This is a genomic window from Vibrio sp. HDW18, from assembly GCF_011306175.1.
GTDB classification, from domain to species: Bacteria; Pseudomonadota; Gammaproteobacteria; order Enterobacterales; family Vibrionaceae; genus Vibrio; species Vibrio chanodichtyis.
This window is the reverse complement of record NZ_CP049914.1, coordinates 115,197-576,569: the sequence shown is the minus strand read 5'-3', so window position 1 is coordinate 576,569 and position 461,373 is coordinate 115,197. Positions and strand designations below refer to the sequence as shown.

The following is a 461,373-nucleotide window of genomic DNA, read 5'->3' as shown; positions in this document are numbered from 1 at the left end:
GCTTTTAGCATTACATTTAGATATGATTGAAGATTTAGCCCAAGCACTGAAAAGTGAAATTAAACGAAAGGAACATAAAGTTTTTCAATGCAAGGATTTTGAAAAATTAGTTTTAACCCGTGATCGTGATGGAAAAATCGTAGTTTTAGATTATCATGAAATTGATTAACATAGTGAAAGCTTATAGAGTTGAAGTGGAAAAGTCTGATGTGTGTTTTCATTCAATATATTATCTCCACGCGGAGGTGATATAAACTGTCAATAATCGCTCTGTAATCAATTCTAAGCGTTTTTATTAATTTGTGGCTTGTTAGTTATGGCATATCGCCTTGGGCTTGTTTCTGAGCTTAAATAGGCGGCTAAATTGGCAAGCTTTTGCTTTGATACTGTATCTGTATATTTTTCTCGGTCAAATGGACGTTGTACTGTTCTAACTTGGTTCTCACGTGTGTATTTTGCGAGCACTTTGTTAAGCAATTTCAAATCAAGTTCGGCAGTGGTGAGAATTTGAATGTAACCGACTACACCATAATTGAACTGATTTTTTAATCTCAGCACCCAAATCATAGTGATACTTTTGAATGCAGCACTGACAGGTTTTTTAATCTTCTGCATCAAATCATTGAATTCAATGGCTTCATCAAAGTTGTTATAAAATATCGCTATCTGATGTGTTGGCTTAATATCTTTGATGTTATTTATGAGCTTACGTTTGGTTTTATTATGTGCTGATTCTGTCATAGTTTATACTCCAATAATCATATATCTCTATATCCTTATAACTTCACTTCAATATGTGAGGCTTATCGTGTGATTAATGGTGCATAAGTTGTTGATTTACAGCTATTATGCAACTGTGATTTTGGTCGAGCAAACGACTGAGAATCACGAAAATCGGATAGTAGTGCGGTGAGAATCACACTAAAACTTAGACACTGCACCTAACAAACAGCTCAAGTGGGACTGTCAACACGTGGCATCTTCGGTACGGTTAGCATCAGTGATTACGGTTGTTAATGTTGAGTGTGGCTGTGTGTTGTCAGCCCCTTAGCTGGGCGTTAGTTTCTATCAGGAAAATCCATCAAAAATTCAAACTCAAGGCTCTGAAAAATCAGCTTTTAGCATTTAAACTGCACGTTGGGCTTTTGAGTTTTGCTTGATGCTGATTTGGTAGAAAGCGTTGAAAGTTCAGCAGTTTCAAAGTTGCAGAAAACCATCAAACCTCGATGCTTCAATGTTGCTGGATGTTCAACACTGCCAACTTAGTTGCGCAAAAGGCAGCATCGTCGCTGAAATTGCACTTTCTTTGTCGGAAATTCGGTAAGTGGCCAACTCAACCTTGAGCGCTGTAAGTTTGGCAGCTCACTTCACAGCTTTTGGCTCTGGACGTGTGTTTGCTCGATGCATTTGCGTAAAATAGTTTTCAAAAAAATTTATTTAAAAAGTTATTGCTAAACAATAGGCTACGAAACTAACAAACGCCTCAAGAGGGACTGTCAACGCGTGGCGTTTCCAGTCCCATTGAGCCGCGGTGGTTACGGTTGTTGTGTTTGAGTTTAGTGAAATGCGTTGCCAGCCCCTTAGGCGGGCGTTATATTTTATTCGGAGCAGGAGAACCAAATGAAGGGAAACATAAGTCTTAAAGAGTTTATTGATGATGTTAAAAAGGAGCTAATTGAAGCCTCTAAAAGTGACTCCCCCTTCTTCATTATGGATGAGGTGGAATTAGAGGTAAGCTTCGGATTAAATGCTAAAGGTAAGGCTGGAGGCAAATTTGTTGTATTTGAATTAGGAGCAGAGGCTAATGCCTCACAAATGCATAGAGTGAAACTAAAGTTGACCCCTTATAAGACCCTCGAAGTAAGTGAGGCCGCTAAGCAATCAAATTTACGAGTTACCAACCCTCAAAAGCCTAAAGTAGAACTTCAGCAACGCACAAAGCGAAATGAGATAGAAAAAAACAACCCCAAAAGAGGTGTCGCAACCTGTAATGGTGGTGCAGTAAAATTACAAAAACCAATAAAACCAATAAAACCAATAAAACCAAGATCTCAGAGATAAATATAACAAACGGTTCAAGAGGGACAGCCAACGCGCGGCATTTTTACTATGCGTTGGTTTTTGTGATTACGGTGTTATTCGGAAAGTTAGTAGTGGCGTTGGCTGCCCCTTAACCGGGCGTTATGTGACAGGAGGTTATTTTGATTAATGAAGAAGACTTTAATGTAAGCAACACAATCTTCACGTTTAAAAAAGACGAGTATCCATTGTCGAAAATTAAAGGTGCAAGGGTTAAAACAAACACTTTTCAGGATCATGCTTTGCGTATTTTCTGCATTGGTTTAGTTGTTGCGAGTGTCGTATGGATGATATGTCCAGAGTCATTTGGATTACTTACAGCACCACTTGCACTAACAATAGGCATGTTTTCAGCGTTGTTTTCAGTTAGAAAGTACGAGTTACAAGTTGAGTTCCAGCATATTGATGAAACTGGTTTGCAATGGGTATCCGTAGCGAAGACGAATAACCAAATGGTTAAAATGTTGTTTGAAAAACAAGCAAGTAGCTACTTGGCCAAGTCACATAACAAGGCGTTTAAGTGGGATTTGGCACGCGTGGCATTTTCAGTTTGCGTTGAGTTCGGTGGTTACGGCACTGTGCGGTAGCTTTTGTATTGCGTGCCTGCACCCCTTAACGCGGCGTTATGTACTTTTTCTGAAAATATCCTAGTCAGCAGATGGAGCTGGTCGTAAACTTCGGATTTGAATTCTTGGGGTAATAGATATGGCATTCTCAGAAATTGAACAAAAGCGTTACGAAAAGGCAGTGGAAAAGTATCTCGAAAATTGCCGACCACCAGTAGAAATTCGAGATCAACTTGATATTGGCTATCGTCTAGATGGGCAGGCAATCGAAATTTTCGAAATTCGTCCCAGATGGGATGACCCATCAGAAAAACTTGAGCATCCAGTAGCGAGAGTCAAATACTACAAATCGCGGAACGAATGGAAAATTTACTGGATGAAATCAGATTTAAAATGGCATGCATACGAACCGATCCCTGAAGTGAAATTTCTAGAGGTTTTCTTTGAGATATTACAAGACGATGCTTATGGCTGTTTCTGGGGATAATCTCAACCACGTACATAACAAACGCCTCAAGAGGGACTGTCAACGCGTGGCGTTTCCAGTCCCATTGAGCCGCGGTGGTTTCGGTTGTTGTGTTTGAGTTTAGTGGTAATGCGTTGCCAGCCCCTTAGGCGGGCGTTATGCTTAATCCATAAAAATCAGCAGGTTGTGATTTTCGATTCCTTTGGCATTCCGTTCAGTTTTGTCGGCAATTCAATATTGTTCGTCGCTGTCTAACGAAGCGGCAATGTTTCTGGCGCTGTAACTTCTGAGTTATTGCCTCATTGGGTTGTTGAGTCTGCGCGAGGTGAGTTTTGCTCTTTCAAGTCGCTTTGAGCAGTTTGGTGCCTTTACTTATAGGCTGAAAGTCTGTCGGCAATTGAGCATTGTTTTTCGCTGCCTAATGAAACAGCAATGTATCTGTCGCTTTAAGTTTCAGCGTCATTGCCTCATTGAATTATTTTTCCTATGCGTGGTGAGTTGGTTTGTCGGAGAGGGTTTCAACATTGGCCTAGTTGCTAAATGAAAGCCTGCATGGGTCTGTTCATAGGTAAAAGTTGCGCCAGTTCTAATTCAAGGAAATTTAAAGTTTGGTCAATGATTTCAGTGGGTTATTCTTGACTGGATTCAAATGTAAAGTGTTGAAGCTTAAGCATAACAAACGCCTCAAGAGGGACTGTCAACGCGTAGCGTTTCCAGTCCCATTGAGCCGCGGTGGTTACGGCTGTTGTGTTTGAGTTGAGTGGTAATGCGTTGTCAGCCCCTTAGGCGGGCGTTAGTTTCATCCGAAATGGATTAGCTCAATTATAATTTGAAAAAATAAAAAAAAGCCCACTATTTAAGAGTCTAATGGGCTATTTAGGTTAATCTATCATTATTCGAAGCATGAACTCGTCAAATAGGGGAACAGTGAACGCAGTATCACCATGGTTTGGCGCATAAACCATACCTTTCTCGATCAAGCCATGTCTAATAGGGGCGACCTGATTAACTGTTTTATTAAGCTTTTCAGCAATATCACCTGAGCGGTGTGGACCCGCTCCAAGCCGAGCCATGGCTAACATGTATCCTTTTTCTTTTGGAGTCAGGCGATCAAATCGAACTCGGAAAAACGATTCATCAAGTGTGGCAATTGTTAGCTCTGTTGCAGCAATAACATCATCTTTAGTAATGGGACTCTTAGCTGCGATATTCCAAGAGTGACTGCACCATTCCTGAATAAAATATGCATAGCACTGTGTCTTACTTATGATCTCTTTAATGGCTTCATCTGTAAATTCAACGCCTTCACTTTTAGCTGGCTTTTGAATTGCATCAATTGCAGCTTGTTCAGGTAATGGTCCTACTTCTGGGTAGCTAAATAGACGTTCAGCATATGATTTCGAGTTGCCTGCAAGCCCGCGCAATTGCGGTAATCCTGCTCCAACTAACGTGATCGGAAGTTTAAGTTGTGAACAACGATGAAGAGCTGAAATTAGGGATGCAAACTGATCTGAATCTACATATTGAAGTTCATCTATAAACAAGACAATGGCGGTATCTGCCACTTGTGCCGCTTTACCGACCTCAATAAACAATGCGGTCAGATCGGCTTCAAGATCACCATTGTCAGCTAAGCCAGTTTCGGGTTCGTAGTCTATTCCAACTTCGATATCATTGAATGTAAATTTCATTCCTTTAGCAAATCCAGCAATAGCCCTCAAAGCTGTTATAGCTTGACTTTTTGCTTTCTCAAGATTGCTCAATTTCAACATTGCTAATCGTAATTTAGGTGCAATTAATGATGGTAATGAACGCTTTTCCGGTGCTTCAATGAAGATGATATGCGCCTGCTGTTTCTCGGCATCTTGAGACATTTGCTCAAGCAAAACCGTTTTGCCTACACCTCTTAGGCCGACTAGCATCAGACTTTTAGCGGAACGATTTTTCATAATACGCGCTATTGTTACTGATAAGTCTCTTCTTAGATCATCACGACCGGCTAGTTCATAAGGTGGTGTTCCAGCTCCTGGGCTGTATGGGTTTAATACTGGGTCCATTAGATTATGCCTTTATTGGAATATTATGTTTAAAATGTAACTTTTATAATAACTTTATGCAAGAATCTTTAGAGTGATTTTTGAACAATGTATCTTTGTAGAACAAACTAACAAACGCCTCAAGAGGGACTGTCAACGCGTGGCGTTTACAGTCCCATTGAGCCGCGGTGGTTATGGCGGTTGTGTTTGAGTTTAGTGGTAATGCGTTGCCAGCCCCTTAGGCGGGCGTTAGGTTGCTTCACAAAAGGAGTAAAAACATGCTTAAATGGTTATTTGCCAAACTAGAAAAAACTATAGGGGATAGTTGTGCACAGCGCGCAGTCAATGAAGGGCGCATCGCTTCCGAGGTGCGGAAGCACACAACAGAAGAGAAGAGACTTTTGGCATTACGTTTAAACAGCATTGAAGATTTAGCCCAGGCGCTGAAAAGTGAAGTTGAACGAAAGGAACATAAAGTTTTTCAATGCAAGGATTTTGAAAAATTAGTTTTAACCCGTGATCGTGATGGAAAAATCGTAGTTTTAGATTATCATGAAATTGACTAACATAGTGAAAGTTTATAGAGTTGAAGTGGAAAAGTCTGATGTGTGTTTTCATTCAATATATTATCTCCACGCGGAGGTGATATAAACTGTCAATAATCGCTCTGTAATCAATTCTAAGCGTTTTTATTAATTTGTGGCTTGTTAGTTATGGCATATCGCCTTGGGCTTGTTTCTGAGCTTAAATAGGCGGCTAAATTGGCAAGCTTTTGCTTTGATACTGTATCTGTATATTTTTCTCGGTCAAATGGACGTTGTACTGTTCTAACTTGGTTCTCACGTGTGTATTTTGCGAGCACTTTGTTAAGCAATTTCAAATCAAGTTCGGCAGTGGTGAGAATTTGAATGTAACCGACTACACCATAATTGAACTGATTTTTTAATCTCAGCACCCAAATCATAGTGATACTTTTGAATGCAGCACTGACAGGTTTTTTAATCTTCTGCATCAAATCATTGAACTCAAAGGCTTCATCAAAGTTGTTATAAAATATCGCTGTCTGATGTGTTGGCTTAATATCTTTGATGTTATTTATGAGCTTACGTTTGGTTTTATTATGTGCTGATTCTGTCATAGTTTATACTCCAATAATCATATATCTCTATATCCTTATAACTTCACTTCAATATGTGAGGCTTATCGTGTGATTAATGGTGCATAAGTTGTTGATTTACAGCTATTATGCAACTGTGATTTTGGTCGAGCAAACGACTGAGAATCACGAAAATCGGATAGTAGTGCGGTGAGAATCACACTAAAACTTAGACACTGCACCTAACAAACAGCTCAAGTGGGACTGTCAACACGTGGCATCTTCGGTACGGTTAGCATCAGTGATTACGGTTGTTAATGTTGAGTGTGGCTGTGTGTTGTCAGCCCCTTAGCTGGGCGTTATATTTTTTTAAGTTTAACAATCAAAAGGATTCATGATGAACGTGGATAAAGCGAAAAAACGCATATTGAAACGAGTACAAAGAGGTTTCAAAGGTTATCCGCAAATATCTTTAGAATATTTCGGAAAAACGACAGATTTCGCTACCGAAGTAGTCATCACTTTTGTTCCTGAAGAAAACGCTGAAGCACAAATTCAGAGATTTACGAGTAATAAAGATGTTCGTGAAGATGAAGCAATTCAATCGGTATTGTTGAAAATTATTGAGCGAGCCGATGCTGCTACGGTTTTAGAAAGTCGAGAAGTATCAGTTTGTTAATGGCTTTTCTTTAATTTTAAGTTTTTGGTCACATTAGTGCTGAGAACGAAAATATAACAAACGCCTCAAGAGGGACTGTCAACGCGCGGCATTTTTGGTGTGCGGTGATATTTGTGGTGAATTTGCTGTGCGTTTAGCTGGTTTGTGCGTTGCCATCCCCTTAGGCGGGCGTTATGTGTTTCATCAGAGGTAATATGAAAAAATCAGTTATATCTATAATTATTCTTGTTTTATCGGTAGTGATGGCATGGTATTACTACCCTACTTGGATGCAGTTATTATTTAGCAATGACGTATCAGAAATTACTAACAGAGCGCTATTTGGTGACTCTTATGGTTCTCTGAATACACTATTCTCTGGTTTAGCGTTCGCAGGGATTATTACATCAATATTTCTTCAGTCTCAAGAGCTCAGAGAAACTCGTGCCGAAATCAAAGGGCAAAAAGAAGAATTTGAACTACAAACTAAAGCAATGAATAAGCAAGTATTTGAGACAACATTTTTTCAATTGCTTCAACTACACAATGAAATTGTCCAATCGCTACAGATTGAAGAAGGTTATCTCAACAACAGAAAGTTGTGCCATGGTCGAGAAGTCTTTAGAGTCTTATACAAAGATAAATTTGTCGAACAAGGTGCTAGCTATGAGTATGCTCATCAATTCGGTAATGATGAAATTTTTAGTGATGATATAAATGGACATTATCTAAAATTTCATCGGGTATATGGTCATTTAGTTGGGCATTATTTTCGTAATGTCTATCAAATTTTAAAGTATGTTGATAGATCGACAGTAGAAGACAAAAAGTTCTATTCTAATTTACTTCGAGCTCAAATGTCTGATTATGAGTTGGGTTTGCTATTTTACAATTGCATCAGTGAATTAGGTAATACTAAGTTCAAGTTTTTAATTGAAAGATATAGTTTCTTTGAGCATTTACATCGACTATCATCTATTGAAGATTATGAAATTAAAATGTATGAAAAAAGTGCTTATGGTTCTACAAATATATCTTTTATTGAAGTGTGCGAGCAAAACACATAACAAACGCTTCAAGAGGGACAACCAACGCGCGGCATTTTTACTATGCGCTGGTTTTTGTGATTACGGTGTTATGCGGAAAGTTGGTCGTAGCGTTGGCTGCCCCTTAAGCGGGCGTTAGGCATTAATCGTTCGACTATCAAATTTAGCTGATACAATGCTCTTATTATTCAAAGTAGTAGAGTTTTTAAGTATGGACATAGGCAAGTTAACGCGAAAAGAACTGATAGAGTTAAATCATAGGATCGTAGCTCGTTTGGAGCATCTGGATGAACTTGAAGTTCAAGCCAAAAGGCAAGAGTTCATACTTGGTTCGCCGGCGCAGTTTGTCGATGATAAAGGCACTATTCAGCTATGTGTTGTCGTTAAGTTCAATAAGAAGTCAGTATCAGTGTCAACAGCAAATGGTGAGCGTTGGAACATTCCAGCAGAACGATTACAGCCGTTGGCAAATGCCTAACAAACGCCTCAAGAGGGACTGTCAACGCGTGGCGTTTCCAGTCCCAATGAGCCTCGGTGGTTTCGGTTGTTGTGATTGAGTTTTGTAGTAATGCGTTGCCAGCCCCTTAGGCGGGCGTTATGTTTATTGAGGGTAACAATGGATAAATTGTTAATTGAAAGCGTAATTACTAATGCCACTTTTCTAACAGTGCTGGGGCTAGTAGCTCGCTCTTTATTTAAACACTATTTAGATAAGGATATTTCTAATTTCAAAGAGAAAATCAAAAGTGACGCATCTAAACAAGTAGAGGCGTTTAAGTCTGAGCTAGAAAAAGATCGTCTTAGGCTCCAAATTTCCTATGGTGGTATCTTTGAAAAGCAAGCAAATGCGATACTCGATTTGTATCAGCATCTCCTTAAGTTAGAACGAGCTCGATATTATGCGGTACACGACTCAAAATCTGGTACAGATAGAAGAAAAGATTTTATGCCTCATTGGCAAGAAATTCGATCTAAGTACGCAGAACATAGGATCCTATTACCTGAGCATATAGATACAGAGCTAGACAGATTTTTCTCAACACTATTCAAAAATGTACTTAAGTACAATAGGCTAGATCAAAGACTTAGCTCTTGTGTAAGCGATGAAGAGTTTGAGAAAATATCTGAAGTTCAAGCAGAAGTTTTCCAATATCTGGAACAAGAAATACCAGCGATACAGGAATATTTGATATCCGAAATGCGTAAAACTATTGGTGTTCACCCTGAAAAATAAACATAACAAACGCCTCAAGAGGGACTGTCAACGCGCGGCGTTTCCAGTCCCAATGAGCCGCGGTGGTTTCGGTTGTTGTGATTGAGTTTAGTGGTATGTGTTGCCAGCCCCTTAGGCGGGCGTTAAGTGCTAGGAGTAAAAATTGAAATTTGAACAAGTAAAACAAAGAATCGACTTACTAGAGCACTTTGATTATTCGCTTGCTTTATTTGAAGCGAACTATCACGAGTTGATTTCGATTATTGACTTCATGTGTAATGAACGTGTCGGTGTTGAACTTTTCTCTATAACAAATAGATGGAAGTTACATGAATGCCAAGTTCACCTTGGTTTTAAGTTGCACAACTATGTTTGCGCAGCCAAGTCCTTAATTGATCACTCGCGAGTTCTATATAGCAGACTATATAAAAAGAATGAAATCAACTTTGATGGATATGAAGATCAGGTCAAAATTCGCTTTGTGGACAACTCACTTAGCAAATTCATAGAATTTTTGAGAAGTTATTCTCAACACGAAAAACTGCCAACAATCAGCTCCTCCTTTAGTTTTGATTCACAGTCCGATGAGGGATTTGTTTTTAAGGTTCTTCTAGTTGGCGATGAGCTAATGAAATCTAGTCAAATTAAATCTCAAGCAAAAGCCTACATTCGTGAAAATGAAGAGCTTGATATTAGAAAAGTACTTTCTGATTATCACAATCAAGTTCGAGAATTTTATGAATGGGTAAAAGCTAGGCAAAATGAAATCCATAAAGATGATCTTGCAGCAATCAATGAGTTCAATCTCAGAAACAGAGTTGAATCATTAACCAAGTTCATTGATAGCTTTGTTTACGAAGGCATGAGAGGTACCGTGCAAGAACGGTTCTACGAAGTTCTCGCTCCTGAAGAGTTTAAAGCGTTAGATAAGTACAAAAATGATAACAAAGAGTGGTTAGAAAATGCACTTCAAGTTATCAAAGAGCAGACGGGTATTAGTTTACCAACTAGTATCCAAGAAAATTTGTTAGCTCAGTGCGTACAATGAATTCGCACTTAACAAAGCATTAAAGAGGGACAGCCAACGCGTGGCATTTTTATCATGCGTTGGTTTTTGTGGTTACGTTGTTATGCGGAAACTTGGTAGTAGCGTTGGCTGCCCCTTAACGCGGCGTTATGTACTTTTCTGAAATCCTTCCTACAAATCAAACTTGTGCACAGTGTCATTATGCGTTAGTCTTTGTCTATGGATGCACAATGAGACAGTGCAAGTTGCAATGGCATTAGAATTTAAAGATAAGTGGTTAGAGCAGTTTTACGAGGATGATAAACGACATCGTTTAATTCCAAGTAGCATAGAGAATGCTCTATTTCGGAAGCTGGAAATCTTAGATGCAGCTCAAGCTGAATCAGACTTAAGAATTCCACCGGGTAATCGTTTTGAACATCTTGAAGGAAATCTTAAAGGTTGGTGTTCAATTCGAGTGAACAAACAGTATCGTTTGATTTTTCAGTGGGTTGATGGTGTTGCACTAAATACTTACTTAGACCCACATAAGTATTGAGGTAACGACTATGCGTAAGACAAAACGTCGTCCAGTTAGCGTTGGGGAAATGTTAAAAGTTGAATTTCTTGAACCAATGGGCATCACATCAAAAGCGCTCGCTGAAGCGATGGGCGTACACAGAAATACGGTGAGTAATTTGATTAATGGTGGTGTGTTAACAGCTCCGGTAGCAATCAAGTTAGCCGCGGCATTAGGTAACACCCCAGAATTTTGGCTTAACATTCAACATGCAGTTGATCTTTGGGATACGAGAAATCGTTATCAAGAAGAGGCAAAGCTTGTAAAGCCGTTGTTTGTTTCGCTGGAACAAAGCGCACGTACATAACAAACGCTTCAAGAGGGACAGCCAACGCGTGGCATTTTTACCATGCGTTGGCTTTTGTGATTACGATGTTATGCGGCAAGTTGGTAGTGGCGTTGGCTGCCCCTTAAGCGGGCGTTATGCTTAATCCAGTTAAATCATGCGGTGAACGTTTACTTTGGTAATTCGTGTCGGTTTGTCTGCAATTTAACATTGTTCATCGCTGCCTAATGAACCGGCAATGTTTTTGGCGCGTTGATTGTCGAGCATTTGCCTCATTTCGTTTTTGTGCTTGCGTGAGGCCAATGTCGCTGGCTCAAAATCGCTTTAAGTGTTCGGGCTTTTTTGGCTTATTGGCACCAAAGCACATCGGCAATTTGGCATTGTTTTGCGCGGCCTAATGAAAAAGCAATGTTGCTGGCGCTGTCAGATTTGTGTAATTGCCTCATTGGAATTTTGTGCCAATTCGCGATGAGTTTGGCTTGGAAAGTTGCAGGATTGTTCATCTCAAATCATGTAAGCGCCTATTTAAACCGTATCCGCCCCATGATCCCACGGGGCGTTCGAGTTTTAATGTGAGAAGTTCCAAGGAAGCAGTGAGTCGATATCAGGCTCTGACTTTGCCAACTCTTTCATACATTTCACCATGTAATCGTAGAGTATTAGCCCGTTAGCTTTTGCTGTCTCGATGATGCTGTATAGTAACGCACTGGCATCTGCACCATTGGGATTGTTGGCGAACAACCAGTTTTTTCTCCCAATAACCAATGACTTAATTGCGCGTTCCGCTCGGTTGTTGTCGATAGATAAATGCCCATCTTCAACATAGCGTATCAGCTTAGGCCACTGACCCAGGGTGTACTTGATGGCTTTTCCAAGAGGACTCGATTCGATGACTTTTTGCGTGGTTAACCAGTCATAGAGGTCATCTAGCATGGGTTTAGCATTGGATTGTCTCTCAGACCAACGTTCTTCGACCGAAGCGAGTTTTAATCGGGATTCAAGTGCATACAGCTTTTGGATTTTTGCTAACGCCACATCCGCTTTACCTGATTTTCCTTTGCCTTGAAGCTTCTTCGCATCCATGAACTTACGACGTGCGTGAGCGAAGCAGCCGACATTGGTAACTTTGGTTAATCCGTCATAAGCACCGTAGCCATCACTTTGCAGATAACCTGAGTAGTCGCCCAGGAAGCCCACGGGACAAGCTCTCGCACGACTGTTTTGATAGTCGAACAAGACGATGTTTTTCATGTCAGGGAGTGTAGCTTCGGGCGAGTCAGCCCCCGAGCAGTATAGCCACATGTAACATTGCTTGTCTTCCTTGAGCACATTGAGCGGTGTCTCATCAGCATGAACCGCCACTTGCTCAAGTAAGTGTGCTTTTAATGCTTGATAAAGCGGTTTGAACTTTTCACTCACCTGGATTACCCATCTTGCCATCGTGGTTCTCGATAACTCGATACCCGACTGGGTGAACAGGGTTTCCTGGCGGTACAGCGGTAGCGCATACTGATATTTACCGAGGATAATGTTGGCAAGCAGGCTTTCAGTGGCGAAGCTTTTGGGGATGATGCTCTTTGGAGCAGGCTGTTGGTGAATACGGCTCGTCTCTGCTTTTTGTTCGCACTGACGACAAGCGTATTTAGGGCGGACAACCTCCAACACTTTTAACACCGCTGGCGTGAACTCCAGCTTTTCACTGCGGTCTTCACCGACTTTATGGAGAGTGTGCTGACAGCAAGGACATTGCTTATCATGCTCATCAAGGTCAAGTACGAGGATTTCACGCGGTAAGTCTTTAGGCAGTGGTTGACGTTTACCACGGCGTTTTGTGGTCGTCGTTGTCGTGACAACTTCCTCTTCAGCTTTAGCGGCTTCGCATTCCGCTTCATTGAAGAGGTCACCCTGTGCTTCATTATAAGGTTTTAACGCTTCTGAGCGTTTGGCGAACTGGCGGTCAAGAGCGAGCTTAAATTGCTCAATTAAGGATTGGCGCTCTTGTTGCCACTCCTTTTTCTCCGACATCAACGCTTTCACCATAGCTTGAAGCTCGGCGATGTCTTGGCTTTCTGGGTTAATATCGGGCGTCTTTTTCATGGCATTTATTATACTAAAAACGCCACTCTAAGGCTTGGTGTAACTGACTTTTATCGAGATTAACTCATTGTAATATTGTCTATTTTTATCGGTTTATGGCCGATTATCGTGAAGCCCGATAACAGTCTGTCTAAGTCAAATTGAGTCAGGGTGTATACCTGTTTTTTCTCTTGAGTGGGCCATTTGAATTTGGCTTTTTCCAATCTTTTATACCACAGAGCGAAGCCCGTTTTATCCCAATACAAGACTTTGATTTTGTCGCGTTGTTTATTGATAAACAGGAACAGCGCACCGCTTCCTAATGGTAAGTCGGTTTCAGATTCAATAATCGCCGCCAGACCATTGATGGACTTTCTAAAATCCACAAACTCCCGATACAGGTAAACATTCGGAGCACTCAGCATTCGTTTCATGACAGTGCTCCGATTAACTCTGCCAGATACGAGGCAGGTGTTCCCTGGGGGATGCTGAGTTCAACGTCATTAATAAATAATGTCATGTTGGCAATCGGTGTTTGAGTCATCTGGTAGCGTGTCGTTTTTTCAACGACTTCCGCTTTGATAAAGCCACCTGCTTGAGATTGCCCAGAGCAATGCAATTGTTGACGCTTTGCGTAGAAGGTCGAAAGACTCAGATCATGGCGCTCGCAGAACACACGCTGAGAGAGTTGACTGGATTCGTATTGCTCGAACAGGGTTTGCCATTCTTGGTCGGTACGCCGCTTTGCCATTTCAGATCTCCTTGTAGTTTGAGGTTTGATCTTAGGGCGTACCGAGATTGATTAGAATGTGGGGTTTATGACGCGTTTACTTTAAACCCACCTACCAATAACTCAGCATTCTAGGCATAGTGATTTCGCAACCAAGGAGTCACTATGAACCAATCGAACAAAACTCAGTTTTGGGCAGAAATCATTGAGCAACAGAGCCAAACTGAGTTATCCATTGTCGCGTTTTGCAAGGCAAACCAACTGACGGTAAATACCTTTTACTACTGGCGCAAAAAGCTTTACGGGGGCGAACAGCAACAAGTGGTGCATCCTGTCCTGATAGAAGATAGCCCGAAAAGCATAGGGGAACGCCAGTCGGTTATGCTTTCACTACCAACAGGAATGACCGTTGAATTTCCCGCTAACATGCCAGCACACCAAATCCAAAACTGGTTACAGGCTCTGACGTGTTAACACCGAACTTGGGTATTTACCTGGTCTCGGGCATAACTGACATGCGCAAGTCTATTGATGGCTTGTCATTGATTGTGGCTGATGTGTTGGAAATGGATCCGTTCAGTGAAGCCTGGTTTATCTTCTGCAACCGCGGCCGAGACAAAATTAAGATCTTGTTCTGGGATACTAATGGTTTTTGGCTTTATTACCGCCGACTGGAGAAAGGTCGTTTTAAATGGCCTAAACCCAATGCATCTGGTCATATCGCTATCTCCAGACAGCAACTTCAATGGTTACTCTCTGGGCTTAATCTGGAACACCCAAAAGCTCACCAGCCCTTATATGGCATTGAAGTGTGAGCCAATACCATGATCGTGATAAAGGGCTTGAACGATCCTTTTACCCTGTCAGACTAACGGCATAATCCTGACCAAGAGCAGCCTGACTGATGAATCACCTTCCTGACGACGTAGAACAACTGAAAGCGATGCTGTTAGCGCTTCAGGAAGAAAACAAAGCGAAGGACAAGCAACTACAGGCCCAGCAAGAAGAAATGGCTGAGCTTAAAACACGGGTGGAACTTCTGCTTGAGCAACTCAACCTCAGTAAATCCAAACGGTTCTCTTCCCAGAGTGAAAAGGTGGTTAAAGGTACCTTCAATGAAGCCGAGCAGCAAAATGCACTGCACAAACCTGAGCCAGCTCATCATAAAAAAGGACGTAAACCGCTACCTGAAGAGCTGGAGCGAGAAGTTCAGGTTCACACTGCGAATGTTGTGGGCACGAATTACATAAATGTGGGGTAGAAACCTCTGAAGAGCTGAAGATCATCCCTCAGAAAATCAGTGTGATCCGCCATGAACGAACCAAATATGCCTGCCGTCAGTGTGAACATACCGAAACCAGCAGCAAGATCGTCACAGCCCCCAAACCCGCTAGCATGATCCCGAAAAGTATCGGTTGTCCAGAAACCTTCGCCGCCATCGTTACTGCCAAATACGTTGATGCGCTACCGCTGTACCGTCAGGTTGATATTCTTAAGCGAGGCGACATCGATATTAGCCGAGGTACGCTGGCCAACTGGTGTGTTCAGCTAGGGAACAAAGTTGACGTCATTATCGACCAGATGAAAGCCCGCTTGTTATCTGAAAGCTTAATCTGCGCAGACGAAACCACGGTACAGGTGTAAGCGCCTAGTTAACCAGTGAGACTGTATTCAGCCTAGCTGATTCCTACATTCCATGGCATAAGATCAGTTAAATCATCGCTTGGTGAACGCTTCGGTAACTCTCTGAACAGGTGCACGAAGTAGAAGTAGGGATTGATGTCGTTTGCACGGCAAGTCATGACCAGACTATAGAGGTTTGCACTGGCCTTTGCTTCGTCTACTGAAGTTGAGAACATCCAATTTTTGCGCCCCGTGGTAAACGGACGTACATCTCTCTCAGTCACGTTATTATCGATGCTGATATTACCGTCTTCAAGATACGTAAGAAGTTTTGGCCACTGGTTTATCGCATAGTTGATGGCGATCCCGAGCTTGCCTTTCGGTAGTTGTGTTTCCTTGACCCCGACCAACCATTTATGGAACTCATCGAGTATAGGCTTGGCTTTTTGTTGCCTTATCTGTCGCCGATTTTCTGGACTTAGTGCTCTAATCTCCCGTTCTATACCGTAAAGCTTACCGATATAGTTTAGCGCTTTTTCTACACGGCCAACTTTCTTGGTCGGTTGAGCTTTTTGTGCATCGGTAAACTTACGTCTTGCATGAGCCATGCAACCCGCTTGCGTGACATTTTTAAGAGTGTCATATGCAGGATACCCATCCGACAACAGATAACCAGAGTAATCACCAAGGAAGGTGTTGAGACAGTTTGCCCCGCGCCCTGGCTGATAATCATAGATAACCACTGGTAACTTATGGAACTCGCCACTGCGATAGACCCACATATAGGACTTGCTTTGCGCTGTTTTCCCTGGCTCTGACAGTACCTGTACCGTGGTTTCGTCTGCGCAGATTAAGCTTTCAGATAACAAGCGGGCTTTCATCTGGTCGATAATGACGTCAACTTTGTTCCCTAGCTGAACACACCAGTTGGCCAGCGTACCTCGGCTAATATCGATGTCGCCTCGCTTAAGAATATCAACCTGACGGTACAGCGGTAGCGCATCAACGTATTTGGCAGTAACGATGGCGGCGAAGGTTTCTGGACAACCGATACTTTTCGGGATCATGCTAGCGGGTTTGGGGGCTGTGACGATCTTGCTGCTGGTTTCGGTATGTTCACACTGACGGCAGGCATATTTGGTTCGTTCATGGCGGATCACACTGATTTTCTGAGGGATGATCTTCAGCTCTTCAGAGGTTTCTACCCCACATTTATGTAATTCGTGCCCACAACATTCGCAGTGTGAACCTGAACTTCTCGCTCCAGCTCTTCAGGTAGCGGTTTACGTCCTTTTTTATGATGAGCTGGCTCAGGTTTGTGCAGTGCATTTTGCTGCTCGGCTTCATTGAAGGTACCTTTAACCACCTTTTCACTCTGGGAAGAGAACCGTTTGGATTTACTGAGGTTGAGTTGCTCAAGCAGAAGTTCCACCCGTGTTTTAAGCTCAGCCATTTCTTCTTGCTGGGCCTGTAGTTGCTTGTCCTTCGCTTTGTTTTCTTCCTGAAGCGCTAACAGCATCGCTTTCAGTTGTTCTACGTCGTCAGGAAGGTGATTCATCAGTCAGGCTGCTCTTGGTCAGGATTATGCCGTTAGTCTGACAGGGTAAAAGGATCGTTCAAGCCCTTTATCACGATCATGGTATTGGCTCACACTTCAATGCCATATAAGGGCTGGTGAGCTTTTGGGTGTTCCAGATTAAGCCCAGAGAGTAACCATTGAAGTTGCTGTCTGGAGATAGCGATATGACCAGATGCATTGGGTTTAGGCCATTTAAAACGACCTTTCTCCAGTCGGCGGTAATAAAGCCAAAAACCATTAGTATCCCAGAACAAGATCTTAATTTTGTCTCGGCCGCGGTTGCAGAAGATAAACCAGGCTTCACTGAACGGATCCATTTCCAACACATCAGCCACAATCAATGACAAGCCATCAATAGACTTGCGCATGTCAGTTATGCCCGAGACCAGGTAAATACCCAAGTTCGGTGTTAACACGTCAGAGCCTGTAACCAGTTTTGGATTTGGTGTGCTGGCATGTTAGCGGGAAATTCAACGGTCATTCCTGTTGGTAGTGAAAGCATAACCGACTGGCGTTCCCCTATGCTTTTCGGGCTATCTTCTATCAGGACAGGATGCACCACTTGTTGCTGTTCGCCCCCGTAAAGCTTTTTGCGCCAGTAGTAAAAGGTATTTACCGTCAGTTGGTTTGCCTTGCAAAACGCGACAATGGATAACTCAGTTTGGCTCTGTTGCTCAATGATTTCTGCCCAAAACTGAGTTTTGTTCGATTGGTTCATAGTGACTCCTTGGTTGCGAAATCACTATGCCTAGAATGCTGAGTTATTGGTAGGTGGGTTTAAATAGGCGCTTACGTTTTGAACATCTTGAAGGAAATCTTAAAGGTTGGTGTTCAATTCGAGTGAACAAACAGTATCGTTTGATTTTTCAGTGGGTTGATGGTGTTGCACTAAATACTTACTTAGACCCACATAAGTATTGAGGTAACGACTATGCGTAAGACAAAACGTCGTCCAGTTAGCGTTGGGGAAATGTTAAAAGTTGAATTTCTTGAACCAATGGGCATCACATCAAAAGCGCTCGCTGAAGCTATGGGTGTACACAGAAATACGGTGAGTAATTTGATTAATGGCGGAGTGTTAACAGCTCCGGTAGCAATCAAGTTAGCCGCGGCATTAGGTAATACACCAGAATTTTGGCTTAACATTCAACATGCAGTTGATCTTTGGGATACGAGAAATCGTTATCAAGAAGAAGCAAAGTTTGTAAAGCCGTTGTTTGTTTCGCTGGAACAAAGCGCACGTACATAACAAACGCCTCAAGAGGGACTGTCAACGCGTAGCGTTTCCAGTCCCATTGAGCCGCGGTGGTTTCGGTTGTTGTGTTTGAGTTTAGTGGTAATGCGTTGCCAGCCCCTTAGGCGGGCGTTATGTGTTTTCTCGAAAAATTTCGAAGTAGTGTAGAATCCGACTTTTGAAATATTGAGAAGGCAGCATGTCTAAAGTCGTTCAACAGCAAATCGGCAATATCGCACTTGTCGTAGAAAACTACGATGATGCCATTGAGTTCTATACAAAAAAGCTTCAGTTTAGTTTGGTTGAAGATACCGATTTGGGTGGTGGTAAACGTTGGGTTCAAGTTTCGCCGCCAAACTCGAATGGAACGAACCTACTTCTTGCTCAAGCAAGTACCGAAGAGCAAGCTCAATTTGTAGGTAATCAGACTGGAGGTCGTGTTTTTCTGTTTCTACAACCGAATGACTTCTGGCGAGATTATGAGTTGATGAAGGCCAAGGGTGTTGTTTTCAACGAAGAACCACGAGTAGAAGAGTATGGGACAGTGGTTGTGTTCCAAGATCTTTATGGAAACAAATGGGATTTATTGCAACTGAACAGGGCTCACCAATAGCACGCACATAACAAACGCCTCAAGAGGGACTATCAACGCGTGGCGTTTCCAGTCCCATTGAGCCGCGGTGGTTTCGGTTGTTGTGATTGAGTTTAGTGGTATGCGTTGCCAGCCCCTTAGGCGGGCGTTATATTTTTTATCACGTTTTGGGGCTATAATCGGCCTAACCTTTATTGATAGTTGGTGTGATATGAATCGAAAAGTTGAAGCTTACGGCGTTTATGCTGTTGAAAGACCGAAAATTAAGGCTAGTAAAAAACTTGATTTGACTGGTGATGCTGGTCGTCAAATTGTGAAGTCTGAAACTAAACTTGCTTTGCGTACTCATCAGAAGACATTCACTAAATTGGCTGATATGTAATGGATATCATCTGTTTTCCTTTTGAGCGAGTGATCGAAATTAATGCTTTCATCCTAAAAACAGAACCAGGAATGAAAGGAGCAGTTGATATTCCCAAGCTTCAGGGGGCATTAGGTCGAATCGATAATGCCATCGTTTATGAAGGACTGGATGATGTTTTTGAAATCGCTGCTAAATACACTGCTTGTATAGCGGTTTCACATGCGCTACCTGATGCGAACAAACGGACAGGTTTGGCTGTGGCACTTGAATATTTATCACTTAACGATTTTGAGCTTACGCAGGAAAATGATTTACTTGCGGATGCAGTTCGAGATCTTGTTATCGGCATTATCAACGAAACAGATTTTGCCGACATTCTCTACGCACAATACGCAAAAGAACAAAATTCAGCTCTCTAAACATAACAAACGCTTCAAGAGGGACAGCCAACGCGTGGCATTTTTATCATGCGTTTGGTTTCGTGCTTATGGTGTTATGCGGAAAGTTGGTAGTAGCGTTGTCTGCCCCTTAAGCGGGCGTTAGTTTCTCTCAGGAAAAATCATCAAAAATTCACGCACAAGGTTCTGAAAATTCAGCCTTTATCGTTCAAGCTGCACAATTTGGCTTTTGGTTTTTCCTGATGCTGATTTGGTATGGTCGTTTTTATGTGAGTGAAAGCGATCCTGTATCGAATGAATTTTTCGTTAACGGTCAGATTGATGTATCCAAAATCAAAAAGTATCCTGCACTGTTGGTTACAGAAACAAATGGTGATGGACCTCAATTTGCAAGGGTTGCACATATAACAGAAGTAGTAATTAGCCGTCCGGAAATATCTATCGAATATATTATCGATAACAGTATTTCCCCAATATCAAACCATGATCTGATCCGTTAACTCAGGACACTTAACTAAGCACTGTTTTTCAATTCAAAATTCTCAGGGCTTAAATAGCCAAGTGAACTATGCCTTCTCGTTTTGTTGTAATCAACTTCTATGTACTCAAACACGGTTTGTTTCATGGTTTCCCTGTCCATGATTGGCTCGTACTGAATGGCTTCGACCTTCAGTGAATGGAAGAAGCTTTCTGCACAGGCATTGTCCCAGCAGCAGGCTTTTCGGCTCATACTTTGGATAAGTTCATGTTTTTCAATAATATCTCGATATGCATGTGAACAATATTGGCTGCCGCGGTCGCTATGAACGATCACGCCCTTTGGAGACCCACGACGAAATAACGCCATCGTCAACGCATCACAAGCCAGTTTAGCGGTCATGCGATTATTCATCGACCAGCCAATTACTGCGCGTGAATACAAATCGATAATCACCGCCAGATATAACCAGCCTTCGCTTGTCATCAGGTACGTGATATCACCGACCCATTTTTGGTTCGGACTGGTGGCATCGAAGTTCTGTTGTAGTAGGTTTGGCGCTACTGGAAGCTGGTGACCGCTGTCAGTGGTTGTTTTAAACTTACGTGCGGCTTTAGCCACTAAATTCTGCCTTGTCATGCTGTTTATGATGGTTTTTAGATCCGCGCATTCTCCCTCTTCTGCGAGATCGACTTGAATACGCCGAGCACCTGAACGCTCCTTGCTCTGGTCAAACATTGCTTTGATTTGCTCATCACGGCAGTGTTGCTTGAGTAAGCGAGCACTTGGTTTCTTGCTTGATTTTCGCCAGGCATAATACCCACTTCGCGTCACACCAAGCACCGTCGCCATTGGTTTTAGGCGAAACTGGTGCTGGTGTTTAAGCATGAATTCGAATCGTTCTATTTTTGATTCTTCGCGAAGTAGGTGGCCGCCTTTTTTAGGATGGCAAGATCCTCGGTTTGGTCGGCTAACTGGCGTTTTAACTTGGCAACTTCAGCAGCAAGTTCAGCTTCACGTTGGCTGGTTGTCGATTTCTTTTCACTGGCAGAGCGCCAGTTATAAAGCTGTGATTCGTAGATTTTGAGCTGCTTTGCAGCTTCAGAAACGCCAACACGCTCAGCGAGTTTCAGGGCTTCTGCTTTGAATTCAGCAGTGTGGGTCTTGCGGGTATTTTTGGTTGTCATATTCACCTCGTTAAGTCATTTTACTCACTTAGCGTGGTGTCCAAAAGTATTGGATCAGATCAAAGCCAAATATACCTTTGGCGAAGCAGCTTGCGAAAAGAGATGTGCCAGCGTTGGTTTATGACGCGGTTTGTAGTGGCCAATTTTACTTGACCACTACAGCTCATCCTCTGAGTTACATTGACTAATTGTAGATAGGTTTTAAAAACTCAATATCATCAATAAATACAGAACCATCGAGTGCAAGTTTGTCACCGACAATACATAAAAAGATATCAGGGAGTTTCATTGAAACATCGCCAAGATTAATTTCAACTATCTGTTTATAAAATGTTTTGCCGTTAAGCTGTACTTTCTCTAATTGGTTAATTGGAGAGCGATGTTTATCCGCATCCAATTTTACCCAACCGTCACCGAGTGCAGCGTAAGGACGAACACCACCCTGATCTCCTGCGGCGACAGGAACATACAAGGTGTAACGCATCTTCGTATGCTGCCCGAAGCTTTCCACGCCATAATTGCGTAGTTTTAGCTCTTCCCAGTCATGCTTCCCGGACCATTCGAGATTTAGCTGTAACATTGGGCTGCCCAAATCGGTCGCGATCTGTAGGGCGGGATTTTTCCAATTGGCTTGCCAAGTTCCTTCTTTTTGCCAACCTTGCAGTGTGCCGTCGTTAAAATCATAGCGGGTACCAACTTCGTAACCGATGATTGGGCGATCAACTTCGATTTTGGCACGATCAGTTTGTCGCTCTCCTTGAGTGAAACTAGCAATGGTGATCAATGTCTTATCGCCATAACCAATCTCGCCTGCCTTGAGTTCGACTTCGTAATATCCATCGCCATCATTATCGGTCATTTCAAGCAACTGATCGCTCTCAGGTAGTCGCAATTGAACTTGTTCTACTTTATTACCAGTGATTGGCATTGGGTAACTGCGAACCGTAAATGTGGTTTCAGATACTTTCATCCCCTCTACTGGATAGGTAAGGTATACATTATTTTTTTGCTCGTAGGGCAGGCCACGCATCTGCTTTGAATGGTTGGTCAGTAACGTTGCGGTGCTGCCACCGTCATTGAGGATCCGGAAACCATCATAATCGGGATAGAGTCGGTCAGGCTGATCAGAATCAAGGCTGGTTAGGATCCAAAACATACTGCCAGCGAGACCTTGTTCATAAGCGGTTTGGGTCCATTTATGATAGATGAAGTCTCGGTTTTGTGGTTCATTGCGCCCAATGCCATATTCCTCCAGTACGGCCGGTTTGTTGGCTTTTTTTGCGGCGTTGGCATGGTCAATAATCCACTGTGTGCCCCATTGTTCAGAATTGTGTTTTCCCCAATGTTCGGGGTAGAGGTGGAAGGTTCCATAGTTGATATTGGGTAAGGTGATAATCCGATCCCAATCGACACCTTCATTGCCATTGTAGGTCCAATCATCAGCACCTTTATGGTTGAAGAAACCTTCAGAGCCTAACGCAATTAACTGATGAGGGGCAAGATCTCTAACATAATCGCTCATCTCCTTTGTCCAGTTATAGAGGAGTTCACCACTGGGATCGGATTGTGCGCGCGGTTCATTAGCCAGTTCCCAAGTCATGATCGCTGGTTCATCTTTGTTAATCACGCCAGTGTAGCGGTTTTTATGTTCAAGCAGATGTTTTACATACTCTTTATAAGCCTGTTTAATCGAAGGTTGTGTATAAAAATCATCATGATGGATACCATTAAACCAATCCACATACTGTTGCATACCACCAAAGTCGCCCCAGTTATTGGTGAGAGCAATCACTACTCGGATGCCACGAGCTTTGGCCTGAGCCACGGTATAATCTAATTTTTCTAACGCACTGTGCACTCCTGCTGGAGGGGTAAATACGCCAGGTTCAGCCTGCATGGTGTGCTCATGGCTAATTCCTTCCATAAAGCCCCACACCCGAATCGAGTTTAGGCCCATGGCTTTGGCATCGTCTAAAACCGCATCAATCATGTCGTGGGAGCGATAATGCATATAGTAGTTATTGGTTCCGGCGAAGCGAAATGGCTGGCCATCGAGTAACAAAGCATTACCCTGTTGCACCACAAAATGTTGCATGTTATCCAGCGGGATTGTGGTATCCGCGGTATGGCTGACCCCATTACAAGCAGTGAGTAATGTGAGTAAGGGTAGTGAATAGTGGATGTTTTTCATCTCTCGTCCTTAAAAATGCACAATCATTAATGCTGTCGCCATTGTCGCTAAAACAGTCCAAGATATTAATGGTAACGTTTCGATTTTGTGTTGTGGCTCAATTTAATCCAGAAATTGTGAGCTTGTTCTATTCCTATTTCTTAGCCTTCATTTGTTTGTAAACGATTGTTATTAATTAATTTAATCTGTTTCCTTGCCAAGGATCTGAATTCTGTTGGTGATGATTATCACGTAACCAAACAATCGCATTGGTAAATGAAAATCGTAACGTTAATATTGCATCAGATAGATAAACAACACATCTTGGACTGAGATGGGAATGGAGAACGAGAATGAAATCACTGGTACCTACAATTACCAAAACATTACTTGCTGGTGCAGTCGCCTTCGGTGTACAAGGCGTGGCTAGTGCAGAAGTCACAAATGGTATTAATCCACAGTTAGTCAAAGGTTCGATTACCTTTTATACCAACCGAACCGATTTGGTTGAAGCGGGTGTCTATCGTCGCTATGAGCAAGAATTTAAGCAGCTTTACCCAAGTGTGACGGAAGTTAAAGTGGTTGGATTCGCTGATTACCAAGGCGGTTTACGACCACGGATGAATACCGGGGACTATGGCGATCTAGTGTTAATTTTGCCATCGGTTCCTTCCGAGCAATATGGCAACTTTTATGAGCCACTCAATGATCTATATGCGGAAAACGATGTTTATTTTTACGATGCTTGGCAAAATAATGGCAAGGCATACGGTATCTCAATGGGTAACTCGGTTGAGGGACTGGTTTATAATAAAGAGGTGCTAAAAAAAGCTGGGGTAGAAGTGCCGATCAAAACCTTGTCAGGTTTGTTTGCTGCGGCTGAAAAGATTAAAACCAATGGGCAAATCCCATTCTACATTAACTTTGGTGCGCAATGGCCGCTCCAACAGTGGGATAAATTTCCATTGGTGATCGAGGGTAGTAATGATGTGTACGAAAAAATGCTCACTCAAGATAAGCCATTTTCTGGAGATACAGCATATAACAAGTCATTGACGGTATTGAAGAGACTGATTGACCAAGGGTTAACCGAACGCGATTTGATGACTAACTCATGGGAAGACTCAAAAAATGCGATCGCGAAAGGCGATGCCGCGATGTATTACCTCGGCAACTGGGTTATTCCGCAAGTGATTGAACGTGGCGCCGCTTCAGACAATATTGGCTTTATGCCGATCCCATCAGATGAAACGGGTGTTCTTAAGGCACAGATGAATCATGACTGGGGTTATGCCGTCAGTAAGTTTTCAAACAATAAAGAAACCGCCAAAGCGTATTTGAAATTTTTGATTGAAAATTCTGATTTTGAAAAAATTGCGGGCTTTATTCCTACCCTGAAAAGTAAAAATCCTTCATTGGAACAGCTTAATGAGTTTATGAGCTATGAGCCAAAGGTGATCCAAACACCAGTTAACTCATCAACCTTTATTGAAGTGACCAACCGTTCAAAAATCGATTTTTATTCAGGTGGTTATATTCAAGATGTGATCACTGCGAAAAATTTCGATGAAGCGCTTGAGAGATTAGATTCACGTTGGGATCGAGCCAAACAACGCATCGTTAAATAAAATAATATTGGCAAGTTGCCAAGGCCGTTCGGGGGGAACGGCCTTTTTTTTGTCATCACTAAACCACGTTTTTTAGCTGTGATATTGTTTGGTGGAAAATAGAGTCAGTATCGCTGACTGAAGATGCTAAGCTCGTGTATTACAAACGGCGAAATTGGCGAACTAAAGCGGTTTGTGTTTTGAATCGCTCCAATTTTATCTTGGATTTCTTTGGTTGCTTCACCGAAGGCAGACAAAAAAAAGACCAACCACAAAAGGCGTGATTGGCCATTTATAAGTGCGAACAAAACTGTTCACTAACAACGTCAGTTGGCTAGGTGACCCTCGGTTTACAAGGGTCGGACTCATATATGCACTTTGTGTGCCAACTTTTAAATTGACCTAAAAATAGAGTTATAGGGCAAATTGCAGGCAGTTTAATTACAACTAAGCACATAATCGAGTGACAGAATGCGAAAGCTTTTGCATTATGCGAAAAGGTGGTTTTTAAAATGCAAATCAAACATGTTTGGGCATGAGCTGTCGCCGTTTAGCGGCATACATTCGTTGGTCTGCAAGCTTAAACATACCATCAGGATTGACGAAAGACGGGTCATATAATACGTAGTCAATGCTTGCCCGCAGTAAAATCCGTTTATCTTCATAAACAATCAGGGTTGAGAGATGTGGCTTAACAGAGTATTAGTAGCGGTTTGGGTGGAGGTTGTAGCTGCTGTTGAGTCAGATCTTGGCGAAGATCATTATGAGCATATTGATCAGTATGCTTAGCTAAAATAGCCATGAGAATGTTGACACTGCAGTTTTGTTATGAAGAGTTTAGCGGTTTCTTACCATTCAACTCATCATATTTGTACTGTTAGCCTGGTAAAAATTCACACAAATAAGCAGTTGCGACCTCTACTTGTAGATCAAAAGAGGAATTTCCCACCACTTCAAAGCGTTCACCGTTATTGAAGGTGATCCAATCTGCGTCATTGACACGTTTAACTATCAGCCTACCTTTTACCACCGTCATACGCTCTGGCGCACCCGTTCCAAAGGTGTAGTGGCCTGGAGCCATAACGCCAATCGTACTTTCACCATCTTGTTGCTTAAATCCCAATGACTTCACTTGGCCATCAAAATATACATTTTCCTTAATCATGCCATTTTCCTGTTGAGTGTTGAGCGTTAAGTGATACCACTGCATTAGTGGAACCCGATTTTTAACCTATGCTGATCAGTTGTTCAACCCCTGTCCATGCTCTGGTCATAATTAAATCGCTTTTATGGCATCACTCACTGATCAATTAAGCGAATTTAATTCCAAACTAACCGATATATTTGCGCTTTAGATCACGCTTTTACCGTATGGCTTTTGCGATGGGAGAGGTGAGGCAACATTATCAATGCAAAGGTCGTTATCGTTTATTCTGCATTAAAGGATAACAGTTTATTTTTCATTGTGTTTATTATTCAATCAAGTGAGTTTATGGCAAAAAAATGGGTCGTTAAAACGGTATTTTGGTCTTCTCTGGTCATCTTAGGCAGCATATTTGCTACTTTGCTGTATGTGAGCTACCAAGATTACGTTAATCCCAAACATGTGTTTGGAATTTGGATTGAGATTGGGGCTCCCAGCTATCAAACCGAGGTCTTGCGTTTTAATGAGCAAGGCGTGTTTCGTAATGATCGTTTGATCAGTACTCAGTTTAAATTTGATGGTGTGAAGATCACGATTGATACTGGTAGCGGCACCTTCATTTATGAGTTGACCGGAAACGTCAATTCTCCACAGCTCAAACGTCTTCAGCCCATCCATCCGCTGCAACGCTTTATTCGAGCAGGGTATGAGCATACTGTTAATGATCAAGGCACTCATGCCGCGCAGGTTAGGCGCGCGGCATTATACGACCATTTTAATGAATAATATGTCTTACTTAACCATCAATCACTGAGCCTAGAATTGACCTGCAATGACGGCTCTTGGTCAGTTTACTTATTGGTTATTTACGCAATGCATTCAGTTTAGCTTGAGCAAGACCAAACACCGTATCGACGGGATAGCTACCATCTTCGGTCGCCAAACCTGCTGGTTTTCCTGTAAAAATCTCAATTGCTTCTGTCACATGTTCAATTGCCCAAATATGGAATTCACCTTTTTCCACCGCTTTAACAATATCGGCACGCAACATTAAGTTATGCATATTAGAGCGAGGAATGATCACTCCTTGGCTATTATGGCGACGTTTAATCGCGCAGACATCAAAGAATCCTTCAATTTTTTCATTTAAACCACCAATCGGTTGTGATTCACCAAATTGGTTCATTGAGCCGGTAATTGCGATATCTTGCCGATTGGGTTGCTTGGAGAATGCTGAAACAATCGCACAAAATTCCGCCATGCTGGCACTATCTCCATCAACTCCGCCATAGGATTGTTCAAAGGTAATCGTGGTAGTTAACGGAATATGTGCGGTACGACCAAAGACAGAACTAAGATAAGCCGATAAAATCATTACCCCCTTGGAATGGATGCTGCCGCCAAGATCCACATTACGTTCAATATCAATAATTTCGCCTTCACCATAGGAAGTCGTCGCGGTGATCCGATTAGGCATGCCAAACACATGATCGCAAGTGGCTAACACGGATAATGCGTTGACTTGGCCAACTGCACTGCTTTCGGTTTGAATCAGCGTAGTTCCATTGACGAAGCTCTCCATCATGGTTTGTTGCAGACGATTGACCCGCAATTCTTGGTTACGTAACGCTTCTTCAACATGGCTTTGACGGATTAGATTGGCGTTGGCTTGCTTGGCGACATAGTTAGATTCGCGTAGCAAATTGGCAATATGTGCCGAATGTAACGACAATTTCGTTTGATCGCCGGTAGTGCGCGAGCTGTGTTCGATGATGCGAGCGATCGCTTTACGATCGCAATGCAGCATATTGGCATCGTGCACTATGCTAGATATAAAACGTGCATAGTGCAGCTCTGAATTGGCATTGCGTGGCATTTCATCAGCAAAATCGGCAGTTACCCGAAATAGTTCGCTAAATTCAGGATCATAATGAGTAAGTAATTCATAGGTCCGATAATCACCAAACAAAATAATTTTGACATCGAGCGGGATAGGCTCGGGATCAAGTGATACCGTTCCAGTTAGCGTGACTTCTTTTTCTAATGAGGTGAAGCTGAGCTGACGTGAGCGCAGAGCGCGCTTTAAACCATCCCAAACATAGGGCTGTTCAAGCACTTTTACCGCATCCATTAACAGCACACCACCATTGGCTTTATGCAAACTACCCGGGCGAATCAAGGAAAAATCGGTGAAGACGGTCCCTTTGTAGGTCGCGGTTTCCACATAACCAAACAGTGAATGATAGCTAGGGCTCTCTTCAACCACTATTGGGAATTCATCGGCATTACGGTTTACTAATAGATTTACTTTATAACGGCGAGGAAGTTTTTTATCCAAAGAGGCGTTGGCGATTTCACCTTGATCGTTGGTTTCATCTAAGAAAATATCGACATTTTCTACAATATCTTTCTGTAATTCGGTCAAATAGGCTTTGATTTCAGGGAGTTTTGAATAGTCCAATTTCAACTGCTTGATAAAATGGGTAATCACATCCAGCGTTACTTCATCATTCAATTTTTTGATTTTTTCGCTGTATGACTCTTCCCATTCCGTAAGTTGACGGACCATATTACGCAGGCTCACTTCGAGTTCATCGATGGTATGACAAAAATGCTCCTGCTCTCGTTTGGAGAGTGCATCAAATGTCGCTTCGGTGTGCATCTCCTCACCATTTAAAGCAACAAATTGATACTCTCCTTGTGCAGTCAAAGTTAAACTGACACCACGCTCTTTGGCACTACGGGTAATATTTGCCAGTTCACTTTCTTGTTTTTGGGTCAATTGGTTTTTGAGCTTTTCGGTACGACTAAAATAGATTTCGTTATCAAAGGCTAATGGAATCGCCGTTACCAATTTACTCATCAATTTTTCAATATCTTGGCGAAATTTAAGGCCGATCCCGCAGGGCAGTTTGAGTACATTGGGTACGCGGATATCATCAAAATTAGCCACATAACACCAATCATACAGCTGACTTGCATCATGTTGATGGCGGCTGAGATAGCGTAAAATCATGGTGCGCTTACCCAATCCATTGTGGCCAATCGCGTAGATGTTGTAGCCTTTTTCTTTAATCGACATGGCAAATTCGACGGCTTTTTGTGCGCGTTGTTGCCCAACGATTTGATCGATCGGAGCCAGTTCCTTAGTTGACTTACACGCTAAATTTTCTAGTTTTGCTACTTGGTAGAGTTGCTCAAAACGCAGATGCTGAATCGCCATCAATGCACTCCTGTTGTCGAGATGGGGTTGGAAATATCTCACTTAAGTGTAGAGATAAATCATTGTCTTTTTAGTGATTTATTACCAATTTAAATAAGTTTCAGCCCCAAAGTTAGCGTATACATCGTTATTGACAAGCGTATTGAACCTATCATTAAGCGCTGAGTAATCCGCTTTGATAAAGTCGTTGCCATTCTTGCACTGCAATTTTATCGGCCACGGTTTCGACCGCACTAGTGATCAGCGGTTGCCAAAACACTTCATCGGCTTCATGACACGCAATTTCTCCTTGCCACTCGGTGACAACGTAATAGTGCAGTAATTGCAGCTCAAGTTGGGTCGGATGATAGAGCGAGCAGAGATACCCAAAGCGTGTCGCCTTAATGCCTAATTCCTCTTGCACTTCACGCAGCAGGGCTTGTGCCTGGTTTTCTCCCGCTTCAATATGGCCACCCGGAATGGCAATAATATTGGGATCGCAAGTTTTGCTGGCGGAACGGCGCTCCAGCAATCCTTGATTTTGTTTGATCAGCAAGAACGAAACACATTCGGCGATCGGTAACTGAGTGGGTAACGGTTTTACAATCGACATATTTTCCTCAAATTAACGGTGAGTTAAGTCTGTTTTTTTAGGTAAGGTGAGTGGCAAAACGGGTCCAAGCCATCAGCAATAGCCCAGCAAACATCAGCCAAACTGATGTTGCGCCAAGCAAAGTCGCGCTTAGGCTGTAACGATAGCTAAAATAATAAACAGCGAGCAAATAGGCCGCGTATGGGATCAGTGAATAAAGACCGAACAGTGCGGTGAGCCGTAAATCTTGCATCGTCCGTTCTGTGCCCACGATGTAGTGGGCGATTAAGGCAAAAGTGGGAAATAGGGGGACTAATCCGGCAATAAAAAAATTTTTGCTTTTGGATAATAAAGCAATCATCAATACCGCTAATGCACCCAGCAGGCATTTGATAAACAGGCTCGCCATGACATTTCCTTTGAGCAGCGAGATAAGATGCTCTCACTATAAAACAGCGAAGGATCAAGGTGAACTGGCAATTGAGCCAACTGTAGTTTTGGTGGGCAAATTTTTTGCGTGTAAAAACAACCAACTTAAGTCACCATTCAACCATCCGTATAATTGGCAAAGTTTTAATTGGATCACCAGTTGCATAAGACGGTGAATTGAGGAATAGCATGAAATTAGGCAAACGGTTAACCCGGTTAGTTCAGCAAGTCAATCGACACTATGATCACATTTGGGATTGCTGCTGCGATCATGGCTTACTCGGCGCCGCATTACTTAAGCAACATCCGCACAGCTGTGTGCATTTTGTCGATATCGTGCCGCAGCTGATGGAAAAGGTAACGCGCGATTTAACCGATTTTTTTCCAGCAACTTCAGACTTAGCTCGTTGGCATACCTATTGTATTGATGTGCGCGATTTGCCATTAGCAGCGCATATTGGATCACATTTGGTGATTATTGCTGGAGTCGGTGGTGATTTGATGAGTGAATTTATCACTGAGCTGGTTAAACGCCATCCGACATTGAGCCTAGATCTGCTGCTGTGTCCAGTACATCACACTTATACATTACGTGAACAATTAATCAATCTTGGTGCTGAGTTGCACAGTGAGCATTTGTTGGAAGAAAATCAGCGGATTTATGAGCTGTTGCATGTGCAAATTAACCGCTCATCGACCTTCATTGGGTATCCGCTCTCTTTAACTGGCAAAGCGTTGTGGCAAACCGACAATCAAGCGCAGCAAAAAATAGCACAGCGCTATTTACAACAATTACAGCATCATTATCAACGCAAAGCTCAAGGCGGTGATAAGGCAGCCGAGCAGCGCAGGCAAGCGTATCAGCAGATCATTATCCCGCATACTCACGGCTTAAATGACTAAGCGCAGGTTCAGAAAAAGCACTGAGCTAGGCGGTTGACCCAGCTCAGTGTTCATTTGGTATCACATTGTCGCAGTATCAAACCGTAGCAAATGGCGCAGAACTTGCGGCGATATTGGCCCACTCAGCGCGTGCAGTGGCACCATGCAGCGAAATCCCGGTGGCATCTTGTGGGGTAAAGATGCGACTTGTCATCACATGTTCACCTTGGTTGATGAAAATTTCCAGTGAGGATTGATCGGCGAGAATGTATAGCTCGACATTTGTGCTGCTCAGTGACAGTTCGCGAATCGTATCACCCTGACGTATTTGGGTTGCTGAGCGGTCAAGGCGTAGTACTTGTTGCTCGGCATCTAACGTCAATCGGACCTGATAGTGTGCGTTTTGCATTAAGCGCAATTCACAGCCCCAGGGCAGAGTCACTTTAAGGGCAAAGCTTTTGCTTTGCATGTCAGTGACAATGTCACTTAAAAGTAGTGATTGCTGGGCATGCATTCGCTTTTGTAGCTCACGCAATGGCTGTTGATAAAGCCGGTCATTTCGCCACTCTAATTCACGCAGTGCCGTGAGTTGATGAATCCAACCTTGATCGCAAGTGGGATGCTGCAGTTCATCGGGCAAGCCCATCCACGCGCAGAGTACACGACGCCCATCGGCAGTTTGAGCGCTTTGTGGTGCATAAAAATCAAACCCTTCATCCAAAGGCCAACCTTGGTGGAAGGTGACTTCACCTTGCGGATTTTGGGTCACCCGGAAAATCCGATTTTGGTGCTGAATAGTGTGATGAGGATTGGCCGACTTGATCCCTTGTGGACCAAATACCAAAAAACGCTCACCTTGCAGCTCAAACCAATCCGGACACTCCCACATATAACCATAGTCGCCGAGTTCATCCCCATACAGCTTATCAAAGTGCCAATTGAGTAAATCATGGGAGCGGTAAATCGCCAAGCGTCCTTGATGCTGCAGCGTTTGAGCTCCCAGTAACATTTGCCAATCGCCTTGGCGGCCAATTACTTTGGGGTCGCGAATATGCTCAGTTACACCCGTAGGTAACGAGCGGATCAGCGGTCCGAGTTTTTCAAACTCTCCGCAATCATTCATGCGGGCTGCACACTGCATTGTTTGCCGTTGACGATCGACCCCTAAGCGGGTGTTGCCAGTATAGAATAACCATAAATCTTGTTGATCACTGACCGCATGACCAGAGAAAACACCATGGCTATCAAACCAATCGGCAGGGGTTAGGGCGACCGATTGCCACTGCCAATCGACTAAATCAGCACTGGTAAGATGGACCCAATATTTATCTTGATGTTGGCAAGCAAAAGGTGACCATTGATAAAAAAGGTGATATTGCCCTTGATGGTAAATAAAACCGTTGGGGTCATTAAGCAGCCCTTGCGGTGGAGAGATGTGCCATTGGGGGCGATAAGAGCTTGCCACAGCACGTTGATAAGGTAAGGTCTGCGCTTTTTGGCGCTGAGCAATAATTAAACCAACCTCGGCTAACTGCTGATCAGAGATGGAAGCATTGCGTGGGATAGAAATCTGCCATTCGCCAAGTACCGATTGCAGATCAATTTCGTCGATTGCTAATTCATCGGTTGTTAAGGGCGCGCCGTGTAGAGCTAAAGCCACGCGACCTTGCGGGGCTAAAATCCGTGTAACGTTGTCGACTCCACCAGCATATGCGAGCAGTTTTTCTAATAACATTGACTTACCTTACCATCAAAAATGTCGGGAACGTTCTCAATTTAGCGTCCCCAAACTGGTAAAGCAAGTTTTTCGTGATCACACAGGGCAAGTTTCTCGTTGAATATTTTGGAAGGTCAGCACTACTTTACTCATTTCTTGTCCACGACCCGCAATCCGTTCTAGCAGCATTTTAGCTGCATTTTCGCCAGCTTTATCAAATGCATAGTTAAAAGTTGCCAATGGTGGTGTACTCACATAAGCCAACTCATCATTGCCCACCCCAAGCAATTTAATTTGCTGGCCGACTTGAACGCCGAGCTCTTGCAGCGCTTTAATTGCGCCAATCGCCAGCCGGTCAGTCGCGCAGAATAGGCCATCAAGCTGTGGGTGATCTTGATAGGCTTGTTTGGCCATCTGATAACCGGAGTGCAGCGAAAAATCTCCGCGCCTATGAAAAAGCAGTTCTAATTGATGAAAGGCGAGGGCTTGCTCTAAGCCTTGTGAACGCAGTGCATCGACTGCGATATCATCACTTTGCACACCAATAAAACCAATATGCTGACATCCGGCAGTAACTAAGCGTTGTCCGGCCTCAAAACCCACTCGATGATCGTCGTGCACTATGCTCGGAATGTTATATAACGAGCCGTCTTGTCCCACCAACACCACCGGAACGGCTGATTGCTGAATCGCTTCGACTAGAGGCTTATCAAGGTGCGTTGCATAAAAGACAATGCCTTCGACTCTTTTCTGGTTAAATATCTGAATATATTCAATTTCTTTTGCATGCACTTGATGGGTGTTGGCCAATAGCACATGCTTGCCTGCTTGTTCGAAAATGGCCGTTAGTCCATCTACTCCTTGCGCAGTGGCATGAGAAGAAACACGAGGTACAATCACGCCAATCAAATTGGTGGTTTGTGATTTGAGATCTTTGGCAACTTGATTAACGACATAACCACATTGCTTAACTGCCTGTAAAACTTTGATTTTTGTCGATTGTTTAACGCCATACTCATCATTAATAACACGAGAAACGGTAGATTTAGAAACACCCGCTAAACGGGCAACATCATGCAAACTGGCCATAGAGCATCCTGAAGGCGCAAAATTGGGATTGATTGCAGAAATAGAGACTACAAACAAATGAATAATCACATTTTAACCCTGTTTCATGCTGCATCCTTAGTAAATTTGGCGATCTTATTCACATTTTGATGGTATTGATTTTGACCACAACTCAGAAACAGACAAGAATGAACTTGCAAACGTTCCCAATTGATATGGCAAACGGCCTATTTTCAATTGAACAAAAATAAATACCGGGGTGAGTTATGGACTATCCAGTCATAGCAAAACAACTTCTAGATAGCTTGGGTGGCAAAAGCAATATTCAAGCACTCGCGCATTGTGCGACTCGTCTACGTTTAGTGTTAAAAGATGAAACGCAACTCGATGAAAGCGCCATCGAATCACTGCCAGGCGTGAAAGGGCAATTCAAAGTTGCAGGACAGTATCAAATCATTTTTGGCTCAGGCATTGTGAACCAAGTCTATGCTGAAATGGCCAAATTAACGGGTTTAGCCGACATGTCGACCAATGATGTGGCTTCGGTTGGCGCAGAAAAACAGAACTGGGCGCAACGGGCGGTGAAAGGTTTATCGGATATTTTTGTGCCGATTATTCCTGCCATTGTGGCTGGTGGTCTATTGATGGGGTTATTCAATGTACTTACGGCCACCGGCTTATTCATTGAAGGGCAATCACTGATTGATGCTAATCCTGGATTGGCTGATTTAGCCAGCATGATCAACACCTTTGCCAATGCTCCGTTTGTCTATCTACCGGTATTACTTGCGTTCTCAGCTTCGCGTAAATTTGGCGGTAATCCGTTTTTAGGTGCCGCACTTGGCATGCTGATGGTACACCCAGATCTACTCAATGGTTGGGGATTTGGCAGTGCATCGGTATCGGGCACTGTACCGACTTGGAATATTCTTGGTTTTGCTATTGAGAAAGTGGGTTATCAAGGTTCGGTGCTACCGGTACTGGTATCGGCTTTCATTTTAGCCAAAATTGAAAATGGTCTCCGTAAAATTGTTCCTTCAGTGTTGGATAACCTACTGACACCAATGTTGGCAATTTTTATCACCGGTTTTCTCACCTTCACCTTGGTCGGCCCACTAACTCGTGATATTGGCTTCATGCTCGGAGATGCGCTGAATTGGCTCTATGATTCAGCAGGCTTTATCGGTGGTGGTTTATTTGGTTTCATCTATGCGCCTTTTGTGATCACTGGCATGCACCACAGCTTCATTGCCATCGAAACGCAATTATTGGCCGACATTATCACCACTGGTGGAACCTTTATCTTCCCGATTGCCGCTATGTCAAATGTTGCTCAGGGTGCCGCAGCGTTAGCGGTGGGCGTGATGACTAAAGATAGCAAACTCAAGGGAATTGCGATTCCATCTGGAATCACCGCATTATTGGGTATTACAGAGCCTGCAATGTTTGGTGTTAATTTGAAGCTGCGTTATCCGTTTATTGCAGCGATTTGTGGTTCGGCTTTGGCAAGTGCTTTCATTACGTTATTTAATGTCAAAGCTCAAGCTTTAGGCGCGGCAGGCTTGCCTGGGATCATTTCGATTACTCCACAGCAAATTGGCTACTATATTGTTGGGATGGTGATTGCTTTTGTCGCCGCATTTGGTTTGACTTTCTTACTTGGGCTACGTGAGCAGGCCAAGCAAGGGGTTCAGGTAATGGCGTAACTTCCCCCTATGAAGTACGCAAGCCCACTGATTAAGTGGGCTTTTTTTTTGCCTAAAATGCAAGGAGCGCATTAGTGCTCCTTGCATACTACCTTGCCCATTTACCATTTTTGATCAACAAGATCCTAGGTGATTGGCTTATTGGGCAAACACGTCTTTAAAATCACGTTTAAGGATTGGGTCACGGCGTGCTTTTTTGATCTGTTTAACCATGTCTTTAACACAGTTGTGCAGCACTTGATCCAGCAACTGAGCCCGATAGGCCTCTTTATCTTGTTCGCTCATCTCTTTAGGAAGATTCAAGGTTGGGAACTCTTCCATGACATTCAGCCCAGCAAAAGCTTGGCTAACGGAAATCAGTGCATGAAACTGTTCAAAATTATCCAGAATGTTTTGTGCACTGGCTGGCAGTGAGTTCCAGGCTTCACGGACCACTTCTTCAGAGACTTCATGAATCGAAGTTACCATGTGATACATTGCTTCTGGCACTTGATCAAACTCTAGAACTTGGCGCAGTTCTGGTGAGATGGATGCTAAGTCCACTGCTGGTGTTTCGGTTGGGGTTGTCTCAGACATGGAAAGTTCTCATTACAGTGAAAAATGCCATGCTAGGAAGTTATCAAAAAATGTCAATACAACCGCGTAAAATAGGCGTTGTCTGCACATTTAATGCGCTTGTTTGCCTCAATTTTTGCACAATAGACTGACAGCTTGAACGCGTATGCACGCTTGTGCTTGAGTAAGGTGCTTAGCCTAGCAGTAGCGGCTCTATCGATAAGATCGGATTTGAGCCAGAATAGGGCCAACAGCGATGCAATCATGAAGCCAAATCGATTTTAATTCAGCTTGATCAGTGGCGTTTCAGATAAAAAATTGTGTTAGCATCGGCCAAAAGCTTAGGTTTAAGGCGATTTAACTGTCTGCATGATTGGTTATTTATACCATCACATCTAAGTTTGATATGGAATAGGATGAGATAACATGCCGAGGGAGAGAGCGATGCGCAGTTACAAAGCGATGGGATTAGGTATCCTGCTGGTGTTATCTAGCCAGATAAGTTGGGCCAATGTGGTTGAAACCACTCGGCTGGTTGGGTTTGGGCAAGCCAAATATCCTGCCAATTTTGCGCATTTTGATTATGTAAATCCACAGGCGCCCAAATATGGCAAAGTCACCTTTGGCGAATTAGGCACATACGACAACTTTAACCGTTTTGCCTCACGTGGGGTGGCCGCCGCCAATAGCGAAGAATTGTATGATCCACTCATGTTCTCACCGGCGGATGAAATTGACTCATACTATCCGCTGATTGCCAGTAAAATTCGCTACTCTGATGATTTCACTTGGTTGGAAATTGATCTTAATCCACTGGCACGCTTTCATGATCAACAGCCCATCACGGCGCAAGATGTGGAATTTACCTTTGATAAATTTATGAGCGAAGGGGTAGCGCAATATCGGGTGTACTACAAAGATGTAAAGTCAGTGCGGGCGATTGCTGAACGAACAGTACGCATCGAAATGCAGCAACCTAACCGTGAACAACTGTTTAGCCTCGCACAATCAACCCGCGTGTTACCCAAACATTTCTGGCAAGATAAAAATCTGGCCGAACCACTCAATCAGCCACCAATTGGTAGTGGTGCCTATCAAATTGTGGCTTTCAAACCTGGGCAAAGCGTGACCTATCAGCTCAATCCAAATTATTGGGCGAAAGATTTACCGGTCAACGTGGGTCGGCATAATTTTGCACAAATTCAGTATGATTATTATCGTGATGATACGGTGATGCTGGAAGCTTTTAAAGCGGGGGAGTTTGACCTACGCCAAGAGAATCAAGCTAAATTTTGGGCAACCGCCTATACCGGCAGTCATTTTGATCAAGGTTTGATCAAGAAAGAGCAAATTGCTCATCAGGCCCCCGCAGCTACCCAAGGATTTATTTTCAACACTCAGCGCCTGGTGTTCCAAGATGTTCGAGTGCGTGAAGCGTTAAATTACGCCTTAGATTTTGAGTGGATGAATAAGAATCTGTTCTATGATCAATACCAACGCACTCGCAGCTATTTCCAAAATACTGAATATGCCGCGCAACAACTGCCGGATGCCGCTGAGTTAGCGATTTTATCGCCTTATAAAGAGAGTGTGCCAGCCCGGGTTTTTAGTGAGGTGTATCAACCACCGGTGACCGATGGTAGCGGGCGGATCCGCCAACAGATGCGTAAGGCATTTGCCTTATTGAAAGAGGCAGGGTGGGAATTGAATAATAAGGTGATGACCCATACCCAAACCGGTCAACCACTGCGTTTTGAGCTGCTGATTTACAGCCCAACCGCGGAGCGAATTGCCATTCCGCTGCAAAAAAATCTGCAATTAATGGGGATCGAGATGAAGATCCGCACGGTCGATACCACCCAGTACACGAAACGGTTACGTGATCGTGACTTTGATATGATTTCACATGGTTACAGCGCGAATCCCTATCCGAGTCCCAATTTATTAATTGTGTGGAATTCACATTATATGGATTCCACTTACAACACTGCCGCGGCAAATGATCCGGTGCTTGATGCTCTCACCGAGCAAATCGCAACGAGTCAGCAAGATACCATTAAACTGCGCGCGTTAGGACGAGCGCTCGATCGAGTATTGCAATGGAATTTCTACCTTATCCCACAATGGCATTTAAGCATGTATCGGGTGGCGATGTGGGATAAATTCGGCCGTCCAACGCAATTTCCTAAATATTCTTTAGGCTTAGACACTTGGTGGGTAGACCAACAAAAAGCGCAGCGTTTGCCGGAAAAACGGCGTTAGGAGGCGTGATGCTGAGTTATATTGCACGCCGTCTGCTGCTGGTGGTGCCGACCTTATGGGCGATCATCACCATTAACTTTTTTATCATTCAAATTGCCCCAGGCGGTCCGGTTGAGCAAGCGATCGCCCAGTTGGAAGGCAACACTTCTGGTTTAATGGAGCGTTTTAGTGGTGGAGGCCAAGAGGTCGCCGCCACTACGGACGCGGCAGTGAGTGGCTATAAAGGTTCAAGGGGACTGGATCCAGAGGTGGTGGCAGAAATCACTCGTCGGTTTGGGTTTGATAAACCATTGCACCTGCGTTATTGGCAGATGCTGAAAGATTACGCCAGTTTTAATTTTGGTGAGAGTCTGTTTCGTGGTGGCAACGTGATTGATTTGATCATTCAACGCTTGCCCGTTTCGATCTCGCTTGGGCTTTGGAGCACTCTACTGATTTACCTTATTTCAATCCCACTTGGCATCAGCAAAGCGATCCATCATGGTTCACGATTTGATATTTGGTCGAGTGCGCTGGTGATCATCGGCTATGCCATCCCTGGTTTTCTGTTTGCGCTGATGTTGATCATTGTATTTGCCAGCGGCAACTATTTTAGTTGGTTTCCACTGCGTGGGTTGGTCTCCGATAATTTTGCCGCGTTACCTTGGTACCAACAAATTTTTGATTATTTTTGGCATCTTACCTTACCTACATTAGCAATGGTGATCGGCGGTTTTGCCACCTTAAGTATGCTGACCAAAAACTCGTTTTTGGATGAAATCAATAAGCAATATGTGGTGACTGCACGGGCTAAAGGGTTGGATGAGCGAGCGATTCTCTATCGTCATGTGTTTCGTAATGCAATGTTGATCATTATTGCCGGTTTTCCAAGTGCGTTTATCAGTATTTTCTTTACTGGCTCAATGCTGATTGAAGTGATGTTCTCATTGGAAGGGATAGGTCTACTCGGCTTTGAGGCCACCATCCAACGCGATTATCCGCTGGTGTTTAGCTCTTTGTATATTATGACCCTGCTCGGATTACTGCTGAGTATTATTTCAGATCTGACTTACATGTGGGTCGATCCACGCATCGATTTTGAGGCTCGCGGATGAAAATGTGGCAAAAAATACAACCCGCGCCCAATCCATTAACCCAAGCGCGCTGGGCTCGATTTAACGCTAATCGGCGCGGTGTGTGGTCATTATGGATTTTCTTACTATTGCTGGTGATAAGTCTATTTGCCGAGTTGATCGCCAATGATAAGCCACTGCTGATCCACTACCAAGGACGCTGGTATACGCCGATTTTTCAAACTTATAGCGAAACCGAGTTCGGTGGAGAATTTGCTACCTCTGCCGATTATACCGACCCATTCGTCATTGAATTGATAGAAGAGCAAGGGACGATTATTTGGCCAGTGATCCGCTTTCACTATGACACCATCAACTTCAATCTGGCTGGCAGCGCACCATCAGCACCTGATGCAGTCAATTGGCTGGGTACCGATGATAAAGGTCGTGATGTATTAGCGCGGATCATCTATGGCTTTCGGATCTCGATCGTGTTTGGTTTTGTGTTAACGCTGATCTCCTCCTTGATTGGCGTGCTGATTGGCGCGGTGCAAGGTTATTACGGCGGCTGGTTAGATCTGCTCGGTCAGCGTTTTATTGAGGTTTGGTCAGGGATGCCGACTTTGTTTCTATTGATCATTTTATCAAGCTTTGTTGAAGCTAATTTTTGGTGGTTACTTGGCATCATGGTGCTGTTTAGTTGGATGAGTTTAGTGGGTGTCGTGCGTGCCGAGTTTTTGCGCTGCCGTAACTTTGATTATGTGCGGGCAGCACAGGCGCTGGGGGTCAGTGATTTACGGATAATGTTACGCCATATGTTACCTAATGCGATGGTGGCGTCATTGACTATGATGCCATTCATCCTCTCTGGCTCAGTCACTACTTTGACTTCGTTAGATTTTCTTGGTTTTGGTTTGCCTGCTGGCTCGCCATCGCTAGGGGAATTGCTCGCGCAAGGTAAAGCGAATTTGCAAGCGCCTTGGCTTGGTTTATCGGCGTTTATCGTACTATCACTGATGCTGAGCTTATTGGTTTTTATTGGTGAAGCGGTGCGTGATGCCTTTGACCCTCATTTACAACGGAGCGGCTCGTGAACGATTGGCTATTGAAGATTGATGATCTCTCGATCGGTTTTGGTGCGGCAGACGAAATACGCCCGGTGACTGAAGGGATCAGTTTACAGATCGCGCGTGGCGAAACGTTAGCCTTGGTGGGCGAGAGTGGGTCGGGCAAGTCAGTGACGGCAAATGCGATTTTACGCCTACTTGGCAAAGGTTCGGCTCATTACTTAAATGGCCGTATTCAGTTTGCCGGGATTGATACGCTACGCTGCTCAGAGCGAACACTGCGCGGATTACGAGGCGGGCGAATTGGCATGATTTTTCAAGAGCCAATGGTGTCACTCAATCCCTTACATAAAATTGGTCAACAGTTGGTGGAAACGTTAGCCATTCACCGTGGTTTACGCTCAGCGGCGGCACAGCAAATCGCATTAGAATGGCTCACCAAGGTAGGGATCCATCATCCACAAATTAAACTTAATGCTTATCCACATCAACTTTCAGGTGGTGAACGTCAGCGGGTGATGATCGCAATGGCGCTGATCAATGAACCAGAACTACTGATCGCCGATGAACCGACTACCGCGTTGGATGTGTCAGTGCAAGCCCAGATCTTGGCGCTATTGAAATCACTGCAACAAGAGCTTGGCATGGCGATGTTGTTTATTACCCATGATTTAAGCATAGTGCGCCAAATTGCAGATCGAGTGGCCGTAATGCAACAAGGTAAGCTAGTGGAAACCAATCACTGCCAAACACTTTTTGCTGCGCCACTGCATCCTTATACACAACAGTTGATCAACGCCGATCCTCGTGGGGCTCCGATTACGGCGGACATCAATGCTCCCTCTTTATTAACGGTCGAAAATTTGCGAGTTTGGTTTCCCATCAAAGGCGGATTATTTCAGCGCACACAAGGGTATAGCAAAGCCGTGACTGACGTTAATTTCACTTTAGTCAAAGGGCAATCACTGGGCTTAGTCGGCGAAAGTGGTTCAGGAAAATCCACCACTGGTATGGCCATTTTAAAACTGCTCGCATCCCAAGGAGAAATTCGTTTTGCTGGAGAAGATTTGCAAAGGCTAGGGCGTAAGGAAATGTTGCCGTATCGCAGCAAAATGCAAGTGGTGTTTCAAGATCCTTATTCTGCGCTGAATCCGCGCATGTCGGTCGCTCAAGTGATTGGGGAGGGGTTGCGTGTCCATCGCCAGATGAATGAAGAGCAGATTGATCAAGCCATTTGTGTGGTCATGCAAGAGATGGGGTTGGATGTCAGCACGCGGCATCGTTATCCGAATGAGTTTTCAGGTGGACAACGCCAGCGTATTGCGATTGCTCGTGCGCTGATCCTTAAGCCCGAGTTTATTTTGCTCGATGAGCCGACTTCCTCACTCGATCGTACAGTGCAAGCACAAGTCTTGGATTTACTTAAACATCTGCAGCAAAAATACCAGTTAACCTATCTGTTTATCAGTCACGATTTAGCGGTGATCCGCGCAATGTGCCACCACACTATGGTGCTAAAGGCGGGAGCCATCGTCGAACAAGGGGAAACCCAACGCTTATTTACTCAACCACAGCATCCGTATACACAACAGTTGGTGCGTCTTGCTTTGGCCTAAATCAAGCATAAAGGGTAGGCGAGTAAGTTGAGAATAGGCCATTAGTTTAAGTTATCTGAAGCGGAAAAATTCGTCATTTTCTAACCACGCTGTGATTGACTAAAATTGAACCTAATAAAATAGTGACCGATTCAACAGAGGCAAACATGGCTCAGCTAATGCAAATCGGGCCCCTTGCGGCTCCAACCTCTAAGGATAGCAAGACCTACGCGGTTAACTTCAAAGGATTGATGGCTCACCTAGTCAACATTCTGTTTTTGGCAAATGCTCCACGTTATTACCAAGCGGACGAATTGTCAGCCCATCTTCAAAAAGATCTCGGCTTATACCGGTAAGTCACTCAGCGAGTGATTGACCACAGATATCAATTGAAACGTCGGCCAATGATCGGTGTTTTTGTTGCTCTGCCTATGTCATTCTGGTGCAGGTGATTGGCTTGTGTGCCTGAACGTGAAAAATAACCCAAAGTCACTATCGAGGCACTTTGGGTTATACGCATGATTAAGTCGCTGTTAAATCAGTCTGTACTTAAGAGGGATCATTTCTTACGGCAATATTCGGCAATGATGTACATGGTTTGACCATTAACTTTGCCTTGGATGTGCTTTGGATCATCAGTCAGAGCGATACCACGCACAGCAGTGCCTTGTTTAATCACCATGCTTGAGCCTTTAACTGGCAAATCTTTGATAACAGTGACATCGTCACCTTTTTTCAGTTCGACACCATTCACATCACGCGGCTTATCGGCATCATCATCCATACCAATTTCAGCCCATTTCGCAGTTTCTTCATCCAGATACATCATTTCAAGTAGATCGCCAGCCCAGCTTTGCGTTTCGGCAAGACGTTTCAATTGACGCCAAGCTTGTACTTGAACCGGTTGAACTTGGCTCCACATGCTGTCATTTAGGCAGCGCCAATGGTTCGCGTCGACCGTCTCAGGGTTTTCGATTTGCCCTTTACAGGTATCACATAGCATAACCGCGTGATCAACTGTAACCAGTGTGTGCGGCGCAACCACAAAAGGAGAAAGAGGCGCTGATGCGGCACATAGCTCGCATTGTGATTGACAGCGTTCAAGTAAAGTTGCTTCAGTAGACATGGTACCCACCTTGTAAAAATATGTAAGCGCGTATTATCCATTTTAAACTCAAAATTTAAAGGGATATCGCGAGATTTACCTTGTGTTGTGACTCGTGGTGGCAAATAAATGCGTTAATAGTCAAACAGTAAGGTATGTTAAACTTCCAATTTTCATGAATCGTTCACTGACGGTGATTAAGACATAATTGTCTTAAATCAGCAACACACTTCGCATTATCAATCTTATGTTAAATATGTAGGGTTTTAAATTAAGTTCATGACCAAGCATAAATCAACCACTTACCTCCCTCTATGCCTACTTGCCAATTTATCGTGCTGGGTTTACGATAACTTCATATATCAATGGTTCTGAGTTTTTGTTAGGTTCATAGGCACTGAGTATTTAACAGTATTCATTTACCATAAAATAGCTAATCATCATATTTATCATTGAGCAATGTTAAGTATGATGATTAGCGAATAACCATCAGCGGACCACTGCTTGATATTGCTATGTCATGACTTACTATAACGTTGCACAGCAAAACCTTTGGCAGATAATTCTGGTTTAACCCAGACTTGACTAAAATCAAACCAGCCCAGTGCATTGCATTTAGCATTTTGCAAAGCACCACACTGATCTTTGCTGATCCCTAACCAGCAATGGAACATTGGGATCAACTGTAGTTTTTCAATCAATGACTTACCTAACTCTTTGGCCGGAAATACGCCCGATGAATTCGCACGCCAAGTATCAATTAGGCCCACCCACTGATTAAAATCCTCATTTTGGCTCATAAATTCAATATCCGAATAATTGAGTATCCATCCCGCTAAAGCCTCGTCACGATGATTGGATATTCCCATCGCTTTGATCCAAATATCAACCTGTTCGGTTTCTAGTACGGTATGCTCATACTTAATAATGTTGACACTGATGCCATCTTGATTAAGCAGTTGTTTAATCGCACTGGCTACGGTGGGAAACATCGGATGCTGTGCATGATAAGCAATGGTGATTTGTTTCGCTTCTGGTGGGCATATCTTATGAGGCGGTGTTGAGTGATGGTACCAACCGGGTTTTAAACCATAAGCGGGCAAAACCCCAAGCTCAATAATCTTCTCTTCCGGTAATAGGCGAAATAGGTTTAGCGCACTGAGTCGCTCGGATAAATAACGCGCCCAATCCTCATCTTTGGCGACACCATTACGACGATTGAGTAGTAAATAAGTACAGCCGGGATCCAACTCCACCTCTTCTTCTGAAGATCCTCGCGCGGTTTTGATCGGATTGGATAAGCTGGGAAATACCATGGATGAGTGAACTTCATCAATCACCCAGACTTCGACTCTATCGAGTAATGGACGAAAGCCGAAATAGCCATCAACGGCTTGTAATACTAAGCGTTTTTCATCATTTAATACCACTTTATAAGGACCAGTACCCACAGGCATTAAATCAAAATCTTGGTTGCGATCGGCATCGGCTGGCAGCATTTTGGCGCACACTTCGGCAAGCATTAACGGCAAATGTGCATCGGGTTTGTTTAAAAACACATCGACTGCCCAAGGATACGGCGCAGCGACTCGCTCGATGTGGGCAAATAGATTCACCAATCGAAGTTGCCAAAGATTTTGCACCACCAATTCAGTCGTCAGTAAATTACCATTATGAAAACGCACCCCGGGACGTAAATAAAATCGCCAATGCGTCTCAGAAATCGCTTGCCAAGCATGGGCTAAATCCGGCTGTAATTGTTCCGCTTCATCTAAGCGAGTTAAGCCGCTGAACACCTGTTGAGCGATATGCTGCTCTGAACGGCGCATCATTTTTTGCGGATTGAGCATGGAAAGTGGACGATAGTATGGCAATCTGACCACTTGCAGTCCCTCTTGATGCTGCACCCCAAGATAGCTTTCAATCACTTGGGTTAATTTCGCGGCATCTTGATTCAGTGCTGCAAACGCTTGGCTTATTTTGCCTTCGTTCAGATAGCGGCGAGCGAGATTTTCACACACATCCGCCCGAGTACGTTTAAAGATTAATTGCGAGAGCTTGCCACGTCCTGGGGCGGGATGCCATTCAAGCCAACCCTCCTCTTCCATTTTATTGAGCACAATTCGCGCGTTACGCCGGGTACAAAATAGAATGTCTGTTACATCTTCTAATTGAGTTTCAACATCTTGTCCTTGAAAATGTTCGAACAATGCATCGAATTGAACACGTAGCCGAGGGCTGCTCATAAAGAGGAAATCTCATCTCAAGACTAATTGTCGATAGTTTCCCTATTTTTCGACATTGGAGCAAGTTGAGTGAGCAAACTTTTAAAGCACGTCACAAGCGAGCATATCCGCAATCGACCGCAGTTGAGTTTCGTCATCGAGTTTGATTGACCACTTGCTTTCACTGCCGTTGGCGATCATGACATTTGCGCCCTTGCCCATCAAGGTGATGGCATCAGCGTGAGCTTGTAAAGTTACCGAGTGACGATCAAGTCGCACCACAACTTCATGTACAGAGAGAATGATTTTGCCGCCACTAAATTGAATAACCACTTAAGCCTCTGTCATTGCGGATTGTGGACGAGAGCGTTTTACCGCCACAGTCAGGCGGCTGGTACAGATCAATCGACCTTGCTGATCTTTGATCTCAATTTGCCACACTTGAGTGGAGATCCCGATATGCAGCGGCGTTGCCGTGCCAGTCACCATTCCCTCACGCATCGCGCGTATATGGTTGGCATTGATATCTAATCCGACACAATAAGACTCCTCTCCCACACTGAAATTGGCGGCGATCGATCCTAAGGTTTCGGCTAATACCACTGAAGCGCCACCGTGCAACATGCCTAATGGCTGATGGGTAAAATGACACACAGGCATGGTCGCGGAAAGACTCTGCTCGGTTAGCTCGCTATACACAATATTGAGATGCTCAATCAGGGTATGTTTTGAAGTGGCATTCAGTACTTCTAGGCTGATCGGTTTTTTCCAAATGGTCATGCTGCTTCCTATTTAAGCATCGGTTGCAGGTTGATGGGCTTTTTGGTGACGAATTTGCTGTGCGATTATTTTTATGGCTTCGGCGGTACTGATACCTTGCGCCATTAATTGTTGGATCTGTTCAACAGCGGCTTGCTGCTCAGCATGGGTTAACGTGGGTAGGTCATCAAACATAAAATAGGCTCCTCAGCAGGGAGCCATACTATAAAGAGATGCTTAGTAACTGGCAAGGAAGTTAACGTAAGCCCCCATCGCGTTTTCATTGGTATAACTGGCGCCAATATCCAATTGGAAAAGATTCAGTGGCGATAAACCGACCCCTGCGGTCAAGGTTCCTTCGCTATTATCATAGGCAAGGTTTTTATTGTAGCCAGCCCGCAGTTTTAGCTGGCGCATCAGGTCAATTTCACCGCCAATGCGGATCATTTGCGTATTATCTTGGAAATTTTTGTAGCGCTGATCTTCGTTGAGATCGTAATCAACACTGAGTGTAAAGTAGTCTGCCACAATCCCCGCACCAATTGTGTATTGTGGCTTCATGTCATAAGTGTATGCAATTGACTTACCAGAGGCTGAAGTAATGGTTTTGGTGTTAATTTCACGGGCAACTAAGTTATTTGCCGCAAGGCCAACGCGAAACGGGCCATAAAACCACAATGCACCCGCATCGATATTGAACATGGTTTCACCGGTGCCATTATCGCGCAGATCTTTGATGTCATAGTTGTTTAAACTGGCTTCATACACATAAGTGTAAACACGCTGCAACTTAGGGCTGATGCCAAACGCCATATGTTGGCCAAGGAAAGTTTGATATTTAGCCAGCGTGATCCCCAGTTCCGTGACACCAACTGATACCGCATGCACAGAACTTTTTTGAGCTTGTTGTAGCTGGCAGTTAAAGTCGCTATCCGCACATGACCCCCCTTCGATAATGGGAGCGGCAAACGATTCGGTATAAGCTTTACCAAACACATTGGCAGAAATAAATTGGTTCGGAATGGCAAACGCAACCACCCCACCCAGCTCAGCATTCAGCACACTGCCTTGCATTGAGGTTAGCGTTTGATTGAGCTCACCTTGGTAATTTTCTTTACCACGCTTGATGATGTCCGACACTTTGTCTAAATCATTCACCAGATCATTAGGGTCGTTATACGACAAGCCAATGCTAGGCAGGATCATACCTACGTCATCATTTCGGCGATAAATAGCCACTAGCGCAGGGTTATAAAATGGCCCCGTTAAAAAATTACCGGACACCACGCCAACCCCGCCCATGGCATCACCACGAGCTTCAATCGCATAATTAGCACCAATAACCACGGGAGAAAGAAAAACTAATGAACAACCCACCGCCAGATTAATTTTTTTCATGGAAATAACGCGCCTATTCGTCTTTTTATTCTATAGCGGCATATTGTCCAATATCTTCAGCTATTCCTCTACATTAACATCGTACGTTTTACTAATAACTTGAGATTGCTCAATCGCAATAGGACCTTGCCAACGTTGCTGGATCATGGATACCGTTACAATGTAACGGTCGGAGGGTAATGAAACATTCTCTAAATTGGTGGGGTAATCGGATTCATAGCTCTGATTCCAAATCTGCTTATAACTACCATCAATATGGTCAAAAACAGAAATGGATAATTTAGGCAGTGGGCAGTGTGGATTAAGTAGTTGATTCTTTTGAATTTGCCACTCATCTTTTGAGGTCCAACGCACCACTTGTTTGGCAATGATATCGCCTAAAATAACCCAAGCACTCCATGATGACTGATCAGCGGCCGTAATATCGATACGATATAATCCTGCGCCAAGCGGATTGCTCAAATTATAACGACGGGAATAGGTATAATTGGCTGGTGTGACACTGTCACTACGGTTAATCAAGGTACTATCGGTTGAAACCACTTTATCAACCCATTTCATCAAGCGGATATCAACGATTGGCACTTTGGTCTTCGTCTCAATCGCGACTTGATAGGCATCTCGGCCTGGACTTTGTACATCAACTCTTCTGATGGTAATTCCTTGAATCCATTCTGGAAAAGGCTTGTTATCCAGCCCTCGACCACAATCAACACTGAGCGATTGGATTAATAAGTTATTCAAATGTGTTGGTAAGTTTTTATTTTTCTCAAGCTGCCATACTTCAACCAATGAGCTGAACATATTTTCCAGATCATTATTTAATAAATGTTGATGGGCTTGAGTGAGTGGCGTGTTTTTTTCAAACCAGCGGGTAACATTCGCCACAACCGGCGTGCTCAAGAACACGCCGGTTAGCAGTAATAGAGAGTTCACTCGAAACATGGTTAAGCTTTCATTTTATAGCCAACACCACGCAGTGTTTCGATCTCTAACCCCGGTAGTTTTTGGCGCAACTGTAAAACGTGAGTATCGACCGTGCGCGTGGTTGGAAAATGGTTATAACCCCAAACATGATCTAACAATTCGTCACGAGTAAACACTCGTCCTAAATTACTAGCTAAAAATAGCAACAGATCAAATTCGGTACGCGTCAAGGTAATCAATTCACCGTTAAACAGGACCTCGCGAGTCGCCTTATCAATCATTAAGTTGGCGGTAACCACTTTGCTATCATCTTGCCCATTATCCGGTGAACGCAATTGGGCTCGAATACGTGCAAATAATTCGGCTTCTGCAAAAGGCTTAGTGAGATAGTCATTCGCTCCAGCATCAAGCCCGGTTACTTTATCTTTCACTGTCACTAAAGCCGTCAGTAGAATGACGGGAATGTCTTTGATTTTTTTCCAATCCCGTAAATGTTGAACTGAATCACCATCCGGTAATTGGCGATCAAGGATCACCAGATCGGCTTTGTTCCAATGCGGTTTCACATCGGCGATGGTTTCTGCGTGTAAACAGTCATAACCGGCTTGCTCTAAACTAACCAATAGACCATCTGCGAGGTTTTTATCATCTTCAACGAGAAGCAGTGTCTGTTTCACAAGGTATCTCCAAAATAAAGGTAGTCGGCGGACCTTCGAGTGACATTTTGCCCCCCATCCGTTCCACCATTGATTCGACAATCGTCAAACCGAGTCCTAAGCCGCTTTTACTGACAAACGGTTTGCGCAAATGACGCCAATCCCGGTGCGTTAGCGAGCCTTGATCAGTCACTTTAAAGGTGACTGAATGAGTTTGAGTGATAACTTCTAAAGTCACAGGTGCTACGCCATATTTGACCGCATTACGCAGTAAATTATCCATACATGCACCGAGCCAATACACATTGAGTTTAGCTGCAACATCTTGATTAATCTTTAAAGTAACGCTGCCGCTAAATTCTTCCTCAACTTTATACTGCAACCATTCCTCAACCGAAGGGACCCAATCTGAAGCTAAAGGTTGACTGTCGGACTGCAAATAGTCTTTGCTGGCTTCAGCCAGTTGGCGTAATCGTCGGGTGTCTTCACATAAGCGGCGAAACTCATCGTACAGAGACTCTGGTAACTGCTCAAATTCACGACGAAATCCTTCCACGGTCAGCGATAAACTCGCGATCGGGGTACGTAATTCATGAGTTAAAATCTGTAAAATCAGCATACGGCTGCGCATTTCTTGCCGTTTGTAATTCCAGCGATAAATTGACCAGCCAAGCACCAACAAAATATTGGCCAGCACCAAAATAATCATACTGGTACGCAGTAGCACTGAATGATCTTCAACATCCCAGCATAAATTGCCGCGCTGAATAAAACAGGTATTCTCTGCCGAGATCAGGCTATAGCTTAATCCGGCTTTATTGGTATTACTTAACCAAGTCTCCTCATTAAATAAGTAATAAATATCGCCTTTTCGCAACCATAATTGATCACCAACACCAAACATTGATGCGCCGCTAATCAAAGCATTGATCGAGTCTTCACTCATATTTTGTAAATGATACAGCAAGCTCCCTTCTACCGCTTTGGGGCGCTCTTGAATATGCATATAAGGCTGTAGTTTATCAAATTGAGCCGGGTATTTTTCAGCATAACGAACAGCATAGCTCCCCCCTCCAGGATGAATAAGGCCACTGCGTGCAAACCAACGAGGAGAAAGACTGGAGCCTTTACATAACGAACGAGTAAAGACTAAAGGCTCAGTGATCAGTGGACTGAGCGGCAACTTGCCGGTGCAATTTTGTGCTAATTTGTACAGTTGCTGAATATCTTTCAGTGGATACTCAGAGGTCTGCGGTAACATACTATCGGGCGTCAACAAGCGAGTGGGAAAATCCGTTTGAATCGAACGAATATCATAAGATGTGATGGCCGTATGGTAATCAAACAGCGACACAAAAAGATCGATGCGCTCAGGGAGCGAATCGGCATAAACGGTGCTGGGTAAAATGGCTAAGTGTAAACTTGCCAATGTAACAATAAACGCTTTTATCAAGGGATAATGCTGTTTGACTTGGTATGCAAAAACTATAACGCATTATCGGATAAAGCGATATTAGAGTGTTATATTGATGTCAATAATGATCAACACAAAGACAAAGAAGCCAGCATTATGCTGGCTTCTCGATTCGATGGTGTGAAACTTATAGTGCCTTGGCTATTGCGTCGACACTCTCTTTCGCATCACCAAACAACATCATGGTGTTCTCTTTAAAGAACAGTGGATTTTGCACCCCAGCATAGCCGGTATTCATCGAACGTTTGAACACGATGACATTTTTCGCATTCCACACTTCCAATACTGGCATACCGGCAATCGGGCTGTTTGGATCCTCGAGTGCTGCAGGGTTAACCGTATCATTGGCACCGATCACCAATACGGTATCAGTGGCTGGGAAATCATCGTTAATTTCATCCATTTCCAATACGATGTCGTACGGTACTTTAGCTTCCGCTAACAGTACGTTCATATGACCAGGTAAGCGCCCGGCAACCGGATGGATGCCAAAACGAACTGTGATACCTTGTGCACGCAGCTTTTCAGTGATTTCATAAACGGGATATTGTGCTTGCGCAACTGCCATGCCATATCCAGGAGTAATGATCACCGACTTGGAGTTTTTCAACATGTCTGCGACTTCTTCAGCACTGGTTTCACGATGTTCACCTTGCTCTTCATCACTGCTGATCACTACTTCTTGGCCAAAGCCGCCAGCAATCACGCTGATGAAAGAGCGGTTCATCGCTTTACACATGATGTAAGACAGGATCGCACCAGAAGAGCCGACTAGCGCACCCGTCACAATCAACAGATCGTTGGCCAGCATAAAACCAGCGGCTGCCGCTGCCCATCCTGAATAGGAGTTAAGCATGGAAACCACTACTGGCATATCCGCCCCACCAATTGAGGCCACTAAATGATAACCGAACGCAAAGGCGATTAAAGTCATCACCAGTAGTGCCATAATGCTGCCATCGACATTGACAAAGTGCACCAGCAGCAGAGCAGAGATCACTAATGCAGCCAAATTCAATTTGTGTTTGTGTGGCAGGTTCAATGGGGTGGATTTAATGATGCCACGCAGTTTGCCAAACGCGACAATCGAACCGGTAAATGTCACCGCACCAATGAAGATCCCTAAAAAGACCTCGACTAAATGGATCACATGTTCGGCGTGAGTCGCCGCTTGTGGTGCATCGATATAGCTGTTAAAGCCGACCAATACTGCCGCCATACCCACAAAGCTGTGCAGTATCGCTACCAACTCAGGCATTTCGGTCATTTCAACTTTTTTAGCGTAGTGGATACCAATCCCACCACCGATCACCATCGCCAGTAATACCCAAGCGATACCTTGCGCACTAGGGCTGAAAATCGTCGCCAGTAAGGCAATTGCCATACCAGCAATACCATAATAGTTACCCATGCGCGCGGATTCTTGCTTAGACAGCCCCGCCAAACTCATGATGAAAAATAAAGCAGCAACAATGTACGCTGCTTGTACTAATCCTGCAGACATTATGTACTCCTTTAGTTTCTACGGAACATTTCAAGCATACGTTTAGTGACAGTAAAACCACCAAAAATGTTAATGCTTGCAATTAAAATAGCGATAAAGGCTAACACGGTGACAATCCCACTGCCTTGCCCAATTTGTAGTAACGCACCAACCACAATAATACCGGAGATGGCGTTAGTGACTGACATCAAAGGTGTATGCAGTGCATGAGTAACGTTCCACACCACGTAGTAACCGACGACACACGCAAGGATAAATACGGTGAAATGACCAAGAAAAGCCGCTGGTGCAACCGAGGCAACCCAGCCAAATAGACCGACACCCAGCGCAAAACCAGCCAGTTTTTTGATTGGTGAGGTTGGCTCAGGCTCTTTTTTCTGAGCTTTGATCGGTTGTTGTTTAACTTTTTGCTGGGGCTGAGCAGAAACTTGAATTGGCGGTGCAGGCCAAGTCACTTCGCCTTGTTTAATCACTGTAACGCCACGTAACACCACATCTTCAAAATTAATCTCAATGTTGCCATCTTTTTCTTTGCACAGCAGTTTGAGTAGATTAACTAAGTTAGTGGCATACAGTTGTGAAGATTGAGTCGGCAAACGTCCGACCATGTCAGTGTAACCAATCACTTTGACGCCATTAGCGGTCGTGATCACCTGATCTTTCACGGTATATTCACAGTTACCACCGTTAGCAGCGGCCAAATCGACAATCACACTCCCCGCTTTCATACTGTCTACCATCGCTTTAGTGATCAGCGTTGGTGCTGGTTTGCCTGGGATCAACGCGGTAGTGATAATAATATCGACATCTTTCGCTTGGGCAGCATAAAGTTCAGCCGCTTTACGGTTAAATTCATCCGACATCTCTTTGGCATAGCCATCACCAGAGCCCGCCGCTTCTTGGAAATTGACTTCCAAAAATTCAGCGCCCATCGATTGTACTTGCTCTTTCACTTCAGGGCGCACGTCAAATGCACGAACAATCGCCCCTAGACTACCCGCCGCGCCAATCGCCGCTAAACCAGCCACACCTGCGCCAGCCACAAACACTTTCGCCGGTGGTACTTTACCGGCCGCCGTGATTTGACCAGTAAAGAAACGGCCAAACTCATGCGCCGCTTCAACTACCGCCCGGTAACCAGCAATATTGGCCATTGAAGACAACGCATCCAATGCTTGAGCACGAGAAATACGCGGTACGGCGTCCATCGCGAGCACGTTGATATTTTTGCTCGCCAGCTTTTCCATTAATGCTGGATTTTGTGCAGGCCAAATAAAACTGATCAGCGTAGTGTCTGGTTTTAGAATGGCAATTTCTTCATCTAAAGGCGCATTAACTTTAAGGATCAATGGGCATGCCCACACCTCTTGCGTTGAAGCGATTGTTGCTCCAGCGGCGGCATAAGCGGCATCATCAAAACTCGCCAAAACGCCAGCTTTTGATTCGATACAGACCTCAAATCCTAATTTTATTAGCTGCTCCACCGAGGATGGAGAGGCAGCCACTCGCGTTTCTCCGGCGAGTTGTTCTTTTGGTACACCAATTTGCATAGCGGTTCCTTGACTATTGGCACAATGATTAACTGTTTTTATCGGACGATGGCATGAACTGCAAGTTGTTTGTAATTCAATTACGAAGCTTGGTTACTTTTAATGCCAGGTTGCGGCTAATTGTGTGAACTCTGTTAGATAATTACAACGATTTTTACACACAGCAGAGGTCAAACCAGTGCTATGGATATTACATAAAAACAGTAAGTTACATCGGCCAGTGCTGAAAAGCGATTGAGCATGGTCTGAACAACCTAAGCTATTCATGACTTTTATCAACATGCAGGCTTATTAGGAAAAAATCTGACCGGACATTTGATCAATAAAAAGCTGTGCTTTCTTGAGCATTAGCTCTTCCGCATCCGCTTTGCTCGCCACCAGATCCGAACGAATAAAACGGTGGGTTTTTAATTCGCCCTGCAACTCTTGTGTGATACGACCCGCGACACGAAACTGACCATTTTCAGCCATCGGCTCTGGATAGATGAGAAACCCTTGGTACTCAATCGGCTCTATTTCGGGTAATTCAGCTTGTTTCATTTTTCCAAAAATGCGCGCAAATAATCCCATTGGGTTGGGTTCCTTATTTTATTGACGGGGCTTAATGTTATTCACAATTGGAGCTTCAAACCACTCTAATTCGGCATCATCATCAAATCGCGCATGAGTGAAAATCACCGGTAGGTCATGATCGCGCAGCTGACGACGATCATTAATTATCATGGATTGTGCCGCTTGAACAGCAATCTGAGCATACTCTTTAAGGATCACCAGTTTGGCTTCAGGTAATGTCGCGAGAAAATCGATATCATGACGAATATAAATTGGCCTAAGTTGACTTAAAGCCAAACAAGCCAAATCGGCTAATTGATCTGGCGAATAAACTTGCGAATATGTTGGCAATCCGAGCACTTGACCAACCAAGGTTTCCATATAGTTATGCACATCTTCACTCAATTGCATGATTATCTCCTACCCAAATACCTAAACGCTGCTCCGTTTACCACATCATTACTCATCGACATGGTACGGTAGGCTACCGGCGATCTATGCCGAAAAACACTGGCTACTGGAATGAATATAGCCGAGTTTAAGGGGCTTTTTCTTTAATCAAGTGCAAATTTCATAATGAAAAGAGCTGATTAGCGCTGTATTCATCACTTAACTTGCCTAAAAAGCTTGGAAAATCATGAAATCAAAGTATCCTTGGTGACAGATTTTAATCGTAGAATTATTACTAATTCATTGTAGAACCTCAGGAATTCATGTCTTCTAGCTTTGTCACATCACCTTGGTTTCGTTTTGGTTTTCCGTTGTCGCTATTGGCTGTGGTATGGCTTTGCATCCATAATGTGGAAGTCGTGATAACGTCCAATCTGGGCATGACGATGAATCTCCCCTACATACTCTTCTTCGTATCGCTAATAGTGGCGCATATTTTTAAGCAAAGTCGGATCGCGATGGTGGCCGTCACTATGCTGGTCGCCTACGCTTTGATTCAAATTCGTTTGCAAACGCCGTTAACTAATAGCGCAACTATGCTTGAATTGATCATGTTAAGCCTGCTTCTACCCGTGGCTTGTTTCTTACCTTATGCCTACAAAAATGCGGGATTATTCAGTCACTCCTTTGCTAGTTATTTATTGATTTTATTGCTTTTTATCTTTTGGGCTTGGCTAACTCAGTCACACCTTATCGAAAAAAATCATCTGAATTTGACCGAAAATATCTTCTTCGTGGTACCACAAATTTCCCGTTTACCGCTGATTATGGTCGGGTACTTGGTTGCTTTAGCCGGTATTGCCGCAATTTCAGTACTCACGCGCAATCAATTACTGGATGCGGTGGTATATAGTGCCATTCTGTTAGCCATGAATGCATTTGTACTATTTCATGTGGCTTACATTTCTACCACCATGTTTTCTCTGGCGGGTTTGCTATTACTGATTTACCTGATCTCGGCTGGACATGAAATGGCTTTCATCGATCCACTGACCCAGATCCCAGGCCGACAAGCATTAGATCAAGATCTTAAGCACATGGGAAGAAAATTTACCGTCGCTATGCTTGATGTCGATCACTTCAAAAAATTCAATGACACTTACGGTCATGATACGGGCGATGATGTATTGAAGCTGGTTGCGGCACGTTTACGTCTGATAGGTGGTAAAGCTCGGGTGTATCGCTACGGTGGCGAAGAATTTTCGATCATTTACAAGGGGAAATTGGCTAAAGAGGTGCAACCTTTTATTGAAGCGTTACGCCAAGATATTGAATCCTATGAGCTAGTGATCCGTAATCCAAGCAAACGACCGAAAAACAATGCTGATGGGGCTAAACAGCGTTCCCGCAAAACAAACAGTGACATTGTCACGATAACTGCCAGTATTGGAGTGTGTGACTCAGAAAAACATCGTGCCCCCAATGAAGCCCTCAAAGCCGCCGATGGCGCACTCTATAATGCCAAGCAAGCCGGTCGTAACTGCGTAAAATTAGCACGCTAATGATTAACCAATTGATCAATATACCCCAGTACATCATCCAATGCCTTAACGGTTTGATTTAAAAAACAAAAAGAGAGCGCACTCGCTATTTCTGGCTTTTATCGTCAAACGAATCCAGCTAAGACAAAATAGCTGTAAACAAGCAGTAACAAAAACACTATGGATTTAATAGATAAACAACTAAGGAACGAATAGATAAGTGATAGGAGCTTGGAGCGGGCAGCGGGAATCGAACCCGCATCATCAGCTTGGAAGGCTGAGGTAATAGCCATTATACGATGCCCGCGCATCGAAGAGACGCCGTTACTATGCCACACTCTTCGAAAAAGAAAACCCCTTTTTAATCATTCGCATACTGTTTGCTTATCTCTTGAGCAAAACCATCTGCATTTCACTCTTCGGGGTGAAGCTTAATGTCGTGAGCCGTGATTTTTCAATCACAAGCCTTTTCGTTAACCCCTAGGGCATCCACGAGATGTCCGTCCACCGCGATAAAGATCTCTCCCTAATCACAACATTAAGGAGAGAGACCGTAGGTTGGAGCTAGCCTTTTTGATCGCAAGCGATCTGTTTTTTACGCTCACGCAGTAAAGAAGCAGTCACCGCGACCGTCATGGTGACCAACAATACACATAAAGAAATTGGTGTAGGTATTGCCCACTCTGATCCGACTAACATCATCTTGATACCGATAAATACCATGATGAAAGCCAAGGCTGGTTTCAGGTAGAAGAACTTATCCATCATGCCCTGTAGTACAAAATAGAGTGAACGTAATCCGAGCAAAGCAAAGACGTTGGCCGCCAACACTAAGAACGGCTCTTGGGTGACCGCAAAAATTGCCGGAATCGAATCAAGTGCAAACATCACATCCATAAAAGCAATCACGCCAATTACGATAAACATCGGCGTAACCCACCACTTCCCTTGTTGCTTGGTAAACAGTGCATTACCTTGATAATGGTCAGTAACTTTAAACCAGCGGCGGATCAATCGCTCTGGAAGTGGATTGATGGTATCTTCACCTTTGTCACGTGCAAGCTGGATCCCGGTCCAAATCAAGAACAGTGCAAACACATATAAGACCCAATGATATTGGCTAAGTAACTGAGCTCCAACCGCAATCATAATCGCACGTAGCACCAAAGCACCAACTACCCCCCATAGTAAAGCTCGAGGGCGTAAATGGTCAGGTACCGCATATTGATGGAAAATAATCGCAAACACGAACAAGTTATCGACACTCAATGATTTTTCAAGCAGATAACCGGTAATAAAGGAGATAGTGGCTTTTTGCGCACTATAAGTGCTAGTTGGGGCATACCATTGCCAGCCATAATAAATGGTGGCAGCAAACACAAAAGCTAACAGAAACCAAAATAAGCTCCAGATAGCGGCTTTTTTGATAGTGATATTACCACCGCGCGTTTGCCAAATATCAACGACGATCAGCGCTAAGGTTAGTAGGCCAAAGCCAAGATAAGTGATTGGGGACATGCTAACTCCATGTTGGAAGATTTCGCTCAATCATTGAGTGTCGAAACCTTCCGCATACTAATAATCACCGCATTTAGTGCGGCATTGAATGCGTTGGTCTCGTCGAAGTATTGAACTCGGATTCAGCACTTATATTTGCCGGTTGAATTCATTCCAACGTGATGACGACAAATAAACCTTAGGCGACTACTCCCCAAAACTCAATCATTCTATGCCTCTGCTCAGAAACTGTCTAGAGCCATAAAAAAGAGCCTCATTTGAGGCTCTTTTGGCAAATGACTATGGAACATCTGTAGCCCAACACGCCAGCGATTTCAGTCTATCTATTCCAGTAGATGAGTAGATGTATACAGTGGCTAAACGCCAGCAAAAGGCAACAAATAAACCAATGCTGACCATACCCCCACCCAAACCATCATCATTAATGCGTCAAACCAATCTTTACTGAACATATTCCCTCCGTTTTGCCCATCAGAGGTGAGCGGCAACTCGCTGTAACGAAGCAAACAATATGCCAACTTGATCATTATTGCAGGGGGCATTCATAGATAGTATTGGAATCCAGTGATAAGAGTGTTGGGCAGTCGGTTAATAGTTCGATAAACGCATCAGCCATGGAAATTTGCGTCACCATTCCCTCGCCTTCCATCGCCAACAAAGCATCGTAGCCTTCTTTGCCTTTCATGGTATAAGCCGATGATGTTCCCCAGTACAGAAGGTTAAAATCAATCGGTTGCCACTCGTTTGCTTGCTGGATTTGTAGTTTTGTGATCCGCTCACCGAGTGGGTTACCCGCAATATATTGGAAACATAATCGGTCACAATAAGGGTAACTTCCAGAACCGGTACCGACCACACCGTTACTTAAAGCGTTATTGATTGCCCCTTCTAATACTTGAGCAATCACCCGTCCACTCACTTGGTAAATGCCAATTGGTACGGCAAAAGGCAACAGTTTTCCGGCTACATCGGCCACGGAAATAGCCCCCGGTAAAATCGAATTTCGTACCCCTCCGGCGTTATGGATCGCAAACTGAACATCTAAACCACGTTTATTTAAAGCGTGGGCAAATGCTTTGGCGACCAAGGGCGCAATTTGGCTCCCGCCTTGTGCATCTGGGATCCGAATATGGCGTAAACCATGATCCGCGTGGGCAATAATTTGTTGTTGGAGTTGGCGCACTTTAGCAACATATTTGTCCTGCAGCAGCGCTTGCAAGGTCGGATCTTTTTTACACACCACCACATTCGGGTGATTATCAACCTGATCACGTGCTTGACGATAGCCCTCATCTAACTGCACTTGGTTCATACTGGCATCGACAAACATGCGGCGACCAAGCAACAGCTCATTGCGCCCGGTGAATTGGGTTACTTGCCCATCCGCAGCAAAATCAATCTGGCAATGACCGAGCATCAGCGCATAGAATCCCGCTTGCACAATGTAAGTTTGATTGACCCGTCGCCCGTAGTGATCTTGGCTAGCAATGCCTAAGGCCGAAAAATCGCCCTGTAATACATGGCTGTGCCCTCCGACAATCACACTGATCCCGTCCACTTGTTCAGCCAACGAGATATCACCTTCATAACCTAAATGACTAAGCAGAATGATTTTATTGATCCCTTGCTGATGGATAGCCGCAACCGTTGCTTTGGCGGTAGCAAGCGCATTGACAAACGGTGTGTCTGGATCTGGGTTGGCAATGTCGGCCATTTTATCGATCGAAAGACCAAAAATAGCGATGCTTTCACCATTGACGCTCTTTTCGATCCAACGAGCATGGCCATGCTGCGCATCATAGCTGTATATCTTGGGGTTGCTTGCCAAGCGCGGTGCTTTGTTGGCCCGCTCTTGTGATAAATCCCAATTCCCCGCCAATAGAGGAAATTGAATTTGCTGAGCAAATTCGGCGACCGGCTGATTACCTAAATCTAATTCATGGTTGCCAACCACCATCGCATCCAGATTAAGGGCATTGAGCATGTCCGCATTGGCCTGACCTTTGAACAGCGAAAAATACAAGGTCCCTTGAAAACAATCACCAGCATGCAAAAATAAGAATCCACGCTGCATACGCTGCGCATCATCACGCAACTGGGCAACACGGGTGGCGATGCGTGCAAACCCGCCTGCACTGACAAAAGGTTTTAAAATTTCGGTTTGATGCTCAAGCGTCAGTTGTAATGAAGTTGGCTCAAAGTAGGAGTGGGTGTCATTAATATGTGCCAACGTGATCGAAGCTGGCTGATGGCTTATTCTGATAGGCATACGTGTTCTCTGTTATTCACTCTAATCCTAGCTTGTTGATCATGACAGAATCGTGACTTTTATGAAACCTTCTTGAAACTTTAGTGATGCTTGTTTATTAGCATCACATTTTTAATCTGGCATAGCGGGGTAAAGTTCATCTGCAAAATGTGACCTTTGACGAGAAATCATCCAGTTAACATCCTGCTTAGATTGAATTTTTCCTTTATTCTTAAATTATATACCCAAACAACTTGGAGTTGCAGGTAGGCGGCAAGTGAGTGAGTCCCCATGAGCATAGGCAAACTATGTGATTGGGGTGAACGAACGTCGCCAACACCGCTGCAGCTTCAAGTAGGAAGGGGATAGAGTCAAAAAATTATCCGCTGTTGTTGCTGAGGTAACAATCTTGCTGAGGTAGCAAAGGAGCCACCTATGCATTTAGAACGCATTGAAATTGCAGGTTTCCGCGGCATTCGCCGACTATCATTGACTTTTGATCAAGTGACGACGTTGATTGGAGAAAATACTTGGGGTAAATCATCCTTACTCGATGCCTTATCGGTGGCATTACCAACCGATGGTGCCTTATATCAATTCACCCTAGCCGATTTTCATGTTGATTATTCAGTTGCCGATCCGCAAACCCAACATCTACAGATCATTTTGATATTTAATGCGCTGGATAATCATGAGCCCCAAGCCGGACGCTATCGTAAACTCAAGCCACTTTGGCAAACCAATCAACAAGGTATTCCGCAAATTATCTATCGGATCTCCGCCTCTCGCGTCCAATATCAGATCACAACCCAATACGCATTTCTCGACTTAGCCGGCAATGTGCTCGCGCTGCATCACTCGGAACAACTTGCGCAAGAGCTGATGAGTTTACATCCGGTGATCCGCTTAAAAGATTCACGTCGCTTTGAACGCAGCATTCAATCCAGTAATGGCAACAATGCGCGAGTAGAAAAACGGCTTAGCAATACTTGGCGGAGGCTGATGGCAAGTCCTGGGCACGTTAATAAAGGGGAAATTCACAGCAGTCTGAATGCGATGAACTCCTTGATTGAGCACTATTTTTCTTTTAAAAGTCAAACGCGCAAAAATCCACGTCGTGAGCGAGATAGCCTGTTCTACACCCATTTATCAAGCGAGAAAAATTTAAGCCAAATCATCAATCAAACTCAAAATAAGCCGACCAAATTGTTATTGCTTGGTTTGCTCAATGCTTATCTGCAAGGTAAAGGCCCAAAAGAGCTGCGCCACTGCGCTCGACCAATCTTAATTATTGAAGACCCAGAGGGTCGCTTACACCCGACTCACCTTGCTCGGGCGTGGAATTTTTTTGATTTACTGCCGATGCAGAAAATTCTCACCACCAACAGCAGTGATTTGCTCGCGGCGGTGCCGTTGCATTCGATCCGTCGTTTGGTCAGAAAGTCTGATTGCACCATCGCCACCCGAGTTTCACAGCGCAGTTTAAGTCGCGATGAATTACGCCGGATTGGTTTTCATATTCGCTTCCACCGCTCAGGCGCTCTTTTTGCACGCTGTTGGTTATTGGTGGAGGGTGAAACTGAAGTCTGGCTATTCCATGAATTAGCCCGCCAGTGTGGCTACAACTTAGCCGCTGAAGGGGTACAAATTATTGAGTTTGCTCAATCAGGATTGAAATCTTTAATTAAGGTCGCGCGTGCCTTTGGAATTGATTGGCATGTGGTCAGTGATGGCGACCCAGCCGGTAAAAAATACTCCGCCACCGTTCGGGGGTTGCTCAAGCATGATCAAGAGCGGCACCGATTAACGGAATTACCCGATCGAGACATTGAGCATTTTCTCTATGCGCATGGCTTTGAAGCATTCTTTAGACAGCTCGCCAAAATCCCGCCAGATCATTTAATGCCGGCCAAAAAAGTAGTGTCTAAAGTTTTGAAAAAACATGCTAAACCGGATTTAGCCTTAGCCATCACCTCACACTGTGAAAATAATGGTGTTGAATGTATTCCGTTACTGCTGCGCTGGATACTTAAACGAGTGATTACCATGGCAAACGGTAATACTTAACCACGCATCAGGCAGTTAACCATTACACCATGAAAATAATCCCCCTTGCGCTCGCTTGGGGGATGGTTACCTAACAGGCTTGTGGATTGACCATCACTAAGTTTATTGATGACTAAACGGAGTTCATTATTAAACTGATCAATGATTAAATGTGTTGCAGCGCAATTATTTTTGCACCCCTTCCACGTGCAGCTCTAATTCAACATAGCTAGAAGCACCCATAACTTGAATACCAAAATCCTGTAGCTCAAGACGAGTCGTCCCAACAAAACCAGCACGTTGTCCACCCCATGGATCTTGTCCTGCACCAATAAATTGTGCGTCGATCTGGATCTGTTTTGTTTGACCATGCAAGGTTAAATTACCGTTGATCTCAAGTTGACCATTACCTTTATCAACCACTTGGCTGCTGTTAAAGGTAGCGGTTGAATATTTAGCCGCATCAATAAAATCCGCGCTGCGGATATGTTTATCACGCTCTGCATGGTTGGAGTCTAAACTGCGAGTATCCACATTAACCTTCACACTTGCTGCACTAATATTGGCTGGATCATAACTAAACTCACCATCAAAGGTATTAAATCGGCCTTGGATATAGCTATAGCCTAAGTGGCTGACTTTAAAGTTGATCGAAGCATGTGCACCTTTAGTATCAATCACATAGTCTGCGGCATTCGCAGCCAATGGGGTCGATAGGATGGCGGTAACGGTCATCGCTATAAGGCTATTTTTCATTTTGATACTCCTGTCAGCATTTTACGTAATGTGTTGTCGCGGTTAATAAAGTGATGTTTGAGTGCCGCCGCGGCGTGCAACACCGCCATGATGATTAAGCCCCAAGCAGTGTACAAATGGACGATACCAGCTCGATCCGCTTGATGTTCAAATAATGCCCCGGCACCTGGGACAGTAAACCAATCAAAAACGTTAATCCCGCGTCCATCTTCCGTGGCAATAAGATAACCAGATACAAACAACACTAAGAGTCCGATATACATCAAATGGTGAGCACTTTTTGCTGCGATTTTTTGCCACGGCGCGCCATCAATTTGCGGAGAAGCCGTCACACTCTTCCATAAGACTCGTAGCAATGTTAATCCAACCAGTAACACACCGACTGATTTATGCCATTCCGGCGCGATGTGATACCAGGCAGTATAGTAAGAGAGATCCATCATCCACGTCCCTAAGGCAAACAGAGCGATCACCAGCAAAGCAGAGATCCAATGCAGACTACGGGCGATAAGGTTATAGTGTGGAACAGTTAACTGATTCATTGCATGCTGGCTCTTATAAAATTGCAGTTATCAAAGAGGATTGTTGCCGCTTGGCATTGATCAAGAGTATTGACCAGATCTTGCCTAGTGCCTAGCCAAGCTAACCGAAGAACTTCATCAAATTTTTAGAACAAGTGATGACACTGATCCCAATCATCCTGCTATTCACAATCTTATGCGAAATTGACGACATTCCTTTTCCATTTTCAACGTAGAAAAGCGCCAGAGATCAAGAACTCACGGTTTACCACTAGTGACAAAATGTAACTGTGCTAATCTTGTTTGGTTTTTGTTAGGGAGAACAACATCTTGCTATTGGATATCGTGACGCAAAGTATCAATGAATTTCAGGTCGATTGCCTTCGACTTTGTGAGAAGCATTATCCGACCATCCATAATCAAGGGATGAGTGAACATCACTTAGGCTTGGCTTTTGCGAGACGATTGGCGCGCACATTAAGTGAATTTGGTCATGCTTGCGAATACGCGGCATTGGAATCGACCTACCAACGGGATCTTCCTCACCATTTCCGGGTGTCCAGCGACATCGGTACGGTATGGATCCTCACTCATCACCTAATGAGTGCCGGCAAAGCGTGCCGAACGAAGTTGATGCGCGACATTGGTCAATGGCAGCAAGAGTATGCCTACGCGACTCAACCCAATGATTTATTACTGTTACTCAATGATCACTGGATGGGACGCAGCCAAAAAAGCCGCGAATTACTGCACTGGTGGACGGGCCAATTGCCCGATGAAATGGAGGAATATCATGCCCAAGGTATTGCATTACAGGAAAGTGATGCCCAATTAACCCAAACCTTGGAACACTACTACCAGATCACGCCTTGCTACATAAAGTTTGGTCATCCACTTAAACGCTCTAAAAATCAACAGCGGGTACGTAAGTATGTGCAACTTTATGCGGTATTACAGTGGATTTAAGCATTCGCGATGGCATCACCGAATTTAGGCAAAAGTGAGATAGATCGAATTTTTTAAAACCGTTTGCATACAATACATTAGAGTCGTTATTGAGCAAAAAATGATAATAATCAATACCGAACCCAATACATAGCGTTAGTATTCGTGTTATCTCTATGTATTTAAAGATATTATAAAAACAACGCACTGTTTAATTACAACTTGGCTAGGTACTTTACCACTCACATCAACAACTCAGTCTCATACTATTGAATGATGCGCGGATTGACACATTCAATATTTGGTTAATAACATGCCAATGATAAAGGTATGAGTACAGGGAAGTGTTACGCTGTTTTTGGCTAAGGATACTGAATTGTTATGGTTCTAACTGATAAACGACTCGTTCTCGATAGCATCTATTACGATGAAGATGGCGAGTATTATGCGAGATACAACGGCTTAACACTACGCAGTGTTTTTCAACCTATTTTTGATAAACAGCATCAGGTGGTTGGTGCAGAAGCATTGGTGCGGATTTATACTCAGCAACGGACTCAAATACGGCCGGATCTGTTTTTCCATTCAGATGCCTTCGCGGTCGAAGATAAGCTGAATGTCGAACGACTGAGCCGAGCGATCCACATTCGTAATTTTAACCTCTCGGCTTATCGCGATACCCGCTTATTCCTCAATGTACTACCCATCGCGGGTGAACAATTTGCCGACAGCAATATCAGCACCACCCCATTTGCCATTCAGTTGGCTAAATTGAACATCCCACATCAACGGGTAGTGATGGAATTACTTGAAGTCGAATCGAGTGATGAACAACGATTACAAATTGCCACCGCACAACTGGCGGCGAGCGGGTTTAAAATTGCGATTGATGATTTTGGTTGCCGAGCCTCAACCCCTACTCGGGTAGCGATGTTGCGACCTGATATTATCAAGTTAGACCGCCAACTGCTGTTAGATTATATGGTCGGCAATTGCACTGGATTACTGACCGGCCTGCAATTAGCCCGCAGTTCTGGTGCCGATACCGTGGTTGAAGGCATTGAAACGGCAGAACAATTATCAGCAATGCGCAAACTGAATATTCACATGTATCAAGGCTACTATCTTGGTTTACCAGAAGGGATCGCTCAAGCAGCACAAGTGGCCAATACTAATTAGCATTGAGCAGGTTTTTGTCTTATCAAGCCAAGCGGATGTTGAATATCTGCTTGGCTTGTGTGCATAAGCGGCTATTTATTCCGCGCTAAACGTTGCTGCATCACGACATAATAAAGTACGGGTATCACCACTAAAGTGAGTAGCGTAGAAACGAAAATCCCAAAGATCAAACTGATCGCCAGACCATTAAAAATCGGATCATCAAGAATAAATAGTGCGCCAATCATCGCAGCGAATCCCGTGAGCATAATTGGTTTGGCTCTTACTGCCGCTGACTGAATGACCGCTTCAGATAACTCACAGCCTAACTCGAATTGTTGGTTAATAAAATCAACCAACAAAATCGAATTGCGCACGATGATCCCAGCTAAGGCAATCATTCCAATCATCGAAGTGGCAGTAAATTGTGCTCCAAGTAATGCATGACCCGGCATCACACCAATAATCGTTAATGGGATTGGTGCCATGATGATCAGCGGCACGATGTAAGATTTAAACTGAGCAACCACTAATAAATAAATCAATAACATACCAACAGCATAAGCAATTCCCATATCACGGAACGTTTCGTAGGTGACCGTCCATTCCCCATCCCATGCTACTGCTATCGCGCTTAAACCATCCGGTTGCTGGGTGTAATACTGATCTAGCCCCATTTGTTGATCAAGTGCATGCCCAATAACAAACATGCCATATAAAGGGCTATCCAGCTCGCCGGCCATATCACCGACCACCATCACCATCGGCACTAGGTTTTTATGCACTAGGTAATCATCCATACCGGTTTGGCTTACTTCAACAAGATCCGAGAGCCGATAAGCAACACCGGTTTGACTGCTGACTTTCATATTCAGCACCAGCTCTAAGCGCACCTTGGCAGTCTCTGCGGCTTGGATCTGGATCGGGATGGGGTACTTGCTATGTTCACTGTGTAGATAAGTAATGGGCTTACCACCGATAGCAGTCGCAAGCGTATCAACAATCGAGGCATACGGCACTTGCCAAAGCGCCGCTTTACTGCGATCAATCACCACCTGCCATTGTTGATGTAACTCTGGCAGATAGATATCCACATCAACAATATCTTGAGTTTGACGGAAAATCTCCCGCACTTGGCGTGCCGCTGCATGACGAATTTCCGTGGTTGGGCCATACACTTCAGCCAGAATTGGCGACCAAACCGGTGGTCCAGGAGGTACTTCCACCACTTTCACTTTGCCACCAAAACGTTGGGCAATCTGATTGAGCTGTGGTCGAAGTTGGCGAGCAATGGTATGACTATTGCGGTGGCGCTGTTTACGCCCCAACAAATTCACTTGAATATCACCTTGATGGGATTGACTGCGCATAAAATAATGGCGCACTAAGCCATTGAAGTTAATTGGCGCTGCGGTGCCAGCGTAGATTTGGTAATCACGTACTTCGGGAACTTGATTAAGCGCCGCCCCCATTTCAAACAGTACCCGCTGGGTTTTCTCTAGTGCGCTACCTTCTGGCATATCGAGCACAATCTGAAATTCCGATTTGTTATCAAACGGCAACATTTTTAGCACTACGACTTGCAATATTGGCAGCAGTATCGATCCGATAATCAAAGCCAAAATGGTCAACAGCAAAAAGCGTCGATTACGTCTCTGCTTTGGTGCGGTGACAAAAGGCGACATAATTTTGTGAAATAGGCTATCGGTAGCTCTACCTTGTTTCGGATGATTAACCGCTTTAAGGAGCTTTCCCGCCAACCAAGGTGAAAGTACAAACGCTACCGCCAGCGAAATAAGCATCCCGATTGAAGCGTTAATCGGAATTGGGCTCATGTACGGTCCCATCAACCCAGAGACAAACGCCATAGGTAGTAGAGCTGCGATCACGGTTAAGGTCGCAAGTATGGTTGGGCCACCCACTTCATCGACGGCCGACGGGATCAATTCGGCTAATTTGTGTTTGCCGAAAGCCATATGGCGATGAATGTTCTCGACCACCACAATCGCATCATCAACCAAGATACCGATTGAAAAAATCAGCGCAAATAACGACACGCGGTTAAGGGTAAAGCCCCATGCCCAAGAAGCAAACAGCGTGATCATTAAAGTGATTATGATTGCCATCCCCACCACGATTGATTCACGCCAGCCCATAGTGAACAGCACCAAAATAACGACTGCTGTGGTGGCAAAAGCCAGTTTGCCAATCAAAGTATTGCTTTTGTCAGCGGCAGTTTGCCCATAGTCGCGCGTTATCTCGACCTCAATCCCTTGTGGGATCAATTGATTTTCAAGGCTAACTAAACGTGCTTCCACCGCTTTAGCCACCTGCACCGCGTTTTCACCATTTTTTTTCGCCACGGCAATAGTGACGGCAGGATGAATACCATCACGATTCCCTGTCCATACGTGTTGAGTGGGCGTATTGATACCAAAGGACACGGACGCCACATCGGCCAGATATACCGGTTTGCCCTGATGTACTCCGATCACCAACTGTTTCACTTGATCGATATGCGTTAAAAACTGGCCGATTTTCAACGGAAATGCTTGGTTATCGTGAGTTAAACGCAGCATGCTTGAGCTTTGATTCGCCATCGGTAAATACAGATTAAGCTGATCGATGGTTATGCCAAAACTGTTCATTTTGGTAGGATCAAGCCGCACATCAACAATGGTGTTTTGTCCACCAATGGTATAAATATCACGCGTGCCAGTGATACGTTTCAGCTCAGTTTCCAAACCATGTGCCACTTGAGTTAACTGCTGCTGATTGAAGTGGCCTGTTTTATCCGCCAAGGTTATCGCGATAATCGGCACATCTTCGATCCCCCTCGGCTTAATAATCGGCTCTCCTACCCCAACTCCTCGTGGCATCCAATCTTTATTGGAATAGAGCTGGTTATAGATCCGCACCACAGCGTCATTGCGTGAGACTCCGACTTTAAAAATTGCCACAATCACTGCTCCATCGTGTTGCGAGAAAGAGTAAATTTTGTCAATACCCTCAATCGCAGAGATCACTTGTTCCGCAGGCGTTGTCACTAAACTCTCTACTTCACGAGGTGACGCGCCGGGAAAAGGGATATATACATCAGCAAAAGTGACATCGATTTGTGGCTCTTCCTCTTTAGGAGTGATAATTATCGCGAATAGGCCCATTAACAACCCCACTAAGGCAAGCAGTGGGGTCATCGCTGAGTGTTGAAAAGCGGCGGCAATACGACCCGCTATACCAAGTCGAGTTTGCATGTTATTCACCTTTTACGCTTAAGCCATCGATCACGATTTCATCACCCAGTTCTAACCCTGCTAACACTTCGACATAATCACCGTAGATTTGTCCGACACGAATAGGATTAAGCCAACGTTGCCCATCGGTGATACGATATACGGCGGTTAATTCTGCGCGCTGTACTACGGCATGGAGGGGAACAACCAGAATTTGATGTTGACCATGATCAAATTCAGTTTTGACCCACATTCCTGGAACTAAAGCTGGCGTTTTTTCAGGTAATTCAAGACGAGTTTTAAAGGTATGTGACTGTGGATCGGCATAACGGAACAGACTCAATGAAATGGGTTTGATTCGCTCGCCTTGTGCTGTACGCACGGTGAACTGTGCAACGCAAGCCACAACCGGCTGATAACGCTGTGGTATTTCAATTTCAACCCGCAGTGCATCTAATGAAAAACCACTCACCAGTGGTGTACCCGGTGCAACCGTTTCACCTAATTCGACCATTCGCTGAGTCACGATACCATCATAAGGCGCGGTAATATTGGTATAGCCTAACGACTCTTTTGCTTGTGCTACCGCAGCCTGTGCTGATCTCACGGCCGCCTCGCTACTCTCCGCTTGGGCAGCGGCAGAGTCCATCTGCTCTTGAGAAATTGCACCTTTAGGAAACAGTTGACGATAGCGATTAAGCTGAGCTTGTGCCTGACTATTTTGCGCTTTGGCACTCTCTAACTGGGCTTGAGCAGCTTGTAATGCAGCAGATTGCTGGATCGCAGTAATCTCTAACAGTACTTGATCTTTTTTGACCCAATCATTGACATCGACAAACACTCCGACCACACGTCCAGTGGTTTGTGCTGCCAAAGAGCCTTGATTGACAGGCTGCACTACACCATCGAACTCAATCCGGTGCGAAAACGACGCTTTTTTTACCACAAAGATCTGAGGCTCTGATTGAGCATCGGCATTAACTGAGCACGCCAATAGCAATCCAATACTCCAAATTAACCCTTTCATTGATTCCCCCATTATCCCTTATCAATTAAGTATCATCACCGCCATCGGAAAACGTAGAGTGAACTAGGGACACCTGATTACACCATCCTATGGCTTATACACTAGTCGAATAATCCTGCTTGTGATGGTTTTTATGAAAGGTTTTAAATTGAGATCAATAATTTGTAGAAATTTATTATCCCGATAGAGCGTTAAAAATCGTGAATATCGACTATTCTCTAGATCAGCACGAGGCCTAGCCTATGATGAGGTGGACAATATGACGATTGAAAACGGTGTCAGAGTATTAGCCGGCAGTATGATTCTGCTCTCGGTGATCTTGACTTGGTGGGTACATAGCCAATTTTTATGGTTGACCGTCTTGGTCGGCATCAACCTGATCCAAAGCGCATTTACTGGATTTTGTCCTGCAGTATTACTGTTGAAGAAATTAGGGCTCGATGCGCGATAGTGTTTTGCAGTGATCTTGCGATCGTGATGTGAGATTAAACGGTGATATGAGATTAAACTTAAGCGGCTGACCTCGGTCAACCGCTTAGAAAAGAGCGATCAAAAACGATCAATTACCCGTTAGTTTGCAACTGAGCCAGCTTTGCAGCTGAAATCGGCTTGGTGATGAACGCTAAAACAATACACACCGCCATCATACTCGCGGAGATAATATACGCCACATCATAACCACCGCCATGGGTCATTGAGTAACCCACCACAGCCGCACCAATCGCGCCGCCAATCCCCCACGAGGTATACAGCACGCCGTAATTGGTCCCGTAGTTTTTCAGACCATAAAACTCAGCCGTAATCGATGGGAAAACCGCCAACAGCGTACCATAGCCAACCGCCGCAATTGCAGTGCCAATGATCAGGGTGAATTCTGAATCGAATGTCGCAAACAGCACCATGTTGACGCCTTGCAGTAAGAAAGCCAGCAACAGAGTGCGCACTCCACCAATTTTATCCGACAGCATTCCCGCAGCGACACGGCCACCAGAGTTAAAAATCGCCAAGATCGAGGCCAGATAAACGGCATTTGGCAAGCTTGCCTGCACACTTGCAATATTGGTGATGTTACCAATAATCATTAAACCGACCGAAGCCGCAAGCGCATACATCACCCATAAGGTATAGAATTGTGGGGTTTTCAGCATCGCTTTCCAGTTTAGATTCACTGGGTTGCTTGCCACTTTGGCTTGCTGACCCGCCTTCAATTTCGGTTCAACTGGTTGATAACCTTCCGGTGGATTGTTAATCGTGCAAGCCAGTGGCACTGCGATCACCAATACGCCAGCACCCAAGATCATAAAGCTGGTTTGGATACCTAAATGAGTGATCAAAGTTGAAGTCAGAGGCGCAAGATAAATCGCCGCCAAACCAAAACCTGCGGCAATCAAGCCGTTGACCATGCCTTTTTTGCTCGGGTGGAACCATTTCATCGCCGAAGGCGATAAACATGCATAACCAAAACCGATGCCAGCACCGGTAATCACCCCAAAGGTGATATTCAGCATCAATACTGAAGAAGCAAAACCTGAGGCAATCATACCCAAACCAGTTAAGGTTGTTCCTAAAATCAGGATGTTACGTGGCCCCATTCGGTCTTGCAAAATCCCCGCAACTAACAGGCAGACAGAAAAAGCAATCGTCGCAATCGCATAAGGTGAAGAAGCATCCGTTGCGCTCCAACCAAAGTCAGTCACTAGGGCTTTGTTAAATACGCTCCAGGCATAAAGAATGCCAAGACAAAGGTTGATACAGAAACCCGCCAGCAGAATGCGCATAGCTTTATCAATCTTGCTCATTGTTTGTGATACTCAGTCAAAAATTAGAATAGACAACCCATCGGTTATCGGCATTTGTTCAAAATTACTTTGCAAAATTCAACGCTTTTGACAAAGTACGCGGATTATAGCCAATAGCTTGATGATTGGAATTACTTTTTGTTTACCGATAAAAAACTCTTATGCGTGACAAAAATCCCGCGGCTAATCACAACCCAATGTTAGCCAATTGTATCCAACCATTACTCGATTAAATGGGTAAAAACCCATCCACAGCACTGCGTGAAAATATGGTTAATTCTGCGTTTATTTTCTTCCAAAACTGAGAAAAAACTCTATCATGGCTCGTTTTTTTTCAACCGCGTAGAGATGATATGAATCAGCAACTATTAAAAATGGCACTAGTGGCGGGATTAGGTGTAACTTCCCTGACTGGCTGCATGGGACAAATGGCAACCACGGGATTGGTCAACAAGTTCAACTTGGAAGTTGTCGATAACCGTTATGCACGTGAAGGTCTATTCTTGCTGCTTTCTCCGGTATATGGCATCGCGAGTACTGCTGACCTGTTTATTTTCAACTCAATTGAATTTTGGACCGGCAAAAACCCAATTTCTGGCAAATCACCTGCCGTGGTTGATCTGCCAGCTAAAGCTATCTTTAAAGTGAATGATCAATTGGATCGCTCTTTGACCGAAGCACCTTTGCAAACGCAAGTATTGCCAATCGAAAAAGCCACCATGCAACAACTGGATCCACAAACCTTGCAGATGGAAGTGACTTACATCGACGGTTCACGCAAAGTGTTGCGTGGCGAAAAAAACCAAGATGACGTGGCATTTTATCTCGATGGTAAACTGCTGACCGTAGTTAACCATCAAGAGTTGGATGCCTACATCGCGGCTAACCATATCTGAACATTCGATCTCCAGTCATAATCAACACCATCCTGGCCGATCAGACAACGCATAACCTCGCACATGGCGAGGTTATTTCCTCTCCGCTCTCGCTCGCCAAAATCCACTGCCAAGGAAAAGTGATTTAGCGCTCATGCAAAGGGCGCTATGCCGCGCCACAATATGCTAGACTGCGAAAAATTTTTTGAGAGACCAGTCATGACAGACGCAGCATTCCCCCCACAAGATCAAGAAATCGAAATTGAAGCGATTGGTGTCGAAGTTTCTAATCAACCGATTGAACTGTATAAAGTGCTCAAAATCGCAAGCGCCGTCAGTGGAGGCGGTGAAGCCAAGCATGTGATCAGCGAAGGTTATGTATGGGTCAATGGTGAAGTCGAAACTCGCAAACGTTGTAAAGTGTTTGATGGTGATTTGATTGAATTTAACCAAGAATTTTATGTGGTGATCTGTGACGCTCCGGTTACTGAAGCGCCTATCAGCAAGGTTGCGGTCGAACCGAAGCAAGCCAAGCAAACTCAGCCATCGTTGCCAGCCAAGGCTAAGCCGAGCCGCAAACCAAAGCAGATAACATCCAACACGGCGCCCCCTAAAGCCAATACTAAGCCAAAAAAACCGCGAAAAAACCATGATGATAAGCCGTCATCATCTGAGCGTAGCGCAATTCGCTTTTTTTAATCATTCGACAGGTTATGCGACGCTATGCCTTTTATCCTGAATTGGTGACTTTCATCATGAGCCAGAGATCACTCTGGCTCAAGTGTGAGGTAATCATTACCTCACACAGCGGGCGGGATGGGCTTGATAAACCGGAAGTATCGCAATTGTCCGTGAGAGATCAGCAATCCGAGTGCTGTGGGATGGATGGGTCGATAACAATTCCGGAGGCTGCTGGCCACCTGAAGCTTTAGCCATGTTTTTCCACAATTCAATACTCTGATTAGGGTCAAATCCTGCTTTGGCCATTAGCGCAAGCCCTAACACATCCGCTTCTGATTCTTGGCTGCGGCCATAAGGCAAAATCACCCCATATTGCACCCCTACCCCTAACGCGGCCATCGTTACGTTACGGTATTGGCTATATTCCGATGCGCCTAATGCAATATCGGTCAGTTGCAATCCAGCGTTGGCGAGCTGCGATTGTGATAAACGCTCATTACTGTGATTGGATAATACATGCGCCACTTCATGGCCAATCACCGTTGCTAATTGATCTTGGTTGACCGCCACCTTAAGCAGCCCAGTATACACACCAATTTTGCCACCAGGCAGGGCAAAGGCATTGACTTGATCACTTTCAAACACTACAACTTCCCACTGTGCAAAACTGGGTTGTTTGGGTACCTGCGCCACAATCGCATTGGCCACACACTGAACATAAGCATTGATTTTCGCTTGTTGGCTAACAGGAGTTTGCTTTTTCATCTCAGCAAAAGATTGTACGCCAAGCTGACTCATATCCTGTTCAGAAAACAGCAATAATTGATTTCTTCCAGTTGGCGATGCAGCGCAAGCAATTAAGCCAACCGCTATCAATAAAGCCAGTATCAAGCGAGTCTGGTGCATGAAATGCTCCTTAAGTTCACAACAATAAATGTTAATCCTAGGAAAGCATAATGTTACAACGCACTAACTTAAAGCTAAAATCACACGGTTAGTGATAAAATTGTTCATCAAACGTGGGCAATGATCCGGATCTGTGCGTTCGCTCGGAGTCGCTCGCGATCAGGATCGGCTGGCGATAATACAAAGCACCGCGCTCACGAATCGTCGCCAGCGCGGTGCTATCCATTTAGTGCTGATCAAGCATTAGAACTTCATTTGTACCCCAGCCAGATAAGCCAGCTCGACATCATCACCATTGGTATGAGAGATTTCAGAGAATACGCTTAAACGTTTGAAATTAGGCACATAGTAAGTGGCATTGGCATACCACTCCTTGATTTCTGACTCGGACTCGGGTTTGTTGCTCACATAACCGAGTGCAATATCAATTGAATCGCTTACGCTAAATACGGTGGCTAAGTTATACACTTTAAAGGTGCTGTCTTCTGCATCGTCTTTGGTTTGTGAATAATCGGCAGCAAATAGCGCAAATCCAGCATCGTAAGCCATACTCAGCCCATAACTTTGGAATTTATCCCCTTCATCGACAAAATTTTGATAAGCAGCGGCTAGCTCAAAATCCCCAACCTCGACCGCTGCAAAGGCATCAAAGGATCGCGTGGTTTCGTTGTCTTTGTTTTTAACGGGTAAGTCGGTCGATAGGATCAGTTCAAACGGTTTAAAATCCATTTTCAACAAAATCACATTTTTGCCTTCATCTTCAGGAAAAGCGACATCGTCAGAATCCATTTCATAATCTTCGGCAATACCGAATTCATCCGATGCATAATCTTGCTTACCCAGCGTCAGCAACATATTGCGATATTCAAAACCAACTAAAGCATTTTTTAATTCCACACTATCTTCAGATTTATTCGCCGCATCTGAAAAATCAAACGTTAGCTCACCAAACATAGTTAAATCTTGATTCACGGCATAAGAAACAATATTACTAAGCTCTAACGAATCAAAATTGAACTGCGCATCTTGATATTTATTATTATCTTTTTGGAGTTGAACTTGAAAATCACCTTTCATATCAAAAGTGATCCCATTTTTTTCAACTAAAGTGGCTGCATTTGCGCTTGCCGTCATCATGGCTAATATGAGTGCAGATTTTACAAATTTCATTTTAATTTCCATATTGATGTATTTAAATTCAAGATAAGCAGCATCCCACCTAAATAAAGTGTCATTGAAAGCTATCCTGACTATTTTTAATTAAACCATTCCCTGTGCACATTTTTTACTGTGCACAAACTCATCGTATTATGATTTTTTATTAATGATTAACTCTTCACTATAACAACGTTTAAGCTCAGTTAAGCTGTAAAAATATTGCGTACCAGGATAAACCGCACAGCCAGCTTTAAACGCGATCTCTTTTTCGTTGTAAAACATTTTCACTAATGTTTCGCTACCATTAGCGCTATTTTTATACACGTCCCATTGAATATTGGCAGAATAAGGCGTAACCCAACCACCGCGCCATTCATTATTTTGCTGACTATACAGAATGTTAGGATTGGCCTGTTGCGTGCTACCCTCAACTTTTAATAAAGCCGCCAACGGCATGATCTGCTCAGCATGGGCAAAACGCAGCTTGGCAACATGTGGATAGGCTTGCTGGCCATTAGCTACCGCTTCAACTTGATTAAACATGTCTTTTAACAGTGGTTTAGCAATGTTATAGGTTACGCCATGACCATTCGCAAAGCTCGGCCCTTTCTCATAAAAATCTTCAGCATCCGATTGATAAGAGAACCAGGCAGACTCTTCAGGAGTAATAAACTGCTCTAAATTCCATGCTGCACCTTGCGCTTGCGCTTCACGCAACATACCAGGGCCAATGATGAATAAGTTGTATAGCATTGAAGCCGCATCCACTTCACTTTGCACATACTTCCAATCATCTTCCTTTTCACCAGGCTGGCGAGTATTGGTTTTAATGCAATTCTCTTGGCTGAGATCGCATTTTTTATCACGTGAAACTTCATTTTCTAAAAAATCGACAAACGGTTTGGTATAAATCCGCTCTAACATCTGGCGAGACAGTTGTTTGGTTTGCGGTAATTCCTCCAGTGCATCGAGCGTGTCATCCAATTGGTCGGAATCTTGGAATTTTTTGTATGCCGCGAAGTTAGCTGCGTATTGCTTATAGTCGGCACTCTTCGCTGGATCTTTCTTGTGGAAATACAGCTCATACGGATTAACCAACTGCTTATCGATTGACTCAGGCTCAGTTTGCGCCTGATAGCATTGCGCTGCGTTGTCATTCACATAAGCGACATCTTGCGCTAGGGTTTGCATGAAATAGTGTGCGGTTTGGTTAGCGCGCTCTTTACCAGAGGTTTGCACCTGAATGCAAACTGGCTGATTGGCATCCTGAGTCAGAATCGAATTCAGACGCTGTGCCATACGAGTCGCAATACCCGCTGGCTCCTCTTCACCGATCTTGGTTAACAGGCCATAACCCAATTTTTGGTTAGCAGCGATCACTTGATCAATCGCAGGCCCAAGCTTTTTACCCAGCTCGGTCAGTTGACCACGTTGCTTGGCTAACTCCCAAACTTGCTTGCTCAAAATATCGTATTTAGGGCTAGAAAGTGCACGGGCACCATGGCGTTCAACCAATTGTGAGTAAACCACTTGATAACCCGCTGGCGCCGCTTCATAAGTCGCCGCATCTTGTTGTGCGGCGTAAATCGCCTTACTGCTGTACTGATAAGATCCTGAAGCGTTTGCTGCAGTTACCACCGCGCTCATACCACAGCTCAACGCGGCAATGATCGATGATGCAATAAGAGTATGTCGTGTCATTACTATTCCTTAGTATCGAATAAATGGATGCCCTTCATTCAAGAAGAGACAGCACGAACCTTAACTTTGCTTTATGACATATCTATTTCAATGACGACTTTTTTGCACCCATGTGCAAAAGGTTCATATAACTGTCATTTTATTTAACTAGGCTAACGCCATCAAATAGACGAAATGGAAAGCATTGTGTTAGAAACCACCCATCCTACTTCGGTGCCAGTCAGTATTTTTAAGCGAATTAAACATCGCATGGCAATCATGCGCCATGAACCAGCGAATATATTAGCATTACTGCTGTTGCTATTTTTTGCCTACTTAATTGTTGCCCCGGTATTATCAATCGCGATTGATGCTTTCATTGTTCATCCTGGTGATGAAATGCGTACGCAGCAAATGGAAGGGGAAATAACCGATTATTATTTCTCACGGCTGATGACATCACCGATGTCAGCCTTATTATTATGGCAGCCATTGCAACATACTTTAACCATGGCCAGCGTCACGGTATTTTTTGCACTATTATTTGGCATCACACTAGCGTGGTTAATTAATCGCACCGATATGTTCGGTCGAAAATGGTTTGCTACAGCATTAATTGTTCCATTTATGCTGCCATCATGGACATTTGCCCTTGCCTGGACCACGATTTTTAAAAATCACACCGTCGGCGGCCAGCCCGGTTGGCTAGAAGCGATGGGCATCGCCACCCCAGACTGGTTGGCTTATGGCCTGTTCCCGATGATCGTGATCTTAGTGATCCACTATATACCGCTGGTGATCCTGATTGTCGGCAATGCGCTACGCCGCTTAGATTCACAATTAGAGGATTGCGCTCGCATCCTAGGTGCGGATCGCAAAACCATCTCGTTAAAGATTGTACTGCCGCTCGTGCGCCCAGCCTTGCTCTCTTCCGCGCTACTGATCTTTGCTGATTGCATTGGTGAATTTGCCGTGCCTTATATTCTTGGGCTACCGATCAATTTCAATACCTTATCGACCACCCTTTACCGCGCACTTGACTCTCGCCAAAGCGGCGTGGCCGCCATGGTCGCCTTAGTGATTATGCTGATTGGCATCGTCACCTTACTGATCGACATTCGAATGATGAAAGAAGCGCGCCGATTTGTCACCGTCGGCGGCAAAGGACAAATGGATCGTCTCAACCGACTCGGTTTAATGCGCCTACCGGCAAGCAGTCTCGCCACTCTGTTTGTGATGATTGGCGTCGCTATTCCCCTGCTAACTCTATTTATGTCAACCATTATGATTTTGCCGGGGCGCTTTACGCTCGAAAATTTCACCTTCGATTACTGGATTGGCGAAAACCTTGACACCTTAGCCATGCATCAAGGGATCTTGTTAACACAGGAATTTTGGGATGCAGCTTGGAACACGGTGATGATTGTGGGCAGCGCGTCACTGGTCTCTGGCGTACTGGGTTTATTGGTCGGTTATGCGGTACTGCGGTGTGGCTTGCCATGGATGGGGCAATGCCTAAAACAAGTCACCTTTATGCCTTATTTGGTGCCTGGGATTGCTTTTGCCGCCGCGTTTTTATCGCTGTTCGCGGTCAGCCGTGGCCCGATCCCAGCCCTGTATGGAATGCCGATCTTATTGATTATCGCGCTGATCGCCGAGCAGATGCCGTTTGCGAGTCGATCCGGTATCGCCGCCATGGCTCAGTTAGGTAAAGAGCCAGAAGAAGCGGCGCGCATTGCGGGGGCAAACTGGCTGAGCCGTTTAACCCACATTATTATCCCCATTCAAGCCGCACCATTAGCAACTGGCATCTTATTGCCCTTTATTTCCGGAATTAAAGGGGTGAGTCTATTTATTATTCTCGCCATTCCAGCCACCGACGTCCTCACCACCTATTCACTCAGATTGATTGACTACAACTACGACCAAGCCGCTAATGCCGTGGTGCTGATCATTGCTCTGGTGGCATGGGGAGGAACCATTTTAATCCAACGCATTTCAGGCACTGGCCTGGCTCAAGGATTGGAGAGTTAATATGCCGACCATTACTTTATCTAAACTGAACAAAATCTATCCGGGTGCCAACACGGCAGCGGTAAAAGCGCTCGATCTGACGGTTAATCATGGCGATTTTATGTGCTTACTCGGTCCATCCGGCTGCGGTAAAACCACCATTTTACGCATGATCGCCGGCATCGAACACACCACCGGCGGCCATATTGCGATTGATGATCGCATCATGGATTCGGTCGCAAGCGGCTGTTTTATCCCGCCAGAAAAACGGGGGCTTGGGCTTGTGTTTCAAAGCTACGCATTGTGGCCACATATGACGGTGGAACAAAATGTTGAATTTGGTCTGAAGCTGAAAAAATTACCCAAGCAAGAACGGCGAGCCCGCTGCTTAGATGTAATGGAAAAACTGCGCATTGATCAGTATGCCCATCGCTATCCCTCTCAGCTTTCTGGCGGACAACAACAGCGAGTAGCGTTAGCACGCATGCTGGCGGTTAATCCGGGAGTGCTGTTACTGGATGAGCCGTTATCTAACTTGGATGCTGCGCTGCGCTTAGAAATGCGCGCGGAACTGCGCCGCATCCACCAAACGTTTGGTACCACGATTGTCTTTGTTAGCCATGATCAATGGGAAGCGATGACATTAGCCACCACCATCGCCGTGATGAGTGAAGGTGAATTACAGCAAGTCGGCTTACCGGATGAGATCTACTCTTCACCCGCTAACCGTTTCGTGGCCGAGTTTATTGGCACACCGAAGCTAAACATGCTGGAGGTTAGCCAGTGTAGTACATCGCTTACCGAGCAAACCGTGCTCAATCACAGCGAAGTGAGACGTCAACTCCATCAGCGCTATCGTGATCTTAACCAAGCGCAGCACTGTGGCATTCGACCGGAAGCCGTTATCGTGCATCGCGAAAAAACGCTCGGCAGCATTGCAATGAGTGTTGAATCGATCATCCCAACCGGCGGCAGTTGGGTGGTAGAGCTGGTCGCCGGGCACGATCGTCTATGTCATTCAACCCAAGTGCGACCAAATTACCAAGCTGGGCAGCAGGTGTACGCCGAATTGCCCGATCACGCCTTGCATTTTTTTGACCCAAGCGGAGTAAGAGTGGAACTGTCACCCACGCTCTCGCAACCGATGAAACGCAACACCACGATTGGCTATGCCGCTTTAGCATAACTAAACCCAACTCTAGACCATACCCATAAAGGAAATGATATGGAAATGAAATACAATTTGCTTGCGCTCACTGTGGTAACGGCAAGCCTTTCTTTCAATGCCCATGCAACGGAAGCGTTGGATTTACCAGCGATGATTGCCGCTGCGCAGCAAGAAGAGACGATTACCGTCTATGCTCCGACTGGCAAAATTGTCCAGCAGGCGAAAGATTTTACCGCCAAATACGGTGTCAAAGCGCTCGGTATCAAAGCGAAATCACCACAAATCATTGAAATCATCAGCCGTGAAGCACAAGCTAACAATGTCAAAGCGGATGTTGCCTTGATTGAAGACGCGCCCGCCACCCAAGTACAACTGCTGGATAAAGGCTATGTACAAAGTTGGGTTCCGGCGGATATGCAGCAAGATATTGATCCAGAATATCGCGAGCCGCTCAGTGTGGTCCTTTCGCCCAATATCTGGGCTTATAATACCGCTGAATATACCACCTGCCCGATCAGCAATATTTGGCAATTAACCGAGCCACAATGGCGCAATAAAATTGCCATGCAAGATCCGCTCATCAAACCGCTCTATTCGGACACCTTTAACCAATTGGCCACCCACTACGATGCTCAAATGGCCCAAGCTTACCAAGACCGCTATGGTGAGCCGCTAACCACCGATCAAGCCTCGGCCACCGCAGAGTTTGTCAAACGTTTAGCCAACAATGGTCCATTGCTCACCAAATCCGATGGTGATGCAGCACAAGCGATCGGTGCGCCAGATGCCAAAAGCAGTTTTGTCGGCCTGATCAGTACCGCAAAATTTCGTGATAATCAAAATGGCATGAAGCTTGGCATCTGTAGTGGTATGCAACCTTTTATTGGCAGCTTATACCCAACGCCAGGGGTGATCACCACGCAAACCAACAGTCCAAATGCCTCTAAGCTGTTTATCCATTACCTGCTGACGGCGGAAGGGATCAAAGCCCAAGGTGTGGATGGCAAAATGTCCTCCAATCTCAAAGTCAGTCTGCCAAGCGAAGATGTCTCCGGCATCGAGCAATATCGCGACCAACTGATGCAGTACAAAACCGCAACCGCGAAATCAGACTGGGAAATGCGTCAGGATTGGATGGATCTTTGGAGCCTTAACTACCAACGCTAACTTTTTTTATTTGCTGCGTAGCCGATGCTACGCAGCTGGATAGGACAACTTTTTTGAACGAATTTGACTTACAAGCGCGAGAAATCACGCTCAAACATCTGTTACTCCAAGCCGGTGAACTGGCACTTAGCCATTTTAACTCCCGCGATCCCAACTGTTATTCTCTCAAAAGTGCGCAAGATTTTTTGACCGAGTCGGATCTGCTGGTTGAGCAATATATCCGTCAGCAATTGCAAACCCACTTTCCAGAAGATGGCATTTTAGGTGAAGAGTCCGGTGGCGATGATGGTCATGCACGGCTGTGGATCATCGATCCGATTGATGGCACCGCAAATTTTGCGCGCGGGATTGGCCATTTCTGTGTGGTGATAGCCTTCGTCGAACAGGGCATCACTCTGCTCGGTGGCATTTATAATCCGGTCACACAGGAGCTGTATTTAACCCGTAAAAACGGTTACGCCGAGAAAAATGGCCGACCAATCCACGTCGCCAACACGCCATTACAGGCCACTTCATTAGAGCTTGGCTGGTCGAATCGCGTGACGCAACAGCGCTACCTTGATACTTATACCGCGCTATTAGCCAGTGGTGCCAATATTCGGCGCAGTGGCTCTGGCGCATTAGCGCTAGCTTGGGTCGCCGAAGGGCGCACCGACGGTTATGCCGAACTGCATATGAACGCATGGGATTGCCTCGCCGGTTTACTGCTGGTTGAAGAGTCAGGCGGACGCATTGGTCAATTCCCAAACAGCCCTGCGGATATTATCCAAGGTGGCGCGATCCTCGCGGCCGCGCCATCCATCGCCACGACACTGTCACAAGCGACACACATCCCCCTTAAACCAGCTCACCACCGAGAGAACCAACATGGCCAATAATCTCCCTCACTACCCTCGCCCACCGATTAGCTTAATCGCCAGCAACATTCCCCATTGGGGCGTGGATATTTACATTGGTGGCTCAACCGGTGCCAGTGATGCGCAGCTGCTGCAACAGCACAACATTAGCACCGTGATCAACTGTGCGGTCAATTTAGATATTGATCTGGTCACCGAATTGGATGAGCAGCATAGCGCAGGTTTGCAAGCTTTTGGCGCAGCCCCGATCCGCTACTACAAAATCGGATTGATTGATGGCGCGGGTAATCCACAAGCGATGGTGCTTGCCGGATACCATCTGATGCGATCTAGTCTCAGTCAGCAGATCCCAGTGAAACCGTCCTACAAGGTGCGCCAAAAAGGCAATATTTTGGTCAATTGTCGTGGCGGTAGAAGCCGCTCTGTGACCATAGTAGCAGTATTTCTACATTTAGAGTGGCCAGAGAAATTTCCCACGCTAGACTCAGCCATTCAGCACATTCGCGATAAACGCCAATTACACCCAGATGAATGGTTTGAAACGCCAAAGCCGATGTTAATTGAACTAGCACAGCAAGCAATCGAAATGGAAAAACTATTGCGCGCGGCAGGCTTTGGACACGACATCGATAAATAAGGATTTATGAGTAAACCGAACAAAAAAATGGTGGCCAGTGCCGCCGAGGTCGCCCGCTTAGCGGGCGTATCACGTTCAGCGGTATCGAGAACCTTTACCGCAGGAGCCAGTGTTTCTGATGAAACCCGCCAGCGGGTGTTAGCCGCCGCTCATACCCTCAATTATCACGTCAATCACCTTGCGCGTGGGTTATCCAATGAGCGTAGCCGCCCAGTCTGTCTGCTTGGCTCAAACTTAAATGCTCCGTTTCAAGCCAAATTAATGGATGCGTTAACGCAAAAACTGCAATTGGCAGGCCGTGCAGTGATGGTGATCAACACCTCTGGTTCCGCCGAGGTGGTCGATGCCGCGCTGCGTCAAACGCTGAATTATCGCGCCTCCGCCACCATTGTCCTCTCTGGCACTCCGCAAACCTCGCTGGTTGAAACCTGTGTCAACAGTGGACAGCATGTCATTTTGGTCAATCGTGCTGGTCAGTTTGACGGTGTCGACCATATTGCGCTGGATTACACCAGCACTATGTACGATGCCTTATATCGCCTGAAACAAGCAGGCTGTCAGCGGCTCGCGGTGGTGTCATCAACCATCCAATCGCCCAGTATGGTAAAACGTGAGCAGTTGTTTTTAACTGCAGCGCAGCAGGAAAACATTGCCTGTAGCATTTATCGCTCAGGGCCAACCTGTTATCAAACTGGCATTGAAACCGCGCGCCAGATCCTCGCCTCAAGACATCGGCCAGATGGAGTGTTTTGCGTCACCGATTTGATCGCTTGCGGCTTTATGGATGCCGCAAGGCAGGAGTTTAAACTCTCGATCCCAGAGGATCTGTGTGTGATTGGTTTTGATAATATTGAGCAAGCGGGGTGGTTGAGCTATCAACTCACCACCTTTGGTCAGCCACTGGAAGAGATGACCGATGCGATTATTCAACGCTTGGAAGCGCCAGAAACCAAGCTCAATTTATTATTCTCTGCCCCATTGATCTGGCGACAATCGGTTAGGCTTTCGCCCCCCAATCACTATACCCTTCCTACTTGAAGCTGCAGCGCCAAGTTGTTTGGGTATAACTCAATTTATTTTAGCGAACGAACTACGGTTCGGTGTCTGGGCTCTATACTTAGTCGTAAACGGGTTAAATAACGGAGATTTAACCCCATTAACGGTTCAGTGAGCTTAACATGATGACCCTCTCGCGCCTTATTTTGATGTTATATGGATGTTTGATACTGAGCAGTCCCAGCTATGGGGCCGATCCCAGCAGTGGCAAATCTGCCGTCAAATCTGCCCCGCCGAAAACCGTGCCGAAACAGGAGCTCTCCGCCCATAGCGCACTGGTGGTTGATCTGAAAACTAACGAAGTGCTGTATGCCAGCAACCCCAATGCGGTCAAGCCTATCGCCTCAGTGACTAAGCTGATGACCGCCATGGTCACCTTAGATGCCAAGCTCCCAATGAAGGCCAAATTACCAGTCACGATTAAAGAAGCCAAGGAGATGAAAGGGGTCTATTCTCGGGTGCGAATTGGCAGCGAACTTGGCCGGCAAGAGCTGCTGCTGCTCACTTTGATGTCGTCGGAAAATCGCGCCGCCGCCAGCCTCGCCCATCACTACCCCGGCGGCTACAAAGCGTTTATTAAAGCAATGAATGCCAAGGCGCAAGCTTTGGGTATGCAGCATACCCACTTTGTTGAGCCTACTGGGCTGTCGGAAAAAAATGTCTCCACCGCGCATGATTTGGTATTACTGCTCAAAGCCAGTAAACAATACCCGCAACTTGGTATGTTGAGCACGACCGAAAAGAAAACCGTTACCTTTGCTAAGCCCAGATACACGCTCGATTTTCGCAATACCAATCGCTTGGTGTTTAATGATCGCTGGAATATTCATCTCACCAAAACCGGCTTTACCAATGCCGCAGGGCATTGTTTGGTGATGCGCACCGAAATGGATCAACGCCAAGTGGCGTTTGTGGTGCTCGATACCCAAGGAAAGCTCTCTCCCGTCGGCGATGCCAATCGCCTACGCAATTGGCTGGAAACCGGTAAAGTTACGCCACTCCCAGCACAGGCGAAACAATATAAAAAGCAGCGTAATCAAGTACTGGCGAATGTCGCTAGCGAATAAACACCGCAGATAAACGGGCGCATCGCACTCAGTGGCGATGCGCCACGTCAGCGCTTTAATTCGGCGATCGATTCAATGGTGATCGCATCATGACGCCAATATTCAATATCACAATCGATCAGCTCGCCTTGCTGGTTGTAATTGACTCGTTCAACCACCATCGCTGGCGTACCAGAGGTTGCACGCAAAGCTTGCGCCATCTCACCCAATAATGAGCTGGTGGAAATCCGATAGTGGATCGTTTGGTATTGAGTGGCGTAATGCTCGCGATACAGATCAGTCAGCGATTGTGACAGATCAAAATCCAGCAAATTAGGAAATAGCTCGGGGCGAATATAATTGGTCACATACACCACAGGGCGGTTATCCAAATAACGCACACGATCGACCCGATACACATCGGAAAACGGTTTGAGTTTTAAAAGACGAGTTGCCTGTTTATTGGCGATCACCGCTTTGGCGCCAATCAGCTCCGTTTTTGGCTGGCGATGTTGCGTTAGAGCCATATTGGTAAAATTCAGGGTTTGGGTCGGATCATAGTGCAGCGGCGCAGGCGAGATAAACCACCCGCGGCGATCTTCACGATAAATCTTCCCTTCGGCTTCAAGCAGAGACAACGCCTCACGCAGAGTAACTCGCGTGGTAGCAAATGATTCGGCTAACTTGCGCTCCGCGGGCAGTTTTTGACGCGGCATCAACATCCCCGCATCAATCTGCTCAACGATAGCATCTTTAATTTTTACGTATTGCACTTGCGATCCTATTGCCTCTTGCGACTAACCCTTGCGCCAAGCTTGCAGGCGAGCAAACAATCTCATCTCTAATCCGACATGCAGCAATTTTGCCACACCCGCGGTCAGCATAATCATCACCGCCATGGCCGCGGCGGATCCGGTTTGACCGGCATCATCCATATTGAGTACCGCAACCGAAGCCGGAACGGTATCGGTTGAGTAGAGGAATACTACCGCAGAAGTGGTGGTTAATGCATTAATAAACAGGTAGCTAGCAATATCTAATACCGCAGGTAAGCAAACAGGCAGCGTGACACGCCACAGTAAACGATATTGCGGCAGCTTAATCGAGGCAGCTGTGGCTTCCAGCTCCGGTGGCAGTTGTTTCAGCGCCGTGAGCGCCGTCATATGCCCGACCGTGTAGTAATGCACCACGGTATTGATCACCAGGAGCAGCATTCCACCGTACAAGCCATTGAGCGGATTTGCCGCATGATTGAAAAAGAAGATGTAACCTAAACCGAGCACTAAGCCAGGTACGGCCATCGAAACCATACTCAGCATCTGCATCGCCTGACGAAGCGGCGCGAATACTCGCCCTTTTTCAATACAGTACGCGCCGAGAAAAATGATCAGCGTCCCACACAGTGCGGTTAAAGTGGCTAAAGTGAGTGAGTTGAAATACGGGCTCCAGCCGTAGGCGCTGGTTTGGGCAAATTGGTAATGTTGGAGTGTCAGCGCGGTATTCCACGGCCAAAACGTCACCAGTGAGCCATATACCGCCGTGGCTAATAGCACACCAATCGCCACGCAAATCAGCACACAATAGAGCAGGCATAAGCCATCACGTAGCCGATGTGGCGCAGGTTGGTAAGCGACTGAACGGGTATCAAACAGGCTTTGCTGTTTTTTCTGCACCCAGCGATCGACCGCAAATGCAAACACCGCGGGCAACAAGAGTACAATACTGGTCACCGCGCCCATCGCGAAATTCTGCTGGCCCACCACTTGCTTGAAAATGTCTGTTGCCAGCACGTTATAGCTGCCACCAATCACTTTCGGTACGCCAAAATCGCACACCACTAAAGTAAAGACCACGATCAACGCACTGATCAAGCCATATTTGGCGGCGGGCAGCGTGACAATGAAAAATGTTTTGATTGGCGAGATTTTTAGCGCCCGCGCCGCTTCATATAAGCGAGCATCCGAGGTGCCAAGCGAGGTGGTCAGGATCATCAACGCATGTGGAAAGGTCCAAAAAATCAAGCCAAGCGCAATGCCTAAACCGCCATAAATCGACTCGCCGCCGAGCCAACTCTTGAGCATGCCTTGATTGCCAAATAGAAAAATCAGGCTTATCGCTGGCAGTAGTGAAGGCGCGAGGATCGGCGCGCTGCCTAACACTCTAAACAGAGCTTTAGCGGGCATACAAGAGCGAGTTAATGCGTAAGCATAGCCAAACGCGAGAAGACCAACTATTGCGGTAACACTCATACCGAGCACGAGAGTGTTGCGCAAGGATTGCCACAGTGCTGCGGAGGAAAAATAGTGGGCGAAGTAACTCAGTCCGACAAATTCACCCTGCCCATTTTGCACACTTTTCATCAACATGGCGGCCAGCGGCGCGGCAATAAACACCAGCATCAGCGCTAACAGGATCAACAAGCTAGCCGCTAAAATCAGGCTATCACGGCTCAAACTCGGTGATAGGCGCACCGCAAGTGGGCGATCAAAATTGTACATCATCATCTCCTTAGGCCGCATAAGCGCAAGCAGCCATAACGGCTGGCGTTGTTGAGATGACATGACGAGGGTACGCGCGCAGCTGCCCTTCACGCAGCGCTAAATAACGCACATCACCGGTTTTTAAATTCAGCGCTTGCATTTGGTTAATCGGTAAATCGACATAGACTGGCGGAGCCAATCGTTCCTCTTGCAATAAACATTCAATGCGATAAAACGCACCAAGAAACTCGATATGTCGGATCACCACAGGAATCGCATCGCTATAACGCGTCACCAGTTCAAGATTTTCAGGACGCACCGCCAAATCAAACAGCTCGCCTTGCGTAGGTGTTCCGTTCTCAATTTTCGGTAAGGTGATCAAAGATTCAGCAATCCGCACTTGATGCGCAGTTGCCATTGACGCAGGAATGAAATTCATGGTGCCGACAAATTCCGCCACAAAGCGGCTGGCCGGTTGTTGATAAATTTGTTGTGGCGTGCCAACTTGCTCAATCACCCCGTGGTTCATCACCACGATTCGATCCGCCATGGTTAACGCTTCTTCTTGATCATGAGTCACCATGATGGTGGTAATACCGAGCTTACGCTGCAGTTGGCAAATTTCTTCACGCAAATGGGTTCTGACTTTAGCATCGAGAGCGGAAAGCGGTTCATCAAGCAGTAATAACCCAGGCGATAGTGCCAAAGCACGCGCTAAAGCCACCCGTTGCTGTTGACCGCCAGAAAGCTGGCTTGGGTATTTTTGCGCCGATGTGGCAAGCCCTATCATCTCCAGCCACTGCTCCACTTTCTCGAGTGCATCACGCACTGACATGCCTTGATTACGTAAACCCATGGCGATATTTTCCTCGACCGTGAGATTAGGAAACAGGGCATAAGATTGAAAAACGATGCCAAAATCACGCTGCTCAGGCGGTAAAAAAGTGATCGCTTGCTGATTTTGGTGGATGGTACCAGAGGTGGGGAGATCTAACCCCGCAATCGCGCGCAGCAAAGTGGTTTTTCCGCAACCAGACGGGCCGAGAAAACAGACAAACTCGCCCTTTTCAATCGACAAACTGATGTCATTGAGCGCGGTAAATGAGCCAAATTGTTTAACTACATGACAAATATCAAGGTAACTTCGGCTGATCGCTTTAGGGCGATTGTCTTGAGGATGATTGTGCTGCTGTGAATTAGGCTTGTGCATGGTCATAAAAGTCACTCCTAGCTTGGTATAGTCCAAACTTAGCAAGGCTTTATTGCAATGCGGTGACAGTTTTATCGCTGATGTATGACCATCTGATGACAGAGCAATCAAAAAGGAGGCTTTCGCCTCCTATATTCAACACGTTAAGATTTGGGTTCCGACTTGGCATCAAACTTTTCAGACCACGTTTGCAGCACTCGAGCACGATCGACCCCCATTTGCGTGAAGTCCAGCTTGGCCATCACTTGTTCAACATTCGGATAATTCGGCACTTGCTGGCTAACGTGCTGATGGCCAACAATAGGATAACTTTCAATATACAGCTGATTGGCGGCTTTCGAGACCGACCAATCCACCACTCGTTTTGCCGCCTCGCTCTCTTTAACCAGACCGACCGCTTCCGATTCCCAGCCAATGCCGTTTGGTACAATCACATCCAAGGGTGCACCTTGGGTTTTCAGTTTCGCGCCGCGGGTGGCCATTGACAGACCAATCACCACTTCCCCATCCCGGCTTGCACACAAGGTTTTGAGCCAGAATGGGTGTAATGGGCCATGTTTTGATCAAGGCGTTGCATGTAATCCCACGCTTTCTCTTCGCCCATGTTTTGCAGCCAGGCGGAAACTTGCATGTAACCCGTACCGGAAGAGGCAGGGTTTGGCATCGCGATATGACCTTTGTAAATTGGATTGGTCAAATCTTCCCACGTTTGTGGTTTAGGCAAATTAAGCTGCTTGGCGACAATTTCGTTAAAGCACAACGCGTTGAAAAAAGCATCGTTACCGTACCAAGCTTGCGGAGCTTGTGGATCATTAAGGCTTGCCCGCAACTGGTCTGCACCTTTGGGAGTATAAGGTTTCAGTACCGCTTGATCTTTGAGCAGTGCCATCGACGATCCAGCCAGTCCCCACACGACATCCGCGCGTGGATTGGTTTTTTCCGCTAGCAATTTTGCGGTCATGATCCCGGTCGAATCGCGCACCCATTTAATCTCAATATCAGGGTTTTGTTGTTCAAATACGCTTTTGTATTTGGCCAGTAGATCGGTTTCAAACGCGGTATAAACCGTGACTTGTTGCGCCGCAAAAACTTGGGCGGTGACAAGAGTCGCGATCGCGGTCAGAGTTCCTTTCACGAAACGTTTGTTCATCATCATCTCCGATTGAGTCAGCTTGGTATGCACCAGAATTACTATCTACCCTAACCAGCCTATATGACGTTTCAATGAACAAAAATTGGCAGTTTTACTAAGCTTTTTGACCTTCACTGCCGACTAAGCCATCGATTCCCAGTTATGAAACTTTTATGAAATCGCACGGCACAGGGTTTACCGCCGATCATTCTCGTTGTTAGATAGAGCAAATTTATTGGTATAGTCCAAAATGGAATCTTGTATGAAAAACGCGTATCTTCTGCTCACACCTGGCCCTCTTTCTACCTCAGAAACGGTGCGAGAAGCCATGCTCAAAGACTGGTGTACTTGGGATGATGATTACAACTTAGAGATTGTTGAAGTGATCCGCCGCAAGCTGATCGCTCTTGCCACCTCTCAGCCCGGTTACACCTCTGTGCTAATGCAAGGCAGTGGCACCGCTTCGGTCGAAGCCACGATAGGCAGCGTGATGTTGCCGACAGATAAGCTGCTGGTGATCGATAACGGCGCTTATGGCGCACGTATTGCGCAAATCGCACAGTACCTGAATATCGCATGTCGTGTTATTGCTCCCGGAGAAACCGCGCAGCCAAATCTTGATGAGATAGCCGATGTGCTGAGCCATGATCCGGCCATCACTCACGTGGCGATGGTGCACTGCGAAACCACCACCGGCATGCTTAACCCAATTGCCGAGGTGGCTAAACTCGCCAAACAGCATGGCAAACGGGTGATCTTGGATGCGATGTCGAGCTTTGGTGGCATCCCAATCGATCTTGGCGAAATGGACATCGATTTTATGATCAGCTCGGCCAACAAGTGCATTCAAGGTGTGCCGGGCTTTGGCTTTGTGATAGCCAAACGCAGCGAACTTGAACAGTGCCAAGGCCGCGCTCGCTCGCTCACCCTCGATCTGTACGATCAATGGCAGTGCATGGAGCACAATCAGGGTAAATGGCGTTTTACCTCCCCCACTCACACCGTGCGCGCCTTCTATCAAGCCTTGTTAGAGTTAGAAACGGAAGGCGGCATTGCCGCTCGTTACCAGCGTTATCAGACGAATCAGCGCACGTTAGTCAGCGGTATGCGTCAGCTTGGTTTTACCCCGCTGCTGGCTGAAAAGCTACATTCACCAATCATTACCTCTTTCTACTCACCAACGCACTCTGCTTATCAGTTTGCTGAGTTTTATCAGCGCTTAAAACAGCAAGGCTTTGTGATTTATCCGGGTAAAGTCAGTAATGCCGATTGTTTTCGGATTGGCAATATTGGCGAAGTCTACCCGCATGATATTGAGCGCTTACTGGCCGCCATGCAGCAAGCGATGTACTGGGATCACGCGTAAGCAATTAGGGATCAGCGATGAAACTATGCACTAATCCAACCACCAAGAATCCGACCCATTGGCGCAGCGAGGGAGATATTAATACCACTGCGGCACGGCAAGCTTGGTTGGCGCAGATTGATGACCCAGCAACCCATGATTTGTTACAACGTGACGCTAAGGTGTTTCTCCATCAAGCCATGTCGACCCCTTGTTTGGATGCATTAGCGGGGGCTGAAGGGTGCTATTTGTATGATGTTGCGGGTCAAACCTATCTGGATTTTCATGGCAACAATGTGCATCAGCTTGGCCATGGTCATCCGCAAGTGATCGAAAAAATCACCGAACAGATGCAAACCTTACCCTTCGCCCCGCGCCGTTTTACCCATGCAACCGCCATCCGCTGCGCAGAAAAACTCACCGAAATTGCCGGTACAGAGCTCAATCGGGTGTTATTTGCTCCCGGTGGTACCTCAGTGATTGGCATGGCGCTTAAATTAGCCCGTCATGTCACCGGCAACTTTAAAGTGGTCAGTCTGTGGGACTCTTTTCACGGTGCGTCACTCGATGCTATCTCGGTCGGTGGCGAAGCGTGTTTTCGCCAAGGCATGGGACCATTAATGGCCGGCGTGGAGCGTATTCCACCCGCCATCACTTATCGTGGTGCATTTCCCCGAGAAGACGGCTGCGATGTGCACTACGCCGATTATTTGGAATACGTGATCGAAAAAGAAGGCGGCATTGGCGCCTTTATTGCCGAAGCCGTGCGCAATACCGATGTGCAAGTGCCAAGCCGTGCCTATTGGCAGCGAATTCGTGAAATCTGTGATAAGCACAACGTATTACTGATCATTGACGATATTCCTAACGGCATGGGACGCAGTGGTGAATGGTTTACCCACCAAGCCTTGGGTATTGAACCGGATATTTTGTGTATTGGTAAAGGCTTAGGTGCAGGGCTGATCCCTATCGCCGCACTACTCACCAAAGAAAAATACAACACCGCCGCGCAAGTGTCTTTGGGACACTACACCCATGAAAAAAGCCCACTTGGCTGCGCTGCCGCCTTAGCCACCATTGAAGTGATTGAGCAGCAAAACTTGCTCGCCAAAGTTCAGGCCGATAACGTTTATCTGCGCGAGCATCTCAGTCAAATGCAGCAACAATTTTCATTAATTGGTGATGTGCGTGGCATCGGTTTGCTGTGGGGCATTGAACTGGTGACCGATCGCGATACCAAACAGCGCGCTCACGATGCAGCCGAAGCGGTGCTCTACCACTGCTTAGCCCATGGGCTCAGTTTTAAAGTTTCGCAAGGCAACGTTCTGCAGCTCAGTCCACCTTTAATTATCACCCGTCAAGAGCTGGATAAAGCTCTGGATATTTTGCACTCCGCTTTGCTCGCCGTAAGCCAGCAAATGGGTTATTCACATTAAGGAAATACTATGCACTCTCCGATTCAAGCGGTTATTTTTGATTGGGCTGGCACCATTGTTGATTTTGGATCCTTTGCCCCCACCTCGATTTTTGTGGAAGCCTTCAAGCAAGGCTTTAATTTTGAGATCAGTCTTGCAGAAGCACGCGAGCCGATGGGACTCGGTAAATGGCAGCACATTGAAGCGGTTGGCAAACTACCGAGCGTTGCCGAACGTTGGCAACATCAATTCGGTCGTGCCATGGATGCCAGCGATATCGATGCGATTTATGCCGCCTTTATGCCGCTGCAAATCGCCAAAGTCGCCGATCACGCCGCGCCCATTCCCCATGCACTGGAAGTGGTTGAGCACATTCGCTCGCGTGGGATCAAAATCGGATCTTGTACTGGCTATCCGCGCCAAGTGATGGAGGTGTTGATCCCCGCCGCTGCCGATCACGGTTATCGTCCCGACTATGTGGTGGCCACCGATGATTTAGCACAAGGTGGTCGCCCCGCTCCTTTTATGGCCCTCAAAAATGTACTTGAACTTGGCGTAACCGATGTGCGCGCTTGCGTAAAAGTCGATGATGCGCTGCCCGGTATCGAGGAAGGCCATAATGCGGGGATGTGGACGGTGGGCTTACTGCTGTCTGGCAACGAAGCGGGATTAACCCTTGAAGAGTATCAACATGCGGATGCCAACATGCTAGAGGCCGCGCGCGCGCGCGCAAAAGCCAAGCTGCAACAGGCAAAACCGCATTATTTGATCGACACGATTGCCGATTTACCCGCCGTGCTAAGCGATATTGAACGCCGATTACTAAGCAAAGAGCCGCCATCATTGACCTAAGTGTCCTTACCAAGATAACCCAGCCCAAAGCACTTTGCTGAACAAAACCGCGCTGCCCCCATGAGCATCGACGCCATGGGATTGGGGGCAGCCGCATGGCAAGCTTTCAGCACAAAACCCTACCACAGTGATCACCGATGACACATGCCACACTGAAAAAGTCGATCTTGGCCGCATTGATTCAATATCCTGATGATTTTACGAAAATTTCATCAAAATTATCCTTTTTTTTGAATGAGAATCACCGTCAAATAATTGTATCGAACGCTGGCTAACAGCGATAATCGCGTTCGAGTTTTGCTGTGGTTTGTCGAAGACAGTCAAGCATAGCGATTCGTTTTAAATGCATAAAACAGCCGCCACATTGGTCCGTGCTGGTTTATGGTTTGTTTATCAATCATATCCATTTGGCAAATCATCTGAAAAGATGAGACGCAAAGCTTCCGGCCTGTCGAGTGCTTATTGCACTCTATGGTAGCGGGGTTGCAAATCAACCAATGGTTGTTTTGATGATCTTATGGGTTAATCATCAAGGTTATGTTTATGCTTAAACAATCTATACTCTCCCTGTCTATTTTAACCGCGCTCACCAGCACAGCTGCGCTCGCGGCGGCCCCTGGTAAACCAACCATTGGCTGGGGTGATTACACTTACGCCCTCGTTGAGATTGATCAATCACAAGTCGCGTATCAAAAACTCATCAAAGCGGTGCATGATGAGATCGAGATTGAAGTGACTTGGGATGTCTGGTCTGGCGATGCGGCGCAAACCGCGCGAGTGTTGCTTGACGATCAAGTGGTTTGGCAAGGCGCAGCCTCAGCCAACCGCGCGGTATTTAAAATGAGTAAAGGCGGTCGCTATAACATGGCGATTGAGCTTGAAAACCAAGATGGCACCAGCCGCTCAGACAGCAAATTGCTGACCATTGCCGATACCGATGGCAGCCACTTAGAAGCGATGCCAACCATTTGGACCGAAAATAACCAACCTTATCAAAATCAATCGGGCAAAATTGTCGGCACCTACTTTGTTGAGTGGGGTGTGTATGGCCGCAATTACCCAATGGATAAAGTACCGACCGCTAACCTAAACCGCATTCTTTACGGTTTTGTGCCAATCTGTGGCGGTGATGGCATTAACGATTCACTCAAAACCATCGATGGATCTTTCCAAGCCCTGCAAAATGCCTGTGCCGGGCGTGACGATTTTAAAGTCGCCATTCACGATCCATGGGCGGCAATTCAAAAACCGCAACTTGGCGTAGAAGGCTGGTCTGCCCCTTATAAAGGTAACTTTGGGCAAATGATGGCCGCAAAAAAAGCTAATCCCGATCTAAAAATTCTGCCATCGATTGGCGGCTGGACGCTGTCTGATCCGTTCTTCCTGATGCACGATGATGCGAAGCGGCACACTTTCGTAGCGTCGGTCCGTGAATATCTCGAAACATGGAAGTTTTTCGATGGGGTCGATATCGACTTCGAATTCCCAGGCGGCGGTGGTGCTAACCCAAATCTTGGCGATAAAGAGCGCGATGGTGAGCTGTATGTGACGATTCTTAAAGAGCTGCGCGCTATGCTCGATGAACTGGGCAGCAAAAATGGCCGCTACTATGAGCTCACTTCAGCCATCAACGTCGGTTACGATAAGATCGCCGTGGTCGATTACGCTAAAGCCGCTCAATACCTCGATAACATCTATATGATGTCTTACGACTTCTATGGTGCTTGGGACAATAGCGTATTAAACCACCAAACTGGGCTACACCAATCGAGTGTCAATACCGTCGAATCAGCGTCTAGATATTTTGCATCACGCGGTGCTGAGCTATTGCTTGAACAAGGCGTGCCAGCGGAAAAACTGGTGATCGGTGCTGCCGCTTACGGCCGTGGCTGGACAGGGGTACACAACTACACCAATGGTAATCCCTTTACCGGAACCGCGACAGGCCCCATCAAAGGCACTTGGGAAAATGGCGTCGTTGATTACCGTGACATCGTCAATAACCACGGCGCAAGCCAAGGCTTTGAATACGGTTATGATCAAGCGGCTGAAGCTCCGTACCTGTTTAAATCCTCAACCGGTGATTTGATCACCTACGATGATCCGCGCTCAATCAAAGCCAAAGCTCAATATGTTATGCAGCAAGGCATGGGTGGTATCTTCCACTGGGAGATGGATGCGGATAATGGTGATTTACTCAATGCTATGCATGAAGGTTTAGGCCATGGTGATGGCTCAACGGAACCAGAAAACCGTGCCCCAATTGCTCGTGCCGGCGCAGATAAAACCGTTACAGGCCCCATTGCGGTGACCTTGGATGGCTCACAATCTAGCGATCCGGAAGGCGAAGCCTTGACCTATCAATGGACGCAGACTGCAGGTAGCCCGATCACACTGGTTAATCAGGATAAAGCGCAAGCCAGTATTGATGTGCCAGCCACTGAGACACTGGTGAGCTACACCTTCACCCTTACCGTCAGCGATCCACAAGGTGCATCATCAACTGACAGTGTGGTGATCAGCAACCAAGCGGTAGCAAGTAATCAAGCGCCAACCGTGACGCTATCTCCCATCACTTATGTCAATGAGCAAGCGCAGTTTACTCTTACGGCGAATGCCCATGATGCTGATGGCGACACTCTCGCTTACGCATGGCGTATTCCAAACGAGTTTGTACTAATCGACGGTGGCCATTCAAGTTCAGTCACCCTAAACGCTCCAGAGGTCGATGCCGATACACAATTCACGATTGAAGTGAGCGTAAATGATGGTGAAGCCTCAGCCACGGCGGCCACTCAAGTGCAGGTGAAAAATATCGAGGATACCGGAACCGGTGGCGATCAATGCGCCGCGACCGATCCTAATGCGGGCAACTATCCTGCATGGAATGCATCGACTGTGTATACCAACGAAACAATTAGTCACAATGGTTTAGTTTACACCGCCAAATGGTGGGTACAAGGCTCTGAACCTTCAGCAAGCAATGAAGCATGGCAACTAGTGTCTAACGTTGAGTTACCATGGTCGGCAGGGATTGCTTATAACGGCACCGACCAAACCAACCATAACGGATCTCGTTGGCAAGCAAAATGGTGGACCAAAGGTGATGAACCAGGTTCTGCCGATGTTTGGGTCAATGTTGGCCAAGCATCGTGTAACTAATTGGCTATCAGGAGCGCAATCATGCGCTCCTTTTTTATAACCATTAGCTTAACTACTGATCATCAACCTCAACCAGATCAGATTAAGCCAACAAAATCTTTCTCAGCTCATCAAGCGAAGCGACTTCATAATGCGGCACAATCCCTTCCGGTTTAGGCTGCTGATGTACATTCAACCAGCAAGTCTCAATACCAAAATTCAAACCGCCTAAAATATCTGAATGCGGATTATCCCCTACCATCAAAACACGCTTTTTATCCGGATTGCCCATTTGATGCAAAGCATGAGCAAAAATTCCGGCATCAGGTTTGGCGACCCCAACTTGCTCAGAAATCACAATGTGCTCAAAAAAATGACTCATACCGGTTTTGCTTAAGCGCACCGCTTGTAGCTCAGTAAAGCCGTTGGTGATAATGCCCAAGCGGGCTTTCCCCTGCAGCGCTTGCATCAGTTCCATCGCACCGGGCAGTAAAGTGCAAATATCGGCCATCGCTTGTAAAAATGCGCGGTTAAGTTCCGCAGTAGTTGTCTCTAGCTTAGCGGCCCAACTGGCAAAACGGGTATCTTTAAGCTGGGCGGCGGAGATCTCGCCGTTTTGGTACTCGACCCACAACGGCTGATTGACCGATTGGTATTGTTGAAAATCTTGCTCAGTAAACTCCACACCTTTACGAGCAAACATCAGTTGCATCCCTTTAAGCGCATCAAAATCAAACAAGGTGTCGTCAGCGTCAAATAAAATCCAATCGTAGTGCATAAGGGTCTCCCAACTATTCACCGCCAGTGTAGTGGTTTTTGTGTTTAATGAACATGGGTAGGCAATGTTATCAGATAAGTAACCGCAGATTGGATCACCGCCGCACTCTAGCCTAATGATTGAGTTACAAAAAAATACCATCAACGAATGGCGAGAATCATTAAGCACTTCTAAGCTTGATCAGGTAACAGGCAGCACAAAACCACTCGGTTTTCCTGCTCGCGTTGCAGCATAACATTAATATTTAATTCAAGTTTGGAGGGAAACCTAATGAGCTTACTTAAAGAGTTCAAAGCGTTTGCATCGCGTGGCAATGTGATCGATATGGCGGTGGGTATCATCATCGGTGCTGCATTTGGCAAAATCGTCTCATCGTTTGTGGCCGATATTATTATGCCGCCAATTGGAATCTTGTTGGGTGGGGTGAATTTTGGTGACCTTAGCTTGGTATTGCTCGCAGCCCAAGGCGATGCGCCTGCAGTCGTCATCGGCTACGGTAAATTTATTCAAACCGTGGTCGATTTTACCATCATTGCCTTTGCGATTTTTATGGGTTTAAAAGCGGTCAATAGTTTGAAACGTAAGGAAGAAGAGGCACCGAAAGCCGAGCCAGCGCCGACCCCGGATCAGCAATTGCTGTCAGAAATCCGAGATCTGCTAAAAGCGCAGCAAGATAAATAAACTCGATTTTTCACCGGTAGGACCAGCAACAAATTCGATTATTTCTGCGGCTTGCTTAATTTATCCCACTCGCCGACTTGCAAAAATAGCGTGGACGTTGATCGTCAACGCTATTTTTATTGCTCATTAAATATCAGTCTGATCTTGCCGCGTACTAACCACGCGCCTTACCTAACATCTTAAAAATGCGCTAAAAACACGTGCTGCAATTGATCAAAATCAGCAATCCTTTACAATCCCTCTCACACGCAGATTTGGCTGCACAATCCCCTTTACAAGCCATATTTTATCGTTATGATCTGCGCGCAAACGTTTGCCTCACCACAATAACCACTTCCGATGAGGGTTTTATGCTGCCAGATATTGAAATTTGCCGCGCAACACAACTAGCACCAATCGATAGCATCGCCAACCAAGCCGGTTTATTGGCCGAAGAATACCAAAGCCACGGTCGATATAAAGCCAAAGTATCACTGCGCTGCCTACAACGATTAGCCAACCAACCGCAAGGCAAACTGATTTTGGTCACCGCAATTACCCCTACCCCACTGGGTGAAGGCAAAACCGTCACCACGATTGGCTTGGCCCAAGGGCTAGCGAAGCTTAATCATTCGGTGATGACCTGTATTCGCCAGCCGTCGATGGGCCCTATTTTTGGCGTCAAAGGCGGCGCGGCGGGCGGTGGTTATTCGCAGGTTGCCCCAATGGAAGAGCTCAATTTACATTTAACCGGCGATATTCATGCGGTAACGGCGGCGCACAACCTGGCCGCCGCCGCACTTGATGCACGAATTTACCACGAGCAGCGCCTCGGTTATCAAGATTTTGAGCAGCGCACTGGCATGCAAGCGCTGCGTATCGACCCACAACGGGTGGTGTGGAAACGAGTGATGGATCATAACGATCGAGCTCTACGCATGGTCACTGTCGGACGTAACGAAACCGGCAAAACCATTAACGGATTTGAGCGTGAAGATGGTTTTGATATTTCTGCCGCATCAGAATTAATGGCGATTCTGGCTCTTGCCTCCGATCTGCGCGATTTGCGCCGTCGGATCGGCAACGTGGTACTGGCTTATGATCTCGATAATCAACCTGTCACCACAGAAGATTTACAAGTGGCAGGCGCGATGGCCGTCAGCATGAAAGAAGCGATTGAACCGACTTTGATGCAAACTTTAGAAGGGATACCAACCCTGATCCACGCCGGCCCGTTTGCCAATATTGCCCATGGCAACTCATCGATTATTGCTGATGAAATCGCCACTCGCTTGGCGGATTATACCGTCACCGAAGGTGGTTTTGGCTCAGATATGGGCTTTGAAAAAGCTTGTAATATTAAGGCGAAAGCTTCAGGTAAACATCCAGATTGCGCAGTGATTGTCGCTACCCTGCGCGGGCTGAAAGCCAACTCTGGCCTGTACGATTTACGTCCCGGTCAAGCGCTGCCAGATTCACTATTCCGCCCAGATAGCGCGGCATTACAGGCCGGCTTTGCCAACCTTAAATGGCATATTGATAACGTCAGTCAATATGGAGTTCCAGCTGTGGTGGCCATCAACCGCTTCCCACAAGATTGCGCGCAAGAGTTGCAACAGTTAGAACAATGGATTGCCGCGCTACCCAATCATGTCTCAGTGGCGATTTCCGAAGGATTTGCTCTCGGCGGCGAAGGTACTCGATTGCTAGCCGAAAAAGTGGTTGAACAGTGCCAAACAGCAATGTCATTTACTCCGTTGTATGATGCCGCGATGCCATTGGATGAAAAACTCAAAGCTGTGGCCATTAAAGGCTATGGTGCGGCCAATATTGCTCTTAGCGAGAAGGCCGCGCAGCAATTGGTGCAACTGCAAGCACAAGGATTTGGTGAGCTTGCCGTCTGCTTAGCCAAAACTCCACTATCTATCTCAACTGATCCACAGATCAAAGGTGCACCTCGCGATTTTATTGTGCCGATCCGTGAACTGCGCTTATGCGCAGGGGCAGAATTTATCTACGCATTGTGTGGCAATGTCATGACCATGCCCGGATTGCCAGAAAAGCCCGCCTTTATGGCGCTGGATCTCGATCAGAATGGCAATATTGTCGGTTTAAGTTGAAATCCACCAGCACATCTATTATTCACAGCCAAGCTGTGTATATGCCATGCCCTTATAGGGCATGGCCGCTTGAAAGAGGAGATATCAAATAACGCCTATTACCCTGCACTATGCTGATCATATTTTTGCTCCCAAGCCGTCAAGCGTTGTGCTTGCGGGTTGACATCAAAATTGTATTGTTTGCACCTGATTGGTGCGCTTAATTTCCCCTCATAAAGCAACTGAGACAAATTCATTTGTCCCGCTAGCTCCTACATTCAGCAATGCCCCATATATCCAATTGTTTTTACTGGTTTATTTTTTTTACCTATTTACGTCATTGATATGGAACAGTTTTCGCAAATAAATGCTTTAGGTCGATCCCGTAATCCAAATTTGCAATGTTCAGACCTAAGTACAACTGAACCAAGAATAATACTGTAGAGAGGCATCATGAGTTCACGCTACCGATACCAGTTAGGCAGTCAGATTTATCAGTTTGCTAGCCTAAAAGAAGTGATGGCAAAAGCATCGCCACTGCGTTCTGGCGATCAACTTGCAGGTGTCGCGGCAACATCGGCGGAAGAGCGAGTGATCGCACAAATGCTACTTGCTGAACTGCCGCTGAAAACCTTCCTGAATGAAGCGTTGATCCCTTATGAACAAGATGAAATTACCCGCTTAATTATTGATGAACATAACACCAGTGCATTTCTGGAAATTGCCCACCTCACTGTCGGCGACTTTCGTAACTGGCTTTTACAAGAGACCACCACACATATCGAACTGACAAGGGTTTGCGCCGGTATCACGCCGGAAATGGCCGCTGCGGTCAGCAAAATCATGCGCAATCAGGATTTGATCCTCGTAGCGAAAAAGTGTCAAGTCACCACTGCATTTCGCAATACCATCGGCTTACCGGGACGCTTATCGACACGCCTGCAACCGAATCACCCAACCGATGATATGAGTGGGATTGCGGCATCGATTTTTGATGGTTTGATGTATGGCAACGGCGATGCGGTGATTGGGATCAACCCTGCGACCGACAGCGTAAGTCAGGCAATAAAACTTATGAAATTAATGGATGACGTGATTCAGTACTACGAAATCCCGACCCAATCGTGCGTACTAACTCATGTCACTAACACAATAGAGGCGATCGAAAAAGGCGCTCCGGTCGATCTGGTATTCCAATCGATTGGTGGTACTGAAGCCACTAACCAAGGGTTTGGGATCAACTTGAATGTGATTGCGGAAGCCTATGATGCAGCGCTGAGCCTTAAACGAGGCACAGTCGGTAACAATGTGATGTATTTTGAAACCGGCCAAGGCAGCGCGCTCTCGGCCAACGGTCATCACCATGTTGATCAACAAACTTGTGAAGTCCGCGCCTATGCGTTAGCTCGTAAATTCAAACCACTATTAGTCAATACCGTGGTCGGTTTTATTGGCCCTGAATACCTGTTTGATGGCAAACAAATTACTCGTGCTGGGCTTGAGGATCATTTCTGTGGCAAATTACTCGGACTGCCGATGGGCTGTGACATCTGCTATACCAATCACGCTTATGCTGACCAAAATGACATGGATAACCTGTTGACTCTACTCGGTGTCGCTGAGTGTTCTTTTATTATGGGCATTCCAGGTTCTGACGACATCATGCTCAACTACCAGACCACCTCATTTCATGATGCACTTTATGCACGACGAGTACTAGGTTCTCGACCCGCTCCGGAATTTGAAGCTTGGCTAGAAAAAATGCAGATCGTCAGTCAGGATGCCGACAAGCAACTTGCTGACCAATTATCACCTCACTTTAGCCAACCGTTACGATTGATCCAGGAGGCCGTATGAGTGTGATCCCTATTTCGGCGCTCATTCACCAAGATCCGTGGCACAAACTGCGCCAGTTTACTCAAGCGCGGATTGGGATCGGCCGCGTTGGTACCAGTATTCCAACCGAAGAATTGCTGCGCTTTCAGCTTTCTCATGCCCAGGCGATAGATGCGGTACATGTACCGTTGGATGAGCAACAGTTGCTTGCACAACTGGCAGAAAAAACAGCGCTGAGCCCTTATCTTCCTGCATTTTCATTGCATAGTCAGGCCAATGATCGACTCACTTATCTACAGCGACCTGATCTAGGCCGCCAGCTCTGCCAATCATCGATTGAGCAGTTAAAAACACACAGTGATGCCACACTGGCGCCTTATGACTTGGCGATCGTCATCGCAGATGGCCTCTCGTCTTATGCCATTAGTCATCATGCTGCACCCTTTATTGACGCATTAATCATGCAACTTAACCTAGATCAACAACATGAGTGGGATATCGCGCCATTGAGCATTGTGCATCAGGGCCGAGTTGCCGTCGGTGATGATGTAGGTGAAGCGATAAATGCTCGTGAAGTCTTGGTATTGATTGGTGAGCGTCCGGGCTTAAGTTCACCGGACAGTTTAGGGCTGTATTTGACTTGGCATCCGCTACGCGGCACCGAAGATTCATTACGTAACTGCATCTCCAATGTTCGTCCTCAAGGCCTGCCTTATCAAGCGGCGGCGATGAAATGTTTGTAAGCGCCTATTTAAACCCACCTACCAATAACTCAGCATTCTAGGCATAGTGATTTCGCAACCAAGGAGTCATACCAATCAAAGAAAAAATATGATCTAATTGAGGGCATTCAACGATAGAACTTATTCACTATGGACAGCCTCGATAATATCGACTTTAAAAAGCTCGCAAGCCAGCAGAAATCTATTCAGATGAAAATGAGACTGCTGGCCCTCGACCATTTCAAAGATGGGCACTCTCGCACCCAAATCGCCAAGTTTCTTAAGGTCAGCCGAACCAGTGTTAATCGGTGGGTTCACACTTTTCTTGAGGAAGGATTAGAAGGCCTCAAGGAAAAACCAAGAACGGGACGACCACCATTCTTAACATCCAAGCAAAGAGAGCAATTGAGCCAATACATCAAAGATAAAGCCAATGATACACTAGGCGGACGACTCACTGGGGCCGACATCCACGCTTATATCGTGAAAGAATTTGGCCAGCACTACCACCCTGATTCTATCTATTACCTGCTCGAGCACATGGGGTTCTCTTGGGTAACTTCTCGCTCCAAACATCCTCGTCAATCCCAGCAAATCCAAGACGATTTTAAAAAAATTTAAAATTGAAACGATCCTGAAGATCCCAGGACATATCGCTTTAGAACGGGTTGATGTCTGGTTTCAGGATGAAGCCAGATTTGGGCAACAAAACACCACCACACGGTTATGGGCAGAAAAAGGAACACGTCCCAGAGCCGTGAAGCAACAACAATTTGAATATGCGTATCTGTTTGGTTCTGTCTGTCCCGCTAGAGGCATTGGCGAGGCGATGGTCGTTCCTTGGGTTAACAAGGACCTTATGGTTGAGCATCTTAGGCAGATCTCCGCGGTGACCGAAAAAGGTCGTCACGCAGTGGTCATTATGGATGGTGCAAGCTGGCACACAGAAGATATTGCCAATGAATTTCAGAACCTCAGTGTCATCAAACTCCCGCCCTATTCCCCTGAGTTGAATCCAATAGAACAAGTATGGAGTTGGTTAAGACAACACTATCTAGCCAACCAGTCTTTTACGGATTACGAAGACATTGTCTCCAAAGTATGTCGGGCTTGGAATAGTTTTTTGGAATGCTCGGCCAGAGTCAGACAGATGTGTTCGAGAAGGTGGACAGAGCTGACCAGTTAATTTTCCAGATTGGTATCACTATGAACCAATCGAACAAAACTCAGTTTTGGGCAGAAATCATTGAGCAACAGAGCCAAACTGAGTTATCCATTGTCGCGTTTTGCAAGGCAAACCAACTGACGGTAAATACCTTTTACTACTGGCGCAAAAAGCTTTACGGGGGCGAACAGCAACAAGTGGTGCATCCTGTCCTGATAGAAGATAGCCCGAAAAGCATGGGGGAACGCCAGTCGGTTATGCTTTCACTACCAACAGGAATGACCGTTGAATTTCCCGCTAACATGCCAGCACACCAAATCCAAAACTGGTTACAGGCTCTGACGTGTTAACACCGAACTTGGGTATTTACCTGGTCTCGGGCATAACTGACATGCGCAAGTCTATTGATGGCTTGTCATTGATTGTGGCTGATGTGTTGGAAATGGATCCGTTCAGTGAAGCCTGGTTTATCTTCTGCAACCGCGGCCGAGACAAAATTAAGATCTTGTTCTGGGATACTAATGGTTTTTGGCTTTATTACCGCCGACTGGAGAAAGGTCGTTTTAAATGGCCTAAACCCAATGCATCTGGTCATATCGCTATCTCCAGACAGCAACTTCAATGGTTACTCTCTGGGCTTAATCTGGAACACCCAAAAGCTCACCAGCCCTTATATGGCATTGAAGTGTGAGCCAATACCATGATCGTGATAAAGGGCTTGAACGATCCTTTTACCCTGTCAGACTAACGGCATAATCCTGACCAAGAGCAGCCTGACTGATGAATCACCTTCCTGACGACGTAGAACAACTGAAAGCGATGCTGTTAGCGCTTCAGGAAGAAAACAAAGCGAAGGACAAGCAACTACAGGCCCAGCAAGAAGAAATGGCTGAGCTTAAAACACGGGTGGAACTTCTGCTTGAGCAACTCAACCTCAGTAAATCCAAACGGTTCTCTTCCCAGAGTGAAAAGGTGGTTAAAGGTACCTTCAATGAAGCCGAGCAGCAAAATGCACTGCACAAACCTGAGCCAGCTCATCATAAAAAAGGACGTAAACCGCTACCTGAAGAGCTGGAGCGAGAAGTTCAGGTTCACACTGCGAATGTTGTGGGCACGAATTACATAAATGTGGGGTAGAAACCTCTGAAGAGCTGAAGATCATCCCTCAGAAAATCAGTGTGATCCGCCATGAACGAACCAAATATGCCTGCCGTCAGTGTGAACATACCGAAACCAGCAGCAAGATCGTCACAGCCCCCAAACCCGCTAGCATGATCCCGAAAAGTATCGGTTGTCCAGAAACCTTCGCCGCCATCGTTACTGCCAAATACGTTGATGCGCTACCGCTGTACCGTCAGGTTGATATTCTTAAGCGAGGCGACATCGATATTAGCCGAGGTACGCTGGCCAACTGGTGTGTTCAGCTAGGGAACAAAGTTGACGTCATTATCGACCAGATGAAAGCCCGCTTGTTATCTGAAAGCTTAATCTGCGCAGACGAAACCACGGTACAGGTACTGTCAGAGCCAGGGAAAACAGCGCAAAGCAAGTCCTATATGTGGGTCTATCGCAGTGGCGAGTTCCATAAGTTACCAGTGGTTATCTATGATTATCAGCCAGGGCGCGGGGCAAACTGTCTCAACACCTTCCTTGGTGATTACTCTGGTTATCTGTTGTCGGATGGGTATCCTGCATATGACACTCTTAAAAATGTCACGCAAGCGGGTTGCATGGCTCATGCAAGACGTAAGTTTACCGATGCACAAAAAGCTCAACCGACCAAGAAAGTTGGCCGTGTAGAAAAAGCGCTAAACTATATCGGTAAGCTTTACGGTATAGAACGGGAGATTAGAGCACTAAGTCCAGAAAATCGGCGACAGATAAGGCAACAAAAAGCCAAGCCTATACTCGATGAGTTCCATAAATGGTTGGTCGGGGTCAAGGAAACACAACTACCGAAAGGCAAGCTCGGGATCGCCATCAACTATGCGATAAACCAGTGGCCAAAACTTCTTACGTATCTTGAAGACGGTAATATCAGCATCGATAATAACGTGACTGAGAGAGATGTACGTCCGTTTACCACGGGGCGCAAAAATTGGATGTTCTCAACTTCAGTAGACGGAGCAAAGGCCAGTGCAAACCTCTATAGTCTGGTCATGACTTGCCGTGCAAACGACATCAATCCCTACTTCTACTTCGTGCACCTGTTCAGAGAGTTACCGAAGCGTTCACCAAGCGATGATTTAACTGATCTTATGCCATGGAATGTAGGAATCAGCTAGGCTGAATACAGTCTCACTGGTTAACTAGGCGCTTACTTCAAAACGATTACCCGGTGGAATTCTTAAGTCTGATTCAGCTTGAGCTGCATCTAAGATTTCCAGCTTCCGAAATAGAGCATTCTCTATGCTACTTGGAATTAAACGATGTCGTTTATCATCCTCGTAAAACTGCTCTAACCACTTATCTTTAAATTCTAATGCCATTACAACTTGCACTGTCTCATTGTGCATCCATAGACAAAGACTAACGCATAATGACACTGTGCACAAGTTTGATTTTTAGGAAGGATTTCAGAAAAGTACATAACGCCCGCCTAAGGGGCTGGCAACGCATAACAACCAAACTCAAACGCAACAACTGCAACCACCGCGGCTCATTGGGACTGGAAACGCCGCGCGTTGACAGTCCCTCTTGAGGCGTTTGTTAGCCGATTTTCAGATCCAGTTTGAAATTACGGATGATTTTCTCATCCAAACAGCTTCGCAAAAACTTATTCATCGCTGTCATATCATTGGAGCTGTAAAAATCGAGCATCAGCGTATTAAACTCTTGTTGGCGCTTTGCTTGAACATTGATGATCGGAAAACCATTAGCTAAAAGGATCCCATTCATCATAAAACGGCCAGTACGCTTATTGACGTCCCAAAAAAATTGGGCTCGAGCCATTTGTAAAAATGCAGTGATCGCCTGATCGTAAATATCAGCCTCATTGCCTACTTGTTGCTCAACCTCAATCCACTTTGCATCCAACTCATCCGGAGCTGGAGGTTCATACTCAGAGCCCGTTATAGAAACATAACCCGAACGGAATTTTCCCCACTCCAATGCCTCTTCTTGCCCGGCGATGTTGTGAATTTTTAAGGCTATTTCTTTAGTAAATTTAAACTCCCCACGATCGACTAAAGCAAAGATAAATTCCCATGCTTTAGCTTGGTTCATGGCCATGTTTTGATCACTGATTCGATGACCACCGACAGTGATCCCATCAAGGATGGTTTGTACCTCAGGCAAAGTCATTGCAACACCTTCAAGGTTTACCGCATCATAAACAAGAGCAGGCACATCTCTTTTAGCAAGCTGCTTAGCCAAAGCTATATTTGGCTTCATATGCCAAGTGTTATCTGAAAATGCTGTCATAGCGATATTCTTCAATTCAAGTAAAACTAGGCCAAGTATACACTTGTGAGCAGACAAGGTGGTAGAAGTCGGCTAACGCCCGCCTAAGGGGCTGGCAACGCAACCGCTAAACCCAAACACAACAACCGAAACCACCGCGGCTCAATGGGACTGGAAACGCCACGCGTTGACAGTCCCTCTTGAGGCGTTTGTTATGTACGTGGTTGAGATTATCCCCAGAAACAGCCATAAGCATCGTCTTGTAATATCTCAAAGAAAACCTCTAGAAATTTCACTTCAGGGATCGGTTCGTATGCATGCCATTTTAAATCTGATTTCATCCAGTAAATTTTCCATTCGTTCCGCGATTTGTAGTATTTGACTCTCGCTACTGGATGCTCAAGTTTTTCTGATGGGTCATCCCATCTGGGACGAATTTCGAAAATTTCGATTGCCTGCCCATCTAGACGATAGCCAATATCAAGTTGATCTCGAATTTCTACTGGTGGTCGGCAATTTTCGAGATACTTTTCCACTGCCTTTTCGTAACGCTTTTGTTCAATTTCTGAGAATGCCATATCTATTACCCCAAGAATTCAAATCCGAAGTTTACGACCAGCTCCATCTGCTGACTAGGATATTTTCAGAAAAAGTACATAACGCCCGGTTAAGGGGCAGCCAACGCTACTACCAACTTACCGCATAACACTGTAATCACAAAAACCAACGCATAGCAAAAATGCAACGCGTTGGCTGTCCCTCTTGAACCGTTTGTTATGTGCACATATACTTTGTCTAACTATGTAATACATTGTATACACAAAGGTGCTATTTATGAGAACAGAAATGCTAAGCACGCGCATTGACCACGACACGAAAATTGCGTTCACAAACGTCTGTGATGAGATGGGTCTAAGTACATCACAGGCCATAAAGTTATTTGCAAAAGCGGTTATTAATCATGGTGGAATCCCTTTTGAGCTGCGAGTTCCACAGCCTAATGAGGTTACTGCATCTGCAATTCAAGAGCTTGTTGAAGGAAAAGGACATAAAGCTGAAACCGTCGAAGCTATGCTGAATGAGCTTACTGAAGACAAAGTTCAGCATGTATAAACTCGAATACTCAACACAATTTAAGAAAGATTTCAAAAAGATAACTAAGATGCCGATTTCAGACATCATTGAAGTCGGCAATGTTATTTCTAAGCTGCAACGCGGCGAAAAGCTTGAACCCAAGAATGTTGACCATCCGTTAACTGGAAATTGGGTTGGATTTCGAGACTGCCACATTAAACCCGACCTAGTGTTAATCTATCGAGTTTTTAACGATCAACTACAACTAGCGCGCATTGGTTCACATAGTGATTTATTCTAATGAGTCAATTGGGCACATAACGCCCGATTAAGCAGTGAGCAACGCCTAAACCAACTCAACGCATTACAACGTAAACACTCATGTTCAAGCATGACACTAATGCTATGCGTTGCGAATCTGTCTTGAATCGATTGTTAGGTCACGACCAAATTCGTACAAGGTCTCTCGTTAATTATTGATTATCAAATGGAATTGAAGAAAAAGACAAAAATCGAAGCCGAAGTATTTGTCATAGCTCTACCTTGAGGTCTTGCGGGCGTCACTCTTCAATCGTGCCCCCGATTAAGGTGCGCACGAAAGCGCCTCAAGGGTATCATAGAAATGACCAATATTCGTCCTTTTTGCCTTATTTCCTCTATATCTTATTTGCTCTTCAATACTCACTCGACACCATCTTACATTGCTCATGTGATCCCGTCGTGACCTAACGCCCGCCTAAGGGGCAGGCAACGCATGCCACTAAACTCAAACACAAGAACTGCAACCACCGCGGCTCATTGGGACTGGAAACGCCACGCGTTGACAGTCCCTCTTGAGGCGTTTGTTAGTTTGCGTGCCAAAGTGACACAAGGATTGCTTGTTGAATACTTTAACGCCATAATGCCCATGTGACAGTTTGACACAACAGGAGATAAAACCATGGCAACGACTTTGCCTCGCATCACCGCTAGAGTTGATGTCGATACTCAAGATTTACTCACTAAGGCTGCTGCTCTTGCTGGCATGTCTAGTATTAACTCATTTGTTTTGAATGCGGCAATCGAAAAAGCAAAACAAGTCATTGAACGTGAGCAAGCTCTAAAGCTTAGCCAAGCTGATGCCGTATTGCTGATGGAAGCTCTTGATAATCCAGCGGTAGCAAATGCAAAGCTCAAATTGGCATCCGAACGTTATGAGAGCAAAACTCAATGATGAATACGGTACTTCTCGATAAAGATAAGCACGATAGGAACCGTTTCAATTGTGGCATTGAAGCCCTAAACAATTACTTAAAAGTAATGGCGAGTCAGCAAGCCAAAAAAGACAACACCAGAACCTTCGTTTTGGAAGATGACAATAACAGTACTTATATCATTGGCTTTTACACTCTGACTATGACACCTATTGATTTGAAAGCCCTGCCCGACAAGTTACAAAAGAAGCACCAATCTTCAACCTCTGGAGGACTCATTGCTCGTTTAGCTGTCGACGATAGATACAAAGGAAAATGTTTTGGTGAGTGGCTACTCATTGACGCTCTCAGAAAGCTACTCGCAGCCAGTGACAGCGTAGCGTTCCCTGTTGTGATCGTTGATGCCAAAGATGGTGCAAAACATTTCTATGAGCGCTATGGGTTTCAAGCGTTTCAAGATGCTGAAAACAAACTCTTCATCACCATTGCTGATATCAGAGCAAGCTTAGGCTAGTTATCCACTACCTTTAGCAAACTAACGCCCGCCTAAGGGGCTGGCAACGCATACCACTAAACTCAATCACAACAACTGTAACCACCGTGTCAACGATCACCGAAAACTGATCCACTTTTAGCTTAAAAACGATCAATCAAAATTGATCCACCCTTTTACTCAGGTATTGCTCCTGAACGTCGTTTATCTTTCAATCGATAACTATCACCACTCAACTGCAAAACATAGGAGTGGTGAAGTAGTCGATCTAACATCGCAGCCGTCAATGTCGCATCATCGGCAAATGCGCTAGGCCACTGGCCAAACGATAAATTACTGGTCAAAATAATACTGCCATACTCATAGCGCTTAGCGATCACATTAAAAAATAGGTTCGCTTCTTCCCGTCCAAACGGCAGGTAACCGATTTCATCAATGATCAATAACCTTGGGGCCATCACAGAACGAGAGAGGTATTGCTTCAGCTTGTTTTGCCGCTTAGCGGTCGATAGTTGCAGCATCAAATCAGCGGCAGTGATAAAGCGCGTTTTCTTTTTAGCTTGTACGGTTTTGAGCCCCAACCCGATGGCTAAATGCGTTTTACCGACACCACTTGGCCCGAGCAACACTACGTTTTCATTACGCTCAATGAAGGTCAGCGCACTTAACTCTTGTATCTGCTGTTTCGGAACGCCGGTGGCGAACTTAAAATCAAACGTACTTAACTCTTTATGAGCGGGAAAACCGGCCATACGATTGAAAAGCTGTCGAGTGCGTTCGTCTCGTTGTTGTTGCTCGCTTGCCAATAAAGCGCGTAGAAATTCACCATAACTCTTTTCCTGAGCAATACATTGCTCCGCCAACGATGGCCAAGAGGCAGCAACAGAGCCGAGTTTCAGTGAGTCACAGAGGTGGCCGATTTGTTCATGCAGTAGCATGGCCACCTCCTAACAGCGCTTCGTAAACCTTCATAGGATGTTGTAGATTGATGGACTCTAACGGCGGAACAATACGGATATCTAGGGCTGACTTGTGTTGACTTGCACCCTGTACCAACCTTGGCAAAGGAAGTAACTGTTTCACTTCTTCTCGCAAGCGCTCAGCAGGGACAGCTAACGTGGTGCCATGAATGCGTTGATTCGCCACACGTTGTAACCATGGGCCGACTTTTGCGTTGGCTATTGGTACATCCAGTTCGAGATTTTGCGCGCGCAATTCGGCGCGAAGTGGCACAACGAAGCTGTTTTTTAGGTAATGGTTAAAACGCTCAACTTTCCATTTAGTCTTGGCTCGATAGGGTTTACAAGCAACCAGCTTGAAGCCGTAGTCTTTCGACATCTGTAGCATCTCGTCATGCAACTTATGCTCGCCTTGTGCATAAGCATCTAGCTCAATGATGAGTGCTTTAGCGTTGTCACACAACACCTGCTCCGGTACGCCACCGAAATACTCAAACGCTTCTTTTAAACCTTGTTGCCATGCATGCGCACGCTCGTTATCAAAAAATTTTACGAAAGTGGCGCGCGAATAACCTAAGGTTGCGACAAAGGCTTTGAGCGGCCGTTTACCGCGCCGAATGGTGGTAAAGTCGATTTGCATTTGCTGCCCTGGCAGGGTTTCAAAACGGACAACCGGCTCAGGAGTGGAACAAAGCTTAAACTGACAGACAAAGCGACGGAGCTGAGCAATACCGCCTTGATAACCACGTTGAACCACCTCATCAAATAAGACCGTAGCAGGTATCCAATCGGGTTTGGCCTGCTCAATTCGTTGAACGAGATAGGGCTTAAAGGGCTCTAGTTTTGTCACGGGTTGTACTCGTTGCGCGTAAGCGGGCATCTGATGCTGCTGCAAATGATGCTTTACGGTGTTACGAGAAATACCTAATTGACGGGCAATTTTCCGGATGCTTTGGCCCTGTGCAAAGCGAACATGAATGTCCACAAATATCTCCTTGGTTAACATAAATCACCCGTACAAAAAATAAACGGATGATACCAAGTGGATCAGTTTTCGATGATCGTTAGTGGATCAGTTTTGCATGATCGGTGACACGTTTACCACGGGGCGCAAAAATTGGATGTTCTCAACTTCAGTAGACGGAGCAAAGGCCAGTGCAAACCTCTATAGTCTGGTCATGACTTGCCGTGCAAACGACATCAATCCCTACTTCTACTTCGTGCACCTGTTCAGAGAGTTACCGAAGCGTTCACCAAGCGATGATTTAACTGATCTTATGCCATGGAATGTAGGAATCAGCTAGGCTGAATACAGTCTCACTGGTTAACTAGGCGCTTACAAATGTTTCTATCTGCTGGCGGAATCCCGCCACCTTAAACTCACGGGGGTAGCGCTAAAAGATCGGTCTGATGACATGATCCTTGAACACAAGCAAACTAAATTTTTTTCTTTAACTTCAACGTCATAACATAAGGATATTAGTATGACCACATCAAACGACTATCTGGCACAACGTCAGCTCAAACGCGGCGCAGCAGGTTGGATCTTGCTCGCCGGATTGGGAATTTCGTACGTCATATCCGGTGATTTTGCCGGTTGGAACTTTGGTATTGCTCAAGCTGGCTGGGGCGGTTTCGTTATCGCCGCGGTATTAATGGGTATTATGTATTTAGCGCTAGTGCTGTCATTAGCCGAAATGTCGGCAGCCATTCCAGCGGCTGGTGGGGGCTACAGCTTTGCTCGTCAGGCGATGGGGCCAATGGGGGGATTTCTCACTGGGTTGGCCGTGCTTATCGAATACTCGTTAGCTCCAGCCGCCATCGTCATTTTTATTGGTTCAGCGGTAAATGAACTCACGGGATTTGATGGCCCAATCGTGTATGCGCTGTTCTACCTTGCTTTTGTTGGTATACACATTTTTGGTGTCGGCGAAGCACTAAAAGTCATGATGGTGATAAGCGGTCTGGCGGTATTAGCCATTCTTGCCACCGGCATCGCACTTGTCCCTGAGTTCAATAGCGCTAATCTGTTTGATATTGAACCCATCAGCGGTGGTGATTTGATGATGCCAATGGGACTTTACGGCGTTTGGGCCGCATTACCTTTTGCGATGTGGCTATTCCTTGCTGTAGAAGGCGTACCGCTGGCCGCTGAAGAAGCCAAAGATCCAAAGAAAGATGTTCCTAAAGGTATCATCGCCGCTATGTTGTTCCTGTTGTTTACTGCGGTATTGGTTGTGGTACTACTCAGTGGTGCCGTCGGTGCTAAAGTCATTGGCAGTAGCGCGGTGCCTTTAGTGGATGCGTTGAATATTGCAGGTCATTCACAGTTGGCGACATTCGTCAATGTGCTGGGATTCCTATTTACTCTGATCCTGTTTGCGGTGGGTATGCTGTATTACTTCATGATTGGTCAGCATCGCTTAATTGCGAAAAGCGCTGAAGAAGAATTTGCTCTGTTATATCAGGCACAAGTAGAACTGGAAGCGGCATAAATTGATGCAATAAGCCGCAAACATGTGTTCAGCACAACCAAAAAAGCACCTGTTCATAGGTGCTTTTTTACGGTTATTTCTAAACAAAATAATCAGTTACAAAATAAGCGGTTAGAGTTAATAGGCCTAAAAACTAACGCAAGCCATGCAAAAATTCCGCACGCGTCGCCGGGTTGGATTTGAAAATCCCGCCCAACGCAGTGGTGGTGGTGACGCTGGTGGCGTCCATCACGCCGCGGGATTTTACGCAGTAATGGGTGGCATCCACCGTCACCGCAACATCATCCGACTCCAGTAAGGTTTGCAATGCGACCAAAATCTGCTGGGTCATCCGCTCTTGCACCTGCGGGCGCTGGGCAAAAAAGCGCACAATGCGGTTAATTTTCGATAGACCGATGATTTTACCGCGCGGAATGTACGCGACGGCTGCTGTGCCATCGATGGTGACTAAATGGTGTTCACAAGTACTGGTCAGCGTGATGTCTTTGACTTTGACCATCTCACTCACCTTCATCTTGTTTTCGATCACCGTGATTTTAGGAAAATTGGCGTAATCCAAGCCAGAGAAAATCTCATCAACGTACATTTTGGCAATTCGTTGTGGTGTCTCTTCCAAACTGTCATCGGTTAAGTCGAGTCCAAGTAAATTGAGGATCTCGCGCATATGATGTTCAATTTGTTGTTTTTTTTGTGCTGGGGTTGCCAAGTTGGCCTGCATTGGCGTTTCCAAACCACGCAGATCTAGCGCATTCTTGACCAACTTCGCAGATTCGCTCAAACCAGACATTGTTCTACCTCTTAAATACCCCTTTTGGATGGCTGACAAGAATACGCGGATTTAGTGACAATTACATCCCCAAAATTCGCGTGGATACTGCAGCGCATAAGCGATTGTGTGCTACAGTTTGCCGCAAAAGAACACCAACATAGGACATTCCCGAATGGGCTGCTGCGATGCTCCTGGCTTAATGCCGATAGAAGATGCGCTCGACAACATGCTGTCACGCATTACTCCTGTCTCCACCACGTTACTTTTACCACTGGCAGATGCGCTCGGTTATGTGCTGGCCGAGGCAATTTTATCGCCAATTAACGTGCCGCCGTTTGATAACTCAGCGATGGATGGCTATGCCGTACGCCGCGCAGAACTCGCCCAGCAACAACCGCTACCGATGGCCGGTAAATCTTTTGCTGGGCAACCTTTTGTGGGTGACTGGCCGGCAATGACTTGTGTGCGCATTATGACTGGCGCGCCGATCCCTGTCGGGTGTGATGCGGTGATCATGCAAGAGCAAGCGACCGTCACCATAGACGGAGTGGTGTTCTGCCAGCATGAGGTTAAACACAATAACAATATCCGCCCAACCGGTGATGACATTGGTCAAAACGATGTAGTGCTAGAACGTGGCGCACGCTTAACCGCGCGTGATATTCCGATGATTGCCACTCTTGGCATTAGCCATGTCACTGTGTATCGCAAACCGAAAGTCGCGTTTTTCTCCACCGGTGATGAGCTCAAGCCACTCGGTGAGCCGCTGCAAGCCGGACAAATTTACGACAGCAACCGCTACGGTATTAAGCCCTTGATTGAAAACTTCGGCTGCGAAGCGATTGATCTTGGCATCGTTCCGGATTGCCCAGCAACACTGAAAGCCACCTTCGAGCAAGCACAAAGCATAGCCGATGTGGTGGTCACCTCAGGCGGCGTCAGTGTCGGTGAAGCGGATTACACCAAAGATATTTTGGCGGAGCTCGGTGAAATCGGTTTTTGGAAACTGGCGATCAAACCGGGCAAACCTTTCGCATTTGGTGCATTGCAAGATGCTTGGTTCTGCGGTCTACCAGGTAACCCGGTTTCCGCGATGCTGACCATGTATGTGCTGGTGCAACCTATGCTGGCTAAATTAGCCGGACACACGGCTTGGCAAGCGCCAGAGTCGATCCCAGCGATCACGCGCAGCGCATTTAAAAAAGCCCCAGGACGAACGGATTTCCAACGCGGCATTTATCGGATTGAAAATGGTCAATTCGTGGTGGAAAGCACCGGTAATCAAAGCTCTGGCGCATTCCGTTCAATGAGTTTAGCCAACTGTTTTGTGGTGCTTGAGCGTGAACGCGGTCGCGTGGAAGTCGGCGAAACGGTGCACATCCAGCTGTTTAACCCAACCCTGTACTAGGAGTGATGGTGGATATTCTCAGCGATGACGAAATGCTGCGTTACAACCGGCAGATCATTCTCAAAACATTTGATTTTGAAGGGCAAGAGCGGCTTAAGCAGAGTTCAATACTGATCCTCGGTGCGGGCGGCTTGGGTTGTGCCGCGAGCCAATACCTCGCCACTGCAGGTGTCGGGCAGATGACGCTGATTGATGATGATGTCGTCGAGCTTTCCAATTTGCAGCGCCAAGTGCTGCACCACGATGCGGATATTGGCCGGGCCAAAGTCGCTTCGGCGGCCGATGCGCTGCGGCAACTCAACCCTCATCTGCACGTTGAAACAATCCAAGCGCGTTTGTCCGATCAAGATCTGGATACGCTGATTGCGCGCCACGATCTGGTACTCGACGCCTGCGATAATGTGGACACACGTAACCAGCTCAATCGCTTGTGTTTTCAGCACAAAACACCACTGGTCTCCGGCGCGGCGATTCGCATGGAAGGCCAAGTCAGCGTGTTTACTTATCAAGATACCGCGCAGCCTTGTTACCAATGCTTAAGTGCCCTATTCGGCTCGGCGGCGCTCAGTTGCGTCGAGGCCGGAGTGATGGCTCCGGTGGTCGGCATTATTGGTGCCGTGCAAGCCATGGAAGCGATCAAAGTGCTGACCGGTTTAGGCACACCGAAACAAGGTAAGATTTTGATTTTGGATGCGATGAGCATGTCGTGGCGAGAAATGAAGCTGATCCAATTAGCCGATTGCCCGATTTGTCACCCACAAAACCAAGCTTAGTCGTACTTAGGTGCGTTCAGGCTCCACGACTTAAGCACCCGACAAGGAGTAATCTATGACTTCACCACTGGTCAGCGTACCATGGCTGCAACAGCAGTTAACCAATCCCCAATTGGTGATCCTCGATAGCAGTATCGAGTTTCAAATCGCCAGCGAGTCTGAAAAAGATTGGGTCAACAAAATCCCAACGGCACGACGCTTTGATTACGACAAAGTTTTTTGCGACCTTGATTCCGCCTTACCGCACATGATGCCTTCTGAGCCGCGCTTTAATACGCTTGCTCAACAACTCGGTATCAATCAAGACTCGCTGATTGTGGTGTACGACAACAGCGGCACCTTTGCTTCTCCCCGCGCGTGGTGGATGTTCAAAGCCATGGGACACGATAACGTGTTTGTGCTCAACGGTGGTCTAACTGAGTGGAAGGCTCGGGGTTACAACGTCACTCAAACTTATCGCCAACCCACTACAAAAGGTAACTTTGCCGGCAAACTCAACCCACAAGCGTTTGTTGATGCGAGCTATGTGCTTAAACAGATCGATAATCCTCACAGCCAAACCATTGATGCGCGTGGATTGGCGCGTTTTTTCGGTGAAGTGCCAGAACCTCGCCCCGGCGTGCGCAGTGGGCATATTCCCGGCTCATCCTGCTTACCTTTTGCAGAGCTCATCGCAGGTCACAAGCTAAAAGAGGAAGCCGAGTTACGCCCGCTGCTGACTCATATGCTGCCCGACACCGCCCAAGAATATCTGTTTAGCTGCGGATCTGGTGTTACCGCATGTATTGTGCTGCTCGTGGCGTATATGTGCGGCTATCAAAACCTCTCGCTGTATGATGGCTCATGGACCGAATGGGGCCAAAGGCAGGATCTGCCGATTGAAATAAGCAGTGAGTAGTGAGCAGTCCAACCCCACATCGGCGAGAATCAATATCCAATAGCGAATAATCAACCGCGAGCGGACATTAAAACCCGCTCGCTTTTTCATTGCTTTAATGATGGGTGACTAAAGTTAATTCCTGTTATGAGCTTAATGCTCGTTGCATTTGCTCATCTAAGTTGAGCACGGTCAACGCATTACTGACACTGGTCGCAAGAACATCAATCGCACCAGTGCGTAATGCTCCGAGCAGCGCCAGCGGCTTACTGTTTTCCGCGGCAATGGCGATCACTTCCGCAATCGGGCGAAACTCATCAATCCCAAGGCCAATCACGCGATCATTCATCACCGTATTGGCGACACGGCCATGCACATCAAAAAAATCATGCCCTGCGAAATCGCCGACTACGCCTTGAGTTAAGCGCGATTGCACCACTTCTTGCGGCGTAAACCAGCCAAGATCAACCATGTAGCTGTTTTCACTCATATCGCCAATCCCCACCAAGGCGATATCGGCTTTGCGTGCCAGATCTAGGGTCTGTTTAACCGTACTATTTTGCATAAAGACTCGCTTTTGCTCGCGGTTTTCTGCATAAGCAGGAGCGTATAAAGTCTCCGAGCTGCCGCCATATTTCTTGGCTAACTGACGACAAATGTGGTCGGCGTTAAACATCCCACCACGTGGATGAATACCGCCGATACTGCACACGAATTTACAATCGCGCGGCGTGATCACCCCAATATGATGCGCCACTGCCGAGACATTGCGCCCCTGCCCAACCGTGACCACCATGCCGTTTTTCAGCGTGCTGGTGAGATAATTGGAAACTAAACTCGCGACTTGCTGACGCTGTGCTTCATCATTGGGATGATCCAGGGCAATTAACGCGCGGCGCACCCCAAAACGCTCAATCAGGCGCTGTTCAATTTTGGCGCTAAAGACTGGATGATACTTAACCGTAATCTCAACAATCCCCTCATCTCGAGCCTGTTTCAGTAAGCGGCCCACTTTGGCCCGAGAAAGCGTGTACTTTTTAGAGATCTCTTCTTGAGTGGCACCATCCTGATAATAAGAGATGGCAATTTCGGTCAGTAAATCACCATTTTCTAATGGCATATCGGCAAGTTGGGTCATTACGGCGTTTCCTTTTATTACCAGCGGGCACGCTGCGGGTTCAACCCACGGCGAGTTCAACCAACATAGTGCGCAAACAAGCACTACACTACTGATAATGATGTGCTTAAAACCAATTTACTGGCTATGGTAACCATTCACAGTACATCAATCAAATGCTCAGTCTCATTACATTTTCTCAGTGGCAATTTGGGGCATTAAGTTTGGTTATTTGCTCAGTGACGGATTTAAGCAAACGATTTAATCGTATAGCGAAGATTTAACACCATAAATTTTCGGTTTAAGCTGTCATAAACCCGCTTAGCAAATTGACTTTCACGCTAGATAGGATAAATATGATTCCATCATTTACTCAGCGCGCGAACAAATGTTCAAAGTAAAGCTTCGGGCGCTGAAATTTTGCATTACTGACTCACTCTTTCGCGGTGAAAGAGCATGAGCCCCTCAACTGCTGGCATCCTCAAACTGTTAAGCGGCAGATGAACCTAACCCAATAGGACGATCGAAATGAGCAATAAATTAGCGCAACTTCGTAAACTGACTACCGTCGTGGCGGATACTGGTGAAATTGATGCGATCAAAAAATACCAACCCCAAGATGCCACCACCAACCCATCTCTGATCCTAAAAGCGGCGCAAATTGCGCAATACGCACCGCTGATCGATCAAGCGATCGCCTACGCCAAAACGCAAAGCAGCGATAAAGCGCAGCAAGTACAAGACACCTGTGACATGCTGGCGGTCAACATTGGTAAAGAAATCCTAAAAACCATTCCGGGTCGTATTTCGACTGAAGTTGACGCGCGTCTTTCTTACGACACCGAGCGCAGCGTAGCGAAAGCACGTCAGCTAGTAAAAATGTACAACGATGCGGGGATCAGCAACGATCGTATCCTGATCAAACTGGCTTCTACTTGGCAAGGGATCCGCGCGGCGGAAATTCTTGAGCAAGAAGGCATCAACTGTAACCTGACTCTGCTGTTCTCTTTCGCACAAGCGCGTGCGTGTGCTGAAGCAGGTGTGTTCCTGATCTCGCCTTTCGTTGGTCGCATCATGGACTGGCACAAAGCCAAAGAAGGACGTGATTTCACCTCCAGCGAAGATCCGGGCGTACTGTCAGTCAGCAAGATCTACCACTATTACAAACAGCACGGCTACAAAACTGTGGTGATGGGTGCAAGCTTTCGTAACATCGGTGAAATCTTAGAGCTGGCGGGCTGTGACCGCCTGACCATCGCGCCATCACTACTGGCTGAACTTGAAGCCGCTGAAGGTGAAGTGGTTGCAAAACTGGTTGACTCACAAGGCACAACCGCTCGCCCTGCCGCCATGACCCACAGCGAATTCCTGTGGCAGCATAACCTAGATGCGATGGCGGTTGAAAAGTTGGCGGAAGGCATCCGTAACTTCGCAGTTGACCAAGGCAAACTAGAAGCAATGATCGCAGCTAAGCTGTGATGCTGATTTTGAAGCGAGCTGCGGCTCGCTTCTTTCTGCTTTTTATTTTTGTTGAACTAACCCTGTTCAACACAATTTCTTGAAATGAGTAACACTATGAATCGCAAACAACTTGCCAATGCTATCCGCGCCCTGAGCATGGACGGCGTTCAAAAAGCTAACTCTGGCCACCCGGGAGCCCCGATGGGCATGGCGGATATCGCCGAAGTGCTGTGGCGTTCACACTTAAACCATAACCCACAAAATCCTAACTGGGCTGACCGTGACCGCTTTATTCTGTCGAACGGCCACGGCTCGATGCTGATTTACTCACTGCTGCACCTGAGCGGTTATGAGCTGTCGATTGACGATTTGCAAAACTTCCGTCAACTGCACTCAAAAACTCCAGGTCACCCAGAATATGGTTACGCACCGGGCATTGAAACCACTACAGGTCCACTAGGCCAAGGCATTACCAATGCGGTGGGTATGGCGCTGGCTGAAAAAGCTCTGGCGGCGCAGTTCAACAAACCGGGTCACGACATCGTTGACCACTTCACTTATGTGTTTATGGGTGATGGCTGTTTGATGGAAGGTATCTCGCACGAAGCGTGTTCACTGGCGGGCACACTTGGCCTTGGCAAACTGATTGCGTTCTGGGATGACAACGGTATTTCTATCGATGGTCACGTAGAAGGGTGGTTCTCTGACGACACACCAAAACGCTTTGAAGCCTACGGCTGGCAGGTCATTCCCGCAGTGGATGGACATGATGCAGAGGCAATTAACGCAGCGATTGAAGCGGCTAAAGCCGACACGTCTCGCCCAACCCTGATCTGTACCAAAACCATCATTGGTTTTGGCTCACCTAACAAAGCCGGCTCACACGACTGTCACGGCGCGCCGCTGGGCAATGATGAAATCAAAGCGGCACGTGAATTCTTAGGTTGGGAACATGCTCCCTTTGAAATCCCAGCGGACATCTACGCCAAGTGGGATGCCAAAGCCGCAGGCGCCAGCAAAGAAGCGGCTTGGAATGAGAAATTTGCCGCTTACGCCAAAGCTTACCCAACTGAAGCGGCTGAATATCAGCGCCGTATCGCTGGTGAGCTGCCAGCCAATTGGGAGGCTGCGACCAGCGAGATTATCGCGAATCTGCAAGCTAATCCTGCCAACATCGCATCGCGTAAAGCATCACAAAATGCGTTGGAAGCGTTCGGCAAACTGCTGCCAGAATTTATGGGCGGCTCGGCTGACCTAGCGCCATCTAACCTCACCATGTGGTCTGGCTCAAAATCACTGACCAGCGAAGATTTCTCAGGCAACTACATCCACTACGGTGTGCGTGAGTTTGGTATGACCGCTATCATCAACGGTATCGCGCTGCACGGTGGTTTTGTGCCTTACGGCGCGACTTTCCTGATGTTTATGGAATACGCGCGTAACGCGATGCGTATGGCGGCACTGATGAAAGTGCAAAACATCCAAGTCTACACCCACGACTCGATTGGTCTGGGCGAAGATGGTCCAACTCACCAACCGGTTGAGCAAATCGCTTCGCTGCGTATGACACCAAACATGAGCACATGGCGTCCTTGTGATCAAGTCGAATCGGCAGTGGCGTGGAAACTGGCGATTGAGCGTAAAGAGGCGCCATCAGCGCTGATTTTCTCGCGTCAAAACCTCGCGCAGCAACCACGCAGCGCAGAGCAAGTGGCGAACATCGCCAAAGGCGGCTACATCCTGAAAGATTGTGCAGGTCAACCTGAACTCATTCTGATTGCAACAGGCTCTGAAGTGGAACTCGCGGTTGCCGCTTACGAGCAACTAAGCGCCGAAGGCAAAGCGGTTCGCGTGGTCTCTATGCCATCGACCGACGCATTTGATAAGCAAGATGCCGCTTACCGTGAAGCCGTTCTGCCATCTGCAGTCACCAAGCGTATCGCGATTGAAGCCGGTATTGCCGACTTCTGGTACAAGTACGTTGGCTTTGGTGGTCGCATCATCGGTATGACCAGCTTCGGCGAATCAGCACCCGCGGGTGAGCTGTTCAAACTGTTTGGTTTCACGACTGAAAACGTAGTGAAACAAGCCAAAGAACTGCTGGCGTAATTAAAAGCGATTTATTTCTTTGTTACGCAAAGAAAAATCGATGATAAAAAATCCCGCTGCGGCGGGATTTTCTTTAAAAGATGCTGATTACCTCGAAAAAGACGATACCATCTTAACCGCGATTATGGCAAGTGATCCGTTATGCGGCTTCACCTAATCTCAAGCTTTCATAGTAATCCTCAGCCAAAGCTGTCATTTTAAATTCGGCCTCTATTCCGGCTATCTTTTCTACAGCTTCTTGGATAGATGCTAGGTCAATATTAAAGAACTCTTTGCGAAGATTTACTGCGTTTACACGTTTAGAATTGAATTCTCGGTGTAGCGCAGTTTCAAGTGCTGGAGCATCATCAGTGTAAATCATTGCATGTACGTCAAATGGGAATTGTTGTTCATGGACGCCGTTCATCCTACGCAGTCAACCAAACTCAGTTATGGCTGGATACGAAAAGGCCAAGACAAAGTGATTGAGACTACAGGCAGTCGAACTCGTCTCAATATCATCGGTGCGTTACCGATCCAAAATATTGGCGCAACGGTTACAGAAACGTATGACACGATAAACAGCGAGAGCATCGTTCGCTTCTTCTGGAAGCTCAAAAAGGAGCATTACCCGTTGGAGCAAAAAGTACACCTAGTACTTGATGGTGCCGCCTATCATCAGTCAGAAATGGTAAGAAATGCGGCAAAAGTGCTCAATATCGAGCTTCATTACTTACCCCCATACAGCCCAAACTTAAATCCAATAGAGCGGTTATGGAAAGTAATGAATGAGTATGTGAGGAACAATATTTACTTCTCCTCGAAGGCTGAATTTACAACGGCTATTAATGAATTTTTCAATGTAACGCTGCCAAAAGTTGCAGGCTCACTGGTATCCAGAATTACGGATAATTTTCAGATTTTGAAACCTGCATCTTCGAGTTGAGCGGGTATATACATAAACAATTTAGGGGCAATTCTAAACCAGCAGCAAATCCCAATCATCTCCCCCTCAACTCCTCCAACTGTTTTTTCAGCATGGCGGGCAGTGAATAGAGCAACAATAAGCGCAGGGCGTGGTTGATCATTACAAATGCGGGTTCCATGCCGAGCAGTAAGGCGACGGCGGTCATGGCTTCGACACTGCCGGGAACCCAAGAAAGCAGCAGCACGACCCATGATTTATCGATCAAAATAGAAAAGACACCGGAGACACCCACCGCGACCAAAAGGCCAATCATGGTGACCATTACCCCTGCGCGGGAATACGCCATGGCTTCGCGCAGTGTGGTATCGGCAATGCGTGAGCCGATCAAAATGCCGAGTAAAGCGGTGGCGAATATCACCATCCATTTCGGCAGTTGCATATCAATGCCAGTGGCAAAGCCATTAAAGCTGGCGGTGACCAGTAGCGCCGCCAACATATAAGGGGCGGGAATGCCGAGTAAGGTAGAGGCTTTACCCAGTAGCAAACTGAGCAGCGCCAGAGCCAAGAAAATAAGCCCAGCGTAAAGCGTCAAGTTGTTCGCCGTAGCGGCACTATCCGGCACATGGTTGGAGATCAGTAGTGCGAGCAAAGTGAGGATCATCAGCCGGATCGAATGAGCATAAACCACTTTGGTGGACGGTTTTTGGTTTGATTCGCTGATGACTAAAATCGCCGCCATGGCCCCCGGTACAGCGCCGAGTAGCGATTCAAACGGCGTCCAACCTTCTTTTTTGGTGAGCCACAGATAGCTCATGCTGATTTGCAGGGTTAAACAACATAACAGGCCAATCAGCAGCGCCAGAGTTAAACTCGCACCCAGCTCAGTCAAACTGATGGTTGTACCGACGCTGATGCCGAGCACAATTTGTACCACCAGCAATAACCAGCGTGGCGTTTGCATGCTCAGCCAGCGCTTTTTATGCAGCACAATCACTATAGCGGCGGCAATAAACATTTCCGACAACGGGATCGCAAGCACGCTCCCCAGCCCTGAGGCAAGAGCAGCAATCAGCAGAATTTGGATAACGAGAGTAAAACAAGCTCTTTCGAACATCTTGCTTTCCTTTCAGGTAGATAGCCTAACATCACAGATCCGAATCTTACGCTTTGCAGTGGCAATCAACAACACTGTACTGGTTTATTGGCAGCCGTGTTGTCGCACAACCATGACCTGACAAACACGGCCGCACTAACCATTGTACAAATAACAACGCCACTCGCGGTTAAACGAGTGGCGTTGAGTTTTATTAGTAAGGCGATGGGGTAATAATTAGAACCAGGTTTCCATTTGCAGTGCAAAGATGGCTTCGCCGCCAGAACCCATCGTTGTTTTATCAGTGCCTGAGTCGATCGCGTAGTTATCTAACTTATCGCTCCAATCCACATAACTGACCGCAAAACGCAGCTCTGGACGATCAAAAAATCCTGCTGACGTCGCCAGTTTAAATGTTGGCGCAAAGGTCGCTTTATAAAAACTGCCTTTGGCTTGCGTTTGACTATTATCCAAGTCCATATATTGGTAGGAAGCCTCATAAACTAATTCAAAGTTTTCGGTCATCTCTTGGGCTAAACGCACATTCAGCGATGCCCAGAAAAACTCATCATTTTTCTTCAAGCGATCTTGGCTGTATTCAGCCATTAGTGCCGGGGCTACGCGCCATCCGTCCGCCAAATACGTCACCCCAGAGGCAAAAGCTCGGGTCGCAAACGCATCGTTGTACAATTCGCCATTAGAGCCAATCCCTTTCAGCTCGGCCCCTAAACCTTCACCGACTAATAAACCATATTGAGATGAGCCTTCATTGAGGCCAAAGAAACTCTGCGCATGGTAAGCCAGCAAAGCATGTACGCCACTATCAGCCGCTTTGCTCGCGCTATCGCTACGTTTCGCGTTATCGGCAGCATGCATGCCACTGAGCATCAATTGCCAAGGGCCAAAACGGTTATTCATGGTCACGATGTAGTTTTCAATTTCAGTGTTTGAGCTATCAATTTGCCCAAAATCGCGCCCATAAATCGAGAAATTGGCCTGCCACTTTTCGGCTAATTTAACATCATAAATCCCAGCCCCAGTTCCAGAAAGAAACACGATGTCGGAATCGAAGAAATGAATGTCAAAATTATCGCGATCGAAACGTTTACCCACCCACAGCGTACTCTCGGCAAAAGCGCCGCTGAATGAAGGTAAGCTGGCTAATTCCGCATAAATTTGACGTACATTGAGCTTGCTATCATCGACAGTCCATTCATTACTGGTTTCGGTACTGTCGGCCAACATAATCTTAAATAGCGCGCTAGAGCCATTTTGCATCTGACGCTTATGGATCAAATTGGCTTCTAAGTAATTATCATCCTCCAGCCCCAATCGACCAACCGGTGCGCCTAGCGCTCCGGCCGCGGTCATATAAGGCCCGGTTCCAACCGCACCATTGAGATCACTGTTGGTCAGCAAACCTGCTCGTGCATAACCATGAAATTCAAACGATGAATCGGCGGCTGATGCAGTTGGATGCTCAGCCGCCGCTTGCTCAAGTTGTTGGATCCGTGCTTCTAATGCCGCGAGGTCTGTATTGGCATGCGCAGCGTGTGAGACTAAAAATAGATTGGCCAACGTGATTGCGATTAAGTGTTTTTTCATTTTGTATCTCCATGACTTATTGAATTATCACCAGAACCTGCAAACGTTCCCAATGATATAGCCAATATGTGCGAAGAAACCTCGAAAGAGGCGCAATGCTAAAATCTTTTACCGCTAAACCAAACGTAATTCGGCGATTGTCTTCACTGTCAAAGACCGATTACTTTGGCTTAATCTCTCAGCTCACTCACTATACACAAGAAAACGGGAACGATCCCGAAAATGATGGAGAATTCATAACTTCATCACGTTATTTGTTGATGCTGTAAATTTGAACTCTCCACTCACTCCAACCACCACTGATGCTTTCTCGCGTTATGCTAAGAAAAGCTTTAGCGCGGCTTGAGTTGGCAAGGCCGTCATCGCGCCTTTTTGAGTAGTGGCCAATGCGCCGCACCCATTAGCCGCTGTCACCGCCTCGACAATCAGCGCCAGATGCCGCCAATCTTCGGCCACTGACAAGTGATAAAGCAGCCCGCCGACAAAAGCATCACCGGCTCCGGTCGTATCTAGCGGCTTAACCACTTTACCGGCCACCATCTTCTGCCCGTCCGAGGTGACCACTAATGCGCCTTGCGCACCAAGCGTCACCACCACTAATGGGATCTGGTACTGGGCAAGTGCCTTTAATCCCTCTTCAATCGAATCGGTTTCGGTTAAATATTGCAGCTCATCGGCTGAAAATTTGACCACATCCGCCAAACGCACTGCCTCCATCACTACCGCTCTTAGCTCGCTTGGCTGCGCCCACACTTCTTCACGTAAATTAGGATCAAAACTGATATAACCACCAGCTTGTTTCATCTGTTGAATAGCACTCAAGGTGCTGCTGCGACTGGGTTGATTGGCCAACGCGATCGAACAGACATGTAACCATTGGCCGAATTCAAAGCGCGGAATATCACTCGGCTGAAGAAACTGATCAGCACTAGGCTTAACCATAAAGGTAAAGCTGCGCTCGCCATGCTCATCCAGATCCACCAGCACGGTCGAAGTGCGTCGCTCAGGATCAAAAGCTAAGTACTGACAATCGACCTGCTGTTCGATCAAGGTCTGCTGCATAAAACGACCAAAGGGATCGTTCCCGACACGACCAAAAAAAGCGCACTCACCACCCAGCCGAGCAATCGCGACCGCAACATTAGCCGGAGCGCCACCGGGACATTTTAAATAATGCTGCGCTCCATCGGGGATCAGATCCACCACCGCATCACCAGTTAACCATACTTTAGACATCAAACTACTCCTGAAATTATTGTTGGATTGAAGTCTAACCAAAGCGTTTCAGCGGCAACACTAGCGACACTAAAAACGATCCAGAAATTGATGAAATTTGTGAGCTCAGATAAAGATTGGCAATTTGTCGCGCATTTCCACTTTACTTTATTGGGAACGATACCTATCGAATATTCACCCTTTCGATGACTCCTTTCCTGATCGACTCATCAAGCACCGACTCTTGATTCATTTCTGATCAAGATCAAATTTTATAGTAGAAATATTGCGCACTCGTGTGCTTTAATGTCTTCATACGAACATTAAAGAGCAAAAACGAAAATAAATAATGCGGAGATAACCATGAATAGTCGCTCAACACGTTTCACCTCCAATGAAGTGCTCGACCTGATTATTGTCGGTGGCGGCATCAATGGTGCTGGTATCGCCGCCGATGCTAGCGGACGCGGACTCAAAGTCGGGTTATATGAGGCCAAAGATTTTGCCAGCGCCACCTCTTCGGCGAGCTCGAAGCTGGTGCATGGCGGTCTACGCTATTTAGAACATTATGAATTTCGCTTAGTCAGTGAGGCGCTGGCCGAACGTGAAGTGCTGCTCAATAAAGCCCCGCACATTGTCACGCCAATGCGTTTTCGTCTGCCGCATCGGCCTTTCTTGCGCCCAGCTTGGATGATCCGTGCCGGGTTATTTCTTTATGATCACTTAAGCAAACGAACTTCACTGCCCGCCAGCCATAAAGTGGCGCTCAAAGCGGGAACCATCACCAAACCGGAAATGGCGGTGGGGTTTGAATATTCCGATTGTTGGGTCGATGATGCGCGCTTGGTACTGCTCAATGCACGGCAAGCCCACGAACAAGGCGGCGAAGTGCTCAATTACTGCACGGTAGAAAAAGCCCAACGCGTGGGTAAATTATGGCACGTAACGCTGTTTGATGAGCAAACCGAGCAACGCTTTGAGCGCCGTAGCCACGCATTAGTCAATGCAACCGGTCCTTGGGTTAAACAATTTTTACATCACCATGCCCAGATCAATTCGCCTTATGGCATTCGCTTAATTCAAGGCTCACATATTATCGTGCCGCGCATTCACGCCGAGCCGCAAGCCTATATTTTGCAAAATGAGGATAAGCGAATTGTGTTCGTGATCCCTTATCTTGATCACTATTCGATGATCGGCACCACTGATGTGGAATACCACGGTGATCCGCGACATGTCGCTATCACTGATGCTGAACGTGATTATTTGATTGCGATTGTCAATAAGCATTTTATCCATCAAATCACCCGTTCTGACATTATTGCTGAGTTTAGTGGAGTGCGGCCACTGTGTGATGATGAATCCAATTCGCCACAGGCGATCACCAGAGACTACACTTTGGCGCTGGATTGCCCAGACGATCAAGCGCCATTGCTGTCCATTTTTGGTGGCAAACTGACCACTTATCGCAAACTTGCTGAAGCAGCAATGACCCAACTTGCCCCTTTCCTGCCACAGATGGGCGCAGCATGGACCGCCAATGCACCACTGCCTGGCGGTGAAGGTTTTGATCATCTCACCTTAAAAAATCAGTTGCTCACTGAGTTTCCATTTATTGGCGAGCCTTTAATCGCACGCTGGCTACGCAGCTATGGCAGCCGTACCCGCCAACTGTTAATGGGCGTCACCGCGATCGATGATCTCGGCATGGCTTTTAGTGATGATCTGTATCAAAAAGAGATCGACTATTTGTGTGAGCAAGAGTTTGCTCGGCAGGCGAGCGATATTTTCTGGCGCAGAAGCAAACTTGGTTTGAATCATGATCATGCGCTAATGATCAAAGTGGAAAGCTATTTGCAACAAAGAGAGCTCAATCAGCAGATTGCCCAGCAGGCTGGTTTAAAACCAGTGGCGAGCGAAAACGTACAGCAGGTTAAAACATCGCAGTGTTAAAGTACCGTCAATTTAAACCACCATCATCCCCCAAGCAGGTGATGGTGGTTTGGGTGTACTCTGTTGCGCTATTTGGCGGTAAACTGCTTAGCCAACGCACTAAACTCACCGACTTTACCACTCATCGCTACCGCAAGCTCTTCCACTCTATCGGTAGCGATTACGTTTTGCGTCGCTGCGCTAGCAATCGCATGGACATGCTGATTGACATCGCTGGTTAACTCTCGCTGATGATCTGCGGCATTGGCCACTTGGCTAATCACGTATTGCATATCCTGCATGACGCTCTCGACATGGCACAGTTGCTGTAACGTGGTATTCGCATCCAAGGCACACTGCTCGGTTTGATCACGACTGGCGGTAATATCACCTCGCCAAGCAGCAATTGTGGCAAGCATAGTATCGATACTGGTTTGGATTTGTTGTGTCGCACGTTGGGTACGCCCTGATAATGCACGCACTTCATCAGCGACCACCGCAAAACCACGCCCTTGTTCACCGGCTCGTGCCGCTTCAATCGCGGCGTTCAACGCTAATAGATTGGTCTGCTCAGCAATGCCACCAATTTCACTCATTAGCAGCCCTACTTGCTGCGCTTGATCACTCAGTTTCACAGTCGTCACCGTTGCACTTTCTGCTTGTGCGACCAATTTCTGTAAATTTTGGTAGGTAATTTCAATACTGTGTTTGGTATCGGTGCAATGTGTTTGTACCTGATCGATCAATTGATGGGCTGATTGAGAATGACAAGCCACCTGATCGGCCGCCTGCTCTACTGCATCGGTGGCCTGAGTTACCGCTCGAATATTGCTATCTTGCTCAGCCAACGCTTGATGCACTTGTTGTGTGGTAGAATGCAACTGTTTAGCGAGATCGCCCAGCGGCCGAGCCGAATCCATCATTCGACCTAAAATGGTGCGGATACGAGCGGAAGCCATCTGCAGATGATAATCGGCAACCGAAAAAGGATGTGAGCCTGAATAGATCAAGCGGCTAATACTGTCGTATTCGGTCTTGAGTCGCTGTAAATGCTGCGGCGTATGCAGTATCTCTTGTCGGAAAAACAGTGCTAATACACCAGCGGGAATAATACTGGCCAATAATTGCCAACTATCAGAGGCTTGCAACCAATGAGCAACAATCGGTGACATTAAGCCACCAAGTAAAATGGCATAACGCAGCGAAGTATTGACAGGTAAGGCTATCCGTTTACCGGCTTGTTCTGCGCTGAGCAGAGCATGATAGGCTTTACTGGCAATATTAACCCACTGGCGCTGCGCTTTTACTCTAACCGATTGATAACCTGAGATTTGACCTTGTTGATAAATCGGTGTGACATACGCATCAACCCAGTAGTAACCGCCTGTTTTAGTACGGTTTTTTACAATACCTCGCCACGCATGTCCTTGTTTGAGGTGCTGCCACATATCAGCAAATGCCGCTTTCGGCATTGAATCATGTCGCACGATATTGTGATTTTGACCCAGTAATTCATCGACTTGAAAGCCAGCAATTCGGCAAAAGGTATCATTACAATAAGTGATGACACCTTTTAAATCGGTCGTGGAGACCAGTTGTTCGTGGTCTGCAATCAGAGTTTCTTGTTGAGATGAGATGGTATAGGCTGACATTTTATTTTTGTTGCTCTAACGCTACTTTATGTACGCGGATTTATACACAGTTGTTGCGAAAAACTCAAGTTGGTGAAGCAGATGCCAGTTCAGCTAAGGCGCAATTTATTATTCAGCTAAGATAAAACGCACTTCAACTCGGCGGTTACAGGCACGACCGGTCTGCGTGTTATTGCTACACGCAGGCACATGCTCGCCAAAGCCGCGAGTATAAATGGTATTTTGCGCCAGCTGACGCTGGATCAGCGCATTTTTCACCGCATTGGCTCTTCTTTGTGACAGGGTATCGTTAAATCGCTCTGCGCCGGTGCTATCAGCGTGGCCTTCTAACACCACTTCAATTCCATTTTGAGTGGATAAAAAACGCGCGACGCGATCTAACCATTGTAGAGATTGATTGGAAAGCTGAGCCGATCCAGTAGCAAACTTGACGGTTTGTTTTAACTTTATCGTGGGGTGAGCACCGGCAATAAATTCATGCTCAATACCGCTAGTGAGCAAATATTGCTGGATCAGCATATCGCGATTCGGTTGTGGTTGCGGTATGTTCTGCGGCGGCGCGATCACACTCTTCTTGGTGGCATAGCCCCACTCTGGATGACGCACATCCGCATCACTTTGCGGCGCAACATCCAACAAATTGTTACTGAGCATACGATCGGTTGCCAGTGAACCACATCCCGCCAAGCATAATGCCATGTAGCAAATCCAGAATTTCATATCCCATACTCAGTTGTTGATCTCTTATATAGTATCGGCGCATTTGGTAAAACTTTATTGCTGATCAATAACAATTTACCCAGCGCTAGCTTGCCATCACATAATCCATGGTTAGAATGTGGCTGGTTGTTTATTGCCGCATTCTCAAAGACTCAAATTCATCGTGTCGATGATGTAAAGTGGATCAACTCTCTCTTGGCGATTTGGGCCATGCCGCTTTAAGTCGCCAATCAATATCGCAGTTAAAGGACGCTAAACGCTTTATGTCTAAAATTATTATTCCCTTAGTGGTTTTTCTACTCGCTGGCTTTATGATTTATCGCACTTGGACTAACCATAAAGCGGCCGATGCTAATTTTGCGGCTGGACAGCATTTTCTGACCGAAAATGGCCAACGTGAAGATGTGATTACCACCGATAGTGGCTTGCAGTACCAGGTATTGCAAGCGGGCAACGGAACCGAGCATCCGGGGCCGAAAAGTCGGGTAAAAGTACATTATCACGGTGAATTAATCGATGGTACGGTGTTTGATAGTTCAGTGGTGCGCGGTGAGCCAATCAGTTTTGGCCTGAACCAAGTGATCAAAGGTTGGCAAGAGGGTGTACAACTGATGGTGGTCGGCGAAAAAACACGCTTTTATGTACCAAGTAACCTAGGCTATGGCAAAAGTGGCACTGGCCCTATCCCACCTTCTGCCGTATTAATTTTTGAGGTTGAACTGCTGGCGATTGAATAAATTCGCTTAGCTTACCATTCACCGAATCGGTTCTACTCTGGCTGAAATAGCCACATCGATTGAATAGAAAAAGCTGCCGCGGCAGCTTTTTGGGGCACTAAATAATGCTCATCGATTAAGCTGGCTGAGTCGCTTCGGCGGCAGGATAAAAAGCTAATCCTTGTTCGCTGACCAATACACAATCCATCCCTCCAGCATGCGCCGCTTGCATACCTAACTGAGTATCCTCAAACACCAGACACTGCTTAGGCTGTAATCCCATCTGCTCACAGGCACTCAAAAAGGTTTCGGGATGCGGTTTATGCTCAGTGACATCGCTCGCACTGACAATCACATCAAATTTATCCACGACTTGGGCACGTGTGAGTAAACCCAGCGCACTTGCTCGCTGACTGCCTGTGCCAATCGCCATCTTTTTCTGACCATGCCACTGACACAACAGCTGATAGGTAGCAGGGATAAGATCCGCTTGCAAACCCAGCTTAGCAAACTGCGCCATCTTATAAGCCGCCACCTGCTCAGGATCCAGCGTCATATTTAATTTGTGATTGATCTGCTCAACAATTTTTGTACTAGGCATGCCTCCTAAGCCATAAAGCCACGCGGCATCAAAGGGAAAGTCAAACTGCTCAGCAGTGGCTTGCCAAGCGGCTATATGCGCCGGCATGGTATCAAGAAGAGTTCCATCCATATCAAAGATAAAGCCATGGTACTGATTAAAATTGATACTAATCACGTTATCTCCCACACTTAATAAGGAATTTGTCATTAATAATTCATAGAAAAACAAATCGGATAAGCTTCTAAGCCATTGATCGTTTGCTTATTACCAGTACACTGCAACGTAGTTTAGATTCAGACATTGATTTACGCTTGCAACAGTCTGTTAAGTAAAATAATAACTAGGTAATACCATGAATATTAAAAATAAGCTGTATAGTTTGGCCATCATCGCCATTTTAGGATCGATTGCGATTTTTTTTACTACCTCACAATTCGCCACCACCAACGATGAGCTTAATCGAGCCGTCAACCAAGTCGATAAACTCGAAGTCCGATTACTCAATTTAAGACGTAACGAAAAAGATTTTTTGCTGCGCAGTGATGCAAAATATCTCGAAACTTTCCAGAAAAATAGTGACCTTTTTCTCGCCCTACAAAGTGATCTCGATGCGATCATGCTCAAGTATCAGCTTGGGGATTCTAACGCGCTACGCAATGATTTACTCGAATACAAACGCAGTTTTGAACAATTGGTCAGTGCTTATCAAACCTTAGGTTTAGATCAACAACGTGGTTTATGGCACAGCTACTATCAAGCGTTCAACCACACTCAACAGCAGCTATCAACCGATGCGCGCTTAGCCCTGCACGATTTTCATCAGCAACTGCTGGACGGTGCCATCACCAGTAACGCATTTAACCAATATCCTTCGTTAATCGATAGCGCACAGGCTATTATCACCCAGAAAAAAGTGATCGGCTTAACCTACAATCAAGGTTTACTTGGTCAAGCGCGAGCCAAATCTCATGCAGTAGAAGAGCGCTTTAAAAGTTTTTCGCAAACCTTGAATCAAGCGGTTAAGCAAAAACAACACGCCATGAAAACCGTTCAACTCACGGTCACAATTGGCGTTGTGTTGGCGATTGTGCTGGTGATTTACCAAATTAGCCGCTCGATTAACTTACAGATCACCCAGCTACTCGCAGTGATCCAGCGCATTGCCCAAACCAATGATATTTCTCTGCGTGCCAAACTCACTGGTCAAGATGAATTAACTGCGGTCGCCCGTTACTTCAATGGACTACTGGATAAATTTGAGCAATTGATCAGCGGCTCACAAACTAAATCTCACCAGTTGTATACCAGCACTTCCAGTATGCATAACGAACTTGAGCTGGTGATTACACAGTTTAATGTCCAATCTGAACATATTGCGTTAATGGCAACCTCGGTACAACAGATGGTCTCCACCATCAGTGAAATTTCGCAAAGCACCAATATTGCGGTCGATGGCGTCAACCAAGCCACTCACAATGCCGAACATGGGCGCAGCGTGGTGGTGAGTACTGTGAAAAACATCGATCTACTCTCATCCACGCTGCAGAAAAGCCAAATCTCGATTGGTTCACTGAACAGCTTAGTGGAAAAAATTGGAGGTGCGGTCAGCATTATTCAGGGCATTGCCGAGCAAACCAATTTGCTGGCGCTCAACGCTGCGATTGAAGCGGCGCGTGCCGGTGAACAAGGACGTGGATTTGCCGTGGTGGCTGATGAAGTACGTTCACTGGCCACTCGTACCCATCAATCCACCGAAGAGATCACCCGAGTGGTATCGGATATTCAGTCTCAGATGAGCCAAGTGGTCGAAGAGATTGTGCAGTGTAATCATCAAGGGCAAGAAACGCTCAGTGCATCACGTCAACTTGATGAAAGCTTGCAGCAAATTATTTTTGATATGAACACTATTCAAGATAACTCGCAGCGGATTGCAGCGGCAATTGAAGAGCAAGGTTGCGTGATGGATCACGTCAGTCAATCGATCACTGAACTGAATACTATTTCTGACAACAATATGCATTCCGCGCAGCACTGCCTAGTTGAGGTGGACATGGTTTCTCGGCAAGCCCATGAAATGGATGAAACAGTTGCCGAGTTTCATACTAATCGAAATCAATAAGTAGAGGCACCAGCGTATCGCTTAAGCCTGCGCGAAGGCTCTGCTTGAGCCTTCGTGAGTTAATCAAACAGCGGAATAATCGAGCCGTAATTCTTCTAGCTGAACATATCGCCTCTATTGCTATTACCCACAACGGAGCAAAGATGCGTTCAGTTAGAATAATGCTCCAAATACACAATCGTGGCGGCAGTGCGTGAAGGTACATCCAGCTTTTTCAGTAAACTTTTCATATGCACTTTGACGGTCGATTCTGAGATAAATAAGCGCTCGGCGATCTCTCGATTACGAAAACCTTTTGCCACTTCTGACATGATTTGCATTTCGCGTTCCGTCAATGTGGCAAAAGGATTACGTACCTCACCACGATTCAGCAGATAGCGTGTCACCGCCTCACTGTAAGCTTTATCCCCTTGCAACGCTTGTTTAAGCAGGGCGATCAATTGATCCGGCTCAGTATCTTTGAGCAAATAACCGTCCGCCCCCGCTTTAACCAGAGCTTCAATATCCGCCGCACTATCGGAAACCGTTAAGATCACCACATAGGCATCACACTCATCAGTGCGCAGTGCGGTGAGCGTATCTAAACCCGACATGCCCTTCATATTTAGATCAAGCAGGATCAAATCTGGCCGCAAATCGTGCGCCAGCGCAATGGCTTCGGCGCCATTACTTGCTTCGGCCACGACGTCGAATTCTGCTTCAAAATTGAGTAATTGATGAATACCACGGCGCATCAATGGGTGATCATCCACCAAAAGAACCTTATAGCTCATTATTCTGTATCTCCTCGTTCAATGGATATCACCTGATCTTGGTGTATCAAGTGGCTTGGGCATAAGTCAGCCTCACCTTGCACCCTTTACCCAGTGCAGAGTCAACCTGTAACGTGCCGCCTAAACGGGCTGCACGCTCTTGCATAATGCTCATGCCATAATGGTTAAGCTTGTGACCTTGTGGATCAAAACCGATCCCGTCATCTTCAATCGTGACCTGCACTACCCCATCTTGCTCTTGGCAATTAATCCTAATCGTGCTGGCCTTAGCATGTTTAATGGCGTTAATCGTGGCTTCACGGATCAACTGCACTAAATGCACTTGTTGATGGGCATCGAGATCCATCGATGACAAGGCATTATTCAGTTCAATATTGGCCTCGGTTTGTGCCGCAATCTGAGTCAACATACTCTGCAATGACTGCCCAAAACTGCCTTCACTTAAGGTAAGACGAAAAGTGGTCAGTAACTCACGCAATTGGGTATAAGCATCCGATAAACCTTGGTCGATATCGCTAATGATGGTTTCCGCTTTGCTCAAATTCGCTTCGGCAGGCAGTGACATCACCGAGCGTTTCAGCAAGGTGAGCTGAATTTTCAAATAAGATAGCGATTGCGCGAGTGAATCATGCAATTCGCGCGCGATAGTGGCGCGTTCTTCCATTAAAAGCAACTGTTCGGCTTGGCGCTGCGCTTGGTTGTAGTATATTGCGCGTGACAAAATCTGCGCGAAATTATCAATCAAAGCGCGATCCGGCCCCGGCGCACTGGCATCCCAATATAACAACCCCAGATGCTGTCCATCTAAAGTGAGTGGAGTTTGCAGCATCAATCCGCCACTTGGCTTACCTTCCTCTAAAATCAAAGACTTACCATCTTGGTCATCAATTTCTAAACGCAGAGCACTGATCCCATCCACGGCTACCCAGTGACGCAAAATATTTTGGAAATTACTCGCGGTGATCCGTGAAGCGGTCAACTCTTGCGATGAGTGGTACAACACTTGTAAGGTTTGATTAGCGGCTTGTAGTTTATGGGTTTTTTCATTCACCGCATGTTCTAGTCCACGATACAAATTACCGAGATCACCGGCCATGCTGTTAAAAGTACGCGTGAGGATGCCCATTTCGGTGCTGCTGGTTTCATCTAAGGCGACATCAAAGGTGCGATTTTTGATTTTTTCACTGGCGGCTACCAGCGCATTTAACGGTTTGACCACCTCTTCACGAATGTAATACACCACAAACAGCGAGACGGCGAAAATCCCACCGAGACCAAAACTGCCAACCGCAGCCAAGGCAATCAGCTTACGTTCGGAAAAGCGTTGCAGCTTAAGCACAAAGCTATCCACCAAACTGACAAAAGGGGCTACTTCATCAAAATATTGCGCTTTGTTTTCACTATTAAGCACTTTTTTGAGCTGATGCCAACGGTCGATCAGTTGGTGATAATCACGCTGAATATCGCTCGGTACCGTCCAATGCAGTAGCGCCAACATCGAAGGCGAATACAGTGAATGCTCAAACAAATAAATGTGTGCTTGGTAATCTTTCGATTGGGCTTGAATATCATACGCTAATCGATAACTTTGCATGCGCATCGAGCCGGAAACGTTGACCGCTTCGGCATCATTCAGTGACGAAGCCAACGTGACAATCGCCACCCCTGTGGTCAAGGCGGATAAGAATAGGATCAGCAGCATAGCTTTCGCCATGGTGCGCGTTAATGATTTGGGTACCGAACTCGACAACACCATTTCTCTCTCATCACTCACTAAGCAGCCACCTCTTTGCGCCAACATTGTCCGATTTGGGGCTACACTATCCGAAATGAGTAGGTAGATTTATTGATCCAAAACAACCGCCCCGCCTAATTACCTCCTAAGAGGTATTTATACAAATAGGTTAAAAACTACAATTTGTGTATGGAAATAGGGTTGGTTGTGAGCGCGCGGGGAGAAACAATGGTCGATTTAAGCAAACGACGCTGGTTTACCGCTGGACAGCAAACGCCCCCAAGCCAAGTCAGATTGCCTTGGATAGCCAACCCATCAGCATTTATTGATGACTGTACTCGCTGTGGTAAATGCCTCCAAGCGTGTGAAACCCAGATCATCAAAACCGGCGATGGTGGTTTTCCCAGCATCGATTTTTCGCTAGATGAATGCACTTTCTGTTATCAATGCGCCCAAAGCTGTCCGGAACCGATTTTTCTGCCGCAAAGTGCCGCACCTTGGCAAGCCAGCGCTCAAATTGCCAGCCAGTGTTTAGCGCATAACCAAGTGGAGTGCCGTTCTTGTCAGGATGCTTGTCCTGCCGAGGCGATCCAGTTTGCTTTACAACTTGGACGCACAGCGATGCCACAGGTCAATCAACCAAACTGTTCCGGTTGTGGTGCTTGTGTTGCCGTTTGTCCAAGCAGCGCAATCGCCGTCTACTATACTGCCGTTGACTATACTAAAAATATCGCTTAAATCGCGAGGCAAAATTGGAGAGCAAGATGTCACAACCTTTAGATTCACTGCATGAAATCCACATTTCAAGCTTAGTGATCCACACTTTGCCAGAGCATCTCGCCACCGTAAAACAACAAATTAGCCAACTGGCTGATGTCGAAATTTACGGCGAGGACCCGCAAGGAAAACTCGTCGTGGTGGTGGAAACCGAACGCCAAGGCTTCATCACCGAAACCATTGAACACATCAATCATCTTCCTAATGTGCTGAACGCTTTCTTGGTATTTCACCAAGTAGAAAGCGCAGAAGAAGATGAACTATAACCCTGCCACTTGAAATACGCGGTCAGCTACCCTAAGGGTGGGTGACAATCAAGTTGCAAGCAATAATTACACACTAGAAATGCCTTTTCTCAACTCGAGGTAATGTATGAAAATGACCAGACGTGCGTTTGTGAAAGCAAATGCAGCTGCCTCCGCCGCAGCGGTTGCAGGGATCACCCTCCCCGCTTCTGCCGCTAATTTGATCGCAAGTTCCGATCAAACTGCTATTCATTGGGACAAAGCGCCTTGTCGTTTTTGTGGTACTGGTTGCTCTGTACTCGTCGGAACCCAAAATGGTCGCGTGGTGGCCACCCAAGGTGATCCGGAAGCTCCGGTAAACAAAGGCCTGAACTGTATCAAAGGTTACTTCCTGTCTAAAATCATGTACGGCCAAGATCGTCTCAAGACGCCACTGCTGCGTATGAAAGAGGGTCAATATCATAAAGACGGCGATTTTACCCCTGTCTCTTGGGACACCGCTTTTGATGTGATGGCAGAAAAATGGAAAGCGTCACTCAAAGCCAAAGGCCCATCCAGCATTGGGATGTTCGGCTCTGGTCAATGGACGGTGATGGAAGGTTACTCAGCAGTAAAACTGATGAAAGCCGGTTTCCGCAGTAATAACATCGACCCGAATGCGCGCCACTGTATGGCTTCTGCGGTAGTGGGTTTTATGCGTACCTTTGGTATTGATGAACCGATGGGCTGCTATGACGACTTTGAACACGCCGACGCTTTCGTGCTGTGGGGTTCAAATATGGCAGAAATGCACCCAGTGCTTTGGACGCGGATCACTGATCGTCGCTTGAGCCACCCACATGTCAAAGTCAATGTGCTGTCGACTTACTACCATCGCTCGTTTGAATTGGCGGATCACGGCTACATTTTCCACCCGCAATCGGATCTTGCGATCGCCAACTTCATCGCCAACTACATCATTCAAAACAATGCGGTGAACTGGGATTTCGTCAACAAACACACCCATTTCAAACAAGCGACCACCGATATCGGTTACGGTTTGCGTGATGAGCACCCACTGCAAAAACAAGCGAAGAATCCCAACGCCGATAGCGTTAGCGATATTTCATTTGAGCAGTACAAAAAATCGGTTGCCGCGTACACGGTTGAAAAAGCTGCTGAAATTTCAGGTGTTGCGCCAGATAAACTGATCGCATTGGCGAAACAGTATGCCGATCCAAATACCAAAGTGATGTCACTGTGGACTATGGGTATGAACCAACATACTCGTGGAGTTTGGATGCAAAGCTTGGTCTACAACCTACACTTGCTGACTGGCAAAATTGCCACTCCGGGTAACAGTCCATTTTCACTGACGGGTCAGCCATCGGCTTGTGGTACCGCTCGTGAAGTGGGTACTTTCTCACACCGTTTACCTGCGGATATGGTGGTGGCTAACCCGAAACACCGTGCGATTGCCGAAAAAATTTGGCAACTGCCAGAAGGCACCATTCCCGATAAACCGGGCTTCCACGCGGTACAACAAGATCGCATGCTCAAAGATGGGGTGCTGAACTGTTACTGGGTACAATGTAACAACAACATGCAAGCCGGTCCGAACATCAACGAAGAGCGTTTACCGGGTTATCGTAACCCTGAAAACTTCATCGTCGTCTCAGATCCTTACCCAACCGTCACTGCGCAAGCGGCGGACCTGATCCTGCCAACCGCGATGTGGGTAGAAAAAGAAGGGGTTTACGGTAACGCAGAGCGTCGTACCCAAGCTTGGTACCAACAAGTGAAAACGGTCGGCGAAGCACGTTCAGATTCATGGCAAGTGATTGAGTTTTCAAAACGCTTCAAAGTCGAAGAAGTGTGGCCAGAAGAGTTGCTGGCGAAAGCCCCACAATGGCGTGGCAAAACTCTGTTTGATGTCTTGTTCAAAAATGGTCAAGTGGATAAATTCCCACTCAGCGAAGCGCGTGAATTGAACGATGATGCCCATCACTTTGGCTTCTACATTCAAAAAGGCTTATTTGAAGAGTATGCCTCGTTCGGCCGTGGCCATGCCCATGATTTAGCTCCTTACGATATTTACCACCAAGTTCGTGGTCTACGTTGGCCAGTGGTCGATGGTAAAGAGACCAAATGGCGCTTTAAAGAAGGTTTGGATCCTTACGCTAAAGCGGGTTCAGGCTGGGATTTCTACGGTAAGCCGGATGGTAAAGCGTGGATCATTTCATCCCCTTACGAAGCTCCACCAGAAGTGCCAAACGCAGAATATGACCTGTGGCTGTGTACCGGACGGGTTCTTGAACACTGGCATACTGGCACCATGACTCGTCGTGTGCCTGAGCTGTACAAAGCCGTACCAGATGCATTGTGTTATATGCACCACGAAGATGCGCAAGCTCGTGGTTTACGCCGCGGTGATGAAGTGCTGATGTCTAACTCACGTGGTGAAGTACGAGTTCGCGTTGAAACCCGTGGCCGTAACAAGCCGCCTAAAGGCTTAGTGTTCGTGCCTTTCTTTGATGCACGCATTTTGATCAACAAGTTGATCCTCGATGCGACCGATCCACTTTCGAAGCAAACTGACTTCAAAAAGTGCCCGGTGAAAATCACTAAAGTCGCGTAACCCTGATTGTACTGGGCTGCTCGTCAGCCCAGATAAAGAATTAAGCCGCAAGGCGGAGAATTTACGATGAAAAAACAACTCATTGCCTTACTTTCAGTGTTTACGGTACTGGCTGGTATCGCACATGCTGAGCTGAATAATCCAGGCGGAATTGGTGGTTTAGAATCACTGCGTGGCGCCAGCGAAATTGAAGATACGCGCGCCGCGGATCCCATGAAAAAATTCCCACGTGAACAAGCGTTGGAAAGTGATTTTGTCTATCAGCCACCGCTGATCCCACACAATATTCGTAATTACGAAGTCTCGTTAAACGCAAATAAGTGTCTGGCTTGCCACAGTTGGAAAAATGCCAAAGAGATGGGAGCGACCAAGATCAGCGTAACGCACTTTGTCAATCGTGAAGATGCGGTACTTTCGGATGTCTCTCCACGTCGCTACTTCTGTTTGCAGTGCCACGTGCCTCAAGCCGATGCTAAGCCACTGGTTGAGAACGATTTCGAACGCGTTGATGCTCTTCGTTAACCCCAAAGAGGCCATTTATGAAATTTCTAAAAGCGTTTTGGCTTCGTTTATCTCGTCCAAGTAAAGCCGCCGTTGGCGTAGTATTACTGATGGGATTTATTGGCGGCCTACTGTTTTGGGGCGCATTCAACACTGGGATGGAAGCCACCAACAGCGAAGAGTTTTGCTCAGGTTGTCACGCTCCGATCGTGGCTGAAATTCAAGAGACGATTCACTATTCAAACCGCTCAGGTGTTCGAGCCATCTGCTCTGACTGCCATGTACCCCATGAGTGGGGCGATAAAATTGTCCGTAAAGTGCAAGCCTCCAAAGAATTGGTCGCCCACTTTATCGGCACCATTGATACTCAAGAGAAGTTCCAAGCACGCCGTGCTCACTTAGCAGAACGTGAATGGGCACGCTTGAAAAAGAATGACTCGTTGGAATGTCGTAACTGTCACCAGTTCAACTACATGGATTTTTCAGAGCAAAGTACGCGTGCCGCGCAGCAGCACTCCACCGCACTCGCCTCTGGTGAAAAAACCTGTGTCGACTGCCATAAAGGTATCGCACATAACCTACCCGACATGCATGGTGTTGAAGGCTGGCAATAAGGAGATCCGCTATGAGTACTCTTGAATCGATTTTTTGGCACATCCTCGGTTACAGCGCCATGCCAGTGATCATTCTGGCCGGTTTCCTTGGGGTGGCCGTGGTTTCACTTGGCCTACTGGCCATGACCAAAGATAAATAAATCAATAGATACAGTTAAACCTCCAAAATCCGGTGCTCAGCGCCGGATTTTTTTATGGCAAGCACATACCCTTCCTACTTGAAGCTACAGCCGTGTTGGCAAGAGGATAAAAAAGGTCTGCCATTGGCAGACCTTGAAATATTGAACCCTTCTCAGTGCCACGCTGGCTATGGCGCACTGTCGATTTCTGATTTGAGATAATGCTTGGCCTTTAGCCCAAACCACTCCGGTAATACGGTACCAATCGAAATCGATGACCAGGTACCAGAGATCACCCCAATAAACATGGCAATCGCAAAGCCTTGCAATGGTGCGCCGCCCATTAACCATAATGCGGCAATGGTCATCAAGGTCGTGCCAGAGGTGACCATAGTGCGCGAGAAAGTCGCGATCACCGCCTGATCATTAATCGCTGCGGTCGGGGTCTGTTGTTTGGCTATCAATAGCTCACGGATCCGATCCGCAATGATGATGGAATCATTCAGTGAGTAACCGAGTACCGCCAATATTGCCGCAAACACGGTGAGATTAAACTCCATCTGCGTCAGCGCAAAAAAACCGATCACTAACACCACATCGTGCAGTAAGGCCAACAAAGCACCACTGGCTAAACGCCATTCAAAGCGAAAGCTTAAATAAGCGAGGATCGACAGCAGGCAGATCAATAACGCTAAGCCGCCTTGGTTGACCAAATCTTCCCCGACTTGCGATCCAACCATGCTATTGCTGACTATCTCAACCTGTGTCGAGCGTTGGTGAAGTAGCGCGTCGATCTCTAGCGGAGCCGCGGCTTGATCCGCTAATGGGTAACGGATCACCCAGCGTCCATCCTCACCCGATGGGGTAGCGGTAACCGAATCACCTAATATCGGCTGTAGCTGTGCGATAAGCTGGGTTTTAGTCACTGAGCTATCAATGATCGCCTCGGTAACCATACCACCGGTAAAATCCAGCCCCATATTGAGACCTTTGCTGGCCAATGCGGCCACCGATACGACCACCAACAACATCGAGACTAGGCCGGTGATGTAACGAATAGGACGAATGCGCGCTTTAAAATATTCAATCATGGCTTATACCCTTACATCACGACGCGTATCGCGTCCCCAAATCAGATTAATTAATGCTCGTGAAGCAAATACGCCACTAAACATACTGGTCAGCAAACCCAGACCAAGGGTCAATGCAAAGCCTTGGATCGGCCCATTACCGATCGAATACAGAATGACGGCCGTGATCATCGTAGTAATGTTGGCATCCAAAATCGTGCTAAACGCACTCTGGAAACCCGTATCAATCGCTTGAGCAAAATTACGCCCTTCCGCCAACTTGTCACGGATCCGCTCAAAAATCAGCACGTTGGTATCCACCGCCATGCCAACCGTAAGCACCAATCCCGCAATGCCGGGTAAGGTCAATACTGCCCCCGGCAGTAGTGCAATCAAGCCCAGCAAGCACACCATATTGATCAGCAGTGCCAAGTTCGCCACCCAACCAAGGCGGCGATACCACAGCGCCATAAACGTCAGCGTCATGGCCATGCCGAGTGCTAATGCGGCAAAACCGTTAGCGATGTTTTCTTCCCCTAATGACGCACCAATCGTGCGTTCTTCAACGATGGTCACTGGTGCGGTTAAAGAGCCCGCCCGCAGCAACAGCGCTAATTGCTGCGCTTCTTCCATTGAACCCGCTCCGGTGATCCGAAATTGGCTGCCGAGCTGAGATTGAATGGTGGCAACGCTGATCACGCGTTCACTACGCACCGTTTCACCCTGCGCATTGGTTTTATATTCACGGTACACCGTCGCCATCGGCTGACCGATGTGTTTACCAGAAAAATCACTCATGATTTTACCGCCGGCGTGATCGAGGGAAATATTCACTTCAGACATTCCCATGTTATCAACCCCTGCCCGAGCATTAACAATATGCTCGCCACTCAGCACAGGCCGCTTAGTTAAAATCACCGTGCGACCATTGGCATCTTCCAGCAGCAAATCCTCCATGCTGCGGGCTTCGCTCGCCGACTTAGCTTGATAAAAAGCCAAACTGGCGGTGGCACCAATCACGTTTTTTGCTTGTGATGGATCTTGTACCCCTGGCAACTCAATACGGATCGCGTGTTCACCTTGCCGTTGGACCAGCGCTTCGGTGATGCCAAGTTCTTCAATCCGATCACGCATAATTTTTAAGTTCTGCTGAAGGGTGGTGGTTTGAAATTCGGCTTTATTTTGAGCGGAAGGTTGAACCTGCAAATAACTCGAACCGTGGCGGATCTCCCAATCACGATAATTCTCTTGCAGATATTGGCGAACATGCTGCAGCGCCGCCGGTTGATCGGTTTTTACCTCGAAGCCATCATTGGCCATCGCTTGCACGGTGACTCCCCGTATCCGCGCAGCACGCAGTGAATCTTTCACCGCATCCATTATGCTATCTCGCTGCTCTTGAAATGCTTTATCAACATCCACATTGAGCAAAAACTGTACGCCACCGCGCAGATCTAATCCCAATTTTATCGGTGAAAAGCCTAAGTTATCGAGCCACTTCGGGGCGACCGACACATACGAGTAACTGATGCTATCCCCTTCTTGCACCAGTGGATCGAGCACATTGCGAGCTTGGGATTGCTGCGTTTCATTGGCAAATACTAGCGTGGTTTGATCGCCACGTTGGGTAATTTCATCGGCTTGGATGTTGTGCTTACTCAACAGTTGCGCCAGATCAGGCACATTACGCAGCACACTGCTGGTTTGTTGGCTTTGTAACTGAATGGATGGTTGCTCACCATACCAAGTTGGGATCGCGCTTAACGTCAAAATAACAATGGTCGTCACTAGTACGATGTATTTCCACGCAGCATAGTGATTGAGCAGTCGCTTAGCCGACTGCTTAGGTGTGGTTTTTTTCATGGTTCCCTCTCAGCCTAAACTGAGTTATTCAACAAGTTATGATTGTTACTATAGTGTTAATTAAACTTGGTGTGGGAAAATAAAAACTGGCTATTGAGCGCGACATACATCGCGTTACTCTCTTTCCAGCCGGCAATACGGTGAGTGGCGCTAAAAAAATCGTAACTGCGGTTAAGATGACGGCTAGAGTCATCGAGCGCCACTGAGTGTGGCGCGATGGCTAACATCGGCCATGGCGACGATTCGGGATCACTATCAAACGGTAGATCCGAGCTCCCCGCCGCTAAGCGCTGAGCTAACCCGTTCAGTGCATGATTTAAAATCGCGCGTGGCGTTGGTGTGACATCGGATTGTGAGCGAGGTATCGAGCTCGCTGGCGGTGCGCTATGTGCTACCCGCTCAGCCTTAGTGAAGCTAAATGTGGAGCTGAGCGGTAAGGTTGAGGGCTTACCGTGATCAAGCGACTCACTGGCTTTTTGCTCTAGCGCACAGGCAAGCAGCGGCGCAGGAAGCGCAAGCGCAAACACCACCAACCAACACGCAATAAGGGCTCGCCAGAACATTATGTCGCTCTAACCACTGAAAGATGTCAGCAGTGTAGGTGGATGTTTCACCAAGCTCAAGCGAAAAAATGTGATCTAACGATAGAAAATTTGGCCAGTTTGCGCATTCAGATAAATCTTATTACGTTGGTTCAAACCACCACAGTAGATAAAGTAAACCGGTTGGGTAGCGTAGGTGACTGAGCGCACCCATCCCCCGAGCTCAGCAAAATCTTGCGGGGCACAATGCCCATCATTGAGTAACCGATCGGTGCTGGTCACAAATTGCTCTTGGTATAACCCAAAGTCATCAGAAGCCGCAATATAGCCAGCTACGGTTTTGATCCGTTCTTGTGGCGTAATGATCGGCGCTTCAACGCTTAAGCCATCCAGAGGGATCCACTCAGCCACTTCAGGCCCACCTTCTTGATATACGTAGTAATCAGAAATGCGTCCCCAACCCGATTGTTTTTCTAGCAGATGAACCCGTTGACCTCGATAGAGCAGATTATTGAGGTCCACATAAGCACTCAGATCCGGCTGTTCGCGCACCCCTAAACTCACCGCGCTCACATAAAAATCCATCACTTCAGGTCTCGCCTCTAGAGCTGGAGTCAAGCTCAGCGTTGCCAATGGTGGCTCAGCGACAATTTCCCGCGAGGCGTTGGCATCGACCGCTTCGGCGTCCATGTGCGGCTTGAGATAAAACAGATAAATTCCTGCAGCGGCACAGCCTAAACCGAACAGCAGCAGCACCACTAACATCAGCCCTTTTTTCATCTTTCCTCACTTATCCAATGTTTTCTATGTTTCCAATGTTCGGTGTTGTTTTTAGATCGTTATTTTTGAACCTGAGCGAAGCACATCGCGCCCCGCTGAATCTAGGCTATAACGCGCAGCGTGCTCCCCACCCGTGCCGCCGACACCTCTAACCTTAAGCCAATTTGCTCTTTAAGTTCAGAAACATGAGAGATGATCCCGATGGTGCGTCCCCCTTGTTGCAAATCGATCAGGGTTTGGATCGCCAAATCGAGTGATTCCGGATCTAAACTGCCAAATCCTTCATCAATAAATAATGTATCTAAACGGATGCCACCACTGTAGGACTGCACCACATCCGACAAACCAAGCGCCAACGCGAGCGCCGCCATAAAGGATTCCCCACCAGACAAGGTCGCCACATCGCGCCATTTGCCGCTGTAACTGTCCTCAACCATCAGATCGAGTCCCGATCCGACATTGCCTTTAGCACGCTGCTCTTTGCGCTTCAGCAGATAGCGACCGCGGCTCATTTTCAGTAACCGCTGTGAGGCTTGCAGCAACACATCATCGAGCAGCACTCCCAAGACAAAGCGATGTAAGCTGACCTTAGCACCGGTTTTACCGTTAGCCACATCACTCAGAGTCCCCACCACTTGGTATTCCGCTTCTAACGCACGATTTTTTTGATACAACTCGGCCAATTGATTGGCCACCCGTTGTAAACCATCCCACCGTGATTGCTGCTCGGTCATTTGCTGTAGAGCCAGATCGGTGCGCTGCTGCTGCTCAGCCACGGCCGCCAACAGTGGCGCAAGTTGTGGCCAGCTTTTAGCGTGCAATTTACGCGCTAATGCCTGTTGCTCACCACCAAGCATCGCACCGCGCTGTTCATAGTGGGCAATCTGTGCCTCCAATTCAAGCATACGCTGCTCGGTCACCCGCGCGGCCAAATAGTGTGTTTCATCAACCAAAGCATAATGCTGCAAGCCTTGCTGCCATTGATTAAGCGCCTGCTGTGCTTGTTGCTGTATTTGGCGGTGCTGCTCTAACGCGGCTTGATAAGCCGCTTGGGCGCTCGCGGCTTGCTTTTGTGCTTGGAGTGATTGCGCTCGCGCTGTTTGTTCGGCGGTTTGCAATGCGTCAATTTGTGCAATCACGCGCTGAATTTCGCTGCGCAGTGTCTCGAGATCAGCCAAGCCCTCGGGGATATCCTGTTGCAAACTCGCCAACTCGGCCTGAGCCTGCATCAGTCGCTGCCAAGCTTGCTGCTCAGCCTGCTGTTGCTGCTCCGATGCTCGTTGATTCTGGATCAAATGCTGCTCGCACTCTGCAAGTTGGCGCTGTAACTGTTCAGGTTTCAACTGTTGCAACACGTCAATTTCGCCGCGTAAGCGCTGCTGTTGTTCCACTAATACGGCCAATGGTGCGACACCTTGTACATCCAGATCGGCACTTAAACTTGTCAATTCTTGCTCAAGTTGTTGCCATTTAAACCGTTGCTGTTGCTCGGCATTGCTCGCCGCTTGCAACTGCTCCACGCTATGCTGCTGAGCGGCTCTGGCCTGCTCAACCTGAGTTTTAGTGACCGCGTCACCAAGAAATTGCGCCGGTTGCGGATGATCAATACTGCCACAGACCGGACAAGGTTGATCGGTTTGTAGCGCTTGTGCCAACTCCGCCGCACGCTGCGTATGCCAACTGAGCTCCAACTGATCGGCAACGTGCTTAGCCTGCATAACGTGAGTTTGCGCTTGCTGCTGCAACTGCTGCAGTTGCGCCCACTGTCGCTCGGCGGCTTGCCGTTGTTGCTGTAACTGTTGCTCACGCTCGCGAGCCTTGAGATAGGAACCAAGCTGCTGTAGCTGCGCTTTTTGCGCCTCTAAATGAATGAATTGCTGCTGCTGTTGCTCTCGCTCCTGCCGCAAAGCTTGGATGGTTTGATTAAATTGCTCTGCCTGCTGCTGAAGATGGTGAGTGTGTTGCGTACAGCGGTGCCATTCACGCTCAGCTTGGCCGATGCGCTGCTCAACGCTCGCCTGTGCCAGCAGTTTTTGCTGTGCTTGTTGCCAGAGCAGACGCTGCTCATTGAGTTTCGGCACTGCGGCACATGCCTCACTGGCTTGTTGGTTGGTTTGTGCCGCTTGTGACTGATTCAGCTCACTTTGTTGCAACCACAGTTGCTGCTGCGTAGCTCCACGCTCGGCTTGCTGTAAAGCTTGCTGAGTCTGCTGCCACTGTTGATAGGCCGGGGTTAAATTGGCTGCTTTTTGCGCCTGCTGTTTGTGTTGGCGTAGCTGCTCAATGTGCTCCGCTTGCTGTTGATGCTCGGCAATCTCGATCGCGAGTTGCTGCTGGCGAGTAAAGAGCTGCTCAAGTTCTAAGCTGGTTTGATAGTGGGCTTTAGCGTGATCGAGCTGTTGCTGCTCAGTATGCAGCTTAGCCTGCGCTGCGCTAAGTAATGGCTTCACTTGCTCAAGATCTTGCTGTAATTGCAGTTCACTGGCTAAGCCGACGACATTGAGCGTCCCGGTGATCTGCTGATCAAACTGCTCTTTCTGTTTGCGGATCCCCGCCGCGCGCTCAAACAGAGCCTGTTCAATACGGCTGTAAAGCTGGGTTTGAAATAGCTGACCGAAGATCTGCTCGCGCTCTTTGGAATTCGCGGTCAGTAATTCACGAAATTTACCTTGCGGCAGTACCATCACCTGACGAAACTGTTTCACATCCAAACCGATCAGCTCCACTACCGCTTTGGCGACCGGATTGGGCTTATTGGCGATCAGTTCCGTGCTCTCGGATTGCAGAGCCACCAACAACGCCGAGTGCGCTTTTTTGGTCATGCCTAGCCCGCGCTTTTTCGGGATCTCTTGATCTGGCTGGCGAGTGATTTGATAACACTTACCACTGAGTTCAAACTCAAACATCACTTCAGTGAGACAATCTGGCGCGGCAAAATCACAACGCATTTGATCGCCAGTGCGTTCACTACCCGTAGTCTCCCCGTACAACGCATAACAAATCGCATCTAAGATCGAGCTTTTGCCGGCTCCCGTAGCACCGTTAATCAAAAACAGCGGAGCCTCACCCAGCTCGGTAAAATCAATCACTTCACGCCCAGCAAAAGGGCCGAACGCTTGCAGTGTGAGTGTTAATGGACGCATGTTACTCCCCTTGCGCTGTTAGGCGCTGGATCACCTCAATCACCACTTGCTGCTGCGCTTCAGTCAGCGACGCGGATTGCGCTTCTAAGAAAAAATCACTAAACATCTCTAGCTCACCACGAGCTAAACGGGCTTTACCAATCGCTTGATCAACACCAATCAACATGCCGGGTTTTTCTAAATGCAGCACATTGGGATAAACCTGACGCAATTTATCCATCGGATCCAAAATAGCGTGTTGATCCAAAAGGCGTACCAGCAAATAATCATCAGCCTGTGGATCGGTGGCTCCTTGCGCCAAAATTGTCGCCAACTCGCCTTCAATAATGCGCATTTGATGGGGCGCTTGCAGTGGCACTAAGCTGGCGCGCACAAAACCGTGCTGATCCAGTTCAACTAACGTGGCACCTTTGCTTTGATGCTGCTCACCAAAACTGTATTTCATCAGCGAGCCAGAATAGCGGATATGCTCTGCCCCCTTAGTTTGCGGCTGATGTAAATGCCCGAGGGCCACGTAATCAAAAGCTAAGAAGTGTCGATGATCGACGCGATCCGAGCCGCCAATCGACAGCGGGCGCTCCGATTCCGACTCCATCGCACCATCAACAAAACAGTGGCTAATCAATACATTGCGCTGCGTAGCATTCGCTTGCGCCAAAATTTTCTCACACAAAAATTGATGTGCGGCGTCATGAGTGGTGAGCTGATTTTGATAGTGGTGACGCACCAATTCTGGGTCATGGTACGGCATACCCCAAAAAGTGACGGCACCGGCTTGCGCGGAGTGTAAAGTGATCGGCTGCATCATTTGCTCAAAATCAGCAAAAATATGTAAACCCGAATTTTTCATCTGTTTGGCAGCAAAACCTAAGCGTTTCGCGCCATCGTGATTACCGGGGATCAGTAAGAGTGGCGTGTTCAGCTCACCACAAATCACACTCACCACCTCATCAAGCAAATCGATCGCTGCGGTAGGCGGTACCGAGCGATCATAAATGTCCCCGGCCACCACGACCGCATCAACTGGGTTAGCGCGTAAGTAGGCCAGCAATTGCCCAAGTACCGCCCGTTGATCATCCAAAAGGGAAACTTGGTGAAATTGGCGGCCAAGATGCCAATCCGAGGTGTGGAGAAACTTCATACATTACCCATGCAGCGAAACAAAACTGGCCAATATCATACCGTTATTTTGCTCAAGCACGCACTTTTAACTGACGTGGGATGAGTTCGATCCCAGTTTGATAACGTTTGGCCGAAGCATTGAGCGCCAACGCTAACGCGCTATCGGCAATCCATTCAAATTGCTGCGGTAATGAGTTGACCTTGATCGGTAAAAAATCGAGCAGTCGGTGATCACCAAATGTCGCAAGACGCACTTTGTGCATCAGCTCAGGCTGCTCCAATAGCACATCGAGGATCCCTTCAAGCAAGGTATAAGAGGTTGCCACCACCGCATCCGGTAACTGTTTAGCCGCGACCCACTGGGCGAAGACTTTACGCCCCTCTTCGCGATTAAAGTGCTCGCCGTAGGCGATCTGGGTCAACAAGTGGTGCTGGCTCGCTGCACTCAAAAAGCCTTGCTCACGCTCACGCGACACATTTAAATCCGGCAACGCGCCAATTAAACCAATACTGCTAACTTGATCGCTCAATAATGAGTGAGTCAATTCAAATGCGGCACCAAAATCTTCGCTGATCACACAGCAGAAATACTCATCATCCAGTGCCCGGTCAATCGCGATTACTGGCGTGCCGGCTTGTTGTAACTGCAAGTAAAACTCACTGGCGTTGGGGATACTGCTGGCGACAAAGAGTGCATCAATTCGCCGGCAGACTAACGCTTGCGCGGCGGCCATTTCAATCTCCGGCGAATCATCTGAGCAAGCGATCAAAATTTGGTAACCCGCCTGCCGCGAATTGTGCTCCAAGAGTTTGGCTAAACGCGCATAACTGATGTTTTCCAGATCGGGAATAATCAAACCGAACGAGCGGCTGTTACCGGCGCGCAGTGCCGATGCGGCGTGATCGGGACGAAAGTTATACTGCTCCACCACCGCCATCACTTTTTGCTGAGTCTTGGCACTGATCCGATATTTTTGGGCTTTACCATTAATCACATAGCTGGCCGTAGTTTTCGAAACACCGGCTAATTTAGCGATTTCATCAAGAGTCATCATCCTCACCTTATTTTTGTGGGTCTGATCATAGAATGCGATTTTCGCGCCTAACTGAGAGTTGAATTATAAGCTGAATCGATTCAGTATTAAAGCTGAAAGGATTCAGCAAAAGTGCGATTGACTCACACTCTCGACTAAGAGTCTGCAATAAGAGTCAGCAAAGGATAGTCAATCGGATCGCACGGCAAAATCATGATGATTTAAGGTTTTGCTGAATTTTTTTGATCTTAAAGCTGAACCGATTCAGCTTTAAGTCACACCAAGCTAGGATGACACATTGCAGATGGCTCAGACGCCGCAAGGCAAGCTACCATTCATCTAGCTCACATAGGCAAACAGGGGTTAACGATGTTGGAACTCACCACACAAGATATTCAATTGCAGCAACAGTTTGAAAATAAACAGGCGGCGATTTTAGGACTGGCACAAGCCCTAACCTCTAAAGGTTTGGTAGCCGAAGGTTATGCGCAAGGCATGCTGAATCGTGAAGCACAGCACTCCACCTATCTGGGTAATGGGATTGCCATCCCTCATGGCACCACCGATACCCGTGAGCTGGTCAAGCAAACGGGCGTAACGGCGATGCATTTTCCACAAGGTTTAGATTGGGGTGATGGTAATCGCGTCTATGTCGCGATTGGGATTGCCGCAAAATCTGATGAACATTTGGGTATTTTAAAACAGTTGACCAAAGTGTTATCCGCCGATGGCGTTGAACAAGCCCTGCAGCAAGCACAAACTGCAGCGCAACTGATTGCGATTATTAAAGGTGAAGCACAATTGCAGGCCGATTTTGATGCTTCGCTAATCCAGCACCAATTTCCAGCCAGCGATATGCTGCAAATGAGCGCGGTCGCCGGTGGTTTATTAAGAAATACCGGTTGTGCGGAGAATGAATTTGTCGCGCAATTAGTGACCAAAACTCCGACTCATCTGGGTCGCGGTTTATGGTTAATCGCCAGTGATCGCGCGGTTAATCGCACTGGGATGTCGATCGTCACCACCGCTAATGATTGCGAATATCAACAGCAACCAGTGAAAGCTCTGATCGCATTTTCGGTCTGTAATGATGCCCATCAACCGCTACTGGATAAAATAACTAAATTAGTCTTTCAACAAAAACAGGATTTGATTTGGCAAGCGAGTGTTGACCAGTTACTCAATCTGTTTGTTAACACGGCAGGTCAAGCAACGAACGAAGTCTCTGATCCTCAGGCCGCAGACTCTTCTGCGCACAGTGCGATTTTCCGCATCAAAAACAGTCATGGCTTGCATGCGCGTCCAGGCGCAATGTTGGTGGCCGAGGCCAAGAAATTTTCAGCCAATATTCGGGTAGCCAATCTTGATGGTGATGGGCATGTGGTCAATGCCAAAAGCTTGATGAAAGTGATTGCGCTTGGCGTGAAACACAATCATCAATTGCAATTTAGCGCCGAAGGTCCTGATGCTGAAGCGGCGTTGCAAGCGATTGGCGCTGCGATCAAAGCAGGCTTAGGTGAAGGTTAAGGAATCGATCATGACCAATAAAGTTGTCACCATTACATTAAATCCAGCGCTCGATCTGACCGGTAGTCTGAACCAACTCAATGTTGGATCCGTAAGTCTGGTTGAGCAAAGCGCTCTGCATGCCGCTGGTAAAGGGGTTAACGTAGCAAAAGTGCTCAGTGAGTTAGGTGCCGAGGTGACCGTGACCGGTTTTCTTGGCCGTGATAACCAAGAGCTATTTTGCCAATTATTTGAACAGCTTGGCGTAAAAGATCAATTTATCCGTATCGCTGGCGCCACGCGGATCAATGTCAAATTAGTCGAACAACAAGGCACAGTGAGCGACATCAATTTCCCTGGCATCACGGTCACTGAGGACGATATTGCAGCATTTGAAGCGACCCTACTACGCCTCGCGCAAGATCATGACTATTTCGTCCTCGCCGGCAGTTTACCACAAGGTATTTCGCCACAACGCTGCGCAGGTTGGATTGAACAGCTACATCGCATGAATAAAAAGGTACTGTTTGACAGTAGCCGCGATGCTTTGATGGCCGGTCTAGAGGCCAAACCGTGGCTGATCAAACCTAACGATGAAGAGTTGAGCCAATGGTGTGGCCGCGAATTAAGCACGCTGAGTGAATGCCAGCAAGCGGCCAACGAACTAGCTGCCAAACAGATTGAAAATATCGTCATTTCCATGGGTGCTAATGGCGTAATGTGGCTGCACCAAAATCAGTGGTTACATGCCAAACCACCTAAAATGCACGTGGTGAGCACGGTTGGTGCTGGTGATACGCTGGTGGCCGGCCTGTGCTGGGGACATATGCAGAATATGGAAAAACAATCATTGCTACGTTTTGCGACTGCCTTATCCGCCCTCGCGGTGACTCAGGTGGGCGTCGGAATTGGCGATCGACAACAACTCAATACTCTACAACAACAAATTATAGTATCCGCACTCCATCCCGTGATGAGTGCCTAAGGACAGAAGGTCGTGAATATGAAAATAGCCATCGTAACGGCATGCCCAAGTGGCGTTGCCAATAGCATCATCGCTGCAGGATTATTGCAACAAGCCTGTAAAACCGTCGGTTGGGAGGCTGCGATCGAGTGCCATTCAACCGTGATCGCCGGTCATACTCTGACTGCTGATGAAATCCAAGCCGCGGATCTGGTGATCTTGGCGACCAACTGCCCAGTAGATAGCCAACGTTTTGTCGGCAAAAAAGTCTACCAAAGTCCAATTTCAGCCTGTACCACTGATCCGGTTGCGTATCTGACTGAAGCTGCAGAAAAAGCGACTGAGCTCAGCGCCGCACAAGCCACTGCGGCAAGCTCGGTGACTGCAACGGCAACCACGGCCGCGAAGAAAATTGTCGCCATTACTGCTTGCCCAACTGGGGTAGCACACACCTTTATGGCTGCCGAAGCATTAGAAACCGAGGCGGCACGCCAAGGCCATCAGATCAAAGTGGAAACACGTGGTTCGGTTGGCGCTAAAAATCAGTTGACTGCGCAAGACATTGCCGATGCAGATTTGGTGATCATTGCGGCGGATATTGATGTGCCGTTAGAGCGCTTTAATGGCAAACCACTTTACAAAACCAGTACCGGTTTAGCCTTGAAGAAAACCGCGCAAGAGCTCAATAATGCGTTCACTCAAGCCAAACCGTTCACTGCAACTACGGCGAGCAGCAGTGAAAACAGCGAAGAGAAAAAAGGCGTGTACAAACATCTGATGACCGGTGTTTCGCATATGCTGCCTGTGGTCGTTGCGGGCGGGCTTATCATCGCGCTCTGTTTCGTGTTTGGAATTGAGGCTTTCCAACAAGAAGGCACCTTAGCGGCGGCATTAATGCAAATTGGTGGTGGTTCGGCGTTTGCGTTGATGATCCCAGTACTGGCTGGCTATATTGCGTTTTCGATTGCTGACCGTCCCGGATTAGCACCAGGTTTGATTGGCGGTATGCTAGCAAGCTCGACCGGTGCTGGCTTCCTAGGCGGTATTGTGGCGGGTTTCCTAGCCGGTTACAGCGCAAAACTGATTGCTGACAAACTTGAATTGCCACAATCAATGGCGGCACTTAAACCAATCCTGATCATTCCGTTTATCGCAAGCTTGTTCACCGGCTTAGTGATGATTTATGTGGTTGGCGGTCCAATGTCGAGCATTATGCAAGCCATGACCACCTTCTTGAACAATATGGGTTCAACTAACGCAGTACTGCTTGGTTTGGTGCTGGGCGCAATGATGTGTTTCGACTTAGGTGGCCCAATCAATAAAGCCGCTTACACTTTTGGTGTTGGTCTGTTGGCTTCACAAACTTATGCCCCAATGGCGGCGATCATGGCAGCCGGTATGGTTCCTGCACTGGGTATGGGGCTGGCAACTCTGCTGGCAAAAGACAAATTTGAAGCGGCAGAACGTGAAGCGGGTAAAGCCTCTTTTGTTCTGGGTCTGTGTTTTATCTCTGAGGGCGCGATTCCGTTTGCAGCCAAAGATCCGATGCGCGTGATCCCCGCTTGTATGGCTGGTGGTGCGGTGACTGGCGCGCTGTCAATGCTGTTTGGCGCGAAACTGATGGCTCCACACGGTGGTCTATTTGTACTGTTGATCCCTAATGCTATCAGCCCAGCATTACTGTATTTAGTAGCGATTGCCATCGGTACAGCCATCACTGGTTTTGCTTACGCTATGCTAAAAAAATCCGCATCAGCTCAAGCCGTTACCGCATAACTTTGCGTTGATATAATACAAAAGCCAGTGATTGATTCACTGGCTTTTTTAATGGTTGAATATCAGATGGTTAAGTCACGTTAGGTTAACGTTGACCTTGAATATAGTGGCGAGAAACATCCACTACCGCGACATCTTTGAAAAAACGACGCCCCAGCAGTAATGGATACGCCAAATGCGTACGGTCAGTTAAAGTGAACTCTATCTCTTGCTTAAGATCACCAATTTGGATCCATACCATCACCACGGGTCGGCGTTGCGGCTCATTCACGTTTGATTGACGAATTCTCACCCAGCGTTCAACCGGCAAAGTGATCCGCTCACTACGTACACCATCATGCTCAATTCGAAATTTCACCCAATCTTGGCCACTGCGCTCAAACGCTACAATCTCAACCGCGCTGATCGAAGAGGTGGTTGCACCGGTATCGATCCGCGCTTTAAAACTCTCTTTTAAACTGGGTAGATAGACCCACTCCTGATCACCGAGTACGATTTTGCCATCTGAAGTGTGCTTGGCACTGGAAAAATCATCCTGTTTATTCACTTCAATCTCCAATGAAGACGCAGGCTCAAGTCGCAGTAAGGGATCGACCAGTGGCTGATTGTCATTCGTGGCCTCCACAGGTAGGGGAATAACCTCAGCGGCTGGCTCCTCAATAACTTTGCTATCCGACAGCCAAGGAGGTGTAGCACACGCCATCAAGCCGCTACTTAACATTAAACACACCAATAATTTCAGTGGATGATTCATCGTTTCACCTAATCAAATACCCCCTGTTCGAGGGATGATTTTACACGCTTGAGTTATGATGCTTGGGTTATGACGCTTGTGTTACGACACTTGGATAATCGCCTTCGCCACATAAGGAATGTCTTTTTCAGTCAAGCCAGCAATATTAATCCGACCATCGGCCACGCCATAAATCGCAAACTCGGCACGTAAACGAGCCATCTGCTCACTACTCAAACCCAGCACCGTGAACATTCCTCGGTGGTTTTCAATAAAGTCGAATTGTCGCGTATTGTATTGATTTCTCAACTCATGACATAAATCTTTGCGTAGAGTTAACAACCGTTGCTGCATTTCACGCAGCTCTTGCTGCCAGATGTTGGTTAACTGCTGGTCATTTAATACGGTTTTGACTAATGCGGCGCCATGATCGGGCGGCATAGTGTAAGTAGAGCGTGCCAAGGTGAGCATTTTGCCACGGGCGTTGATCACTTCACGCTGATTTTTGCCAATCACCAGTGCGGCGCCAGTACGTTCACGATATAAGCCAAAATTTTTCGAGCAAGATGTGGTGATCAACATCTCTTCAACACGTTTGGCCATATAACGCAGACCTTGTGCATCTTGATCTAAGCCATCACCAAACCCTTGGTAAGCAATATCAACAAATGGAATAAAGCCATTTTTCTGGGCTAATTCTGTGATCGCCTGCCACGCGGTAAAATCGATATCCGCTCCGGTTGGGTTATGACAGCAACCATGCAATAAGACCACGTCTTGACTTCCCGCTTGTGCTAAATCGGCCAACATTGCCTCAGTATCGACCATTTTTGTGTCACGACTAAAATAACGGTAGTAACGAACCTTAAGCCCCGCCGCTTCCATCACGGGTTTATGATTGACGTAACTGGGATCGCTGATCCATACGGTCGTATCCGGCTGGGCAACACGCATTAAATCCCCCAACATACGCAGTGCACCACTGGCACCGGGGGTTTGAATCGCAATGGTGCGCTCTGAGTCCAGCGCTGAGTCCAAAACCAAGTGCATCATGCTGTGATTGAACTCTTCACATCCGGCAAGGCCAACATAGGATTTACTGGTTTGACTGGCGACAACCTTCTCTTGCGCCAAGCTCACTGCACGCATGATCGGGGTTTGACCGAGACTGTTTTTGTAGACGCCAATGCCCAAATCCACTTTTTGTGGGCGAGGATCACTACGAAAAGCGACGGAAAGAGAAAGAATAGGATCTAAAACTGGTGCTGGTAAATCGGTAAACATGAAAGTCACAACCCTTTGAAATTCAGGTAACAACCCACAAAGTAAACCAGATAACACAAAATCGAAAGGGATTTTTGCCCACAGTTACGGTCATGTTAACCACACACTGCGAACAAAAACGTTATCGCGTGAAACGGTGGATCACTTGATTGGCACTCCCCCGCCACTCTAACCCCGGATCAGCTTGCTGCTGTATAAACTTGCCATCAATCAGAACATCGATATAAGGCAATAATGCTTGTTGTGCCACATCCAATTCTGCCAACTGATAGCCAGTCCAGAGCCAGATATCTTTACCCGGACATTGCGTTTTCACGCGCTGGATCAACTGTAACACCGCGGCTAAATTGGCTGGATGCAGCGGGTCCCCACCAGAGAGTGATAAGCCGCGGCGCTTGATCCGTTGATCATTCAGATCGGCAATAATTCGATCTTCCAGCGCTTGAGTATAAAGATGGCCAGATGACAACGACCAAGTACTTTGATTGTAGCAGCCTTTACATTGATGGACGCAGCCGGAGACAAACAGCGTACAGCGTGTCCCCGGCCCATTGACCACATCAATCGGATGGTATTGATGGTAATTCATATGCTTACAGATGTTTAACTCGCCGTTTAACTTCTTCTTGCTTACCGAAGTTGAATGGCCGTGCATCTGGGCTGCCTAAGTAACCACATACGCGGCGTGTGACAGACACTTTGGTTGGCTCATGATTGCCACAACGGGGGCAGACAAAACCTTTGCTGGTACAATCAAACTCACCGGTAAAACCACACTCATAGCATTCATCAATCGGGGTGTTAGTACCGTAATAAGGGACTCGGTGATAGCTGTAATCCCATACATTTTCTAAGGCTTCGACATTACGCTGCATATTCGGAAACTCGCCATAGCAGATAAAGCCACCACTCGAAATTTCCGGATAAGGCATTTCGAAATCAATCTTATCGTATGGATTGACTTTCTTTTGCACATCTAAATGGAAACTATTGGTGTAGTAACCTTTGTCCGTCACTCCTTCCACAACCCCAAACTGTTTAGCATCAATACGGCAGAAGCGACTACACAAGTTTTCGCTCGGTGTACCGTACAAACTAAACGCGTAACCGGTCTCTTTTTTCCATTGATCGACCGCTTTGCGCAGATATTGGATGATATCCACCGCTGCTTGGCGTAACTTGGCATCATCATAAACATGCTGCTGCTGACCAAACAGGGCGATGATGGTTTCATGCACACCGATGTAACCCAGCGAGATAGACGCACGGCCATGCTTGAAAATATCCGCAATCGAATCGTTGGCTTTCAAACGTACCCCACACGCCCCTTCCATATATAGGATAGGCGCGACACGAGCTTTAACATTTTCTAAGCGATTGATCCGCGTATCCAAAGCACGGCGAGCTAACTTAAGCTTGTCATCCAGTAACGCATAAAATTTGCTGAGATCCCCTCGCGCTTTCAAAGCGATGCGCGGCAAGTTTAAGCTCACCACACCAAGGTTATTACGCCCCTCATGGATCAATTCACCATTTTCTTCATAGGTATTGAGGAAAGAACGACAGCCCATTGGGGTTTTGAACGATCCTGTCACCTCAACTACTTTGTGGTAATTGAGAATATCTGGGTACATGCGTTTAGAAGCACATTCGAGCGCCAACTGCTTAATATCGTAGTTAGGATCGTCCGCTTTATGGTTAAGCCCATCTTGAATTGCAAAAACCAGCTTTGGAAATACTGCCGTTTTGCGATTTTTGCCCAAACCGGCTATCCGGTTTTTTAAGATCGATTGCTGGATCAGACGCGATTCCCAACTGGTCCCCAAGCCAAACCCGAAAGTGACAAACGGAGTTTGCCCATTGGCGGTATGCAAGGTATTGACTTCATATTCCAAAGATTGAAAAGCGTCATAACACTCTTTTTCAGTGCGTGATTTGGCAAACGCATCGGGATTATGAATATCCCACTCACGGGCGATCTCTAAATGTTTGTAGTAGCTAGCCGTCACATAAGGCGCCAGCACTTCATCAATCCGGTTGATGGTCGTGCCGCCATAAATATGGCTCGCCACTTGGGCAATAATTTGCGCGGTCACGGCGGTAGCGGTAGAAATCGATTTCGGTGTGTCAATTTCGGCATTACCCATTTTAAAGCCGTGAGTCAGCATGCCTTTGAGATCGATCAGCATGCAGTTAAACATCGGGAAAAATGGTGCGTAATCGAGATCGTGATAGTGAATATCACCCGCTTCATGGGCTTGCACTACATCACGCGGCAAAATGCGCGTTTTGGCGTAATGCTTAGCCACAATGCCAGCCAGCAGATCACGTTGGGTTGGGATCACTTTGCCATCTTTGTTGGCATTTTCGTTGAGTAAGTCGGCGTTACTTTCTTGGATTAACCCTTCGATTTCTTGGGTTAGTTTACTCTGCTTCTCACGCGCGACATCGCGATCATGGCGATATTCAATGTATGAACGGGCTAATGCTTTGTATGGCCCTTGCATTAACTCGTTTTCAACTAGGGTTTGGATTTCGGCGATATGCACCTCTGCGTAATCGTGCAGTTTCAGCTCTACCGCTAACGCAACATTCAGTGCGTAAATAGCGATTTCCTGATCCGCATGCTCTGCAGCACTTTCCACTGCCGCTTGAATACGATCCCTGTTAAATGGCGCTTTCGAGCCATCACGTTTGATTACGATAGGTTTCACCTGCTCTCCTTACCCAGCATACTCACAGAGTTATCCACAAATACACTATATAGGGCGATATTATTCTGCCACTGGCACTATATGTTGTGGCGTATTTAACGAAATGCGTCAAGGGAGGGTATTGATTTAGATCAACAAAAACCAAGCAACGTACAAGATCAATCCGATCTTATTGGGCAAGATCCCAAACCAGAAAGAAACCTTGAAAATCATCATTTTTGTGATTTTTGTTACTGAATTTAGTGCAACCGGACTCAACATCTTGCTATCACAGTCTTAGCGCTGATTCGGTTTTGTTAACGACCATCGCAGGGCAAAATTTAACATCACCGATACGGTTTTACATCGCATCTCTATTGTTCCAGCAGTGCAGAGTAAATAAGGTCATACGGTCGAAATTTGACCGATTGAGGAGAGGTTAAGCACAAGAACGTCGGATACAAAAAAGCGAGCTTAACCGCCCGCTAATTTTACTTTGAATCCCTTGGCTTCCAGCAGTGTTTTGAGTAGATCTCGCACATCGCCTTGAATTTCAATGTCACCGTCTTTAACGGCACCACCGCAGCCACATTTTTTCTTAAATTCAGCCGCCAAGAGTTTTAATGCCGTATCATCAACATCTAACCCTTTGACTAAAGTTACGCCCTTGCCTTTACGGCCTTTAGTTTCGCGCGAAACTCGCACAATACCATCGCCTTTTGGGCGCTCCGTTTTCTCTGCTTCGGGCTTAATACGCCCAAGCTCGGTTGAATACACCAGTGTCATACTATCCAATCTATCTTTTCTGTGCCGCTTGTTGGGCAGCTTGTTGTTTAGCAACTAAATAAGCTTCGATATGTTTTTGAATGGCAATTTTGGAACCTTTGATTAAACGGCCATTAAAAAAACAATACCATTGATTGGCTTCGCCGGTATCATTTTTAATGGTAAAACCATGGAACTGCTCTTGCACACCACTGGCCAGTTCACGCCGCTGAGCAATCGATTCAAACTCTTTTGGGTTGATGATTGATGCGGTATCACAAAACCAATCAATACTTTTTTTTACGGCCGCTAAATTGCCGGTCAGTAGATGATTTTTTATGGTGACTTGCCATGTATCGGTTGAATTGTCAGCCGACTGGAGATTAAAACCTCGGTAGATTGCAACAGCCATATATACCCTGCCTCTCATTGAAATTGGCTAAAGAATAATTCTATCTTTCAGCTTATCAAGCTGATTGCCACGAATCTGTTAACTTACCGTTCATTATACTGAAAAGCATCATCTTTCAATCCCTGGTGGTGACCTAATTGAAAGATGATTGACGGGTTTGTTAAGCGATCCTAGTTAGCGGCCAAGCCCGCGCGATATTAGCGAGCTGCCAACGTCGAGGTGACGCATTGTGCGAGAAACTCACTAAAACGATGCCCATTATTTTCCAGCATTTTCGGGAACATTGAAATCGGCGTCATACCTGGGAAGGTATTCACTTCATTCAGATAAATTTGCCCCTCTGGAGTGAGGAAAAAATCAATCCGCGATAAATGACGCAACTGCATATGAGTAAACACTCGCTCGGCACAGTGCTGAATTAATGCACGCTGCTGATCGGTCAAATTGTCTGCTTCAATCACAGTGCGAGAGTGGCTACTGGCACTGTATTTTTCCTCATAGGAATAAAATGCATCCTCAGGAGCGATCACTTCTCCCGGTTTAGAAATATGCAGTTTGCCATCCATCTGGTAGGCGGCGACTTCCAGCTCGCGGGGTTTAACCGCTTTCTCGACCAACACTTGGTCAGAATAGCCAAATGCTGCCTCAATCGCACTGGCAATTTTATCTTGCTCAGTCACCTTATAACATCCAACTGAAGAGCCTTGCCGCGCCGCTTTAACAAAGACGCTGCCCCAATTGATAAACGCTTGCTGCGCCTTCGCGACCGCATCTGGTGTATTTTGGGTTAAAAACAGATAAGGCGTATTAGGAATGTCGAGTGCGTCATACCATAATTTGGAGGTGATTTTATTAAAACTATTGGCGCTGGCTTCGGGGCCACAGCCTAAATAAGGGATGCCAGCCAACTCAAACATCGATTGAATGTCGCCAGTTTCGCCAGGGAAACCATGAATACAAGGCACCACAAAATCAATCGAATAGCAGAGTTGTTCACCATTTAATGTCGCGCGGTTGGTATCGAGATAAACCAAATCGCCCTGTTCGGTAAACCAGCCGTCTTGTTTCATTTCAACCCGAATCACCTTGAACTCTGGGGTCAATTCCAGTTGCTGTTGGAGATAGTTGGCAGATACCAGTGAAACTTCGTGCTCAGATGAGCCACCACCACACAAAAGTAGAATTGTCGTCTTAGTCATTAATCGTTCCAGGACACTAAAGTAATCATTGCTGGCTATCATAGAGGATTCAACATCAACTTACAGTCAATGTTGATGTTTCTTCACTAGCGTTGATGCAACTGTGCAAAGATCCAACAATAAAGGGGCTTCAGCCTCTTTATGTCAGCCTCAATTTAGCTTGTTGAGCGTAGGAAATTCAGAGTTTTTAATTGAATCGATACTTTTTACGAAAGGTTTCATGGCGCGTAAATCACTTGGTAATTGAGCAATCGCCGCCAGCGCTTCCTGACGGGTGGCATAGTCACCGAATAGCACGGTGTACCATTTAGTGCCATTAACCATTTTGTAATTTTCCCAAATCGGTTGGCCATTGCTCGGCAGTTTGGCAGCAAACTGATCAACTTTATTCTGCGCACCAACGGCAACCACTTGGATGGTAAAACCGTAGCGTGGATTCATCGCCACTTGTTTAGCGGTTGGAGGCGTAATTGAGACTTCAGGTTTAGCCTGCGGGCTCATCTTAACCACTTTTTTCTCGTTGTCGGCAGGGGCCATTTTCACCACGTTTTGCTCAACGTTTTGTTCTGAAATGCCGTCAGCCACCCCAACTTCTGAAATAACCGGTTGTTCTACTGCGGCCACCGAGAACTCTTCGCGATGACTTTCGGTCTTGACGTCTGTGGTGTAATCACCGGATGCACAAGCGGCAAGAAGGGTGGAGAGACCAATAACTGCAATTTTTTTCATGGATTTCGATATGCCTTAGCTACAAAGTGCTTTAAATCATGCACATTGCTATCGCGAGAATCAAGCGTAGTGCGCCAATATCTACCGCGATCCTGTGATTTATGGCACAAACTCATCAATAGCCGCGCTCACTCCATTGATATCAGGACGCTGGAACGAATCGCTGACTATTGCCAGTGCCAATTTTTTTTCAGGTATTGGATACACCATGATTTGGCCTCGCCCATTTGGTTACGCCGCCACGCCAGCACCACCTCCATCGTCAGCGGCTGTGAACCACAAATCTCCTGCAATTGACCTTGTTCAATATAAGCTTTCGCCACCGCCTGTGGTAAGGTGCCGATCCCAAGCCCAGCAATCAATGCCTTGCATTTGGCATCTAAATTACTCACCGTTAAGCGTGGTTGGCGCTGTAAAATATTGACACTCATAGCAGGCTGTTCACGCGCAGTATCGGCGATCACAATTGCGCGGTATTTTTCTCTGGCTTGTTGGTTAAATTCCCCCACTCGCCGATGTACATAATGGGAAGGAGCCGCAACCCAAATCATCGTCATCGAACCTAACGTTTCCGCTTTAACATCTTGCGGCAGAGCTTCCAATCGTGGACAAATTAACAAATCTGCCCGTCCAGTGGCTAAGGCTTCCCAACATCCGGCCAAAATCTCCTCTTGGATACGTACTCGCGTTTTACTGATATTGCCGAGTGCATCGACCATCGCAAACAAGTTCGTTACGGGTACAATGCCATCTAACGCGATGGTAATCTCTAACTCCCAACCATTAGCCAACAGCGTAGCATCGTTAACCAATTTTTCGGTCGCTGCCAAAATAGCTCTGCCCTGTTCGAGGATCAACTTTCCCGCCGCAGTAAAACTGGCTCGATGACCCGAGCGATCAAAAATCATCAGATCCAAATCTTGCTCTAATTTTTGAATTTGATAGCTCAAAGAGCTCGGCGCACGATTCAGTTCATTAGCTGCCGCAGCAAAGCTACCTCGGCGTTGTATTGCATCCAAAATATGCAAGGCTTCAAGTGTGATCGGGCTTAGCAAGGTAGTCTCCCATCGGGTATTTACAGCAACACTCCGTGATACAGATCACGATTGGCAGTGTTAGAATAATTAAGATCACTTAAGTTAAGGTGTTTAATTTATTGGTTTTTTATTCAAATTGTCACGGTAACACTCATTTATGCAAACGCAAATGATAGCAATTCTCATTAATATTCATTAGAATCACCGCGTTTTAGTCAACATGGAAATGCAGGTAGTTCAAATGTATAAGAAATCTCTACTCGCTAGTGCAATAGTTTTAGCACTAATGCCTTCAGCATACGCTGACGATTATGCCTTATTCGACGAAGTGGTAGTATCAACAACTCGTCTAAACACCCAAATAACTGACACCGCTGCATCTGTCACAGTGATCAATGAAAATGATATCGAAAATCAAATGATCGAAGACATTGATAGCTTATTCAAATACACACCCGGTGTCACTTCAACAACGAACTCTCGCCAAAGCGTTCAAGGGATTAACATCCGGGGAATTGAAGGAAACCGGATCAAAGTTATGGTGGACGGAGTCTCTCAACCAAACCAATTTGATCCTGGTGGTACTCGATTTATTAGCTCCTCTCGAGTTGATATCGATACCGATATGGTAAAGGCCGTTGAAATCGTGAAAGGTGCGGCTTCATCATTGCAAGGTTCAGATGCGATAGGTGGCATTGTTGCCTTTGAAACTAAAGATCCTGCCGATATTCTCAAAGGTCGGGATTTCGGTGGGTATGCTAAATTAAATTATTCATCATCGGATAAAACATTCAGTGAGTCTATTGCATTAGCAAATAAATATGGAGAACTGGAATCCTTGGTGGCATACACTCGCCGTGATGGTGAGACAACTAAGAATTTTGGGGATCCAGATCAACTGGATAATAGTGCCAATAATCTACTGGTTAAACTTCAATACCAGTTAAATCCTGCACATCGTATCCAATTCTCCGGCAACTATATTCGTAACAAAACCGATTTGGAAAACTTAGCTTATTCTGGTTATGAAAATGCATCGGGTCATGATGAGACAAGCCAATATCAACTGGGCATCAAACACATATGGGATACCGAGTTATCATTTGCTGATCAATTAAGTTGGCAATTTGATGTTATGAATAAAGAAGAAACCGGTGTCACCAATCGCACAAGAACATCGACTGGGAACATTCAGAAAAAAGACTATTTATACTCGGATAAAGGTTTCCAATTTGATAGTCAATTAGATAAATCGTTTGTAGTAGCCAACACTGAACACTATCTCGTTTATGGTTTATCTTATAGTGACAAAGAGATAAAAAATACCAACCTTGAATTTAACTCCATCGGTTCAAATGATGTTATTTTCTATATTCCTAATGCATCCGAGATACGCTATGGTGTGTTTATCCAAGATGAAATTTCTTTCAATAATTTCATTTTCACTCCGGGTGTCCGCTTCGATGCTTTCGAAACCAAACCTGGTGACACCAGCGCTAACCCAAGCGGGAATGCAGCAAGTGAATATGGAAAACATTCTGATTCAGCCTTTACGGCCCGCTTAGGCTCTGTCTACAAACTAAACCAAGAAAATCGCCTGTTTGCTCAAATCAGCCAAGGGTTCCGAGCACCAGACTTTCAAGAACTTTATTATTCATTTGGTAATCCTGCACATGGTTATGTCAATAAACCAAACCCAAAATTGAAAGCAGAAGATAGCCTTTCTTATGAATTTGGTTGGCGCTACAACAGTCGTAATGTAAGTAATGAAATATCAATGTTCTACAGTGACTATGACAATTTCATTGATAGACAGCTCGTGTCTGGCAGCTTATCAAGTAGAGATGCCGTATTCCAATCAATCAATATCGACAAAGCAACAATTAAAGGGTTAGAGCTGTCTAACCAATTATCTTGGGATAGTTTTATGCCACTCGAAGGCTTTAGCTCACGTATTGCAGCAGCATACACTGAAGGTAAAGATGGAGATGGCAAACCACTCAACAGTGTTAATCCTTGGAATACTGTCGCAGGTATCAGCTATGATTCTGTTAATCAATGGGGAACCACGGTTAATGTGAGTTTTACGGCTAAGAAAAAAGCTAGTGATATGAATGGTGACTACCAGCCGATCTCTTCTGCTACTGTCGTAGACATTACTGCCTATTACAAGCCAGTGAATAATTTAACTCTACGCGCAGGTGTATTTAATGTGGCTAACCAAGAATACTATAATTGGAATGATGTCCGTAGTTTATCAAGTGAAGATAAGGATCAAACACAGCCTAAGCGTAACTTCGCTGTTACTGCCAAATATGAGTTTTAAGCTATTAAAAAATCCATGAACAATATTATATAATTTGTTCTAGATTGGTTCCCCCCCTCACACTCATGTCTGAGGGGGTGTATATTCGTCTAATAACCGAGCTTCCCGCTGGCTTTGTGCTCTGTGAACACCATAAACACGCTATATACCAAATTAATGCAATTTGAACTGTTGAATTCCTTGCTTTAAGCCACCGCTTTGTTGCGCGAGCTGATTGAGTGTCTCACTGGTTTGCTTGGCTTGCTCCAATAGCTGTGCCGAGTCGTCTTTCACTGCTAATATACGCTCATTAATATCACCCGATACTGCGGCCTGTTCTTCTGACGCCGTCGCAATCATCGTGGTCATTTCTAATATACTATCCAGTTCCTGGCGTAGTACCGTAAACGATTGGGCCGTTTCCATAACCAGCTCAACACTGGTCGCCCCCTCTTGTTGCAAACCAATCATTGTTTGACTTGCAGTATCTGCACCACTAATCAACTGAGAAATTTGGCTACGGATCTGTAATGTCGCATCATGGGTACGTTTAGCCAGATTACGCACTTCATCAGCCACTACGGCAAAACCTCGTCCCGATTCACCGGCTCTAGCAGCCTCTATCGCGGCATTGAGCGCCAATAGATTGGTTTGTTCTGCAATACTCTGAATCACATCTAAAATTGAGCTAATCTGCTCCGCTTCACGATTGAGGGCTAATACTGCCTGCCCGGCACCACCCAATTCCGTCAATAATCGTTCCAGTAATGCGCGACTCGTCTGCCAGTTTTGCTCTGAATCCAATGAGACTTGATGCGCATTTTGTACCCCTTGAGCCGTTCGCTGCGCAATTCCGGAAACTTCCTCAATGGTGGTGCTCATTTCATGAATAGCGACGGAAATACTATCGGTCGATTGCAGTTGATTTTGAGTTAACTGATTGGCTCTGGTCATCCTTTCAACACAACTATCCGCCATGTTATCGGTCTGATACACCTGCTCCTGAACTGAAATTAAGGTTTGATTAAAATTAGCAACGAGGCGATTAAATGATTGACTTAATAAAGAGAGTTCATTATTTCCTTGTTCATTTAAATTTAACGACATATTTTTGCTATCAGCAAATTCGTTCATAACCGCAACACAATTACTCAGTGGTTTAGTCATGCTTTTCATGACTAGCCAACAAAAAATAACAATAAACATCAATAAAGCAATGCTACTAAGACTAACTAGCAAAACTTCATTATTCGCCTGATTAAGTTTGTTATCCCGAGTATGCTGTAATTGTTGTAAAACAAATTGTTTGATAATTGCATAAGCATTTGCTACTCGATTTTTTGCATTGGGCCAATCGGTATTGGTCACCAAGGATTGCTTATCAATCACTGCGTATAAATTAAACACATCCCAATAAGTTTTAATTACCTGATCTAAGGTGTTTGCATTATTCATCTGTTGTGTAACCAGATCTTTTATATTATCAGCGGCATACTCCATAAATTGATGGCGATACGCATCCTCTATCGCTCGATAATGCATCAACTGGCCAAATTGATAACCACCAACAGGTTGCGAAATCGCTTGATCAATTTGTTCATTGAGTTGAGTGCTGGCATTACTGGCCTCTAGTAGAAAGTAATAAGCATTAGCTAAATTAGCCAATTGCTGATCCTGGCTTGCATATACTGCAATTTTAGAAATAGATTTAAGTAAACTCTCGGCTAACCTAGCAATATCCACTCCAGTCCAGATTGTATTACCATCAAATGCTGCCCGGTATTCATCTGAGCTGGCTAATTTTTGATCTGCAACTTGACGGATTAATTTTAATTGCAACAGCTTATTATTAACTTGCTCTAAGGTATCATCTTTAAAAATGATTTTCAGAATTTTTTGTTCACGCTCGATAAATTGCATTAATTCAAGAATAAATCGATCACTTTCTTTTCTTGCTGTCAACATATGTGTATAAAAAACATTTGCCTGACTAGTTTCATCAGCATATACATATTGTTTAGTTATGTTTTGCTCTTGCGTCAACGCAGGCAATATTGGTGCGATAGACTGTACATATTCAATCGCAATAGCTAAATCATCCATAGTATTTTTAGTATGAATTGCCATGCTAAGACGTTGACCAGAAAAAACCATAATCGCCAGGCAAGGAATAAATATTAATAATAAAATTCTATGTTTAATAGATATAAATGATAATAATTTCATATCGATGTAACCTTAGGTATTAATGTGCTAAACAACTTGACAATGATGTACCTAGTTGTGAGGGGAATAAGATGAATAAAAAGACCGGATAATTCCGGTCTAGCCACTGCTTTTATTTAAGAACGGCGGAGGCTCGGTAAAGCCATGTATCTGATTGAGCGTGAATAATATTCACCTCTTCAGGACGCTGATAAAACGTACTGCCCGCACCAGAATAATGTTGCTGGTTGGCTAACCGCACTTCACCGGATAATACCAACCAAATGCAAGCACCTTGTTCATCAGGCGTGGTGAGGGTTTGACCTTTAGCTAAATGATATTCACGTAACTGAAAATCGTTGACGGGTACTCGATATTCAATCCCACCATCATTGGTCGCAACTCCAAGAACAGCAGCAGGCGTGATCGGTTCAAAATCAGTGATCGCCAACAGTTCAGTAACATCAACATGCTTAGCGGTCAGTCCGCCGCGGATCACGTTATCCGAGTTGGCCATCAATTCAATATTTTGCCCTTCCAAATACGCATGGGGAACCCCTGCTGCTTGATAGACGACTGATCCTTTCGGGACATACATCAGGTTCATGATAAAGATCATGATCAAACCAGCATCATGCGCCAGCGACTGGCGCTCAGCGCGTAATGCCGCACGCATAAACCAAAACAGTGATTGAGATTTTGAGATCTCATTTTGTTGATAAGCTAACCGATAGTGCTCAATGATTGGTGAGACTAAGCGGTGTAATTCACTCGGTGATAGCGCAAAAATCGCCGCGACAAACTCTTTTAAACTCCGTTGTTGATATACATCGGCTAATGCTTCCGTCGATTTGTATTTTTTTAACTCCGCGACACTTTCCGTAACGTTACGGAACCCGTGCAATAAATAAAAGTCGGATAATGCCAACATCAGCTCCGGCTTGTGATTATTGTCTTTATAGTTACGACGACTACTCTCGATCATCAGCCGATTTTCACGCGCAAAACCCTGTTTAGCTTGTGCTTGGGTTGGATGAACTTGAATAGAAAGCGGCTCACGGACATCAAGCACTTTCAGTAAATAGGGCAGACGGGAGCCAAACTGTTCAACCACTTTCTTACCTAAACGATATTCTGGCGCCGCATCAATCCAAGTGGTGAGCAACGAACCATCAACCAAGGTCGAGGAGCCCGCTAAGTGATCACCCAACCACAGTTCAGCAAAAGGCTGGCGAGCATCCTGACTATCGAGCAGCATCGGCAAATAATAATAACCACCCCAGTCATAGTGTTTAATCGCTCCTTTAATCTCAATCATCTTACTCTCCTCAATATAAAAAATAACTATTAATCAAAAGTTTAAATAAAAAACACCGTAGCTAAGTGACAAATTTAGCCAGCTCTTGTTGCTGGGCTTGCGATAACGCCATCAAATGATGACTCCGTTGATTGACCTGCTGCAACGCATGAATGTTGCCCTCTAGACTGGCCACCACCATGGTTACTGAGTTGGCAATATGCGCACAAGATTGATGCTGTTCAGCCGCCGATCGACTAACGCTATCCGTCTCTTGCACTAGGCTGAAAACATGATCATCAATTTGGGTAATCGCGGTTTTGGTGGCAGCTAAATATTGGGTATTGCTGTGCATCTGCTCTGAACAAAACGACATACTTTGTACCGCTTGTGCACTGGCTTGCTGGAGGTTTTCAATTAAGGTTTGGATCTTATGCGTGGAATGGGTGGTCTGTTTGGCAAGGTTACTCACTTCATCCGACACTACCGCAAAGCCACGGCCATGTTCACCCGCACGGGCGGCTTCAATCGCCGCATTCAAAGCCAGCAAATTGGTTTGATGGGCAATATCTTCAATCACACTGATGATTTGGCTGATATCTGCGGTTCGTTTGGCTACATCAGCGATGATCTGCGAGCTTTGGGCGATAAACTGATCTAACTGCTGGTTGCCAGACACATTCTGACCCACTGTATTGAGTGTTGTGGCAACAATGCTGCTGATCTGTTGGGTATGACTGGTTGATTGAGCAATCGCTTGCTCAGTTTGATCACTGATGGTCGCTAACTGTTCGGTCGCGGTTGAAATACTGTGCATCGCCAATGTTTGCTGCTGACCAGATTGACACACCTCATCAATCGCACGTGAGTTTTGTTCACTCTGCAGGCTAAGATCATGGTTATTGGTTTTCACCTGATCGATCAGCACACGGTTGACTTGCATCACCTTAGCTAATTTTTCAGCAAGCAGCCTAAATTCACTGCTCCAACCGGTGGTCGTGACCTGCTGGGCATAATTACCGTCAACCAGTTGCTGCAGAATATTGAGTAGATAACCAATCGGGCGCTGAATGTGCAGTGCCAATACCGAGCCCGCCACAACAAGCACTAGTATTGAACCCGCTAAAGTCATCCATTGTACCGTCACTATCGCATCTAATACCGCGGTAACATCCGCTTGCACCGTATGATTATTGGCCAAGACATAGCGGGCAACCTGGCTAATTTGTTGCGCGATTTGCTGGGTAAGCTGTTGATAATGCGCTTGTCGCTCGCTCAGTTGTTGATATTCGTTCAGTAATGCGACTTTTTGCGCAGCAAGACTTTGCTCAGAAAATAGAAATTGATTCAGTTTGGCACTGGCCACTTGATAATCGAGTTCCTTGCTTAAGGCTGGAATTTCCTCATGTAGATAGAGCTCCTCCTCGGCTAATGTGCGCTGTAATAGTTGCAGTTGTTGCACAATCACTTGTGCCGGTTGGCGCTGATAAATAAATAACATGCGATTTGCCAGCGCAATCGCCGCATTACGTTTTTCTAAATAGGCCTCAATATCTTTTTGTAAAAACTCATCCGCGCCCACATTGCTGACCACTCGTTTTAAGGTGATATCGGCCGAGACGACTAAGTTGTCCAACTCTTGGCGATCGGCAGTGATGCGCTGCTCTTGCTGTAAAATGATCTGCTTATGCTGCTGCAATGGCTCAAGGGTTATCGCCAGTGCGGTCAGCAAAGGTTGCCATTGATCAGGCTCAACCATCGATAATTGGATGGCTTGTGCCACCTCTTGCTGCAACTGTTGTAACCGATCGTTGAGCGCCAACACCGCGTCGTTATAGTCACGTGGGTGCTGCAATGCGAGCAAGCTGGCTAATTGCAGGTCGAGCGCTTGGCTACGATGCTGTAATTGACTAGAAATGTCATTTAAGGTTTGCGAGTGCTGGATCACTACCGCTAGGCTGTCTTTCGCGGAAGTCGCACGATAAAGCGTCAGCGCATTGGTCAATGAAAAAATCATCAATACGCTGACAAAAGCCACAATAATTTGGGTAACAACTTTCATAAGTTTCCCTTTACGGCTGGGAAAGGGAGAGAGCAAGGTGCTCTCTCCAAAGTAAGGACAATAAATTGGGGTCAGACGGGTTAGAACCACACCTCCGCTTGCACACCAAAGTTCAGCGTGTCAGTGTCGCCATTGCGTGTGTACCCACTGTCGATACCACCGAAATACCCCTTGGCGCTACCCACCGCATCTTTATCCCACTTAGCATAAGTGACAAAAGCACGCAGTTGTGGACGCGCCCAGAAACCGGTTTCCAGCATTAAGGTCGGCGCGATGGTCACTTTATACAGACCACCATCAATACCATCGGCAATATCTTCTTTTAGATATTCATAACCGACCTCATACTGCATGGCGAAATTTTTGGTGATTTGGTTATGTGGACGTACCCCAATCGCGTAAATATCACGATCGAATGGAGTTGATTCGGTATTCCAAGCGTTATAGTCAGAATCTTTTTGATAGAAAGCGAAAGTGGAAACTTCCCATGATTCATTCAGGTTAGCGAGACCATCAAACACAATCCGTGTTGATTTAGTATCGTCTAAGTTTGCAAATCCCCAGCCATTTTTACCGAGCGAATCGCCCGCGGCCATGCCTTCACCGTATTGTGCGGTAATGCGTGAATAACCATTGGTTAAACCATAGAAACTGCCTAGGTTATAGACCGCAGTTAAGCCATAACCATCGGTCGCATTACCTTTCCATTCTTCAGACTCTTCCATGGTATGAGCCACAAATTGAAGATCTAAGCCTGTGCCCGCAATCGATTTAAACCACACATTGAGTGATAAGTCGTCAGAATAACCTTGCTTGGTGCCATCTACGGGTACTGTATTCTTACCGCTTGGCATAAAGGCATAAACACCGACATCCATTTTGGCAAAGCCAACATCGATTTTATCGATACCACCGCCGGTACCGTTATATTGGATATACTCCCAGTCGAATTGGTGGCTAGACGTATTCGACGAGCTGTAACGTTTACCGGCCCAAAATACCGTTTCAGGTGAGAAAGCAAAGCCGCCCATTTCCACAAAACCTTCGCGGAACTGGATGTCATGCTTATCGCCATCCACACAGTTCCAGTCGGCAGTACAGTTGGTTTCGTGCGTCAGGTTGGCACGAAACTTGGCCCATGCTCCTTCATCAGTAGTAAATTTCACCGTTGGTAACAGTTCAATTTTGGTGTTCTGCTCATTACCTAAACGGAATGAACCATATTTAGTCAACAAACCAATCGTTTGGCTACGTGTGCCATCCGAGTTCAGTAGCAAGCCAGATTTTAAGTAACCGTGTAGTTCAGCAGAAGTGTCTAACGCCATTGCAGGAGCAGAGGCTACCACTAAGCCAAGAATGATACCTTTCGTTAATTTATTTAGTTCCATAGTGCTTCTTCTTATCGTTACTGTACAAAAAGTTTAAATACCCACTTAGTAAAATCCCTTTAATTGCGGCACCTCACCAAGGACAGGCTCACTATAGCAAACCAACAAATGGTAACGTTACGATTTCGATCACTAATTTTAGAGCAAAATTAAAATTTGGCAATATTTGAGATCCCATTATCTTTTTGGGCTATAAACACCTATCAGTAACACTTTTTACCGTCGAATGCTGGGTTAATTTATTATTGCGATCACAATTTTAAGGCATAAAAAAGAGCGCCGTCAGGCACTCTTTTATTTATAATCTTAACACAATGAAGTGAGATTATTATTCTCTCTCGTCATTAGTGATTTTTTTCAATTAACGCTATACGCTGTGCAACACATTGCGCTGAGGTCAATGGATCTTCTGGAGTATTGATCACATAATCGACTAATTGCTCGACCGTGGTCGTTAATACATGACAACGAGTATCCGAAGAGGCGTAATAGATAAAAACCTCACCATTATCACGTGCAATTAAGCCATTAGAAAAGACCACATTCGATACATCCCCCACTCGCTCAGCACCTTCAGGAGCGAGAAAATAGCCGCCAGGACGATGAATAACTTGTTTCGGATCGCTCAGTGAGGTCATAAAACTGTACAACACATAGCGTAATCCAGCCGCCGTGTTACGCACGCCATGAGCAATATGCAACCAGCCTTTCTCGGTTTTGATCGGTGCCGGCCCTTGGCCATTTTTCGACTCTTTAATGGTGTGATAGGTTTTCGGATCGATCACATGCTCGATCTCCACCTGCGCATTATCCATGCTAGCGGTCAGCCCCATGCCAATGCCGCCGCCTTTGCCTGCTTCAATAAAGCTATCTTGCGGGCGGGTATACAGTGCGTATTGGCCATCAATAAATTCTGGGTGCAACACCACATTGCGCTGCTGGGCAGAACGGGTTTTTAAATCGGGCAAACGCTGCCAGGTTTTTAAATCGGTGGTACGCACAATACCGCATTGTGCCACGGCTGCCGATTCATCACCGGGAGCCGCATGCGGATCCTTACGCTCAGTACAAAATAAACCGTAAATATAGCCGTCTTCATGCTTAACTAAACGCATATCGTAAATATTGGTATCCGGCTCATCCGTTTCAGGGATCACACACGGTTTATCCCAAAAAGTGAAGCCATCAATTCCATTGTCAGATTCCGCCACCGCAAAAAATGATTTACGATCATAACCTTCAACTCGGGCAATTAAATAGAACTTACCATTTAATTCAATTGCCCCTGGGTTTAAAACTGCATTAATGCCTAAGCGCTCCATTAAAAATGGATTGCTCTCAGAATTAAGATCATAACGCCATGCCAGTGGAGCATGCTGTGCGGTTAATACGGGTTTTTGATAACGAAAAAATACGCCATTCCCCGGTGTAACCGGAGTGTTTTTATACTGAGTATGCGTGGCAAACTCTGCGGTTAATTGTGCCATTCTTTGTTTGAAAATTGACATACATCGCCTTAATCATCTTATTTGATATTGATCACCTAGCGAATTAAGAGTGAAGCAAACAAAAATAACAACGTTACGGAATTAATCAACTTCACTCTTAATCTGCACCTAAGTTAGAACACTTCTGATTTGGTTGTTAGCTCCGTCATCAGATCATCAATCGTGGTATAAGCCACTGCGGAATAGGTGTCGGCAGCACCATAGTAAACCGCTATTCGCCCTGTAGCTGAATCGGCTAACGCAGCACATGGGAATGCAACATTAGGCACAAAACCGGTCGTTTCATAAGATTTTTCAGGGGTGAGAATGTAATCGCGAGTGCGATATTTCACCTTCCATGGCTCATCAATATCTAACAACGCGGCACCAAAGCTATAAACAAAACCATTACAGGTGCCAGATACACCGTGATAGATCATCAACCAGCCTGCTGAGGTTTCAATCGGAATGGGACCTGCGCCAATTTTGGTACCTTGCCACCAGCCATTACCGCCTTTACCCATCACATGGCGATGTTTACCCCAATACTCCATATCATTAGAATGGCTGAGGAAAATATCACCAAATGGGGTATGACCTGAATCAGAAGGACGATTTAGCATCATAAATTGGCCGTTCACTTTACGCGGGAACAACACACCATTGCGGTTAAACGGTACACAGGCATTTTCTAAGCGAGTGAACGTTTTGAAATCTTTGGTCATACCGACACCTAAGGTTGCACCATGATCATCGGTACACCAAGTGACGTAATAGACATCTTCAATTTTAACTACTCGCGGATCATAGGCGTAAGCAGGTTGGAATGGGTTACCTTGCTTGTCTTGCCATTGGATCGGCGCATGGTCAAATTGCCAATTTAAAGCATCTTGTGAGCGACCAACATGCAAATGTGGGCGACCATTTTTGTAATCGCAGCGGAATACCCCAATAAAAGCACCTTCAAACGGAACCACCGCCGAGTTATAAACTCGCGCTGCCGCTGGAAATGGGTTCCAATCAATAATTGGGTTACTACTGTTACGCCACATCACCCCTTCTTCACCCTGTGGGCGATCTTGCCAAGGCATATTCGGAATTGCTTGACCAATAATTTTTACAGACATGTTTTACTCCAAGTTTTTGCTTAATCCCACATAACCGCGTGATGGTTAGCAGGCACCGATGGCAGATCGGCCTTAAGCTTCTAATAGTGCTAAAATTTGCGCGGTTTTTTCTTCAACTAAAGATGGGTTCGCTCGGGATTCTACGTTCAAACGCACGACCGGCTCGGTATTGGATGAGCGCAGATTAAAGCGCCACTGTGCAAACTCCATACTAATTCCATCGGTAATATCGGTGACTAGTGCCTGATCAATAAACGCATTCCATACCCGCTCAACGGCGGCGTTGGCATCATCCACTTGACGATTAATTTCACCCGATATCGGATAATGGCTTTTGGCTTTCATCACAAACTGCGACAAGCTCAAACCTTGCACCGAAACCAGCTCGGCAATCAGTAACCACGGCAGCATTCCTGAGTCACAATAAGCAAAATCGCGGAAATAATGGTGGGCAGACATTTCACCGCCATAGACGGCATCTTCTTGACGCATCCGCTCTTTAATAAAGGCATGGCCCGTCTTTGATTGGATAGGCACCCCACCCGCTTGCTTAACCAGATCAATCGTGTTCCACGTTAAACGCGGATCGTGGATGATCTTGGCGTTAGGATCTTTGGCCAAAAAGGCCTGTGCTAACATGCCAACAATGTAATAGCCTTCAATAAAATCGCCATTTTCATCAAACAAGAAACAGCGATCGACGTCACCATCCCACGCCACGCCAAAATCGGCTTGATGTTCAATCACCGCATCGATGGTCGACTGACGGTTATCCACTAACAAAGGATTAGGGATGCCATTTGGAAAATTGCCATCTGGGGCATGATTAATCTTAATAAATTCAAATGGTAAATGAGCTTCTAGATTATCAATCATATGCCCTGCCGCACCATTACCCGCATTCACCACAATACGCAGAGGGCGTAATGCACTGCGGTTCAGATAACTCAATAGGTGTTGGGTATATTCTTGTGATATATCGTAACGTTGCGATTTTTGTTCATACAAAACGAGATCCTGAGAGGGAATATAAGACTTGCTCGCTACCAAGGCTTTAATATCGTTCAATCCACTATCACCACTGATTGGCTTGGATAACTCGCGCACTAACTTCATGCCGTTATACTGTTTCGGATTGTGGCTTGCCGTGATCATAATGCCACCATCTAAAGCTAAGTGACTGGTGGCAAAGTAGACCTCTTCGGTACCGACTAAGCCTAAATCCACCACTTCAACCCCGCCATCAATTAAACCGTGCCGCACGGCAGCGGCCAACGCTTCACTACTTAGGCGAATGTCGTAACCCACCGCGACTTTTTTCGCGGGAAGATAGTCAGCATAGGCACGGCCAATGCGATAGCTAATCTCTTCATTCAACTCATCTGGCAAGCGGCCACGAATGTCATAAGCCTTAAATGCCTTCACTAAATCCTGCATGATTTTCTCCCAAAATCGTAACGTTGCCATTTTTAAATCTTTAGGTCGCCATTTCAAGCACAAGTTGGAAATTTGCGTGATAAGTGTGATGAGGATTGAGTTTTGGATTTGGGCTGCGTTCAAAAAACCACGCCAGAGATTGAACTCTGGCGTTGATCATCAGCAGTAAATGACAAGGTTACGATTTATACTCAATAACATCGCGTCACTCTAACGTGGGTAGAACGTAGTTTTTTCAATGTAACGTAACGTTTTCGGATCGGCACCTTCCAGATATTTCACCATATAACGCGACAGCATATGCCCAATACGATGAAAATCTTGGCGTAATCCAGGGATCGGAGGGGTAAAAAAGCTCGGTAAATCACACGTCTCTACCGCGATGATATCAATATCTTGGCCGATCTTTTTACCCGCATCCTGAATGCCGGCCACTATGCCACACGCACTGATCTCTGAGCCACAAATAATACCATCGGGTGGATTTTCCCCAGCCATTAAACGACGCGCATAATCACGGTAGTTATCAACATCGGTATCGAAAATAATGTCGCTGTCTTTGCAAAACTCAATACCAAACTCCATTGAAGCGCGCTTCACACCGTAATACTTGTGCCACGCATAGGTGTAAATATGCGACGAACTGAGTAAACGAATACGCTGGCAACCTTTGTTGTACAAATAACTGGCGGCTCGATAACCAATATCATAGTTATCAATATCCACATAGGCGTGTTCAATGCTCATCTCGGTCTGACCAAAAGTGACAAACGGAATGCCCTGCTCATGCAGATAAGTCACCCGTTCATCTTGAGTTTCGGTCAAGTTAAAAATAATCCCGCCCGCTAAGTTATTTTCAACCGCATATTTAACTGGGATCAGCGGATCTTGTCCTGGTTCAAGGGGTAATACGGTCAGATGAAATGGTGTCCCCTTCAACCCTGCGGTTAAACCAGCAATTAACGCTAAGCTACCGACATCACCGACAATATCCCCGGGTTTGGTAACCGGTAATATCGCACAAATGTTGTAATTAATGCCGGTACGCAAACCTAATCCAGAAAGATTGGGACGATAGCCGAGCTTTTCCGCCGCCGCTTTGACTTTATCTTTGGTTGGCTGCTTCACATCATCGCCGTCTTTAAGCGCGCGAGAGACGGTCGTCACTGACAGCCCAGTATATTCAGCTATGGTTTTCAGGGTCGCTTTCGACATAATTATTCAACTTATCGCCATATTCAAATTCGTAACGTTAAGAAAGTCTCGCATTGATGGGGGATTCACTCAAGAGAAAAGGTGAGTTTTTTAAGCCATATCAAAAAAACAAGTGCAGATCATCAAATTAACCGAAACAAGACTGTCGTAATCACCAATTTGTGATTATGGTGCACTACTTACTCACTCCTCACAGTAGAACACTGCTTGCAAACGCTATGTTGAAAAATGTCACTATTTATGATGTTGCTAAACGGGCAAATGTTTCACCAGCAACCATTTCTCGCTACCTCAATCGCAGTACTTTTATTAAACCGGACAAAATAGTAGCAATAGAAAAAGCTATTTTTGAATTGGGGTTTCGGCCGCGCCAACATAAAAATCAATCAGCGACCACACGCACCATGTTGATTGGAATTATCGCCCCTTGCTATGATACTGCATGGGTGAGTACGATATTAGAAGGAATGTCGAGCTGCAGCCACCAACATAATTACGATCTATTGATAGAAACGACACAGTGGCAACAAGATCGTGAACGTATTGAATTACAAGGTTATAAACAGCGTAATGTCGATGGAGTTATCGTACTGGGTGGTTTACTGCCAGCTTCGGAAGTAAAAAATATCTGCCAATCGCTACCCGTGCTGTTTTTATCTCGTGGGGGAGAAACGGGGGATATTCCCGTGCTCAATATTGATAATGAACTCGGTGGATATTTAGCGACTACCCACCTGATCCAAAAAGGCCATACCAAGATTGCCCATCTGAGTGGGCCTCAACACAATTTAGATGCAATCCAGCGCTTCACTGGCTATCAGCGAGCACTGCAAAGTGCAGGGATTGCCTATAATCCACAATGGGTCGGTAATGCCAATTACGACCAATATGGTGGATTTTGGCAAGCACAAGCGCTGAAGAAGAAGTATCCCGAGCTTACCGCCATATTTGCGGCCAATGATTTAAGTGCCTTTGGTGCTATACAAGCCTTACACCAAATAGGGCTTACCGTACCCAAAGATGTTTCCATCATCGGTTTTGATGATGTCGCCACCGCAAATTTTTTCATTCCGCGCTTAACCACAGTACAGCAACCATTTTTTACAATAGGTCAAGTTGCCATCAACGCTATGCTGAACATGATCAATGGTCATCAAGCGGATTATGCCATTCCAGCCGTGACCATCATTGAACGAGAAAGCTGTCGTAATATTGGGCATGTTTCATGGAAAAATGAAGTAAATCAAAAAATTAAACATTTTCAACGACCAAAAGTTTCACCACAATAATCGGTACTGTGCCCACATCGTAATTTTTGAACTCTCGTACTACTGACTGCAGAAAGAGTGTGCTTCCGCTCACGCTAGCCATTATGCACTCTCAGTAGGATTTAGCCTTCATCGCGCCGCATACTCACGGCGATTGCACTTATTTAGGTAAAATAATCATGATGCAAGAGAGCATTCCATATTTTAGTCAATGGCCTAAAATCGATTCCGCCATCACTCAAGACCCAAAGATTGAACAGGAAATCCGTCAAATCCTCGCTCAAATGACTCTGGAAGAGAAAATCGGCCAGATGATCCAGCCCAATCTACGGGGAGTCACTCCAGAACAAGCTAAACAATACAAACTCGGTTCAATTCTCAATGGTGGAGGGACTTGGGTTGATGAAAATAAACATGCTACAGCACAACAATGGGTCGATAAAGCCGATCAGTTTTGGCAAGCACTGGAAGAAGCTTATGCTGACCGACCATTTAGAATTCCATTTATGTGGGCAACTGATGCCGTACATGGACATAACAACGTCTACAATGCCACTTTGTTTCCGCATAATATTGGCTTAGGCTGCTCACGAGATCCGGATCTCATCGAACAAATTGGTCAAATCACCGCACGTGAAATCGCTGCAACAGGGCTGGATTGGACATTTGCACCTACGGTTGCAGCCCCACGCAACTTACGTTGGGGAAGAACCTATGAAGGTTATGCCGAAGATTGTGCCATCACTTATCACTACGCTGCATGCATGGTTAAAGGGCTGCAAGGTGATGCCAGCCAATTGAACAGTGATCATAAAGTGATTTCCAGCGTCAAACATTGGGTTGGTGATGGTGGTACTCAAAATGGCATTGACCGCGGCAATAATGATTATGATGAAGATCTGTTACGTAACCTACATGCGGGAGGCTATTTTAGCGGCTTAAATGCCGGTGCTCAGGTTGTCATGTGTTCATTTAATCGCTGGCAACATCCAGCCAATTACGATCACTCACCTCAAGATAACATTGCATATAACCATAAGATCCATGGCAGTAAATACTTGCTCACTGATGTGTTGAAAAACCAGATGGGGTTTGATGGCCTAATTATCACCGATTGGAATGGGCATGCCGAAGTCAGTCAATGCAGTAATGGTGATGCCAGCTATGCGATTAATGCGGGCAACGATATTTTAATGGTAACCGAGGCCGAACACTGGATCGCGGTGATTGAAAAAACCCTCCGTGATGTCAGAGCGGGAGTGATTGCAATCCAGCGGATTGATGATGCGGTATTACGCATTCTACGGGTTAAACAACGTGCTGGATTATGGAGCAAACCGCGCCCAAGCCAGCGTAGTCTTGCGGGTTCCCAAACCCTAATCGGTGCCACGCCTCACCGCTTAGTTGCACGGCAAGCCGTACGCAAGTCCATGGTATTATTGAAAAATAAACAGCAAATCCTACCGCTCTCTCGCCAGCAAAAAATACTACTGACCGGATCGGCGGCCAATAATATTACCAAACAGATCGGTGGTTGGAATCTGACTTGGCAAGGTGATGAAAATGTCACATCGGATATTCCAAATGGGATGACGATTAAAGCGGCTCTGGAGCATGAGCTTGGCGCAAATTCGGTCTGTTTTGACCCTGAATTGCGCAGCGATTTAAGCCAAGCAACAGTGGCAATTGTCGCATTCGGTGAAGATCCCTATGCCGAAATGCTAGGAGACATCCAACCGGAGCAATCCCTTAACTTTGCTCAACTCAAAGCGAGTTATGCACAAGATTGCCAGCGGATCCAACAATTACAACAAGCAGGGGTGAAAATAATCTCGCTATTTTTTAGTGGCCGGCCGCTTTACGTCAATCCACAAATTAATCAAAGTGACGCATTTATCGCTGCGTTTTTACCCGGAAGTGAAGGCCTCGGCATCACCGATCTGCTACTACGCACACCAACCGGGGAGATTCAATACGATTTCGTCGGCAAACTCTCCTTTAGTTGGCCAAATCGACCGGATAGTTTTGCGGTACATCGTATACCACCACATATTCAGCCTTATCAAATACACTATGCTGAACAAGCTCCTACAGGTGAGCACACACCGCTATTTGAATATGGTTATGGTTTAAACTATTCAAGCATCTCAGCTCAAGATCTTGATAACCTCCCCGAAGAACCATTACCCCATCATCCAGTACGCCAAACCAACTTAACCCTGTTTGGATCTGCTGCAACCCGTGGTCAATACGTCATGCAAGTGTGTGAACACAATACTCACCAACTTGTATCACGTAATAATCCTCAACAATTTGCCGGATTAACCACTCAACCCTACGACTATTTACTACAGCAAGACTCTATACTCTGCCATTTCTACTCCAGCCACAGCAGCATAGAGATAGTGACCATCGATGGGCAACCTCAAAGCATCGAACCTTGGCTCGCCGAAGGACAGCTCTGTTTCGATATTCGTGTCAATACTCCTGTCACAGCCCCCGTATGGCTATCGATGGGCGAAGAGACTCAGCAGTTAGACATCAGCCCACAATTCACTAACAGCGAGCCACAATTTTATCCCATTCGGCAGACGATCAAAGCAATGATCTCCCGATCACAAAGTGAACGCAGTACATTATTTCGATTACAAAGCGAACAGCCCGCACAATTTGTGCTGGCCAATATCCGCTTTGAGCAGCCTAAATCAACGGATGAAAAACTAAGTTGAACTGAAAATCGTAACGTTATCTTTAATATTTTTTGATTAAAACTCACCAACAGGATGAAAAAATGAAATTTTACTCAGGAATTACCGCCATGTTAGCTGCCACTTTGGCCTCCGTTAGTACTACTCAAATCGCCGTAGCAAATGAATCGGTTACGTTAAGCAACCCGCAGGCATCTATAGCCACGATAGCGCTATATAACCAATTGCTTGACTTAGAAAACAAAACTGAAAATCGGCTCTTAAGTGGCCTATTTGGCGGATATAGTGATATTGATCGCACCGATTATGGTCGCTATAACGCAGATAACGAAGTGGTTGAAAATCGATCCGGGCAAAAAGTTGACGATAATGAAATGGTCCGCATCGAAAAAATCACCGGCAAACGCCCAGTCATTTATGCTTGTGACTTTGGACTCGGTTGGATGGCTTATAAAAATGCTAGTGATGCGATTGCAACGGGCTGTGTCGATGATTTGATCCTAAAAGCCAAACAGGGACATCTGGTACAAATTAGCAATCACTTAATTAGCCCTATTTATACCTTTGAAGATAATTTCAAAACCGCAATTACCAATCAACAGTATGCGAAAATCTTTGAGGATGGCACGCTTGAACGACAACGCTGGATAGACATTATGGATGAAGTCGCCAAAGGTTTAGATAAATTTAAACAGGCGGATATTCCAGTGCTATTTCGTCCACTGCATGAAATGAATGGCGACTGGTTTTGGTGGGGTGCGGACAATAACCGTGGAGGGAGCGCAGAACGTCAACAACTATTTAAACGCTTATTTGCAGATATGCACCACTATTTAAGTGAAGTTAAAGGGCTAAATAATCTAATTTGGATTTATTCGGCAGATTATTCTCGGCCAGCACTGGTGGAATATTATCCAGGAGATGCTTATGTCGATATCGTGGGAATTGATGCCTATTTTGAAAATTTACAAGAAATTAATCAGTTAAAAAAAGCCTACACCACTATGATAAAAGCTTTCAATAAGCCCTATGCTCTGACAGAAACCGGACCACGCGCCAATTGGAACCCTAATGGTGAGTGGCGGCCTAAACAACCATTTGATTATGAATACCTCATTCAAACCATCGCCAAAGATATGCCAAAGACCACATTCTTCCTAACTTGGAATACTGGATTTGGTCCCGCATGGAACCTGAACGCTCAGCAAGCTTACACTCATCCTTGGGTTGCAACACTGGGTGAGTTTTAAAGAACTGAGATCGGCGTAACGTGAATCCGCTGAAATAATAGCGTTTCGATAGCCATAAGCGGCAGTGACCGCTTATGGCAGAAACCATTAGCTCTGTAGGGCGCGCTGGCGATAGTCACGTGGCGAGAGCCCATAGAATTTTTTAAAGCGATGAGTAAAGTTATTTGGATCTTGATAACCGAGTCGCAGGGCAATCATCGCAATTGACCAATCTTTATTACTCAATAAATCGACGGCTTTTTTCATGCGCAATGCAACAATATAATCACGTGGTGACATACCCACCAGTTGTTTCATGACCCGATTTAATTGTTCGACACTAATGAAACTGCGCTCAGCAATGGTGGAAATTTTCCAGTCGAGATGCAATTGTGATTCAACACTGTTAAATACGCTCAGCACTCGCATATGGGTATCGGAAATATTGGAATTGACATCGGACAACACTTTGACCAATTCACTCAGCATCATAGTGCGAAACGCTGAACGCCCACCGATTTCTCGGTGAAGTAGTGAAGCGAGCGACCAAATCGATTCACAACCATCAAAATGGATCACTGGACCATTAATTTTCGATAAGTTTTTCCAACTCAGGGTATCATTTAATAACAACCAGACCATTTTCCAAGGCTGCTGTGGGTTCGCTAACTCGATGCGAAACGGCTGACCACTTGGCAAAATCGTGATGGTATTGGCTAAAATTTCATGACGACCTTGGTCAACAGTCAAAATGCCTGCACCATCTAAGGTCACCAACACCGTATGCACCTCAGGATTGACACGTCCTACCCGATAGTTCTGTTTAAGATGAGCCAATCCAGCCATAAAAATATCGTACTGTTTCATCTCGGCGATGTCTGATCTGACCAAGAAACGCTCTTCACACTCAGAGGCAAGATACACCTCATCCACCCAGCCTTTATTCATCGCTTTCCCTACAACATGACGGATCCAAACAGATTTTTACCTTAATCTCACATTTAAAATGATGATGAGGTCACTTAAAGTGCGCGTATTACCTTCATTTAGATACTAAAACCCGATGAAAATGCTTCAATTTCGTGATGAAAATCAACATCTACTTGCGCAAACCATTAAGATTGGCATTCCGGTTGCGCTACAGAGTGCCTTAGTAGCGATCCTCTCTTTAGCCGATGTACTTATGGTGAGCAGCTTTGGTACTGAAGCGACCGCCGCAGTTGGTTTGGCCTCTAAGTGGCACTTTGTCGCAATTATGATCATGGCCGGTTTATCCAGTGCGAGCGGAATATTGATCGCCCAATTTTGGGGCAAAAATGATCGCTCTGCCGCGAAAAGCATCACCCTTCTGGCGATAAAATCGGGAGCGTTACTGCTACTGCCGGTCAGCATCTTGTTCGTGGCCTTTTCCAAACCGATCTTCCTTCTGCAAACCAGCGATGTGGATGTGATCAGACTTGGATCTGATTATCTTTGGTATGCCTCACCTGTCTTGCTGTTAACCCACTTAGTGATCGTATTTGAGTCAACGCTACGCTCAACCAACAATGCGTTAACGCCGCTGCTAATTGCGGTGATGACCATTGCGGTGAATATTATTCTCAACTATGGCCTGATCAGCGGTAATTGGGGTATGCCGGCGTTAGGTGTGGCGGGGGCGGCGTTGGCCACCACGCTGGCGCGAGCTCTGCAACTGATTGTTTTCTTGGCCTACTTTCATTATCGGCAGCACTGGCTAAAAACTACCTTGCCGCTCAAAGCTAGTCGGATCACACTGAAACGTAAGTACATCAGCTTAGCCATTCCGGCCGTTGCTAATGCGCTGCTGTGGGCGATCGGCACCTTAGCCTATCAAATGATTTTTGGTCATATGGGCACGCTGGAGCTAGCGGTTTATAGCACGCTTGGTCCATTTGAATCACTCTGTTATGCACTGTTTTTCGGGCTATCGGTCGCTTGTTCGGTGATCATTGGCCAACATTTAGGCAGAGGAAATTATCCTGAAGCACGTAGCACGTCCTTAACGTTCATTAAGATATTTGCGCTGCTCGGGGTTATCTCAACCACGATTTTACTCGCCATACAACCTTGGCTGCTCAAATTACTCGCGCTAGATAACGCACAATTTTTACCGCTCTCTCAACCTGGGCTCACCATTCTGAGTGTGGTGATCAGCTTAAAGATGCTCAATATGGTGATCATTAACGGCATATTACGGGCCGGAGGGGAAAATACTTTCTGTTTACGCACTGATTTTATAGCCATGTGGCTATTAGGGCTGCCGATTTCGGCCATCGCTGCCTTTGTTTTGCACTGGCCTTTTCACTACGTCTATCCGCTGATGATCATCGAGGAATTGGTTAAGCTCACTCTGTGCTGGCGACGCTATCGCCAATATATTTGGTTACGCAATTTAACTGAAGAAAAATCCAGTTAGCGGACAACAAATTTACCACTATATAATGATAATGTTTAATCATTACTCTGTTGCCGCGGCTTATGCATCGGCAATCAAAGCCATGGAGATGGCTCCTAATGGGCAACTTTTTTGACACTGCCCACAACCATCACAACGTCCATCGATTATATGAGGTAACTCTCCTTCCACAATCACAATTGCCGAGTTCGAACATCCCGCTTGGCATTGTAAGCAATCGATCATTTGATAGTTATTACATAAGTAAGAAAAATGCGGGCGTAGGCTAATGTGAGGTGACACCGTAGTGTGTAATGCACCATTTGAACAGGCTTTTGTACATGCGGCACATAAACTGCATTCGTTATAACCCAAGTTGATTTGTGCTAATTGATCAACAATTTCAATGATCTGATTCGGGCAAACCTGCTGACACACACCACAACCATCACATAATTGAGCAAATAATAGTTCATCCACCGCCTGTGGTGGCCGTGGTGCAACTCTCACCGTTTGTGCAGATATAGCAGGTGATTTTTTTAAGGCCTTAGAAAAATAAGTAAGAAATCCCCTTCGCCCAATATTAATATTTTTAACCATCAATATAAATTTTCTTTTCCACAACATTTAACTTTAAATCTAAAATTAGGGCATTTAGCCATGCCATAACATCTGCTGCTAAATAGCGATAAAATTTATTATGTGATATGTCTTCCAATCGTTGTAAATAAACAATTGCCCACGGTAAGAAATGACATTCCAACAATTCATATGCAGCATGCACCTTATCGCTCTCTAATAAATATGCCAATGCTAATAACATTAATCCAAATTGATCTTCAGGCTCTCTCAACCCAGTGTTCAATTCGATCCCATGACGATCGAGAAACTGACGATATGCAACTGTCGAATCACCAAATAAAACTCGCTCTCGATCCAAGTACACCGAGCCCCAAGGTGGTGCCTGCATATCACCAATCCCTTCAAATAATTCCGTAAAATCGGTGCTCAAAATTTCTTCATCTGATACTAATAATGCCTGCAACGTTGGTTGATTAAGTACTCGTTCGCGACATAAGACACTCACAATTTCGACTATCTCTAATTTATTTTTTTTATTATGGAACAATATGCCTAATAATTTAGCGCTATCGATAATCATTATTATTTTCATTGTTGGTATTCTTCAGAAAGATAATTCAATTGATATTTTACTCTTAAATGAATTATAAAATATCAATTAAAACTTATATGACATTGTCTTTTGATTTCGATCAAATGAAACTCACTCCTTGATACATTAAAAAGCCAACTAACTATAAAGTATTATCCGTTATCAATATAAAAGGCATTTATGTATGAAGAATAAACCACAATTTGGCGTGATGAGCCTGACTCGTCGAGGGTTTATCAAAGCCTCTTCAGCCGTTGGTGGCGCAGCCGCATTAGCAAGCACTATCAGCTTACCTTTTACCTCTAAACCTGTAGTCGCAGCGACGGCAAAACAAAGTGATGAAAAAATCGTTTGGAGTGCCTGTACGGTTAACTGTGGATCTCGCTGCCCATTACGTATGCATGTACAAAATGGTGAAATCAAATACGTAGAGACCGACAACACGGGTAGTGATGTTTACGGTGCTAGCCCACAAGTTCGAGCTTGTTTACGCGGTCGTTCGATGCGCCGCCGTGTTTATAATCCTGATCGACTAAAATATCCGATGAAACGTGTCGGACAACGTGGCGAAGGTAAATTCAAGCGGATCAGTTGGCAAGAAGCCTATGATGAAATTGCCACCACAATGCAGCGCCTGATCGAAGATCATGGTAACGATGCAATCTATCTCAATTACGGCACAGGAACTTTAGGTGGTACGGTTACTAAATCTTGGCCACCCGCTTCTACTTTGATTGCACGTTTAATGAACCTATGTGGTGGCTACCTTAACCATTATGGTGATTATTCAACAGCACAAATTGCTAAAGGCTTAAGTTACACCTATGGTGGCTGGGCCAACAATAACTCATTCTCAGACTTAGCCAATACCAAATTAAACGTACAATTTGGCAACAACCCTGCAGAAACTCGCATGTCCGGTGGTGGCCTAATCCACCACTATGTTGAGAGTAAAAATAAGTCTAACGCCAAAACCATCATCATCGATCCGCGCTATACCGATACTGCCGGTGGGCGTGAAGATCAATGGATTCCAATCCGCCCGTCAACCGATGCGGCATTAGTGGCTGGTCTAGCTTATGTCATGATCACTGAAAATTTGGTCGATCAAGCATTCCTTGATCAGTATTGTGTCGGTTACGATGAAAAAACCCTTCCAGCGTCTGCACCTAAAAACAGCGATTATAAATCGTATATTCTAGGTCTCGGTGATGATGGTGTGGTTAAAACGCCACAATGGGCGGCCAAAATTACTGGGATCCCTGTAGATACGATTATTAAACTGGCTCGTGAAATGGGCACCAATAAGCCGTGTGCTATTCATCAAGGTTGGGGGTTACAACGTACGGCTAACGGTGAATTGGCTTGTCGTGCAATCGCCATGCTGTCACTGCTCACCGGTTCTGTCGGTGTAGCCGGTGGCTCAACAGGTGCACGTGAAAGTGATATCAATATTCCATTTGTACGCTTCCCAACTATCCCTAACCCAGTGAAAACCTCAATTTCAATGTTCCTCTGGACCGATGCTATCTACCGTCATCATGAAATGACCGATAAAACTGATGGCGTACAAGGTGCCGAGCGACTGAAAAATCCAATTAAAATGATTTGGAACTATGCGGGTAATTGTCTGATCAATCAGCACTCTGATATCAACCGTACGCACGAGATTCTACAAGATGACAGCGCATGCGAAATGATCGTGGTGATTGATAACCATATGACCTCATCGGCCAAATACGCGGATATTATCTTGCCAGACCTCACCACCTCTGAACAAGATGATTGGGCAATGGATGGCAAAGCGGCTAACGCGCCCTACTTTATCTATGCGCAAAAAGCGATTGAACCACAGTTTGAAGCTAAAGGCATTTATGAAATATGTAGTGAGCTGGCTAAACGTATGGGGGTTGAACAAGCGTTTACTGAAGGTCGTACCCAAGAGCAGTGGGTTGAGCATCTGTATGCAGAAACTCGCAAGCAGGACCCATCGCTGCCAACCTTCGAGCAGATGAAAGAGCTGGGTATTTATAAGCGTCAATATCAGCGCGATTACATTGCTTATGAAGACTTCCGCAAAGATCCAGTGGCTAATCCATTGAAAACGCCAAGTGGTAAGATTGAAATTTACTCTGAGCAATTAGCCGAAATCGCAGCGACTTGGCAACTCAAAGAAGGCGAGGTGATCCATCCGCTACCAATCTACGTCGATTCGTTTGAAGGCCATAATGATCCATTAACCAGTCAATATCCGTTACAGCTGACCGGCTTCCACTACAAAGCGCGCTGCCATTCAACTTACGGCAACGTAGCAGAAATTAAAGCTGCCGCTCGGCAAGAAGTGTGGATCAACCCAATTGATGCCGAGGAGCGCGGGATCAAAAATGGTGATTTAGTGAGCATCTTTAATGATCGAGGCGAAGTGCGCATTCACGCCAAAGTAACCCCACGTATTTTGCCACGAGTTGTCGCACTTGGAGAAGGTGCTTGGTACGCTCCAGATGGCCAGAAGATTGACCATGCAGGCTCAATTAACGTGTTAACCACCCAGCGTCCAAGTCCACTTGCTAAGGGTAACCCTCAGCATTCAAACCTAGTTCAAATCAAAGCAGTTAAAGCATAAGGTAGGTTGCAATGAAACAATACGGCTTTTACATCGATTCAAGTAAATGCACAGGTTGTAAAACTTGCCAGCTTGCTTGTAAAGATTATCGAGACTTAGACATCAAACGTAACTATCGACGTGTATATGAATACGCAGGTGGTGGCTTTGTGCAAGATGGTGATACTTGGATTCAAAACGGTGTTTTCTCTTATTACTTATCCATCGCGTGTAACCACTGCTCAAATCCGGCTTGTGTCAAAGTTTGCCCATCGGGTGCGATGCACAAACGCCAAGAAGATGGCTTGGTAGTGGTTGATGAAGCAGTATGTATCGGCTGTCAGCACTGCGCCAATGCCTGCCCTTATGGTGCGCCACAGTTTAACAAGCAAAAAGGCCACATGACCAAGTGTGATGGCTGTTATGCTCGAGTTGCTGAAGGCAAACAGCCGATGTGTGTCGAATCTTGTCCATTGCGGGCACTTGAGTTTGGTGAAATTGGCCAATTACGCGATAAATACGGTATTAATGCCGATGTTGCTCCCCTACCATCATCCCGTTTAACCCTACCAAACATTGTGATTAAACTTAATAAAAATGCGAAACCAACTGGTGACACCAGCGGTTTTCTTGCCAACCCAAAGGAGGTGTAAGATGATTTTCCATGAGTATTCTTTGATCTTCTTTACAGTATTGGCGCAAACCGCAGTCGGTGGTTACTTGCTGGTTAGCGCTCATGCGCTCGTCATGAAATTCGATGCTCAACAACTGTATCGCTACAGGCTACCGATGTTTGTCTTATGGGCTATCATGGGACTTGGTTTTCTATTCTCAACCACGCATCTTGGCTCACCATTACGAGCCTTAAATGCGTTCAATAAAATCGGCAGCGCTTGGCTTTCTAATGAAGTCTTATTTGGTGCAGCTTTTTTTGCGGTCGGTGGTTTACAGTGGCTACTTTCAGCACTGAAAAAAGGCGGCATGGTTATTCAAAAACTGCTGATGATCGTAGCAATGGTACTCGGTATTCTGTTTATGTACTCGATGATCAAAGTGTATATGATCAATACCGTACCAACTTGGTTTAATGCCTACACACCACTGAGTTTTGTGATGACCATTTTGCTAGCAGGCTTACTTCTTGGGCAGTGGATCCTGGTATCAGCCAAAGACTCACGCTTTAGCCTAGATCGTAATATCGTCATGCTAGCAATAATATTGGTTGCAGCAAGTATCATCGTCACCATAGGAAAAGCCCATTTGATTGGCGAAATTCACAACTCGGTAGTACAGGCAGCCACCTTAGTCGATCGGCTAGCGACTTATCTCAGCGTGCAAATTGCGCTATTGATGAGCGGCTTGCTGATTTGGGTGCTACCTATGATCAACCGATCCAAGCTCAACCCGATAAATCTAGGTGTCGCTTTAGGGTTCATTATAGCGTCTGAGTTAGTCGGTCGAGGTCTGTTTTACAGCCTACATATGACATCCGGCCTCTGATCGATTTGCGGCGCGGGAAGTATAAAGCCAATCGTCAATACGATTGGCTTTATTGTATTTGAAAGTCGATATTCAACTCTCAATAACCCATCTCTGAGCATGACAGATAACCCGTAAGTTGATAAGTTAAATGGATAATATAACCAGGCTAGGTTAACCCCATGAAATTAAAATCATATTTAGCAGATCTGTCTGTAAACTCTCTGCCTATCGAGCAACAACAACGGATATTGATTGACTCGGTCATTGAAAGCTACTCCACATCAGAGCGTCGTGCACTTTTTCAAACCGTGACCAACTACCGTATTGAGCAATTGGTTGCACTGTTTCCAGATCGACAACGGCAAAGTTGGTCGATTTTATTTACCTTGATCGACTACCGCGATCTCATGCAACGTTGTCCATACACGGCATCCGTTGAATGGGCTGCAATCGAAAAAGCGGCAAGTCAGTGTTATGTTCATTGGCTGGAATTTTGGTGTCAATGCGAGATTGCAGCCATCAAAGCCAAATACCCGATTGATGCGAGCTCCCCGTTACAAGTGGATCTGCCAGCCAACGATGATGCGTACTATGGGGGAGTGATTAAGCACATTGAACAATCTGAACTTTTAGTACAAACACCCAGCCATCCGCAAGGCATGTCGCTCAGTGATGCGATTGTACTGAGTAATCTTGACGTTTTGATACAAGGTGAAAAATGGTATGAGATGCTACCATTGTTGTCACTATCAGCGGCTGGACAGCATTTCATTTTGCTCAAGCATCCTGAGGATACAACATTTCCCACCTTAGTCGCTTCGATGTTGATCCAAGATTGGTCAATCAATCACCAGTGGTTAAGTTACGCGACGCCCTTTAGCCACCAACAGTGGCAATACTGTTTACCCGATCACGCTTATGATGAGTTGGCCCGTTTACAAATCTTCTCCCCTCCCAGCCTACCCACATGCTATTCTCTGCCGCAATTTGATCAGCAATTCCAATTACGGTTATCTGAACAACACGCAGTCTGTGAAGTGCTACGGTTAACGGTTAGTGGTAATACGCAACAAAAACTCTATTTTCTCTATCTAGCCCAAAAAGAACTTATGAATCTATTACATCAGATGGGGTATAAAATTGGCCTCACGATTATCGAACAACCTTTTATGCTAAATTTTTATCAAACCATTGATCCCAAAGCCTATTTCCACGTTGGGTATTGTGACTTAAATGACAATGGTAAGCAAACTTATCGTGGCTTGTGGAATTTTGCCATGATGGCGAACGTCTTTAGTCAAATCGATTTTGGCCAATATAAACGCGCCATTCGTGAACATAAAAAACACCCATCACTAGCCAAGGGATAACATGTTTAATCTCCGTTTAGAGGCGCTTATCTATGCCAAAGCCATCACCCTTTTGGCTACCGTTGCCATCGTCGCAGTGTGGCTAATCTACTATTGCTATCGCCTTAAGCAAAAAAATGAAGCGATCATTGGCACGCACAATCTGCCTTACATCGCTTATTCCGTGTGTATTGTCGCGTGGATCGCCAGTAACGCCTATTTTCATACCGATTTGCTGCCCGAGTTAGGGGCGGCGGCTGGTATATTCGCCGCCAAATTTGCCAATCTTGCTTCTTTCTTTGCGTTTGCGTTTGCTTACTACTTCTCATGCCAACTTGCGGCCGAGCAACGTAATAGTCAGGTTTATCGATGGCAACAAGCGATTTTTGTCAGCCTCTCCATCTATTCGTTATATATCAATTTCACGCCAGGTTTAACCGTTGAACATGTTGAAATTAGCGGCCCAAGTCAATTCGTTATCGAATTTGGTCCACATACGCCATTCTTCTTTATTGGGCTGCTCAGTTTTGTGGTTCTGACACTGGTGAATCTCGTCGCAATGCGCGCGAATGGCAGTAAATTGATGCTAGCCAAAACCAATTACATGATTTTGGGCATCTTGGTGTTCATGCTCTCTACCGCAGCTATTCACCTTGGCATGACCTATTTCATGGGCGATTTCTCACTCACTTGGTTGCCTCCCGCACTCTCGATCAGTGAAATGATGTTTGTTGGTTACGCCCTACTCAACTCGCGTTTTTACAGTGGCAAATACCTTGCTTACCTTGGTCTTAATGCACTATTAGCTTGTGCAATTTTAGCCATACCGTTCGGCGCAATTTTCATTCCTCTCACCGATAGCTACCAGTGGCTAGTTGTGCTGCCCATCTGTGCCATGATTGGCATTACTTGGGATCTACTCTACAAACGTGTCAGCCGCTATGCCTCACTGTTTATCTATCGCAATCAGCAAACCCCAGTACAGCAAATTTTGGCGCTAGAAGAGGAGTTCAAGCGCTCAATCGATGATGCGATGCAGCGCCTAGGTAACCTACTGCAAATTCCTGATGACAAATTGCGCTTGGTCAATAGCAACAACAATGAAAATTTCTATGAAAACTACCTGTCATCGAGCCAATCGGTGTTGGTGTTTGATGAGCTTTCCCAGCAATTGGATTACAACCTGGCGACTAAAGGCTCGCTCAAAGCGTTATATGACCAGATGAGCGCGAACAACACCGCCTTAGTCATGCCATTATTCGGCCAAGGTAAGTCGGTCACCCATTTATTGGTCTCGCAGCATAAAATCAACAATCAGATGTTCTCTAACGAAGAGATCTCTGCATTGCAAACTTTATTGACGCGAGTGCAAAGCACCATTGAAGCCGATCGACGCATTCGTCAAAGTCGAGCGCTAGCTCACTCGATTGCCCATGAAATGCGTAACCCGCTCGCACAAGTACAATTGCATTTTGAAATTGTAAAGCAACACATCAATCATCAAGCTCCCACTCCACAAATCAAACAGGATATTGAGAATGGCTTAATTGCTATTCAACGTGGACGGCAACTGATTGACATCATTTTGCGCGAAGTCAGTGATAGCTCACCTGAGCATGAACCGATTGCCATGACATCAATTCATCAAGCGGTCGGCCAAGCGGTAAGCCGCTACGGTTTTGAAAATGAGCAGATTATTGAACGAATTCATTTACCACAACAGGCTGATTTTGTCGCGAATCTGAATGAAACTTTATTTAATTTTGTCATTTTCAACCTGATACGCAACGCGACCTATTATTTTGATGCTTATCCAAACAGTCAAATTGAGATCACCACGCAAATCGGCTCTTATGAGAATATATTGATCTTTAAAGATTCAGGCCCCGGTATTGACGAAAGTATCTCGCATAAGATTTTCGACGATTTTTTCTCTTACCAAAAAAGAGGCGGCAGCGGCTTAGGCTTAGGTTATTGTCAGCGCGTCATGCGCTCATTTGGTGGGCGCGTTGAATGTAAGTCGAAACTGGGCGAGTTTACTGAATTTCATTTGTTCTTCCCGATAGTCCCCAACGCTCCAAGTATAGAGTCGTTACGTAGCTCGCATGGCAAAGATTGGCCAGCAAATCACACCAAAAATGAATATCACGCACAACGCCAACCACCACAGCCATCCATCGATCACCAAGCTCCGACCGTGCTGATTGTTGACGATAAACAAGTACAACGAGCACTAGTACAGATGTATTTACAGCGACTGGGCATGAACTGTTTACAAGCCAATAACGGCCAAGAGGCGATCGATATATTTAAAGCGAATCCCGTGGATTTGATCTTAATGGATGTGCAAATGCCAGTGATGAATGGTTTGGATGCCAGTCGAGTGATCAAATCTTACTCAGCGGACACCCCAATTATTGCCTTATCGGGCGAGTCAGGCGAACGTGAACTAGAAATGATTAACCAATTAATGGATGGTCGCTTAGAAAAACCCACTTCCTTGCAAGCGCTAGACGAATTGCTCAAGGATTGGCTCGATAAAGATCCGGCAGATAAAATGTCACCTCGCGCAGACCAATCGATTTTTACATCTTCGCTAACTTAACACGATCCCAGCAAGGCGAGATCCATTTGATCACCCTTGCTGGGTTACCCCCGTCACCACGTTAGGATCCACTACTTATGCTTCACACCTCTTGGCTATTTTGGGCGCTACTTTCTGCCTTTTTCGCAGCACTTACGGCAATTTTTACTAAATTTGGCGTCAATACCATTAATGCCGACTTTGCCACTTTTATCCGTACCTGTGTGATCTTGGTTCTGGTCGGCGCTATCGCATTTTTTACCAAACAGTTTCAATCGATCTCCGCCATTTCCCCCAAAGGGCTCACTTTTTTAGTGCTATCTGGGATTGCTACTGGCGCTTCATGGCTGTGTTATTTCCGTGCCATGAGCCTTGGCCAAGTATCAAACGTCGCTCCGGTCGATAAACTGAGTGTGGTGTTAGTCGCCATTTTCGGAGTGGTATTACTCGGCGAACAGTTAAGCCGCACTAATTGGCTCGGTATCCTATTGATCACCGTGGGCGTGATCTTAGTCGCATGGCAAAAGTAACTTAAGCCAAAAATACCTTAAACCAAAAGTAACTTAAACAAAGGTGCTGACATACAGCGCCTCAACTTTCTCTCTCGCCCATGGGGTTTTACGCAAAAATTTTAATGATGACTTGATCGACGGATCGTTGGCAAAGCAGTTAATCGCAATCTGTTGATGTAGTCTGGGCCAGCCATAATGCTCAACCAGTTGTGTGACAATTTTTTCTAAACTCAAACCGTGCAGCGGATTATTGATTTGTTGATGCATCAAATGATTCTCGGTAGTGGTAAGCGCCATCGTGATACTTTGCACAGCATTGCAAGCGATGGCTTAATATGGCCAGCATTGTACCAGACAACCAAGCTTGATATGACCATGATAGCGATATTTCCTCGCACAATAACCTCATACAACACACTGCTCACTCAGATTTGCGGATAGATATATAACCATAAAGAATATGAAAGCAGATAAAAGCTGTGATTTATAAATAAAGTGCATGTTAATTTATCGGAAACCGTTACCAATAAGGATATTTGATATGCGGACATTACTATTAACACTCACTGCGCTCACTTTTGCTCACATCGTCACCGCCAAAGAAATCACTTTGCTCAATGTTTCCTATGATCCGACTCGTGAACTTTATCAAGAGTACAATTCGGTGTTTACGGCTTATTGGAAACAGCAAAACCATCAACCAATCAAGATCAATCAATCTCATGGTGGCTCTGGCAAACAAGCGATTTCGGTGATGAACGGGATTGAATCTGATGTGGTGACGCTGGCACTAGCTCAAGATATTGATGCAATAGTTAATGCTGGAAAAATCGCCCAAAACTGGCAATCCCGCCTACCGTATAATTCTGCCCCATATACCTCAACCATTGTTTTTCTGGTCCGTAAAGGCAATCCAAAAAACATTCACGACTGGGGTGATTTAACCCAACAACATATCGATATTATCACGCCTAATCCCAAAACTTCTGGTGGAGCCCGTTGGAATTATTTAGCCGCTTGGGGCTATGCATTACAAACCAGCAATAATGACGAAAATTATGCTAAACAATTTATCAAATCACTCTACAACAACGTAAAAGTGCTTGATACCGGAGCAAGAGGTGCTTCGAATACTTTTATTGAAAGAGGTCTTGGTGATGTTTTAATTGCTTGGGAAAATGAAGCATTATTAGCTATTAATCGACTAAAAAACAATAATGTCGAAATTGTTGTTCCAAGTATTTCAATATTAGCCGAACCGACAGTGTCAATAGTAGACCAAGTAGTCGATAAAAAAGGAACCTGGGCAATAGCAGAAGCCTATCTTGGCTATCTTTACTCACCGGTTGGACAAGAAATCGCTGCGAAAAATTTTTATCGGCCGCGCGATAAGAATATTGCTGAAAAATACGCTGCTCAATTTCCAGAATTAACTTTGTTGACTATCGACCAATTTTCCGGATGGACAGCCGCTCATAATAAACATTTTGCTCAAGGTGGGATCTTTGATCAGATAATTCAACGCTGAGGCAATTCATCATCGATTGATAGATGACCAAGGGAGCATTATTGTGCTCCCTTGGTTCTATGGTTAGAAATAATTTTGATTCACTACGTGATGACTTTGTACTGCTGCTCGAGATCGCTTAATGGGCGTGGACGACTAAAATAATAACCTTGTAACCCCATTAAACCAAACCCGCTCAGATGCTGGATATGCTCCTGAGTTTCAACACCCTCGACAACAATTTCATAACCTAGACTACGCCCCATACCAATCATGTGCCCAACAAAATTGAGTTGAGCAGGGTCGTCACCCAAATCAGAAATAAATGACCGATCAATTTTTATTTCATTGAGTGGCAGCATTTTTAACATTGATAACGAGGAAAAGCCGGTACCAAAATCATCCAATGATATCGTGACTCCCGCCTCCCGAAGCTTATTGAGTGACGAAATACAGAGTTCATACTGTTGTATCGCGGCGGTTTCAGTAATTTCAATACAGAACAGTGACAACGGCAGTTGATATTGCAAAATGGTTTGTAGTAACTCATCAGCGAAACTACGCCGGATCAACTGTTTAGCACTGATATTGATGGCGATATGCTTAAGCGATCTTAACCATGCCGAACTTTGAATATCACGACAGACGCGATGTAAAATCGAATCGCCCAGTTTATTGATCATGTCTGAGTTTTCAGCGATTGAAATAAATTGTTCCGGTAATACTTGACCGAGTTGTGGACTATTCCATCTTGCTAAGGCTTCAACACCCATCACCTGTTGCGATTGACTGCACAATTGAGGTTGATAATGTACTTCTAGCTCATCCCTTGCGATCGCCAAATTGAGATAATACTCAACCTTGACGGTACTTTGAGCGTCTAGCTGCATTTGGTTACTGTACTGAACCACTTTTCGGCCACCGAGACGTTTCGCCTGATACATCGCGGCATCAGCACACTTGATCAAATCATCAATCTCATGACCATCTTCCGGATAAAAGGCAATACCAATACTAGCTTGACTGGTTAGCACAATATCCTCATGACACATCGGCTTTTCGATAGCTCGTAAAATTTGGCTAGCTAATTCAATCGCTTGGACTGGTCTCTCAATAGGGTAAAAGACCAAAAACTCATCACCGCCAAGACGCGCCGCACTATGTTGCTTTTCCAGCGTCGCCAATAAAGCCTGCGAGACATGGCACAACAGAGCATCTCCCACATGATGGCCAAAAGAATCATTAATCAGCTTGAAGCGATTTAAATCCATTAACATCAAAGCAAAACGCTGCTGAGGGAAATGACGAATACTGGTCGCGATCTCCTCGCGAATTTTACGCCGGTTACCAAGACCAGTCAGCGCATCGAAATACGCCATACGATGGATTTTTTCTACGTTCTCTTTCTGGTTGGTAATATCGGTCATTGAACCAATAAACTGCCTTACCCTTTGCTGCTCGCTATATACAATTGCACCACTTGCCAACACCCACAAGTAACGTTGATCATGATGACGCAACCGAAATTCAATTTTAAATGGGGCATCGCTATTTAAGTGGCGATCAATTTGCGACTCAAAAGCCGATAAATCCTCTTCATGGATCAACTCAAATAAGCTTTCAACATCGACATCATGTTCTGGTGTCCACTGTTTATAACCTAACATATTGATTAAACGCTGGTTAAAGCGCACCACATGTTGGTTCAGATCCCATTGCCAAATCCCATCATTTGAACTATTAGAAACCACTTTTAGTTGCTGCAATAATTGTTTGGAATCCAACTGACGCAGGGTACTGGTTTTTAAAAGCGCATCCCGTTCAATAAACAGCGCCAACATATCTAAATAATTATTAAACACATATTGAGTTGCAATATGCTGTGGTTGGCTTAAATCATCCACCACCGTGATAAGCTGCCAGCTCTGCTGCCTGCCGGTAAAAATCGGGATCACCGTTGCTACAAAATGGTTATGAGTGTGAAAAAAGGGAAACTCAGTGATCGGGCAGGTTGTATCCATAGTTGCTAGGGTGTGTACAGGTTTGGTCATGCCCTTTTTCACCCAACTTTCCACTCGAATAAGCCCATTATCACTCTGTGCTAAACAAGCCCACTCCATCTGATTACCGTACAAACTATGAGCATCTAAAATAGATTGAAAGCCATTCTGTGCTTGTGAATAAAAATTTTCGAATACTTCAGCTGGCGTGCGACCTTCTAAATCCAGTAGGTGATGCCTGATTGAAGCCACATTGTCCGGTGTTTGTTGTGCAGCATGACGATTACCACACGATTGACGGATGATGAGCTTTTGATCAACGAGATGAATATGACGAGAAAAAGGGGCACCGGAAATTCTTTGCAGCGCGCGCAAAAATGCCGTTTGGATCAGACATTCTAATTGTTGATCTAGGGTCGTGAGTGGCGGTGTCACTTGTTGACCCATAAAAATATTATCAACCCCAACCACCGCGACCTCGCGAGGCACATCGACATTTTGATGCTTAAGTTGCTCAATTAGACCGATCGCATTGTGGTCAGTGGCACAAATGATGGCGGTACATTGAGCCTTACGCCGCATAAACTCAACCGCAGCTTCTCGACCACCGGCTAACGAACAGTTGCTGACACAAAATAAATCATCGACATTAAACTGACCATGATGTTGATAAACCGCCGACTGGTATCCTTTTAAACGAGAGCGGACATCATTCACGGAAAGGTCACCACAAAAGCCAATTCTGCTATGTCCTTGTTCCATCAACCATTGGTACAGTAATACTACCCCATCACTCTGCCGGCTCTCAAATTGCTCAACCGCGAGCGGGGCATAACTGGCACCAATTGATAGCACTGGAATGTCTTGTGCGAGAAAACGCTCTACCAAAGCAGAAGAAGCCGCGTGTAGCACCACAAGTAACGCGTCAAGATGCTCAATGCCAATCGGCAGATCGAAATCGCGCTTTTCACCACTGCGAATAAAGAGCAGATTGACATTATGCTGCTTAGCCATACAACGTAAGGTAGCGTTGATTTCTCCCATATAAAAGCCACTTAGCATGGGTAAAATAACGCCAATCGTCGGGCGAGAGCTGGGAACAACTGAATTGTATGATGTTTTCATATGCGCCATATCCATACTAATCCCTTATTTTATAAGGCATAACGTCGGGGGATCATAAAGTTCCATCCTACGTTCAGCATAACGAAAAAACAAATCTTCACTCGCAAAATTAAGATCAAGCTCTACCCTGGTGAGAACGTTTGCTTTTGCTACTGACTGCCTGACGTTTTAGTCCCACGAATAAAATGTTAAGATGATCACATCAATGCTGTTGTGCTGATAAGCGGTGTGCGAAATACCGTTGGTACCCAATAATACTTATTTTATTTTTTGGTACCCCACCTGATACCCCATCAGCTAACAACCAAAAATTAAAGGTAATAAATTCAAATGGTTAATAACAAAATTCAGTGGTTTCCTGGCCATATGCACAAGGCTCGTAAGGAAATTGAAGAGGCGATTCCACAAGTCGATGTGATTATCGAAGTGCTGGATGCGCGGATTCCATTCAGTAGCGAAAATCCGTTGATCTCACATCTGCGGGGCGAAAAACCTTGTGTTAAGGTGCTGAATAAACGTGATTTAGCCGATCCTGAGTTAACTGAACTGTGGATTGCCCATCTTGAGCAGGAGCAAGGGGTAAAAGCCATGGCGATCACCACCGCCAATCCACAAGAAGTGCATAAGATCCTCGATTTATGCCGCAAGCTTGCGCCACAACGCGAAGAGATTGGCAAAAATATTCGCACTATGATTATGGGAATTCCTAATGTAGGAAAATCGACCATTATTAATACCTTAGCTGGCCGTGCTATTGCTCAAACTGGTAACCAACCGGCGGTAACGCGTCGCCAGCAGCGGATCAATCTCCAAAACGGGATTGTGCTTTCCGACACGCCGGGAATTTTATGGCCAAAAGTAGAAAACCCACACAGTGGCTTTCGTTTGGCCGCCACTGGCGCGGTGAAAGATACGGCGATGGAATACGATGAAGTCGCCTTCTACACCGTAGAATATTTGGCAAAACACTACCCAGCAAAACTGCAAGAGCGTTATCAGCTAGAAGAGCTGCCAGAAACTGATGTTGAATTGATGGAAGAGATTGGCCGTAAACGTGGCGCACTACGCGCTGGGGCACGAGTCGATTTGCATAAAGCTTCTGAAATTTTATTGCATGAATTACGTCAAGGGGTATTAGGGCAAATTACCTTAGAACGGCCAGAGATGATCACCGAGGAACTCAAACAAGTTGAGCTCGATGAAGCACGTAAAGCGGAAGAAAAAGCTAAAAATAAAGAAGAACGTCGTAAACGTTATCTGCGTAACAAACGTTAACCGTCGAGCTTGATAGTAAGCATAACAGGCGAGTTTAGACTCACCTTTTATGCATGTTTCTACACTGATTTTTTTAGCACAAAGTGACCTATACCCAAACAACTTGGAGTTGCAGGTAGGCGGCAAGTGAGTGACTCCCCATGAGCATAGACAAACTATGTGATTGGGGTGAACGAACGTAGCCAACACCGCTGCAACTTCAAGTTGGAAGGGCATATTAGGTTTACGCAATACCCGCCAATCGAAGCAGTATGCTTTCTAACTCATCCCACGGCATTAATTGTGAGTCAATCACTTCTAAACGCGATTCAAATCCCTCTAAGCTCATTTCAGTCACTGAAACCACGCGATTGGCCACATTGAAGGCGTAACAGCCGCGATCGGTATTCAGTACGCCTTTCACTCGTTCAGCGGTTAAGTCATTGAATAATTGGAACAGCAGATCAAAATTGAACTGGTATTCAGCGCCAAACAGCCAGCCACAACTGAAATAGCCCTGACCTCGATTCTCTTTGCGTACAAAAGCTTGCTGGGGCGCAAGCTGAAATTGTGGCTCTGCCGTGGCATGGTGGTGATGATGGGCATCAATGTGGCTTGAAGCATGACCACTTAAACGCGGCATATCCAACAATTCCATCGGAAATTGTGCTTGGTGGATCAATTGACTGAATGCTTTGGCTGGCTGCTGCTCAGTTACCCAATCATTGAACACCTCAATATCATGGCTACAACACAAATCTACCTTATTACCCAAAATGATATCGGCACAGGCCAATTGATCATTAAAATTTTGGTTGCTGAGATATTTATCCATACTCAAATGACGAGGATCAAGCAAAGCTATGGTCGCTTTTAAATCGATATAATCTTGGTACTGCGCTGAAATTAATGTGGCAACCACCTGCTTAGGATGACCAAGCCCAGTAGGTTCAATAATTAAACGATCCGGTTTTTGACGCAGCAATGCATTTATGCCTACTGACATAGGCACCCCCGCGGTACAACATAAACAGCCACCTGGCACTTGTTTAATCATTGCCCCCTGCTCACTCATTATTGCCCCATCAATGCCAATTTCACCAAACTCATTGACCAGTACCGCCCACTTTTGATCGGCAGGTTTTGTGGCTAATAAGTGCAAAATCGCGGTGGTTTTTCCAACGCCTAAAAAACCGGTAATAATATTGGTTGGTACTCGATTCATCATGCAGCTCCTTTGTTGGCGGCAGTATATCCAAAAGCCTAATCAGAAGCAGTGTGAAATTTAGGATCTGGACAAACGGTACCGTAGCGAGCTCAACACAATGGCTGATAAGCAGATGTAAAGGCAAACTGAATGCAAAAGGCGCACTGAAAAGCGCGCCTTTTTCCTCGTAAACTCAAACGTGAGTTTTTGCGAATTCGCTTGGCTTCGTGTGCAAGCGTCTCTTAGCCGAGGTAGTGATATGTTGTTTTGATTCCGTCCAAATTGTCTGTAAGGCTCCATGTCCTCCATCTGAAATGTTCTCACTAACCTTACGCTTTAACTATGGCACATAATATTAGATATGCCATATCAGTTACTCATATTTTGCTATAAATCTTATTTTTATTAGAATAACTTATCAAATCAATTAGATGCACAGATCAATTCGGCAGTCTTATGATCGCAATACTGCAATCGGATCAAATGGTCATTCAGCCAGCATCCTTACACATCTTGACTTAGTGAACCCCGAATTCAATAAACAAATTTACTATAACCAACTCACTGCAAATTTAGCACCATTGCACAACAAAGCGTGAACAAACACACGAAGTTACATTTTGGAAACGAAGTCCCATTAAGAACAAGGTATAATGCGCGTTTTGTCATTAAAAACGAGCGCTGTGTATATTTTTGCCCGAAACTATTTAACTCAATTCTTGATTGTTGCGTTTGTACTGGCGTTCATACCTACACTGTATTTCATGCATCAAGCCAGCGAGCTTGAAACCCAAGCAGTGAGCAGCGTCGAAAAGCAAACTCGCTTACAACTTGACTTTAGCCGACACGACCTACTGCAGATGCTGCAAAAATCTCATCAGTTAACACAAGAACTAGGCAAAAGTGACACCTTAGTAGCCGCCAATCAGACCTTGAATCGGACGAATATCCAGCAATTAAAAACTTTATGGAATCTCACTCTCCGCTCTCAAAATATTTTCTCATCATTCCAGTTACTGGATTTACAAGGTAAAGAACAGCTACGCGCAATTTATGACGGCAATCACGTCAAATTTGTTGAATCGGCGCAAACCTCCGGTACTTTTAGCCAACAAGTGCTCAATCACTACCGTCAGCAACCGAATCAACATGTTTGGGTCAGTGGACTGGCAATAAACCCTGAAGACCCTTCGGGTGCACTACCCACTTTCCGCTTTGTCACTCGAGTTGAGGCCAAAAATCAAGCCAGTGGTTTTCTGATCGTCACGGTAAAACTCCAGTCTCTCTATCAAAGACTTTCTTTTATTTATGATCAATTTGACTCACCGGATGTTTTTAATCTTGCTGGTAATTTATTACTGAGCGAACGCGCTTTGCCCCCTTCAAGCCAACCGCTGACTTACCCCAATTTTGCAACTCAGCACCCTAGTTTATGGCAAACCATCCAGACCGAACCGCAAGGCTTTGCTCTCTCAAATAAAACTTGGTTTAGCTACCTGCATGTTGCGCTTAATTCTCTACTCCCTGACGCTAAACCCTTGGTATTAGTGCTCAGAGTCAATCAACAAGAAATTGAGCAAACTTATGCCGATGCACGCTGGTCATTAATCCGGCAAGCCATCACCGTTTTCTCTCTGCTAGCAGTTATTGCGGCAGGATTTGTTGCGTGGAATATCAACCATCAAAAAAATAGCCTTGATAGTAAGCTGGCACGAGCGGCGATGGATGGCATGTCGGCGGTGATGATCACCGACCGTAATAATCGAATCATCAAAGTCAATAATGAGTTTACTCGTTTAAGAGGCTACTCATTTGAGGATGTACAAGGCAAACAACCCTCGATTTTTACCTCTGGATTGCATAAAACTGAGTTTTATATGCAGATGTGGAAAGCGCTACAAAGCAAGGGGGTGTGGGAAGGTGAAATCATCAATAAACGCAAAGATGGCACCAATAATACCGAAATTCTACGCATCCAAAGCATACGCGATGACAATAATATAATTCAATTTTATGTAGCTTCTTTCGTGGATATTTCACGCCATAAAAAGTTAGAACATCGTTTACGTGAATTGAGTGAAAAAGATGCATTAACCGACTTATGGAATCGTCGTAAATTTGATCAAACCATCAAGCTAGAATGTGCCAAAATCCGCCGTTACCCGAAGATGGCCCAAAGTTGTCTAGCGATTGTGGATATTGACCACTTTAAACGGATTAACGATCAATTTGGGCATACCGAAGGCGACCACGTGTTACGCGCGGTGGCCAAAGAGATCCAAGATCAGCTACGGGAATCGGATTTTATTGCCCGAATTGGTGGTGAAGAATTTGCGATTATTTTCCCTTACACATCATTACAGGAAGCCGAACGGGTGCTTAACCGGATCCGTCATTACATTGCCACCGTACACCATCAGCCAGTTACCATCAGTGCTGGGATCACCACGCTGTGTAAAAAACCAGAAAAATCCTACCAACGTGCTGATCTTGCGTTGTATGAGTCAAAAGCTTCTGGGCGTAATCAAATATCGGTGTTAACCGAAGCCGAAATGGATCACTTAGCGTAATGTAACGCACGGCCCCAGTTGCCATATAACTAAGAGCCACCTCGCAGCTTAAGCGGGTTCAAGCACTCACACCCTTGTTGTACCGCTCACTACACCTCTCACTTGCCTATCTTGTACTACGCTTAAAAAGCGCCTTAGATCACATTTTGTACCAAGCCAATACCCCACTTTGCCATCAATCTATTTCAGGGAGATAATCTATGCAGGACACTTTAGCTGTGATTTTGGCGGGCGGCATCGGTTCACGCCTTTCCCCACTCACTGATGATCGCGCCAAACCCGCGGTACCTTTCGGCGGAAAATATCGGATCATTGATTTCACCTTAACCAATTGCCTGCATTCTGGATTACGCCGCATTTTGGTACTGACTCAATATAAATCCCATTCACTGCATAAACACCTACGTAATGGCTGGTCTATTTTCAATCCCGAATTAGGTGAATTTATTACCGTTGTTCCTCCACAAATGCGTAAAGGAGGCAAATGGTATGAAGGCACTGCTGATGCATTGTTTCATAATATGTGGCTACTAAAACGCAGTGAAGCTAAATATGTAGTGGTGTTATCAGGTGATCATATTTACCGGATGGACTATGCCGCGATGCTGGAAGAACATATTGCCAACCGTGCCGCTCTCACCATTGCTTGTATGGAAGTACCTCGTCATCAAGCCTCAGCATTTGGGATAATGACGATCAATCAACAATCCCTTATCACCAGCTTTGTCGAAAAACCTAGCGACCCACCTAGCCTGCCCAATAAACCAGATTCTAGCTTAGCTTCGATGGGGATCTATATTTTCAATATCGAAGTGTTGAAAAAAGCCTTAAGCGAAGATGCTGAGCTTGAGCAATCGAGCCATGACTTTGGCAAAGATCTCATCCCAAAATTAATTGAAACCAGTAACGTATTTGCCTATTCGTTCTGCTCCGATAAAGGACGTGTCGCTCGAGATTGTTATTGGCGCGACGTGGGTACGATAGATTCATTTTATGATGCCAATATGGACTTGCTCCAACCCGTGCCACCAATGAACTTATACCAAAAAAACTGGGCGATCCGTACTTATGAACAACAGCTCCCACCCGCCAGAACGGTCTCCTCTGCCACGGGTAACGAAGGGGTGTTTATTAACTCCATGATCGCCAATGGCGTGATTAATTCTGGTGCTTCGGTGCAGCATTCGATCATCTCATCCAATGTCCGCATCAATGACGCAGCGCAAATTATCGATAGCATTTTATTTGACGATGTCGAAGTGGGCGAAGGTTGTAAGCTGAAGCACTGTATCGTTGACAAGCATGTCATCATCCCTCCCTATACTGAAATTGGGGTCAATCCCGATCAAGATGCCAAGCGGTTCCGTATTTCTGAACAAGGTGTGGTTGTGGTGCCGGAAAGCTACCAATTTTAAGAGTAAACGTCACCAAGATTGCTGCAGCTTCAAGTTAGGCAGAGTATAGTGATAGCAAAACAGCGAGGTGAGTAAAATGCATTTCAGTTATGTCAACCCAACCAAAATTCATTTTGGACAAGGCCAAATTGCCCAAATTGGTCAAGAGATCCCGAAAGAAAGCAAAGTATTAGTGTTGTATGGTGGAGGTTCCATCAAACGTAACGGCGTGTATGACCAAGTGGTCGCCGCTTTAAGTGAACATCAGTGGGTCGAATTTGCTGGGGTTGAGCCTAATCCAACCAAAGAAACCTTGGATAAAGCCGTCCAAATAGTCAAACAGCAGTCGGTCAATTTTATTTTGGCGGTGGGTGGCGGCTCAGTGATTGATGGCTCGAAATACGTCGCTGCGGCAGCCTTTTATGCTGGTGATGGATGGGATATTTTGACCGGACACCACATAGTGCAACAAGCGACTCCGATTGGAGCGATTTTGACTTTGCCAGCCACTGGTTCTGAATCGAATACCGGCGCGGTGATCACCAAAGCAGAAACCCAAGATAAATTGGCATTTTTATCTCCTGCGGTTCAACCTCGCTTCGCGATACTGGATCCTGATGTGATGAAAAGCTTACCTGAACGCCAACTGGTCAATGGTTTGGTTGATGCTTGGGTTCATGTATGCGAGCAATATTTAACCCTACCAAGTCAAGCGATGGTACAAGAAGGCTACGCCGAAGTGCTGCTAAGAAACTTGTTGATTTTAGCCGGAGATTTTAGCCAGCGAGATAATGATGCATGGCGCGCCAATCTAATGTGGACCGCCAACCAAGCCTTAAATGGTTTGATTGGAACGGGAGTGGCACAAGATTGGGCAACCCATATGATTGGTCATGAACTCACCGCTCTGTGGCATCTAGATCACGCACGCTCACTGGCCGTGATCCAGCCTTGGTTGCTACGCAATCAATTGGAACACAAAACCGCTAAACTCGAACAGATGGGCAAAAATGTGTTTGGATTACCACCGACCGATGATCTTGCCCAACAAACCATTACAGCGATTGAAAGGTTTTACCACCAACTCGGTGTTGCCACTCAATTTGGTGATCATGGCATGGAAAAAAGTGCCGCCGTTGCAGCGGTGATCGAGCAACTGACGGCACACGGTATGTTAAAACTCGGTGAACAAGGCACCATCACCTTGCAACAATCACGCGCAATACTCGAACAAGCCCTGAATTAAATAGTGCTTAATGAGCGGCTACTTTCATAACTTACAGCCGCTCAACAAAATCATCGTATTCACCGCCAAGCCGAGACATAAAACCGTATCACCGTCAAAGACCCGCGGCGGTTTTCGGTAAAAGTAGTTGAATAAACATCAATTTTTGGTTATCAAGCCTTAATCCAAAAACATTAGGAAATCCGGTAATGAAAAAAACCACCCGCACGATGGCAGCGCATAAGCACGTTGCTCTTGTGGCTCACGATAACTGCAAAGGTGAACTACTGCGTTGGGTTCAAGAAAATAAAGAAAAGCTGCAACGTCATTTTTTGTATGCCACGGGTACCACTGGCCATATGCTCAGTAAAGAGACTGGGCTAGCCATCAAAAGTATGATCAGCGGGCCAATGGGCGGCGATCAACAGCTTGGCGCATTAATTTCCGAAGGGAAAATCGATGTGCTGATTTTCTTTTGGGATCCACTTAATGCCGTACCGCATGATCCCGATGTCAAAGCTCTGCTGCGTATCGCCAGCGTGTGGAATATTCCCGTGGCCGCCAATCGCGCCAGTGCTAAATTCCTGTTTTCTTCCTCTTTGATGGAGCAGCAAGTCGAGATTGAGATCCCTGACTACCCAGCTTATCTTGCCGAGCGTACTTAACCTAAATCACGGGTTTGCTCTCCATTTATCTGGCTATCACGCAAGATAGCCTTTTTTGATCACTTCACTGGCCCACCGTTAGCTCACCAATAGCTGTTGGGCACTGATCAGCTGGCAGCCAGCGCTTTGCATCGCTTGCCATGCCGCAGCACAATCACCCGGTTTGAGCTCCACTCCACGACATCCATCTTGGATCACCCAGGTATTAAAACCGAGTGATCTCGCATCCAGCGCGGTAAATTTGACACAATAGTCTGTCGCTAACCCCGCAATATACAACTCGGTAATCCCATGCTGGTGCAAGTAATCGGCAAGTCCGGTAGCGTGCTGGCGTTGGTTATCAAAAAATCCGCTATAACTATCCACATCAGGATGAGTACCTTTCAGCACCGTGTGCGTGATCCGCTGACTCTCCAAACCCGCAATAAATTCTGCGCCATGAGTCTGTTGCACACAGTGATCTGGCCACATCACTTGTAACGTGCCATTAAGTTCCAACACTTCGCCAGGCATTTTCCCCTGCACCGAAGCAAAACTGGCGTGCGCGACAGGATGCCAATCTTTGGTGGCAATCACGTGGCTAAACTTGGGGATCAATCTATTGACCACCGACAACACTGCATCACCATCCGGCACAGGTAGCGCACCGCTTGGAGAAAAATCATTTTGAATATCAACTAATAACAGTGCTCTGTTCATGATGTTATTCCTATGCAACTGCCGTTAAGCAAATTAAACGTATATAATCGAGCGCTCTTTTTCACTGACTCAGCGAGTTCATCGCATGAAACACTCTCGTATTGGCTTAAGCCGTATTGTTTACGCCACCGGCTACTCGATAAAAGGTTTGATCGCCGCTTGGAAAAATGAAGCCGCATTTCGCCAAGAAGTGATGTTAGCCCTACCACTCACTATTGTAACTTTCTTCCTACCGGTGACGAAAATCGAACAAGTCTTACTGGTGGGTTGCTTAGTGCTGATTCTCATCGCTGAGTTATTCAATTCCGCGCTTGAAGCCGTGGTGGATCGGATCAGTACCGAACACCATCAGTTGAGCGGTCGCGCCAAAGATATTGGCTCCGCCGCGGTATTTATTGCCTTGTGTTTTGCCGTATTCACTTGGGCATGGATTTTGTGCTAACTCATCATTGATAACCCAATCAAGGTTTACACAGGCAAGCCTTGCATTCTCTGCCGTCTATTTTTGTTTAATAACCGGATAGTCGTCATTAAGCAACTCTTGCACAAAGCAAGAACCATGACCGCTGTAGGTGACCCATACCTTCTGCTTGGCACGAGTTAGCGCCACATAAAACAGCCGCCGCTCTTCAGCATGCGGGAAATCATCATCTCCTTGGTTTAACCCTCTATCCAGATGTAAGGCTTTAACCCGTGCCGGAAATTGACCCTCATCGACCGCCAGAATGATCACATAATCGGCCTCTTTACCTTTGCTGCCATGGCAGGTCATAAACTCTAGACTGAGGGCACGATACCGCTGTTGCCAATCGGGTAAAAGTTCAGGCTGATGGTAGTGATTACGCCCCAATAACAGCACGCTTTTAGGCTGTTTGGCTGCACGGTTAAGATCATCGAGGATTTTTTCCACCGAATTGCTCGCTGCCAGTACCACCGCTTTGGATTTTTGCATTTTAAAGCTATTGAGCGTTTTCGGTAATTGGTACGGATTATGCTGAATGAATTGGTTAGCCACCGCACCAATCTGATCATTAAATCGATAAGTGGTATCAAGATAATGCACGGTAGAGTGAGCAAAACGGGCAGCAAAACCGGTGGTCAAATCCACATCTGACCCAGCAAATTGGTAGATTGACTGCCAATCGTCCCCCACCGCAAACAAATTGCACTGACCTTGATTTTGTTCACACAACGCTTGCAACAAACGCAAACGTGACGGCGAAATATCTTGGTACTCATCAACCATGATAAATTTCCACGGTGAATGAAATTTACCTTGCTCAACATACTCAGTAGCACGATTGATCATGATATTAAAATCAATCTGATTTTGTTCATTGAGCATCTGCTGCCATGCTTGGTAGCAAGGCCAACACAAGGCTAGCTCACTGTTTAAACGTGGAAAATCATCACTCTCAACCAAACGTTGCTGTAGCTCTTTTTTGCTTAACCCCAGTTGTGCTAATTGATCGAGCTGTTTTTCCAGCCATGCGATCAGTTTGGGGTTTTCTACGTGGCTGCCGAGTTCATCATCTCCTGCCAAATAAGCAATCGGCCAACTCGCCAAATGCTTTTGCCAACGTTTAAAATTGCTTGGCGTCAGCCAGTGACGCTTTAGCCAATCAATGCACCACGCTTGTTTAAGCTTACTGTCGCTTGCCAACGGCGACATCACCACCGTTTTGCCTTCCACTCGATTCAAAATACGCAGACCCAGCTGATGGAACGTATTCACTTGCAAGCGTTCAGCCTCTAAACCTATTTTGTTGATCAGCCGCTCAGCCATCTGCTGTGCCGCATCACGCGCAAAAGCGACCATTAAAATCTGTTCTGGCTTAGCAAGGTGGCTTTGCAGTAAATAAGCGACTCGTGCGGTTAACACACTGGTTTTGCCAGAGCCCGCCCCAGCCAACACCAAATTATGATCGTCATTAAGTAGTACCGCGTACTGCTGCGAGAGGTTGAGCGGTGAAGATTCGCACTGTGAAAAGAGCACCGTCCAGTTGAGGCGTTCTCGCTCTAACCAAGTTTGGTTACGCTCCGATAAGCTCGCCGAGGTATCTAACAACCAAGGCAACAAAGGTTCAAACACGCTAGGCAAACGCTTTTGCGCCTCATGCAGCGTCATATTGATGTGGGTTAAATCGGCATACACCTGTGCCACCCAAGCTTCGATCGCAGAGTGTGCTAAAAAACAAGGCAAGCGAGTCAGGCGTGATAATTCTTGCTGCCAACGAGGCACATACAGATTGAGCTGTTCACACTGCCGCTGGTGCCAAACCTGATAATGCGCCACCAACTGCTGAGCAAATGCGCGGCATTGTGGCCAAGGTAAACCTTGTACCAACCAACTGCGTTGTACACCCGATTCCGGATCGGCGAAAAACTGCAAACTGCCCCAACATAAACCTCGTCGGATCTGCACTTGTCCATTCCAGACCGAAAAAGGGATCCACTCCTCGCTACTGAGCGAAGTCAACACCAGCCACTCGTGCTCAAGCGCCACTTGATAGTATTCGTTGGCGATAAAAAACTGTGCAGTCTTATTGGCATTTAGCTGCATTGGTAGAAACCTACTAACAAAGGTAGAAACCCACTAACAAAATTGTCGCCAATCATACCCCAATCCCTCGAGCCAATAAAAAGATAATGTCAATATTCTGAACCAGGCAGCCCCTGAGAAATAATTGCTAATCAAGACAATCGGTAGTGAAAGGTCAATATTTATTTGTTTTGATCAGCATGTTATGACTTCAATCTGCTAAACTCGCCATTTTCAACCCTGACTGGTGTGCTGCGCCGTGCCAAAAATCAACCAACTACGCCTGTATTGGGCCAATAAAACGGTTAACTACAGTATTTTGATGTTGCTGACGCTGCTCGGTGTAGTGATCCCGGCTTGGTATTACCAGCTCAACACTTGGATCACCCCGTTGATTTTAGGCGTGATTGCAGCGGCGCTGGCCGAGCGCGATGACCGTTTTACGGGGCGCTTGAAATCCATCACGCTAACTTTGATCTGTTTTGCGATCGCCGCCTTTTCGATTGAAATTTTGTTTAAGACCCCGTGGCTGTTTGCCATCGGTCTATTTACGTCTACTTTTGGCTTTATCATGCTCGGCGCGCTCGGCTCACGCTATGCCAGCATTGCGTTTGCTTCGTTACTGCTTGCGATCTACACCATGCTTGGCGCGCATCAAAGTACCACGATTTGGTTGCAGCCTTTGTTGTTGCTGAGCGGCAGTGCTTGGTACTACTTCATGTCAATGCTGTGGCATGCATGTTGGCCGATGCAACCGGTGCAACAAAGCCTCGCCAACGTTTTTCTACAACTGGCCAATTACTTAGAGGCCAAATCTTCACTATTCCACCCGGTTTCGGATCTGGTGCCTCAGCCCTATCGGATACTTGAGGCCAATTTGAATGCCGCCACAGTAAATGCACTCAATCAATGTAATGCCATCTTTCTGACTCGATCAAAACGGGGTCACGTGGATAGCGCAAGCGACCGCTTCTTAAATATCTATTTTTTAGCGCAAGACATTCATGAGCGAGTCAGTTCAACTCACTACCGCTACCAAGAGTTAGCGGATCATTTTGGTCGCTCAGATATTCTGTTTCGCTTTAAACATTTATTGGAAACCCAGGCCAAAGCCTGTCGTGATATCGCACAATCGATCCGTTTAGGGCACAGTTACCAGCATCAGGCAGGATCGATTATAGCGTTGGATGAGTTGCAACTATCGCTCAATTATTTACGTCAGCAAGATAGACGCGATTGGAAAAGTCTACTCGGCCAACTCGGCTACCTGTTGAATAATCTTGCCACCGTAGAAAAGCTGCTCAATAACGTCAGTAATCCGGATGTCGCAAAACCAGAAGAGGGCGAATTGAACGATACCGAAGCCCATACTTTAGGCAGCATGTGGCAACGGCTACGCGCCAATCTTACCCCTGATTCGCTGCTGTTTCGTCATGCACTACGCATGTCGCTGGCGCTCACTGCCGGCTACGGGTTGATTCAAGGTTTAGGGATTGAACGCGGTTACTGGATTTTGCTAACCACGCTGTTTGTGTGTCAACCCAACTACGCCGCCACCAAACAAAAATTGACCGCGCGAATCATTGGCACTCTGGCCGGATTATTGCTCGGCGTACCGCTGTTAACTTTCTTTCCCTCCCAAGAAAGCCAACTGGTGTTTATTGTGCTCTCTGGAGTGATGTTTTTCGCGTTTCGCTTGAATAATTACGGCTACGCGACCGGTTTTATTACCTTATTAGTGCTGTTTTGTTTCAATCAATTAGGCGAAGGCTACGCGGTAGTATTACCACGCTTAGCCGATACTTTGGTCGGCTGTGCGTTAGCGGTGGCTGCGGTAGTGTGGATCTTGCCCGACTGGCAATCCAAGCGTTTGCACAAAGTCATGGCCGATGCCATAGAAGCGAATAAACAGTATTTAGCCCAGATCATTGGCCAGTATCGCATCGGTAAAAAAGACAGTTTAAGTTATCGAGTGGCGCGCCAGCAGGCCCATAATCAAGATGCGGCGCTCTCCGCTGCAGTCACCAATATGTTGGCAGAGCCGGGCCGCTATCAAGCGGCTGCTGGTGACAGTTTTCGCTTTTTAACCCTTAACCATGCACTGCTCAGTTATATTTCGGCCCTAGGTGCACATCGTACTCGCCTTGAGGATGAGAGCGTGCATCAATTGATACTGGATGCACATCGGGTGATCCATCAGCATCTTGATCTGCTTTATCAGCAACTGTTCCACCACAGCGCAGAGTCTCATGCTCAGCACATTGATAATACAGGACTAGAAACTCGCCTCACCGAATGGCGTGAAGATGATGAAGGCTCAGCACGCATGGTGCTACAGCAGCTACATCTGATTTATCGCATGCTGCCAGAACTGCATTCGTTAGCCAATAAATTTGCTGTGAAAGTTGTCCCCCCCAGCGAAGCATAAAGGCCGCTGACCATAAAACCGCCGGCTCACTCGGCGGCTGGTGATCAAGCATGTAATGGGCACCTCAACTCAGTACCCTAGCTCATCGAAAAGTATCAACCTTTAATCATTGATGAATATTCTCATTATGGAGATAACCATTTCTTGTAAAAATGCTTACACTTTCTGGACAAAACAGTCGCACCGCCGCGCTAATTTCTGACTATGGTTATTGTAGGATTAACGCGACACAAAGGAGCCAAGCGATGAGCACCGATTGTCGAGCACAACTTCATCAAGCACCGTTTTTCAATCCAAGCCCATTATGGTTAATAGCGGAACACCAAATGAACCCTCAACAATTTGCCGATTGGAAAGCTCAACTGAGCAAATTAAGCCCGCAGCAGCTGCGTGCGCTACAAGGCGATATTGATCGCTCACTGCATCAGGCCCAAGCCTCGCTACTCACCGAAGAAGAACGCGAAGCCATTGCCCATTTATTTGCTTAAATCATTTGTTAGTTAAAATGGCGTTGGTTTATTACTGATGTGGTGATGATTTAGTTTGACACTGTTGATCAAGTTCAATCTCTTTCAATCCCTGCTAAACGTTTAATGAGTCAGCACGACATCACGCTGTGACACACTGACCCCTTTGATTTGTGCAAATACTGGCATACCCACGTCAAGTGCCAACTCAGCATAAGCCCATTCTGTGACCACCGCCCACAAATAACACCCGGCAGCTAATTCAAGTTTGAGCGAGACGCTTTTTTTACTCGGAGCTTGATGTTCAATCGCCACAATCTGGGCGGGTAGAATGTTGCGGATCGAACTTGCAATCGGTTTTTGTAACGCAATCGACACATCGTTAGCACGAACTTGCATCCGCACACGATTACCCCGTTGTGCTTCAATCTGCTGCACCCAAAGTTCCACTCCTTCCGCCAAACAAACTTGGCTCAAACCATACTGCGGATGCTGTTGAGTCACCGTTGCGGCAAACAGCGTACTTTGCTCACTGAACGATTGCCAAGGTCGCATCGCCTTTGATGACCACACTTGCTCGATAGGCCCTGCACTGAGCACTTTCCCCTGCTCTAACACCACCAAATGATCGGCCAAGCGTAAAATTTCTTGTGTGCTGTGTGAGACATACAAGATCGGTAGCTGAAAATGTTGGGCTAAGTTTTCCAAAAAAGGCATCACTTCTTTCTTACGTGGCATATCTAATGCGGCCAGCGGCTCATCCATTAACAACAAATCCGGTTTTGATAACAGTGCTCGCCCCAGCGCAACGCGCTGCTTTTCTCCGCCCGATAAATCACGCGGATAGCGATCCAATAGCGGCTGTAACGCCAACAAATTAGTCACGCTGGCAAAATAGGCCGCATCTGGGCGGCTCACCCCATAATTTAGATTGCCGCGCACGGTATAGTGTGGGAAAAGCCGCGCATCTTGAAATACATAGCCAATCTTACGCTGCTCAATCGGCAGATTAATGCCTTGAGTTGAACTAAATAGCGTGCGACCGGCAATATGGATCTCACCTTGCTGTGGTGTACTTAACCCGCTGATCACGTTGATCAGCGAGGTTTTTCCCGCCCCTGAGCGTCCAAAAATCGCACAAATCCCCGCGACAGGTAAACGCAAGTCAACCTCAAGACGAGTCTCACCTAACTGCTGCTGCACTTGTAAAATCAATTCGCCCATCACTGTACTCCCAAGCGCTGCTTAATCCGTCGGCTTAGCCATTCCGAGGCGAACAGTGACCCAAGTGCAATCGCAATCGAAATTACACACAAACGGGCAGCTTGCATTTCCGAACCTGGCGTTTCTAAAAAGGTAAACATGGCCAGCGGGATGGTTTGCGTTTCACCGGGAATATTCGACACAAAACTGATGGTGGCGCCAAACTCACCTAAACTGCGCGCAAATGCGAGCATCACCCCAGTTAAGATACCCGGTAGAGTCAGCGGCAAAGTGATAGTAAAAAAGACTCGGACTGGTGATGCCCCCAAAGTACGCGCAGCTTGTTCCAGTTTTCGATCCACACTTTCTAAACTCAAACGAATTGAACGCACCATTAACGGTAGCGCAATCACCATGCAAGCCAGCACTGCACCACGCCAACTGAAGCTAAAGCTGATCCCAAAAACTTGATACAGCCACTGCCCAAGCCAACCTTTTCGCCCCATACTAATCAGCAATAAATAACCAATCACCACTGGTGGCAATACCAAAGGCAAGTGCACTAGGCTATCAATCAGCCCTTTACCAACAAAAGAACTGCGTGCCAGTAACCACGCCAGTAAAATGCCTATCGGCAATAACCATAATGTGGCGTAACCCGCCACTTTAAGGCTAAGCAGCAAAGCGGCCCATTCGTAATCGGTCAACACTATGCCTACTCGCTTACTGACTCAAAGCCAAAGCGCTGTAAGATCTGTTGTGCTGCCGCAGAGCGCAAAAATGCCACTAGCTCAGCATTAGCCGCTTTATCATTGAGTTGAACTAACGGATAACGGATCGCTTGATGTGACAGCTCTGGAAAGTCGCTGACCAGCGCCACTTTATCACTCAATATCGCATCGGTTTTATACACAATCCCCAGCGGTGATTCCCCCGCTCGACCAGCGCTAACACAATTCGCACGTTATTGGTTTGTGCCAAACGAGCCTCTAATCCTGACCAGACACCTAAATGCTGCAACGCCTGCTTAGCATAGACACCCGCGGGTACCGCATCAACCTGTGCCACCGCCAATCGAGAATCCGCCAAAGCAGCTTGCCATGCCGTGAGGTTTTGTAGATCAAATGCTTCAATTGGCCGCGCAGCAGGGCGAATCAATACCAAGCGATTTGCCGCTAAGGTGACCACTTGCTGCTTTTCTACCAACGATTTTTCAACCAGGTAGTCCGCCCAGTCTTCGCTGGCTGAAATGAACAAATCCGCTGGTGCCCCCACTTCGATTTGACGCGCTAAAGAAGAAGAACCACCGAACACCGTCACCAATTTGACATCATGTTGCTGCTGATAAGCGTCAACCAACGCTTCAACCGCATTGGTCATCGATGATGCCGCATAAATGCGTAGCGTCTCTTGCGCGCTAGCCGGCAGCGCATTAACCGCTAAACATAGCAGTAAAGTCATACGTTTAAACATAGATATTTTCCTTATAAATCTGGCCATAACAGATCTAGATTAAGATGTTGTTCAATGGCATCGGCAATACGATTGATCGCCTGTTCTTGTATGGCTCGATGATCATACGGCTCAATACTGGCTGCACCCGCCCATTGACAAAGGCACTGCGCGGTTTCCGCCAAATCAAAAATACCATGTAGATAGGTGCCAAACAGTTGATTATCCTCACTGACTAGACCATCAACATCCCCCGTACCCAGGATGATTGGACTGGGTAGTGGTTGCTGCCAATCAGAACGCCCGGCGTGGATCTCATAACCCTGCACAGCCACAGATTGACCATTGAGTGTCAATCTTCCTTGCACATTCGTAAGGCGTTTTTCCGCACTCAACTCGGTTTGCATCGCCAGCAAACCCAGCCCTTGGCTACTGCCCGCTTCACCTTCAATCCCGAGCGGATCATGCACCCATTCACCAAGCATTTGAAATCCACCACAAATCCCGATGACTTTACCGCCTAAACGCAAGTGGCGTACAATCTCTTTATCCCAGCCTTGGGCACGTAAGTAAGCCAGATCGGCTCGCGTCGATTTAGTGCCAGGCAAGATGATCAGATCCGCGCCGCGTAGTGATTCACCTTGCCTAACATAGCGAAAATCGATGTGTGGATTTAACCGTAGAGGATCAAAATCAGTGTGATTACTGATCCGCGTCAATACCGGAACCACAACCCGCAATTGGCTTTCTTCCGCCAACGTCTGATGAGCCGCAATTGCATCCTCAGCTTCCAAATCAAAACCGTGCAGGTAAGGCAACACGCCAATCACTGGCTTACCGGTGGCTTGCTCTAACCAATCCAGCCCCGATTGCAGCAATGCAATATCACCACGAAAGCGGTTAATCACAAAACCTTTCACTCGCGCCTGCTCCGACTCGGAAAGCAGCGCCAGCGTACCGTATAAATGGGCAAACACACCACCGCGATCAATATCCGCCACAATGATCACGGGTACATCGGCAGCCTCAGCAAAGCCCATATTGGCAATATCATTGGCGCGCAAATTGATTTCCGCCGGACTGCCCGCCCCTTCAATCATCACCGCTTGATACTCATTTTGCAGCCGCTGAAACGAATCCATCACTGTTTCCAGCGCCACTTTCTTATAGTCATGGTAAGCACTCGCTTCCATATTCGATAAAGCACGCCCTTGCAAAATCACTTGCGCACCGGTATCTGAATTTGGTTTGAGTAGCACAGGGTTCATGTGCACACTCGGCGCAATCCCACACGCTTGTGCTTGCACAGCCTGAGCGCGGCCAATTTCACCGCCATCAGGGGTGACGGCACTGTTCAGCGCCATATTCTGGGGCTTGAATGGCGCTACCTTGATGTTTTTTCTGGCTAAAACACGGCATAACCCCGCCACTAATACACTTTTCCCTGCATCCGAGGTGGTGCCCTGAACCATTAATGCAATTGATGTCGACATCATTTTACTTCACTGTCTGAATTTGACGCCATCATATACCGAAACCGACTGCAGTTGCAGATTACAGCACATCGGCCAGCCGCTTATTTGTTTCATTCCAGCGTGTTCGATCATTTATTAATCCTTGAGCTCCCCAAAACCATCAATCGAAATAAATGGCCTGTAATTTGCTTACGATTACGGTATTTTGGCCACCTATTTGATTGAATGCGGACACCATCATGATGCGCAATATACTGCCATTTTCCTTACTCCTTGCCCTCGTGCTTGCTACCCCAACGTGGGCTAATAACTTTAATTACAACTTTGTTGAGTTTAGAACCGCGATGAGTCCACAATCTGGCGGCGCTGAGTTCAGTACTTACTTTACCAATAACTCACATTTTATCGCCCGCATCGATTCTCAGTTTGAAAGCGATTGGGATATTGCCGGCGGCATTGGCTTTAACGGCCCAGTGAGTCCCTTTGCTGATGTATATGGGCAACTGTTAGTTCACCATATCCGTACACCAAAAGAATTAGGTGGTAACAACGATACTCAGATGGAACTCAATATCGGTACTCGTGTTTGGTTGACCAATCAAGTGGAAGGCCATGCACGGATTGGCCGTTTAGATGATCATTCGGTCGTGATTGCCGGCGTGCGTTTTCACTCCACTGATCAGTTAGCCCTCAGTGCAGAAGTACGTAATGCCGGAGTATGGGGACCACAAATTGGCATGGGCGTACGTTTCCAATTCTAATTTCAGCGTATCTGTTGGGCCGATGCTATACCCAAACAACTTGGAGTTGCAGGTAGGCGGCAAGTGAGTGAATCCCCATGAGCATAGGCAAACTATGTGATTGGGGTTAACCAACGTAGCCAACACCGCTGCTGCTTCAAGTAGGAAGGGGATATTAAGCTTGCCACTACGGACCATAGATTCCATTAAGTGGCAAGTTGATCGATTTGCATCGTTGGACTATCACGTTTATGCAACTATCGGCATTTCAAAATGGTCAAGCGTACGAATTACGGTGTATAACTTAAGCAATCATCAAAGCAAATGAAGAGTTGGACATGGCTGTCGGTTCGAATGATCTGCATAAATTGGCATTACTGCTAAAGCCCGGAATGAAAGTCTCGGCCGAGATCCAATTTGGTCCCGAAGATACTTACATTTTTCACACCGCACTCGTTGGCCACAAGATCGAGCAATACATTGTGCTGGAATTTCCACAGGGCTGTTATGAAGCACTGGTGATGCGCAAGCTGAATAACGTGCAGATTATATTAAGGGGTATATGTGACACTGAACTCGGCCATATTTTGGCGTTTAAGAGTTCAATAATACAAGCCAGCTCCAAACCCTTCTGTGTGCTGTTTTTACGACCACCTAAACACTTTGCCACCAAAGCGATCCGTAGCCATGAACGTTACAAATTGGCCATCCCAGCAGAGCTCAATCAAGGCAACAAAAGTTATACCGGTAGCTTAATTGACTTTTCGGTTTCCGGTTGTGGAGTGTTCATTGCGGGGGAGAATGAGTTAAACAAAGGCTCAGGTGTATCGATTAACAGTGAATTAGATCCTTTACTGCCAACGCACATCGACAGCCATATTGTTAATATTCGTCGCCAGCCCAACGGACATTTGATCGGTATTCAATTTGCCCAACCGATCCAATTAACTGAGAGCTTGAAAAAACAGATTTTAGAGCAAGCTTTTCTCGCTGGCTCGCTGTAACACGTTGTGCTCAATCGAGACTATCTTGTTGGCTAGCGCGGTCATCGCCGATCTGCCATCTACGTTGCAACCGTGCTAATGCAAGCTCACCCTGCACCAGTGCTTCTTTTTGTGCTTTAGGCAGTCGTTTAATGCGATATTCGATTTGTAAGGCGGCACGTTTTCCTTCAGGCACCGCCGCCGACCAAACCAATTTGAGCGGACCTTTACCACGCAGTGCTTTGGCACCGCGGCCTTGTTGATGCAAGGCAAAGCGGCGCTCAATATTGGTGGTAATACCGCAATACAGTGCATTACCTGCAGTACGGACGAAATAGACAAACCAAGCTGGTGCAGACATTAGCCTAAATACTGCTCGACTAGCCCACGCAGCTCGGCGACTTCTGCACGTAGTGCGGCCACTTCCAGCTCTAACTGTGTCAATTGTGTCGCTGGCACAACCTCAAGCTCTGCACTGGCAGCAAACTCAGCCACATCCACAGCGTCACAAAATAGGTGCTGATAACGTGATTCACGCTTACCGGGTTCACGGGCTAATTTAACCACCAAAGCACCAGACGCTCGGTTCGCTAACCGCTCAAGTACCGCTTCAGTTTGTTTGACGTCGCTAAATTCACATAAACGGTTACTGCGGGTACGCAATTCACCAGGGGTTTGCGCGCCACGCAGCAGTAAACAGCAAATTAGGCCTAACTCTTGTGGATCAAGTTTTAAATCGCCAAATTCAGTATTGCAAAATCGGTGCTGATATTTACTGGTGCGACTGTTAAAGCTGCTTTCATCACTGGCTAAACGGCGAGTAATTAATCCAGCGACCGTATCTTGAACTTCGGCCTCACTCAGTGACAACACGGGTTCACGGTTACTTTTTTGATTACAAGCGATAGTGAGACTATTGAGCGTTAGTGGATAATAGTCTGGAGTGGTAATTTCTTTTTCAATCAAGCAACCAATCACACGGGCTTCAAGTGGCGAGAGTTGGATATTCATCGTACGGCCCTTTTACTGGCGGGCTAGTTCACCATCGGTTAATTAAACCATCCGTTAATTAAACTATCGGTTGATTAAACTATCGGTTAATTAAACCAGCCGTTGATTAATTTTTGGCCTCTTCAATATGGCGTTCATCGCATTGATTTTGCACACTTTAGTGATCGAGCAGCCAAGCTAGCCGGATCAATTGGCCATCTTCATTAAGCATGGCGATTTTAGTGCGCTTTAGTTCAATTTCTGTCAATTCAAGTTGCTGACGCTGTTGCAGGTAAGCTTGCCCTAGCTTAGTTACGCCAGCTTCACTGGTTCGCGGCGTTGGAGACACCAAAATATCAGAGGTATGCATGGTAGTGGAGTCTATAATCGTCAATGGTGCACATCATATAGCGCTTATTTTGTGATGTACAACCAGCAACCAGACTAAGTGGCGATTAATTGCTCAAGTTAAGCTACGTATTGATCTTAAGTCTGTTATGAAGAGAGTTGTTGTGCTTTAATCTTTGCAGTTGCCTTAAAAGTAGGAAAAGGAACCTATGAACAGCGTATTTGAAATTGTGAGCTTGGCTCGTCGTAAAAATAAACTTCAACGTGAACTCGATGATAACGAGAAAAAAGTTCGTGATAACCGTAAACGCGTTGAGCTTCTGGTTAACCTGTTGGACTACATTAAACCCAACATGAGCCATGAAGAGATCCTGACCATCATCAAAAACATGAAATCAGACTACGAAGATCGTGTTGATGATCACATCATCAAAAGTGCTGAGATTTCGAAAGAACGCCGTGACCTCAGTCGTCGCATTAAAGATCTGACTGAGCACGATAAGCAGATGACTCAAGGCAAGAAAGCCTAAAAATTCCAGACCCACCTTATGGTGGGTCTGATTTTTTACTCGTTCACTGACTCAAACTTGATTACTCTTCGTCGTGTAACTCAGCCCAAGCTTGCGCACATTTCACCGCACGTTTCCAACCCCGATAGCGACGTTGACGCTTCTCTTCATCATGATGAGGAATAAAACTGCGATCAATTTCCGCTTTGCCTTGCAATTCATCCAAATTATCCCAGAACCCAACCGCCAGCCCAGCAAGATAAGCAGCGCCTAAAGCCGTTACTTCGGTCACTTTGGGGCGATGCACTTCGGTATCCAACACATCGGCTTGGAACTGCATTAAGAAATTATTGGCCACTGCACCACCATCAACCCGTAACGCAGAAAGTTTGATCCCCGAATCCGCTTGCATCGCATCCAGTACATCGCGCGTCTGGTAGGCAATGCTTTCCAGTGTGGCACGAATAATATGGTTGGAGTTGACCCCACGGGTTAAACCAACAATCGTACCGCGTGCATAAGCATCCCAATAGGGCGCGCCCAATCCGGTAAATGCTGGCACCACATATACGCCATTCGAGGTATCCATTTTGGTGGCAAAATATTCTGAATCACAGGCATCAGAAATCAGCTTAAGCTCATCACGCAACCATTGAATCGAAGCGCCGCCCATAAATACCGCGCCTTCTAAAGCGTAAGCGGGTTCCCCACGCGGACCACAAGCCAAGGTGGTAAGTAATCCATTACGCGAAGTCACTTTTTCTTGCCCAGTGTTCATCAATAGGAAGCAGCCGGTACCGTAGGTATTTTTTGCCTGCCCCGCTTGTACGCACATTTGGCCATACAATGCCGCTTGTTGATCGCCGGCAATTCCTGCGATAGGAATACGCGTACCGCCTTTACCACCAATGTTAGTTTGACCATATACTTCGGATGATTTTCTCACTTGTGGCATCATCGACAGTGGAATATCGAATTCGGCCAAGATTTTCTCATCCCACTGTAATGTATTGATATTAAACAGCATGGTCCGTGAAGCATTAGTGTAATCCGTCACATGAACGCGGCCTTGGGTCATTTTCCACACTAGCCAAGTATCGACCGTACCAAACAACAGTTGGCCAGCTTCGGCCTGCTCACGCGCACCCGCAACATTGTCCAGAATCCATTTAATTTTGCTACCGGAGAAATAGGGGTCGAGCACTAAACCGGTATTGTCACGGATGTAATCTTCTAGGCCACGCGCTTTAAGCTTTTCACAAATCGCCGCAGTACGTCGGCACTGCCATACAATCGCGTTATACACCGGTTTACCGGTTTCTTTATTCCAGACTATGGTGGTCTCACGCTGGTTGGTGATACCAATCGCGGCGACTTGGTCACTGCTGATCCCCGCTTTACCCAGCGCTTCAACCAAGGTCGAACTTTGCGTAGCATAAATTTCTAATGGATCATGCTCCACCCACCCAGCTTGTGGGTAGATTTGGGTAAATTCACGCTGAGAAACGCTCACAATATTGGCATTATGATCTAACACCACAGCACGTGAGCTGGTGGTGCCTTGATCAAGCGCGACAATGTATTTTTGCTCAGTCATGTTCTGTTCCTTCTCGTTTCACGTAATGAGTTATCAATATTTTTTATTTTATGTTCGCTAGATATGAGCTTCTTCGCCCTCTTCTGCGCAATCACACTGGTTAGGAATGGTACAGCCAGTGCCGACTTTCGGCAGATAGGCGGCGATAAATTTGGGATACGCCCAAGCACCGAAGCAAGCGCCTAAGATCGGTGCAACAATCGGTACAATGAAATACGGAATGTCTTGCGCACCAGTCAGCGCATAATCCCATCCAGCAAAATACGCGAACAGCTTAGGACCAAAATCACGCGCCGGATTCATCGCAAAGCCAGTCAATGGACCTAATGAGCCACCGATCACCGCAATTAAAAGTCCAATCAGCAATGGATTAAGCGCATTACGGTGCGCGCCATTATTCTCATCACCCAAAGCTAGGATCCCAAACATCAGCACCGCAGTAATGGTGAATTCAACCGCCATCGCCCCAAGAAAAGAGAGTGATGGGTGTGAATAAGTGGAGAAAATACCCGCAGTGGCTAACGCTTCTTGGCTACTACGTACAAAATTGTGGGCGATTTCGTAATCAGTAAAAAGATTGCTGTACAAACTGTAAACCAAGGCCGCAGAGCAGAATGCGCCAGCCACTTGAGCGAGGATATAAGGCAGCACTTTCGCTTTATCAAAACCGTGAAATACCGCCAATGCGATGGTCACCGCAGGATTGATATGTGCGCCAGATACCCCAGCGGTACAGTAAATCGCAATTGCTACGCCCAAGCCCCAGACAATGCTGATTTCCCATTGTCCGAATTGCGCCCCGGTTAATACCAGTGCCGCCACACAACCGACACCAAATAGGATCAATAATCCGGTGCCGATAAACTCGGCGATACACTGCCCCAGCAGAGTATGTTGCTTTGTTTGCTTCATAGTCAGAGTCCTTTTATTATATTGCGACCATAGCCCTATCTTTTAGCAAGAGTCTCCAACCATTATTCCATTTGCAGCATAGTTGGCTGATATATTGCTTTTTATGGTAGATGCCAAATTGGCATCTACATCAGTTGGCTGTGATAGCAAGAATGTGAGCCGTTATTGGATGAACAACTGAATTGTTCGCCATTAATCTGGCACAAAAAAAACTCATCGAAAACAAACAACCTTAATTAATGAGTGTTCGAACACAGACTTGTTGCCTAAAGATTCGATTTTTGTTAAATAACGCATCATTTTCAGTGATGATCGAATCGATAACCGAATCAATAACCGATTGGTTTCAGCGCCTAGACCTGCCTTTCATCCACAATGAGCAAAAAGCAGCAACCTGTGTAACCGTGGCTAAATTCAATATATATCAATAAGTAAAAACAGACTTTGCACTTATTGCTGGCCATTATTCCCATCCAATCCATTCACGCCTTCCGTTCATAACACATTTAAGTCATCCATCATTAACAAACGATTCATAGCACAAATCATCATTCGATGATTCAAAAAATATTCGTTCGCGCTTTTGTGAGCGAAATATCGAACATAAAAAGAAAACAATGCCACACTCAATGCATGTATTTTGGTGACATAAGGTTTAACTTATGACGGCTTATCCAACCATCGAAACTGAGGTCGTGATTATTGGCGGCGGAGCAACTGGTACCGGTATCTTGCGTGATTGCGCGTTGCGCGGCCTACGTTGCGTGTTAGTAGAAAGAGATGATATCGCTGCCGGCACCACCGGCCGTAATCACGGTTTGCTACACTCTGGGGCTCGTTACGCGGTCACAGACATCGAGTCAGCGCGCGAATGTATTCAAGAAAATAAAATCCTCAAATCAATTGCTCGTCACTGTGTTGAAGCCACTGATGGCCTATTTATCACTCTGCCAGAAGATGATTTGAGCTTTCAAGATCGCTTTATGCAAGCTTGCACTAACGCAGGAATTGCAACCGAGCGTTTAACCCGCAAACAAGCACTATTGCTAGAGCCGAACGTTAACCCAGCCTTACTTGGCGCGGTTAAAGTGCCCGACGGCACACTCGACCCTTTCCGGCTGTGTGCCGCAAATATGTTGGATGCCAAGGAGCATGGCGCACGCTTATTCAATCGCACTATCGTCACTGCGCTGATTCGGCAAGGGGATACCGTGCGTGGCGTGCGCTGCCAAAATTTAGCCAATGGCAGCAAATTTGATATTTTTGCTCAGCAAGTGATTAATGCCGCGGGCATTTGGGGGCAAAACATCTGCGAATATGCCGATCTCAATATCAAAATGTTTCCAGCCAAAGGTTCCTTGCTGATCTTAGATTATCGGATTAACAATCTGGTGATTAATCGCTGCCGCAAGCCTTCCGATGCCGATATTTTAGTGCCGGGCGATACCATTTCGCTGATCGGAACCACCTCAGAGCATATTGATTATGATCAGATTGATAAGCTACAAGTCACCGAACGTGAAGTCGATATTTTGCTGGCAGAAGGGGCCAAACTTGCGCCGATCATGGCCAATACACGGGTACTGCGCGCTTATGCCGGCGTACGTCCCTTAGTAGCGGTCGATGACGATGGCAGTGGCCGCAATATCAGCCGTGGCATTGTACTGCTGGATCATGAGCAGCGCGATGGCCTAAAAGGCTTCACCACCATTACTGGCGGCAAGCTGATGACTTACCGTTTAATGGCAGAATGGGCCACTGATCTGGTCGCGAAAAAACTCGGCAATACTCAAGCTTGCCAGACCCATTTACGCCCTTTGCCGGGCTCTCAACAGCCCCCGAAACCGATTAAAAAAACCGCCAGCCTTGCCAAACCAGTCTATGAATCAGCCATTTACCGTCATGGGGAACGGGCGGCCAGCTTTTTAGCGGACGATGCCAAGAGCCAAGCAGTGATTTGTGAATGCGAAATGGTCACCGCGGGCGAAATTGAATACGCCATTAAACACCTTGCGGTAAATAACTTGGTTGATCTCCGCCGCCGCACTCGTTTAGGCATGGGGCCTTGCCAAGGTGAGCTGTGCAGCTACCGCGCCGCGAGCCTGTTTAGTGAGTACGGGCAAGTTTCGGGTTGTCAATCCAGTCATCTATTGGTCGATTTTCTCGAAGAGCGCTGGAAAGGCATTAAACCAATTTTTTGGGGTGATGCGCTACGCGAAGCAGAATTTAGCTATTGGATTTATCAAGGCTTGCTCGGGGCCAGCGATTTACCTGACTTAGACTCAGCCACGGAGAAACAACAATGATGCATTATGATGTGGCCGTCATCGGTGGCGGGATTGCCGGATATTGCGCCGCGTTGCGCGCGTTGCAAGCTGGAAAAAAAGTAGTGTTAATCAACCAAGGACAAAGTGCGCTGCATTTCTCCTCAGGTTCAATTGATGTACTGGGTCGCCTGCCTGATGGTAGCTTAATCGATCAGCCTTTTGAGGCTTTTGCCGCGCTGCAACAACAAGCCCCTGAGCACCCTTACAGCAAGGTCGGACGTCAAACCAGCGAACAAGGTTTGCTCTGGTTTCAACGCACGTTACAGCAAGCGCAGGTTCCGTTACATCATCAAGCGGATGGTGCGAATCATTGGCGCATCACACCACTGGGCAGTTTGAGAAATAGCTGGCTATCACAACCGTTTGTCTATCCTTATCGCGGCCAAGCAGATTTTGCTCGCATTATAGTGATCACGATTGAAGGCTATCGTGATTTTCAACCAGCCATGCTGTGCGATAACTTAGCCCAGCGCCCAGAACTGGCACACACGCCGATTGTCGCCGCATCAGTCACTCTGCCCGGGCTTAGTGAGCTGCGCGGCAATCCTTATGAGCTGCGCTCAATTGATCTGGCCCGTTTACTGCGCCAAACCCCAGCATGGCAAGCGCTGTGTCAACAACTCATCCAACTTGCACAGCCAGACGATCTGGTGATCATGCCCGCCATCACTGGCAACGGTGATGGGTTACAACTGATGAGCGAACTGCAGCAAGTGACTCAACTGCGTTTTCATGAAGTGCCAACCATGCCGCCATCATTACTCGGGATCCGGATTGAAGATGCGCTACAGCGCAGTTTTATTCAAGCCGGTGGGGTGCAGCTCAAAGGCGATAAAGTCGTTAATGGGATATTTGATGGCGCTCGCCTCGATGCCATTTACACTCAAAATCTGCGCGATTTTCCACTCACCGCGAAACACTATGTCATGGCGACCGGCAGCTACTTTAGCCAAGGTTTACACGCTTCACAACACACGATCCAAGAGCCGATTTTCGATCTGGAGGTACAACAAACCGGCGAGCGGGCGTTATGGCGCGATACTCAATTTATCGCTACCCAATCACACCCTTTTATGACGTTTGGAGTCAAAACCGATCGCCATTTGCATCCCACCCGTCAAGGCACCACGATTGAAAACCTGTGGTGCTGCGGAGCCATGTTAAGTGGCTATGATCCGGTCTTTGAAAGCTGTGGCGGTGGGGTGGCAATTGCCACCGCCTATCATGCTCTAGAGCAGATTTTAGCGGGTGACACGGCTACACCAATAGAGGAGGTTTAATGATGAACTTTATCCACTCCGCCCCCCAAAACACCAGTTTTGATCAATGCATTAAATGTACGGTGTGTACGGTTTATTGCCCAGTTGCCAAAGCCAACCCTGATTATCCGGGCCCCAAACAGTGTGGCCCAGACGGCGAACGCTTACGCATCAAAAGTGCTGAATATTATGATGATGCGCTCAAGCTGTGCACTAACTGCAAACGCTGTGAAACCGCTTGCCCCTCCGGCGTAAAAATTGGGGATATGATCGCCGTTGCGCGGGGTAAATATGGCAAAAAACCGCTCAATCCTAAGTTGGTGCGCGATTTTGTGCTCAGCCATACCGATCTATTTGGCTCACTGGCAACCCCTTTTGCGCCATTAGTCAACGCTGCCACCTCGCTGCCATTGGTCAAAAAACTGATGCACAAAACGATTGGCGTACATGATCATAAAACCCTCCCCAAATATTCACACGGCACTTTTCGGCGCTGGTTTAAACAAAATTGTACCAGCCAGCCGCTCTACTCACGCCAAGTGGCTTATTTTCATGGCTGCTACGTTAACTACAATCATCCACAACTGGGCAAAGACTTGGTCCGCGTGATGAATGCAATGAATATTGGCGTGCGATTACTCGACAGTGAAAAATGCTGTGGTGTGCCGTTGATCGCCAATGGTTTTCACAATAAAGCGCGCAATAACGCGCTGTATAACCTCAAGCAGCTTACCGCGATGGTCAATGATTACCACGCGCCGGTGATCTCGACCTCCTCCACCTGCTCTTTTACACTGCAGCAAGAGTACCCGCATGTGCTTGGGGTTGATAACAGCCAAGTGGCGGATCACATTCATTACGTCACCCGTTTTCTACTCAAAGAATTCATGAGTGGTAATGCACCGCAACTGAAACCAATACACAAAAAAGTGCTGTATCACACCCCTTGCCATTTAGAGCGCAGCGGTAATGTGATGTTCACCATTGAGCTACTGAAAATGATCCCCGGCTTAGAGCTGGTGGTGCTAGATAGCCAATGTTGTGGACTCGCCGGAACTTACGGATTTAAAGAGGAGAATTGCGCGGTATCAAAACAAATTGGCTCACACCTATTTGAGGCAATCCAAACATCCGATGCCGACTATGCCATCACAGATTGCGAAACCTGTAAGTGGCAAATTGAAGAAAATGCTCATCTCACAACCCTGCACCCTGTGACTCTACTAGCAATGGCACTCGCCGACTAAATCTCGCGATAAAAATACCGGGCAAGCTATACTTGTCCGGTATTTTTATAAAATCGCAAACCATAGCATAATCAACGTTACCGCTATAATTCACCATCAAATACTTAAGTTGACCATTAAGAGTCAACCTGCCAGCCAAAGAGAGGAAGTCATGTCTACATTAAATACTCGTTGCCCGATTTGCCATGCACTCAATCGGGTGCCTGTCGCACGGGTTAACCAGAACCCGACTTGCGGTAAATGCCACGAGACATTACTTGATGGCGCACCCATTGAAGGCACAGAGGCTAATTTTTCCGCCTTGCTACACAGTGACGTGCCATTAGTGATCGATTTTTGGGCACCTTGGTGCAATCCCTGTGTTGGGTTCGCGCCCGTATTCAGCGCAGCAGCGAGCGAACGTAAAGGGCAAGTGCGTTTCATAAAAATTGATACCGAAGCCCAGCAAAGCCTTGCCGCCCATTTCCAAATTCGCAGCATTCCGACCATCATGCTGTTTAAAAATGGTCAACGGGTCGAAATGCTCAGTGGCGCACTGGCCAAGTCTCAATTTGACCAATGGCTAAACCAAGCTCTAACCAAGTAAAAACCGTCGTTTATCCGCCGTTTATACCCAAACAACTTGGAGTTGCAGGTAGGCGGCAAGTGAGTGAATCCCCATGAGCATAGGCAAACTATGTGATTGGGGTGAACCAACGTAGCCAACACCGCTGCAGCTTCAAGTAGGAACGGTATAGTGACATGCGCAGTTAAATCAGCGCCCACTTGACGGCGGTTAGCCAAGACTGCGGTTCAACAAGCAAAGCTTATCGTCAAGAACATTTTTTTCATTTTACTCAGTTGAATATTCATTCGATATTCGCGCCAATAGTTTGTCGTCTCGAGGTCTGCGATGGAAATCCCTGCAACTGTACAAAACCGGATTGCGGTCCCCGTGCTAGCGTTAACCCTGTATGCGATTGCTGCCGGCTACTTGATGAGCCTGGTCCCTTTAATGCTGCCGTACTATCAGCTAGAAGCGAGCTTGGCCAGTTGGCTAGCCAGTGGATTTTACGCCGGATTGTTAGCCGGGGCTTTAGTGGCAGAACCAGTGGTCAATCGGTTAGGACATCGCTATGCCTTTATTGGCTGTTTAAGCCTGTTACAGCTCTCGATTATCGTGATGCCTCTATTACCCTACGCTAGCGTTTGGCTTATTGCTCGTTTAGTGGCAGGTATTGCTGTAGCTGGGATCTTTGTGGTGGTCGAATCTTGGCTGCTACATGGTGATGAACAAGGGCGAGCCAAACGGTTAGGGATTTATATGGTCGCACTGTATGGCGGTACCGCATTAGGGCAAATGGCGATTGGACAGTTGGGGGTTGCCGGACTTCTGCCTTTTATTGCCATCATTGCTCTGTTGTTGATCGCTTGCCTAGTGCTCATTTATGGCCATACCGATCAACCGTCTACTCAGCAAGCCAGCTCACTGTCACTGCAGCAAATGAGCAAGCTGAGCCAACCTGCGATGATCGGCTGCTTAGTATCAGGGCTCACTTTAGGGGCTATTTATGGTTTGATGCCGGTTGAGCTAAGCCAGCACGGTATTGCCCATAGTGAACTTGGCAACTTGATGGCGCTGATCATTTTAGGCGGCATGGCGGTACAGCCACTGGTACCTTGGCTATCTCAATTTTTAGGGCGCACATTACAAATGGCGCTGTTTTGTTTACTCGGTAGCGCAGCGATTGCGCTCACTGCAGTTGATAATTCGTTATGGGCACTTGGCGTTGGGTTATTTGTACTTGGCATGGCAACCTTTGCTCTCTACCCCATCGCAATTAATTTAGGCTGCGACAAATTAGCAGCCAATTACATCGTATCAGCCACTCAAGTGATGCTGCTCAGCTACAGCGTAGGCTCAGTGATTGGGCCGCTCTGCGCCGATCGGTTTATGCAAGCTCGTCATGGCTTGATGGGTTATCTATTTGCAATTTTGCTCACCACTTGTTTGTATATGTTGATCAACAGTGTCAGTAACAAACGTCAATGGGTCGCAGGGGAATAGGCTTTCGCTAGTCACTAGCAGGTAACTAACAGAAAAATAAAATAACAAGGAATAATCGAAAAATGATGGAGGCGCGTCCCGGAGTCGAACCGAGGTTCACGGATTTGCAATCCGCTGCATGGCCACTCTGCCAACGCGCCTAAATGAGATGTGTTGTGTTAAGCAAGATGGTGCCCCGGGCCGGACTTGAACCGGCACGACTCGAAAGTCGAGGGATTTTAAATCCCTTGTGTCTACCGATTTCACCACCAGGGCAACGCATACTGCGATGGAAGACACCATCTGCTGTGCGGCTTCACCGCGACAACGAGGCGTACTTTAACGGATTGAGATTTTTGGTCAATAACAAATTGCATCATCAGCGTCTGACCGCGCAAGATTTCAACCGCCAAGTATAAAATACGCTCAACTCGCTGTTTTTACGAACAATACTAAGGGACTTGTTGGTTCAGTGGCAACGAGAGAAAGCATAAAGCGCCAGCTAGCAAAACAAAAATAATCGTTTATCATTATTTTAATAATCATTCGTTATGACAATAGTATGCTCAATCCAATCTGGTTACAAACCTTCAAAACCTTGGTCGATACTCGGCATTTCACCAAAACCGCAGAGAAACTGTTTATGACCCAGCCGGGAGTAACCCAGCACATCCGCAAGTTAGAGCAGGCCTGCCAACAACCATTAATTCATCGCATCAACAAAAGTTTTGAGCTAACCGATCAAGGGCGCTTGGTGTATGAGTATGCCACTCAACTGGCCCAAAATGAGCACCATTTGCTTGAGCAGATCCACGATAACGAACCCTTTTCAGGCAGCTATCGGATTGCTTGCTCTGGCTCACTCTCGTTGCTGATCTACCCACAGTTGCTGGCGATTCAACAGCGCCACCCGAAACTGCGCATTGAACTGGAAGCCGCACCGAATCATCGCATTCTAAGCGCGATCAAAGAGGGACAGATCGATATCGGTATTGTGACCTCACAACCCAGTCACGGAGTGTTTGACAATGAAGTTTTAGGAGAAGAGCCGCTGTACTTAGTGCTACCACACACTTGCCATCCACACCCGAACGAGCTAGCTGAGTGTCTACACCAACTCGGATTGATTCGCCATCCAGATATTGACCATTATCTCTCGCTCTATTTAGCCAAAAGTACCAATCCGACCCTGAGCGCTCTGCACAGTGAAAGCTTCGCAATCGCAGGCTATGTTAATCAAATCCAGCAAATTTTGTTACCCGTCGCACAAGGATTAGGATTTACGGTATTACCTAAATCAGCGCTGGAGAGTTTCCTGCTCCGTGAGCAGATCACGGTGTACCAAAACCCGGATCCCGTCACCGAAACCCTGTATTTAGTCAAAAAAAGGCAGCGTGATTTACCGCAGCGCTTTGTGAGCGTCAATCAGCAACTGAAGTTATGGATCGCAGATTACAGCCAATCTTAACCGATAACGCACAAGCACAAGCACAAGCAAACCAAGAAAAATTGCAAGGATAGTCAATGGTTAGTTGGGGGTTATTAACTGCCGCTTAATAGCTTTCAAATGCTAAGGCTTTTTGCTCGATGCGACGGAAAACCAGAGTGAACACGCCATTGATGGTTAAATAGAATGCTCCGGCGACCCCAAACACGGTCAAGGTATCGTAGGTTTGCGCATTGATGCGCTGCGCGTAACCCATGAGATCCATAATGGTGATGGTACTGGCCAGCGAAGTGCCTTTGAACACCAGAATGACTTCATTGGAATAAGCGGGGACGGCGCGGCGCAGTGCATACGGCAACAGCACTCGCAGCGTGGCGAGTTTATCCATGCCTAACGCACGGCACGCTTGCCACTGCCCATCCGGGATCGCATCAAACGCGCCTTTAAACAGTTGAGTACTGTAGGCTGCGGTATTGAGAGCCAAGGCCAACATAGCGCAGAACCAAGGTTGACTGAGCCACACCCAGAATAAGCTTTCACGGATCCAGACAAACTGACCAGGGCCGTAGTAGACCAAGAAAATCTGTACCAGCAACGGAGTGCCGGTAAACAGAGTAATTAAAGCACGGCTAAACCAGTGTAGCGCCGGTGTACGCAGCACTAGGCTTACCGTCATCAATAGTGACAGTATGCAACCCACCAACAGTGAAACCGCCGTCAGTTGTAAACTGGTGGCTAAACCTTCCAACAGTTGCCATAAGTGTTGCTGCTTCATACGCTGGCTCCTTGGTTATGGCCCATTCCCTGTACCGAGAACTTATGATCAATCACTTTCACCGCGCGCTGGGTAATTAAGGTGATCACCAAATACACTGCCGCTGCTGTCGCGTACCAAGTAAAGGCTTCATGAGTGGCGGCGGACGCCAACTGTGCTTGCTTGAGCAGATCGGTAACCCCAATCAAAGAAACCAGTGCAGTATCTTTAAGCAGTACCAACCATTGATTCATTAAACCGGGTAATGCGTGACGGATGGCTTGGGGTAAGACAATTCGAAAAAAAGCATGGAATGGTACAATCCCTAACGCACTCGCCGCTTCACGCTGACCTCGCCCTACCGCTTTAAGTGCGCCACGTAAGGTTTGTGAGGCATAAGAGGCAAAAATCAGCGCGAGCGCAATCACTCCAGAGATAAACGGACTGATCTCAATAAATTCACCGGTGATCAGAAACAGCACTTGGGTCGAACCAAAATAGATAAACAGCACCACTAACAGCTCAGGTAAACCACGGATCACCGTGACCAAGAGTGTGGTTGGCCATTTGACCAATTTAAGTTTCGCCATTTCACCACTGGCAAACAGCAGTGCCAATAGTAAACCGACCAGCAAACTGGTCAACGCGATGTGTAATGTCATCCAGCTCGCTTGTACCAGTGATAAAGAGTAGCCCGTTAGCCCCATATTAGTTTCCGAAATACTTATTAAAGATCGCGGCATATTCGCCATTCTCTTGCACCGCTGCCAACGCCGTGTTCAGTTGGTCAAGCAACGCTTGGTTATCTTTATTCACCGCAATCCCAAAACCATTGCCAAAGTATTGTGCGTTGGTTACCCGATCACCGACGTAATCCAGTGGGCTATCAGCTTTAAACCACTCAGCAACCACTGCGGTATCGCCAAATACCGAGTCAATCCGGCCATTTTTCATATCGATGAAAGCATCTTGGTAGCTGGAATAAGGCACCGCAACCACGCCCGGTAACTGCTCAAGTAGGAAACTTTGATGAGTAGAGCCGTTTTGCACCCCAACCCGTTTGCCTTTAAGAGCCGCTTGATCGGCCACTTTACCCGCCAATGACACAAAAGCCGCCGAGTTGTCATAGTACGGCGCAGTGAAATTGACCTGCTCAAGACGCGCTTCAGTAATGTCCATCGCTGAAATAGCTGCATCATAACGCTTGAATTTTAGTGCAGGGATCAAACTGTCAAACGCTTGATTATGAAAGCTACACCTGGCTTGCAGTTGCTTACACAACGCATTGGCCAAATCAACATCGAAACCTTGGATTTGGTTATTTGCATCCATGTATTCAAATGGTGCGTAAGTCGCTTCCATGACAAATTTGATCTCTTGCTGCGCTGCAGCACTGGCTGAAACCAAACCAATTAAAGACGCAAGTAGGATCTTGTTCATTGTAATACTCCATGTATATTGCGAAATCTGGCACATCAATCGCCAGCATCTATGGGTTAAATTAGCTAACTTATTGTATTAGTCTATGCAACTTAATCGATTAAATTCAAGAAGTTAAGCTCAAACTTTAAGCACCACTGATAATAATCAGTGGGTCAAATATTCAGCGAACTGTGGGGTTTGCGGGTGATGAAACGCCGCTGCCGTACCGTGTTCGATCATGCGACCTTGTTCAAGATACAGCACATGACTAGCGATTTTTTTGGCAAAATCGACCTCATGAGTCACCACCACTTGCGTGATGCCAGTGCGGCTCAACTCTTGGATGATTTTCACCACTTGATTGGTGATTTCAGGGTCAAGCGCAGCGGTCGGTTCATCAAACAGCAGCACATCCGGTTTCATCATTAACGCGCGGGCAATCGCTACCCGTTGCTGCTGACCACCGGAAAGATGCAGTGGCCATGCATTGGCTTTATCGGCCAATTGCAAGGTAGTCAGAATATCCATCGCTTGCTGCTTGGCTTGTGCTTTGGCTATTCCTGCGACCTTGATTGGCGCTTCAATCAGATTTTCCAACACGGTCATGTGTGGCCATAGATGGTACTGCTGAAACACCATGCCCACTTTACGCCGCAGTGCCAGCCCCTGCTGCTCAGAAGGTAGTTGAGCAAAATCAAACTGTTGATTGGCAATATGCAGTTGACCGCTGTCGGCGCTTTCTAACAGATTGAGTACCCGCAGCAACGAACTTTTACCGGCACCACTTGGGCCAAGCAGTACCAAAGTTTCCCCTTTAGCACATTCAAAGCTAATGTTGTGCAGCACCTGAGTGGTGCCATAAGACTTATTAATTGCGTTAACTCGAATACTCATGCTGACATACTGCATTAATTATCACCTGTGCTTGATACTACTATGAATGTATTTTTATGCAATAAAAATGTATAAAACCAAAGCCAACCAACTTTTTGTATAAAAAAACGCCACAACAATAGCAAGAATAACTGGTTACAAGCCAATTACCATTTTTTGATTAAACGACCAAGCAAACTTGGGTGATAGCTCCAACAGTGATCAAACATGGTGAGCAGTTGTGGATTACCATATTTGGACAAACTGATTGCATGAAAACGGTTTTTGCGCGCTTTGATCGCCGCCACTTGTGCTAACAACTCCTCGCTTTGTTTTGGCGCAATAAAATCAGAGACCACGACCAGATCACTATTGCGATAAGTCTCACCGCTCATCAGTTCAAGCGCTTTTAAGATCACCGGTTCAAAATCGGTACCGCCGTGAAAGGTATAGCTGAGAAAATCACTCGCTTCACGCAGCCCATCTTGGCGGGTTAATTCGTAGGTAATCAATTCGGAGGAAAATAGCATCACATAACAATCACGATTTTCAGCCAGCGCAATTTGCATTAAGCCATACGCCATCGCTTTAGCACACTGCTCAGGAAACCCCGCCATCGAACCGGATGCATCAATACACACCACAAACGGACCTTTTTCGATCTCAAGCTGCTTATGATCTGGGCGCTGTGCACGCACTTGCCGCAAAGTGCGTGATTTACCTTGCATGCGGTAATTCATCAAACGTTTGTCAATAAGGTGTTGATAAAAAACCACTTCCAGTTCTGGGTAAGCCAAAAACAGGGTTTCGTTGGGCAGCAATTTACTCAGATCATCACTTTCATGGATACCAACAATATCGTCAGTCGCCTGATCAGAGCGCTGCTCTACCATTTGTAATACTTCGGTAGGCGCGCGCTTAAGATCAGGATCATCATTCTGCCCGGCCATACGCCCGAGTTGCTCAGCAATTTGCTGTAACGTCTGGTGCTTTTTAAGAAAATCCGCATAACGTTTGATGGTACTCAAGTCGCTGCGACTTAATTTCGCCGCCGCCATATCCCATAAACGCCCGATAATGGCAGTATCCCCAGCCGCGGTGACGTTATCCATATTGCGCAGAGTTTCCATCCGTTGATAAAGCTCAGCCAGCATCCGCTCTTTACTCTCTTTCAGTTCGAGTAACTGCGCTTGACGGATCGCCTCTGACAAAGATTTATACCACTGATCACAAAAGAAATGCGGGAACATCGGGTTACGGTGGAGCTGCTCTTTCTCTAGCAAACGCCGCGCCTGCAGATAAAAGCTTGAATCGCCCTCCAACTGCTTAAGCAGATCGGGCGTCTGTGCAAAAAAAGTCGCCTCATCCCAATGGATCACTTTTTGGTACAGCGCCAATTCACTTTGAAAGCGTTCAGTTTCGCATACTTTGGTCATACGGCGACGCACGTTGGTCTGCCATTTTAATAGATGATTTTTTACCGAGGCCGCCACGCCACGATTGTCAGCCATCATCATCACTTGTGAACGCCCAATCAAATCATTGACTGCAGTATCGATCAGCCCTGATTCGGCAATACTTAACACCAGATTGAACGCATCAACTCCCAGCATCACACTTCCTTAGGCGAAAAATTGGTTGAGATTCCGAATGCGCATGACGCTACGCTCACATTCACTTTGCGTTGCTTGCCAATATTGTTGTAGTTCATGCAAAGTGGCTTCCATTGCCGTCGGCAACTCAGGATCGATAAAACTGTGCGGCAACGCGGCATGAAATTTAGCGCGCACGTGACGTAAATGATGTTCAGCATGGGTTAACTGCGCCATGGCTTGATCCGCTTTGGCCAACCAGTTTTGATACAAGGTCTCTTCCAAGCCTTGTTTGGTGACTACAGCGACCAATACCGAGCGATTGGCAATATCCTTAATCACCAAATTACGCTTGCCATCCAGATCAAAGCGTAAGCGGCACAAGTTGGTATTGTGATTCACATAACCGTAAGCGCTACCCTGCCCCTCTTTGATGATGCGCTCTAACTCAGTTTTGGGCACATAAACCCAACGACTGTCTCCTTTCTCGCCTTCCGAGACCGACATATTGCTTTGCAACAGCACCAGTTTGATCAGATCGTTGGTAACGCCTACGCTGTATTTTTTCGCATCGGCAAGATCATATTGATGATGAATTTGCTTTTTAATTAAGCTATTTGATGTTTCGAGCGACAGCAGCATGGCAAATTCTGACTCTAATTCTTCTTGAATTTGCGCCAACTCAAGCCGGCATACATCCAGTTGCTGTTCCACTTCCGCTTGGTCAAACGCATAACGCAGTGCAAATTCGCGGATCACATCATGCACCACTTGGTGTGACTGCGGAGTGTTCCACAAACAATTCTCCAGCAGCAGCAGATCAAGAGGATTAATTTCATCACGCCCATTAAAAAAGGCACTCGCCTTCAATAATTTGGCCGCTTTTTTCCAACGGCGATCAGAAACATACATCTCTAAATCAGAACTCGCGTTCGCTTGTGAGCGTTGTTCTACCATGCTTTTCAGTTGATAAAGCTTCTCAAACACCGGATCGGTTAACTCCAGCTTATCCAACTGAATTTGCCACTGATGATACTCTTGATCGGTGATCGCCAACCCAGCCGGAATTTTTGCCTCTTGGGCGGTACCGACCGTCAGCATCGATTTGAAGTTTTGCTTATTTTGGATCCGATTAACAAAAATCCGCACTAACAGACGATCATACAGTGCATCTAACCCACTATCTTCACTTGGTAATTCGTTGGAAGCGGTCACCAGCAAACGCATCGGAACTGGCTGAATATCACTGCCATTTTTAAAGGTTTTTTCGTTAACCACCGTCAATAAGGTATTGAGGATCGCCGGTCCCGCTTTCCAGATCTCATCCAGAAACACCACCTGTGCGGTCGGTAAATAACCTTGGGTCAAACGTAAATAACGCCCATTATCTTTTAACTCTTGGATGCTTAGCGGCCCAAACACCTCTTCTGGCGTGGAAAAACGGGTCATTAAATATTCAAAATAGCTACTATTATCAAAAGCTTGAATCAAACGCTTGGCAATTAAACTTTTGGCAATCCCCGGGGGACCAAGTAAAAACACACTCTCGCCGGCTAACGCGGTCAGTAAGCAGAGTTTGATGGTGTTCTCTCGCTCATACACGCCATCAGAGAGCGCTTTGGCCAGCTTATTAATGCGCTCGCAAAGCAGCGCTTTTTGCGCGTGAGAGCCGGTGGTCAATGGCTGCATCTCTTTATACCTCAAACAAAACACCCAATTGGGTCAAATCAATGGAACAAGCGGCGACTCTATAGAATTATTGTCTATTTGTTACAAAGTGTATTTTTTATTGTGCCCTTATAGCAGATCTCATTTATTGCAAACAACAGGTAATCATTGATTGCACCGATCATTGCTCAACTTGTCACCAATCACCCAATCATGGTATCAAAAGCAGAATTTATGCTTGGGGATGCCACTTAAGGTGGGTTAAGGTAGCGGTTTCATTATCAGTGTTATAAAACGCCGCTTATGAGCAAAATCATCCATCAATGGAAAAATATCGCGTTAGTTGAGGAAGAGATTTTGCTTCCCAATGGCTACACGGTAACTCATACCACGCTAGCGCATCCCGGCGCTGCGGTGATCTTGCCCTTGACCGCACAAGGTGAAATCGTCGCCATTCGTCAATATCGTCCTTCACTGAAAAAATGGTTGATTGAACTCCCCGCTGGCACACTGGAACCCGATGAATTGCCGCTCGCCTGCGCACAACGTGAACTCGAAGAAGAGACCGGTTTTAGTGCCGCGCAATTTATTGAACTCGGCCAAGTGACCCCGCTCGCTGGCTTCTGCGATGAAATTCAACACCTGTTTGTCGCCAAACAACTGAGCAAAACAGCGCGTTATTGCTGTGATGAAGACGAAGTGATTGAAGTGCTACTGCTTAGCCCTGCCGCATTGGAGAGTAAAATCATCAGCGGCGAAATCACCGATGCCAAAACCATTGCTTGTTTAAGTAAAGCCAAACTTTGCGGATATTTATAGGAGATAAAATGAATTTTCAATTGCATAAAGCCATGCGATTTCGCCATCCACTAGCCCATATCACGCTGACGCTGGGCGTAGCCATGATGGTAAACCCGGCGTTGGCGAGTGGTGATGCGCAGCTCGGTGAGCAAAAAGTCTCAAGCTGCCTGTTTTGTCATGCCAAAGATGATGAAGCCAGTCACTCCCGTTACCCCAACCTGAACGGCAAAAGTGCGCCAGAGCTGTATCAAGCGATGAAAGAGTACCAACTCGGTGAGCGCAGTGGCCCGATGGCAGAAATGATGAAAGCTCAGCTACGCCGTTTCAACGATCAAGATTTACACGACGTTGCTGCATTTTACGCCACAACACCGTGAATATTCCTCCTATACTCGATTTTTGCTCTGATGGCGGTGAAAAAACCGAGTAAATCTGGTAAACAATGGGGCATCTTAGCGAGCACCATAGGTTAAGTTGACATGCTTGAGAAAAAACAAGGGCGGCGCAGTGCACAAGATGCCCAAAAAACGCGTTATCACATTATCACTATTGCGGCAGAGCTGTTTTGTGAACTCGGCTATTCGCGGGTTTCTTTGCGCCATATCAGTGAAAAAGCTGGGGTATCGCACAGTTTGATCCGCCACCATTTGGGCAGTAAAGAAAAAATCTGGCACAGCATTAGCGATGGTTTGCATCTGTATATGGTGCGTTATATGCAAACCGTGCTGCAAGCGATGCCGGCCGACACCCCCGTCAATGTTAAACTTTATACCTTTATCATGCGTATGTTGGCCCATGGCTTAGTGATTAAGCAACCGATCCAACTGATTGCCGATGCAGTGCGCCAAGAAGATAAATTGCTGGACTATTTTCTGGATACCTCCGGCGACATCGAAAATCTGATTGAGTCACTGGCCAGCGAATATAACCGTCAGCATCCAGAATCACCGATCCTGCTGTGGGAAATCAAATGGCAGATGATCATGTACACCCACAGTGCCGCCAGTTTAACCCCGTTTATGCGCGCCACTTGGGCTCCAGAGATTGAAGAGTTATCCGATTGCTTACTCAAGCATTGGCAACTGTTTAACTCATTGATGATACAAAAATTTCATGTCAGCCAGCCCTATATTATGCAGCCAACATCGGTTGAAGAGCTGGTCTATACGTTAAATTGCGATTGGCGTGATTTCTATACGGAGGAGCCCGAGTCACACTAAGCGTGCTGCAGCCAACGGATCGGCTGGCATAAAGCAGCAAGGCGCATCTTGTGCTGATCACTCAAAATGCGCCTTGGTCTATGGTATTACGCTTGGTGGATTACTATTTTTGCATGGCCGTTGAGAAAACTTCGCCACACTGAGCACGATCAGCGTGCTTTTTTACCGCGCTGAGCATGGATTTTTAACTGCGCCTTAAGCTTACGCTTCTCAGCAGAGCGTCCACCCGCGCGTGGCGAATTCTCGTCACGCACTATCGGGCTAGGCTCAAAGCCTGATAGCCACTCTTGTGGTAAACGAGTATTGAGTAAACGTTCAATCGCTTCCAATTGCCCCTGCTCATCATGCGCCAGTAATGACACGGCTAAACCCGCTTGACCCGCACGGCCTGTACGCCCAATTCGGTGTACGTAATCTTCCGCTTTAAATGGCATGTCATAGTTAACCACTTGCTCAAGCTGCGCAATATCTAAACCACGCGCTGCCACATCGGTGGCGATCAACGCACGCACTTTACCGGCTTTAAAATCATCTAAGGCTTTTTGCCGCGCCCCTTGGCTTTTATCGCCATTGATCGAGACCGCTTTGATACCATCGAGCTTTAACTCATCAGCCAGCGCATCACTGCCCTGACGAGTCTTGGTGAATACCAACACTTGCTGCCAATTTTTCGAGCCAATTAAATAGGCCAACAACTCACGCTTACGTTTTTTATCGACCGGATAAACCATCTGCTGCACCGTTGCCGCAGTAGAATTCGATGGGGTGACTTGCACTTCCAGCGGATCGCGCATAATGCGATACGCTACCGCTTTGATTTTGCTATCAAAGGTGGCCGAGAAAAACAGCGTTTGCCGCAGTGGTGACAAACGGCGTAACACGCGCTGAATATCCGGCATAAAACCCATATCCAACATGCGATCCGCTTCATCGAGCACTAAGACTTCCACTTTACCTAAAAAGAGCGATTTAACGTGCGCGTGATCGAGTAAGCGCCCCGGTGTCGCAATTAAAATATCCACCCCACCACGCAGATGGTTAAGCTGCACCTTCATACTGGTGCCGCCATAAACGGCGACAATTTTTAACTCGGTGCCTTGCGCATAAGCTTGTATGCTTTCAAGCACTTGCTGGGCTAATTCTCGGGTGGGAACCAGCACTAACGCACGCACTTCTTTGCTATTGGCTTCACGCGGCCACGGCTCTGTCACAAAGCGCTGAATTATAGGTAAACCAAACGCCGCGGTTTTGCCAGTTCCGGTTTGCGCCCCAGCTAACACATCTTTACCTTGCAACACATGCGGAATGGCTTGCTGTTGGATCGGCGTGGGATCCACGATTCCCAGCCCACTTAATGTGGTGAGCAGATCAGGATCTAAGCCTAATTGCGAAAAAGTGATCGGGGTGGATGACATAGTGCGTACCTATTGAACTTTTGGGGCGCGGATTGTAACAAAGTGCACAGCGTTTGGCTTTCTCTAAAATGGCAGATCAGACTGCGCAATCAAGATGTCACAACAAGTATCCAGCAGAGCAAGCCCGTGCAGTATCATACGCACAGTGTAAATATTAAATTACATGAATGGATTTTAAATTTTACAAACTGATTGACGCAAATCGAAACTCACTACAGAATAGGCAAAATTTAGTGTAAATAGATGACTTGATTGCTTACTTTTCGTACAAAACACTAAGCGCCAGTTTAAATAACGTATAAAAGAGTTTACAGATGACACAATCAAAGCTTTTAGGCAGTACTTTGATTATCGCAGGCACCACGATTGGTGCAGGAATGCTAGCCTTGCCTCTAGCTTCCGCGGGGATCGGTTTCACGACATCATTAATAATTATGCTCGGATTGTGGATGCTGATGGCATTTACCGCGCTATTAATGGTGGAGATTCACCAATACGCCGAGCAAGACGCCACGCTGCACACCTTAGCGAAACAAATTTTAGGTGACAAAGGGAAGTGGGTGGCCACTTTTGCTATGCTATTTCTGTTTTACTCGCTGTGCGCGGCCTACATTGCCGGAGGCGGTGCACAATTTACCCAACGGATTGCCCATTTCAGCGGCGTGACCGTCGCGAGTTCAAGTGGCACATTACTGTTTACGATCCTAGTCGCGTTAGTGGTCACGATTGGTACCAGCACAGTGGATCGGGTCAACCGGGTGTTATTTGCCGGCAAAATGATCGCGATGATCGCGGTGCTGTTTTTCCTCGCACCGAATGTGTCACACACTTACCTATTAAGCATGCCAATTGAACAAGGTTTGATTGTGGCCGCGATTCCAGTGATTTTTACCTCTTTTGGCTTTCACGGTAGCATTCCGGCCATCGTCAATTATTTAGATGGCGATACACCAGCACTACGCAAAGCGATTTTGCTTGGCTCGGCGATCCCGTTGGTGATCTACATTTTCTGGCAAATTGTCACACTCGGCGTGGTGAGCCAATCAACCCTACTCGACAATATGGGGTTAACCGCACTGATTGGCGTGCTGGCAACCACTGTCAATCAATCTCATCTGGGTAACCTGATTGGCGTATTTGCTGACTTGGCGCTGCTCACTTCATTTTTAGGCGTGAGTCTTGGTTTGTTTGAATTTATGGGCGATTCACTGCGCAGTAAACAAGGCAAAATTAACCGCCCACTGACCTCGATCATCACATTTTTACCACCACTGGTGTTTGCGCTGTTTTACCCACAAGGGTTTATTATGGCGCTCGGTTACGCCGCGATTGCATTAGCAATTTTGGCGATTTTCTTACCGTTAGCGATGGTGATCAAAGTGCGCCAGCAAGCCAGCAGCACGCATTACCAAGTCAATGGCGGTAATGCGGCACTGCTGATCACCGGCTCAGTTGGGGTACTGATCATTGGTGCGCAGTTGCTGATTACTTTTGGGGTACTGCCAGCGCTGGGTTAACATTATCGATTCCGCAGATTATCGATTCCGCAGTTTAATAAAAAACGCCCATCACTCGCGATGGGCGTTTTTATATTACTAAGTAAATCGGCCGATGATCAGTTTACTGCTGCGTACCACCTATTCTGACGGATAACCTTGTGGGTTATTGGACTGCCAACGCCAAGTATCTTGCGTCATCTCATCTAAAGTGCGAGTGGCTTGCCAACCTAACTGCTGCGCGGCTTTCGTTGGATCAGCCCAGCATTCCGCAATATCACCAGCTCGGCGTTCAACCAACTGGTAAGGCACTGCACGCCCGGCTGCCGCTTCAAAGGCTTTGACCATTTCCAGTACACTGTAACCCTTTCCGGTACCGAGATTGTAAATATGCAATCCAGCTTGGGTGCCGACTTTTTGCAACGCTGCAATATGGCCATCGGCAAGATCCATCACATGGATATAGTCACGCACCCCAGTCCCATCTTTGGTGGGGTAATCACTGCCAAACACCGATAAATACTCGCGACGCCCGACCGCCACCTGCGCCACAAACGGCATTAGGTTATTAGGAATGCCTTGCGGATCTTCCCCCAATAAGCCAGATGGATGGGAACCAACCGGGTTGAAATAGCGCAGCAAGGTAATGCTCCAATCAGGATTAGCTTGCTGAAAATCGTTCAAACACTCTTCGACCATCAATTTACTGCGCCCATACGGATTAGTGGCACTGGTTGGGAAAGACTCAGTGATCGGCACACTAGCTGGATCGCCATACACGGTGGCTGAGGAGCTAAAAATCAAAGACTTCACACCCGCCTCACGCATCGCCGCGATCAACACCAACGAGCCATGTACGTTATTATCATAATATTCCAGTGGCTTTTGAACCGACTCCCCGACCGCTTTTAGGCCAGCAAAATGGATCACGGCTTCAATCTGCTGCTGTTGCATCACTTCCACCAGCAGCGTTTGATCACGCACATCACCCTGTACAAATTGTGGCCGCACGCCAGTAACTTGCTCAATGCGAGCCAGCACCGTCGCCTTACTGTTATACAGATTATCCAAGATCACTGGCGTCATCCCAGCTTGGATCATTTGAATACAGGTGTGACTGCCGATATAGCCCATGCCACCAGTAACCAATACTTTCATCACTCGACTCCTTGATATGTGTGGGGAGTGTTACTTTTTATTTATCACCAACCGACGGCTGCGGTTTACCGCGTAAGCAGCAGCCATTAGATCAATCTTCGCATCGGTTAACGCTCGTCAGCCTGATGCCTAATGATACCCATTTAATTCGCCGATCCGCTAATGGGTCATGCGACCTGATTCCCCCTACGGCTTACTACCATACACTTTGGCTAACGCGACCGGATAGCCACGCGCTTGACTTAAGCTAAGCGCATGCTGTTCAACTTGCTCTGCGGTTAACGCGAGGCTGACCGGATGCTCCGCTTCGATGGCAAGTCGCTGCTCGGTCGGATGTAATTGCCAGTGAGCCACCAGTTGCCGCGCCGCACGCAGTGCCGATGAGCCTTTCACCACCTCCAGTCGTGCATACTGATTCGCTTCAAAGCTCACATCCGCCGCACGTAGCGTCACATCATCACCGGGAATTTGCTGTGCTCCAAACAGTGGAGTGGCCGCCCACTGTGCACTGGAAAAAGCGGGCACAAAACGGGACATATGCTCTACTGCACTTTGCGTGCGCTGCTGCTGGGCCGATAACGGCCAGCCGTGCTCAATTTTGTGTTGTAAATAACTTGGTAACTGTGGCTGTGCAGAGGTTGGACTAGAGCTTACCAAACCATCATCAAACAAGGTGATTGCTTGTGTCATGCCATGCAGTTGAAAGGTTCCATCGGCATAAGGGGTTAACTGTGCCATACCCGCTTCACTGCCACGTGGGCCGTGGAAAATAACCTCCGGCCACCATTGATGGCAATCAGGCCATTGAGTGACGTAAGCAGCTTTAAACTCAACCAAACGCTGGCGTTGATGACCGGCCATATCATCAATACGTCCGGTTTCAAAACCACAAGCATTCACCAGGTAATCCACCGTTTGCTGCTGTTGCTGGCCTTGATCATCGATATAAGTCAGTTGCCACTGATGATGGTGATATTGAGCATCGATCAGCTCACAACGGGTCATCACTTGACAATTAGGCAATTCCGCCAGTGTCAGCTCAACACTGGCCGCGAGCCGAAATACACTCCAACCATACTCTTGGACTAACACCACCGGATATTTGAGCTGATCTAAATCGACATGCTGTGCAAAAGGCACCATCCAATCATCATCACAACGCGGCGGATTTGCTTGGCAAGTTTTTGCCAAATGTTCTAATTCGTCCCGCTGATAAGCACGATAGTAGTGTTCGACCTCGCCGAGCACTTGATTGGCGCCATCATGTTCAACTAAAGTTCGATAGGCATTTTGAATGGTCATTAAGCGCGCCAAAATCGCTTGTGGTTCACCGGGATCAGATTTGGGCACTGTGATAATGGTAGGACGAACATTCAAGGTATGAGGATAAAGACGCACGGTTTCAATTGATTGCTCAAGCAACTCAATACACTGCTGCTCTGAAATTTCCCGATATAGATTACCACCAGCATGTAAATGGCAAATCGGAGGTCCATTAACTAAGCCCGCGCCTTTTTCAATCAGTAATACATTGAGCCCAAGCTCAGCTAAGTGCACCGCGGCCGTTGCCCCGGCGATACCACCACCTATAATCGCAATTCGGCGTTCTTGAGATCGCAATGTCATATTTTCCCTACAGTTACATCTAGGCCAACTAACATAGTCGCTATTCTAGAGGCTGTGAAAGGTTAAGCAAATCACATTTTCCAATCAAATCATCACCCGCCTCATTGCTGCGACAACTCGACCAGCCTGAGTTTTTAAAGTCAGCTTAATCATCGTAAAGCAAGCAAATTTTAGCTCGAAAAAAATCAAAAAAATGCTTGACGGAGATTTGCTATTTTTCGGTTTTACCCATTTTGTGTATAACCAAAACTCGCAAACCTCGGTCACTACGGGGCTAGCACCGAGCCAGTGCTAAACCACCACTTTACTTATCCCAAAAGTTATCCACTGATTTTGTGGATAACTAAACCATTTACTCAAGCGACTAATCGTACAACGCTTGATTGACGGGGGCTAACAGCCGTTTCAGTAAGCGACTCACCACGGCAGCCAGTGTGCAAAACGTAAGTGTTGGCAACGCTAACCACAGTCCAATATGTAAGTTAGGGGCCAAGTTAAACCCCCAATGCATAACAGCAGCCACCACTACATCTGCGCTGACACTGGCAACTAAACCGGCGATCAGCGCCATCAAACCATATTCAGCCCAAATGGTTTGTAGCACTCGACGCCGACTCGCGCCTAAAGTGCGATAAAGGCGAATTTCCTGCTGGCGTTGAGTTAAACTTAAGCGCAATAAAATGAAGATCAGCAACATCCCTGCCACCACGCCAAGCGCAGCCAGCACAGTGATCGACCACACGATTTGGGTCAACAACGCTTGGATTTTAGCCCCCATAGTACGAATGTCGATCAAACTCACAGTCGGATGCTGACGAGCTAACTGACCGAGCAGCACATCATGCTCGGGAGAAAGGCGAAAGCTGATCAAATAACTGACCGGCAACTGCTGCACCACATCAGGACTCAAGATGAAATAGAAGTTGGGTTGCATGGTGCGCCATTCGACCTGACGAATAGTGTTAACCTGCGCGCTAACCCGCTGGCTATTGATCACAAAAGTCAGCGTATCACCCAATTTAAGACCAAGATCGCGCGCCACTTGTTGCTCTACCGACACACCTTGTTGGCTATGCCACTCACCTTGTAAAATCGGATTATAATCGGGCAGTTGCTGCGCCCAAGTCAGGTTTAACTCACGGCGTAGTGCATTTGAGCTCTGCTCACCCGCGGGAGTATATTGATTCGCAGGCTGACCGTTAATCTCACTCAAACGGCCACGCATAATCGGATAAGCACTTGAGCGTTCAATATTCGCCGCATCTAATGCCGCCAGATAACTGGCTTTTTCCGTTTCACTAATATTCAGTGCAAAAGCATTAGGTGCGTTTGCTGGTAACGTTCGTTGCCAATCCGCCAGCAAATCGGTGCGCACCAGCCAAATGATAGCAAGCAGCATCAAAGACAGTGCTAACGCACCAAACTGCAAGCCACTGGCTGTCGCGGATCGATTAATCCGACTCAATGCTAATACCATTGCAGGGTTGAGGGGTAATTGAGCCATTAAACGCGTGATCAGCATACTGAGTATCGCCAACAGCACAAACAGCGCTAGCATACCAAGCAGCACCACCCAAATCAGCGGATTTTGCCAATACACCAATAACATCGGCACCACAGGTACCATGATCAGCAGCAGAGGACGTTGCCAACTGACTCGAGTTGATACGGGTTGCAATACCGCGGCAGCGCTGATGCTCAACAGCCGCCCAAGGGGAATACCAAGAGCTGGCACCGCAATCAGTAAACAGCTTACCAGTGCGATCCACCATGGGCGCCAACCATAACTCGGTAGCGGGCTGGGCAATAAATCGCGCAGTGGTATGCGTAATAAGAATTCCAATCCGATTCCCATCGCACTACCCAGCACTAGCGCACACACCAGCAGCAAACCCACTTGCAGCCCTAACCAGCGGTAAAGCCAGCGCCGACTCGCACCGAGGCTTTTTAACATCGCAATAGTGTGCATACGTGTTGCGGCATAGTGCTGACAAGTCAGCACTAAAGTGGTCGCCGCCATTAAGATCACGATCGCCACTGTCATGGACAAATATTGTTGGCTGCGCTCAAACACTTGATTGGTTTGACTGCCACTCTCTTGGTCCTGCCAGCGATCGCTCGCAGTTAAACTTACCGCTTGTTTAATGCCCGCCAGAGTCTGCGGCTCACCAACCATAAACAGGCTAAATTGCACCCGACTGCCGGGCTGAATAGCACCCGTTTTAGCCACATCAGCGAGATGAATATAAACTGTGGGCATTTGCTGAAAGGGGTTAAAGCTCAGCCCTGGCTCTTCGCTAATTTCGCCACTGACCACAAAATCCGCATCGCCCAGTGCCACATGATCCCCAATCGTGACACCGAGCTGATCTTTCACCCGCGGTTCTAACCACAGTTGATTAACCTGCACATGATGCAGTTGTTTTTGACTATCGCTTAAGCGCATCTCACCACGCAGTGGATAAGCACTATCCACCGCCTTAACAGTGACCAGTTGCATACCATGATCACTAAATGCCATGGTCGCAAAACTGATCAATTGTGCGGTCTGTACCGCAGACTGTGCACTTAACGTAAGTAAGGATTGTGGCAATGGATTGGCCGAAACAAACACCGTATCCGCGGTCAACGCCTCACGCCCTTGCTTAACGATCACTTGCTCCATTCTTTGTGCCAGCGCGGTTAGTGCAAAAATAGCGGCGACAATCAGCGTCAGCGCCACAACCACTGGCCATAACTGACCATGGCGAATTTCACGTAGGCTCCAACAGAGCAACCGCCGCACATGAGCAACCGACGACAATCGCTTCATACGCGCTCCTCCAGCTCACCCGCGTGCATAAAAAAGCGCCGCTGACAACGTTGTGCCAGTTGCGGATCATGGGTGATCAAAACGAGGGTAGTCGCGTGATCACGATTGAGTTCAAACAGCAAATCAATCACTTTGGCGGCGGTGGCTTGATCAAGATTACCGGTTGGCTCATCAGCAAACAGAAGTTGTGGACGGGTCATAAACGCGCGGGCAAGTGCAACACGCTGCTGCTCGCCGCCCGATAATTGCGCAGGAACATGGTGCATACGCTCAGCTAACCCAACCGCTTGCAGCAAGCTTTGCCCCGAGCGCGATCTTCCATTTCACCACGCAATAAACACGGTAAGGTGACATTGTCCAACGCGGATAAGCTTGGGATCAGCAGAAAGCTCTGGAAAACAAAACCAATCGACTCACGACGCAGCGCTGCGCGCGCTTCATCATCCAATTGTGATAGCGGCTGACCGAGCAGATACACTTCACCATCAGTTGGCGTGTCTAAACCGGCCAGCAGCGTCATTAAGGTTGATTTACCCGCACCAGAAGCCCCCACAATCGCCACACTTTCTCCCGCCTCAATCGACAGATTCACCTGGTGAAGGATTGTTAAATGTTGCTGATTGGTAGAGACTGATTTAGATAATGATTGCGCTAATATAACGGATGTAGACATGATTCGATGGATTTCCTTATGGTTGCTAATGCTGTTTTCTGCTACTGCTAGCAGTAAAACCTTATTAATACTCGGCGACAGTTTAAGCGCTGGCTATGCCATGCCTATTGAGCAGGCGTGGCCAAGTTTACTGACCGAAGCTTTGGGCGAAAAAGGCCAAGCACTCTCGGTGGTTAATGCCAGCATCTCGGGCGATACCACGGGTAACGGTCTTGAACGCTTACCTGCGTTGCTTACTCAACATCAACCCAATCTGGTATTAATTGAACTTGGCGCCAATGATGGCTTACGTGGTTTCCCGCTACACACGATTAACCAAAATTTAAGCACCATGATTGAACAGATCCAAGCACATAATGCGACCGCCCTGTTAATGCAGATCCGCATCCCTCCCAATTATGGCAAACGTTACAGCGAGGGTTTCTCTCAGCTCTACCCAAGCTTAGCGGAACAATTTTCCATTCCACTACTGCCATTTTTTCTTGAACAAGTGATCGTAAAGCCAGAGTGGATGATGGCCGATGGCTTACATCCTAAACCAGAAGCACAACCTTGGATTGCCGATTTTGTCGCTGAGCAACTCAGTGAGCATTTATAACCATTCACTCATTTAATGGCTTAGCTCAATAAAATTTACTTAGCTTTACGCTATTTTTGAGCGATTGACCAAATCATAGGTGACATCATGCACATCAAGCCATTCATTCAGGGCGTTGTGGCGCGCAGCGCTCATCCTTATGGCTGCGAGCAAGCCATCCTTAATCAAATCCAATATGTTAAACAGGCTAAGCCTATTCGCTCTGGCCCTAAACGTGTCTTGATCCTTGGCGCATCATCAGGTTTTGGCTTAGCCGCACGAATTGCGCTCACATTTGGTGGTGCACAGGCCGATACTATTGGCGTTTCTTTAGAGCGAGCTCCAAGCGAAAATCAAACCGGCAGTGCGGGTTACTACAACAATCACTTTTTTAAACAGCACGCTGAGCAAGCGGGGCGTATCGCCATCAATCTGAGTGGTGATGTGTTTTCTACCGAAATGCGCGAACAAGTGATTGAGGCGATTGAAACCTACTTTGAAGGCGAAGTGGATTTGATCATCTACAGCATTGCCAGTGGCATGCGCCGCCAAACCAATGGTGAATATTGGCGTTCGGCAATCAAACCGATTGGTGAGCCAGTCTCTGGTGCATCAATTATGCTCGATAGCGACACTTGGACAGCAACCTGCTTAGAGCCAGCCACTGAACAGGAAATCGAGGCCACGTTGCGCGTCATGGGCGGTGATGATTGGCAAAACTGGATTGATACGTTAATTAACGCTGAGTCACTGGCTGAAGGGTGTAAAACGATTGCATTTTCTTATGTTGGCCCCCCCGCTACCCATCCGATTTACCTCGATGGTACTTTAGGTCGGGCTAAAATCGATCTTCATCAAACCAGCCATGCGCTAAACCTCAAACTGGCTAATTTTAATGGCGCAGCCTATGCCGTGGTGTGTAAAGCACTGGTCACCAAAGCCAGCGTTTTTATTCCCGGCTTAAGCCCCTATTTGATCGCGCTCTATCAAGTGATGAAAAATAAAGGTACCCATGAAGGCTGCATTGAACAGATGCAGCGCTTATTGAGCGAGAAATTGTATGGCCGCAATCCACCCCCCGTCGACAGTGAACGCTTGATCCGCATGGATGATTGGGAGATGAACCCAGATACTCAAGCACAAGTCGCCGCCTGTTTAGCGCAACTCAACGCCAGCAATTTTCAGCAGTTGGGCGATTATACCGGGTTTAAACAAGAGTTTATGCAACTCAACGGCTTTGGCTTTACTGAGATTGATTACCAGAAACCGGTTAATCTCAGTGCCTTTATTAACCAAAGCGACCCGAATTTACTTTGAATATGCGTTGAGTTGGAGCCTCGATACTCACCGTGCTGATGCGTGCCAACCGGTTAACCTACCGCTGGGCGCATCATTGCTTTACTCTTAGTTGGGCGCTACCTATAATCGCGCTCCTCTTTTTCTTTCCCTATGAGCGATAATCGAGATGGATCGACTAATTGCAACTCTGAAAAAACTTGAAAAGCAGAACTATCGTGCTTATCAGCAGATCAAAGGCCAGTATGACTTTACTGACTTTACGCTATTCATCGATCATGTTCAGTCTGATCCATACGCTTCCGCTTCTCGCCTGCGCGCCACCCGTGCTTGGTCATTGACTGGTTTAGAATGGCTTAAGGAAAAATCACCGACTTATCAAATGGCTGCGCGTGATTTTATCGCACGTGCCTTTGCGGAATTTGCCAAACAAGACAACAGTTTATCCATAGCATTCAGCGGTCAAACCGTACTTGACAGCACCGCCGTGCTGTTTAACGAACAGGGTATTGAACTGCGCTTTCGCATGAGTCTGCCTGCCGAAGGGCGTGATATTCTGGCCAAGAAGGCCCTGAATATTCTCACTTTCCATCTGCCAAAATACATCCGCCGCGCCACATTAGAACGTGAATTGGATAAAGCCGCACTGCTGCATCACTGCGCCGTGGTAGAAGATCAGCAAGCGATGCGCGCCCAACTTGATGATCTGGGCTTGGTCGCTTTTGTCGCCAATGGCAGTATTCTGCCCCGTTTAGCCGGTAACTGTGATTTGCCGATGAAAGAAGCGGTACCGTTTCAAACTCCAGCATCATTGCAAGTCACCCTTAGTACACCCAACCAAGGTGAATTGACTGGCATGGGTATCCCACAAGGCATCACTTTGATTGTTGGTGGTGGCTTCCACGGTAAATCGACCTTACTCACTGCGCTAGAACGTTCGGTGTACAACCATATTCCGGGCGATGGCCGTGAGCGGATGGTGACGGATGGCAAAGCGATGAAAATTCGCGCCGAAGAAGGGCGCTGTGTACACAATCTCAATTTGTCGAACTACATTAACCATTTACCGATGGCGAAAGATACGACCGATTTCAGCACTCAAGATGCTTCAGGCTCAACCTCACAATCCGCGTGGTTACAAGAATCGATTGAAGCGGGCGCGACCACCTTAATGATCGATGAAGATACCTCGGCGACCAACTTTATGATCCGTGATGAGCGGATGCAGGCACTGGTCAGTAAAGGTGCCGAGCCAATCACACCACTGGTGGATCGCATTGGTCAATTGCGTGACGATTTAGGTATTTCCACCTTAGTGGTGATGGGAGGATCCGGTGACTATCTGGATGTGGCAGATACCGTGATCCAGATGCACGATTATCAACCGGTTGATGTGACAGCCAAAGCGCGTGAAGTGATTGCTCAACATCCGACCCTACGTCGTAACGAATGTGAAACCCCACTTGCCACCTTTGCTCAACGCGCGTTAAATTGCGCCACATTGCAAAAACTGCTGCTAGAAGGTAAGTTCCGCGTTTCAGCCAAAGGGTTAGATGCACTACGTTTTGGTAAAGAATTCACCGATATTTCTGCACTTGAACAGTTGCAAAGCTCCAGCGAAGTGAATGCGATGGGTTGGCTATGGTTCCAACTGGCGCAGTTACCAGGCTGGACAGAAAACCCAGCTCAAGCAATGAGCAAAATGCTGGAAGGCGACTGGCACCTTGCGATGCCTAATCATGGTGATTTAGCCAAACCGCGGGTTTTAGATGCGATGGCGGCTCTCAACCGGATGCGCAAAGCGCAATTTAAAGCTTAAACAAACTAACAGGCCAAAAGGCTTGTGCTCTGCCTGTCAGCGCCCAAGCCTATCACTCACGACTCAAACATAACGCGCTCAATGGCTGGGTTATGTTTGAGTAATATTTAGCTAGTCATGGGTAGATGAATCGGTATTTATGAATATTCATTCCTAAGAATATTCCACGCTTCACACAAGATACGAAACCGTTCAGCACTGCCGTTGTCTCGATCAGGATGCCAGCGCAAAGCCAGCCGTCGCCACGTTTTACGGATCTCGATCGCACTCGCCGCTTCGCTCAGCTCAAACAGACGCAGTGCTTGGCTGCGAGTCAATGTTTTACCATTATCACTGCCTACAGAGTGGCGATAACGCGTCCAGAATTCATTCAGCAAGCGTTTCACTTCCCCTTCATCCGCTTCATAGTTGACCCATTGGGTGTAGTAATCACGCAGCGGATCATGCATATCAATCGACTGAAATTGACGGCCCATCATCGGTGCTAACACAATATCCATCGCTTCCACTTGCAGCCATTTTTGCGGATGCAGCGTTTCTTGTAGCTGAAACAGCGCGTTCATGATCAAAAAATTGCGTTTAAACAGATCTTTTTCTGGTTGGGGATCAAGCACTGGCATCATACCTAACCCACTTAAATGCGCCGCTAAAGTGTGAACTTTCCAGCCTGAGGATTGCTGTTTCAACACATCAAAAATCGGCCATACCAGTGGGTTTTCCATATACGTTTGAAATGTTGTAGCCAGTTGATGACACTCTGCCATGAGGCTCCTATTGCAACCGAATATCATAATTGGCCAACAATCTAACCGATTTATGAGATTGGTGAAAATACAAATAGTGGATCTGTGAAGCCCACTCCGCGGTGGAGGATTGGTCTTGCATGCAAGTACCAAGGGCGCTTTGGCGGCGAGATGATCCGTGTATTTGACAGAAACACTCAGTGATAGGAGAACTCGCTTGAGGGGCTAGCGAGAAGATGGCATCGCGACTTTGAATGGCGGAGATTGTCTATCACTTAACCATTGCACTAACTGCTGTAAATGCGCTAACACGATGACTTGCTGGCAACGACTACGATTTTGAGGATTTAACGGGCTAAGCTGAAAAGTGATCACCCCAGCATTAATCCCCGCCGCTACCCCTTTGGCGGTATCGTCAATATAGATGCACTCTTCAAGCGTAAACCCCATATTCATCGCACAATAGCGGATCAAATCTGGCTCTGGTTTCCAGCTATTGGCATCAAAAGCAGAGAAAATTCGCCCCTTAAAATAGCGCTCTAAACCAGCTAAGTTCAAGGTTAGGGCAATTTTTTCTCGCGGCGCATTGGATACCGCACAAAATTCAATCTGATGATGCTGTAGATAATCAAGCAATTCTTGAGCACCGGACATTGGTACTAATTGGCGTTGAAACATCGCCGCCACTACTGCTCGGTAACGCTGCTCAAGCAGGTCAATATCGGCCGAGATGTGGGCAAATTGGCAAGTGCTATGCAGAACATCAGCAATTTTACCCCCAGCGAAGTGTTCAACCACTTGTGAATAACTTAAGGCAACACCCAGCTCACCAAACACCTGCACTAGCGCCTCACAGCACAAACGTTCGCTATCAACTAAGGTACCTTCGCAGTCAAAAATTACGCATTTCACTCTGGATGCTGTCATCACGTCTCCTTTATTCTCTTGGCAGTGTATCTCTCACTGCCACGCGAAAAAGGTGCGAGTTAACAGAATCACAGAAATCGGAGCATTGGCTTACGTAACTTCAACCAACATCACTTTTTTCGGGTGAAAACCGTCAATCCAACTCAAGAAAGGGCACCGCGCTGCTAGCGGTCAGCGTTTTCCACTTAGCGTACAATGCCTGAGCAAACACTTCAGGATCAACAAAAGGCGTATTATCTTTCACTACCAGATCCGACAGCAACACCGTACCTTGGTACTCGGTAACCATGCCTGCCGCGACAGGCTCACCCAGATGAAATCCAACAAACAGCTGACAAGGTGGGGCATAGATGATTTGCGTGAAAAATTCTACTAACAGCGACTGTTGCTGTGGTTCGGCACAGCGCGTCGCTTGTAACAAGGCAAACCAGACCGTTAAGCGATGGAAATCAACCAGATAAATTTCTTGTTGTAACGACTCATCACTGGCTTGTACTGGCAACGGTATCACGTGCGTGTTTTGGCTTAAAGCCTGGTAAATATCGCGCCCTTGTAAACTTTCGGTGGTTGGAAATTCAACATCGACTTGACTGAGTAACCACTGATTTTTGATCGCAACCACAGGTGAGGAGGAATGATTCATAGCGGGCTTCTTCTTGGTTGGTGACGCAACATGCTTAATGACGGTTGCATTAGGGGCAGCATACTCATCCCACCCCGCTGCGACAAGCTTTAATCCCTTGTAAGCTGGCATTGAGAAGTGAATTATCTCACCCAATGCTTGCTTTGGCTGCATTGCGAGCAGAAAATCCGTATGATGTTGCCACGAAAACGGTACGCTGCAGCAGCATATGATGCTTAGCGCAATCGGGGCGCTCTTGCCAATTTGTTGCGCTGACCTTGTGAGTATGGTGAGCGAACACTCGCCAGTGCCATTTTGCGAGCCATGTTTAGCCTAATCAGGAGTTAAAATGAAAAAATGCCTAGCTACGATGTTTATCGTCGCCCTACTCACCGGCTGTTCTGACAATGAAGTGGGTGATGTATCGCTTGGAATTTTCACGCTCAAAGATGTGAAAATTGAAAATTTAAGCGATGATATTGTCACGGGTGTGACATGTCATATTGCGTCTATTGAAGCCAATTTGAGCCTATCGGATCCCAGTGACAGTTCGATCTCGTGCCGTCAAACCGGTGAAATCACCCCAACCATGATTGCGCAAATTAATAAGAGCAAATCCGGCGAAATCGTATTTAAAAAATCCAAAAGCATTTTTTTCAAATCGATGAAAGTAAGACGGATCTATGATGCGGATAATCAAACCCTGCTCTATTTGTCTTATACCACCAAAGAAACCGATGGCAGTTTCAAGCACAGTCTATCTACCGTGCCACTTTGGGGAACCGCCGCATATGTTCAACCGAGCCCACCAGCAAATTAAGTAAATCCACTCTCCAGGTTACACTCTGTATCGATATGGCCAGTGCCTCTGCACTGGCTTATTGCTCGATGATGCTCTCGCTCAAACATCCCTTGCCATGGCCTTTTTCTCCCAATTTTGGCCAGATTTGTTCGACAGGGATGATAACGATCGTCCCATCAACCAAACCCTCGGAGCTGATCAAGCTCACTTCTCGCGGTAATAAAATGAAAGTAATCGATCGAATTTGTGATATGATCCGCGAAAATTTTCAATCCGCACTTTCAAAATGAAGTTTCCTGGCCAGCGCAAATCTAAGCACTACTTTCCAACTCACGCCCGAGATCCACTTATCAACCAACTCCAGCCCGCTCCTAAACTGCATCGACCCACCATAGTCGGCGTAGGACAAACGATTGTCGATATCGAAGCGCGCGTCGATGACGAGTTCTTAGCTCGCTACGATCTCAGTAAAGGCCACTCACTGGTGCTTGAAGAGAGCAAAGCCGATGCGTTGTATAAGGAATTGGTTGAGCGCGGATTAATCACTCATCAGTATCCGGGTGACACCATAGGTAACACGCTGCACAATTACTCAGTACTGGCCGATAGCAAATCGGTGTTGCTTGGCGTGATGTCAAAAAATATTGAAGTCGGCTCTTATGCTTATCGCTATCTATGCCGCACATCATCACGAATGAATCTCAACCACTTACAAACGGTCGATGGTCCGATTGGACGCTGCTATACGCTGATTTCGCGTGATGGAGAACGCACCTTTGCGATTAATGAAGGGCATATGAATCAACTACGCCCGGAAAATATTCCAGCAGACGTGTTTGAGAAAGCCTCCGCGTTGGTGGTGTCATCTTATTTAATGCGCGGTAAACCAGAAGACCCAATGCCACAAGCGGTGCAACGCGCGATTGAGATTGCCAAAGCGCGCTCAATTCCGGTGGTTCTCACCCTTGGCACCAAATATGTGATTGAAGGCAAAGCCGAGTGGTGGCAAAACTATTTAAAAGAGCACATCACTGTGGTCGCCATGAATGAAGAAGAGGGTGCGGCACTCACGGGTGAAAGCGATCCACTACTGGCCGCAGACCAAGCGCTGCAATGGGTTGACTTGGTGTTGTGTACCGCAGGTCCTGATGGCTTATATATGGCTGGCTATATTGAAGAGTCGGCCAAACGTGAAACGGAACTGCCACTGCTCGCTGGCCATATTGCGCAATTTAATCAATATGAATTCAGCCGTGCGATGCGTAAACAAGATTGCCAACAACCACTCAAAATATACTCTTTCATTGGTCCCTACTTAGGCGGCCCGCTGGAGATCAAAAACACCAATGGCGCTGGCGATGGCGCACTTTCAGCACTGCTGCATGATATGGCCGCCAATACCTATCACCAACGTAACGTGCCAAATTCAGCCAAGCATGAACTGCCCTATTTAACCTACTCATCACTTTCACAAGTGTGTAAATACGCCAACCGAGTCAGTTACGAAGTATTAACCCAGCACTCACCTCGCTTATCACGTGCCCTGCCTGAGCGTGAAGATAGTTTAGAAGAAGCGTATTGGGACCGTTAATCGTTTAAGTAGATTGTCGTTAAAATGCCATAAGGCGACCTATTTGTGGTCGCCTTATTTTTTAGCTTCGGATTAAAACTGTGCGCTGATCAAGTTATCAATAACCACAATCACCACCGCTAAAAGGCCGCCAGCCTATAAGCAGGCAGTGCATGTTGTATAACCATCGCCAGACCCGACGCAGCCTCACCTCGTGCCCCACTTAAACCAATAAGCTAGCCAATTTTGCCGCGCTTCGGGGGAGGCCAAATCTTTAGAGACTTTTTTTACTAACATCGTATCGTATCGTATCACCACTGTGGCTATTGAGTCGCTCTATTAAAATGGATTTAAGCTCTCCTAAGTATGAGGCGATTCAAACTTTGCCGTAGAGATAAAAACCTTATTGGTTTTTATCTGGTTATCTTTTTTCATTCACAGCTATATCAACGTTGGCAATTTATACCAACAGTGCGTCGGTTTATTTCATGTCAAAAATTGGCCTACTGTTTACAGCTCCCCACGTCCAGAATTAACCATAATGTTAACATATTGAAAACCAGCATTTTAAAGTTGAACGGACAACAACAATTCTATTTTTATTATCGCGAAGTAACTCTTCGTGCAGTATGTCTCAGCTGTCACAACACAAAAACATTACACTTTTGTAAATATTAATTGATTCAACGAATACCACCATATGATTACAATTGCACTCATTGATGACCATACGATTGTTCGTTCAGGCTTCGCTCAGTTACTCAATCTTGAGCAAGATATAATGGTACAAGGTGAATATGAGAGTGCAAAAGAAGCATTTCATGCCTTGATAGGTTCTCCTGTCGATGTGGCCATCATTGATATTTCAATGCCGGATGAAAATGGTCTGAATCTGCTAGAACGTTTGCATCAACATAACCCCAATTTTAAAGCTATCATTCTTAGTATTTATGATTCCGCTTCGTTTGTGAAAAAAGCTCTGGATGCAGGTGCACAAGGTTATCTTTCAAAACGTTGTGGCCCGAGTGAGCTGGTGAGTGCCATTCGTACCGTTGCCTCTGGCAGACGATATTTGTGCGCCGATGCTTTGGTCAATTTGAGTAATCCCGATATCAATAATGTGCTTGCCGACCTCACCAAGCGCGAAGTAGAAGTGTTTGATTTATTGGTACAAGGCAAAGAGGTGAAAGAGATCGCGCAAACGCTGTTTCTTAGCCACAAAACCGTTCACGTTCATCGAGCCAACATTTTGAGCAAATTAAATCTAACCAATAACGTGGATGTGATCCGCTTTGCTTTGCAGCACCACCTGCTCGTGGAAGGTTAAAGGTTAACTATGGCGAAGCTGTTTCCACTAATTTTTGCTTTTGTTCTCTACAGTATTAGTCAATTTAGCCTATGGAACATCAGCCAATATTTGAGCCACAATCCACTACAAGCCTATCTGCTTTTTCCCACCGGCTTACGCTTGGCGGTCTATTTATTAGCACGCCCAACCCATACTTGGGTTTGGTTACTGAGTGATATACTCTTGGCTGGCGCGATCTTGGTGTTGCTCCCAGAACAGTCCAGCCTTTTGATGCTGCTAATTCCTTGGTTGGTTTGGCTGGCCGCGACCATTGCCCGCCAGCATTGGCAGAAATTAAACCTGTACTGGCAAAAGTTGCTGCTGATCGTTGCACTGGTGCTGCTGCACACCATTTTGGTTGGCCTGACTTTTACCTTGTTGGCGAAACCGCTACACATGGGGGCGGATACGTTAATTGCTGTGAGCATCGCTTCGCTCACGGGAGGCATCGTGCTAACACCATTTTTGTATCTGGTGGCCGACTATCTCCGTCACCAAACGTGGAATCCCCTCTCTCCACAACTGATTCACCACGATGTGAAACTTAAGCCGAAAATGCTGGTATGGAGCTTAGTGTTTTTCAGCTTAGGGCTGCTGGCTGAGCTGACGTTGCTTGAACAGATGAAACCCTTTGCCCTATTGATCATCTTGCTACCGACGATTTTTCTTGCCTATCGCTATGGTTGGCAAGGTGGTGTGTTGGCGAGCAGCTTAAACTGCATTCTGCTTGCAACTGCACGCCAGTTCAGTGGTTCATTCTCTTCGGATCAAGAGCTGCTGATTTTTATGTCGAGCCAAGCATTCGTGGGACTTGGGCTGGGTATCGCCATTAGCCGCCAGCACCAGCTTTCTTTATTACTGCACAAAATGAACACCCGTTTAGCCAAAGAGCTGCATGAGAAGCAAGATCTCGCGCGCCAGCTCGTCTCAGTGGAAGAACAAATCCGTAAATCGGTTGCCCGTGAACTGCATGATGAGATCGGCCAAAACATTACCGCGATTCAAATTCAATCCATGCTCGCTGAACGTTTAGCCAGTAACGATCAAGCCAAGCAAGCAGCGTCCAGCGTGCAGTCGCTCGCCATGCGTATTCATCAATCCACTCGACAACTTTTAAAGCAGTTGCGACCGCACATTTTGGATGAACTCGGGTTAGAACATGCGATTCGTCAGCTGGTGCAAGAAATGCGTTTTGCCGAACAAAGTATTACGGTTCGTCTCAATATGGGGGTGAATCCACAAAAGCTGGACGATACCACGCGGGTGACTTTGTATCGAGTTGTGCAGGAATTACTGAACAATATTTCCAAGCATGCCAAAGCGAACCACGTACACATTAGCCTGTTTCCGGGTAGTGAAATGGTGCTGGAAGTCAAAGACGATGGCATTGGTTTACCCCCCGACTGGCGTGTGCGCGGACAAGGCTTAAAAGGATTGAGCGAGCGCGTATCCGCACTCGGCGGCCAATTAATGATGACGTCGCCCAGTTTCCAAACTGGCACGCGAATAATTGTTAACTTACCCACAAAACCGTTAACAAATGCCTAAAAACTAGGAGAATTTCCTAGATGAATACAACTCCTTCCCATGTTTTTCCGACCTTACTTGATTAGGATAAAACTCAATAAGGACAAGCAATATGAAGATTGTACCCAAGGTACAGCCCATAGGAACGATGGAAATCGATCAGGCTTATCGCCACTGGCGCATTCATTTGATGATTTCCATGTATGTCGGTTATGGCGTGTTCTACCTGACACGTAAAAGCTTCAATTTTGCGATGCCGCAAATGCTCAGTGAGTTAGGACTCGCTTACTCAGATTTAGGCTTTCTCGGTACGCTGTTCTACCTCACTTACGGGGTGTCAAAATTTGTTTCGGGTTTGATGATTGACCGCTCCCGCTCGCGCTATTTCATGGGATTGGGGCTGATAGCCACGGGCATCATCAACATGGCTTTTGGTTTAAGTTCGTCCTTGTTAGCTTTTACCTTGTTATGGACGGCGAATGCCTTTTTTCAAGGCTGGGGCTGGCCTGCGTGTGCCAAGGTGCTCACACACTGGTATTCGCGTAGCGAACGGGGCTTTTGGTGGTCAATTTGGAATACTTGCCACAACTTAAGTGGCGCATTGATCCCCATCGTGATTGGTTTTATCAGCTTAACCTTTGGCTGGCGTTACGGGTTCTTGTTTGCGGGCGGGATTGCAATTTTTGTTGGGCTTTGGCTCTGTTATCGCATCCAAGAGAAACCGACCGAAATGGGGTTGCCTTCGGTCGGCGAATGGCGCGGTGATGCCCTTGAACTGGAACACGAAAAAGAAGGCCAAGAAGTGGCATGGAAACAAGGGGACTCCTACCAAATCTTGACCAACACCCAAGCGGAACAGTCGCCGAATGCGCTCGATCCGAAAACACTCAAACTGATCAATTACGATATGGAAACCTACGGCTCTTCTGATGAGCGTAAGCGTTTGATCACCAAGTGGGTTAACGAAATCAAAATGGGTAACTAACCCGAAATCGTAGTCGCACCTTCACTCGGTGGCGGTATTTCTCTCATGACACTTAGCCTGCTCACAGCTTGCGGGCAGGTTAAGTGCGACTCAATAATAAGGTTTGACCATGCATGAGCCTTCTCAAGCGCTGAAACTGACACTCCACCAGCCAGTCAAAACCGATCCGGTTTTTTACTGGCTGGCTGCGGTGCTGTTTAGCTTTATTCTTCTGCCATCCTTTGCTCTGGATTATGGGCTATTTGAATCCACTCCAGATGAATTTTATGCCGCCATGGGTTGGAGTGAACCAAACATTTCTTGGTTCTGGTTTAGTTTGCCTTTATTGCTCGCCTTTCGACCTCGGCAAGCTCAGGGACGTCAGTACACAAACCGCCACTATCTCGATATTGCCTACTCTAGCTTCTGTATGCTGGCCATTTTGCTCAGCGCTTGGCTAAGCGGTAAAGGATTGGGTTATTCCAGCATCATTCTGTTCACTGCCCTTGGTGCTATTATGACGCTGGCTTTCGCTCGCTTGGAATACCTCGGTGGCGACCAGTTTGTCATTAGCTCACTGATCAGCATCATTCTGCTGATTGTGATTTTTATTGTTTATCCGAGCATCGCCATTTTCCTGCCGATGTTTAAAGATGACATGGGCAACTGGACTGCATGGCAGTTCATGACGATCCTGTCCCAGTCTCATACCCTCACCGTCATTTACAACTCGATTGTACTCGGTATTGCGGTAGGCGTTGGCGCCACCTTCTTCGGACTGATTTTTGCCATTTACACCACACGTATTGCCAAACGCTCCGCCTTTATCGCGCGTGTATTTTCCATTTTACCGATCGTGACACCGCCCTTTATTGTCGGGTTGGGCGTGACTTTAATGCTGGGTCGTTCGGGTTATATCACTGAGTTGATGGTCGATTGGTTTGGTTTACAGAAAACCAACTGGCTGTACGGCTTCACGGGGATTTGGCTCGCACAAGTGCTGGCGTTTGCGCCTATGTCCTTCATGATTTTGGATGGCGCACTCAAGTCACTGCACCCTTCATTGGAAGAGGCTGCCTATACGCTTAAAGCCAACCGCTATCAAACCTTCTTCGGCATTATCATGCCACTGCTTAAGCCCGCGTTAGCCAACTCATTTTTGATCATATTCGTGCAATCATTGGCAGATTTCAGTAACCCCTTGGTACTGGGCGGCAGCTTTGATGTGCTCGCAACACAAATCTATTTCTATATTGCAGGGGCGCAGCTGGATTACGCTTCTGCCAGCACACTCGGTTCGGTTCTGCTGCTGTTCTCACTCGCGATTTTTGTGATGCAGTATCTGTGGATCGGCCAGCGCTCCTACGTCACCATTTCTGGTAAAGCCTACCGTGGCGATGTGCAAGAGATGCCCACCTCACTGAAATTGGGCGTCACTGTGACTTTGTATGCGTGGATGATCTTTAACGTTCTGCTCTACGGCAGCATCTTCTTCGGCAGCTTTACGGTGAACTGGAGCGTCGATTACAGCCTAACCTTCAAAAACTACCTCAATCTGTTTGGGAATGGCATGTCTGATGGCGCTTGGCCGTCACTGATCACTACCATGATTTATGCAGGAGTGGCCGCTCCGATTACTGCCCTGTTCGGCTTATTGATTGCTTATGTGGTGGTGAGACAGCAGTTCTACGGCAAAAAAGTGATCGAGTTTTCCACCATGCTCTGCTTTGCCGTACCCGGTACAGTGGCAGGCGTTTCCTACATCTTGGCGTTTAACGATGCGCCGATTTATTTAACCGGTACCGCCGCAATTGTGGTGATCTCAATGGTGATGCGTAACGTGCCTGTGGGGATCCGCTCTGGTATTGCAGGACTCGGGCAGCTCGATAAATCATTGGATGAAGCGTCACTGAGCTTACGTGCCAGCTCATTACAAACCATTCGCTACATCATTTTGCCACTGCTGCGCCCTGCGATTCTTTCTACGCTGGTGTACAGTTTTGTGCGGGCGATGACCACGGTCAGTGCGATCATCTTTCTGGTTACACCGGAAACCCGCGTTGCAACGTCCTACATTCTGAACCGAGTCGAAGATGGTGAGTACGGCATCGCTATCGCCTACGGTTCCGTGCTGATTGTCGTGATGTTAGCCATCATTTTGTTGTTCGATTTACTGGTCGGTGAAGCTCGCGTTTCTCGTTCCAAAGCCACCAATCAAGATTCTTAGGAGACATCACCGTGGAAAAACAAAACTTTGTTGTACTCAAAAACATCTGCAAACGCTTTGGTAGCAATACCGTGATTGGCAACTTGGATCTTGAGATCAAAAAAGGCAGCTTAGTCACGCTACTTGGCCCTTCCGGTTGCGGGAAAACCACCGTTTTGCGTTTGGTTGCCGGCTTAGAGAAACCGACCAGCGGGCAGATTTTCATCGATGGTGAAGATGTCACCGAACGTTCCATCCAACAACGCGATATCTGTATGGTATTTCAGTCATATGCCCTATTCCCACATATGTCTCTGTACGAAAACGTGGCTTATGGCTTAAAGATGCTCAAGTTACCGAGTGAAGAAGTGCGTCAGCGAGTTGATGAAGCACTTAAAATTGTTGATCTCGAAGGAATGGGTGAACGCTATGTTGACCAGATTTCCGGCGGCCAGCAGCAACGTGTTGCCCTTGCCCGTGCTTTGGTGCTCAAACCTAAGGTGCTGCTGTTTGATGAGCCTTTGAGTAACTTAGATGCCAACTTGCGCCGCAGCATGCGTGAAACCATTCGCGAGCTGCAACAGCGTTTTGATATTACCTCGCTCTACGTGACGCACGATCAGGCAGAAGCCTTTGCGGTATCGGATACTGTTATCGTGATGAAACAAGGCGATATTATGCAAATTGGCACGCCACAAGAGTTGTATAAAGCGCCTAAGTCGATGTTTATGGCGAACTTTATGGGTGAGGGCAATATGTTCCAAGGCCATTTTGACGGGCAGCAGATCCACATTAATGGCTATGCAATTGATGCCGATCTTGAAGTGACGCGGGATAAGCCTACCGGCGAATATCAAATTGGTGTCCGGCCAGAAGCGATCACCTTACATAGGCAAGGCAGCGAAAGCCAAGCCTGCCAAATCCTCAAATCGGCGTATATGGGTTCAATGTATGAAGTGACCGTAAAATGGCACGATCAAGAACTGCTGTTACAGCTCAATTCCGCGCAGTTTAATCACACGTTAACTCAGCACGCGTATGTAGTCTTTAACCCTCGCGGCCTATTTTTACTGCCGTTCGAAGAATGATATAGCTCTGACATTAGCCGTCTTTCCCTTTTATTTTCAAACAATCACCACCGCCCAAGGCGTTGGTTTAGGGGTGACAACAAAAAACCCGCCGTAAAAACGGCGGGTTTATCAATCAATCACTAATGATTAAGCTTCGTCACGACGACGACTTTGGCCATGGCCACGCTCGCCGCGGTAGCTACCGCTGCTTTCACCGCTACGGTTACGCTCGAAACGACGCTCGCCTTCACGGAAAGGACGACCTTCACCGCTACGACCACGGCAGCCTTCGCGTCCACCTTCACGACCGCCACGGAAACCGCCTTCACGGTTGCCTTCTGGACGACGCGCGCCATCACGACGTGGAGCACCACCGTCACGACGACCACCACGAGATTCGCGGAAATCATCGAAGTCACACACTACTGCACCAACTTCTTTTTGACGAATGCGCAGTTTGCGCAGTTTATTGGTTACATCACTCGACATTGATTTTGGCAACTGAACGAAAGTATGGCCTTGCGCCAGTTTGATCGCGCCGATCGAACCTTTAGTCAGACCCAGCTCGTTCGCCAATGCGCCAACGATATCTTTCACTTGTACGCCTTGGTCACGGCCAACTTGCAGTTGGTAAGTGTTCCAATCGTGGTTCTCTTGATCACGACCACCAAACTCACGACGCGCTGGACGATCACCATCACGGCGGTCATCACGACGCTCACGACGACGTGATTTTTCACGCTCCATCGCTTCGATCATTGGGTCTGCACCAACGTAGAACAGTGGACGTTTACCTTGCTGACGCTTAAGCAGGATCGCCGCCAGTGTGGTTGAATCGATTTCCAGAGAAGCTTGCAGCTTTTCAATCAGATCGGTAAAGCGCTCTAGTGAGCTGTGTTCTTTATCTTCAGCCAGTTCAAGACCCAGCTTATTCAGGCGAGACTCAGCCACTTTATCGCGATGCGGCAGTTGAATTTCTTCCATTGAAGAACGAGTTACACGCTCAATGGTACGCAGCATACGAATTTGGTTAGTACGCACTAACAGGATCGCTTTACCTTTACGTCCAGCACGACCAGTACGGCCGATACGGTGGATGTAAGATTCCACATCAAATGGAATGTCGTAGTTAAATACGTGAGTGATACGTGGAACATCAAGGCCACGAGCCACAACGTCAGTCGCAACCAGAATATCAATCACACCTTGTTTGATATGATCAACAGTGCGCTCACGCAGTGATTGAGGAATATCACCGTGCAGAGCCGCCGCTTTAAAGCCACGGGCACACAACCAATCCGCTAGGCGCTCGGTATCTTGACGAGTACGCACGAATACGATTGAAGCATCGGTTTCTTCGGTTTCCAGCAGACGCGCCATCGCTTCGTCTTTTTCAACACCTTTTACTACCCAGTATTGCTGCTCAACTTTTGCAACGGTTTGGTTAGAACCCGCTACGTCGATGCTCTCTGGGTTACGTAGGTAACGTTCAACGATGTCTTTTACCATTGGTGGCATAGTCGCAGAGAACAACACACGTTGTGCTGATTCAGGCGCTTGCTCCATGATCCAAGTTACGTCATCCACGAAGCCCATTTTGAGCATTTCGTCTGCTTCATCAAGGATGAAAGTGTGACATTCGTCAAGGTGCAGACGATCACGAGTGATCAGATCTTTTACACGACCAGGAGTTCCCACCACAATGTGCGCACCTGATTTCAGTGCGCGCATTTGATCAAGAATTGAAGCACCACCGTAGATCTCAAGAACTTTAAGACCTTTGATGTTTTTGCCAAGGTTTTTGACTTCTGCTGCAACTTGGATTGCCAGTTCACGAGTTGGAGCCATAACGATAGCTTGTGGCTTGTATTGTGACAGATCAAGTTTGTTGAGCAGAGGCAAAGAGAATGCCGCTGTTTTACCAGTACCCGTTTGCGCTTTACCTAGTGCATCACGGCCATCAAGCAGGAAAGGAATTGCAGCTGCTTGAATTGGAGTTGGTGATACGAAGCCCATTTCGTTTAGGGCAGAAAGGATGTCGCTGTTCAGTGCTAAATCACTGAATTGAATTGCAGTATCTTGCATGGGGATCCCACTAAATGAAGAAATAACCAAGGTCCCACGTGCTTTACCATTCCAACCAATCCAATGAATTGCTGAGTCCGTTCAGATGCGGATAAGTATTAAAACGCATCAAGCCGCTAGGGACATATAAGGGACGCGGATTATTCCTTAAACGCATAAAAAAAGCCAGAAAAAATTGAATTTCATCACAAAATTTTCTTAGCAAAGGAAAAATGGCGTCTGATTAACCGAAAAAACCATAAAAGCTGCGAAACTGCTGATATTTTCAGCGCGCAAATCGGCTGCAAATCCCATCCAATCTCACGTTTTCGGTAGTAATCCACCTCTTCAATGATTATAGTTGTGCCCAACTTAAACGGTTAGATAAATAAAATGTTCCAAGACAATCCGCTCCTCGCGCAGCTTAAACAGCAAATCCAAGAAACCCTGCCTAAAAAAGAAGGCACCATCAAAGCCAGCGACAAAGGTTTTGGCTTCCTCGAAGTGGATAGTAAGACTAGCTACTTTGTTCCACCTCCGTATATGAAGAAGTGCCTGCATGGTGACAAAGTCATGGCGTTCATCCGTACCGAGAATGAACGTGAAGTCGCCGAGCCTGCAGAGTTGGTCGAACAATCGCTGACGCGCTTTATTGGCCGCGTAAAACTGTTTAAAGGCAAACTGAATGTTGCGCCGGATCATCCACAACTCAAAAAGATGGCACTCAAGGCGAAAGCCAAAAAAGGCCTTAACGGAACAGAGCTGCAAGAAGGTGATTGGGTGGTGGCCCAGCTCATCCACCATCCCCTGAAAGGGGATAACGGTTTCTTCGCCGAAATTACGCATAAAATCACCGATGCAGATGATAAAATTGCACCTTGGTGGGTTACGCTGGCGGAAAATGATCTGCCCAATAGCGAACCGACCGGAATTGACGATTGGCAACTAAAAGATGACACTGATTTGGTGCGTGAAGATCTAACTGACCTGCCATTTGTCACCATCGATGGTCAATCGACCAAAGATATGGACGATGCGCTATACGCGCAGCAGTTGCCTAACGGTGATTTTGCGTTAACCATCGCGATTGCCGATCCAACCGCTTATATCACACCAGAAGATGAGATGGACAAAGTCGCCCGCGAGCGTGGCTTTACCATCTACTTGCCAGGGCGCAACATTCCAATGCTGCCACGTGATCTCGCCGATGAGCTTTGCTCGTTAATGGAAAACCAAGTTCGCCCTGCGCTGTGCTGCTCGGTGACCATCAGTAAAGATGGCGTAATTGGCGATGACATTCGCTTCTTTGCCGCCAACATCAAATCCCATGCACGCTTGGTGTATGACCATGTTTCTGACTGGTTGGAGACAGGCCACTCTGAGCAATGGCAACCGAGTGCCGAGATTGCCCAAGTAGTCCGCGATCTTTACGCGTTCTCACAAGCACGTGCGACTTGGCGCGAAACCCACGCCGTGGTGTTCCCTGATCGCCCAGATTATCGTTTTGAACTCAGTGAAGATAACGATGTAGTAGCGATTCACGCCGATCTACGCCGCTCGGCAAACCGCTTGGTGGAAGAGTCGATGATCACCGCCAATATTTGTGCAGGTCAAACCCTACAAGCAACTTTTGGCTTTGGCGTATTTAATACCCACGCCGGTTTCAAAGCTGAAAAATTGGCCGATGTGGTTGAATTAATGACCGCGCACGGTGCACCCGATGCCGATGTGGAAACACTGACCAGTGTCGCTGGCTTTGCTGCTCTACGCCGCTGGCTAGCCACCCAACAGACCAGTTATCTCGATAACCGGATCCGTAAGAGCCAAAGCTACAGCGAGATTGGCAACCAGCCACTGCCACATTTTGCGATGGGGCTTGATGTCTACGCGACTTGGACCTCTCCAATCCGTAAATATGGCGATATGATCAACCACCGTTTACTCAAAGCGCACATTTTGGGTAAAGCTCCAGTACAAACGCCAGATGAAACCGTGGGTGAAGAGCTTGCGCTGCATCGTAAACACCACAAAATTGCAGAGCGTAATGTCGCCGATTGGCTCTATGCGCGCACACTGGCGGATGAACCGGCCAAAGAGACTCGCTTCCAAGCCGAAATCTTTGATATCAACCGTGCAGGCATGCGCGTACGTTTACTGGAAAACGGCGCAATGACCTTTATTCCAGGTGCACTGATCTTGGCCAATAAAGAGCGTCTTGAATGTAACGGCGAAACCGGCACGGTACTGATTGATAAACAAGTGGTGTATCAATTGGGTGATGTATTGGAAATTGTGCTGACAGAAGTGAATCAGGAGAACCGCAGCTTAGTGGGTAAACCCACCCAAGTGTTTGCGGATGTCGCTGTTGAAGTTGCCTCTCCAGTTGTCGAGCCGAGTGAGCCACAAGCGTAAGGTACGCTGACCACTCCTCCAGTGATCACAAGGCATTCTTCGGAATGCCTTCTTTTATCTCGCGTTATCTCGCGCTTCCCTTTTTTATCTCACATTGTTTTTTATCTCACAGAATGCGCTTACTGCGCGATTAGCCCCAGAAATAGCTTTTCGGATCTTTTTCCACTTCACGGATCATCGCGGTCAAATCATGGCTGCGCGCTAAAAAAGGATAAGGGATCCAAGGCTCATCGCCTACAGCGGCATCCGAATCATAAGCATAGAGCTCCCACTGGTTTGACTCTGGTTGCCAAATAATTTTCGCGACCAAGCTTTGATAATCACACTGGGTTGAATCTAACTTGTAGTGGCACCAAATAAACTGCACACCATGATCAATCACCTCAAAGCTCGCTTTCCCAAGCTCAGCCGGCAGGCTTTGATTGCGATAGTTGCACAGTAGCTCAGCGCGGCGCTCAAGCTGTTTTTGCTGCAGATGAACAATCATTTTAACCTCACCACTCAATCAAGGTTGCTCGTATGGCTAACGGTACACCACCATTCTATGCTTGCAAGATGATTTAACGGTAACCATTTTCGATCAATTCCAACGTGATATCGCTAACTCTACGCATAAATTCACATTTTTGTCATACGCTTCAGGTAAGCTGGTTGAGATATTTTTTTGATAATACGGGAGCAACTCTATGTTTAAAATGGCACTTGCCGCCGTTTGCGCAGTTTTCTTTTCTATCAGCACGATGACATTTTCTGTGCAAGCAAGTGAAATTAACGTTTCAGGTTCCACTTCCGTGGCCAGAATCATGGATATACTGGCAGAAGAGTACAACAAGGCGCATCCTGCAACTTATGTTGCCGTACAAGGCGTCGGTTCAACGGCCGGCATCTCACTATTACAAAAAGGGGTGGCGGACATTGCAATGACCTCACGTTACCTGACCGAAAGTGAGGCGCAAAATGATCTGCACAGTTTTACGCTGGCGTTTGATGGTTTAGCGATTGTGGTTAACCAAACCAATCCAATCACCAATTTAAGCCGCGAGCAGCTTTACGGCATCTACAAGGGCCAAATCACTAACTGGAAACAAGTCGGTGGTCATGATCAGAAGATTGCCTTGGTCACTCGGGAGGCCTCTTCCGGCTCGCGCTACAGCTTTGAAAGCTTGATGGGATTGACCAAAACGGTCAATAATCGCCAAGTGTCTGACGTTACTCCAACCGCTTTAGTGGTGAATAGCAACAGCATGGTGAAAACCTTAGTCAATCACAATACCCAAGCGATTGGCTTTATCTCGATTGGTTCGGTCGATAAATCGATTAAGTCCATCCAGTTTGAAAAAACAGAACCAAGCGCAGATAACATCGCTAAACACAGCTACCAACTCTCACGCCCTTTCTTGATTTTGCACTACCCAGAGAAAGCAAGTGAGCAAACCAAGCAATTCATTGCCTTTTTACAATCTGAACCAACCAAAAAATTGATTGTGGAATATGGCTATATTATGCCAAGCAATGAAGAGTAACTTGCCGCATTAAGAAGTGTTCGGAGCGAAAAAGACTAAGGAGAGCACAAGCTCTCCTTAGTTGAATTTGATTTGTTGTCGTTTGTGATCGTTAGCCACTAAAAATGCAGTTGGATCACTGAAACCACCACACAGCCTGGGCGGCGCACACCTTCAATTTCAACCTTAATTTCACGTTCAATCTCAAGACCTTTTTTGATCGGCGTGACTTTTGATAACGTACTCACCGCCCGCACGCGGTTGCCCGCTTTAACTGGGTACGGGAAACGCACGGAATTAAGGCCAATGTTGACCACCATTTTAGCACTCGGGAATAGCGAGTTCTGTTCATCAACACTGTCGGTCAATTTCGGCAATAACGCTAGCGTCAAAAAGCCATGCGCGATGGTCGTTTTGAAGGGAGATTCCACCGCAGCACGCTCAGGATTGGTATGGATCCACTGCATATCTTCGGTGATAGCACCAAACTGATTAATGCGCGATTGATCGACCAGCAACCATTCACCAGTGTGGATCACTTCACCAACTTGGTATTGTAGCTGATCATACACTTGTTGTGCTTGAGGATTGAGCACAATCGACTCTGGGATGGGAGTCTCTTCATTGGCTGGCAAATGCAAATCTTTCACCCAAGCAAATAGCGGGCGACGATGGGTTTTGCTCAAAATATCATCCCAGTATTCACGTACTGAAGGAGACATCCACTGTTTAAACTCAGTGTGCTTAACCAAATGTTCAGCTCGATGCTTTAGCAGATCAGCGACTCTCATCACAACCTCATTCTTAACCAAGAAGAAATATAAACGTCCTAATTTTGAAGTACTTCACAGTAAGCTGCAATGACTTTCGGGCGTACAGGCGTATTCCTTAAGCAACAAGTTAAATAAAAACAATAAGTTAACAATAAAACATTATTTTATTAGTCTTATCTCGATGAAAGTAATTACACCTTTCATTTTAGCTGCCAATCTCAAAATTGTTGGTGATTCGATCACTATGTTTGAACCTGAAATCATGTGGGAAAAATCTGACCTTACACCAAGCATCCCCATAGAAAACGTGATAATCATTTACATTTAATATCAATCAGTTAAATGCAAAATCATCACGATGAGAGTTTGATTCCATAAATTGGGCACTCAGTGGCTTTCTGGGTTTAATTTGGTTAAATTTGCGCTTGATCACATTTCGGCAAACCACTTGAAAAAGTGGGACGCAAAGCCACCGGTCTGTGGTGTTCAAGCTGCTCGCTCAAACACAGGCTTGATCGCTATGATAGCGGGGTTGCCAGCACAGTTTCACTGCGTTGTCGGCTTGCGTTGCTGAATGAACAAAAAAAATAACGCCTGACTATCGATCAGGCACAATATGTCAGCCAACAAAAAAGAGTTTGTGATGAAAAAGCAACCTATAATGACCGCGATTACCTTAGCTTTATCGGCAATCAGTGGTATCGCCTATGGCCATGGTTATGTGTCAGCAGTAGAAAACGGCGTCGCGGAAGGACGTGTCGCATTGTGTAAATATGCCGCCAATGACACCGGTGAGAAAAACACCAACTGCGGCGCAATTCAATATGAGCCACAAAGTGTTGAAGGACCCGAAGGTTTCCCAATCTCAGGACCGCGTGATGGCAAAATTGCCAGCGCAGAAAGCGCACAGGCCGCTGCACTCGATGAGCAAACTGCGGATCGTTGGGTAAAACGCCCAATTCAAGCGGGTCCACAAAACTTTGAGTGGACGTTTACCGCCAACCACGTCACCAAAGATTGGAAATACTACATCACCAAACCGGATTGGAACGCCAACCAAGCCTTATCACGTGGTTCTTTTGATCTAAACCCATTTTGTGTGATTGAAGGCAATATGGTGCAACCACCGAAACTGGTCAGCCATGAGTGTATTGTGCCTGAGCGCGAAGGCTACCATGTGATCCTTGCGGTGTGGGATGTGGGTGATACGGCGGCGGCGTTTTACAACGTCATCGATGTCAAATTTGCTGGCGATAGCCCAGTGATCCCAGATTGGCAACAAGGTGGGCAGATCATCCCAACCATGGACCTGAGTATTGGTGATACCGTATTTACTCGTGTATTTGATGCTGCCGGTGAAAACCCAGCTTACCGCACTGAGCTTAAAATCGATTCGCAAACGCTGACCCAAGCCAACCAGTGGTCTTATGCTTTAGCCAGTAAAATCAACCAAACCCAAACTCAGCTACGAGCTGGCCAGCTCAATGGTGATCAGTTTGTGCCGGTGTACGGCACTAACCCAATCTATCTAAAAGATTCGAGTGGCTTACAACGGGTTGAAATCGGTTATCACATCGAAGCACCACAGCCAGAATATTCGCTCACCGTATCCGGTTTAGCTGCCAACTACCAGATTGGTGAACAACCGGTGCAACTGGATCTGACGCTTGAAGCGCAAGGTGACATGACCGCAGAGCTGACGGTGTATAATCATCATCAGAGACCATTAGCAAGCTGGAGCCAAGCTATCAACGATGGTGAAGTGAAATCAGTGCAATTGACACTCAGCGAAGCCAAAGTTGGCCACCATATGCTGGTGTCTCGCAGCAAAGATCGCGATGGCAACTTGCAATATCAACAAACCCTAGATTTCATGCTGGTCGAGCCACAAACGCCACCTAGCGAAGGGGATTACGACTTTGTCTTCCCTCACGGTTTAGATCAATACGTTGATGGCAGCAAAGTACTGGCTGAAGATGGTGCTATTTACCAATGTAAGCCATGGCCATACTCAGGTTACTGCCAACAGTGGACTACCAATGCGACTCAGTACCAACCAGGTACGGGTAGTCATTGGGAAATGGCGTGGGACAAACTGTAATCCCGCTCTAAAACACAAAATCCCCCAGCCAAGGCCGGGGATTTTTTATGCCAAGTGGCAAGTGTCAGGATTGGCGTTCAGCCAACAGTTACTTGCCACTCAATCTTGACGATGGCGTGTTACTCTTCTTCTATCTCACACTCAGTACAGCTTTGCAGGGCAATCTCGTGCTCAAACACAATACTCTCGTCACCATCGGCCAGTAGTTCAGCAATTTCATCGGCAACTTCTTGCTCATCTTCCGCATCCACCTGATCCGCCAGCTCTTGTTCTGAATAACCAAAGAAATTCAGTAACAAGTAATCCCGCGCTTGCGATTCACTGCAAGTCACGTTCACGGCTAAATCCGGCTCAAGGTTGTCTTGGGCAATCAACTCTGCAACCTGAGCTAAGACTTCTTCTTTCATCGCGACAGTTAACCAACCAAGATCGGTACTCACTTTGGTGTTTTTACAGTTAAAACAAGGCAGTTGTTCAAAGTAATAGTGAAAATCAGTCATAGATCATTTCTTCTTTAACGTGTTGAGTGATCCGATTATGCGCGATTTTTGGCAAAATACTATCTCAATCCGCCTTAAGTGTCGCAGCAAGCCGCGCTGTAACGCAAAATCCCTCGGCCTTAGCTGAGGGATTTGTTCTGCTTTACCATACGAAATGGCACGAGCCCAACTTAGCTATGTTGATTTTGTTTATAACGATCGAAGATCACCGCCGCGAGTAAGATGATGCCGCGTACCACATATTGTGAGAAAGGTGACATATTCAGCAGATTCATCGCATTTTCGACTGTGCCCAAAATCAGCACCCCAGCAATCACATAGGAGACTTTACCAATCCCACCTTTCAGTGAAACGCCACCCAAGACACAAGCCGAAATCACCACCAGTTCAAGACCGACCGAAGTCATTGGCTGACCACTGGTCATACGTGCCGCCAAAATCACTCCAGCCAATGCCGAGATAAATCCCGACACCGTAAAGATGATCATCTTGGTTTTCACCACATTAACCCCAGCCAACCGCGCCGCTTCTTCGTTACCGCCAATCGCTAACGTATTGCGCCCATAGACGGTGCGATTGAGCAAAAAAGCGAACACAGCAAAAGTGATCATGGTTAACCAAATCGGGGTCGGAATACCGAAAATTGATGAATTACCTAAGGCAAAAAAGTTCTCTTCGGTGATCCCGACCGCTTTACCATCAGAGATGATATAGCCCAAACCACGCGCAATTTGCATCGTGGCCAGCGTCGTGATCAAAGCGTTGATTTGTAGTTTGGCAATCACAAAACCGTTGAGTAGCCCAAATGCCACTCCAGACAGTAGACCAGCACCAATCCCAAGCACCACACTACTGGTGGCGTTGATCGCCACCGCAGTCACCACGCCAGAGCAAGCAACAATTGACGCAACCGATAAATCCAAATCACCACACGCAAGGCAAAACAACATCGCACATGCCACCATGCCACTCATCGAAATGGCGAGCCCTAACCCTTTCATGTTGATAAAGGTCGCAAAGTAAGGCACGAAAAATGCGCACAACAAAAACAGGCCGGCAAACACCATCAGCATTCCGAAGCGATCCCAAATACCGGCAAAACTCAAGGTACGTTTCTCATCTTGCGGTGTGAGTATTTTTGTAGAACTCGTTATAGACATAATGATACTCCTTAATGTTAAGCGGCTGCCGCATCGTCCTGATCAAGCATGGCCAGACGAAGTGCGGTTTGTTCGTTAAACTGCTGACGAGTTAATTCGCCAGCCACTGCACCTTCTTTCATCACCAAGATCCGATCAGAAATACCCAACACTTCTGGTAAATCACTGGAAACAACCAGCACCGTTACCCCATTTTCTGCCAGCTTAAAAATCAGTTCATAAATTTCGGATTTCGCTCCGACATCGATCCCGCGCGTCGGCTCATCGAGTAAAATCACACTCATCGCGGTTGATAACCAGCGTCCCAGAATCACTTTTTGCTGATTACCACCAGACAACTTGCCTACCGGTTGATCTAAAGATGCTGCTTTAATATTTAACGCCTCTTTTTGCTTAGTCGCGTTAGAGGTTTCCCAAGCAAAATCGATCAAACTCCTCAGTTTTAAGTGCCATGGTCGAGCACTGATATTGGTATTTTCTTGCAGCGACATAATCGGCACGATGCCATCAGCTTTGCGGTCTTCGGAACACAGCGTGATCCCTAGACGAATCGCATCGCGCGGACTTTTCACGCTGACTTTGACATCGTGTAGATAAAGATCGCCGGCGGTTTTTCTATCCGCACCAAAGATCAGGCGGGTCAACTCGGTACGACCAGCGCCGACCAAGCCAAATAGTCCAAGGATTTCCCCTTGCTGAATATCTAAAGATACCGGGGCACTTAAGCCTGGGCCTTCAACGTTTGCTAAACGCAAACCACTTTCGCCTAACTTACGTGGTCGGTAGTTGTAAATATCATTAATTTCACGCCCAACCATTAGAGCCACTAAGCGATCATGGGTCAGCTCTGACATCGCATAGAATGACTGCACATGTTGGCCATCTTTGAAAATAGTGATCGCATCGCACAGCTCGAAAATTTCTTCCATACGGTGTGAAACATATAAAATGATTTTGCCGTCATCACGCAGTTCACGGATCACTTTGAACAGGTTTTGGATTTCACGTTGTGACAAGCTACTGGTCGGCTCATCAAAGGCAATAATTTGTGCATTGCGGCTGAGTGCTTTGGCAATTTCCACCATTTGCCATTGACCGATCGACAACGCTTTCAATGGACAAGCAGGATCGAAGGTTTCACCTAAACGCTGCAGTTGAACTCGTGCATTGCGGTTAAGGGTTTCGGTATCAACTCGGCCACCTTGGGTTGGTAATTGCCCTAGATAAATGTTCTCCGCCACCGTCAGTTCAGGAACTAAGTTGAGCTCTTGATAAATAATCGCGATACCGTGCTCAAGCGCATCATTGGTTGAATTGAGCACGACGGGTTGCCCATCAATCGCGATTTGACCTTCGGTCGGCTGGTGTAAACCACTTAACGTTTTCAATAAGGTTGATTTACCAGCCCCATTTTCCCCCATTAAAGCGTGAATACTGCCGGCATCCGCGCGAAAACTGACATTGTGCAGAGCCTTCACACCCGGGAAATGCTTAGAAATATTTCGAAATTCAAGATAAGACGGGGACGTTGCCATAACATACTCTCCGTAAATGAGTGGATGACGGCCAGTGTGACCGTCATCGCCAATCGGCTTATAGCCCTTTTTTCGCTAGTTCAGCTTTGAAGTTGTCACGGGTGATCAGTACCACATCGGTCACTTCCACAAACTTCTCGGGTTCAAGATCCTCTTTCACCCATTTGTAGAGCGATTCAATACTTTTATAGCCATGCACATCTGGGCTAGGCAGTAATGAGCCATAGAAACCGGTCGGTTGCGACTTGGCCAGTTCATTCACCGCATCGACTCCATTGATGCCAACGCCAATCACATTATTGGCATTAAAGCCTTGGCCTTCAGTGGCACGCACTCCGCCGAGAACGGTGTTATCGTTCATGCCGACGATCAACCATTGCTTCACATTCGGGTATTGCACCAGTAGTGAGTTAGCCGCATCCAGTGCTCCTGGAATATCATTGGTTTTGGTCGGTACACGGTAGATTTGACTTTCTGGGAAACCCGCTTGTTTCAGCGCCGCGATAGAGCCGCTGACTCGGCGACGTGCCGTATCCAGCTCATCGGCGGTGATCGCCATCACAGCCGTGGTTGAGACATCCCAATTACGCTTTTGCATTTCTTGGTACAGCTCAAGCCCTTGGCGCTCACCAATCGCGGTAGCGGCCATCATCACCAATGGCACCTCGGTCATCGGCTCGCCTTGTGCGTTGAGGAACTGATCATCCACTGTGACTACTTTGAGATCATAACTTTTGGCTTTAGCCATGATCGCAGGACCTAACTTGGGATCTGGCGTACAAATGACAAATCCTTTCGCCCCTTGCGCGGCTAATGTATCAATCGCATTGAGGGTTTTCTCGCCATCCGGTACCGCCATTTTTATCACTTGAAAGCCCAAATCCTTACCGGCTTTTTCCGCAAATGACCATTCAGTTTGAAACCACGGCTCTTCAGGTTGCTTAACGAGGTAACCTAGTCTCGTATCATCATTGGAACCAAAAAATGCATTGGCTGAGGCACTGAGTACGGTAACGCCAGATAGAGCAGCGATTGTGAGTAGTTTTTTTAGTTTCATTGTTATCCATCCACTGGTAGAGGTGAGTGTTCGCTATTCATAGTTGTAGATTTAACAATATTTATTAGTGACCATAATCACAGTCAAAAAATGTAGCGCTTTTATCCATTAACTTAGCCATAGAGGATATGACTCAGCTCGCATTCATATCGAGCATGATTTATTCATGCCAATAAAATAAGCAAATTTAGCCACAAAATCGCAAATGTGGCTAACTTAGCCCCACCCCCACAAACTGCAAGTCACAACACAAAAAAAACTCCATGACGTTTTTATCCATAAAATCAGCAAACAGATTTATGGGATAAGCGCCATGCTACCGCTATAACTTGGACAAAATTTGGTTTGCTGAGCAAAAGTGGAGCAGTTATGGATACAAACAAAACCCCTCAGCCGCATGTGATTGGTTTGGATTTCGGATCCGACTCGGTACGGGCACTGATTGTTAATGCACAGACCGGTGGTGAAGTCTCTGCCGCCGTAGTCTATTATCCGCGCTGGATGCAAGGGCTCTATTGCCAGCCAGCACAATCTCAATTTAGGCACCATCCGCTCGATTATTTGGAAGCGATGACCAGCGCGATGCAACAAGTGCTGGCGACAGTGCCAGACAACATCCGTGCGGCCATTGTCGGCATTGGCGTGGATACGACTGGTTCAACCCCCGCGCCGATCGATGAAAACGGTACCATTCTGGCGTTACGGCCCGAGTTTGCCGACAACCCAAATGCGATGTTTGTGCTCTGGAAAGATCACACCTCGGTAGCGAAAGCCGAACGGATCAATCAACTCGCCCACTCTGGTCAATTTACCGATTACACCCGCTACATCGGCGGGGTTTACTCTTCGGAATGGCTATGGGCCAAAGCCGCCTGGGTGAGCGAACAAGATCCACTCGTGGCCCAACACGCCTACAGTTGGGTGGAGCTGTGTGACTGGATCCCAGCGATTTTGTCGGCAACCGAGCATCCGCACACTTTGCGCCGTGGTATTTGTGCCGCTGGACATAAAGCCATGTGGCATCAAAGTTGGGGAGGCCTACCCGACCAAGCGTTTCTCAGTGCGATTTCGCCAACTCTTGATGGCATACGCGAGCGTATGTTCAGCGAAGTGTTCACCGCTGATCAAGCCGCGGGCTACCTGTCTCAGTCATGGGCTGAACAACTCGGCTTAACCGTTGGCATTACCATTGCGATTGGTGAGTTTGACTGCCATATGGGTGCGGTGGGAGCCGGCGCTGGTGCGCATGATTTGGTCAAAGTTATCGGCACATCGACCTGTGATATTTTGATGGTTGAGGCAGAGCAAGTCGGCGATCGCACCATTCATGGTATTTGTGGACAAGTGCAAGGCAGTGCAATGCCAGAGCTACTGGCACTCGAAGCGGGCCAATCGGCATTTGGTGATCTGTACGCTTGGTTCAAAAATCTGCTGATGTGGCCACTACACGCTTACGCCGAACAGCACCCCGATTTTGCACCAACGGCCAAACAAATTAGCGCGCAACTAATTACACTACTGACTGAGGCAGCCCAGCAGCAAGCTATCGACCACAACACTCCAGCGGCCATCGACTGGCTCAATGGCCGCCGCACCCCTCACGCCAATCAACGTTTAAAAGGCGCGCTGTGTGATTTAAATCTAGGCAGCACTGCACCCGCTCTTTTTGCCGCCTTGGTTGAAGCGACGGCCCACGGCGCTAAAGCGATTGTCGATGGTTTTATTGAGCAAGAGGTCAATGTTGAGCGGGTGATAGCGATTGGTGGTATTGCCCAAAAATCACCGTATGTCATGCAGATGTGCGCTGATGTAATTGGCCGAGAAATCATTGTTGTGGAATCGGATCAGTGCTGTGCTCTCGGCGCAGCGATATTTGCCGCGGTTACCGCTGGCGTGTACCCGACCACCACAGCGGCACAACAAGTGATGGCCAGTCCGATACGTCACAGTTACTTACCTCAACCCGATCAACAAACTCTGCGCGCCGACCGTTACGCGACTTATCGTCAGTTCGGTCAGCATATTGAGCAGATGGCGAACTTTCACCAAGCACAGGAGCGTTAAGATGTCTGACTCCATCGCACGTCAACTCAGCATGCCACTTGCGCAACGACTCGATCATCTGCGCCATCAGGTGTGGCAAGCCAATCTGGATCTGCAGCGCCACAACTTAGTCACCTTTACTTGGGGCAATGCCTCCGGCATCGATCGTGAATCCGGCTTAGTAGTGATCAAACCGAGTGGTGTGGAATACGGTGCTCTCAGTGCACAAAACATGGTCGTGGTGGATCTGCAAGGAAAAATCATCGGCGGCGATCTGCAGCCTTCCTCCGATACCGCGACTCACTTAGCGCTCTATCGCCAATTCCCAGCTATTGGTGGCATTGTACACACCCATTCACCACAAGCGACGGCTTGGGCACAAGCAGGGCGAGCAATTCCAGCCCTCGGCACCACGCACGCCGATTATTTCTACGGTCAAATTGCCTGTACACGGGCATTGAGCGATACCGAAATCGCCCATGATTACGAACTCAATACAGGCAAAGTGATCATTGAAACTATCGCTGAGAGCGATGTGATGGCCTGCCCTGGTATTTTAGTCAAAGAGCACGCACCCTTCACTTGGGGCCAAGATCCCCACCAAGCGGTACACAACGCGGTGGTGGTGGAAGTGGTTGCGGCAATGGCTCTGCACACTCTACAAATCAACCCACAAGTCAGCGCGCTTAACCCAGCGCTACTCGACAAACATTACTTACGCAAACACGGCGCTAACGCCTACTACGGTCAAACCAAGCAATAAGGAAAGATGATGAAGATTTTTAATCAAAAACAAGTCTGGTTTATAACAGGCTCACAGCACCTGTACGGACCGAAAGTATTAGACAGTGTCGCGCATAACAGTGCCGCGATTATCGCTGGATTAAATGTCGCGCCCGACATCTCAGTTGCCATCACCAACCAAGGCACGGTAAAAACCCCAGACGAAATTCTCGCGGTTTGCCGTGCGGCCAACAATGATCCGGACTGTATTGGCTTAATGCTGTGGATGCACACCTTCTCGCCCGCCAAAATGTGGATTGCCGGACTCTCCCAACTGAATAAGCCCTTCTTACATCTGCACACTCAATTCAATGCCGCACTGCCGTGGGATGAAATCGACATGGATTTCATGAACTTGAACCAAAGCGCCCATGGTTGTCGCGAGTTTGGTTTCATCGGCACTCGCTTGAACATTGAACGCAAAGTGGTGGTCGGACATTGGCAAGATCAACACGTACATAGCGAAATTGATGATTGGTGCCGCGCAGCCATCGGGGTCAATGCGGGTCAGCAACTGAAAGTGGCCCGTTTTGGTGACAACATGCGCCAAGTGGCGGTCACCGAAGGCAATAAGGTATCGGCGCAAATCCAGTTTGGCTATGAAGTCAATGCGTACGGGCTCGGTGAATTAAGTGAAGTGGTAAACGCAGTGACCGATTCAGAGGTGAATCATCTGCTCGATGAATACGCCTCAACCTACCAAATGGCCGACTCACTGCTCAGTGACGCAAGCTTAAAACGGTTGATAATCCAAGAAGCGCGTTTAGAGCTGGGGATGGAGGCATTCTTAACCTCGGTTGGCGCCGGAGCATTCACCAACACCTTTGAAAACCTAACTGGGCTGACCAATTTACCGGGGCTCGCGACCCAACGTTTGATGAGCAAAGGCTTTGGTTATGGTGGCGAAGGTGACTGGAAAACGGCCGCCTTGACTCACATTATGAAGGTGATGGGGCAAGGCAAAGCGGGTGGCACTTCGTTTATGGAAGACTACACCTACAATTTCGGTGGTAAAGGCCAGGTTTTAGGGGCACATATGTTAGAAGTTTGCCCTTCTATCGCCGCAGCACAACCGAAGTTAGAAATTCACCGCCACACGATCGGCTGCCGCTGTGATATTCCGCGTTTGATTTTTAGTGGTCAGGCGGGCGCGGCACTCAATGTGTCAATCATTGATTTGGGTGAGCGGTTTAGAATGGTTGTCAACTTAGTGGACACCGTAACGCCACCGCAATCACTGCCCCATTTGCCAGTTGCACATGCCTTGTGGGAGCCACAGCCCAATCTTAACCTCGCCGCGGCCGCGTGGATCCATGCAGGAGGCGCGCATCATGCGGTATACAGCCAAGCAGTCAGCCTCGCAACCCTGACCGACTACGCGGAAATCCTTGGCCTAGAAATGGTGGTGATTGATAATCACACCAATCTGCGTCAATTCAAGCAAGAATTGCGCAATAACGGCGTATACTACCGGCGTTAATCCACCCGAACAGGTGCTCCCGTAGGGGAGCACTCTGGAGTTAATTTGTGAATGATACCGATCTCGCTGCCGCGCCTTGGCTACGGTTAAATAAGGCCCAGTGGACCCTCAAACTCTCGACCTCCCATTCGGCTAATTTTGAGCTGCAATGGAATGGTGAAACTCGCTATGTCGGCGAGATGGCAGTGATGAATAACGGACAGCCGATTGCCATGCACTGCGCCAACTGGCGCTTTCGCCACAAACTGGATCGATTAGAGCAATGGTGTCAGATTGATCATGCAGAAACCCTATCGATTAACATCAACTACCACTTTGTCAATGATGCGCTGGTGATTGAATATTTGGCTCGTAATGCGGTACCGACTCGTTTAGATATCCGCCACACCATTCAACATCTACCACAATCCAGCGATGTACCGCCCGCCGCTTGCTCCCTCTCAGCGTCAGCGTGGCAGCACCACAGAAATGGGCTACCCAGTGAATTTCTCGCCAAAACTCAAAAAACCGATTTGTTCAGAGAAGCATTTTCAGCTAAACAGTGGATTATTCTGGATAAACTGTGAGCAATCGCGGTGACAGCTAATCCGCTGCAGAATACACTGCGTTAAAAATCGATAAAGATGATGTATGCAAAACAGCGACCCATTAAAGCCCGGATATAATTTCGATGCTCACCTTGTGGCAGGATTAACGCCGATTATTGAAGGGGATGAACTGGACTTTGCCATCGACCGTCCTAATGGTATGAAAGGTTTCATCATCAATTTCACTAGCCAAGGTGAGGGTACTATTTTCCAAGGCGAACACGCCTTTGATGTCAAAACCGGCGATTTATTGCTGTTTCCCCCCAGTGCGACCCACTTTTATCAGCGTAAAGCAGACAGTGCCTCTTGGTTTCATCGTTGGGTCTATTTTCGGCCAAGGGCTTTTTGGCATGATTGGCTACACTGGCATGATCAGGCCAACGGGGTCTATTTAACCCAAGGCTTAGACAGTAGTACCATTGCACAAATCGAACGTCTGTTTATTGATATTGAATACGTAGCAAAATCCGATCTGCCTTACCGCAATGACTTGGCGATTAATCTGCTCGAACAACTGCTGATCCGCTGTAAAACCATTCAACCGGATGTGGTCAGTAAAGCGCTTGATCCACGGGTGATTGAAGCGATGAATTACATGACCCAAAATTTGAAGCTCAACTTTAGCCTCGAAGATATTGCCGCTGCTACTTGCTTATCCGCTTCGCGCTTAGGCCATTTATTTCGTGCCGAAGTCGGCATGACTATCACCGAATGGCGCGATGATCAACGCATCAGCCGCGCCAAACAGTTGCTCGTCACTTCCAACTATTCGGTTAACCATATCGGTCGAATTGTCGGTTATAGCGATCCACTCTATTTCTCGCGGGTGTTTAAACGTAAATCAGGCGTGAGCCCTAAGCGCTATCGCACGCAGATCAGTTGAAGCGGATCGGCTCACCGAGCATCACCGCCTATTTTCTCATTTTATTCAGATAATACTTGACCTTCCCCTAGGGTAAAGCTTTAAATTACGGCTAATTTTTTCATTTAAGGCATAAAATGCGCTTTTCATCTGTTCGCATATTCAGTTTGTGGTGATGAACACAGGCAAAATCGATCACGAATTTTCGATTGGCTCAGCCGCGGAGCAACTGAAACACCGTCAAATGATGCGTCAAATGGGTAACCATGAACACGACAGCGGCAGCACTGTCACCGTAAAACCAGGCAAAGCCAAAGAGCTGTTATGGCATTTCCAAGGTGACAACAAAGTGGAGTTTGCTTGTAACATCCCGGGGCATGCTGAAGCAGGAATGATCAAGCAGATGGAACTGTAATTCACCGATCTTGTTGAAATATTAGGGTAAATAACCTCAAGCCATCCCGCGCAAAATAGCGTGGGATGACTTGTCACTTTAGCGATACGCTCACCGATACGCCGCCAATCGATTACAGTCGCTCTTCGGTAGCGGCACAGAAAATCGAAACATTGTGCAGATTCATATGCAGTTTCAATGCATCGCCATTATTCAGTTTTAAATTGGCATCTAATTTAGCTCTTAACGCCTGACCATGCATATCAAACTCAGCCAAGGTTTCCGAGCCGGTCATTTCAAAAGCACTGACTGGCAGTGTCAATTCAAAATGGCTGTTGAGGGGGGATTGAGTCACATGCTCAGGGCGGATGCCAAATAACACTTTGCGGTCATTCACCGGCTTAGTGGTAAATTGATAATCCTTCACTGGGATCCAAACATTATCCACTAGCACCCCCCACTGATTGCCTTCTTGATATAAAAAACCTTTCAGTAAGTTAATTTGTGGTGAGCCGACAAATTTAGCCACAAACACATTGGCAGGCTGATTATAAATTTCATAAGGGGTGCCAATTTGCTGAGGAATACCTTTGTTCAGCAACACAATTTTAGTCGCTAAAGTCATCGCCTCAATCTGATCGTGAGTCACATAAATAATTGTCGAATCCAGCGATGTATGTAGTTTTTTCAACTCTAAGCGCATCTCGCCGCGCAGCTTAGCATCCAAGTTAGAGAGCGGCTCATCAAACAAAAAGACTTTCGGCTGTCTCATCAAAGCGCGGCCAATCGCCACCCGTTGACGCTGGCCACCAGACAATTGAGCAGGAGTGCGATCCAATAAGTGACCAATTTGCAGCATATCCGCCACTTCTTGCACTCGCTTGGCAATCTGATCTGCTGGTTTCTTATTGATTTTCATACCAAAACCAATATTTTCACCCACAGTCATGTGCGGAAATAATGCATAAGATTGGAACACCATCGCGATATCGCGATCTTTCGGATCCGCGAGAGTGACATCCTTACCACCAATCACAACTTGACCCGATGTGACATCCTCTAGACCGGCAATTAAACGCAGCAATGTCGATTTACCACATCCAGATGGGCCGAGTAACACGGTAAAGCCACCCGCTTCCATTTCCAAATCGATGTCATTTAGGATGACGGTTTTTCCAAAAGTTTTGTTGAGTTGTTTTACTTCTACAGCGTGCATAATGTCATCCTCGTGTTATCGTGCCGTTGCTTGAACGACTTGACCAGTCTGCTCTACATCGGTAATTCGTTTAATCATTTCTAGGCAAGCGCGTCCATTATGGTATGGGCATTTCCAAGGCTCGACTTTGGCCGTGTTGCGATAAGGCTGCCCACAGCGGTTCACTTTCCAATACCATTCACCATTGAGATGATCTTTTAACTGGTGTTGAATAATCTTCCAGCAGCCAAGGGCATTGGCTAACTGCTGTGGGCGGCGATCTTTTTGATAAGCGTTAAAAAACCCGACCATAGCTTCGGCCTGAACCCACCAAATTCGATCGCAATCAAGCAGATGCCCTTCACGTAATTCGTTGAATACCGCGCCATCGCGATCTATCCCTTGCTGAGCGGTGATTTCCGCCATTGCACTACTTTGCGCGACAATTTTGGCCGCCAATTGTGCATCCGAAAGCTGTTGCGCCGCGGCATCCATCAACCATGTGCCCTCAATATCATGCCCATAGGAGATATCCTGTGACACGCAGCGCCAGTCACGAGTAAAAAATAGCCCGTAATGCAACGTATCATTGACCACCTTCTCGGCCATAATTTGACTCAGCGCAGCCAGTTGTGACGCTACCCGAGGATCTTGGCTGGCTTGATGCAATAGCGTGTAAGCTTCTAAAACATGCAGATGAGTATTCATCGATTTTTCAGCTAATACCCCTTCTGCGGTATCACACACCAATTGGTTTTCAATCGGATCCCATGTGCGATCAAACGCTTCTCGATAGCCGCCAAAGGTCGCATCAAACGCATGCGACTCAATCAATTCAAATAACGACATCGCCACCGCGAGCGCCTGTGGATCCCCACTCGCCAAATAAAATTCACTCAGTGCATAAATCGCAAAGCCTTGGTTGTAGATATGCTTTTGCGAATCCACAACGTTACCATTTTTGTCTAACAACCAGAAAACACCGCCATACTGCTGATCGAGCGCTTTCTCAATAATAAATTGATAGCAATACTGAGCGGCTTGCAAATAGCGATCATCACCCAAAATTCGGTAGGCGGCAGAAAAAGTCCACAAAATTCTCGAATGCAATAACACCGCTTTATTATGTTGTGGATCAATCTTACCGACAAAATCTGCATAGCAATAAAAACCACCCTGTTGGTTATCTTGTAAGCCTAACCAAAACTCCAAAATATTTTTTGCTTCATCATTCAGTTGTTGTTTAAATTGGGTTAACTCTAACATAATCTTTTCTCTTAAAATTTTAGGCGTTGAATTAAAATGCTCAATAGCGCTTTAACTCATCACGCTTAAGCCATAATAAACCAACCGCGGTCAATAACGATGGTGATAAGCCATAAAATAATCCCAATATTGGCATTAACATCGTTAACAATAAACAAATCACCAGCACACCCAATGAAGAAAATAACACTATTTTTTCTTGCTTTAGCAATAACAATGCTTGATCTATGCGCTGAGAAATATTATTGGCATGATAACAACCTTGCATAATTAAAACACAATAGCTCACCAGCAATACCAAACACGCCACGGGTAAAAAACTCAACGCCAATATTGCCCAAGTACGTTCAGCATGAATAACCACCCACTGCACATACCACAATCCACAGCCAGTCGGTAACAGTAACAGCCACCCAAGTTGATTACAGGGCATGAACTCTTGCTTATATTGCTGCCACATTTGTTTCATCGTCACCTTGGCGGCGCCATTGAGATAACGACGCAGCATGACGCAGACCATCACCGTCGCAGGAAAAACACCGAATAACACGCCCCCCAACAGACTAAAGCCAATCCAAGCCAGATTTAGCCACGCTAAGCGAGTAAGCCAATGACACAGAATAATTAATGGGGAGCAAGAGTTCATTGTTCTTAGCCTTTTACTGCACCATTGGTGACACCAGCATAAATTTGTTTTTGCAAGGTGAGGAAAATCACAATCGATGGCACTAAAATAATCACAATCCCAGCGGAAATGGTGGTCCATTCCGTACCAAATACTGAAGTGAATTTATACAAAGCTGTCGAGACCGTCACCTGAGAAGCTTCCGGTAAATACAGCAATGGGAAATAGAAGTCATTATAAATAAAGATGGTGCGTAAAATAATGATCGTGGCTATCGCTGGTTTTAACAATGGCAAAATGATTTTACGGTAGATAAGGAAATACGAAGCCCCTTCCATTTTAGCCGCTTCATCAAGCTCAACCGGAATGCCTTTCATAAATTGTAAAAAGACATAAATCATCACCACATCTGCGCCAATATACAATAATACCACTGCCGCTTTATGGTTAATTAACCCTAAGCTTTTAATCACTTCAAAGGTAGCCACTTGCGTGGTCACCGCTGGGATGACCATTGCAACCACATAGGCTAATAAAACCAGTTTTTTACCTCGAAAATCAAAACGCGATAATACATAAGCTACCTGCGTACCAAATACGATAGTAAAAAATAATGAAATCATCAAAATAGTGCCAGTGTTAAAAAACGCCAAGCCTAAATTGCCATCGGTAAAAACTTTGACATAGTTACTAAAATTAGCAAATGTCTCAGGGAAACCTACTTTGCTGGTATTGTAATATTCATCTAAAGTTTTAAATGAAGCCATCAGTACCGAATACGGTGGAACTAATACCGCGAGTGAAGCTAAAGCTAAGGTTAAATATTTAAATGTTAGCCAAAACACCTGGCTTGGATTGGATAACGTCTTCTTCAAACGCGCTTTTCTCATCGCCCGTTCCGAACGCTCTACCTTGGCGATAAGTCGCTGCTCTTCATAGCTGGTGGCGGTTGATGGTTGCGACATATTATTTTCCTTCCTTAAACAGCACTTTTTGTAGAATCATAAATAGGACAACAATCATCAGCAGCAGTACAGCCATCGCCGATGCGAGACCAAAATCATTAAAGTTAAAGGCGGTTTCCAATGTTGCCATCACGAAAGTTTTGGTGCCATTGGCGCCTTTAGTGATGATCATTGGGATTTCAAATACCGAAAGTGAGCCAACAAAAGCCAGCAGCACCTGCAAACCAATCACTAATTTAATCGAGGGTAAGGTGATAAAACGAAACTGTTGTAATTCACTCGCCCCTTCAATGCGGGCGGCTTCATATTGATCTTGCGGAATGGATTGCAGTACACCAAAAAATAAAATCAGGTTAAAGCCTAAATAACGCCATATGGATGCCGCAACCAATGCCCAATTGACGACATTACGATCCATCAACCACGGTTTGATCCACTCCTCTAATCCTATCAAGATCAAAAAGCTATCTAGCGCGCCATCCACTTGGTAAAAAATCTGAAACACCATAGAGGCGGCGACAGCATTTAATACAAATGGAATAAATAACAACGTCTTAAAGAGATTTCGCCCCGCCAATTTCGAGTTGACTAACACCGCAAACCACAGTGAAAGGGTTAGCTGAATCACTGCACCAGCAAAGTAATACAAGGTAACCAACAGCGGTTGTAGCTGATCTGGCTCGTGCCAAAGGTAAGTGTAATTTTCTAAGCCAATAAAGTTTTTTACCGGTGCATAACCATCCCAGTCGGTCACACTCATATAAAACAGCTGACTGGCCGGGTAGTAAGAAAAAGTAAACAGTAAGGTCAACGGTATCGCTAAAAATGCCACGATAATTAACCTTTGCTGCTGTTTTAGCGTCAAGTCAAACATGTAAGCTCCCCAAAAATATCCTGCATACAATCGCTAAAAACTCGATAGTGGCAGGATCAAATCATCTCATTTCGCACAAATCTTAACGTTACGATTGTGGAGTGACAATGGCTCGCTTTGGTCATATAAATTTAATGTGAAATCGATCAACAAAGATAAGGTCTAGTCGCAAACCTTTGTGATCTAGATAAAGATATGTCCTAGATGTTAAATGTGATCTATCTCTTGTTTTTACCGAACAAGCAAAAATCGAAACGTTACGAGTGAACAAGCTGACAATACTAGATGCATATTTAAATAGAGAAGATCACAACCATCAGTGACAAGATTAGCGCATCATAAACAGCTCTTCGTGAAATTGGTGCACCAGATCAACACGGTAGTCTTTTAGCGCTTTTTTCAAATAACGTGAAAATAGGACCGGTCCACAGAAATAAAATTGATAGCCACTTAAATCTCCACAACAGCGCGCAATATCAGCCACCGACAAATGGGGTGTAACACTTGAATCAATAATGGTTAAGCAAACACCGGCAAGCTCGGCTTGCTCACTCAGTTGGGCGCACAACTCTGGCGTTGCCTGATTGCAACAGAAAAATAGATAAATGGGATATTGGCTTTTTTCAATCCGTAAACCATCCAGAACAGCCATAAATGGAGTAATCCCAATCCCGGCTCCAATCCAAATTTGTGCTTGATCAACCGAAAAGTCGAACTTGCCATAGGGCCCTTCTACTTCCACAACTTCACTAGTTTGCAACCGTTGATGTAGGCCCGTGGTAAAATCTCCCAACTCTTTGATCAGAAAACGCAATTGTGAACCGTGATTGGCGCAAGCGATCGTAAATGGATGAGGCTCTTCTCCAGTAAATTTCAAGTAAACAAATTGCCCCACCTTATGCCCTTGCCAAGGTTTATCTAAGCCAATAGTTAAATCCAACGTTTTACTTTTCGAACTGTAATCAAAAGTTTGAATATGGGCTAGATAACGAGACTGCCGCCCAACGAGACCAAACAAACTATATAATGCAGCCCATATCCCGACCAAAATAACCAGCAGTGTTAACCAATAAATCGGCGTACCCCAATAGGCTTTTTTCAGCAGTATTAAACTATGGAAAGCAATCAATAAGTAGATCGCCGCCATCATCCGGTGAGTAATACGAAACCATTTGTATTTAATGGCCGACCAAAGAGAAATAACCATAAGCCCAAGTAAGGCATACAATCCCCATTCACCGCTTTCCATCGCCCAGGGTCTAGCCTGATTAAACCATAAAGAAAAACCCTCCAAGCTCGCTTGAGAGCCCATACTATTTCTGCGTTCTGGTTGGCTTATCCATTCAAGTGCGACAAGCCATTTGGGGAGTTGATAGGCTATCCAATGGAAAATGCCAAGCAATAGTGAGGTGATCCCTAACCATTTATGCATTCGATAACCTTTATCGATACCTTGTGTCCATTGCTCTATCAGCGGCAAACGCAAGGCTAGCAGCATGGCCAATGACATCAGCATGATTGCTAAGATGCCGGATAATTGAACAAAACCCGAGCGCCATTGAAATAGATTGGTTGACTGTAACCAATGAGGATCAGCTTGCAGCCATAGTAAGATAACGATACCGATGCTTGCCCAAAGTACGACTATCATCCGTCTCATAACCAAACTCCATTCTATTAGTAAGGTTATTTAAACGTAACAGATCCAACGTAAAGCACCGTTGTAGGAAGGTAAAGTTGAGTAAAGGGCAAACCCTCTTGGAGAACGGATTATTTTGGCTGTGTACTGGTGCGAGGTTTTAGCTGAAAGCCCAAATTACTCACCCGCTCAAATGGCTCACCATTAATGGCCTGCAGTAATTGATTGGCTGCATGTAAGCCCATGTGCTCGTAGTCATATTCTGCGCAGCTCAAGCTGGGAAACGCATGTTCCGCAATAGTGGAACCTTCCAAACAAATTAGTGCGATATCAGTGGGGACTTTAAGTACTCGACGATGACACTCAAATAATGCGCCAATCGCAATCTCTTCATGGCTACAGACTAAAGCATCGAGTGATGAATCTCTTAGCAGCAGTTTCGATACCCCTTCTGCCCCCAATTGCGCGGATGGCGCTTGCGGCGTGGTGAGAAAATGATCAGGGGCCAAGTAGCTTTCAATCATGGCCGTCTGCCAACCGTGCAGTTTTTTTTGCAGCGTGGAATGATTACCCCGTGCGCCAATAAAGCCAATGTTTTTAAAGCCTTGTTCAATCAGGTGCCGCGTACACATTCGGCCGACCTCAAAATAATCTACTCCAATATTCATATAGCGAGAGGCACGGTTTAATTCTGCAATTTCAAGCACAGGTGTATTAGCCAAGTGCAGTAATTGGTGGGTGCGTTCACTATGGTGACTACCGAAAAGTACCACACCGGCAGGGCGATCTTCTAAAAATGTGCTCAGCAGTTGTTGTTCTTGCTCCACCGAGTAGCCACTGTAACCCAGCAGTAAGTGATAACCGGCTTGATTAAGCTGCTGCTGAAAACTCGGTAAAAAATTAGCACAGGATTTTTCTAGCAAGGATGGCAAGATCAAAGCGATGGAGCGACTGGCGGCAGAAGCCAAGGCTCCCGCGGCTTTGTTAGGAATATAACCAAGTTCATCAACCACTTGTTGAATTTTTTCTCTGAGCTTATCCGAGACCAGTTGCGGCGTTCGCAACGCCCGCGAAACCGTCATCGTGCCCACCCCAGCCTGTTTAGCGACATCCGCTAGAGTCACATTTCCGGTATTTCTTCTTTTGCGCGTTTCACTCATTTCGACTTTAACTATTGGTTTTGATTTGAGACTGCCGCCACTGACAACAACCTAGCAATGGTCTCGAGTGTAACTCATCGTCATCCAAAGCGACCATGTGAAAATCCTTGAATAAACTGAAATGATAGCGCTATCACAAATAATGGTAGCGCTATCAGTAGTGACGTTCATTTGTGATCACCATCGGTTTTTCTTCACCACATCATCGCTAGAGTAGTGACATCAATAGTGATCAGTTGGAAAACGTCAATGTTAAGTAAGCTAATTACCACAGAAGTGATTCGTATCTACCCAAGCGCGAGTGACTGGCGAGATGCGGTGCAAAAATCGTGTCAAGCGCTGATCGATAACGGTGCTGTAGAGCCACGCTATGTGGATGCTATTTTTCGTAGCCACCAAGAGATTGGTCCTTACTACGTGGTTGGCCCAGGCATGGCAATGCCCCACGCCAGACCGGAAGATGGAGTCAATCGTCTCTCTTTGGCGATTACCGTGATCCAACAGGGTGTTAATTTCAATTCTGATGGAAATGATCCCGTAAAAATGCTGGTCACCCTTGCCGCTACGGACAGCGAAAGCCATGTCGGGGCGATTGCCAAACTGGCAGAACTGTTTATGAATGAAGAACATGTCGCACAAATTTGTCATGCGCAAAGCGTCGACGATGTGCTAGCAGTCATCCAAAACTATTAATCCGCTTTATCCCCAAGCGGAACTCAACAAAATAAAAGGTACTGAATGATGAAAATTATGGTGGTTTGCGGAAATGGTTTAGGCACAAGCCTAATGATGGAAATGAGCATCAAAGCGATCGTAAAAGATCTGCAGGTTGACGCGCAGGTCGACCATATCGATCTTGGCAGTGCGAAAGGGACTCAATGCGATATTTTTGTTGGTACTAACGATATTACCGATCAATTAATCACACTTGGGGTGACCCCGAAAATTGTCAGCCTTGCCAATATGGTGGATAAAGTTGCAATGAAAGAGCGTTTGTCAGTAGCACTGCAAGAGTTAGGCGCACTATAAGGAGGCGTTATGGAGTTTTTCAGTTTCTTAATGAATGATGTCCTATCAGAACCGGCGGTTCTGGTTGGATTGATTGCACTGATCGGTTTGATCGCACAGAAAAAACCGCTGACCGAATGCATTAAAGGCACCGTCAAAACCATTTTGGGTTTTATCATTCTTGGCGCAGGTGCTGGGCTGGTGGTCAGCTCACTTGGCGATTTCGCCACCATTTTCCAACAAGCGTTTGGTATTACTGGCGTAGTGCCTAACAACGAAGCGATTGTCTCGATTGCACAAGAAGCTTTTGGCAAAGAGATGGCGATGATCATGTTCTTCGCTATGTTGGTTAATATTCTGATCGCGCGTTTAACCCCTTGGAAATTTATTTTCCTCACTGGGCACCACACTCTCTTTATGTCGATGATGGTCGCCGCGATACTCTCTTCAAGTGGCATGAGCGGCGTGGCGTTGATTGCTCTCGGTTCATTAGTGGTTGGCTCAGTGATGGTACTGTTCCCCGCGATTGCGCATAAATATATGAAGCAAGTAACTGGATCGGATGATGTTGCCATCGGCCACTTTTCTACCCTCTCTTATGTACTGGCTGGCTTTATTGGTAGCAAATTCGGTAATAAAGCCCACTCCACAGAAGAGATAAATGTGCCGAAAGGGCTGCTGTTTCTACGTGATACACCGGTAGCGATCTCCTTCACCATGGGCATTATTTTTATGGTGACTTGCCTGTTCGCTGGTGGTGATTTTGTACGTGAAGTGAGTGGCGGCAAGCATTGGTTCATGTTTGCACTGATGCAGTCGATCACCTTTGCTGGTGGGGTGTACGTCATCTTATACCAATCTGGAAAATTAACTGGTCAGCTCTATCCACCTTCTCGAACACATCTGTCTGACTCTGGCCGAGCATTTCAAAAAACTATTCCAAGCCCGACATACTTTGGAGACAATGTCTTCGTAATCCGTAAAAGACTGGTTGGCTAGATAGTGTTGTCTTAACCAACTCCATACTTGTTCTATTGGATTCAACTCAGGGGAATAGGGCGGGAGTTTGATGACACTGAGGTTCTGAAATTCATTGGCAATATCTTCTGTGTGCCAGCTTGCACCATCCATAATGACCACTGCGTGACGACCTTTTTCGGTCACCGCGGAGATCTGCCTAAGATGCTCAACCATAAGGTCCTTGTTAACCCAAGGAACGACCATCGCCTCGCCAATGCCTCTAGCGGGACAGACAGAACCAAACAGATACGCATATTCAAATTGTTGTTGCTTCACGGCTCTGGGACGTGTTCCTTTCTCTGCCCATAACCGTGTGGTGGTGTTTTGTTGCCCAAATCTGGCTTCATCCTGAAACCAGACATCAACCCGTTCTAAAGCGATATGTCCTGGGATCTTCAGGATCGTTTCAATTTTAAATTTTTTTAAAATCGTCTTGGATTTGCTGGGATTGACGAGGATGTTTGGAGCGAGAAGTTACCCAAGAGAACCCCATGTGCTCGAGCAGGTAATAGATAGAATCAGGGTGGTAGTGCTGGCCAAATTCTTTCACGATATAAGCGTGGATGTCGGCCCCTGTGAGTCGTCCGCCCAGTGTATCATTGGCTTTATCTTTGATGTATTGGCTCAATTGCTCTCTTTGCTTGGACGTTAAGAATGATGGTCGTCCCGTTCTTGGTTTTTCCTTGAGGCCTTCTAATCCTTCCTCAAGAAAAGTGTGAACCCACCGATTAACACTGGTTCGGCTGACCTTAAGAAACTTGGCGATTTGGGTGCGAGAGTGCCCATCTTTGAAATGGTCGAGGGCCAGCAGTCTCATTTTCATCTGAATAGATTTCTGCTGGCTTGCGAGCTTTTTAAAGTCGATATTATTGAGGCTGTCCATAGTGAATAAGTTCTATCGTTGAATGCCCTCAATTAGATCATATTTTTTCTTTGATTGGTATTACAAGGTGTGCGTATGGTGATTGCAGAAATTGTCCCTGCGTTTAAAGGTATTTCCGATAAGCTGGTGCCAAATGCCAAACCTGCACTTGATTGCCCAGTGGTATTCCCATACGCACCAAATGCAGTGTTGGTAGGATTCCTATCGAGCTTTGCTGCTGGTTTACTTGGGATGTTCCTGCTGTATATCATGGGCTTAACTGTGATCATTCCTGGCGTGGTACCACACTTCTTCGTCGGTGCGGCGGCTGGGGTATTTGGTAATGCGACTGGCGGACGACGCGGGGCGATCCTCGGAGCGTTTGCTCAAGGTTTACTGATCACCTTCTTGCCAGTCTTCCTGATGCCAGTACTCGGTGATCTTGGTTTTGCCAATACCACCTTCAGTGATGCAGACTTTGGCGCGGTTGGTATTTTGCTCGGTTTGATTGTTCGCTAACTGTTTAAAAGTCCAACTAAGATCAATAAGGCCGCTCATTACCGGAGCGGCCTTATTATTTGGCAATTTTCACCGCGTCTGTGATTAACGGGCGCGATTTTTAACGTATTTTTTAACTTTTTTCATCGCCATTTGCTGCTTCAGTGGCGATAGGTAGTCAATAAACAGATTACCGCCAAGGTGATCAATTTCATGCTGCAGCACAATCGCTAAAAACTCGCTGGTTTCAATGCGTAGTGGCTGACCCTCACGGTCCAGAGCTTCCACCACCACCGAGGTATAACGCTCAACATCGGCGTAATAATCGGGTACCGAGAGGCAACCCTCTTGCCCCATCTCTTTATTGCTGCCACTGACCACGCGTGGGTTGATCAACACCAGTGGCTGATCACGCTCGTCAGAGAGATCAATCACCACGATGGCCTCTTCACGGCCAACTTGTGGCGCAGCAAGGCCAATGCCATTGTCGGTGGCATATAAGGTATCGAGCAAGTCATCAATCAAGCTTTGCACTGCCGCAACATCGGTTACCGATTTCGATTGAACGCGCAGTCGTGGATCGGGTGCAGTAAGAATCTCTAGAACAGCCATGGTTTCCTTGAATCATAAGATTGAATAAAAATAACGCGGCGTAAGATAGTGCTTTCTCTGCCACTTGTAAACCTGTCCTGAACTCTCAGCCCATCACGGGTGATGGCATATTCAGCAAGCAAAATCTCAATATGGCCCCAGAAACCGCCTCTCACGGTATGCAAAGTAAAAAGAAAGCCAGTCATTATGACTGGCTTGAGTAATTAATGAACAAGTTCAAAAACGTTAAAACTGACCTAAATATTCCCAATTACTATTGCTTGGGTTGGGATCGGTCGGATAAGGGAAATAACCGTATTTGGTCGTTTTCAAACGATAATAGTGATAACCGCCGCGGAACACGTATTGATAAATATCGTTGACAGTACCATTTTTACCATCGCTACCCCAGATACCCATTTCCTCTTGTTGGTACCACTCCAGTAAGCTCTGTTCAAAGCTGGCTAGATCGTGGTTGAGCTCACTGATATAGGCTTGAATTGTGCTATCACTGCCCAAAAAATACCAATCTTGATTGGAAGCGTGATGAGCTGGAAATGCATCACCAACACCGGGGCGCTTTTGCACAAAGTAATGGTTTTCACCATCAATTTGCCCAACAAATACCGCATTCGGTGACTCTTCCCAACGGGTGGTGGTGCGTTCATCCCAAGTCAGTAAACGTGCCACCCCGAAGTAGCTTTGTACACGTGCCGCCACGCTGATCCCTTCCGCTCGGTTAAGCTTAATCGGGTTAAAAGCGAAGTTAACGTGATCATCGGCAGAACCTAGGTATTTCCAACCTTGATTACTGGTTTGATCGTTTGGAAAGTCTTCGGCTTCTAGCGTGCGCATCACAAAGTAATCACGCGTACCAGTCGCTGGATTGGCAAACACATACACCGCTCCAGCACGACGTTCAGTTTTATTCACGCCATTGTTTAAGATGCCGTTGCCATAATGCTCTGCGATAAAATCATCAAACTGCGTGAGCGTGGCAAAATCCGTACTGGTTAAGGTTTCATTTTGCACGAACGTTTTCGTCACATCGATCACTTGGCTATAGCCGTATTCCTGACCAATAATGATCGGGCCTTTCAGCTCATCTAATGGCGGATTTTGATCCGGCGTAAAGCGCGTCAACTCAGTGACTCCATTCACATCAGTACAACTCAAACTGACTTGACTCGGCACACCATTATCCAGCGCTAAGTTGACATGGAACTTATTGCTGTCCGTGGTCTTATAACGGTTGCCAGGTAGAGCAATATGAGTAGTGCCATTGCGCTGCTCAACCACTAATTCACAGCGACGCTGAGAGCTCATTGTTCTTGGCAGTACTTCATTGGTGCGAATTGCATAGCTCCAAGTTCTGCCTTCAGCATTATTTTTGACCCCTTCGACTTGCTCACAACGCCCATTACGTAAAAAACCTGCCCCATCATGGCGGCCATTGTCTGCGGGCTTATTTAACGTACAAAGCTGCACTTCACCAATCTCTGCATTGGGTGTGTAAGTCACATTCCCTTCACCGGCTTGCGAGAGCAGTGCATAGTGACCGACTGGCGAATCAATCTGGTAATCGTTATACCAACGCATATCTCGGCTGCCTTCACACACATTGCGCTCGGCATTAACCGCCCCGACAAAAGTTGCGGTTTCACCATTGGTATTGGTGTAATCAAAACGACAAATCGGCAATTGCTCACCATCGATCAGCAATGTCTGCCAATCGGTCGCGTTAAGCTGTGCAGGGCTCAAATTAGCCACCATTTGCCAACCTTCTAGCTGATATTCCATCGATTCAGGTTGTGGCAGCGCAAATAGATTGCCGTAATTGGAATAAATCAGCGGATAAATTTGGCTTGGGTGAGTATTTTGTGGATCATAAATCCCCAGCAGGGTGACGACTGGTACACCAATTTGCTGCGGTTTAGGCGTGTCGGTTTCAACCGTTTTGTAGCTTTGGCTTGCTTGATCCCACTGCACATACCCACTTGGGCTACTACGATCAAGGTTAAAACCACTGTTCATCCAGTTTTGCGCTTTACGTGATTGCGCTGGGTGTTCAAGGGTAAAGCGGCTGATGGTGCCCACGTATTCTTGCTCACCACCATTTTGCGCATCGCGCAGAAAACGGAAAGCATCTTTGAATGGCGGTACAATGTCGTCCCCTTGCTGCTGGGTGTAAACATCGCCTTTCCAGTGTAGATTACCAATAAAGCGCTGGTGGAAGGCATCCCATCCCCAACCGGACTCCATATCGTGCAGTGAAGCCATGTATGGATAATGTCCAAGGCCATAGTTATGCCCCAACTCGTGAGACCACTCATTACCCGTGGTATCTTCTAGTGTCACGATGCCACCACCACCACTGCCACCATGCACCACCACTTGGGCAAGATCGGTATCTTGCTGGGTGTAAACCCCAACATTGGTGTGCGCGGTAATATGGTTATAACGACGGTTGTACTGCTGGGTATAGCCTTCGCTGCTTACAATCCCAACGTTGGCATTGTTAATACCGGTCGACACCAGCGCCTTACCAATCGCTTCACGCATATCACCGCTATGCCATCCGCCAGTACTGGCACTTTTATCGGTGTACACCACACCGTTAGGCATGGTCACCACAGGGAAGTGCGCTGGAGTATAGTCCGCCATCACCAACTTAGAAGCGGGGATCTTTTGGAAATAGTCAGCAGCGAGCGTAGGTAAATTTTGGATCATGGTATTGCGGTTACGCGGTTCCGTTAGCATACCGATATCGATATTTTGAATCACCAACTCTGGCGCACCACCAAATTGGATCTCACCTTGACTAAGCACACCTTCGCGTCCCAAGTTGTCGATTACGCGCAGCGACAAGCCAGGCTGCATCCAGTTCCATTGCAAAGGCAATGACCAAGCGTAGTGTGAGAACACCACTTTCATTCGACCATTATCCGGTTGATCTGAGGCCGCTAAGGCACTGGGTGGCAGCATTAAGCTGCGCTGTACTAATTCACCATCAAGATACACTTCAGCGTGGATCTGGTTAATCTCCTGATCTGACTGAGGGGTAAACAGCAACATGGCTTCACGATTAACGATCGCATCTAAGTGACCTTGACCCGTGAACTGATTACCATTGGGAGCGACCGATGTGTGAGTTTGCGTGATACCTAAGCCGCCGATTAAGCTGCCTTGTAAATGATTGACCACTTCAATCTCATCGGCAAACCCTTCACGCGGCTCTTGAGTCGTAAAACGCACAGTTTGTGGCTGCGCACAATCGAGCACATTGCAGGACTGCAGCGTGATTTCATATTCGGTTTGCGGCTGCAATCCCCCCACAAAAAAGCCTGCGCTAACCTGCTCAAAACGGCGTACTGCACTGCGATTGCTGACACTTGTCACCGTTAAGGTCACATTGTCCTGCTCAGTTTGCCCAAGCCAGTCAAAAGAAGCACCTTGATCCGACAAACTGGAAACCGTTAGCTCGGCTAACGTTGGCTGACTTAACTCGCCACAATTGGATGTTTCGGTACGATACACCACATCAGTTTCCCAGATGTAACTACCATCATCACGCTTAGAACCATGAGCCGCTGGGATATATTCAATAAAGCAGCCTCGGTCATCAGGTTGATAAACACCAAATTCACGGCTCATCAAATAAAAGCCGCTGTTGTACATCATAAATTCCCAACTCTGATCGACAAAATCGATCACGTTGCGATACGCGCTATCATCACCGCCTTCATAAGGCAGAAATGGAAAATGCAGGTCATTTTTGTAACTTAAACGGTATTCGATACCTCGGTAGGTGATCCAGCGTTCACCGTTACGCTCAAACACCCCTTCACCACGCTCAGCCATCGCTTTAATCGATTCGAGCCGCTCAACGGTTTTTTCACCTATCTGGATCAGTGTCAGCCCATCTTGTGCCAACGCTGATGCACTGCCTAATAGCCCAGCTATTACCAATGCTAATGGTTTCTTGTTGATCATCATCGGATTACCTATTTATTTTATTATCATAATGCGCCCAAATTTAGGCAGCAGTAACCCACAGGATCTCGGCGAGCGCACTCAGCGTTGATTCTGGATCTAGACAACCAGGTTACCAATTCATTATCAGTTACAGAACGCCATTTCTAAAAAATGTGCTGAACCGCAACGGGAGAGGGGTTCCAACTTGGTCACAAGTAGAGAACAAAAATGAGAATCTGTGCCAGAAAATGAGCAATTGCGTTGACATGTCAAAAATCAATCACTGAATGAATATCGATAATCAGCGTGATTACACATAGCACAATCATCCTGAACACCTCTCAAACCAACAGCTTAGTGCTCCAACCCTCAGACCTTAAAAAAACGTCAAGATTTATTCACGTTCCATTGAATTCGAATGAAAATCTATCATGCCGACAAAGCCGCGATTGGTTTAAAAAATTGGGAGAACTGAGATTAAAATCAACAAAAACGAAAATTTAAGATTTGTTTTAATCGGTAAATTAATTCACATGCCATATCAATCACATTATTCATATTCAATAAATAGAACAATCACTCCGTTTTCGAGTGAAAGTCATTTTATTGCTCGTTCGCGTGTTTTTTTACTGTCTGTGATTTTTCCCTTGCGTGATTTAACCAAAACTCGGGAAAACTTACCCCCAAACACCAGAAGTGACGATCTTAACTATCGTTGCTTCATCGGAGGGGGATACCATCGCTAAACACTACGAGGTCATTATGTTAGAACTCTTCAAACCCGCAGCGCATACGCAACGGCTGCCAGCCGATAAGGTAGGTAGTGCCTATTCACGCCTTCGTTGGCAACTGTTTATTGGGATTTTTGTCGGTTATGCCGGCTACTATTTAGTACGTAAAAACTTCAGTCTGGCGATGCCTTATTTGATAGAACAAGGCTTTAGCCGCGGTGATCTTGGCGTTGCGCTCGGCGCAGTCTCGATTGCCTATGGCCTTTCTAAATTTTTGATGGGCAACGTATCGGATCGCTCTAACCCTCGTTACTTCTTAAGTAGCGGTTTATTACTTTCAGCCCTAGTGATGTTCTGCTTTGGTTTTATGCCTTGGGCAACCGGCAGTATCACCGCGATGTTTATTCTGCTGTTTTTGAACGGTTGGTTTCAAGGTATGGGTTGGCCCGCCTGTGGCCGGACAATGGTGCACTGGTGGTCACGCAAAGAACGAGGCGAAATCGTCTCGGTATGGAACGTGGCACACAACGTCGGTGGCGGCCTGATTGGCCCTATCTTCCTACTTGGCTTGTGGATGTTTAATGATGACTGGCGCGCGGCGTTCTATGTACCGGCCTTCTTTGCGGTGCTAGTGGCCTTATTTGCTTGGGTGATCATGCGTGATACCCCACAATCTTGTGGCTTACCTCCGATTGAAGAGTACAAAAACGATTATCCCGATGATTATGATCAATCGTACGAAAGCGAAATGACCGCCAAACAGATCTTCTTCAAGTATGTGTTTAATAACAAACTGCTGTGGTCTATTGCGATTGCCAATGCCTTCGTTTACCTGATCCGCTACGGCGTATTAGATTGGGCTCCAGTCTACCTCAAAGAAGCCAAACATTTTACCGTTGATAAATCCTCATGGGCTTACTTTCTTTACGAATGGGCAGGGATCCCCGGTACCTTGCTGTGTGGCTGGATCTCCGACAAAATGTTTAAAGGCCGTCGTGCTCCGGCCGGTATTCTGTTTATGATATTGGTGACCCTTGCCGTTCTAGTCTACTGGTTTAACCCCGCTGGTAATCCAACGATAGATATGGCCGCTCTGGTCGCGATCGGTTTCCTCATCTATGGTCCGGTGATGCTGATTGGTCTATATGCATTGGAACTGGCTCCGAAAAAAGCCGCTGGTACTGCAGCAGGCCTGACGGGTCTATTTGGTTACTTAGGCGGTGCGGTTGCAGCCAACGCGGTGTTAGGTTACACGGTTGACCACTTCGGTTGGGATGGCGGCTTTATGATTTTGGTCGCATCTTGTGTTATTTCGGTACTTTGCTTGTGCTACGCACTGATTGGAGAGCGGGCATTCCACAACAATAAACTCAAGCAAACCAATGTTTAAAAATACTATACCCAAACAACTTGGAGTTGCAGGTAGGCGGCAAGTAAGTGAGTCTCCATGAGCATAGACAAGCTATGTGATTGGGGTGAACGAACGTAGCCAACACCGCTGCAGCTTCAAGTAGGAAGGGGATAATTAACCGAAAAGGTTAGTGTGATTGATCCCCCTTGCCGCGCGCTCTTCCTGATAGGGACGCGGCAATCTTACTCAAAAAAGCACACCGGATACCGCTATCGGTGTGCTTTTTACCACACGACTCGACCAATAGCTTAGTTTCACAGCACGCAGTATTTGGCATAGGAACCTGCTTCATTAGCAGTCCAATCCCCTTTCGATTTTTGATCCATACCATCACACCATGACTGACTGCCGACTTCGTTGTTGAATAAACAGTGTTTAGCAAAATCGAGGGTGTTTTGGGTATTCCACTCACTTTTTGGTTTATCACGCATCCCATCACACCATGCTTTACTGCCAACCTCGCTACAACCCGACAGCACCAGCAGGCTGAATATAACTAATAACGGTTTTTTCATCTCAATCCTCATCACCTTATTATTGCTTAGTATCACTATACCAAACTACACCACCATGGTGTTCAATCAGCGTGAAAACACGCCGTCGCCGCAAAATAATACTCACAGAAACGCATATCAGATTGCTGATTTTGCGGATCGTTTTCACACTCTGCCGCTTTGCTGCGTGCAAACGCGATTGAGTTTACTATTATGTCATCGAAACGTTTCGATGGTCGTTTTTTAATCTTTTGAAACCACGCTATCGTGATCTAAACGTAAAATAATAAAAGGTATCCCTATGAAAAAAAGTACCCTACTCAACGCCGAACTCTCCTACCTAGTCGCCACACTAGGCCATACCGACCAAATCACGATTTGTGATGCGGGCTTACCCATCTCCGATGACGTAACGCGGATTGATCTGGCCCTGACTCATGGTGTGCCGGCCTTTTTGGACACAGTACGAGTGATATTATCTGAAACCCAAATTGAAAGCGCCATCATCGCCGAAGAGTTCGCCCAAGTCAGCCCTGAGCTACACCAAGCCCTATGCCAAGAGTTAGCCGCACAGCCGCAGATCAATGGTAAACCAATCACCATTCAATACCTCACTCATCAAGCGTTTAAACAACGCACGTTACACAGCCGCGCCATCGTCCGTACTGGCGAATGTACCCCTTACGCCAATGTAATTTTCCAAGCAGGTGTTACGTTTTAACTTGGTGATTGACTCTACGTCATTTCGAAATGGAAGGTGAATTATGCTTATAAAAAATATGACCGAGCAACATGCGGATGGTTACTTAAATAAAACCCCATTGTTTCAGTTTTTACTGCTCTCTTCAGTCTTTGCCCTATGGTCAGCGGCCGCAGCCTTAAATGATGTGTTGATCACGCAGTTTAAAGCGATTTTTGATCTGTCTAACTTTGCTTCAGCGCTGGTGCAATCAGCGTTTTATGGCGCTTATTTCCTCGTCGCGATCCCTGCTTCGATGGTGGTGAAAAAAACCTCCTATAAATTAGCCATCTTGCTTGGCCTTGCCCTGTATATTTTTGGCTGCTTAATGTTCTTCCCTGCATCACATGCCGGCACCTACACCATGTTTTTGGCGGCGATTTTCTGTATCGCTATCGGCCTCTCATTCCTTGAGACGTCTTGTAATACTTATTCCGCGATGATTGGTGAGCCAGATCGCGCCACGTTACGGCTCAACGTGTCGCATACGATTAATGCCATGGGTTACATCGTAGGTCTTTTACTTGGTAAACATCTAATTTTTCAAGAAGATGTCAATATTCAGCACATGATGACTGTACTCAGTGGCGATGAATTAGCGCTGTTTAAAGAGCAAATCTTGCAACAAACCCTCGAACCTTATAAATGGCTGGTGGGCATTATTGCAACCGTCGCGGCTTTGATTGCCATTACCGAATACCCGCACTGTAAAGCGCTCACTCATAACCAAACTCCGCAACCAACATTCAGTGAAACGTTCTCTTACTTAGCGGGCAATACTCGTTTTTTGAAAGGCATCGTCACCCAGTTTGCCTATGTCGGCATGCAAGTAGCCGTATGGTCTTTCACTATTCGCCTAGCCCTAGAGATGGACTCAACCATGATTGAGCATGATGCGGCCAACTACTTGTTGTATGCCTTTATCATGTATTTCTTAGGTAAACTATTGGCGAACTACCTGTTTACCAAAACCGCTCAAGAAAATGTGTTAATGGGTTACTCCGGCGTGGGATTTGTCTGCTTGTTGTACGTTGCTATTGTGCCCGATTTTAGTGCGGTATGGGTTGCGGTAGGCACCTCTGCACTGTTTGCACCATGCTGGGCAACCATCTTTGCTTCAACGCTACAATCGGTTGATACCCGTTACACCGAAACGGCGGGTGGCTTTGTGGTGATGTCGATCATCGGCGGGGCTGCGGTTCCTGTCATGCAAGGCTTAATGGCCGATTCGCTAGGTATGCAGGCCTCGTTTATGGTCAGTGCCGTCTGTTTTAGCATCGTGTTTTTCTATTTTATGAGCGAAAAGAGACACAAAAAATCTTTTTCTTACACAGCCGCTAACGCGTGATTTTCACCACGGCCATTGACCGAACAATGGCCATTTTCGGTAAGAGATAAACTATGTTAACGATTCCGTTATACCGACAGCACTTCAGCACGCAGCGAACTCTACTGCTGCAATCGGATGATTTTCAAGTACACACTTTTCAGTACCACTCAGGGGTACAAGCCGTTGAAATTAAAAACTCACAAGGGCATTTGGTACTGCTGCCTTTTATGGGACAGATGATTTGGGATGCCAAGTTTCTCGATACGGATCTGACCATGAAAAATATGTTTTCAGAGCCAAAACCGGGCAACACGATTGTCGAGACTTACGGCTGTTTTGCTTTCCACGCAGGGATGCTGCGCATGGGATGCCCAACCCCAGCAGATGATCATGTATTGCATGGTGAAATGCCCTGTGCGGCGATGGATCACGCTTGGTTAGAAATCACCCCAGACCAAGTAACCCTTAAAGGCAGCTACGAATATGTGATGGGATTTGGCCATCATTATCTTGCCACTCCGTCAGTGCAATTAGGCAAAGACGCCAGTGTGTTTGATATTCAAATGTCGGTGCAAAATTTAGCCTCAGCGCCGATGCCACTGCAATATATGTGTCATATCAATCCGGCTTATTTTAATAACGCAGTCATGACACAAAACCTGCCAGATCAATCGTTCGCATTACGTGATAGCGTGCCTGCTCATGTGCAACCCACCGCGCAGTGGCTCGCTTATAATCAGCAGTTAAGCAATTCGGCTCCCTTCTCTAACCTCGATAAACCGCAGATGCATGATCCTGAAATTGTCTATTGCTTAGATAACCTTTCGCAATTTACCGATCAGGCGGTGTTTAAAATGGACATTGGCGATAAACATCTGGTAACGCAATTCAGCACCCAGCAGTTCAATAGTGCAACCCGCTGGATTTTATACAATCAAGATCAGCAGGTTGCCGCTTACGTCATTCCGGCAACTTGTCGACCAGAAGGCTTTCTTGCTGCGCAACAAAAAGGCACAGTGATTTATCTGCAACCCAATCAAACCCGTAGTTTTAAAGTGCGCACGGGGATCCGTTACTCCGATCCTCAGTGAGCGGTGCCAATACCAAGCGATCTTCCCCTTGATTATTTACACCATGGCGGAAGGTGAACATTTTTAATCTGCTCAATGCTGAACGTTCTGAGCAATAGCACCCATATTGTGCTTTACATAACATAAGGTTCATTAAGAACTAAGGATAACCGTATGAATAAGTTGGTGGTTCTGGGTAGTGTCAACGCCGACCATGTGCTGCAAGTGCCTTCTTTTCCTCGCCCAGGAGAAACCCTGCATGGGCGTAATTATCAAGTCATTCCCGGAGGTAAAGGGGCAAACCAAGCTGTTGCAGCAGCACGCATGCAAGCCGATGTCGGTTTTATTGCCTGTGTCGGTGATGACTCTTTTGGCATCAATATTCGTGAAAGTTTTAAATTGGACGGGATTAATGTCTCAGGTATCAAGCTGCAGCCGAATTGCCCAACAGGGATTGCAATGATTCAGGTTGCCGATAGTGGCGAAAATAGCATTTGTCTGTCGGCAGAAGCCAATGCGAAATTAACCGCTTCCGCGATTGAGGCAGATCTGCAACACATTCGCCAAGCCAAATACCTGTTGATGCAGCTTGAAACACCGATCTGTGGCATTGAACAAGCGGCTAAAGTGGCCAAACAGGCCGATACGGTAGTGATTTTAAATCCAGCGCCAGCACGTGGGCTGTCAGATCAATTGCTCGCCTGCATTGATGTGATCACCCCCAACGAAACCGAGGCAGAAGTGTTAACCGGCATTACGGTCAACGACGATGCCAGCGCCCAACAAGCGGCCGACGTTTTACACTGTAAAGGCATCGCAATCGTCATCATCACGCTCGGAGCAAAAGGCGTATGGCTAAGCCAACATGGTCGCGGACAATGTATTCCTGGCTTTATGGTTAAAGCCACCGATACAACAGCGGCAGGTGATACCTTTAATGGGGCATTGGTCACTGGCTTGTTGGAAGAAATGCCTCTAGAATCAGCGATTAAGTTTGCCCACGCCGCCGCGGCGATTTCAGTCACTCGGTTTGGCGCACAAACCTCCATCCCAACCCGAGCAGAAGTGGAGGCCTTTTTAGCACAACACGCATAGGAGAAACACCAATGGCTACCATGAAGGATATCGCTCGACTGGCTGGCGTCTCTACTTCCACCGTTAGCCATGTGATTAATCAAAGCCGTTTTGTGAGTGATGAGATTGCTGAGCGAGTCAATAATGCGGCTCAGCAACTCAATTATGCCCCCTCAGCACTGGCGCGCAGCTTAAAAATGAACCGCACTCAAACCATCGGTATGCTCGTCACCACCTCAACCAACCCATTTTTTGGTGAGGTAGTGAAAGGTGTTGAGCGTAGCTGCTATCAGCAAGGTTATAACTTGATCCTGTGTAATACCGAAGGCGATCATCAACGCATGCAAGCCAGCATCAACACCTTGCTGCAAAAACGGGTCGATGGCCTGTTGCTGATGTGCTCCAGCTTAGAAGGCGAGCGGTTAGAGATGTTTGAGCGTTATCCCGATATTCCGGTAGTGGTGATGGACTGGGGCCCAATGCTGTTTGCCAGCGATAAAATTCAAGACAACTCGCTGCAAGGCGGCTACATGGCGATCAAGTATCTGATGGAATGCGGGCACCGTACCATTGGTTGTATCACCGGACCTTTAGTGCGGCATCAAGCACAAATGCGTTATGAAGGTTATAAACGTGCATTAACTGAAGCCGGAATAACGATTAACCCAGCTTGGATTGTCGAAGCCGATTTCGAATGCGCTGGCGGTTACCAAGCATTCGAAAAACTGTGGGAACGCGGAACACTGCCTAGCGCACTGTTTGTGTGTAACGACATGATGGCGATGGGGGTTATCCAAGCGGCTCATCAGCGAGGAGTGCGGATCCCCGATGATCTGTCGCTAATTGGCTATGATGATATTCATATTGCGAAATTTATGTCCCCCGCTTTAACCACCATTCATCAACCTAAATATCGCCTCGGCCAAGCCGCGATCGATACCCTGTTACATCGACTACAAAATCCACACGCTGCCCCCAAGTCGTGCAGTTAGAGCCAACCTTGGTTGAACGCAGCAGCGTGAAAAAAGAATTGCCCTCGACAGGTGCTTAACGGTGATTGAGCACAGGTCAAACATCACCCACCAACGCAGAAAAACACCACCTGACAAGTCGCTATCGAGCAGGTAAGATGCGCGTTTGCTTTGCCGATTCAATGCTGGTTATGTCTGCCTTACCCAACTGCTTTATTCATTTTGATTCACCGATCACCCATATTGCGCTGCCTGAGCGTTTTACTTACCCATTTTGCTATCAGCCACACCGATTGTGTGAAATGGCAGCCGAGCAGTTGCAAGAGCATCTGACCCAGCAAACCGAGTGGTACCATCCGTTTGGATTAACCGAAAGCGATCCGCTAGCCCACGGCAAAATGTTTGGTGTCTTGGTTGTGCAACATCACTCGGGAACCCTAGGCTATTTAGCGGCATTTTCCGGTCAACTCGCCGAGCAAAATGAGCTACCCGGTTTTGTTCCGCCAGTGTTTGACCGTTTTGCCGATCAACAATTTTTTCGACTCGACGGTGATGAAATTGCCACAATCAATCAGCAAGTTCGTCAACAACAAGCTGACCCAGAGCTAGCCCGGTTAGCAAACACGCTGGCAGATTATCAAGCACAAGCGGCACAAGCGCTTGAGCAACAGCGCACCTTAATGATCGAGCAGCGCCAAGTACGCAAACAACAACGAGCCGCAGCTGAGCAACGCCCGGTGGCAGAGCAAGCCGCGCTGTTTGCCGCGCTCGCGCAAGCCAGTGTGCAGCAAAAACGTCAATTACAGCTGCTCAAGCAAGATTGGCAGCAGCGAATTGCCGCACTAGAAAGTCAATTGGCGAGTAAACAAAACCATATCGAGCAGCTCAAGCAGCAGCGTAAACAGCGCTCAGCGGCTTTGCAAAACAAACTCTTTTCTGCCTATCGATTTAGCAATATCGAGGGGACACAAAAAAACTTGCTCGAACTGTTTGCCACTACCAAAAATCCGCAGCCACCCGCCGGATCGGGTGAGTGCGCCGCGCCCAAACTGCTGCATTACGCGTTTCAGCATCAGCTCAAACCTATCGCATTAGCGGAGTTTTGGTGGGGACGTTCACCCAAATCGGAAATTCGTCAACATCGTAAGTTTTATCCGGCTTGCCAAAGCAAATGCCAACCGATTTTAGCCCACATGCTACAAGGAATGGCGTTAGACGATAATCCACTGTTGCATAATCCGGCAGCCAATCAGCAGATTAGCATTGTGTATCAAGATGAGGCGATCGTCGTGGTTAATAAACCGGCCGAGTTTCTTTCCGTTCCCGGCGTACACATTCAAGATTCGGTCCTGACTCGCTTACAAGCACAATTTCCCGATACCGAGGGGGTATTTGCCCTGCATCGCTTAGATATGTCGACCTCGGGTCTGTTGGTGTTTGCTTTCACTCGGCGCGCCAATAAACATCTACAAAAACAGTTTATTACACGTGCGGTGACGAAACGCTATGTGGCGCTACTTGATGGCAAGTTAGAACAAACTCAAGGTGAGATTAGATTACCGCTGTGCGGCGATCTCGATGATAGGCCAAGGCAAAAAGTGTGTACGCAACAAGGTAAGCCGGCGCTCACCCATTGGCACACAGTACGGGTTGAACAAGGCAAAACTCGCGTCTATCTCTACCCTCATACAGGGCGCACCCACCAACTGCGGGTCCATTGCGCTCATCCGCTTGGTCTTAACTGCCCGATCGTCGGCGATGATCTATATGGTAGCCAAGATCAGCGCTTATATTTACATGCCGAGCAGCTAAGTTTTACTCATCCTTATACTCAGCAGCCGATGACCTTTGAGGTTGCAGCCGATTTTTAGACCAATAGGGCTCAGATCTTTAGCCTCTATTGCACTGATCATGCTCGCTTAAGCCACTTCCGTTGTGACCGGTTTTAACAGCACACTGATCTCTGGCTCTTTTTGTACCGCCGGGATCTGACCTTCTTCTATCGCACTCAAATAACAGCCACTGAGTTTGATGGCTAAATACATATCGGCCCGCAGCACAATTCCGCCTTCGGAAGTGCTAATCCCGGTTAATTCACACCAGTGACGCAGGCTACGCTTGCGGCCAGCCAAAATCAGGCGGATACCGCGTTTTTTGAGTATGCCATGTAAGTCGGACAACATCGCCATCACGCTCAGATCTAAATGGGTAAAACTCGCCACCGCGTCAATAATCACACAGCTAAGCTGCGTCTCTTCACGCTCGGTTTGATCGAGGATGCGCCGCTTAAAATAAGGCGCATTAAAGTAAGTCAGGGGCGAGTTAAAACGGAAAATCACCATCCCAGGGATCGGCTTCGCTTTCTCCGTGCCATCCAAAGTGCGCAGTGTCCCCTCTTCATCTAGCCCCATCATTTGATCGCTAGGGCGCATAATCAGTTTAAGGAATTGGAATAACCCCAGTAAAACCGCCAATGTAATACCTGGGATCACACCAATCACTAGCACGGCAATAAAGGTGATCAACGCGAGATAAAAGGCATCTTTATCGCGTTTTCTCAGATTCCAAATCCCTTGCAAATCAAGCAGCGATAATGAAGCGATCACTAACACCACCCCTAACGCAGCGACGGGAATAAACTGCAAGGGTTGATAAGCCAATACCGCGACTAGAGCGATCATTAAGGCAGCAATCACCGAAACCAATTGCGATTTACCACCATTAGCATCATTGACCGCGGTGCGTGAATCGGCCCCACTAATCGCAAAACCTTGCGAAAATGCCGCTGCCAAATTGGCCACCCCAAGCGCGCGAAACTCTTTATCTGCGTCAATATCATAGCCATTTTTAGCGGCAAAGCTGCGCGCAGTCAGCATCATACTGACAAAACTGACCATGGCTAAGTTCAAAGCGGGCATCACTAATTCACGGCTGATCCCCAGATCAAACACTGGCGCTTGAAACTCAGGTAGCCCACCTTGCAGCACACCAACCACTTGCACGCCAACATCTTCAAGGTCGAAGCCCCAGACCAACAAAGCCGAAACCAAAATCGCAAACATGGCGGCAGGCCACCTTGGCTGCCAACGTTTAATTACCAAGTACATCACCAGCGTGAGCACACTCAAACTCAAGGTTTGCCAATGCAGGGCGTAAAGCAGCTCTGGCGCTTCAACAATTCGCTCCAATAGATAACGATTTTCGTATTTCAGGCCCAATATTTTGGCAAATTGACCGACAATAATTGTCAGTGCCACGCCGTTGAGTAGTCCAAGTAGGATCGGCCGCGATAAAAAATCAGCGAACACCCCTAATTTGAGCCGACTGGCCAAAAGACACCACAAACCGGTCATCGCGGTCATGGTCATCACTAACTGCCAATGTTTGGTGGCATCTCCCGCTGCCAGTGGCGTAACAACCGCGGCGATCACCGCACACGTTGCCGCATCGGGCCCGACAATCAATTGCCGAGAAGTGCCCATCAAGGCGTAAACTAACATCGGCAGCACACAAGAATAGAGCCCGACAATCGCAGGCACGCCAGTCAATTGCGCATAAGCAATCGCCACTGGTAACGCCACCGCCACCACCGAAAATGCGGCACGTACATCATCGACTAACCAGCTTCGCTCATAACCTTGATATTGGTAGAGCCCCGGTAACCATTGTCTTACCCATGCTAATTTCATTTCATCCACCAGCCGACATTCAATTGTTATTCTTCTGCCACACAGTTTAGCGGAAATAAACTCAACTCTCTCGCTAATCTGCTGATTTTTAATACAAGAGGTTTAGAGTTCTCACCCATCGATAAAATGTGTAACAATGGCGGCTCACTTTTTTTGAGGTAGGTGTAAGCAATGGAATTTCAAGCTGCCATTTTTGATATGGATGGCCTACTGCTCGATACTGAGCGAGTCTGTATGCGCGTGTTTCAAGAGGCCTGTGCCGCTTGTGAGTTACCTTTTTATCAAGAAGTCTACTTATCCATCATTGGCTGTAACGCCAAAACCATTAACGGTATTTTAAGCCAAGCCTATGCTGATGATTTGCCACGCCTACATAATCAATGGCGTCAACAATACAACGCGGTGGTAATGCATCAAGCCATTCCACATAAAGAGGGGGTGATTACCCTGCTTGAGTGGCTAAAAGCTCGCTCTATCCGGCTTGCCGTCGCAACCTCAACGCAAAAAGAGTTAGCCTTGATCAAATTACAACTGGCAGGTTTAGATCACTATTTCGAGAATATTACGACCGGCTGTGAAGTCAGCCACGGTAAACCTGATCCGGAGATTTATCTGCTCGCGGCACAGCGTTTAGGGGTGGAACCAAGCCAATGCCTAGCCTTTGAAGATTCCAATAACGGCATCAAAGCTGCAATGGCCGCCAAAATGCACGCCTTCCAGATCCCAGATTTAGTCAAACCCAACCCAGAAGTAATCGCATTAGGCCACCCGATCTGCACTCGATTAGATCACGTGATTGAACTGCTTTAGAGAAGTTCAGAAAAATAGGCAAACAATCACCACCGCTAAACGCGCTGGGGTTAAGATGACAACAAAAAAAGCCGCTCACTGCGGCTTTTTTCTATCGATTTTAAACCACCGATAAGTTTACTCACGCCCGTAGACGTTGTTCTCTTGCTCTTGTACTCGGATGAAAGTGGTACGTTTAGTTAGCTCACGAAGCTCTGCTGCGCCTACGTAGGTGCAGGTTGAGCGTACGCCACCGAGGATATCTTGGATGGTACCGTGTACGCTGCCACGGTAGGGCAATAGTACGGTTTTTCCTTCGGCTGCACGGTAGCCCGCCACACCGCCGGAATGTTTGTCCATCGCGCTCTTGGATGACATGCCGTAAAATTTCATGAAGGTTTCGCCCTCTTGCACCACCAGCTCTCCGCCGGCTTCTTCATGGCCGGCTAACATGCCACCGAGCATCACAAAATCGGCACCACCACCAAACGCTTTGGCCACATCCCCCGGGTAAGTACAACCACCATCACCGATAATCCGGCCACCTAAACCATGGGCGGCATCAGCACATTCAATAATCGCCGACAACTGTGGATAGCCTACGCCGGTTTTTACCCGCGTGGTACACACCGAACCTGGGCCAATCCCAACTTTCACAATATCGGCCCCAGCCAGAATTAGCTCTTCAACCATATCGCCGGTCACCACATTGCCCGCCGAAATCACTTTATCGGGAAAAGCGGCACGAACTTTTTGTACGTATTCGACCAAATGTTCAGAATAACCATTGGCGATGTCGATGCAGATGAAAATCAGCTCATCAGACAGCGCCATCACATCTTGCGTCTTTTGGAAATCCGCCGCAGAAGTGCCAGTAGACACCATTACATTATTGAGCGTGGTTTTATCAGCATTTTCTACAAACTCAGCCCAATCCGCCACCGTGTAGTGCTTGTGTACCGCAGTCATGACACCGTGTTCCGCTAATGCGCTGGCCATGGCAAAACTGCCTACCGAATCCATGTTAGCCGCAATGACTGGTACGCCAGACCATTGACGACCACTATGTTTGAAAGTAATATCGCGGGTTAAATTAACTTGAGAGCGGCTTTTCAGCGTGGAACGTTTCGGGCGAAACAGGACATCTTTAAAACCTAACTTAAGTTCTTGTTCGATACGCATTATGTAATTCCTTGATTAATTGACTATTTGTGTCGTTTAGCACAGTGCGTAGTACCCTCGTTGGCAGACGTGAGTACCTTTCGGACACAAAAAAACCGGAGCGTTGGCAGACGCTCCGGTTTTCAGCATTATAGGCCGCGTTTTTTTTTTCTCAAGACTGATATTTGACTTTTTTTGTGTTGCCCTGCCGAAGTTTTCATATCCAATATAATCTCGATGCATCCACTTTCAAAAAATAAATTTAAAAACATGTAGTTACATCGACGCCATTGCTATTTTTATCTCACTTTACTGGATTGGGAAATCGATTGCTTAAGCCTAAATTGTGTCAATTTAGATCCAGATCACATCTTAAAGTCTCCCTGCGTGCGCACGATGACTCGCATTGATATCGAAAATCGATCAAAATCACACTACATATCAATGGTTAGTGATAAACCGCGATTCGGCGCATTTATTGCTTACTTTTAAACCAATTATAATGCCAGAATTCAATGGGCATTCACCCACGCCCATCAAGTGACCCGTGGGTAACAATGTGGTTTGACATCTCCTTGCAAGGAAAGAAATAGGTGACCTATGGTACGCGGACGATATTGGCTTATATTCTGTTGTTGGTTGGCGCTGCCTGCCTATGCGGGCTCTAGCCCTTATTTATTCTCGTTAAAAACCGGGCTCAGCCGAATTGATAGCCCAGTCAGTACCGATGAGGTTTGGCTGACTCAGTTTGGTTACCAATACCAATTTTCACCATTTATCGGATTCGATGTCGGCTACTCAGGCATGATTGGTGATGGAGCTGAAATGCTTAATGCGCAGCGGCAAAATATTGACGTTAAAGTCGAAGGTTTTTACTTCGGTGCATTTATGGAGCAACCACTGAATAATATGACGATGGTGTATGCCAGAGGTGGCTTGGCACGCATGAAAATTAAAGAACGTCATCCGTTTGATTCACCGTATGATAATCAGCAGTATTCTGGAACCAATCCCTATCTCGGCGTGGGCACTAAAGTACAATCGAGTCTCGACAAAAGTTTGGCGTTTACCATGGAGCTGAGCTACCAATTTTTAGAGCAAGATTATTCGAGCCTCTCGTTTACGCTCGGTGGACAATATCGCTTTTAAGCCAGCGATTAACTTGATTTCTAACCAATACCTACCCAGCATTTTTTGATAGTCTAGGGCAACCTTTGCCCTCTCTCCTCTAAGTTTATGAAGTTAGCGATTCGGAAAAAGCTGTTAGCAAAAGTAGAAACCACCACGGAAACCCCAATGCTCATTCTGTCTGTGCTGTATGTTGTGGTGGCTCTGCTGCCCGATATTGCAGATCTCGCCAGTGATGATTTAGAGTTTCTGGATGGTTTGCTGTGGATTATATGGGGAATTTTCGCCACCGAACTGCTGGTGAAGATTTTTATTAGCCCTAAACCATGGCAGTACATGCTACAAAATTGGCCAGATGTGTTGATCGTCGCGATGCCATTTTTGCGGCCACTGCGCTTTCTGCGCATCTTATTAGTGCTGCCCAAAGCTTGGAAACAAACCAAATCGGTGTTGCGGCAAAAGACGTTCAGCTTTATTGGCCTCACTAGTCTCTCAACCGTCTTACTCTCTGCGGCGTTTGTGTATTTAGTCGAAAAAGGCACCCCAAGCCCGATCAACAGCTATACCGATGCACTATGGTGGGCAATGACAACCATTACCACGGTAGGTTATGGCGATATGTATCCGGTGACGGGTTTTGGCCGTGGCGTGGCAGTATTTTTAATGCTGACCGGCATTACCTTGTTTGGTTTATTGACCGCCAGTGTTGCGTCGTTTTTTTTCGAAGACGATACGGCGCAAAAAGATCATCAATCGCTCAATACCCTGCTTGAAAGCAATCAACACTTAGAAGCACAACTAGCGCAATTGGTCGCAGCGCAGCGCCCAAAACGGCGTTTTCATCTCGCGAATTATCGTCAACAGTTAGCGGAACGTGCCACTCAAAGAACCGCTTCGAAACCTCAAACTAAGCGCCGTCGTTTGTCGCGTTAACCGCCATGTCATTAATAACAACTGGATTAATGACAACTGCGTTAACAACCCACAACAGCGCTTAGCAATACTTACCCGCGGGCAGGGTGGCGTAAAAATACCGCCACAACCGCCGCGGCGGCCAAGAAGAAGCAGTAGTAAGAATAGCTGACCACACTAAGTGGTGACAGGTGGAAAATAGAGCCCAGCAGCAGTGCCTGTGCGCCGTACGGTAATACCCCTTGCATAATACAAGAGAAAATATCGAGTAGGCTTGCCGAACGCTTAGCCGTTACGCCATTGTGCTGAGCTAACTCTTTGGCGACGCCACCGCTGACAATAATCGCCACTGTATTGTTGGCGGTACACACGTTGGTGAGAGCGACCAAGCCAGCAATGCCTAACTCACTAGCACGCATTTTTTGCACATCGCTGTGTGAGCGAGAAAATTGATTGATCATGCGGCTAATTTGATGAGTTAAGAAGGATAATCCGCCCTGCTGCTTCATCAGCTCGCCCATACCACCGATCAGCATCGACAGCAGAAAAATCTCCTGCATATTGCCAAATCCAGCGTAAATATCTTTGCTAAGTGCCGAAAGTGCGTAGCCATTACTCAAGCAGCCCACACCGGCTGCCATTAAGATCCCAACCAACAGCACCAGAAACACATTAAGCCCCATCACCGCCAGCACTAAAATGGTGAGATATGGCAGCACTTTTAGCCACTCAATCGCACTGGTTTGTGGAGATTGTGCTACTTGACTACTCAAGGCAAAGACCACCAAAGCTAACACGGCGGCAGGCAGCGCGATACGGATGTTTTCTTTAAACTTGTCACGCATCTGGCATCCTTGTGAACGTGTGGCAGCAATCGTGGTATCAGAAATGATCGAAAGATTATCACCAAACATCGCACCGCTTAGCACCACACCCGCAGTCAAACCCAAATTGAGCTCAGCGGCTTGAGCAATCCCCAAAGCCACCGGAGCAATCGCGGCAATGGTACCCATTGAGGTACCCATCGCGGTGGCGACAAAAGCGGAGATCACAAATAGGCCAGGCAAAATCAGGCTAGCCGGCAACAATGCAAGGCCAAGATTCACGGTGGCATCCACACCGCCGGTCGCTTTAGCTACCGCAGCAAATGCCCCAGCGAGTAGATAGATCATACACATCGCCATAATATCGCTATGACCCACACCGCGTAAAAACTGCTCAATCGCTCGATTGAGTGATTCTTTACTTAAAGCAATCGCCAGCACTACGGCAGGTAATACCGCAACCGGTGCAGGCAATTGATAAAATGCGAAATCAACCTGCTGCCAAGTCAGATAGCTTCCCACCCCCATGAAGAGCAGTAAGAAAACCATCAGTGGTAACAGAGCTAATCCATTCGGTTGTTGCGGCTGTGATGAAGAAGTGGAGTGCATATCGATATCAAAATATTATTATAAAATTGGTCGCAAAGCCTAAAGCCAAGCTGCATGGAAGTCAACAGTCTAGACGTCCAAACATCCATTAAGCCAAGCTTATACTTAGAAAATTTGGGGTTTATTTTTGCCGACAATGGGTATATCAATAGCAAAAGTCCCCAATGCAAGGAACGACTATGCTCAACGCCGTATTTTTTAGTGCCAAATCTTATGATATCAGCTCATTTAATCAGCTGGTTGATCACTCACAATTGACCCTGCACTTTCATGATTTCCGACTCACCGAAAAAACCGCACAGATGGCGCAGGGCTGTGAAGTGGTGTGTGCTTTTGTGAATGATGAGCTACATGCCAAAGTATTAGAGCAACTCTATCAAGGCGGGACTCGTCTAATTGCCATGCGCTGCGCAGGCTTTGATAAAGTCGATTTAGTCGCAGCGAAAAAACTGGGCCTGCAAGTGGTTCGCGTTCCTGCTTACTCACCTGAATCGGTCGCAGAGCATGCAGTCGGGATGATGATGTGCTTAAACCGCCGTTTTCATAAAGCTTATCAACGCACGCGCGATGCCAATTTCTCGCTCGATGGTTTGGTCGGCTTTAACTTTTATGGCAAAACCGTTGGTGTGATTGGCTCTGGAAAAATCGGGGTAGCCACCATGCGCATTCTCAAAGGGCTCGGTATGCAGATCCTGTGCTTTGACCCTTATCCAAACCCAGATGCGCTAGCATTGGGTGCACGCTATGTTGAACTAGCCGAGCTGTTTGCCCACAGCGATGTGATCACATTGCACTGTCCAATGAGTCAAGAAAACTACCATTTACTCAACCAATCGGCCTTTGAACAGATGAAAGATGGGGTGATGATCATCAATACCAGCCGCGGTGAGCTGCTCGATTCTTCCGCAGCCATTGAAGCGCTGAAATGTGGCCGGATTGGTGCGCTTGGTTTAGATGTGTACGACAATGAAAAAGATCTGTTCTTCCAAGATAAATCCAACGATGTGATTGTCGATGACGTATTCCGCCGCCTATCAGCTTGCCACAACGTGCTGTTCACGGGTCATCAAGCTTTTTTAACCGAAGATGCGCTGAATAATATTGCCCAGACCACGCTGAATAATATTGCGCTATTTTTCAACCAGCAACATTCCGGTAATGAGCTTATTCAATAAATCGTGCTCAATCACCGCACAGGCCAGTGTCGCTCTGGCCTGTGCAAATCACATGGCTAGGCTGAGGCTTGCAGTGAAATCAGAGCCTCGCTGGTCACATCTTGAATCGATAAGAACAGCGCATTAATCATCCCATTCGGGGTGCGCATGGGATTAAGCGTCACGTTTTGATACATAAACTGCGCTTGTTGAGTCACTGGGCGGACGTTGCGACAGTGAAAGAGATAAGGGCGTTGCTGCCAAGTAATAAAACTGCGACAGCCGAGATCATACACGGGCTTGGTTTTTAACTTAAACCATTCCACAGGGATCTCTGGAAAAATCTCAAACAGAGATTTCCCTATCACATCATGGGCTTGCTTACCACTATGGTGGGTCATAAACCCATTCCACACTTGTACCTGATAATGGCGATCAATCACCATCAAGCCCATATCGACATTTTGTACCATATCGACCATCCAATGGAACTGCTCAAACTCTGCAGGTAAGGCTAGCATTAGAAGTCCTCCATCAAATACGACAGCTTATTGTCGAGCAGCGGTAACGATTGATCGACAAACATAAACAGTAAATCACAACGGATTGCGGTCCCTTCAATATTGAAACTCACTTCAAAGGTCATGGTTTTACCAAATGAACCGGCCGTGGAATCAATCACTGAATCAATCGAGAGATGACGCCCTAATAGCACCGGGGCACTTTGGAAAAAGCGCACTTCGGTTTGATGGCCTAAACCATTTAAAAATGACCCGACCAGAATGTTGGAGACATCCATCAACAGCTCTAACTCTTGCAAATCTTCACTGGCCACAGGCACTTTCATCAGCCTTTTCAGCTCGGCGACACTCGAATCACTGAGCAATACCAAAGCTTCACCAGCAATGCCCTCACCACTGAAGCCCTGACAAACACCAGAAACCTGGCTGTTATCGGCCAAATCACGCAGTGCCATATGCAGCTCACTGACTTCAAAGATATTGACGTTCGGTAACGGCAGTTCAACAAACACATCAAAGTGGCGAGCCAAGGCATCTGCCGCACGACCAATCGCCACGTTAGCCACTTCCATGTAAATATCGCGCCGTTTCAAGATTGGCAGTTCAAGCGCGACAGGGGTAATCATGCGAGGCTGAGTCGGCGGCTCAAACAGCTGCTTAAGCACATCGTTCAGCACCTGTTTATCAATCGGCTTTTGAATAAATGCTTTCGCGCCCAGCGCTAACACTCGCTGTTTTGCTTTAGGCTGGATATCGCCAGACACCACCACTACTGGTGTTGTATCGCCTTTTTTTACCATCGCCTCTAAGGTCTCAAAACCATCGAGCTCAGGCATGGTGAGATCCAAAAACATCAGTTTGAAACTTTGCTGAGCCAAAATCTCCATCGCATCGAGCCCATGCACTGCAAAAGTGATGTCAGCATTGAGTGAGGCGGGAAGCGAACGCGCCATCTGTTTGCGCGCCAGTGGAGAGTCATCACAGATCAAAATAGGAACAGACATGCCACCACCTTATTATTGGTTTTTATTAATATTTTTATCAGAGACTACAGTGTATACCTACCATTACACGGTGGCGAGATCAACCTAGAGCAACGCTAATCAGCTAACTCACATGGCTAGCATGATCCGTTTTTGAGGCATAAAAAAGCAGAACACGCAGGTTCTGCTTTAGTCAACCATATCCCGCGACCGTTAATGGGAATGGTGCTGAGTATGTGAAGCAATAATTTTGTCTTTCAGTTTCATCGATAACTCTCGGTAACGAAACCAAAAATAGGTCGCAACAATCGAGAAGAACAGATATGACAACGCAAACACAAATGGGGAGGTCATCAGCTGATTAGAAATACCCCACAGCACTCCGACCACAGTCACCGCCACTTTGGCAAAAAAACCACACAGCAGCAAAAATACCGCCAGTTGTGGAAAACGAGTACTGCGAAACGCCAGCCAGTAACAGCTACCGACGGCAAGGGAAGCCACGCCAAAACCGAGCATAAACGAATAGAGATGATCCGCAGAAGCGATTCCACCGGATACCGAAAGCATCAGAATTAAAAATAGTTTCATGCTGCACCTACCTCAGATTATCGTTAACCGCATCCTTTCATTTTTGCAAACTCATTTTTAGTTAATTTTGAACCTTCCTAAATTTATTTCAAGTTCTAAACAAGTGATCTATTGAGTTCATCACTCTTACAAAAACCGATCACGAACAAAGTGCCAAATAAAAATTACCAATAAATTCAATGAACAACTAAAAAATAAAAGTCAATATCGCCACTGACAGTGGCTTTGATCGACCTAATAACCACAATATTTATCTGTTCATTTTTTCTATTCTGAGAGATAAGACCGACTTTATCTTGCTACCACGAGAAACGGCGTAGCCTACAATTGGCTCAGCATCTAACACACTCATCTTTCAGTATTCAGGACAACAAATCACCGCTCAATGCGATGGAATGCAAAAAATCGATGAATTTTGTTAACAAGTTTCGACTCTGTTCAAGATTCGATTGACAAGTTAATGGTTTGCTCTAGACTCAATCGCGGCTAGAAAAAGTTCTTTGTATACACATCGCTTGGTTGGATTATTCGTAACCGTCCGTGTCGTACGCAATAGCACGCTACTTTTCCACGCTATCCGCGCCGTAATCGGCCTACGTTAAAAAATGTTTTTAGGATATTTATTATGTCTACTCCAGTTACTGGTACCGTGAAATGGTTCAACGAAACTAAAGGCTTTGGCTTCATCAAGCAAGAAAACGGTCCTGACGTTTTTGCTCACTTCAGTGCAGTTCAAGGTGACGGTTTCCGCACTCTGGCTGAAGGTCAAAAAGTGGAATTCGTGATCACTCAAGGCCAAAAAGGTCCACAAGCTGAAAGCATCAAAGTTCTGTAATAGACTTGCCAAAGATTTTAATAGCCAGCCTAATTAGGCTGGCTATTTTTATGGCCGTTTTTCGCTAAGCAACTAGCGAAGCATGCGGGCCAAACACTTCGTAATGGATGCGATCTTGCTCCACGCCTAACGCCAACAGTTGTTTCACCACATGCTGCATAAAGCCGATTGGGCCACACAGATAAAAATCCCCATCTTGGAGCGGCAGCACCACCTGACTGAGCTGCATCTCACCATGTTGAGCATGCGCTGAGTTTTCATCGCGATACCACACATGCTGAGCCCAACCATGCTGTTTAACCACGGTTTGCGTTTCTAAAGCAAAAGTATGTTGGCTAGCATTATTACAAGCATACAGATAAGTCACCTCGGTTTTATCTTGCTGCGCTAACGTGTGTAACATTGCCTGAATCGGGGTTGCACCGACACCGGCAGCGATCAACACTACTGGGCGTTTACGCTCAATATAGAAAAAATCACCGGCTGGCGCGTAGAGCTTAACCGTATCACCCACTTGCACTTGCTGATGCAAATAGTGTGAAACTAGCCCCGGGTTGGCACTGCCGACGCCTTCACGCTTAACCGAAATCCGATACTCCTGCCCATTCGATGCTTGCGATAAAGAGTATTGGCGGATCTCACGATAATCACTGCCAGTCGGCGTCACTTCAAGGCCAATATACTGTCCTGGTAAATAATCCAGCACCGCACCGCCATCCGCTGCCGCCAGTGTAAAACTGGTTACATCCTCAGATTCAGTCTGTTTATCCTGCACAATAAACGCACGGCCATCTTGCCAACCACCCAGTGCATGTTTACGCGCTAAGTAAAGGGCGGCCTCTCGATCAATAAAGATTTGTGCCAAAAACAGATACGCCGCCGTCCAAGCCTCTTCGACTGCCGGAGTAAACGCTTGCGGTGCCAATTCGCGTAGTGTTTCTAGTAAATGATGGCCAACAATCTGGTAATGCTCAGGCTGAATGTTAAAGCTGGTGTGCTTATGAGCGATGCGCTCAACCGCGCTGGTTAAAGCCGCTAAATTATCAATATGTTTCGCATAGGCAGCGATCGCTTCGAATAGAGCCACACTTTGCCGGCCGGTGCTCTGGTGGGTCATATTAAAAATATGCTTCAGTTCTGGATTGTGTTTGAACATACGCTGATAAAAATATTGAGTCAGAGCCGGACCGGCTGACTCCAAAACAGGAATGGTACTTTTAATAATCGTAATGTGTTGTTCGGTGAGCATAACTTTTCCTCAATCAAGGCATAAAAACGGTGGTTAGAGCCACTCTCAATAAGCCTTGTTACAGAGCAGAATACGTGCCAAAAGCTAAAACCATGAAAAATAGCAATAAAATTATTTTGACCGTGTCAATTAAACCCTTTCAAGCAAGTCAATTTGACACTACACTATCAAAAAAACATAGCCCAATGACAAGTATGCAAGAATTCTCACTGACGACGTTACTCGAAATGACCGTTGGGCTCGCCAGCGGGACCAATAACGATGAGCGCTTTCACCGTTTACTCGATGCGCTACGCAAAGCGGTCACTTGTGACTGTGTAGTGCTGATGGCACTGCATAATCAAACATTGATCCCACTTGCCATGCAAGGGCTAACACGAGATACGTTAGGACGTCGCTTTGTGGTCAATCAGCATCCACGACTGGCACAAATTTGCAGTTCCGATCGACCAGTTCGTTTTGCTGCCGATTGCCCGCTACCCGATCCTTTTGATGGATTGCTGCTCGACAGTGAAGAAGATCTGCCCATCCATTCCTGTATGGGATTACCGTTGCATTTCGGTGGTCAACTGCTCGGGATTCTGACCCTCGATAGCCTTAAGCCGGATGCATTTGATCCTCTTTCATCACGCAGTTTGGAAATGCTGAGCGCGATTGCCGCCGCTACCTTGAAAATGGCGCTCACTTTTGCCGAGCTGGAAAATCAAGCCAAACAGACTCAACAACGGTTAGAAGAGCTGAATCAAGAAGTGTGGAGTCGCGATAACCTCGAAATTATCGGCAATAGTCACCCAATGCAGGCCATGAAAGCCGATATTGATGTGGTTGCCCCCTCTCAGTTTACTATTTTGATCCATGGTGAAACGGGCGTGGGCAAAGAGTTAGTTGCGCGAACCATCCATCAGCGCTCAAATCGCCAGCGCCAACCTCTGGTGTATGTAAATTGCGCGGCAATCCCAGAGCATTTGTTGGAAAGTGAGCTATTTGGTCATGTCAAAGGTGCATTTACCGGAGCCGATCGCCAAAGAATGGGCAAATTTGCCCTCGCCGATGGCGGCACGCTATTTCTCGATGAAATTGGAGAGTTGCCGTTAAGCGCACAAAGTAAAATTTTGCGTGCTTTACAAAACCAAGAGATTCAACCTGTTGGGCAAGATCGGGTACAAACCGTTGATGTACGGATTGTTGCGGCCACCAATCGTGACCTAAAGCAAGAGGTACAAAATGGTCATTTTCGGGCAGATTTGTACCATAGATTGAGTGTTTATCCGATTTATGTGCCACCACTGCGCGAGCGGCAGGGTGATATTGCTTTATTGGCCGGATATTTCGTTGAACATGCCAGACGTAAATTAGCCATCACTCAGCTTAAATTGCATGCTGATGCGTTAAATCTACTGATCGCCTACCCATGGCCAGGCAATGTACGTGAACTGGAGCATGTGATTAATCGCGCAGCTCTTAAAGCAAAAGCCCGCCAAGCGGGGCGCTCGGTCATAACTTTAAGTGCATTAGATATCGGTGAGTTACAAGGCCCAACAGGGCCAAGTATGGCTGCTGATCACGCTCAAGCAACGCTGCAAGATCCGATCAGCCTCGATATTGGCCTGCGTGAAGCTACCGATCAATTCCAGCGCCATCTGCTCAGCCAAACCCTCACGCAAGCCAACTTTAATTGGGCCGAAGCCGCACGACGCCTGCATACCGATCGCGCCAATCTTATTCGACTCGCCAAACGCTTAGGGATCACGGTTGCCCGCCAACATACGCTTGAGCACGCTGATTAATCAAGCCTACCAAGCTGATCATCCCAATAGACATCGAGCCGCAATAGCGGCTCGATAATAGGGATAGCGTCACACTTCACTTAGTGTACTGGCGACTTAGTGTACTGGCGCATCATTCGTCACATAATATTGACCAAAATAAGCTTCCAGCACTTCAGGCGTCAATTTGCCTTCCGCTTCCAACTGCTTGAGTTGCTGAGCAATCGCTTTTTGCTCTTCAAGGCTCGGCAGTTTAGTTTCTGGCTCTTGTGCCACCTGCTGAGAGAGTAGCTCCAGCTCTTTTTCGAAATCGTTCATGACGGTTTACCTACTTGGTTTTTACTGGCCGGCAGTGTAACCAACTCCTCGCGAGGTTGCTAGAGTTTAAAGCTGCCCACTAATTTGTCCAAACGACCAAAAAGCTCACGCAGTGATTGACTCGCATCGGCCAACTCTTCAGCAGTACGGGTCGTCACTTCGTTGATCGCATTAATTTCTTCGATATTTTGATTGATGGTGTGCACTACCGTCGATTGTTCTTCCGTAGCGGTCGCGACTTGAGTATTACGATCGGAAATATCATGAATACGCTGCGAGATACTCATCAGCACGTTGACCGCCTCATCAGACTCAGCAACACCTTGATGAGTAACAAGTTTACCCGCATCCATTGCCGATACCGCATTCTTGGCATCGCTTTGCAGTTGATTAATCATCTTCTGAATTTCTTCGGTTGAGACGGCTGTACGACTTGCCAAATTACGCACTTCATCAGCAACTACGGCAAAGCCACGGCCTTGCTCCCCAGCTCGCGCCGCTTCAATCGCCGCATTAAGTGCCAGCAGGTTAGTCTGTTCGGAGATGCCTCGAATGGCATCAAGAATCGAACCTATCTCTTGAGTGGTTAAGGCTAATTGCGCCACCACGTTTCCTGTGTGTTCAATATCATTGGCCAGACCGCTAATGGCATCTTTGGCTTTATTAACCACATTACGCCCTTGATCCGCATTGGTTGAGGCAAAATTCGCCGTTTCTGCTGCCGTTGCCGCATTAGAGGCGATTTCACTAATGGTCACCCCCATTTGGTTAATCGCAGTCACCACTTGGATGGTCTGATCACGCTGCTGCTGACTATTATCATGGGTCACTAACGCTTTACGCGATACCCCTTCGGCAGCCACTTGTAGCTCGCGGCTAGTTTGTGCGACATCTTTGATCGAATGATGAATCTTTTCGATAAAACCGTTGAAGCCTTGAGAAAGTTGGGCAATTTCATCATTACCTTGTATTTCAATCCGCTGGGAAAGATCGCCATCGCCTTTACCCAAATCGCTGAAACGTTTAGCGATTTGCTTAATTGGCATAGTAATGCTGTTAGCCAGGAAAATTCCCATCACAATAAAAATAGCGGCCACAATCAACGTGGTTAACATCATACGCTGTGCCACCGCATTTAATTCGGCAAACGCTTCATTAACCGGAACAGCCCCCACCAAAAACCAATCCATACTTTCAATATACAAGCTTGCCACCATCACCTCTTTGCCTTGATCCTGTGCTGAAATCAAGTTGAAGCCATGCTTATTGAGCAATGAATGGGTCGCAGAGCCATAGATTTGCTGTAAATTCGATTTGACTCGCGCTTGCTGACGGTGAATTTGTACCTCACCTTGCGCATTGGTTAAAAAGACAAACCCAGTCTTCTCAATTTTGAAACTATTCAGTAAGTTAACCATGTCATCCATCGATTTCGACATTCCAGACATCGCATCGCCGTTGAGCAACTGATAGTTAGCAAACATTTTGACGTCACCATTGGCTTCTTGGAACATGCTGACCATGGTCGGTTTGCCTGAACCAGTGAAACCGAAAAACCACCCATCTTGTTGTGGATTCAGTTGGCGCAGGAAGCCATTTTGATTCCAGTAATAGGCCGTTTTTCGGTTAGCCACTGAAGCATCATTTAATTGATATTGATCGCGTAAATTATTCAGTTGCTTAATCAACAAGGCTTCTGTAGCGGGATCTCTCTGCGTAGTTGCAATCGCTTGTTGCACAAATTCATTACTCGCAATTTGCTGGGCAGATGCCAACAGTTGCATCACCTGATGATCGATATCACTTTTGATCAGATTCAGCATATTCGGCAGTTCTAAATCAATCAGGCGGTGTTCTTGAACTTCACGCGCCTGACGCTGTGCCATCACACCCACAATCAATGTTGATGCCAATACGGCAAACGTAACGCCTAACACAACCTTTTGTTTAATACTTATCTGCTGCAATTTGAACATATTCTCCACCTACATCATGACTATCACTAAAACTGATTAGTTATCAGCTTAACATCACAATACTTAAGCAAATTCTTACAACTCGGCGCGCCAAGCGCGACATAACTCACAATTTTAAACAAAAATAGCCATCCACTATCAATTTTGAGTAATAAACCAGCAGTCACCACCGCGATATCTACCAGCACAATAAGCTGAAATACGCTAACATCAAGGTAAAAATCGCAAACAAGTCAATGCCGTTTATCTGGTGACCTGCTACACAATTTTATCGATGAGAAACCGCATTAACCGCACAGCGGTCTGAGAGTAAAACCATTTGGGAGTAAAACCATTTATGACGTTCCAGCCCTTTCAAACCTTGCAGCACTATTTAAATCAGCAAGTGATCGGTCAAAGTGATTTCATCAACCAATTGCTTGTCGCACTGTTAGCGGATGGGCATATTCTGGTGGAAGGACCGCCGGGACTGGCGAAAACTCGCGCGGTGAAATCATTGGCTGAATGTATTGAAGGTGATTTTCATCGCATCCAATTTACACCAGATTTACTGCCCGCTGATTTAACCGGTAGCGATGTCTACCGCCCCGAAACCGGTGAATTTGTGTTTCAAGCTGGGCCGATTTTTAACTCATTAGTCCTCGCCGATGAAATTAACCGCGCACCCGCCAAAGTACAGGCGGCGATGTTAGAAGCGATGGCGGAAAAACAGATTTCTGCGGGTCGTCAAACCTATCCGTTACCTGAACTGTTTTTGGTTATGGCGACCCAAAACCCGATTGAGCAAGAAGGCACCTATCCGCTACCAGAAGCACAGCTCGATCGCTTTTTACTGCATTTGGAAGTCAGCTACCCCAATGCGGCGGATGAACTGGCGATTTTGCGACTCAATCGTGGCGAAGCGAAAGGCGTACCAGCAATTGATAAGCCATTGATGACCCAACAACAGATATTTAGTGCCCGCCAAGCGGTACTAAATGTGCATATGGCTGAAGCGATTGAAAGTTATCTGGTACGCCTAATTATGGCGACCCGCCAACCCGCCAAATACGATGCTAAACTGGCCGAGTGGCTCGCGATGGGGGTCAGCCCACGGGCAACCATTGCGCTAGATCGCTGCGCTCGGGCGCGAGCTTGGCTACAAGGCCGTGATTTTGTCAGTCCAGATGATGTACAAGTGATGGCCTTCTCGGTGCTGCGTCACCGCTTATTGCTCAGTTACCAAGCGCAAGCGGAAGGTATACACCCCAATCAGGTGATTGCCCATCTGTTGTCACTGGTTGGCAGCGCTTAGGGGATCACGATGCACGATGCTCTCCCTTTACATGCTAATGGTGTTACGCTGTGTTTGGCCGAATTGCTCGCCTATCAGCCACAAACCGTGCATTTCTTACCTCCAGCCCGTCCGGTGTGGTCAACGCGGATCGGTCAGCACAAGAGCCGCCGTTTAGGGCGTGGGATGGATTTTTCAGAGGTGCGTCAATATCAAGCCGGGGATGATATTCGCGCCATGGATTGGCGAGTCACTGCTCGTACAGGCAAGCCACACACTAAGCTGTTCAGTGAAGAACGCGAAAGAGCGGTGGTGCTTTACATCGATCTTAGCCAGTCAATGCAATTTGGCTCCTGCTTGCTGCTCAAATCCGTACAAGCCGCGCATTTGGCCAGTTTACTCAGTTGGCTTGCGGTTAAGCAGCAAGATCGCGTCGGTGCGGTGATTGATGTTGGTCAACAACTGATTGAGATCAAGCCCACTGCTCGTCAACAAGGTGTATTAGCCATTTTAGCCGCCTGTGTCACTGCGCAGCAAACAGCCCTCTCACCACACACGGATCGAAGACTGACTCGCCAACAAGTCTTCACCACATTGCATCGTTTATGCCCCAAAGGCAGTGAAGTGGTGTTGATCAGCGATTTTACCAATTTAGACCCCGATCAAGATGCACTCCCACTGCGCCAACTGTGTCAGCATAACCAAGTGCGTATGGTGCAGATTTTCGATCCTTTAGAGTGTGGTGACACCTCATTTCGTGGCATTGAGCAAGTACAAAATCGCCAAGAGACGCGCTGGCTCAACTTTTCGATAAATAGTACCCGGGTAGGCATCAAAAAAGCCTTTGAAACTCAAAAAGAAAAATTAGAATCACTCTGTCTATTATTGGCAATAGACTACCGCTCAATTTCCAGCGGACTCCCTTTGCTACCACAATTATCGGACTATAAGAAATGAAGGAATCGTCAACCCTATCACTCGATCTTAACGGCCTACATCTACCTGAGCTGCCTAGCTGGTTCCCGCTGGCTTGGGGATGGTGGGCAAGTTTGGGTGGCATTCTACTGGTGGTGCTCATGATTGGCTTGGCGGTGCGTTGGCGTCGTCGTCGAATCGCGCCAAAGAAAACCGCACTGCGGCTATTGAGCTTAAAAGCCATCCCACAAACGCCCTCTTCCGCGATTGAATTAGTTCGTCAAGCGGCGCTGTGTTATTACCCTCGACAAGACATTGCTCATTTAACAGGCAAAGAGTGGTATGCGTTTTTAGATGCGGAAATGGGTCAGCCCCTGTTTATACCGAATGAGATCCAATGGCAACAAGCCCTGTATCAAAAACAGCCTGTGAGCAATGCCGATGAGTTGGTGCAACACTGTTATTGCTGGGTTGCCAACGCCTTACCCCCTAAAAAGCGGAGAAAATCAGCACTTGGCAAGTTTTGAGTTTATTTGGTGGTGGATGCTTTTGGCTCTACCACTGCCTTGGGTTATCTATGTTTTCGTACCAGCCATCCCCCCTCGGACTGCGATTAAGCTCGCCTACCTTCCACAGACGTCAGTCACCCACAAAAGCGGGTGGCTGATTCGTTTACTCGCAGCCGGAATATGGCTTTTGCTGCTCTGTGCCGCCGCGCGACCAGTCTGGTATGGCGATCCGCTCAGCAGTAGCACCGCACATCGTGACTTAATGTTAGTGGTCGATCTCTCCTATTCGATGAGTCAACAAGATATGCAAGCGGGTCAACAGATGGTAGATCGCTTAACCGCAGTGAAACAGGTGCTGACACCATTTATTGGCAAGCGCGAAGGGGATCGAATAGGGCTGATCTTATTTGCTGACCATGCCTACCTACAAACCCCTTTGACGTTAGATCGCGCCACCGTGGCTAGCCAACTCAATCAAGCGGTATTAAAGCTGATCGGCACACAAACCGCGATTGGCGAAGGGATTGGTCTGGCGACGAAAATCTTTATCGACAGTGATGCGCCACAGCGGGTAATGATTTTACTGAGCGATGGGAGCAACACCGCGGGCGTGCTCGACCCACGAGAAGCCGCGCAGATTGCCCAGCAATATCACACCACGATTTACACGGTTGGCGTTGGTGCTGGCGAGATGGTGGTCAAAGACTTCCTGTTTAGCCGTAAGGTCAATACCGCGCAAGATCTGGATGAGCAAACCTTACAGGACATCGCCTCAACCACGGGAGGGCAATATTTTCGCGCCCGTAATCAACAAGATTTACAAAACATTTATGACACGATTAATCAATTGGAACCGATTAGCCAAGCTAGCCAAACTTGGCGTCCACAAAGCGAATGGTTTCACTATCCGCTCAGCTTGGCGTTACTACTCTCAGTGATGTTGGTGATAGTGAGGAGATGACATGTCACCGCTGATTTTTCTCTATCCACACTGGTTGTGGTTACTGATCCCGCTAGGCATGTTCGCGCTGTGGTTAGGACTCCGTCGGCCACCGCGTGGCCTAATTGCCGCACATTTAGCACCCGCGTTAGGCATTGCCACGCACTCTCGCCGTCGCCAAGCTGGATTACTGGCACTCGCTTGGCTGATCGCCACTTTGGCACTGGCTGGTCCAAGCTGGCAAACCGCGACGCGGCCAAGTATGCAAAACAGTGCGGCCCGAGTATTGATCATGGATATGTCACATTCAATGTACGCCACGGATCTGCAGCCTAACCGCTTAACTCAGGCGCGTTATAAAGCTCTCGATCTATTGCAAGGTTGGTCAGAAGGCAGTACTGGGCTTATCGCCTACGCCGCCGACGCTTATATCGTAAGTCCACTGACCAGTGATAGCGCCACCCTCGCCAGTTTGGTGCCGTCTTTGTCACCCGATATCATGCCCTACCAAGGAGCCGATGCCGCCGCCGCCATCCAGTTAGCCATCACTATGATGCAGCAAGCAGGACATGCCCGTGGCGATTTGATTTTACTGGCCGATGACCTAAGTCCCACTGAACGCACCAAGATCACCCCAATCTTGCAAGGTAGTCCATGGCGTTTGAGCCTACTGGCCATCGGCACCCCTAGCGGAGCGCCGATTACCTTAAACGATGGATCATTATTACAAGACCGCCAAGGGCAAACCGTGATCGCGAAAACGCGCTTAGATCAAATGCAGCAACTCTCACGCAGCGTCAATGGTTTATTAATTGCTTATCGGGCAGATGGTGCCGATGTGGCGCAGATTTTACATCTTACCCAGCAATCCACTCAATTCGGATCTCAGATTAGCCAACCCGCGGTCAGTCAACGGATCAATAACGGTTACTGGCTCATGCTCCCCTTACTGTTTGCAGCCCTAGGGATGTTTCGCCGTGGCGTGCTGTTTAGCCTACTGTTCACTCTTTTGCTTAGCCTACCTCAGCAGCAAGCTTGGGCATCCGCTTGGCTCAATCCAGATCAGCAAGCGCTGCAAGCTTTTCAAGCCGAGCACTATGCACAAGCGGCTGAGCAGTTTACTGACCCACGGTGGCAAGGTGCCGCGCGCTATTATGCCAATGACTACCAAGGGGCGATTGACGCTTACGCACAGATCGCCAATCCCGATTTAGCCACTCAATACAACTTAGCCAATGCTTATGCGCAAGCTGGAGATTTAGCGCAAGCTCGCCAACGCTACGAGCAAATTTTAGCGCAGCAGCCGAATCATCCAGATGCGTTGCACAATCTGGCAGTGGTTAAAGCCGCACAGCAACAGCAACAGCAACAGCAACAGCAACAGCAACAGCAACAGCAACAGCAACAGCAACAGCAGGATCAATCTTCGGATCCAGCGAGTCAAGCGCAAGCAACATCGACCGGTGAACCGTCGGATCCCAACCAGCCACCAGCATCGGAACCGCATACGGGATCTCACTCAGAATCGAGCGATGAGCCAAATCCATCGGCGAGTCAGCCCACTGAAACTGATCAAGGCCAAGCTGACATGGATTCAGTCGATAATGCGATGCCTGCCTCTTCCACAGTGCAACCGCCAACGGAATCAAACCAAGCACCAACCACTGACGAGGCAAATCAACAACAAGAACTAGCAAACAACGCAAACCAAGCCAACTCATCACTCGATCCTATGCTGCGTAAATTAGACCAAGTGGAAAGTGCGCGCGATCCAAGCGCGCTGCTACGGGCACAATTTATTTTGCAAGCTCAACGTAAACCTCAACCTACGGACACCGATCAGCCATGGTAAAACTGCAATCCGTCTATCAACGCACATGTTTCTGGCTCTCGCTGCTGCTGAGCTTATGCGCACTGCCCAGCCAAGCGGCGGATTTGGTCGCCAGTGTCAGCAAAAATAGCGTGGTTAGCAATGAAGTAATTCAGTTGCGAATTGTCAGCAGCAGTAAGCTGACTGCGGAGGCGGTTGATTTTTCTCAACTAGAGCCTGATTTTTTTGTTGGTCAACCCAGTTTTGCCTCTTCCACCAACATCATCAATGGTAATTACTCGCAGCGCAGTGAGTGGACGGTGGCGATCGCGCCACAACGCTCCGGTATTCTCACCATCCCAAGCTTTCAAATCGGTAGCGCCCACTCAGCTGCGATTGCTATCCAAGTGAGCGAAGATGAGCAGCAACCCGAGCCACAAGAGCTCGCAGAGGTGCGCAGCCAATTAGAGCAAACTCAGCTTTATCCAGGTGAAAGTACTTTGTTTCATGCTCAGTTGATCATCAAGCAAGATATCCGCCGCCTACGCGATCCACAAATAACGCCACCACAAGTGGATGGTATGCAGATTGAAGCGGCCAGTGAGCCCAAGCAATCACCTTCGCTGCTCAATGGTGTGGAAGTGACTATCGTTGAACAATCGTTTCGGATCACCGCGCAACAAGCGGGACGCTTTAGCCTGCGTGAACCGATGCTGAAAGCAAACTTATTATACGGCAACCAATATAGTGGTACGCGTTTGATCCCGCTGCTTACCCAACCGAAAAGTTACCCCATTCAAGTGCTGGCCCAACCGGCTAATTATCAAGGTGCTTGGCTACCTAGCGCCCACCTAAGCTTGAGCCAAAACTGGCTCGATGGACAACAGAGATTAACCGAAGCCAGCCAATACCAGACCGAGGTTGGACGCAGCATCACCCGCGAAATTCGCTTGCAAGTGCGTGGTCTGACTCAACAGCAGATACCAACATTGCATATTCAGTATCCAGACAGCATTAGCCTCTATCCAGAAAAGCCGCAATTTAGCACGCTTGAAAATGGCGATACCTTAATGACGCTGAAACAAGTGCTGATCCCACGTCATGCGGGCGAGATCACCTTGCCAGATGTCACCCTTAATTGGTGGAATACCCAGACTCACGCGGCGCAATCCAGCCAGTTGGCCGGTTTAACGCTACAAGTTAAAGCGAGTGATGAAGCGCCGTTGTTCAGCATGCCAACCGTGCCTGATCTACCCACGAGCCAACCCGTGAGTGATGCCGGTTATTGGCCATATGTGACCTTACTGTTTGTGCTGCTTTGGCTTGCCACCACTCTATTAGCCTTACTGATATGGCGTGGTAACCGAGTGGTCTCTCAGCCCAGTATCAACCACGATCTGGTAACCTCATCGACTTATCGCACGCTGATTGAGGCGATTGAACAGCAAGATCTGTTAGCCATCAGCCAAGCGATACGCATTTGGCAAACCGAAATAACCTTGCCAAGCAACGAGCAGCAAACGCTGCATCAATTACTCGATACGCTACAGCAAGCTTGTTATGGTAAACAATCACAACAGCCCGATTTCAAGCCGTTGCAACGCTGGGTCAAGCTTCAGCATAAGCAACAACTCAGCAGCGTTAAGCCGACCACTAGTAAACTCGCTCGATTATGAAAACGCGCTGGCTAACGGCCTAACCTAACGACCTACCGCTTAGCGACCATGCTGGCGGTTAGGCTGCTATACTCAGGTGAATCCATCGTGCCACGACCAGCAGCAGTCCGTGGACAACAGAACATCACTCGGAGGAAAGCATGACCAATATCAATACCAAAGCAGCGAGTGTACTTGGCCTAAGCCTGATCATCGGGCTAGCCACGCTTGGCTTCTTGGTGCAACAAATGGCGGTTAAATTTAAAGAATATGAACGAGTAGTCACGGTCAAAGGGCTTTCGGAACGTGAAGTGTTGGCCGATACCGTGATTTGGCCAATTCAGTTTAGTGTGGCTGATAATCAGCTAGCGACACTGTTTGACACCGTCGATCAACAAACTCAGCTCATCACTCAATATTTAGTGCAACAAGGCATCGACCGTAATGCGATCTCTCTTTCTGCACCCGCTGTGATCGATAAAAAAGCCCAGCAATATGCTGAAGATCGCGCCGAGTTTCGTTATTTAGCCACTCAAACGATCACCGTTTACAGTAAGCAAGTTGAAAAAGTACGCAACATCGTCAGCGATATTGGTCAACTAGGCAAACAGGGAGTGGTATTTAACCAAGATCCTTATAACAATCGGGTTGAATTTAGTTTCTCAGCACTGAATGAAATTAAGCCCGATATGATTGAACAAGCGACTAAGCAAGCTCGCGAAGTTGCTCAAAAGTTTGCCAAAGATTCTCAAAGCACGTTAGGTAAGATCAAAACTGCATCACAAGGTCAATTTTCGATTACCGATCGGGATAACAATACCCCATACATCAAAAATATCCGCGTCGTCACCACCGTCGAATATTATCTATCTGATTAAGAGGCTAGTGGATGGTGATAGTTAACAACCACTTTATCGCTGGTGGCCAGTAAGTGACTATCCGTTACATAAGAGATGAAATGCAAAAAGGGGCGTGGTTTACACCACGCCCCTTTAAAATTTATTCTGTGCTAATTACAGCGCAGTTACTTGAGCAGCTTGTGGGCCTTTTTTGCCTTGCTCAACGATGAAGCTTACACGCTGACCTTCAGCCAGAGTTTTGAAGCCTTCAGAAACGATAGATTTGAAGTGTACGAACACATCTTGACCACCGTTGTCTTGAGAAATGAAACCAAAACCTTTAGTTTCGTTGAACCATTTTACTGAACCAGTCATTTTCTGAGACATAGTAACCTCTAATATATATTTGCTATGAGTTTATTTGGCTGATAACGAAAGCTATTGAATGGTATATCAAGACAAAGTTGACGCAGGTTTAACGAGATATCGATAACGATCTGAGATAGAACTTTCACTGAATTTAACATTAACAACTCTTACCTAAGAGCCGAGATGAACTATACACCGATTTCACCGAAACGCTACACTTATTTGTATAATTTACTGCGTGATGAGAAATTTATTGAATAAGGCTACTTTTGCTACGCCATTGGATCAACATTTTCAACCATCACTCCCACTATCTGATTGCGTCCCTGGCTTTTAGCTTGATACAAGGCTTTGTCCGCTTCGGCGTACAGCCGATCAAACTGTATCTCACGAGGTTTGTAACGTGATACCGCATAACCAATTGACACCGTGAGTACTTTACCGGCGGGATTTTGCTGATGTGGAATATGCTCAGCTTCAATATCATGCCGAATTTTTTCAGCAAGCGATTGAATTTCATCAGCATTACTATGAGTAGTCAGTAGCAAAAATTCCTCACCTCCAATCCGACAAAATAGCTCATGCTCAGACTGGGCATGTTGACTTAAGATATTGCCAATCCGCATCAGCGCGATATCACCTTCCAAATGACCATAACAATTATTGAATAGCCCAAAGTGATCCAGATCGAGCAAAATCACCCCATAATTGACCGCTTCGCTTGTCGCTTGCTCACAGGTTTGTTCCAGCAAATGCTCTAGCATGCGTCGGTTACCTAAGCGTGTCAGAGGATCCAATTTGGCCATAAGATCCAGCTGCTGATTGGCCTTATGTAAATCACGAGTGCGATTACGTACCTCAAGCTCCAAGGTTGCATTAAGAACCGAGATCGCTTCTTGCGCTTTCGCTCGCATCAAAACCTCGGTCAAGTTTGAAGCAAACATTCGAATCACTTCACGCAATTGGGAAGTCAGCACTGTGCGGCGGATCAAATTATCCACCGAAATGAAAGCGATCGGTGTACCTTTATCGGTCAACATAGTCATTGCCGTCCAACCATACCCGACTATCTTACAATCATGGTAAATTGGCACACTCTCTTTAAACACCACTTGATTAGGATGGAGTTTAGCCAGATCAACCACATGATTTTCATGGGTTGATCCTCGAAAATACGATTCATCCACGATGTTGCCTTGCATATCAGTGCCCCACGTTCCTTGTAGGTATGAGCAAGCTTCATCGGTCAAAAAGACCGCCATGCGGTCAATGCCCATTCGATTAATCGCAAAGTTGACTGCGGATTTACACACTTGACTGACTGTCATACAGCGGGAAAGCTCAACCATACTGGCATGCAGCATCCGCACATTTTGCTCTTGACGCATACGAATATAGATTTGCGCCAACAGTGAACCGAACGATTCCAGCATCTGTTTTTGGTATTCGGTGATCGGTTGCCGATGAATATAGTTATCAATTGCTATCCAACCAATGGTTTCATTACCGTCACGTAAGATCAGCATTCCATTCCACCCTTGGCCAACTACCTGACCTGCGGTATACAACGGGGCGGCCTCAACGACCATTAAGTTACATTCGTCATTGGATAACGCTTCAAGATATTGGCGCTCAACTTGATGTAAGTCGTATTGAGTATGATGCTCGTCAATCGTGTTGCCGGATTCATCGGTACCATAAGTCCCACTGAAACAACGCTTTTTCAAATCGAGCAGTAAAAATGCCGCGCGATCAAAACCGAGCCGATTGCGCATTGCTTCCACCGCAGCTCGGTGCAATTCATCCAAACTGGCTGGGTTGGACAGCTCGACTGCCACTTGATGAACCAGTTTCATATTATCAATAAACTGTTCACGCTGACGTATCTCGCTCAAATACTTGGCTTCACGCAAATCACGATGTTTAAACTCTTTGGATGCCTCAATTTCAGCACGTAAACACTGCCATTTGGACGCGATCAACTGCAAAAAATCCAGTTCTCCAGATTGAGTGCACAAATGCACTTGCTCTACGCACACCGCTTGAATGATCAAATAAGTACGATGTTGTGGGTGGTTATCGAGCATCAAAATAAAAGATTCACCACCCATAATCGGCAGATAATCCCAACGACAGGTATTGATCGCAAAAGGGATCACACCGTCAGAGGTATCAAATTGGGCCGCCCATACCCAAAAGACTTCCGGATAATCTTCTAGCCCGACAAAATCGCCATCGAAGAACAGAACTTCTGCCGTGGAAAATTGTGATGGTGCGCGCACAATGGCCGCCGCTTGTGACTGTAAATAAGTGATTAAATATTCGAAACTCGTCTCTGCCAACATTCGATAATTTCGACTTGAGGTCACTCTTTTCAATAAAGTTTGAGAAAACATGCGCAGCCTGACATTGATAATAGTTTTATTGTGGATAATCGCCGATTCTTTATCGGGCAAGCAATTGGCGATCTAACCGGCTGTTAAGTGCGCCGCATTTTTGGTTAATAATGAAACACATCCTCGGCACAAGCAGCATTTTTGCGAAGTTGTTTCCATTTATACCCATGATGAACCAAACTTTTTAAAAAATTTCTCATTATTGAGCCACGCTCTGCTTCGTGCCAATGACATTTAATATGGACATTTTATGCGTTTTTTGTGTACTGCATGGTTAACCCTACTGATGCTAGCCAATGTCTGCTTAGCTGCCGTTGACTTGGTTAAAATTGACTTGGTTGAAATTGACTTAGTGCACGTCGATAAATCGAAACGGCGTATGTATCTACTGCAAAATGGCGAAGTGATCCGTGAATATCGGATCGCACTGGGTCAAAAGCCGCACGGTCATAAGCAACAAGAAGGTGATCAACGCACACCGGAAGGCAACTATTTTTTGGATTTCATTATCGAAGAATCGAGTTTTTATCGCTCGATACACATTAGTTATCCGAATCAACAAGATTTGGTGCAAGCCCAATTACGCGGTATTGACCCTGGCGGAGATATTAAAATTCATGGTTTGAAAAATGGCGATGCCAGAGATCCCGCTTTCATACAAAGCTTTGACTGGACCAATGGCTGCATTGCCCTGACCAATCAAGAAATGGATGAGTTTCTAAGCGTAGTTAAGCCGGGAACGCCTATCACCATTGAATGGTAATGAGATCACCATCAAGACATGGTTTGAACTATTGAACTTGATTGGTATGAGTGAGGTATCGTTAACCGGAACTTGGGATAACCATCTGGATAGTCCCGCGTTCCGATTATTGATCTAATGCGCGGCTTAGGCTTGGCGACGAGTGGCCACTGCGGCAGCCAATTGACGCAACACCGTTTCAGTCTCTGGCCAACCAATGCAGGCATCGGTGATCGATTGACCGTAAGTCAAACACCCCTCAGGGGTCAAATCTTGACGACCTTCCACCAAGTGCGATTCAATCATCACCCCAAAAATGGCATGTTCACCTTGGGCAATCTGCGCCGCCACATCTTGTGCCACCACCATTTGCCGCTGATACTGCTTAGAGCTGTTGGCATGGCTAAAATCAATCATCACTTTTTGTGGTAAGCCAGCGACTTCCAGCTCTTGTTTAATATTGTTGACATGCTCCGCACTATAGTTTGGCTGTTTACCACCACGCAAAATAATGTGGCAATCAGGGTTACCTGCGGTTTCAACAATCGCCGAGTGGCCAAATTTAGTAACCGATAAGAAGTGGTGTGACGCACCAGCAGATCGGATCGCATCCGATGCGATTTTGATGTTGCCATCGGTACCGTTTTTAAAACCAACTGGACATGACAACCCTGAAGCTAATTCTCGGTGTACTTGCGACTCCGTGGTGCGTGCGCCAATTGCGCCCCAACTGATCAAATCCGCCACGTATTGTGGAGTGATCATATCGAGAAACTCACTGGCGGTGGGCATACCGATATCGGTCAGATCAAGTAACAGTTTACGTGCCATACGCAAACCATGATTAATTTCATAGGTATCATTAAGATACGGATCATTGATTAAGCCTTTCCAACCTACTGTGGTGCGTGGCTTTTCAAAATAGACTCGCATGACAATTTCTAGCTGTTCGCTGAGCTCATCACGCAATACTTTTAAACGCTGGCCATATTCCATCGCCGCTTTAGGATCATGTATCGAACAAGGACCAATCACCACTAACAGGCGATCATCTTGATTTTGCAACATGTTGTGAATCGCATTGCGCGCTTGAAATGTAGTAGACGCTGCAGTCTCGGTAGCGGGAAATTTTTCCAATACCGCAATCGGCGGTAGTAATTGTTTGATTTTTTTAATTTTTACATCATCGGTTTGCAACATCTTTACATCATCCTTAACTTTATTCTGGCTAGTCAGCTCGATGCCTGTAGCCTTGATAATCACTGCATCTATCGTTTGTTTGAGTAACTTATCGACACCAACACAATATCGCAAGCACTATTTTAAAACAAAGGCAAGATTTTGCTTTTCTTTATCAACCAGCCTCTATGTAAAAAATAAATTACACTCATCAACTTATCATCGGCTAAACTCTCAATAGCAATATGCCAACAAGTCCAGTTTAGCGATTGCGGCGATGTTTTAGAGCATAGAGATTACATAAACTGCAACTTCACAGCTCAATACCGAGAAGAGACACCATGAATTTAATCGTCACCCAGTGGTTGGCCAAAGATCCCGATCCAAAGACCCGTCATGAACTGCAACAGTTGATCGATGCTCAGCAGGAAACACAAATTGCCGAACGCTTTCAAGCTCGGCTAGAATTTGGCACCGCCGGACTACGCGGCAAAGTGGGCTGTGGTCCAAATCGGATGAACCGTTTGGTCATTCAAGAAACCTCCGCCGGACTCGGGCATTATCTGCTGGCTCAAGTACCAGACGCGCAGCGGCGCGGGGTGGTGATCGGCTATGATGGCCGGCTCGATTCTCGACAATTTGCGCACGATACCGCCAGCGTGCTCACTTCCCTTGGCATCAAGACTTATCTGACTCACCAAGTGGCTGCGACCCCTATTGTGGCGTTCGGTGTACGTTATTTCAACGCTGCCGCCGCAGTGGTGGTAACCGCCAGCCACAACCCGCCAGAGTACAACGGCTTTAAAGTGTATTGGGAAAATGGCGCGCAAATTATTCCGCCCCACGATGCTGGGATTGCCGCTTGTATCAACCAAGCTGCGCAACAAGCAATTCCTTATCTCGTTCTTGAACAGGCAGAGCAACAAGGGCTGCTGCATTGGCTGCGCGATGAGTATTACCAAACCTACCGTAATACCATTGGTGCAAGCCCATTGCTGCAGCACCATACCCAGCCGCAAGCACTGAGCTTAGCTTACACTGCAATGCACGGCGTCGGAGCAAAAATGGCACAAACCTTACTGGCGGATGCTGGCTTTACCGATGTCCACAGCGTATCAGAGCAGCGCGAGCCAGATGGCACCTTCCCTACCGTTAATTTTCCCAACCCTGAGGAAGCGGGCGCGATGGATATGGTGATAGCACTCGCCAAGCAAACTGGCGCTCAGCTTGCCTGTGCCAATGATCCCGATGCAGATCGCTTTGCCGTAGCGGCTCGTAAAGCCGATGGTGAATACCAAATGCTGACTGGCGATCAAGTGGGTTCACTGTTTGGTCACTACCTGCTATCACAAACCGATGCTGACCGCCAATTAGTCGGTAACACGATCGTCTCTTCCAGCCTGCTGAGTAAAATCGCCGCAGCACATGGTGCACATTACTATCAGACCTTAACCGGTTTTAAATGGCTAACCAACGTGGCAATGCAACAGCAAACCGAACAGCAGCAATTTCTGTTCGCCTATGAAGAAGCGCTGGGTTATACCATTGGCAGCCGTGTATGGGATAAAGATGGCCTTTCAGCACTGGTCGCTTTTGCTCAACTCGCCGCAGAGCTTAACGCACAGGGTAAAACGGTATGGGATCAGCTGGAAGCGCTGTATCGCCAGCATGGTCTGCACCTTAACGCACAGCGCAGCATAGCACTGGCGCCTAACTCGCCACCCATCGGTGATAAATTGCGTGCTACACCACCCACCGAGATTGGCGGATGTAACGTGTTAATCGTGGAAGATTTTAAACAAGCGCGCCGCACCTTTGCCGATGGTAAAAGCGAAGCGATCACCCTACCAACCAGTGATGTACTGATCTACCATCTGGAAGGTGGTGCTCGGGTGATTGTGCGCCCATCGGGTACCGAGCCTAAACTTAAGTGTTATTACGAAGTGATCACTCACTTAGCTGCAAGCGAAAGTTTTGCCAATGCTCAGCAACGAGCAGAGCAACAAATGGCAGCACTTATTGCACAGCATCAAGCGAGTTTATAAGCTCCAGCAAACCCATCGCCATACATAGCGATAAGCACCTTAATTCGCTCATCCCAAAGAGAGGGAAAATCCCTCTCTTTAACTCCCCTCACCGCGGTAACTTAACTTTCAGCGACCGCTTTAGCCTCTTGAAAATCAACTACTTGATGCTCTGGTGCCGCATGGGTATTACCGGTAAAACGACCACCATGTTCAATACTAAGATCATCACTAAACAAAGTACCGTTAACCCGCCCTTTGTTTAGGATCTCAATTTTTGCAGCGTGACCCGTCCCTTCAAATTGACCATTGATGATCAGATGATCGGCAAAGATTTCGCCATAGACCACCCCGCTTTCGCTAATCACCAGCATTTTATCAACCTGCAGTTTGCCTTCCACCAGACCATCAATCTGAATACTGCTCTCAATCTTCAACTCTCCGGAGATATGGCTACCTTTTGCGATGAGAGTTGTAGCTGAGAGCTGACTCTTTGCTCGACTTTGTTTACTAAAGATTCCCATCGTATACCTCTTACTTTAGTGAATAGGGTTTCAAAATCATTCACTCCCCAATCGACAAAAGGTCGTGGGTCTAACGAACGACCGATAAAACGAATTTCATAATGTAAATGTGGACCAGACGAAAGCCCACTATTACCGGAATAGCCTAATAAATCGCCTTTTTGCACAAATTCACCACTTTTCACCGCAAATTTCTGCAGATGTGAATAAGAGCTACTAAAACCGTAAGCGTGCTGTAAGCGAATAAAATTGCCGGAGCCAACATTACTGGCGCGGGTCACTTCAACCACCCCATCGGCAGGCGCATAAATTGGCGTGCCGATATTGACCGCGAAATCTTGCCCGCGGTGCAACTTGGCATCCTTGGTCACCGGATGGACTCGTTTACCATAACCAGAAGAAATCCGCGCGCCGGGCGTTGGTGAACCACTGGGAATTTGCGTCAACATCAGCGTACGTACTGAAGAGGTGATCGCGGCTGCATCCAAACGCGACTCCAGCTCGGCACCACTCTCATCCACACCGAGCACTTTCTCTAAATCACCCAATCGATCGGAAACCAACTGAATTTTCTCTTCACGCACCGTCAAATCATTTTCTAGGCTCTCTTTTAACTCACGCAGTGAAGAGATCTCCTCAAGCAATGACATTGAATGAGTCTCTAATTCTTGCTGCTTGAGTTTGGCAAAATCCATCTGGTGCTTTAGATAATAAATAACCCCGCCCACCGCGAGTACACTCACCAAAAAGATATAACCTAAGCTCTTAAGGAATAATCGAAAAAATTTATCCAAATGAAAATGTTGGGTTCCATGAATCGAGGAAACCGAAACAATCACACGTTCTTTCATAGGGTTCTATATGCTGCATCTGGATAATAAAGTGCGGCGAATAATAGCAAGGAACTAGCGTTACCTAAACCTTTTGCATGAGACGATTGAAGCTAACTCACAACCTTAAGCGGTATTTTGTGCATAAAGACAAAACCAACGCTTAAATAAAATTGCTAAACAATCAAGGGGATCTGCTTAACCGTTCTGAATTACCGCACACCATAGCGAGCGCGTGCCGCGTCTTGATTGGACACGATAGTTTTACCAATCGGAGCCAAAGAAATGATCGCCAGCTTTAAATGCTGCAACGCAAACGGAATACCAATGATGGTCACAAAACAGGCTACCGCAGACAAAATATGCCCTATCGCCAACCAAAAACCCGCCAAGATAAACCAAATAATATTACCCAATACGCCAAATCCGCTGGTACCAATATCGGTTTGGTCAGTCAATTCATCACGGGCAATCGCTTGATAACCAAACGGCCAGAATGAGAAATTGCCGATCACAAAACAGGCGCGCCCCCATGGAATACCAATGATGCTGATAAAGGCCAGCACACCAAATAGCCACCAAGCTAAGCCCATGACCAATCCACCGCATAAAAACCAAATAATGTTACCGAGTGTTCTTAACATTGTTCTTCCTGCCCTACTATTGCAACGCTGTCCACCGATGGACGATACTCAGTGTGCCACAAGCCATATCAAAGACAACACCAATAATGTTGAGCGAACTATACCCAAACAACTTGGAGTTGCAGGTAGGCGGCAAGTGAGTGAGTCCCCATGAGCATAGACAAACTATGTGATTGGGGTGAATAAACGTAGCCAACACCGCTGCAGCTTCAAGTAGGAAGGGGATATGTCGGTAGTTAACATCCACTAGGCGGATGTAGACATTCCTCTTATTGAACCATAATAAAACACTGGTCAACCGCAAGCGGCTTAGCGACAATACTCGACCTTGAATGACCATCGAATGAGAAATCCCATGCGCAGTTTTATCCTCCGAGCGCGCTCTGCCCCTACCGACAGCCAACGCCTATTGGCAGAAGTGGGTGGCAAATGCCATAGCGAAATTTTGGCTCACTGCATGATGAACAGCCTGTTTACTGCTCAGTCACATCGTGAAGATGTGGTGATCCATCTGGTGCTGGAAAGCACCCACGATTATTCACGCACCATCACTGTTGAATCGAATCACATCAGTGATGTCGGGGGCTTTCATGAAGCGGCCTTGCTGGCACTGCTGGTCAAAGCGCTCGACGCATCAGTGGGAATGGGTAAAGAACAAACTCGTGTCGTTCAGCCGGGTTTGACCGTGCGCACCATCAGCTTTGAAGCGCTACTCGGTGAATTGGCGGGGCAGCATTCGCTGTACATGATGGATAAAAAGGGCGATTCGATCCGTGAGATTGAGATTGGTCCAAATCCGTGTTTTATTCTGACCGACCACATCCCGATGCCCAAGAAAAGCGGTAATTCGATGAAGCGACTTGGCGTCGAAAAAATCAGCCTTGGACCCAAAATGCTATTCGCTTCGCAGTGTGTGACGCTGATCCATAACGAAATCGATCATCAACAAGCCGGTTGGTAATCGCTACTCGAATCCACTGCGTGCAGCTATCAGCCCTGAACAGATCAATCAGGGCTGATTTTTTGCAAGCTTACGCCAATTTCAAATCAAACTGGATACGATACTGCACCATATCTTCAATCGTGAGTACAGGCATATTGTGCAACTTGCCAAATTCGATGATTTCTGGCGTTTTAGCCATGCTGCCATCTGGGTTGGTCAATTCACACAGCACTCCGGCGGGCTGTAAACCGGCCATCTGCATCAAATCGACCGTACCTTCGGTATGACCACGCCGCGCTAACACGCCACCAGCGCGCGCGCGCAGTGGAAATACATGGCCAGGACGCGCTAAATCTTCCGCTTTCGCTTGTGGATTCGCCGCTGTTTTAATCGTGGTCACGCGATCTTGGGCTGACACGCCAGTTGTGACACCGTATTTAGCTTCAATCGATACGGTAAACGCGGTTTGATTGGCACTGTTATTGTTGACCACCATCGGTGGCAGGGCTAGGCGATCGGCCTGTGCTTCGGTCAAACACAAGCAGACAATCCCGCTGCATTCACGGATCATCAACGCCATCTGTGCGTTAGTCAGTGATTCAACCGCGTAGATAATATCGCCTTCGTTTTCCCGATCTTCATCATCGAGCAATAGTACACCGCGCCCTTCACGCAAGGCTTGCAGTGCGTTATCCACGCGAGTGATTGGGTCGCCAAATTCGGCAAGTAATGAGGACTGATTCATGGTAATACTCCAAAAAATGACCAGAATCAGGGCGTAAGAGGGATCTGAATTTACCACCAAGCACCACTCTCGCTATGGCAAAGCCACAGCGAGCTGCAGTGTGTTGGTCATTCTCTCTCATCCGGACTATCACCGTCGGCTCTGGCTTTTCACCAGATCTGCTGACCTCGAAACCTCGAGCGCTCGTGGGCTCACCTTACGGCATACCACCGGTGGGGAATTGCACCCCGCCCTGAGAATATTGTGCAGTTACCGACACTTTCGGCAACGCCGCTTAGTGTAATCACTTCAATCGACGCTGAAAAGCGTTACTGAACAACTGATTTCTTACACCATCTCATCGCTATGCAACCGAATCACTTTTTAATCAACGGGTATCCTTCATGCTTTGGGTTGCTCTTCTATCTTCAAGCGATTATTGATTAAATTTCAGTGAATTTGCTTAACTTTATCCCGTGTAAAGCTTGCCTTTTATGGCATCACAGCGCACCCTTGAACGCACTCGTCACACGAATGAATATCACAAAGGATCTGCTATGAAATTTATACCGCGTCTGTCTGGTTTACTGGCGCTCTGCCTTGCGGCTTCAGCCCATGCCACGGTTACCATCGAGATCCCCGATACCATCGATTTATTGGTGGTCAATGGTGCGAGTCCGCAGCTATCGGGCGGTTTTTTTAGTGCCAATAAAAAACTGGAGCTGAATGATGGTGAACAGCAAATCGTGTTCCGCTATGCACCTTATTTTAACCAAGGTAGTGAGCGGATCATGGTCGAGAGCGAAGTGGTGATCGCCACTTTTGATGCCGCCAATCAGCAACTCTCATTTGATTTGCCTCAATATCGTAATGCGAACCAAGCCAACAAAGCCATCAAAACCATGCAGTGGCAATTGGTTGATCAACAAGGCCAAGCGCTACAACTGCGTCAAGATCGCTTGATTAAACCAGGAATGCAAATTGGCCGTAATTTTGAATTTGAAGCCTCGGAATACAACCGCACCAGTGGGATTGCCGCGCTCAATAATCAGGTTGAAACGCCAGCCAGCGTGAGTGACAGCACTGTAATGCCCGCTTCGACCGCAGAAGAGATGCTGCATTTTTGGTATCAAAAAGCCGACCCTGAAACCAAAACGCGTTTTAAGGCCTTCGTTAATCAGCAATAATTCACGCATCACCATAAACGATGGTGGATGGATGACAATCAAAAATGAGGCCTTGCTGGCCTCATTTTTGATCGACTGGCGCTGTGCTCATGATTGCCAAAACAGCATGGCAATCATAGTCAGTAAACCAATACAGGTGATATTCAAGTAAAGTCCGACCCGCATCATTTCGCTTTGCTTAATATGCCCAGAGGCAAACACAATCGCATTCGGTGGTGTGGCAACAGGCAACATAAAGGCACACGATGCGGCAACCGCAATTAATACCGACAGCAGTACCGGCGACATGCCAAACACCTCGGCAATCGTCGCAAACACAGGGATCAAGAGTGCCGCACTGGCCGTATTACTGGCAAATTCGGTCAAAAAGACCACAAATGCCGCAACCGCCAAAATCACCACCAAGATCCCCATATCAGAGACCATGTCACTCAACTCGTTAGCCAAAAACACACTGGTTCCGGTCTGTTTAAGTACATTACTCAGACACAAACCACCACCAAACAGCAGTAATACGCCCCAATCTGCCGTTTTTTGGATCTCTTTCCAGTGCACCACTCGGGCAAAGCTGACCATCAAAATCGCACCTAATGCCACCAAGGTATCAAAGCTATTAAAACCACCCAGCAGCGCGTTGACAGGGGTACTAAAAATCCACAGCAGCACTGTTAAGCCAAAGATAGCCAGTGTGACCACTTTGCCTTTATCCCAATCAACAGGCGCACGTTGTAAGGCAAAACTACCACTTAAATTTGGCTTGAGCAGAAGATACAGCAAGCCAATCGCGATCGGTAGCATCAGCATCGCGGTGGGCAAACCAAACTTCATCCAATCGGTGAAAGAGAGCCCAACTTCCGCCGCTGCAATCGCATTCGGTGGACTGCCAACTAAGGTAGCAATACCACCAATGCTGGCGCTGTAAGCAATGCCTAACAACACAAACACATAAGTGTTACGTTGCTTATCCGCATCCACTTTACTTAATACCCCCAATACCAACGGTAACATCATCGCTGCGGTGGCGGTATTACTGATCCACATCGAAAGCAGTGCTGTTACTCCAAACAGCATAAAAACCGCCACACTCATTTTGCCTTGTGCCAGCGCCAGTACTTTATCCGCAATCACCTTATCCAATCCTTGATGATGCATGGCAGCAGCCAAAGCAAAACCACCTAAAAATAGGAAAATGATCGAGTTGGCAAAATTATTCAGTGCAGCTTGGGTATCAAAAATACCCAGCAGCACTGCCAGCACCGGCACCAAAATTGCGGTTACGGTAACATGCAGTGCTTCGGTTAACCAAAGTACCGCGATAAAGATCAGCATACTGAGCCCTAGTACCACATTGGGTTCATAAGGTAGCCAATGATAAAGCGCGAGAAACAAGGCAATATCGGCCAAAATGATCAAGCTATTACGATGGAGAAACCATTCGCGGGTATTGGTGGGCAATGGGACAGTGTCGTTTCTATTCATTATTATTTTCCTTATTGGGGCTGAATTCGGCGCCATGATCCCACAGATTGAAGTCAAAAAATGATTAGCATTGCAAAATTGTTAACTAAGCCAAAACCACGCTTACAAAATTAACATGATCGAACAATTGCATGACTGATTGGCCTTGGTTTAGCTCCCACCAACAAGATAGACCACCCAAACGATTCATGATTTACCGCATATGGCGCACAAAAAATTGCGCCAAAATCCGATTTGCCTACCCATCAATTTGTGGAAGAATGCACGGATTAAAAGTGTATTCAATGGATTGATATGAATAATATTCTCGCTCATCTGCAATTTTCCGCCGCCATTACTGGCCCCATCTGCTTAATGCTCGGCCTAGGGATATGGTTCAAACGCATCAATCTAATCAACGAAAATTTTATTGAAGTTGCTTCACGTATTGTGTTTCAGGTGACACTGCCAACCATGCTATTTTTAAGCATTGTTAGCTCGAAGCATGATTTCTCTTCCAGCCTCTCGTTGGTACTGTATAGCTTAATCGCCAATGCGCTGTTTTTTATCTTTACCCTGTTTAGCGTTAGAAAAATAATCAAAAAAACCAATGATTGCGGCGTGGTCACCCAAGGCAGCTTTCGAGCCAATACCGCGATCATCGGTTTAGCTTATGTCGCCAATATGTATAGTAGTGCCGGTGTCGCGCTAGCCGCCATTTATGTTGCCGCCACCTCGATCCTGTTTAATATTCAAGCGGTGATAGCTCTAACACCACGCGGCGAGAGTAATGGTTGGCAAGTGGGCAAATTAATGGTCAAGACATTAACCAAAAACCCCTTAATCATCTCGATCGCACTGGGCTTAGTGTGCTATCTCTCAGGTCTACCTATGCCGAAAATGGTCACCGATGCTGGGCACTATTTCGCCAACATGACCTTACCGCTAGCTCTGCTGTGTGCGGGTGGATCACTCAATCTAGATGCCTTAAAGCAAGATAGCCACAGCGCTTGGTTGGCTACCGGCTATAAGCTGGTACTCTCTCCTTTACTGATCACGGGCGGAGCGTGGATGTTTGGCTTTCGTGGCTTAGATCTCGGGTTGCTGTTTTTAATGAGCTGCGCACCCACTTCCGCCGCCAGTTATGTGATGGCACGCGCAATGGGCGGTAATGCTTTATTAGCCGCCAATATTGTGGCCCTGACCACCGTGGTGTCGCTGTTAACTTGTACGCTCGGGATTTTTCTGCTTACCAGTTTTGGCATGATCTGATCACGCATCCTAAGTCATGGTGACCCATTAACTTTACTGCCGATCGCCTAAGATCGGCCAAAAATCAACCCGCCGTAGCGGGTTAAATTTTTGCGCTTGAGCGGTAATACCAGCTATTGTGCGATCCACTGATAGAACAGCGTCGCTAGGGGTGGCAAATGCAGTAACAGGGATTGATCTAAACCTTGGCTGACCACGCTTGCCGTGCTGACTTGCTGCAATACCGAGTAATCGCTGCCATGATACTGTTTGGCATCCGTATTCAGCAGCAATTGGTAACGCCCAGCCTGTGGAACACCAAGCCGAAACGCTTGCTGTGGAACGGGAGTGAAGTTAGTAATGACTAACACACGCTGGCCAGTTTCATCCATTCGTTCATGAGCAATCACACTAAGATCCGCATCATCTTGCAAGCGCCACTCAAAACCACGCGGATCGCAATCCAACTGATGTAGTGAACTCTGCGCCTGATACAGATGGTTTAAATCACGCACTAAGCGTTGGATCCCAGCATGACGCTCAAACTGAGTCAGGAACCATTGTAACTGTCCATCGTGATCCCACTCTGCGGTTTGTCCAAGCTCAGTGCCCATAAAGTTGAGCTTTTTACCCGGCTGACCATACATATAACCTAAATATGCGCGTAAGTTGGCGGTTTGTTGCCACTCATCACCCGGCATTTTGTAGATAAGTGAGCCCTTACCATACACCACTTCATCGTGTGACAAAGAGAGAACATAGTTCTCACTAAACGCATAAATCAGTGGGAAAGTGAGCGTATTATGGTGGTATTTGCGATGCACCGGATCTTGCTTGATATAGGATAAGCTGTCGTGCATCCAGCCCATATTCCATTTGAAACCAAAGCCTAAACCGCCAACAAATGTTGGCGCAGAAACACCGGGAAACGCGGTCGACTCTTCGGCGATCGTCATTGCATTCGGGAAATGCTTGTACACTTCCTCATTCATCCACTTAAAGGTGGCGATCGCATCGTAATTTTCACGACCACCATCAATATTCGGGATCCATTGATCGTGGCTACGCGAATAGTCCAGATACAGCATTGAAGCCACCGCATCAACGCGGATCCCATCAATATGGAACATCTCAAACCAATACAGCGCATTCGAGACGAGTAAACGGCGTACATGCTCACGGCCTAAATCGTAGATATAAGAATTCCAGTCTTGGTGCCAACCACGGCGCGGATCGGGATCATGGTACAGCGGTGTGCCATCAAAATTGGCCAGACCATGAGAGTCGGAGGGAAAATGCGCCGGAACCCAATCGAGCACCACCCCAATTCCTGCTTGGTGGCAGCTATCGACCAGATATTTAAAGTCATCAGGCGAGCCATAACGACTGGTTGGTGCAAACAAACCAATCGGCTGGTAGCCCCAAGAGCCATAAAACGGATGTTCCGCCACCGGCATCAGTTCAACATGGGTGTAACCCATCTCAAGCAGATAAGGCACTAATTGATCGGCTAATTGACGATAGTTCAACAATTCGCCGTGTTCGCCTCGCTTCCACGAGCCCACATGCAGTTCATAAAAAGAGAGCGCTTGCTTACGTTTTTCGGTTACTGGGCGCTGTAACCATGCATGATCTTGCCACTGATAACGGTGATGATCATAAGTCACCGAAGCAAAAGAAGGGTATTGCTCGGCATAAAAACCCCACGGATCGGCTTTATGCGGTAAACCTTCGCCCTGTGGGCCTTTGAGTTCAAATTTGTACTGCACGCCTTCGCTCAAACCAGGAATAAAAATCCCCCATATCCCGTAGTCTAGGCGCTGCATCGGATGACGGCGGCCATCCCAATGGTTAAATGCACCAATTAAACTACACGCGGTGGCATGGGGTGCATAAACCAGAAAACGTACACCAGAAACTCTGTCACCACCGCGTGATAGGGTAACAAACTGCGCTCCCAACTGGTGATACATTTGCTTGGGGGTGTGTAAATCTTCATATTCAGCGTAAATCGTATGGTATTGGTATGGATCATCAATCAGCTGCTCGCTCCCCGCCGAATCAACTGCCAACTGGTAGTGAATATCGCGCAACTCATGGCTATCCTTGAGGATAAAACCACCATCACTTTCACGTTCTAACCTGATACGCGGCTGCCCCTCCACCACTAACTCGACTTTATCCGCCTCTGGTATCCAAACTCGTAATCTACTTTGTTGCTCAGTAAGATAAGGACCTAAAAATGAAAAAGGATCGGCGAACGCCGCTCGCGCTAACTGATCATATATTGCTGGGATCGATGATGGATTTTTCGTGCTCTTCAAAGCTAACTCCTAACCTAACTCACGAGATATCCCTTGTGGCTTAAAAAGCGGAACATTGGATCAGCGCCTTCAAGTTATTGGGGCATAAAACAAAGCCCGCAAATCGCGGGCCAAGCGTGTCTCCATCTTACCGGACTTAGCGGGCAGGAAAGAGTGACCAATCCGAAACTTCTTTCGGTGATTGTTAAGCAATTGGTCACTAAACGCTTTATTGACTGGCTTTACTGCGCACCTCGGTTAAACGTGTCGCGATCCGATTCACTTCTTCACGGGCGAAGATCTCATCTAGATTCATCGATAATTTACGACGCCAGTTGGGATATTCATTGACCGTACCCGGAATATTGACCGGTTTATCCATCTCTAACCAATCTTCTAGCTGCACACTGAGCAAGGCTGATGAGCCAGCGGCTAGATGCAGTTGCAATGCTTCACTCAAATAGCGATCCATCGGCACTAACGTGGCATCACGGCCAATTCCCGCAGGTAAATAACCATGCCAGGCCACGGAATCAAGAATACCTTGTTTCGATTTTAAACGATCGGCAAACAAACCTTGCAACTGATCCTCATCTGGATAGAGGCCAATTTCACGGCCCATCTTCAGATCATCACAGTGCCAAAAACCACGCAAAGTCGGCATATCATGAGTACAAAGTGCCGCCATAGATTGCTCGGCGTAGTGGGCAGGTGAAACATAACCACCATCTTGCTTTGAGGTTTCAAAGAAGAAGACTTTGTAAGAGTGAACCCCTGCATCACGCAGCAACTCGACGATTTCATCCGGTACCGTGCCCAAATCTTCGCCAATCACGCTGCACTGATGACGGTGCGATTCCAGCGCCAAAATCGCCAACATATCTTTGACCGGATAGTAGATATACGCACCTTTGGTAGCATTTTCCCCTTTCGGGATCCACCATAAACGCAGCAAACCCAGCACATGGTCAATCCGCAGTGCACCGCAATGCTTCATATTGGCCCGCAGCAGTTTGATGTACGCATCATAGGCTGTGGCTTGCAAAACTTGTGGGTTAAGTGGTGGTAAACCCCAGTTTTGCCCCAAAGGCCCGAGCACATCCGGCGGTGCGCCGATGCTGACATCTTGCAGCAAATTACCATGATCCGCCCAGGTTTCACTGCCGGAATCCGCCACCCCAACCGCAAGGTCACGATACAAACCCACCGCCATGCCTTTTTCTTCTGCTAATGACTGGACTTCGTGGATCTGAGTATCGGCTACCCACTGTAGGTACAGGTAGATATTGACCTGATCTTGATGATCTTCAATAAATTTCTGAACGGCACTGCTATCAAAACGACGATATTTTTCAGGGAAAACAGGCCAGCCCCATACCGAACTATCTGCCGCATGTAATTGGGCATGCAGCGCATCGAATGCCGCTTGGTGTAATAAACTGTCACCACCTTCAGCCACAAAACTCAAGAAAGCGCGCGCGCGTTCGGTCTGTTTATCCAGATGGCGGGTTTTAAACTCGGCAAACAGCAGTGGCAATACGCTCATTTTTAGCTCTGCCACTTCAGTGTAATTAACCCAGTGTGCGTCACGCACTTTTTGTAGTCGCAACTGAAAATCAGCGCTACCAACCTTTTGTTGTGCTTGGGCACTTAATGCAAACTCAGGCACGGAACTGACATCAATATACAAAATATTGAGCCAACGACGCGATGATGGGCTATAGGGGCTAGCCCCTTCAGGATTGGCCGGAAACAGAGCGTGGATCGGGTTTAAACCGACAAAATCACCACCGCGAGACGCAATATCCGCCACCAACTGTTTCAAATCGCCAAAGTCACCCATCCCCCAGTTGTGCTGAGTACGCAAGGTATACAGTTGGACGCTCGGTCCCCATAGCTTTTTGCCTTGGCTTAAAGCTGGTTGCTTATAACAGGCCGATGGCGTAACAATCAGCGTCATTTGATACGGAACTTTACGGCGCTTACGAGCAATCAATAATTGGTGATAACCCAACGGTAAATCAGTGGGTAACATAAACACCAAAGGCCCACCTTGGGCACGCTCATCACGCACAATTTGTGATTGCAGATAGCCTTCTAACACCTCGCCTTGCTCGGTCTGCAAACACCAATCAAATTCACTTTCACGGGCACTCACGCCAAGATAGAGCGGCACTTCAATCACCGCACCTTGGTGCACCACGAGTACCGGATCCAATACATCTTTTTTGTGTTTCTTCTCTGCCGATTGCAGCAAAGCTTGATCACTACTGGTGTCATAGCCAAGAGACGCCAAAAGACGACGGATAGTGTCGTCTTCAACTTGGGCTTCACTGCCCCAAGCGCTGACATATCGATCGGCAATATTTGCCATTGCAGCGACTTGTTTTAATACATTGTCTTGATTCATCGCTCTCTCCGAAGGGACAACTTTCCACTTCCATGTAGGGTAAGGTAATAAAAGGTGGGGCCGTTAAAACCAGCCCCACCCAAAGGACTTAACGCGCAACGGCGTTCAATTGCCAAATGTTATTCACATAATCGCGGATACTACGGTCGGAGCTGAATTTGCCGACTAGCGCGGTATTCAGAATCGCTTTCTTAGCCCAGCCAGCTTGATCACGATACTGTTTATCAATTGCCGTCTGCGCAGTCACGTAAGAAGCAAAATCCGCCAGTACCAAATAAGGATCGCCACCATTGAGTAAGCTGTCATAAGTTGCACGCAGCTTACCTGGCTCGCCAGGAGTGAACTCATCACCAAGCAGTAAATCAACCGAGGCTTTGAGCAATGGATCAGCATGGTAGAAATCAAATGGGTTATAGCCACGAGCTTTCAACGCTTCTACACCATCGACTTCCAGACCAAAGATATAGATGTTGTCATCACCGACTTCTTCTCGGATCTCAACGTTTGCGCCATCCATGGTACCAATGGTTAGCGCCCCATTAAGCGCCATCTTCATGTTACCGGTACCCGATGCTTCTTTACCTGCAGTTGAGATTTGCTCAGAAACATCCGCCGCCGGAATAATGATTTCGGCCATGCTCACTCGATAATCAGGAATGAACACCACTTTGAGTTTGTTGCCAATCCGCGGATCGTTATTCACTTTGTGCGCGATCATGTTGAGCGCGTAAATGATCTCTTTGGCAAGGTGGTAACCCGGGGCTGCTTTCGCGGCGAAGAACACCACGCGTGGATGCATATCGAAGCTTGGATCATTGATCAGACGATGATAGAGCGACAAAATGTGCAGCATATTGAGGTGCTGACGTTTGTACTCATGCAGACGTTTGATTTGTACATCGAAGATCGCATTCGTATCGAGATCGATATTCATGTGATCTTTCACCCACTCAGCCAGACGCACCTTATTGGCTTTTTTCACTTCCATAAAGCGTTTCTGGAATGCGGCATCTTCTGCGTACTGCGCCACTTTGCTCAATTGATCCAATTTAGCTGGCCACTCATGGCCAATTTTTTCCGAAATCAGCGCAGATAAGCCTGGGTTACAGAACTTCAGCCAGCGGCGAGGGGTAATACCGTTGGTCACATTTTGAATTTTACCCGGATACAGATCGACAAATTCAGGGAACAGATCACGCTTGACCAATTCAGAGTGCAGTGCCGCTACGCCATTGACCGCATAGGATCCCACCACACATAAGTTGGCCATGCGCACCATGCGATGGAAACCTTCTTCAATGATCGACAGCTTTTGCTGTTTCGCGACATCACCCGGCCACTTAGCACGCACATCTTGCAAGAAGCGATGGTTGATCTCGTAAATGATCTCCATATGCCGTGGCAATAGACGTTGGATCAGCGATTCACTCCATGTCTCTAAGGCTTCAGGCAACAAGGTGTGGTTGGTGTAAGCGAAGGTTTTGGAACAGATCGCCCACGCGGCTTCCCACGATAGTTGCTTTTCATCAATCAAAATACGCATCAACTCAGGGATCGAGATAGTCGGGTGAGTATCGTTCAACTGGATGGTTTGATATTTAGGCAGATCAGCCAACACATGACCTGCGGCCTCATGGCGACGCAGAATATCGCGGATCGAAGCGGCACTGTGGAAATACTGCTGCATCAAACGCAGAGTTTTGCCTTTTTCATGGTTATCATTCGGATACAACACTTTGGTGATGTTACCAGCATCAATCAATGCGTGCTGCGCTTCAAAATAATCACCATTGTTAAAGCTCGCCAGCGAGAACGGTGCAATCGCACGACATTCCCACAAACGCAGCGGATAAACCGTATTACTTTGGTAACCAACAATCGGTAAATCCCATGGCATGGCTTGTACTAACATGCCCGGTACCCAGCGGCGCTGCTCTTTACCATTGTGATTGATCACTTCTACGTGACCATAAAACCCAATTTCTTGCTTTAATTCAGGGCGAGCGACTTCCCAAGGGTAGCCTTCCACACCACACCAAGCATCCGGCGCTTCTTGCTGATGGCCCTGTTCAAATGACTGCTTAAACAGACCATATTCATAATGCAAGCCATAACCGACAGTTGGGTATTCTTGCGCCGCGCAAGAGTCCATAAAACAGGCCGCCAGGCGGCCTAAGCCACCATTACCCAAAGAGGGATCGCGCTCTTCTTCCAGTAGATCGGTCAGGTTTTGTCCCAGCTCGCCCATCGCTTCGGTCACGGCTTCATACACGCCCATACTGATCAAATTATTACCGGTTAAGCGGCCAATCAAAAATTCTAACGATAGATAGTTAAGACCTTTGCTGTTGAGGATGCGTGGATCTTGCTCGGTTTGTAGCAGATCAAAGGTAGTAAATTCCGCTAAGGCACGTCCCATGGCTAAATACCAAGCTCGTGCAGAAGCCTGCTCCACGGTTGTCGCGTAAGTTGCGCTCAAATGGCGCTTCACGTTGGCTTGGAACAACTTCTTGTCAAACTGTTTCTGTTGAGTAGGTTTCATTGTGAAATCTCAGGTTATGGTTCTAATTCATCTGATCCCTATCCTGCCTTGATGACTTTCACAAAACATCCTCCTATTTTTCTGGCCAATTAGGAGGAGATAACAAGGCGTAGAGGCGCAATCTTCTGTAGTGAGTGATCTGAATCGCATCAATACGCAGCCTAGTAACCTTAGGGGTGATTTAGATCACAGCACCAACGGATTAACCATAGTTAGGCTTAATAAAACTTTGTCTGTTCGATTGTTGAACAATTACTCACTCTGTGAAATAGATCGCAATAAACTCTTCGTGATTACCGATTTTTTCAGCAGATCAGGTAGGGGATGAGCCAATAACCTGACGCCAGATAAGCATAATTAGTGATTACATTCACAAATCTAGGGCGTAGTTGACTCTAAAACGTGAACAACACGAAAAACTCAGCATGGCTCAATCAACGCAGCGAATAACTTCAAGTAACATCGCTCTATCTGAGTGTGATATGCCTCGCGTACTCACCTTTTCCACCCGAGGATCACTGAACGTGATCTGCCCCAAGAGCATGAAGCTCTGGTAATAAATAGACGAGAGAAAGAAGATGTGGATCCCTTCGAAGTTAACTCGCCCAGGGCGCTTGCATAATGCGATCGTTCGCCCCCGTGTTCTGGACTTATTGCAACACGCTACCTGCTATAAATTAGTGCTATTTCGCTCCCCAGCCGGTTATGGCAAGACCACCATGGCCGCGCAGTGGTTGTCGGATAAACCGAATGTCGGTTGGTACAGCATTGATGAGAGTGATAACGACCCGTTTCGGTTTATCAACTATCTACTGCAAGCAATCAACAAAGCTAGCCATAACATCTGCCCCAACGCTCAAAAATTAGCCGAAAAACGTCAATTCTCCTCGCTGCATTCACTGTTTAGTGAAGTGTTTGCCGAACTGGCCGATTACCACAATGAATGTTATGTGGTGCTGGATGACTATCACTTAATCAGCGATGAAACCATTCATGAAGCGATGCGCTTTTTTCTAAAACACATGCCCGATAATTTAACGCTCGTGGTCACCAGTCGTTCCACTCCACCGCTAGGCACCGCCAACCTACGCGTACGCGACTTAATGATTGAGATTGGCAATGAACTGTTGGCCTTTGATACTGAAGAAACCACGCGCTTTTTCAATCAACGGGTGGCCGATGGGATTGATGCGCTCACCGCGACTCATTTGCGAGACTACGTAGAAGGCTGGCCGTCGGCACTTCAGTTAATCGCGCTCCAAGCTCAGCACCAACAACGCACGCTCGCGCAAACTGTTGAATCGGTTGCACACTTTAATCACGCTCATCTGTGGGATTATTTGGTCGAAGAAGTATTCGATCTACTTGATGATGAAACGCGCTATTTCTTAATGCAATGCTCGGTACTCGACCATTTTGATGATGCCTTGGTGAGTAGTCTCACTGGGCGTGATGATGCGCTAGCGATGATTGAATCGCTCAATCGCTTTGGCTTGTTTATTTCGCCGCTAGAAGGAGAAAGCAACTGGTATCGTTTCCATAACTTATTTGCCGAGTTTTTGGCCCATCAACGCCAAGCTCGCATTCCGCAGCAAGAGCAAGATTTGCAACGCGCGGCAGCCAAAGCTTGGTTAAATGCTGCGACCCCACATCAAGCTTTGCGTCATGCGCATTTGGCGCAAGATAGCGAACTATTGGCCAGTATTTTGAGCCAATTTGGTTGGAGGATGTTTAACCAAGGCGAGCTGGAAGTGCTGGAAGCCGCCATTAATCAACTCTCCCCAAGCCAGCTGTATCGGGAGCCGAAACTGTGCATGCTGCAAGCTTGGCTCGCCCAAAGTCAGCATCGTTATAATGATGTGGGAGCTTTACTGGCAAAAGCCGCCAATGAGATGACCGCGCTTAACGTCAAACTTTCCACCAAAGAACAAGGCGAGTTTAACGCACTGCGCGCGCAAGTGGCGATCAACCAAAATGAGCCGGAAAAAGCATTAGAATTGGCCGAGCTGGCTTTGAGCCAACTGGATCACACCACCTATCGTAGCCGTATTGTGGCCACCTCAGTGGTCGGTGAAGTGAATCATGTGTTGGGCCATTTGAGCCGGGCGCTATCGATGATGCAGCAGACCGAAAAACTGGCGCGTCAATATCAGGTTTATCACCAGGCATTGTGGGCGTTGTTGCAACAGAGCGAAATTTTGCTGGCACAAGGTTATGTTCAAGCCGCTTATGAAGTACAAGATAACGCGTTTAAATTGATTGAAGAGCAGCAACTGCACCAAGTACCACTGCATGAGTTTTTATTACGCATCCGCGCACAAATTTTATGGTGTTGGAACCGCTTAGAGGAGGCGGAACAAGCTGCTTATCAAGGACTCACTGTGCTGGATAACCACGCGCAAAGTAAGCACCTGCACAGCTATTCGATGCTAGCCAGAATTGCGATTGGCCGTGGTGAGCTGGACAAAGCAGGACGGTTTATTGAGCAAATCCAACATCTGCTGAAACAATCTACTTATCATGTTGATTGGACAGCCAACGCGTCGCTCTCTTTACTGCTCTATTGGCAAGCCAAAGAGAACCACAGCGAAATCCGCCAATGGCTACAATCCTGCATTCGCCCAGCACAAGCCTGCAACCATTTTTCTCAGTTGCAGTGGCGCAATATCGCTCGCGCACAGATTCAACTCGGTGAACTCAATGAGGCACATACCACTCTCAGCTTTATTCAAGAACAAGCTGAACAGTATCAATTGGTCACCGATATGAACCGTAACTTGATTGTGCAAGCCTTACTGGCCAGCACTCAAGGTGATAACCCACTCGCTTGCGACAAGCTAAAACAAGCGCTACGCCTCACCAATCAGACCGGTATGATTGGCAATTTTCTGATCGATGGTGCCCAAATTGGTCATTTGCTGGAAAAACTGGTCCAGAAAGGCGAATTAGGTGATTTAGAACGCCATCGTGCCCATCTGCTACTCAAAGAGATTTCCACCACTCAGCGTAGTCGTTCGGTACATTTTGATGAGGAGTTTGTCGAGAATCTGGTTAATCACCCGAACATTCCGGAACTGGTGCGCACTAGCCCGCTCACCCAGCGTGAATGGCAAGTGCTCGGTCTGATCTACTCCGGTTTCAGCAATGAACAGATAGCCCATGAACTGGATGTAGCTGGCACCACGATTAAAACCCACATTCGCAACTTGTATCAAAAGCTCAATATCGCCAATCGTAAAGAGGCGGTGCAAACCGCAGAGCAACTGCTGCAATTAATGGGTTACTGAACCGGTCAGCCCAATAGCAAAGCGCCAGCAAATGCTGGCGCTTTAGATTCAAAAAATACCGCAGGCTTAGAACGGCTTAGGAGCAAAGCCTGTCATCACCGCCACTTGTAACGCTTTACCAATTTTGGTGGTCGGGTGAACAATCACCAAACCTTTAACCGATTTTTTCAGCTTACCAAGATCCGCTTGCTCAAGCTTAGTCAGCTCACGCGAAAACGGCATATCGGCAATCGTCTTACGCATCTTATTGAGATCATAATCTTGTTTACCTTTAACACTATTAAGCCGTTTGGTTAAAGTTTCTAATTCGTCGGTGAACTTACTGACCATCTCCGAATCGGCACGAGTTTTTGCGGCATCCAGCTTACGGCGGCAAGTATCGATGCGATTGTTAAGTTGTTGAATATCAGTTTTCAGGTTCATGATGGTCGCTCTATCGAATAGAAAGGGCGCAGAGTATAGCACGCTGTTGTGAGTTATACTCCGACAACTTTCCACCTAGCCAACATAATCTGGCTTATCGACGCGGCAGATTACCCTATCAAGCCCTTCCACAGTATCAAACTGGGCCAAACGTCACAGAATAAATAGCGCACCGCAGACAACTCACCGCGAAGAGTTGCGATTGTTTACAGTGTAAATTCGCTGGCTATTAGCTGGCTTTAATCAACACTGAGGTATCCATCCGCCCTAGTCCTTGCTGGGAAAGTTGTTGATAAGCAGCGAGCGTACTTTCAGTCATCGGTAACTTCACGCCCAGTTGTGCCGCTTCATCAATACAAAAGCCCAAATCTTTGATCATCCAATCAATCGCAAAACCAAAATCAAATTTGTCTTGGCTCATAGTCACCGCACGATTTTCCATCTGCCAAGAGCCCGCGGCGCCATTTTTCAAACATGCGACCAGATTGGGGATATCCAGCCCGGCTTGCTCCGCTAAGATCAGTCCTTCTGATAAGCCATTAAGTACCCCAGCAATACAAATCTGGTTGACCATCTTAGCGCGCTGCCCCTGCCCTGCAGCTCCCATCAAAACCGAAGAGCGTCCGTAAGCGGCAAAAATCGGCTGCATCTGCTCAAACAGTGCCGGCTCACCACCACACATAATGGTCAGCACGCCATTTTCCGCTCCCGCTTGCCCACCAGAAACCGGAGCATCCATAAAGCGCACATCCACTTGCTGACAAGCGGTGGCTAACTCTTGTGCCAGCGTAGCCGAGGTGGTGGTGTGATCAATCAACACTGCACCGGCTTTCATCGCGGCTAGCGCACCACTGGCCGCGGTGGTCACACTGCGCACATCGTCATCATTGCCCACACAAGTCAGCACCACATCGGCATCCGCCACGCACTGCGCAATACTGGTTGCATAATGGCCACCAAATTTTTTGCTCCACTCCACGGCTTTGGCTGTATTACGGTTAAACACCGTGACCTCAAATCCGGCCTTTTGCAGGTGACCAGCCATCGGATAGCCCATCACCCCCAAACCAATAAAACTGACTTTCATCTTGTTATCCTTATTGTTTTTTTGATCCTAAAAGAAAAAACCGAGCTTTCGCTCGGCTTTTTAAGTAACGCTTATTCGATATCCGCGTTGTGGTAGACTTGCTGTACATCGTCGCAGTCATCCAGCATATCAAGGAACTTCTGGAATTTTTCTGCATCTTCACCACTCACCACAGTGCGAGTTTGTGGCACAAAAGTGATCTCTTCCACATCCAGCGTCAGATCTGGAAACGCTTCATTCAACGCGGTTTTGACTTTGAAGAACTCAGTGTTCGGTGCAAACACGGTGATCACACCTTCTTCCAGTTCAATGTCGGTCACTTCCGCATCCGCCATCATTAATGCTTCAAGGATCGCTTCTTCGTCGTCACCTTGGAATTGGAAAACCGCTTGGTGATCAAACATGTGCGCAACCACACCCGGTGTACCAATTTTCGCGCCGGTTTTAACAAAACATTGGCGCACATCTTGGTAAGTACGGTTACCGTTATCAGATAAACAGTCAACAATCACACTTGCGCCGCCAGGGCCAAAACCTTCATAGCGTGCTGGTTGGTAATCTTCGCCGGCACCACCGCTGGCTTTATCCAGCGCTTTTTCAATCACGTGTGCCGGTACTTGGTCTTTTTTGGCTTTGGTGATCAGATGACGCAGCGATAAGTTCATATCCGGATCAGTACCACCGTTTTTCGCACAAACGTAAATCTCTTTACCGTATTTTGAGTAAACTTTAATTTTTGCGCCTTGAGTTTTCGCCATTGAGGCTTTGCGCACTTCAAAACTTCTTCCCATTGGGATGTTCTCTCTAATTCAATTTGTTGCGACGGATTTTAGCAGAAGGCTTGCGGTTTGCAATTTGCCACCCACTGAGCACGAGGCGCTACGCAACGCCCATTGCTCTTTTGTACTTGTCTATCGACTGTTGAAACCACTGCTTTTCGCTTTCCGCAGTAAGCTTGGCTATCTGCTTAGTGATCTCTTCCGGTCCTGATTTTACCTGCTTAAGTCGCCAAACAAGGAAAGAAGCTTGTTTATCAAGTTCTACTTTGTTTTTTTCTTCTGCAGTCAGTAATGCAAGGTTGAAAGACATTAGTAAGCCTACAATCAATAAAATCGTGGGATGAAATATAACATAGGAACGCGGAAAATTAAGAGTCAAAATGTAGCTTTGGCTGCGTAAAATCAACCGAAGCGACAAAAAAATAACCCAGGGTGACTTAAGGCCACCCTGAATCGATAGCTTGGAGCGATAAGGCTAATGCAGCAGCCCTAGTTGTTTGGCTTCCTCAATGGTCAGCCCACTTTCGCGGATTTCACGCAACGTTTCGATACGGCGACGAGCCTGTGCCGACTTCACATTTTTGCTTGGGTGCAGTAACTCCATCTCCTCACTGGGATCCCATTGATTGGCAATGTGGGTCATATCATCATGGTCAATTGAATTGATCGACATAAATACCTCCGAAAAACCATGCTAGCAGCCCCTTATCTGTAACAAAGGAGCTTGACTTTGTTAAGTCAATTTCATCGGTATTGTGATTATGGCACGAGTTGAGCCATTTGATAGATCAAACGCTGGTCGGTCCCAACCCGGGGGATTGTTTTGTCACGCTCAACTTGACGAGGTGGCTGGGTGATTGGCAAATGCGCGGTGGCGCAATCACGAGGTTGGTACGCAGGCTAGCTGGAACCATGATCAAGGGATGATCGCAAAACGGATCTGCCGCAATCGCACTGAAATCTCGCAGCGAGCCAGGTGATAGGCAAAAAAAATAGCGAGTCATTAAAACTCGCTAAAACTAAGATAGTTAAGCCAATCGATAATCCGTCGGATGGGCAAAAGGTTGTCTATTCGTTAAGCAGTTTATTCACGCCACTCAGGTGGGATGTCAATCTCTTGTCAGCTTTTGGTCACAAAACCAGCATTAGCACGGTTGATCATCACTCAAACTTCCGCCGCCATCTCATCCAAAGCACGGAAAAGTGTCGGATCGAGATGCCCTTCTTGTACGGCTTTACATACTTTACGCCGTACTGCTAATCCGGCAATCAGTTTTTCAATCGACAGGTGTTTATGCTCATTTTGGCTATTATATAACTCGAGTAATTTGCTCAAGGTCGTATATTGGATCACCTCGTTTTCAACTCGTAGCCAATCGAGCTTGTCAATCAGCTCTACGCACTCTTCTTTGATTGATGAAGGGGCATGTCCAGTCATCGCGGCTAAAGCGGTTATACTGCGTTCTAGCGCTTCTGGTGAGGTATAGCGCGATAGGGTAATGGTAATCTCATCAGCATTGATTTCCACCAAATGTTTACGCAGTTTGACCCGCCGCCCCAAGCGACCTCTTGGTGAGGGGGCTTTGCGCTGGATTGGCTCAAACTCACCATCAATAATACTCGACAGTTCAGCCAATTTTTGTTTGGAAACCAGCTCATTACGCAGTGGGTTCGGTAACGTGGGCGCCATATTACGTTTGCCTGCATTGGTAGTTTTGGCTCGTGAATAGCGCAGCACCTCTTCCACATCACACTTAATATCCACCTGATAATCGATCAGTTTGCCTTTCTCTGCGACACTTGTGACGGTTAAGTGATAACCCCATAAGTTGACCACAAACAGATCCTCACTCCCCTTCCCTTCGGAAAGACGGCGCAATTCGCGGATCAGATCCATCGAGAAACGACGCCACTCAATATTTCTGGCCAATTTTTGGTTTAATTCGCTGAGCATCATGACATCCGAGTGACGACGTGACATACGGCTACGAAAATACGAATAAAGTTGGAACACGAGCGTGTGTTGTTTCAAGATTTCCGGTGGAAACAGGAAAAAGTAATCCCGAGTCAGTAACTCTTCAAAAAATGATGGCTCCCAAACCAAGATATAGAGATTGGGTTTGATCCGGATCTCACCATCACTACCTTCAACGGGCGCTTCTTCAGAAGCGGTAATGGTGCGCGCGAGAAAGCGAAAACGATCACTTTTGAACCCTTCAGGCATGTTTTCACTGAGCCAACGACCAGTCAGTTCATGTAATTGAAAATCGGTAAATTCGATCCGATCAATGCTATCGCGGATCGAGTCACGCGCAGGGCCGCTGTCTTTTTTGCCGCGCAAAGCGAGAATATCAGTGATATAAAGCGGGGTTTTATTCGGCGCTTGTTTAGCACTGAAATGGTAATCATCTTGGTGATGATCATGATATTGCACCGTTAAAGTAAACAGAGCAAACAAGGTCATCATATCGTCGACGGTCATGATGTTTTTTGACGATCGGGTTTCAATCACCGCACGGGTGCCTGAAATGGAAACCATCGATTTTTGGTAACTTTTACGAGTACGCGGTGGCGCTAATGCTTGATCAATGATCCCGGCCCAGTTGGTCGGTGATACGACAAATTGATCCGCTTCATCTTTCATGGCTGGTGGCGTATTAAGCCCATGTTCGTGCAGTAAGCGTTGGTTAACTTGAGTTTGCGCTAACGCCTTGGAGCGTTTTTGTTTTTCGTTTTGCTTAACCGTTTCCGTGACTAAACTGGTCGAGCCTAATACCGAGATCAATTGATTAGGATTGATAAAGCGATGCAGCATGGTTTTGCCTGCTAATCCCTCTTCAAAACGGACTGGGATCTGTTTAAACAACCCAATCGCGACAGCGGCTCTTAAACGTTGCTGAATGGCAGCGCGGGTTAATTGTCCATCGGTTGCATCAATCAATTCGGTGGTTGACACTAAACCATCTTTGCTACGTAAGCCACGCAGTGAAATCAGGTTTAATAATTCAACGATACTTTTGGTGACACCTTTAAAATGTTGATACTGTTCGATCCAGTCAATCGCGGCTTCAGAAACCTCAAAAAGATGGCCATCTTTGTGAGTTCTTGGCAATTTGATCAAGCGTTTTTGTTCTGAGCTCATGGTTAGATCCGTATCACACTTACCGTAATATCACTATAGTTCCAAGAGGATAAAGAAAAAAAGATCATAAATAAAGAAAAATTTATTGTTTTTAAATAACTGATCTTTTTGATTTAAATGATTAATTATGATTAGAGTGATCTAATGATCTAGCTGCTATTTACCGCGCAACTCATTGTTATTTAAATAAGTTATTTTTTCACACCAAGAAGCATGATCATCAGAGTTATGAAAGGATGATCAATGTAAGATCGAAAGCATGATCATTTAACTCTTAAAGCATGATCAACGTGATGTCGTATCAATGATCAATGCAGTCTGCCAAGCATGATCAAGGCCGCTACACAGTTTATCCACAGTGTGGATCGAATGCTTGGTGGTGGATTGACCTTCTGCTTAAAATTCGGCGTTTTTAGCCACGGAAAGATGATCAAGGTGGCTGAATATTTTACCCAATTTGACCCAATTGGTGAAATTAAACATTCGATTGACCAGTAAGCTGGCTGGTTCGCGATGTCGCTGTGGCGAGAGCAGTACTTGAAAGCATGATCATGGCTGTTGGTTTGAGTATCCGTTTGATGTAGTTGGTCAGTTAAATCCGTAAATTTTCCATTATCACCGGTCAAAGCCTTATTCTATCTGACATCTACCGTAAACTAATTTTAGTTTTACATGCTTCCGATGGTCTCTCTCTCTTGATCATTGATCCATGAAAGGATCTTGTATTGATGATCTTTTTCAATTCAATTTGAGCGCCATGAGCCTCTTGATCATGTTTCCTATCTATTCAATTAGCCTTGGAAGCATGATCATGAGACTGCTCTTGATCATCGTTTCGGTAATCGATACCAGAAACGGCCGAGGGGCATTTTTATGCTATTCAGTGCTGATCTGATGCCAAGGGAAGTTAAAACAGCACTTACCGTAAGTTAGCGGCGTTATTTAATCGTTCCGTAGTATGATGACGCTGTTAAGCTTGATAATTGGTTTTACATTGTAAATAAGTGACGTTGTAATATTTTTAATGTTTGGTTTTGTTAGAGCAATCCACAGTCTAGAAAAAGATTCATTTTGCTCAAGGTTTATCCCCTTCCGGCTCAAGTGGGTTGGCTATCGCCACTTAGTGATCAATTTTCTGTTAATCGTAATATTTGCAGTATTTTGATTAATTATCTCATGTTCACCTTTTTATTGTATTTGTTTATTAGTGCTGTACAATTGGTTTTAAGCCCTAAAAACGGAAATTGGCAATGAAAAGAGAACAGACGATAGACAATCTCTACCAACTGGCACAACTGACCCAGCAAGTGCAAGCGGATCGGATTGAGATTGTATTAGAGGAACGCCGCGATGAGCATTTTCCACCGATGTCGAAAGCGCTGATGGAGACACGTTCTGGCTTAACTCGACGTAAGCTTGATGAAGCGATCGTGAAGGTGGAACAGGCGGGGCATCAATTTACTAAAAATAATGCCAACCACTACTCTATCACTCTCTCTGAAGCGCATATGCTAATGGATGCAGCAGGAGTGGCGAAATTTCATCAGCGCAAAATTAACCATGACAGCAAGCCGTGGGTGATTAATGTACAGAACCAAAAAGGTGGTACAGGTAAGTCAATGACCGCGGTACATTTAGCGGCCTGTTTAGCGCTGAACTTGGATAAACGCTACCGAATTTGCCTGATTGACTTGGATCCGCAAGGCTCATTGCGCCTATTTCTTAATCCACAAATCAGTTTGGCTGAGCATACCAATATCTATTCTGCGGTGGACATTATGCTGGATAACGTGCCAGAGGGTGTGCAAGTGGATGCCGAATTCCTACGCAAAAATGTTATGTTGCCAACTCAATATCCCAATTTGAAAACCATTTCTGCGTTTCCTGAAGATGCAATGTTTAACGCAGAAGCGTGGCAATACCTATCACAAAATCAATCGTTAGACATTGTGCGTCTATTGAAAGAGAAGCTGATCGATAAGATCGCGGATGATTTTGACATCATTATGATCGATACCGGTCCGCACGTTGATCCTTTGGTGTGGAACGCGATGTACGCTTCTAATGCGCTATTGATCCCGTGCGCTGCGAAACGACTCGATTGGGCATCGACCGTCAATTTCTTCCAGCATTTACCGACCGTGTATGAAATGTTTCCTGAAGATTGGAAGGGGCTGGAGTTTGTCCGTTTAATGCCGACCATGTTCGAAGATGACAACAAAAAGCAGGTCTCGGTCCTGACCGAAATGAACTATTTGTTGGGTGATCAGGTGATGATGGCGACCATTCCACGCAGCCGGGCATTTGAGACTTGTGCCGATACCTACAGCACGGTGTTTGATTTGACGGTGAATGATTTTGAAGGCGGTAAAAAGACCTTAGCCACCGCGCAGGATGCGGTGCAAAAAAGCGCTTTAGAGCTAGAGCGAGTACTTCATTCCCATTGGACTTCACTTAATCAGGGGTAACTAACGAATGGCAATTAAAACTTCTGAACTGAACGCAAAACTGTTTGGGAAAGCGGATAAACGCCGAGCGACTACGCCGGCTGAAGCGCAATCGGCCGCTAAAGCACAAGCTCAGTTGATTGAGCTGGCGGTGGCTGGAGAAGAGGTGGTCACATTTGAATTAATGCGGATTGCCGCCGATCAAGTGGCGGATCAGACCGTGGTATTTGCGCAAAATGCCCGTGAACAAGCTTTTTTGACCGAACATGCGCTTTCTGATGTATTAACCACCTTGCGTGAGCGAGGCCAGCAGTATCCAGCGGTAGGCCGTAAAACAGCGCAAGGCAAAATTGAAGTGCTTGATGGTAGCCGTCGCCGTATGTCTTGTATTTTGGCCGGCAAAGAGTTTTTGATTTATGTGGCCGACAATATTAATACCGAACATGCCAAATTTTTATCGGACGTTGCCAATGCCCATAAGCCTTTGTCACTTTACGAGAAAGGCAAAGAGATGCAGGCCAAACTCGATAGTGGTGAAGCGGAAGATCAAAAAGCGTTAGCCAAAATTTTTCAGTGCAGCGAAGCGTTAGTCAGTGGCGCACTCAAAGCGGCAGTATTACCGCTGGAGCTTTTGCAAGCTTATCCGAGCGTCGTGGAGTTAGGTCGTCCTACTATTGTGAAATTGCACAAGCAATTTAATGAGTTGGATCAGAACCAGCGTCAACAATTGCTGGCGAAATGCCATCAAGAAAATGGTTTTGTTTGGCAGCGTTCACAAGCGCAAGGGGTGGCACGTATTACCAAAGAGGTGACGGAAACCATCGAGAGTTGGATTCAAGATGTGTTACCACCGAAACGTAATGAAGCACCTAAAGTCGAGTTGATTAAAGGCCGTGCAAGCTATGCGCGTAAAGGCAGTAATTTAGTGCTGAATTTGAAAAAAATTGATGATCAACTGATGCAAGAGCTCCTTGATTTTGTGCAGCACAAACTGAATTAATCGTTTTTTTTACCATCAAGCCCGCGTAATGCGGGCTTGATGCGTATTAGCGCTTGGATTGATTAACGCGGTTTTATTGATTTCTGAGCCGCTGCCAATATTTTTCGTAGATCGCTAGAGTTTCTGGGCCGACATCATTAGTAAATTCGCCTTTTTGCATCTCAGCGTCCGACGGGAAGATGGTTGGATTATCACGCAACTCTGGTGGTAACAGCGCGCGGCCAGCCTTGGTTGCTGAAGCGTAGCCTAGGCTTTTTACGATTTCCGCTTGGTTTTCCGGTTGATACATGAAGTTGATAAACTTGTGTGCCAATGGGATATTTTTGCTGCCGGCAGGAATGGTGAAGTTATCCATCCATAACACGGCACCTTCTTCTGGCATCACGAATTTGAGCTCCGGCATCTCTACTTGGCCTTGGTAAGCATTACCGTTCCACTGCATACCAAGCGTTGCTTCACCAGAGACATAGGGCACATGTGGCGCATCTGAGTTATACAGCAGTATGTTATTTCTCAGCGCGAGTAGTGATTGATAGGCTTGTTCGATCTCTGCTTCATTACGGCTATTAACACTAAAGCCATTGAGCTTTAACGCCATCCCAAACACATCGCGCATATCATCGATCAGCATCACTTGCTGTTGATATTGCTTATCCCACAAATCGGCCCACCGAGTAATGCCGTTCGGCAGCATGGCCGAATTGTAGTAAAGGCCGGTAATTCCCCAAATGTAGGGCAATGAATAGGTGTTGTGTGGATCATGAGCCAGACCCAGTAACGCTGGTAACGTATCTTGCATATGCGGGATTTGCGCATGATCGATTTTAGCCAGTAGCCCTTCGCGTGCCATTTTTTCGATAAAATACGCAGAGGCAAACACCACATCGTAACCCGTGCCTTTGAGCAGTTTGAGTTTGGTGTACATTGACTCATTATTCTCAAAGGTTGAATAGTTAATAGTCACCCCTTCTTGTTGCTGAAATGCTTTTAGTGACTGCTCTGGTAAATAGCCACCCCATGCATATATGTTCAGCACGGGCTGTGCATAGGCCTGACTACAAGCCATTACGGCAGAAAATATCCATCCTTTAATGAAAGTCTTCATTGCATTTTAATTCCTTTTAAGTTCAGCCGAATGCTGAGGTTAGAGTGCATAATTAGTGAATTTTTTACCTGGATAAAGCAAATATAATTTGTCGTTAAGAAAAAATATTTTGCCTTTAGCCAACATCAGTTACTTCGCTGAATAAGGGTGTTTTAGAGGTTACGTGGTTTGGCAGAGCTTGTGCTAACATGGCGCATCATTTTGGGATCGCACGTGTTATGACTCAGCCAATTACCTATTTACTGCAACTTCATCAACTCGCCACTCAAGGACATACTCGCTTTGGATGTTGGCTACGTGGCGATCGCCAATGGCAACAGCATTTGCTGGGGTCATTGGTCGGTCAGTTTGCAGGCGCATCCATTTTGATGTTAGGCGATACTGAGCTAGAGGGTGTGATGGCGGTCGACTATCGGCAAGGTCAGCAATGGTTAGGGCAAGAGTGCCAACTGCTGATCGTCGATTTATCGCAAGGTTGGGATGCCAATAGCTTTAATGCGGCGTTGGGTACGCTGGTCGGTGGTGGTTTACTGGTGATGATTGGCGAGGCTACATCACTCAATTGTGCTGCGAGAGCTTGGTTAGAGCAGGCGTGCCATCGCTTATTGGTGATCACTCCCGATACCGTTCCTGCTTTACCTAAGCTGCCACCCAAAGTATCCACCTGTGGGTATCCACAGCAAACGTTAGCCATTGAGCAAATTATCAAAGTGGTGACAGGGCACCGTAAACGGCCTTTGCTGTTGACCGCCGATCGTGGACGGGGCAAAACCAGTGCGTTAGGGATGGCGGCAGCTCAATTGATGCAGTCGCGTCCGATACAAATTTTGGTTACCGCTCCAGCTTTAGCCGCGGTTGAACCGCTATTTTTGCATGCGCAGCGTCATTTGCCGCAGACAGAGAGCAAACGTGGCTATTTGCAGTGGCAACAATCAAGCTTGCGTTTTATTGCCCCCGATGAACTGCTGCGCACCCAAGCCAAGGGGGATCTACTCTTGGTTGATGAGGCAGCCGCGCTGCCATTGCCATTATTGCAACGCTTGGTTGAGCAATATCACCGCACGGTATTTGCATCAACCATTCATGGTTATGAAGGGTGTGGGCGTGGTTTTTCGCTCAAATTTCAAAAATGGCTACACGAACAACGCCCACAAATGCGTACGCTCCAGCTTGATCAGCCCATTCGCTGGGCGATGGGCGATGCGCTGGAGCAGTGGCAAAATCAAGCGTTTTTGTTGCAAAGCGAATTACCAGAGTTAACAGGTGATCACGCTGGTGCAGCGTTAACTTTTGCTCGTTTAACCCGCACGGAATGCGTGCAGCAGCCGCAACGTTTGGCGTCAGTTTTTTCACTGCTGGTCAACGCGCATTATCAAACCTCGCCGAATGATCTGTTCTCATTACTCAATGATGAGGCGATGACGCTGTTCGCGGTTTATCAACAGCAGCAGTGTGTTGGCTGTTTACTTGCGGTGCAGGAAGGGCGGTTAGATGATCGATTAATTGACGCGATCCAATTTGGTACGCGGCGTCCGAAAGGGCATTTAGCGCCTGTCACCTTGGCGAATCAACTCGGAATTCGTGAGGCCGCTCGTCAATCTTGCTGGCGAATTTTACGTATTGCGGTTCATCCCGCTGGTCAACGGCAGGGGATTGGTCAGCAACTGTTAAGTCAATTTATCGCAGAGCACAAGGCGGATTACTACGCGACCAGTTTTGGTGTCACCGATGAATTATTACCATTTTGGTTAGCCAACCAATTCGTGCCACTTAAATTAGGCTCACAGCGTGATCAAGCCAGTGGCTGTTATTCGTTATTCATGGTGCGTGGTGAATCCCTGACTTGGCTTACCCAAGCCCAACAACAGTTCAGCGCCCATTGGATTTTTGAACTCAGTGACACACTGCGCGCGCTAGAGCCCTCCATCGTTCAGCAACTATTACCAAGTGGTCAGTTGACACATTATCCCCAGCCTAATTTAGCGTTGATTGAGCGTTATGCGCATGGTGGATCCAATTACGAAAGTGTCGCAGTTTGGCTATTCAGTTGGCTATTGAGTTGCGCCCCAGCGGTGCAACTGCCCATTTCTGAGTTATTGATCAGCAAAATTTTACAGCGTAAGAGCTGGGCTGAATGCGCTGAACAATTTCAGTTCAGTGGTAAGCGGCAGGTAGAACAAGCGCTGCGGGGTGATCTGCTACTCTTGCTGGCCAATTTACACTGTAAATAAGCATTTCCCTTATTCGTAAGTTGTAAACTTGGCGCATTATCTTCTGTGCAGATAGCTGGTGCACGCATCGTTTCTACACATAGACGTATAGTCGCTACATGCCTTATTACTACATAAATTCTTGCCACATAAATTGTTTTCTATGCATATCGTTGCCATTCTTAGTTGCATAGCAGTCACGACTAACTAATTTTTTTCAAACTTTGGGTTAGGTCTTAAGGGATTCTTAAGTTAGGCGGCTTATTGTTGAGTCATCGAGTAAGCAAAGGGAAAACGCCAATGAAACACTTACCCAGTCTATCTGATTTCCAATTAGAGCTCATCACGGCTAACCATGCTCGTTGGCATGAGGCCACTAATCTGGTGCATGAGCGTTACCAACGCGCCTTTGATGCGCACCTGACCAGCTATATGCCTGCTTACTTGGCACTGTTGGAGCAAAATGAGATGAAATCGGTATGTGGATTTCGGATTGCTCAGCAAGAGCCGCTGTTTTTGGAACAGTATCTGGATCAACCGGCTGATCAAATCCTCAGTCAACGCTTTGCTTGTGCAATCCCGCGCAGCCAATTGATTGAATTTGGCCATCTTGCTTCTTTTGGGCGTGGTCTCTCGGTCTATCACTTTCAACTGATCGCCCAGCAGTTAGTCGCGATGGGATTTGAGTGGTGCATTTTTACCGCGACCGATCCACTGCATGCGCTGATGCGGCGCTTTGGCTTGCAACCCAGTTTAATCGCCCAAGCTTCCCCTGAGCGTATTCCTAATGCCAGCCAAGTGTGGGGCACTTACTATCAGTATCGTCCTCGTATTTTGGCGGGTAATTTATTGCAAGGTTGTGCGCGGTTAAATCAATTTTCCGTGACGCAAAAACAAGCATGAGTAAGCATGATGAATCGAATTATTCAGGCACTACAACAGCATGCTCAGCGCCAACCTCATCAGTTGGCTTTTGTTGGCGACAATGCCGCACGGCAAAAGGTGAGTTTAAGTTACGCACAACTATTAAACCGAGTGCAGCAAACCGTCGCCCAGTTGCAGCAGTTGCCGGTTGATTGCATTGCCCTGCGTGCCGAAAACAGTGTTGATTGGGTGGTGTTGGATTTAGCCGCGATGGCGGCACACAAAGTCATGGTGCCGGTTCCGACATTTTTTACGGCTGAGCAGGTCGCGCATTTACTTAAGCAAGCACATGTTGAACTGTGTGTTGGCGATTGGCCTGAATTTGGCTCGGCCGCGCTGCGTTTGGCGGGGTTTTCTGCTTGGTATTATCCAGCCGAGAGTAGCAATCAGGTCTTAGCGCAAACTCAGAAAGTGACGTTTACTTCTGGCTCAACAGGTACACCGAAAGGGGTGTGTTTGAGTGAACAAAATCTAGAGCGAGTCAGCCTGTCGATTGCTGAGCAGATGAATCGCCAAATTAAGCAGCATTTAGTGATGCTGCCATTATCAACTTTATTGGAAAATGTCACTGGGATTTATGTGCCGCTCCTGCTAGGAGTGACAGTCACGGTGGTGTTTGGTGAGGAAGTCGGTTTAGCGGGCTCGAGCCAATTTTCGCCAGTGAAATTGGCTCAGGCTTTGGCGCGCTATCAGCCGGCGAGCTTAGTGTTAACGCCTGCTCTGCTTGTGGCACTGATACGGGTGGTGCAACAAACCCCGAGCTTAACCGCTTCATTACAATGGGTGGCGGTCGGTGGTGCGCGAGTGGCGAGTGAGCTGATTAATACAGCCCGTCAGTTAGGGATTGCTGCGTATGAAGGCTACGGGTTATCTGAATGCGCCTCGGTAGTGAGTATGAATACTCCGCAGCATAACCAACCTGGTAGTTGTGGTAAGCCACTTGGCCACTTACAGATCCAATTCGCTACCGATGGTGAGCTATTGGTGCGTGGTAACCAAGCATTAGGCTATATCGGCGAGCTGTTTACCGATGAGTGGCTGGCCACCGGTGATATTGCGACGATCGATGAACACGGATTTTTAGCGATTATTGGCCGTAAAAAAAATCTCATTATTACCCCGTTTGGGCGCAATATTGCGCCGGAATGGGTTGAATCCCATGCGCAGGTTTGGATGCCAGAGTGCCGAGTCGTGGTGGTAGGCGATGATGAATGGGGCATTACCGCGGTGATTGATCGGCGATTGTCTGATTTAGCCGCGCGTATCGAGCAGATTAATCGTCACTTGCCAGATTATGCGCAGATCCAAAGTGTTCTGTTAGTGAGTCAAGCGAGCGTTTGGCAAGCTTGGTTAACCGCCAATGGTCGACCTAAACGCGCATTGATTGAGCAAGCGCCGCGCACTGTGCGCAGCGGTTTGAATGGTGGTGATGCTGATTGGCAGTATCTGCCAGTGAATGGCACGCCTAGTCACGGTTAGGAGAATGATCATGAGTGGATTTTACCAACGTTTACAACAAGAAACCCAAGTTGCCCAGCAGCAGATGTTACAAGCTCCGGTGTTTGCTGCTTGTGCGCAGGGCAATATTAGCCTTGAGCTGTACATTCGTTTTCTGACCCAAGCCTATCACCATGTCAAACATACCGTACCCTTGTTAATGGCCTGTGGTGGTCGTTTGAGTGCAGAGTATGAAGAGGTCAGAACCGCGATTGCAAACTATATTGATGAAGAAAAAGGGCATCAGGAATGGATCCTCAATGATATTCAGGCCTGTGGCGGCGATGCGCAAGCGGTACGCCATAACCAAGCTCAAGGGCGGGTTGTTGTGCCCATTGAGTTGATGGTGGCTTATCTGTATCACCAAATTGATCGGCATAATCCACTGAGTCTATTTGGGATGGTGTGGGTCTTGGAAGGCACGAGTGTGGCGGTGGGCGGCAACATTGCTCAGTTAGTCAAGCAGCAGCTCAAACTGCCAGATAATGCCATTAGTTATCTCGCTTCCCATAGTCAACTCGATCAGGACCATATTCGATTTTTTGCGGCGCTGATGGATAAAATCACCGCAGTACAAGATCAACAAGCGATCATTGATGCCGCCAATCGCGTATTTGAACTGTATGGTCAAATGCTGCGCCAGCTCACCACATTAGCCGAGTAAACCTCGGCTTAGGAGTTCATGATGAATATTGGTCAGCAATATGTACTGCTCACCGGAGCATCCGGCGGTATTGGTGAAAAAATAGCGCATAGCTTAGCGGCGCGTGGTGCATGGTTGATTTTAGTGGCTCGCGATCGACAAAAATTGGAGTGGCTGCGTCAATCACTACCAAACTCAGAAAAACATCGAGTGCTGAGTGTCGATTTGGCTGAGCAAACCGGCATTGAGCAATTGCAACAGTTTATCCAGCAACTAGACCAAGCTCAGCCACGGATCGGAGTGATCATTAACAATGCGGGCAGCAATCAGTTTTGCCTGTTTGCACGGCGCACGCAGGCATCATGGCAGCATGAAATGATGCTTAATCTGTTGACGCCAATGCAGATCACTCATCTGGCATTGCAGTGGGTCAGTAAACCGGAGTTGATCGTCAATATTGGTTCGAGTTTTGCGGCGATTGGCTACCCAGGTTACGCGGCTTATTGCGCGGCGAAGGCAGGGTTGCACCGCTTCAGTGAAGCGATGAATCGTGAGCTACAAGGCTCTGGCATAAAAGTGCTCTACCTTGCGCCAAGGGCGACCAATACGGCTTTAAATAGCCCGATAGTGCAGCAATTAAATCGAACCTTAGGCAATCACAGCGATGAGCCAGCCGTGGTGGCAGAGCAAGTCGCCAACATCATCGACACCGAGCAAGCAGTAGTATGGATGGGCTGGCCGGAGAAGCTGTTGGTGCGGTTAAATCAGCTATGGCCGAGCTTGATATCGCGAGCGATCAAAAAACAGCAGCCGATCCTATGGCCATTTTTAGATCGCTAAGCTTATTTGCGATCACAAGCTCAGCGATTTTATTGTGGACGCAAATGGTTGCTCACTAAAGTTGTTAAATCATCTAAGCTTTAAATAGCTTGTTTTGGCGCGCGGAGCTCAAAGCATGATGTTTAAAGTCACCTATTCAACATCCCATATTTAACATCCATAGCATGGTTACAGGAGATCGAGAGATGAACGCGATAAGCAAATGGATAAGCCTCACGCTGCTGTTCGGGCCGCTCAGTAGTGCGTATGCCATGACACCGTTAGAGCAAGTGCAGGCCGATTGGGCCAAATGTCGATATCAAACCCCTAGTGTCGATCAGCAAGTCAACTGTTATGAACAAACCATTGCCGAGACTCAATTAGCGCTGACTCGCGACAGCAATAATCCTGAGCTGAAAGTGTGGTTGGCGATCAATCAGTCCTCATTGGCTAGCCTTAGCAGTGGGCTTGGCGCACTATCGTTAGTCAAAGAAGCCAAAAGCTTATTAGAACAGGTGATCGCACAAGCTCCCAATACTTTAGAAGGTTCGGCTTTCACCAGTTTAGGTATTTTGTACTATAAAGTGCCGGGCTGGCCGCTATCATTTGGGGATACCGATCAGGCGGAACAATTATTAAAGCAAGCGTTGGCGATTAATCCGATCGGAATTGATGCTAACTATTTTTACGGCGATTTTCTGATCCAGCAGGGGCGTGAAGTAGAAGCCAAACGTTATCTACAACAAGCACAGCAAGCCCCAGCGAGACCTAATCGAGCGGTGGCTGATGCGGGTCGCCAACAAGAAATTGCGCAGCTGTTAGCCAGTCTAAAATAATGTTAGTCAGCCAGAAATAACCTATGCGTTTATTATTGGTGGAAGATGACACGCTACTCGGCGAATCGATGCAGGCCGCGTTAAGCCGCCAAGGGTATACCGTGGATTGGCTATTGCGCGGAGCTGGTGTCGCCAGCACATTGAAAACCGAGCAATTCATTGCCGTTATATTGGATCTCACCCTGCCGGATATGGATGGCTTAGACGTGCTGCGCCAGATCCGGCGTGCGGGTTACTCATTGCCGGTGATGATCCTCACTGCTCGTGATGATATTCGCGACCGAGTCAAAGGCTTAGATAGTGGTGCGGATGAGTACATCGGTAAGCCTTTTGCGTTGGAAGAGTTGCTCGCCCGTTTACGGGTGATCATTCGCCGCAGCACTGGCAACGCGGAGGAGTTGATCTCAGTTGCTGGGCTTAGTCTGTCGCTCTCCAAGCAAGAGATTTACTATGCACAGCAGGCGCTAAAATTAACCCGCAATGAATATAAAATTTTAGCCAGCTTAATTACCCAAGCTGGGCGAGTACTGAGCAAGGAGCAGTTGCAACAGGCGTTACATGGATGGGATGAAGCCAGCAGCGATAACGTTGTGGAAGTGCACATCCATAATCTGCGTAAAAAATTACCAGAACATGTGATTAAAAACCTGCGTGGTGTGGGGTATATGATTGAAAAATAAACGCGTATTTTCAATTAAACGCCGCCTTACCTTGACATCAGTGCTGATGAGTCTTGGGCTGATGCTGGTTTCGCTCGGTTTGAGCTATTTTAATGCACGGCATGAAGTCGCAGAGGTATATGACGCCAGTCTTGGACAATCGGCTAAGTTACTGCTGATGGCCACCGCAGATCCCGCCAGTCCATTGCTTGATCATCAGCAGCGTGAATATTTTGATTTATGGATGCAGCATATTCAGCGCTTAGCTAAAGCCGATGACGACATTGCCACCCTGTTTGGTCATCCTTATGAGCAATACCTACTGTTTCAGTTTTATCGTGATGGCCAGCTATTGTTTAGCTCCGATATTCATCTGCCCGCTTTGAGTAAAGGGCGTGATTCGATAGGGTTTGCCGACCTTTGGTTAGACGGGACTCGCTGGCGCTCTTTTCAACTGAGCCATCCGATTGAAGATCATAGTAAAGCGTATGTTTTAGTTGCAGAAAAACAGAGTATTCGTGATGAAGCGATAAATCAGATTGCCTTGTCGACAGCACTGCCACAACTGATGCTAATTGTTTGCTTAATTGGCGTACTCATGCTGCTGATTGAGCGTAGTTTTCAGCCGATTCAAGATCTCAAATCGGCGTTGGCACTGCGTAGTGCGCATAAACTGGACCGAATTTATGTTGAGCAGCCAACGCTCGAACTCGCCCCTTTAGTTGAAACCCTCAATCAACTGCTCGGTGAATTAGAGTTAGCTTGGCAGCGAGAGCAGCGTTTTACCCGTATGGCGGCTCATGAGCTGAAAACTCCATTAACGGTGCTGAAACTGAATGCGGAAAATGCGTTATCCAGTACGAGCCCTGAGCAACTTAAGCAGGATTTACAGCGTATTTTAAAAGGCATTCAACGCACGGATAGATTGATCCAGCAACTATTGATGCTGGCTAAAGTGGAAAGTAGCACTAACTTGGTCAAACAGTCGGTTGATTTAAGTCGAGTGATTAAGCAAATAATGAGTGACTTAGCTCCGATGGCATTTAAACAGCAGCAACAACTCAGTTTTAGTGGAACCACGCTCTGGGTATGGGGCGATGAACTGTTACTCGGAATGTTGTTTAAAAACCTGCTCGACAATGCGATCCGCTATTCGGGTCCAGCTAGCCAGATTGAGGTATTACTCTCTCAGCAACAGGAGGTAATCGAAGTTGCGGTTAGCGACAGCGGGCCACCCATCGATGATGTGACCCGTGACAAAATCTTTGAAAACTTTTATCGGGCCAACCCACAAAAAGGCGATGGTGCCGGGCTTGGGATGTCGATTTGCCGCGATATTGCTGCGGCGCATCATGGGCAAGTGATACTGTTGCCACGAGCTGAAGGGCATAATCAGTTTGTGGTGCGCTTTGCTGAAGGTCAGCATTTACAGTGTAAACCACACACCCAACACCCTTGATCAAACGTCGGGCTCGATCAAGGGCGTGGGTGTTGAAGCGTGGTATGGTTTATCGGGTGATATGGTTTACACTGCGATATGGCTTACAAGGTGATCACCCGATGGCAATTTTTCTCCAGTGCCACTGGTTCGTGGCTGATCAGAACCAAAGCACAGCCAATCTCTTGGGTTAATTCTATAATCAACTGCAAGGTGCTGGCGGCGGTGATCGGATCAAGTCGTGAGGTCGGTTCATCGGCGACCAATATTTTCGGCTTAGCGAGTAATGCGCGCAAAATATTAAAGCGTTGTAACTCACCGCCAGACACTTGATCGGCCTTACGGGATAACAAATCAGGTGACAGTTTTAAGCGCTGCAATAAGTACGGGATTTGCTTGTGATCCACACGATGGCGTTGGCAAACATCATCCAATAAGGTGCGTAAGCTAACACTTTTGGTGACGGCACTCGGCGGATCTTGATACAGTTTGAGCGCTTTGCCCGCCGGGATTGAGGCTAAGCGATGTACCGCGCCTTCGCTGGGGTTGAAGAGCCCAAGTAATAGGTCGGCAAGGGTGGATTTTCCACAGCCGCTGTCGCCACTAATGCCAAGAATTTCCCCCGCATGCAGAGTGAAGTTGAGTGAATCAAATAAGCGTTTATCCCCACGCTGCATACCAAGCTTTTCGACCCTCAGCAATGGTTCGCCAACGGGTATCAATCGCGTGTTTGGCCAGTGTCTTGGGTCGGAATTAATCAATGCTTTGGTGTAATCCGATTGCGGATGGTTTAATACTTGATGCGCAGGCCCTTGTTCTTGGATCACCCCTTTACGCATTACCATGATCGTCCCGCCCAGTTTTTCTGCCACTTCGATATCATGGGTAATGGTGAGTAACGCGCCTTGAGTCAACTGAGCTTGTAGCAGAGCGATGATTTGATCGCGGCGGCTGGCATCTAAGCCTTTGGTCGGTTCATCAGCGATCAGAATCGGCGCTGCGGTCTGTGTGGCACATAAATAGGCGACTCGTTGCGCCATTCCACCGGAAAGCTGGTGAGGGTATTTACGCTGATCGCCCTCTAATTCGAGGTGTTGAAAGGCCTCGGCGGTTAGTTTTTCATAGCTGGTTCGATTGCCCATGACCAGTTGATGCACTTCTGAAACTTGTTCGCCAGCGGGCATGATCGGATCTAACGCGAGCCAAGGCTCTTGCGGCAGTACCGCCAGTTGTTTACCCCATAGCGCTTCACGTTGTGCTGGTGTACGCTGATGCTGATATTGATCAAATAACCGGATCTGACCTTGGCCGTTGAGCTCTGCCGGTAGATTGCCGATGATCGCATTGGCGAGCAAACTTTTACCCGATCCCGTTTCACCTAAAATCGTTAGCGCTTGATGGCGGTGTAAATCAAACGATAAGCTTTCGACTAACGTCGCTTGCCGATGAGTGATGGAAAGCTGTTGTACAGAGAGAAGCGCCGTCACGAGATTTTTCCTTTTGCCAGCAGTTGAAAACTTAAAACCAAAATAAACACCACTACAATCGGTTGGGCGAGCACCCAAGGTGCTTGGTGATAATAGCGAAACAGTTCGACCATCATCATGCCTAATTCGGCTTGTGGCGGCTTAAGCCCAACGTAAAGAAAGCCGATCGAAGCGAGCGCTAAAATGGCATTACCAGCGCCAAAGCAGCCCAGAGTAAAGAGATCTTCACGCAGTTCTGGCCACAGATGACGGCGAAATAAATACCAAGCGTTGAAACCATACAAGCGTGAGGCTTGGATTTGTGACTGCTGCAATAAAGTCAGGGTTTTACTGCGTACCACTCGGAAATATTCGACCCACAGCATTAACGCGATGGCGAGATAGATCATGAAAAAAGAGCCGGGCAAAATTGCCCCAAACAGCAATACCAAAATTAAGCCGGGCATGGCCAGCAGCACATTGAGCAACCAAGCAAAGCTTCTGTCCCACCAGCCGCCTTTCCATGCCGCAATGATGCCAGTGATTAAGCCGAGTGAAGCAGAGCTCACTACACAGGCGATCGCCATGCTGAGTGAGGTGGTGATCGCCGAGCTTAAACGGGCAAAATTACTGCGCCCATAATGATCGGTGCCCAATGGCTCTTGCCAAGTGGGCGTAGCCAACGCTTGCTGCAAATCTTGTTTGGCCGGATCACCCTGGTAAACGAGCTGTTCAATGCACACCAAACTGAGCAGAAGCAGCAGTAGTCCAAGGCCGAGCCATTGTGATTTTGATAGGTGAAGCTTCATTTTTTGGCCTCTGCGAGTGAATGGTGTAAATGTAAGCGCGGATCTAACGCGTATTGTGTTAAATCGACCAAGGTATTGAGTGCGACAAACAGTAATCCCATCAACAGAGCACAGCCTTGGATCATCGGAATATCACGCTGAAAAATTGCATGAGATAAGGCATGACCGACCCCCGGCCAAGAGAACAGCGATTCAATCATCACAATGCCTTCGACTAAACTCACCGCTTGAATGCCGACAAAGGCGATCACCGGCAGTGCGATATTACGCTGTGCATGGCGCTGAAAAGCTTGCTGCGGATCTAAGCCTTTTAAACGCGCAAAAGCATAGTAAGGTGAGCGCAGCACTTGGGCGGTTGAGTTGCGGATGATGCGACTCGACATCGCCGCCATCCCCAAAGCTAAAGCGAGCGCTGGCAAAACCAGAAACTTGGGCTGACCAAAACCTGCCACAGGTAACCAATTGAGCTGTAAAGCGAATAAGATCACTAGCCCTAAGCCGATCAAGAAAATCGGCTGCGCTTTAATAATAATTGAGATCAGCAGGGCGAAATGATCCGCCCATTGCTGAGTGCGTTTACCACAATACACGCCAATTGGGATCGCGATCAGCAGCGAAACCAGTGTTGCCGCTCCAGCCAGTAGCAAGCTATGGCCGATGTTATGGGTCAGCGCATCGATGACTGGCTGATTACTGATCAACGAATTCCCCAAATTGAGATGCAGTAAATCCCATAACCACTGTAAATAAAGTTGCCACGCCGAGCGATCCAAGCCTAGTTCACTGTGTACCGCTAATGCCGCTTGGGCATTGACATAATCGTAGCCATAACGCCCGGCGGCGATTCGATAAGCCACATCGCCGGGGATCAAGCGCATTAAGATAAAGGTGAGAGTACCTACGGACCAAGCCACCAATAGGGCTTGGTAAAAACGGTGTAAAAGTATTTTAGTCATGGAAACTCATCTGTGCGACGCGGTAGTTAATTTCAAAGGGATCGAAAGAGAAACCACGCACACGTTTATTCACAGCGACAATCTCACGATAATCAGTGACGGGGATAAGTGGCATCTCGTCAGCCAGTAATTGGGCAGCTTGTGTCACCAACTGTTGGTAGCGTGTGTTATCTGGCTCGATGGTCAGTTCAGCCAGCAATTGGCTAAATCGTGCAGATGACCAATTGGTTGGTCCCCAATCCGACCCTTGGTGGGTCGCGAAATCGTTCAGCAGTAAAGGCAAGGGATCGGCGATGATGCCGAAATTGCGTGCAATCAGCGCCATTTGTAAGCTGCCATCATGGTGTTTAGCCGGGATCGCGCTGGAATTATCCACCGAAATATTGACTTGAATGCCTACCTCTTTGAGCTGTGCTTGCAGTGCCGTGGCAATCAGAGGCAGTTCTGGTCGATCGGCGTAAGTCAGCAGTTGAATTTCAAACCGTTGTCCCTCCCGTTCGAGTAAACCTTGCGGATTCAGCGTCCAACCTTGTTTGGCCAGCAGCGCTTGTGCACTGGCCAGATCACGCTGCGGTGGGGTGTGCTGAGTTAAATGCCACGCTTGCAGAGCGGACGAGAATAATTGGTATGCCTCTGAATCGGGCAAATTCAGTACCGATTGCGCAATACCTTGACGATCAATGGCTAAACTGATTGCTTGCCGTACATCCGCGTGATTGATCAGTGGATGCTGATTATTGAGCTTGATCAGTACCGTACGCGGCATCGATTCAAGATAAAGATCGAGATTTTTGCTCTGTTGCAGCGCAGGGATGCTGATCGGATCGAGGCTGTAGACCAGATCCGCTTGCCCTGTTTGGGCTAATAACGCTCGGCTTTCTGAGCGGTGCCCAGTTAAGTAGTTGACGTTCTCGATACTGGCAGGCAGGCCCCAATAATCGGTAAAGCGAGTCACGCTGGCTTTATGCGGTGCTTGTAACTGGGCGATTTGATAAGGCCCTGTACCAGCAAGCTGAATGATGTTACCGCTGGCATCATAAGAGCTCGCTGCCGCGATGGCTAATGAGTAGTGAGCCAGCATCGCAGGCAGCGGGCGATATACGCTATTTAACTCAATAATCAGCTGATCATCTTGTGCGCGGATAGTTTTGATCGGCGCTTGTTGAATGATGCCGGGTTTATTCAGTGCATGGCTCAGTGATGTGGCGACCGCAGAGGCAGAGAGTAAGCTGCCATCATGAAATCGTACAGCTGGGCGCACATCAAAGCGCCATACTAAGCCATCTTCACTGACGCTCCAACGGGTGGCTAGCAAAGGATAGGGTTGCGAGTTTTGATTGATACCGACTAAAGCTTCCACCACTTGCAGGCGTGAAAATAGGTAGCCATCTTTAACCAAATCTTGACTGTTGAACTCAAAAGGGCCGGAGAGTTCCAGCGTTGTTGAGCCTGAATCATGGTGGGTAAACCATAATCCTACTCCGCCTAGCAGCAAAATTAGACTGAGCAACCTCAGTGTATTCATGCAAATATCCTCAATCAAATAAAATGTTATAACATAACAATTAAACATGAGAATAAAAATCATGTCTATATAAACCTTTTGGTCATCGGCAATTATTTGCGGGCAATCGATGGCATGAAGGATGGGGATGACAGCAAACTTAGCCGGCTTGGCAATCCGTGATCGGGCAATCTTTGATCTTCGCTAGGTGTCAGATCGGGCGGTGTTTTTCTTTCGATTTAAGTCACTGTGAGGGGGTGACATAGTGACCTAAGCCTGACTTTGCAGGCTGAACAGTTTGTAGATCGGCTTTGTTCTTATACACTTAAAGCATGAAGGTCCGCTGCTGTAAAAGATAAGTGTTATGTGGAAAGATATTCTGGAATTCACGCCCGATCGCAAACAAATCGTCGCCAAATTGGCGGCACAATCAATGGCAAAAGAGTTCGACCGTAGTGAATTGCCAGTGGCTTTAGCCCAAATCGCTGCTGGAAAATTGTTTGTATGTGAGGAGGCGGTCACTCGGTTTATCAATGCTGCTAAACAAGCCCAAGGTACCGCTTTTGAAGGGGTAGTGATTGCGGAAGTTCGCAATGCAACGGTGCGTGTGGTGCTGGGCGAAAATGATATGTTGGCCAGTATGCAGGTTACAGGAGCATACGGCGGTCGCGGTTTGCGTGGTAATGAGTTAGTACATGCTCTAGCGCAAGCTAAAGTGCTGAAAGGCATTAACAAACTGGCGCTAAAAAAAGTGTTATTGGTCAGCAACCAATTAGTGCCGGGTGATGAATTTATTCAACCTGTGGCGCGAGGCAAAGCGCCAATCCAAGGTCGTGATAGTCAATTTGTGCCTTTAGTGGAAGATGTGGCTAAGCGTATTTTGCGCCCCCAGCAAAAAGCGGGTGAAAACAAACTGGATATGCGCAATCTTGGTGCCACCATCACGGTGAGTGAAAACGATCCGGTGATGCGCCGTTTGCCCGCGACCCAAGGTGAAATAGGCTACACAGTTCAAGGCAAACTGATTCAACCTCAGCCTGGCAAAGAGTTCCCGCTGGTGGCTGGCAAAGGGACACATATCTCGCCGACCGATCCTAATCTATTACTCGCCAGTCAAGCGGGAATGCCGCTGATCAAAAAAAATACCATTGAAGTTGATAGCGCGCTTTGCTTAAACCACGTTAGTGTGGCGACGGGGCATATCCGTTTTAAAGGGAATATCATGATTGCCGGTGATATTGAACCTGGCATGATTGTGCGGGCGACGGGCTCGATCAAAGTGGGTGGTTTTATTGAATCGGCCAATGTTCAGGCACAAGGTGATATTGAGGTCGGTAAAGGTATTATTGGGCGTATGGTCACCGATGATAGCGAGCGCAGTTGCATTGTCAAAGCGGGGGCCAACATTCGCGCCAATTACGCACAATATGTCGAGCTGCAAGCGGCAGATTCAATTCATATCAGCGTGCATAGTATTGGTAATATTATCCGATGTGGTAATGATTTAACCGTGCTCGACCGCAAAATGACCCAAGGTACATTAAGTGCCGGTAGCGCGAAAGTGGGTGGTAAAATCCTGTGTTTTAATCTTGGGGTTGAGGGTGATACCGCGACACATGTTGAGGCGTTTGCTCGCTACCAAACCTATAAAGATCGGCTCAACCAACATAAAGAGCTGTACAAACAAGCGCAAGATACCACGATGGCGTTGGTTCGGCGTGAAATCGAGCTGAAAAAACGCCCTAAAAATGAGCGTAGCGATGAAGAAACACAACAGCTTGAGCAGAGTAAGGCGCAAGCGTCCAGTCAGATGGAAAAAATTAAACTCGCGTTAGATACGCTAAATGAAGAGTTTGATCGGCAGTTACAGGAAAACACGGTAGAAGCGAAAAATAAAACCTTTACCCATGTCACCATTCAATTTGGTGATGAGAAAGTATTGACCAAACGTGAGCATGGCGCCTCGATTTTTAGCTTTAATCAGCGCGAGATTAAATTATCGTCACGCTTAGAAGCGGAAGATATCGGTATTTAATCTCGCCTCGCTAGGTGTGCGGTTGAACACTAATTTTCGCTGGGTGTCGTTTCCCGCGTGATGATCTGACACTATCGCTGAACAGCGAACCGTTGCTTAATTAGCTTCCATTATTACACCACCCGCACATTTCCTTGGCGTAGTTCGTTAAGCACTTCATGCTTTGGACCATCAGCAATAATTCCCCCTTTTTCCATCACAATCACACGATCGACCACATCCAGCATCGAAGTTTTATGGGTGATCAGGATCAGCGTTTCGCTCGGCTTTAGTTGGCTGAGCTGCTGTTTAATGTGCATTTCTGAGCGGTTGTCCATTGCGCTGGTCGGTTCATCCATCAGTAGCACCGGTGGTCGGCCGAGTAGGGCTCGCGCAATCGAAACGGTTTGCCGTTGGCCACCCGAGAGCTGCATACCGCCTTCCCCAACTTGGCGCTCTAGACCAGCGGGATCTTGTTGAGTAAATACTGTGACCCCAGCTCGGTTGGCGGCATCCATCACCTCACGATCATCGGCGAGTGGGCGACCGAGGGTAATATTGTCGCGAATCGAGCCGTAAAACAGGACGCTGTCTTGTGGGACGCAACCAATATTGCGCCGAATATCGATATGGTGCAGTTGGGCAATATTGGTATCATCGATGCGCACATGACCTTCCGTTGGTTTATAAAGTCCCATGATCAGTCGCTCAAGGGTGGTTTTGCCGGAGCCAATTCGACCAATAATCGCGACTTTTTCTCCTGGATTGATGGTTAGGCTGAGGTCACGTACGGAAGCGATAGGGGAATTGGGATAATGAAAAGTGACCCGATCGAGTTCAATTTTGCCTTGAATGATTGGGCGATGAATATAACGTTTACCTTGCTCTTGCTCATCCGGCATTGCCATTATCTGCTCAATGATGGTCATCGATGATTTGGCTTGGTTGTAGCGCGTCGAAAGCAGCGAAAGTTGTACCAGCGGGCCGGTGGCTCGACCACTGAGCATGGTGGTGGCAATCAATCCGCCCATGGTTAAGTCACCATTGGAAATCAGGTAGACCCCAACAATGATCATGCCAATATTCGCCGCTTGCTGAATAAATCCTGCGGTGTTTTGAATGCTATCGGTAATGCGACGACTTTTAATATTCCAGTTGGCCATATGTGCCACCGCTTCTTCCCAGCGGTATTGGAACTGTCCTTGTGCGCCAAACAGTTTCACTGTTTCTAAGCCAGTTAAGCTTTCAATCAGATTGGCGTATTTTTGTGAGGCAAGCTTGGAACCTTCTTCTATCGCGCGTCTTAATCGGGCTTGCATCAGTAGTGAATAAACCACCAACATCAGCACACCAATAATTGGCACCCAGACCAGATGTCCGGCCATTAAGCCGATCAACAGCAAAAATAGCAGTGCAAAGGGTAAATCAATCAGTGCTGAGATGGTGGCAGAGGTAAAAAATTCGCGAATTGATTCAAATTCTTGCAAATGACGTGCAAAAGCTCCCACCGAAGGGGGACGAGCCTCCATGCGAATGCCCATCACTTTGCTAAACAGCTTGGAAGAAATCAGGATGTCAGATTTTTTGCCTGCCACATCAATGAAGTAGTTGCGCAGCATTTTGAAGATGAAGTCGAACAGAAAGATCACTAAAATTCCGCTGGAAAGTACCCACAGAGTTTCAAAGGCTAAGTTGGGGATCACTTTGTCATACACAATACGTGAAAACATCGGCGCGGCAATTGCAAATAGATTGATTAGGATTGAGGCAATCAACACATCCCGATAGATGTGTTTGGATTGATAAATGGTACTCCAGAACCAATGACCCTCATTCGACTTGAGTATTTCGGGTGAACGTTCATCAAAACGAAACTGCTTTTTGACCATAAAGTAGCGGCCAATATAGCGTTGTTGGAGATCACTTATCGAATAAGCGACGGGCACCATGCCCGATTCTGCGGTGACGATTTCCGCTTCTTGGGTGGCTTGATTAATGCTGTTGAGTACGCAAGCTTCACCGCCTTTGAGCAGCAAGACTACCGGAAAAACTAATTGGGGGATGGCCGCTAATGCGGCGCGGTTTTCTTTAGCGATCAGCCCGGCTCTTTCTGCGGAACGAGGAAAAAGAAAAGGCGTGAGTCTACCTTCTGTCAACGGTAGGCCATTGATCAGCGCTTCAGGCGAATTGGCTAGCCCATAATAACGGCTTACGTACAGCAGCGAATTGAGTAACGTATCTTGCATGCCTTTGACCTTGGTTATTTATTAACAATAAAGCCTTGAAAGACTTCAATAAAATGTTCTGAGAGAAAATCGAGCTGAGTCTGGGTTTCAACCCGTGATGCAATGGTCGTGATGCCTAAGTTATGTGCAGTACGGGAGATGGAGGTTAGGGTGAAGGTTTGCCGTTCATCATCCAAATGGTGGGTGAAAAGGTAATCAAGCTTGACGTATTTGGGGCGAAACTCATTGATATAGTCCAGAGACTGGAAGTGACGCCCGTAGTTATCGACGCCAAAATCGGCTCCTGCGCTGCGTACTGCGTGACAAAATAGAGCTGTGTAATGTGGCTGATGAATAAAACAGTTCTCTGGGATCTCGAAATGCAGCCAACTGGCAACGGCTGCGTGTTTGGCGAGGATTTGGCTTATCCAGCGAATAAAACTCGCTTGAGAGAGACTGCCTTGAGCGATGTTGATGGCTAACGGTTCAGTCTGCTCGCCTTGTTCTAGTACCGTGATCACTTTTTCAATGATGTATTGATCAAATAAGTGACTGATATGCAGCTGTTCAAGCGCAAATAGGAATTGGTTGGCTGGGTAGCGTACCCCATCTTTCTCAAACGCAGAGAACACTTCGCGATGAAAGGTTTGTCCCCAACTGTTGTTGGCAGCTTGAAAGCGTAGCGTGAAGCCATCGTTATGCATTGCTTCTTCGACCAGCGTTTTCCACTGCTGTTTGCCCCAAATGACTTTATCGGTATCACTATTAATGAAGCCATATTTCAATTCGGGGTTCGCTTTCGCTTTCGCCAGTGCATTATCCAATAAAGAGAGTAATAGCGTGTTAGACGATTGACGCTTGTTACTGACCACGACACCCAGCGCAAGATGGGTTTTACCCAATCCAGTGGGATCGGGATTAATGTTTTCGATACAGCTGATCATGCTATCGGCGACAATTTTGAGTTCACTGTGATCCATATTGGGCATGATGATCCCAAACTCATAGGTTGAGATGCGGGCCAGTAAGATATCTTTGGTGGTGATCGAGTTTTTCAGGCGATCCGCCAGTTCTCGTATCATGCCATCACTCGCTTGGTAGCCTTTTGTCTCATGCAACTCTTGGATAAACTCGGCTTGCAAAATAGCCACGCCACCCACACCACTTTCGGTCAGCCAATTGCTTAATTGACTCATATAATAAGCGCGGTTACCTAATTGGGAGATCGGATCAAGATAAGCCCGTTCACGCAGTTGCTGTGCCTCTTTGGCTTGCGATTTAAAGGCGTTTTCGACCTGTTCAGACATCTTATTAATACCGTCAACCACTGAAATCAAATCTTGTGTATTAGGGCGCGGCAGCGGTGCACCAAATTGATTGTTAGCGACCAGTTCCATCTTGTTGACGATCAGTTGTAGTGGTCGCAAAGCGCGTTTTAATAGCCAAGCGACCGCTAACATCCCCAGCATTAACATTGCAACAAAAGCAGTGCATAGGTCGAGCAAAGCATCCCATAGTTGAGCATAGGCTGGCCCCGGGTGGCTAACGATTTCGACTTCCGCCAATTGCATCCAACCGCTTGTGACCACGCGCCGATCGTGAATCGGTGCAAATAAAGGCAGTTGAGTAAACCAGTTCGGAACGGTATTTGGCTGAAGCGGGTAGCTGCGCAGGATCTCATGGCCATCATCAAGGAAGATCAATCTCACCACGGAATAGCTACTGCCATCAAACAGTGCATTGATCACCGACTCGACGGCAACGGTGTCCTTTTGCTGCAAATAAGGAGCCAAAGCTAAGCCCACGGTATTGATGGTATTATTGACGTCAGAGCGTTGTTGTTGCTCAAGGCTGTTACGGGTGGTGTTGAATTGGATGCTGAAAACCGCAATCAACAACAAAATAAACACCGCGATCATCCCGGCGACAAGTTGTTTGTATAGCGTCATAGTGCCTACTCATCATAGCTAACTAGAGGTTTATTCAATTTAAGTGAGCGTTCTCTGACTCTTAAGTCATTCCATAAACTGAGTCTGGAAGCATCGCCCGCCCATTGGCCGCGATGGGATTTCATTAGCCACAAACTCTTACCATTAAAGCTGTAAATCGGCAGTAAGTCTTGGCGAGTTGAAGCCGGTTTGAGTTGTGGATTGATGTTATCCAAAATAACCGGCTCCGAACTTGGGGTGGCATAATATGCCAACACCATATGAAATTGGTTTGGCTCTATCGCTTTAACATACACGAGACGCAGTTTTTTATCCGATACACCGAGTTCCAGCAGTGAGAAATACTTCGCAATTGTGAAATCTTCACAGTCTCCCGCATTACTGCCGAGAAACTCTAGCGGAGTTGCCCAGTAATCTTTTACTCCCCACAGCTCAATATCATTAATGAAATTGAGTTGGTTAAAAAATGCGTTGACCGCGGGTAATTGTTCTTGTTCTGATAGCGTTGCCCATTGTGCGATGGCGTGCCGCCAAGTCTTTACCCGCAAGCCCGCTCTAGGGCCGTAAGTGGCTTGCACGGCATTGATCCACTGCTGCTCTTGGGGATTAAGCTCCGCCGCGAATGAGGAGACGCCAATCGCTAACCACAGAACAATCCAATGTTTCATGCGCCGATTATTCTCTTAGTGCATTATTTTGCGCACTTAAAATCGGCTTGAGCAGATAAGCCAATACCGTTCTTTTGCCGGTAATAATATCCACTGAGGCGGTCATCCCAGGGATGATCGGTAAATTCTTATCGTGACCAAAAGTGGTCTCTTTCGTACGCACACGGACAAGGTAGAAGGTATTGCCTTTCTCATCTTGGGTAGTATCGGCACTAATGTGCTCTAACGTGCCTTCTAAACCGCCGTAGCGAGTAAAATCGTAAGCACTAAATTTTACAATCGCTGGCAATTGTGGGCGCAGGAAAGCGATGTCTTGCGGCGCAATTTGTGCTTCAACCAACAAGGTATCTTCGGTTGGCACAATTTCAATAATATTCATGCCTGGTTGAATGACGCCGCCGACCGTATTCACATACAGGGTTTTTACCGTGCCGGTGACTGGTGATATGACCACGGTACGGTTCACTTTATCTTCCAGCCCGACAGTTGATTCGGTGAGCGCTGAGAGTTTATCTTGTTCTTGATTGAGTTTATCTTGTTGTTCGGTGCGGAATTTTTGTGCTGCATTGATACGGCTGAGCATCGCTTCGCGAACCGCGGCTTTGAGCACCGGAATTTTGAGTTCAGTTGAGGTCAATTCTCGCCGGGTATCGTTGAGTTGTCGTTGTAGTTTGAGCAATTCAATTTTCGGTACTACGCCTTCATTGGCGAGAGGCTCGGTGATCTCCAGTTCTTTTTTCGCAAAATCATAACCTTGGCGCAAATTTGCCACACGAGCTTGCGCTTCAATCAGATCTTGTTGTTTTTGGGTAATTTGCTGTGAAATGAGCGATAATTGATTGCGTAAATTATCCAAATCTTGTCGATACTGGTTACGTTGACGCTCGACTAGCTCAGGCTCTGAGCTACTCAACTCATTAGGGAAGGTGAGTTTGGTATAATCCAAACGTACGCTATTGGCCCAATTTTGTTCTTCAACTTCCTCATCTAGGATCACACTAGCGAGTGAGGCGGACAGCTGTAATACCGTGGCCGTTAAGTTGGCGACCTGCTGCTCACGTTCACGAAAATCTGAACGAAAACGGGTATCGTCGATCAGGATTAACTGCTGACCTTTTTGTACTTGCTGACCTTCATGCACCAGAATTTGTTTAACGAGTCCACCTTCTAAATTCTGAATGACCTGAATTTGTGAAGAGGGGACCACTTTACCTTGACCGACTGTGACTTGATCAATTTCTGCCCACGCAGACCAAAGCAGGGCCAACACGAAAAATGCCACCATCACCCATAGCATGATCTGTGCACTACGTGGAGTATTCAGTAGTAATGCGGCCGTTTTGTCGTCCACATAATCGAGTTCTTCGTCGCTGAGCTTGTGATAACTGTGATGGCTCATAATGGGTTCCTGTTTCACCAGCCGTGCCTACTCGCAATCGATGCAGGATTGGGCCGTGACCGCAACCGGATGCGGTATGCTTAGTCGGTTGATTTTATTATTGGTGTTTATAATTGTTAAGAATATGCTATCTACAGCAAAAGGCCTATTTAACAGGTTAATAATTTTGATGAATTTGATGTTTTTTGTTGTCACCTAGCCGGTTGATGCAATCGATGGTCACTTGAGTTATCAGTAGGATCAGCGCACAATCGGGCAAAAATAAGTAAGGAGCAGCAATGGATCTTTCAGATATTCGTCGAGAATACATTCATGGTGGGCTAAGAAGAAAAGATTTACAGACCAACCCGATTGATCAGTTTAATCATTGGCTACAGCAGGCGATCGCGGCTAATTTATCCGATCCGACGGCGATGACGGTGGCAACGGTGGATGAGAATGGCCAGCCATTTCAACGTATTGTGCTACTTAAAAATGTCGATGATGCAGGGTTTGTGTTTTACACCAATTTGGCCAGCCGTAAAGCGGAGCATATTGCCCAAAATAGTAAAGTGAGTCTTCACTTTCCTTGGCACCCTTTAGAACGACAAGTGCATATTACCGGGGTAGCAGAAAAGCTAACCACATTAGAAAACATCAAATATTTTACTTCGCGTCCCAAAGAGAGCCAGATTGCCGCGATTGCCAGTCATCAAAGTCGCCGAATTTCCGCCCGTGGTATTTTGGAAGGCAAATATCTTGAACTGAAGCAGAAATTTGCCAATGGGGAAATTCCGGTGCCTAGTTTTTGGGGGGGGTATCGGATCAAACCGCACAGCATTGAATTTTGGCAAGGAGGCGAACACCGGTTGCACGATCGCTTCTTATATTCTCGTCAAGATCAAACATGGCAGGTGGATCGACTGGCGCCATAGTACAGGTGTACGATAGCTAGCTAATTTAGCCAAAATCAACAAAGGGGGATAATTCCCCCTTTTGTATGTTGGTTAGTTAGCGCTTATTTTAACTCACGTAGTAGACGAAAACCGACATAGTTAGCAGCGGTGGTGGGTCCAACAAAAAGTTGACTATGAGCTTTTGCCATTTCCGGTGAAAAGCTCCACGCGCCACCTTTGACTAAGCCACGTGAATCATTGGTCCATTCCCATACATTGCCGACCATATCGTAAAAGCCTAATGAGTTTGGCGAGAAGGTTTTTACCGGCGATGTACTGCGATTTGACCAAGAGGTGCCAGCCCAGCCCGTGTTGGCTTTACCGGCCCCAAATTGATTGCCCCACCAATAATCGGTTTTGCTGCCAGCCCGTGCGGCAATTTCCCACTCTTCTTCACTCGGCAGTCGATAGGTGAATCCGGTTTGCTTGGAGAGCCAGTTGGCATAAGCTTTGGCATCATTTTGACTAACGCATACGACGGGAGCATTTGCGTTTTGTTGAAACCCAGGGTTACGCCAGTTGCTGTCTGCGATGGGAGTTACTTCGGATTGATTAACCGCAATGCACAGATTTTTCAGCTCGGCATCAGTCTGGTATTGGGTCTGATTGATGAAGTTTTCAAACTGAGCCACGGTGACTGGCGTCGCGCTGAGTGCGAAAGCATGATCAAGGTGGTATTGTTGCGCGGCGTTTTCTCCTAACAGGTATTGTCCTGGCAGCAGTGTGATCACTTCTGGTGGCGTAACTTTGCCTTTTACTGAATCGGCAAATTTATGCCCAGCACGCAGTGGGTTGGATCTTTCATGCAAATTGACCCGCAAAGTATGATCTGAGGTGATAGTGACTTCTTGTTCGAAGGTGCGAAATCCCTCTTTTTCAATTTTGATCCGATGGTTACCGGCCGGTAGCATCACTTCTACAGGGGTGTTGCCGTAGTTAACCCCATCAATAGTCACGCGATCGCCATGTTGATTGGAACGCAGCGATAAGTTAATCCAAGCCACTTCTTTTTGCTGTTGTTCCGCCTCGCCTTGACCGGGGTCAAAACAGTATTGCGATTCAATATTGAGCAGCTTGCAAGGGACATTTTTGGCTGGGCGCGCTTCAAGCTGGGCAGTGATGAGGCTTCTAAATTGCATACCGTCATAAAAACCGGACTCTACCACAGCGTGTTTGAGTAGGTGAATGTTGAGCGATACATTATGCAGTTGTGGTTTGATGATGCTGGTTTCACTGCTTTGATCAATCAGCCAAAGTTGGAATTGGTTGACCGCTTTTTGCAAAGCGAGGTCGGTGGTTTGTTTGTTGCATTGTGCAAGGGTCATCTCTGCATTACACAGATTGGTAATCGAGATTTTCTGCTCACCTGAACGCTGTAGCTCTTCACGCAATCTCGCCACCCGTGCGCGCATTCTCTGCTGCTGGAGTTGAGCGATACTCTGTTCGATGGTTTGCTGCTGAGCTTGGTATTGAGCGAATACACTCTGCATTTCTTGCAGTTTCTGTTCGGCATCGAGGCGAACAATTTGATTTTGTTTGACCTCCGTCCAGGCGGCTTGATACGCATTTTGTGATGGACTGATATCCAGATCAGGTTCATCAATCATTTTTTGATAATCACGCTCAAGATTGGTTTTAGCAGTGTTAAGCAAGGTTTGTAAGGCTTTAGCTTGTTGATCCAACCGATTCAACTCAGACTGTTGGTTATTGATAACGGTTTTCTGAAGTTGGGTCGTATCGCTAGCCTTTTGCAGCTCGGTATGTTTGCTAAACAGCGCATCATCAATCGCAAGCACAGAAGAGGCGATTTCCTCTCCCAGCACGGGGGCTGTCACTAAGTAAGGTGACAGTGCTAATAATAGAGCGGGAATCCCTTGTCGCATGGTGGTGTCTACTTCAAATTAGGAAATTAAGTCTAAGTTATGAGCATTCTAAACGAAAACGCCATTTTGTCTGAAGTCATCTTTCAATAACTTAATGACAAAATGGCGTTTTATCGACAAGTTTGTGAATCTCGGCAAAAAATTGTGGATATTTTATGCCATTAACTGTCTTTATTCGGTCTCAGTTTGACCCATACCGTATCATTACCGCTGACCGTAACCATTCGATTATAGGTTTCATAACCTTCTTTAGATAACGTTACCTGATGGCGGCCAGCCGGTAATACTAATTCAACTGGTGTACTGCCATAGTTGATGCCGTTAATGGTCACTGAATCATTGTATTGATCAGAACGAACGGTCACATTTGCCCACTGTTTATCTTGCTTTTTCTGTGCGGTTGAGCCTGATTTTCCTTGTAAGCAGTAACGTGTTTCAACGTTGAGCAGCTTACAAGCGGCTATCGCTTCGGGTTTGGCCTGCAGTTGAGCTTGCATCAGCGTGAAATATTCGTTGTTACCTTCGAAACCAGAGCGGATCATCTGACTTTCTTGAATGTGAATATTGAGTTCAACACCTTTGAGATTGCGGTTGGCGATCACTGATTCGGTTAAATTGCTGATCAGCTTATCACGAAAGGTCTTGACCGCTTTCTGTTTGGTCAGATGCTGTCCTTGACTGGCACATTCACCTAAGGTCATGTTGGTTGAGCAACTGGTTTTGAAGCTGGTTTCCAACACATTACTTTCACGTAATTCAGTGGCTAACCGCTTGACACGTGCTTCAATTTTGGACTCCTCCAAATTGGTTAGCTCCGTGTTCAAACGAGCTTGTCTTTGCTTAATCTGCGATAGACGCATCTCAATTTCAGTGACAGCTTGGTCGTTGTCTAACTTTTGTGATTGGTTACCTTTTAGCGTATTCCAAGCTTCTTGATAGCGTTTTTGGAAGGTGACTAAGTCGGTGTCGGGATCTTCGAGAAGACGGGTATACTGCTTATCCAACTCGGACTTGGCCCGATTACGCTTGGCGTTTAACTCTTCGCCTTCACGTTTCAATCGGCTTTGCTCATTTTTCAACTGTTGCAACTTAGCACTTTCTACTTCGTAGTCGGTGATAATTGCGTTGATTTCGTTCTGTTTATTACTCAATTTTTCATCGATAGCCACAACGGGGTCAACTTGAGTGACCTCCTCGGCGTACACCGATGCAGATACCCATAGAGGGAATAGCGCAAGCAATAGCGCTGGGATACGGCGTTTAATCATAGGTCCCTGCAACACATTTACGTTTAGCCACAATACAGTGGGAAAGACAAAATTTTGACAGCTGTGTAGATAGCTGAATTATTTAATGCAAATATTATTCCTCTTAGCCCAAAGTTATCTCTAGTCATGCATTAGGTGACTGATTTTTTAAACTTTAGAACTAAGTATTTTCATTTTGAGCAGATTAGAAAAATATGCAAGCTGAGTTTTCCGATCCACTTTAACGTTTTTTAAATTGAGTACACATTGACCGTAATTTATGTGCACTTGATCATTGTTCCGAGATAAAAAATTCACCCAATTACCGTCTCTAGATTCAGGCTTTATGTGTCTGGTTGATCATTTTTAGAGATCCGATGCCATCACTTCGTGTGCAGAGAATGGGTAATCTAATCATGAAACCGCGTTGCTTGGTGAGGGGGATATTACCCAATTACACGCTGCTGCTGTTGCTGAACATGCTCTGATTGCCAAACTTTTGTCGCTTAAACGGACAACATTAAGCGTCGGGATAAGTTGACTGAAATAGACAAACTATTGAGGTCGATGACAGAATGAGAAAGGCCGCTGATTAGCGGTGTTATTCGCCATCAAACAACGCAGCGCGGAGTGGGCAGCCACGCGCTTCTATTATTTACCAAATCAATTGGTGCGTAGTTTATTGTGTTTGGTGAGCAGATGGGAATCATTTCGTTTTCGGACAATTTGGTATACCATGGCCGCGAAAACCACACCTTATGAGGTTGAAATGACTCAATCGCATGCTCCTGATGTCGCCAATCGTTCTCTGATGCCCAAAGTTCTGTTACCTAAACCAGCCGAGCTGATCACCTTGCCTTCGCATATGGCGTGCCATGATCATAGCTACACCCAAATCGTGATTGGTCTGAAGGGCCAAGCGGAATTTGAAGTGCGCGGTATGGGTAATATTGTTGGTCCAGGTCAAGGTTGCGTGGTGACCTCAGGCTCGGATCATGCTTTTGGTGGCATCGTTGGGCAATCGGATATTCTGGTATTAAACATGCCAACGCCGAGCGATGATGATCCTTTGCTGTTACGTAAACTCAATGAGCTGACCACGAGTGAAATCTACTTTCAGTTAGATGGTCAGATCCAACGTTTGATCCAGATGTTGGTGCAAGAAATGCAAGCGAGTCCTGACGATCTGCTGCTTGGCCGAGCCTGCAATGATACTGTAGTGGCACTATTGCAACGCCATATCAGTGCGCTAGCCAGTGCTCATAAAGAGTCTCGTTTTGATATTGAAGTGGTGGATCGTTACATCGAACAGCATTTGGCGCAGCGTATTTCGGTCGCGCAATTAGCGGGCAGCGTTTTTTTAAGTGAGAGTCAGTTTCATGTACTGTTTAAAGAGCAGATGGGCGTCACGCCACATCAATATGTACTCAATAAACGTGTCGATATGGCCAAACAGCTGATTGAACAAGGGCGACTGAATTTAGGCCAGATTGCTGAACTGACTGGTTTTTCGAATCAGAGCGCATTTACCCACACTTTTGCAAAATTGCATGGTATTTCCCCTTCACAATATAAACGGCGTTGGTCTGCGGTCTCTTAAGCGGAGTGTCAGCGAACTCTATCTCGTATGCCCCACACTGGTTTAGCTTGTTGAGAGCGTCATTTTTACATATTTACCCTCCTGCTTTGCCGCGTATTCACAAATAAAAGCTGTAATGCTATTGCTGATAAATTGTTTGTTTTTGGTTTCAATTCGGCTTTTTTGACAAATTGTCAGGACTTTTTGACAAATCCTCTTCTGACACTCAAAATACACCGCTAATAATTGCAGCAAGCCTGACTGAACCGCCCCGAGTATTGGCGGTGATGTCGAAAGCATGATCAAGCTCAAACTGAGCGTAAAGTCAGGCATCGGGTTGAATGAGCATTAAATTTCAATCCGGCCGGTTTTGGATACCAAGCTTGATCATGTTTCCGTAGCAAATCGCATTTGCCGCCAGCTTTTAACGAGGACAACACACCATGGAAAATAGCTTTGCTATTACAACCACCTTTATCGTCTATCTCATTTTGATGTTGACGATTGGGGTTTACGCTTATCAGCGAACGAAAAACTCAACCGACTACTTTCTCGGTGGTCGTTCATTAGGCCCGTGGCCTGCGGCACTTTCTGCCGGTGCATCCGATATGAGTGGTTGGTTACTGCTCGGTTTACCTGGTTACGCTTATGCTGCGGGGATTGAAGCATTCTGGTTGGCGGGTGGTCTACTGGTTGGCACATGGGCTAACTGGTTAATTAATGCCAAACGCTTAAGAACTTACAGTATTACGACCGATGCGTTGACATTGCCTGAGTTTTTGTCGCGTCGTTTCAACGATAAATCGAAACTGATCCAAACCATTTCGGCATTCTTTATCTTGTTATTCTTCCTTTTTTATACCAGCTCAGGTTTGGTTGCCGGCGGAAAACTGTTTGAAATCGTATTCGGTATCGATTATTCCACCGCGGTCATCATTGGTACTATTTGTGTGGTTTCATATACCTTATTTGGCGGTTTCTTAGCGGTATCTTGGACTGATTTAGTGCAAGGCTTACTGATGGCAGCCGCGTTAATGGTGGTGCCCGTGGTTGCGATGAATGGTAGCTTGACGCAGCTTGATCAGGATTTAACTGCAATTAATCCCGAGCTGTTGACGCTGTGGAATGATGCACAAGGTGAACCGTTGTCTGCGATTGCCATTCTATCGCTGGTGGCTTGGGGCTTAGGCTATTTTGGTCAGCCGCACATATTGGCGCGTTTTAAAGCTTCACGCTCAAATCAAGATTTGACGACGGCACGGTGCATTGCTGTGGTATGGACTGGGGTTTCAATGGTCGGTGCGATTTTGGTTGGTTTGACTGGGTTAATTTTTGTCACTCAATCAGGTTCGATTCAGTTGGACGATGGTGAAAAGATCTTCATGTTGTTGGTCAATTCACTGTTTCATCCAGTGATTGCGGGCATTTTGTTGGCGGCGATTTTGGCTGCGATCATGAGTACCGCTGATTCACAACTGTTGGTGTCATCCTCTGCGTTAGCGGAAGATTTCTACAAACAACTAGTGAAAACCGATGCCAGTTCCGAGCAGATTGTACGGGTGGGCCGCGTGGGTGTGGTGATCATTTCTGTACTGGCATTACTGCTGGCGATGACCCCAGACAGTTCAGTTCTGAGTTTGGTGTCATACGCTTGGGCTGGATTTGGTGCGGCATTTGGTCCGACCTTAGTCCTAAGTTTGTATTGGGAGCGGATGAATCGCCACGGTGCTTTAGCGGGGATCGTGGTAGGAGGAGTGACCATAGTAGTATGGAAACAACTGACTGGCGGTTGGTTTGATGTGTATGAAATTGTGCCGGGGATCATCCTTGCCACGTTAGCGATTGTGGTGGTGAGCTTGCTGACCGAGCAGCCCGAAGCGCAAGTCAAAGCACAACATCTTGAGTTTAAAAAGCAGTTACGCGAACTGGCATAACTTTCTCATCAAATTGTTGAATAAGCCTCGTGAATACGAGGCTTATTCAATATCACTCAGTGTTTATTGAACAATTTTCTAATACAGATCACGAAATTTGTATAACAAATTATGTTTGCGGAACCTATCGCTGCAGAATGCGTCAATTATCAATAGTGACCAGTGAATAAGAGGGATCCGTCATGCCAAAAGCTTATTGTCGTTGCTGTGGCAAACAAACTGCACATAAAGCTCTGATGAAGAGGGTGCAAGAACAGCCTGACGGTTGGCAAGGATTCCAACAATTCCTCACTATGCTGATCCATGGCCAGCACTATTACCAGATGGAAAAACAGTATTTTTGCCGAGTGTGTAATCAGCAAAATGAGCGTATTCAGTCGCATGATTTATTAACTAGTACTAGTGTCCGCATTTCTTAAATCACACTTAGTGATTTTCCTCTCTCAATTGGTGATCACCACAGAGTGATCTGATGTTTGCTGCTTAGCTGCAAGCAAATCCAATACGTTGCTGGTTTTTTGTTTTATACACTTTCCGATTATTTGTCGACGCTGAGTATAACTATTTAGAATTATGGACGATATCTCACAGATTAGTTATTTGCTTCCTCAATACTTGTGATTGTGCGAACTTTCGCAAAGTAATTTCCTGACGCTTAGATACTTTGATCACATATTGGTGTAATTGAATGTGAGTGGAGTATTGCTGATGCGATTAAGTCTAAAGAGAAAAATGGTTTGCTCTGTGGTTGTCGCGATAGCGGTGACGGCAGTCGCTTTAGTGGTGGCAGGTTATCAGTTATTTAAGCAAGAGAGTTGGCGAGCGATTGAAAGTGAAAGCCGTAATACCTTGCACGCTCATGCTAAAGGTATTGGTGATTGGTTTACTGGGAAGCAACTAGCCTTAAAGGGGCTTCGTGAAGAGATTGAAAGTAATCCACAGTTAGAGCTGGTGCCACATTTAAGACAAACCCTACAAGCGGGATCGTTTGGCCTGAGTTACTACGGTAACGAACAAGGCGAGATGTTTCGCCAAGATCCTACGCTGAATACCGCAGGCTATGATCCTCGTATCCGTGACTGGTATAAGGAGGCGAAAGCCGCGGGTAAACCAATTACTACCGAGCCTTATGTCAGCGTCACCATGCAGACTTTAGTGGTGACTTTGGCTGAGCCTGTGCGCCACAATGGTAAGTTGATCGGAGTGGCTGCCTCCAATTTGGCACTGGATAAACTTATCCAAGATGTATTAGCGATTGCGGTGCCTGGTGACGGTTATGCCATTTTGGTCAACCAGAAAGGCAAAATTGTTGCACATCCAAACGCAGAGTTGATTTTAAAACCTACCGAAGATATTTCTGCCGAGCTTACTTTGGCGCAATTAAATCGTGCTGCGCAGTTACGGACGCTACTGCCATTGAGTATTGACGACAGTGATAATCTTTTGATGGCACAGACAGTGGCGAATACCGATTGGTTACTGGTAATGGTGATGGATCGGTCAGTTTTAGAACAACCACTGAATGATGTGTTAATGGTGCAAATTGGGATTGGGATTGCTGTTTTGCTGATCATGGCACTGTTCACCTCGTGGTTTGTCGCGCGTCAACTGAATGATCTGGGCCATATCGCCAATGCATTAGCGGATATTGCCGAAGGAAATGGTGATTTAACTCGACGCTTAGAGGTAAACAGCCAAGATGAGGTGGGTTTACTGGCTGATAAATTTAATAAATTTATCGGTAGCTTGCATCAGATGGTAAAAAATGTGCGCGAAGTCTCCATCACCCTGAATCAAGGTGCCGATCATTTAGCTGCATCGGCGACGCAAACCAGTCAACGGATCCGTACCCAACAAGATCAAATCACTATGGTGGCGACCGCCGTCACTGAGATGGCATCGGCAACGGCAGAAATTGCCAATAATGCTGAAAATACCGCGCGCAATGCTACTCAATCAGTCCATTTAGGTGAAGATGGCTTTATGCAGATGCAGCAAAGCAAACAATCGATTGATCAGTTAGCCCAAGAGCTTACCGCTGCAGTACAGATCATTAGTGAGCTAGAAGAACATGCCAATGAAATATCGACGATTTTGTCGACGATTCGTGGGATTGCCGAGCAAACCAATTTACTGGCGCTTAATGCTGCGATTGAAGCGGCGCGTGCCGGTGAGCAGGGGCGTGGTTTTGCAGTCGTAGCCGATGAAGTGCGAGTGCTGTCGCAGCGGACGCATGCTTCCACCGAAGAGATCCAAATCAAGATTTCAGGTCTGCAAAAAGTGACGACGACCGCCGTCTCGGCGATGACGGAAAGCCATAACTTGGTGGAAACCAGTGTTGCGGATGTCAACCAAACAGGAACTAGCTTACAAGCGATCAGTGAAGCGATTCAGCACATCAGTGATATGGCGACGCAAATTGCCTCGGCGGCTGAAGAGCAATCTTTGGTGACGGCGGATATCAATATCAATACTGAATCTGTGCGTGAAGTGAGTGATCAGTTAGCCGAAGAAGCTCAGTTATCTGTACAGCAGGCGCGATCGTTGCATGCGATGGCACAAGAGCTGAATAAGGAAATTTCCCGCTTTACACTTTAATTCTCGTTTGATCCGCATTTGATGACCACCCGCCGCTTTTAGACTGCTGGTGGTCACTCAGCCGAGTATTCACTCGGCTTTCTGCTATTTTACTCCCTCATTTCACTGTGCAGTATCTCAAACGGCGGGCAAGTTTTGGCTCACACTGACTGATCATTTAACTGCCATTTCAAGTTGTTGCGAGATAGCCGGTGACGATTAATTTATCCAATTTGAGTTGAATTCTCACCATGTAGGAATGTAATGCTTTAGTTATTGTCTATTTCTCGATATATAAGAATAAGTATTTGAGGCGCCCTCGATTAAAGGCTAAAAAACACCCATGAAAGAGATGAAACCATCAGCTAACCAAGTTAATGAAAAATCACTGCAATTGCTGATGCAAGTTGCGGTAAACCCAGAGCCAGTATCAGCAAAAGGATTGAGTGAACAACTACAAGTGCCCCTTAGCAGTCTCTATCGACATTTGAAACTGCTCAAAGAGTGGAACTTGATTGAAGAGAGTCCACACGACAAAACCTTGATCATTGGTCCGGCAGCATTGCTACTGATGAGAAGTTATCAAACCAGTCAACATAACCTTGATTCGGTTGATGCCGTGTTAAGTCGTTTACAAAAACAGACTGGGGAAATGGCCGCCTATATGGTGCCGGTCGGTTATCGAGCATTGTGTGTCAGTCAAAAAGAGAGTATGCAGGCACTGCGATGCAGCTTCGTCCAGGGTCAAAGTCAACCCCTGCTTCGCGGTGCCTCCTCTAAAGTGATGTTGGCCTACATGCCTGCAGCACGTTGTGAAAAGATCTTACGCTATTTTGGCGAGGATCCAAGTTTGGACAAGTGGCAAAACGAGTTTGCCAAGATACGTCATCATGGTTATGCCGTGAGCACCTCGGAAATTGATCCCGGCGTTTCGGGGATCAGTGCTCCGGTGATGAAAGGGAGTAAGTTGATTGGGGCAATTTCGGTGATGGCTCCCGCCCATCGAGTCGAAAGCAACAAGCAACGGATTATTTTACATGTATTGCAAGCCGCCCGTGCGTTGCCACCAGAAAGGTAATCGATCATGCTTAACTTATTCAAACGCCACCACTTAAATCGTACGGTGAGTCATTCGATGGCGAAGTTTGGCTTTATGACAGTTAGCCAGCGGATCAAACCAATGTCATTGGTCGCGTTTGAATTAGCACAGCAGAGCCTCGATGTTGCCGCAGATTGGTTGTATCAGCAACAATCGGCAACCACGACATACCCAGAGACAAGCCATTATGTGCTGGTGGATGGGCAGGCCAATACTTTTCAATCCGCACTTAGCCAATCAATCGCTATTGGTACCGTGCCTGTGGTGTTGGCCAACTGCCATGAGATTGTGTTGCATGGTTTAGCGGTACTCAGCCAAGATAATAGCAATATTGGCATCGTGCATATCGGGCATCAATTTGAGTTGAAACCCAGTTTGGATTTGCAATTAGGTAGCGCCTTCCACTTTGCTTTATCGCGCTTTACGCACAGTAAACTGCTTTGTATAGGTATTGATAGTGAGCAAATCAGTGCACAAACACTAGAGTACGCCGAAGATCTTGGTTGTGATTGGATCAGCCATCAAGAGTGTGGTTTTTTAAACCGTACCCAGTTAAAAGACCAGTTGAGTGGTTACATTGAGCGCAGTGAACAACTGATGGTAAATATTGATTTAGCCTCATTGGTTGCTGGGCACGGGATTGATATGCATCACGTATTGGATAATCAGGTGATTTTGCGCTTACTGCGCCAAATTATCCTGTCAGGAAAGGTGCGTTATATCCAGTTAGTCGGAGCAAAAGATAAACTGATCTATTCCAAGCAGACTAAAGAAATTGTCGATGAGTTGATCAATTTAGCTCCGCATTTAGTGCTCGTGACATAAAGGGATTGTTTCAAGATAGGCCAGCACGGCTGGTGTTGAGCTCCTTACGTATACTTTGCCATTGTCATGTTTTAGCAATAGAAATTTCACCTGTCAGTCACTTTTGGTCACTATCCTTGCACAAAATAATTCACCTGAAATCTCAGGGTATAAACATAAAGTCAAGTCAAGGAGCCTCAAATGTCAAAGTGTGATCAACACGAATCTCAATTTAGTCAAATGATCGAAGCACGTCTGTCCAGACGCCATTTTTTGGCCGGCGGTATGGCAGCCAGTGCCGGGGCATTTTTAGCCGTTAATCCGGTGGCGAGTGCAGTGGCAGCGCCCGCTCAATCAACACTACTTAATTTTTCACCCGTCCCAGTCTCGATGGAAGATAGGCTAATTGTACCTAAAGGTTATACAGCGACCCCTTTGATCTCTTGGGGTGACCCGATTTTTTCCAACGCGCCAGAGTTTGATCAAAGTGGCAAACAAGACTCTAAAGCCCAAGAAATGCAGTTTGGTGATAATACGGATGGTATGAGTTTCTTCCCTATTGGTGAAGATCGCGGCGTATTAGCCATTAATAATGAATACACTAACTACGAATATTTATTTGAATATCAAGGAAAAGCGATGACCGCGGATGATGTGCGTAAAGCACAGGCTGCAGTCGGTCTGACGATGATTGAGGTGGTTCGTAAAAATGGTCAATGGGTTGTGGATCGTCAAGGTATGCGAAACCGCCGAGTGACCGCTTATACTCCAATGCAGATGACGGGTCCTGCCGCAGGACATGATTGGCTAAAAACGGCGGAGGATCCTACCGGCTTACATGTGCTTGGTACTCTCAACAACTGTGCCAATGGTGAAACCCCATGGGGCACTTATCTGACATGTGAAGAAAACTTTAATGATTTTTTTGGCACGGAGCATGAAGGCCGTGTAGATAGTGACCAAAAACGCTATGGCATTAAAGCTGCACCGAGCGATTACCAATGGCATAAACACGATGCACGCTTTGATGTAACCAAAAACCCTAACGAACCTAATCGTTTTGGCTGGGTCGTAGAAATTGATCCACATAATCCCAATGCCACACCACTAAAACGCACTGCTTTAGGACGTTTTAAACATGAAAATGCCGCCTTGCTTATCAATGATGATGGCCATGTTGTGGTCTATTTAGGTGATGATGAACGTGGTGAGCATCTATACAAATTCATTTCTAAACATCGTTACCAAGCCGGAAATAATGAACAAAACCGCCATCTACTTGATGAAGGTACTCTTTATGTTGCGAAGTTCGATATGGATCAACAAGAACTGAAAGGCAGTGGTCGTTGGATTGAGCTGAGTTTTGGCAAAAATGGATTGACACCAGAAAATGGTTTTAAAGATCAAGCCGAAGTGCTGATTTTTGTACGCCGTGCTGCAACTTTGGTGGGAGCAACAACCATGGATCGTCCTGAATGGGTAGCGGTTCATCCCGACAAAAAGCATGTGTTCTGTACCCTGACCAACAATCGCAATCGTGGTAAAGAAGGCCAACCTGTGGGGGGGCCTAACCCACGTGAAAATAACCACTACGGTCAGATTGTACGGTGGATGCCAGCCCAAGGTGATCATACTAGTGATGTGTTTGCTTGGGATCTTTACTTGCTGGCGGGTAATCCAACGGTGCACAAAGGTACCCTGAATGCCGGTAGTGCAAATATCACTGCACAGAATATGTTTAATAGTCCAGATGGCATTGGTTTTGATGCCGCAGGGCGTCTATGGATTCAAACGGATGGGAACTATTCTAACCAAGGTGATTTTGCTGGGCAGGGTAATAACCAAATGCTGTGTGGTGATCCGATAACAGGCGAAGTGAAACGCTTTTTAACTGGCCCGATTGCCTCTGAAATTACCGGATTAACGTTTACTCCAGATTATAAAACCATGTTTGTGGGCGTACAGCATCCAGGTGAAGAGGCGGCTCCATCCCATTTTCCTTATGGCGGTACAACCAAACCACGCTCAACGGTGATGATCATTACTCGTGATGATGGCGGAGTGATTGGCGCATAAGTCATCGCTATTCATACCCTTTCCCCCAAACGAGCTAGCCTCGCTTTGGGGGTATTTTTTGCCCAACAAATTGACATGTTATTGGCATTGCTGAAGGAGGTTATGACTAGAATACTCATCCGGTCTGGGATGGAGTAGAGTGATGACGGTGTTTTTTATGCAGCGCAGATATGCTTTAGCATTAATGTTGATGTTTATTGTGCTATTAATTCCACTGAGTATATGGTCACAACCATTTGATTTTTACCAACCAGTGCAGGACTCTACTGGCCAAGCCATTACCTATTTGACTTATTCTGCGGGTAAGCAAGGCTTTTTGATTTCTCTGCTTTTGCTGATGATTTGGGTGACATGGCGTTGCCAGATACTACGCTACCAATGGTCACAAAAAGCCCTACAATTGATGCTGCTACTTGGACTGGCTATGGTGCTGAAAGTCGGTATTAAAGCGCTAACTGAACAGCCAAGACCTTACACTGAAGTGATGACACAATCGCTGTTATTACCCAATCCGCAACATTTCTATCTGCTGTCTGAGCCTAAACAACAAGCTATTTTGCTGGCGATGGAATCAAAAGTGAGCCCATGGCGAGTTAAACATTGGCAGCAAGAGCTGGATTACTCTTTTCCCTCTGGGCATACCGTGTTTGCAGTGGTGTGTTTACTGTTTTTTGGTCAGCTGTTGGCTGAGAAAAAACGCTATCTCGATGTAGCTGTATTACTGAGTTGGACCATCAGCATTGCTTATAGTCGGCTATGGCTTGGCATGCACTATCCGCTGGATTTATTCGGGGCTGGGTTATTGGCGGGTGCGCTATATTTGCTGGTGCCACTGAACTATGCATTGCCTTACTTAGATTGGCAATCATGGTTGCCGCACAGACCTCGGGTATAACAAGCGCCCAGAAAAAATGGGCATGTCTGCCCATTTTTGTCATGGTTATCTTATTACGCTTAAGATTAACTTTGCTCAGCTTGACACACTGATGCAGTAAAGATCACGTCAGTAGAGCTGTTAAGCGCCGTTTCTGCAGAATCTTGCAGCACACCAATAATAAAGCCGACCGCAACCACTTGCATCGCGATATCGTTGGAAATACCAAACAAACCACAGGCCAGTGGGATCAGCAGTAGTGAACCACCCGCCACTCCGGAAGCGCCACAAGCAGAAACAGCGGCGACCACACTAAGCAGTAAAGCGGTCAGCAGATCGACTTCAATACCTAAAGTGTGCACTGCGGCAAGCGTGAGAACGGTAATGGTGATCGCGGCTCCTGCCATGTTGATGGTGGCACCGAGAGGGATCGATACTGAATAGGTATCTTCATCTAAATTGAGTTTTTCACACAGTGCCATGTTGACTGGAATGTTGGCTGCACTGGAGCGTGTGAAAAATGCAGTCATACCACTTTCGCGCAGACATTGTAAAACCAATGGGAAAGGGTTGCGGCGAATTTTGTAGTACACAATCACTGGGTTGACGACCAGTGCAATAAACGCCATCGCGCCCAGTAGCACCGCCAGTAATTGTACATAGCCAGCTAAAGCGCCAAAACCTGTGGTGGCAAATGTGGAGGCGACTAAGCCAAAAATACCGAATGGTGCCAGTCGAATAATAAAGCGCACAATTTGTGAAATTCCGTGGCTAAGATCTTCAAAAACCGCTTTAGTGGTGGAAGATGCACGGTGCAGCGCCAAACCTAACCCGACACCCCAAGCCAAAATACCGATGTAATTGGCATTCATCAGCGCGCTAATTGGGTTATCCACCAATTTAAATAGCAAGGTATTAAGAACTTCCGCAATGCCTTGTGGTGGCGTTACCCCTTCGACCCCAGTAGTTAACACCAAAGTGGTTGGGAATAGGAAGCTTAAGATCACGGCGGTCAGTGCTGCGGAAAAGGTGCCAAAAAGGTAGAGCACAACGATCGGACGCATATAAGTGTGTTGGTTTTTCTTTTGGTTAGCGATAGAGGATGCAACCAAAATAAATACCAATACTGGAGCGACGGCTTTTAGCGCTCCCACGAATAAATTGCCAAGTAATCCTACTTTTTGAGCGTATTCCGGTGAAAAAGTAGCTAAAACAGCGCCTAATAGGATGCCAGCTAAGATTTGCAATACCAGATTTCCACGCGCAAAACGGGCGATAAATGAGTTGTTTTGCATAGTTATCCCTGTGAATTATCAAAAAATTTGAATTATTGTAACTTCAGTTATTCATTCTGAAGGATTCCAATATTAACCACACAATATAATGTGTCTACCGATAATTGATGATTAGCGTGATAAGCGGTCTATTTTGAGAGGGAGTGATGAATTTATTGCTTAACTGCGATAAAAATGCAGGCAAAACATCTCTAGCCAGTTGAGGTTAAGTGCATAAGGGCAATGCTCGGTTGGTTTGCCCTCAATCGTCATTATTATTACCCACAAGTTAGCCGCTTCAGGCATATGGGGTGGTATTTAGTGTGCCATTTTTATGGCAGGGTACACCGTTTGCTGGCCATTACTCAGTTCACCAAGCCAGGTCATCGTACCTGAAGAGCAGGCCGGCAAAATGATCTCGCCACTATAACTGTCGGAACCTATTGGGGATAAGGAAAATTTGGCGCTGCCCATATTCATCTCCAACCCTTGTAAGGTCAGGATTAAATTTTGCGCGCCGGCGTTTGGCCAGTCGACTGTCAGCCGATAAGTGGTGGCAGGGGCGTTGAGCACTGGTTCTAGCCTCATACTGACTCCGGCTTGTTCACAGCTTTGCTGCGAGAGCAGACAGTAATGATTAAGATCGCGCTGAGCGGGAAATAACCAAGCACGTAAATCGTCGGCGAAAAAACCAGCACTGAGTGCAAGTAACAGTACTATCCCGGTGAGAAGTTTCATCACATCATGATCCTAAGCTTGAGTAAATAAATTATGGTGAGGTTAGCATTATCTGGCGATATTTGCTGTGCCAATACTGCACCAATATGGGCGGAACTTACTCAGTTGTAGCAAATATTGCTTGGGGGACATTTGTGGTCAACTAAAATGGTTGCGGCAACCAGCGGCTGCCGCTTTCAGGAGCGAATCAATCAGGCTATTTTTCGGCGTATTTCTCTAAACTTAACACTAATCCAATCGCGGCCAGCATCAGGAGTACGGCTAACATCCACTGTGATGGTTGAGCAGTGAGTGCTTCAAACTCAAATGGAGAGAGATTACGTTGCAATAACGGCACTGGTTGGCCTTGTGAATTGATCTGCCAAGAGAGGGTTTGTTTCCAAGGCCAGATCATTGGTAAGGTGCCGAGCATCAGCCCTGTGAGGAAAGTTAAGGTAATATCGCGGTAATAGCGCAGTAGCCAAGTGAGCAGATGAGAAAAACTGAGCAGTCCGATCACACATCCAGTTAAAAACAGTGCCAGAATATCCAGTTGAAAGGTTTTGACCGCATTGAGAATCGGAGTGTACATACCGATCAACAGCAAAATAAAACTACCGGAAATACCAGGTAAAATCATGGCACAAATCGCAATTGCCCCACAAATCAGCACATTAAAATAAGTCGGTTCAAGGTTTAGCGGTTTCAGCACCGTAATGCCATAGGCGAAAATAACGCCCGCTATTAACCAAACGGCACGTGATAGTGTCTTATGCTCGATTTGCCGTAGTATATGCCATACGGAGACCACAATCAGCCCAAAGAAAAATGACCAAATCGGGATCGGATGGGTGACTAATAACCAAGAAATCAACTTCGCTAACGTTGCAATACTGGTCGAAATTCCGGCAAATAGCGAAATCAGAAACCACAAATTGATGTGACGAATGACACCTGCCAAGCCTTGCTGTTTCCATACCGAAAATAAAGAAGGGTTAATGCGTCGAATGCTTTCCAGTAGCGTATCGTAAATTCCGGTAATAAAGGCGATGGTACCACCGGAAACCCCCGGCACAACATCGGCTGCGCCCATGGCGAGTCCCTTTAAATAGGTGATCAAGTAGTTCATTGTGTTTCCTGCCGATTGGATAAGAGCGCCATTATACCTGCTCTTGCTTTACTTGCAGCTGCACTTTTCTGCTGTCTTGTATTTAATAAACGGGCTTATCAAAAATCTGCTTGAGAGTTGTGATTAGCTATTGTTGGCTATTTTGAGTACTATCTCACACTATTTTCATTGATTAATTTATAGATAATTAGCATTCAATGGAAATTTGTCGGTTCAATATCATTGCTTTATATCGCCATTTGGCGGTTTATTAGAGGATAACTATCGCACTGGATTGATGTTGTGTTTATGCGTCACCAAGTTGGTTAAGACGCTCGCTTATCAAGGAGAGATGAGCTTGAAAATAAAAGAGGTACTATGAATCAAATCATTTCCATTGGAGCATTAGAGTCTTTTCTGATTGCTATCAGCGTCCTGTTTTTAGGTCACTTTATTAATCGCAACTTGCCGATTTTAACCAAGTTTAATATTCCTGAGCCGATTGTTGGTGGTTTAGTGGTTGCCTGTGTGATCACTGCCTTGCACTTCCACGGAATCGATATGGAGTTCTCATTACCACTACAAAATGTCTTTATGTTGATGTTTTTTAGCACAGTGGGACTGGCGGCCAACTACACCCAATTGATCAAAGGTGGGGCAAAAGTGTTCCTATTTTTGGCGGTGGCCTCACTGTTTATTTTGATCCAAAACGGCATCGGGGTTTCGTTGGCGGTAGGGCTAGGATTAGATCCTTTGTTGGGCTTGATTGCCGGTTCGATAACCTTATCCGGTGGACACGGTACTGGTGCAGCTTGGGCCAATACGTTTTCAGAAAATTATGGTTTAACCAACACCTTAGAAATCGCGATGGCCTCGGCAACCTTTGGGTTGATTATCGGTGGCATTATCGGCAGCCCAGTGGCACAAAAATTGGTCGACAAACACGGTATTGAATCTGAATATGGGCGTGGCACACAAACCCACGCGCGCTTCCCTGAGTTGGTGACCTATAACGATGATGAAGAAGATAAAGTCACCGCTAAAAAGGTGATTGAAATTCTGTTTATCTTGCTGATATGTGTTACAGGGGCGAAATATCTAGAAGCGTGGGTGAAAACCTTTGAGATCCGTTGGTTGATGATCCCAGATTTTGTCTACGCTTTGTTTATCGGTGTATTCATCACCAATCTGTTGCAAGTGACTAAGCTGCGTAAAGTGGATGCAGAAACCGTTGATATTTTAGGTACGGTGTCTCTATCGCTGTTTTTGGCTATGGCGCTAATGAGCCTTAAATTGTGGAATATTTTTGATTTAGCGCTGCCATTTTTGGTGATCTTGAGTATTCAATCGGTGGTATTAGGGATTTTTTGCTATTTTGTGACCTTTAAAGTGATGGGCGCGAACTATGATGCGGCCGTGATTTCGGCAGGTCATTGTGGTTTTGGTCTCGGTGCTACCCCAACCGCGGTGATGAATATGGGGTCGGTGGTGAAACGTTTTGGCCCTTCACCTCAAGCCTTTATGGTGGTTCCGATCGTGGGGGCCTTTTTTATCGATATTGTTAATTTAATTATTTTACAAGGGTTTATCTCATTTTTGGCTTAGGCCAGAGGTAACGCTTTAAATTATGTTATTGACGGACAAGGAGTCAGCATGAAAAACACCGTGTACCATGATGTGGATCATCACTGTTATCGAGTGGTATTAGAGGGTGATTATCAGGCCGTGGTGAGCTATCAGCATCAAGATCAGCACACTAACGTGTTGTACATTACCTCAACCCGAGTGCCGGATGAAATGCAAGGTAAAGGCTATGGTTCGGTGATGATGGAAAGTGTCTTGCCGGAAATTGAGCGTGCTGGCTTAACGATTGTGCCGGTGTGCAGCTATGTGGCGTATTATCTTGAGCGTCACCCGCAATGGCAGCATTTACGCCACCGTGCCACAACGGAATGATTGATCGGTGACCCAGTGTCTACATCGCTAACGTAAGATAATCAGCCAAAGAAGAATCGCCGTGCATGAGCGCGGCGATGAAACAGAGTCATCACGATCAGACTAATCACTACCGGAGTGATAATCACTAGCTTGGAAAACACCACGGCTTACTCAACACAAACTTGATTGCGGCCATTGGCTTTAGCGCGATACAGGGCTTTATCCGCACGATAGAAGGTACGCTGAGTATTTTCCCCTTCACGATGCAGAGTAATACCGATACTGACGGTTAAGCCACGTTCGCCAAGAATGTCTTGCCATGGGAAATTAAAAATACGCTGGCGGTAGATTTCGGCATGTTTGTGCGCAACCTCAGGGGGGACGTTTTCCAAAATCACCAGAAACTCTTCGCCACCAAACCGCACACAAGAGGCTCCGCGGAACGTAAAATAGCGGCTCAGTTCACTCGATACATTGACGATCGCTTTGTCGCCTACCAAATGACTGAGCTCATCGTTGATCGATTTAAAATGGTCAATATCCACCACTAAGAAAGCAAACGGTATTTCATGCAGCAGCAGATCTTTGAGCTTCATATCTAACCAGCGGCGGTTATGCAGTTGAGTGAGAGGGTCACTGAACACATCCTGTTGTAACTGTAATACAGTATTTTTCTGGTTTTCGGTGGTTTCTTTTAGCTCACGGTTTTCTAATTCAGACAGGATCAGTTTGAGTTGTAGTGCAAAGCGTGACAGACGACGCAATTGGATCGCACCTAACTCGCTGATCGGGATCTGTTTCATCAGATGGTTTTCAATCTGAAAGGCTTTTTTCTCATAAACTAGTGCGGTTTGGTATGTTCCTTCCAATTCAAGCACTTCACTGAATGCTTGGTATAAGCGCATCTCAAGAAAAGGTGAGTGAATGTTTTTTAAACGTTTTTCACTATTGCTGAGCAGTAAGATTGCAAGATGTGCTTTGCCCATTCTGGATAGGCAATGGGCTAACTCGATACGAAGCATACACATCAGCCAGTCTGATGGCGTTAATGAGGACGAGTATTGTGCATTGGCTAGGGTAAGCATGGCTTGGCTGACTTTACCTTGCTGTAAATACAGCTTGGCTTGATAAAGCATGATTTGCCCAGTCAGTAATTTATCGCTGACTAAAATACTCAACTCTTCGCATTCTTTGATCAGATTATTGGCAATCGCAAAACGGCCAAGGTTGATATAGCAAGCCAGTAAATAGAGTTTGTAGCGCAGACGCAACGCACGGCTGGAGATCGCGTGATCAATACTGTCAATTTTTTGGTAATAGCGTAGTGCTCGATTGTGATCGCCATAAGCGTCACACAAATTACCCATTCCGATCACTGCACGTACGTAGTCATCAATCATGCCATGTTCAACCGCAATATTTGAAATCGCGACATATTCTGCCAGTGCTGCTACATATTCGCCGAGATCGAGCAGTCGCTCACTTAAACTGTGTTTAATGGCAAGTAACAATTGCAGATCAGTGGGCAGTTCCAGTAAGGCAAGTGCAGCGCGTAGCTCTTCAACACTGGTGTGCCACTGTTTCATTTCACGGTGATATTCGGCACTGATGATGTAGCTCTGTGCGCGCTCTTGGGATGAGGTGGCGACATGCTGGCGCACATGGCTCCAGAAATGAATCGCCTCTTCCCCCGTTACCGTAGTGGCATCCAGTCCAGCTTGTTTAATTTTATTCAGCAGGCGTTCCATACACCTTTTCCCTGTGTTTGGCTTTCAATCAATTGCTCCAACGTAAATGGAAAGGAGAGAATATCTTGCAGTGTAATTTGCGGGAGTGGGCCGTCTAATCCTTTGCGGTACCATGGGTAAATTTCAATCATCTTGCTCATCACTTCAAATATCGCTATCGCGGCATCCCCTTTCTCTGCCAGTAGTAAGCCGAGGCGATCACTGCTCAGTCGAGCTAGTAGATCTTGTGGGGCACACAGTGAATGAAGGACTTCGGTACAGACATCGATATAGTTTGGATTGGGATGCAAAATGACCACCACGGCATGATTGGATTTTTTCAGCTCGGTTTTGAACAGCACCAATTGCTCCCACCAATAGGTTTCAGACACCACATTAGAGAGATGCTTTTCCGGGTCGAATTCGTGTTGACCGCGTATGCGGTTGATCAATTTACGCGCGCGTTGTTCGAGTTGACGTTTTGATGAATGAGCTTTGTCCATCCCAACGCGGATTGTCTGCTCGCGCAGCATCATTACGGTGTAGCGGCGGTATTTTTTAAAGGCAATTAACGCGGCTTGAGCATCACCATGCTCTTCTGCTACGCGCGATTGCTGATAACAGATTTGTGATAACAGTTCACCGTTATCAAACGAGCTGGCCACTTTTTCAGCCTTATTTAACCATTCAGCGGCGGCTGAAAAATTTTTACGCAGCAGCTCTAAACGTGCGCGGCTAATAAATGAGTGAGCTTGCATCCAAGTCAGGTTATTGGCAACAGCCAGTTCATGGGCTTTGCGTGTGGCTTGTTCTGCATCGTCAATTCGCTCTAAACCCAGTAGCGCCAAGCCTCTAAAATCCCACACTTCGGCTTGCCAAGTGACGTTAGCGTGATTTTGCAGCGCTTCTTCGGCACCATCGAGTACAGTTAACATTTCGACATATTGTTTTAGAAGATAGAGATCCCACGCATATAAAATTCGCGCTTTGCCTTCAAGCCAATCAAGACGGGTATTATTGGCCACTTTGATCGCCAGTTGATGGGTGGTACAGGCGAGTTGGTATTCATTGGTGATCCGCCAGATATTCCCAAGGCCAATCAGGCACTCAATCTCAATTTCTGGTTCATCAATCAGTGCGGACTGTTCTAAGGCATTAATCCAGAACTGCTGTGCAGTATAGTATTTGGCTTGTCCCCAGTAATGCAGCGCGTGGATATGCAGAATTTCTGGTAAACAATGATCAATATCGAGATTCCCCTGGCTGTGATAGGCTTCTTTGATGAATTTCAGCCCTGCCCGGTAGTCCATCTTGCACCACAAGCAGCGTGAGATGATGATCAACAGTTCGATGATGGCAGTGGTAAAATGGATCTGCCGAGCACGAATCAAACACTGCTCAGCTTGAAGCAATACCTTCTCTGGCTCAGCTTCAATGTTTGCTCTGAGCTGTTCAATTTCTATTTCAAGCAGAGATTGATGGTTGTCCAAAATACCGTCGTCCTTAGGCGATTTGATACTCATAATGGCAAGCCATTATAGGAGGCAAGTCGCTATTAAACACGAAGTTAGGCCAAACATCGGACACATTTATCATCTGATTAGATAATAATTAGTGTTACCTCACACTATGCTATTTGAGTCACTTAGGTGAACGGTTTGTTTCCTACTATAGATCTTATATTTGTAGAGATTGTCACTATAAATCAGTACTGGAGATCAGAATGCCGAATCCCCCTCTCAAAATTGGTGTGAGTGCTTGTCTGCTTGGTGCCAAAGTCCGTTTCGATGGCGGGCATAAAATCAGCCGTTTTATTACTGATGAATTGGCACGTTATGCAGAATTTGTCTCTGTGTGCCCCGAAATGGGGATGGGGTTGCCAGTACCACGGCCAACGTTACGGCTTATTTCAGAAAACCAGCGCATCCGGTTGGTGGAAACTAAAGATGGAGTTCGCGACCACACCGAGGCGCTGGAAAATTATGCGCAGCATAAAATTGCCGAACTGTCTGATAGCAAGCTTTGCGGCTATATCGTGTGTGCTAAATCGCCCAGTTGTGGTATGGAACGGGTGAAAGTGTATAAGAATAATGGCTCAGAAAAAGAAGGGGTTGGAATTTATACCCGAATTTTGCTTGAAAAAATGCCGTGGCTACCGGTCGAGGAAGATGGCCGCTTACATGACCCGGTATTGTGCGAAAATTTTATTACCCGCATCTACTGTTTGCACGATTTTTATACCCATTTAGGCGATGCAGCAAGTGCCAAAAAAGTGGTGGATTTTCACTCTCGATACAAACTGATGTTAATGGCCCATCATCCACAATCGTACCAAATGTTAGGACAGTTAGTGGCGCAGGTGAAACAGTATTCGCTTGAGACTTTTATCCAACAGTATCGTTTGGGTTTAATGCAAGCGCTGACTCAGCGTGCCAGCCGCAAAAATAACACCAACGTTTTAATGCATCTGCAAGGTTACTTTAAGCGTGTGCTTAACCCGCTGCAAAAAGCTGAACTATCGCAAGTGATTGAGAGTTATCGCATCGGTGAGTTGCCTTTGCTCGCGCCACTGACGTTGCTAAAACACTACCTAGTATTGTATCCAGATGCCTATTTGGCCCAGCAACGCTATCTCAATCCTTATCCTGCAGAATTAAAACTGCGCTATGGTTTATGAGCGACCGCGCGATCTCGTCGCCGATCATCGTCTTATCGCACAACACTAAGGTATTGGTATGCAATTGGTTTGGTTTCGTCGTGATCTGCGCAGTATGGATAACACCGCGCTTAACGCTGCTCTCGCCACTGGTGAGCCAGTCGTGGCGCTCTATATGGCGACTCCGGATCAGTGGCAGAAGCACCATTTAGCACCGATACAAGCGGATTTTATCTGGCGGCGTTTAGCCGTATTGCAGCAAGAGCTCGCTGCACTGAATGTGCCACTGTTGTATCAACAAGTGGACGATTTTAACTCGGCTGCCAAGGTGGTCACTCAGTTAGCTAGCACGCTCAATGTGACACATGTATTTGCCAATCGAGATTATGAGTTTGATGAGCAACAACGTGATCAGCGTACCGCACAATCTTTGGCTAAGGCCGGAATATTGTGGTCTGCATCAGACGATAAATGTTTATTCGCGCCCGGTAGCGTGCTGACTCAGCAAGAGCAATTATTTAAGGTGTTCACTCCCTTTAAGCGTCGTTGGCTCGCACTATTGCAGCCGCCACGCATCCGCAAAACTCTCCCAGCACCTGCATGGTCACTGCCGAATGAATTGAGTGCTTGGCTTTGGTATCCACAGCAAGCGTTTGGTTATCCAAGAGTGGACAGCTCGGCGTGGCCAGTTGATAGTCTGAGCTTGCATCGTCAGTTACACACTTTTTGCGGCGAGCGAGTACAGGATTATCACCAATCGCGTGATTTTCCAGCTCGTGATGGTACCAGTATGCTTTCGCCGTATTTGGCGATCGGTGCGTTATCGGTACGTCAATGTGTGGCGAGCTTATTTGCTGAGTCATCTGTTGGCGTGTTAAGCGAAGGTGGGCAAGTTTGGTTGAATGAACTGATTTGGCGAGAGTTTTATCAGCATTGGGTGGCTATCGATCCTAATCTTTCGAAAAGCGAGGATTTTCAGCCATGGGCAGCTCGCCTTGAGTGGTGGAATGAGGATGAGAAGTTTCGCCGCTGGTGTGAGGGCTGCACTGGCTACCCAATTATTGATGCAGCGATGCGTCAACTCAACCAAACCGGGTGGATGCACAATCGACTTCGTATGTTGGTCGCCAGTTTTTTAACCAAAGATTTGCATATTGATTGGCGTTGGGGTGAGCGTTATTTTATGAGTCGCTTAATTGATGGTGATTACGCAGCCAACAATGGTGGTTGGCAGTGGAGCGCCTCTACAGGTTGTGATGCACAACCGTATTTTCGGATTTTTAACCCGGTGAGTCAGAGTGAAAAATTTGATCCCAATGGTGATTTTATTCGCCGTTGGGTACCAGAGCTGCGTAGCGTAGCCAGTAAAGATATTCATCAACCGTGGGTGTGTTCGGCTGTCAATAGCGTGTCATATCCAGCGCGACTGGTTGATCATCAACAGGAAAGAGCAGTAACCTTACATCTTTATAAAATAGCGAAGGGATGATCAGCATTATGTGGCGCAAATTTTGGGCAATCAGTTGTACATTGGTGGTCAGTTGGCATGCCACTGCTGCCGTGTTTGATCTGCCTGTCGAAGGCAGTAGTATCGTCGGCAATACGCAGTACCATGAGATCCAGAAAGGTGAAATCTTAGCCGATATTGCTAAACAATATGAGATCGGTTTTTTAGCCTTGATGGCGGCCAATCGTGGCGTTGACCCATTTTTGCCACAACAAGGGTTTGTATTAGCAATCCCAGCTCAGGTTATTTTGCCCAAAGTGGCTTATGAGGGCATAGTGATCAACCTAGCTGAATTGCGTCTCTACTATTTCCGCCCCGATCTGGGCAAAGTGTATATTTTCCCAGTGGGGATTGGCCGGATTGGGCGTGATACACCAGTGATGCAAACCTCAATTAGTAGTAAGCGCAAGGCCCCGACTTGGACACCTCCCGCCTCCATTCGTAAAGAATATCTCGCAAAAGGTATTGATCTGCCGGCTATCGTTCCTGCTGGGCCAGATAATCCGCTTGGTGAATATGCGATGCGTCTGGCTTATGGGCCGGGGGATTATTTGATCCATGGCACCAACAAAGATTTTGGTATCGGCATGCGGGTGAGTGCTGGCTGTATTCGTATGGAACCGAAAGATATTGAATGGCTATTTCAGCAAGTTGAACGGGGCGAGAAAGTACGCATCATTAATGAACCGATCAAAGTGGCGTTAGAGCCAGATCGCAGCGTATTTATTGAAGTACATGAACCTCTTACCCGCAGTAATGGTGTAAAAACTGAATTAGCCATACCGCAAGAGCTCAGCTGGTGGTTAGCTGAGCACCAAATTTCTGATGCGAAAGCTCGCGCCGCGGTTTTAGCTCAAAATGGCGTGCCAGTTGAAATCGCCCCAGCGCAGTGGGATTTGTTAGCGCAGTAATCTGATGATCAAAATGTGATCAAAAAAAGAAAGAGCCAGCAATCGCTGGCTCTTGTTCATTCGAGTGATCACTCAATGCTTATTTAGTATAAGACTGAGCAATGTTGTCGATACGTTCATTAGCGCGTGCGGCTTCTTCTTGTGCTGATTTCGCTGCGTTGGTTGCTTGATCCACTTTTGATGACAGTGCCGCAACTTGTGAGTTCAGTTCGCTGACCTGAGTGCTGATTTCATTCATTTTTGCAGTGCTAGCTTCATCAGGACCAGAGGCGCAACCGGCTAATAGAAGTACAGAAGACGCTGCTGCTGCGATTAACATCTTGTTCATAGAGAACTCCTTAAACTTTTAAACTTAGTAATTCGGTATCAGTTACAGTTACGTCCTATACTTGTGAGAAATTTCAATAAGGACAATCAGATTGTAGTCGCTATTTGGTATAAAACTAGTCTTGAAAAGTAAAATTTTTCCAATAATTTGACAAAGAATCAACAAATTGGCCTGGTGCTCAATCCTGAATGGATGATTGTCCCTTTTTTATTCAGCAAGCTGATGGGTTGGCGGATTATTTGCTGGCTTGACTATCTATAAATAGACGATTTGCGCTATGATAGCGGACTTTTTCGTGATCTCGTTGACACTTTAAAATATAACCAAAGATGGAGAATACTTTGCAATTCAAAGATTTAGGCTTAGATAATCGCTTACTGAAAAATTTAGCGCATTACAATTTCAAACAAGCGACAGAGATCCAACAGCAGGCGATTCCGTTAATCATTGCCGGACGAGATTTGTTGGCTTCATCTAAGACCGGTTCAGGCAAAACCTTAGCCTTCGTGTTGCCGATGTTACACAAATCTTTAAAGACCAAAGCGTTTTCTGCCAAAGACCCACGTGGGATCATTTTGGTGCCGACCCGTGAGTTGGCTAAACAAGTGTATGGTGAGCTACGTTCAATGCTCGGTGGTTTAAGCTATACCGCGACGTTGATCACTGGTGGTGAAAATTTTAACGATCAAGTCAAAGCGTTAGCGCGTGGTCCGCGCTTTATTGTCGCGACACCGGGGCGTCTTGCCGATCACCTTGATCACCGTTCGCTGTTCCTCGAAGGGTTGGAAACCTTGGTGTTGGATGAAGCAGATCGCATGCTCGATTTAGGCTTTGCTAAAGAGCTGCGTCGTATTCATCATGCGGCCAAGCACCGTCGCCGTCAGACATTAATGTTCTCTGCTACTTTAGATCACGCTGATGTGAATGACATGGCGATGGAGCTGCTTAATGAACCGAAACGGATTGCGATTGGGGTTGGCAGCGCTGAACATAAAGACATTACCCAGCATTTTTACCTATGCGATCATCTTGATCACAAAGAAGCTCTATTAGATCGTATTTTGGCGGATGCCGACTATCGCCAAGTGATCATCTTCACGGCAACTCGTGTTGATACTGATCGCCTGACCGAAAAGCTCAACCAGCATAATCTGAAAGCGGTGGCACTGAGTGGTAACCTTAATCAGGCTCAGCGTAATACCATCATGAGCCAATTTGAGCGTACGGTGTTTAAGATCCTAGTGACGACCGATGTGGCTTCGCGTGGTCTTGATATTCCATCAGTGACCCATGTGATCAACTTCGATATGCCAAAGCATACTGAAGAGTATGTGCATCGGATTGGTCGCACCGGCCGGGCGGGTAATAAAGGTGATGCGATGTCACTGGTGGGGCCGAAAGATTGGGATAGTTTCAAACGAGTCGAAGCTTTTTTACAACAAGAGCTGCAGTTTGAAGTACTCGAAGGTTTAGCCGGTAAGTTTAAAGGTTTAAAACCGCGCCAAACTACGCCAAAAGCAGCACCTAAGCAGCGTGTCACCAAAACCAAAGCGCCGACTAAAGCCAGCAAACCCGCCGCGCGTGATAAAAGTTTTTACCGCAATGTTGCGGTGGGTGATGCGGTATTTATTCCGAAAAAGAAAGTGGCAGCCCAGCCAGAAACTGATCAAGAAGATGCTATGGAATAAATTCAGAGGCTTGGCCGAGTCGAAGGTTAGCGCTGATTGGCCAAGATTATCGGCATCGCTGTAGGCACTCTAGCACGACGAGTGCTGCGCCGAGGATCGAGATTTGATGATACCCCTTACATGACGAATGTAAGGGGTATCGTCTATTATGGTCTTTACATGGATAACATCTCATGTATACCCTTCCTACTTGAAGCTGCAGCGGTGTTGGCGACGTTCGTTCACCCCAATCACATAGTTTGCCTATGCTCATGGGGACTCACTCACTTGCCGCCTACCTGCAACTCCAAGTTGTTTGGGTATATCAAGCGTGGGTGGTAATACGATAATTTTGATGATCGGCGATCCTAACGGCGCGAACTGACTGATGTTGGATGACGTTATTGACGACAAAAGCTGACGACAGAAGCTGAGGTGTCATACAGGGTTCAATTAACTGAAACATAATTGTCATATTTACCGCCTAAAGTGAGCCTCGTTCAACTGAAACGCAACGGCAACCTAGCCACTTATAGGAAATTTGTGATGAAAAAGACAGTAATCGGTGCTATCGCTCTTATGGGCGCACTTGCAGTAAATCCAGTTATGGCGAAAGAGACAATTTCAGCAGTGGGCTCAAGCAGTGTTACACCGCTGATGGAAGTATTTTCTGAAACGTACGCAAAAAGTAATCCTGAAGTCTTCATTGAAGTTCAAGGCCCAGGTTCTTCAGCGGGCATCAAAGCTGCTAAAAATGGCAGTGCTCATTTTGGTATGTCATCACGTAATCTGAAAGATTCAGAAAAAGAGCCAGCGCTGATTGAAGAAGCGATTGCTCTGGATGGTATCGCGGTGGTGGTTCACCCAAGCAATGCAGTGAAAGGTTTAACCTCTGAGCAAGTTTCTCAAATCTATAAAGGCGAAGTGACTAACTGGAAACAAGTGGGTGGCGAAGACAAGCCTATCGTTGCAATCACTCGTGATACCGCTTCTGGTACTCGTGGTGCATTCGAAGACATCATGGCACTGAAAAAGAAAGTGTCAGATAAAGAAGTTTCAGCGATTTCACAACGTGCACAAGTAGCAAACGGTAACGGCGCACTGAAAACAATGGTGGCTTCAAACCCTTACGCTATCGGTTACATCTCTTTGGGTACCGTTGATAGCTCAGTGCACGCGCTAGCGGTAAACGGTGTTGAAGCAAGCGTTGATAACGTGAAAAACGGCACTTACCAAGTTTCTCGCCCATTCCTAGTGCTTTACATGCAAGGTAAGCCATCTGCTGCAGCTCAGAAATTCCTAGATTGGATGCTGTCAGATGAAGCACAACAGATTGTAGCCGCAAAAGGTTACATCACCGCTAAGTAATACGTTTTACCCTCTTTGCCCGACCCGATTTGGGTCGGGTACTTTGTTTTGAACGACATCCGTTCGATAGGTGATTTATGACCATCGCAACCAATAGTGACAAGCTTATGGATAATACCTCTATACGTGGTCTGCGTGAGCAGCGACGTGTTGACTGGAAAGAACGTATCTTTCACGGTTTGTTTCTGACCAGTGCCGTGATTGGCATTGTTTCTCTTGCCATCATCGCGTACTTCATTGTTCGTGAAAGTATCCCAGCGTTCCAAGAAGCTGGCGTGTCAGGCATTGTGCTTGGCCAAGATTGGCTCCCTCCTGCACTGTACGGTGTCGCGACTATGATTGTCGCTTCTGTCGTATCAACCTTTGGTGCGGTGATTGTTGGGGTGCCAGTTGGGGTACTTACCGCCATTTTTATTGCTGAAGTTGCTCCGAAACGGGTGGCGGATGTGATCCGCCCGGCGGTTGAACTGCTTGCGGGCATTCCTTCGGTGGTTTACGGCTTCTTCGGTTTAGTAATTATTGTACCGCTGATCCAAAATGTGTTTCAGGTTCCAGCCGGTAACACCATTTTGGCCGGGATTATCGTGCTTGGCGTGATGATTCTACCGACAGTGATCACGGTATCGGAAACCTCGATTCGTGCGGTTCCTCGCGCCTACAAAGAAGGCTCATTAGCACTTGGTGCATCGAGCATTTACACCATCTTTAAACTCCTAGTTCCTGCGGCTCGCTCTGGGATCATGACTGGGGTTATCTTAGGCATCGGCCGTGCGTTAGGTGAAACGATGGCGATCATCATGGTAATGGGTAACGCCCCAGCCATGCCGGAAGGTCTGCTGGATGCAGCACGCACCTTAACCGCCAATATTGCGATTGAAATGTCTTACGCAAGCGGTATTCATGCTAATGCGCTGTACGCGACTGGCGTAGTGCTACTGGTGTTCATCATGATGTTGAATGCGGCATTGTTGTACTTGAACCGTGAGAAAGCGAGGTAATGGGCATGGATCGTGTAAAACTAAAACAGGCGCGTGAGTTTAAAGATAATGTGCTGCGTGCGTTTATCTGGATTTCTGCGGCATTGACGGTCGGTTTCCTGTTCTGGATCATCTGGTACATTTTGTCTAACGGTTTGCAACACGTTAACTGGAAATTCATTACTGACAACTACACCCATACTGGCGATGAACACGGCATTTTCCCGATGATCGTGGCGACGCTCTACATGGTGGTTGCCTCAATTGCGGTGGCGGCACCTATCGGTATTATGACCGCGATTTATCTGACTGAATACGCCAAAGTGGGCAGTCGTTTAGTCAAAATCATTCGTTTTTGTACCGAATCGCTAGCGGGTATTCCATCGATCATTTTTGGTCTGTTTGGTATGACTTTCTTCGTCGCGATTTTGGGGCTAGGTTTCTCGATACTCTCTGGTGCGTTAACCCTGAGTATCCTGATTTTACCGGTGATCATTCGTACCACCGAAGAAGCGTTGATGTCGGTGCCACAGACCTATCGTGAAGGTTCTTATGGTGTCGGTGCTTCAAAAATTTATACTATTCGTCGGCTGATTTTGCCCAGTGCAATGCCGGGGATTTTAACTTCTGTTATTTTGAGTATTGGCCGTGTGATTGGTGAATCGGCTCCGGTGTTTTTGACTGCAGGTATGGTGGCACGTATTCCGAATTCTCTGCTTGATTCGGGACGTACCTTAACCGTGCACTTATACAAGTTGACCACCGAGCTGTTTACTATCGAAGAGTGGAATCAAGCTTATGGCACCGCCACTGTACTGATTGTGGTGGTACTGCTGATCAACATGATCACCAAGTTAATTGCCAAACGATTCAATACTGCGACTTACTAAGCCATTGACAGAATTTAGAGATAATCCAATGAAAACGACCAAATTTAATATTGAAAACCTTGATCTGTTCTACGGTGAAAACCAAGCGCTGAAGTCGATCAACCTGCCGATCCCAACTCGTCAAGTGACGGCGCTGATTGGCCCTTCGGGCTGTGGTAAATCAACCTTACTACGCTGCTTGAACCGCATGAATGATTTGATTGAAGGGGTGAAAATTACCGGCAAACTGACCATGGATGGCCAAGATGTGTATGGCAATATCGATGTCTCTGATTTGCGCATTCGCGTTGGTATGGTATTCCAAAAGCCGAACCCATTCCCGATGAGTATTTATGAAAACGTCGCGTATGGCCTGCGTGCGCAAGGCATCAAAGATAAAAAATATCTTGATCAAGTGGTTGAGCGTTCACTGCGTAGCGCGGCGTTGTGGGATGAAGTGAAAGATCGCCTGAAATCTCACGCCTTTGGCCTCTCTGGTGGTCAGCAACAGCGTTTATGTATTGCGCGCACCATTGCGATGGAGCCGGATGTGATTTTGATGGATGAGCCGACTTCGGCACTCGATCCGATCGCGACCCATAAAATTGAAGAGTTGATGGAAGATCTGAAAAAGAATTACACCATCGTGATCGTGACCCACTCAATGCAGCAAGCGCGTCGTATCTCAGATCGCACCGCTTTCTTCTTAATGGGTGAGTTGGTTGAACACGATGAAACCCAAGTTATCTTCAGTAATCCACGTGATGATCGCACGCGTGGTTACGTTAACGGTGACTTTGGCTAATCAATACTGGTGAATTATAACTATAAGCGATGGTAAATTTTGCCCCTCAATGAGGGGCTTTTTTATGGCCGCATTTTATGCAACCATAAACCAAGCTCGCTATGAGCCATTTGAGCTGACCGCTAATAAAACCTCGCGAGCTTGGTTTATTGGCCGGTTAAGTGAGCGAACCTCTCAATCTTGGCATAAAAAAAGCGCCATCGTAATGGCGCGGATTAAAGAGTGATCTAGCGACTAGAACAGCAGATGAGCAACGGCGGCAATCACAGGTAAAGTGATCAAGGTACGCAAAATGAAAATCACAAACAGTTCGAAAATATTGACTGGAATACGGCTGCCAAGCAGCAATGCACCCACTTCCGACATGTAGATAAGCTGAGTGACCGACATTGCCGCAATCACAAAACGGGTCATCTCATTATCAATTGAGGCGGCTAAAATCGCAGGGATAAACATATCGGCGAAACCAACCACAATGGTTTTTGACGCGGCGGCGGCTTCTGGGATGCCGAGCAGCTCTAAAAATGGGATAAACGGTTGACCAAGAATTGCAAATAGCGAAGTGTATTCCGCAATCACCAGTGCAATCGTACCAAGCCCCATCACGACAGGTAATACGCCAAACACCATATCCACCGCGTTACGCACGCCTTCGGCCAGCACCGATTTTACCGAACGGACTTTGCCCGCTTTGGCCAGTGCCAGCTCTAAGCCCCAAGAAAACGCGCTATGGCCAGTAGGGATGGCGCCCGCATCGGGATGTGGCTGAGTGCCATCGATATAAACATCTTTTTTCCATGCTAAAGGCGGGAGGCGAGGGATCACGATTGCCGCGACAAAGCCAGCTAAACACACCGCACCATAAAAGGGTAAAAACAGATGCTCCAGTTCAACTTGTGCAATCACCACTAAACTGAATGTGATGGAAACCGCCGAAAAAGTTGTGCCGACGACGGCAGCTTCACGCTGGGTATAAAACTTACCCTCATACTGTTTGCTGGTGAGTAGAATCCCGACACTACCGTCACCCAGCCAAGAAGCCATACAGTCAATCGCGCTACGACCTGGGAGGTTAAAGATAGGACGCATCACTTTGCTCAGTAGGCTACCGAGTAGTTCCAATAAGCCGAAGTTGAGCAGTAAAGGCAGCAGTAGCCCTGCAAAAATAAACACCGAAAATAGAGTTGGCAGCAAACCTTCTAGCACTAAACCGCCAGTATTTTCTTCCCAAATCGCTTGTGGACCGATTTGAAAGAAGGTCATGATCACCGCTGCGCCACCGATCACCCGCACCGCCAACCAAAGCCAAGATGGGTTAAACAAACTGTTTAAGAATGGGCGTTGCATAATCCAGCGTGGTTGAAACAACTTACTGAGCACCGAAGCGATCGCCATAAAGGCAATGATAGTGGTGACGATGGTCACCAAAGAATCACCTAATAGCGCTTGAATCGACTTCGCTAATACCGCAACCGGAATGGTTAACGAACCATCATAACGAATGGGGGCCATAAACAAAAAAAGCCCGATCAGCGAAGGGATCAGGAATACCCACAGATGGCCAGAATTTGGATTAACTGGTGGCTTTAAGGTTTGCGCATTATCTTGCATGTGTTGTCTCTATCAATGCTGCGTCATCACGACGCACTGTGCTGTTGAAAGTTGCCACACCCTGGCATAAACATTCACTGAATTTCCGTATTTAATCAGTGGCGGCAAGAATATCTATTTTCGACTACCTTCGCAATACTATTCATTTATTTTGGGTATGCATTCAAATTAAATGGCTGATGTTTTTATCCTGAACAGAGTTTTGTCTATTAATGGTTAATCTTGATGGTGAAGGTGTTACTGACTGGTGAAGATCATCACTGGCATTACGATGGTTTTTCCAATCCTCACAATTAAAAAGCCCTCCGAGTTTAGAGGGCTTGGTGATCTTTGGTTCGCTGCCGATCGGTTATCAACGGGCAGTGATCAACTTAGCTTGAATCAAGCGGGCTTAATTGACAGTTTGCTGGGTAGCTGCCGCTTGGGTATCAATTTCGCTGAGTGCCGCGCTCAGTGCACGGGCAAATTCTGGGTAGACATTGTGTTCACCGATTAACGTGATGATCCCCGCTTTGGTTAACTTATGCGCTACGCGGTGATTCGCTCCTGAAATCAGTACCTTAATTCCGCGCTTATGGAAGCTTTGGATGATCTCTTCGAGCATTTGAATACCAGTAATATCCATAAAGGGTACCCATTTCAAACGCAAGATCAGAATGTGCGGCGTCTCTTGGATACTGCTCATCACCCGCTCAAATGTTTCGGCAGCGGCAAAGAAAAATGGTCCTTCTAACGCGTAAACGGCTAATTCACGCGGCAGGGTGGTTTTACCTTGCTCGGCCAGTTCGTAACTCATCTCTTGTGAGCTGCTGGCTTTAACTTCAACGCTGGCTGCCATGCGTTTGACAAAATGCAGCATGGCGATGATCACCCCAATATTGACCGCCACCACCAAATCAGCAAACACAGTTAAACCGAAAGTTAACAGCAAAATCGCCACATCGGCCCGCGGAGCTCGTTTCGCCAGTTGCACAAAATGGTGAGCTTCACTCATATTCCAAGCCACGACAAATAAAATGGCACTTAAGGTGGCCAGTGGAATATTGACCGCTAAAGGTGCTAACACCAACAGGATGATGACTAAGGTCAGCGCATGCATTATCCCTGCGATTGGGCTGGTTCCACCGTTACGGATATTGGTTGCGGTCCGCGCAATCGCGCCGGTAGCCGCAATACCGCCGAATAAGGGTGCGACAATATTGGCAATGCCTTGGCCAACTAGCTCTTGGTTTGAATTGTGTTTGGTGCCGGCCATACCATCGGCGACCACCGCAGAGAGTAACGATTCAATCGCTCCAAGCATCGCAATCGCAAAGGCGGGGCCAATCAAGGGGATCATTTGGCTCAGGCTGAGATCGGGGAGCGCAAATTGTGGTAAACCTTGTGGAATGCCACCAAAAGCCGAGCCAATGGTACGCACTCCCTCAAACCCGATAATATATTGCAGTAATGTCACTACGATTAAAGCCAGCAGTGGGCCTGGTACTTTAGCCAGCTTGGGGATCTTAGGACCAAAAATCACCAGTGCCAGCGATAATAGCGCTAATAATGTGGTGGTGAGATGAAACTGGGGTAAGGCGTGCAAGATTGCCAGCAGCTTTTGATGAAAGTGCTCACCCTCAATTTGTGGAAGTCCAAAGAAATCTCGCCATTGGCCAACCCAAATAATCACTCCAATACCAGAAGTGAAGCCGACAATCACTGGGGCTGGAATATAACGAATGATGCTGCCTAACCGTGCTAATCCCAAAATGATTAAAATAATTCCGGCCATAATGGTGGCAATTTGTAATCCGCTCACGCCATGCTCAGCGACAATGGCGGCCAGAATGACAATAAACGCACCAGTGGGGCCGGCGATTTGTACCCGTGAGCCACCGAACAGCGAAACAATAATCCCAGCGATAATCGCAGTATAAATACCTTGCTCTGGTTTTACCCCTGAAGCGATCGCAAATGCCATGGCTAATGGGAGTGCCACTACCCCGACTATTAATCCTGCAATAATATTGTTGAGCCACCGCTTGGGTTGTAATTGGCCGGCTTGATAGGATTCATAGATGGCAAACATATTTGATTACCTTAATAAAAATAGGGAAATGAAAACGGCGAGGATTTTACGCTCATTCTATAGGCTGTAAAGGGGCTATTTTTGCAGAGTTAAAACGCAAATATATACCCAAACAACTTCGAGTTGCAGATAGGCGGCAAGTGAGTGAGTCCCCATGAGCATAGACAAACTATGTGATTGGGGTGAACGAACGTCGTCAACACCGCTGCAGCTTAAAGTAGGAAGGGTATAGATGGAGCAAGTGATAATTTAATGTTGGATTTCATTCAATTAAATTGAGCTGCTCACCATATGAGCACTGGATTAAGCCGTAGCATCCTCAATAATTAGAATTTCATGCGGAAAAATAACTGCGACTGAGTAAGGCTGAGCTGACCACTTGGCATAAGAGGACAGTTGAGTATGGAGAATAAATTACCTATTATGCTTCAGTGGGTGGTTTTTTGTTCATGGAGGGAGTTTGAGATGATTAACAAGAAGTTTTTAAAAACTAAGGACGAAGTGGAAGTCACGTTTGAATATGCTGCACCACAGGCTATCTGTGAAGTGGCAATCGTAGCCGATTTTTTAGATTGGCAACCAGTACCGATGAAGAAAGCCGTCAAATCGAGCACCTTTAAATTTAAAGCGCGCTTACCGAAAAATAGCCAATTTGAGTTTCGCTATCTGCTCGATAATCAGCAGTGGATCAACGATCCTGAAGTTGAAAACTATGTGGCTAATGGTTTTGGGCAAGAAAACGGCGTGTTTACGACTTACGCTTAGTCTAATGCGCATTAAATCGGTTATTAGTGGTTACGGTGAATGAAAGTATTTCTAGCTGGAACCGAAAAAATTCACCAATAACTAACTTATTGCCACCACACAAAATATGGTCTTTTTGAAAGGCACAAGCGTGCCTTTTTTACGCCTAATTGACCAAAGCACAGGTGACAAATTGACCTGAAACCCTTACCCTTAGCGGAATTTTGTTTTTTTCCACAGGTACATTAGTGATACATAAATCTATTGTTTTGCGGCTTTCTGAGCTTTCCATGGGCAAGAAAGCGACATTGCTAGGTTTGCCGCTTTTGGCTGTGGCTGCGTTATCCTCTTCGCTCAATAGTCCCACGCGTCAGCAGACGATTGCTTTGTCACTCCCTGAATCGCCCAGCGTTGCGTTTCCCGTTACCGAGCCTGTTACTGTAGTGGTTAAGATTGCTCATCCGGATTATGAATACGCAGTCAAACCCGGTGATAATTTAAGTATGATTTTTAGTCAGCTTGGCTTTGCATATTCCGAGTTGATGAAAATTATGGAGACTGATCTCGACTATCTTGCTCTGGATACGATAAGACCGGGTAACGTGCTGCGTTTTTGGAAAGGCAGTGGCAATACCTTATCCAAAATGGAGTTGGAATTTAGTCTGGTTGATCGCGCGGTGTACACCCGTTTAGCTGACGGTAGCTACGAATTTGAAGATCGTAAAATTCCAGGCACTTGGAAAGTAGAGCCGTTGATCGGTGAAGTGAATGGTAGTTTTTCGCTGTCTGCCAATCGTGCTGGATTAGGCGTAGCAGATGTCGAGCAGATTGTGACCCTACTGAAAGACAAGATCAATCTCGGACGTGATCTGCGCCGTGGCGATCGTTTTGAAGTGGTATTGTCTCGCCAGATGGTGGGTGACAAACTGACCGGTAATTCTGAGATCCAAGCGATTAAGATTTTTAACCGAGGCAACGAAATCACGGCGTATTTGCATCAAGATGGTCAATATTACGATAAAAATGGTGACAGTTTACAGCGCGCTTTTCAGCGTTACCCTGTTGATAGTAAATGGCGAATTTCTTCAAACTTTGATCCTAAGCGCCGCCATCCGGTAACCAAGCGGGTTGCTCCGCACAACGGTACCGATTTTGCGATGCCGATTGGTACCAATGTATACTCTTCTGGTGACGGTGTGGTCGTTATGACACGCAACCATCCTTATGCGGGTAACTATGTGGTGGTACAGCATGGCGGCACTTATATGACCCGCTATTTACACTTGAGCAAAATTTTGGTCAAGAAAGGCCAGAAAGTTTCACGTGGTCAGCGGATCGGTTTGTCAGGTAATACTGGACGAGTCACTGGGCCCCATCTGCATTATGAGTTAATTGTACGCGGTCGCCCAGTTAATGCGATGAAAGCCAATGTCCCCATGGCCAGTTCAGTTCCGAAGAAAGAGATGGCGCAGTTTATTGCCAAACGTAGAGAACTGGATCAACTGCTCGCCAATCAAGATAGCCTGCTTGCGGCGCGTTAGCTAAACGACCTGCACTATAGCTAGGTTGTATCACCCTACGCTATAACCAAGCCGCTAGCTGGGGCTTGGTTATTTTTTTGTTATCTACTGCCACTTTATTTTTAAAATACCTATCCGAATTTTCAAAATATCGATCCGCTGCAGTTTCAAGTAGGAAGGGTAGAGCAGTGGGATAATCGAGTGCGTTGACCTGCAACGCTCAGTGGTTTGGGTGTATAATCGCGGCCGATTATCATCAGTCAGCACATTTCTACGGGGAAACACATGCAACACAGTCAATTCGAAGCCTTAGTCAAACTTTTATGTCAGCAAGCGAGTTTGCCACAGGCTCTAGAGCTGCTAAAAAATAATGAAGATCAGACCATTGCTGAAGTGGCGCAGTCATTGTCTGGCCAGTTTGCTGTCGCGGAAGTGGAGGGTGAACAACGCATTTACCATGTCACCACTGAAATTGATGAGCAAGGTGTTGAGCAAGAGTACGTCGAGCACATTATGAATGAAGGGGATGATGTGGTGAAATTTGTCGCTTGGTTCTTTGAGAGCGGATTTGATATCAAAGCTAAGCAAGTTTACCAAGCCGCTGGTAAAACCTACCAGCAACCCAAGCGGCACTAGCTTGGATTAAAAAATTGTAATAAAACTACAAAATAGTGTGATATGGCTCTTGTTTTTCTATTTTTCGCTGTTATATTGATCGAAAAATGTCACTCAACCAACAAGAGGCATAACGATGAACAATGAATTCGGTTTGGCTTACTTAGGTCAAATGATGGTTAAGCAAACGATGGATCAAGATCAGTTTGTGAAACCTAAAGCGAAAAAACGCTCTTTGCTGCAACGTATCCGCCGCAAACTCAGCCGTTAATTCGGTATCCAGCTAATCATTCAGCGCCCCGCACCAATCGCGGGGCGCTGTTGTATATGCGGCCGGCATTTTTATGGCTGCACTGACTAGTCGCAAGCGATGGGCTGCAGTAAGCGATGGATTGTGCAAAGCGGCTTACAAAGCAAAAAGGCCAAGCATTCGCTTGGCCAAATTTGGACAATAAATTTTGGTTAAGCGCTAGGCTTAGAAATCGTAGCGTAGACCCAGACGAATGGTGTCTTCTTTATTGTCACGATTATCCATTTTGTAAGCTGCATAAGAGCGGAAGTTTTTCGAGAAATCGTAACGACCAGTCAGCTCAAAGAAATCCGCTTCTTCTTTAGTGACATTAGCGGTTTCGGTTTCTTGGTTTTGGTAAGCCGCAATTACACGGAACTGTTTGGTCAATTTGTACTGCGCTGCAGCTTCAATCCCAGTAAATTCAGTGGTGTCATTTTTATCACCCATGGTGTAGGTGGTACCGAAGTACAGATCGCCCATGGTGTAACCGAGACCAGCAATAATTTGATCCGCTGAACCTTTGTTCTCACCGAGATCATTGGCCGCGTAGCCTAAACCCAGATCTAAACCAAATGGTGCTGAGTACACCGCTGACAGGGCAAAGCCATCAGCATCTTTCACGTCATCTGCAATGTAGCTGGCTTGCAGTTTTAAGCTCTCTAGCGTGTAGCCATAAGCAATGGTGTTGTTGATCTGCTCGTTACCCGCATTGATGAAAGCTTTTTGATCACCGGTAAAGGTGCCGATATCGGAGATATTCGAGATTTGGACCCCTGCGGTATCTTGGCGGCCAAATGACAGGCTGCCAAAGTCGCCTTTCATACCCACATACATGTAGCGCTGTTTAAATGAGGTTTCTTGATCTGCTTTTTCTGTTGCACCAGCTGAAGAACCGACACCTTGCTCTGCTTCCCAGAAGCCAAAGCCTTTCATGCCAGCACCAATATCGGTTTCGCCGGCCACATTTAAACGCACGCGGCTTTTGTTCGCCATAGTGCCGTCAATGTCATTGCCGAAATCACCACGGAACTCTAAACGACCACCGACTTTCAGTGAGGTGCCGTCTGCATCATAAACCGTCGCTGCCAAACTAGAGCCCGATACCACTGCTGAAAGAATCGCTACTGCAATTGCTGTTTTTTTCATTTTTATACCCTATTTATTTGAATTGAGCTTTACTGCCCGACTTGTGATGTGGCTAAGGTACTGACTAAAAATGAAAAACGCGTTGCTATTCCATGACGTTTTGGTTGAGGTTTTATGGCGCGCGGATGACAGAAATATGGCGTAACCATGACAGTTACGCCATTTTAGGCTAGCGATAGCTTGGCTTAGGGTTATAGGTTATAGGTTATAGGGCGTGGCCATTGACGCTCAATTGCACATCAATATTGCCGCGTACCGCATTCGAGTAAGGGCACACTTGATGGGCAAGGGTGACTAAGTGTTTGGCTTGTTCGTCGTCTAAAGCAATGTGGACGGCAAGTTCCACAGTCAGCGCAAAGCCACCTTGGCCGTTAGGGCCGATCCCAACGGTTGCGGTCACTGGCGCTTGTTTTAAGCTCACTTTATTTTCTCGTGCAACGTGTAAAACGGCGTTAGAAAAACAGGCCGCGTAACCGGCGGCAAATAATTGCTCTGGGTTGGTGGCCGTACCGCTTCCGCCCATCTCTTTGGGGTAGCTGAGGTTGAGTTCAAGCAATTTGTCATCGGTGCTGACAACGCCGTTACGTCCGGCAGAGGCGGTGGCTGAAGTTTGATACAGAGTAGTCATGAGTATTCCTTAATATTGGTTGTGTGCAATCTAATTTTTAGCAATCATAGCTCGAATCTTTCGTTGTTTGCAAGTATATTGTGCGCAATTTAGTTTTAAGGTTCACAAGATCAAGGTTCATTATGTCAACATCCAATCTGTCAACGTCCAAACTGGGTCACCAAGCTCCTGACCATAATCCACTCTTGCTCGACAATCAGGTCTGTTTTGCACTTTACCGCGCATCGAATGCGGTGATCCGTGCCTATCGGCCACTGCTGGATGAGCTGGATCTTACCTATTCACAATATCTGGTCTTGCTGGTGCTGTGGCAACAAAATGGGATCAATGTCAAAGATCTTGGGGTTAAGCTCCATCTCGATTCGGGCACGCTCACTCCATTGCTCAAGCGTTTAGAAACGAAAGGCATGGTTGAGCGACGTCGTAGCCGCACTGACGAGCGGGTCCGCGAGATGTTTTTAACGCCAGCCGGTAGTGAGCTACAACAGCAGGCGCGTTCGGTACCTCATGCCCTGCTAGGTAAATTTGATCTCAGTATTGATGAGTTGGTGAGTCTTAAATCCCTGTGTGAGAAAATTATGCATGGTCTTGATTAGGTTCAGTAATGAATCAGATCCAGTGCACATTTTTCAGCATGCTATGACTCAATGCTGAGCAGTTTATTGGCCGCTGATTTAGAATCGCCGCTTTGTGTCTGGTCAAGGAAGAGAGATGAGTCATATTAAATTTGCCGATCGACGTTTAGCGGTAGGTAAAGTACTGTGTGTCGGGCGTAATTATGTCGAGCATATTCAGGAACTGGATAATCGTCTACCTGAGCATATGGTGCTGTTTCATAAACCCTCATCGGCGGTAACTGACCAGTTGCGATCTTTTCATCAAGAGCCTTTGCACTATGAAGCGGAGATCTGTTTTGTGGTCGAACAAGGGCAGTATGTTGGGGTGGGGATCGGGCTAGATTTGACGAAGCGAGCGCTGCAAACTTACCTCAAACAGCAAGGGCTGCCGTGGGAGCGCGCTAAAGCGTTTGATGGTGCGGCGGTGTTGAGCCGATTTATACCACTTGCAGGATTGGAGATCAGCGAGCTGAACTTAGAGCTGTTGATCAATTGCGTGCGGGTACAAAAAGGCCATGTACAGCAGATGCTCTATTCTCCATCTGAGATACTCCAGCAACTAAAAAGTTATTTGAGCTTAGATGATGGGGATGTGGTGATGACGGGTACCCCGCAAGGGGTGGGCGTGGTGCAGGCTGGGGATCGTTTTGTCGCTCGGCTTAAATGTGCTGAACGCACCTTGCTGGAAGTGGAGTGGCTCGCTGACTAGCTGAGGCAGCGCTGGCGATTTTTCGCTACAAAGCAAACGGATTAGATGATTTTATCACTAGAAATCAGCCTATCTGTTCGATAAAATCCGCCGCTTTGCTATTTCCACAAGATTTTGAACATGATTGATGTTGCTGTATTACCCGTCTATCTCACCGCGGTACTGGCACTTTTGCTGATCCCGGGACCCGATATGTTGCTGATTGCTAGCTCAAGTATCAGCTACGGACGCCGAGTGGGGCTATTTGCCAGCTTAGGCAATGCCACATCAGGGATGATTTTAACCGCGTTGGCCGCTTTAGGAGTGGCAGCATTGATTGCCATGAATCCGTGGGCGCTCAAGCTATTAAATTTATTGGGTGGCGGCTATTTGCTGAAAATGGCGTGGGATTGCTTGCGCGCTGAGGCGCAGAAAGCCCCTGATTTAGCCGCTGTGCATGGGGTGGCGAAAACCTTTTATCAGCGTGCATTAGTCAGCAATTTACTCAATCCGAAAGCTTTGCTGTTTTTTGTGCTGTTTTTGCCGCAGTTTGTGTCGCCGAATATTGCTGCCAGCTCTGCGCAGCAGATGCTGGCGCTTGGGCTGATGCTCAATCTGTGCGGCTTGCTGTTTAATTTACTGCTGGTTGGCCTAGTTGGGGTATGTGGGCGCTCACTGCTCGATAATCAGCGTTTTCGCACTTATCAACATAAAGTGATGGGCGGCGTATTTTTGCTACTGGCAGTGTGGATGCTCAGTGGCCTGCTGGCGTCATGGTAAATTCTACGCGGCGGAATGGGTGAGAAGCCGGAGCCTGTGACAAGAGTGAATTAGCCATTTCGCCATAAACCCTCGCCCGATGAGGGCGAGGATATCAGTGAGACTTGGTTTGGCGGCAGCCCATGATAAGAGCTGCCGATTGCGAATTGACTGATTGTAAGTTGACTGATTCGGCGGCGGTTTACACTACAAGCGCCGAGACAAGGCCGATCAGGCCACCAAACACTCCGCCCCAAATCACCAACCAGCCAAGATGTTGTTTAATCATATTTTGCACGATTTGTTTGACCAGTTGCGGAGTCAGCTCATTTAAGCGCTGATTAATAATCGCCTCGATATTGGTTTTGATCTCATCAAGCATATTTGGTGACTGCACCTGATCTTTTAACGCCTCACGTACCGCCTCGCTGTGACTGATCTCAAGCATCGCTTGCTGCATTTTTTCCACAAACGGCTGTTTGAGTGGTTCAAGCACTTGCGCGCCACCAAACATCGCCAGCATGCCACCAAATGACGATTGACCAATCACTTCGATCAGTGAATCAAAGGTGGGATTGAAATCGACTTTGGCGATCACCGGTTGCAAATCGAGACTGATTGCGCCATTCATTTCCTGATTTAGAAAGCGGTCGATATTGGCATTGGTAAAAAATTGCTCCATCATCAATTGCTTAATTGCTAGCTTGAACTCTTCAAATCGGGCCGGGATCACCCCAGAGCCGTACAGCCCTGGCACTTTTTCAAACAGCATATGGACGGCAAGCCAGTTGGTAATTGCGCCGGAGAAGGCAAAGAGTCCCGCGTAAAATAGGTAACTGTTGGCCAGCCCGTGGCCTGCGCCCATTACCGCCAGCGCAATAATATTGGTGATCAAACTTTTGTTCATGGTGTTCTCTTGGTCAGGCAACCGCCGCGTATCGCTATAGGCGCATTGCGTTTAGGTTAATTAATCGAAAAGTAGCGGAATTTTAAGCATCTATTTCATCATCACCAATGAAGCCACCAGTTTGATGCGCCCACAGGTGAGCATAAATACCGTTTTGCGCAATCAATTCATGGTGTGAACCTTGCTCTACAATCTGGCCTTTATCGAGCACAATCAGGCGATCCATTGCTGCGATGGTGGAAAGACGGTGCGCAATCGCAATCACGGTTTTACCTTGCATTAGCTCATTAAGACTCTCTTGGATCGCCGCTTCCACTTCGGAATCAAGCGCCGAGGTCGCTTCATCGAGGATTAGCAGGGGGGCATCTTTCAGTAACACGCGCGAAATTGCGACGCGTTGCCGTTGCCCACCCGACAGTTTGACTCCGCGTTCGCCAACTTGCGCATCGTAGCCGGTATTACCGTGTGGATCGGTTAAACCGAGAATAAATTCATGCGCGTGGGCTTGCGCAGTGGCATTGAGTAACTGCTGCTCAGTGGCGTTGGGATTGCCATACAAAATATTGTCGCGGATCGAGCGGTGCAGCAGTGAAGTATCTTGGGTAACCAGCCCAATTTTGCTGCGCAGCGACTCTTGGGTGATCTGATCAATTGGTTGTCCATCAATTAAAATAGTGCCGCTTTCTAGATCGTGAAAACGCAGCAGCAAATTGACCAAGGTTGATTTGCCCGCGCCGGAGCGGCCGACTAAGCCGACTTTTTCTCCCGGTTTAATCGCTAAATTAAGATGGTTGATCACGCCTTTGTTTTCGCCGTAGTGAAAACTTACATCATCAAAGGTGATCGCGCCTTGTTTGACCTCTAAAGGCTTGGCGTTGGGTTGATCGGTCACGGCGATCGGCTGGCTGAGCATGGTCATGCCATCGACTACAGTGCCGATATTTTCAAACAGCGCGCTGACTTCCCACATGATCCACTTCGACATGCCGTTGATACGCAGTGATAAACTGACTGCGACCGCAATCGCGCCGATGCTGATCGCACTGGTGGTCCAAAGGTAAATCGACAATCCGGCAATACTAAACACCAGCAGATAGTTGGCCATTTCGACCCAAATATTAAAGCTGGTCACCAAGCGCATTTGGCGATGAACGGTGCCGAGAAAATCTTGCATACCTTGCTCGGCGTATTGGGTTTCCCGTTGGCTATGGGAAAAGAGCTTGACCGTCATGATATTGGTGTAGCTATCGACAATCCGTCCGCTCATCAATGAGCGCGCATCGGCTTGCTCAGAGGCCACCCGTTTTAGTTTTGGTACATAGTGCAGTTGTACCGTGATGTAGATGGTCAGCCACAGCAGCATCGGCAGCATTAAACGCCAATCCGCTTGGGCCAAAATCACCACAATCGCGGTGAAGTAGACCAGCACATACACAAATACATCGAGGCTTTTCATCACCGTTTCCCGCACCGCCAGCGCGGTTTGCATCACCTTGGTTGAGATGCGTCCAGCAAACTCATCTTGATAAAATGCCACGCTCTGTTTGAGCAGATAACGGTGCGCTAACCAGCGGATCGACATCGGATAGTTGCCGAGCAAGGATTGATGGATCAGTAGCGAATAGAGCGCGATCAACAGCGGCATACCGACCAGCACCAGCAAACCAAGTCCAATTAACGTGGTTTGATTTTCGGCTAAAAAGGTGTCTGGTTGGCTAGTCGAAAGCCAGTCAACCAACTGTCCCATAAAACCGAACAGGGAGACTTCAATAATCGCAATCGAGGTACTGAGCAGTGCCATCACCAATAAAGGCTTTTCGAAACCGCGAGTATAGTGGCGACAAAATGCCCACAATGTATTTGGTGGACGTTGGGGTTCACCTGTGGGGAAGGGTTCGGTGAAACCTTCAAATAACTTAAACATCTGAAAATCCTTGCGGTGAAGTGGGCGGTGGCTAGGGAGAGCTTGCGTTACGGCGTCCGCCAGTCGGTGATTTTTTTGTGCAAACGCCAGCAGTATAGCGTTATCCCTTAGCGACTTGAAGTTGCAAGCGGGTATTCGTGGGTAGACTTTTATATCAACACTGATTGGCGTTGATTGGGCTTATCATGGTAAAGTCGCGCCCCTTTGGTTTTGTTCGCTGGCTATCATTTATAGTAGGTTACCCATGTCATTTTCTTCTCTCGCGTTAAGCGTTGATGTCATCCAAGCTCTGCCTCAAGCGATCACCCAGCCGACAGCTATTCAAAGTTTGGTGATCCCTGCCATGTTAACGGGCAAGGATGTGTTGGCGTTGGCGAATACGGGAAGTGGTAAAACCTTGGCTTACGGTCTGCCTCTGCTGGATCGCTTAAAAACCAGCCCTGAGCAGCAAGCCTTGGTGTTGGTCCCCACCCGTGAATTAGCCATGCAGGTGAGCGAAGTACTCATTCAGGTTGGTACACCGTTAGGGCTGAACACGCTCTGCTTGTGTGGTGGGGTAGATAAAGCTGAACAGCAAAATGCACTGGCTGAGGATCCGAATATTCTGGTCGCGACCTGCGGACGTTTGCTCGATTTAACCCAAAGTGGACTCAGCCTGAACCGCGTAACCACGCTGGTGTTAGACGAAGCGGATCGTCTGCTCGATATGGGCTTTTGGCCGCAAGTGCAAGCGCTCGCAGGCCAAACCGCTAGCGTGCGCCAAACCGTAATGTGTTCCGCGACCTTTGCTGATGAACTAAAACTCAAAGCGCAGCCATTGATGCATGCACCAACCCAAGTCTCTGTTAATCCTGAGAACAGCATTAACCCAGCGGTGCAAGAAACGCTGTATTTGGTCAACAAAGGCAGCAAAACCCAAGCCTTGATTGCGCTGTTAAAACAGCATGCATGGCCGCAAGTATTGGTGTTTATTGGTGCCAAAGACAACGCGGATAGTTTGACCAAAAAGCTCAACAAAGCCGGATTGGTGGCGAACGCGCTACATGGCGATAAAAGTCAAACAGAACGTGAAGCGGCACTGGCGGAGTTTAAACACGGTCAAACTCAAGTATTAATTGCCACGGATTTACTGGCGCGCGGCATTCATATTGAGCAGCTACCAGTGGTGATCAACTTTGAGTTGCCGATGCACGCCGAAACCTATGTGCATCGGATTGGTCGTACTGCTAGAGCGGGTCAACAAGGTATTGCGCTCTCGTTAGTGTGTTATGGAGAAATGGATGCGTTAAATGCCATTCGTTGTTTGACCCAACGCGATTTAGCAGTACAGGATTTAGAGGGTTTCCCAGTGACCGATCAGCCTGCAACCGGCGAGAGCAAACGCGCCGCGCGTGATAAACAAGCCAATCGTCGCACGCAAAATAAGCACAGTGCCAAACAGTTTCAGAGCAAAGTTAAGCGTTAATCTGCGTGGTGAGTGAGACTGGAAACTGTGCAGTGATGGGATCAATTTAAGCGCTGCTTACTACCTAATCCGGCATGATCAAAAAAGCCGTTTGACGGCTTTAAATAGCGTTAAACGGCTGGTTGGTATCGGATCGTGAGTATGGTAGTGACTTAGCCTGCGAGTGAATGCTTACTCAGTAAACAGTTACACGTAGTAAGCTTCTACCGTACCTTTAAGCTGGATCAGCATTGGGTTGCCGTAACGATCTTTCGCTTTTGGCGATGGAATTTTAATCCAGCCTTCGCTGATGCAGTACTCTTCAACATCGCTGCGTTCTTTGCCGTTAAAACGAATGCCAATTGGGTGCTCAAAGCACTCTTTAACGAAAAATGGGCTACGCGAGTTGCCGGCTAGGCGATCGGGTAGTGCGGGTTTTGCGGTAGTGTCGTTCATTGTATGTGACCTGAAGCGAGAAAAGTGCGCCATTGTAGACAGAGCTTGCCGATGGTTCAAGTGATGCGCCAATATCGATGCTTGGTAAGTCAACATCCGCTGTATCTGCGGCAGTTTTGGTATCCGGTAAAAAATAGAACGCCGACCCGATCGGCGTTCAACAATACCTTTAAGCCGATTTTAGTTTGGGTTGACAGTACAAAATCGACATCGATACTGGCAGCTGCAAAATTTCGCCTTGGACATGCCCATGCACGGCATGACGCATGTTGGTATCACAAATCCATCGCCACTCTTGTCGGCGATCTTTCGGTAGCATAAAACGCGCGGGCGCATTGGTTTGGTTAATTAAATACAGCATTTCTGGCCCATCACTGCCAATACCAATGTGCAGCGCGACCGAGGAAAGTTGGTTCCAATCGTCGATCTCCATTGGATTACCATCGACCCGCAACCAAGCCACTCGATTGCGATTACGGCTGTCGCCACTAAATGCGCGAATAAACGGCACCATATAGGTTTGCCTTGCTGCCACCATGTGCGCTAGCCATTGCCGAAAATCTTGTTTGGTTTCGTTGTGTTCCCAGTTTAACCAGCAGATATCGTTGTCCTGACAATAGGCGTTGTTGTTGCCTTGTTGGGTATGAGAAAGCACATCCGCCATCAGAATATGTGGAATGCCAAACGCAAACAGTAAACTGGCCATCAAATTTCGTTTTTGCCGTTCACGAATGGCACGAATGGTGAGGTTGTCGATTTCCCCTTCAAAACCATAATTGTCTGAGCGGTTATCTCCGTGCCCATCGCGGTTCTCTTCACCATTCTGTTCGTTATGTTTGTATTTATACGACACTAAATCCTGCAAAGTGAAACCATCATGATAAGTGATGTAATTGACCGTCAGTTTATAAGGCCAATTGGAAGCACTGTAGAGATCACGCGAACCCATCAAGCGAGTGGCGAACTCTTTTAAAAAACCCAGATCACCGCGCCAGAAACTGCGCATAATATCTCGCAGCTTGTCATTGGTTTCGTTCCAACCAAAGGGGAAATTACCCACTTGGTAACCATTGGGGCCGATATCCCAAGGCTCGGCGATCAGTTTGACTTCGCGCAGTACCGGATCTTGCGCTACGGCTTTGAAAAAGGCCGCTTCTTTGCTGAATTCATCGCCTCGGCGACCGAGTGTGGCGGCCAAATCAAACCGAAAGCCATCAACCTGATATTCGGTGACCCAGCAGCGCAAGCTATCCATCACTAAGTTGAGCGCGGCTTGATTGGCCAGATCAACCGTATTACCGCATCCGGTGTAATTGGCGTAGTTATCACCATGATGCAGATAGTAGTTGGGATCGAGTGCTTTAAGGTTGAACACCGCCCCATTAGCACCCCCTTCGGCGGTGTGGTTGTACACCACATCCAAAATCACCTGAATACCGTGGCGATGTAATTCGCGGATGGTGGTTTTTAATTCGGTGACGGCGTCTTGGCTGGCATAACGCGGATCGGGTGCCATAAACAGATAAGGGTTATAGCCCCAGTAATTGACTTTGTGACTCTCGAGTAGGTGAGGTTCGTGCATACAGGCGGCAATCGGCAACAGTTGCAGCGTATTGATATTCTGTTGGCGATAAAAATCCAGCATCGGTTGGCTCACCAAACCTAAATATTTACCACGCTGGAGGCGGTCAATATCCGGATTGCGTTGCGTTACCCCTTTAACATGGGTTTCAAACAGTACCATCTCATCTTGTGCGATGCGTGGCTTGGCAACATTTTGCCAATCAAACTGTGGCTTGGTGACTACGCATTTAGGCAGATCAAAACTTTTATGGCTATCAAACGGTGGCTCATAATCCAATATTCCCTCGATAGCGCGCGCATAAGGATCGGCGATATAGTGCAATTGATCATTGGTGTGGATTAAATAACCGTACTTCTGGCCAGGACGAATACCGGTGATATAAGTGTGTTTAATACCGGCATATTGATGTTCAAGTTGATGGGTTTCATAGCTGCCATCGGCATAAAACAGTGCCAATAGAATATCTTTATTGGCTGGGGTATAGATGGCGAAGTTACAACCCTCACTATCGAGCGTTGCCCCTAATGGATATGGCGTGGACAGATGTTTTTTCATTTTTAATCGTTGTATTTGCGCACTATTGTTTTAAGTAAAAGGCTTTGTCCTCCTCAGGTCAAGCGCGTGGTCACAAATATTTATCTGTAATTTTATTTCATGGAGTGGAGTGATATAACACTAAAAAGTGATCGCCAATACGTTTTGTATTGGGTTATTTCGAAAGTGGCTAACCTCCTCCCCCAAATAACGTGATCTAAGCTTTAAAAACAACGTACTGCAAATTTTCTCCTCCTTTCTCCTCCCCCCTAAATAAAATTGGGGTGGAGGAAGCCGCTTTTACCCTCGCCACGTAAGCTCATCACAGTTGAAACAACTGGGGACTCGTTCCCATCTTACCTCTCTTTTTAGGCTGTCTATTTTCTGCCTTTGGGCAGCACAACAGAAAAGAGAGCGAAGAATCCAAAATAAAAACCCTAAATGGAGTTAATTATGAAAAAAGTAAGTGTAATTGCTGCCGCAGTGGCTGCCACGCTCGCAGCTGGGTCTGCTTTCGCTGTTGATTTTAATGGCTACTTCCGCGCGGGTACTGGGATTAGTGGTAACGGTAATGCAGATCTCTCTTTCCAAAAGAATGGTATCGGCCGTCTTGGCAATGAAAATGACAACTACTATGAATTTGGTTTTGCCGAAGAGTTAAAAACTGGCGATCAAACATGGAAAGTGGAATCAATGATTGCGCAAGGTAACAATGGCGCAAAAGGTTGGGAAGATGGCGATTTTAACGTAGCACAGTTCAACGTTCAGGCTAAAGGCTTACTTGCTTCTGACCAAGAAGCAGTAATGTGGGCGGGTAAACGCTACTACCAACGTAAAGACATTCACATCACGGACTTCTACTTCCTGAACACTTCTGGTACGGGTGGTGGTATCGAAAACCTTTCCATCGGTAACCAAAAACTGTCTGTTGCTCTGATCCAAGATGGTGAAACAGACAACTCTTCTGGCTACATTTTTGATGCTCGTCTGGCGAATATCGGTCTGTGGGAAAATGCGACTCTTGAATTAGCAGTGGCATACAACTTCGCAACCGAAAAAAACACCAAAACTGAAGATGCTGACAATGGCGTAATGGGTACGGCGATTCTGCATCAAGGTTTGAGCAATGGTTTTAACCAAACTGTATTCCAATATGGTACAGCAGGCTACGGTGCTCAAGTGGCTAACTTCGGGGGTTCGGGTGCTTACTATGGCCGTGGCTCTGTTGACAACAACGATGCAAACGGCTTCCGTCTGTTGAACTGGGGTGTAATTAGCCTAGGCGAAAATTGGGAAATGGGGCATCAATTAGCTTACTTAGCAGGTAGTGACATTGCTGGTCACGATGATAATGGTGCTTACACAGGTAAGAATTTTGATATTAATCAATATTCTGTAGTGGTACGTCCAATGTATAAGTGGAATGACACCATGCGCACTGTGTTTGAAGCGGGATACAATGCGGGTAAGAAAATTAATGACACTGAAAAGGACCCTAACCGTGGTTTAGCTACGGAAGATTTTGGCAATGCTAAATTCACAGTAGCACAAGCTTGGGCTATGGGAGACAGCTTCTGGGCACGTCCTGAACTGCGTGTCTACGGTACTTATCTTCTAGATACTGAAAATGACAAAGCGTTTGGCGATGATGATACTGAGTTTGTAGTGGGTATCCAAGTTGAAGCTTGGTGGTAATTAACCCACTGACCTTTAAAGTTTATTGTCCATAATTCAAATAGCCGATGCAGATCGGCTATTTTTTTCAAGGCTCATATCATATTCAACATGTGAAGTCATAAGACACCCTAGTTTGGGGGTAACGCACAAATTTGTGCGCTTATGGTTTCTTGCCAACAGGTTTGATGAGAGTCTTTAAAAAAATGATAAAAAGGAGTCGTTATGGTGCTTAGAGCTTTATTACTTGGGGGATGTATTGCATTAGCGGGTTGTCAGAGTACAGCTGTTGTTGAGCAAGTAAAGCCTAATACAGGGCAGGAGGTTCAGCAGATTGGGCAATTGCAAGCGACCAAGGTGAAATTACCTAGCACGACTAAGGTGGCGTTGACCAAGGAAACGCAGTATTTGCGCAATCAGGTGATTGCAAGCCCTGTCGCATTGTTTGAGATCCCGGCGGATCGTGGGCAAATGACACTGACGATTACCAGTCAGATTGGCCGTTCGGTATTTTACCCACATGTAATGATTGTTGATGCACAAGGCCAAGTGGTCGAGTCGTTTGATGATTCGGTGTTTGAATACCGTAAGCCGCGTTTACACTTAGGTAACCGTTTAGTGGCAGAGTTAAATTTTTATCCACCACAAGGTTATCAATCTCTATTTGTGTTGGTGTACACCCAGCCGCAAGATTTACAAGAGGTCACATACGTTGCACATCCAGCAAGGATTGATGCGGAGGCGCGCGGCAATCATCTTCCAGAATTGAAAGATATTGCGGTACCTCATGCTTTGACTGGAATGATTGAGTTGGAAGTTTCAGGACCTTCTTTCTTTTCTTTTGTACGCAGTGAAGAACGTCAAGTCACGACTTCTAGCGATAATGCAAAAACAGTGCTGCAAGTCCAGCCGGATACGCAGGCTTATTATTTCTCATCGATAGAGCAAGCCGTTAAAGCAAATGACCTACCTAAAGCCCTCAGCTTATTAGACGAAGCCAAAGCACTCGGTATCGAAGGAGTACAAGAGGTGTTTGTTAAAGCCGTGAATGCTCGTCACTAAACGCTCGTAGTATCAAATGGGTGGCCGATAGCCACCCATTTTTGATCGTGCAGAGTTTCTTGGTGAGACATAGTTTCTCAATCGGATGTACAGTACAATTCAGGCTGTTGTTTTATGGTGGTCCACTGGTTGGTGTGGTGGCAAATACAATCACCCTGTTAGAGAAATTATGAATATTATCGGAATAGCAATTGGTGCGACAGGGTTAACACTGATCCTATTTTTTGTCTGGATGATGGTGTTATCTGCAAGACGTAAACGACTGGAAGCCGAACGTAAAGCGCGCGAAGAAGCCTATCGCAAAGCATTGGAACGTAACCGAGAGCAAGAACGCAAAGAGCGGTTGTTTAAAGCCGAATCGGGGCATATTCCAACCATTTTGTTTTTAGCCAAAGAGGCGGAGCGTAGCAGTTTAAAAGAAGCGCTATTTTGGTATGAGAAAGCGGCTCGGCTGGACAATATTTCAGCCATGTATGGCATAGTGCGTATTTGTCAGCGGATCCGCGATGATGTGATTGCGCAAGAGAAAGCTAAGTTTTGGCAGACTTGCGCTCAGGGCATAGAAGGCGATCTTGTGGCTAAATTTGAAACGGGTGTCGCGTGGCTACATGGTCGCAATATTGAAGTCAATGTTGCGAAAGGGATTGAGCTGATCCAAGCGGCGGCAGAGGCGAATTTGATCGAAGCCATATTGTTTATGGGCGGATGGTGTGTGTCCGCCGATAATATTGCTCCCACGCCGGCCGATTCGACCTTTTGGTATAGCAAAGCGGCCGAAATGGGTAGCGCCGAGGGGATGATGAAGTTTGGATTAAACTTGTTACATGGCGTGGGTGGTGCGAGTGATTTTCCCACGGCGTGCTATTGGCTAGAGCGAGCCTCGGAAAAAGGCCATACTCAAGCGATGTTTCATGCCGGAGAGGCGTGGCTTGATCGTGGTGCTCATGGTAATGCGATTGGCTACATCTGGCTGTTTCTTTCCGCTTCGATGGGCTATGAACCCGCTAAACATTTACGAGATTGGGTGGGCGGTAAATTTGGTGTTGAATCGATCGTTGGTTTGCAATCATTAGCCAAGCCATTGCAACGTAAACTGGCTACCGGTTCAGTGACGAAGCATTCGATTATCCGCGCGTTAAATAAATTGTATAAGCGTCAGATCCCGCTGCCGCTTAAAAGCGAAGAGCTTGACTCTGCTACTGTGCAACCCGTGGAGAGTATTGATGGCTCCCTTGAACCAGGGCCTCAGGCTGATCCCATGGCGTATGAGCGCTCTGAAACGTTAGATTTTTCCCAGCCGATGATTGATAACCGATAAAGCGGGTTTGGGTTGATTTAACCAACCGATTTATTCATCAATATGTTATGGCAGACAACAATGAACGCCCCGAATCTCGGGGCGTTCATTTTTTAGATAGGGTCTTGGATAGGGTTTCGGATGCGCTTGTTACGCAATCCGAGATTGCTTAGCTGAAGCGCAACTTAGAAGCCAACAATATTTTTTGCTTCAAGCTCAGTGAAGTATTTCACGGTTTTCACTTTCAGCTCTTGAGTCGATGGCTCATCACACACAATCACTGATTTAGGATGCAGTTGCAGGGCAGAAACTGTCCATAGGTGGTTAACGCTACCTTCAACTGCCGCTTGCAGTGCGAGCGCTTTGTTGTGGCCAGTAACGAGGATCATGATTTCTTGTGCATCGAGCAGAGTACCAACACCGATGGTCAGGGCGTATTTAGGCACTTGATTGATATCGCCAGCAAAGAAACGAGAATTGGCAATCCGCGTATCTTCGGTCAGAGTTTTGATCCGCGTGCGTGAAGAGAGTGATGATGCAGGTTCGTTAAATGCAATATGCCCATCATTACCAACACCGCCCATGAAGAGGTTAATTTTGCCGTATGATTTGATTTTGTCTTCATAGCGTTGGCATTCTGCTTCTTGATCCGCGGCATTGCCGTTCAATAGATTGATATTTTGTTCTTGAATATCAATATGATTGAAGAAGTTATTGTACATAAACGAGCGGTAAGACTCTGGGTGATCTGCCGCCAGACCTACGTATTCATCCATGTTAAATGTCACTACGTGCTTAAAGCTGACTTTGCCAGCCTTGTGCAATTCGATCAGTGCCTTATAGGTCGCTAGTGGTGTACCGCCAGTTGGCAGTCCTAGTACAAAAGGACGTTCAGCGGTTGGTTGGAACTCGTTGATACGTTTAACGATGTGTGCTGCTGCCCATTGACCAACTTGTGCTGCGGCTTTCAGTGGGATAAGTCTCATGTATTGCCCCTAAATTTCAATTTATGATGTCTTGTGATCCCATCCTATTTGACGCTGTTTTATCGATCAGCAGCGGGGATGGATAAGTTAATTTGCATTATAAAATAAGACCTCAGAAACTGCTATTGTTTTAGGTCAAAAAATCGAGTCTTGAGTCGATCGTATCGTCAATAGTGGTATGTTGAGCCAATATTCAATCGCTTGAGCGGAGCAAATCTGTGGTTTGGTGTTAGCCAATCACATCTCGCCATAAAAAATTCATTTTGAAAATTAAGTTATTTTGTGAGCATTGCTTATCACTGAGCCCTGATCCTGAATCAATTTAGGCGGAGAGGACAACCGTGCTTAAGGTTGGCGATTGATGATTAATAGCGTAGTGATTCAATCAAATATTTGAGGGTCGGTGTCGGTTCGCTGCCTAAATCATCAAATCGAAACTGTGGCTTGATTAACCAACCACGCTCGACCAGCTCATCAATCAAATCAAGATATTGATAGCTGCATTTTCCAACTAACAGATTATCGAGGTTGCGTTTTTGGGCTTGGTGCAAGATGCCGATAAAGCCTTCGAGATAGAGATGATCTTTCGTAAAACCACCGCCACGGTAAACACGGGTGGTGGTGATAAAAGCGCTGTCGCGATCCACACCATATTCATCGGTTAAGTAGCTGAAAGTTTGGTGAAAATTCTGCTCTTTAAGCATTGAATCGACCGCCAATACCCGAGTGGCTAAGGTTTTTAAGCGCTCATGTGACATATAGCCCGCTTTGTATTCAGCCCAAATCGCTAAGCCTTCTTGTGATTCGGTTGCACCGGGCAAGCCGATGGAAAATACTCGCAAAGGCTGCATCCGACCATTGAAGGTGGTAGCTAAGTGCACGCCAATTTCATGCTGGATCAAGCGCTGAATTTCTGCATGTGAATACATCGCTTTACTGTTGAGATACAGGGTAGGTGGCTTTTTACCACTCACCATCGCACGGGCAGCCAATGACGCTGTTGGGGTAATATGGCAATTCATCCCCCACTGCTGAGCTTTTTCCAGCATGATTTGCGCCGCTTGATCTGCGTTATACAGTGGTCCCTGCTCTTCGGCTAACGTTTTGGCGTACAGCAAAAATTTCGCGTTTTCGAGCGCCGTGTGTTTGGGTCGACCATAAAAACGCAGTGAGTTATACAAAAATGCTTCTTGGCCAATGCTGGTTAATAAATCGATTTTTTCATTCAATTTATCCACCATCGATCCATAAAGTTGTTTTAAATCGGGGTCGGAAATGGTGTCAATCGGTAATTGATAGAGCTGCTGTTTGAACTGATTAGCGTTGATCGGTAACTGTTTGTAGCGAAACTCGGGTTTGTAGCGACTGGGTGCCGCTTCAAAGCGTTTTTGCTCGCTATTGAGGTTGGTCGGGTTGACGTATTTAAGCGTTTCGACTTTGCGAGTCAGTTTGGATAACGCATCATCAATCGCCAAAATTGCAGGCTCAATCGATGAACTGAGCATTTTTGATTTACTGATCCGCCGCCGATTATGCTGGCGCTGAAAATAGGCACTGGTTTGACTAAACGCGCTTTTCAAGCCACTGCACAGGGCGTTCAATACCAAAGGGTAAACTGTGCCGCTAGTTTCTTCCATAAACACTTTTTTCACTTCGGTCGGCAGCACTAAAGTGCGATCGAAGTGCGCATTGGTGTGAGCAATCAAATAGCCGCGCCCTTCAAACAGCGCATTGATTTCTGTTTGGTTTTTGATGTGTGGTAGCTGAATTTTGCTTAATTCAGTGCAAAAGCGTTTGACCACCGAGCCCCAACGCTGCATATCGATTTGCGCGGTGCCGACATTAAATACTGGGGTGGGTTTATCTCCCAGTTGCTGATAGTTATAAGCATACATATCGAACACGATCACCATGCCATGCATGGCTTCGAGTTTGCGGATCAAGGCTTCATAGAGCTGATAAAATGCGCTGTGTTTGCGGTGGCTTTCACTGCGCTGTTTATCGCTCAGTGGGCGATTCCAAGCGGATTTGTAGCGAGTGCTGAGGGTTTTGGCGCGATTGAGATCGTATTCGAAACGCGAATCGAGGCCACATAATGTGATCGGCTGTGAGGCGATAAATTGATCGGTGTAAGGCGCTTCTTCTAAATGGCGCTCAGCTTGGCTTAACTGGCACTGTTTGAGCAAATCTTCGCGTAAACGGCTACCAGCATGGATGGCGGTGCAGACCACCGGCAGATAGTTATCCACCTTGATATAGCAGCCTGCTGATTCCAGTGATCCAGCAAAAGGCTGTTCACGCTGGATCAGCGAGAGCATCTCATCAAGCGAATAAACATTGCACACTGGGTTCGACATTTTACCTCCAATAAGGACGCAAATTGTCGTCCATCCATGTCACAATGGCGACCGATGGAATGATCGCCGTCAGAATTAATCTTCTTCTGTTAAGCTCGGTTCATCGTCAGTGTAATCTTCAGTCCCATCTGGCTTATTGCGGCCATTTAAGGTGTGAAAGCGTTTACGACCCCGCGCTAAACGAGTGTATTTCAACCAAGCTTTTTCTAATTTATGCTCGGCTAAATCTGGGTTTTCTAGCACTTTAATGAAATGCTGTTCTTGGTCATTTTCTGGGGTCAGTTCACCACTCTCTAAACCGAGCATGGTATTTCCGTATAGGCTTAAAATCTCTTCTTCTGCCAGAGTAAAATCTCCAGACTTAGCAAAGCCTCTTGGGAACTTTTTAGTATCGAAAAAACGTTTTTTTCCTTGACGAAATGCTGTCTCAGCCATGTCAACCTCATGTGTCTATATTCAACCAGCGTGTAAGCGTGGGTCACGGCGAAAGTTAGGCGTAATCTTAATAAAAGAAAAACAAAAATTTTTTATCGTCATAATACCGCTTCCTTGTTAATCTGCGCGGGTAATATCAGAGGAAACTATATGGACGTAAAAGTCTTTCGCACCTTTCTTGAACTGGCTAAAGTACGCCACTTTGGGCGCGCTGCTGAAAACCTGTATTTGACGCAAGCCGCGGTCAGCGCGCGGATCAAACAACTGGAAAATCATTTTGATGCACAGTTGTTTACCCGAGATCGCAACAACATCAAATTAACTTCGGCGGGCGAACGTTTGGTTGGCTATGCCGAGGTAATGGTGGCGACCCTGCAACAGGCTAAATTTGAATTATCGCTGGAAAGCGGTAAAGCATTACAGCTGACGTTAGGAGGTACGCCCAATATTTGGGATGCGTATTTACAGCACTGTTTGAGTCGGATCACCGATACGTTTGAAGGCTATGGCTTTTTAGCAGAAGTGATGGGACGTGAACAACTCAACCGTGGCTTGTTAGAGCGAACCCTAGATATGGCGTTTGCTTTTGACCCGATCAAAGCGGAAGAGCTGCATTGTAAAAAAGTCGCTGATCTGGTGTTGCTGTTAGTCTCAACTCAGCCGGCGAGTGCACAAAATGTGTTTGAGCATCGCTATGTGTATGTCGATTGGGGCGCTCGATTTGCGTCCGAGCATGCGGATCGTCATCCGAAAGCGCCTGCGCCATTTTTACGTACCTCTACTGCGAGAATTGCACTCGATTTTATTATTGAGAAAGGTGGCAGTGCTTATTTGCCTGAAACTATGGTGCGACCTTTGCTAGAAACCGGTCAGTTATATCCAGTGTCTGAGGTCAATCAATGGCATCGACCTCTCTATCTTAGCTATCGTAAAAATAGCTCATCCATCGAAGCGATTGTACAGGTAGAAAAGCTGATCAAAACACTCGATCCGCTGGAGATGCTGCGGAGTGCCAGCAGCGCTGCGAGTTAGCGGGAGGAGCGAGGCAATGAAATATTTTACCCATTATTCATCTCCGATCGGGCGCATGACTTTGCAAGCCGATCAGCATGCGTTACTTGGGGTATGGTTTGCTACTCAAACCACCCAACCGAGCGATTTAGGTCATGAGAGCCAAACGTGCCCGATTCTCAAGCAAACCATTCAACAACTGAATGAGTATTTTGCGGGTCAGCGCCGCCAATTTGATCTGCCATTGGCGGCTACTGGTACACCATTTCAGCAGTCAGTATGGCGTGGATTGTGCGCGATTCCCTACGGAGCAACCTGCAGCTATCAGCAACTGGCTAAGGCGATAGGTAATCCGCAAGCCGTGCGAGCCGTTGGGGTAGCCAATAGTAAAAACCCACTGTCGATCATTGTGCCTTGCCATCGTGTGATAGGAAAAAATGGCCAATTGACCGGCTATGCGGGCGGTTTAGAGCGCAAAGCATTTCTGCTTGATCTTGAGCAGCGAATAAGCACATAAGCACCGAGTTGGTTTTGAATTAATTATTAATGCTAGCGATCTAGTTGTTGGGTGAATCATTCTTTCATGCTTGTTATTGTTAGCTTAACAAAATAATGTTTTATTTTTAATCAAAAACTCAGCTTTATCATCTAATTGACTTTGATCATTCCCTCTGGCACGCAATTGGTGCACCATAGCGGCCAATTTTTTTCAATCTTATAGAGGTAATGATGAGTCAATCGACAACTCTAGAGCGAAAAGTGACTTGGGGATGCTACGTTGCGTTAGCATTCGCGGTGGTCTTTTTCTCTGGCTTACTGCAATCTAACCAGTGGTATGGTGTATTTGATTTCACCACGTTAAACGGTGCTTTTGGTAAAGTGGCGTACAATGTCAGTGAAACCGCTGATGGGCTACAAGTTGCAACGACTTCGTTGCGTGGCCAAGGGGGCAGTGGTGCTCGTGATGGTTTCCTGTTTGCTCTGACTCTGATCCCAACCGTGATGTTCGCATTGGGTATGATCAATGTGCTGGAACATTACGGCGCACTGGATGCTGCTCGTAAGCTGTTGACGCCATTATTACGCCCAGTGATGGGTATTCCGGGTAATACTGGTTTAGCGCTGATTGCTTCTTTGCAAAGTACCGATGCGGGTTCAGCCATGACTCGTCAGCTTAAAGATGAAGGTCATCTGACTAAGCGTGAAGCGGACGTGTTTACCATGTTCCAATTCTCAGCAGGCGCGACCATTGTTAACTTTTTCTCTTCTGGTGCGGTGCTGTTCACTCTGACGCTTGCTGACGGCTCTGCCGCGGTAACTTCTTCAATCGGTCTTGCGGTTGCGGTGATGTTTATCTTCAAAATTGTCGGTGCCAACTTGTTCCGTATCTATTTGAACCTCACCGAAGGTAAAGGATCTGCTCAGCAAGAGCCAAAATTAGAGGAAGCAAACTGATGAGCGAAGTAAAAGCGAAAAAGCCAATGGTGACGGATATTTTCGTCGAAGGGGCCAAAAAAGGCTGGGTGATTGCAACGACTTCAACAGTACCGAATGTACTGATGGCGTTTGTGATCATCAAAGCGCTGCAAATTACCGGTGCTCTTGATCTGATGGGTACGGTATTTTCACCACTGATGGCTATTTTTGGCTTACCAGGTGAAGCGGCGGCAGTACTGATTGGTGCATGGATGTCGATGGGCGGTGCGGTTGGTGTGGTGATCACCTTGTTTGACCAAGGTATTTTAAATGGTACCCACATTGCGATTTTGGCTCCTGCGATCTATTTGATGGGATCGCAAGTGCAGTATATCGGTCGTATTCTTGGCCCAATTGGTACTGAAGGTCGCTATATCCCAGTGATGATTGCGATTTCAGTACTCAACGCATTTGGCGCGATGTTAGTGATGAACCTGTTCCTGTAAGGGTTTATCTGTTCACTGACTGGGCGTGGTGAAACACCATGCTAAGTGGGTGAGGCAGCGCATCGACTCTCCCCATTGATTGACTGAGTGTTAAGTGGCTCAAGCCAATCAGTGGGGATTTTTTTATCGCACTCATTTCCTGTCTATTTGAAGCGGCCGCAATGTGGGCTAGCTTCGTTCATACCAATTACCGGCTTGGCTTAGGCTTCACTGAAGCTGCACAGCATGACATAAGTTTGCGCTGCAAGCTCCAGTTCTAATTGACCATTATTTGGCTGCCAAGTTTGACCCGTTAACGTCTCTTGCATAGCTTGTGGCCAAGCGATGGTTACCGACTGCTTACGCTGTGATTTATTGATCGCGACTAAGCCTTGGGTACCACGGCGGAAGATCAGCAGATCATCGGTGCCGATCAGCACTTGCATCGGTTCGGCATGACATTGATTATGGAAGGCGATCATCTGTGCCATGCGTGGATCTTGCCAGCTATTGACCCAGCGTGGCTGTCCTTGACGATTTTCGATCCCGCTTGGATTGAGGTCGGTATACACCAGAGGGGTTCCTCCATCACGACCTAACACATAAGCGTACGCTAACCATTCATCGGCTTCATCCAACACTAGATTGGCAAATACCGCGTTGTTAGGGATGTCGTGGGTGATCGCAAAGGTAATCGCGCGCCGATTGGAAAGCGCTTGGCCAAAGCAGTAGGGATCAATCAAACTTTTTAAGCTGCCTTGGGCTGAAAAAGCGTTAAATAAAATACTGAACAGCGGAAAGTCGTAGGCACCAAAGCGTGTTTCTTGCAGATAGGGCTGCAGAAAAATTTCATACTCCTGCTCGGTGGCGCCTCCTGCGGTGATAATTTCACCAAAAATATGCATACCATCGGTGATAGCATCGCTCCACACTTGCTTAATATGTTCTAAGGTCATGTGTTTTGCTGCATCGATGCGAAAACCTTTCACGCCCATTTGCTTGAGGGCGAGCAAATAGTTTTTCTGCTGCTCGATCACATGCGGATGCACGCGTAAGGTCGGTAAGCCAGGATCCGTTGGTCCTCCGCTGATGCGGCCATTTTGTACCTGCCACTTATCCTGCCAATTTTTAATCCCAAATGCGGCGACAAAATCTTGCTGGTTAAATAGCGGCTCAGCTAGATTGCCAAATAAGCGTAGTTCGGCATAGTGTTCAGGATCTTGTTGGTATTTGGCAAGTACGGCTTGACTAGGATAGCTCAGATCACTGCGTTGTTTAGTTTCGTTAGCCATGTGATTAAACACCACATCAGCATAAACTTGTACCCCATGCTGGCTAAGTGCGGTGATCATGGCTTTGAAATCGAGAGTATTGCCTAGTGGGTTATCGATCACTCGGTAATCCTGTGGCTGGTAGCGTTGCCACCATGGCGCGCAGTGAGCACTACGCATCGGCGGTGAAACCAGTACTGAACCATAGCCCAGTTGTTGAATTAATTTGGCTTGTTTGGTTACCTCTGCATATGGCCAATCAAAGGCATGCAAAATAACGTTGGCATTGGATTTTGACAATGGTGTGACTCCCTGCAACTACGCTGCCACACATTTTTGTCGTGTGGTGCATGGGTTTGAAGCAATTCAATGGCTGGGATTATAGACGTGGCTTGCTGGGCGTCATCCTCCTTGATCGAAGGCTGATCTGGAGGATTGGTGAGGCGTAGTAATGATCTATTTACCGACTAACTGCGTAAGCAGGTCTGAAAATAGATCATCTCTTTGCTGGCTAAGCGATAGACCATCGCAGGTTTGCCGCCTTTGCCTTTGTTGGAGGCAACAATCCGGTTAGTGCTGACTATCACACCGGTGTCGATTAAGCGGCGTTTGATGGTCATACGGTTCACATCAACGCCGAATTTAGCGTAGGCATCAATAATGTCGGCGACCAAAAATTCTTTTTCAAGCAAGAATAGGGCAACTGAGGTGTATTCGATTGCCGCGCGCAGTTTTTTCCAAGCGTGCTGAATTTGTGCCACGTGATCAAAGGCCAGTGTCTGCTTACCTTGTAATATTGGGTCTAATGCAAACCAATTGACACGGCTTTTAGCCATACCCGCTTCTTCAATTTGTTTAATGTTGGTGTGATTGAGTAGGGCGTAGTGGGAAATACTGATACTCCAACCATCGGGATCGCGTTTAGGATTGCCATCGACCAGCGGATCGCTGATGAAATTCGGGTAGGTATGGATTTTTTGGCGGCAGATGCGCCGCCGCGCAGAGTCAAAATCTTTATCGGCCGGCTCTCCGCCTTGGGCGCTAAGATCTTCATCAAATACCCAGCCGCCAGGCAAGGCCCATAAGCCAAAGTCAGAGCGCTGTGGATTGTTGCGCTTGACTAATAACGTCTCAATACCCGCTGGGGCTAGGCGCAAGCAGACCATATCAATGGTGACAATCATACAAGGCTCCTAAAGTGAGATGGGAGTATTCTAGGTAACTGAAAGGTAAGGGTCAAATATAAATAACAAAATGTGACAAACTTAGGTTTACGCTATGTTTGAAACATGATTAATAAAAGAATGATGCCTGATTGTGGCCGATGAAAAGCTCGATGATAGCCATTTTTATGCTTGGTTTGTCACAAAAGTTGACAAACGCTGGTGGCTCGATTATCGTGCCAGCAAAAGTTAGCAACAATATGTTACTAACATCGAAAGTGAACTGAAGGAGGGCAATCATGAGTCCACGCCTGTTTTCTCCCCACATCATTCGTAGTCTGCTTGACCTTGATGCTTATAAAATCAATATGATGCAGGCGATACACCATTTTTATCCCGATGTATCGGTACGTTACGAGTTGATTGTGCGCAGTGATGAGGATGTCAGTTCACTCCTCGCCGAAATTCGCCAAGCGATCGCAGAGCTGAGTTCACTGCGTTTTTCAGACGCAGATATTCACTATTTAACCCAGCATGCGCCCCATCTTAAGCCGACTTTTTTGCAATCTCTGCGCTATTTTCATTTTACGCCGCAAGAGCAGGTGGAAATCGGTGTGCTTCAGCAGGGGGGTAAACAGCAACTGCGGATTGGTATTCGCGGTAGTTGGCGTGACACCATTTTATATGAAACCTTAGTGATGGCGATTGTGGCCGAAGTTCGCAGTCGTCAGCGTTGGGCGGATGTTCCCGCTGATTTGCCGCTTCAGGTGTTGCAGCGCAAATTAACTAAACTCAAAGCCGACATTGCCCGCCGTGGCATCACCAATTTCTCACTCACAGAAATGGGCACGCGGCGTCGTTTTTCCAGCCAAGTACAACGTGATGTGTTGGCGTGTTTGCAGCAAGAAATTCCACAATGGATGTTGGGCACCAGCAATTATCATTTCGCGCGTGAGTTTGGTTTAAAACCGATTGGCACGATTGCCCATGAGTGGTTTATGGGCCATCAAGCACTGGTGAATGAGCGTGATTCACAACAAGTTGCATTACAGTGTTGGCTAAGCGCTTTTGATGGCATGTTGGCGATTGCTCCAACCGATACTTTAACCATTGATGCTTTCTTGAGTGATTTTAATCGTCACTTGGCCAATGCTTATGATGGGGTGCGCCACGATTCCGGTTGTCCATTCCGCTGGGGGGATCGCATGATTGCTCATTATCAGCAGCTCGGTATTGATCCAATGAGTAAGCTGTTTATTTTTTCTGATGGCTTGGATTTCGATCAGGCGTTGGATTTGTGTGAGTATTTTGCCGGACGAGTGAAAATTTCGTTTGGGATTGGCACCTTTTTGACCAATGATTTAGCCCAGTGGCGCAATGCGGCAGGGGTTGAATATCGTCCGTTATCGATGGTGATTAAGCTGGCTGAGTGTCAAGGTCGTCCGGTGGCAAAAATCAGTGACCAACCTGAGAAAGCGATGTGTGAAGATCCGATCTTTCTCGCCAACCTTAAACGCCGTTTTAATATTGAACTGAATCTAGATGCGCTGATCCAAGAGCTTGCGCAGCAAAATCGGTCGCCACGCGATTATATTTCAGCGGCATAATTGATCGCCGCAGTTCTCTTTTGATCTCTCTTTTATCATGGTTGTCGGATGAGGCGGTGATGTGCTAGAGTCGTGTTACGCTTATCACCGACTTACCGTGTCGGTGTTGGATGGAGAGTAAATTGCAAAACTTGCTCTAGTGGCATCGGCTTAGCATAGAAATAACCTTGGATCCAATATACACCGCGTTGCGCTAAATAATCGACCTGATACTGATGTTCCACCCCCTCCGCGATCACTTCAATATTACCGCCCTGGGCTGAGCCAATAATCGAATCTAATACGCTGATTTTTACATCACTGGTGTTGATGGTATCGACGAACATTTTGTCGATTTTAATGCTGGTAATTTGTAAGTTTTGTAGATAAGCAAATCCACCATAGCCAGTACCAAAATCATCCAGTTTAAACTGGTAGCCTTGTCGCAATAGACTAGCCACTTCATCTTGCGCTTTGGTCATGACTTTGATCGGGGCTCGCTCGGTGAGCTCAAATTTGATGCGTTCACTATATGGCCAGTGTAACTGTTCCAATAATTGGGAAAGATGGTGTTGCTCTAGATGATCGGCGACTACATTGATACTTATCCAACAGTGAGCCGGAATATGCTCTAAATCTAGGCAGACTCTTTGGATCAGTTGATTGGTCATCTCGACCACTAAACCGGAATTTTCGGCAGCAGAGATAAATAGGCTTGGCGGTAACAATTGCTGGCCTTTCTGCCAGCGTAGTAGGACTTCATAACCGAGCACTTCACGGGTTCTAGAATCGACGATCGGTTGATAGTAAGGAATAAACTCTTCATCGCGGATCCCTTTTTCAATTAAGCCTTCAATCGAGTTACGATAGTTACGCAAAATCAAATAGCTAATGGAAAAAAGGAAACCAAACAGTAACGCAATCGGTATGCCCCATACGAAAATTTGTTGGCGAGCGTAAGTGTGCAGGGCTGATCCTGCGATCAAGGTCTGTTCGCTCTCAAAAGGTGTGCTGCCTGATTGTCGATAAACCGATAGCTTGTTGGTTTGTTGCAAAATAGCCAAATTGCCACGCTGAATAGTGAGTTCGCTGAGGGCGGGATCTAAAAAGCGAAATTTCAAATAAAAACAATCGCTACAAGGCTTAAGCAGCAGCTCTTGCGCCCAACTGCCATCCACCACCCAAAACACTCGACCGCGTGGTTCGATATATTGAATTAACAGCTCTCGTGATGCGGTTTGGCTGGTTGGTGTTGCTGAAAGGTGGTAACCCATGGCCATTTCTGAGCTAGATAACTCGGTAGGTAACGGGATTGGATAACCGATGGTCGAGCAGCTAACGCCTTGTGCAGTTTCAATGCCGATCAGACGAATAAAGCGATTGTAAAACTGCGGATCGCGAATTAGTTGCATATCATTACTATTACAGCTGAAAGTCAATGACTGCACTTGGGTAGCGACCATCGTATCTAAAGCTAGATTACGTTGTTCAATTGACTGATTAATTTCTGCAAATTTTTGATTGAGTAACAGTTGTGCTAGATATGAGGACCATAGCTGTTGGGTGAGCAACAGCATAACCAGTGGTGATATGAAAATCACTAACGCGATTTTGGTCGGTATTTTCGAAAGCACAGCCTATTCCTTCAGCGATTGTTGGCTTGGATATAGTCGATATGTTAATGATAGTAGATTAACTGATTGACAATGAAAATAGCCAAAAATGTTTTATTTTCATGATATTGGTGGACATATCCAAACATGATAAGGAAGAGTGTGTATGGATTCAGTGACAATTGCGGTTCGGCAATGGGCAGAGCAAAAGCCAGAATGGAATACCTTACCGATGTCCATTATTGATCGCGCATTGCGTATCACTAAGCGTATAGAATTGGCGATGGCGAAGTTTTACCAGCAAATTGGCTTAACCCCAGGTGAATTTGAAGTGTTGCTGGCGCTGCGCCGTGCTGGAGCGCCTTACTGTTTAACCCCCGCGATGCTGCAAAGTCTGACTTTGTTGAGTTCAGGAGCGATGACCCATCGTCTGGATCTGCTTGAACAGAAAGGCTGGTTGGTGCGGACGATGAGCCAAACTGATCGGCGCAGTATTGACGTGACGCTCAGTGAGCAAGGTGTGTGCCGCATCGAACCACTGTTATTGGAATATTGGGCATGGCAGGCGTACATTTTACGTGGTTTTTCTGAGCTTGAGCAAGATGCGCTGTCCAATCAATTGCAGCAATGGCTAAGCCACTATGAACAGCGCTGGAATGGGGATTTTCAATAAGATGCTAGCGGTTATCTACAGAGCGATTTATGCCTGAGTTAAGCACTGAGTTTGGAGTTTTTTGGCTCCGCGCAGCATCGCCTCGATCAACTCGGTCGCGTTAAATTTCTCTAATGCTTCATGAGCCCCGACTTGGTGGGCACGATCAAGACAGATTTCGCTGGATAAGGAGGTGTGCAAAATACAGTAGGCCTGGTTTAATGCGGGATCATTTTGCACTTCAAACGCCAGTTCATAGCCATCTAAGCCGGGCATTTCAATGTCACTGACCAGAATATTGATTGCGCGATTTTCTCTCGCCATATTACGCATCAGTTCGATTGCATCGTTGCCATTTTTACATATCTGATAGGCAATATTAATGCTGTCTAACGCATCGGAGAGCTGTTTACGGGCAATCGAAGAATCATCGACGAGCAGAATATTGAGTGGCTTAAGCCGTTCACGCTCAATATCGGTCAACATCGGAACTTTGGATGATTCATACTGTGGGTAGATTTTTGACAGCAGTAATTCTACATCAAGGAGCTGGACTATCTTATCTTGAAAGTGAGTGATGCCGGTGACAAACACATTATGCCCAGCAGAAGGCGGCGAGGACTCAATTTGTCGCCAATCGCATTCGATGATTTTTTCAATACTACGCACCATAAATGCGACCACGGTGCGCAAACAATCGGTCACGATCAGATAGCATTGTTGATACTCACTGGGCTGGATCGCACGAAAGCCGATTGCAGCCGCCATATCAATTACCGGGATGGTTAAATTGCGAATGGTCACAGTACCAATCACATGATGATGGGAGTAGGGTATTTGCGTCATCGGTTGGTAAGTGACAATTTCCCGCACTTTTAGAGTACCAATCGCGAAAAGTTGTTGTTGAGCACTGAGGGTGAACATCAACATGCCCTGTGCTTGATTTGCTTTACTGACCACTTTTGCCATAACGCTATCTTTATCTCGTGAAGGTGATTGATACTAACCTAAATTACCTTATTGGTAATGCAATATCCCCTTCCTACTTGAAGCTGCAGCGGTGTTGGCTACG

388 protein-coding genes, 3 tRNA genes, 19 pseudogenes and 3 riboswitches (1 of these 413 cut by a window edge) are annotated in these 461,373 nt (G+C 46.6%); of the genes and pseudogenes, 213 read left to right on the top strand and 197 right to left on the bottom strand.

The genetic code is table 11. The features are described 5' to 3' along the window. A protein-coding gene (locus G7083_RS14440; protein WP_166015486.1) for a hypothetical protein crosses the window boundary here: on the top strand, positions 1–169 show its 3' portion. 119 nt of this gene lie to the left of the window's left edge; only the last 169 of its 288 coding nucleotides appear in the window; its start codon lies beyond the left edge, outside the window; its stop codon occupies positions 167–169. A gap of 113 nt (positions 170–282) precedes the next feature. Here G7083_RS14440 and G7083_RS14435 read toward each other — a convergent pair whose 3' ends face one another. Then, a complete protein-coding gene (locus tag G7083_RS14435; protein ID WP_166015485.1) occupies positions 283–741 on the bottom strand; it encodes a hypothetical protein in 459 nt (152 codons plus the stop codon). A gap of 503 nt (positions 742–1,244) precedes the next feature. On the opposite strand from G7083_RS14435, the pseudogene G7083_RS15345 reads away from it, so the two are divergent. The 5 genes and pseudogenes from G7083_RS15345 to G7083_RS14395 all read left to right on the top strand — a co-directional run bounded on the left by G7083_RS15345 (position 1,245) and on the right by G7083_RS14395 (position 3,655). Beyond that, a pseudogene (locus G7083_RS15345) lies at positions 1,245–1,415 on the top strand (DUF645 family protein). Between the two features lie 205 nt (positions 1,416–1,620). Beyond that, positions 1,621–2,061, top strand: coding sequence for a trypco2 family protein (locus tag G7083_RS14420; protein WP_166015484.1), 441 nt, complete (start codon positions 1,621–1,623; stop codon positions 2,059–2,061). A 140-nt stretch (positions 2,062–2,201) separates the two neighbouring features. After that, positions 2,202–2,666 (top strand): hypothetical protein, encoded by a 465-nt coding sequence (locus G7083_RS14410; RefSeq protein WP_240911967.1) that lies wholly within the window; start codon positions 2,202–2,204, stop codon positions 2,664–2,666. Between the two features lie 118 nt (positions 2,667–2,784). Then, complete coding sequence (locus G7083_RS14400) at positions 2,785–3,132, top strand: DUF3024 domain-containing protein (RefSeq protein WP_000885699.1); 348 nt, start codon at positions 2,785–2,787, stop codon at positions 3,130–3,132. A 304-nt stretch (positions 3,133–3,436) separates the two neighbouring features. Beyond that, complete coding sequence (locus G7083_RS14395; protein WP_071180889.1) at positions 3,437–3,655, top strand: DUF3709 domain-containing protein; 219 nt, start codon at positions 3,437–3,439, stop codon at positions 3,653–3,655. Between the two features lie 337 nt (positions 3,656–3,992). On the opposite strand, the gene G7083_RS14390 is transcribed toward G7083_RS14395, so the two are convergent. Continuing rightward, positions 3,993–5,168, bottom strand: coding sequence for an ATP-binding protein (locus G7083_RS14390; protein ID WP_166015483.1), 1,176 nt, complete (start codon positions 5,166–5,168; stop codon positions 3,993–3,995). 257 nt (positions 5,169–5,425) lie between these two features. Here G7083_RS14390 and G7083_RS14385 point away from each other — a divergent pair, with 257 nt between their 5' ends. Further along, entirely contained in the window at positions 5,426–5,713 is a 288-nt protein-coding gene (locus G7083_RS14385) for a hypothetical protein (RefSeq protein ID WP_166015482.1), read from the top strand. A 113-nt stretch (positions 5,714–5,826) separates the two neighbouring features. On the opposite strand, the gene G7083_RS14380 is transcribed toward G7083_RS14385, so the two are convergent. Then, positions 5,827–6,285, bottom strand: coding sequence for a hypothetical protein (locus tag G7083_RS14380; RefSeq protein ID WP_166015481.1), 459 nt, complete (start codon positions 6,283–6,285; stop codon positions 5,827–5,829). A 355-nt stretch (positions 6,286–6,640) separates the two neighbouring features. Between G7083_RS14380 and G7083_RS14375 the strand changes: the two genes are divergently transcribed. The 8 genes and pseudogenes from G7083_RS14375 to G7083_RS14335 all read left to right on the top strand — a co-directional run bounded on the left by G7083_RS14375 (position 6,641) and on the right by G7083_RS14335 (position 11,053). Then, positions 6,641–6,922 (top strand): hypothetical protein, encoded by a 282-nt coding sequence (locus G7083_RS14375; RefSeq protein WP_001100053.1) that lies wholly within the window; start codon positions 6,641–6,643, stop codon positions 6,920–6,922. Between the two features lie 49 nt (positions 6,923–6,971). Beyond that, positions 6,972–7,115: pseudogene (locus G7083_RS15340) on the top strand (DUF3265 domain-containing protein); the annotation flags it as partial. A 1-nt stretch (position 7,116) separates the two neighbouring features. Next, the gene (locus G7083_RS14370) at positions 7,117–7,968 is read left to right on the top strand and encodes a putative phage abortive infection protein (RefSeq protein ID WP_001893680.1); all 852 of its coding nucleotides are present in this window, start codon (positions 7,117–7,119) and stop codon (positions 7,966–7,968) included. A gap of 253 nt (positions 7,969–8,221) precedes the next feature. Then, positions 8,222–8,425 (top strand): hypothetical protein, encoded by a 204-nt coding sequence (locus G7083_RS14360; RefSeq protein WP_001933740.1) that lies wholly within the window; start codon positions 8,222–8,224, stop codon positions 8,423–8,425. 138 nt (positions 8,426–8,563) lie between these two features. Then, positions 8,564–9,181, top strand: a complete 618-nt coding sequence (locus G7083_RS14355) for a hypothetical protein (protein WP_041051877.1) — start codon at positions 8,564–8,566, stop codon at positions 9,179–9,181. A 142-nt stretch (positions 9,182–9,323) separates the two neighbouring features. After that, the gene (locus tag G7083_RS14350; RefSeq protein WP_095466730.1) at positions 9,324–10,208 is read left to right on the top strand and encodes a hypothetical protein; all 885 of its coding nucleotides are present in this window, start codon (positions 9,324–9,326) and stop codon (positions 10,206–10,208) included. Positions 10,209–10,437: 229 nt separating this feature from the next. Next, positions 10,438–10,725, top strand: a complete 288-nt coding sequence (locus G7083_RS14340) for a type II toxin-antitoxin system RelE/ParE family toxin (RefSeq protein WP_001162670.1) — start codon at positions 10,438–10,440, stop codon at positions 10,723–10,725. 10 nt (positions 10,726–10,735) lie between these two features. After that, complete coding sequence (locus G7083_RS14335; RefSeq protein ID WP_166015479.1) at positions 10,736–11,053, top strand: HigA family addiction module antitoxin; 318 nt, start codon at positions 10,736–10,738, stop codon at positions 11,051–11,053. 546 nt (positions 11,054–11,599) lie between these two features. Here the strand turns inward: G7083_RS14335 and G7083_RS14325 are convergent. From G7083_RS14325 to G7083_RS14315, 3 genes are read right to left on the bottom strand one after another with little or no spacing between them, the layout of a single operon-like run. Continuing rightward, positions 11,600–13,129 (bottom strand): IS66 family transposase, encoded by a 1,530-nt coding sequence (locus G7083_RS14325; protein ID WP_166013947.1) that lies wholly within the window; start codon positions 13,127–13,129, stop codon positions 11,600–11,602. A 59-nt stretch (positions 13,130–13,188) separates the two neighbouring features. Next, on the bottom strand, positions 13,189–13,542 hold the full coding sequence (tnpB, locus tag G7083_RS14320) for an IS66 family insertion sequence element accessory protein TnpB (protein WP_166013945.1): 354 nt from the start codon (positions 13,540–13,542) through the stop codon (positions 13,189–13,191). Further along, entirely contained in the window at positions 13,539–13,859 is a 321-nt protein-coding gene (locus G7083_RS14315; RefSeq protein ID WP_166013944.1) for an IS66 family insertion sequence element accessory protein TnpB, read from the bottom strand. The genes tnpB (G7083_RS14320) and G7083_RS14315 overlap by 4 nt, the downstream gene beginning before the upstream one ends. A gap of 144 nt (positions 13,860–14,003) precedes the next feature. On the opposite strand from G7083_RS14315, the gene G7083_RS14310 reads away from it, so the two are divergent. The 3 genes and pseudogenes from G7083_RS14310 to G7083_RS14300 form a co-directional block, all read left to right on the top strand. Next, positions 14,004–14,312 (top strand): IS66 family insertion sequence element accessory protein TnpB, encoded by a 309-nt coding sequence (locus G7083_RS14310; RefSeq protein ID WP_166013938.1) that lies wholly within the window; start codon positions 14,004–14,006, stop codon positions 14,310–14,312. Between the two features lie 41 nt (positions 14,313–14,353). Next, a complete protein-coding gene (gene tnpB / locus G7083_RS14305; RefSeq protein WP_166013939.1) occupies positions 14,354–14,653 on the top strand; it encodes an IS66 family insertion sequence element accessory protein TnpB in 300 nt (99 codons plus the stop codon). A gap of 89 nt (positions 14,654–14,742) precedes the next feature. Further along, positions 14,743–15,479 (top strand): annotated as a pseudogene (locus G7083_RS14300) (transposase); the annotation flags it as partial. A 35-nt stretch (positions 15,480–15,514) separates the two neighbouring features. Here the strand turns inward: G7083_RS14300 and G7083_RS14295 are convergent. From G7083_RS14295 to G7083_RS14285, 3 genes and pseudogenes are all read right to left on the bottom strand, one after another. Continuing rightward, a pseudogene (locus G7083_RS14295) lies at positions 15,515–17,019 on the bottom strand (IS66 family transposase). A gap of 89 nt (positions 17,020–17,108) precedes the next feature. Further along, positions 17,109–17,408 (bottom strand): IS66 family insertion sequence element accessory protein TnpB, encoded by a 300-nt coding sequence (gene tnpB / locus G7083_RS14290; RefSeq protein ID WP_166013939.1) that lies wholly within the window; start codon positions 17,406–17,408, stop codon positions 17,109–17,111. Positions 17,409–17,449: 41 nt separating this feature from the next. Further along, positions 17,450–17,758: an IS66 family insertion sequence element accessory protein TnpB gene (locus tag G7083_RS14285; RefSeq protein WP_166013938.1), complete on the bottom strand. Its 309-nt coding sequence runs from the start codon at positions 17,756–17,758 to the stop codon at positions 17,450–17,452. A 74-nt stretch (positions 17,759–17,832) separates the two neighbouring features. Here G7083_RS14285 and G7083_RS14280 point away from each other — a divergent pair. The 6 genes and pseudogenes from G7083_RS14280 to G7083_RS14250 all read left to right on the top strand — a co-directional run. Further along, positions 17,833–17,961, top strand: a pseudogene (locus tag G7083_RS14280) (type II toxin-antitoxin system RelE/ParE family toxin); the annotation flags it as partial. A gap of 10 nt (positions 17,962–17,971) precedes the next feature. Continuing rightward, positions 17,972–18,289: a HigA family addiction module antitoxin gene (locus G7083_RS14275; protein ID WP_001232701.1), complete on the top strand. Its 318-nt coding sequence runs from the start codon at positions 17,972–17,974 to the stop codon at positions 18,287–18,289. Positions 18,290–18,473: 184 nt separating this feature from the next. Continuing rightward, entirely contained in the window at positions 18,474–18,887 is a 414-nt protein-coding gene (locus G7083_RS14270) for a VOC family protein (protein ID WP_166015476.1), read from the top strand. A gap of 190 nt (positions 18,888–19,077) precedes the next feature. Next, complete coding sequence (locus G7083_RS14265; RefSeq protein WP_166015532.1) at positions 19,078–19,248, top strand: acetyltransferase; 171 nt, start codon at positions 19,078–19,080, stop codon at positions 19,246–19,248. After that, positions 19,248–19,649 carry a type II toxin-antitoxin system death-on-curing family toxin gene (locus tag G7083_RS14260; RefSeq protein WP_000351248.1) on the top strand — a complete coding sequence of 134 codons (402 nt, stop codon included), beginning with the start codon at positions 19,248–19,250 and terminating at the stop codon, positions 19,647–19,649. Before G7083_RS14265 ends, G7083_RS14260 begins: the two co-directional genes overlap by 1 nt. Positions 19,650–19,870: 221 nt before the next feature. After that, positions 19,871–20,128, top strand: a complete 258-nt coding sequence (locus tag G7083_RS14250; RefSeq protein WP_206212130.1) for a hypothetical protein — start codon at positions 19,871–19,873, stop codon at positions 20,126–20,128. 14 nt (positions 20,129–20,142) lie between these two features. Here G7083_RS14250 and G7083_RS14245 read toward each other — a convergent pair. Together G7083_RS14245 and G7083_RS14240 are read right to left on the bottom strand one after the other, a co-directional pair. After that, a protein-coding gene (locus G7083_RS14245; protein WP_166015475.1) for an IS3 family transposase occupies positions 20,143–21,293 on the bottom strand; the annotation gives its coding sequence in 2 pieces (ribosomal slippage) (positions 20,143–21,050 and positions 21,050–21,293; 1,152 coding nt in all). 184 nt (positions 21,294–21,477) lie between these two features. Beyond that, positions 21,478–23,484 carry a cellulase family glycosylhydrolase gene (locus G7083_RS14240; RefSeq protein WP_166015474.1) on the bottom strand — a complete coding sequence of 669 codons (2,007 nt, stop codon included), beginning with the start codon at positions 23,482–23,484 and terminating at the stop codon, positions 21,478–21,480. A 332-nt stretch (positions 23,485–23,816) separates the two neighbouring features. On the opposite strand from G7083_RS14240, the gene G7083_RS14235 reads away from it, so the two are divergent. Beyond that, the gene (locus tag G7083_RS14235) at positions 23,817–25,091 is read left to right on the top strand and encodes an ABC transporter substrate-binding protein (RefSeq protein WP_166015473.1); all 1,275 of its coding nucleotides are present in this window, start codon (positions 23,817–23,819) and stop codon (positions 25,089–25,091) included. 856 nt (positions 25,092–25,947) lie between these two features. Here the strand turns inward: G7083_RS14235 and G7083_RS14230 are convergent. Beyond that, positions 25,948–26,235 carry a pyrimidine/purine nucleoside phosphorylase gene (locus G7083_RS14230; protein WP_166015472.1) on the bottom strand — a complete coding sequence of 96 codons (288 nt, stop codon included), beginning with the start codon at positions 26,233–26,235 and terminating at the stop codon, positions 25,948–25,950. A 327-nt stretch (positions 26,236–26,562) separates the two neighbouring features. On the opposite strand from G7083_RS14230, the gene G7083_RS14225 reads away from it, so the two are divergent. Then, complete coding sequence (locus G7083_RS14225) at positions 26,563–27,000, top strand: DUF2850 domain-containing protein (RefSeq protein WP_166015471.1); 438 nt, start codon at positions 26,563–26,565, stop codon at positions 26,998–27,000. Between the two features lie 76 nt (positions 27,001–27,076). Here the strand turns inward: G7083_RS14225 and G7083_RS14220 are convergent, their stop codons facing one another. From G7083_RS14220 to G7083_RS14210, 3 genes are all read right to left on the bottom strand, one after another. Next, positions 27,077–29,437, bottom strand: a complete 2,361-nt coding sequence (locus G7083_RS14220; protein WP_166015470.1) for an ATP-binding protein — start codon at positions 29,435–29,437, stop codon at positions 27,077–27,079. A gap of 154 nt (positions 29,438–29,591) precedes the next feature. Next, the gene (locus G7083_RS14215) at positions 29,592–30,029 is read right to left on the bottom strand and encodes an NUDIX domain-containing protein (RefSeq protein ID WP_166015469.1); all 438 of its coding nucleotides are present in this window, start codon (positions 30,027–30,029) and stop codon (positions 29,592–29,594) included. Positions 30,030–30,066: 37 nt separating this feature from the next. Next, positions 30,067–30,417: a GlpM family protein gene (locus G7083_RS14210; protein WP_166015468.1), complete on the bottom strand. Its 351-nt coding sequence runs from the start codon at positions 30,415–30,417 to the stop codon at positions 30,067–30,069. Between the two features lie 209 nt (positions 30,418–30,626). Between G7083_RS14210 and G7083_RS14205 the strand changes: the two genes are divergently transcribed. Next, positions 30,627–31,340, top strand: a complete 714-nt coding sequence (locus G7083_RS14205) for a tRNA (adenine(22)-N(1))-methyltransferase TrmK (RefSeq protein WP_166015467.1) — start codon at positions 30,627–30,629, stop codon at positions 31,338–31,340. Positions 31,341–31,416: 76 nt separating this feature from the next. On the opposite strand, the gene G7083_RS14200 is transcribed toward G7083_RS14205, so the two are convergent. Together G7083_RS14200 and G7083_RS14195 are read right to left on the bottom strand one after the other, a co-directional pair. Next, entirely contained in the window at positions 31,417–33,054 is a 1,638-nt protein-coding gene (locus G7083_RS14200; protein WP_166015466.1) for a glycoside hydrolase family 32 protein, read from the bottom strand. A 78-nt stretch (positions 33,055–33,132) separates the two neighbouring features. Continuing rightward, positions 33,133–34,125 (bottom strand): LacI family DNA-binding transcriptional regulator, encoded by a 993-nt coding sequence (locus tag G7083_RS14195; RefSeq protein ID WP_166015465.1) that lies wholly within the window; start codon positions 34,123–34,125, stop codon positions 33,133–33,135. A 245-nt stretch (positions 34,126–34,370) separates the two neighbouring features. Here G7083_RS14195 and G7083_RS14190 point away from each other — a divergent pair, with 245 nt between their 5' ends. Next, positions 34,371–35,810 carry a sucrose-specific PTS transporter subunit IIBC gene (locus G7083_RS14190; RefSeq protein ID WP_166015464.1) on the top strand — a complete coding sequence of 480 codons (1,440 nt, stop codon included), beginning with the start codon at positions 34,371–34,373 and terminating at the stop codon, positions 35,808–35,810. Between the two features lie 138 nt (positions 35,811–35,948). Here the strand turns inward: G7083_RS14190 and G7083_RS14185 are convergent, their stop codons facing one another. Beyond that, a complete protein-coding gene (locus G7083_RS14185; RefSeq protein WP_166015463.1) occupies positions 35,949–36,386 on the bottom strand; it encodes a DUF3069 domain-containing protein in 438 nt (145 codons plus the stop codon). A 423-nt stretch (positions 36,387–36,809) separates the two neighbouring features. On the opposite strand from G7083_RS14185, the gene G7083_RS14180 reads away from it, so the two are divergent. The 5 genes from G7083_RS14180 to G7083_RS14160 all read left to right on the top strand — a co-directional run bounded on the left by G7083_RS14180 (position 36,810) and on the right by G7083_RS14160 (position 42,697). Continuing rightward, on the top strand, positions 36,810–38,627 hold the full coding sequence (locus tag G7083_RS14180) for an extracellular solute-binding protein (RefSeq protein WP_166015462.1): 1,818 nt from the start codon (positions 36,810–36,812) through the stop codon (positions 38,625–38,627). Between the two features lie 8 nt (positions 38,628–38,635). After that, a complete protein-coding gene (locus G7083_RS14175; RefSeq protein WP_166015461.1) occupies positions 38,636–39,721 on the top strand; it encodes a microcin C ABC transporter permease YejB in 1,086 nt (361 codons plus the stop codon). Beyond that, positions 39,718–40,773 carry an ABC transporter permease gene (locus G7083_RS14170; RefSeq protein ID WP_166015460.1) on the top strand — a complete coding sequence of 352 codons (1,056 nt, stop codon included), beginning with the start codon at positions 39,718–39,720 and terminating at the stop codon, positions 40,771–40,773. The genes G7083_RS14175 and G7083_RS14170 overlap by 4 nt, the downstream gene beginning before the upstream one ends. Continuing rightward, positions 40,770–42,362 (top strand): ABC transporter ATP-binding protein, encoded by a 1,593-nt coding sequence (locus tag G7083_RS14165; RefSeq protein ID WP_166015459.1) that lies wholly within the window; start codon positions 40,770–40,772, stop codon positions 42,360–42,362. The genes G7083_RS14170 and G7083_RS14165 overlap by 4 nt, the downstream gene beginning before the upstream one ends. A 146-nt stretch (positions 42,363–42,508) precedes the next feature. After that, complete coding sequence (locus G7083_RS14160; RefSeq protein ID WP_166015458.1) at positions 42,509–42,697, top strand: hypothetical protein; 189 nt, start codon at positions 42,509–42,511, stop codon at positions 42,695–42,697. Positions 42,698–42,900: 203 nt separating this feature from the next. Here G7083_RS14160 and G7083_RS14155 read toward each other — a convergent pair whose 3' ends face one another. From G7083_RS14155 to G7083_RS14095, 13 genes are all read right to left on the bottom strand, one after another. Further along, positions 42,901–43,467 carry a PhnA domain-containing protein gene (locus G7083_RS14155; RefSeq protein ID WP_166015457.1) on the bottom strand — a complete coding sequence of 189 codons (567 nt, stop codon included), beginning with the start codon at positions 43,465–43,467 and terminating at the stop codon, positions 42,901–42,903. A gap of 497 nt (positions 43,468–43,964) precedes the next feature. Further along, a complete protein-coding gene (locus G7083_RS14150; RefSeq protein WP_166015456.1) occupies positions 43,965–45,692 on the bottom strand; it encodes an SgrR family transcriptional regulator in 1,728 nt (575 codons plus the stop codon). 81 nt (positions 45,693–45,773) lie between these two features. After that, entirely contained in the window at positions 45,774–46,004 is a 231-nt protein-coding gene (locus tag G7083_RS14145) for a DUF3389 family protein (RefSeq protein WP_166015455.1), read from the bottom strand. Beyond that, positions 46,005–46,451: a hotdog fold thioesterase gene (locus G7083_RS14140; RefSeq protein ID WP_166015454.1), complete on the bottom strand. Its 447-nt coding sequence runs from the start codon at positions 46,449–46,451 to the stop codon at positions 46,005–46,007. It abuts the gene before it with no gap. 12 nt (positions 46,452–46,463) lie between these two features. Then, positions 46,464–46,625 (bottom strand): YoaH family protein, encoded by a 162-nt coding sequence (locus G7083_RS14135; protein WP_166015453.1) that lies wholly within the window; start codon positions 46,623–46,625, stop codon positions 46,464–46,466. 42 nt (positions 46,626–46,667) lie between these two features. Further along, positions 46,668–47,828 carry a conjugal transfer protein TraF gene (locus G7083_RS14130; protein ID WP_166015452.1) on the bottom strand — a complete coding sequence of 387 codons (1,161 nt, stop codon included), beginning with the start codon at positions 47,826–47,828 and terminating at the stop codon, positions 46,668–46,670. A 60-nt stretch (positions 47,829–47,888) separates the two neighbouring features. Beyond that, positions 47,889–48,773 carry a DUF2861 family protein gene (locus G7083_RS14125; RefSeq protein WP_166015451.1) on the bottom strand — a complete coding sequence of 295 codons (885 nt, stop codon included), beginning with the start codon at positions 48,771–48,773 and terminating at the stop codon, positions 47,889–47,891. 2 nt (positions 48,774–48,775) lie between these two features. After that, on the bottom strand, positions 48,776–49,432 hold the full coding sequence (gene vxrB, locus G7083_RS14120; RefSeq protein WP_166015450.1) for a response regulator transcription factor VxrB: 657 nt from the start codon (positions 49,430–49,432) through the stop codon (positions 48,776–48,778). Then, positions 49,407–50,849: a sensor histidine kinase VxrA gene (gene vxrA, locus G7083_RS14115; protein ID WP_346776878.1), complete on the bottom strand. Its 1,443-nt coding sequence runs from the start codon at positions 50,847–50,849 to the stop codon at positions 49,407–49,409. Before vxrA ends, vxrB begins: the two co-directional genes overlap by 26 nt. Before the next feature lie 163 nt (positions 50,850–51,012). After that, the gene (gene pntB, locus G7083_RS14110; RefSeq protein ID WP_166015449.1) at positions 51,013–52,389 is read right to left on the bottom strand and encodes a Re/Si-specific NAD(P)(+) transhydrogenase subunit beta; all 1,377 of its coding nucleotides are present in this window, start codon (positions 52,387–52,389) and stop codon (positions 51,013–51,015) included. Positions 52,390–52,400: 11 nt separating this feature from the next. Continuing rightward, positions 52,401–53,939, bottom strand: a complete 1,539-nt coding sequence (locus tag G7083_RS14105) for a Re/Si-specific NAD(P)(+) transhydrogenase subunit alpha (protein ID WP_166015448.1) — start codon at positions 53,937–53,939, stop codon at positions 52,401–52,403. A gap of 291 nt (positions 53,940–54,230) precedes the next feature. After that, positions 54,231–54,509 (bottom strand): HlyU family transcriptional regulator, encoded by a 279-nt coding sequence (locus G7083_RS14100; protein WP_166015447.1) that lies wholly within the window; start codon positions 54,507–54,509, stop codon positions 54,231–54,233. An 18-nt stretch (positions 54,510–54,527) separates the two neighbouring features. Continuing rightward, entirely contained in the window at positions 54,528–54,902 is a 375-nt protein-coding gene (locus G7083_RS14095; protein ID WP_166015446.1) for a late competence development ComFB family protein, read from the bottom strand. 302 nt (positions 54,903–55,204) lie between these two features. Between G7083_RS14095 and G7083_RS14090 the strand changes: the two genes are divergently transcribed. Further along, positions 55,205–56,443: a GGDEF domain-containing protein gene (locus G7083_RS14090; RefSeq protein WP_166015445.1), complete on the top strand. Its 1,239-nt coding sequence runs from the start codon at positions 55,205–55,207 to the stop codon at positions 56,441–56,443. Positions 56,444–56,654: 211 nt separating this feature from the next. Here G7083_RS14090 and G7083_RS14085 read toward each other — a convergent pair. The 3 genes from G7083_RS14085 to G7083_RS14075 form a co-directional block, all read right to left on the bottom strand. Further along, a tRNA-Gly gene (locus G7083_RS14085) sits at positions 56,655–56,729 on the bottom strand. Positions 56,730–56,986: 257 nt separating this feature from the next. Continuing rightward, on the bottom strand, positions 56,987–57,940 hold the full coding sequence (locus tag G7083_RS14080) for a TerC/Alx family metal homeostasis membrane protein (RefSeq protein WP_166015444.1): 954 nt from the start codon (positions 57,938–57,940) through the stop codon (positions 56,987–56,989). A 526-nt stretch (positions 57,941–58,466) separates the two neighbouring features. After that, positions 58,467–60,209: a bifunctional UDP-sugar hydrolase/5'-nucleotidase gene (locus G7083_RS14075; protein ID WP_166015443.1), complete on the bottom strand. Its 1,743-nt coding sequence runs from the start codon at positions 60,207–60,209 to the stop codon at positions 58,467–58,469. A gap of 414 nt (positions 60,210–60,623) precedes the next feature. Here G7083_RS14075 and G7083_RS14070 point away from each other — a divergent pair, with 414 nt between their 5' ends. Next, positions 60,624–62,255, top strand: coding sequence for an ATP-dependent endonuclease (locus G7083_RS14070; protein WP_166015442.1), 1,632 nt, complete (start codon positions 60,624–60,626; stop codon positions 62,253–62,255). A gap of 165 nt (positions 62,256–62,420) precedes the next feature. Here the strand turns inward: G7083_RS14070 and G7083_RS14065 are convergent, their stop codons facing one another. Together G7083_RS14065 and G7083_RS14060 are read right to left on the bottom strand one after the other, a co-directional pair. After that, positions 62,421–62,990, bottom strand: a complete 570-nt coding sequence (locus G7083_RS14065) for a YceI family protein (RefSeq protein WP_166015441.1) — start codon at positions 62,988–62,990, stop codon at positions 62,421–62,423. Next, on the bottom strand, positions 62,987–63,532 hold the full coding sequence (locus G7083_RS14060) for a cytochrome b (protein ID WP_166015440.1): 546 nt from the start codon (positions 63,530–63,532) through the stop codon (positions 62,987–62,989). The genes G7083_RS14065 and G7083_RS14060 overlap by 4 nt, the downstream gene beginning before the upstream one ends. Before the next feature lie 309 nt (positions 63,533–63,841). On the opposite strand from G7083_RS14060, the gene G7083_RS14055 reads away from it, so the two are divergent. Both G7083_RS14055 and G7083_RS14050 read left to right on the top strand, forming a co-directional pair. Next, on the top strand, positions 63,842–64,477 hold the full coding sequence (locus G7083_RS14055) for a hypothetical protein (protein ID WP_166015439.1): 636 nt from the start codon (positions 63,842–63,844) through the stop codon (positions 64,475–64,477). A gap of 360 nt (positions 64,478–64,837) precedes the next feature. Then, positions 64,838–65,635, top strand: coding sequence for an EAL domain-containing protein (locus G7083_RS14050; RefSeq protein WP_166015438.1), 798 nt, complete (start codon positions 64,838–64,840; stop codon positions 65,633–65,635). A 71-nt stretch (positions 65,636–65,706) separates the two neighbouring features. On the opposite strand, the gene G7083_RS14045 is transcribed toward G7083_RS14050, so the two are convergent. Further along, positions 65,707–68,868 carry an efflux RND transporter permease subunit gene (locus G7083_RS14045; RefSeq protein WP_166015437.1) on the bottom strand — a complete coding sequence of 1,054 codons (3,162 nt, stop codon included), beginning with the start codon at positions 68,866–68,868 and terminating at the stop codon, positions 65,707–65,709. 1 nt (position 68,869) lies between these two features. Beyond that, entirely contained in the window at positions 68,870–69,874 is a 1,005-nt protein-coding gene (locus G7083_RS14040; RefSeq protein WP_166015436.1) for an efflux RND transporter periplasmic adaptor subunit, read from the bottom strand. Between the two features lie 259 nt (positions 69,875–70,133). Between G7083_RS14040 and G7083_RS14035 the strand changes: the two genes are divergently transcribed. Then, the gene (locus G7083_RS14035; RefSeq protein WP_166015435.1) at positions 70,134–70,325 is read left to right on the top strand and encodes a DUF2892 domain-containing protein; all 192 of its coding nucleotides are present in this window, start codon (positions 70,134–70,136) and stop codon (positions 70,323–70,325) included. A 112-nt stretch (positions 70,326–70,437) separates the two neighbouring features. Here the strand turns inward: G7083_RS14035 and G7083_RS14030 are convergent, their stop codons facing one another. Then, entirely contained in the window at positions 70,438–71,673 is a 1,236-nt protein-coding gene (locus G7083_RS14030; RefSeq protein WP_166015434.1) for an OFA family MFS transporter, read from the bottom strand. Positions 71,674–72,026: 353 nt separating this feature from the next. Here G7083_RS14030 and G7083_RS14025 point away from each other — a divergent pair, with 353 nt between their 5' ends. Continuing rightward, complete coding sequence (locus G7083_RS14025) at positions 72,027–72,569, top strand: DUF3332 domain-containing protein (protein ID WP_166015433.1); 543 nt, start codon at positions 72,027–72,029, stop codon at positions 72,567–72,569. A 198-nt stretch (positions 72,570–72,767) separates the two neighbouring features. Further along, a complete protein-coding gene (locus G7083_RS14020) occupies positions 72,768–73,247 on the top strand; it encodes an RNA-binding S4 domain-containing protein (protein WP_166015432.1) in 480 nt (159 codons plus the stop codon). A 96-nt stretch (positions 73,248–73,343) separates the two neighbouring features. On the opposite strand, the gene G7083_RS14015 is transcribed toward G7083_RS14020, so the two are convergent. From G7083_RS14015 to G7083_RS14005, 3 genes are all read right to left on the bottom strand, one after another. Then, entirely contained in the window at positions 73,344–74,135 is a 792-nt protein-coding gene (locus tag G7083_RS14015; protein WP_166015431.1) for a M48 family metallopeptidase, read from the bottom strand. A gap of 243 nt (positions 74,136–74,378) precedes the next feature. Beyond that, a complete protein-coding gene (locus tag G7083_RS14010; protein WP_166015430.1) occupies positions 74,379–75,305 on the bottom strand; it encodes a porin in 927 nt (308 codons plus the stop codon). 138 nt (positions 75,306–75,443) lie between these two features. Beyond that, the gene (locus G7083_RS14005) at positions 75,444–76,994 is read right to left on the bottom strand and encodes a histidine-type phosphatase (protein WP_166015429.1); all 1,551 of its coding nucleotides are present in this window, start codon (positions 76,992–76,994) and stop codon (positions 75,444–75,446) included. Positions 76,995–77,243: 249 nt separating this feature from the next. Here G7083_RS14005 and G7083_RS14000 point away from each other — a divergent pair, with 249 nt between their 5' ends. The 7 genes from G7083_RS14000 (at position 77,244) to pbpG (ending at position 84,938) form a co-directional block, all read left to right on the top strand. Next, positions 77,244–79,007 carry an iron ABC transporter permease gene (locus tag G7083_RS14000; RefSeq protein WP_240911956.1) on the top strand — a complete coding sequence of 588 codons (1,764 nt, stop codon included), beginning with the start codon at positions 77,244–77,246 and terminating at the stop codon, positions 79,005–79,007. Position 79,008: 1 nt separating this feature from the next. Then, positions 79,009–80,172: an ABC transporter ATP-binding protein gene (locus tag G7083_RS13995; RefSeq protein WP_166015427.1), complete on the top strand. Its 1,164-nt coding sequence runs from the start codon at positions 79,009–79,011 to the stop codon at positions 80,170–80,172. Positions 80,173–80,211: 39 nt separating this feature from the next. Continuing rightward, positions 80,212–81,321, top strand: coding sequence for an ABC transporter substrate-binding protein (locus G7083_RS13990; RefSeq protein WP_240911941.1), 1,110 nt, complete (start codon positions 80,212–80,214; stop codon positions 81,319–81,321). Between the two features lie 53 nt (positions 81,322–81,374). Further along, complete coding sequence (locus tag G7083_RS13985; protein WP_166015426.1) at positions 81,375–82,199, top strand: inositol monophosphatase; 825 nt, start codon at positions 81,375–81,377, stop codon at positions 82,197–82,199. Continuing rightward, positions 82,189–82,815, top strand: a complete 627-nt coding sequence (locus tag G7083_RS13980) for a dual specificity protein phosphatase (protein WP_166015425.1) — start codon at positions 82,189–82,191, stop codon at positions 82,813–82,815. Before G7083_RS13985 ends, G7083_RS13980 begins: the two co-directional genes overlap by 11 nt. Before the next feature lie 6 nt (positions 82,816–82,821). Beyond that, positions 82,822–83,853 (top strand): substrate-binding domain-containing protein, encoded by a 1,032-nt coding sequence (locus G7083_RS13975; RefSeq protein ID WP_166015424.1) that lies wholly within the window; start codon positions 82,822–82,824, stop codon positions 83,851–83,853. 140 nt (positions 83,854–83,993) lie between these two features. Further along, entirely contained in the window at positions 83,994–84,938 is a 945-nt protein-coding gene (pbpG, locus tag G7083_RS13970) for a D-alanyl-D-alanine endopeptidase (RefSeq protein ID WP_166015423.1), read from the top strand. A gap of 47 nt (positions 84,939–84,985) precedes the next feature. Here pbpG and phnR read toward each other — a convergent pair whose 3' ends face one another. The 4 genes and pseudogenes from phnR to G7083_RS13950 form a co-directional block, all read right to left on the bottom strand. Then, on the bottom strand, positions 84,986–85,690 hold the full coding sequence (gene phnR / locus G7083_RS13965) for a phosphonate utilization transcriptional regulator PhnR (protein WP_166015422.1): 705 nt from the start codon (positions 85,688–85,690) through the stop codon (positions 84,986–84,988). Between the two features lie 24 nt (positions 85,691–85,714). After that, positions 85,715–87,415, bottom strand: a complete 1,701-nt coding sequence (locus G7083_RS13960; protein WP_166015421.1) for a putative 2-aminoethylphosphonate ABC transporter permease subunit — start codon at positions 87,413–87,415, stop codon at positions 85,715–85,717. 10 nt (positions 87,416–87,425) lie between these two features. Further along, positions 87,426–88,613: a putative 2-aminoethylphosphonate ABC transporter ATP-binding protein gene (locus G7083_RS13955; protein ID WP_166015420.1), complete on the bottom strand. Its 1,188-nt coding sequence runs from the start codon at positions 88,611–88,613 to the stop codon at positions 87,426–87,428. A gap of 137 nt (positions 88,614–88,750) precedes the next feature. Continuing rightward, positions 88,751–89,760 (bottom strand): annotated as a pseudogene (locus G7083_RS13950) (putative 2-aminoethylphosphonate ABC transporter substrate-binding protein). A 241-nt stretch (positions 89,761–90,001) separates the two neighbouring features. Between G7083_RS13950 and phnW the strand changes: the two are divergent. The 4 genes from phnW (at position 90,002) to G7083_RS13930 (ending at position 96,513) form a co-directional block, all read left to right on the top strand. Next, entirely contained in the window at positions 90,002–91,105 is a 1,104-nt protein-coding gene (phnW, locus tag G7083_RS13945) for a 2-aminoethylphosphonate--pyruvate transaminase (RefSeq protein ID WP_166015419.1), read from the top strand. 17 nt (positions 91,106–91,122) lie between these two features. Then, entirely contained in the window at positions 91,123–92,520 is a 1,398-nt protein-coding gene (locus tag G7083_RS13940) for an aspartate aminotransferase family protein (protein ID WP_166015418.1), read from the top strand. 9 nt (positions 92,521–92,529) lie between these two features. Beyond that, positions 92,530–93,351, top strand: coding sequence for a phosphonoacetaldehyde hydrolase (phnX, locus tag G7083_RS13935; protein WP_166015417.1), 822 nt, complete (start codon positions 92,530–92,532; stop codon positions 93,349–93,351). A 399-nt stretch (positions 93,352–93,750) separates the two neighbouring features. Beyond that, positions 93,751–93,842: riboswitch (cyclic di-GMP riboswitch) on the top strand. Between the two features lie 46 nt (positions 93,843–93,888). Next, on the top strand, positions 93,889–96,513 hold the full coding sequence (locus G7083_RS13930; protein WP_166015416.1) for a glycosyl hydrolase family 18 protein: 2,625 nt from the start codon (positions 93,889–93,891) through the stop codon (positions 96,511–96,513). Between the two features lie 82 nt (positions 96,514–96,595). Here the strand turns inward: G7083_RS13930 and yjjG are convergent, their stop codons facing one another. Further along, on the bottom strand, positions 96,596–97,270 hold the full coding sequence (gene yjjG / locus G7083_RS13925; RefSeq protein ID WP_166015415.1) for a pyrimidine 5'-nucleotidase: 675 nt from the start codon (positions 97,268–97,270) through the stop codon (positions 96,596–96,598). Positions 97,271–97,540: 270 nt separating this feature from the next. On the opposite strand from yjjG, the gene mscL reads away from it, so the two are divergent. From mscL to G7083_RS13880, 8 genes and pseudogenes are all read left to right on the top strand, one after another. Continuing rightward, a complete protein-coding gene (mscL, locus tag G7083_RS13920; protein WP_166015414.1) occupies positions 97,541–97,951 on the top strand; it encodes a large-conductance mechanosensitive channel protein MscL in 411 nt (136 codons plus the stop codon). A gap of 350 nt (positions 97,952–98,301) precedes the next feature. Next, on the top strand, positions 98,302–100,050 hold the full coding sequence (locus G7083_RS13915) for a formate--tetrahydrofolate ligase (protein WP_166015413.1): 1,749 nt from the start codon (positions 98,302–98,304) through the stop codon (positions 100,048–100,050). A 432-nt stretch (positions 100,051–100,482) separates the two neighbouring features. Then, positions 100,483–101,886, top strand: coding sequence for an ethanolamine ammonia-lyase subunit EutB (locus tag G7083_RS13910; RefSeq protein ID WP_166015412.1), 1,404 nt, complete (start codon positions 100,483–100,485; stop codon positions 101,884–101,886). After that, a complete protein-coding gene (gene eutC / locus G7083_RS13905) occupies positions 101,883–102,608 on the top strand; it encodes an ethanolamine ammonia-lyase subunit EutC (RefSeq protein WP_166015411.1) in 726 nt (241 codons plus the stop codon). Before G7083_RS13910 ends, eutC begins: the two co-directional genes overlap by 4 nt. A gap of 129 nt (positions 102,609–102,737) precedes the next feature. Continuing rightward, a protein-coding gene (locus G7083_RS15225; RefSeq protein WP_240911888.1) for an IS630 family transposase occupies positions 102,738–103,773 on the top strand; the annotation gives its coding sequence in 2 pieces (ribosomal slippage) (positions 102,738–103,196 and positions 103,198–103,773; 1,035 coding nt in all). A gap of 20 nt (positions 103,774–103,793) precedes the next feature. Beyond that, positions 103,794–104,102 (top strand): IS66 family insertion sequence element accessory protein TnpB, encoded by a 309-nt coding sequence (locus G7083_RS13890; protein WP_166015410.1) that lies wholly within the window; start codon positions 103,794–103,796, stop codon positions 104,100–104,102. A 41-nt stretch (positions 104,103–104,143) separates the two neighbouring features. Further along, positions 104,144–104,443 carry an IS66 family insertion sequence element accessory protein TnpB gene (tnpB, locus tag G7083_RS13885; RefSeq protein WP_166013939.1) on the top strand — a complete coding sequence of 100 codons (300 nt, stop codon included), beginning with the start codon at positions 104,144–104,146 and terminating at the stop codon, positions 104,441–104,443. Between the two features lie 89 nt (positions 104,444–104,532). Next, a pseudogene (locus G7083_RS13880) lies at positions 104,533–106,037 on the top strand (IS66 family transposase). Positions 106,038–106,073: 36 nt separating this feature from the next. Here G7083_RS13880 and G7083_RS13875 read toward each other — a convergent pair. The 3 genes and pseudogenes from G7083_RS13875 to G7083_RS13865 form a co-directional block, all read right to left on the bottom strand. After that, positions 106,074–106,241: pseudogene (locus G7083_RS13875) on the bottom strand (type II toxin-antitoxin system RelE/ParE family toxin); the annotation flags it as partial. A gap of 220 nt (positions 106,242–106,461) precedes the next feature. Continuing rightward, complete coding sequence (locus G7083_RS13870) at positions 106,462–107,175, bottom strand: Fic family protein (protein ID WP_000123659.1); 714 nt, start codon at positions 107,173–107,175, stop codon at positions 106,462–106,464. 209 nt (positions 107,176–107,384) lie between these two features. Then, positions 107,385–107,732 carry a DUF3024 domain-containing protein gene (locus G7083_RS13865; RefSeq protein ID WP_000885699.1) on the bottom strand — a complete coding sequence of 116 codons (348 nt, stop codon included), beginning with the start codon at positions 107,730–107,732 and terminating at the stop codon, positions 107,385–107,387. A gap of 256 nt (positions 107,733–107,988) precedes the next feature. On the opposite strand from G7083_RS13865, the gene G7083_RS13855 reads away from it, so the two are divergent. The 4 genes from G7083_RS13855 (at position 107,989) to G7083_RS13840 (ending at position 109,935) form a co-directional block, all read left to right on the top strand. After that, positions 107,989–108,267: a type II toxin-antitoxin system RelB/DinJ family antitoxin gene (locus G7083_RS13855; RefSeq protein ID WP_166015409.1), complete on the top strand. Its 279-nt coding sequence runs from the start codon at positions 107,989–107,991 to the stop codon at positions 108,265–108,267. Further along, complete coding sequence (locus G7083_RS13850; RefSeq protein WP_000277238.1) at positions 108,260–108,529, top strand: type II toxin-antitoxin system YafQ family toxin; 270 nt, start codon at positions 108,260–108,262, stop codon at positions 108,527–108,529. Before G7083_RS13855 ends, G7083_RS13850 begins: the two co-directional genes overlap by 8 nt. 639 nt (positions 108,530–109,168) lie before the next feature. Continuing rightward, positions 109,169–109,441 carry a DUF1778 domain-containing protein gene (locus tag G7083_RS13845; RefSeq protein ID WP_000246254.1) on the top strand — a complete coding sequence of 91 codons (273 nt, stop codon included), beginning with the start codon at positions 109,169–109,171 and terminating at the stop codon, positions 109,439–109,441. Continuing rightward, complete coding sequence (locus tag G7083_RS13840) at positions 109,438–109,935, top strand: GNAT family N-acetyltransferase (protein WP_166015408.1); 498 nt, start codon at positions 109,438–109,440, stop codon at positions 109,933–109,935. Before G7083_RS13845 ends, G7083_RS13840 begins: the two co-directional genes overlap by 4 nt. A 155-nt stretch (positions 109,936–110,090) precedes the next feature. Here the strand turns inward: G7083_RS13840 and istB are convergent, their stop codons facing one another. Continuing rightward, positions 110,091–110,852 carry an IS21-like element helper ATPase IstB gene (gene istB, locus G7083_RS13835; RefSeq protein ID WP_166013941.1) on the bottom strand — a complete coding sequence of 254 codons (762 nt, stop codon included), beginning with the start codon at positions 110,850–110,852 and terminating at the stop codon, positions 110,091–110,093. Further along, on the bottom strand, positions 110,839–111,879 hold the full coding sequence (gene istA / locus G7083_RS13830) for an IS21 family transposase (protein WP_166013940.1): 1,041 nt from the start codon (positions 111,877–111,879) through the stop codon (positions 110,839–110,841). Before istA ends, istB begins: the two co-directional genes overlap by 14 nt. A gap of 91 nt (positions 111,880–111,970) precedes the next feature. Here istA and G7083_RS13825 point away from each other — a divergent pair. Together G7083_RS13825 and G7083_RS13820 are read left to right on the top strand one after the other, a co-directional pair. After that, positions 111,971–112,177: pseudogene (locus tag G7083_RS13825) on the top strand (transposase domain-containing protein); the annotation flags it as partial. 180 nt (positions 112,178–112,357) lie between these two features. Next, positions 112,358–113,368: an amino acid permease gene (locus G7083_RS13820; protein ID WP_166015407.1), complete on the top strand. Its 1,011-nt coding sequence runs from the start codon at positions 112,358–112,360 to the stop codon at positions 113,366–113,368. Positions 113,369–113,501: 133 nt separating this feature from the next. On the opposite strand, the gene folE is transcribed toward G7083_RS13820, so the two are convergent. Next, entirely contained in the window at positions 113,502–114,155 is a 654-nt protein-coding gene (gene folE / locus G7083_RS13815) for a GTP cyclohydrolase I FolE (protein ID WP_166015406.1), read from the bottom strand. Between the two features lie 154 nt (positions 114,156–114,309). Here folE and moeA point away from each other — a divergent pair, with 154 nt between their 5' ends. The 3 genes from moeA to G7083_RS13800 are packed head-to-tail and all read left to right on the top strand — an operon-like array spanning position 114,310 to position 117,216. After that, a complete protein-coding gene (gene moeA / locus G7083_RS13810) occupies positions 114,310–115,545 on the top strand; it encodes a molybdopterin molybdotransferase MoeA (RefSeq protein WP_166015405.1) in 1,236 nt (411 codons plus the stop codon). An 8-nt stretch (positions 115,546–115,553) separates the two neighbouring features. Continuing rightward, positions 115,554–116,318, top strand: a complete 765-nt coding sequence (moeB, locus tag G7083_RS13805; protein WP_166015404.1) for a molybdopterin-synthase adenylyltransferase MoeB — start codon at positions 115,554–115,556, stop codon at positions 116,316–116,318. 55 nt (positions 116,319–116,373) lie between these two features. After that, the gene (locus G7083_RS13800; protein WP_166015403.1) at positions 116,374–117,216 is read left to right on the top strand and encodes a sulfurtransferase; all 843 of its coding nucleotides are present in this window, start codon (positions 116,374–116,376) and stop codon (positions 117,214–117,216) included. 124 nt (positions 117,217–117,340) lie between these two features. Here G7083_RS13800 and G7083_RS13795 read toward each other — a convergent pair whose 3' ends face one another. Beyond that, on the bottom strand, positions 117,341–118,333 hold the full coding sequence (locus tag G7083_RS13795; RefSeq protein WP_166015402.1) for a sugar-binding transcriptional regulator: 993 nt from the start codon (positions 118,331–118,333) through the stop codon (positions 117,341–117,343). A 507-nt stretch (positions 118,334–118,840) separates the two neighbouring features. Here G7083_RS13795 and tal point away from each other — a divergent pair. Continuing rightward, positions 118,841–119,791: a transaldolase gene (tal, locus tag G7083_RS13790; protein WP_166015401.1), complete on the top strand. Its 951-nt coding sequence runs from the start codon at positions 118,841–118,843 to the stop codon at positions 119,789–119,791. Between the two features lie 96 nt (positions 119,792–119,887). Continuing rightward, entirely contained in the window at positions 119,888–121,882 is a 1,995-nt protein-coding gene (tkt, locus tag G7083_RS13785) for a transketolase (protein ID WP_166015400.1), read from the top strand. A 139-nt stretch (positions 121,883–122,021) separates the two neighbouring features. Here the strand turns inward: tkt and G7083_RS13780 are convergent. Beyond that, positions 122,022–122,264, bottom strand: a pseudogene (locus tag G7083_RS13780) (GIY-YIG nuclease family protein); the annotation flags it as partial. Between G7083_RS13780 and G7083_RS13775 the strand changes: the two are divergent. Then, positions 122,265–122,807: pseudogene (locus G7083_RS13775) on the top strand (IS630 family transposase); the annotation flags it as partial. A 55-nt stretch (positions 122,808–122,862) separates the two neighbouring features. On the opposite strand, the gene G7083_RS13770 reads toward G7083_RS13775, so the two are convergent. The 3 genes from G7083_RS13770 to G7083_RS13760 form a co-directional block, all read right to left on the bottom strand. After that, complete coding sequence (locus G7083_RS13770) at positions 122,863–123,903, bottom strand: AbrB family transcriptional regulator (protein WP_166015399.1); 1,041 nt, start codon at positions 123,901–123,903, stop codon at positions 122,863–122,865. A gap of 216 nt (positions 123,904–124,119) precedes the next feature. Then, positions 124,120–125,487 (bottom strand): carbohydrate porin, encoded by a 1,368-nt coding sequence (locus G7083_RS13765; RefSeq protein ID WP_166015398.1) that lies wholly within the window; start codon positions 125,485–125,487, stop codon positions 124,120–124,122. A gap of 315 nt (positions 125,488–125,802) precedes the next feature. Then, the gene (locus G7083_RS13760) at positions 125,803–126,723 is read right to left on the bottom strand and encodes an aminoimidazole riboside kinase (protein ID WP_166015397.1); all 921 of its coding nucleotides are present in this window, start codon (positions 126,721–126,723) and stop codon (positions 125,803–125,805) included. Positions 126,724–127,065: 342 nt separating this feature from the next. On the opposite strand from G7083_RS13760, the gene glpD reads away from it, so the two are divergent. Beyond that, a complete protein-coding gene (gene glpD, locus G7083_RS13755; RefSeq protein WP_166015396.1) occupies positions 127,066–128,655 on the top strand; it encodes a glycerol-3-phosphate dehydrogenase in 1,590 nt (529 codons plus the stop codon). A 68-nt stretch (positions 128,656–128,723) separates the two neighbouring features. On the opposite strand, the gene G7083_RS13750 is transcribed toward glpD, so the two are convergent. Together G7083_RS13750 and G7083_RS13745 are read right to left on the bottom strand one after the other, a co-directional pair. After that, positions 128,724–130,286 (bottom strand): PAS domain-containing methyl-accepting chemotaxis protein, encoded by a 1,563-nt coding sequence (locus tag G7083_RS13750; protein WP_166015395.1) that lies wholly within the window; start codon positions 130,284–130,286, stop codon positions 128,724–128,726. A 108-nt stretch (positions 130,287–130,394) separates the two neighbouring features. Further along, positions 130,395–131,006 carry an OmpA family protein gene (locus G7083_RS13745; RefSeq protein WP_166015394.1) on the bottom strand — a complete coding sequence of 204 codons (612 nt, stop codon included), beginning with the start codon at positions 131,004–131,006 and terminating at the stop codon, positions 130,395–130,397. Positions 131,007–131,269: 263 nt separating this feature from the next. Between G7083_RS13745 and G7083_RS13740 the strand changes: the two genes are divergently transcribed. Continuing rightward, positions 131,270–131,743, top strand: coding sequence for an FKBP-type peptidyl-prolyl cis-trans isomerase (locus G7083_RS13740; protein WP_166015393.1), 474 nt, complete (start codon positions 131,270–131,272; stop codon positions 131,741–131,743). 115 nt (positions 131,744–131,858) lie between these two features. Here the strand turns inward: G7083_RS13740 and G7083_RS13735 are convergent, their stop codons facing one another. Continuing rightward, the gene (locus G7083_RS13735; RefSeq protein ID WP_166015392.1) at positions 131,859–132,512 is read right to left on the bottom strand and encodes a beta-phosphoglucomutase family hydrolase; all 654 of its coding nucleotides are present in this window, start codon (positions 132,510–132,512) and stop codon (positions 131,859–131,861) included. Between the two features lie 145 nt (positions 132,513–132,657). Between G7083_RS13735 and G7083_RS13730 the strand changes: the two genes are divergently transcribed. Beyond that, entirely contained in the window at positions 132,658–134,424 is a 1,767-nt protein-coding gene (locus tag G7083_RS13730; RefSeq protein WP_166015391.1) for a methyl-accepting chemotaxis protein, read from the top strand. Positions 134,425–134,573: 149 nt separating this feature from the next. On the opposite strand, the gene G7083_RS13725 is transcribed toward G7083_RS13730, so the two are convergent. Beyond that, positions 134,574–135,197, bottom strand: coding sequence for a response regulator (locus G7083_RS13725; protein ID WP_206212129.1), 624 nt, complete (start codon positions 135,195–135,197; stop codon positions 134,574–134,576). A gap of 46 nt (positions 135,198–135,243) precedes the next feature. Beyond that, positions 135,244–136,911 (bottom strand): nitrate/nitrite two-component system sensor histidine kinase NarQ, encoded by a 1,668-nt coding sequence (gene narQ, locus G7083_RS13720; RefSeq protein WP_240911955.1) that lies wholly within the window; start codon positions 136,909–136,911, stop codon positions 135,244–135,246. A gap of 249 nt (positions 136,912–137,160) precedes the next feature. On the opposite strand from narQ, the gene napF (G7083_RS13715) reads away from it, so the two are divergent. The 6 genes from napF (G7083_RS13715) to G7083_RS13690 all read left to right on the top strand — a co-directional run bounded on the left by napF (G7083_RS13715) (position 137,161) and on the right by G7083_RS13690 (position 141,826). Then, positions 137,161–137,670, top strand: coding sequence for a ferredoxin-type protein NapF (napF, locus tag G7083_RS13715; protein ID WP_166015389.1), 510 nt, complete (start codon positions 137,161–137,163; stop codon positions 137,668–137,670). Between the two features lie 26 nt (positions 137,671–137,696). Further along, positions 137,697–137,975: a chaperone NapD gene (locus G7083_RS13710; protein ID WP_166015388.1), complete on the top strand. Its 279-nt coding sequence runs from the start codon at positions 137,697–137,699 to the stop codon at positions 137,973–137,975. A gap of 106 nt (positions 137,976–138,081) precedes the next feature. After that, positions 138,082–140,571, top strand: a complete 2,490-nt coding sequence (napA, locus tag G7083_RS13705) for a periplasmic nitrate reductase subunit alpha (protein WP_166015387.1) — start codon at positions 138,082–138,084, stop codon at positions 140,569–140,571. Positions 140,572–140,637: 66 nt separating this feature from the next. Then, entirely contained in the window at positions 140,638–141,093 is a 456-nt protein-coding gene (locus G7083_RS13700; RefSeq protein ID WP_166015386.1) for a nitrate reductase cytochrome c-type subunit, read from the top strand. A gap of 17 nt (positions 141,094–141,110) precedes the next feature. Then, on the top strand, positions 141,111–141,686 hold the full coding sequence (locus tag G7083_RS13695) for a NapC/NirT family cytochrome c (protein WP_166015385.1): 576 nt from the start codon (positions 141,111–141,113) through the stop codon (positions 141,684–141,686). Positions 141,687–141,697: 11 nt separating this feature from the next. Further along, positions 141,698–141,826 carry a TIGR02808 family protein gene (locus G7083_RS13690; RefSeq protein ID WP_166015384.1) on the top strand — a complete coding sequence of 43 codons (129 nt, stop codon included), beginning with the start codon at positions 141,698–141,700 and terminating at the stop codon, positions 141,824–141,826. A gap of 167 nt (positions 141,827–141,993) precedes the next feature. Here G7083_RS13690 and secF read toward each other — a convergent pair whose 3' ends face one another. From secF to cra, 7 genes are all read right to left on the bottom strand, one after another. Next, on the bottom strand, positions 141,994–142,896 hold the full coding sequence (gene secF / locus G7083_RS13685; RefSeq protein ID WP_166015383.1) for a protein translocase subunit SecF: 903 nt from the start codon (positions 142,894–142,896) through the stop codon (positions 141,994–141,996). Positions 142,897–142,899: 3 nt separating this feature from the next. Continuing rightward, entirely contained in the window at positions 142,900–144,738 is a 1,839-nt protein-coding gene (secD, locus tag G7083_RS13680) for a protein translocase subunit SecD (RefSeq protein WP_166015382.1), read from the bottom strand. 56 nt (positions 144,739–144,794) lie between these two features. After that, on the bottom strand, positions 144,795–145,301 hold the full coding sequence (locus G7083_RS13675) for a hypothetical protein (RefSeq protein WP_166015381.1): 507 nt from the start codon (positions 145,299–145,301) through the stop codon (positions 144,795–144,797). 75 nt (positions 145,302–145,376) lie between these two features. After that, positions 145,377–146,045 carry a hypothetical protein gene (locus tag G7083_RS13670; protein WP_206212139.1) on the bottom strand — a complete coding sequence of 223 codons (669 nt, stop codon included), beginning with the start codon at positions 146,043–146,045 and terminating at the stop codon, positions 145,377–145,379. A 116-nt stretch (positions 146,046–146,161) separates the two neighbouring features. Next, complete coding sequence (locus G7083_RS13665) at positions 146,162–149,203, bottom strand: SMC family ATPase (RefSeq protein WP_166015379.1); 3,042 nt, start codon at positions 149,201–149,203, stop codon at positions 146,162–146,164. A gap of 1 nt (position 149,204) precedes the next feature. After that, on the bottom strand, positions 149,205–150,344 hold the full coding sequence (locus tag G7083_RS13660; protein WP_166015378.1) for an exonuclease SbcCD subunit D: 1,140 nt from the start codon (positions 150,342–150,344) through the stop codon (positions 149,205–149,207). A gap of 52 nt (positions 150,345–150,396) precedes the next feature. Beyond that, complete coding sequence (gene cra / locus G7083_RS13655) at positions 150,397–151,377, bottom strand: catabolite repressor/activator (protein ID WP_166015377.1); 981 nt, start codon at positions 151,375–151,377, stop codon at positions 150,397–150,399. A gap of 351 nt (positions 151,378–151,728) precedes the next feature. Here cra and fruB point away from each other — a divergent pair, with 351 nt between their 5' ends. The 3 genes from fruB to fruA are packed head-to-tail and all read left to right on the top strand — an operon-like array spanning position 151,729 to position 155,605. After that, positions 151,729–152,886, top strand: coding sequence for a fused PTS fructose transporter subunit IIA/HPr protein (gene fruB, locus G7083_RS13650; protein ID WP_166015376.1), 1,158 nt, complete (start codon positions 151,729–151,731; stop codon positions 152,884–152,886). 10 nt (positions 152,887–152,896) lie between these two features. Beyond that, positions 152,897–153,850 carry a 1-phosphofructokinase gene (pfkB, locus tag G7083_RS13645; protein ID WP_166015375.1) on the top strand — a complete coding sequence of 318 codons (954 nt, stop codon included), beginning with the start codon at positions 152,897–152,899 and terminating at the stop codon, positions 153,848–153,850. An 18-nt stretch (positions 153,851–153,868) separates the two neighbouring features. After that, the gene (fruA, locus tag G7083_RS13640) at positions 153,869–155,605 is read left to right on the top strand and encodes a PTS fructose transporter subunit IIBC (protein ID WP_166015374.1); all 1,737 of its coding nucleotides are present in this window, start codon (positions 153,869–153,871) and stop codon (positions 155,603–155,605) included. A gap of 85 nt (positions 155,606–155,690) precedes the next feature. On the opposite strand, the gene G7083_RS13635 is transcribed toward fruA, so the two are convergent. From G7083_RS13635 to G7083_RS13595, 9 genes are all read right to left on the bottom strand, one after another. Beyond that, positions 155,691–156,359 carry an ATP-dependent zinc protease gene (locus tag G7083_RS13635; RefSeq protein ID WP_166015373.1) on the bottom strand — a complete coding sequence of 223 codons (669 nt, stop codon included), beginning with the start codon at positions 156,357–156,359 and terminating at the stop codon, positions 155,691–155,693. A gap of 81 nt (positions 156,360–156,440) precedes the next feature. Then, positions 156,441–157,622, bottom strand: coding sequence for an amino acid aminotransferase (locus tag G7083_RS13630; RefSeq protein ID WP_166015372.1), 1,182 nt, complete (start codon positions 157,620–157,622; stop codon positions 156,441–156,443). A 121-nt stretch (positions 157,623–157,743) separates the two neighbouring features. Next, positions 157,744–158,211 (bottom strand): anaerobic ribonucleoside-triphosphate reductase-activating protein, encoded by a 468-nt coding sequence (gene nrdG, locus G7083_RS13625; protein WP_166015371.1) that lies wholly within the window; start codon positions 158,209–158,211, stop codon positions 157,744–157,746. 4 nt (positions 158,212–158,215) lie between these two features. Continuing rightward, positions 158,216–160,336 carry an anaerobic ribonucleoside-triphosphate reductase gene (nrdD, locus tag G7083_RS13620; protein ID WP_166015370.1) on the bottom strand — a complete coding sequence of 707 codons (2,121 nt, stop codon included), beginning with the start codon at positions 160,334–160,336 and terminating at the stop codon, positions 158,216–158,218. 453 nt (positions 160,337–160,789) lie between these two features. Continuing rightward, positions 160,790–161,101, bottom strand: a complete 312-nt coding sequence (gene yciH / locus G7083_RS13615; RefSeq protein ID WP_166015369.1) for a stress response translation initiation inhibitor YciH — start codon at positions 161,099–161,101, stop codon at positions 160,790–160,792. 10 nt (positions 161,102–161,111) lie between these two features. Next, complete coding sequence (locus G7083_RS13610) at positions 161,112–161,492, bottom strand: DUF3319 domain-containing protein (protein ID WP_166015368.1); 381 nt, start codon at positions 161,490–161,492, stop codon at positions 161,112–161,114. 197 nt (positions 161,493–161,689) lie between these two features. Beyond that, entirely contained in the window at positions 161,690–162,691 is a 1,002-nt protein-coding gene (locus G7083_RS13605; protein ID WP_166015367.1) for a D-alanine--D-alanine ligase, read from the bottom strand. 150 nt (positions 162,692–162,841) lie between these two features. Continuing rightward, a complete protein-coding gene (locus G7083_RS13600; RefSeq protein ID WP_166015366.1) occupies positions 162,842–163,420 on the bottom strand; it encodes an SPOR domain-containing protein in 579 nt (192 codons plus the stop codon). A gap of 167 nt (positions 163,421–163,587) precedes the next feature. Next, on the bottom strand, positions 163,588–164,475 hold the full coding sequence (locus tag G7083_RS13595) for a LysR family transcriptional regulator (RefSeq protein WP_166015365.1): 888 nt from the start codon (positions 164,473–164,475) through the stop codon (positions 163,588–163,590). 223 nt (positions 164,476–164,698) lie between these two features. On the opposite strand from G7083_RS13595, the gene G7083_RS13590 reads away from it, so the two are divergent. Continuing rightward, positions 164,699–166,783 carry a TonB-dependent hemoglobin/transferrin/lactoferrin family receptor gene (locus G7083_RS13590; RefSeq protein ID WP_166015364.1) on the top strand — a complete coding sequence of 695 codons (2,085 nt, stop codon included), beginning with the start codon at positions 164,699–164,701 and terminating at the stop codon, positions 166,781–166,783. A 153-nt stretch (positions 166,784–166,936) separates the two neighbouring features. Here G7083_RS13590 and G7083_RS13585 read toward each other — a convergent pair whose 3' ends face one another. The 8 genes from G7083_RS13585 to G7083_RS13550 all read right to left on the bottom strand — a co-directional run bounded on the left by G7083_RS13585 (position 166,937) and on the right by G7083_RS13550 (position 178,980). Continuing rightward, positions 166,937–168,988 (bottom strand): methyl-accepting chemotaxis protein, encoded by a 2,052-nt coding sequence (locus G7083_RS13585; RefSeq protein WP_166015363.1) that lies wholly within the window; start codon positions 168,986–168,988, stop codon positions 166,937–166,939. A 112-nt stretch (positions 168,989–169,100) separates the two neighbouring features. Next, positions 169,101–170,285: a mannose-6-phosphate isomerase, class I gene (gene manA, locus G7083_RS13580; protein ID WP_166015362.1), complete on the bottom strand. Its 1,185-nt coding sequence runs from the start codon at positions 170,283–170,285 to the stop codon at positions 169,101–169,103. A gap of 61 nt (positions 170,286–170,346) precedes the next feature. Beyond that, positions 170,347–172,326: a methyl-accepting chemotaxis protein gene (locus tag G7083_RS13575; protein WP_166015361.1), complete on the bottom strand. Its 1,980-nt coding sequence runs from the start codon at positions 172,324–172,326 to the stop codon at positions 170,347–170,349. A gap of 80 nt (positions 172,327–172,406) precedes the next feature. Beyond that, positions 172,407–173,714 (bottom strand): carbohydrate porin, encoded by a 1,308-nt coding sequence (locus G7083_RS13570; RefSeq protein WP_166015360.1) that lies wholly within the window; start codon positions 173,712–173,714, stop codon positions 172,407–172,409. A 344-nt stretch (positions 173,715–174,058) separates the two neighbouring features. Beyond that, a complete protein-coding gene (locus tag G7083_RS13565) occupies positions 174,059–175,222 on the bottom strand; it encodes a glycosidase (protein ID WP_166015359.1) in 1,164 nt (387 codons plus the stop codon). A gap of 113 nt (positions 175,223–175,335) precedes the next feature. Then, positions 175,336–176,328 (bottom strand): glycoside hydrolase family 130 protein, encoded by a 993-nt coding sequence (locus G7083_RS13560; protein ID WP_166015358.1) that lies wholly within the window; start codon positions 176,326–176,328, stop codon positions 175,336–175,338. Between the two features lie 72 nt (positions 176,329–176,400). Then, on the bottom strand, positions 176,401–177,765 hold the full coding sequence (locus G7083_RS13555; protein WP_166015527.1) for a phosphomannomutase: 1,365 nt from the start codon (positions 177,763–177,765) through the stop codon (positions 176,401–176,403). A 210-nt stretch (positions 177,766–177,975) separates the two neighbouring features. Further along, a complete protein-coding gene (locus tag G7083_RS13550; protein ID WP_166015357.1) occupies positions 177,976–178,980 on the bottom strand; it encodes a LacI family DNA-binding transcriptional regulator in 1,005 nt (334 codons plus the stop codon). 218 nt (positions 178,981–179,198) lie between these two features. Here G7083_RS13550 and G7083_RS13545 point away from each other — a divergent pair, with 218 nt between their 5' ends. From G7083_RS13545 to G7083_RS13535, 3 genes are all read left to right on the top strand, one after another. Beyond that, positions 179,199–180,269 (top strand): substrate-binding domain-containing protein, encoded by a 1,071-nt coding sequence (locus tag G7083_RS13545; protein ID WP_166015356.1) that lies wholly within the window; start codon positions 179,199–179,201, stop codon positions 180,267–180,269. Positions 180,270–180,427: 158 nt separating this feature from the next. Then, positions 180,428–182,977, top strand: a complete 2,550-nt coding sequence (locus G7083_RS13540) for a glycoside hydrolase family 3 protein (RefSeq protein ID WP_166015355.1) — start codon at positions 180,428–180,430, stop codon at positions 182,975–182,977. 62 nt (positions 182,978–183,039) lie between these two features. Continuing rightward, the gene (locus G7083_RS13535) at positions 183,040–184,206 is read left to right on the top strand and encodes a glycosyl hydrolase (protein ID WP_166015354.1); all 1,167 of its coding nucleotides are present in this window, start codon (positions 183,040–183,042) and stop codon (positions 184,204–184,206) included. A gap of 87 nt (positions 184,207–184,293) precedes the next feature. On the opposite strand, the gene G7083_RS13530 is transcribed toward G7083_RS13535, so the two are convergent. Then, a complete protein-coding gene (locus G7083_RS13530; protein ID WP_166015353.1) occupies positions 184,294–185,133 on the bottom strand; it encodes an AraC family transcriptional regulator in 840 nt (279 codons plus the stop codon). A 121-nt stretch (positions 185,134–185,254) separates the two neighbouring features. Here G7083_RS13530 and G7083_RS13525 point away from each other — a divergent pair, with 121 nt between their 5' ends. Continuing rightward, complete coding sequence (locus tag G7083_RS13525; protein ID WP_166015526.1) at positions 185,255–186,622, top strand: MATE family efflux transporter; 1,368 nt, start codon at positions 185,255–185,257, stop codon at positions 186,620–186,622. A gap of 60 nt (positions 186,623–186,682) precedes the next feature. Here the strand turns inward: G7083_RS13525 and napF (G7083_RS13520) are convergent, their stop codons facing one another. Together napF (G7083_RS13520) and G7083_RS13515 are read right to left on the bottom strand one after the other, a co-directional pair. Then, a complete protein-coding gene (napF, locus tag G7083_RS13520; protein ID WP_166015352.1) occupies positions 186,683–187,201 on the bottom strand; it encodes a ferredoxin-type protein NapF in 519 nt (172 codons plus the stop codon). After that, on the bottom strand, positions 187,194–187,763 hold the full coding sequence (locus G7083_RS13515; RefSeq protein WP_166015351.1) for a molecular chaperone TorD family protein: 570 nt from the start codon (positions 187,761–187,763) through the stop codon (positions 187,194–187,196). Before G7083_RS13515 ends, napF (G7083_RS13520) begins: the two co-directional genes overlap by 8 nt. A gap of 196 nt (positions 187,764–187,959) precedes the next feature. On the opposite strand from G7083_RS13515, the gene G7083_RS13510 reads away from it, so the two are divergent. The 6 genes from G7083_RS13510 (at position 187,960) to G7083_RS13485 (ending at position 196,322) form a co-directional block, all read left to right on the top strand. Next, the gene (locus G7083_RS13510) at positions 187,960–190,398 is read left to right on the top strand and encodes a DmsA/YnfE/YnfF family dimethyl sulfoxide reductase (protein WP_166015350.1); all 2,439 of its coding nucleotides are present in this window, start codon (positions 187,960–187,962) and stop codon (positions 190,396–190,398) included. Between the two features lie 11 nt (positions 190,399–190,409). Then, a complete protein-coding gene (locus G7083_RS13505; protein WP_166015349.1) occupies positions 190,410–191,030 on the top strand; it encodes a DMSO/selenate family reductase complex B subunit in 621 nt (206 codons plus the stop codon). Position 191,031: 1 nt separating this feature from the next. Next, positions 191,032–191,877: a DmsC/YnfH family molybdoenzyme membrane anchor subunit gene (locus tag G7083_RS13500; protein ID WP_166015348.1), complete on the top strand. Its 846-nt coding sequence runs from the start codon at positions 191,032–191,034 to the stop codon at positions 191,875–191,877. A 161-nt stretch (positions 191,878–192,038) separates the two neighbouring features. Then, positions 192,039–193,229 (top strand): acyl-homoserine-lactone synthase, encoded by a 1,191-nt coding sequence (locus G7083_RS13495; protein ID WP_166015347.1) that lies wholly within the window; start codon positions 192,039–192,041, stop codon positions 193,227–193,229. Position 193,230: 1 nt separating this feature from the next. After that, the gene (locus tag G7083_RS13490) at positions 193,231–195,813 is read left to right on the top strand and encodes a hybrid sensor histidine kinase/response regulator (RefSeq protein ID WP_166015346.1); all 2,583 of its coding nucleotides are present in this window, start codon (positions 193,231–193,233) and stop codon (positions 195,811–195,813) included. A gap of 77 nt (positions 195,814–195,890) precedes the next feature. Next, complete coding sequence (locus G7083_RS13485) at positions 195,891–196,322, top strand: EamA family transporter (protein WP_166015345.1); 432 nt, start codon at positions 195,891–195,893, stop codon at positions 196,320–196,322. A 33-nt stretch (positions 196,323–196,355) separates the two neighbouring features. Here the strand turns inward: G7083_RS13485 and G7083_RS13480 are convergent, their stop codons facing one another. Further along, on the bottom strand, positions 196,356–196,571 hold the full coding sequence (locus G7083_RS13480) for a VF530 family protein (RefSeq protein ID WP_166015344.1): 216 nt from the start codon (positions 196,569–196,571) through the stop codon (positions 196,356–196,358). 274 nt (positions 196,572–196,845) lie between these two features. Here G7083_RS13480 and G7083_RS13475 point away from each other — a divergent pair, with 274 nt between their 5' ends. Next, entirely contained in the window at positions 196,846–197,832 is a 987-nt protein-coding gene (locus G7083_RS13475; RefSeq protein ID WP_166015343.1) for a sulfate ABC transporter substrate-binding protein, read from the top strand. A gap of 83 nt (positions 197,833–197,915) precedes the next feature. Here G7083_RS13475 and G7083_RS13470 read toward each other — a convergent pair whose 3' ends face one another. Beyond that, complete coding sequence (locus G7083_RS13470) at positions 197,916–200,936, bottom strand: EAL domain-containing protein (protein WP_166015342.1); 3,021 nt, start codon at positions 200,934–200,936, stop codon at positions 197,916–197,918. 330 nt (positions 200,937–201,266) lie between these two features. Here G7083_RS13470 and ylqF point away from each other — a divergent pair, with 330 nt between their 5' ends. Continuing rightward, on the top strand, positions 201,267–202,211 hold the full coding sequence (gene ylqF / locus G7083_RS13465; RefSeq protein ID WP_166015341.1) for a ribosome biogenesis GTPase YlqF: 945 nt from the start codon (positions 201,267–201,269) through the stop codon (positions 202,209–202,211). A 223-nt stretch (positions 202,212–202,434) separates the two neighbouring features. On the opposite strand, the gene G7083_RS13460 is transcribed toward ylqF, so the two are convergent. Continuing rightward, positions 202,435–203,418, bottom strand: a complete 984-nt coding sequence (locus G7083_RS13460) for a GTP-binding protein (RefSeq protein WP_166015340.1) — start codon at positions 203,416–203,418, stop codon at positions 202,435–202,437. Positions 203,419–204,080: 662 nt separating this feature from the next. Here G7083_RS13460 and G7083_RS13455 point away from each other — a divergent pair. The 4 genes from G7083_RS13455 to G7083_RS13440 all read left to right on the top strand — a co-directional run bounded on the left by G7083_RS13455 (position 204,081) and on the right by G7083_RS13440 (position 209,251). Next, on the top strand, positions 204,081–205,967 hold the full coding sequence (locus G7083_RS13455; protein ID WP_166015339.1) for a sensor domain-containing diguanylate cyclase: 1,887 nt from the start codon (positions 204,081–204,083) through the stop codon (positions 205,965–205,967). Positions 205,968–206,167: 200 nt separating this feature from the next. Beyond that, the gene (gene glgC / locus G7083_RS13450; RefSeq protein ID WP_166015338.1) at positions 206,168–207,382 is read left to right on the top strand and encodes a glucose-1-phosphate adenylyltransferase; all 1,215 of its coding nucleotides are present in this window, start codon (positions 206,168–206,170) and stop codon (positions 207,380–207,382) included. Between the two features lie 76 nt (positions 207,383–207,458). Next, positions 207,459–208,607: an iron-containing alcohol dehydrogenase gene (locus tag G7083_RS13445; RefSeq protein ID WP_166015337.1), complete on the top strand. Its 1,149-nt coding sequence runs from the start codon at positions 207,459–207,461 to the stop codon at positions 208,605–208,607. A gap of 188 nt (positions 208,608–208,795) precedes the next feature. Further along, positions 208,796–209,251 (top strand): methylglyoxal synthase, encoded by a 456-nt coding sequence (locus G7083_RS13440; RefSeq protein ID WP_166015336.1) that lies wholly within the window; start codon positions 208,796–208,798, stop codon positions 209,249–209,251. A 78-nt stretch (positions 209,252–209,329) separates the two neighbouring features. Here the strand turns inward: G7083_RS13440 and pncA are convergent, their stop codons facing one another. Continuing rightward, entirely contained in the window at positions 209,330–209,950 is a 621-nt protein-coding gene (gene pncA, locus G7083_RS13435) for a bifunctional nicotinamidase/pyrazinamidase (protein ID WP_166015335.1), read from the bottom strand. Between the two features lie 85 nt (positions 209,951–210,035). Between pncA and G7083_RS13430 the strand changes: the two genes are divergently transcribed. Beyond that, positions 210,036–210,392 (top strand): diacylglycerol kinase, encoded by a 357-nt coding sequence (locus G7083_RS13430; protein WP_166015334.1) that lies wholly within the window; start codon positions 210,036–210,038, stop codon positions 210,390–210,392. A 57-nt stretch (positions 210,393–210,449) separates the two neighbouring features. On the opposite strand, the gene helD is transcribed toward G7083_RS13430, so the two are convergent. Next, positions 210,450–212,513 carry a DNA helicase IV gene (gene helD / locus G7083_RS13425; protein ID WP_166015333.1) on the bottom strand — a complete coding sequence of 688 codons (2,064 nt, stop codon included), beginning with the start codon at positions 212,511–212,513 and terminating at the stop codon, positions 210,450–210,452. Positions 212,514–212,751: 238 nt separating this feature from the next. Here helD and yccS point away from each other — a divergent pair, with 238 nt between their 5' ends. After that, the gene (gene yccS / locus G7083_RS13420; RefSeq protein ID WP_166015332.1) at positions 212,752–214,920 is read left to right on the top strand and encodes a YccS family putative transporter; all 2,169 of its coding nucleotides are present in this window, start codon (positions 212,752–212,754) and stop codon (positions 214,918–214,920) included. Positions 214,921–215,165: 245 nt separating this feature from the next. Next, entirely contained in the window at positions 215,166–215,408 is a 243-nt protein-coding gene (locus tag G7083_RS13415) for a hypothetical protein (protein ID WP_166015057.1), read from the top strand. Positions 215,409–215,510: 102 nt separating this feature from the next. Here the strand turns inward: G7083_RS13415 and modC are convergent, their stop codons facing one another. The 4 genes and pseudogenes from modC to G7083_RS13395 form a co-directional block, all read right to left on the bottom strand. Then, positions 215,511–216,611 carry a molybdenum ABC transporter ATP-binding protein ModC gene (gene modC / locus G7083_RS13410; RefSeq protein WP_166015331.1) on the bottom strand — a complete coding sequence of 367 codons (1,101 nt, stop codon included), beginning with the start codon at positions 216,609–216,611 and terminating at the stop codon, positions 215,511–215,513. Next, a complete protein-coding gene (modB, locus tag G7083_RS13405; protein WP_166015525.1) occupies positions 216,611–217,303 on the bottom strand; it encodes a molybdate ABC transporter permease subunit in 693 nt (230 codons plus the stop codon). Before modB ends, modC begins: the two co-directional genes overlap by 1 nt. A gap of 2 nt (positions 217,304–217,305) precedes the next feature. Further along, positions 217,306–218,063, bottom strand: a pseudogene (modA, locus tag G7083_RS13400) (molybdate ABC transporter substrate-binding protein). Between the two features lie 11 nt (positions 218,064–218,074). Next, complete coding sequence (locus G7083_RS13395; RefSeq protein ID WP_166015330.1) at positions 218,075–219,538, bottom strand: cobyric acid synthase; 1,464 nt, start codon at positions 219,536–219,538, stop codon at positions 218,075–218,077. A 221-nt stretch (positions 219,539–219,759) separates the two neighbouring features. On the opposite strand from G7083_RS13395, the gene G7083_RS13390 reads away from it, so the two are divergent. Both G7083_RS13390 and G7083_RS13385 read left to right on the top strand, forming a co-directional pair. After that, complete coding sequence (locus G7083_RS13390; protein WP_166015524.1) at positions 219,760–220,278, top strand: hypothetical protein; 519 nt, start codon at positions 219,760–219,762, stop codon at positions 220,276–220,278. Positions 220,279–220,595: 317 nt separating this feature from the next. Then, complete coding sequence (locus G7083_RS13385; protein WP_166015329.1) at positions 220,596–221,261, top strand: PilZ domain-containing protein; 666 nt, start codon at positions 220,596–220,598, stop codon at positions 221,259–221,261. 10 nt (positions 221,262–221,271) lie between these two features. Here G7083_RS13385 and G7083_RS13380 read toward each other — a convergent pair whose 3' ends face one another. The 3 genes from G7083_RS13380 to G7083_RS13370 all read right to left on the bottom strand — a co-directional run bounded on the left by G7083_RS13380 (position 221,272) and on the right by G7083_RS13370 (position 222,600). Beyond that, a complete protein-coding gene (locus tag G7083_RS13380) occupies positions 221,272–221,601 on the bottom strand; it encodes a GIY-YIG nuclease family protein (protein ID WP_166015328.1) in 330 nt (109 codons plus the stop codon). Continuing rightward, positions 221,601–222,251 (bottom strand): YceH family protein, encoded by a 651-nt coding sequence (locus G7083_RS13375; protein ID WP_166015327.1) that lies wholly within the window; start codon positions 222,249–222,251, stop codon positions 221,601–221,603. Before G7083_RS13375 ends, G7083_RS13380 begins: the two co-directional genes overlap by 1 nt. Positions 222,252–222,408: 157 nt before the next feature. Beyond that, entirely contained in the window at positions 222,409–222,600 is a 192-nt protein-coding gene (locus G7083_RS13370; RefSeq protein WP_166015326.1) for a hypothetical protein, read from the bottom strand. Between the two features lie 187 nt (positions 222,601–222,787). Between G7083_RS13370 and G7083_RS13365 the strand changes: the two genes are divergently transcribed. Continuing rightward, positions 222,788–223,108, top strand: a complete 321-nt coding sequence (locus G7083_RS13365) for a DUF496 family protein (protein ID WP_166015325.1) — start codon at positions 222,788–222,790, stop codon at positions 223,106–223,108. Positions 223,109–223,169: 61 nt separating this feature from the next. Here the strand turns inward: G7083_RS13365 and glpK are convergent, their stop codons facing one another. Both glpK and G7083_RS13355 read right to left on the bottom strand, forming a co-directional pair. Then, positions 223,170–224,684, bottom strand: a complete 1,515-nt coding sequence (gene glpK, locus G7083_RS13360) for a glycerol kinase GlpK (RefSeq protein WP_166015324.1) — start codon at positions 224,682–224,684, stop codon at positions 223,170–223,172. A gap of 57 nt (positions 224,685–224,741) precedes the next feature. Then, a complete protein-coding gene (locus tag G7083_RS13355; RefSeq protein ID WP_166015323.1) occupies positions 224,742–225,596 on the bottom strand; it encodes an MIP/aquaporin family protein in 855 nt (284 codons plus the stop codon). Between the two features lie 662 nt (positions 225,597–226,258). On the opposite strand from G7083_RS13355, the gene glpA reads away from it, so the two are divergent. The 5 genes from glpA (at position 226,259) to G7083_RS13330 (ending at position 232,476) form a co-directional block, all read left to right on the top strand. Further along, positions 226,259–227,902, top strand: a complete 1,644-nt coding sequence (gene glpA / locus G7083_RS13350; RefSeq protein WP_166015322.1) for an anaerobic glycerol-3-phosphate dehydrogenase subunit A — start codon at positions 226,259–226,261, stop codon at positions 227,900–227,902. After that, entirely contained in the window at positions 227,899–229,203 is a 1,305-nt protein-coding gene (glpB, locus tag G7083_RS13345) for a glycerol-3-phosphate dehydrogenase subunit GlpB (protein WP_166015321.1), read from the top strand. The genes glpA and glpB overlap by 4 nt, the downstream gene beginning before the upstream one ends. A gap of 2 nt (positions 229,204–229,205) precedes the next feature. Continuing rightward, complete coding sequence (glpC, locus tag G7083_RS13340) at positions 229,206–230,429, top strand: anaerobic glycerol-3-phosphate dehydrogenase subunit GlpC (protein WP_166015523.1); 1,224 nt, start codon at positions 229,206–229,208, stop codon at positions 230,427–230,429. A 151-nt stretch (positions 230,430–230,580) separates the two neighbouring features. Next, positions 230,581–231,015: a thioredoxin TrxC gene (trxC, locus tag G7083_RS13335; RefSeq protein WP_166015320.1), complete on the top strand. Its 435-nt coding sequence runs from the start codon at positions 230,581–230,583 to the stop codon at positions 231,013–231,015. Between the two features lie 306 nt (positions 231,016–231,321). Next, complete coding sequence (locus tag G7083_RS13330) at positions 231,322–232,476, top strand: MFS transporter (protein ID WP_166015319.1); 1,155 nt, start codon at positions 231,322–231,324, stop codon at positions 232,474–232,476. Positions 232,477–232,542: 66 nt separating this feature from the next. Here the strand turns inward: G7083_RS13330 and G7083_RS13325 are convergent. Both G7083_RS13325 and G7083_RS13320 read right to left on the bottom strand, forming a co-directional pair. Beyond that, positions 232,543–232,616: transfer RNA gene (locus G7083_RS13325), tRNA-Cys, on the bottom strand. A gap of 28 nt (positions 232,617–232,644) precedes the next feature. After that, positions 232,645–232,731 (bottom strand) — tRNA-Leu (locus tag G7083_RS13320). Between the two features lie 286 nt (positions 232,732–233,017). Between G7083_RS13320 and G7083_RS13315 the strand changes: the two genes are divergently transcribed. Next, a complete protein-coding gene (locus G7083_RS13315) occupies positions 233,018–233,923 on the top strand; it encodes a LysR family transcriptional regulator (RefSeq protein ID WP_166015318.1) in 906 nt (301 codons plus the stop codon). 85 nt (positions 233,924–234,008) lie between these two features. On the opposite strand, the gene artM is transcribed toward G7083_RS13315, so the two are convergent. The 6 genes from artM to G7083_RS13285 form a co-directional block, all read right to left on the bottom strand. After that, positions 234,009–234,677 (bottom strand): arginine ABC transporter permease ArtM, encoded by a 669-nt coding sequence (artM, locus tag G7083_RS13310; RefSeq protein ID WP_166015317.1) that lies wholly within the window; start codon positions 234,675–234,677, stop codon positions 234,009–234,011. Then, complete coding sequence (artQ, locus tag G7083_RS13305) at positions 234,674–235,363, bottom strand: arginine ABC transporter permease ArtQ (RefSeq protein WP_166015316.1); 690 nt, start codon at positions 235,361–235,363, stop codon at positions 234,674–234,676. Before artQ ends, artM begins: the two co-directional genes overlap by 4 nt. 1 nt (position 235,364) lies before the next feature. Continuing rightward, a complete protein-coding gene (locus G7083_RS13300; protein WP_166015315.1) occupies positions 235,365–236,096 on the bottom strand; it encodes an arginine ABC transporter substrate-binding protein in 732 nt (243 codons plus the stop codon). Positions 236,097–236,243: 147 nt separating this feature from the next. Then, positions 236,244–236,972: an arginine ABC transporter ATP-binding protein ArtP gene (artP, locus tag G7083_RS13295; RefSeq protein WP_346776877.1), complete on the bottom strand. Its 729-nt coding sequence runs from the start codon at positions 236,970–236,972 to the stop codon at positions 236,244–236,246. A gap of 146 nt (positions 236,973–237,118) precedes the next feature. Then, positions 237,119–238,564 carry an ATPase RavA stimulator ViaA gene (viaA, locus tag G7083_RS13290; RefSeq protein ID WP_166015313.1) on the bottom strand — a complete coding sequence of 482 codons (1,446 nt, stop codon included), beginning with the start codon at positions 238,562–238,564 and terminating at the stop codon, positions 237,119–237,121. 9 nt (positions 238,565–238,573) lie between these two features. Beyond that, entirely contained in the window at positions 238,574–240,232 is a 1,659-nt protein-coding gene (locus tag G7083_RS13285) for an ATPase RavA domain-containing protein (RefSeq protein WP_166015312.1), read from the bottom strand. Between the two features lie 282 nt (positions 240,233–240,514). Between G7083_RS13285 and G7083_RS13280 the strand changes: the two genes are divergently transcribed. The 3 genes from G7083_RS13280 to G7083_RS13270 all read left to right on the top strand — a co-directional run bounded on the left by G7083_RS13280 (position 240,515) and on the right by G7083_RS13270 (position 242,232). Beyond that, entirely contained in the window at positions 240,515–241,030 is a 516-nt protein-coding gene (locus G7083_RS13280) for an NUDIX hydrolase (protein ID WP_166015311.1), read from the top strand. Positions 241,031–241,113: 83 nt separating this feature from the next. Beyond that, a complete protein-coding gene (locus G7083_RS13275; RefSeq protein WP_166015522.1) occupies positions 241,114–241,389 on the top strand; it encodes a c-type cytochrome in 276 nt (91 codons plus the stop codon). A gap of 102 nt (positions 241,390–241,491) precedes the next feature. After that, complete coding sequence (locus tag G7083_RS13270) at positions 241,492–242,232, top strand: TetR/AcrR family transcriptional regulator (protein WP_166015310.1); 741 nt, start codon at positions 241,492–241,494, stop codon at positions 242,230–242,232. A 149-nt stretch (positions 242,233–242,381) separates the two neighbouring features. Here the strand turns inward: G7083_RS13270 and G7083_RS13265 are convergent, their stop codons facing one another. Continuing rightward, positions 242,382–243,647, bottom strand: coding sequence for a DEAD/DEAH box helicase (locus tag G7083_RS13265; protein ID WP_166015309.1), 1,266 nt, complete (start codon positions 243,645–243,647; stop codon positions 242,382–242,384). Positions 243,648–243,961: 314 nt separating this feature from the next. Between G7083_RS13265 and G7083_RS13260 the strand changes: the two genes are divergently transcribed. Next, complete coding sequence (locus tag G7083_RS13260) at positions 243,962–245,164, top strand: aromatic amino acid transport family protein (RefSeq protein WP_166015308.1); 1,203 nt, start codon at positions 243,962–243,964, stop codon at positions 245,162–245,164. 120 nt (positions 245,165–245,284) lie between these two features. Here the strand turns inward: G7083_RS13260 and galE are convergent, their stop codons facing one another. From galE to G7083_RS13240, 4 genes and pseudogenes are all read right to left on the bottom strand, one after another. Further along, positions 245,285–246,301: a UDP-glucose 4-epimerase GalE gene (galE, locus tag G7083_RS13255; protein ID WP_166015307.1), complete on the bottom strand. Its 1,017-nt coding sequence runs from the start codon at positions 246,299–246,301 to the stop codon at positions 245,285–245,287. 186 nt (positions 246,302–246,487) lie between these two features. After that, on the bottom strand, positions 246,488–247,927 hold the full coding sequence (locus G7083_RS13250; RefSeq protein ID WP_166015306.1) for an FAD-dependent oxidoreductase: 1,440 nt from the start codon (positions 247,925–247,927) through the stop codon (positions 246,488–246,490). A 364-nt stretch (positions 247,928–248,291) separates the two neighbouring features. Further along, positions 248,292–250,739: an ABC transporter permease gene (locus G7083_RS13245; RefSeq protein ID WP_166015305.1), complete on the bottom strand. Its 2,448-nt coding sequence runs from the start codon at positions 250,737–250,739 to the stop codon at positions 248,292–248,294. Next, a pseudogene (locus G7083_RS13240) lies at positions 250,736–251,412 on the bottom strand (ABC transporter ATP-binding protein). Before G7083_RS13240 ends, G7083_RS13245 begins: the two are co-directional and overlap by 4 nt. On the opposite strand from G7083_RS13240, the gene tesA reads away from it, so the two are divergent. From tesA to G7083_RS13225, 3 genes are all read left to right on the top strand, one after another. Continuing rightward, positions 251,411–252,010: a multifunctional acyl-CoA thioesterase I/protease I/lysophospholipase L1 gene (tesA, locus tag G7083_RS13235; protein WP_166015304.1), complete on the top strand. Its 600-nt coding sequence runs from the start codon at positions 251,411–251,413 to the stop codon at positions 252,008–252,010. The pseudogene G7083_RS13240 and the gene tesA sit on opposite strands and share 2 nt — an antisense overlap. 87 nt (positions 252,011–252,097) lie before the next feature. Next, complete coding sequence (fabV, locus tag G7083_RS13230) at positions 252,098–253,306, top strand: enoyl-ACP reductase FabV (protein WP_166015303.1); 1,209 nt, start codon at positions 252,098–252,100, stop codon at positions 253,304–253,306. A 148-nt stretch (positions 253,307–253,454) separates the two neighbouring features. Continuing rightward, positions 253,455–255,104 (top strand): ABC-ATPase domain-containing protein, encoded by a 1,650-nt coding sequence (locus G7083_RS13225; RefSeq protein WP_166015302.1) that lies wholly within the window; start codon positions 253,455–253,457, stop codon positions 255,102–255,104. A 137-nt stretch (positions 255,105–255,241) separates the two neighbouring features. Here G7083_RS13225 and G7083_RS13220 read toward each other — a convergent pair whose 3' ends face one another. The 3 genes from G7083_RS13220 to G7083_RS13210 form a co-directional block, all read right to left on the bottom strand. After that, a complete protein-coding gene (locus G7083_RS13220) occupies positions 255,242–255,868 on the bottom strand; it encodes a DNA-J related domain-containing protein (RefSeq protein WP_166015301.1) in 627 nt (208 codons plus the stop codon). Between the two features lie 204 nt (positions 255,869–256,072). Beyond that, a complete protein-coding gene (locus G7083_RS13215) occupies positions 256,073–256,774 on the bottom strand; it encodes an HAD family hydrolase (protein ID WP_166015300.1) in 702 nt (233 codons plus the stop codon). A gap of 133 nt (positions 256,775–256,907) precedes the next feature. Then, positions 256,908–257,417: a hypothetical protein gene (locus tag G7083_RS13210; protein ID WP_166015299.1), complete on the bottom strand. Its 510-nt coding sequence runs from the start codon at positions 257,415–257,417 to the stop codon at positions 256,908–256,910. 328 nt (positions 257,418–257,745) lie between these two features. Here G7083_RS13210 and G7083_RS13205 point away from each other — a divergent pair, with 328 nt between their 5' ends. The 7 genes and pseudogenes from G7083_RS13205 to fbpC all read left to right on the top strand — a co-directional run bounded on the left by G7083_RS13205 (position 257,746) and on the right by fbpC (position 266,901). Then, complete coding sequence (locus G7083_RS13205) at positions 257,746–258,216, top strand: CreA family protein (RefSeq protein ID WP_166015298.1); 471 nt, start codon at positions 257,746–257,748, stop codon at positions 258,214–258,216. A gap of 268 nt (positions 258,217–258,484) precedes the next feature. Further along, positions 258,485–259,789 carry an inosine/guanosine kinase gene (locus G7083_RS13200; RefSeq protein ID WP_166015297.1) on the top strand — a complete coding sequence of 435 codons (1,305 nt, stop codon included), beginning with the start codon at positions 258,485–258,487 and terminating at the stop codon, positions 259,787–259,789. Positions 259,790–260,468: 679 nt separating this feature from the next. Continuing rightward, the gene (locus G7083_RS13195) at positions 260,469–261,095 is read left to right on the top strand and encodes a response regulator transcription factor (protein ID WP_166015296.1); all 627 of its coding nucleotides are present in this window, start codon (positions 260,469–260,471) and stop codon (positions 261,093–261,095) included. A 9-nt stretch (positions 261,096–261,104) separates the two neighbouring features. After that, positions 261,105–262,664: a signal transduction histidine-protein kinase/phosphatase UhpB gene (gene uhpB / locus G7083_RS13190; RefSeq protein WP_166015295.1), complete on the top strand. Its 1,560-nt coding sequence runs from the start codon at positions 261,105–261,107 to the stop codon at positions 262,662–262,664. A gap of 91 nt (positions 262,665–262,755) precedes the next feature. Then, positions 262,756–263,457: pseudogene (locus tag G7083_RS13185) on the top strand (MFS transporter); the annotation flags it as partial. 280 nt (positions 263,458–263,737) lie between these two features. Beyond that, positions 263,738–265,834 (top strand): iron ABC transporter permease, encoded by a 2,097-nt coding sequence (locus G7083_RS13180; RefSeq protein ID WP_166015293.1) that lies wholly within the window; start codon positions 263,738–263,740, stop codon positions 265,832–265,834. An 11-nt stretch (positions 265,835–265,845) separates the two neighbouring features. Then, positions 265,846–266,901 carry a ferric ABC transporter ATP-binding protein gene (gene fbpC, locus G7083_RS13175; protein ID WP_166015292.1) on the top strand — a complete coding sequence of 352 codons (1,056 nt, stop codon included), beginning with the start codon at positions 265,846–265,848 and terminating at the stop codon, positions 266,899–266,901. Positions 266,902–267,030: 129 nt separating this feature from the next. Here fbpC and G7083_RS13170 read toward each other — a convergent pair whose 3' ends face one another. Continuing rightward, complete coding sequence (locus G7083_RS13170) at positions 267,031–268,968, bottom strand: DEAD/DEAH box helicase (protein ID WP_166015291.1); 1,938 nt, start codon at positions 268,966–268,968, stop codon at positions 267,031–267,033. A 372-nt stretch (positions 268,969–269,340) separates the two neighbouring features. Between G7083_RS13170 and rnb the strand changes: the two genes are divergently transcribed. Beyond that, positions 269,341–271,359 (top strand): exoribonuclease II, encoded by a 2,019-nt coding sequence (rnb, locus tag G7083_RS13165; RefSeq protein WP_166015290.1) that lies wholly within the window; start codon positions 269,341–269,343, stop codon positions 271,357–271,359. A gap of 130 nt (positions 271,360–271,489) precedes the next feature. Here rnb and G7083_RS13160 read toward each other — a convergent pair whose 3' ends face one another. Then, the gene (locus G7083_RS13160) at positions 271,490–271,846 is read right to left on the bottom strand and encodes a DUF3024 domain-containing protein (protein WP_166015289.1); all 357 of its coding nucleotides are present in this window, start codon (positions 271,844–271,846) and stop codon (positions 271,490–271,492) included. Positions 271,847–272,045: 199 nt separating this feature from the next. Here G7083_RS13160 and G7083_RS13155 point away from each other — a divergent pair, with 199 nt between their 5' ends. Continuing rightward, positions 272,046–272,882 carry a phosphate ABC transporter substrate-binding protein PstS family protein gene (locus G7083_RS13155; RefSeq protein ID WP_166015288.1) on the top strand — a complete coding sequence of 279 codons (837 nt, stop codon included), beginning with the start codon at positions 272,046–272,048 and terminating at the stop codon, positions 272,880–272,882. Between the two features lie 98 nt (positions 272,883–272,980). Here G7083_RS13155 and G7083_RS13150 read toward each other — a convergent pair whose 3' ends face one another. Beyond that, entirely contained in the window at positions 272,981–273,652 is a 672-nt protein-coding gene (locus G7083_RS13150; protein WP_166015287.1) for a MaoC family dehydratase, read from the bottom strand. A 410-nt stretch (positions 273,653–274,062) separates the two neighbouring features. Further along, positions 274,063–274,174: riboswitch (cyclic di-GMP riboswitch) on the top strand. Between the two features lie 103 nt (positions 274,175–274,277). Between G7083_RS13150 and gbpA the strand changes: the two genes are divergently transcribed. Beyond that, positions 274,278–275,735 (top strand): N-acetylglucosamine-binding protein GbpA, encoded by a 1,458-nt coding sequence (gene gbpA, locus G7083_RS13145; RefSeq protein WP_166015286.1) that lies wholly within the window; start codon positions 274,278–274,280, stop codon positions 275,733–275,735. A gap of 119 nt (positions 275,736–275,854) precedes the next feature. On the opposite strand, the gene G7083_RS13140 is transcribed toward gbpA, so the two are convergent. The 4 genes from G7083_RS13140 to G7083_RS13125 form a co-directional block, all read right to left on the bottom strand. Then, a complete protein-coding gene (locus G7083_RS13140) occupies positions 275,855–276,235 on the bottom strand; it encodes a hypothetical protein (protein ID WP_166015285.1) in 381 nt (126 codons plus the stop codon). Between the two features lie 170 nt (positions 276,236–276,405). Continuing rightward, the gene (gene araH / locus G7083_RS13135) at positions 276,406–277,395 is read right to left on the bottom strand and encodes an L-arabinose ABC transporter permease AraH (protein WP_166015284.1); all 990 of its coding nucleotides are present in this window, start codon (positions 277,393–277,395) and stop codon (positions 276,406–276,408) included. Positions 277,396–277,412: 17 nt separating this feature from the next. Next, positions 277,413–278,930: an L-arabinose ABC transporter ATP-binding protein AraG gene (gene araG / locus G7083_RS13130; protein WP_166015283.1), complete on the bottom strand. Its 1,518-nt coding sequence runs from the start codon at positions 278,928–278,930 to the stop codon at positions 277,413–277,415. 58 nt (positions 278,931–278,988) lie between these two features. Next, entirely contained in the window at positions 278,989–279,987 is a 999-nt protein-coding gene (locus G7083_RS13125; RefSeq protein ID WP_166015282.1) for an arabinose ABC transporter substrate-binding protein, read from the bottom strand. 369 nt (positions 279,988–280,356) lie between these two features. Here G7083_RS13125 and G7083_RS13120 point away from each other — a divergent pair, with 369 nt between their 5' ends. The 6 genes and pseudogenes from G7083_RS13120 to G7083_RS13095 form a co-directional block, all read left to right on the top strand. After that, complete coding sequence (locus G7083_RS13120) at positions 280,357–282,051, top strand: ribulokinase (protein ID WP_166015281.1); 1,695 nt, start codon at positions 280,357–280,359, stop codon at positions 282,049–282,051. Between the two features lies 1 nt (position 282,052). Then, positions 282,053–282,793 carry an L-ribulose-5-phosphate 4-epimerase gene (locus G7083_RS13115; protein ID WP_166015280.1) on the top strand — a complete coding sequence of 247 codons (741 nt, stop codon included), beginning with the start codon at positions 282,053–282,055 and terminating at the stop codon, positions 282,791–282,793. A 9-nt stretch (positions 282,794–282,802) separates the two neighbouring features. Next, positions 282,803–284,293, top strand: a complete 1,491-nt coding sequence (gene araA, locus G7083_RS13110) for an L-arabinose isomerase (RefSeq protein WP_166015279.1) — start codon at positions 282,803–282,805, stop codon at positions 284,291–284,293. 47 nt (positions 284,294–284,340) lie between these two features. Then, a complete protein-coding gene (locus G7083_RS13105; RefSeq protein ID WP_166015278.1) occupies positions 284,341–284,859 on the top strand; it encodes a hypothetical protein in 519 nt (172 codons plus the stop codon). A gap of 64 nt (positions 284,860–284,923) precedes the next feature. Then, a complete protein-coding gene (gene araC, locus G7083_RS13100) occupies positions 284,924–285,763 on the top strand; it encodes an arabinose operon transcriptional regulator AraC (protein WP_166015277.1) in 840 nt (279 codons plus the stop codon). A 139-nt stretch (positions 285,764–285,902) separates the two neighbouring features. Then, positions 285,903–286,157 (top strand): annotated as a pseudogene (locus G7083_RS13095) (copper-binding protein); the annotation flags it as partial. A 112-nt stretch (positions 286,158–286,269) separates the two neighbouring features. Here G7083_RS13095 and G7083_RS13090 read toward each other — a convergent pair. From G7083_RS13090 to G7083_RS13060, 7 genes are all read right to left on the bottom strand, one after another. Further along, a complete protein-coding gene (locus G7083_RS13090) occupies positions 286,270–287,352 on the bottom strand; it encodes an ABC transporter ATP-binding protein (protein WP_166015276.1) in 1,083 nt (360 codons plus the stop codon). 15 nt (positions 287,353–287,367) lie between these two features. Next, positions 287,368–288,597 carry an AGE family epimerase/isomerase gene (locus G7083_RS13085; protein WP_166015275.1) on the bottom strand — a complete coding sequence of 410 codons (1,230 nt, stop codon included), beginning with the start codon at positions 288,595–288,597 and terminating at the stop codon, positions 287,368–287,370. Between the two features lie 40 nt (positions 288,598–288,637). Next, entirely contained in the window at positions 288,638–289,243 is a 606-nt protein-coding gene (locus G7083_RS13080) for a DUF624 domain-containing protein (RefSeq protein WP_166015274.1), read from the bottom strand. 5 nt (positions 289,244–289,248) lie between these two features. Then, complete coding sequence (locus G7083_RS13075; RefSeq protein WP_166015273.1) at positions 289,249–290,187, bottom strand: carbohydrate ABC transporter permease; 939 nt, start codon at positions 290,185–290,187, stop codon at positions 289,249–289,251. Between the two features lies 1 nt (position 290,188). After that, a complete protein-coding gene (locus G7083_RS13070) occupies positions 290,189–291,061 on the bottom strand; it encodes a sugar ABC transporter permease (RefSeq protein ID WP_166015272.1) in 873 nt (290 codons plus the stop codon). A gap of 328 nt (positions 291,062–291,389) precedes the next feature. Next, positions 291,390–292,721, bottom strand: coding sequence for a ferric reductase-like transmembrane domain-containing protein (locus G7083_RS13065; RefSeq protein ID WP_166015271.1), 1,332 nt, complete (start codon positions 292,719–292,721; stop codon positions 291,390–291,392). 110 nt (positions 292,722–292,831) lie between these two features. Beyond that, positions 292,832–293,860 carry a LacI family DNA-binding transcriptional regulator gene (locus tag G7083_RS13060; protein ID WP_166015270.1) on the bottom strand — a complete coding sequence of 343 codons (1,029 nt, stop codon included), beginning with the start codon at positions 293,858–293,860 and terminating at the stop codon, positions 292,832–292,834. A gap of 249 nt (positions 293,861–294,109) precedes the next feature. Between G7083_RS13060 and G7083_RS13055 the strand changes: the two genes are divergently transcribed. From G7083_RS13055 to G7083_RS13045, 3 genes and pseudogenes are all read left to right on the top strand, one after another. Continuing rightward, entirely contained in the window at positions 294,110–294,553 is a 444-nt protein-coding gene (locus tag G7083_RS13055) for a PTS sugar transporter subunit IIA (protein WP_166015269.1), read from the top strand. Positions 294,554–294,601: 48 nt separating this feature from the next. Continuing rightward, positions 294,602–294,889 carry a PTS sugar transporter subunit IIB gene (locus tag G7083_RS13050; RefSeq protein WP_166015521.1) on the top strand — a complete coding sequence of 96 codons (288 nt, stop codon included), beginning with the start codon at positions 294,602–294,604 and terminating at the stop codon, positions 294,887–294,889. A gap of 9 nt (positions 294,890–294,898) precedes the next feature. Then, a pseudogene (locus tag G7083_RS13045) lies at positions 294,899–295,720 on the top strand (PTS ascorbate transporter subunit IIC); the annotation flags it as partial. Between the two features lie 15 nt (positions 295,721–295,735). Here the strand turns inward: G7083_RS13045 and G7083_RS15215 are convergent. Beyond that, a protein-coding gene (locus tag G7083_RS15215; RefSeq protein ID WP_240911898.1) for an IS630 family transposase occupies positions 295,736–296,771 on the bottom strand; the annotation gives its coding sequence in 2 pieces (ribosomal slippage) (positions 295,736–296,311 and positions 296,313–296,771; 1,035 coding nt in all). A 54-nt stretch (positions 296,772–296,825) separates the two neighbouring features. Here G7083_RS15215 and G7083_RS13025 point away from each other — a divergent pair. Further along, positions 296,826–297,269 (top strand): annotated as a pseudogene (locus G7083_RS13025) (PTS transporter subunit IIC); the annotation flags it as partial. Between the two features lie 84 nt (positions 297,270–297,353). Here the strand turns inward: G7083_RS13025 and def are convergent. Both def and G7083_RS13015 read right to left on the bottom strand, forming a co-directional pair. Then, positions 297,354–297,860, bottom strand: coding sequence for a peptide deformylase (gene def, locus G7083_RS13020; RefSeq protein WP_166015268.1), 507 nt, complete (start codon positions 297,858–297,860; stop codon positions 297,354–297,356). Positions 297,861–298,085: 225 nt separating this feature from the next. Next, positions 298,086–301,829 (bottom strand): M66 family metalloprotease, encoded by a 3,744-nt coding sequence (locus tag G7083_RS13015; RefSeq protein WP_166015520.1) that lies wholly within the window; start codon positions 301,827–301,829, stop codon positions 298,086–298,088. A 747-nt stretch (positions 301,830–302,576) separates the two neighbouring features. On the opposite strand from G7083_RS13015, the gene glpT reads away from it, so the two are divergent. After that, positions 302,577–303,935 carry a glycerol-3-phosphate transporter gene (glpT, locus tag G7083_RS13010; RefSeq protein WP_166015267.1) on the top strand — a complete coding sequence of 453 codons (1,359 nt, stop codon included), beginning with the start codon at positions 302,577–302,579 and terminating at the stop codon, positions 303,933–303,935. A gap of 275 nt (positions 303,936–304,210) precedes the next feature. Here the strand turns inward: glpT and G7083_RS13005 are convergent, their stop codons facing one another. Beyond that, positions 304,211–304,471, bottom strand: a complete 261-nt coding sequence (locus G7083_RS13005; protein WP_166015266.1) for a DUF3012 domain-containing protein — start codon at positions 304,469–304,471, stop codon at positions 304,211–304,213. Between the two features lie 280 nt (positions 304,472–304,751). Here G7083_RS13005 and rbsD point away from each other — a divergent pair, with 280 nt between their 5' ends. From rbsD to G7083_RS12975, 6 genes and pseudogenes are all read left to right on the top strand, one after another. Continuing rightward, a complete protein-coding gene (gene rbsD / locus G7083_RS13000; RefSeq protein WP_166015265.1) occupies positions 304,752–305,171 on the top strand; it encodes a D-ribose pyranase in 420 nt (139 codons plus the stop codon). A gap of 43 nt (positions 305,172–305,214) precedes the next feature. Further along, complete coding sequence (gene fucP, locus G7083_RS12995; RefSeq protein WP_166015264.1) at positions 305,215–306,537, top strand: L-fucose:H+ symporter permease; 1,323 nt, start codon at positions 305,215–305,217, stop codon at positions 306,535–306,537. A gap of 53 nt (positions 306,538–306,590) precedes the next feature. Further along, positions 306,591–307,610 (top strand): aldose 1-epimerase family protein, encoded by a 1,020-nt coding sequence (locus tag G7083_RS12990; protein WP_166015263.1) that lies wholly within the window; start codon positions 306,591–306,593, stop codon positions 307,608–307,610. 153 nt (positions 307,611–307,763) lie between these two features. Continuing rightward, on the top strand, positions 307,764–308,684 hold the full coding sequence (gene rbsK / locus G7083_RS12985) for a ribokinase (protein WP_166015262.1): 921 nt from the start codon (positions 307,764–307,766) through the stop codon (positions 308,682–308,684). An 11-nt stretch (positions 308,685–308,695) separates the two neighbouring features. Further along, positions 308,696–309,714, top strand: a pseudogene (locus G7083_RS12980) (substrate-binding domain-containing protein). Between the two features lie 111 nt (positions 309,715–309,825). Further along, entirely contained in the window at positions 309,826–311,505 is a 1,680-nt protein-coding gene (locus G7083_RS12975; RefSeq protein WP_166015519.1) for an RluA family pseudouridine synthase, read from the top strand. A gap of 48 nt (positions 311,506–311,553) precedes the next feature. Here the strand turns inward: G7083_RS12975 and G7083_RS12970 are convergent, their stop codons facing one another. Next, entirely contained in the window at positions 311,554–313,332 is a 1,779-nt protein-coding gene (locus tag G7083_RS12970; RefSeq protein ID WP_206212135.1) for a SulP family inorganic anion transporter, read from the bottom strand. A 162-nt stretch (positions 313,333–313,494) separates the two neighbouring features. Between G7083_RS12970 and G7083_RS12965 the strand changes: the two genes are divergently transcribed. Further along, positions 313,495–314,133 carry an HAD family phosphatase gene (locus G7083_RS12965; protein ID WP_166015260.1) on the top strand — a complete coding sequence of 213 codons (639 nt, stop codon included), beginning with the start codon at positions 313,495–313,497 and terminating at the stop codon, positions 314,131–314,133. 117 nt (positions 314,134–314,250) lie between these two features. Here G7083_RS12965 and G7083_RS12960 read toward each other — a convergent pair whose 3' ends face one another. After that, complete coding sequence (locus tag G7083_RS12960) at positions 314,251–315,294, bottom strand: GMP reductase (protein WP_166015259.1); 1,044 nt, start codon at positions 315,292–315,294, stop codon at positions 314,251–314,253. A 579-nt stretch (positions 315,295–315,873) separates the two neighbouring features. Here G7083_RS12960 and G7083_RS12955 point away from each other — a divergent pair. Beyond that, positions 315,874–316,422 (top strand): hypothetical protein, encoded by a 549-nt coding sequence (locus tag G7083_RS12955; protein ID WP_166015258.1) that lies wholly within the window; start codon positions 315,874–315,876, stop codon positions 316,420–316,422. A gap of 87 nt (positions 316,423–316,509) precedes the next feature. Next, on the top strand, positions 316,510–317,334 hold the full coding sequence (locus tag G7083_RS12950) for a potassium channel family protein (protein WP_166015257.1): 825 nt from the start codon (positions 316,510–316,512) through the stop codon (positions 317,332–317,334). 71 nt (positions 317,335–317,405) lie between these two features. On the opposite strand, the gene G7083_RS12945 is transcribed toward G7083_RS12950, so the two are convergent. Then, positions 317,406–318,746, bottom strand: a complete 1,341-nt coding sequence (locus G7083_RS12945) for a Na+/H+ antiporter NhaC family protein (protein WP_166015256.1) — start codon at positions 318,744–318,746, stop codon at positions 317,406–317,408. Positions 318,747–318,925: 179 nt separating this feature from the next. On the opposite strand from G7083_RS12945, the gene G7083_RS12940 reads away from it, so the two are divergent. Next, on the top strand, positions 318,926–319,921 hold the full coding sequence (locus G7083_RS12940; RefSeq protein ID WP_166015255.1) for a 2-hydroxyacid dehydrogenase: 996 nt from the start codon (positions 318,926–318,928) through the stop codon (positions 319,919–319,921). A gap of 56 nt (positions 319,922–319,977) precedes the next feature. Here the strand turns inward: G7083_RS12940 and G7083_RS12935 are convergent, their stop codons facing one another. From G7083_RS12935 to G7083_RS12925, 3 genes are all read right to left on the bottom strand, one after another. Further along, a complete protein-coding gene (locus tag G7083_RS12935; RefSeq protein ID WP_166015254.1) occupies positions 319,978–320,421 on the bottom strand; it encodes a PAS domain-containing protein in 444 nt (147 codons plus the stop codon). Further along, positions 320,421–321,425 (bottom strand): response regulator, encoded by a 1,005-nt coding sequence (locus tag G7083_RS12930; RefSeq protein ID WP_166015253.1) that lies wholly within the window; start codon positions 321,423–321,425, stop codon positions 320,421–320,423. The genes G7083_RS12935 and G7083_RS12930 overlap by 1 nt, the downstream gene beginning before the upstream one ends. 192 nt (positions 321,426–321,617) lie before the next feature. Continuing rightward, positions 321,618–321,995 (bottom strand): NADH:ubiquinone oxidoreductase, encoded by a 378-nt coding sequence (locus tag G7083_RS12925; protein WP_166015252.1) that lies wholly within the window; start codon positions 321,993–321,995, stop codon positions 321,618–321,620. Positions 321,996–322,620: 625 nt separating this feature from the next. Here G7083_RS12925 and G7083_RS12920 point away from each other — a divergent pair. Beyond that, positions 322,621–322,830, top strand: a complete 210-nt coding sequence (locus G7083_RS12920; RefSeq protein ID WP_166015251.1) for a cold-shock protein — start codon at positions 322,621–322,623, stop codon at positions 322,828–322,830. A gap of 64 nt (positions 322,831–322,894) precedes the next feature. On the opposite strand, the gene hmpA is transcribed toward G7083_RS12920, so the two are convergent. Continuing rightward, the gene (gene hmpA / locus G7083_RS12915; protein ID WP_166015250.1) at positions 322,895–324,079 is read right to left on the bottom strand and encodes an NO-inducible flavohemoprotein; all 1,185 of its coding nucleotides are present in this window, start codon (positions 324,077–324,079) and stop codon (positions 322,895–322,897) included. A 194-nt stretch (positions 324,080–324,273) separates the two neighbouring features. Between hmpA and norR the strand changes: the two genes are divergently transcribed. Further along, positions 324,274–325,866: a nitric oxide reductase transcriptional regulator NorR gene (norR, locus tag G7083_RS12910; RefSeq protein ID WP_166015249.1), complete on the top strand. Its 1,593-nt coding sequence runs from the start codon at positions 324,274–324,276 to the stop codon at positions 325,864–325,866. Between the two features lie 96 nt (positions 325,867–325,962). On the opposite strand, the gene G7083_RS12905 is transcribed toward norR, so the two are convergent. Then, positions 325,963–326,163, bottom strand: coding sequence for a restriction endonuclease subunit S (locus tag G7083_RS12905; protein ID WP_166015248.1), 201 nt, complete (start codon positions 326,161–326,163; stop codon positions 325,963–325,965). Positions 326,164–326,222: 59 nt separating this feature from the next. Next, on the bottom strand, positions 326,223–328,139 hold the full coding sequence (locus tag G7083_RS12900; RefSeq protein WP_166015247.1) for a methyl-accepting chemotaxis protein: 1,917 nt from the start codon (positions 328,137–328,139) through the stop codon (positions 326,223–326,225). A 337-nt stretch (positions 328,140–328,476) separates the two neighbouring features. Here G7083_RS12900 and G7083_RS12895 point away from each other — a divergent pair, with 337 nt between their 5' ends. From G7083_RS12895 to G7083_RS12865, 7 genes are all read left to right on the top strand, one after another. Continuing rightward, the gene (locus tag G7083_RS12895; protein WP_166015246.1) at positions 328,477–329,433 is read left to right on the top strand and encodes a MoxR family ATPase; all 957 of its coding nucleotides are present in this window, start codon (positions 328,477–328,479) and stop codon (positions 329,431–329,433) included. A 9-nt stretch (positions 329,434–329,442) separates the two neighbouring features. Further along, positions 329,443–330,369 carry a DUF58 domain-containing protein gene (locus tag G7083_RS12890; protein WP_166015245.1) on the top strand — a complete coding sequence of 309 codons (927 nt, stop codon included), beginning with the start codon at positions 329,443–329,445 and terminating at the stop codon, positions 330,367–330,369. Beyond that, positions 330,366–330,854 (top strand): DUF4381 domain-containing protein, encoded by a 489-nt coding sequence (locus G7083_RS12885; RefSeq protein WP_166015244.1) that lies wholly within the window; start codon positions 330,366–330,368, stop codon positions 330,852–330,854. Before G7083_RS12890 ends, G7083_RS12885 begins: the two co-directional genes overlap by 4 nt. Before the next feature lie 16 nt (positions 330,855–330,870). Beyond that, positions 330,871–331,797: a VWA domain-containing protein gene (locus G7083_RS12880; RefSeq protein ID WP_206212134.1), complete on the top strand. Its 927-nt coding sequence runs from the start codon at positions 330,871–330,873 to the stop codon at positions 331,795–331,797. Position 331,798: 1 nt separating this feature from the next. Further along, a complete protein-coding gene (locus G7083_RS12875; protein ID WP_166015242.1) occupies positions 331,799–333,628 on the top strand; it encodes a VWA domain-containing protein in 1,830 nt (609 codons plus the stop codon). Next, on the top strand, positions 333,622–335,262 hold the full coding sequence (locus G7083_RS12870) for a BatD family protein (RefSeq protein WP_166015241.1): 1,641 nt from the start codon (positions 333,622–333,624) through the stop codon (positions 335,260–335,262). The genes G7083_RS12875 and G7083_RS12870 overlap by 7 nt, the downstream gene beginning before the upstream one ends. A 140-nt stretch (positions 335,263–335,402) precedes the next feature. Beyond that, complete coding sequence (locus tag G7083_RS12865) at positions 335,403–336,119, top strand: SIMPL domain-containing protein (RefSeq protein ID WP_166015240.1); 717 nt, start codon at positions 335,403–335,405, stop codon at positions 336,117–336,119. A gap of 135 nt (positions 336,120–336,254) precedes the next feature. Here G7083_RS12865 and G7083_RS12860 read toward each other — a convergent pair whose 3' ends face one another. Both G7083_RS12860 and G7083_RS12855 read right to left on the bottom strand, forming a co-directional pair. Beyond that, entirely contained in the window at positions 336,255–336,467 is a 213-nt protein-coding gene (locus G7083_RS12860) for a cold-shock protein (protein WP_166015239.1), read from the bottom strand. 254 nt (positions 336,468–336,721) lie between these two features. Further along, the gene (locus G7083_RS12855; protein ID WP_206212133.1) at positions 336,722–338,794 is read right to left on the bottom strand and encodes a sensor domain-containing diguanylate cyclase; all 2,073 of its coding nucleotides are present in this window, start codon (positions 338,792–338,794) and stop codon (positions 336,722–336,724) included. Positions 338,795–339,131: 337 nt separating this feature from the next. Here G7083_RS12855 and G7083_RS12850 point away from each other — a divergent pair, with 337 nt between their 5' ends. After that, a complete protein-coding gene (locus G7083_RS12850) occupies positions 339,132–339,608 on the top strand; it encodes a L,D-transpeptidase family protein (protein WP_240911954.1) in 477 nt (158 codons plus the stop codon). Positions 339,609–339,734: 126 nt separating this feature from the next. Here the strand turns inward: G7083_RS12850 and aroG are convergent, their stop codons facing one another. Next, entirely contained in the window at positions 339,735–340,787 is a 1,053-nt protein-coding gene (gene aroG, locus G7083_RS12845; RefSeq protein ID WP_166015236.1) for a 3-deoxy-7-phosphoheptulonate synthase AroG, read from the bottom strand. A gap of 320 nt (positions 340,788–341,107) precedes the next feature. On the opposite strand from aroG, the gene G7083_RS12840 reads away from it, so the two are divergent. Further along, positions 341,108–342,811: a phospho-sugar mutase gene (locus G7083_RS12840; protein WP_166015235.1), complete on the top strand. Its 1,704-nt coding sequence runs from the start codon at positions 341,108–341,110 to the stop codon at positions 342,809–342,811. A gap of 101 nt (positions 342,812–342,912) precedes the next feature. On the opposite strand, the gene G7083_RS12835 is transcribed toward G7083_RS12840, so the two are convergent. The 3 genes from G7083_RS12835 to G7083_RS12825 form a co-directional block, all read right to left on the bottom strand. Beyond that, complete coding sequence (locus G7083_RS12835; protein WP_240911953.1) at positions 342,913–343,227, bottom strand: polymer-forming cytoskeletal protein; 315 nt, start codon at positions 343,225–343,227, stop codon at positions 342,913–342,915. Next, positions 343,224–344,165 carry a M23 family metallopeptidase gene (locus G7083_RS12830; protein WP_166015233.1) on the bottom strand — a complete coding sequence of 314 codons (942 nt, stop codon included), beginning with the start codon at positions 344,163–344,165 and terminating at the stop codon, positions 343,224–343,226. Before G7083_RS12830 ends, G7083_RS12835 begins: the two co-directional genes overlap by 4 nt. A gap of 191 nt (positions 344,166–344,356) precedes the next feature. Next, positions 344,357–344,788: a YccF domain-containing protein gene (locus G7083_RS12825; protein ID WP_166015232.1), complete on the bottom strand. Its 432-nt coding sequence runs from the start codon at positions 344,786–344,788 to the stop codon at positions 344,357–344,359. Between the two features lie 355 nt (positions 344,789–345,143). Between G7083_RS12825 and trmY the strand changes: the two genes are divergently transcribed. After that, positions 345,144–345,749 (top strand): tRNA (pseudouridine(54)-N(1))-methyltransferase TrmY, encoded by a 606-nt coding sequence (gene trmY, locus G7083_RS12820; protein ID WP_166015231.1) that lies wholly within the window; start codon positions 345,144–345,146, stop codon positions 345,747–345,749. Positions 345,750–345,819: 70 nt separating this feature from the next. Here trmY and ribB read toward each other — a convergent pair whose 3' ends face one another. Then, positions 345,820–346,476 (bottom strand): 3,4-dihydroxy-2-butanone-4-phosphate synthase, encoded by a 657-nt coding sequence (gene ribB, locus G7083_RS12815; protein WP_166015230.1) that lies wholly within the window; start codon positions 346,474–346,476, stop codon positions 345,820–345,822. Positions 346,477–346,581: 105 nt separating this feature from the next. Then, positions 346,582–346,720: riboswitch (FMN riboswitch) on the bottom strand. Between the two features lie 292 nt (positions 346,721–347,012). Here ribB and G7083_RS12810 point away from each other — a divergent pair. Then, positions 347,013–347,642 carry a DUF2057 family protein gene (locus tag G7083_RS12810; protein WP_166015229.1) on the top strand — a complete coding sequence of 210 codons (630 nt, stop codon included), beginning with the start codon at positions 347,013–347,015 and terminating at the stop codon, positions 347,640–347,642. 87 nt (positions 347,643–347,729) lie between these two features. Here the strand turns inward: G7083_RS12810 and G7083_RS12805 are convergent, their stop codons facing one another. Then, complete coding sequence (locus G7083_RS12805) at positions 347,730–349,121, bottom strand: DASS family sodium-coupled anion symporter (RefSeq protein ID WP_166015228.1); 1,392 nt, start codon at positions 349,119–349,121, stop codon at positions 347,730–347,732. 294 nt (positions 349,122–349,415) lie between these two features. Here G7083_RS12805 and G7083_RS12800 point away from each other — a divergent pair, with 294 nt between their 5' ends. After that, positions 349,416–350,372, top strand: coding sequence for an AEC family transporter (locus G7083_RS12800; RefSeq protein ID WP_166015227.1), 957 nt, complete (start codon positions 349,416–349,418; stop codon positions 350,370–350,372). A 113-nt stretch (positions 350,373–350,485) separates the two neighbouring features. Here G7083_RS12800 and glgB read toward each other — a convergent pair whose 3' ends face one another. From glgB to G7083_RS12785, 3 genes are all read right to left on the bottom strand, one after another. Continuing rightward, entirely contained in the window at positions 350,486–352,675 is a 2,190-nt protein-coding gene (glgB, locus tag G7083_RS12795) for a 1,4-alpha-glucan branching protein GlgB (RefSeq protein WP_166015226.1), read from the bottom strand. A gap of 208 nt (positions 352,676–352,883) precedes the next feature. Continuing rightward, positions 352,884–355,064, bottom strand: coding sequence for a 4-alpha-glucanotransferase (gene malQ / locus G7083_RS12790; RefSeq protein WP_166015225.1), 2,181 nt, complete (start codon positions 355,062–355,064; stop codon positions 352,884–352,886). Positions 355,065–355,152: 88 nt separating this feature from the next. Next, on the bottom strand, positions 355,153–357,606 hold the full coding sequence (locus tag G7083_RS12785; protein ID WP_166015224.1) for a glycogen/starch/alpha-glucan phosphorylase: 2,454 nt from the start codon (positions 357,604–357,606) through the stop codon (positions 355,153–355,155). Between the two features lie 578 nt (positions 357,607–358,184). Between G7083_RS12785 and malT the strand changes: the two genes are divergently transcribed. After that, positions 358,185–360,893, top strand: a complete 2,709-nt coding sequence (gene malT, locus G7083_RS12780; protein ID WP_166015223.1) for an HTH-type transcriptional regulator MalT — start codon at positions 358,185–358,187, stop codon at positions 360,891–360,893. Positions 360,894–360,959: 66 nt separating this feature from the next. Here malT and G7083_RS12775 read toward each other — a convergent pair whose 3' ends face one another. The 6 genes from G7083_RS12775 to G7083_RS12750 all read right to left on the bottom strand — a co-directional run bounded on the left by G7083_RS12775 (position 360,960) and on the right by G7083_RS12750 (position 366,324). Next, on the bottom strand, positions 360,960–361,316 hold the full coding sequence (locus G7083_RS12775; RefSeq protein ID WP_166015222.1) for a YibL family ribosome-associated protein: 357 nt from the start codon (positions 361,314–361,316) through the stop codon (positions 360,960–360,962). Positions 361,317–361,545: 229 nt separating this feature from the next. Further along, a complete protein-coding gene (locus tag G7083_RS12770) occupies positions 361,546–362,403 on the bottom strand; it encodes an NAD(P)-dependent oxidoreductase (protein WP_166015221.1) in 858 nt (285 codons plus the stop codon). A 71-nt stretch (positions 362,404–362,474) separates the two neighbouring features. Beyond that, positions 362,475–363,194 carry a YebC/PmpR family DNA-binding transcriptional regulator gene (locus tag G7083_RS12765; protein ID WP_166015220.1) on the bottom strand — a complete coding sequence of 240 codons (720 nt, stop codon included), beginning with the start codon at positions 363,192–363,194 and terminating at the stop codon, positions 362,475–362,477. Positions 363,195–363,282: 88 nt separating this feature from the next. Then, complete coding sequence (locus tag G7083_RS12760; protein ID WP_166015219.1) at positions 363,283–363,492, bottom strand: DUF3283 family protein; 210 nt, start codon at positions 363,490–363,492, stop codon at positions 363,283–363,285. Between the two features lie 165 nt (positions 363,493–363,657). Further along, positions 363,658–363,855, bottom strand: coding sequence for a hypothetical protein (locus G7083_RS12755; protein WP_166015218.1), 198 nt, complete (start codon positions 363,853–363,855; stop codon positions 363,658–363,660). Between the two features lie 492 nt (positions 363,856–364,347). Beyond that, the gene (locus tag G7083_RS12750) at positions 364,348–366,324 is read right to left on the bottom strand and encodes a replication initiator protein RctB domain-containing protein (protein WP_166015217.1); all 1,977 of its coding nucleotides are present in this window, start codon (positions 366,322–366,324) and stop codon (positions 364,348–364,350) included. Positions 366,325–367,574: 1,250 nt separating this feature from the next. Between G7083_RS12750 and G7083_RS12745 the strand changes: the two genes are divergently transcribed. Next, the gene (locus tag G7083_RS12745) at positions 367,575–368,792 is read left to right on the top strand and encodes a ParA family protein (RefSeq protein WP_166015216.1); all 1,218 of its coding nucleotides are present in this window, start codon (positions 367,575–367,577) and stop codon (positions 368,790–368,792) included. Between the two features lie 7 nt (positions 368,793–368,799). Beyond that, complete coding sequence (locus G7083_RS12740) at positions 368,800–369,771, top strand: ParB/RepB/Spo0J family partition protein (RefSeq protein ID WP_166015215.1); 972 nt, start codon at positions 368,800–368,802, stop codon at positions 369,769–369,771. Between the two features lie 73 nt (positions 369,772–369,844). Here the strand turns inward: G7083_RS12740 and G7083_RS12735 are convergent, their stop codons facing one another. Then, on the bottom strand, positions 369,845–370,876 hold the full coding sequence (locus G7083_RS12735) for a spermidine/putrescine ABC transporter substrate-binding protein (protein WP_166015214.1): 1,032 nt from the start codon (positions 370,874–370,876) through the stop codon (positions 369,845–369,847). 218 nt (positions 370,877–371,094) lie between these two features. On the opposite strand from G7083_RS12735, the gene G7083_RS12730 reads away from it, so the two are divergent. The 8 genes from G7083_RS12730 to G7083_RS12695 all read left to right on the top strand — a co-directional run bounded on the left by G7083_RS12730 (position 371,095) and on the right by G7083_RS12695 (position 379,923). Next, entirely contained in the window at positions 371,095–373,107 is a 2,013-nt protein-coding gene (locus G7083_RS12730; RefSeq protein WP_166015213.1) for a GNAT family N-acetyltransferase, read from the top strand. 279 nt (positions 373,108–373,386) lie between these two features. Then, complete coding sequence (locus tag G7083_RS12725; RefSeq protein WP_166015212.1) at positions 373,387–373,989, top strand: thermostable hemolysin; 603 nt, start codon at positions 373,387–373,389, stop codon at positions 373,987–373,989. Between the two features lie 9 nt (positions 373,990–373,998). After that, on the top strand, positions 373,999–375,489 hold the full coding sequence (locus G7083_RS12720) for an AMP-binding protein (RefSeq protein WP_166015518.1): 1,491 nt from the start codon (positions 373,999–374,001) through the stop codon (positions 375,487–375,489). 10 nt (positions 375,490–375,499) lie between these two features. Beyond that, positions 375,500–376,171 carry an iron-containing redox enzyme family protein gene (locus G7083_RS12715; RefSeq protein ID WP_166015211.1) on the top strand — a complete coding sequence of 224 codons (672 nt, stop codon included), beginning with the start codon at positions 375,500–375,502 and terminating at the stop codon, positions 376,169–376,171. Positions 376,172–376,192: 21 nt separating this feature from the next. Next, on the top strand, positions 376,193–376,990 hold the full coding sequence (locus tag G7083_RS12710) for an SDR family oxidoreductase (protein WP_166015517.1): 798 nt from the start codon (positions 376,193–376,195) through the stop codon (positions 376,988–376,990). 185 nt (positions 376,991–377,175) lie between these two features. Further along, complete coding sequence (locus G7083_RS12705; protein WP_166015210.1) at positions 377,176–377,805, top strand: tetratricopeptide repeat protein; 630 nt, start codon at positions 377,176–377,178, stop codon at positions 377,803–377,805. A 23-nt stretch (positions 377,806–377,828) separates the two neighbouring features. Further along, positions 377,829–378,485, top strand: a complete 657-nt coding sequence (locus G7083_RS12700; protein WP_166015209.1) for a response regulator — start codon at positions 377,829–377,831, stop codon at positions 378,483–378,485. A gap of 61 nt (positions 378,486–378,546) precedes the next feature. Beyond that, positions 378,547–379,923, top strand: coding sequence for an ATP-binding protein (locus G7083_RS12695; protein ID WP_166015516.1), 1,377 nt, complete (start codon positions 378,547–378,549; stop codon positions 379,921–379,923). Between the two features lie 83 nt (positions 379,924–380,006). Here G7083_RS12695 and G7083_RS12690 read toward each other — a convergent pair whose 3' ends face one another. The 4 genes from G7083_RS12690 to G7083_RS12675 are packed head-to-tail and all read right to left on the bottom strand — an operon-like array spanning position 380,007 to position 384,658. Then, positions 380,007–381,389: an ATP-binding cassette domain-containing protein gene (locus tag G7083_RS12690; protein ID WP_166015208.1), complete on the bottom strand. Its 1,383-nt coding sequence runs from the start codon at positions 381,387–381,389 to the stop codon at positions 380,007–380,009. Continuing rightward, a complete protein-coding gene (locus G7083_RS12685) occupies positions 381,386–382,177 on the bottom strand; it encodes an ABC transporter permease (protein WP_166015207.1) in 792 nt (263 codons plus the stop codon). Before G7083_RS12685 ends, G7083_RS12690 begins: the two co-directional genes overlap by 4 nt. Further along, positions 382,174–383,133, bottom strand: coding sequence for an ABC transporter permease (locus tag G7083_RS12680; protein WP_166015206.1), 960 nt, complete (start codon positions 383,131–383,133; stop codon positions 382,174–382,176). The genes G7083_RS12685 and G7083_RS12680 overlap by 4 nt, the downstream gene beginning before the upstream one ends. Beyond that, a complete protein-coding gene (locus tag G7083_RS12675; protein ID WP_166015205.1) occupies positions 383,126–384,658 on the bottom strand; it encodes an ABC transporter substrate-binding protein in 1,533 nt (510 codons plus the stop codon). Before G7083_RS12675 ends, G7083_RS12680 begins: the two co-directional genes overlap by 8 nt. A gap of 343 nt (positions 384,659–385,001) precedes the next feature. Here G7083_RS12675 and G7083_RS12670 point away from each other — a divergent pair, with 343 nt between their 5' ends. Next, on the top strand, positions 385,002–386,672 hold the full coding sequence (locus G7083_RS12670; protein ID WP_166015204.1) for a DUF342 domain-containing protein: 1,671 nt from the start codon (positions 385,002–385,004) through the stop codon (positions 386,670–386,672). 113 nt (positions 386,673–386,785) lie between these two features. On the opposite strand, the gene G7083_RS12665 is transcribed toward G7083_RS12670, so the two are convergent. Genes G7083_RS12665 through G7083_RS12650 form a run of 4 tightly spaced genes read right to left on the bottom strand, consistent with a single transcriptional unit; the run spans position 386,786 to position 392,892 of the window. Further along, a complete protein-coding gene (locus G7083_RS12665) occupies positions 386,786–388,897 on the bottom strand; it encodes a type I secretion system permease/ATPase (RefSeq protein WP_166015203.1) in 2,112 nt (703 codons plus the stop codon). A gap of 14 nt (positions 388,898–388,911) precedes the next feature. After that, a complete protein-coding gene (locus tag G7083_RS12660; RefSeq protein ID WP_166015202.1) occupies positions 388,912–390,825 on the bottom strand; it encodes an EAL domain-containing protein in 1,914 nt (637 codons plus the stop codon). A 5-nt stretch (positions 390,826–390,830) separates the two neighbouring features. Further along, complete coding sequence (locus tag G7083_RS12655) at positions 390,831–391,493, bottom strand: transglutaminase-like cysteine peptidase (RefSeq protein ID WP_166015201.1); 663 nt, start codon at positions 391,491–391,493, stop codon at positions 390,831–390,833. A 7-nt stretch (positions 391,494–391,500) separates the two neighbouring features. Continuing rightward, complete coding sequence (locus tag G7083_RS12650) at positions 391,501–392,892, bottom strand: HlyD family type I secretion periplasmic adaptor subunit (protein WP_166015200.1); 1,392 nt, start codon at positions 392,890–392,892, stop codon at positions 391,501–391,503. A 278-nt stretch (positions 392,893–393,170) separates the two neighbouring features. On the opposite strand from G7083_RS12650, the gene pdxH reads away from it, so the two are divergent. Then, on the top strand, positions 393,171–393,806 hold the full coding sequence (gene pdxH, locus G7083_RS12645; protein WP_166015199.1) for a pyridoxamine 5'-phosphate oxidase: 636 nt from the start codon (positions 393,171–393,173) through the stop codon (positions 393,804–393,806). A gap of 83 nt (positions 393,807–393,889) precedes the next feature. Here pdxH and G7083_RS12640 read toward each other — a convergent pair whose 3' ends face one another. Together G7083_RS12640 and G7083_RS12635 are read right to left on the bottom strand one after the other, a co-directional pair. After that, complete coding sequence (locus tag G7083_RS12640; RefSeq protein ID WP_166015198.1) at positions 393,890–395,710, bottom strand: SUMF1/EgtB/PvdO family nonheme iron enzyme; 1,821 nt, start codon at positions 395,708–395,710, stop codon at positions 393,890–393,892. Between the two features lie 161 nt (positions 395,711–395,871). Continuing rightward, entirely contained in the window at positions 395,872–396,978 is a 1,107-nt protein-coding gene (locus G7083_RS12635; protein WP_166015197.1) for a PEGA domain-containing protein, read from the bottom strand. A 715-nt stretch (positions 396,979–397,693) separates the two neighbouring features. Here G7083_RS12635 and G7083_RS12630 point away from each other — a divergent pair. After that, the gene (locus tag G7083_RS12630; protein ID WP_166015196.1) at positions 397,694–398,557 is read left to right on the top strand and encodes an AraC family transcriptional regulator; all 864 of its coding nucleotides are present in this window, start codon (positions 397,694–397,696) and stop codon (positions 398,555–398,557) included. A gap of 42 nt (positions 398,558–398,599) precedes the next feature. Here the strand turns inward: G7083_RS12630 and G7083_RS12625 are convergent, their stop codons facing one another. Beyond that, complete coding sequence (locus tag G7083_RS12625) at positions 398,600–398,836, bottom strand: hypothetical protein (protein WP_166015195.1); 237 nt, start codon at positions 398,834–398,836, stop codon at positions 398,600–398,602. A 143-nt stretch (positions 398,837–398,979) separates the two neighbouring features. On the opposite strand from G7083_RS12625, the gene putP reads away from it, so the two are divergent. The 7 genes from putP to G7083_RS12590 all read left to right on the top strand — a co-directional run bounded on the left by putP (position 398,980) and on the right by G7083_RS12590 (position 407,921). After that, on the top strand, positions 398,980–400,470 hold the full coding sequence (gene putP / locus G7083_RS12620; RefSeq protein ID WP_166015194.1) for a sodium/proline symporter PutP: 1,491 nt from the start codon (positions 398,980–398,982) through the stop codon (positions 400,468–400,470). 182 nt (positions 400,471–400,652) lie between these two features. Next, positions 400,653–400,889 (top strand): hypothetical protein, encoded by a 237-nt coding sequence (locus tag G7083_RS12615; protein WP_166015193.1) that lies wholly within the window; start codon positions 400,653–400,655, stop codon positions 400,887–400,889. A gap of 289 nt (positions 400,890–401,178) precedes the next feature. Beyond that, complete coding sequence (locus G7083_RS12610; protein WP_166015192.1) at positions 401,179–403,068, top strand: methyl-accepting chemotaxis protein; 1,890 nt, start codon at positions 401,179–401,181, stop codon at positions 403,066–403,068. A 322-nt stretch (positions 403,069–403,390) separates the two neighbouring features. Then, positions 403,391–404,125: an IclR family transcriptional regulator gene (locus tag G7083_RS12605; RefSeq protein WP_166015191.1), complete on the top strand. Its 735-nt coding sequence runs from the start codon at positions 403,391–403,393 to the stop codon at positions 404,123–404,125. A 6-nt stretch (positions 404,126–404,131) separates the two neighbouring features. Further along, on the top strand, positions 404,132–404,971 hold the full coding sequence (locus G7083_RS12600; protein WP_166015190.1) for an arginase family protein: 840 nt from the start codon (positions 404,132–404,134) through the stop codon (positions 404,969–404,971). Positions 404,972–405,151: 180 nt separating this feature from the next. Further along, positions 405,152–407,026 (top strand): PhoX family phosphatase, encoded by a 1,875-nt coding sequence (locus tag G7083_RS12595; protein ID WP_166015189.1) that lies wholly within the window; start codon positions 405,152–405,154, stop codon positions 407,024–407,026. A gap of 142 nt (positions 407,027–407,168) precedes the next feature. Continuing rightward, a complete protein-coding gene (locus G7083_RS12590; RefSeq protein ID WP_166015188.1) occupies positions 407,169–407,921 on the top strand; it encodes a phosphatase PAP2 family protein in 753 nt (250 codons plus the stop codon). A gap of 65 nt (positions 407,922–407,986) precedes the next feature. Here the strand turns inward: G7083_RS12590 and sstT are convergent, their stop codons facing one another. From sstT to G7083_RS12575, 3 genes are all read right to left on the bottom strand, one after another. Beyond that, positions 407,987–409,195, bottom strand: coding sequence for a serine/threonine transporter SstT (gene sstT / locus G7083_RS12585; protein ID WP_166015187.1), 1,209 nt, complete (start codon positions 409,193–409,195; stop codon positions 407,987–407,989). A gap of 297 nt (positions 409,196–409,492) precedes the next feature. Beyond that, entirely contained in the window at positions 409,493–409,912 is a 420-nt protein-coding gene (locus G7083_RS12580) for a hypothetical protein (RefSeq protein WP_166015186.1), read from the bottom strand. 196 nt (positions 409,913–410,108) lie between these two features. Further along, on the bottom strand, positions 410,109–411,020 hold the full coding sequence (locus G7083_RS12575) for a DUF368 domain-containing protein (protein ID WP_166015185.1): 912 nt from the start codon (positions 411,018–411,020) through the stop codon (positions 410,109–410,111). Positions 411,021–411,377: 357 nt separating this feature from the next. Here G7083_RS12575 and gltS point away from each other — a divergent pair, with 357 nt between their 5' ends. Together gltS and G7083_RS12565 are read left to right on the top strand one after the other, a co-directional pair. After that, the gene (gene gltS, locus G7083_RS12570; RefSeq protein ID WP_166015184.1) at positions 411,378–412,604 is read left to right on the top strand and encodes a sodium/glutamate symporter; all 1,227 of its coding nucleotides are present in this window, start codon (positions 411,378–411,380) and stop codon (positions 412,602–412,604) included. Between the two features lie 48 nt (positions 412,605–412,652). After that, on the top strand, positions 412,653–412,955 hold the full coding sequence (locus tag G7083_RS12565; RefSeq protein WP_166015183.1) for a GNAT family N-acetyltransferase: 303 nt from the start codon (positions 412,653–412,655) through the stop codon (positions 412,953–412,955). A gap of 149 nt (positions 412,956–413,104) precedes the next feature. Here the strand turns inward: G7083_RS12565 and G7083_RS12560 are convergent, their stop codons facing one another. Both G7083_RS12560 and G7083_RS12555 read right to left on the bottom strand, forming a co-directional pair. Beyond that, on the bottom strand, positions 413,105–414,685 hold the full coding sequence (locus G7083_RS12560; protein WP_166015182.1) for a GGDEF domain-containing protein: 1,581 nt from the start codon (positions 414,683–414,685) through the stop codon (positions 413,105–413,107). Continuing rightward, positions 414,666–416,154: pseudogene (locus G7083_RS12555) on the bottom strand (hypothetical protein). Before G7083_RS12555 ends, G7083_RS12560 begins: the two are co-directional and overlap by 20 nt. 233 nt (positions 416,155–416,387) lie before the next feature. On the opposite strand from G7083_RS12555, the gene G7083_RS12550 reads away from it, so the two are divergent. The 3 genes from G7083_RS12550 to G7083_RS12540 are packed head-to-tail and all read left to right on the top strand — an operon-like array spanning position 416,388 to position 419,738. Beyond that, positions 416,388–417,341, top strand: coding sequence for a DUF523 and DUF1722 domain-containing protein (locus G7083_RS12550; RefSeq protein ID WP_166015181.1), 954 nt, complete (start codon positions 416,388–416,390; stop codon positions 417,339–417,341). Between the two features lie 58 nt (positions 417,342–417,399). Further along, complete coding sequence (phrB, locus tag G7083_RS12545) at positions 417,400–418,809, top strand: deoxyribodipyrimidine photo-lyase (RefSeq protein ID WP_166015180.1); 1,410 nt, start codon at positions 417,400–417,402, stop codon at positions 418,807–418,809. 8 nt (positions 418,810–418,817) lie between these two features. Continuing rightward, positions 418,818–419,738: a L,D-transpeptidase family protein gene (locus G7083_RS12540; RefSeq protein WP_166015179.1), complete on the top strand. Its 921-nt coding sequence runs from the start codon at positions 418,818–418,820 to the stop codon at positions 419,736–419,738. A gap of 79 nt (positions 419,739–419,817) precedes the next feature. Here G7083_RS12540 and G7083_RS12535 read toward each other — a convergent pair whose 3' ends face one another. Continuing rightward, a complete protein-coding gene (locus tag G7083_RS12535) occupies positions 419,818–420,066 on the bottom strand; it encodes an Lpp/OprI family alanine-zipper lipoprotein (protein ID WP_166015178.1) in 249 nt (82 codons plus the stop codon). A gap of 341 nt (positions 420,067–420,407) precedes the next feature. On the opposite strand from G7083_RS12535, the gene G7083_RS12530 reads away from it, so the two are divergent. The 6 genes from G7083_RS12530 to G7083_RS12505 all read left to right on the top strand — a co-directional run bounded on the left by G7083_RS12530 (position 420,408) and on the right by G7083_RS12505 (position 425,978). Beyond that, complete coding sequence (locus tag G7083_RS12530; protein WP_166015177.1) at positions 420,408–421,754, top strand: DEAD/DEAH box helicase; 1,347 nt, start codon at positions 420,408–420,410, stop codon at positions 421,752–421,754. 525 nt (positions 421,755–422,279) lie between these two features. After that, a complete protein-coding gene (locus G7083_RS12525) occupies positions 422,280–423,101 on the top strand; it encodes a phosphate ABC transporter substrate-binding protein (RefSeq protein WP_166015176.1) in 822 nt (273 codons plus the stop codon). A 77-nt stretch (positions 423,102–423,178) separates the two neighbouring features. Then, a complete protein-coding gene (pstC, locus tag G7083_RS12520) occupies positions 423,179–424,099 on the top strand; it encodes a phosphate ABC transporter permease subunit PstC (RefSeq protein ID WP_166015175.1) in 921 nt (306 codons plus the stop codon). Positions 424,100–424,104: 5 nt separating this feature from the next. Further along, positions 424,105–424,968, top strand: coding sequence for a phosphate ABC transporter permease PstA (pstA, locus tag G7083_RS12515; protein WP_166015174.1), 864 nt, complete (start codon positions 424,105–424,107; stop codon positions 424,966–424,968). Positions 424,969–424,996: 28 nt separating this feature from the next. After that, the gene (gene pstB, locus G7083_RS12510) at positions 424,997–425,752 is read left to right on the top strand and encodes a phosphate ABC transporter ATP-binding protein PstB (protein ID WP_240911952.1); all 756 of its coding nucleotides are present in this window, start codon (positions 424,997–424,999) and stop codon (positions 425,750–425,752) included. Between the two features lie 64 nt (positions 425,753–425,816). After that, on the top strand, positions 425,817–425,978 hold the full coding sequence (locus G7083_RS12505) for a hypothetical protein (protein ID WP_166015172.1): 162 nt from the start codon (positions 425,817–425,819) through the stop codon (positions 425,976–425,978). 8 nt (positions 425,979–425,986) lie between these two features. Here G7083_RS12505 and G7083_RS12500 read toward each other — a convergent pair whose 3' ends face one another. Together G7083_RS12500 and G7083_RS12495 are read right to left on the bottom strand one after the other, a co-directional pair. Continuing rightward, positions 425,987–427,363 carry a YjiH family protein gene (locus tag G7083_RS12500; protein ID WP_166015171.1) on the bottom strand — a complete coding sequence of 459 codons (1,377 nt, stop codon included), beginning with the start codon at positions 427,361–427,363 and terminating at the stop codon, positions 425,987–425,989. A 391-nt stretch (positions 427,364–427,754) separates the two neighbouring features. After that, positions 427,755–429,434 carry a SulP family inorganic anion transporter gene (locus tag G7083_RS12495; protein WP_166015170.1) on the bottom strand — a complete coding sequence of 560 codons (1,680 nt, stop codon included), beginning with the start codon at positions 429,432–429,434 and terminating at the stop codon, positions 427,755–427,757. A gap of 465 nt (positions 429,435–429,899) precedes the next feature. On the opposite strand from G7083_RS12495, the gene G7083_RS12490 reads away from it, so the two are divergent. The 4 genes from G7083_RS12490 to G7083_RS15330 all read left to right on the top strand — a co-directional run bounded on the left by G7083_RS12490 (position 429,900) and on the right by G7083_RS15330 (position 432,584). Further along, complete coding sequence (locus tag G7083_RS12490; protein ID WP_166015169.1) at positions 429,900–430,199, top strand: isoamylase early set domain-containing protein; 300 nt, start codon at positions 429,900–429,902, stop codon at positions 430,197–430,199. Between the two features lie 269 nt (positions 430,200–430,468). Continuing rightward, positions 430,469–431,719 carry a peptidoglycan DD-metalloendopeptidase family protein gene (locus G7083_RS12485; RefSeq protein ID WP_166015514.1) on the top strand — a complete coding sequence of 417 codons (1,251 nt, stop codon included), beginning with the start codon at positions 430,469–430,471 and terminating at the stop codon, positions 431,717–431,719. A gap of 264 nt (positions 431,720–431,983) precedes the next feature. After that, positions 431,984–432,334, top strand: coding sequence for a hypothetical protein (locus G7083_RS12480; protein WP_166015168.1), 351 nt, complete (start codon positions 431,984–431,986; stop codon positions 432,332–432,334). 115 nt (positions 432,335–432,449) lie between these two features. Then, positions 432,450–432,584, top strand: coding sequence for a hypothetical protein (locus G7083_RS15330; RefSeq protein WP_277347146.1), 135 nt, complete (start codon positions 432,450–432,452; stop codon positions 432,582–432,584). Between the two features lie 204 nt (positions 432,585–432,788). On the opposite strand, the gene G7083_RS12475 is transcribed toward G7083_RS15330, so the two are convergent. Further along, complete coding sequence (locus tag G7083_RS12475) at positions 432,789–433,751, bottom strand: porin (protein WP_166015167.1); 963 nt, start codon at positions 433,749–433,751, stop codon at positions 432,789–432,791. A 205-nt stretch (positions 433,752–433,956) separates the two neighbouring features. Then, positions 433,957–434,379: an organic hydroperoxide resistance protein gene (locus G7083_RS12470; protein WP_166015166.1), complete on the bottom strand. Its 423-nt coding sequence runs from the start codon at positions 434,377–434,379 to the stop codon at positions 433,957–433,959. Between the two features lie 137 nt (positions 434,380–434,516). Between G7083_RS12470 and G7083_RS12465 the strand changes: the two genes are divergently transcribed. The 3 genes from G7083_RS12465 (at position 434,517) to G7083_RS12455 (ending at position 436,464) form a co-directional block, all read left to right on the top strand. Then, complete coding sequence (locus G7083_RS12465; RefSeq protein ID WP_166015513.1) at positions 434,517–434,975, top strand: MarR family transcriptional regulator; 459 nt, start codon at positions 434,517–434,519, stop codon at positions 434,973–434,975. Positions 434,976–435,090: 115 nt separating this feature from the next. Further along, entirely contained in the window at positions 435,091–435,705 is a 615-nt protein-coding gene (locus G7083_RS12460; protein WP_166015165.1) for a fumarylacetoacetate hydrolase family protein, read from the top strand. Between the two features lie 120 nt (positions 435,706–435,825). Then, on the top strand, positions 435,826–436,464 hold the full coding sequence (locus G7083_RS12455; RefSeq protein ID WP_166015164.1) for a LysE family translocator: 639 nt from the start codon (positions 435,826–435,828) through the stop codon (positions 436,462–436,464). Positions 436,465–436,645: 181 nt separating this feature from the next. On the opposite strand, the gene G7083_RS12450 is transcribed toward G7083_RS12455, so the two are convergent. Together G7083_RS12450 and G7083_RS12445 are read right to left on the bottom strand one after the other, a co-directional pair. Beyond that, the gene (locus G7083_RS12450; protein ID WP_166015163.1) at positions 436,646–437,350 is read right to left on the bottom strand and encodes a DUF445 family protein; all 705 of its coding nucleotides are present in this window, start codon (positions 437,348–437,350) and stop codon (positions 436,646–436,648) included. Positions 437,351–437,432: 82 nt separating this feature from the next. Next, the gene (locus tag G7083_RS12445; RefSeq protein WP_166015162.1) at positions 437,433–439,274 is read right to left on the bottom strand and encodes an ABC transporter ATP-binding protein; all 1,842 of its coding nucleotides are present in this window, start codon (positions 439,272–439,274) and stop codon (positions 437,433–437,435) included. Positions 439,275–439,518: 244 nt separating this feature from the next. On the opposite strand from G7083_RS12445, the gene G7083_RS12440 reads away from it, so the two are divergent. Next, positions 439,519–440,739 carry a DEAD/DEAH box helicase gene (locus G7083_RS12440; protein WP_166015161.1) on the top strand — a complete coding sequence of 407 codons (1,221 nt, stop codon included), beginning with the start codon at positions 439,519–439,521 and terminating at the stop codon, positions 440,737–440,739. A 186-nt stretch (positions 440,740–440,925) separates the two neighbouring features. Here the strand turns inward: G7083_RS12440 and G7083_RS12435 are convergent, their stop codons facing one another. After that, entirely contained in the window at positions 440,926–441,174 is a 249-nt protein-coding gene (locus G7083_RS12435) for a DUF3297 family protein (protein ID WP_166015160.1), read from the bottom strand. Between the two features lie 169 nt (positions 441,175–441,343). Continuing rightward, a complete protein-coding gene (gene glgX, locus G7083_RS12430) occupies positions 441,344–443,314 on the bottom strand; it encodes a glycogen debranching protein GlgX (RefSeq protein ID WP_166015159.1) in 1,971 nt (656 codons plus the stop codon). Between the two features lie 432 nt (positions 443,315–443,746). Between glgX and lamB the strand changes: the two genes are divergently transcribed. The 3 genes from lamB to G7083_RS12415 all read left to right on the top strand — a co-directional run bounded on the left by lamB (position 443,747) and on the right by G7083_RS12415 (position 447,347). Beyond that, entirely contained in the window at positions 443,747–444,988 is a 1,242-nt protein-coding gene (gene lamB, locus G7083_RS12425) for a maltoporin LamB (protein ID WP_166015158.1), read from the top strand. Between the two features lie 204 nt (positions 444,989–445,192). After that, the gene (locus tag G7083_RS12420; protein ID WP_166015157.1) at positions 445,193–446,029 is read left to right on the top strand and encodes a MalM family protein; all 837 of its coding nucleotides are present in this window, start codon (positions 445,193–445,195) and stop codon (positions 446,027–446,029) included. A 169-nt stretch (positions 446,030–446,198) separates the two neighbouring features. Continuing rightward, complete coding sequence (locus G7083_RS12415) at positions 446,199–447,347, top strand: SEL1-like repeat protein (protein ID WP_166015156.1); 1,149 nt, start codon at positions 446,199–446,201, stop codon at positions 447,345–447,347. 164 nt (positions 447,348–447,511) lie between these two features. On the opposite strand, the gene nagB is transcribed toward G7083_RS12415, so the two are convergent. From nagB to maoP, 3 genes are all read right to left on the bottom strand, one after another. Further along, positions 447,512–448,312 carry a glucosamine-6-phosphate deaminase gene (gene nagB, locus G7083_RS12410; RefSeq protein WP_166015155.1) on the bottom strand — a complete coding sequence of 267 codons (801 nt, stop codon included), beginning with the start codon at positions 448,310–448,312 and terminating at the stop codon, positions 447,512–447,514. Positions 448,313–448,677: 365 nt separating this feature from the next. Next, entirely contained in the window at positions 448,678–450,669 is a 1,992-nt protein-coding gene (locus tag G7083_RS12405) for a flavohemoglobin expression-modulating QEGLA motif protein (protein WP_166015154.1), read from the bottom strand. A gap of 75 nt (positions 450,670–450,744) precedes the next feature. Then, positions 450,745–451,104, bottom strand: a complete 360-nt coding sequence (gene maoP, locus G7083_RS12400; RefSeq protein WP_166015153.1) for a DUF413 domain-containing protein — start codon at positions 451,102–451,104, stop codon at positions 450,745–450,747. 150 nt (positions 451,105–451,254) lie between these two features. Here maoP and G7083_RS12395 point away from each other — a divergent pair, with 150 nt between their 5' ends. The 4 genes from G7083_RS12395 (at position 451,255) to G7083_RS12380 (ending at position 454,037) form a co-directional block, all read left to right on the top strand. Then, the gene (locus G7083_RS12395; RefSeq protein WP_166015152.1) at positions 451,255–452,136 is read left to right on the top strand and encodes a LysR family transcriptional regulator; all 882 of its coding nucleotides are present in this window, start codon (positions 451,255–451,257) and stop codon (positions 452,134–452,136) included. Positions 452,137–452,152: 16 nt separating this feature from the next. Continuing rightward, positions 452,153–452,632, top strand: a complete 480-nt coding sequence (locus G7083_RS12390) for a methylated-DNA--[protein]-cysteine S-methyltransferase (RefSeq protein WP_166015151.1) — start codon at positions 452,153–452,155, stop codon at positions 452,630–452,632. Positions 452,633–452,844: 212 nt separating this feature from the next. Further along, positions 452,845–453,570, top strand: a complete 726-nt coding sequence (locus G7083_RS12385; protein WP_166015150.1) for a nucleoside recognition domain-containing protein — start codon at positions 452,845–452,847, stop codon at positions 453,568–453,570. Beyond that, positions 453,570–454,037, top strand: coding sequence for a YjiG family protein (locus G7083_RS12380; RefSeq protein WP_166015149.1), 468 nt, complete (start codon positions 453,570–453,572; stop codon positions 454,035–454,037). Before G7083_RS12385 ends, G7083_RS12380 begins: the two co-directional genes overlap by 1 nt. Positions 454,038–454,237: 200 nt before the next feature. On the opposite strand, the gene G7083_RS12375 is transcribed toward G7083_RS12380, so the two are convergent. After that, entirely contained in the window at positions 454,238–455,587 is a 1,350-nt protein-coding gene (locus G7083_RS12375; RefSeq protein ID WP_240911950.1) for an alpha-amylase family glycosyl hydrolase, read from the bottom strand. A gap of 167 nt (positions 455,588–455,754) precedes the next feature. Then, positions 455,755–456,471 carry an NUDIX hydrolase gene (locus G7083_RS12370; protein ID WP_166015147.1) on the bottom strand — a complete coding sequence of 239 codons (717 nt, stop codon included), beginning with the start codon at positions 456,469–456,471 and terminating at the stop codon, positions 455,755–455,757. 278 nt (positions 456,472–456,749) lie between these two features. Between G7083_RS12370 and pncB the strand changes: the two genes are divergently transcribed. Beyond that, complete coding sequence (gene pncB / locus G7083_RS12365) at positions 456,750–458,057, top strand: nicotinate phosphoribosyltransferase (protein WP_166015146.1); 1,308 nt, start codon at positions 456,750–456,752, stop codon at positions 458,055–458,057. A 92-nt stretch (positions 458,058–458,149) separates the two neighbouring features. Here pncB and G7083_RS12360 read toward each other — a convergent pair whose 3' ends face one another. Then, on the bottom strand, positions 458,150–459,670 hold the full coding sequence (locus G7083_RS12360) for an EAL domain-containing protein (RefSeq protein WP_166015145.1): 1,521 nt from the start codon (positions 459,668–459,670) through the stop codon (positions 458,150–458,152). A 145-nt stretch (positions 459,671–459,815) separates the two neighbouring features. Between G7083_RS12360 and G7083_RS12355 the strand changes: the two genes are divergently transcribed. Next, on the top strand, positions 459,816–460,322 hold the full coding sequence (locus G7083_RS12355; RefSeq protein WP_166015144.1) for a MarR family transcriptional regulator: 507 nt from the start codon (positions 459,816–459,818) through the stop codon (positions 460,320–460,322). A 27-nt stretch (positions 460,323–460,349) separates the two neighbouring features. On the opposite strand, the gene G7083_RS12350 is transcribed toward G7083_RS12355, so the two are convergent. Beyond that, positions 460,350–461,270, bottom strand: coding sequence for a chemotaxis protein (locus tag G7083_RS12350; RefSeq protein WP_166015143.1), 921 nt, complete (start codon positions 461,268–461,270; stop codon positions 460,350–460,352). Positions 461,271–461,373 lie beyond the last annotated feature (103 nt).

Excerpts from the sequence above, each read along its gene's own strand:
- G7083_RS13490 (WP_166015346.1), top strand. The coding sequence starts at position 193,231 with ATGTTTAATCTCCGTTTAGAGGCGCTTATCTATGCCAAAGCCATCACC.
- G7083_RS13765 (WP_166015398.1), bottom strand. The coding sequence starts at position 125,487 with ATGAAAAAACACTTAATCGCAATCACGTTGGCCAATCTATTTTTAGTC.
- G7083_RS13630 (WP_166015372.1), bottom strand. The coding sequence starts at position 157,622 with ATGTTTACCGATTTACCAGCACCAGTTTTAGATCCTATTCTTTCTCTT.
- G7083_RS12435 (WP_166015160.1), bottom strand. The coding sequence starts at position 441,174 with ATGAACGACACTACCGCAAAACCCGCACTACCCGATCGCCTAGCCGGC.
- G7083_RS14240 (WP_166015474.1), bottom strand. The coding sequence starts at position 23,484 with ATGAAAAACATCCACTATTCACTACCCTTACTCACATTACTCACTGCT.
- G7083_RS12950 (WP_166015257.1), top strand. The coding sequence starts at position 316,510 with ATGAAGTTAGCGATTCGGAAAAAGCTGTTAGCAAAAGTAGAAACCACC.
- pfkB (WP_166015375.1), top strand. The coding sequence starts at position 152,897 with ATGACCAATAAAGTTGTCACCATTACATTAAATCCAGCGCTCGATCTG.
- pncB (WP_166015146.1), top strand. The coding sequence starts at position 456,750 with ATGAGTCCACGCCTGTTTTCTCCCCACATCATTCGTAGTCTGCTTGAC.
- G7083_RS12590 (WP_166015188.1), top strand. The coding sequence starts at position 407,169 with ATGACGGTGTTTTTTATGCAGCGCAGATATGCTTTAGCATTAATGTTG.
- phnX (WP_166015417.1), top strand. The coding sequence starts at position 92,530 with ATGCACTCTCCGATTCAAGCGGTTATTTTTGATTGGGCTGGCACCATT.
- G7083_RS14155 (WP_166015457.1), bottom strand. The coding sequence starts at position 43,467 with ATGTCTACTGAAGCAACTTTACTTGAACGCTGTCAATCACAATGCGAG.
- G7083_RS13065 (WP_166015271.1), bottom strand. The coding sequence starts at position 292,721 with ATGAGACGGATGATAGTCGTACTTTGGGCAAGCATCGGTATCGTTATC.
- fruB (WP_166015376.1), top strand. The coding sequence starts at position 151,729 with ATGTTGGAACTCACCACACAAGATATTCAATTGCAGCAACAGTTTGAA.
- G7083_RS13460 (WP_166015340.1), bottom strand. The coding sequence starts at position 203,418 with ATGATGAATCGAGTACCAACCAATATTATTACCGGTTTTTTAGGCGTT.
- G7083_RS12500 (WP_166015171.1), bottom strand. The coding sequence starts at position 427,363 with ATGCAAGATAATGCGCAAACCTTAAAGCCACCAGTTAATCCAAATTCT.
- G7083_RS13975 (WP_166015424.1), top strand. The coding sequence starts at position 82,822 with ATGAGTAAACCGAACAAAAAAATGGTGGCCAGTGCCGCCGAGGTCGCC.
- G7083_RS14220 (WP_166015470.1), bottom strand. The coding sequence starts at position 29,437 with ATGGCGATTCAGCATCTGCGTTTTGAGCAACTCTACCAAGTAGCAAAA.
- G7083_RS12955 (WP_166015258.1), top strand. The coding sequence starts at position 315,874 with ATGGTACGCGGACGATATTGGCTTATATTCTGTTGTTGGTTGGCGCTG.
- G7083_RS12715 (WP_166015211.1), top strand. The coding sequence starts at position 375,500 with ATGAGTGGATTTTACCAACGTTTACAACAAGAAACCCAAGTTGCCCAG.
- G7083_RS13745 (WP_166015394.1), bottom strand. The coding sequence starts at position 131,006 with ATGAAATTCTGGATTTGCTACATGGCATTATGCTTGGCGGGATGTGGT.
- G7083_RS12765 (WP_166015220.1), bottom strand. The coding sequence starts at position 363,194 with ATGGGAAGAAGTTTTGAAGTGCGCAAAGCCTCAATGGCGAAAACTCAA.
- G7083_RS14400 (WP_000885699.1), top strand. The coding sequence starts at position 2,785 with ATGGCATTCTCAGAAATTGAACAAAAGCGTTACGAAAAGGCAGTGGAA.
- G7083_RS13575 (WP_166015361.1), bottom strand. The coding sequence starts at position 172,326 with ATGAAAGTTGTTACCCAAATTATTGTGGCTTTTGTCAGCGTATTGATG.
- G7083_RS14315 (WP_166013944.1), bottom strand. The coding sequence starts at position 13,859 with ATGGCAAAGCGGCGTACCGACCAAGAATGGCAAACCCTGTTCGAGCAA.
- G7083_RS13280 (WP_166015311.1), top strand. The coding sequence starts at position 240,515 with ATGAGCAAAATCATCCATCAATGGAAAAATATCGCGTTAGTTGAGGAA.
- G7083_RS13565 (WP_166015359.1), bottom strand. The coding sequence starts at position 175,222 with ATGTCAATTTTCAAACAAAGAATGGCACAATTAACCGCAGAGTTTGCC.
- G7083_RS12650 (WP_166015200.1), bottom strand. The coding sequence starts at position 392,892 with ATGAGCCATCACAGTTATCACAAGCTCAGCGACGAAGAACTCGATTAT.
- G7083_RS12445 (WP_166015162.1), bottom strand. The coding sequence starts at position 439,274 with ATGTTTAAGTTATTTGAAGGTTTCACCGAACCCTTCCCCACAGGTGAA.
- G7083_RS12390 (WP_166015151.1), top strand. The coding sequence starts at position 452,153 with ATGAAATATTTTACCCATTATTCATCTCCGATCGGGCGCATGACTTTG.
- G7083_RS13330 (WP_166015319.1), top strand. The coding sequence starts at position 231,322 with ATGGAAATCCCTGCAACTGTACAAAACCGGATTGCGGTCCCCGTGCTA.
- G7083_RS13845 (WP_000246254.1), top strand. The coding sequence starts at position 109,169 with ATGGCAACGACTTTGCCTCGCATCACCGCTAGAGTTGATGTCGATACT.
- G7083_RS13725 (WP_206212129.1), bottom strand. The coding sequence starts at position 135,197 with ATGAGCTATAAGGTTCTTTTGGTGGATGATCACCCATTGATGCGCCGT.
- G7083_RS12900 (WP_166015247.1), bottom strand. The coding sequence starts at position 328,139 with ATGTTCAAATTGCAGCAGATAAGTATTAAACAAAAGGTTGTGTTAGGC.
- G7083_RS14380 (WP_166015481.1), bottom strand. The coding sequence starts at position 6,285 with ATGACAGAATCAGCACATAATAAAACCAAACGTAAGCTCATAAATAAC.
- G7083_RS12920 (WP_166015251.1), top strand. The coding sequence starts at position 322,621 with ATGTCTACTCCAGTTACTGGTACCGTGAAATGGTTCAACGAAACTAAA.
- G7083_RS12965 (WP_166015260.1), top strand. The coding sequence starts at position 313,495 with ATGGAATTTCAAGCTGCCATTTTTGATATGGATGGCCTACTGCTCGAT.
- G7083_RS12380 (WP_166015149.1), top strand. The coding sequence starts at position 453,570 with ATGAGCGAAGTAAAAGCGAAAAAGCCAATGGTGACGGATATTTTCGTC.
- G7083_RS13570 (WP_166015360.1), bottom strand. The coding sequence starts at position 173,714 with ATGGAACTAAATAAATTAACGAAAGGTATCATTCTTGGCTTAGTGGTA.
- G7083_RS14370 (WP_001893680.1), top strand. The coding sequence starts at position 7,117 with ATGAAAAAATCAGTTATATCTATAATTATTCTTGTTTTATCGGTAGTG.
- G7083_RS14235 (WP_166015473.1), top strand. The coding sequence starts at position 23,817 with ATGAAATCACTGGTACCTACAATTACCAAAACATTACTTGCTGGTGCA.
- G7083_RS14225 (WP_166015471.1), top strand. The coding sequence starts at position 26,563 with ATGGCAAAAAAATGGGTCGTTAAAACGGTATTTTGGTCTTCTCTGGTC.
- G7083_RS14185 (WP_166015463.1), bottom strand. The coding sequence starts at position 36,386 with ATGTCTGAGACAACCCCAACCGAAACACCAGCAGTGGACTTAGCATCC.
- G7083_RS13515 (WP_166015351.1), bottom strand. The coding sequence starts at position 187,763 with ATGATTATCGATAGCGCTAAATTATTAGGCATATTGTTCCATAATAAA.
- G7083_RS14435 (WP_166015485.1), bottom strand. The coding sequence starts at position 741 with ATGACAGAATCAGCACATAATAAAACCAAACGTAAGCTCATAAATAAC.
- G7083_RS13545 (WP_166015356.1), top strand. The coding sequence starts at position 179,199 with ATGTTGAAAAATGTCACTATTTATGATGTTGCTAAACGGGCAAATGTT.
- G7083_RS14190 (WP_166015464.1), top strand. The coding sequence starts at position 34,371 with ATGGACTATCCAGTCATAGCAAAACAACTTCTAGATAGCTTGGGTGGC.
- tkt (WP_166015400.1), top strand. The coding sequence starts at position 119,888 with ATGAATCGCAAACAACTTGCCAATGCTATCCGCGCCCTGAGCATGGAC.
- G7083_RS13440 (WP_166015336.1), top strand. The coding sequence starts at position 208,796 with ATGAAAAAAACCACCCGCACGATGGCAGCGCATAAGCACGTTGCTCTT.
- G7083_RS13170 (WP_166015291.1), bottom strand. The coding sequence starts at position 268,968 with ATGCAAGATACTGCAATTCAATTCAGTGATTTAGCACTGAACAGCGAC.
- G7083_RS13730 (WP_166015391.1), top strand. The coding sequence starts at position 132,658 with ATGAATATTAAAAATAAGCTGTATAGTTTGGCCATCATCGCCATTTTA.
- G7083_RS13915 (WP_166015413.1), top strand. The coding sequence starts at position 98,302 with ATGCTGCCAGATATTGAAATTTGCCGCGCAACACAACTAGCACCAATC.
- G7083_RS13540 (WP_166015355.1), top strand. The coding sequence starts at position 180,428 with ATGATGCAAGAGAGCATTCCATATTTTAGTCAATGGCCTAAAATCGAT.
- G7083_RS14160 (WP_166015458.1), top strand. The coding sequence starts at position 42,509 with ATGGCTCAGCTAATGCAAATCGGGCCCCTTGCGGCTCCAACCTCTAAG.
- G7083_RS14270 (WP_166015476.1), top strand. The coding sequence starts at position 18,474 with ATGTCTAAAGTCGTTCAACAGCAAATCGGCAATATCGCACTTGTCGTA.
- glgX (WP_166015159.1), bottom strand. The coding sequence starts at position 443,314 with ATGAAAAAACATCTGTCCACGCCATATCCATTAGGGGCAACGCTCGAT.
- G7083_RS13750 (WP_166015395.1), bottom strand. The coding sequence starts at position 130,286 with ATGTCAGCCTATACCATCTCATCTCAACAAGAAACTCTGATTGCAGAC.
- G7083_RS14200 (WP_166015466.1), bottom strand. The coding sequence starts at position 33,054 with ATGTTATTAGAAAAACTGCTCGCATATGCTGGTGGAGTCGACAACGTT.
- G7083_RS14285 (WP_166013938.1), bottom strand. The coding sequence starts at position 17,758 with ATGAACCAATCGAACAAAACTCAGTTTTGGGCAGAAATCATTGAGCAA.
- G7083_RS12700 (WP_166015209.1), top strand. The coding sequence starts at position 377,829 with ATGCGTTTATTATTGGTGGAAGATGACACGCTACTCGGCGAATCGATG.
- G7083_RS13585 (WP_166015363.1), bottom strand. The coding sequence starts at position 168,988 with ATGAAATTATTATCATTTATATCTATTAAACATAGAATTTTATTATTA.
- G7083_RS13980 (WP_166015425.1), top strand. The coding sequence starts at position 82,189 with ATGGCCAATAATCTCCCTCACTACCCTCGCCCACCGATTAGCTTAATC.
- G7083_RS12385 (WP_166015150.1), top strand. The coding sequence starts at position 452,845 with ATGAGTCAATCGACAACTCTAGAGCGAAAAGTGACTTGGGGATGCTAC.
- G7083_RS14035 (WP_166015435.1), top strand. The coding sequence starts at position 70,134 with ATGACGATTGAAAACGGTGTCAGAGTATTAGCCGGCAGTATGATTCTG.
- G7083_RS13990 (WP_240911941.1), top strand. The coding sequence starts at position 80,212 with ATGGAAATGAAATACAATTTGCTTGCGCTCACTGTGGTAACGGCAAGC.
- G7083_RS13505 (WP_166015349.1), top strand. The coding sequence starts at position 190,410 with ATGAAACAATACGGCTTTTACATCGATTCAAGTAAATGCACAGGTTGT.
- trmY (WP_166015231.1), top strand. The coding sequence starts at position 345,144 with ATGCGCAGTTTTATCCTCCGAGCGCGCTCTGCCCCTACCGACAGCCAA.
- G7083_RS12960 (WP_166015259.1), bottom strand. The coding sequence starts at position 315,294 with ATGCGTATCGAACAAGAACTTAAGTTAGGTTTTAAAGATGTCCTGTTT.
- putP (WP_166015194.1), top strand. The coding sequence starts at position 398,980 with ATGGAAAATAGCTTTGCTATTACAACCACCTTTATCGTCTATCTCATT.
- manA (WP_166015362.1), bottom strand. The coding sequence starts at position 170,285 with ATGATTGAGATTAAAGGAGCGATTAAACACTATGACTGGGGTGGTTAT.
- aroG (WP_166015236.1), bottom strand. The coding sequence starts at position 340,787 with ATGTTGCAAACCGATGATGTAAAAATTAAAAAAATCAAACAATTACTA.
- G7083_RS14105 (WP_166015448.1), bottom strand. The coding sequence starts at position 53,939 with ATGCAAATTGGTGTACCAAAAGAACAACTCGCCGGAGAAACGCGAGTG.
- G7083_RS13215 (WP_166015300.1), bottom strand. The coding sequence starts at position 256,774 with ATGACAGCATCCAGAGTGAAATGCGTAATTTTTGACTGCGAAGGTACC.
- G7083_RS13370 (WP_166015326.1), bottom strand. The coding sequence starts at position 222,600 with ATGCATACCTCTGATATTTTGGTGTCTCCAACGCCGCGAACCAGTGAA.
- G7083_RS14340 (WP_001162670.1), top strand. The coding sequence starts at position 10,438 with ATGGCATTAGAATTTAAAGATAAGTGGTTAGAGCAGTTTTACGAGGAT.
- G7083_RS12725 (WP_166015212.1), top strand. The coding sequence starts at position 373,387 with ATGAAACACTTACCCAGTCTATCTGATTTCCAATTAGAGCTCATCACG.
- G7083_RS12415 (WP_166015156.1), top strand. The coding sequence starts at position 446,199 with ATGAATATTATCGGAATAGCAATTGGTGCGACAGGGTTAACACTGATC.
- G7083_RS14250 (WP_206212130.1), top strand. The coding sequence starts at position 19,871 with ATGCTGATTTGGTATGGTCGTTTTTATGTGAGTGAAAGCGATCCTGTA.
- araC (WP_166015277.1), top strand. The coding sequence starts at position 284,924 with ATGCAAAACAGCGACCCATTAAAGCCCGGATATAATTTCGATGCTCAC.
- artM (WP_166015317.1), bottom strand. The coding sequence starts at position 234,677 with ATGAAGCAGCAACACTTATGGCAACTGTTGGAAGGTTTAGCCACCAGT.
- phrB (WP_166015180.1), top strand. The coding sequence starts at position 417,400 with ATGCAATTGGTTTGGTTTCGTCGTGATCTGCGCAGTATGGATAACACC.
- G7083_RS13955 (WP_166015420.1), bottom strand. The coding sequence starts at position 88,613 with ATGACCATGCACAAGCCTAATTCACAGCAGCACAATCATCCTCAAGAC.
- G7083_RS13795 (WP_166015402.1), bottom strand. The coding sequence starts at position 118,333 with ATGACCCAACTTGCCGATATGCCATTAGAAAATGGTGATTTACTGACC.
- G7083_RS14020 (WP_166015432.1), top strand. The coding sequence starts at position 72,768 with ATGACAGACGCAGCATTCCCCCCACAAGATCAAGAAATCGAAATTGAA.
- G7083_RS12420 (WP_166015157.1), top strand. The coding sequence starts at position 445,193 with ATGGTGCTTAGAGCTTTATTACTTGGGGGATGTATTGCATTAGCGGGT.
- pstB (WP_240911952.1), top strand. The coding sequence starts at position 424,997 with ATGAAAACGACCAAATTTAATATTGAAAACCTTGATCTGTTCTACGGT.
- G7083_RS12705 (WP_166015210.1), top strand. The coding sequence starts at position 377,176 with ATGAACGCGATAAGCAAATGGATAAGCCTCACGCTGCTGTTCGGGCCG.
- G7083_RS12990 (WP_166015263.1), top strand. The coding sequence starts at position 306,591 with ATGTTAACGATTCCGTTATACCGACAGCACTTCAGCACGCAGCGAACT.
- G7083_RS12825 (WP_166015232.1), bottom strand. The coding sequence starts at position 344,788 with ATGTTAAGAACACTCGGTAACATTATTTGGTTTTTATGCGGTGGATTG.
- G7083_RS13610 (WP_166015368.1), bottom strand. The coding sequence starts at position 161,492 with ATGGCTGTTGCAATCTACCGAGGTTTTAATCTCCAGTCGGCTGACAAT.
- G7083_RS14215 (WP_166015469.1), bottom strand. The coding sequence starts at position 30,029 with ATGTCGATTGTAAAACCGTTACCCACTCAGTTACCGATCGCCGAATGT.
- G7083_RS13160 (WP_166015289.1), bottom strand. The coding sequence starts at position 271,846 with ATGATTGTTCATCTGCAGCAAAAACAGCTTGAGCGCCGCGCTGAGCTA.
- G7083_RS13710 (WP_166015388.1), top strand. The coding sequence starts at position 137,697 with ATGTCACAACCTTTAGATTCACTGCATGAAATCCACATTTCAAGCTTA.
- G7083_RS13665 (WP_166015379.1), bottom strand. The coding sequence starts at position 149,203 with ATGCGTCCATTAACACTCACACTGCAAGCGTTCGGCCCTTTTGCTGGG.
- def (WP_166015268.1), bottom strand. The coding sequence starts at position 297,860 with ATGGCTGTTCTAGAGATTCTTACTGCACCCGATCCACGACTGCGCGTT.
- G7083_RS14005 (WP_166015429.1), bottom strand. The coding sequence starts at position 76,994 with ATGACACGACATACTCTTATTGCATCATCGATCATTGCCGCGTTGAGC.
- lamB (WP_166015158.1), top strand. The coding sequence starts at position 443,747 with ATGAAAAAAGTAAGTGTAATTGCTGCCGCAGTGGCTGCCACGCTCGCA.
- G7083_RS13265 (WP_166015309.1), bottom strand. The coding sequence starts at position 243,647 with ATGTCATCCACCCCGATCACTTTTTCGCAATTAGGCTTAGATCCTGAT.
- G7083_RS14030 (WP_166015434.1), bottom strand. The coding sequence starts at position 71,673 with ATGAGCAAGATTGATAAAGCTATGCGCATTCTGCTGGCGGGTTTCTGT.
- G7083_RS13390 (WP_166015524.1), top strand. The coding sequence starts at position 219,760 with ATGCGCAATATACTGCCATTTTCCTTACTCCTTGCCCTCGTGCTTGCT.
- G7083_RS14045 (WP_166015437.1), bottom strand. The coding sequence starts at position 68,868 with ATGCAAACTCGACTTGGTATAGCGGGTCGTATTGCCGCCGCTTTTCAA.
- G7083_RS12580 (WP_166015186.1), bottom strand. The coding sequence starts at position 409,912 with ATGAAACTTCTCACCGGGATAGTACTGTTACTTGCACTCAGTGCTGGT.
- G7083_RS13840 (WP_166015408.1), top strand. The coding sequence starts at position 109,438 with ATGATGAATACGGTACTTCTCGATAAAGATAAGCACGATAGGAACCGT.
- G7083_RS13865 (WP_000885699.1), bottom strand. The coding sequence starts at position 107,732 with ATGGCATTCTCAGAAATTGAACAAAAGCGTTACGAAAAGGCAGTGGAA.
- G7083_RS12535 (WP_166015178.1), bottom strand. The coding sequence starts at position 420,066 with ATGAACAAGATGTTAATCGCAGCAGCAGCGTCTTCTGTACTTCTATTA.
- G7083_RS14355 (WP_041051877.1), top strand. The coding sequence starts at position 8,564 with ATGGATAAATTGTTAATTGAAAGCGTAATTACTAATGCCACTTTTCTA.
- G7083_RS13055 (WP_166015269.1), top strand. The coding sequence starts at position 294,110 with ATGTTAAGTAAGCTAATTACCACAGAAGTGATTCGTATCTACCCAAGC.
- ribB (WP_166015230.1), bottom strand. The coding sequence starts at position 346,476 with ATGAATCAGTCCTCATTACTTGCCGAATTTGGCGACCCAATCACTCGC.
- G7083_RS13700 (WP_166015386.1), top strand. The coding sequence starts at position 140,638 with ATGAAAAAACAACTCATTGCCTTACTTTCAGTGTTTACGGTACTGGCT.
- G7083_RS12495 (WP_166015170.1), bottom strand. The coding sequence starts at position 429,434 with ATGTTTGCCATCTATGAATCCTATCAAGCCGGCCAATTACAACCCAAG.
- G7083_RS13555 (WP_166015527.1), bottom strand. The coding sequence starts at position 177,765 with ATGCAGGATTTAGTGAAGGCATTTAAGGCTTATGACATTCGTGGCCGC.
- norR (WP_166015249.1), top strand. The coding sequence starts at position 324,274 with ATGCAAGAATTCTCACTGACGACGTTACTCGAAATGACCGTTGGGCTC.
- G7083_RS13245 (WP_166015305.1), bottom strand. The coding sequence starts at position 250,739 with ATGAAGCGATTGTCGTCGGTTGCTCATGTGCGGCGGTTGCTCTGTTGG.
- G7083_RS12740 (WP_166015215.1), top strand. The coding sequence starts at position 368,800 with ATGGCAATTAAAACTTCTGAACTGAACGCAAAACTGTTTGGGAAAGCG.
- G7083_RS13500 (WP_166015348.1), top strand. The coding sequence starts at position 191,032 with ATGATTTTCCATGAGTATTCTTTGATCTTCTTTACAGTATTGGCGCAA.
- G7083_RS14010 (WP_166015430.1), bottom strand. The coding sequence starts at position 75,305 with ATGAAATTTGTAAAATCTGCACTCATATTAGCCATGATGACGGCAAGC.
- G7083_RS12935 (WP_166015254.1), bottom strand. The coding sequence starts at position 320,421 with ATGCTAGCCTTACCTGCAGAGTTTGAGCAGTTCCATTGGATGGTCGAT.
- G7083_RS13150 (WP_166015287.1), bottom strand. The coding sequence starts at position 273,652 with ATGAGAGTCGCTGATCTGCTAAAGCATCGAGCTGAACATTTGGTTAAG.
- G7083_RS12610 (WP_166015192.1), top strand. The coding sequence starts at position 401,179 with ATGCGATTAAGTCTAAAGAGAAAAATGGTTTGCTCTGTGGTTGTCGCG.
- G7083_RS12600 (WP_166015190.1), top strand. The coding sequence starts at position 404,132 with ATGCTTAACTTATTCAAACGCCACCACTTAAATCGTACGGTGAGTCAT.
- istB (WP_166013941.1), bottom strand. The coding sequence starts at position 110,852 with ATGCTACTGCATGAACAAATCGGCCACCTCTGTGACTCACTGAAACTC.
- G7083_RS12595 (WP_166015189.1), top strand. The coding sequence starts at position 405,152 with ATGTCAAAGTGTGATCAACACGAATCTCAATTTAGTCAAATGATCGAA.
- G7083_RS12775 (WP_166015222.1), bottom strand. The coding sequence starts at position 361,316 with ATGAACCTGAAAACTGATATTCAACAACTTAACAATCGCATCGATACT.
- G7083_RS15330 (WP_277347146.1), top strand. The coding sequence starts at position 432,450 with ATGAACAATGAATTCGGTTTGGCTTACTTAGGTCAAATGATGGTTAAG.
- G7083_RS12840 (WP_166015235.1), top strand. The coding sequence starts at position 341,108 with ATGAATTTAATCGTCACCCAGTGGTTGGCCAAAGATCCCGATCCAAAG.
- G7083_RS13535 (WP_166015354.1), top strand. The coding sequence starts at position 183,040 with ATGAAATTTTACTCAGGAATTACCGCCATGTTAGCTGCCACTTTGGCC.
- folE (WP_166015406.1), bottom strand. The coding sequence starts at position 114,155 with ATGTCTGGTTTGAGCGAATCTGCGAAGTTGGTCAAGAATGCGCTAGAT.
- araA (WP_166015279.1), top strand. The coding sequence starts at position 282,803 with ATGAAGATTTTTAATCAAAAACAAGTCTGGTTTATAACAGGCTCACAG.
- G7083_RS12880 (WP_206212134.1), top strand. The coding sequence starts at position 330,871 with ATGCTTTTGGCTCTACCACTGCCTTGGGTTATCTATGTTTTCGTACCA.
- G7083_RS13005 (WP_166015266.1), bottom strand. The coding sequence starts at position 304,471 with ATGAAAAAACCGTTATTAGTTATATTCAGCCTGCTGGTGCTGTCGGGT.
- G7083_RS14060 (WP_166015440.1), bottom strand. The coding sequence starts at position 63,532 with ATGAATCAGTTAACTGTTCCACACTATAACCTTATCGCCCGTAGTCTG.
- G7083_RS14375 (WP_001100053.1), top strand. The coding sequence starts at position 6,641 with ATGAACGTGGATAAAGCGAAAAAACGCATATTGAAACGAGTACAAAGA.
- G7083_RS12675 (WP_166015205.1), bottom strand. The coding sequence starts at position 384,658 with ATGAATACACTGAGGTTGCTCAGTCTAATTTTGCTGCTAGGCGGAGTA.
- G7083_RS13660 (WP_166015378.1), bottom strand. The coding sequence starts at position 150,344 with ATGAAGTTTCTCCACACCTCGGATTGGCATCTTGGCCGCCAATTTCAC.
- tesA (WP_166015304.1), top strand. The coding sequence starts at position 251,411 with ATGATTCGATGGATTTCCTTATGGTTGCTAATGCTGTTTTCTGCTACT.
- rnb (WP_166015290.1), top strand. The coding sequence starts at position 269,341 with ATGTTCCAAGACAATCCGCTCCTCGCGCAGCTTAAACAGCAAATCCAA.
- phnW (WP_166015419.1), top strand. The coding sequence starts at position 90,002 with ATGAAAAACGCGTATCTTCTGCTCACACCTGGCCCTCTTTCTACCTCA.
- G7083_RS13740 (WP_166015393.1), top strand. The coding sequence starts at position 131,270 with ATGTCTAAAATTATTATTCCCTTAGTGGTTTTTCTACTCGCTGGCTTT.
- G7083_RS12745 (WP_166015216.1), top strand. The coding sequence starts at position 367,575 with ATGAAAAGAGAACAGACGATAGACAATCTCTACCAACTGGCACAACTG.
- secD (WP_166015382.1), bottom strand. The coding sequence starts at position 144,738 with ATGAAAAAAACCACACCTAAGCAGTCGGCTAAGCGACTGCTCAATCAC.
- G7083_RS14180 (WP_166015462.1), top strand. The coding sequence starts at position 36,810 with ATGCGCAGTTACAAAGCGATGGGATTAGGTATCCTGCTGGTGTTATCT.
- G7083_RS13050 (WP_166015521.1), top strand. The coding sequence starts at position 294,602 with ATGAAAATTATGGTGGTTTGCGGAAATGGTTTAGGCACAAGCCTAATG.
- G7083_RS13210 (WP_166015299.1), bottom strand. The coding sequence starts at position 257,417 with ATGAATCATTCCTCCTCACCTGTGGTTGCGATCAAAAATCAGTGGTTA.
- G7083_RS12575 (WP_166015185.1), bottom strand. The coding sequence starts at position 411,020 with ATGAACTACTTGATCACCTATTTAAAGGGACTCGCCATGGGCGCAGCC.
- G7083_RS12805 (WP_166015228.1), bottom strand. The coding sequence starts at position 349,121 with ATGAATAGAAACGACACTGTCCCATTGCCCACCAATACCCGCGAATGG.
- G7083_RS13070 (WP_166015272.1), bottom strand. The coding sequence starts at position 291,061 with ATGTTTGACTTGACGCTAAAACAGCAGCAAAGGTTAATTATCGTGGCA.
- G7083_RS13855 (WP_166015409.1), top strand. The coding sequence starts at position 107,989 with ATGAGAACAGAAATGCTAAGCACGCGCATTGACCACGACACGAAAATT.
- G7083_RS12505 (WP_166015172.1), top strand. The coding sequence starts at position 425,817 with ATGGCCGCATTTTATGCAACCATAAACCAAGCTCGCTATGAGCCATTT.
- G7083_RS12540 (WP_166015179.1), top strand. The coding sequence starts at position 418,818 with ATGTGGCGCAAATTTTGGGCAATCAGTTGTACATTGGTGGTCAGTTGG.
- G7083_RS13385 (WP_166015329.1), top strand. The coding sequence starts at position 220,596 with ATGGCTGTCGGTTCGAATGATCTGCATAAATTGGCATTACTGCTAAAG.
- G7083_RS13635 (WP_166015373.1), bottom strand. The coding sequence starts at position 156,359 with ATGAATCATCCACTGAAATTATTGGTGTGTTTAATGTTAAGTAGCGGC.
- G7083_RS12440 (WP_166015161.1), top strand. The coding sequence starts at position 439,519 with ATGTCATTTTCTTCTCTCGCGTTAAGCGTTGATGTCATCCAAGCTCTG.
- tnpB (WP_166013945.1), bottom strand. The coding sequence starts at position 13,542 with ATGAAACGAATGCTGAGTGCTCCGAATGTTTACCTGTATCGGGAGTTT.
- G7083_RS12665 (WP_166015203.1), bottom strand. The coding sequence starts at position 388,897 with ATGCAAGATACGTTACTCAATTCGCTGCTGTACGTAAGCCGTTATTAT.
- G7083_RS14025 (WP_166015433.1), top strand. The coding sequence starts at position 72,027 with ATGAATCAGCAACTATTAAAAATGGCACTAGTGGCGGGATTAGGTGTA.
- G7083_RS12735 (WP_166015214.1), bottom strand. The coding sequence starts at position 370,876 with ATGAAGACTTTCATTAAAGGATGGATATTTTCTGCCGTAATGGCTTGT.
- G7083_RS13560 (WP_166015358.1), bottom strand. The coding sequence starts at position 176,328 with ATGTCTGTAAAAATTATTGGTCAAGCAATTCCGAATATGCCTTGGCAA.
- fruA (WP_166015374.1), top strand. The coding sequence starts at position 153,869 with ATGAAAATAGCCATCGTAACGGCATGCCCAAGTGGCGTTGCCAATAGC.
- G7083_RS13940 (WP_166015418.1), top strand. The coding sequence starts at position 91,123 with ATGAAACTATGCACTAATCCAACCACCAAGAATCCGACCCATTGGCGC.
- G7083_RS12930 (WP_166015253.1), bottom strand. The coding sequence starts at position 321,425 with ATGTCTGTTCCTATTTTGATCTGTGATGACTCTCCACTGGCGCGCAAA.
- G7083_RS12625 (WP_166015195.1), bottom strand. The coding sequence starts at position 398,836 with ATGCTTTCGACATCACCGCCAATACTCGGGGCGGTTCAGTCAGGCTTG.
- trxC (WP_166015320.1), top strand. The coding sequence starts at position 230,581 with ATGTCTACATTAAATACTCGTTGCCCGATTTGCCATGCACTCAATCGG.
- G7083_RS12630 (WP_166015196.1), top strand. The coding sequence starts at position 397,694 with ATGGCCGCGAAAACCACACCTTATGAGGTTGAAATGACTCAATCGCAT.
- G7083_RS13220 (WP_166015301.1), bottom strand. The coding sequence starts at position 255,868 with ATGGCAGAGTGTCATCAACTGGCTACAACATTTCAAACGTATATGGAA.
- maoP (WP_166015153.1), bottom strand. The coding sequence starts at position 451,104 with ATGGCTGAGACAGCATTTCGTCAAGGAAAAAAACGTTTTTTCGATACT.
- G7083_RS13085 (WP_166015275.1), bottom strand. The coding sequence starts at position 288,597 with ATGTTAGAGTTAACCCAATTTAAACAACAACTGAATGATGAAGCAAAA.
- G7083_RS12655 (WP_166015201.1), bottom strand. The coding sequence starts at position 391,493 with ATGAAACATTGGATTGTTCTGTGGTTAGCGATTGGCGTCTCCTCATTC.
- G7083_RS14265 (WP_166015532.1), top strand. The coding sequence starts at position 19,078 with ATGAATCGAAAAGTTGAAGCTTACGGCGTTTATGCTGTTGAAAGACCG.
- G7083_RS13760 (WP_166015397.1), bottom strand. The coding sequence starts at position 126,723 with ATGTCTAAAGTATGGTTAACTGGTGATGCGGTGGTGGATCTGATCCCC.
- G7083_RS14230 (WP_166015472.1), bottom strand. The coding sequence starts at position 26,235 with ATGATTAAGGAAAATGTATATTTTGATGGCCAAGTGAAGTCATTGGGA.
- G7083_RS13695 (WP_166015385.1), top strand. The coding sequence starts at position 141,111 with ATGAAATTTCTAAAAGCGTTTTGGCTTCGTTTATCTCGTCCAAGTAAA.
- G7083_RS12945 (WP_166015256.1), bottom strand. The coding sequence starts at position 318,746 with ATGCACTCCACTTCTTCATCACAGCCGCAACAACCGAATGGATTAGCT.
- nagB (WP_166015155.1), bottom strand. The coding sequence starts at position 448,312 with ATGAGACTTATCCCACTGAAAGCCGCAGCACAAGTTGGTCAATGGGCA.
- G7083_RS12830 (WP_166015233.1), bottom strand. The coding sequence starts at position 344,165 with ATGAAAGAACGTGTGATTGTTTCGGTTTCCTCGATTCATGGAACCCAA.
- G7083_RS12635 (WP_166015197.1), bottom strand. The coding sequence starts at position 396,978 with ATGATTAAACGCCGTATCCCAGCGCTATTGCTTGCGCTATTCCCTCTA.
- G7083_RS12565 (WP_166015183.1), top strand. The coding sequence starts at position 412,653 with ATGAAAAACACCGTGTACCATGATGTGGATCATCACTGTTATCGAGTG.
- G7083_RS14050 (WP_166015438.1), top strand. The coding sequence starts at position 64,838 with ATGGTTCTAACTGATAAACGACTCGTTCTCGATAGCATCTATTACGAT.
- G7083_RS13480 (WP_166015344.1), bottom strand. The coding sequence starts at position 196,571 with ATGCATCAACAAATCAATAATCCGCTGCACGGTTTGAGTTTAGAAAAA.
- G7083_RS13250 (WP_166015306.1), bottom strand. The coding sequence starts at position 247,927 with ATGACATTGCGATCTCAAGAACGCCGAATTGCGATTATAGGTGGTGGT.
- G7083_RS12455 (WP_166015164.1), top strand. The coding sequence starts at position 435,826 with ATGATTGATGTTGCTGTATTACCCGTCTATCTCACCGCGGTACTGGCA.
- napF (WP_166015389.1), top strand. The coding sequence starts at position 137,161 with ATGGTCGATTTAAGCAAACGACGCTGGTTTACCGCTGGACAGCAAACG.
- G7083_RS14390 (WP_166015483.1), bottom strand. The coding sequence starts at position 5,168 with ATGGACCCAGTATTAAACCCATACAGCCCAGGAGCTGGAACACCACCT.
- cra (WP_166015377.1), bottom strand. The coding sequence starts at position 151,377 with ATGACTCTTGATGAAATCGCTAAATTAGCCGGTGTTTCGAAAACTACG.
- gbpA (WP_166015286.1), top strand. The coding sequence starts at position 274,278 with ATGAAAAAGCAACCTATAATGACCGCGATTACCTTAGCTTTATCGGCA.
- G7083_RS13430 (WP_166015334.1), top strand. The coding sequence starts at position 210,036 with ATGAAACACTCTCGTATTGGCTTAAGCCGTATTGTTTACGCCACCGGC.
- G7083_RS14385 (WP_166015482.1), top strand. The coding sequence starts at position 5,426 with ATGCTTAAATGGTTATTTGCCAAACTAGAAAAAACTATAGGGGATAGT.
- G7083_RS14080 (WP_166015444.1), bottom strand. The coding sequence starts at position 57,940 with ATGTCCCCAATCACTTATCTTGGCTTTGGCCTACTAACCTTAGCGCTG.
- G7083_RS14075 (WP_166015443.1), bottom strand. The coding sequence starts at position 60,209 with ATGCCTATCAGAATAAGCCATCAGCCAGCTTCGATCACGTTGGCACAT.
- G7083_RS14070 (WP_166015442.1), top strand. The coding sequence starts at position 60,624 with ATGCATTTAGAACGCATTGAAATTGCAGGTTTCCGCGGCATTCGCCGA.
- G7083_RS13155 (WP_166015288.1), top strand. The coding sequence starts at position 272,046 with ATGTTTAAAATGGCACTTGCCGCCGTTTGCGCAGTTTTCTTTTCTATC.
- G7083_RS12405 (WP_166015154.1), bottom strand. The coding sequence starts at position 450,669 with ATGTCGAACCCAGTGTGCAATGTTTATTCGCTTGATGAGATGCTCTCG.
- G7083_RS14130 (WP_166015452.1), bottom strand. The coding sequence starts at position 47,828 with ATGAAAAAAATTAATCTGGCGGTGGGTTGTTCATTAGTTTTTCTTTCT.
- G7083_RS12760 (WP_166015219.1), bottom strand. The coding sequence starts at position 363,492 with ATGTCTTTCAACCTTGCATTACTGACTGCAGAAGAAAAAAACAAAGTA.
- G7083_RS14310 (WP_166013938.1), top strand. The coding sequence starts at position 14,004 with ATGAACCAATCGAACAAAACTCAGTTTTGGGCAGAAATCATTGAGCAA.
- G7083_RS12485 (WP_166015514.1), top strand. The coding sequence starts at position 430,469 with ATGGGCAAGAAAGCGACATTGCTAGGTTTGCCGCTTTTGGCTGTGGCT.
- G7083_RS14335 (WP_166015479.1), top strand. The coding sequence starts at position 10,736 with ATGCGTAAGACAAAACGTCGTCCAGTTAGCGTTGGGGAAATGTTAAAA.
- G7083_RS13380 (WP_166015328.1), bottom strand. The coding sequence starts at position 221,601 with ATGTCTGCACCAGCTTGGTTTGTCTATTTCGTCCGTACTGCAGGTAAT.
- G7083_RS13125 (WP_166015282.1), bottom strand. The coding sequence starts at position 279,987 with ATGAAACTAAAAAAACTACTCACAATCGCTGCTCTATCTGGCGTTACC.
- G7083_RS12355 (WP_166015144.1), top strand. The coding sequence starts at position 459,816 with ATGGATTCAGTGACAATTGCGGTTCGGCAATGGGCAGAGCAAAAGCCA.
- G7083_RS13080 (WP_166015274.1), bottom strand. The coding sequence starts at position 289,243 with ATGAACTCTTGCTCCCCATTAATTATTCTGTGTCATTGGCTTACTCGC.
- G7083_RS12940 (WP_166015255.1), top strand. The coding sequence starts at position 318,926 with ATGCTCAACGCCGTATTTTTTAGTGCCAAATCTTATGATATCAGCTCA.
- G7083_RS13820 (WP_166015407.1), top strand. The coding sequence starts at position 112,358 with ATGACCACATCAAACGACTATCTGGCACAACGTCAGCTCAAACGCGGC.
- araH (WP_166015284.1), bottom strand. The coding sequence starts at position 277,395 with ATGTCTATAACGAGTTCTACAAAAATACTCACACCGCAAGATGAGAAA.
- G7083_RS12470 (WP_166015166.1), bottom strand. The coding sequence starts at position 434,379 with ATGACTACTCTGTATCAAACTTCAGCCACCGCCTCTGCCGGACGTAAC.
- napA (WP_166015387.1), top strand. The coding sequence starts at position 138,082 with ATGAAAATGACCAGACGTGCGTTTGTGAAAGCAAATGCAGCTGCCTCC.
- G7083_RS12850 (WP_240911954.1), top strand. The coding sequence starts at position 339,132 with ATGCTAGCCAATGTCTGCTTAGCTGCCGTTGACTTGGTTAAAATTGAC.
- G7083_RS12720 (WP_166015518.1), top strand. The coding sequence starts at position 373,999 with ATGAATCGAATTATTCAGGCACTACAACAGCATGCTCAGCGCCAACCT.
- G7083_RS12860 (WP_166015239.1), bottom strand. The coding sequence starts at position 336,467 with ATGTCTCAGAAAATGACTGGTTCAGTAAAATGGTTCAACGAAACTAAA.
- G7083_RS14325 (WP_166013947.1), bottom strand. The coding sequence starts at position 13,129 with ATGAAAAAGACGCCCGATATTAACCCAGAAAGCCAAGACATCGCCGAG.
- G7083_RS12350 (WP_166015143.1), bottom strand. The coding sequence starts at position 461,270 with ATGGCAAAAGTGGTCAGTAAAGCAAATCAAGCACAGGGCATGTTGATG.
- modC (WP_166015331.1), bottom strand. The coding sequence starts at position 216,611 with ATGGGCGAATTGATTTTACAAGTGCAGCAGCAGTTAGGTGAGACTCGT.
- G7083_RS12460 (WP_166015165.1), top strand. The coding sequence starts at position 435,091 with ATGAGTCATATTAAATTTGCCGATCGACGTTTAGCGGTAGGTAAAGTA.
- nrdG (WP_166015371.1), bottom strand. The coding sequence starts at position 158,211 with ATGAATTACCATCAATACCATCCGATTGATGTGGTCAATGGGCCGGGG.
- G7083_RS13375 (WP_166015327.1), bottom strand. The coding sequence starts at position 222,251 with ATGAATATCCAACTCTCGCCACTTGAAGCCCGTGTGATTGGTTGCTTG.
- G7083_RS12865 (WP_166015240.1), top strand. The coding sequence starts at position 335,403 with ATGACCAATATCAATACCAAAGCAGCGAGTGTACTTGGCCTAAGCCTG.
- gltS (WP_166015184.1), top strand. The coding sequence starts at position 411,378 with ATGAATCAAATCATTTCCATTGGAGCATTAGAGTCTTTTCTGATTGCT.
- G7083_RS13355 (WP_166015323.1), bottom strand. The coding sequence starts at position 225,596 with ATGAAGCAAACAAAGCAACATACTCTGCTGGGGCAGTGTATCGCCGAG.
- araG (WP_166015283.1), bottom strand. The coding sequence starts at position 278,930 with ATGGCAACGTCCCCGTCTTATCTTGAATTTCGAAATATTTCTAAGCAT.
- malQ (WP_166015225.1), bottom strand. The coding sequence starts at position 355,064 with ATGAATCAAGACAATGTATTAAAACAAGTCGCTGCAATGGCAAATATT.
- G7083_RS13770 (WP_166015399.1), bottom strand. The coding sequence starts at position 123,903 with ATGTTCGAAAGAGCTTGTTTTACTCTCGTTATCCAAATTCTGCTGATT.
- G7083_RS13670 (WP_206212139.1), bottom strand. The coding sequence starts at position 146,045 with ATGTTAGTGGTGCTGCTGCTGTTCGGTTTAGGCTGTGCCGCTGCAGGA.
- helD (WP_166015333.1), bottom strand. The coding sequence starts at position 212,513 with ATGCAGCTAAATGCCAATAAGACTGCACAGTTTTTTATCGCCAACGAA.
- G7083_RS13200 (WP_166015297.1), top strand. The coding sequence starts at position 258,485 with ATGAAGTTTCCTGGCCAGCGCAAATCTAAGCACTACTTTCCAACTCAC.
- G7083_RS13415 (WP_166015057.1), top strand. The coding sequence starts at position 215,166 with ATGAGCACCGATTGTCGAGCACAACTTCATCAAGCACCGTTTTTCAAT.
- G7083_RS12450 (WP_166015163.1), bottom strand. The coding sequence starts at position 437,350 with ATGAACAAAAGTTTGATCACCAATATTATTGCGCTGGCGGTAATGGGC.
- G7083_RS14150 (WP_166015456.1), bottom strand. The coding sequence starts at position 45,692 with ATGAGCAGCCCTCGGCTACGTGTTCAATTCGATGCATTGTTCGAACAT.
- G7083_RS12670 (WP_166015204.1), top strand. The coding sequence starts at position 385,002 with ATGTGGAAAGATATTCTGGAATTCACGCCCGATCGCAAACAAATCGTC.
- G7083_RS12925 (WP_166015252.1), bottom strand. The coding sequence starts at position 321,995 with ATGAAACTATTTTTAATTCTGATGCTTTCGGTATCCGGTGGAATCGCT.
- G7083_RS13225 (WP_166015302.1), top strand. The coding sequence starts at position 253,455 with ATGGATCGACTAATTGCAACTCTGAAAAAACTTGAAAAGCAGAACTAT.
- G7083_RS13470 (WP_166015342.1), bottom strand. The coding sequence starts at position 200,936 with ATGAAAACATCATACAATTCAGTTGTTCCCAGCTCTCGCCCGACGATT.
- tal (WP_166015401.1), top strand. The coding sequence starts at position 118,841 with ATGAGCAATAAATTAGCGCAACTTCGTAAACTGACTACCGTCGTGGCG.
- G7083_RS12895 (WP_166015246.1), top strand. The coding sequence starts at position 328,477 with ATGACGTTCCAGCCCTTTCAAACCTTGCAGCACTATTTAAATCAGCAA.
- G7083_RS14260 (WP_000351248.1), top strand. The coding sequence starts at position 19,248 with ATGGATATCATCTGTTTTCCTTTTGAGCGAGTGATCGAAATTAATGCT.
- G7083_RS12785 (WP_166015224.1), bottom strand. The coding sequence starts at position 357,606 with ATGAAACCTACTCAACAGAAACAGTTTGACAAGAAGTTGTTCCAAGCC.
- G7083_RS14000 (WP_240911956.1), top strand. The coding sequence starts at position 77,244 with ATGGCAATCATGCGCCATGAACCAGCGAATATATTAGCATTACTGCTG.
- G7083_RS13495 (WP_166015347.1), top strand. The coding sequence starts at position 192,039 with ATGAAATTAAAATCATATTTAGCAGATCTGTCTGTAAACTCTCTGCCT.
- tnpB (WP_166013939.1), top strand. The coding sequence starts at position 14,354 with ATGCGCAAGTCTATTGATGGCTTGTCATTGATTGTGGCTGATGTGTTG.
- G7083_RS12660 (WP_166015202.1), bottom strand. The coding sequence starts at position 390,825 with ATGACGCTATACAAACAACTTGTCGCCGGGATGATCGCGGTGTTTATT.
- fabV (WP_166015303.1), top strand. The coding sequence starts at position 252,098 with ATGCACATCAAGCCATTCATTCAGGGCGTTGTGGCGCGCAGCGCTCAT.
- G7083_RS14175 (WP_166015461.1), top strand. The coding sequence starts at position 38,636 with ATGCTGAGTTATATTGCACGCCGTCTGCTGCTGGTGGTGCCGACCTTA.
- G7083_RS12640 (WP_166015198.1), bottom strand. The coding sequence starts at position 395,710 with ATGCGACAAGGGATTCCCGCTCTATTATTAGCACTGTCACCTTACTTA.
- G7083_RS14100 (WP_166015447.1), bottom strand. The coding sequence starts at position 54,509 with ATGGGATTATTTGCGCGCATTTTTGGAAAAATGAAACAAGCTGAATTA.
- G7083_RS13800 (WP_166015403.1), top strand. The coding sequence starts at position 116,374 with ATGACTTCACCACTGGTCAGCGTACCATGGCTGCAACAGCAGTTAACC.
- G7083_RS14125 (WP_166015451.1), bottom strand. The coding sequence starts at position 48,773 with ATGTTTCGAGTGAACTCTCTATTACTGCTAACCGGCGTGTTCTTGAGC.
- glpC (WP_166015523.1), top strand. The coding sequence starts at position 229,206 with ATGAACTTTATCCACTCCGCCCCCCAAAACACCAGTTTTGATCAATGC.
- secF (WP_166015383.1), bottom strand. The coding sequence starts at position 142,896 with ATGATTGAATATTTTAAAGCGCGCATTCGTCCTATTCGTTACATCACC.
- glpA (WP_166015322.1), top strand. The coding sequence starts at position 226,259 with ATGACGGCTTATCCAACCATCGAAACTGAGGTCGTGATTATTGGCGGC.
- G7083_RS13485 (WP_166015345.1), top strand. The coding sequence starts at position 195,891 with ATGCTTCACACCTCTTGGCTATTTTGGGCGCTACTTTCTGCCTTTTTC.
- G7083_RS12975 (WP_166015519.1), top strand. The coding sequence starts at position 309,826 with ATGTCTGCCTTACCCAACTGCTTTATTCATTTTGATTCACCGATCACC.
- G7083_RS12770 (WP_166015221.1), bottom strand. The coding sequence starts at position 362,403 with ATGAAAGTCAGTTTTATTGGTTTGGGGGTGATGGGCTATCCGATGGCT.
- G7083_RS13120 (WP_166015281.1), top strand. The coding sequence starts at position 280,357 with ATGGATACAAACAAAACCCCTCAGCCGCATGTGATTGGTTTGGATTTC.
- sstT (WP_166015187.1), bottom strand. The coding sequence starts at position 409,195 with ATGCAAAACAACTCATTTATCGCCCGTTTTGCGCGTGGAAATCTGGTA.
- G7083_RS13600 (WP_166015366.1), bottom strand. The coding sequence starts at position 163,420 with ATGAAAAAAATTGCAGTTATTGGTCTCTCCACCCTTCTTGCCGCTTGT.
- G7083_RS13675 (WP_166015381.1), bottom strand. The coding sequence starts at position 145,301 with ATGTTCTGGCGAGCCCTTATTGCGTGTTGGTTGGTGGTGTTTGCGCTT.
- G7083_RS14015 (WP_166015431.1), bottom strand. The coding sequence starts at position 74,135 with ATGCACCAGACTCGCTTGATACTGGCTTTATTGATAGCGGTTGGCTTA.
- pstC (WP_166015175.1), top strand. The coding sequence starts at position 423,179 with ATGACCATCGCAACCAATAGTGACAAGCTTATGGATAATACCTCTATA.
- G7083_RS14205 (WP_166015467.1), top strand. The coding sequence starts at position 30,627 with ATGAAATTAGGCAAACGGTTAACCCGGTTAGTTCAGCAAGTCAATCGA.
- glpT (WP_166015267.1), top strand. The coding sequence starts at position 302,577 with ATGTTAGAACTCTTCAAACCCGCAGCGCATACGCAACGGCTGCCAGCC.
- G7083_RS14275 (WP_001232701.1), top strand. The coding sequence starts at position 17,972 with ATGCGTAAGACAAAACGTCGTCCAGTTAGCGTTGGGGAAATGTTAAAA.
- tnpB (WP_166013939.1), top strand. The coding sequence starts at position 104,144 with ATGCGCAAGTCTATTGATGGCTTGTCATTGATTGTGGCTGATGTGTTG.
- G7083_RS12755 (WP_166015218.1), bottom strand. The coding sequence starts at position 363,855 with ATGTCGATCAATTCAATTGACCATGATGATATGACCCACATTGCCAAT.
- G7083_RS12800 (WP_166015227.1), top strand. The coding sequence starts at position 349,416 with ATGAATAATATTCTCGCTCATCTGCAATTTTCCGCCGCCATTACTGGC.
- G7083_RS12475 (WP_166015167.1), bottom strand. The coding sequence starts at position 433,751 with ATGAAAAAAACAGCAATTGCAGTAGCGATTCTTTCAGCAGTGGTATCG.
- G7083_RS12885 (WP_166015244.1), top strand. The coding sequence starts at position 330,366 with ATGAAGGAATCGTCAACCCTATCACTCGATCTTAACGGCCTACATCTA.
- moeA (WP_166015405.1), top strand. The coding sequence starts at position 114,310 with ATGGGCTGCTGCGATGCTCCTGGCTTAATGCCGATAGAAGATGCGCTC.
- G7083_RS13300 (WP_166015315.1), bottom strand. The coding sequence starts at position 236,096 with ATGAACAAGATCCTACTTGCGTCTTTAATTGGTTTGGTTTCAGCCAGT.
- G7083_RS13205 (WP_166015298.1), top strand. The coding sequence starts at position 257,746 with ATGAAAAAATGCCTAGCTACGATGTTTATCGTCGCCCTACTCACCGGC.
- G7083_RS13510 (WP_166015350.1), top strand. The coding sequence starts at position 187,960 with ATGAAGAATAAACCACAATTTGGCGTGATGAGCCTGACTCGTCGAGGG.
- G7083_RS12890 (WP_166015245.1), top strand. The coding sequence starts at position 329,443 with ATGCACGATGCTCTCCCTTTACATGCTAATGGTGTTACGCTGTGTTTG.
- G7083_RS14140 (WP_166015454.1), bottom strand. The coding sequence starts at position 46,451 with ATGACCATTTGGAAAAAACCGATCAGCCTAGAAGTACTGAATGCCACT.
- artP (WP_346776877.1), bottom strand. The coding sequence starts at position 236,972 with ATGAGTATTCGAGTTAACGCAATTAATAAGTCTTATGGCACCACTCAG.
- G7083_RS13605 (WP_166015367.1), bottom strand. The coding sequence starts at position 162,691 with ATGACTAAGACGACAATTCTACTTTTGTGTGGTGGTGGCTCATCTGAG.
- G7083_RS14135 (WP_166015453.1), bottom strand. The coding sequence starts at position 46,625 with ATGTTTGATGACCTACCCACGTTAACCCATGCTGAGCAGCAAGCCGCT.
- pncA (WP_166015335.1), bottom strand. The coding sequence starts at position 209,950 with ATGAACAGAGCACTGTTATTAGTTGATATTCAAAATGATTTTTCTCCA.
- G7083_RS12605 (WP_166015191.1), top strand. The coding sequence starts at position 403,391 with ATGAAAGAGATGAAACCATCAGCTAACCAAGTTAATGAAAAATCACTG.
- G7083_RS13090 (WP_166015276.1), bottom strand. The coding sequence starts at position 287,352 with ATGCACGCTGTAGAAGTAAAACAACTCAACAAAACTTTTGGAAAAACC.
- G7083_RS13960 (WP_166015421.1), bottom strand. The coding sequence starts at position 87,415 with ATGTACAATTTTGATCGCCCACTTGCGGTGCGCCTATCACCGAGTTTG.
- G7083_RS13475 (WP_166015343.1), top strand. The coding sequence starts at position 196,846 with ATGCGGACATTACTATTAACACTCACTGCGCTCACTTTTGCTCACATC.
- G7083_RS13735 (WP_166015392.1), bottom strand. The coding sequence starts at position 132,512 with ATGACAAATTCCTTATTAAGTGTGGGAGATAACGTGATTAGTATCAAT.
- uhpB (WP_166015295.1), top strand. The coding sequence starts at position 261,105 with ATGGCGAAGCTGTTTCCACTAATTTTTGCTTTTGTTCTCTACAGTATT.
- G7083_RS14170 (WP_166015460.1), top strand. The coding sequence starts at position 39,718 with ATGAAAATGTGGCAAAAAATACAACCCGCGCCCAATCCATTAACCCAA.
- tnpB (WP_166013939.1), bottom strand. The coding sequence starts at position 17,408 with ATGCGCAAGTCTATTGATGGCTTGTCATTGATTGTGGCTGATGTGTTG.
- G7083_RS13890 (WP_166015410.1), top strand. The coding sequence starts at position 103,794 with ATGAACCAATCGAACAAAACTCAGTTTTGGGCAGAAATCATTGAGCAA.
- G7083_RS13180 (WP_166015293.1), top strand. The coding sequence starts at position 263,738 with ATGCATGAGCCTTCTCAAGCGCTGAAACTGACACTCCACCAGCCAGTC.
- G7083_RS13445 (WP_166015337.1), top strand. The coding sequence starts at position 207,459 with ATGCATTTCAGTTATGTCAACCCAACCAAAATTCATTTTGGACAAGGC.
- pntB (WP_166015449.1), bottom strand. The coding sequence starts at position 52,389 with ATGTCTGCAGGATTAGTACAAGCAGCGTACATTGTTGCTGCTTTATTT.
- G7083_RS12870 (WP_166015241.1), top strand. The coding sequence starts at position 333,622 with ATGGTAAAACTGCAATCCGTCTATCAACGCACATGTTTCTGGCTCTCG.
- G7083_RS13275 (WP_166015522.1), top strand. The coding sequence starts at position 241,114 with ATGATGGTAAACCCGGCGTTGGCGAGTGGTGATGCGCAGCTCGGTGAG.
- G7083_RS13115 (WP_166015280.1), top strand. The coding sequence starts at position 282,053 with ATGTCTGACTCCATCGCACGTCAACTCAGCATGCCACTTGCGCAACGA.
- G7083_RS13075 (WP_166015273.1), bottom strand. The coding sequence starts at position 290,187 with ATGTCGCAACCATCAACCGCCACCAGCTATGAAGAGCAGCGACTTATC.
- rbsK (WP_166015262.1), top strand. The coding sequence starts at position 307,764 with ATGAATAAGTTGGTGGTTCTGGGTAGTGTCAACGCCGACCATGTGCTG.
- hmpA (WP_166015250.1), bottom strand. The coding sequence starts at position 324,079 with ATGCTCACCGAACAACACATTACGATTATTAAAAGTACCATTCCTGTT.
- pstA (WP_166015174.1), top strand. The coding sequence starts at position 424,105 with ATGGATCGTGTAAAACTAAAACAGGCGCGTGAGTTTAAAGATAATGTG.
- G7083_RS12710 (WP_166015517.1), top strand. The coding sequence starts at position 376,193 with ATGAATATTGGTCAGCAATATGTACTGCTCACCGGAGCATCCGGCGGT.
- G7083_RS12810 (WP_166015229.1), top strand. The coding sequence starts at position 347,013 with ATGAAATTTATACCGCGTCTGTCTGGTTTACTGGCGCTCTGCCTTGCG.
- glpD (WP_166015396.1), top strand. The coding sequence starts at position 127,066 with ATGAATAGTCGCTCAACACGTTTCACCTCCAATGAAGTGCTCGACCTG.
- glgC (WP_166015338.1), top strand. The coding sequence starts at position 206,168 with ATGCAGGACACTTTAGCTGTGATTTTGGCGGGCGGCATCGGTTCACGC.
- G7083_RS14040 (WP_166015436.1), bottom strand. The coding sequence starts at position 69,874 with ATGAAAGGGTTAATTTGGAGTATTGGATTGCTATTGGCGTGCTCAGTT.
- G7083_RS12875 (WP_166015242.1), top strand. The coding sequence starts at position 331,799 with ATGTCACCGCTGATTTTTCTCTATCCACACTGGTTGTGGTTACTGATC.
- G7083_RS12615 (WP_166015193.1), top strand. The coding sequence starts at position 400,653 with ATGCCAAAAGCTTATTGTCGTTGCTGTGGCAAACAAACTGCACATAAA.
- G7083_RS13395 (WP_166015330.1), bottom strand. The coding sequence starts at position 219,538 with ATGATGTCGACATCAATTGCATTAATGGTTCAGGGCACCACCTCGGAT.
- G7083_RS13995 (WP_166015427.1), top strand. The coding sequence starts at position 79,009 with ATGCCGACCATTACTTTATCTAAACTGAACAAAATCTATCCGGGTGCC.
- G7083_RS13590 (WP_166015364.1), top strand. The coding sequence starts at position 164,699 with ATGTATAAGAAATCTCTACTCGCTAGTGCAATAGTTTTAGCACTAATG.
- G7083_RS13530 (WP_166015353.1), bottom strand. The coding sequence starts at position 185,133 with ATGAATAAAGGCTGGGTGGATGAGGTGTATCTTGCCTCTGAGTGTGAA.
- G7083_RS13270 (WP_166015310.1), top strand. The coding sequence starts at position 241,492 with ATGCTTGAGAAAAAACAAGGGCGGCGCAGTGCACAAGATGCCCAAAAA.
- G7083_RS12905 (WP_166015248.1), bottom strand. The coding sequence starts at position 326,163 with ATGAACGATTTCGAAAAAGAGCTGGAGCTACTCTCTCAGCAGGTGGCA.
- G7083_RS13260 (WP_166015308.1), top strand. The coding sequence starts at position 243,962 with ATGACACAATCAAAGCTTTTAGGCAGTACTTTGATTATCGCAGGCACC.
- G7083_RS14090 (WP_166015445.1), top strand. The coding sequence starts at position 55,205 with ATGTCTTCTAGCTTTGTCACATCACCTTGGTTTCGTTTTGGTTTTCCG.
- G7083_RS13285 (WP_166015312.1), bottom strand. The coding sequence starts at position 240,232 with ATGCAGCCATTGACCACCGGCTCTCACGCGCAAAAAGCGCTGCTTTGC.
- viaA (WP_166015313.1), bottom strand. The coding sequence starts at position 238,564 with ATGCTGGGAGTTGATGCGTTCAATCTGGTGTTAAGTATTGCCGAATCA.
- G7083_RS13315 (WP_166015318.1), top strand. The coding sequence starts at position 233,018 with ATGCTCAATCCAATCTGGTTACAAACCTTCAAAACCTTGGTCGATACT.
- galE (WP_166015307.1), bottom strand. The coding sequence starts at position 246,301 with ATGAAAGTATTGGTTACTGGTGGCATGGGCTATATCGGCAGTCACACC.
- yjjG (WP_166015415.1), bottom strand. The coding sequence starts at position 97,270 with ATGCACTACGATTGGATTTTATTTGACGCTGACGACACCTTGTTTGAT.
- G7083_RS12685 (WP_166015207.1), bottom strand. The coding sequence starts at position 382,177 with ATGAAGCTTCACCTATCAAAATCACAATGGCTCGGCCTTGGACTACTG.
- G7083_RS13195 (WP_166015296.1), top strand. The coding sequence starts at position 260,469 with ATGATTACAATTGCACTCATTGATGACCATACGATTGTTCGTTCAGGC.
- G7083_RS13850 (WP_000277238.1), top strand. The coding sequence starts at position 108,260 with ATGTATAAACTCGAATACTCAACACAATTTAAGAAAGATTTCAAAAAG.
- malT (WP_166015223.1), top strand. The coding sequence starts at position 358,185 with ATGTGGATCCCTTCGAAGTTAACTCGCCCAGGGCGCTTGCATAATGCG.
- G7083_RS12560 (WP_166015182.1), bottom strand. The coding sequence starts at position 414,685 with ATGGAACGCCTGCTGAATAAAATTAAACAAGCTGGACTGGATGCCACT.
- G7083_RS12395 (WP_166015152.1), top strand. The coding sequence starts at position 451,255 with ATGGACGTAAAAGTCTTTCGCACCTTTCTTGAACTGGCTAAAGTACGC.
- G7083_RS13525 (WP_166015526.1), top strand. The coding sequence starts at position 185,255 with ATGCTTCAATTTCGTGATGAAAATCAACATCTACTTGCGCAAACCATT.
- istA (WP_166013940.1), bottom strand. The coding sequence starts at position 111,879 with ATGTTAACCAAGGAGATATTTGTGGACATTCATGTTCGCTTTGCACAG.
- G7083_RS14065 (WP_166015441.1), bottom strand. The coding sequence starts at position 62,990 with ATGAAAAATAGCCTTATAGCGATGACCGTTACCGCCATCCTATCGACC.
- G7083_RS12680 (WP_166015206.1), bottom strand. The coding sequence starts at position 383,133 with ATGACTAAAATACTTTTACACCGTTTTTACCAAGCCCTATTGGTGGCT.
- G7083_RS12695 (WP_166015516.1), top strand. The coding sequence starts at position 378,547 with ATGCTGGTTTCGCTCGGTTTGAGCTATTTTAATGCACGGCATGAAGTC.
- glpK (WP_166015324.1), bottom strand. The coding sequence starts at position 224,684 with ATGACTGAGCAAAAATACATTGTCGCGCTTGATCAAGGCACCACCAGC.
- G7083_RS12730 (WP_166015213.1), top strand. The coding sequence starts at position 371,095 with ATGACTCAGCCAATTACCTATTTACTGCAACTTCATCAACTCGCCACT.
- G7083_RS12480 (WP_166015168.1), top strand. The coding sequence starts at position 431,984 with ATGCAACACAGTCAATTCGAAGCCTTAGTCAAACTTTTATGTCAGCAA.
- G7083_RS13690 (WP_166015384.1), top strand. The coding sequence starts at position 141,698 with ATGAGTACTCTTGAATCGATTTTTTGGCACATCCTCGGTTACAGCGCC.
- G7083_RS12525 (WP_166015176.1), top strand. The coding sequence starts at position 422,280 with ATGAAAAAGACAGTAATCGGTGCTATCGCTCTTATGGGCGCACTTGCA.
- G7083_RS12370 (WP_166015147.1), bottom strand. The coding sequence starts at position 456,471 with ATGATTGTCACCATTGATATGGTCTGCTTGCGCCTAGCCCCAGCGGGT.
- napF (WP_166015352.1), bottom strand. The coding sequence starts at position 187,201 with ATGGTTAAAAATATTAATATTGGGCGAAGGGGATTTCTTACTTATTTT.
- G7083_RS14420 (WP_166015484.1), top strand. The coding sequence starts at position 1,621 with ATGAAGGGAAACATAAGTCTTAAAGAGTTTATTGATGATGTTAAAAAG.
- G7083_RS12550 (WP_166015181.1), top strand. The coding sequence starts at position 416,388 with ATGCCGAATCCCCCTCTCAAAATTGGTGTGAGTGCTTGTCTGCTTGGT.
- G7083_RS13910 (WP_166015412.1), top strand. The coding sequence starts at position 100,483 with ATGAGTTCACGCTACCGATACCAGTTAGGCAGTCAGATTTATCAGTTT.
- G7083_RS14195 (WP_166015465.1), bottom strand. The coding sequence starts at position 34,125 with ATGGCCAGTTTGCATGATGTTGCCCGTTTAGCGGGTGTTTCTAAATCT.
- fucP (WP_166015264.1), top strand. The coding sequence starts at position 305,215 with ATGCTTATAAAAAATATGACCGAGCAACATGCGGATGGTTACTTAAAT.
- G7083_RS13060 (WP_166015270.1), bottom strand. The coding sequence starts at position 293,860 with ATGAGTGAAACGCGCAAAAGAAGAAATACCGGAAATGTGACTCTAGCG.
- G7083_RS12490 (WP_166015169.1), top strand. The coding sequence starts at position 429,900 with ATGATTAACAAGAAGTTTTTAAAAACTAAGGACGAAGTGGAAGTCACG.
- rbsD (WP_166015265.1), top strand. The coding sequence starts at position 304,752 with ATGAAAAAAAGTACCCTACTCAACGCCGAACTCTCCTACCTAGTCGCC.
- pbpG (WP_166015423.1), top strand. The coding sequence starts at position 83,994 with ATGATGACCCTCTCGCGCCTTATTTTGATGTTATATGGATGTTTGATA.
- mscL (WP_166015414.1), top strand. The coding sequence starts at position 97,541 with ATGAGCTTACTTAAAGAGTTCAAAGCGTTTGCATCGCGTGGCAATGTG.
- G7083_RS13870 (WP_000123659.1), bottom strand. The coding sequence starts at position 107,175 with ATGACAGCATTTTCAGATAACACTTGGCATATGAAGCCAAATATAGCT.
- pdxH (WP_166015199.1), top strand. The coding sequence starts at position 393,171 with ATGGATCTTTCAGATATTCGTCGAGAATACATTCATGGTGGGCTAAGA.
- G7083_RS14095 (WP_166015446.1), bottom strand. The coding sequence starts at position 54,902 with ATGCAATTGAGTGAAGATGTGCATAACTATATGGAAACCTTGGTTGGT.
- G7083_RS13550 (WP_166015357.1), bottom strand. The coding sequence starts at position 178,980 with ATGTCGAAAGCGACCCTGAAAACCATAGCTGAATATACTGGGCTGTCA.
- glpB (WP_166015321.1), top strand. The coding sequence starts at position 227,899 with ATGATGCATTATGATGTGGCCGTCATCGGTGGCGGGATTGCCGGATAT.
- G7083_RS13930 (WP_166015416.1), top strand. The coding sequence starts at position 93,889 with ATGTTTATGCTTAAACAATCTATACTCTCCCTGTCTATTTTAACCGCG.
- G7083_RS13140 (WP_166015285.1), bottom strand. The coding sequence starts at position 276,235 with ATGACTGATTTTCACTATTACTTTGAACAACTGCCTTGTTTTAACTGT.
- G7083_RS14210 (WP_166015468.1), bottom strand. The coding sequence starts at position 30,417 with ATGGCGAGCCTGTTTATCAAATGCCTGCTGGGTGCATTAGCGGTATTG.
- artQ (WP_166015316.1), bottom strand. The coding sequence starts at position 235,363 with ATGGGGCTAACGGGCTACTCTTTATCACTGGTACAAGCGAGCTGGATG.
- narQ (WP_240911955.1), bottom strand. The coding sequence starts at position 136,911 with ATGGCGAAAGCTATGCTGCTGATCCTATTCTTATCCGCCTTGACCACA.
- G7083_RS13365 (WP_166015325.1), top strand. The coding sequence starts at position 222,788 with ATGAACAGCGTATTTGAAATTGTGAGCTTGGCTCGTCGTAAAAATAAA.
- ylqF (WP_166015341.1), top strand. The coding sequence starts at position 201,267 with ATGGTTAATAACAAAATTCAGTGGTTTCCTGGCCATATGCACAAGGCT.
- G7083_RS12750 (WP_166015217.1), bottom strand. The coding sequence starts at position 366,324 with ATGAGCTCAGAACAAAAACGCTTGATCAAATTGCCAAGAACTCACAAA.
- yciH (WP_166015369.1), bottom strand. The coding sequence starts at position 161,101 with ATGACACTGGTGTATTCAACCGAGCTTGGGCGTATTAAGCCCGAAGCA.
- eutC (WP_166015411.1), top strand. The coding sequence starts at position 101,883 with ATGAGTGTGATCCCTATTTCGGCGCTCATTCACCAAGATCCGTGGCAC.
- G7083_RS12855 (WP_206212133.1), bottom strand. The coding sequence starts at position 338,794 with ATGTTGGCAGAGACGAGTTTCGAATATTTAATCACTTATTTACAGTCA.